This window comes from Mammaliicoccus sp. D-M19 (assembly GCF_022386695.1).
Taxonomy (GTDB): Bacteria; Bacillota; Bacilli; order Staphylococcales; family Staphylococcaceae; genus Mammaliicoccus; species Mammaliicoccus sciuri.
Genome location: NZ_JAJNHW010000001.1, coordinates 403,700 through 865,072 on the forward strand (window position 1 = coordinate 403,700; position 461,373 = coordinate 865,072).

The window sequence follows — 461,373 nt, forward strand, 5'->3', positions numbered from 1 at the left end:
AATTTGGTTACGGTAAAGATGTGATGAATTTTATTAATCAAAAAGCTAGTGAAGATGGATATAAAGGTACAGTACTTAATGGACAATCACACGCTAAAGGTTTCTATGAAAAATTAGGTTACAAAACTGAAGGTGAAGAATTCTTAGAAGAAATGATTCCTCACTATTTTATGAAATTAACTTTTTAGATAAATTATTAATATCTCAAATATTAAAGTTACATTACATTTCTTAAAAAGTTCATCTTTTAATATTAAAAAGCCTTATACTGATTATAAATAAATACCTATACAAAAGGAGATTGTTTATGGATAAAAAATTCTATTACAAAACACCCGCACTTGTAGCAATGACTTTAGCAGGTACTACGCTTGTATCACATCAAGTAAATGCAGAAGAACAAACCACAAACAAAGAAAATAAAAACATCATTGAACAACATGATAATGCTAGTCAGATTCAAGATGAACAAAAAGAATTAAAAAGCCAATCTTTAAACGTTTCAGGTACTAAAGAATATAAAGATCCATCTATAATTGATGAGCCTAACCAAAAAGTAGAAAATACAACTAATGAATCAGTACAGCCTACTTCTAATGAAGTAGAACAAGACACAGATGTAACTTCTACTGATGATAACTCTGAAGTTACGAACAACGACGAGGTTTCTGAAGATACTACTCAACCTACTTCTAACGAAGAAGACCAAAACACAGATGTAGCTTCTACTGATGATAATTCTGAAGTTACGAATAACAACGAAGTTTCTGAAGATACTACTCAACCTACTTCTAAAGAAGAAAACCAAAACTCTGATGTAGCTTCTACTGATGATAATTCTGAAGTTACGAATAACAACGAAGTTTCTGAAGATACTACTCAACCTACTTCTAAAGAAGAAAATCAAAACTCTGATGTAGCTTCTACTGAAGATAACTCTGAAGTTACGAATAACAACGAGGTTTCTGAAGATACTGCTCAACCTACTTCTAAAGAAGAAAACCAAAACTCTGATGTAGCTTCTACTGAAGATAACTCTGAAGTTACGAATAACGACGAAGTTTCTGAAGATACTACTCAACCTACTTCTAAAGAAGAAAACCAAAACTCTGATGTAGCTTCTACTGAAGATAACTCTGAAGTTACGAATAACAACGAGGTTTCTGAAGATACTGCTCAATCTACTTCTAACGAAGAAGATCAAAAAACTGAAGTAGCTTCTTCTGAAGATAATACGGAAGTTAATAACAACCAAGAAGTTTCTGAAGATACTACTCAATCTACTTCTAATGAAGTAGATCAAGATACTGATGTAACTACTACAGAAGACAATACTGAAGAAATAAACAATGAACAGGTTTCTGATGACTTAGCTCAGCCTACTTCTACTAATGATGCTCAAGATACTGAAGCGGCTAATAGTACGCAAAATGCCAAAGTTCAATTAGAAACTGCTAGTGTTCAACCACAAGTTAGCACTTTTGCATTTAGATCTGTAAGTAGTGCGCCTGTTGTTAAAAAAGCTGTCGCTACTACATCTAGTTCTTATAGTCCTACAGTAAGTTCGTCAATAAATAATCAAATTAGAAATAATAATTATGCAGTTCCGACATATGTTGAAGATTTTTCAAGTCATATTCCAAAAATTCCATATCGTAATGGTGTTGGTAAACCTGAAGGTATTATTGCACATGAAACTGCAAATCCTAATTCAACAATTCAAGGCGAAATTGCATATATGAAAAACAACTATGAAAGTGCATTTGTACATGCCTTTGTAGATGATAATAATATTATTGAAGTTGCGCCAACTGATTACTTAGCTTGGGGTGCTGGTGGCGTCGCAAATGAACGATTCATACATATAGAATTAGTTCGTGTTTATGGCGGAGATCGTTTTGCTCGCTCTATTAACAATTATGCAGATTATATCGCAACTAATTTATCATATTACGGCTTACCATTTGATAGTGCTGAAAATGATGGTACTGGTACTTTATGGTCTCATGATGCTGTTTCAAGATATTTAGGTGGTACGGATCATAGTGACCCATATGGTTGGTTTGCTGAAAATAATTATACTTTTAATGAACTTATAGATTTAGTGCGAGAGAAATATTTATACAAAACAGGTAGTGTAACTCAACCCACTACACCTGTAGTTTCTAAGCCTAAGCCTAAGCCGACTACACCTGTAGTCTCTAAACCTAAACCGTCTACACCTGTAGTCTCTAAACCTAAACCGTCTACACCTGTAGTCTCTAAACCTAAACCGTCTACACCTGTAGTCTCTAAACCTAAACCGACTGCACCAGTAGTTTCTAAACCTAAACCGTCTACACCTGTTGTGTCTAAGCCTAAACCTACTACGCCTGTAGCGAGTCCTGCAAAAACAGTAGTTGTTAACTATAAAGGTAAAGTTAATACAAACGCATCAGGTGTTTATAGTTCAGTTTATGATACTAAAACTAAATCAGCTGCTAACAAAGTTGGTAAAACATTTAATATTGGTAAACAATCTAACTATAACAACCAAGTATATTATTTATTACAAGATAATAACGGCACTCCTTTAGGTTGGGTGAAATCTAGTGACATTCAACTGCAAAACAATACTAAAGTAACGCCGAAACCTGCTGCTTCTAACACAGCGAAACCTAAAGCAACTCCGAAACCTGTTGCTTCTAACACAGCGAAACCTAAAGCAACTCCGAAACCTGTTGCTTCTAACACAACAAAAACAAATGCAGTTGCTAAAACGGTTCGTGTTAACTATTTAGGTAAAGTTAATAAAAATATCTCTGGTGTATATACTTCTGTATATGACCAAAAAACTGTACCTGCAATCAACAAAGCAGGAAAAACATTCAAGATTGGTAAACAATCTACTTATAATAATCAAACATATTATCTACTTCAAGATAATAATGCCATTCCATTAGGATGGGTGAATGCTAAAGACATTCAATTACAAAAAGTAACAACACAACCAAAAGTTGTTAATAAAGCAACTGTCGCTCAACCTAAAAAGACAAATGCTATAAAATCAAGTGCTGTTAACAATCAGCCTATTGCTTTAAAAGAAAACTATCAAAACTACTTAATTTTTGATAACAGTGGATATTTCTATAGTGAACCTTCAGTATCTAAAAAAACATTACTAGGTTCATTACAAAACTACCAATATTCATACTTTAAAGTTATTTCATCTCAAAAAGTTGGTAATGAATTATGGTATAAAGGTTTATTAAATGGTAAAACTGTATGGATTAATGCTAAGTATTTACAACTCGCTACAGAATCAACAAATGTTTCAACTAGCCCATATACGTTAGATCAAGCTGTCGATATTCAAATGGCATTAAGAAATGGTTCTGAACCTAAAAAAGTATTAGCAAGTGGTATTAGAAATGCTACGAGAGCTGAAGTTAAAGATGCTATGGATACAAGTAAATATGTAAATGACCCAGTTCAAAAATATCAATTTTTAGACCTAAACAAGTCTCAAAATATTTCAGCAACTAAATTAAATGAATTGTTACGTGGTAAAGGGATTCTTGAAAATCAAGGTAATGCCTTTAGCCAAGCAGCAAAAGCAGTAGGCATTAATGAAATATATTTAATTTCACATGCGTTATTAGAAACTGGTAATGGTACAAGTGATTTAGCTAATGGCGGATCAATCGACCAAAATGGTAATGTTGATTTAAATGCTCAAACAAAATATTATAATATGTTTGGGGTTGGCGCTATTGATAAAAATGCATTATATGGTGGTATTAAATATGCACAACAAGCAGGATGGAACACACCTGAAAAAGCAATCTTAGGTGGTGCTCAATTTATAGCTAATAATTACATTAAATCTGGACAAAACACACTCTATAAAATGAGATTTAATCCGCAAAATCCTGGCGTTCATCAATATGCTACAGGCATAGACTTTGCTAAGTCTAATGCAAAACGAATTAGCGACTTCTATCAACAGATTCAAACAGATGGCCAATATTACGATGTTGATCAATATAAAGCATAATACTAAAGTTAAAACGAATGCCTTTCATAAGGCATTCGTTTGATTTTATAGTATTAACGAAATAAAATTATTTGTACTTTTGAAAAATTTAATTTATAATCTACATTTCAAGCAAATTGTAGATTATCGTTTTAGGGGAGCACTTTTCATGGCAAACGAAAAAGAAAGAGACCATTATTTTGATAACGCGCGATTTTTCTTAATTGTGTTAGTTGTATTCGGTCATTTAACAAGATCTTATGTTAATGAAAGTCATATTTTCAAAGCACTATATATGTTTATTTACAGTTTCCATATGCCAGCATTTGTACTGATATCAGGATTCTTTGCTAAAGGTGTAGGAAAACCAGGTTACATAAAAAAAATTACAATCAAACTCTTATTACCTTATTTAATATTCCAATTATTTTATGGTTTATATTACTACTATATTGATAGAGATGATACATTAAATATTAGTCCCTTCGATCCACAATGGGCAATGTGGTTCTTAGTAAGTTTATTTTCATGGCATATTATTTTGCATTTTGTGAGAAACTTCAATCCATATATCACATTCACAGTAGCAATATTATTAGGTTTAGTTGTCGGTTATTTTGACTTTATTAATGCAAAACTTAGTCTATCAAGAACATTTGTATTCTTCCCAATTTTCTTATTAGGCTATTACATTAATAAAGAACAGTCATTTATTTTAAGAAATAAAAAACATATGTGGTTATCTTCCATTAGTTTAATCGTTATCTTTATCGCTTATTTACTAACTGACTATAACTTTGAATGGTTATTTGGTAGCAAACCATATTCAGCACTTGAAGGCGATGTAGATGTTTATAGTGCATTTAAAAGATTATTCATATATGTTGTCATTTTCGTTTCAACATTTAGTTTCTTAAATTTAATACCAGAGCGTAAGTTACCATTAACTTATATTGGCTCTCGAACAATGTTTATTTATTTACTACATGGTCTTTTCGTAGGTCTATTTCGTTCAAAAGAATGGGATCAAATGTTATTAGACCAACCCTATGTTTGGATTGCTATTATTCTTATAACAATTGCTATTGTGTACTTCTTTAGTAGCGACATTGTAAGACATTATGCAAATCCTGTTGTTAACATTAAAAAGCCACCAAAAAAGAAAAAATAAGCATTTAAAAGCCAATCCTTTGAGTACTTAACTTAAGGATTGGCTTTTTTTGTTTATCTAATTAATGTTTCATACGATATCGTACCTATAAATTTATCTTCACTATTTAATAAATATGCTGGTATTTGTACATGTTTATGTGTAATAGGTGCTAGCTTATGATTATTATTATAAAGATTTTCTAATACTTCATAACTCGCGCTTAATAAATATGTTAAATAATCTACCCACTCTTGCGTATAAGGTGTATCTGACTGAATAAATAATATTGGATTTTCTTTTTTAGATGTTGGTTGCATAAAGTCTGAAACAAATTTTCTTTCGTCTAATGATAGTTCTTCTTTCATTTTAAATTTGATATGAAATTGCGCATTCTTAATAAGTCGATTATCTTGCCCGAAATAATATCGATGAAAATGTGGTAATTGAGCTTCTGCTCTACAAATATGTATTGAATCTTCTTCAAATGAAACCATCCACTGTTCGTCATTATTTTGTATTAATACAAACGTTGGATGTGGTAACCAATCAAAAATATTTAAAGATAGTAGTAACTTTAATCGTTGATTCATATTAGCTAAATTCACCATATAAACATCCCCTATTATTGTAATGTTTCCCTTATTGTAATACGTTTTCTAAATTTTTGCTATATTCATTTATTTGTATGCTTTTTAAAGTTATAATTAAACTATCGTTTTGAAGAGGTGAAAAAAATGCAATTACCATTAAATAAATTTGCATCTCAACTTCAAGTGTCTGGAATTAGAGCGATATCTAACCGTATACCTGAAATTGATGATGTGATTAACTTAACAGTTGGTCAACCCGATTTTCCTGTACCAACAAGCGTTAAAGATGCAATGAAACAAGCAATTGATCATAACTTTACATCTTATTCTCATAATGCTGGGTTACCAGAATTGAGAAAAATCGTTGCACAATATTATAAAAATCGCTTTAATGCTTCATTTGAAACAGATGAAATCCTTATCACAAATGGTGCAAGCGAAGCGTTAGACACAACATTAAGAGGTATTCTTGAACATGGCGATGAAGTATTAATTCCTTCACCAGTATATGCTGGGTATGTCCCACTTATTGAATTGTTAGGTGCTAAACCTATATACATAGATACTACCCAAACTGGCCTCAAAATAACGCCTGAATTAGTTAAATCTCATATAACTGATAAAACAAAAGCTATCTTGCTGAATTATCCTAATAACCCTACTGGAATTACGTTGAATCAACATGAAGTAGAAGCACTTGTTGATGCATTTAAAGACTACCCTATTTATGTTGTCAGCGATGAGATATATGCAGAGAATACATTTAATCAGACTCATACATCTTTCGCTTCGTATGACGCAATCAAAGATCAATGTATTTTACTAGGTGGTTTGAGTAAATCACATTCAATGACTGGTCTAAGAATCGGATTCTTATTAGGACCACAATATGTTATGAAACAATTAACCTTTGTACATGCTTATAATTGTATTTGTGCGAATGTGCCGAGCCAATACGCTGCAATTGAAGCACTAACAAGTGCAATTGATTCGCCTAAGGAAATGAATAAAGCATATATAGAACGTAGAGATTATGTATACAAGCGATTGATTGACATAGGCTTTAAATTAAATGAAAAACCTCAAGGTGCATTTTACATCTTTCCACAAATTTCACATTTCGGAATGGATGATTATGAATTCTGTATGAAAGCACTTGAAGATTACCATGTCGCGATTGTACCAGGTTCAGCTTTCACCCATATTGGTAAGGGCTATATTAGAATTTCATATGCTTATAATTTAGAAGCACTCGAAGAAGGACTGAATAGATTAGAAAGAATGATTCAAGAACTATTTTAAAGGGGCTGGAACACAATGGATTTATTATGGCAAACGTTTGAAGATAGAAGTCATTTACTTAAAAGTTTAGTCAGACATCAATCTATAACACATTCAGAAGGAGAAAAGACTTTTCCTTACTTTTTAAGAGATCAATACTTAAAGTTAGATTATTTTAAGCGTAATGCTCATCAAGTTATGCTGCAACCGACCGGGGATGGTCGTCATGCAGTTCTTGCATATTACAAAGCACCACAATCTAAAAAAACGCTCGTTTGTATAAGTCATTTTGATACTGTTGGTATCGATGATTATAGCGAATATAAAGATGATGCTTTCGATATGGATAAAATCACAGAAATATTTAGACAAGATATGAAATACTTAACGCCTGATGCTAAAAAAGATATCCAAACGCACAATTATTTATTTGGACGTGGTTCAATGGATATGAAACCAGGTCTTATGATACATATGTCTATGATAGAAAAAGCAATCCAAGAATCATGGGATATTAACATAATCGTTGTTTCAGTACCTGATGAAGAAGTTGAGTCTAAAGGTATGCATGTAGCCGTTCAAAAGCTCAATCAAATTCGTAAGGAAGATCATTTAGATATAGCTTTACATTTAAACAGTGAACCTACTTTTTCACAAGCAGAAAATGACCCAAATCATTATGTATATTCAGGGACAATAGGCAAAATTATGCCTTCAGTATTATGCTATGGTAAAGAAACACATGTTGGACAACCATTGAATGGTATTAGTTCGAATTTCATACAAAGTTTTATTAATAGCAAAATGGAATACTGTACTTTGTTTAAGGAAACATACAAAGATGAAACGACGCCGCTTCCAGTTTCTCTCATGAGTAGAGATATTAAAGATCATTATGACGTTCAAACACCATTTAGAACTGTTTCATTATATAATGTATTTTTATTTAACAGAAATGCAGAACAAGCTTTTAAAATTTTTAACGATGTAGTTAAAGATGCCATTCACAATTGTGAAAAAGCATATCAAGAAACATTAAAATCCGAGGGTTTTCATAAAACATTATCAATTAACCTCTTAACCTTCAAAGAATTAAAAGCACGCGCAATAGAAGAATATGGTAAAAGTAAAATCAATCAAATTATTGAACAAACGGTTCATGAAATTCATGATGAAAGAGCACAATCTATAGAAATTACAGATCGTTTTATGCATATGTTGAAAGGTTTAGGACCAAGTGTCGTAACATTTTTTGCGCCACCTTATTATCCAGCTGCGCACTCTTCTGAAGATGCATTTATTGATGCAATTGTTCAAACTGTTAGTGATACATCTTTAAGTCAGTTTGATAGAGTTTCAAAAAGACAATATTTCTTTAATGGCATTAGTGATCTGAGTTACGCAAAATATAGACAAGACGATTTAGGATTTGAAAGTTATATTGAACAAACACCTGTGTTTAATCAATCATACTTTATACCATTTAAAGATATACAAGAAATAAATGCACCAGTTATTAATATTGGACCTATCGGTAAAGATGCTCATCAAGTAACAGAACGCATCAATATGAAAAGTGCGTTTGAAGAAATACCTGCAATTATTGAGCAAGTCATAAGAAAGCATTTATTATAACAAAAAAAAGAGAGGTTGAGACATTATGAAATGTCTCAACCTCTTGTTTTTATTTGTATCAATATTAAGGAAACTTAGGAAATTGATCGAAGTCTGGTTGACGTTTTTCTTTGAAAGCGTCTCTTCCTTCTTTTGCTTCGTCTGAAGTGTAATATAATAATGTTGCATCACCAGCGAATTGTTGTAAACCAGCTAATCCATCAGTGTCAGCGTTCATAGCAGCTTTTAAGAAACGTAATGCAGTTGGTGAATGTTGCATCATTTCTTTACACCATTGAACAGTTTCATCTTCTATTTTATCTAATGGTACAACTGTATTTACAAGACCCATATCAATAGCTTCTTTTGCATCGTATTGGCGACATAAGAACCAAATTTCACGTGCTTTTTTATGTCCAACAATTCTTGCTAAATATCCTGAACCATAACCAGCATCGAATGAACCTACTTTAGGTCCAGTTTGACCGAATCTTGCATTTTCAGCGGCAATTGTTAAGTCACATACGATATGTAGTACGTGTCCACCACCAATAGCATATCCTCTAACCATAGCTACTACGGGTTTAGGAATAACACGGATAAGACGTTGTAAATCTAGTACATTTAATCTTGGAATTTGGTCATCGCCAACGTAACCACCATGTCCACGAACAGATTGGTCTCCACCTGAACAGAATGCTAAGTCGCCTTCACCAGTTAAGATGATAGAACCTACTCTCTCATCATCTCTAGCTCTAGAGAAAGCATCGATCATTTCTTGAACTGTTAAAGGTGTGAATGCATTACGTACTTCTGGACGGTTGATTGTAATTTTAGCAATACCTTCGAAAAATTCATATTTAATTTCTTTATATTCTTTTATAGTTTCCCATTGTCTTGACATAATTTGCCTCCTAAAATAAATTCTATTATTATTGTATCAAATTTTGAGGGTTGTTCCACATGAATTGTGTGCCCAGCATCATTAACAATATAAAATTTACTATTTTTTATACTTTCGTTCATTTGTTTACCTATTTGAATAAACTTTTCATCTTTTTGACCGACGATAATACAAGTTGGTACATTCATTGTATTCAAATGATGCCAATTGGATGGTTGTGAACCTGTACCATAATCTTTAAGTGCTTTACTTAACCCATTAGGATTTTGAGAAAGTCTCATCTGTTTAATACGTTCTCTTTCTCCAGTAGAAAGTATAGACTGACTATTAAATAATGGTAGTTTTGACCATTCCTCGACAAACTGTTGTAATCCAATTTCTTGAATGCGCGTTGCTCTGTTATAATCGACTTCAATTCTATTCTGTTTATCTGATGAATCTTTAAGTCCAGGACTAGCACTTTCTAAGATCAAGCCGCTTAATAACTCTGGGTATTGCACTGCAAAGCTTAACGCAACACGTCCACCCATAGAATATCCATGCAAATAAATCTTATCAAGTTCTAAATAATCAATGACTTCTTTAATCTTTGAGACAATAAAATCCATTGACCATATTTCATCATAACTTGATTCATCATGTCCATGTCCAGGTAAATCAATGGTTATTACATTTAAGCCTTTGTTTCTCAAGGTACTCTCAACTATATGAAATGATGTATGATCACTGATGAAGCCATGTAACAAAATAATAGACGGTTTATGTTCATCATATGACTTAACGTGGTGATTTAACATATTGAATACCTTTCATTTGTTCAAAGAGTTGTCTATGTGTTGCGGTATTTTCTTCTCTATTCGTTAGAATTTCGTATAAATAAGAACCGAATTGCGGTAATGTTTGTTTTTTATAATCAGAAACACTTTCGAATTTTTCGTAACCTAACTCATATAGATGCGCAACATGTTGAAAATCTAAATCAAGTGGTGTACCGAATAATTTCTCAAAATGTTCAGGTGCTTCTTCTTTAGGTGCTAAGTAATTGAAGATGCCACCACCATTATTGTTTAAGCATACAATTGTAATATCTAAATCATGAAGTTTACTCATAATCAAGCCATTCATATCATGAAAGAATGAAACATCACCTATGATAAGTGTAACTTTTTTATATACAGACATGCCAAGTGCAGTCGACACGACACCATCAATACCATTCGCACCTCTATTAGCTGCTATTTCAGCTTTTGAGTTTAAATTAAATGTATCGACATCTCTTATCGGCATACTATTACCAACAAATACAGTATCTTTAGAAGTCATTTTTTTCAATAAACTACCTACTGCAGCACCTTCATCTGTTTCTTCATCGATATATTTTTCAATCAATGCACTCGCTTCTTTATCCATTGTTATCCATTTTTCTAACCAATTCTTGTTTTGAGTGGGTGTTACATCTTGAGCTTGTCTGAAGAAATCATTTGGACTTAGTTCCACTGAAATCGTTGGTACTTTAGGATAGGCATCAGGTGTATCATTATTTTGCACAAGAATTTGTGGACATTTAATTTCTTTTAACCAATTGTTTAAATGTTTAGAAACGACTGGTTGCCCCACTCTGATGATAAATTGCGGTTCTATACTTAATCCGCCTTTGAAAAGTGCATCATAAGTAGAAATCACATTTGGATGATTTAATTTTCTCAAATTACTTAATGGATCAGCTAATATAGGAATATTATGAATAGCTGAATAAGTTAATATTTGAGATAAATCCTGACCTTGTGTATCTCCTACAATAACGACACCTCTTGGTTTTTCGATATATGTTTGAATACTCGTAAAATCAATCGATTTTTGATATTTTGTTTCTAATTTTCTTTTAGAGGACAAATATCTTCTTAATTTCACATTAGGGATTAATGGTTCTCTAAATGGAAAATTAAAATGTACAGGTCCTCTTTGTGGACCAACAAAATGTTTCTCAGCTTTAATCATATTCATATTAATTGCATTTAATGTACCTTCTGAGTCATCAGCTATAGGCATATCAAATTGAAACTTCGTGAAGTTTTGGAACATATTCACTTGATTGATTGCTTGAGGTGCACCAACATTACGTAATTCATGTGGTCTATCACTTGTAACAACGACAAGTGGTAATCGACTAATAAATGCTTCAGATACAGCTGGCATATAATTAGATGCTGCTGTTCCTGAAGTACAGATAATTGCGACAGGCTTTTGACTTGCTTTGATTATGCCAAGTGCAAAAAATGCTGCGCTTCTTTCATCTGGATGAACCCATGTTTTTAAATGTGGATGTCGTTCACAAGCTATCGCTAATGGTGTAGATCTTGATCCAGGACTAATAACAACATCATCGACACCATATTCATATAATTTAGAAACAAATGTAAATACTTGTTTAGTGAGACTTTCAATATGTGTACTCAATTCTACATCACTCCTAGTGCTTTCAACATTGGTTTAAATTTTAAGTCTGTTTCTTCAAACTCAGATATTGCTTCAGAATCTTTTACAATACCACAACCTGAATATAATGTTGCAGTATGATTATTCACTAACATAGAACGAATAGATACAACAAATTCACCATTATTTTCTAAATCTATATAACCTAATGGTGCACCGTAAAACCCTCTTGTTCCGAACTCTTCATGTTCTATAAATTTTATAGCTTCAACTTTAGGAAATCCTCCTAATGCTGGCGTCGGATGCAATTGATTAACAATTTCTAATACATTTTCAGATAGTAAATCTGCTTGTATTTTCGTATATAAATGATATAAATGTTTGTTTGTGAGTATGGTTGGCTTTTTATCGTATTCAATGTGTTTCGTAAATGATTGAATGTCATGAATGATACTATCCACTACATAACGATGTTCAAATTGATTTTTAGAATCATTTAGAAGTTCATTTTTTAATTCATCATTCTTTGATTCATCTTCTGTTCTTAAAATCGTACCAGCAATTGCATTTGTATATAGTTTACCATCTTCTATTTGGCAAAGTTGTTCAGGTGTTTGTGAAATAAATTGGGAATTACCTGATTCAAATAGCAATAAATAGCTTGATTCATTAGAATCTAATGATCTTTGTAATGCATCTTCAACATTAACATGATTTTCAAATTCGATTTGTCTTCTTCTAGATAGTACGACTTTTTGTAGGGCTACAGATTCATTCATTTGTGAAACAACTTTAGTAACTAATGCTTTCCATTCTTCACTTTGAATATCTTTATTATCCACTACTACAGGTTCACTCGATTCGATTTTTTCATTTTCTGTTTCTAAAATACTTATAACTTCGTGAATATTATCGATATCGAATTTGTTACCATGATCCGTATAAGTAAGATAACAATGACCATTTTCTTTTGTCACCAAATATTTAGGCAATACAAAATGACTCATCCCGTAATCTTTCCATTCATTCGTTAATGAATGCTCTGAAAATTGAAAGCCACCAAAGAACTTTAGATGGTGCTTTTCTTCATGTAACTTAATTGTATTTAATTGTTCTTTAATATTTTGCCAGTATTCATATATATCATCATGTTCTAAATGTGAATACCTAGCTTCTAATAAATATCCAATTCCACACATTTCTAATTTAGAATCCTTAGATTTGTAATAAAAATGTTGTCCTGTATAATTGATTTCTTCCCTTAATAAATGGATTAAATCTGGTTGATATTGAAGCTCAATTTCAACTGAAATATAATTTTTATTTCCATCGATTTCAGAAATTATCTGTTGCTTCAAATCCGTCCTCAAGGCCATTTCACTTCCACTTCTTTCCGAAAAATATCTATCTACTCATTTTATCATTTTTTAAGTCAACATGCGTTAATATTGTACTTTAAATACAGAATATAAATTAAAATTTTACACAATTACAGTGATTGACCAATTGATAGCGAAAGCATATACTAATACTGTCAAAAATATAAATTTAAGAGGTAAATACATGTCACAAAATTTATCACAGCATTCAGGCTTGAAAAAATATTATCATTTGATGAGACCACATACACTTACAGCATCATTTGTTCCTGTCCTATTGGGTACCGCTTCATCAAAGATTTTTTTAACAGGCGCTGAAGCATCCATTAAAATTTCAGTCGTATTAGCAATGTTACTCGCTAGTATTTTAATACAAGCAGCAACTAATATGTTTAATGAATACTTTGATTATAAGCGAGGATTAGATGACCATACTTCTGTCGGTATCGGAGGCGCAATTGTAAGAAATGGTATGTCTCCTAAATCCGTTTATAATTTAGCAATAGCATTCTATGTTATAGCTGTCATATTAGGTATTTACATATGCATACAAAGTACATGGCTATTAATACCAATAGGATTAGTTTGTATGGCAATCGGTTATTTTTATACAGGTGGACCAATCCCTATTTCATGGACGCCATTCGGTGAAATATTCGCTGGATTCTTCATGGGATTTGTAATTGTCATGATTTCATTCTATATACAAACAGGTACTTTAAGTTTTTATCCAGCATTATTAAGTATCCCTGTTTCTATTACAATCGGACTTATCAACTTGGCAAATAACATTAGAGACCGCGAAAAAGACAAACAAAGTGGTAGAAAGACTTACGCGATTTTAGTCGGTAAAAGACTATCTATCATGACTATGGCAATTCTTTATATTTTCGCATATGTCTTTGTTATTTATTTAGCATTATTTAAACCATACGGCTCTCTATTATGGTTGCTTGTCTTAATATCTGCACCATTCCCAATCAAAGCCGTACGTCGATTCAATAAAAATGACACACCACAAACTATGATGCCAGCAATGGCAGCTACAGGTAAAGCGAACACGATCTTCGGATTGTTATTAGCACTTGGTGTATATATTAGTGGTTTATTAGGTGGATTATAAAACACCATCAAAAAAGAGGTTTGGACAATGTCCAGCCTCTTTTTTGATTTATATAAGTTGGTTTAAATATTCAAAAGCTGTAATACCATATATTTTCTTGAAATTTTTATTTAAATGCGATAAATCTACAAATCCACAATTTGTTACAGCAGCATAAATATCTTTAGTTATTTCTAAATTTAATTTAGCTTGCTCTACCTTTCTATTCAAATAATATTGATAAGGTGTAAAACCAGTATACTTTTTGAAATAGCGAATAAATTGATATTGAGTCATATTTAATTCTAGACTGATCATTTCTACATTTAATGTATCAAACAAGTGGCTCTCTATAATATTCTTCGCCATGTTTATGAGCCTGTTATCTTTAGGCGCTACATTTATATCATTATTCAACAAAGCATCATTAACTTGCAGCAATTGTTCTAATACATAAGCATCTTCTTGATTCGTTAAAATGGCATTAGAGAGATGGATAATTTTGTTTTTTAAATTTTGATCATTTGATATAGGTTTATTGAAAATTACATTTTGCGGTATGTTATCATTTCCAAGAATATGTTCTCTCTCTAAATAAATCATTGTGTATTTAAGGTCTTTCTTGTCAAAAGAACTACCATCATGAATTTGTTCTGGATTAAAGAACATAACATTATTAGGATATGATAAATATTGGTCACCATCTAAAGTATAGTGTTGTATACCATCTAACGTAACACCAAGTGCATATTCTTTATGCGCATGTTTTTTATATTTAAACTCGCTCATTTGAGCTAATAATGCTGTAACACCTATACGCTTTTTATACAAAAAATTATCCATATAACCCCTCCTTATCTATAACCAAATTAATAATGTCGCCATAACAAGTGCCAATGACATAATGACATTAAAAACTTTCAAATGTTGATCTATAAATTTTTTCAGAACTGTGCCGAATAAAAGCCAAGACGCAAATGCTAAAAACCCAATAATCGTTATTATAGTTACATTAAGAAACACATCGTTAAAAGTAGAGTCTGCTTTTAAAACAAAGCTTGGTAAGACCGTTAAACAGAATAAGACAACTTTAGGATTTAGAAATTGCATGACAAACCCAGAAGTAAAGTTACCGTAATTTGTATCATTATGTGATTTATAAGCATTTAAAATCTGATATGCCAAATATAACATATAAATCGTTCCAATTATTTTCATCGTAAATATAATATTCGGCATTATGTTTACGAGTACTGTATTAAATATTGCAGATAACAACAAAATTAAAAAGAATGCTACCGTTGAACCGTACGTATACTGCAAAGCTTTTTTAGTACCGTAATTTTGAGTTGTTGTTAATATTACGATATTTGTAGGTCCAGGTGTGAAAGTAATTATAAAACAGTAAAATAAAAATGATAATGTACTCATCGAATCCCTCCAGTATCTTTGTATTCTCTCAATAATGTCAAAATTGATATAGTACAAAATTGCATTCACATAAAAATAAGACCACGCCAACATTTTGTTGGCATGATCTTATTTTTTTAAGAACTCAAGTATATCTTTTTCAATTTGTTCTTTATCTTCACTTCTTGTCATTAAATGTGTTGCATTTTTATAAGCTGTTAATTCTTTATGTTCTGATGCTATATCATGATATATTCTCTCCGCACTATCTTGATAAAATGTTTGATCTAATTCTCCATACTTTATAGAGATAGGTATTTTTACTGCGTCTAAATGATTCATAATATCCTCTATAAATGATGTAAATATATGTGCACCTTCATCATAATCATCAATGAGTGCAAGTTGGCGTTTGCTTTCTTCTTTATCTAAACCTTGGATCTGATTAATTCTTTCTCCATAATGATAGAGTCTTCTTTTAATATCTTTATTTGTTCTATTATGAGGTGTAGACATTGCTATACATTTCTTCACATCAAATGTTTCGACAAGTTTTAAAGACATAAGAGCACCTAATGAAACACCGAGCACATGAATGCTTTCATATCCACTATCCTTTAAATAGTGATAACTCTCTTGTACTTGCTTCCACCAATCATTTGTTGTATAGGCTAATAAACCTTCTAAACTTAATCCATGCCCTTTATAAGCTGGAATATAGCAAGTGTATCCCGCTTCGTTTAGAAACTCTGCTAAAGCTTTTACATCTCTTACTGTACCTGTAAATGAATGCAATAATATAACCGCTTCATCTCCACCTTTTAAAAATACATTTTGAGATTCTTTCAATTTCAACAATCAAATCACTCCGATTTCAATTTCGATATCACTATTATAACGCTTTTTCCATATAATAGTTTGTCGTTTCAAATCCCATTTTTTTATATAACTCATATGCAATTTGATTATGACCGAAAACATGGAGTCGAATACTTTTAATGTCATGTTCCTTGCAATACTCATCTAAAGCTTGCATCGTCATTTTACCTAAACCTTTACCTCTATCAAATTCGTTAATTTTAATATCATAAATAAAACATTTTAATACATGATCTTTCTCGAACACATGTAGCCATAAAATACCAACCTTATCCCCTTCATTAAAGATATTAAAAATTTTATGACCTTCCGTATGTAAACCATCAGGTAGAAGTTTCTTAAAATATGCTCTACTTCTCTCATCCGCTTCTTCAACAGACCAAGAACCACTTTTCACTTGTTCATCAGCAAATTCTTTCAAAGAAACCTCATAAAAATCATTAAAGTCCTGCATTTCTATTAATTTTAATTCAACAGTCATATAATCCCCACCAATCTCTATATTTAGGTTCATTATACACTTCTAAAAATTAGAAACAAAAATACAATTATTTGTTTAACCACTTAATAAACGTAATCCCCAAAATTAAAATACTCACAGCAACAAGTGATTCAATCTTCTCCTTCTTCGTAGTCTTACGAATACTTATACTTGCTTTCATATCAAACACCCCCCTTAATCATTAATTTTTCACAATAGACAAATATTGACAAATTGTGTTATAACTTCTTTGAAAAAGGACAACGTGTTGCTGCACGTTGCGCGATGAGCCCGTTTTAAAGACGGTGACCGTATTTAAATATGATAAAATAAATCATCTCTATTCAGTCAAAAGTTGTAAGAGATGGTTTATTTTTTTTGGTTCATTTTTACAATTGCGATTACTAAACCATTTAGGCTAATGATAAAAGTATTTCATACTATATATCCTTTTGATATAATAATCTTAATTTTCAAAAAGAAAGGATGTATAAGATGAATGATCATATCATAATCATTGGAGGCGGAATAGCTGGAATAAGATTAGCATCCCTTCTACAAAAAGAGAATATTCCTTATAAAATTTTAGAAGCAAGGGAATACTTAGGTGGTAGAGTTTTGACACAAATTGAAGATGAAAAAAATTACTTCGATTTAGGACCTACGTGGTATTGGCCAGAAAAAGAACCTACGATTACACAATTAATTAAAGATTTAAATATCCCTACTATGGAGCAGTTTAATAACGGGAAAAGTTTATTACAACTAAGTAATGACGGCAATATCAAATTGTTTGATTCTGAGGCTGTAAATAGTAAAAGTTATCGTATTATTGGTGGTGTCAAAAAACTAATTGATGTTATAAAAAAAGTTATTCCAAATGAATCGATACATACTCATACAATAGTTAAAAAAGTCATTAAAAATAATAACAATTATACGATTGATGCTTTTAATAATGAAACTAAGGAATCCATTTCATATACAGCAAGCAAAGTTGTACTATGTTTACCCCCTCGTTTATTGCTAGAAAACATAACATTCTTGCCCAAATTCAATCAAGAAACCTATTTAGATTTATTAAATAAACCAACATGGATGGGTGCTCAATCTAAAATAGTATTAACATATAAATCGCCATTTTGGAGAGAGCAGAACTTATCCGGTAATGTCATTAGTTGGGTAGGACCTTTAAGAGAAGTTTACGATGCAACAACAGATGATGGTAAAGCTGCACTATTTGGATTCTTTAGTCTTTCACCAGAAAATAGAAGTAAACTTACAGAACAAGAAATTAAATCTAAAGTTGTAAATCAATTAATGACACTATTCGGGAATGAAATACAAAATTATCAATCCATTTATTATAAAGATTGGTCACAAGATAATTATATGACCACCTCAGGAGATAAATTAAATATAGAAAGCTTTCCAACCTATGGACCTCCCATTAATCCGCCAGAAAGAATGTACTTCGCTGGTACAGAATACGATCAAAAAAATGGCGGTCATTTAGAAGGTGCATTAAATTCTGCTCATTCGACCTTCAAACAAATTGCAAGTGAACATAACACAGATTAATCTAAAAATAAACCTTCTCAAACTAATCGATAGTCGTAAGAGGAGGTTTTTATTTTACTATTGTTCTTTATCAAAAATATCTTTCTTAATGATATATTCAAAAATAATTTTTATTATTACTAGACCTATTGGTAATAATACATAGTATGTATTATTGACATGGTTGCTAACGTGCTGATCATACATACTTAATATAAAATACATAACAAAACAGTAAATAAGACATACTAAAATCCCCGTTTTATTTATTTTTCTTTTCAACTTTTCTTCTCCTTTCTATAAAACGAAAATTAGCTCTTTTTATTTATTATAATTTTTGGTTGTAATTTGTAAATACATTTTACATAAATTAGATATAATAAGGTATATGGATAAGATTAAATAGATAGTGTAATATTATCTTACTGGAGGGGGTTATGATGACGAATACAATAGACGAAGTTATCGAATTAAGATCAAAGAAAGAATATATAAAAGCAAAAGAAAAAATGGAAAATATATTAAGTAAAGATCCTAAAAATGCATATTACAACTATCAAATGGCATGGTGTCTTGATAATTTAGGATTAGAACACGAGGCTATTCATTATTATCATAAAGCTATTAATAACAATTTAGACCTAATATACCTAAAAGATGCTTATATAGGTTTGGGAAGTACTTATAGAAGTATTGGCAAATACAAAGAAGCTGAGAAGATTTTAAATGAAGGATTAACAAAATTTGATGACAGCCCTGTATTAAAAATATTCCTTGCTATTACACATTATAATATGAATAATAATCAGAAGTCTGTTTCTCTATTAATTGATACATTGCTAACAAATGTTGAAAATACTGAGATTCACGAATATAAAAATGCTTTGAAATTTTACAATGAAAATCTAGATAAAATATTCAACTGAAATAGAGAAAGTCACCCGTAATAATCCGACTACAAAATAGACAAATTCTACCAAATTATGTTATAATCCAATTGAATAAAGGACAACGTGCTGTAACATGTTGTCCTATGAGCCCGTTTTAAAGACGGTGACTAATTTAATGCAAATAAACCTTCTCAAACTAGTCTAAAGTTGTAAGAGATGGTTTATTTTTTTTGGCTTAATTTAACCATTGCGATTACTAAACCTAATAATAGTACAATAAAACTACCGAAACTAAACATTAAGTTTAGCGCTTCGCTAATCGGGACCACTACGGCCAACTCCTTTCTAAAGATTTTGTTGATACTTTCATAAGCATCACCTCACTTTATACTAAGATTGGCCACCATCTATCCAACTTGCTCTGTTATATTATACCAAATCCCCAGTATTTGTTATATACATTATTATTCATTATAGACAATATATGCCAATTCATACTATTATATATACATACAATTAAATATTGCTCTATCACATTCTTTAAAAATTTTCTCTAAAGAAGATTACTTAAATCATTAGTTTTTATTTATCTTTATTTAATTCTAACGCCTATGAAAACTACATCTAAAGATTGGAGATATGTAATTTGAAAAACACTTTAAATAATCTTAATAACAATGGTACTTGGTATGAACGAAGTTGGTTTATAGTATTAACATTAATTATAATTAATCCGTTGGGATTAGCTTTAATGTGGGGATTAAAAAAATGGAAGTTTTGGGTAAGAGTCGTTATTACTTCACTCTGTTTGATTTTCTTTTTTACTCACTTAATATCAGATAATGAAACTAAAACAGTTTATAAAACTAATCCTGTGGATAAAGAATTAAAAGAGCAACTTAAAGATGTTAAATCAGAAAATAAAAAACTAAAGAAGAAAATCGATGAGCTAAATGAAAAAATTGCTAAAGACAAAAAAGAAACTAAAACTAATAAAAATGATGAAAAATCTCAAGAAATAGATTCATCAAAAATTTCAAACAAAAATGAACAAAATAAAGATAATATTGTAGCAGGAGCATCTACTGAAGAAAATAAAGATAGTACAAATGAAAAGGAAAAAAATGTCTCTAGTGAGCAATCTAATACTATTGAAGCACCTCAACAAACAGAATCACAGCCAGAAGTTCAAAGTAATAATACAGCTCCACAAACACAGCATTTCGGAAATTGTAGCAGCCTAAGACAAGTATATCCAAATGGTGTACCTGCCGGTCATCCAGCATATAATGGTAATTTAGATAGAGATCATGATGGATTCGCATGCGAAAGAGATTAACTTATTGACGTATTAATTTAAAATGCTAAATACAGGGAGGTATAAGAATGAAATTTGGTGTTCGAAAACCAAGTGTTAAAAAAGTTTTTAAATCAAAAACTACTGGATCAGTTAAAAGAAAAGTCAAAAGTTCTATTAATCCCACATATGGAACTAAGGGTTCTGAATATGTTAAGTCTCCTAAGAAAGCTATAAATAATAAAATATATAAAAAATCTACTAAGAGTTTTTGGAGTTTCTTTAAATAGAATATCAATAATGCTCTCCACTTAAATTTCATCGAATACTTGATAAAACTATTATTAAAATTTAATCATTATTTAGCCCCACGCATGTGGGGTTATATTTTATCCATTTTGTTAACTTTTGAACATTACAAAGATTAAATAAACATACTTATATACATAAAGCTCAATTAGAATGAATGAAAAATACCTTTAAAAATTATGAAAATGAATTTAAAAAATTGAACAAGCAATTAAAAAAAACAAAAAGAAAGAAAGTAGAATACGTGACCAATTAATCTGAGCGGAGATGGAGTCCTTTAATATACTTTCAGATAATAACATAATAAACTGGATTAATTTGACACGCGTTTGATACTTATAAATGCTGAATGATGATCGTAAAACAAAAAAGACCCACCAATTAAGGTGGTCATATTTATTTATGAAATATAAACTCACATTTACTTCTTATATTTTAGGTAATCTTCTATATTTTTTAATCTTTGATATATTTTTTCTTCATAATTATTTTTATTATTTTCCACTCTCTTTGCTTTTTTAATGTCAAAAGTTTGCCAAAGTATTATGAAAATCAAGATTCTCACAAAAGAAACAAATAATAAAATGAACAAATAAATATTTATTAAAAAACAACTATATAAAATACCTTCGAGTAAAAAATTAATTATATAAAAAGATGCCCATAATAAGCCATATAAAATATATTTATATGATTGGTATGTCAACACTAAACTGGACAATTTTTATGTGGTACTTAAATTTTTATTTTACTAGAGTAAATGTGAATTTATATTTAATATATTAGAAGTGTTACTTCGCATTACTTTTATTATAAATAGACTTCACAAATTCCTCTTTGAAATCAGTATAATCTTTGATGCCTGAAGAAGTATCTTTTAACTAAGATGTTTTTATATCCAAGTATTCTTTTCTCGCTTCTTCATTCGAATTCAAATAGTCTCTAAAAAAGATAAGGTTATTCCATATCTCTTGTTGATACTCAACTAAATGAATGAAGTGTGTCTTTACTTGATATGTTTCATCTGTAAACTTCGCAAGTACGATCTCATTTGGCTTTTCGACTCTTAGTTTTAAAAAATCAGCCTTTCTAAAGCTATTAAATAGTTCTTCATCTACTGTCTTAAGATTATCAACTCCTACGACAATATCTATTATTGGTTTAGCCGACATCCCCTGTATTGATGTAGTTCCGATATGTTCAATACGATATTCCCCAAGCTGTGTATATTTTAATAGTTCATTTTTTAAATTAGTAAATTCATCATGCCATTTATCTGTATATTTTTCTAATCTAATTTCGTTATTCTTTAATCCTAAATGCATAGTCATTCTCCTCACCATCATATAAAAATATTCAAATCTATTTCCTATCACTTTAATATATGTAAGTGCTCATAATTTTTCGAATGTATTAGCTATGAATATGTATCTAGTCAAAATTTAATTCTTCTTTCTCTACATATTGGTATTGTCAACAGTATCACTACCTCTAATAAATTGTTAATTTATTATAAATATATCTCTCATCATTTTAATACAAAATCACATAAAACAACATTTTACTTTTGAGTAAATATTCAAGTTATGAAACTGCTGAAAATCGGGAAATAGTTGATAAATATAGCCTGTATATTTTATGTATAATCAAAAATCCAATAAAAAACGCTAAAGCCTGATTTAAAGGCGTTTGGCGTTTTATTTTAACATCTACTTTTGATTTTAAGGCTTTTATTTCATCTTTTATTTGTTCCTTTGTGTAGCCTAGTTCAAGTAAAGAAGCGTTGATATCATCTATTAAATCTAATCGTTCTTTTTTATAAACTTCACGCATTGATAAGAAAAGACCAATAACAGTTAATATCATACCGATAGCAAGAATAATACTAGGGTCATTTTTTATATTTAGAATCGTGAGTGATAGACCAACTACCATTAATACCATACTTAATAACAGTTTTTTAGACCGTCTATTTCTCATATAAATTACTCCTTTTTTCCGTAAAAGGAATCGCCTACTTTCTTAATTTAAGACTAACCTTCCTTATAAAAGTTGTCTAGTTAAGTGTAGCCGATCCAGTTTTTATTCTTAGCTTACGGCATGCGTTTTATTTTTTTAAGCTGTATATCATATAAAGCTATTTTATAATTGATTTTTTCTAAATGTTCGATAGTTTTGTTGATTGATTTTTTTACCTTTTTCTGATGTTCTATCATCATATCTTTCCTTTCTTTTAATGTTTGGAATCCTAAATCGTACAATGATGTGTATGTTTTTATTTGTTTTAGCGTCATTCCCGTTTCTTTCAAAGCTACAACAAAATCTACCCATTCAAGAATTTCTTCAGTATAGTATCTGTGGCCATTTTTATTTCTTGGTACTTTTGGTATTATATTTTCTTTTTCATAATACCTTAATGTAGATTCATTTAAATTTTTCATTTTAGCAACTTCTTCAATATACATTTTCACACCTCTTCTTGTTTAAAGTAACTTTAACATAAAATATACTATTTTTTAATTTTAAACTAGCATAAAACTCTCTATTATAACGTTTAACTTAACGCTTGCATTAAACATAACTTTAACTGGTATATTTATATTACATTAATAAAGGAGGAAATAACAATGAATAATGTTCAAAATAAAACAGTTATTATTACCGGTGCCTCAAGTGGTATGGGTAAAGCCACAGCAATAAAATTAGCAAATAGTGGCGCAAATGTTGTTTTAGCAGCACGTAGGGAAGACCTTTTGAAAAAAATAGTTAGTGAAATTAATAGCGCTGGTGGAACAGCTATTTATCAGGTAACTGATGTAACAAACGCTGACCATATGGAATATTTGGCAAAATTGACTTACGAAAAATTTGGTAAAATCGATGTTCTTATTAATAATGCAGGAATTATGCCTTTATCAGAATTAAAAATGAGAAAAATTCACGAATGGGAAGCAATGGTAGATGTTAACATTAAAGGAGTTCTTTACGGCATATATGCTGTACTACCATATATGCGAGAACAACATGAAGGCCATATTATAAATGTATCGAGTATAGCTGGACATGTGGTATTTCCAGGTAGTGCGGTTTATTGTGGTACAAAAGCAGCTGTAAGGTCTATTAGTGAAGGATTACGTATGGAAGAAGCTACAAGTAGTAATATTAGATCAACTATAATATCACCAGGATCTATTCTAACTGAATTGTCTACACATATTACAGATTTAGAACAAAAAGAAGCTATTAAACAAATTGAAGATTCTGTAGGTATTGAGCCAGAAAATATTGCTGAATCTATTTATTTTGCCATTACACAGCCAGAAGAAGTAGGTATAAACGAAATAATTGTAAGACCAACCAAACAACAACTTTAAAGATTTATTATATAAATAAACCTATTAGTCGACTCTGTGTACTAGATTTTCATAGTATAATAAAACAAAATACAAATTGTATCACCTAAGGTCTTAACTAGACAGTTTAAATAATTAGATCTAGATGACCTTATCAGTCGAAAGAGTTATAAAACGCTCCCTCCTAAAGTAGAATATAGTTTAACTAAAATAGGCTATTCTATTATTTCAATTTTATCCGACCTTTTTCTATGGGTCGGATAAAATTAATTTTTAATATGTTTACAAACATATATATTAAATAGAACAATAGATATAAACACGTCTATAACCATAACACCTTGATATCGTTGGTGTCTTTCATTAATGCATTATTTTCAATATATCATTAATTTTTCCCACTAAAAAATAAACTTCCTGTCCTTTTTCTGTTAATTGATATAACACCTTTTTGGGACGATGATTTATTTCACTTCTACTTACTATCCCATAGTTCTCTAAATCAAACAATTGTTCAGTAAGTACTTTACGACTAATACCTTCTATATCACGATGTAATTGATTATAATAGCTAGGGGAATATTGTAAAGCATCTATTATTATACCTTTCCATATACCTCCGAGTACTCTTAAAACTAATTCTATTGGACAACCATTTTTAATTGTGTCATTACATTTCCCATAATTTAAATTTATTTTACTCACAACTGTTTATCTCCTTTATAGTTACAATTTTGTGCCTTCTTGTCATGTATAGTTACTTCTTTTAAGATTATTAAATAATATAATATTTTAGACAGGAGAGAAACAAAAATGAATTTCACTAATATTTCTAGACATATCTATAAATTATCAATAACAACTAATGTTGGAATTCCTGTATTAATAAATACTTGGTTCATACTTAAAGATTCGGATGTCTATATTATTGATACAGGAATGGATAATTATTCAGGTTTACAAATTAATATTGCAAAACAACTTGGTAATCCAAAAGCTATTATACTTACACACGGACACCTTGACCATATTAATGGTGCTCGTTCTTTAAAAGATAATTTAAATATCCCAATTTATGCACATGCTAATGAAATACCATTTATAAATGGTGAATTGCCTTATCCACATAAAGATAAAAAAGAGGATACAGGTGTTTCATACCAAGTTAAAGCATTACAAGAATTTAATTATACTTTACAAATTGATTTCTATTTAACTCCTGGACATTCTCCGGGTCATATTGTTATTCACCATAAAGAAGATGATGTCTTAATATGCGGAGATTTATTTATCTCTCAAAAAAACACTCTACATCCACCAATTAAAAAATTTACTTATAATACAAATGAGAATATTCAGAGTGGTAGTATCATTGATAAATTACAGCCAAAGTTGATTACTACATCACATGGACAAGATATAAATTATAACAAAGATATATATCCTATCTATAAGTTCTCTTATGAAGAAATATAATCTAAAGTTGTACTATTTGTTCAATAACTATATCTCATTTAAAAACAAACTATTGTTTTTCTATTTATATTAATTTTAGTGTATACGAATTTCTTTTTAAATTCTTGAATGGGGTTTTTACACCTACTATTAAGTACATCAAAAGGCTGATTCACTATATTGTATTCTATAATACAATATAGTGTAACTTTTATTAAAGGAGAAAAACATCATGAAACATTATAAAAAAACAAAAATATTTGTTTCTATCATTACTTTAGGAATTGTAGCTTATTTAGTTTGCTCAATTACATTTTTGGATGATAAAGAAACATATTACGGAGTAGTAAAAGGAAATAAATATACACTTGATGAAATAATTAATGAAAACGGTCATACAATTGAGTCATTTAAATTAGATAATTCATTAAGTAAAGGTTTGAATAATGGCGATACTGTTAAAATAACTATTACTGATAACAAAGGGGCTGTTTTAAATCAAGAGAAATGTGAGCTAAGCCAAATACCTTCTTCTATTAAAAGTAAATTGTAATTCGCACTATAACTATTGCATTAAAACGAAAAGTATGTTATAAAATAATTGAAAGTTATCAAATGATAATTTTTAGTAACTGGAGGTAGATATTATGTTAAAAGATAAACCAAAAACTTCTTATTACATTAACTATTCACCTCGAATTACTGAGTTAAAAAGCATTGATTTATTGTCTAAAGAATTCAATAATAATAAATTTATTGAATTTTCTTCGCCACTTACGTGGGATTCATACAAAAAAGCTATAGATATATCAAAAAATATTGAGAAAAAATAATTCAAATAATTATCATTTGATAACTCAAACAACTTTAGGAGGTGGTGTGAAAATTAATGACACTAATTTTTCTAAACATATTCCGTGGTTGTTCGATATTATAAATAAAGAAGTGAAATAGTATATGACTAGAAGCGATCAAAAAGCAATTACATTTAAAATAACAACTAAGGAATATGAAAAAATCAAGCAAATAGCTAAGTCTTGTCATATGTCTCCAACGGAGTTTTCAAGACACCAAGCTCTAGGTAATCAAATAACACCAACAGTATTGGAAGTTACAGATTCAGAAAATTATGTTTCATCTCACCAATTTAATTTATTAGAAAAAGCATATGTAAAACAAAAAGCTAAAAACCTTAAAATCACTAAGGATTATCAAAAGGCTATAGAGAATCTTCATAAAGATTATGAAAAAGTAGCTATAGTAAACCAACTGATACCATATATACAAATAGATGGAACAATTGATAATGAGGCATTAAACAATGATAAAGATTTGTTAACTGCGTTAAGTCAATTATATTACTGATAATAAGTGGTGATTGACCTTGTTTTTAAAAGATATTGTTGAAACTATAAATCAATATAAAGATGGTAAAATTAAAACTAATGATATATTTAAAAACGTCGAAAATGACAAACTACCTTTTTTAGATTTTTCTAAAGTTTATCAAAATGATAAAACTAATTTAAATAAGGAGTGAAGTTATATGTCAAACTTAACACCATTTAATAAAAACATTTTTGACTTTTCACCATCAAGAATATTTGATGATCATTTTAATTCGCTATTTAAATATTTTAATACAGCTATTCCAAAAACTGATTTAAGGGAAACAAATAGCGAGTATATTGTTGATATTGATCTACCTGGTATCAATAAAGAAAATATTAATTTAACTTATGAAGACAATACACTGTACTTAAGTGCTATACAAAGTAATGAAAATGAACAAAAATATAATAATGGGAACACTGTGTTTACAGAAAGATCAAAATCTCAAATAAGTAGGTATTATCATTTACCAAATGGAGATGAGGACAATATTAAAGCAGATTTTGAGAATGGTGTACTACATGTATCAGTTCCCAAACTAAATTCTATTAACAAAACATCTAAAATAATTGATATACAATAAAAATTAGTAATACTCTTTGCCTAAAGTGCTAACTACAAATTGAGGGAGAAATTCATATAATTGAATTTCTCCCTCTTTTAGTGGAAACTATATGTTGTATTATCTAACCTAGGCACAATCAAACTGTAAAAAATCTAGAGTAGATTTTTCGATAGAACTAGAAACATTCATACAAAACTTCTATACGAAGATGTTGCGACTATATAACCACCCAAATTATTGGGTGATCTTTTTTATTATTGCTTTTCTATTTTAAGATTTTTTAGGTCACCAAACCATGGTTCCCACAAGTCTACTGAATATTCATCTACAAGTCCTTCTTTCCAAAATGGATCTCTTTCTAATAATTCAATTAAAGAATCTTTGTCTTGAATATTAAATATGAGAAATGCTTCATTTTGATTTGACAAATCATTTTCAATGGGTCCAGATGCAATTATACGCCCGTCCTCTACTTGTCTATTTAAATAATCTATGTGTTCTTCAAGAAAGTTTTTCCAACCTATTAAATCTTTATGAACATATTTGACTATATAGTATTTCATTTCTATCACTCCTTTAATATAAAAATATTATATCTATTAAGAACTTAAGTCGACAAAACATTTGCCTAATAAATTAAGCGCTCTTTTTGGTATATCAACAGTAAACTGGACAATTTTTATGTGGTACTTAATTTATAATTAACCGGTGTTTGATAGTTCAGTGAACCATGGATTCTATGATGGTTAAACCAATTAATATAATCAGATATCTGTATGAAACATAGATACGTTATGTAAGTCGCCTTTAATACTTGATAATGCCCTTAGTACAAGGTCTGCACTTTTATGTCTACCAGTACTCACTCCAATAATCTCTCGATTAAACAGATAAACAAATAAGCATATATAATGCCATTTATTCGCTACTTTTACATAAGTTAAATCACTTACAATGACTTCCATCGCATGTTTTCTGTTGAATTTTCGGTTAAGCCTATTATCTATCAATTGTTCATTGTAATTTTGCTTTTTATGTTTATATCGCGCTTTGTTATATAATGAAATGAGCCCATTGGACTTCATAATCTTAATGATTTTTCTTCTTGAAACAACTAAACCCTTGGTTTTTAACACTTCTCTAACCTTCCTAGACCCATAACATTTTCTACTTTTATTAAATATACTGATAATGTTTTCTGTCAGTAGATATTCTTCTGCTTCTTTCTCTGCTCTTTTCACGACATTTACTTCATAGTAATAAGAGCTACGACATATTTTTAGGATTTTACACATGGCTGATACCGAATATTGATAGCTATTTTGCCTAATAATTTTTATTTTCGTCCCATGATCAGCGCTACTTGCTTTAAAATATCTGTTTCCATCCTTAACTGCTTATTTTCTTTACGTAACCTTTTTAATTCATTTTCATCTTCACTGAGGTTATCTTGATGCTTAAATGAGCCAGTTTTATCATAGTCTTTAATCCATTTGTCTAGTGCTGATGGTGTTAAATTATACTCATGAATAATATCTTTACGGGATTTTCCATTTTTGAACAATTGAACCATTTGAAGTTTGAATTCAGGACTGAAAGTCCTTCTCTTTTTTTCCATAAAAAGAATCGCCTACTTTCTTAATTTAAGACTAACCTTCCTTATAAAAGTTGTCTAGTTAAGTGTAGCCGATCCAGATATATAATAACTTCTAATAGATAAAACATCTAATCCACCACCTTTAATATAGGTAGGGTACATTAAAGCTAAAGTGATATATATACCAATAAAAATATATGCTATATTTACTATTATATCATTTTTATTTATTATTACTTGATTTAAAGTCTCTACTATCCAATTTTCATTTCCAAAAATAAAAATAGAAAACAAAAATATGCATGTAGTAATACTTACTACTAATACTAGATACTATCTAATGATATGAAAAATATTCCTACCTAGTAAAAATACTAGATAGGATTTTATAATGTACGTTGGTTTGGTAACCAAGTTATAGTTAAAGTATTTATATTACTTTTAGTTTAACTTAATAACCTATTTACTTCTTTCTTAACGGCACTAGGATTGTAACTAGTCTTTTTAAGTTTATCAATACGTGTTTGACCATTTCCCCACTTACCTACGATTACTTCTCTAGCAATCGTACCAACAGATTTTGACCTACTGAACTTCCGCTAATGATTTACATACAACAATGCAGAAAAATATCAAATATTAGGTTAAACTTTACGATGAACATCAATCACGATCACAAACTAAAAAAGCCCACCTATTTCATTTAGGTGAGCTTTTGGATATTCATATATAGTCACATTGTGACCAAAATAAAAAATCTGCCTAAATAAAAAAAGAAAAAACCTTGAGTTATCAAGGTTTTTTCTTTTCACTATACGTGACTAATTAATCTGAGCGGAGATGGAGGGATTCGAACCCTCGCGCCGCAGAACGACCTACACCCTTAGCAGGGGCGCCTCTTCAGCCAACTTGAGTACATCTCCATGGCTCCACAGGTAGGACTCGAACCTACGACCGATCGGTTAACAGCCGATAGCTCTACCACTGAGCTACTGTGGAATAATTAAATTTTTATCAAGCACAAATACTATTATATCAAGCATCTTAATATTTTCAAGAGAAAACCTAAAAAAATTAACGGAACATTTACACTTTAGTTGCACTTGTTCCGTTAATATTTATTTTAGTATGCTAATATTGATTTTTCAAATACATCTTAATAACATCAAGTACACTATATCCATCTTGAGTTAAATCTATATTTGGTGTATTTAGTTGCTTAATAAAGATATTATTACGGTGATTTCTATAGTACAAACATAAACAATTTAAGTATTGGTGATTAATTACGTGGTATGAGATTGGAAAAACGAGGATTTGATCTTGTTCTAAAAATATCTTGGTCTTATTGCCATTATATTCTTTAAAATCTTTAACGTAGAGTATATTTATCCAAGTATTGTCTATTGACCTTTCGGAACCTGTGCAGAAAAAATAAGTAGAAGTTACTGCGGATACTAAAATCGGGGGTTTGCTCGTGATTCTGGTTAGCCTTTTTGTAAAAAGCTTTCTTTCATTGAAGTGTTCGCCATAAAAGCGACATGACTGATTCATAATTTCTTGAGGTTTCTGTTTAACGATGAACGGTTCTTTACCCGCTTCAGACACCTCAGTATGAATAGTGTGATCATCTACTTTGACTCCTCTAATATACATAGTGTTTTGTTTAATAACATACTTACTCATAGCATGCTCCTTTCAAATTTTTATGTAATTACAACGAATATATTTACATTTATTGTAATTACATAAAATATAATACCTATTTAAATATAAGTCAATACTTTTCAAAATAAATTCTATTGTTTTTCTATAAATTCCAATCGATTTCCAAAAGGATCTAATAAATGGATTCTATTTGCGCCAGGAAAACGTTTATCTGCTTTGTACTCTATTTTTTCATTCGTTAAATGTTCTTTTAAATCTTCTAGATTTTCAACATTAATAGCAGGATGTGCTTTTTTTAATGGTTCGAACTCTTCTTCAATACCAATGTGTAAATCAATTTGATTAACATTAAACCAAATGCCTCCGTTACCTCTCAGTGATTCAGGCTTTTCTACTTCATTGAATCCCAATTTATTACAGTAAAAATATCGTGCTTTATCTTCTGACCCTTTAGGTGCTGATAATTGTACATGGTCCCACATTTTTAATTGATACATTATGATTCTCCTTTAGTATTTTTATTAAATATGATTCGATTACTCAAATCTTTCACAACCGTATTCTGAATTGTGAGCAAAATAATTTGAAATTAGATTATAGTAACATATAATGAATTTATAGAGTAAGTTTATCACTGATTTCGAATTATAAATTTACTTTTTAAAATTTCTGAATATTCATTGCATTTAGAAAATAAATACGCTATAATTTTAACAAATAAAGTCAAGGGGTTGTTTAAAATGAAACAATATTCTCAAGTTAAGCACCAGAGTTTAGAAACTTTTGTTAATAACTTAAATGATTTATCAGTTGAGCTTGTGATTGACTCTGCTTTACGTGAAAATCGTAAAAGAGAATTAATGGTTTTAATTGATGAAGCACTTGCGAATCGTAATAATACTTTATTTGAACAATACAGTGAAGAATTAATTCAGTTGGAGGATTTGCAATCGTGAGTTGTCATTTAAAATTTAACACATAATAAGAGACTACTTTTGAAAACATTCAAAAATAGTCTCTTTTATTTGTTTATAGCATTAAATTAATAATTTCTTCTTTAGCAATATCTCCAAAATAGTGATAAAAATCAATATCTTTTAATGCTTCTTGAATTGATGATTTTTGATGTTGAACACCTATTAATGCTTCTTCAATATCTTTTACGTCTCCGACACCAAAGAAATCACCGAATATTGCTGCGTGTTCTATTTTACCTTTTTTAACATCTAATTTAATTTGGACAAGTCCTCTATCAAATTTATGACTTCTTTCAAAATTGTATTTAGGATTCTTACCATAATTCCATTCCCATTTTTGGTATTTATTTTTACTTAGTTCATTTATGTTATCCCAATCTTCATCAGTTAAGTGATATTCTTCAACATCTTCACTACCCTGTTGTTTAAAGATAGATGTAAGTATACGTTGTTTAAATGTTTCAATATCCATTGGCTCTTCTAAAAACTCTTGTATGTTTGCGACACGTGATCTTATAGATTTGATACCTTTAGATTTTATTTTCGCTTCGCTAACGCGAAGTGCATTTACAACCTCTTCGATTTCACTATTTAACATCAATGTTCCATGTGAGAACATACGATCTTTTTGTTTAACCATTGCATTACCTGATATTTTTCTTTCCCCGACTTGTATATCATTTCTACCAGATAATTCTGCTTTAACACCCATTTCATTTAAAGCATCAACAATTGGTTGCGTAAATTTTGCAAAGTTATGGAAACTGTCTTCATCATCTTTTGTAACAAAGCTAAAGTTTAAATTACCTAAATCATGATATACAGCTCCACCACCAGAAATTCTTCTTACAACTTTGATATTATTTTTCTCAACATACTCTTGGTTAACTTCTTCGATTGTATTTTGATTTTTTCCTACAATAATGGATGGTTGATTAATATAGAATAGGAAATAACTATCATCTTTAGGAAGAGAAGTTAAGACATATTCCTCCATAGCTAAATTAATCATAGGATCATTAATACCATTATTACTTACAAATTTCATTATATTTCCTCCTTCTTTTCTCCCCAAATAGCCTCAAGTATATAGTACCATATGTTTGATTAATCATATGTATGATATGTTTATGTTAAAATAAAGTATATTTGTTAATACTTTATAAACTGAGCATTATTTAGTATAATGTTTCATAGTATTATTTAGGAGGAATAAGATGACAATCGCAGAAGTTGGAAATATCATAGAGTTTCAAGATGGATTAAGAGGTAGAGTTGAAAAAATTAATGAAAACTCAGTTATCGTAGATATCACAATTATGGATAACTTTGAAAGTTTAGAGTTACCTGAAAAAACTGTAGTGAATCATAAGCGTTATACAATAATTTCTGAAGAGGGATAATAGTGAAGAGACAAATTAATCCTCAATTAATATGGTTCATATCTAGTTTCATTATTTTTCACATTATTTTATTCATTATGCAAGGTGAAAAAGAAGTATTCTGGTACTTATATACTGGTATTATGCTGATTGCGGGCATTAGCTATGTCTTTTATCAACGTGACATCAAATCTAAACGATTACTTCAATCAATTGGATATGGTCTCATTGGTGCCATTATATTAGTTCTACTTCAGCTATTATTATCACAAATTTATAATGGCTTGTCATATGCATCCTTATTAAAAGAATTAATGCATGCTGGCGTATTTTATAAGTGGCAAATGCTAGTAACAATTGCAATTGCAATACCTTGTCATGAGTTATATATTAGAACAATATTACAAAATCAGTTGCAACTGAAATTCTCACAACCTATTATTGCAATCGTTGTGAGTGCCCTTGCATCTAGTTCACTATTTTTGTATTTAGATAATTTAGCTATATTTATGTTTATATTTTTAGCACAACTCATATTATCTACACTGTATTTCTATACGAAAAGAATCGTAACATCTTATGTTGCTCAAATTGCAGCAATCATCATACTCGTTATAATTTTTAGTTAATACATTTACTAAAAAATAACCCCAAAAAAGTTTAGCAATTATGCTAAATTTTTTGGGGTTATTTTTTACTAGATAACTTTAAAATGATGTTCTAAATCATATTTACCCTTTGATTCTGTTAGTTCTTCAATCATATATTCAATGACTGTCTTCTTCGCTCTCTCATACGTGGATTCAGAAATAATTTTATTTACGTGTCTAAATAAATAATCTGTCATAATAACTGAATATGAATCTTCTAAATCAATATTATCTATGTTAACTCTACTGCCTACAGGTTTACTCAAATCAATCGTATATTCAAAGCCTTTCCATACAGTCATAAGTGTCGGTTCTAAAATATGGTCATTATATTTAACCGTGTCCCCTTCTTTATACAGTGCTGTAGCTGTTCTTTCTATAATGCGCTTTATTTCAGCACCAGATAAATTAATTTTGACCGGTTTATCAGTATGTACATATGATTGATAGACATCTTTAACTTGTAGCTCGCCACGTAAACCATTACCTGTCGGATTCCCAATTTGCGCACAAACAAAATCAGATTCTTTAAATGCTCTCGTCATACTCTGTTGAATACATTCTATAAACTTATGCGGTTTAATAAATAAGTCCGTTAAATGTTTATAATCTAGCACAACAGGTACGTCAACGACGCTTTGTTCAGACCAATGTTGGACAGCTTTTTGGTCGAAATACGTTAACTCTAATAAATCTCTATCTTCAGGATAACTTGAGATTTCTACGTGCTTAATAGACGTATCGATAATTTCTACTGAATTAGCTCTTTTCTTGAATTGAATTGACATGTCTACAATATTTGTAGCATCTTTACCTGGTTGTATAAACTGTGTTTCTTCAACTTTTAGATCAACAATATGTTCTTGATGTCCAGTAATAATAACATTTACACCTTCCGTACTTTTCGTCATACTTTCTGCATTATTACTATAATATGATCTATAATTATTTTTATCTGTATAAGTGTGCAAACCACCATGGTATAACATAATTAAGAAGTCAGGGCTTTCTTTTTCATGTAAATATCTCACCCATTTTTTAGCTGTCGTCATGGACTCACCAACAAGCACTTCGTCTTCAAACTCAACATTTTTGTTTTCCATAAGGCCACTAGATGTAAATCCTATGATACCTATTTTTATACCCTCTACATATTTAATCGTATAAGGTGTTGTAAAATATGGTTCACGTGTTTTACTATGTTCAATATTTGCTGCTAACCAAGGAAATCTACTTAATGCAATAGATTTATTTAAGAAGTCTAACCCAAAGTTGAATTCGTCAGGGCTAACACCACTTGCATCAAATTGCATTTCATTCATCACTTTAATCATTGGATTTCTCTTATATGGGGCAATTTGAGCATAATAAAAAGCAAACATTGAACCTGATAACATGCCACCATTATCTAACAATAAGACATGGTGATTTGTTTTGCGTTTATGTTTAACGTAAGTGGCCATCTTTAGAATGTTACCACTAATACCACTTTTTCCTATTTGTCCATGTAAGTCAGAAGTAGCTAATAAATCAATTGTTATGGTTTCATTCATATTCAATGCTATCCCCACCTTTTTTATTTATTTTACCATTTTTAAATACTGTTAGGGCAGTATATGAACATTTGGATGGAAAATTTATTTAATATGTATTGGCAATAATTGTTAATCATAATATACTCTATTAGTAATCAATAAACTTGGAGGCAATAATGAAATCATTTAATAAATTAATTATCATTAATTTTGCTATCGCTTTAGTCATTTCATTAATGATTGGTATTATTATAAGTAAAAATTATACAAATAGAGTTAATCAAAGATTAGAAACGACAAAAGAAATTGTAAACTTAAAAATTAATACCTTTATAAATGAATCAAATAGCATTTCTGAATCTTTAACAACCATTTTATCTAACAGCCGAAACGAAAAATTTATTAATCAGTTTTTAGAGGATAATCACGCAAGGTATACTTGGATTGACCATATTTATATTTTGAATGATCAAAAACAAATCGTTTATGATTCTAAAGGAACTGATTATACCTCTCTTAAAGATTTTAACAAATATAAATTTCATTTTCCTTTTACAGCTAATTCAAGTTTAAGTAGTGAAAAAGTTTCATTAAAAAATGCCAATACATTATTATTAACCAATCATTTAAAAGTACAAAACAAAGACTACACTGTTGCTTCAGAAATAAATATGTCATCATTTAAAAATGAAATTAATTTAATCTCTAAAAGATATCATATTCAAGTCAATGGTATCGATGGTACTGAAATTTATCAAGTTGGAAAAAAATATAAGCATTCTAAATCCATAAATTATTTATATGATCAATTACCTATCTCATTAACAATTAGCGGACAATATAACTTTATGACGCGCATTATTTTACCGAGTATTTTTATATTTTTAGTTGTATTTTTATTATTATCTATTGTTACACTTATATTTAAAAATAGATCCGAACGATTAGAACATGAAAAAGTAATTGAACAAGCAAATAGTGAAAAGCTTAGACTAATTGGTACACTCGCTGCTAATACAGCACATGAAATTAAAAATCCACTTACTAGCATTAATGGATTTATTGAACTAACTAGAATGAAATATGATAGAGATAAACAAGACTATCATTTTAATATTATTTCAGAAGAACTAGATAGAATTAATAATATCGTTACACAATTTTTATTTTTAGGAAAGCCAACCAACCTTACCTATTCAAATGTAGACATTAATCAATCTATCAAAGAAGTTTCACAATTTTTGAAGTATGAGCTTGAACAACATAACATTAATATTACTTTAACATTACCAGGTTCTCCTATTGTTGCATTTATTTCAGAAGATCAATTAAAACAAATTCTCATCAATCTTATTCAAAATGCTAAAGATGCCTTATTAGATATAAAACAACCAGAAATTGAAATTCAATTACAACGTACACATGCAAACCAAGCTACTATTATATTTAAAGATAACGGTGCCGGTATGTCTAAAGAAACACAACAAAAGATATTTGATCCTTTCTTTACAACGAAAGAATCTGGTAGTGGCCTCGGTTTATACTTAAGTAAGAAACTCATTGAAGATTGGGAAGGCGAAATTAGCGTATTTACGAATATGACTAAAGGTACTACGTTTATAATCACCATACCTACTATTAATCCATAATAAAAAGCAAGCGGCATAGTCGCTTGCTTTTTATATTTAACCTATTTGTATACGTTCTTTAGGATAATGGAATTTATCAGGTGTTGATTTTCCACCTAACATGACGACGAAACATAATAGTCCTACCCGACCTATAAACATCAACATCATGATAACGATTTTAGATCCTAATTGTAAGCCATCTGTAATGCCCATTGATAAACCACATGTCCCAAATGCTGACATCGTTTCAAAGAATATAGATAACAAATCATGTTTACCATTTTCAAACCGAACGACAGATAGTACACCAACAAACGTTATCGCTAATGCAAGTGAAATAACTGCAAATGATCTTTGGATATCAATTGGATGTATTTCTCTATTGAAAGCTTTTATCGTTGTTCGACCATTACTAAAGTTCACTAAATATAATATCAGTATCGTAAATGTTGTCGTTCTTATACCGCCACCTACTGAACTTGGTGAAGACCCTATAAACATTAGCCCGCCTAAAAAGAAGTTTGTTGCTTCAGTAAAATGACTTAAATCTATAGTTGAAAGTCCAGCACTTCTTGTAGATGAAGATTGGAACATTGCATAGAATAAAGCTTTATGCCACGACACATCTTTAAATGCATTTGAAAACTCAAATAAATAAATCACGATTGTGCCTAGTAAAAATAAAAACAAATAAGTGGCACTCGCTATTTTTGTGAAAAGCGAGAACCTAAAGTTTGGAATTGTATTTTTCATGTATGTTTTGACTTCAATCAACACAGGGAACCCTATTGCACCTAACATAATAAGTAACATAATGATTGTTTGAACGAAATAATCATTAGCATAAGGTGCTAATGATTCGCCCGTAATATCAAGACCACCATTTGTAGTTGCAGAAACAGATGCAAAGATACCGTGATGTATCGCTTCTTTCACCGATCCAATATCTTTATAGAAATAAAATGATAACAATATCGCACCAATGACTTCAATCATTAAAATTGTTCTCACAATATCTAATATTAACTTAACAACACCATTCATAGCATTTGAATTGCTATCTAACATAATTAATTGGCGTTCACGTAAGCCGATATGTTTACCTAAAATGACCCAAAGTAATGTACCAATTGCCATTACACCTATGCCACCGATATTAAGAATAATAAGGATGATAGCTTGTCCAAATGTGGTAAATGTATCTTCAATTGTAACAGGCGTTAACCCCGTTACACTGACACCAGATACAGCAACAAATAATGTATCAACTGGTGCGATTTTAACACCAGGTTTAACAACATAAGGTAAATTTAATAATAAAAAGGCGACAATAATTGCGCCCAAATAATATAATACAATACCCTGCTGTGGAGTCATTTTTTGAAAAAAGTATTTTATAATGGACACAAATTGTCACCTCTTATTATTTCAATGTTAATTTTTTCGTTATTTCTTTTCCATCTCGGATAAGCTTCAAGTTAACACTGTCGCCTTTTTTATGATTATTATATAATTCTTTTCTAAATTCAAGATTATTTTCAATTTTTGTATCGTTAATACCAACGATTACATCATTAAATTTAACGCCAGCTTTGTCCGCATTACCGTCTTTTGTAACACCAGTAATGGTCATTCCTGATTTATATTTATCGGGTAAAGATATTTGTGACTTTTCACTATCACTCATTTTAGAATAGTTTTGAGCCATGATACCTAATTCTGGACGTTCAATTTTACCGTTTTTCTCTAATTTATTAATGTAGTCAGTAGTGTCATTAGAAGGAATTGCAAAAGCCATACCTTCTACATTAGGCATATCGATTTTCAACGATACGATACCTATTAAATTACCTTGTGAGTCTAATATAGGTCCACCTGAGTTACCAGGATTGACTGCAGCATCTGTTTGGATAGCTTTAATTTCCCAATCATACTCGTCATCACCATTAAAATCAACAGGAACTTTTCTGTCTAGACCTGAAACAACGCCTGTAGAAATACTATTTTGGAATTCAGAACCTAACGGACTACCTATTACAATAGCTGTTTCACCTAAAATCAAATTGTCTGAGTCCTCAAATTTAATTGGTTTAAAATCTTCAGTTTTTTCGATTGGAATCGTTAAGACTGCAATATCAGACCATTGATCTGAACCTAATACTTTACCGTCATACTTTTTACCATTTGCTGTTGTAATAATTGGTTTCTTATCAGTTGATACAACATGTGCGTTTGTTACTATGTATGCTTTTTTATTTTCAACTTTATAAACGACGCCTGAACCGACGCCGCTATTTTCTTCTTTTTCCTTAGCTGAAGATTCTTTCTTACTAGATACATCTGAATCTTCATGAGATACACCCACGACTGAGTTTTTAGATTTCTCTACAGCTTCCATAACATTCGTAATAGGTTTTTGGAATCCTTTTTGAGATTGCTTTTCTTCAATTGTTTTTCTACTTTCGTTAGGAGGATTTACATTTTGGAATATACTCCACACTAAAATAAATATTAATATGATTGCTAAAATGATTGCAATGATTGGCCAATGTTTTTCTATTTTAGTTAAAAATGTATTGAGAAAACTATTTTTATTTTGAGATTTTTGTTCTACTTTTTCATCATGTTTAGCACCGAGCTGTTTATTTATTTCAAAGTCATTATCGTTAGAAAAAGTTTTACCCGTCTCTGCCTGTTTTTGTTCACTTACTTTTTCATATCTAATCACTTCAGGTTCTTCTTCAGAGTCTATTCCGTGGTGTTCATCATCTGTTTGAACTTCATCTTTATGTAATACTTCATCTTGTTCACTATATTCTTGATGTGATTCAGCAAGTCGGTCATCATCTAAATCAATTGTTGGATGCAATTTAGATTCTTCTTCTTGTTTTTTGATTTCTTCTTTTGTTAATTTTTCAATACGTGCTTTTTGCATATTTTCCTTAACACGTAATTCATTTTTCTTTTGAAGTTCTCGTTCATTCGCTTTTTTTATTTCATTTTCTTTTTTCTCTTGTTCGATTCTTTTTTCACGTTCTTCATTATGAAAAAATTCACGTCGCTGTCTCTTATATTCATTTCTAGGAATGACATGCTTTTTTCGTGACATTTATTGCCCTCCTCAATCTAAACACTTAATGTATCTATTATGCCATATAATACTAAATTTATTAACATAAAACCATTGTAATTCTCAATATTATACACCTATTTTTACATATATTTGCAAATTCATTCAATATGAATTATTCATTTTAAAAAAACATAAAAAACACCAACAAAGTCAACTATAAACTTTGTTGGTGTTTTGTCTAATAAATATTAATTTGTTGTCTTTTTATTATTACGTACTGAAGTGATCCAGCCAATAATAACGAGTAATAATAATACTGACCAGAATATTGATTGCCATAATATGCCATGTGGGAAATCATGAGGTAATACACCAATTTCATCATGTGCCAATACAATCACAAACAGTTTAATACCTACCCAACCTACAATAGCAAATGCTGCCGCTTCTAAATTTGGATATTTGTTTAATAATTCAACAAAGTATGTTGCTGCAAATCTCATAATAACAACACCAATAATACCACCAACAAACATAACACCAAACTGACCAGCATCCATACCACCAAAGTGTATACCTAGTGCTGGTAGTGTCACCGCGATAGCGAAAGCTGCTAACATTGAGTCAATTGCAAATGCTATATCCGCAAATTCTACTTTTAATACCGTCATCCAGAAGTTCTTTTTCAATTTATGATGACCGTGTCCATCTGAAGGAAATTCTGATTCAGAGAAATCATCTTTAGCTTCTACGTCGTCTGGCGTCTTGAGCTCTTCACCTTTATGCTTTCTAAAGTCTATCAAATTCTTAATAGACATATAAATTAAATATAATGCCCCTGCCGCTTGAATTGGCCAGAAGTTAGCTAAGAAACTAATTAAGAATAATGATAAAAATCTAAACACAAACGCTCCTAATAAGCCATAGAACAATGCTTTTTTCCTTAAATCTTCTGGTAAATGTTTGACCATTACGGCCATAACAACAGCATTATCTGCAGCTAATAATCCTTCCAGAAATATTAATACAACTAATACCCAACCGTAACTAATTAACAAACTCGGATCCATCTATTCACACTCCATTCTTTTTTTTGTAAAAAACAAAAGAGACCATGCCTAATAAAAGGCAAAGGTCTCACTTAACATTTATATGATGTCCATATTACCGGAAACTTACGTTTCGTAATGACGATAATATGCTAGAATTTTTAAGTTCTAAAGTTACTCCCCTTCGACAAAGTCGTAGGTCTATTTAGTTTTACTTAATTATTATACAATGTTTTGTTCATTATAACAAACTAAATAATTTAATTTCTGGGAATTTATCTTCAAACCATCTAGTTGCAAATTCATTTTCAAACAAGAATACATATTGATCATATCGGTCTTTAACTAATATAGATCGACTTGAATTCATATTGTCCGTAATATCTTTTTCATTTTTAATCCATCTTGCTATTTTCTTACCAACTTGTTCCATAACAACATCAACATTATATTCATTTTTCATACGATGCTCGAACACTTCAAATTGTAATTGTCCAACTGCACCCAATATGATTTGATTCGTGTGCAAAGTTTTATAAAGTTGAATCGCTCCTTCTTGAACTAATTGTTCAATCCCTTTATGGAAATGCTTTTGTTTCATGACATTTTTAGCGCTAACTTTCATAAATATTTCAGGGGTAAATTGAGGTAAGGATTCAAAATGGAATTTTTGATTTCCGCCTACAAGCGTGTCACCAATTTGATAATTTCCAGTGTCATATAACCCTATAATATCACCACTAACAGCATGGTTTACAGTTTGTGTATCATCTGCCATAAATGAAGTTGAACGTGTGATTTTTTGTTTTTTCTTATTACGTTGAAGTGTAACATCCATGCCTCTTTCGAATGCACCACTCACGACTCTCATAAATGCGATTCTATCTCTATGTCTTGGATCCATGTTAGCTTGTATCTTAAAGATAAATCCTGAGAAGTCTGGATCGAACGGATCAACAACATCTCCTTCTTCAGTCTTGCGGCCACTTGGCATTGGCGCATAATCAACATACGCATTAAGGAAATTTTGAACACCGAAATTCGCTAATGCTGAGCCGAAAAATACCGGTGTTAACTCTCCAGCTAACAATAATTCTTCATCAAATTGTTCACCGACTTCATCTACAAGCATTAACTCATCGATTGCCTGTGCAAATTGTGAATCATTTTTGATTGGATGATCTTCTTCTAATTCATAGTCGTCATTTAAATGTAAGATATTCTCTTCATCTCTGAATGGCTCAATTGTCTTATCGGATCTATCGATAATTCCAAAGAAATTCTGTCCCATTCCAATTGGCCAATTCATAGGATAAGTTTCAATTTCTAATGTTTTCTCAATTTCTTCTAAAAGTTCAAAAGGCTCTTTACCCATTCTGTCTAATTTGTTAATAAATGTAAAAATAGGAATACCTCTCATTTTACATACTTTAAACAATTTCAACGTTTGCGGTTCGATACCTTTCGCACAGTCAATAACCATTACAGCACTATCTACAGCCATTAATGTTCTATACGTATCTTCAGAAAAGTCTTCATGTCCTGGTGTATCTAATATATTTATGTTGTAATGATCATAATCAAATTGCATAACTGAACTTGTAACAGAAATACCACGTTCTTGTTCTACTTTCATCCAGTCACTTGTCGCAAACTTCCCTGTCTTTTTACCTTTAACGGTACCTGCTTGTCTAATCGCACCACCAAAAAGTAATAATTTTTCAGTCAATGTTGTTTTACCAGCATCTGGGTGGGATATTATCGCAAATGTCTTTCTACTTTCTACTTCTTGTTTAATCGTCACAATTCATTTCTCCTTATAATTCGGATGTCCATTGGCTAATTCTATTTGCTAATTCATTTGCTTCATCTTCATCAAGTACATTAAACAAATGCAAGTACAAATGCTCAATTAAAGATTCTCCGTATAAATCGTAATCTACTTCAATAGACCAAAATAAATCCGGAATCGAAATCACAAAATATTCTTCTTTTTTATTTTCATATATATAAACTTTACAATTTAAGTTTTGCGAATGACTTTCTCTAATCTTCACTTGGCTTTCCTCCATATTTTTCATATGCTGCCTCTAAACCGATTAAATCATCTCTATGAGGCACTTTAATATGTCCAGGCATGATTTGATATGGTTCTCTCCCTTTAGATGCGAGAACAACTGTATCACCTGGCTCAGAAATTTCTATTGCATGTTTAATGCCTTCTGCTCTATCTTCAAATTCTACATAATTATTATGTGTCGCTCCTTTAGCTAATTCTGCTGTTAACATTTTAGGATCATCATTTGCAGGATTATCTGGCGTAAATATCACATAATCTGCTCGACAACTTATTTTACCCATTTCTGGTGTTTTTGTTAAGTCTCTTTCTCCTGCCATGCCAACTAAGAATATTAATTTTTGTTTTACAAATGGTTTCACTGCATCTATTAATTTATCCATTCCATCTGGTGTATGTGCATAATCAATAATTAAATCTATTGGTAAGTTTCTATCTAATACTTCTAAACGCCCTTCAACTGCAGGCATATTTCCAACTGCTTTAGTAATATCGTTTAATTCATAACCTTGTGCCCACAAACCTATAATGCTCGCTAATAAATTAAGGACATTAAATTTACCTAAATAAGGTGACTGTACCTTGTAAGAACCAAATGGTGTTACAAGTGTAAAGCGCACACCCCTTATAGATTCTTCTATATCTTTAGCCATAAAATCCGCTTCGTTATCAATGCCATATGTAAATATTTCGTACGGTGATACAGGTATTAATTCTTTTATAAATGGATCATCTGCATTCAATATGACATATTTGTCTTTTCTGTAGTCTTGACCTAATTGGCTAAATAATAATGATTTAGCATGTCCGTAAGCTTCCATCGTACCATGAAAATCTAAATGATCTTGTGTTAAATTTGAAAAAATAGCGATATCAAATTCTAACCCTCGAAGTCTACCGATAACTAACCCGTGACTTGAGACTTCAAATGTCATACTCTCACATTCTTTATCAACCGCTTCAACGATATGTTTCGTTAAAGTAACGGTTTCTGGAGTTGTATTGACACCTTTTGTAACTGTTTCATTAATTTGAAAACCGTTTGTTCCTAAATATGCACTATTTTTACCTAAACCTCTCGTTAAATGATGAATCATTGTCGCAATTGTCGTCTTACCATTTGTACCAGTTACGCCAATTGTCGTTAATTTTTGACTAGGAAAATCAAATAATACATGACTAAAGATACTTGCCACTTTCAATGTATCCTTAACCACAATTAATAATACCTCATCATTTAATTCTACATAACGATCACTCACAATGACACTACATCCTTGCTCAACCACATTCGGTATAAATTTATGACTATCTACCGTATATCCTTTTGATGCCACAAATATAGAGCTTTCTTGAGCATTTCTTGAATCTGTCGTAATATCATGAACTTCTTGGTCAATTTGACCGTAAGTTTGTTTAATTTTTATTTTATTTAATAACGTTTTAACATTCATCGTTATTGCTCCTTTATTTTCAATAGGTTTATTATACACTTTCTTATGTTGATTTTATAGCTTAGACTATAACTATAAACAATTATAAAATAAGTGAGCGTTTACTTTTAAATAAAGGGGTGCTTTTATGATTAATATTCAATCCATATCCAAATCTTATGGAAAAGCAGTTATTTTAAAAGATGTAACAACTCAATTTGAACCTGGTTTAATAACAGGTTTAATTGGCCCATCAGGTGCAGGCAAGACGACTTTAATCAAATGTATTTTAGGCATGACAACTATGGATTCTGGTACAATTACGATCAATGGCAATCGTATTCCTAACAGAGAAATTTTAAGGTCTATTGGTTACATGTCTCAAAGTGATGCTTTATTTGATGATTTAACAGCTGTTGAAAATTTGAAATTCTTTGCGAAATTATATATTCATAAAGCACTTAAATTAGATATCAACGAACAAATCGAACGCACGCTGGAAATTGTCAACTTAACACACGAAAAACATAAAAAAGTTAAAGCATTTTCTGGAGGTATGAAACGCAGATTATCTCTTGCAATTAGTATGATTCAAAATCCAGACATATTGATTTTAGATGAGCCAACAGTTGGCATCGACCCTAGATTAAGAAAATCAATATGGAATGATTTGTTTCAATTTAGAGATGAAGGCAAGACAATTCTTATTACAACACATGTATTAGATGAGGCTGATAAATGTGATCGTTTATTACTAATGAGAGAAGGCCAAATTATTTCTTATGGTACGCCAAATGAAATTAAATCAACATATAACGTAAATACGATTGAAGATGTCTTCCTAGCGTTAGGAGATGGTGCACATGATTAATATTGCCACGCGAATTTTCAAACAAGTCATAAGAGATAAACGTACCCTTATGCTCTTACTCGTTGCACCGTTATTAATAATGACGTTGATTTATTTTTTATTTAACTATTCAGATGAGTCAACTGATCTAAAAGTGGGTACATATCAAGTAAACGCTCAAATCATTTCAACCCTCAAAAACCAAGATATTAGCATTCAGACTTATTCAAATCAACTAGATTTAAAACATAAATTTAAAGCTGATCATTTAGACGGTTTTCTATCATTAGACGATAACAAACTAAATATTACTTACGAAAATACTGATCCAAGCAAAACGAGTCAATTTAAGTTAACCATCAATAAATTGATCATCATGCAAAGCACAAAACAATTGTCATCTGTCGTTAATCAACAAGGGAAAATCTTTCAGTCTATAACTCAACAACTACCAAAAGCCGAAAAGTCTCAAGTTTCGGCTAAATACCCAAATCATATAACAAAGTTAGATGCCAAAGAGTATTATTTACATGGTGATAAAGATACAAATTATTTTGATACTATAAGTCCTATTTTAATCGCATTTTTCGTATTCTTCTTTACATTCTTAATTTCAGGTATTTCATTACTCAAAGAAAGAACATCTGGAACTTTAGAAAGAACATTATCATCACCTATTAAAAAACATGAAATTATTTTAGGTTATATAATAGGTTATGGTACATTTGCCATCATACAAACAACTTTGATTGTTTTATATGCTATTTATGTATTACAAATGGTTACTGAAGGCAACATATTATTAGTATTTATTACGAATGTACTCGTGTCATTTATAGCACTTACACTTGGTTTATTGTTATCGACATTCGCATCATCAGAATTTCAAATGATTCAATTTATTCCTTTAGTTGTGATTCCTCAAGTCTTTTTTGCAGGAATCATACCAGTGGAAAGCATGCATAAAGTACTCGTATATATCGCACATATCATGCCGTTATATTATGCAGGTGATACCATTCAAAATGTTATGTTAAGAGGCTATCACTTATCAGATATTTATATGAATTGGATAATACTATTAGGTATATTCTTCTTACTGTTAGTATTAAATATGATTGGTATGAATCGATACAGAAAAGTTTAACCAAATCACATGCATAATCACGTATAATTTGTTAAATATCTCCAACTAAAACATTGATATAGTATAAAGTTTTTATATTAATTTTGTAATTATATGCAATATCTTTTCACAAAATAGCTAAAATGCGTTAAACTATCATAGAAATTAAATACAAATACGGAGTGTGGCTAATGGTTTCTCAAAACAAAAAATTATTGATTATTACAGGTTCTTTCGGTAATGGTCATCTACAAGTTACGAATAGTATTGTGAAACAATTTGGTGAAATGAATTTAAATCATTTAACTGTTATTGAGCATGATTTATTTTTGGAAGCACACCCTATTATGACTTCAATTGCGAAACAATGGTATATAAACAGCTTTAAGTATTTCAGAAATATGTATAAGTTCTTCTACTATAGTAGACCTGAACAAATTGATAAATGTTTCTACAAATACTATGGATTAAATAAATTATTGAATTTACTTATAAAAGAAAAGCCTGATTTGATTTTGTTAACTTTTCCGACACCAGTTGTATCAGTTTTAACGGAACAATTCAATTTAAATATACCTATTGCTACAGTTATGACAGACTATCGTTTACACAAGAACTGGGTAACACCACACTCAAATAGATACTATGTAGCAACGAAAGATTTGAAAAATGAAATTGAATCTATCGGTGTAGAAAGCGATGCAATCAAAGTAACAGGCATACCTATTTCTAAACAATTTGAGCAACCAATCGATCGATATCACTGGTTAACGAAACACAAACTAGATCCAGACAAGAAAGTAATTTTAATGTCTGCTGGTGCTTTCGGTGTATCAACAGGTTTCTCAACTATGATTAGTAAAATAGATATGTATGCTAAAGACACTCAAGTTGTCATGATATGTGGTAATAGTAAAAGCTTGAAAAATGAACTTAGACATCATTTTAAAGATAATGATAATGTGCTGATACTCGGCTATACGAAACATATGAATGAATGGATGGCATCTAGCCAACTTATGATTACTAAACCAGGTGGTATCACTATTTCAGAGGCGTTCTCTAGACATTTACCACTTATATTCTTAAATCCAGCACCTGGACAAGAGTTAGAAAATGCTGAGTATTTTAGTCAAAAAGGATACGGTAAAATAGCACACACGCCAGAAGAAGCGACTAAACTCGTTATTTCACTCATGAATCAACCATCTAGACTTAAAGAAATGACACAACTACTAGAAGAAAATTATATTGAAAAATCAACAGAAAATATTTGCAAAGACTTACTTTCATTATTAAGTGATTCACTTTCTTATAATGAAGTTTATGGAAAGGTTCCTATGTATGCCAAATACTTCATCAGATAAAACATTTCACAAAAAAGATTTTCGGTTAATGCTCATCATATTATTTATGATGGAATTTGCGAGAGGAATGTACATTTTAAGTTATTTACCAATTCTACCAACAACCACTGCTAAAGTGACTGTTGGTATTACTTCTTTAGCTATTTCTTTACACTTTATTAGTGATGCATTAACGAATTTCGTAATAGGTTTTCTTCTAAAACGATTTGGTCCAACAGTTATATTAACGTGTGGATTTATATTAGCATTTACGAGTTTAGCACTCATTATTTTCATACCATCACCTATCGTATTTATTTTAAGTGCCATATTATTAGGTATCGCAGTTAGTCCAATTTGGGTCATTATGTTATCCAGTGTTGACGAAGTATCTAGAGGTAAACAAATGGGATATGTTTATTTCAGTTGGTTAGTTGGATTATTATCAGGTATGATTTTCATGAATTTACTATTTAAACTACATCCTACGAGATTTACATTTATGATGGCTTTATGTGTACTTGTTGCATGGATATTATTCTATTTTGTTAAAGTACAGCTCACAAATTACGAAAGTAAATCTGTTAAAAAACAACTACGTGAAATCGTACAAGTAACAAGAAGACATTTATTGCTATTTCCAGGTATCTTTTTACAAGGATCTGCAATCGGCATGCTTGTCCCTATATTGCCAACATACGCAACAAAACATATGGGTGTTACGACACTAGAATATACACTTTTACTCATTGTTGGCGGTATTGGATGTACCATTTCGATGTTATTCTTTTCTAAATTGATGGACAAACATTCTAAAGCATTTACACACCTTGTGATTTTTATAGGATTTTTAGCATATAGCTCATTTATATTTGGATTAACCGTATTAACACAATTATTTATCGTTCTATTGATTGCTTTACTCATTGGTACGATTTATGGGCTACTCTTACCAGCATGGAACACATTTATGGCTGGTCAAATTCATAATAAAGTGCAAGAAGAAACATGGGGTGTCTTCAATAGTGTTCAAGGATTTGGAACAATGATTGGCCCCGTATTAGGTGGGTTAATATCTGAAGTATTTAGAGATGTATATTATACAATTTATGCTTCAAGTATTATGTTCTTATTCTTAGCATTATTCTACGGCACATTCTTTATTATAAATTATAGAAAAAGAAAATCAGCATAAAATAAAAGGAAGCAGAAGGGATTAAATTAATACCTTCTGCTTCCTTTTTTATATAAGATAAATTGAAATTTATCCTAAAGTATATGAAGCTTCTTCAGACCAAGTTTCGTCTTCATTTTGCTTCATAAGTTTAATTGTATCAATTGTTTCTGAATGATCTATACCAGCCATTCTTACTTGACCATAAATATCTTCAAATTCTTGGCTTGAAAGCCCTTGTGCAATTGTAAAGTGTGGTACGAATGGATGTGTACTCTCACCATAGAATGCTTCATTATTAAATTTACTAAATAAAGATTCTAATTCATCCGTTTTAGTCACTTTAAAATAAATAACGTTTTTAGTAGGTGCAAAGCTAGATGCCTTAGACACTTGAATATTTAATGGTTCAAATTCCTTAGCTGTTGTTTCTAATTGTGATTTCACTTCATTTAATTTACTATCTTCAATTTCAAATTTCTCTTTAATTGTAATATGCGGTGCAATTAACGCATAGTGTTTGTCATATCTCTTACGATATGCATTCACTTTTTCTTGGAATGGTTTAGACGGAATAAGTACGATGCCTAATTTCATAATGATACTTCCTCCTTTGTTTTTCTACATTATTATTATATCAAATTTTTTTGATTTTGATGACTTAAAAAGTAACTTAACATATTTGGTAATTCAGGCTTCCATGTTTTCCATGTATGTCCACCATCTAATTCAGTGTATTCATATGTTAAATCTTCCTGTTTAACTCGTTCACTGAATGATCGATTCGGTGTTAAAAAGTCTGCCATATCTCCACTAATAAGTTTGAAAGAATCTTCTTCTTTACCTATATAATGTTTGATTGTTAATAGATGTTTAGATGAGCAATTATTAAATGCTTCTATTACTGTATCGTTGATTAGTGGACTGAACAGTCCTGCTTGACTAAAATGATGCGGGTATTCTAAACATGTCATTAAAGCGATACTTGCTGCTAGACTATCGCCTAGTAACATTCTTGCATTACCTACTTTCAAAGTTGAGAATGTTTTATCAATATAAGGACATAGCTCTTTCACCACAAATTGTGACGTTTCTTTTCGATATTCTCCATCGGGATGAAATTCTGTTCTTCTCTTATCTACATCTTCATAGTGAACACCGACAATAATTGCCCTTTCTATCTCATCATTTGTTCTTAATTTCTCGTATGCCCGATGAATTTGACCAAATTGGAAAAAGTCCCTACCGTCAAATGTAATAATCACATGATGTTTATATAGATCTGTATAGTCTTTAGGTAAGTAAATTGAGATTGTCACTTCCCTTTTCAAAAATTTACTTTCAAGTTTTATTTGGTCAACAAGACCTATTTTTTTATCCATAAAGAACGCTCCCAACTGTACATATAATTTTATTGTACAGTAGAGAGCGTATATTTGAAAGCGTTTGATATTGTTTAATTATTTATCATCCAAGTTATATTCTTTTAAACGTTTAGGATAATCTTCATGCCAGAATTTTGCTGTTGGCACTTCATCTGGTTCTGGTCTATATATCGCATAATAACCTGACCCTTTTTGTTTTTTCTGAATTTCAAAGTCACGTAATGCTCTTAAGGCTGGTTTATGGAGTATCCAAATTGCAATGATATTTAACCATGCCATCATACCTACACCTAAGTCACCCATTGCCCACGCTACATCAGCTGTTTTAACACATCCGTATATTGTAGCACCTATGAGAACTAACCGTACTAATATAATCCATATCTTCTGTTTATCGGACGGTATGATATAACTTACGTTAGTCTCTGCGATATAGTAATATGCCAGTATCGTTGTAAATGCGAAGAAGAACAATGCTAACGCAATAAAGTAAGAACCGAAACCTGAGTATGCTGGATCAAACGTGTAGTTGTCTCCAGAGAATGCTTTATCAATCCCTGCTTGAGCATACATCGCTGTACCTGATACGTCCTTACTACCATCTGGACCTTGAACATAAATACCATTGTCTTGAATTAAATGTGGCGAACCATCTTTATTTGTTCCACCGTCTGTCGTATTAAATGTACCTGACATTAAAATCATTAATGCTGTTGCTGTACATACTAATAAAGTATCTACATAAACTGAGAATGCTTGTACAAGTCCTTGTTTAGCTGGATGTGATACTTCTGCAGCTGCAGCAGCATGTGGTCCAGTACCTTGACCTGCTTCGTTTGAATAAAGTCCTCGTTTAACACCAATTTCAATCATCGCACCGAAAATCCCACCAAAAGCAGCTTCTACACCAAATGCAGATTTGAAAATTAATGCGATTAAACCTGGAACTGCTTCAATATTTAATATAATAATAACAACTGCTAAACCTATGTAAACAATAGCCATAAAAGGTACAACGGCTGTCGCAACATTTGCAATTGCTTTGATACCACCGAAAATGATAAGTGCTAATAATACAGCTAATACTATAGCAATAACCCAAGGATTTAATCCAAATGCATTTTTCATTGAAGAGGCAATGGCATTTGATTGAACACCCGGAAGCAATAGACCTACAGATAGTACTGTAACAAGTGCAAATATAATTGCATATATTTTACCAGCTTTACCTTTTATACCTGATTCTATGTAGTATGCTGGTCCACCACGATATTGACCATTTATTTCTCTTTTATAAATTTGACCAAGTGTTGATTCGATAAATGCCGAACTCGCACCTAGAAATGCTGTAGCCCACATCCAGAATACTGCACCAGGACCACCGATAAAGATTGCTGTTGAAACACCAACAATATTACCTGTACCAACACGACCTGCTAATGATACTGCAATTGCTTGGAAAGAAGAAATACCAGTTGGTGACTTTTCCCCTTGAAACATTAAACGAATCATTTCTTTAAAGTGCCTGACTTGGAAGAACCTCATCATAAATGAAAATAAAACACCAGTCAGTAAAAGACCATACACTAACGCTTTACTCCATACAATCTCATTCGCAAAGCTAACAATAGATTCCATAATTAATCTCCCCTTTGTTGTAAGCCTTAAGATAACTTCATGTTCAGAAAATTTTGAAATTACCTTGTTATGATTATACCATGTATAAATACACAATCAATATTTTTTTGAAATGCTCTTAACACAAATTGTAAGCGCTTACTATATTGTTAAAAAAGCTTTTTAGAAATAGTAAGTATAAATGCACACAAATTCATATATTCACAAATACGTTATAATTATTCTAATCCGTACAACTTAAAATAATATATAAAAATATAAACTTTTAAACATTACACGAATTCTAGAAACTATTTTATTTATCATTGTTAATTCTGTAATTTCGCTTATAATATAAAAGTATGAGAAAGTTTGATAAGGAGGACTTCTATTGTTAAATAAAGCATGGTTTCGTACAGGAATAGCTATTCTCCTTACGTTTCTAATTATAAAAATCTTTATGGAAATAAATGAAATATTTTATCCAATCATCATTATCGTAAAATCCATATTACTACCATTATTATTAGGTGGATTCTTATTCTATATTTGTTTACCTTTTCAAAAAATGTTAGAGAAAAGAAAAGTACCCAGATGGGGAAGTATTTCGATCATCATCGTTGCATTAATACTGATTGTTGTATTATTTATCTCAATCATTGCACCAGTTCTAACAAATCAAATTAATAATTTAATCAAGAATATTCCCTATATACAACGTGAAATTCAGCATGTTGTAGATTATGCTTTACAACAAAGAGATCGATTACCAGAAAATATATCACAAAAAATTAATGATTCAATCGAAAGTATAAGCGGTATCGTAACAGATATGTTAACAAACCTATTTAGTTATATATCATCATTTGTTTCAACAATGTTCTTATTAATCTTAGTGCCTTTCTTCTTAATATATATGTTAAAAGATCACGAAAGATTTATTCCATTTATAGCTAGACCTTTCAAAGGTCGTACAAAATGGTTTGTCGTTAATTTAAGTAAAGACATTAATCAAACATTGCAATCATATATACAAGGTCAAGTTACAGTTAGTGTTATATTAGGTGTACTATTGTACTTAGGTTATACATTTGTAGGTTTGGATTATGCATTACTTTTAGCTTTATTGGCACTCATCACAAACATGATTCCATTCCTAGGACCATGGTTAGCATTTATACCAGCAGCAACAATCGCACTCATACAAGATCCTATGATGCTCGTTTGGGTAAGTATTATCACATTAATTTGTCAGCAACTTGAAGGGAACGTGATTACACCAAACATTATGGGTAAATCATTAAACATTCACCCACTTACAATCATTACTGTTATATTAGCTGCAGGTAATTTAGGCGGTTTCGTAGCTATCTTAATAGCCGTACCAACATACGCAGTACTTAAGACAATCGTTCGAAATGTATACACACATAGACAATCTATTAGTTCAAGTGCGAACCGTACAGTTGAAGACGATCCAATACATGATAACAACTTAAAATAAACAAAAAACTGAAACCAATGCGGTTTCAGTTTTTTGTTTGGTGTGGAAGATATGTAGTGTATGTAATTATGGCCGCTCTAAGTTACAATTCCGCCAAGTTTTGTTAATATAGACGTCCTTAGTTAAAATTCCCCACCTTTTTGTCACTACATATACAAAAAACCAACAAAATCATAGATTTTGTTGGTTCTCTAAATTATCTTACAACATGGTAACCTGAGTCTACATGAATATTCTCACCTGTTACACCGCTTGAGTAGTCACTTAATAGATAAGCTGCTGTTTTACCTACTTCTATAATATCTACATTACGTTTTAATGGTGAACGTTCTTCAATTTCTTTAAGGATCGCATTGAATCCACCTACACCTTTTGCACTTAATGTACGGATTGGACCTGCAGAGATAGCATTTACTCGAATGTTATCTTCTCCTAAGTCACGTGCTAAATATTTAACGTTTGCTTCTAAACTTGCTTTAGCTACACCCATTACATTGTAGTTAGGTACTGCATATTCTCCGCCTAAATAAGTTGTTGCAACGATGCTGCCACCTTCTGGCATTAATTTTTTAGCTTCTCTTGCAACGATTGTTAATGAATAAGAACTAATATCTTGTGCTAATAAGAAACCTTCACGAGATGTATCAGTAAATCTTCCTCTTAAGTCTTCCATATTAGCAAAAGCGATTGAATGGTAAACACCATCTATATAACCAAATTTTTCTCCAATTTGTTCAAAAGCATTTACAACGTGATCGTCTTTTTGAACATCACATTCAAAAATATGTTGTCCTTTTTGATTTTTTAATTCTTCAAATAATTTAACAAGTTGATCTTTACTACGTTCTTTTCTGTATGTGAATACTAAGTTAGCACCTAGTTCGTCTAACACTTTAGCTACACCAAAGCCAATACTTCTTTTGTTCGCAATACCCATGATTACATATGTTTTACCTTCTAAATTAAACATTCACTATACTCCTTTAATATGTATATTATACTAAACATTCACTCGTTATAATAACACTGGTCAGACCACCTGACAAGCATTATACTTTTATTTTATATTGAATAAAAAGTAAAAATGAGGTCTATACTACAACCTCATTTTTACAAAGTTTATTAAATAAATTCCATATCTTGTTTTAATTGTGAAACATATTCTTTTGATCCTGTCACAATTAACTTATCTCCATATTGTAATTCAGTATCACCATGAGGTACGATTGAATCTTTGCCTCTAATAATACGTACAAAGATTACGTCCCCAGCAAATGGGAATGATCTTAACAATACATTATGATAACTATGGTTCTTCATCTCTATCTCATATAGAGAAGTTTCCACGTTACTTAATAAGTTCAGCATATTTGGAGATTCAATTAATCCTTTAAGTAAGATTTTATTACTTAAGAAACTACTAAAGAATTCAATATTTTTACCTTCAAATGCTTCATCTTCACTACCATTTTCTTGTTTACAAATAATTCTTTTAACGCCATGATTATGCGCCATTAAAGCAACTTGTTTGTTGATTTGATCATCATTTGCTGAACATACAATGATATCTGAATCAAATAAGCCTAATTCTAATAGTTCCTCTTCAATATAATCATCTAACTCAAATGTTTTAATACTTTCATCTAGCTTTCTATTATCTGAAAGATCTTTTCTAAAGAACATTGAAGTTTGATAAATGTGAGAATGTATACTTTGAGCAACTGGGATCGATAATTGGTTTTTACCAATAAAGCTCACTTTAACAATTTTCTTAGTTTCTTCAGGCATTGGGAACATCTTCTTAAATACAATCGGTACAAAGACACATGTGATAACCGCACTTAGAATAAGTATGCCAGATATTTCTGAACTGATTGTTCCAAGTTGTTCAGCGATTTTTGCTGCTGCGATTACAAGTGACAATGTTGAAGTTAATAGGAATGCCGAAGAAATTGTTGTTTTACGGTCATACCATTTACCTATAAATGCTACTGGAATCAGCTTAGAAATTAAAAAGGCAATAAACAGTAAAGGTATGATAATTAATAAACCTGGCTCTTGCACAAGTGACGGAATGTTTAAATTCACACCTACCATAATGAAGAATATTGGAATAAAGAAACCATATCCAAATGAGTCTAATTTCTCTACCATATCTTGGTCAGGCCCTAATAACGATACGATAACTCCTGCTAGGAAGGCACCTAATATATTTTCAGCGCCTACTCCTTCAGCTAAACCAACGAGTAGAATAATGAGTGCAAACACTGCACGAATACCTATTTGAGTTGTACCTGAAGTTAATTTTTTTAAGAATGGTGATTTTTTAAATAAACCACCCATAATATAAAAGATAAAACTAAAGACGATTAGAATACCTATAAGCCATAACGGTGAGTCACCTTTAGCATTTATTGTACCGTAAACTGTTAATAGTAACATTGTTGCTAAATCTGCTACAACTGCAACTAACAAGATAAACTGTCCGATGCTTGTATGCATAATATTCATTTCTTTTATTGTTGGTACAACTACGCCCAAACTAATTGTCGAGATGATGATAACCATCAATAATACGTCGTCTATTAAACCAGTCCATTTGAATATAAAGGCTAATAAAATAGATAAAACCATAATTAAAGAAAATACGACGCCCGTTAAATATAAATTACTTGGAATATTATTTCCTTCTTGTTCATCAGAAGTTTGTTTCGTCTTAAACGCGTTAAAATCAATTTCTAAACCACTTAAGAACATTAAAAATATAAAACCTAACGTCGATAAGATAGATAACCATGCATCTTCTTTTACTAATCCAAATAAAGAGTCACCTATGATTATCCCCATTATGATTTCAGCAACGACAACAGGTAAGAAAGAAATTTTCAACCTATTTACAAGTATAGGTGTTAAAAATGCAGCAATAACAACAATAACTAGAGATGTAAAACTAGAATGCTCCATATTATTCTCCTTATATTAGATAAGACATAAATGCTGTTGCTAAACCAAAGTAGATTAACATACTGACAATGTCGTTTATTGTCGTAATGAATGGTCCACTTGCAACTGCAGGGTCAATATTCATTTTATTCATAAACATCGGTATAATTGCACCCATTAAAGTACCTACAGTCATCGCTATTGTTAAACTAACTGAAACGATAAGCGCCAATACAGGTTCACGATATAATAAGACAATTATAATGAATAAACTTATTGCACAGAAGAAACCAGTCAGTAGTCCTGAACCAGATTCACGAAGTGCGAGCTTAAATTTGCTTTGTTCATTTATTTCACCTGTTGATATATTACGTACAGATACGGCAAGAGATTGTGTACCTGAGTTACCACTCATACCACTAATGATAGGTATAAATGCTGCAAGAAGTGCAACTTGTGAAAGTGTATCTTCAAATTGTCCTAGTATGGATGCTGTGATCATGCCTAAAACCGTTAATATTAATAACCAAGGTAAACGTTTCATAGCTGTTTGGAAGACTGAATCATTTGTAGAGTCGATGTCAGATACACCCGCTAATTTAGAGTAGTCTTCACTTGCTTCTTCATCCATAACGTCCAAGATATCATCAATTGTAATGATACCTAATAAATGATCTTGATAGTCGATTACAGGTAACGCAATCAAGTCATAATCTCGCATTGTTTGTGCGACGTCTTCTTGGTCATCAGCTACATTAGAACTGATAACACGTTCACTCATAATTTCTTCAATATATGCATCATTTTCAGCGACAATTAAGTCTCTTAATGAGATAACGCCTGCTAATTTTTTATTTTCGTCTACAACGAAAATAACATATATTGTTTCCGCTTCAGGTGCTTGTTCTTTAACATAGAACATCGCTTCTTTAACAGACATTGTTGAATATACTGAAATAAACTCAGTGGTCATAATACCACCGGCAGTATCTTCTTCATAATGAAGTAATGCTTTAATTTCTCTAGCATCTTCACGATTCATGAGTGTGAGTAAAGTGGCTATTTTACTTTTAGATAATACATTCAAAATATCAACTGCGTTATCGTATGACATGTCACTTAACATTTGACTTGCATAATTAGCATTCATATTTTGAAAAATTTCTTCGTATTCTTCATCATCTAACTCAGTCGTTTCAAAGAAGTCAGCTACTTCTAACGGTGAAAGGAATTGATATATTTTTTGTTTGAGCTCATTATCACATATTTCAAAGTATTCACCTTGGTCATATGTATGCATATTTAAAAATTCTTCTCTAAATTGGTCTATTTCATCATTTGCTAATAGTTCGTCTAACTTTTCTTTATCAAAAGCTTCGTCTTCGATGTAATTTTCATTATTTTCATTAACCAACTTTGCCACCTCCTCATAAAAATACAATTTATTATATCATACCTACACTGCTTAGGTTATAATGTATTTCATCAACAATATGCAATTGTTTCAAAGTGATTGGATGTATAAATTCTATATGATTGCACTGCAGTAATTGATGATCATATTGACCATCTTCATATCCATATAAACTATCTCCTATAATTGGATAACCAATATGTGCAAGATGTACTCTTATTTGATGTGTTCTACCTGTAAAAAGTTGTAATTTAAGCATGCTATTTTCAGAATCACCATCTAAATATTCATATTCTGTATGTGCAAACTTACCTTCTTCAGAAACTTCTCTTTCTATAATAGAATGTTTAGCACGTGCAATTGGTGCTTTAATAACACCTTTCTTCGGTGCAACAACACCATGTACAAGTGCAACATAGTATTTACTTATTGTCGTATTTGAAACCATGTGATGTAATAATTGATGCTTCGCAAATATAACTATACCACTTGTACCGCGATCTAAACGTGTCACTATATGTGGAATTGTTCGTTCACCATTCATTAGCATATAGCTTAACACCGCTTCAACTAAACTATTATGAGGATGTTCTCTAGAAGGCGCTGTATTCATCATGGCAGGTTTAGAAACGATGATAAACCATTCATCTTCAAACAAAATATTTAAATCAAACGTAAATGGTTCTAAATTATGACTAGGAGATTCATTTGGTAAGTGAATCTCAATTTCGTCACCTTCATGAATTTCTTTTCTAACGGTAGCGTGTTCTTTATTCACTAATAAAGCGCCATTCTGCTTAATGGCGCTTAAACTCTTTTTAGAAATGCCTTTATCATATAAGAATGTCTTCAAAATCATTGAAGAAGCTGATCGATATTGTAATACTTTCATGTTTAATCCTCATTTGAAATAAATGAATCATGTACTCTTTTCCAGAAAGGAAATGGTCTAAATCTCGCAAAGCGGACTTTTTCATTTGCTACTCTATATTGAATAGATTCAATATTTTTATGTTTAACATTTACATGATCAATCGTAACTTGTAATGTATCGTGATTTACTGGATGTATATGACAAACGTGATGTTTAGGTAATACAAGCGGAGAACCAACCGTTCTAAAGACACGGTTATTAATAGAAGCTATTTCAGCTATTTGCATAGCTTCTAGTGATGGATGTATAAGTGCCCCACCTAAAGCTTTATTATAAGCCGTTGAACCAGATGGTGTTGAAACACATAAACCATCACCTCTAAATCTTTCAAACTGCTCGCCTCTTAATACTAAATCTACAACTAGTGTTGCGCCATTATCAGTTTTAATAGTTGCTTCATTTAAAGCTAAATATCTCGTTTCATATCCGCCTTTTTTGTAGCGAATTATAACTTCTAATAATGGATATTCTATAACTTGATAAGTTGAATTGTTAATTTCAATAATGAGTTTTTCAACTTCATGAGGCAACCAATCAGCATAGAAACCTAAATGTCCAGTATGTACACCTACGAAACTGACATCTCCTAGCATATGACTATATTGGTGAAATGCTTGTAATAAAGTACCATCTCCACCAACAGAAATTACGATATCGGGTGATTCTTTGTCTTCAACCATATTAAAGTCATTCATATGATTTTTCATTTTATACATTAAAGCATTCGATTTTGAATCACCTTTTGATAATATATTATATTTCAAAGCATTCACCCCTAATCGTGTTTGTGTTTATTACTTTTCTGTCTGGAATAATATTTCTGTGCTTCTTGAATTTCTTCACGTATTTCAGACATTTCTTCATCTAATAAAAATGCTGCCTCAGCTGCTCTCTCAAGTCTATTTCTTATTTCAGGAGGATAATCACCATCATACTTATATCTTAAGGTATGTTCAATCGTCGCCCAGAAATTCATCGCTAATGTTCTAATTTGAATTTCTGCCAAAATATTCGTTTGACCATGTAACGTTTCAATTGGATAACTGATAATTACATGATACGAACGATATCCACTTTCTTTTGTATATTCGATATAATTTCGTTCTTCTACAACTTCAAAATCTTGTCGTTGTCTTAATAGTTCTACAACGATATCTATATCATCAACAAACTGACACATCATTCTTAAACCCGCAATATCATACATTTCCTCTCTTAATCGATCAAAAGGAATATCACGTTGATTTGCTTTATCTATAATACTTGAGATGGGTTTAACACGACCTGTAACAAACTCAATTGGCGAAGGTTTATCTGAAGATTCATATTGTTTACGTAACCCCTTCAATTTAATCTTTAATTCGTCAATTGCTTGTTTATATGGTGCCAAAAATTCTTCCCATTGATTCATAACCATCACTCCGCTTTGTTTAATTCAAATGCTTCCTCTACCGAAGCTACAAACGCTTTACCATAGTTGTGATTATCTGCGATGTTATCTAATAAAAATTCCATTTCTTCTTTAAATGAAGTTAATACTAAATGATCGTTGACGATGACCTCTTTGTCGAAGTGTTCATGAATCATTGACCATGTTTCCTCTACAAATAATAAATAATGGTATTGTTCACCGCTATCAAGCATATATACAAATGCATGATTATCGCTATCTACAATCATATGCTCTGCTGGTTCTAATCCCTCAGTTGGTTGGTCTGTATAACATTTGATTTGATTGTCATTTATTTTAATTTCATTTACATAAATACGCATTGTTGTTCCTCCTTATTCCAATCTATTTTAACACATTTTAATTTAAACATTCATATCATCAAGTCAATTTTGTATAATTACTTGTTTATCCGTAAATCTTCTATAATAATAGTGTAAAAGGAAGTGTATATCAAAATGGGACAAGAACTCGAAATTGAATTCAAGAATATGCTCACGCTTGAAGATTATGAATTAATCAAACAATATTATTTTAAACAAAGTGAGCCTTTTAAACAAACAAATTACTATATAGATACAAATAATCATGATATTATGTCACAAAAAATGGCACTACGAATACGTGAAAAGAATCATAATTATGAAATGACTTTAAAAGTCCCACAAGAAGTTGGTCTTCTAGAATATAACGAAATACTTGAGGATATTCCTAAACAAGGTGAACGTTTAAACAAACAATATCTTCCAGAAAACATTACTGAAATATTAAATAAGTTTAATATTCCACTAAATGACCTGAGACAACTTGGTGATTTAACGACTTATAGGTTAGAAAAAGATATTGGCACAGGACTTTTAGTATTGGATCATAGTATTTATTTAGGTATTGAAGATTATGAATTAGAATTCGAAGTTAAGGACTATGATAAAGGCAAAATAGCTTTTAATAAAATTTTGAATGACTTGAATATAGAAAGAAATATTCCAAATAATAAAGTGGTACGCTTTTTCAATGCAGATCGCAAAAGAACATGAATTTACTTTCGTTACAAGTCGAAATACTTTTAAAAATTTAAGAACATGTTATATTAATATTATCGATAATGAAATAAGCAAGAAAAGGTGAAATTATGACCCCATATGAAGTAATCGACCCCCAAGATTTGTACGACATGATTGATCACTTTTATTATCTCGTAGAACGCGATAATCGTATTAATCATCTTTTCCCTGGTGACTTTGCAGAAACGAGTCGTAAACAGAAACAGTTTTTAACGCAGTTTTTGGGTGGTCCAGCATTATATACAGAAGAACACGGTCATCCGATGTTACGACAACGTCATTTACCTTTCAGAATTACGAATAAAGAAAGAGATGCCTGGCTAGAGAATATGCTTGAAGCCCTTACCCAATCTCGATTAAATAAAGATATACAAGAATATTTATATGAAAGACTCAAGCTAACTGCAAACCACATGGTTAACGCTTAATATAGTTGAAGGTGGATAATATGGCCGAAGAATTAAGACTAATCCATGCTAATGAACAAAATAATATAGATTTAACACCTGTAAGCAAAATCGAAATTTATTCATTTTTTGATCCATTTTGCGAAGATTGTTTTAATCTATCAGCTACATTAGCAAAGTTAAAAATTGAATATCAAAAATATGTTAAAATTCGTCAGATTTTGAATCCCTCTCTAAAAGTTTTGACTAAATGTCAGGCTCAAAGCACATGTGAATTTGATAATGTAGCTTTAGCATTTAAAGCAGCAGAATTACAAGGACATAATAGAGCGAGCAGATTTCTAAACTTAATTCAGAATGAAATTATACCTCATGAAAAAATCATTACAACTGAGCTGATTAGAAAGTGTGCGTACAAATCTGGAATTGATTTATCTGTATTTATTAAAGACTTGAAAGAGCAATCATTGACTGATAGTTTACAAACAGATTTGCATATTTCGCGTGAGATGGATATCAATATGACACCATCACTTGTGTTCTTTAATGAAGATGTACATTCTGAAGGACTTAAAGTAGAAGGTTTATACCCATATCATATTTATACGTATATCATTCAAGAACTTATTGGAACAGAAGTTGAGAAGCAACTTCCTCCAAAATTACTCGACTATATACAATCGCAATCAATTATTTCTGAACAAGAAATTGCGACAATATATGAATGGCCAGAGAAAATTGTCAAACGCGAATTAAAAAAATTACAACTCCAAAATTATATAGAACAACAAGATTCTGTACACGGAGATTTTTGGAAATTTAAGAAAAGTAAATAATGATAAGTATTAGGATCTGTATCCTTACTTAAATTAATTAGCATCTCATTTCACTGGTTCATCCAGTTAAAAATGAGATGTTATTTTTATGTTTTAGAATAAAGTCGTAAAATAAAAAAAACAGCAGTCATCCATCATTAAAGATGAATAACTGCTGTTTTTTTGGACTTTTATGCCCTACTCAATTTTTAGCATGAAAATTAAGATTCATACTTTATGGTTAAATATACGTCCTTATAACTTATACTCACCACTTAATAGATAACTTTTGGGATGTTAACTATGAATGAACAAATAAATAAAAAACACCGTGTCTGATTACACGGTGCTTAAACAAAGGGGATGGGAGAAATTTTTCACTTCAAACAAAGGGGTATGTTTGTTATGTGATTAATTTCATGTATGTAATATAACATGCTCTGTACACTAAATTCAACAAAAAACATCGGTTTTTTTAATTTGTCACACAGTTGTCATATTGGAAACGTCTACATACATTTATTTCTCTTTTACAAGCTTTTCAAAGGCATTTAGTTTCTGTTCAAAGACTTCCATTGCCTCTTCTATTGGTTGTTTAGATGTCATATCGACACCAGCTTTTTTCAATACTTCTATCGGATAATCTGAGCTACCTGCTTTTAAGAATTCATTAATATATCTCTCAACTGCTGGTTCGCCTTCTTCTAATATTTGTTTACTTAATGCTTGTGCTGCACTATAACCTGTAGCATATTGATAAACATAGAAATTATAATAGAAATGAGGAATACGTGACCATTCTTTGGCAATATTCTCATCTGTCACAACAGCATCGCCGAAATATTTTTTATTAAGTTCTGCATACTCAGAGTTTAAACGATCTGCAGTTAATGGTTCACCATCTTCTACAATTTTATGAATAAGATATTCAAACTCAGCGAACATTGTTTGTCTAAATAATGTTGCTCTAAATCTTTCTAACTCTTGGTTTAGTATATATTTACGCTTTTCAGGATCTTCTAAGTTCTTATCCATATATTCACTTAACAACGCTTCGTTAGTTGTTGAAGCAACTTCTGCCACAAAGATTGAATAATCACTTTCATTTGATTGTTGATGTTTTCTACTGAAATAACTGTGTGCAGAATGTCCAAATTCATGAATTAACGTAAATAAATCAGAAATAGAATCTGTCCAGTTAAGTAAAATAAATGGATTTGTTAAGTGAGCGCCTGAAGAATAGCCACCAGAGCGTTTACCTTTATTCTCATAAACATCTACCCATCTATTATTTAAACCTTCTTCAACTACATCTATGTACGTTTGACCCATAGGTTGTAACGCTTTAACCATCCAGTCTTTAGCTTCTTCATATGGCATCTCAAATGAAGAGTTTTTAACTAGTGGTGTATACATATCATACATATGCATTTCATCTAAACCAAGTAACTCTTTTCTTAAAGCAGTATAACGATGTAACAATGGTAAATGCTTATGTACAGTCGCAATTAAGTTATCGTATACTTCTTCTGGAATAAAGTTATTTGATAGCGCTTGTTCACGAGCTGAGTTATACTTGCGAACTTTTGAACTAAATATAGCAGTCTTAACTTTCCCACTTAACGTTGCAGTTAATGTATTGTTATGACTTCCATATGCTTCATAAACATTATCATAAGCAGATTTTCTTAAAACGCGATCTTCAGATTCTAACAATTTAGTATATGTGCCTTGTGTCAGTTCATGTTCATTACCATCTTTATCGACAGCTGGTTTAAATGTTAAGTCAGCATTATTAAACATACCAAATACATTACTAGGTGTTTGTAATGCTTCCCCTGCTTCAGCTAGAATCTTTTCTTCTTTATCGCTTAAAATGTGAGGTCTTTTCTTATTAAGTTTCTCAATATCAAATTGATATCTTTTTAAATCATCGTTTGATTCAACAAATTCATTTAATGTTGCTTCATCAATAGACATTAATTCAGGCAAAATGAAGCTCCATGCACTCGCAAATTTATTAGCAAGTGTTGCTGCCTTCGCTTCATATCCAGCGTATTTATCATTTGCTGTGTCTTGATCATGTTTCAAATGAGCATAAACATAAACCTTACCTAGTTTCTCATCTATTTCACTATCAAGCAATAACGCTTTATACAATGTTTCTGCACTATCTTTCAAGTGACCTTTGAATTGTTCTTCTTTACCTAAATAGCCTTCTAACTCTTTAAAAGCTTCTTCATATGCTTCGTCAGAAGAAAAGATAGTTGTTAAGTCCCATGTATATTGTTCTTGTTGTTCTTCCCTTGTAATTAACTTCGCCATCTTAATAGCCTCCTTAATATTTCATATTTATAATTTTCTCATTAATTAGTCCATTTTGCACGTGAAATAGCCTTTCGTTTTATAATTGAAATATATGAGTAAAAGGCGCTCAATAGGATTTCTTTCTTAGAATAATGACAATCATAAAATGATCTAAATTCTATGAACTGATAAAATTTTTCAAAAGTAAATGTCTTATTTTTCATTTCTAAAAATAAGTATGATTGCCATGTAATACAATGTGTTAAAAAATATATTTGTTCAGGTACAATAATGCCAATAATCGGGCGTCTCTTCTTATGTATTAAGCGAGCATTATATAATAACGATAGCGTCGGTTCTAATACATTCTTCTGTTTCCTACATTTAGTTAAATATTCTTGGTAAGCCATATCCGTTAATGCTAAATTTGGTATTTTCTTTAACGGATAATCTTCTAATAAATGGTCCCATTGAATTTCCCGTCTATAACCGATAAATCTATGTTTATCAATTGATTGTAAACATTCATATCTTATTAATAAACGCTCTTCAGGATTATAAGTTATAAGTGTTCTTTCTTTATGATTAATGAGTGCTGCTTCAAAATAACTGAGGGTTAATATACCATTCAGATATTTAATATTTTTACCAATCCAAATCACTTTTATATTCATTAATCGAAATCCTTCACTCCTATCCATTAATAAATCAAAGCTAATAGGTGAATATTGAAATTCGACAACAATATTTTTATTAATCATAATGTCGGGAATTTGTTCAATTTCAGATATATAATATTCCATATCTATGTTAACTTTCCCATTTAAGCATGCATAAATATGATGTTTAGATGATATGTGATCAAGAGATTCTTTCTTATAACTATTTCTTAAACAATAACTATCTACTTTATGAGCAAAGTGCGCTACAGTATGTTTTCCTTTCTTGATAACGAGTTCAGATAAACAATCCGGGCACCTATAAATTTCATTGGTCTTAGCGTGTTGTGCATATATTAACTGATTATGTTGATTAAGTCCCATTAACATAAAAAACACCTCTTTACTATATAAAACGTAAAGAGGTACTAAAATTACTTATTTAATTTTTAGGTTCAAAATATCTTCTCACTTGACCCGTAACATTATAACTCATGACAACTTTCGCATAATCATCTAGATATAATTTAGACACTTGAGTTGGATTTGCATATTCAAGTAATTGTCCGTAGAAGTCATTAATAATGTCTTCACTATCTATTTGATCAAATTGTACATAATAATAATATTTGTTATCTAACATGTATAATAAGTCTGTAAATACAATATCTTTATGTTCATTATAATGTGCATATTCAATAATATCTTCTAACTCTTCGAATCTTACAAGTAAGCCTATGTCTTTAGGGACAAATTGTTTTTCAGCTTCTTTCTCATCATTCAAGAGATCTCCAATATTCTGATCAGAATCGAGTGCTTGAGATAAGAAATCATTGACTTGATACTCTAATTGATCATTAGATTCCTCGTCAGTCATATTTAACAGTTCGTCACCTTTAGATTTAGAAACTGTTACTTCAACACCCTTTTCAAATGCATGCACTTGGATCCACAAAGGTCCTTCAACGACAAATTCTTCCTCATCATTGATTTCATCCATCATAGACCAGAAAAATTCTTCGCCACGTTTACGATTTGTCCATAAATCTTCACGTTTGAAACCTCTTGCTTCGATATCTTGATAAGTTATAAATAATTTTACCGTTGTTTCATCAATTCGTTCTATTCTCATAATGTCACACTCCCTTACTCTAGGAATAGTACATTCATTGTATTATAAACAAGTACATTTTAACAGTAATTTGTTCGAACTATTCACAATTAATTTATTGTACAAAAATAGCCCCTGTAAACAGGAGCTATAATGTTAATATTAGACTAAATTAGTCAACCATACGTTGTGCTTCCATTAATTGGAATGTACGCACTTTTCTTGGTAAGAAACGACGAATTTCATCTTCGTTATAACCAACTTGTAAACGTTTATCATCTAAAATAATAGGTCGACGTAATAAACCTGGGTTGTCTTGTATAATTGTATATAATTCTTGTAGAGGTAATGCATCGATATCTACATTTAATTTTTGATATGTTTTAGAACGAGTTGAAATAATTTCGTCTGTTCCATCTTCTGTCATCTTTAAGATTGATTTAATTTCATCTAATGTTAAGTGTTCTGAAAAAATATTACGCTCCGTATACGGAATGTCATGTTCTTGTAACCATGCTTTCGCTTTACGGCAAGATGTGCAACTTGGTGAAGTAAATAATGTTACCATACATCTCACTCTCCTAATTGAATATTATTTATGTTAAACGTCAGTGAACTTATAAGATAAAATACACTTAATTATATATACCCTATATATTACTAGGTTAAACATATATTGCTCACTTGGTTTAATCTTTATCTAATTGCTATAAATATATTATATAACTCAAAGATTAAAATTAAATGAGAAACTGCTAATAATTCATTAAAAAGCACATAAATTATAGATGAATATGTTTATGACGACATATTTATCTAATTACTAGAATAACACAACTTACAAATGAATAAAATACTGTTATAATGATATAAAGAAATTTTGTAGAAAAGAGGCAATTTTAATGGAAACTTTATTTTCAGGTATCCAACCAAGTGGTATCCCTACTTTAGGCAACTACATTGGCGCATTAAAACAATTTAATGAGATTCAACACGACTATGACTGCTTTTTTTGCATCGTAGATCAGCATGCAATTACAGTACCTCAAGATAGACTTAAATTAAGAGAAAACACTCGTAAATTAGCTGCGATTTACTTAGCATCTGGACTAGACCCAGAAAAAGTAACGCTATTCATCCAATCAGAAGTACCAGCACACATTCAAGCAGGTTGGATTTTAACAACAATCAGTTCAATTGGTGAACTTGAAAGAATGACGCAATATAAAGATAAAGCACAAAAACAATCTCAAGGTATTCCAGCAGGTCTATTAACTTATCCACCATTAATGGCAGCAGATATTGTACTATATAATACGAATATCGTACCTGTCGGTGATGACCAAAAACAACATATTGAATTAACACGTAATGTTGTTGATCGCTTTAATACGAAATATAATGATGTTTTAATTAAGCCAGAAATTCACATGCCTAAGTTTGGTGCTAGAATTATGAGCTTACAGGACCCAACTAAGAAAATGAGTAAAAGTGATGACAATCAAAAAAACTTCATCTCATTATTAGATGAGCCAAACGTTGCAGCTAAGAAAATTAAAAGTGCTGTTACAGATTCTGATGGCATCGTTAAATATGATAAAGAAAACAAACCAGGTATCAGTAATTTACTCGTGATATACTCTAGCCTATCAGGTCAATCAATTGAAGAATTAGAAGCACAATATGCTGATAAAGGATATGGCGATTTCAAAGGAGACTTAGCTGAAGAAGTTAAGAAATTCCTTGTAGAATTCCAAGAAAAATTCAATTATTATTATGAAAACAAAGAAGTATTAGATGAAATACTTGATAAAGGAAGAGATAAAGCAAGTTTCGTAGCCAATAAAACATTGAAAAAGATGGAAAACGCTATAGGATTAGGTAGAAAAAGAAAATAATTATAAAAAGAGATGGTCGTGACCATCTCTTTTTTTATGCTAGATTATATTTGATTATTATAACGCACGATATCTCTCAGTCTTCGTGCGTTACACCCTGATTTTGTACCCTAGCGCACGATATCTCCTAGTCTTCGTGCGTTACACCCTGATTTTGTACCCTAGCGCACGATATTTCTCAGTCTTCGTGCGTGCCAAACTACCAGATTCATCTCCAATATAAAAAGCAGTAGAAACTCACATTTAAGTGAATTTCTACTGCTTTTTTAATGTCCTATTTTTCAATATAAGCTTCTTTTAATGTAGAAACGCCTCCGAATTGGTGGTTCACTACGTTTTTAACGTTAGGTTTTTGAAGTTGTGCTACACCGACTTGATAAAGTGGTACAATACCCGCTTCATTTAATAACATACCTTCAGCTCTTTGTAATTCTGAAAGTCGTTTGTCAGGATTGCTTGCTAATGATGAGTCTGCTGCTTTAATAATACTATCATATTCCTTATTAGACCAGCCAGTATTATTATGAGAACCGTCTGTAACATATAGTTCTAAGAATGTCATTGGATCTGGATAATCTGGAATCCAGTTTTCTAGTGACATTTCATATTCACCTTTTGATACGAGATCAAGTTTTTGTTTAAATGGTTGTTGTTTAATTTTAATCGTAACACCATCTAAATTCTTCTCTAATTGTTCTTTAAAGTATTCAGCATCTCGTTTAGCTGTATCTTTATCATAAGTCATAAGCTCAATTGTAAATTTATCTTTACCTAATGCTTTTTTAGCTTTTTCATAATGTTCTTTTGCTTCTTTAACATTATATTGGTTCGTATTTTTCACGCCATCTTGATATTCCTTACCTTTACTATCTTTAACAAAATCTTTTGGTACAAAGTTATCTGTTGGAATAGAACCGTTGTTCAAGTTATTTTTTACGTATGCTTCTTTATCAATTGCTTTAGCAAATGCTAGTCTAAAGTCTTCATTCTTGAATTCAGGTACTGTATCTTCATTTAATTTGAAGTAATACGTTACGGTATCTAATTCTGTATTAAATGCTTTGTCATCTTTATATTTCTTAACTTGCTCTGCTGGTAAATCTACAATATCCAATTTATTAGTTTCATATAAATTTACAGCTGTTGAAGCTTCTTTAACGACTTTGTAGTTAACTTTATTTAATTTAACTTTATCTTTATCCCAGTAATCATCATTTTTTTCTAACGTAACTTTATCATCTGTTTTCCAGTCAGTCATTTTGAATGGTCCATTATATAATGTTGTTTTGACTGTTGTACCATACTTGTCACCTTGTTTTTTAACGAATTTTTCATTTTGTGGCATAAATGTACCGAATGACAATAATTCTTTATAGTATGGTAATGATTTCGTTAGTTCAAATTCTAATGTATGATCATCTACTGCTTTAACACCAAGTTCTTCAGGCTTTTTATCTCCTGAATTAATTTCTTCTGCATTTTTAATATCGTATAAGATATATGCATATTCAGATGCAGTATCTGGATCTACAACTTTTCTCCAAGCAAAGACAAAATCATGTGCCGTTACTGGATCGCCATTTGACCATTTTGCATCATCTCTTAATTTAATCGTCCACTTCTTACCATCGTTCGTAATTTTCGGGTCACCTTTTGCTACTGCTGGTATTGCTTTATCATCTTTATCTAATGTGTAGAGGCCTTCCATTGTTTGGAAGAACATATCAAATGATAAACCATCTGTTGCCATAGCTGAATCCATCGTGGGTACATCACCATTAATTTGTAAGTCTAGCGTTTCATCACTCTTACCCTTACTACCGCCACCCGACGAACATGCACTCAATATGAGTACCGCTACTAACATCATTGTTAAAACTTTTAATATTTTAGACATGTAACTCATCCCCTTAGTTTATATTTAGTTAAACTACTGATTTGTTACTTTTGAACATAGGCATGTTTTAAATCTGTATCTCCACCAAACTTATGTCTTTCAATATCTTTCACATAACTTTGCGTTAATCTTGCATTCCCTTGTTGATAAATAGGTACAATAACCGCTTCATCTAACAATAATGATTCAGCATCTTGCATAGCTTCAACACGTTCTTGTTCTTTATCTAACAATTTATCTCCCGCATCGTTAATTTTGCTATCATATTCTTTATTCTTCCAACCAGTTTCATTCATCACATTATCACTTGTAAATAATTCTAAGAACGTCATAGCATCTGGGTAATCTGGCCCCCATCTACCGAATGAAATTTGATAATCCATGTTTGCTTCTAATTTTAATTTTTGCTTATAAGGCTGTTGTTTAACTTTGATTGTTACACCTGGTAAGTTTTGCTCAATTTGCTCTTTAAAGTATTCAGCATCTTTTTTAGCGTTATCTTGGTCATATGTTAATAATTCAAAAGTAAATTCATCTTTACCAAGTTCTTTCTTAGCAGCTTCTAAATGTTTCTTAGCTTCTGCTTTATTGAATTTATTATCTGTTTTAACACCTTTTGTATAGTCTTCTCCTTTAGTATCCTTTACAAATTCTGTAGGTACTAATGAGTTTGCTGCTTTAGAACCATTGTTTAAATTACTCTTAACATATTGTTCTCTATCAATTGATTGCGCGATTGCCATTCTTAAATCTTGATTTTTGAATTCAGGTACATCTTTTTGATTCATTCTCATAAAGTAAACTCTTGATTCAAGTTCTGTATTATAAGCTTTATCGTTTTTATATTTCTTAACATTTTCTGCTGGGATAAGTGCTTCATCTACATCCCCTGCGTTATACATATTTAGAGCTGTTTGAGGCTCTTTAACAACTTTAAAATTCACACTATCTAATTTCACATTACCTTTATCCCAATATTCTTTGTTCTTAGTTAAAGTATAATTATCTTCTGTCTTCCAGTCAGATAACGTAAACGGTCCATTGTATAGAGTATCTTCAGCAGTTGTACCGTATTTATCGCCTTTTTCTTTTACGAATTTTTCATTTTGCGGTAAAAATGAACCGAATGACAATAATTCTTGGTAATAAGGTAATTCACGATTAAGTTTAATTTCTAATGTTTTGTCATCAATCGCTTTAACACCTAATTCTTCAGGCTTCTTATCACCTTTGTTAATATCTTCGGCATTTTCAATATCAAACATAATAAATGCATACTCAGAAGCAGTCTTTGGATCAACTAATTTACGCCAAGCATATACGAAATCATCTGCAGTAACTTTATCGCCATTCGACCACTTTGCATCTCTTAATTCAATCGTCCATGTCAAACCGTCTTTAGATTTTTTAGGATCACCCTTTGCAATACCCGGAATCGCTTTGTCATTTTTGTCTAACTTATACAACCCTTCCATCGTATTATTTAATGCATCAAAAGACACTGCATCAGTTGCTAAAGATGAATCCATTGATGGAATATCCGAAATAGAAATTAATCGTAACTTTTTGCCATCCCCTGCAGAACTGTCACTTTTATCCTTTCCGTTTCCACCACTACATGCCGATAAAAGTAAAATTATCGACAGAAATACTAAAAAGCTCCACCTTGCATGTTTGTTTTTCATAAACATTTCCCCTTATTCAATTTTTGAAAATTCAGTCATTTCTGAACTTTCTTCAATTATAATGTTAATTTGTTTGTGTCGCAACATAAGTTATCAAGAAATACAATTTTTAGGATTTAATAAAGATTTCATAAGAATAATTATCCAATATCAAAAAATAAACCCTACAAATATTGAATTTGTAAGGTTTATTCCTAGGATTTATTTAGAACTATAGTATTTTCAAAAGCCTCGTCTGGATTTTGAGTATGATTTAATTCTAACCACTTATCATAGTTACCTTCATATACGATTTCTCCATGATCTATAAATATGATATGTGGATTTAAATGTGCTAAATCTTGTAATTGGTGAGTGGCTAATAGACAAATTTTACCTTTATGTATTAATGACTGTAATTTTTCCATTATCATTTTCCTAGATACTGGATCAACACCACTCGTCGGTTCATCAAATAAAAACAGCTTTCTATCCAAGTTTGAAAAAACCACCGTTAACAGCCATTTAGTTTCTCCAAATGACATCTTCCCAATTTTCATTTTTAATAAATGGTCATATTTCTCTTTTTCAATATTTGATAGGCTTTTATAAAAATGATCTTTGAACTTCTTTTTTTCATCCTTAGGAATAATGCCTAAAAATAATTTTATAAGGTCTTCTCCAGTATTATTTGGTGCATAATAATTATATTGTGTTAGAAATGAAATATCATTCAATTTCGGCATATTGATTTTATCGTATTCTGCTTTTAAATGATTCGTTATACAATCGAATAAAGTTGTTTTTCCAGCTCCATTCATACCTATTAATACATTTAATCTGTCAGTTTTTAGGTTAAATGATATATTTGAAAGTACAGATTTATCTCTATTTTTGTATGTATATTTTAAATTTTTCACATAGTACATGTAACCCATCCTTATCTAATAATTTTAGAATTAATATCTAATTTTATAAGTGCATATAAACCAATCACGATGTATAGAACATATATTATAGGAATCATCATGCTAAAATGATTAAAATCATGAATAATCAATTCTCCTAATTTATAAAGGAAATGTAACGGATTAACCCATTCCAAACCAAAGAGATGCATATTAACAATGTAAAATAATGCAAGTGAAAGTATCGTTGAAATAGTTGCAATAGAACTTGCTTTATAGGGCAAAGACGTTACTACTAAGAATATAAATGATATAGGTATGACTAAAAGGATATAAATAAAGGCATATAATAAAATTTTAAAACTAAAGAGTTTAAATAAAATCATAAATAGAATGGTTATAACGCTTATGCTTATAGATAGAATTAAGATTTGAGATACTAATATTGCCAATATAAATGGATACTTTGAGCCGGCCAACATTACATAACTTTTCAATGCGCCAACTTCTCTAATATTTGCAATTTCAACTGCAATGCCATTAAGTAATATCATAATTGTCATAAATGACCAAAATTGGACTAATAATATTTCCTTATCTTCAATAGTCGTAACGCTATTTTGATAAATTGAATAATTAATGATAATCATTAGTATAGGAAAAATGAGCGTCCAAACTAAAGTAATCCTATCTTTCAATGTGGACTTTAAATTAAATATAAGAAACGAATTAAGTTGATTCATAGTTCACTCCAATCAGCTTTTAAAAGCGTGAATTTTCTGACTTTATTTAGTTTAATTATATATAAACTCTATTTCAGTATCAATAAAGTGTTGAAAAATTACTAAATAAATAGGGATATAAAAATCATAAATAACTGATTTTTAATATCCCTAACAATTTGTGCTCAATTATTTTGCACCTTCTATTTCAACGCCTTTTAATGTGTAATCTCCACCATATTTATGATTTTGCCAATTTTTAATATATGGCTGTCTTAATCTTGCAGAACCTGTTTGGAATAATGGAGATATAGATGCTGAATCTAAAAATTCTGATTCTGCATCTTGTAATGCTTTAATACGTTTATCGCTATTTTCTGGTTTCAACATTTCATCTGAATTGGCTTCTTCTAACGCTTTATCATATGCTTTGTTAGCATACCCTGTTTGGTTATGCGGTGAATCTGATGTAAATAAATCTAAGAATGTTGTTGGATCTGGATAATCTGGGAACCAACCTGCAAATGAAATATCAAAGTCTTTTTTAGACTCAAGTGCGAGTTTTTGTTTAAATGGTTGTTGTTTAATTTTTAACGTTACACCAGGTAAATTTTTCTCAACTTGTTCTTTTACAAATTCTCCTGCTTTTTTAGATTCGTCTTCATCATACGTTAGCAATTCAATTGTAAATTTATCTTTACCTAAGTCTTTTTTCGCTTTTTCAAGATGTTCTTTTGCATCTTTTTTGTTATAGCTTAGAGACGACTTCACACCTTCTGTATAATCTTTATCGTCGCTATCTTTCACGAAGTCTTTAATCATTAATGTATCTAACGGTTTAGAACCATTATTCAACAACGAATTCACATAAGATTTCTTATCTATTGATTTCGCGATTGCTTTTCTTAAATCTTCATTTTTTAAGTTCTCATTTTTCTCTTTATTAATTCTGAAGAAGTAACTACCTGATGTTGCTTCAGTAGAAAAATCTTCTCTGTCTTTATATTTTTTAATGTTTTGTGCATCTAACCCAACCATGTCTAACTTACCTGTTTGATACATATTAATGGCCGTTTGCGTATTTTTAACAACTTTAACGTTCACGTCTTTAACTTTTACTTTATCTTTATCCCAATATTCGTCATTCTTTTCAAGCTTCCATTTATCTTCTGGTTTCCACTCTGTTAATTTATATGGTCCATTAGATAATGTCGTCTTAGCTGTTGTTCCAAATTTGTCACCTTGCTTTTCAACAAATTTTTCATTTTGAGGCATATATGAACCGAATGCTAATAAACTTTCCATCCAAGGCACATCTTTAATGAGTTTAATTTGAAGTGTGTGATCATCAATCGCTTTAACACCTAATTCTTCAGGCTTTTTATCACCTTGTGTAATCTCTTTTGCATTCTCTATATTTTCAAACATATATGCAAATTCTGCAGCTGTATCTGGGTCCACTGACCTTTGCCATGCATATACAAAATCATGTGCAGTTACTGGATCTCCGTTAGACCATTTAGCATTATCTCTTAATTGAATCGTCCATGTTTTCCCATCGCTAGACTTTTTAGGTTTATCTTTTGCAACACCTGGTATAGGTTTATCATTTTTATCTAATACGTATAAGCCTTCTAATGTTTGAGCAAAAGTTGTAAATGATACTTGGTCAGCCGCTAATGATGGATCCATAGTTGGTATATCATCACCTGATGATAAATTCAGCTCATTTTTAGATTTGGATTGTTTAATATTGCTACCTTTTTCATCTTTATCATTACTACACGCTGACAAAATAAGCATTAATGAGACAACTATCATAAATATGACTTTATACTTTTTCATTTTTAATGCGCCTCCTCATTATTGTGTCAAACATCGTGAAAATATAAAGAAAAGCAACCAATGTTTCCATTGATTGCTTTCATTCACTTTTATTTAGCTCCAGCGATTTCTACTTCTTTAAGTGAGTAGTCTCCACCGAATTTATGTGGTTGCCAGTTTTTAACGTAAGGTTGACGTAAACGTGCGACACCTTGTTGGTAAAGTGGTCCAATTGAAGCTGAGTCTAAGAATTTAGTTTCTGCATCTTGTAATAATTTAGTACGTTTTTCACTATTTTCATCTTTTAACATTTCATCAGAATTAGCTTCTTCTAATGCTTTATCGTACTCAGCATTTGCATATCCTGTTTGGTTATGTGGACTATTTTTCTTAAATAAATCTAAGAACGTAGTTGAGTCTGGATAGTCAGGACCCCAACCAGCGAATGAAATGTCATAATCGCCTTTAGATTCTAATGCTAATTTTTGTTTGAACGGTTGTTGTTTAATTTTTAATGTTACACCTGGTAAGTTTTTCTCAACTTGCTCTTTAACGAATTCAGCTGCTTTTTTAGATTCATCAGCATCATAAGTTAATAATTCGATGTTGAATTTATCTTTACCAGTTGCTTTTTTAGCTTTTTCTAATAATTTCTTAGCTTCTTCTTTGTCGTAACCTAACGGAGATTTAACGCCATCGATGTAGTCTTTACCATCTTCATCTTTAACGAAATCTTTAACCATTAATTTATCTGAAGGAACAGAACCATTGTTTAATAATGATTTAACATATTGTTCCTTATCAATAGATTTTGCGAATGCTTTTCTTAAATCTTGATTTTCTAAATCTTTGTTTTTAGTTTTGTTAATTCTAAAGAAGAAATTAGATGAGTTTAATTGAGTAGAGAAGTCTTCTCTATCTTTATATTTGTTTACATTAGATGAATCTAATGACACAGTATCTAATTTACCAGTTTGGTACATATTAACTGCTGTTTGTACTTCTTTTACAACTTTATAGTTAACTTCTTTAAGTTTAACTTTGTCTTTATCCCAATATTCTTTGTTTGGTACAAGCTTCCAGTTATCTTCAGTTTTCCATTCTTTCATAATGAATGGACCGTTTGATAATGTAGCATCAGCTGTAGTCCCGAATTTCTTACCTTGCTTCTCAACGAATTTTTCATTTTGAGGCATGAATGAACCGAAAGCAAATAGACTTTGCATCCAAGGAACGTCTTTAATTAATTTAATTTCTAAAGTTTTATCATCAATTGCTTTAACACCTAATTCTTCAGGTTTTTTCTTACCTGCAGTGATGTCTTTAGCATTCTCGATATTTTCAAACATATATGCATATTCAGCTGCTGTGTCTGGATCTACAGTTCTTTGCCAAGCATAAACGAAGTCATGCGCTGTTACTGGATCACCATTTGACCATTTTGCATTGTCTCTTAATTTAATCGTCCAAGTTTTGCCGTCTGCAGATTTTTCTGGATCTGCTTCTGCTACACCTGGTGCAGGATTATCATCTTTATCTAATACATATAATCCTTCTAAAGTTTGGTTAAATGTAAAGAATGATACTTGGTCTGTAGCTAAAGATGAATCCATAGTTGGAATATCTGATGTTGAAGCTAAGTTTAAGACGTTTTCAGACTTTTCGCTCTTAACGCCGCCTTTACCACCTTCGTCACTTTTAGAACCGCCACCACTACATGCTGCTAACGTTAAAACAGCTGCAACGAGTATTGACAATAAAACCGAAATCTTTTTCCTCATATAGCTTTTCCCCCTTGTTTTCTTTCTCCTGAATTATTCAGAAGATTTGTAATTTTATTATATTTTAAAAATGTATGAAAAACAATAGTAATCCATACAATTTTCAAACAATTGAAATAATGCAAAATAAAACCTTCAAAAACCTTATAAATCTAAAAAATGAATATAATATTATTTTTAATATAAAGTTATGCTTCTGTTAAATCGAAGTCTTTATTATAGTTGGCTTTCTTCTCAGCAAATTCTTTTTCAGAACAATATACAAAGTGATCCGGACCTACTTCTCTTAATTCTAGTTTGTCGTCGTCTTCATATTTATGTATATCTGGATTATACGAAGATCTTGTTCTTGTTCGTTCCGAATCAGGGTCTGGTAACGGAATCGCTGATAATAATGATTTTGTATATTCATGTTGAGGATGCTTATAAATTTGGTCAGATGGTCCAAGTTCAACCAATTTACCAAAGTACATCACACCAATTCTATCTGAAATATATTTAACCATTGATAAATCATGGGCGATGAATAAGAACGTAATGCCTTTTTCATCTTGTAGCTTTTGCATTAAGTTAACAACTTGTGCTTGAATCGAAACATCAAGTGCAGAGATTGGTTCATCTGCTATAATGAATTCTGGTTCAACAGCTAATGCACGCGCAATTCCTAACCTTTGTCTTTGTCCACCAGAGAACTCATGTGGATATCTATTAGCATGCTCTTTATTTAAACCAACTGTTTCAAGCAACTCGTAAACACGTTTTTTTCTTTCTTCTTTACTTGAAACTAGTTTGTGAACATCTAATCCTTCAGCAATAATATCCATAACTTTAAGACGTGGATTTAATGATGCATATGGATCTTGAAAAATCATTTGCATACGACGATTAAATCGTAATAAGTCTTTACGCTTTTTGATATTTTGTATATCAACGTTATCAAAGATGACTTTCCCGTCAGTTGCATCATATAGTTTAATAAGTGTGCGCCCCGTTGTAGATTTACCACAACCAGACTCGCCAACTAAACCTAATGTTTCACCTTTAAATATTTGAAATGATATATCATCTACTGCTTTTACCTCATTTTTCTTCCCTACGTTGAAATATTGCTTTAAATTTTGAACATCAATGAGTACTTCTTTTTTATCAGCCATTAGAACGTCACCCTTTCTACACGTTTTGGCTTGTCAAATTGATCTGGTGTTGCTTTTTGTTTTAATTTAACAGCTTCTGGTAATTCTACTTTAGGTGCTCTTTCATCTAACAACCATGACTTCACAAAGTGTGTAGGTGAAATTTGGAACCAAGGTGGCTCTTCCTTAAAGTCAATATCTAAGGCATATTCACTACGTCTAGCAAATGCATCTCCAACAGGTGGCTTGATTAAATCTGGTGGTGTTCCAGGAATAGCCAAAAGTTCTGTATCATGAGATGTTTCTAAACTTGGCATTGATGATAGTAAACCCCATGTGTATGGATGTTTAGGATTATAGAAAATTTCATCAACTGAACCTGTTTCTACAATTTGTCCACCATACATAACTGCTACTCTATCTGCCACGTTTGCTACTACACCTAAGTCATGTGTAATAAAGATAATAGAAGTATCTATTTTATGTTGTAATTCTTTCATCAATTCTAAAATTTGTGCTTGAATGGTTACGTCTAATGCTGTTGTAGGTTCATCTGCAATTAAGATTTTAGGGTCACAAGCTAATGCTGTTGCAATAACAATCCTTTGTCTTTGACCACCTGAAAATTGGTGAGGATAGTTATTAAATCTTTCTTTTGCTTTCGGTAAACCTACTAAATTTAAAATATCTAATGCACGTTTTTTCGCATCTTGTTTAGATAATTTTTGATGCTTAATAAGTGGTTCCATGACTTGCTTACCAATTTTCATTGTTGGGTTGAGTGAAGTCATAGGATCTTGGAATATCATACCAATCTCTTTACCACGAATCTTCTGCATTTCTTTTTCGCTTAATTTTGCAATATCTTTCCCGTCAAACAAAATGGAACCGTCTTTAATTCTACCTACTTTTTTCGGCAATAAACGTGTTAATGCTTTAGTCGTAACAGATTTACCAGAACCTGATTCTCCAACTATTGCTAGTGTTTCCCCTTTATCTAAATAAAAGTCTACACCTCTTACTGCTTGTACTTCCCCCGCGTCAATGTCGAAGGAAACATGTAAGTTATTTACTTCTAATATTCTCTTAGCCATAATTAATTTCCTCCTTATTTACGCATTTTAGGGTCAAACGCATCTCTTAAACCATCACTGAATAAGTAGAAGAATAAGATTAATAAACTTAATACTGTTGCTGGTACGAATAATTCATGTGGGTAAATCAGCAACATTTTTCTACCTGTATCAACTAATGAACCTAGTGATGCTTGTGGTGCAGGAATACCTAATCCAATGAAGCTTAAGAATGCTTCGAAGAAAATTGCACTTGGAACAGTAAACATAGATGTTACAATAATTGGGCCAAGTGTATTCGGTAAAATATGTTTAAAGATTAATTTAAAGTTAGAAACCCCTAATGTTCTAGATGCCATTACGAATTCTTGTTCTTTAATTTTCAAGAATTGTCCACGTACAATACGACTCATGCCGAGCCAACCTGTTACAGACATGGCTAAAATAATTGTCCAAATAGATGGATCAAATAGTAATACGAATAAAATTACGACAATTAAGTTTGGAATAGAAGAAAGTATTTCTACAATACGTTGTAAAATATCATCTATTCTTCCCCCGAAGTAACCTGATACAGCACCATAAATAACACCGATAAAGATATCTAAAGCTGCTGCAACAACACCTATGAATAAGGATACTTGTGTACCTCTCCAAGTACGTGTCCATAAGTCACGTCCAAGTTCATCCGTACCGAACCAGTAATTTTCTTGAACGTTTTGACTTTCATATAAGTCAAAGCCATCTCTATCTGTCCCATCAAATGGTAAAAACGGTACTTTATCTAATACTGGTATTTTCGGTGGTAAGTTCGCATGTGAAACGTTTTGATCACTAAACTTATGATCATTCATTAAAGGACCTACTAAAGAAATAACTGTCAGTAAGACAAGGAATATTAAACCAATAATCGCTAGTCTGTTCCCTACAAGTTGTTTCCAAGCATCTTGCCAAAATGTACGACTTTTTCTTTCAAATTTCTCTTCTACTACTTTATCTCTTCCATGTAATACGAAGCTTTCTGCTGGCATACCTTGTGTTGAGTGTGTGACAGAGGCGTTATCATAACCGCTATTATTTAACTTGTTATCATCATTATTAGCCATTATTTTTTACCTCCTTCAACACGGATTCTTGGATCTACTAATCCGTAAAGTACATCAACTAAAAAGATTGAAATAATAAATAAGAAACTGAATAGTAGCGTTAAAGCCATAATGACTGGATAGTCATTTGTTTGTATTGATCGAACGAATTGGTCACCTAGACCAGGAACGCCGAATATATTTTCAATTGTCAAAGTACCTGTTAAGATACCGGCTAGCATTGGCACGATAATTGTAATAATAGGAATTAATCCATTACGTACTGCATGTCCAAAGATAACACGTGCACTTGACATCCCCTTAGCTCTTGCTAATTCTATGTAATCAGAACTTAGGACCTCAATCATTTCAGAACGAATATAACGTGCAATTGTTGCTGTTACACCTGCTGCTAATGCAATTGATGGTAATACAGCAGTCATAAAACCACTCCAACCTGCTACAGGGAATATTTGCCATTCAACAGCAAATACATATTGTAGTAATACAGCTAGAACGAATGATGGAACTGAAATAAATATTACCGATAGGAAGGTGGCCCCATAGTCTACTATTGTATTTTGCCTGATTGCAGCAACTATACCTAATAATAAACCAGTAATAGTTCCTAAAATCATCGCATATGTACCCATTTCTACAGATGGTCCAAGTCTAGGTTTAATTAAACTCCAAACCTCTCTGTTATCGTATTGGAATGAAATACCAAAATCACCTTTCGCGACATTTTTTAAATAGTTCGCGTATTGTACTGGTACAGGATCATTCAAACCATACTTTTCATTTATAATAACCTTCTGCTCTTCTGATAATTTCTCATCGTTGTACGGTGAACCCGGTAACAATTTCATTAAGAAAAATGTTATCGTCATAATTAAAAACAATGATATGAACATATAAATAATACGTTTCAAAGTATACCTAACCATTGTTTTGCCTCCAATCCCCTTATCGAATTCATATTTCTTTTAATATTCAGAAATATTTATATACATTATACAGAATTTATACAATGTAAATCAACACGAATATTCAGAATTTTGAATATGAAAGTGTTCAAATTAATAGATTATTTTATTACGATAAAGCGACAACGCGACAGTAATATTCACTTATAAGGAATAAATATACAGTATATTATTACTTATTACCTATTTTTTCTAATTTTCAGTCATTTACTATGTAGTAGCATACAATAAATATACATAAGTAAAATTACACTTATTTTTTTATTAAGTTCCACAAAACATAAATATTTTTTTCTAATCTGTTATAATACACTTAAATCTAATAATAAGAGGTAGGTAATAATGAAATTTTGGGGTATTTTTACTATAGGTTATATTGGCCTATTCGCTGTCCTTTGTCTTATCTTTTTAAAAGACCTAGATCAAGCAGCTAATATATACTTTTACATCATGACATTTGCTTTTGCGGCAAGTTGGCTTGTTGCGATGAAACAAGATGGCGTTGGAGAAGTTTCTAGACAAGCAGTTCGGAAGTTTAATTTTCATATGAAATCTAAAGCGTCACAAGATTATTTGAAAGACGATGAAATCATGAATCCAAATATGAAAGAACTACATTTAAAAGAAAGAAAAATACATAACTGGGTATTACCTTTTGTCGTATTAAGTACATTATTTTTTATTATCTCAATCTTTCTAGGGTTTATCGTTTAATAATTTTCATAAATAAAAAGCAGAAACACCAACTTTTATTGGTATTTCTGCTTTTTTTATAGTCTATTTTTGATATTTCTTGAATACTAATACTGCATTATGTCCACCAAAGCCTAGACTGTTACTCATAGCGTACTCAATATCTAACTTAGCCGCTTCATTAGGCGTATAGTCTAAATCGATTTCTGGATCTGGTGTATTTGCATTAATTGTCGGAGCAACAATACTATTTTCAATTGATAAAGCCGTTAAGATTGATTCAACTGCACCAGTTGCACCAAGTAAATGACCCATCATTGATTTAGTTGAACTTACTTTTAAGTTCTTAGCTGCATCACCGAAAGTTGATTTAATAGCTAATACTTCATATAAATCACCAATTGGCGTACTTGTTCCGTGTGCATTTAAATATTGGATATCTTCTGGTTTAATACCAGCATCTTTAATGGCTTCTTGCATTGCACGAGCACCGCCTTCTCCATTTGGAGATGGTGCTGTTATATGGAATGCATCCCCAGTTGATCCATAACCTACAACCTCAGCATAAATATGTGCACCACGTGCTTCAGCTGATTCTAATGATTCTAATACGACTACACCAGCACCTTCACCCATGATGAAGCCATCTCTTCCTTCTTGGAAAGGACGACACGCTGTATGTTTATCAGGATTTGTAGATAATGCTTTATTCGCACTGAAACCTGCCATAGCCATTTCTGTTATAGGTGCCTCTGTTCCACCAGCTAACATAACATCAGCATCACCACGTTGGATGATTTTGAATGCATCACCAATAGAGTTTGTACCTGTTGCACAAGCTGTAACTGTACAACCGTTTGGTCCTTTAGCACCTAAATCTATAGATACTTGACCAGTTGCCATATCTGGAATCATCATTGGTACGAAGAAAGGACTTACACGTTTTGGACCACGTTTTAAAAGCATATTGTGTGAGTATTCGAATGTTTCCATACCACCAATACCTGAACCAATCCAAACACCTACACGGTGACTATTTTCATCTGTAATTTCATATTTAGAATCTTTTAGCGCTTCACGAGCGGCCACAATTGCATATTGCGTAAATCTATCCATTTTACGAGCATCTTTTTTCGGAATATGATCATCAATATTGAAATCTTTCAATTCACCCGCTAATTTAGCTGGAAATTCAGAAACATCAATCCTTGTTACTTCGTCTATGCCGTTTTTACCGTTAATTGCATTTTCCCAAGTAGTAGGCACGTCATTTCCTAAAGGATTTAATGTACCTAAACCAGTCATTACAACACGTTTTTTCTCTGTCATTATTCAATTTCCTCCTATTTACCCCAGCGTAACGTTATGGCACCCCAAGTCAGGCCGCCACCAAATCCAACTAGGACTATTGTATCGTTATCTTTTATTTTACCTTGTTCTAATTCATATGCAATACTTAAGGGTATTGAAGCTGCAGATGTATTCCCGTATCTATCTACAGTTACACTCATCTTCTCTTTAGCAATACCTAATCTTTCACGAGCAGATTCCATAATTCTAATATTAGCTTGATGTGGCACAAACATATCGATGTCATCTGATTGTAGACCTGCTTTTTCTACTGCTTTAGTTGAAGCTTCACCCATAATTCTAACTGCAAACTTAAAGACTTCTCGTCCATTCATTTGGATTGTATTAGCATCCATATCTTGATATAGGTATGGTCCACCATTACCATCTGAACCAAGCTCGACACTTAGTATACCTTTACCTTCTGATACTTCGCCAATGATTGCTGCGCCAGCACCATCACCAAATAATATCGCTGTACTTCTGTCATTCATATCTGTAATTTTCGTTAGTTTATCAGCACCAACTACTAATACATTTTTATAAAGACCAGATTGTACAAATTGTTGTGCAGTTACTATACCATAAATAAAACCAGTACATGCAGCAAGTTGATCCATAGAAGGTACTTTATTTAAACCTAATCTCTTCTGTAACGTTGTTGCTACAGTTGGAAATGGTTTATCCCCTGTTGAAGTTGCTACGATGATCATTTCGATTTCTTCTTTATCTATACCTGAATCTTCAATCGCTCTAACCGCAGCTTCATATGCCAAATCACTAGTATCTTCAGTATCATCAGCAAAACGTCTTTCTTTTATTCCTGTCATTTTTGTAATCCATTCATCTGAAGTATCTAAATAACTTTCAAAATGTTCATTTTTTACCACTCGTTTAGGCGCATATGCACCAAAACCTTTTATACCAATATCCATTATATTGACACCTTCTTATAATCTGTTGTTATTATCAGGTACTAATTTAACATACTTGTACCATTTTACACAAGCACAGACTCACTTTTAAAAATATTTAAATCGTTTTCATCATATAAGGTATACAATTTATAAAAAGTTAATTATAATAAATGATATGACATTAACAGTTACGGAGGATAAAAAATGCAATACATCTTAACTTTTATATGGGCATTCTTATTATCACAAATGATAAACTTTGTTTTACATAGTTTAGGTGGTTCAGATGAAGCGCTAAATTTTGTTAGTCCAACTATTTATGCAATCATTTTTACAGTTGTTATTATTCTTTTAGATGCTTTAGTTGGTAAATCTACTTCGGATAAACAAAGTACACAACATTCATAAAAAATCCCGTCAATTATATGACGGGATTTTTTGTTTGTCATCAACTATATAATTTTTAGCTGATATTCAACGTGTGAACGTGGGCGTTGTGAACACTTCTTACCAAACTTGTTCATAACTGAGGCGTTGTGAACACTTCTTACCAAACTTGTTCATAACGAGGGCGTTATTTACAAAACTTGGCTGAACTGTTACTAAGGGCGGCTATAATTACAAAACTCGGTCGAAGTGTTACTAAGGATACCCATAGTTACAAAACTCGGTCGAAGTGTTACTATGGACCGCTATATTTACAAAACTCGGTCGAAGTGTTACTAAGACACTCGTTATTTGCACTTCTCACCAAACTTGCTAATTACTTCTTAACTATCTTATACACATCACCAAAAAATCCCGCCAATTACATGACGGGATTCTTTATTATGCATTTACTTCAAATTTAACTTCACCATCTACTAAGTGTACGTTTACTATTGTACCTTCTTTTAATTCTTGACCGATCATTAATCTTGCTAAAGGAGTTTCAATTTGTCGTTGTACAAATCGTTTCAATGGTCTTGCACCAAATTGTGGTTCATATGCTTCTTCAGCTATCCACTCTTTCACATCTTGATCTACACTCACTTTGATGTGTTGGTCTACTAATCGAATGTTTAAGTTTGTAATAATATGATCTACGATATGACTCATATCTTTAATAGAAAGTGGTTTGAATAATACAATATCGTCCATTCTGTTTAATATTTCTGGTTTAAAGTAAGCATGTAAGCTGTCGTTCACTTGTTTTTTAGCTGATTCTTCAATTTCACCATTTTCAGTAACGCCATCTAATAAATATTGTGATCCAATGTTACTTGTCATAATGATAATTGTATTTTTAAAATCAACACTGCGACCTTTTGCATCTGTCAATCTGCCTTCATCTAATAATTGAAGTAGTACATTAAACACATCATTGTGTGCTTTTTCAATTTCATCTAATAAAATAACTGAATATGGTTGTCTTCTAACCGCTTCTGTTAATTGGCCACCTTCTTCATAACCTACATAACCTGGAGGAGCACCAATCAAACGTGCTACAGAGTGTTTTTCCATATATTCACTCATATCTATTCTGATCATATGTTTTTCAGAATCGAATAATGTTGCTGCTAATGTCTTAGCTAATTCAGTTTTACCGACACCAGTAGGACCTAAGAATAAGAAACTACCAATTGGTCTATTCGGATCTTTAATACCTGCTCTTGCTCTTACAACAGCATCTGACACTAAATCTACTGCTTCATCTTGACCGACAACTCTTTCATGTAGAATATCTGAAAGTTTAAGTAATTTTTCTCTTTCAGTTTCAACAAGTCTTGATACTGGAATACCTGTCCATTGACTGACGATATAACCAATTTCTTCATCTGTTACAACTTCTCTAATAAGTCGGTCATGATCTGAACCTGTTTCTTCAGCAAATGCTTCTTCTAATTCTTTTAATTCTGCTTCTATTTGTGGAATCTTGCCGTGTTTAAGTTCTGCTGCTTTAGCTAAATCATATTGATTTTCTGCATTTTCGAGCGCTTGTTTACTTTCATCTAATTCTGCTCTTTTATCTTGTAATGATTTGATTTGTTCTTTCTCTTGTTCAACTTTACTTTGTAATTGTTGTTGTTTTTCTTTTTCATCGGCTAATTCTTTTTGTAATTCTTCTAGACGAATTTGACTGCTTTGATCAGATTCTGATTTAAGTGCATTTTCTTCAATTTCTAACTGCATCACACGTCTATTTACAGCATCTAATTCAGTTGGATTAGAACCCATTTCTGTACGTATTGTTGCACAAGCTTGGTCTACTAAATCTATCGCTTTGTCTGGTAAGAATCTATCTGTAATATATCTATCTGATAATTCCGTTGCTGCCACTAATGCTCTATCTTGAATACGAACACCATGGTGTACTTCATATCTTTCTTTCAAACCTCTTAAAATTGATATAGTATCTTCTAAGTCAGGTTCTTTAACGTTTACTTTTTGGAAACGTCTTTCTAATGCTGAGTCTTTTTCAATGTATTGACGATATTCATTTAAAGTTGTTGCACCGATACAGTGTAACTCACCTCTTGCTAACATTGGTTTAAGCATGTTACCTGCATCCATTGCACCATCTGTTTTACCTGCGCCAACTAACATGTGAATTTCATCAATGAATAATAAAATTCTTCCTTCAGATTCTTTAACTTCTTTTAAGACTGCTTTTAATCTTTCTTCAAATTCACCACGGAATTTGGCACCAGCTACTAGTGCTGATAAATCTAATTCAAAAATTGTTTTATCTAATAGTGATTCAGGAACATCTCTTTTAACAATTCGTTGAGCAAGTCCTTCTACAATGGCTGTTTTACCAACACCAGGCTCGCCTATTAATACTGGGTTATTTTTAGTTTTTCTACTTAATATACGAATCGTATTACGAATTTCCTCATCTCTACCGATTACAGGATCCATTTTCCCTTTTCGAACTTCTTCGACTAAATCTCTACCATATTTAGATAGTGCTTCATATTGTACTTCAGGATTTTGTGAAGTCACACGATTCCCTCCTCTTATTTTATTAATAATTTCATTAACGACTTCTTTTTTATTGCCTACAATATCGATTGTTGTTTGGTCAACTTCGATGGCTGCTTTTAAAATATGCTCCATAGACATATAGTCGTCTTGCATTTCTTCTTTAATTTTATCTGCTTTAATAAATAATTCATTAAGCTTTGGCGAAATATATTGTCCATATTGGACGTTATCACCTTTAACTACAGAATATTGTTTTAGCTTTTGTTCATATTTATCTTTTAAAATTTCTGTATCAATATTTGCTCTTTCAAGCGTTCTTTTATAAATACTTTCATCTTCATTTAATGCTGCTAGTAATACAGCTTCTATTTCAATATTTTGTAGTTGATATGATTGTGATAATTGTTGTGCTTGTTCAATTGCACTTTGTACGGAATATGTCATCTGATTAATATCCAAATGTATCACCTCTTTAAATTTTCAACGGCCGATAGTTTGACTATCTTTGACCTTAATTTGATTATATACCTTTTGACCTTCTTTGACAAATATAAAGCACCAAAATTACAAACCTTTTTTATGACATTTTATGGTAAACTATAAGTGAAATCATAAGGGGAAGTGATCTTTTGCAAACTACATATATAGAGGCAACTTCAATTATTGAGTATATTATTCAACATGGTCAACGACACCATTTTAATGCCCAACATTATATATACCATACTGGAGACTTATGTAATCATATTTATGTAATTATAGAGGGAAAAGTCATTACACATCGCGTAATGGAAGACGGGAAAGAATTTAATACTAAACTATTAGGCAGGCATAGTATTTTCGGGTCGACAACATTATTTTGTGGAAGAAAGACACATAGCCTTTCAGCAAGAGTAAAAGAAGCAGCTGTCGTATTTAGTATTCCTAAAGTACAATTTGAAGAAGCCATTTTAAACGATGAAGTGCTTAAATATGAATGGTTACTATGGGTACAGAATGAAAACGAAAAAAATGAATATCAAATTAGAGATGTATATACACTTGGGAAAACGGGTGCGTTCTATTCGATATTGATTAAATTAGCTAATACCTATGGCATACAAGATGGTAATAGCATTTTGATCAATGTAGATTTAACAAATCATGAATTAGCCAATTTTTGTAATGTAACAAGAGAAAGTGTTAACCGTATGTTGAGTAATTTAAAGAAAGAGAAAATCGTCTCCATCAATCATAAAAAAATCACGATACACGACTTAGATTATTTAAAGAGAGCCATCAATTGCGAAAATTGTCCTTTATCTATATGTAGGATAGAATAAGTATTAAGATTTTAAAACCTTTATTCAATAAGGAGGATATCAATGAAAAACTTAATCTGGATTATTCTAGGTTTATGTTGTTTAGCCTATTCTATAGATTTATTTTATAATGCCATTTTTAATAACAAGCCTTTGAATCCTGTTACTACTATCATATTGATATTCGTTATATTTTATATCATTTATGCTTTGATTTCAGATAAGTATAAGAAAACAAAGTCTACTAATAATTAATTTCATTCAAGTAACTATAAACAACAAAAGCAGTAGAGATGCATGTTCTAAACATGATGCTCTACTGCTTTTTGATTACTTTTAGCTTACACCTAATGCAATTTTAGCGTAACGTGACATTTTGTCTTTGCCCCATGGTGGATTCCAGACAATGTTAACTTCTGTTTCTTTAATTTCAGGTAATTCTGCTAATGCAGTTTTAACCTGATCTATAATTTGTGGCCCCATTGGACAACCCATAGAAGTTAACGTCATTTCTACTGTGCATAATCCTTCGTCGTCTAAGTCAACGTTATATACAAGACCTAAGTTAACTATGTCAATTCCTAGTTCAGGGTCAATTACATTTTCAAGTGCACCGATAATACTATCTTTCATTGCTTCTTCCATATTTTCACCTCATTCTAAAAGTTACTATATATAATATATCAAATTTAAAGCATGGGTTAAAGAAAATGATATGATATTATTGTATGTATCATAAAGAAAAAATGGTAAGGAGTTATCGATATGGAAAAACATTTAATTTGTTTAGATTTAGATGGCACATTGTTAAACGATGAAAAGCGCATCTCACCTTTTACTAAAAGAGTATTACAGTATTTAAAAAAATCCGGTCATGAAATTATGATTTCAACTGGTAGACCATATCGAGCAAGTGTGGATTATTACAACGCAATGAATATGAATACCCCTATCATTAATTTTAATGGTGCTTATATTCATCATCCAACAGATAATAGGTTCCCAACGAAACATGAGCAATTTGATACTCGTATCGCATACAAAATTTATAAAGATATTAGTCAACTTGATATTAAAAATATTATTGCTGAAGTTAAAGACCAAGTGTATATCAACAACTATGATCAATCACTATTTGAAGGATTCAGCATGGGGAATCCTGAAATAAAATATGGAGAACTTGATCAATTACTTCCTGAATCTCCTACGAGTCTATTAATTCAAGCAGAAGAAAGTGAGATTCCACGTATTAAAAGACATTTAAATAAGCACTATGCTGAATTTATAGAACATCGTCGTTGGGGCGCTCCATTTCCTGTTATTGAAATTGTTAAAAAGGGTATTAACAAAGGTAAAGCGGTAAAATATGTCGCTGAATATTTAGATATAGATTTTGATAATATTATTGCTTTTGGTGATGAAGATAATGATTTTGAAATGATTCAATTTGCCAATTATGGTATCGCAATGGGAAATGCTATTCCAGAACTTAAAGAAATTGCAACAGAAGTTACAGACACTAATAATAATGATGGTATCGGAAAATACTTAAACAAACATTTTGACTTAAATATGTAAGGGGGTTTTTACATGAAAATGATCGTAGATAGTGGTTCAGATATAACGTTATCTCAAATTGAAGAAAAAGGATTTTACTTCTTACCTTTCGGAATTGTCATTGATGATCAAAATAAAGTTGATCAATATGAAATCTCAAACGAAGAAGTATTAGCAGCAATCAAAAACAATAAACATCCAAAGACGAATCAAGCTACTATGGAACAAATGACAAAAGTATTTACTGAAGTTGCTGAAAAGAAAGAAAAAGCCATTTACTTAGCTTTTAGTAGTGCTTTAAGCGGGACATATCAAACGGCTTGTTTAGTTAAAGAACAAGTGAAAGAAACATACCCAGACCTTGATTTAACAATATACGACACATTAAGTGCATCAATGGGATGTGGTAAATTAATTCTCGATGTACAAGATAAAATTGAACAGTCATATACTTTTGAAGAGCTTGATGCTTATATTAAAGAACGCATTGATAAAATTAGACACCTATTTACAGTTAAAGATTTAAACTATTTAGCAAGTGGTGGCAGACTTTCTAAAGGACAAGCATTTTTAGGTAACTTATTAAATATCAAGCCACTTCTTCATGTTGAAGAAGGCAAACTTGTTCCGATTGAGAAATTTCGTGGTTCTAAAAAATTATGGCATGCCATTATAGATAAAATGCAAAACGAAAATAGTGATTACTCTGATGATATTATTTATATGACACATGCTGATGATATTGAAGAAGCTGAAAAAATTAAAACACTGATACAATCATCACTTTCACCTCAAGATGTTGTCATTTCAAATATTGGCCCAGTTATATGTTCACATACTGGTAGTGGCACAGTCGCTATATTCTATTATAAGGAGTGATGTTAAGTGGCTAAAATTATCGTAATCGGTGCAGTTGCTGGAGGCGCAACAGTTGCATCGCAAATTCGACGACTTGACCCGGATAGTGACATAACAGTTTATGAAAAAGATAGAGATATGAGTTTTGCAAACTGTGGCCTTCCCTATTATTTAGGAGAAGTTGTAGAAGATAGAAATATGATGTTATCAGCAACACCTGAACAATTTAAAGACAAAAAACATATTACAGTCAAAACGTATCACGAAGCCATTGAATTAAATGATACTAAAAAAACAATCACGATTAAAAATCATGAAACTGGTGAAATTTTTGAAGATTCATATGACAAACTTATTTTAAGTCCGGGTTGTCGTGCAAGACATTTAGGTTTTCAATCTGACCGTGTATTTACATTAAGAAACTTAGTAGATACTGACAAAATAGAAGACTTTATTCAAAAAGAAAATGTCCAATCAGCATTAATTGTCGGTGCTGGTTATGTGAGTCTAGAAATTTTGGAGAATTTATATAATAGAAATATCCAGACAACTTTGATTCATCGTAGCGACCACATTAATAAGAGTATGGATAAAGATTTAAATAAAGTCATATTTGATGAGTTAGAAAAAAGACATATTCCATATAGATTAAATGAAGAAATTGCAGATATTTCAGGACGAGAAGTAACTTTTAAATCAGGGAAAACAGAATCATATGATTTAGTCATAACTGGAGTCGGAATTGAACCGAATAGTGATTGGTTAAAATCATCTTCACTTAAATTAAATGAAAAAGGCTATATCCCAGTAAATGAATATTTCGAAACGAATTTAGAAGATGTATATGCATTAGGTGATGTAATCGAAACATTCTATAGACATACAAAGAAACCAACTAGTGTTACTTTAGCTTGGGGTGCCCATAGAGCAGCAGCATTAATCGCCGAAAACATTACATCAAAATCATCAAGTTCTAAAGCCACTTTCAAAGGTTTACTTGGTACAAATATTGTAAAAATGTTTGATTATGCATTAGGCAGTGTTGGCGTTTCAGAAAGTGAACTCTCAAATTATGATTATGAAGTAGTTGAACAAACTCAAAAACAACATGCTGGCTATTATCCAAGTGCCGAACCACTTACATTACGTGTTTATTTTGATAAAGCAACACGCAAAATATTACGTGCATGTGCAGTCGGTAAAGATGGTGCTGACAAACGAATCGATATCATATCTACAGCAATAATAGGAGACCTAACTGTAGACGAACTACGTGATATCGAGATCGCTTATGCACCACCATTCTCTAGTCCAAAAGATATTGTTAATATGATTGGTTATAAAGCACAATCAAAATAAAAGCATGTGAATATTAGTAGAGCGACCTGAAAATGATGTTTTCAGGTCGCTAATTTATTTTATCGGCCTGATAATCCCGTTTTCGGGTCGATAATTTATTTTATCGGCCTGGTAATCCTGTTTTCGGGTCGCTAATTTATTTTATCGGCCTGTAAATCTCGTTTTCGGGTCGCTAATTATTTTTATCGGCCTGCAAATCCCGTTTTCGGGTCGCTAATTTTATTTATCGGTCCATATTTCTGATTTCTAGACCGGTAAATTTTTTTATCGGTCCATATTTTCCGTTTCTGGACCGGTAAATTTTTTTATCGGTCCATATTTCTGATTTCTGGACCGGTAATTTATTTTATCGGTCCAGAAACACACCCCCTACTACCTCTAACAATGAAAAAAGCTGGGACACGGATGTCCCAGCTTTACAAATTATTGATTATTCTTTTGTCGTTTACTTCTTCTTGATACTAAGAAGATAAATAATCCAAATAATAGGATTACAAGTACTGCTGCTACTAAATAACTATTATTCAGTCCTCTTTCATTAATTATTGCATATAGTTCACTTTCTTCTCTATCCGTAATTAAGTTATATCGATTATCTTTACCTTTAATATTATCTCCTAATATAAGACCCGATAACATTTTATTTTTTTCAATAAGCTTATCATCTAATGTAACTTTTTTAGACTTACTGCTATCGTTAATATTCAAGATATAATCAATTGTATTTGTGTCATAATAAAACAAGTTTGTGCCTTTGTCATGCGGCAATACTTTCACTTTACCTTCATACAATTCTTGATATTGTTTAAAGGTATCAGCAATTTTTTCTAAATATTTGATAACTTCTTTATCCGTTCTAAAGTTCTGTAGCTGATTGATTGTTTCGATTTTCGAACCGTTTACAGCTATTTCTGTACCATAGTTCATTATAACTGGACCTTTATATCCCCACATATATGTCATTAATTGTTTAATACGTGTTCCAGGGAATTTGTTCTCATCTGCAGCATGTTTTGTGAAACGTTCTGTAAACCAAGTATCTGCAATGAGTACTTCACCTTTCTGATTATAAGTAGGAATTTCCGTATTTTCAGTTTTAAATGCATTTTGAATAGCGGTACGAGTTGCATTTGTCGATAAATGTTTAAAGTTCTTTGCGTTTATACCGTCTTTATTTATGATGCCGTATGTATCCAATCCTTTTGGTAGGAAAGCTTCAGCATCTATACCATCTTGAACGATATTCATCGAAACACCATCGATATGATATTTATCAACAAAATTTTTAACTTTCGCTTTGTAAATACTTTGATTCTCACTATTCTTTAAATCTATGAACTGATCATTCTTGAAATATGATTTTTGAATTTGATTTAAATCACCATCTGTAGATAGCTTAAAATCATCTGTATATGTAACGGGCATATCAACGATGATTTTCATATCTTTATGATGTACTTTATCAACTAATGATTTAAATGCTTTTTCTCCACCTAGAACTTTGTCGATATCATCATAGTTTTTTACTTTATATCCTAAAAAATCTTTCTGATCATGTGAAAAGACTGGTGAAATATGTATCGTATTAAATCCCATATCATGAATATAGTCTAGCTTTGATTCAATCCCTTGGAAATCCCCTCCAAGTGGTAAATCATTCGATTGATTATTATTTTTAATCATCTTATTGTTGTCGTTATTTCCATTCATAAAACGATCAACCACTAAACTATAAATTCTAGGGTATTTAACATCCTCGTATTCTTTATCTTTCGCAAAAACATAGCTACTAAAAAGTGGTGCGATTAATATAATCGATATGATTATCTTTGTCCATTTATTCATTTATACAACCCTCTTTATTACCCAATTAATTCTATTATACTAAAACGTTTACTTAACTGATAGAACTACATGAAATTGTCATAAATAAATTCAATAAAAAAATCCAGTCATGTCTTGTAATTACAAAATCATGAATGGATTGTAAAGTGGCTATTAACCAAAGTGTAATACGCCCATTGGTAAATAACTACCTAATAAAATCGTTAATACCATTACAACAATTGTTGCAATGAATAATCCTTGGCTGTTTTTATTCTTTTTCTTCTTAGCAATTGTCACTTCAATTAAACCAAGAACTGCAAGTCCAAGAATAAATTTAATACCATAAAGCATACCGTTAATTCCCATAGCTTGCATGAAAATAACAAAACCAGAAATTAAAGTAAATACCATGAATAATCTTAAGACCATATGCACTGGTTTATTTGTAACTTTCATGTATACAACGAAGAATAAGATAATCGTAACTAACCAGCTAAAAATATGGAAATGTATCATATTTAGTTCCCCCCAAATATTCATATTTCTTTTCCAATAGCATTATAACATAGGAACAATTAGAATAAGCTCATTTTTTAAAAAGCAAATATTAAAGTTAGCCCATAATTCACAATTTATTCAAATGTTCGTCCTACTAAAAAGAATACCCCCTATTCCAAGTTTCTAACACTTGGTTTAGAAGGTACTCTTATATATTACTTTAATTATTTTTCACTAATGAATGTTGTTAATGTTCCGATACCATCAATTGTAACTTTAATTTCATCACCAGGTTGTAAAAATTGTGGTGGGTTCATACCAGCACCAACTCCAGCTGGTGTACCAGTAGCAATGATATCCCCTGGATGCAATGCTACATATTTAGAAATTTCAGCAATTAATTCGTCGATTTTTAAGATCATTTCATTTGTATTACCATCTTGACGAATTTCATTGTTCACTTTAGTAACAATGTTAACATCTTCAGGTAATGGTAACTCATCTTTAGTTACGATATATGGACCCATTGGACATCCACCTGTTAATGATTTAGAAAGGAATGCTTGATCATGTTCCTTTTGAGCATTTCTATCTGTAATGTCATTGATGATTGTATAACCATATACATAATCTAAAGCTAATCCACGTGGGATTTTTTCTCCATGTTTACCGATTACAACGCCTAATTCACCTTCATAATCTAACTTGTCTGTTACATCTTTATGATTCGGAATTTCTGCGTTATCACCAGTTAAAGATGATGCTGCTTTAGTGAATACATATAATCTATTAACTTTATTATTTAATTCTTCAGCGTGTTTTTTGTAATTACGTCCAAAAGCAATTACATTATTTGTAGGTGTTACAGGTGGTAAAAACTCGATATCCTCAAAGCTATATTTATAATCGTCTTTCTCAGCAGATTCTTCTACTTTAACGACTGCTTTACGAACTGCTTCTTGGAAATCAACATTTATATTTAATTGTAAACCTTCTAATAATGTCTTAGGATTAAAACCTTCTTCTCCAAAGTCTGCAAATACTTTGCGTAGATCCCAAACCGCTTCTTCGCGTTTTACTTTCACACCGTATGAAGTGATATCTTTATGTTTAAAAGTTAAAAATTTCATTCACTCTGTCAACTCCTTCTTATTCTTAATTTCGATTATACCGAATTTTTAGATAAATCGCATGCTTTTCAATCGATTATTTTAAATATGTTACTTTTCTCCATAATTTTTCCAATGGTCCTTGTTTAAATTTTAATAAATACAGATAGCTTAAGATAAGTTGCACGCAATAAATAACAATACCTATGATATAAATGGTTAAGACAGGTAACTTACCGTAGTAATTTAAACCAACACCATAGAATATTAAAATACATATTATGCTTTGTGAAATATAAGTCGTTAAGCTTAGTTTTCCGATAGATTGTAATGGCGTTAAAATTTTTCTAACTGTTTGATCTTCACATAAGATGACAAAGAACATAATATAGCTCAATGCAACAATTGGACCACCAATCATCTGACTCATTAATTGTGATGTTACAGAACCTTCTAACACGATTTGAATCATTTTAATTGCTAAACCTAAAATTAATACAACAACCCCTATCACCATATATAGATTTTTATGTTGTTTAATTTTGTTAAACCAATTAATTTGATGTGCATAAATGCCGAATAGCATAATCGGTAAAATAGAAAATGGTCCTACTAGAATGGCGTTCGCAATATTCATACCAAAATATTTCAAATTAAAGCCAATAATCGATACATAATCAGCACTTGATAATATATTATTAACTCTTTCTAATTCTTGTAATCCTACAAAGCTTTCTATTTGCGTGACATCTTTTAATAAAATCATTGGCAGTAAATATAACAGTACAAATATGCCGATTCCTATTGATAGTGCAACTAATGTATATTGTGGTTTTAAGCGCACAAATATGATTGCTATTAAACCTAACAATGCATATGTTGATAATATATCACCATAAAAAATGAATACGCCATGAATGATACCTAGCAGTAATAAAAATAATAATCTTCTTGTAATCATTGGATAGTAGTTTAATCCCTTATCCAAACTATTTTGATACATGATGGATAAACCGTAACCAAATAGAAATGCAAATATTGGATAAAATGAAGCGATTATAAATAATGAACTGATTTTAAACCATGCACCATCTTGATGTTGAAAAAATTCGAACGGATTGATGATTTGATATGGATATGCAAAGGTTAAAATATTCATAAGTAATATACCTAGTAAACTAAACCCTCTTAATGCATCAATACTAAATATTCTTTGTTTTGCCATTAATGATTCTCCTTGATGTGTTTCGTTCCATATTGAAAGAAGTATAAATAACCTTCAACTGGTTTCTTCAATATTGTTTCTAAAGTATTTTGATAATAACGCATTTGAACGTCATATTTTTGTTTCATCGTTTCTGCTACTTCTTCTTTTGTTTTACCTCTACGAACGATAAATGCATCTGTTTTATAATCTATAAATGATACTTTATCTCCTTCAATAAAAATACAATCTATCATCCCTTGGATAATCGGTTTATTATCTTTTTCAGAAACATCGAAAGATAAACCTTGATCGATATCATCTTGACCAACTACAAAAGGTACCTCTCTCATAACTTTATCCGCATTGACTAACCTTTTGTATAAATCAGACTTTGTAAACACTTCTATTAATGATAAATCTAAATCTTGCATAGCGTCATCAGGTAGTATTTCTTTATCCATCAACTCGTGTACAAGATTTTGTAAATCTTCTACAGTTAAACCTTCTTGTTTTAAAGGAAGATGTTGCATAACTGCATGCATCAAAGTACCAATTTCGGCACTTTGTCTTTTTTGTTTAGTCATAAACTTAGGTCTGTCATATGATTTAGTACCAAGCTGATATTGTCTTACAATTTGATAATCCGTTCCTGCTTCTTCAGTTTCGCGTTGACGTTTAATTTCAGAAACAGATTGTTTTGCTGCAATATTTAACAATTGTTCATCAGGATATTTGTACACCATCTGATTATAAATTTCATCCTTTTTCTCAGAAGGTATATAATTCATGAGTGTATCTAGAGTTGGCTTTTCGTATGAGATATCTTGTTCTTCATCTTGTTCTTCGTCACGTATGATATTGATATTAAAAGATTCACTTCGTTCAGATTTAAATGGCATTGAGTGTGATAGACCATTATCTTTCGATTTAGCAAGAACTGAGGAGATAAGATCAAATGGTGATTTCGCCTTCACTCTATATTCAGATTCAATCATTTCATCTTGATCTGCACTCACAAGCCCTATTTTTTCAAGTGCTTTATCACTTTTAACACGACCAATAAGATATAATCCCTCTTTGGCTCTTGTTAATGCGACATAAATCAATCTCATTTCTTCAGAAATCATTTCTGTTTCATTTATATTTTTAAATATAATAGATGCTAATGTTGGGAATGAGACTTCTTTTTCAATATTGAAATATGATAAAGCTAATCCATATCGATTATTTAAGATAACATGCTCTCTTAACTCAGTACGGTTAAATTCACGTGTAATACCTGAATAAATAACAAATGGAAATTCTAGCCCTTTACTACTATGAATCGTCATCATACGTACAACATCATCATTAGGACCTATCACACTTTCTTGTCCGAAATCTTGGCCACGTTCGATTAATTCATCAATAAATCTAATAAATTGGAAGATACCTCTTAAACTAGATGCTTCAAATTGTATTGCTTTATTTAATAAACCATATAAATTCTGTCTTCTTTGAACACCACCAGTAAGGCCACTAAAGTAAGAAATTAAATAATAGTCATTATATAATTTATCCAACAGTTGCCATACCGGAACAGATTTACTATATGCTTGATAGTTTTTCAATTGCGTTAAAAATTGATTAAGCTTTTCTACTAGTGCTGCATCCGCTTCTGCATTTGAAATATATTTATAAATAGAATCAATATAGTAAATTTCTTGTGGCGCTTTATTTCTAATTTCAGCAAGCTCATCTTCTTTAAACTGAAAAGCGATTGACCGCATAACACCGACTAAATATTTATCTTGCAATGGGTTATCTATCACACGTAAAAATGAAAGCATCAATCTAATTTCATTTTGTTCGAAGTAGCCTTTTTTCGATTCTACATAGAACGGAATATTCACTTCTTTAAATTGTTGTTGCAAGTGCATCGCATTACTATAACTTCTCTCAAGAATTACAATATCTTTGAATGTTGCTAGTCGATAACTTTGCGTTTTTCGATCATATACGCGTTTGTTATCTAATATATATTGCACTTTATCTACAATAGCCTTTGCTTCAATCAGATTATTATCTTCTACTTTAAAAGAATCTTGGACGATAATATCCATTTCTAGTGGCGTATGTTGTGAATCATAATCTGCACCGTAATACAATTTAGCTTCATCGTTATATTCAATTTCACCTACAACTTCATCCATCATATGAGAAAAAATATAATTCGTATTATCGAGCACTTCTTTTCTAGATCTAAAGTTCTTAGATAAATCGATCACTTCACCTGATGCTATTTCCTGATTATTAAATCGTTTATATTTTTCTATAAATAATTCTGGCTCAGCTTGCCTAAATTTATAAATGGATTGCTTCACATCACCAACCATAAATAAGTTACCATTATGCTCTTCTCCGCGTTTAATACAACTGATAATAGCCTCTTGTACTCTATTGGTATCTTGATATTCATCTACTAAAATTTCATCAAAGTAATCTCGATATTGCAAAGCAATTTCTGAAGGGTTGCCATCATCATCTGTCAAAATATCTAAAGCTAAATGTTCATAATCAGAGAAATCAATAATCCTTTTTTGTTGTTTAAGTGATTGGAAATATTTAATGACATCTTTAGTGATATCCGCAATCACTTTCACTCTTGGTCCCATATCTTTCATATCTTGAATTAAATCTTCTCTACTTCTGCTGAGATAACCTTCAGTCAGTTCTTTTAAGTGGTCAAGATAGGCTTTATGATAGTCTTTACCTAGTTCCAGTAATTGCTCTGATCCTTCATTTTCAGACTTAATCTTCGCACTATTTGTCGGTAATTTCTTTGCTGCCATATCTAAATGTATTTGATCAAGTAGCTTACTACCTTCAAATACGCGCTCTAACCAAATGCGTTCACCTTCAAGATACGTCACATGTTTATCGACTTCATTCAAGTGTTGATAGCAATCTATTGACTGATACAAAGCATTTTTAGCACTATTTAATTTACGATAAATAAGTTGGTCAAACATTTTAAAATAAGCGTGATTTTCATCAATTTGATCATATGGTTGAGCCAATTCATTTAACCACGCGAAAGGATCTGCATGTGCAATACTAAATCGATATAGACGGTTCAATAATGCTCTTAAAGGCTCGTCAGAACGGTCATTTGATAGATGCTCAACGATTGCTAAAAATGTCTGTTCATTCTTTTCATAATAGCTTTCTAACACATCATCTATTGCCTGTTCTAATAAAACAATACTCTCAACTTCATTTGCAGTTCTAAAGTTTGGGTCAATATCAATCGTGTCATAATGTGATTTAATTAATGTTAAACAAAAGCTATGAAGTGTAGAAATTTGAGCTTGATGAATTTTAATTCTTTGTGACTTCAAATGTTCATCTTCAGGATATTTAATACTTTCTTTTTGAATCGCAGCATTGACTCTTGCTTTCATTTCTCTCGCACTTGCGTTAGTGAAGGTTACAACAAGCAGCCTATTAACGTCTTGTTTGTTACGCATAATTTTTTGAATTATACGTTCAACAAGCACAGCTGTCTTACCGCTTCCCGCTGCTGCTGCAACAAGGATATCTTTCCCTTCGCTATATATCGCTTTCCATTGATCATCCGTCCACTGTACATCTATCGGTTTTTCTGGCAATGTCATTCTTCCGCCTCCTCTCTCAACATTTCGATAATTTCATCTTTCGTTAATGAATGTTCGATTTCTCTATATTGCTCTGTATCAGTTATAGGATCGATGTGACAAACTGATTTAAATTCACAAAATTGGCATGGTAACCTCTTTTGATATCGCATAGGCGAAACTTCTGTATGCCCATCCATAATTTGTGTAGCTGTTTCAACAAAGTTTTCTCTATTTTTATTCATTAATTTGAAAAATAGTTCTTCATCTAAAGCTTTACTATAACTATTTAATTCACCATTTTTCTTTTTCGTAACAGGGATCATGTCAGATTTTAATTGGTCTATCAATTTATCATCAAGCGCATCGACTACTTCAGGATTTCTATTCACATATCCATCCATTTTGAATTTTTCAATAGTTTGTTGATAAATATCATCTACTTCTGGAATTTCTCCCCAACTTGTTGCTTTAATTTCAGGTTCATGCACATGGAAATACAATAATGCACCAGGTGATACGTTATCTTGTAGATTTAACAAAGTTTTATTTTGGAGTACGACATCTAAATACGTAAACATTTGCATTTGCATACCATACATTACTTTAGTTAAATCTAAACTTGTCTCCGATGACTTATAGTCAATAATGGACACATAATCTTTATCTTTACCTTTATATACATCCAATCTATCAATTTGACCTCTAATATTAATTGGAATTTTTCGTTTCGTTGATAAAGGCGTCGTTTTTAATTGATGTTTAGATGTTGCACCAAAGTTTAATTCAAATTGATAGGCTTTGAATTTTGAATGACTTGTTTGATACTTCATTGCTTCTAATGTAGATTTCAAAATATTTTGGATGCGTAATTTTAAATATCTATAATGAGCAGTACGATGTAGTACATCAAATTGAATTTTAGGCAAGCTTTCATCGATAGCTTCGTTTATTAATTTGGCCATGGATTGTGTTGATAACTTACTAAAGTCACCATTTACTTCATCTGAAATATATTTCAATGTTTGATGGAATATATTACCGATATCAACACTTTGAATTTGATATTTCGTACGTTCGTTTAATTTTAAACCATGTGAAACATAATGTTTAAACGGACATTGATTATACGTTTCAAACCTTGATACACTGGCATTTATTTTCTGACCGTAAAGCGATTCTGATACATCTGTATTTAATTGGACTGTATCATTTTTATACGTTAAAGCTGATGTTAAAAATTGAACAGTATGGTCTAAATGATGAATATCTAATAAAGCATGATACGCATCTAGCCATATATCATTAACAATCTCATCATTCATCCAATCATTTAAATGTTCAAATATATGCATTTGACTTTGATGTTCATGTTCTAATAATTGAATAGGATTATTCTCTATATTTGATTTTAGAGATTGAACTTCAAGATTTGTAAATAATGATTGAATCGTATTGATAAATGGACTCTTTTCTCTAATTTCTCCACCATCGGACATTAAACTATATGTGAATACAACTTCTTTCTTAGCTCGTGTCATCGCAATATAACATACAAACGCTTCATCCATCTGTAAAATATCACTCGTCGGGCTTAATTCTAAACCGCTTGAAGTTGCTAATTCTTTTTTCTCATCGTCTGTTAATAACAACATTTGATTAGATACTTTCGGTAAGACACCGTCATTCATACCAAGCAAGAATACAATTTCTTTATTATCCACTTTGGCTAAATCCATATTACCGACTGTTACTTCATCTAATGTTTGCGGAATCATTGAGAATTCTAATTCATCTAGTCCTCTATCCAATATTTCAATGTATTCATTTAAAGAAAGTGTTACATCACCTAACACTTCTACGATGTCATCAAATATGCGTATTGTACCTTCCCATACTTGGTCAATTTCCTCTGCTTCTTCAAACTGATGCTTTATTTCTAATTCGTCGCGCATCGTCATTAAGTGCGTAGGTAAATCAAACTGTTCGATAACGCCATATAATCGATTCGTAAAGTCTTCCACTGTTTGACTATCAGCTAAAGCTTCGTTCAACTTTTCAATTCGATTCACAACATAATCTTTTAAGTCGATAACACTCTGAATTGTTTTTCTATCTTCTTCTATAAATGTATCTTCTTCTTTTCTTAATGATTTTTTGCCGAGTTTTTCAAAAGATTCAACTGTGAAAAATTCTGGATTCGTCCATCTCTTACCAGATATCCCTCTTTCAAATGCATAGTTTTCTAATATATCAATTAAGTATGACGCATTTGGGATATGGCTTGTTAAGATACCTGTCTTCAACATGCGCATGACAGGTTCAAATCTCCATCCAGTTTGAATAACTTCTAACATTGATCTTAAACATTCAATGAACGGATGATATGCCATTTTCTTTTTCGCGTCATGATTATAAGCAATATTAAAATGCGGTAATACCGTTTCAATCAGCTGCTCATAACCTGGATCACGATAAAGTATCGCTATGTCTTTGTAAGATAAATGTTCTTCTCTCGAACGTCTTAATATCTCTCTCGCAACGTATTGCACTTCGTCTCTCATATTGGATGTTTCAATAATTTTCAAACCTTCACTATCAATAGTATTCGGTAGCAATGCATCAAATTGACTTTCCAAATGCTTTAATACTTTTTGATTATTGAATCGTTCCGTTGTCTTAAAGTGCGTATAATTAATCTTAATTTGTAATGCATCCGCAATGTCTTCAACGTGATTGAGAGATTCCGATGTTTTTCTAAATAAGCTAAATGGATCTTTGTCTCCATCTGTCGTTAAACCGATTGTAACCGACTTACTATATTTAACTAAGGCTTCAATAACGCGATATTCGAGTGTTGAAAAGTTATGAAAACCATCTATATAAATATCTGCTTGTTTGATGTAGTCTGAATTTGGTATTTTCTCAATTAATTTATACAAGACATCTTCTGCTTGTACATAGCGGCCGTTTAATTGATCCTCTAACGCTTTATATATTGTTTCGATATCACTAAGTTTATCTTTCATTCTTTTAGGAATCGTTTCGTTGTATTCAATATAATGTGATAAATCATCAGGACTTACATTATATTTTTTAAAGTCTTTAATCTCATTCATCATTTTATGACTAAATCCATAATGTTGAATAGTAGACTGATATAAATTTAACTGTTTTTTATGTGTATGTAATAAGTGATATGTCAGCATTTCTAATGCTTCATCTGAAATTTGTTGTTCAACAAGACCACCTTCATCACTTAAAACTCTCCAACTTAATCTTTCAAATCCGAATACTGAAGTACGTATACTTCCTTTTAAATTAGGATTTTTAACAAATGCTTGTTCATATTGGAAGGTATTTTGAGTTGGTGTCAAAAATATAATTGGGTCTCCTAATGGATTTTCAATCATAGCTTTAGTCATTTGATTAAGCATTTGATTCGTTTTCCCGGTCCCACTTCGTCCAATCCATACATTTAATTGCATTTATTTCTACCTCCCTTACGTTCTCTTATTCATTTATTTTAACATAAAAAGAACACCTCACTTAATTTCAAAGCAAGGTGTTTAAGATCTTTTATATTAGTTTGTAGATGGATCAAAATTATAATGGAATTGGTTAATTGGCCAGAATCTTAATGCAACTTCACCAACAATGACATCTTTATCAATCAAACCAAATGAACGACCATCTTTACTTACTTCACGATTATCTCCTAAGACTAAATATTCATCTTTAGGAATTTTATTGGCACCATTTGAATTCACTAAATCTTTCACTTCAAAATTCTCTGTCAATAAATCACGTGACTTATTCGCTTTGTTTGCTTTTAAGTATTCTTCAGGTACTTTTTTATCATTTACATATAATTGATCATTTTCATATTTCACTGTATCACCAGGTTTACCGATAACACGTTTCACATAATCATCATTCTTGTTTGCGTGGAATACAATAACATCTCCGTTATCAATATCTCCCACTTTATATCCAATTTTGTTAACAATTACTTTTTCACTATTTTTTAAAGTTGGGTACATAGAATCTCCAGAAACTGTATATGTTACAAATAAGAATTTCTGTATCAGTAATACACATACAACTGCTACTGCAATCGCCACAACCCATTCAAATATTTCTTTTTTCAAAAATGCCACCTCATTATTATTATTTATCAAAATTCACATCTATTTGATTAAATGGATAATATCTTAAATTCACAGTACCAACGATATCATCTTCATGTACAAAACCAATTTCTCTTGAGTCTCTGCTATTGCTACGATTGTCACCTAATACTAGATATTCACCATTAGGAATAACATCACTTTTAGAGCCTTGAATGGTTCTTGTACTAAAATCATCAGTCTTTATATTATCATTTAAATAACGCTCATTTACATGAGTACCATTAATATACAGTTTGTTGTTTTTCATTTCAACTGTGTCGCCTGGCAACCCGATAACTCTTTTAATATAATCAGCATTTTTATTCGCATGAAAAACGATAACATCACCGTTATTAATTTGTCCAAAATTCTTAACAAGCTTATTAACGATTACTCTATCATTATCATGAAAAGTTGGTTTCATTGAGTCTCCGTCTACAACATAACCGATGAATAAAAATGTTCTTACAATAAATAATAATACTAACGCAATTATAATTGCAATTATCCATTCGAATATTTTTTTCATTTTTGACTCCTATTTTTTAAGCGTTTGTCAAAATATTTTTCTAAGCCTTTTCCAACTAGCCAGAGCACAAATATAATCACGACTACTATTATACTCTTTTTAGGACTTGCAAAAAAGGAATTTATATCGGCACCAATGAAACTTAATGTAAATATCATAATGGCTTTTGATAAAATTAACGCGATTAAATAGACTTGTTTACTAATGTTTGAAAAGGCACTAACCATATTAACTAAAGCACCTGGCGTAAATGGAAAGCACAACAAAATAAACAGTGGTCCGAATCCATGTTCATCAATCCACTGAATAAATCTTACAACTCTAGGCTGTTCAATAACCCTTTTCATAAAAGGCTTTTTAGAAATTACTCTAAAGATTATAAAGACTATATAACTTCCCGAAACAGTACCAGCCCATGTAATGATAAAACCTAACAATAATCCATAAGCATTTACATTAGCAATTACAAATAGAATGATTGGCAAAAACGGTAAGAATGCCTCAATAAATGGTAATAAAAATGCTATGAATATCCCGAACGATCTAAACGTTTCAATTAATTCAGTAATGTTCTCTTCACTGAACCAATTCATTAAATCTTGTATTAACATGTAACGCAACTTCCTTCTTAAATTTAGATTAATTATACCGATAAATGTGTAAATAGAAAAGTAAATTGACATCATACAAAAGTCGTATCTTTAGGAATGAGAAGGAATTCATTGGTTGGTAGGGGGTAATGATTGCTCAGTAGGAGGAATTTAGTTTATGGAGATAATGCTCCTGTTTTCGGGTCGCTATTTTTATTTATCGGCCTGAAATTCCTGTTTTCGGGTCGCTATTTTTATTTATCGGCCTGAAATTCTCGTTTTCGGGTCGATATTTATTCATAAGACATATATTTCGTTGATTTTGCTTTACCAACTCTTTTGAAATTTTTATATAGTATTCTTTTAATCGCGCTATTTGAGACCCCTGTCCACATTTCTGCTTCTTTTACTGAAAATGGTGCGCCTTTTAATAAATATAATTCTTCTAATGATTGAATAATAATATTCGTTCTATTCAATGCTCTCTTACAATGATGACATTTCAAATATTTTCGCTTATTAAATAATTCATCTACTCGAATCAACTTTCGACAGTTTGTACATCGAACGCCTCTTTTTAAATCTTTATATTCTATATTAAAATTTGGTATTTGATTTGTATTTAAAAATGGTTCGTGTAGGCTTTTTAGTTTACAGTATATCCATTTATTCTCTTCATATTTAAAGTTTTGTGATACCATATCTTTTATTTTATGTACCTCACTTTTTAAAATAATATTCATTCGTGATCGTAAATCACCATGTAACGTGAAAGTTGGATGTATAAAAACAACATAGCTTTCTACTTTGCGTTTTAATTTATATTTCTCAACGATTCTTTTTAAGCCTTCTTGAGCGACTTCATATTGATTAATAAGATCTTTAGATACAAAACCTGTACTTCTATATAGTTTGTGATTTTCAAAATAATAGTCACCTGTATAATTTTTAATTTCAAATTGGATGATGGCATCGTCTGTTATGACTACAAAATCAAATTGAATGTGATTATAATTTTTAATCTGTAAATCATACAGCCACCATTCTGCCCCATAGCTTTCAAGTATTTGAGCGAATGCTTTTTCGCCTTCGTACCCTTGCTTTGTGACTTGGTATTGTTCATCTATATTTTCAGGTAACTCATCCACCCTATTTTGCAATGCATCAATATAAGTTAAAAATAAATTTTTACGTATTTTCATAAAATATCACTCATTTCTTCAAAAAATTCAAATTCAAAATAAAAAAAGTCCTCCAAATTAAATTTGGGGACTTTTTTCTAAAATACGTTTCATATTATAGTCTATCTTCTAATTCTTTTTTCAAGTCTTCGAATCCTGGTTTACCAAGTAATGCGAACATATTTTGTTTGTATGCTTCAACACCTGGTTGGTTAAATGGATTCACGCCTAACATATAACCACTCATAGCACATGCTAATTCGAAGAAGTATACAACATAACCGAATGTATATGCATCTAATTGAGGAACTTTAACAACTAAGTTTGGTACGCCACCATCTGTATGTGCTAATAATGTTCCTTGGAATGCTTTCGTATTAACGAAGTCAACTGTTTCACCTGCTAAGAAGTTTAAACCGTCTAAATCGTCTTTATCTTCTTCAATTGTAATATCATGTTTAGGACTTTCAACTTTTACAACTGTTTCAAATAAGAAACGACGGCCTTCTTGTACATATTGACCAAGTGAATGTAAGTCAGAAGTGAAATTAGCACTTGATGGATAAATACCTTTGAAGTCTTTACCTTCAGATTCACCGAATAATTGTTTCCACCATTCACTGAAGTATTGTAAAGCTGGTTCGTAGTTGATTAACATTTCTGTTGAATATCCTTTTGCATATAAGATATTACGAATTGCTGCATATTGATATGCAATATTGTCATCAAGTTCTGAAGATGATAAATCTTCACGCGCAGCTGCAGCACCTTTCATCATATCTTGTATATCAATACCACTTGCTGCGATTGGTAATAAACCAACTGCTGTTAATACTGAATATCTACCACCAACATCATCTGGTACGACAAATGTTTCATAACCTTCACCAGTAGCTAAATCTTTTAAAGCACCTTTTTCTTTATCAGTTGTAGCAAAGATACGGTTTTTAGCTTCTTCTTTACCATATTTTTCTTCTAAAATTTTCTTAAAGATTCTAAATGCTACTGCAGGTTCAGTCGTTGTACCTGATTTAGAAATAACGTTAATAGAGAAATCTTTACCATCTATATACTCAATTAAATCATGTACATAAGATGAAGATAAATGATGCCCTACAAATATAATTTGAGGATTCTCACCTTTTTCATAATTAGCAAATGTAGAATTTAACATTTCAACTGCTGCACGAGCACCTAAATATGAACCACCAATACCAATTACAAGTAATACTTCAGATTGTTCTTTGATACGTTTAGAAGCAGCTAGAATTCTATCGAACTCTTCTTTGTCATAATCTACAGGAAGGTCAACCCATCCTAAAAAGTCGCTACCTGCTCCAGTCTTTTCATGTATAACATGATGTATATTTTTTACTAGATCACGTGATTGTTCTAACTCATGTTCACCAAAAAATGTTAAAGCTTTTTTATAATCAAATTGAATATGTGACATAATATCCTCCTATGTAATCTATATTTAATTTCAACAACGTCTTTATTTTACTCTAGTTTTCATAGGCTTTCAATTGAAATGCAACGATATACTTTTACATGCATAAATATTTAAAATAACTATTGAACATTCATTCCTAATATGATATTGTATGTTTATCGATTAAATATACAAAATATTAAATATTAATACAAAAGCGAGGTTTTTTTAATGACTAACAAAGTTGTATTGGCATACTCAGGCGGGTTGGATACGAGTGTTGCAGTAAAATGGCTAATTGAAAAAGGATATACAGTAATTGCATGTTGTTTAGATGTTGGTGAAGGTAAAGATTTAGAACTAGTTAAACAAAAAGCATATGATATGGGTGCAGAAAAATCATATGTAATAGACGCAACAAAAGAATTCAGTGAAGATTTTGTTGGTTATGCAATTAAAGGTAATACAATGTATGAAGGTAGTTATCCACTTGTTTCTGCATTGAGTAGACCACTTATATCTAAGAAATTAGTTGAAATCGCTCAAGAAGAAGATGCGATTGCAATAGCACACGGATGTACTGGTAAGGGGAATGACCAAGTACGTTTTGAAGTAGCTATTAAAGCATTAGCGCCTCATATTAAAGTATTAGCGCCAGTACGTGAATGGTCTTGGAGTCGTGAGGAAGAAATTGATTATGCTAAAAAACATAACATTCCAATTCCTATCAATTTAGATTCTCCATATTCAATTGACCAAAATTTATGGGGTCGTAGTAATGAGTGTGGTATTCTTGAAGATCCATTTGCGACACCACCAGAAGATGCTTATGATTTAACGAAACCAATTGAAGAAACACCTGATACATCAGAAGAACTTGAAATTGTATTTGAAAAAGGTTTACCTATTTCAATCAATAATAAATCATATCCGTTAGATGAATTAATCTTACAACTTAATGAAATTGCTGGTTTACATGGTATCGGCAGAATCGATCACGTAGAAAACCGTTTAGTTGGTATTAAATCACGTGAAGTCTATGAAACACCAGGTGCAAAGGTTATAATGGAAGCACATAAAGCATTAGAAACGATTACTTTAACTAAAGACGTTGCACACTTTAAACCTGTAATCGAAAAACAATTAGCTGAACAAATCTATAATGGATTATGGTTCTCTCCATTAACAGATAGCTTAAAACAATTTATCGATTCTACACAAACTCAAGTAACAGGTACAGTACGTGTTAAACTATTTAAAGGAAATGTAATCGTTAATGGACGTAAATCTCCATTTAGTTTATACAATGAAGCACTTGCAACGTACACTAAAGAAGACGCATTTAACCAAGAAGCAGCTGTAGGATTCATTGAAATCTTCGGTTTACCTACTAAGGTTAAAGCATTATTAGAAACAGAGGGTGTTTTAAAATGACAAAAAAAGCATGGGGTGGAAGATTCGAGTCTAACCCTGAATCATGGGTAGATGCATTTAATGCATCTATCCATTTTGATAAAAATTTAATTGATCAAGATATTCAAGGTAGTATTGCACATGCAACAATGTTAGCAGAGCAAAATATTATCAAAACTGAAGAATCAAATCAAATTATTCAAGGTCTAAAAGATATCCAAGCCGACTATTATAACGGTAATCTTGAGCTGTCTGAATCACTTGAAGATATTCATTTAAATATTGAACATGCTTTAATTCAGAAAATTGGTCAAGTAGGCGGTAAATTGCATACTGGTAGAAGTAGAAATGATCAAGTTGCAACGGATATGCACCTTTATACGAAACAACATGTTCAAGAGATTCTTACACTTATAGAATCTCTTCAAAAATCAATTCTTCATATTGCTGATGAACATGTGCATACCATCATGCCCGGTTACACGCACTTACAAAGAGCGCAACCTATATCTTTCGCGCATCATATCATGACTTATTTCTGGATGTTAGAGCGTGATAAATCGAGATTTAATGATAGTTTAAAAAGAATCGACATCAGTCCACTAGGTGCTGCAGCTTTAAGTGGTACAACGCACCCTATTGATAGACATCGTACACAAGAACTTTTAAACTTTAGCAGTTTATATGAAAATAGTCTTGATGCAGTTAGTGACCGTGATTATATCGTTGAAACTTTGCATAATATTTCATTAACGATGGTTCACCTATCAAGATTTGCTGAAGAAATTATTTTCTGGTCTACTGACGAAGCTAAATTCATTACACTATCAGATAGTTTTTCTACTGGATCATCGATTATGCCGCAGAAGAAAAACCCTGATATGGCAGAATTGATTAGAGGAAAAGTTGGCAGAACAACGGGTCATTTAATGAGTATGCTCGTTACTTTAAAAGGCTTACCATTAGCATATAATAAAGATATGCAAGAAGATAAAGAAGGACTGTTTGATGCCATTCATACGATTAAAGGCTCATTGCGTATTTTTGAAGGTATGATATCTACTATGCAAGTGAATAAAGAGCGTTTAAATGAAACAGTGCATAAAGATTTTTCTAATGCTACTGAGCTAGCTGATTATTTAGTAGAACAAAATATACCTTTTAGAGAAGCACATGAGATTGTAGGTAAAATTGTATTATGGTGCATTCAAAATGGAAAATATTTATTAGATGTACCATTAGAACAATATCAATCTTACAACGAACGTATACAAGAAAATGTATTTGATTACTTAAAACCTGAAAACTGTTTAAACCGTAGAAAAAGTTATGGTTCAACAGGTCAAGAGTCCGTCCAACATCAAATTAATGTCGCTAAAAAACTCATATAATCAAAAAACACACCATGCAAAATGGTGTGTTTTTATTGGTTAAGGCTTATGCCCAACCTCTATATCTAGCCGCTTCAGCTGTACGTTTAATACCTACAATATAAGCTGCTAATCTCATATCTATTTTTCTATTTTCTGCTAAGTTATAAATTGTATCAAAAGCTTTAACTAATTTTTCACGTAGTTTTTCGTTAACTTCTTCTTCAGTCCAGTAATAACCTTGGTTATTTTGTACCCACTCGAAGTATGAAACTGTTACACCACCAGCACTTGCTAATACGTCTGGCACAAGAAGAACGCCACGCTCACTTAATATTTTAGTTGCTGCCATTGTAGTTGGACCATTAGCTGCTTCTACTACAATTTCAGCTTTAATATCATTAGCATTATCTTCTGTAATTTGATTTGAAATCGCTGCTGGAACAAGGATATCACAATCAATTTCAAATAATTCTTTATTAGAAATTGTATCATCAAATAAATTTGTAACTGTTCCGAAGCTATCACGACGATCTAATAAATAATCGATATCTAAACCTTCAGGATCATGAAGTGCACCATAAGCATCTGAAATACCTACTATTTTAGCGCCTTGATCATATAAGAATTTCGCTAAAAAGCTTCCTGCGTTACCAAATCCTTGAATAACGACTCTTGAACCTTCGATTGTTTTTCCACGTCTCTTAGCTGCTTCTTCAATTGCAATAACAACACCTAATGCAGTAGAACGATCTCTACCTTGAGAACCACCTAAAACAATAGGTTTACCAGTAATAAATCCTGGAGAATTAAATTCATCCATTTGACTATATTCATCCATCATCCAAGCCATAATTTGTGAGTTTGTAAATACGTCTGGTGCTGGAATATCTTTTGTAGGACCTACTATTTGAGAAATAGCACGAACATATCCACGAGATAATCTTTCTACTTCATGAATACTCATTTGTCTTGGGTCACAGACAATACCACCTTTACCACCACCATATGGTAAATCTACAATTCCACATTTTAACGTCATCCACATAGATAATGCTGTTACTTCTTCAACATCAACATCTGGGTGGAAACGAACCCCACCTTTAGTTGGTCCAACTGCATCATTATGTTGTGCTCGATAACCAGTAAATGTCTTAACAGAACCGTCATCCATTCTAACAGGTATACGCACTGTTAATAATCTCATTGGTTCCTTAATTAAATCGTACATTCCCTCGTCAAAACCTAATTTATTAAGGGCTTCACCAATAATTTCTTGTGTCGATGAAACTAAATTTAAATTTTCGCTCATGATCCTCTTCGCCTCTTTTTTAAATACTTTTAATCTCTAAATAATTGTAACATAATTGATTATTTTTAAAAGGTCTTAAACGTTTTTTTGTAAACGTTATCAGGTTTTTTATTTAAAAACAGACTTAACTTGATCAAGTGCCCAATCTAAATCTTCTTTTTCGATAATAAGTGGTGGTGCAAAACGAATAACTGTATCATGAGTTTCTTTACATAACAGACCTAATTCTTTTAATTTTTCACAATATGGTCTTGCATCTTCAGTTAATTCGATACCAATGAATAAACCTTTACCTCTTACTTCTTTAATTGATGGATGATCAATTTTTTGTAATTCTTCTTTGAAATAAGTTCCTAATTCTAAAGAACGCTCAGATAATTTTTCATCAATTAGTACGTCTAATGCTGCAACAGATACCGCACATGCTAGAGGGTTACCACCAAAAGTAGAACCATGTGAACCTGGGTTAAATACTTCTAGAATTTCTTTATTACCAACAATACATGAAATTGGGAATACGCCTCCACCTAACGCTTTACCTAAGATATACATATCTGGTTGTACATTATCCCAATCTGTTGCGAATAATTTACCTGTTCTACCAAGACCAGCTTGAATTTCATCTGCAATGAATAATACATTGTTTTCATCACAAATTTCTCTAATTTGTTTTAAATAGCCGTCTTCAGGTACATTAATACCCGCTTCACCTTGAATAGGTTCAATTAATACGGCTGCTGTATTTGGTGTAATAGCAGATTTAATTTGTTCAATATCACCGAAATCAACAAGTTTGAATCCACCTAATAATGGACCATAACCTCTTTGGTATTCTTTTTCTGAAGAAAGTGAAACTGCAGCCATTGTACGACCATGGAAGTTACCATTCATCGCAATGATTTCTGCTTTGTTATCTTCTACACCTTTCACATCATAAGCCCAACGTCTTGCAGCTTTAATCGCTGTTTCAACAGCTTCTGCACCTGTGTTCATTGGTAATACCATTTCTTTGTTTGCTAGTTTACAAATTTTTTCATACCAAGGACCTAATTGATCACTATGGAATGCGCGTGAAGTAAGTGTTACACGATCTGCTTGATCTTTTAATGCTTGGATAATTTTCGGATGACGATGACCTTGGTTAACTGCAGAATAAGCAGATAACATATCTAAATAGCGATTGCCCTCTGGATCTTTAACCCAAATACCTTCCGCTTCTGAAATTACAATTGGTAATGGCAAATAGTTCGGCGCACCAAATGTATTTGTTTGTTCAATGATTTCTTGTGACTTTGTCATATTAAATCTCCTCCCATTAAAACAGTAGAGCATGTAAACGCCCTACTGTATTTTTATTATTTCAACAATATTATAACATTTCTGATGTCGTACGTCCTTGTAAGTGCAGTACTAAGTAGTCTGGTCCACCTGCTTTAGAATCTGTGCCTGACATTTTAAAGCCACCAAATGGTTGGTAACCTACAATAGCACCTGTACATCCTCTATTGAAGTATAAGTTACCTACCATAAAGTCTCTACGTGCTTGTTCTAATTTAGAGCGGTTATTTGTAATAACGCCACCTGTTAAACCGTATTCTGTATCATTCGCAAATTCAATTGCTTGATCAAAATCTTTTGCTTTGCTGAAACCAACAACTGGTCCGAAGATTTCTTCTTGCATGACTCTGTCGTCATGTTTTAAATCAGCAATGACAGTTGGGTTAACGAAATGTCCTTTTTCTTCGTCAGTTGTACCACCTGCTACTATACGGCCTTCTTTTTTACCGATTTCGATATATTTTTTAATTTTGTTTAATGAGTTTTCGTCAATTACTGGACCCATATAATTAGCTTGATCAGTTGAATCACCGACAGTTAATTTTTCTGTACGTTCAACTACTTTATCTAATAATTCATCATAAATATCTTCAACTGCAATGACACGTGAACATGCTGAACATTTTTGACCTGAGAATCCAAATGCTGATTGTACAATTGAATCAGCTGCTAAATCTAAGTCACCTTCTGAATCAACAATAATTGTATCTTTACCACCCATTTCTGCAATAACGCGTTTAAGGTGTGTTTGGCCTTTTTGAACTTTTGCAGCTCTTTCATAAATAGAAACACCTACATCACGAGAACCAGTGAATGAAATAAGACTTGTATCTTTATGATCAATTAAATAATCACCGATTTCACTTGATGAACCTGGAATGTAGTTTACCACCCCTTTTGGTAAACCTGCTTCTTCTAAAACTTCCATAAATTTATAAGCGATAACTGGCGTTTTAGATGATGGTTTTAATAACACAGTGTTTCCTGTTACGACTGGTGCTACAGTTGTACCAGCCATGATTGCAAATGCGAAGTTCCATGGTGAAATAACAACACTTACACCAACTGGTAAATAATTATATTTATTATATTCTCCTGGACGACTTTCTACTTTTTTACCGTCTTTTAATTCAAGCATTTGACGCGCATAGTATTCCATAAAGTCGATTGCTTCAGCAGTATCTGCATCTGCTTCTTTCCATGGTTTACCACCTTCTTTAGAAAGTAAAGCTGAGAATTCGTGTTTACGACGTCTCGTAATTGCTGCTGCTCTGAATAAAACGTCAGCACGGACACTTGGATCAGTATCTCTCCATGTTTTAAAGGCTTCTTTAGCAGCTTCCATTGCCTTTTCAGCATGTTCTTTGCTTGCTTTAGAAACTAATCCTACTGTTTCTTCAATATTTGATGGATTATATGAACGTGTTTTATCTTCTGTAAATATACGTTCTCCTCCAACAATAATTGGATACTCTTTTCCTAAATATCCTTCAACTGTTTTAAGACCTTCTAAATAAGCAGCCTTATTCTCCTCTTTCGTAAAATCAGTAAATGGTTCGTGTTTGTATGGAATCATTAAAGTAAACCTCCCTATGTTTATACGGGGTATTAAGAAACCCCTTACATTCCTATAATGACACACTTTTATAGATTACTTCAAGCTATTTTTTTCTGAATTTTTACAATAAAAATAAGTTGTAAATTTACTTCAAATAATTATTCAAAAAGCCGTTTAAATGTTCATTCAATGAAGTGATTTTTCGTATAAAAAAAGCCGGATTATCATGTAAGATATCCAGCTTATAAAGACGATAGATCATTTATTCGTCTTCAAAATGTTTATTTGATTGTTTAATCCACTTAGGCAACCTTTCTTCTAAAGGTTGAAACCCGTATTTTTCTGTCTCTCTAATTTCATCTAGAACTGAGCGCTTTTCTTTCTTACGTTCTTGTCTTTTGAAATATTCATTATCTTTAAGTGATAAATTCAACTTGCCATCCGCTTCAACTTTAATTATTTTAGCTTTTACTATCTGGCCAACACTAACAAATTGATTAAGGTTGTGCACGTAATCATTCATCACTTCAGAAATATGAATGAGACCTTCCACATGATCAGGGGTTTCAACAAAGGCGCCATATGGCTGAATGCCAGTCACTTTTACCTTTACAAACTGACCAACTTTATATTGTTTTCTCACTTTTAGAAAACCCCTTGTACTTGAAGTTATTAACTATTTCATCATAGCATAGTTATTTTTATTAAACCATTAATTTGATATATAATTCTGAAAATATTATGCATAAATATAAATCATCTATAAATTCATGAATTTATTATTAGATTAAGAAATAAGTATTCTATGGCGAAAATAGATTAAAGATTCTTTATTTGTTGTAGGATTTGTATGGGGATTTTGTGAGATATGTTGGGCGCTAACGATCTTGTTTTGATTTCTTGAACGTTAGAATTTCTAACGATCTTGTTTTTGAGTCTTGATCGTTAGCGCCCACCCCTCAACTCAACATTACATATAAAAAAGAGACTTCGACATACATATGCCTCAGTCTCTTCCTATATATAGTATTCGTTTGGAATGCTTTATTTACTTCTTATTGTTCTTTTTCTCCTCTTGCTCTAAATGATCCATTACTTGTTTTTCAAATGATTTCATTTTTTCTTCGTCTTTTTTAGATTTTTTACGGAACATCATAAATACGATATACGCCAAAATCATAAATAATATCAACGTAGCAACAGCAGGAATATATTCTAATTTATTATCTGGAAAATAAAGAAATTCCATCATAAGCCGACCACTCCCTTAGCAACTAAATTATACCAAAGATTGAGTCGAATGCATTGATTTTTTTATGACAATTGAATGTCGATTTATTTTATAATTTCAATTGTTTCAATTACTACGTCTTCAACTGGTTTATCGTTAGCGCCAACTTTAACGTTTGCGATTTCTTCAAGAACTGATTCACCTTCAACAATTTGACCAAATACAGAGTGTTTTTGGTCTAACCAAGGTGTACCGCCTTTTTCTGCATAACGATCAACGATTTCTTCAGGCCAACCACCATCTTTAAGTTGAGATAACATATTTGCTGGTACTTCTTTCATTTGTACAATGAAAAATTGTGAACCGTTTGTGTTTGGTCCAGCATTAGCCATAGATAACGCACCGTATAAGTTAAATGCTTGTAATGAGAATTCATCTTCAAAAGCACTTCCATAAATACTTTCGCCACCCATACCTGTACCAGTTGGGTCTCCACCTTGTACCATGAAGTCATTGATAACTCTATGGAAAATGATGCCATCATAATATTTTTTCTCAGCTAAACCGATGAAGTTTTCAACAGTTTTAGGTGCTAATTCAGGAAATAACTTGAATGTCATGTTTCCTTTAGTTGTTTTAATTTCTACAACTCTTTCACCTTCTAATATTTCATTTGTTAATTGAGGATAGTTTGTCATTTAATATTCTCCATTCATGTTAAAATAATTACAATAGTGATATCATAACATAATTTTTTAGAAAGGGGATATCAACATGTATTATCAATTTCCACACAAAACAGGTCAATATGTCGTAGAAATAGTTGAAGAAAAAGGAGACCAGTTTCTTGTTAAAGTATTAGCTGTTCTCAAACATCCTCGACAAGGAGATTTACATAGTCCAAATGAAGTTGAAAATGTTTTTTTCCATGAAAGAAAAGCTTTAAGCCAATTCGAAAAAAGATATACAACTGCACAGTTTTTAAAAGAGTATCCACATGATGTTCCAAATTACATTGATTCATTAAAATCATCATTAGCCGAACTTGAAGAAAAAATGATTAAAAGAAATAATGCATATAGTGAACAAGCTTTGAAGTGTATTGAACAATTAAAAATAGATTATTCACGTCAATACAAGGCAAATTTTTAGCAAACTTAAAAAAATTATAAAAATTTATAACGTGTTTCTTCATATTTAAAAATAGCCTAAAAATTCTGAAAGATTGACTTGATAGTATTTTCAAGCAATAACTTTATTGTGTATAATAATATTTATAAGATTTTTGGAAGGAGGTTATTAAATGAGTTTGATACATATTATGATTTTGTTACCTTTAATCTTTGCAATCATAATACCAATTTTATACAGATTTTATAAAGGTATACATCTAGGATGGTTTGTACTACCTATTCCGATTATTATATTTAGTTATTTTATGTCATACATAAATGTTCCAGATTCGGAAAAACCATTCATTGTAATATGGGATTTCATGCCTAGATTAGGTATGAACTTCTCCGTTCATTTAGACGGACTAAGTTTATTATTCGCATCATTAATTACAGGGATTGGTGCGCTCGTTGTATTATATTCCATTACATATTTAAGTAAAAATGAATCACTCGGTAATTTTTATTGTTATTTACTTATGTTTATGGGAGCTATGTTAGGTGTTGTATTATCAGATAATCTATTAATGCTTTACCTATTCTGGGAATTAACATCTATTTCAAGTTTCTTACTTATCGCTTATTGGCGCCATAAACAATCGTCAATATATGGTGCGCAAAAGTCATTATTAATTACAGTGTTTGGTGGCTTAATGTTACTAGGTGGATTTATTTGTATCGCAATTGCAGGTAATTCTTGGAGTATTACCTCTTTAGTACAAAATGCCGCTGAAATTCAAAGTTCACCTTACTTTATTTTTGCAATGATTTTAATTTTAATTGGTGCTATGACTAAATCTGCACAATTTCCATTTCATATTTGGTTACCAGATGCAATGGAAGCACCTACACCAGTCAGTGCCTATTTGCACTCAGCAACAATGGTTAAAGCAGGTATATATTTAGTTGCTCGTACAACACCAATTTTTGCAGCAAGTGCTGGATTTGTTTGGGCGGTAACTGCTATCGGATTAATCACATTGTTCTGGGCATCATTTAACGCTGTAAAACAACAAGATTTAAAAGGTATTTTAGCATTCTCAACAGTTTCACAGCTCGGTATGATTATGTCCATGCTTGGAATCGGTGCTGTCAGTTATCATTATTCTGGTGAAGAAAGTCAATTATTCTTAGCTAGTATTATCGCTGCAGTATTCCATTTAATTAACCACGCAACATTTAAAGGTGCATTATTCATGATTACGGGAACAATCGATCATGAAGTTGGTACAAGAGACATTAAAAAATTAGGCGGTTTAATGACCATCATGCCAATTTCTTGTACGTTCACAATTATTACTGCTTTAAGCATGGCGGGTGTTCCACCATTTAATGGTTTCTTATCTAAGGAAATGTTCTTAACAGCAATGTTTGATAGTCATCAAGCTGATATATTTGGTTTATCAACACTTGGGTACTTATTACCGATAGTTGCGATTGTTGGTAGTATCTTTACGTTTGTATATTCATTTAAATATGTACATGAAATATTCTTTGGAGACTATAAACCTGAAGCTTTACCTAAGAAACCACACGAAGCACCGTTACTTATGTTATTGCCGACAGGTATTTTGACATTCTTAGTTGTGTTATTTGGTTTATTCCCAAATATATTAAGCAACAGTATTATTGCACCAGCAGTAAGAGCAATTGCACCATTCGCTGATGCGCCTGATGTTCATATATCTCATTGGCACGGTATAACACCTGCTTTAATAGGTACGTTAATCGTATTTATTATAGGTTTTATATTATTTAAATCAGTAGAAAAATGGTTCAATATTTATAGCATTCAACCTGAATACTTAACGTTTAATTATTATTACGACAGAGGTATTCAATTAAGTTCTTATATTTCAAACAAAATAACGCAAAGCTATATGACTGGATTTATCAGATCATATTTAATGTATATTTTCGCATTCTTTATCATTATGACTGCACTCACGTTATTTACACATCCTGTAAGTGTTGCATTCGATAATATAAGCGAAATTAGACCATATGAAGTCATTTTAATGGGTTTAATTTTAGTAAGTACATTCTGTATCGTATTAGCTAAGTCAAGACTATTTAGCATCATTATGTTAGCTGCAGTTGGTTATTCAGTTGCTTTATTCTTTGTATTCTTTGGTGCGCCAGACTTAGCACTGACACAATTATCAATTGAAACAATTTCAACTGCCCTATTCTTACTATGTTTCTATCATTTACCTAAAATGAGTAGACATGATGAAAATAGAAACTTTAAAATCGGTAACTTTATCATTGCGATTTGTGTTGGAATTGGAGTTATTACAATCGGATTAATTTCATATGGAAATAGACATTTTGATTCTATTTCTCAATATTATATAGATAATGTATACGATCTAGCCGCTGGGAAAAACATGGTAAACGTTATTCTTGTTGACTTCCGTGGATTCGATACATTATTCGAGTCAGCTGTTTTAGGTATTGCAGGATTAGGTATTTACACATTAGTTAAATTAAGAGACAAGGATAAAGATGGAGGTGAAGAACATGAAGAAACAATCAAATGATGTATTCTTTCAGTTTAATGCCATTATCATTTTCCTAATTATTATGATGTATGCTGTTTCTATCTTCTTTGGTGGACACTATACACCAGGCGGCGGTTTTGTAGGTGGATTATTACTTTCATCTGCAGTCATTATTATCGGTATAGCCTTTGATACTAAAACTTTAAAGAAAATGTTCCCATTTGACTTTAAATTAGTAACAGCAACTGGTTTGTTCTTCTGTGTTCTAACACCAATCTTAAGTTGGACATATAACAAAACATTTTTCACACATAAATTTGGAGAATTTCATCTTCCTATCTTTGGTGAAGTTCATTGGCATACAGCAATGCTATTTGATTTAGGTGTATTACTAGCTGTTGTGGGTACTGCCATTACTATCATATTAGCGATTGGAGAGAATGAATAATGGAAATATTAATGATTTTCGTTGCAGGTATTATTATATCCGTATCAGTGTACCTTGTTCTCTCTAAAAGTTTAATTAGGATTATTATTGGTACTACATTACTATCCCATGGCGTACATTTAATGTTACTGACAATGGGCGGATTGAAAAAAGGTGCCTTACCTATTGAAGAAGAAGGTATTAAGAACTATGTTGACCCATTACCACAAGCATTGATCTTAACTGCCATCGTAATAGCTTTCGCTGTTACAGCATTCTTCTTAGTATTAGCTTTTAGAAGTTATAAGGAATTGGGAACTGATAATTTAGAAGAGATGAAGGAGGTACCGAAAGATGAGTAATTTGATTATTGTACCTCTTGTCATTACATTTTTAACTGCCGTTACGTTAATTTTTGTCGGTCACAGACCTTATGTTAAACGTAAAGTGGTATTAACAGGGTTCTCGTTAGCATTATTAGTGAGTTTATACAACCTCTACCACATATATATGAATGGAACACAAACTTTAAACTTAGGTAGCTGGCCCGTTCCATACAGCATTGTTATATATGTGGATATGTTAAGTGCACTACTCGTAACTGTGAGTTTACTGATTACGCTTATCGTACTCATATACTCTCACCAATCAATTGGTCTCCATCGTGAAAGATATTTTTATTACTTTGGTGTTTCAATGATGGTTACAGGTGTTAACGGCGCATTTATGACTGGTGACTTATTTAACTTATTCGTATTTTTCGAAGTATTTTTAATGTCATCATATTTATTACTTGTTATTGGTGGTACTAAAATCCAACTACAAGAAAGTATTAAATATATACTCGTTAATGTATTAACATCTGCATTCTTTGTATTAGGTGTCGGTATGCTTTACTCAATTACTGGCACATTAAATATGGGAGATCTACATGTTAAATTCGCAGAACTTTCAGGAACAAATTTAAATATCGTTGTTATTACATTTATCATGTTTCTATTCGTATTTGCGACTAAAGCAGGTATGTTCCCACTGTATTTCTGGTTACCTGGAGCATATTATGCACCACCAATTCCGATTATCGCACTATTTGGTGCTTTATTAACTAAAGTTGGTGTATATGCAATTATGCGTACGTTTAGCTTATTCTATTCAACGAATAGTGAATTTATTACGCAAACGTTAATTGTTCTGTCAATCCTAACAATCATCATGGGTTGTATTGGTGCTATTGCCTATTACGATGTTAAAAAGATTATCATTTATAATATTATGATCGCGATTGGTGTTATCCTAATTGGCGCTGCAATGATGGATAAAAACGGCATGATGGGAAGTATCTATTACTTGCTACATGACATGATTATCAAAGCTGCTTTATTCTTATTAATTGGGGTCATTATTAAAATAACTGGTACGCCTGATTTAAGAAAGTTCAGTGGATTAATCAATCACTATCCAGTTCTTGGTTGGATTTATTTTATAGCTGCCCTGTCGTTAGCTGGTATACCACCATTAAGTGGATTCTATGGTAAATATATCATCGTAATGTCTACATTTGAAAATGGTTATTACATAAGTGGTATTATCGTTCTTTTATCAAGTTTATGTGTACTCTATTCTGTAATGCGCATTTTCTTAATGGCATTTTGGGGTGAAGAAAAAGGTTATATTTATAACCCTAAACTACCAATCAATAAATTAATGATTGCATCAGTAGCCATTACAATAGTAGCCATTCTATTTGGACTTGGAGCAGACTACTTATATCCATTAGTGGAAAAAGCTGCATTACCATTCTATAACCCAGAAACTTATGTTAATGCGTTAGGAGGCGATTATTAATGGCGATACAAGTACTCATAAATGTTCTTTTAGCTGCATTATGGATGATGCTTTCAGATACTTATACATTTGGTGCATTTGTATTTGGTTATCTATTTGGTATATTGTTCGTCTTAGTAGCCTTACCGCTTCTTCCAGGCAAACATTTATACTTACGTCCTGTTTGGAAATCACTTATTTTAGCAGTTATATTTATGAAAGAATTAATTTTAGCGAATATAGATGTTATTCGAATAGTTATACAAAAAGAAATCCATAATAAGCCGGCATTTTTCGCTTATCCTACAGATTTAGATAAGGATTGGGAAATTAGTTTATTATCACAATTAATCACTTTAACACCAGGAACAATCGTCGTAGCAATTTCAGATGACAAAAAAACACTTTATATTCATTCAATTGATTTTTCAGATATTGATTCTGAAGTTAGTGCGATTAAAGATTCATTTGAAAAAGCTATCAAGGAGGTGAGCATACGATGACAAATATATTCGTTATTATTGCGATTATCATCGTTGCACTCTCTATGATTGGTATGCTGATTCGTGTCATTATTGGTCCTACTCTAGCTGATAGAGTCATTGCGCTCGACGCATTAGGTATTACATTAATGGCCATAATAGCTTTATTCTCAGTATTAACTCATACTAGATATTTATTCGTTATACTTTTATTAATAGGTATATTAGCATTCTTAGGTACTGCAGCATTTGCGAAATTTATGGATAAAGGAGAGATCATTGAAAATGATAGAAACGATTCTTATTAGTATCTCAATTTTTATGATGGTCATAGGTGCTTGCTTTAGCTTTTTCGCAGCGTTAGGTATTCTAAGATTACCAGATGTCTTTTCTCGTGCACACGCCTCTGGAAAAGCTTCTACATTAGGCGTTATGCTTATCTTGTTAGGTGTATTGATATACTTTATCGCTAAAGAAGGACATTTCAATGTTCAACTACTACTAGGTATTATCTTTATATTCATAACAGGTCCGTTAGCAGGTCACTTAGTTTCAAGAAGTGCTTACTATATGGGCGTTAGACCTAGTGAAAGAACAATTCGCGATGATTTAAAAGATGCAAAATAAAAAAGTTGTTGCAGTGATTATTTCACTAGCAACAACTTTTTATTTATATTAATTTATTGGTGCGCCACCAGTTACACCATATACTTGTCCTGTGATATAACTTGCACTATCTGATGCAAGTAAAACATACACTTCTGCTAATTCGACTGGTTGACCTGCTCTTTGTAAAGGCTGATTTTTTCCAAAGTCTGGTATGTTATCCTGTGGTTGACCACCTGATATTTGTAATGGTGTCCATATTGGTCCAGGTGCAACACTATTCACACGAATGCCTTTTTCTCCAAGTTGAGCAGCTAAACTTTTCGTTAATGATATATTGCAACTTTTTGTCATCGCATAATCTACCAAATGGGCACTTGGTTTAAACCCTTGTATAGATGATGTAATAATAATACTACTACCTTCTTTTAAATATTGAAGCGATTCTTGTATTGTAGCTATACCAGAAAAAACATTCACTTCGAATGTATCTCTAAGATTATCTTCTGATAAATTTTGAATGTCATATTCATATTGTTGTATACCTGCGTTCAGTACAACTATGTCCAAGCCACCTAATTTATTTTGCGCTTCTTGGACGAGTTGCTTAGGGAAGTTTCGATTTCTTAAATCTCCAGGAATTAGTACACATTTTTGACCAGCTTTTTCTATAATACTTTTTACTTCTTCAGCATCTTCTTTTTCATCTTGAATATAATTAATCGCGACATCTGCACCTTCTTTACCATAAGCGATTGCAGCAGCACGACCTATTCCAGAATCTCCTCCAGTTACAAGTGCTTTCTTACCTTTCAATTTCTCTGAACCTAAATAGGACTCTTCACCACAATCTGGAACAGGATTCATATTTTTCTGAATACCTGGATAATTTTGTGGTTGTTTATCATATTGGTCATAATAGTAAGCTGTTAAAGGATTGTGCTTAGTCATAATATATCCTCCTTAAATTATATATACTATATGTATACCCTTTATTGAGATATTTAAAAATATATATACCAATAAGAATAAAAAGCGATCAATACAAATATATGATTGTTCGCTTTTTATATGATTAAATTATCTTTTTTGTTTAATTGCTATTGTTGCTCTTACTATGGAAATAAGTTGTTCTTTTTCGTCAATAACTTTAACATCCCATACTTGTGTTGTTCTTCCAATATGAAGTGCTTGACCTATTGCTCGAACTGTACCTGATCGAGTTGACTTTATATGATTTGCGTTGATTTCTAATCCTAACGGAATTTCGTCTTCACTTGAAGCGTAATGAGCACCCATTGATGCTGCTGTTTCTGCTAATGCTATTGTTGCACCGCCATGTAGGAATCCGAATGGTTGTTTAACTTTATCCGTTACTGGCATCGTCATTTCGATATAGCCATGTCTTGATTCGATTGTTTCTATTCCAAAGTTCTCTATTAAATCCATATGATTAATCCCCCTTAATCATACTATAATACCATTGCAGCAATAAATCCAAAAATAATTAACGGGATATTATATATTAAGAAGTTCGGTATACATGTATCTCTAATATGATCGTGTTCACCGTCAACATTTAAACCAGCTGTTGGTCCTAAAGTTGAATCACTTGCAGGACTACCTGAATCACCTAACGCGCCTGCTGTTCCGATAACTGCGATTAATGCCATAGTGCTAAGTCCAATTTCTTGTCCAAATGGAATAAATAAACTAGCAATAATTGGAATTGTCGCAAATGATGATCCTATGCCTAGTGTTACAACAAGACCAATAACGTACATCATTATAATACTGAATGCTTTATTATCTCCTGTAATTGATGCTAGACTTTCAACTAGTGAACCTACTTCATTTGTAGCGCTCATCACACCTGCAAATCCGTTTGCAGTTAAAATCACAACACCAATGTATGCCATGATTTGAATACCTTCAACTAATTTAGCATCTAATTCTCTCCAGTTATATAATCCTGAGAAGAAGAATATTAAGATCCCTGCTAATGCACCAAAAATCATAGATTCCGTTAATGTTTGAACAACGAATGTTCCTAAAATTGCTAAGCCCGTCACAATTAATGGATATGGCTTTAATGTCTTCGTTTCTTCGTCTTCTTCTACTTTAATTGTTTTATATGTTCTAGGTTTCCAGTACATAATAATCGCAACAATTAATCCAAATACATAGCCCATTGAAGGAATTAACATCGCTTTCCAAATACTATTGAATTCTATATCTACATTTGCTTTTCCAAATGCATCAAAGATAATAGATTGGAATATATGACCATAACCATAAGGGAATAAAATATAAGGGAAACATAGTCCGAAACCAATAACTGTAGCAATTAATCTTCTATCCATTTGTAGTTCATTAAATAAGCTTAGTAATGGTGGTATAAGAATAGGTATAAATGCGATATGGACAGGTATGATATTTTGACTGAGTACTGAAATTACAAGTAATACAGCTACTAATAATATTTTTATTTTTAATCTACTTTTCTGTGAATTTTCTTTTTTCATTGATGTAATGATTTTTCCTACGATGTAGTCAGTTATACCACTATAAGAAATCAGTGCTGCAAATCCACCTAATAATGCATAAGACAATGCAACTTCTGAACCATCAACGATTGTTTTACCAAATGTGGAAATGACTTTATCAACAGACATTCCACTTAATAAACCACCTGTTAATGCACCTATGAATATACTTAGTACAACATTTAAACGCATTAAACAAAGTATAATCATCACAATAACAGCTACTAATACTGCATTTATTTCCAAAAAGACCCTCTCCATTCTTTAGTTCTCTACCACGATAAAGTGAAATAATGAATTTATCATATCAGTTGAGAAATAGCATGTCAACATCTCAATAATTAGTCCGAATATTCAGAATCAGATTTAGTCATAATTAAAGCGGGATCCAAACCTATCATAGTCCATAGATTTTTTATCCCGCTTTATATATGATTGACTGATTTTATTTATTTTTTAAGAAATGAAGTACTGTTGGTATCATAGCACCAGTCGCACCCTTTGGACCTTTGAATGAATCAGTCTCTGTTTCCCCTGAACCGGCAATATCAAAGTGTAAGTGTGGTATTTCATCACTAAAATGTGTTACAAATGCTGCTGCAAATAAAGCTTTACCGTTTTTATTTAAAATACAGTTAGTTAAATCTGCAACTTCTGAAGATTTAATATCTTGTTTCTCTTCATCTGTTATTGGTAATTCAAAACTTACTTCATTTGAATATTTTGCAGCTTGTTTCACATCATCAATGTATTGATCAGCATCGCTTGAGAATATCCCCGTTTTCCCTAAACCTAATGCTGCAACGACAGCTCCTGTTAATGTCGCAAAGTTCATAATAAGTTCTGGCTTATATTGTTTAACGAATGAAACAGCATCACCTAATACTAATCTTCCTTCAGCATCCGTATTTGTTATTTCAACTGTTTCTCCACTTAATGCAGTATATACATCATCTGGTTTCATTGCATTGCTTGAAATCATATTTTCAGCTAATGGTAATACTGCTACTACATGAATTGGTAATTGTAATTTGTTGATAGCATGCATCATACCTACTACGTTACTTGCACCACTCATGTCATATTTCATCGTTGGCATACCTGTTTTAGATTTAATTTGGTAACCACCTGAATCGTATGTTACACCTTTACCTACAAGCGCAATTGGATCTTGTGTTGAACCTTTATATTCAAGCACGACTAAACGAGGTGGATTTATAGATCCTTTACCAACTGCATCTAATAAACCAATACCTTCTTCTCTAATTTCATCTTCATTTTTAATCGTGACATTTACTTCTGAATCTTTAAAGTGTTGTTCAATTTCGTTTGCGAAATAATCTGGTGTTAAAATATTCGGTGGTGTTTGTGAATATGTTCTCGCTAAATTAACACTCTCTCCTAAAATTTCACCTTGATTAATAAATGTCGTGACATCTTCAGTTGTCGTTGTAACATAGTTAATAACTGTGTTAACATTTGCTGATTTGTTTGATTTATACGTATCAAATACAAATGTAGCTTGTGTGAATAACCAACCAAAACGATAAGCACGTTCTTGATTAGATACATTTTGTGATACAAACGTATCATCTAATAGATGTACTTCTTCAATTCTATTACTTTGTAAATATCTGCTTAAATTTCCGTACACAATTTGATAGTCATTTTCTTTAATTTCTTTTAAGTTACTTAACCCTACTGCAATTAATTTAACGACTTGTCCATTTATGATAATCGCTGTACTTGTGATTTTACCAAGCTCACTACTAATAATTTGTTGTTTTTTTAAATTTTCAAGTTGTCCGTCTAAAATTTGATTAATTTCATCAAAATTGTGCATTTGATTTAAGTGACTTGGACAACCGATTACAATCGGAAGTTCATTATAAGAATATGTTTCTTTAATTTTTATATTCATCATTATTATCCCCTTTGTTAAAACATTGAATAACCGCTTCTTCGTAAATTCCTTATAACAAATCCTGCGACAATAGCGCCAATCCATCCTGAACCAAGCATTAATATATCCGCAGTATGTATATGTGTTAAACCTGTAATAAGTTTTGAAAATGCAGTTGCTGGATCTGTAAAGTACATAGCAGTGGAAATTTTATCTACAATTGCAAAAATAACAAATGGATAAAGTACGACCATTAACCAAGTACCTTTTAATAGCATATTTAATATAAAAGCGATTCCAAAAAACAGAACAAAAAATAATGCCATAGATATAATAACTTGCGGTAAAGATATCATAGCTAACCTCCTTTAAAAAAAGAGACCCGCCTAATAGCAGGTCTCTACACTTAATAATGAATCAATTAGAATTTACCTTTTTTATAGGCTAATCCGATACCACCAATTTTGAAAATTGCACGAGTATCGATAACTTTTTTCATGAATGCTGCTTTTTTACCAGTAATTTCACGACCCATAACAACACCAACACCATCATGGCTACCTAATGAACATACAGTACCTTTGTCATCGTATGCGAATGGCTCTGTTTTCTCACCATTGAAGATGTTTTTAATGTTTTTAGCAAGGTGTTCACCTTGTTGCATAGCGATTTGTGCTGTTGTTGGAAGTGGACGCTTGTTGTCTCCTTCACCAGCCATAACAGCTGAACAGTCACCAATTACGAAGATATCATCATAGTTGTCGATTGATAAATCATCTTTAACTACGATACGACCACGTTTAACGCCGTCAAATGATTCTTCCATCAATTTACTACCTCTAACACCTGCAGCCCAAATAGCTGTGTTAGCTTCTAAAGTTTGTTCTTCGTCATTAACTTTAACTACGAAACCTTTTTCATTACAAGCAACGATTGGAGTAGAAATTTTGAATTCAACGCCACGTTCTTCTAAATATTTAACAACGTAGTTCACTAAGTTTTCAGAGAACATAGGTAACATTTTTGGAGCAGCTTCAACACAAGTGATTTTAACTTTAGATTGATCTACACCGTATTTTTTACATAATTCAGGAATACGTTCTGTTAATTCACCTAATAATTCAACACCAGTGAATCCAGCGCCACCTACTAAGATTGCTAAATCATTTTCATCTTTTTCTTTAGATGCAGCATAATTAGCAAATTTATCTTCGATATGTTTAGCAATACGACGAGAAGTGTTAATGTTTTCGATTTGTAAAGCATGTTCTTTCATACCTTCAATACCGAATGTTTCACTTTCAAATCCTAATGCAACAACAAGAATATCATATTCGAATACACCGTTAGATGTTTCAACTGTTTTAGCATCTTTGTTGATTTTTGTTACTTCTGCTTTAACGAAGTTTACTTTATTTCTGTCGATTACATTTGTAATTGGGTATAAAGCATCCTCATAGTTTAAAGTACCTGCAGAAGCTTCGTGTAACCATGTAGCTTCGTAGTGATAATCGTTTTTGTTGATTAATGTAACATCAACGTCTTGGTTTGAAACTAATTTTTGCAATTTAGTTACTGTTTGTAAGCCAGCGTATCCTGCCCCTAATACTAGAACTTTTTTACGTTCAAATCCCATTATTTTCACCTATACTTTCTAAATTTTGTTTGACACTTATAGGAAAGTTGTGTCACTTTGTGTTTTTCCTCACAAATAAAGATAATACTATTTACATACAAGTTTTATTGTATATTTTTATAAAGATAAATTCAAGTGTGACATATCAATTCCTTAGCATTGTTCTGGCGTACCTGAAACGTCTCTTGTCTTAAATGAACTTCCGCAACCACAAGCTGCAATAGCATTAGGGTTTTCAATCGCAAATCCGCCACCCATTAAAGATGTCTTAAAGTCAATTGTTGTACCATTTAAAATTGGTGCATCGTTTTTATCTACTAACACTTTCACACCATAAAACTCTAGAACTTCATCATTCTCAGCCGGTTCTTCTTCTGCTGACATTCCGTAAGAAAGTCCTGTACAACCGCCACCTTTAACAGATACTTTCAAATAACCATTTGGCATATCGTTATTTTTCATCATATCTTTAACTTCATAAGCTGCTGCTTCAGTTAATATAACAGTTGACATATTTATTCCTCCTAAAAAATCCAATTTTCTTCTATATGACTATATATATTTTCAAGTAATTCTTCTGGTGTTTCTCCCTTGACCATATCTCCATTGACTAATGCATATAACCCTCTAGCACATGGTCCACAATTTTGTAGACAACCGTATTCCAATACATCTACTTCTGGATCATTGTCGAGCTTGTTAAACACTACATCAGCACCTTTGGCCAAGTTTGAAATACAAAATTCGACAATTGGGTTCAATGTGTTCACCTACTCACTTTTTATTCATTAAACTATTTTAACATTCATTGTAGTTTATGCCAAAAACGATTATACTAAAAGTATACTTATATATTATAAAATATATACATACAAATTTGTAGAAATTTGATTTATGGACAAAGGAGAATAACGATGAAAAGCTTAGTATTATTAGGGGGCGGATACGGTAATATGCGCTTAATGAAAGAAATACTTCCTAGCACATTACCTTCCGATTATTCAATTACGCTGATTGATCGTATGCCATTTCACGGTTTAAAAACAGAGTTCTACGCATTAGCAGCAGGCACAAAACCAGATAAAGATATTCGTGTTCAATTTCCAAAAGATAAAAAAATTAATACAGTATACGGGGAAATTACTGATATTGATTTAGACAATCAAATTGTTTCAGTTGGAGATACACGAGTTGATTATGATGAACTTGTAATAGGTCTAGGTTGTGAAGACAAATATCACAACGTACCTGGCGCAAAAGAATATACCTATAGTATTCAAACTGTACAAAACGCACGCAAAACATACCAAGCAATATGTGACTTACCAAGTGATGCAACTGTAGGTATCGTCGGTGCAGGATTAAGTGGTATAGAACTTGCAAGTGAATTACGTGAAAGTAGACAAGATATTAAAATTAAACTTTTTGATAGAGGTTCACGAATTTTACCTGCATTCCCAGAGAAATTAAGTAAATACGTAAAAAAATGGTTTGATAAACATAATGTAGAAGTTGTACCAAATTCAAATATCACTAAAGTTGAACCCGGACAACTTTATAACAATGAAGATATTCATAACGTTGATTTAGTTGTATGGACTGCCGGTATACAACCAGTTGAAATCGTTAGAAATCTTCCAGTTGATACAAACGACGGTAGAAGGGTTATCGTAAATCAATATCATCAAATTCCAACATATCCAAATGTATATATTGTAGGCGATTGTGCAGCATTACCTCATGCACCAAGCGCATATTTAGCAGAAATACAAGCTGATCAAATCGCTGAAGTCATGAAATTACAATGGGCAAACAAACCATTACCTGAAAAGATGCCAGATTTGAAACCACAAGGATTTGTAGGTTCACTTGGTGAAAAACAAGGCTTCGCTTATTTAATGGAACAAACCGTAACAGGTCGTTTAGCAAGAGTCATTAAATCAGGTGTTCTATGGTTATATAAATATCATAACGGATAAGAAAAAAGTAGCAGATTACTCTGCTACTTTTTTTCTATTGTATGTGGGGGGGTGGTTGGAAGTGAAGATGTGAGTTAACTGCCTCTTTATCTCACATCTTTGGCGAGCTCTTGGCTTTATTCAGGAGTTAAGCCATGACTTGACTTTTCTCACATCTATACTCTACCCAACTCACCTGTCCCCAATTAACTCCCTAAATTATTCATTTTTATTGTTCTACTGCTACGTGTTCATCTATAAATTTTGTTACTGGCTTTAATTGAACATAACCATCTGCTACGTATTCATCATTGATTGTTACAAGTGGATAGAAAAGTTCGTCTTCGTTTATTCTTTCGATAAATTGTTGGTCGTGATCTGTTAAATTTTCTGTTTGTTTCATAATATCAATATATGTGTATTCAAGGTTTAACTCTGGATATTTTCTTCCTAAAATTGCTTGTAACCATTCAAATGTGTCTTTAGATGATGGTGCATTTACACAACTTGCACATACAACATCAGCTCCATAAATTACTATACTTGCCTTGGACATTTTAGCATCCCCCTAGTTTCATGAATAGATTTTTTACCTTATTTCTATTATAATAGATAAATAAGATTAATGTATCTAATAACACTTGATGAGAGGAGTATTAATATATATGGCTACCGAACAACAAACAATGTTTGATCAAGTTAGTGATGTACTCGAAAAGTTAAGACCATTCTTATTACGTGATGGTGGCGACTGTGAATTAGTAGATGTTGATGACGGGATTGTTAAATTACGTCTACTTGGTGCTTGTGGTACTTGCCCAAGTTCTACTATTACGCTAAAAGCTGGCATAGAACGTGCTTTATTAGAAGAAGTACCTGGCGTAGTGGAAGTAGAACAAGTATTCTAACTTCATAATTAATAAAAAACAGGACATCGTTTATAAACGATGTCCTGTTTTTTATTTCCTAGGTAATATTAATGATACTGTCTACTCACTTTTCCATCATATGTTCCATTGATATGTTGTATCATTTGTTCATTAATATATACCCAGCCTTTCCATCCTATATGAACGGCGTCTGTTATTACATACGGTTCATATTCTTTATCGGTTAAATCGTATACTTTCATATCATTCTTTTGAATCATGTGATTGATTTTCTCATATACCGCTTCACGTTTTTCTTTATCCACATGAATATGATCATACCATTTTCCATTTGCTGGAATCACAATAAACAATGGGTCTGCTTTAGCTTCTTTTAAAGTATCGATTAATAATTGTAAATCATCAAATTCTTTCGAATGCATATTAAACTCGTAATTACGATTATATCTTTTACGTTGCTGTTTTAATAAATGCCAATATTTATCATTCATACCAAATTTGTTTGTTCTTGAATGTTGTGCGCCATATTCTGATGCGTATAACTTCAAGTCATTCCAATTCATATGATTAAAATGATGGTGTTCTTTTCTATGTAACTTTGCTTTTTCTTGTCCAAAAATTGATTTCAAAGCGTCGTGTTTTTCATAGATATTTTTTTCAAAATCATTCATAAATGTACCTTCATCATAATGATGATTTTCTTTTCCTATGACTGATTTCAAGTATGGGTCTGATTTTAATTGTTTAAATTGCGCTAATCTTTTAGCAAAACGATCTTTAATTTCTGGACTTAACACTTTATTTTTAAATAAGTGATTAGCTTGTAATGGTGAAAAGCGAGCACTAAAGTTATCATTTGTCAGTCCATGATCTGTAAACCATTGTGGCGAAATAATAATCGCTATTTTTTTACCTTTTAGATTATGTGCTTGGCTTCCCATATTAATTGCATGAATTAAATCAGTTGATCCACCCGTACCTATTAGATATGGTTGCAATTTCGCTTTTTTGTCATTCAAGATATACGCTGGATGGAAGATGTCTTGTTTTTCCAATTCACTTGACCCAAAGATTGGATAGAAATTTTTACTTAATAACATTTCTTCTTGTGAGTGCACACCTTTTAGTACTGTATCATCTAAAGATATCGCTTCGTTATTAATACTGTCATACTTTGAAAATGATTTAATCCATTCTACTGGTACGAGTAAAAATAAACCGAATAATAAACCACTTATTAATAATGGTAACAATAACTTTAATTTCATTGTAATTCCTTAAGTACTGCTATAATTTTATTTGGTGTTGCCCACTCATCTCTATCAAAATCAGTAATTGTTACATCAATGCCTAAATTATTTTGAATTTCTAATAATAACCCTACTGTCGCAAATGAATCGATAATGCCTTCTTCAAATATTTCAATATCAGGATTTTCTTTAACGATATCATTTTCTGCAACTTCTGCTAAAATATTTAAAACACTCTCTTCAAAATTCATAATATAACTCCCTTATTTAATGTATTAACTTGCCTGAGAAAAGTAAAAATCCAAATGCTATACAATGGAATGTAATTAAAATTGCTACTATGTTCATAATGCTTGGATTCATCTTTATAGGATGTTTTTTACGCCATTGTTCGTAATAGCCATACCCAATAAATAGCAATGCATGATATAAACCATACAAAATATAATGCCATTCAATACCATGCCAAATACCCATAATAAAGAAATTCAAGAAAAATCCTAAATTAGATATTAATAATTTATCTTTTAATAATTTTTCTTTAGATACCCAAAATACAAATCGCATATATACGCAATCTCTAAACCAAAATGATAAACTCATATGCCATCTATTCCAGAAATCTTTAATATTTTTAGCTTTAAATGGTTGGTTAAAGTTAACAGGTGTTTGCACACCAAATAAATAACTAAATGCAATTGCAAATAAACTGTATCCTGCAAAATCAAAGAATAAATAGAAACTATAACCATACATATAATATAAGTAATTTAAAAATGTTGGATCCGTGTCTATTGGTACAACTTTTATTACATACTCATTTATGTAATAAGCAATGATATATTTATACAAGAATCCCATAAACACCATATGTATGGCTTTGATAAGCATGTCATAGTACTTTTCAGGTTCTATTGTCTTCTCTTCATCTTTAATAAAGCGTTTATATCGATCTATTGGACCAGATGAGATTGTTGGAAAGAATGTAATAAAATCGATTAATTTCATCGTATCAATAGACTTAATTCGACTATCACGAATTTCCATAATGAGTTGAATGCTCTTAAATGCAATATAAGAAATTCCTAAAAATCCAATAAATTCAATGACTCTATTACCATGTATTGTAAGTTGATGTGTTCCAAGCCAACTACTTTGTAATACTTTGACAATAATTAACGGTAATATAGATAAAAATATTGCACTCACATATAACTTAAAGTTGTTTGTTTTCTTTACGAGCGTGTTATAAGTTCTAATCAAAACAACTTGATAACATACATACAGTGCAAAGAAAATGAGTTGATAACTTAAATATTGATTATCGAATAAATTTTTACTGTCATCCGAAAATATTAAAACAAGCATAATTAAGGTTATTACTCTATTGTATATAAGACTTTTCTTACCGATTAATCCTAAAATAATAACGGGTAACATTAAGATTAAACAGATGTAGAAATAAGTAAAATCTCCATATGGTGTCATGAATTTAACCTCTCTAATACTTTGTTGCGATCTAATTTACCGTTAGACGTTAAAGGTAGCTGTTTAGCATAGCTAAATTTTCTAGGAATCATGTATTCAGGTAAATGTAATTTCAATTCATGTTTCAAATGCATTGTCATATCATTTTCACTTTCTAACTCATCAGCTATCGGCACAATTGTTGCATGTAAATATTGGATTTTCTCACCCTGTTTGATTGGTGAAATGACAGCTTGTTTAACATCTGGTAAGTGTTCAAGTACGCTTTCAATTTCTTCAAGTTCCATACGATAACCATTGATCTTAATTTGAAAATCAATTCTTCCGTTAATGAACCAATAACCATCTCGATAAGTTGCTTTGTCACCTGTATGATAATTTAATTGGCCATCAATGTTTTTAAACACTTTATTATGTTTTTCTTCATCTTTTAAGTAACCTTGGCTCACACTTTTGCCTATAATAATTAATTCACCTTCATCTGTTAACTTCAATTCACTATTTGGGCGTACTTTGCCTATTGGTAAAGGTTTAAATTGATCCAGTATTTCTTGCGTGATTTGTATACTCGTTACAGCAACTGTAGCTTCAGTTGGTCCATATGTATTATAAATAGTTGATGTCGTAAACAAATCATGTAATTTCTGTGCTGTTTTATGACTTAATATCTCTCCACAGAAGAAGAACTGCTTTAATTTCGGATGTTGTGTTTCATTAAAATTAGGCAATAACAGACACATTTCTAAAAATGAAGGTGTAGATACCCAGCTTTCTATTGCTTTATGTTCGAGTAATTCATATAATTGTTTAGGCTTTTCAATCATCTTCTTATCGACAAGTTGAAGTGTACCGCCAGTCATTAAACACGGATAAATGGCCATAACAGACAAGTCAAAAGAAAACGGCGCTTGATTTAACCACATTCTATGCTCGCCTATTTGATTTAATTCCAGCATCCATTCTGTAAAATCAACAAGACTTTCATATCTTATTTGTACACCTTTTGGTAATCCTGTAGATCCAGATGTAAATATTGTATAAACAATGTCTTTATCAATTATTCTCTTGAAGTCTTGATCCACTGATTCAACAGCAAGTATTTCTTCTATCGTTATTTGCTTTACATGTAAATTATTCAATAAATTTCCAGTTGTGTTCAAAATAAAAACAGGCTCAACCTTCTCAATGATATGCTCTATTCTTTCTAATGGAATAGAAGTATCAATTGGAACGTAACCAATGCCTGCTTTCATACTCGCGATCATTCCCACAATCATATAAGGTGACATATGACCATAAAGTACTATAGGCTTTTCAGAACTTTTAATTAAAGTAGCTAATTTATTAGAATAAAGATCTAATTCACCATAAGTCATTACTTCATCTCTATAGTTTATCGCAACCTTATCAGCATGCCACTTATTCATAAATGTTACTTTTTCTAAGATGTCCCTCATAAACTTTCTCCTTCATCAAAATTCATTATATATAAAATCATTACTTGCACTTCCACCAGCATAAATCCAAAATAACACAATCATGATTAGTAAATAGAAAATCGTCAAACCAATCAATTTAAAGTTTTCAGAGTTTATAATGTACCTAATTTTTTCCATTGTTAATCTCCTTGTGTTTTAATTTTGTAATTATTCTATTTCATCATTATATTCTATACGTAATCGAATATCAAGAATTATATGTAAAATTTTAGCAATATATGGCAATAAAAAATGAGTGGAACAGAAATCTACTTTGTAAAAAAGATTTCGTAGTCTAGCCACGGCAAGGATGACTAGAGACTAAAACAGACTGAGACATTATGTCCCAGCCTGTTTTTTCTTTATTAATTTCGTTTGATTATTTTAACTTAACCGGCGTTATTGGATCTTGGTTAGACATAATTTGTTTAGCATTATCCACGCATAGCTGCACCATTTTATCTCGTGTTGCAATTGAACTACTGCCGATGTGTGGCACAACGATAACTTGATCCATTTTTAAAAATGGATGATCATCTGAAATAGGCTCATTTTCAACAACGTCTAATGCTGCACCTAAAATTTCTTGTTGTTCAATTGCTTCAATTAAATCAGATTCTACGATGTGACCACCACGTCCAATATTAATTAAAATTGCTGAGTTTTTCATTTTTTTAAAAGTTTCTCGATTGAATATACCTTTTGTTTCAGGTGTTAATGGCGCCGTACAAACTACGAAATCACTTTCATTAAGCAATTCATCCATTGTACGATATTCAACATTTAATTGCTGTTCAGCTTCTTCATTTCGAGAACGATTATGATAAAGTACTTTACAATTAAAGCCTTTCAATCTTCTAGCAAAAGCTTCTCCAATTGAGCCCATTCCATAAATACCAACTGTTGAGCCGTGGACATCTTTTCCTGCTAAAAGATATGGACCCCAACTTTTCCATTCACCATTATGTACATATTGAACCGCTTCAACAATTCTTCTTGCTGCTGTTAACATTAACGTAAATCCTAATTCGGCAGTCGTTTCTGTTAAAACTTCTGGTGTATTTGTAACAACAACACCTTTTTCTTCAGCAAGTTCCACATCAATATTATCAAAGCCAACAGCTAAATTGACGACACCTTTTATGTGCGTTGCATTGTTAAAAAATGTTTCATCAATTTGCTCGCTTAATGTCGTAATGACAATTGTAGCGTCTTGAGAACGTTCTAAAAATGCTTCTCGAGGCATTGGTTCTAATTCGCTGTTCCAAACATCTACTTCTGCATATTCTTTAATCTGATTGATAAACTTTTCTGGTAATTGTCTTGCAACAAGTACTTTCTCATTCATGTTCTCAGCTCCTTATGTGAATTTACTTAATCACTTCAAATAAATTCTTAACGCTATATGTTGGTAATACTTCTTTTTTATTAATTTCTTCTAAAGAAGTTACACCAGTTTGTACATGTAATGTATCAATGCCACTATTGATTCCAGCTAAAATATCAGTGTCATATAAGTCACCAATCATGACACAATCTTCTTTAGCATGACCAATTTTTTCAATTGCTTGTTCCATAATTATTGTTTCTGGTTTACCGATGAATACTGGCGTCTGTCCAGTCGATACACTTACAACGCTTGTCAACGAACCATTTCCAGGTAAAAATCCTCTTTCATTTGGAATCGAAACATCTTTATTTGTAGATATGAATTTCGCACCATTTCTAACGGCTAAACATGCTACTGAAAGCTTTTCATAAGAAATATTCACATCTAAGCCCATTACGACATAATCAACTTGTTCATCTTCTTTCACAACTAAGCCAGCATCTTTTAAAGAAGTTTCTAATCCACTTCCGCCTACCATATATACTGATGCGCCAGGAGAAGCTTCACTTATATATCCAGCAGTTGCCATTGCAGAAGTAATCACATGTTCACTTGAAGTATGAAAACCCATATTATTTAATTTTTCTGCTACTTCAGCAGGTGTTTTTGAAGAGTTATTCGTAACGAATAAATAATCTTTATTATTTTCATTTAAATAATTTATAAATTCGATTGCACCTTCAATAACTTCCGTACCTTTATACATTGTACCGTCTATATCAATAAAATAACCTTTATAATCTTTCATTTTTATCTCCTTCACCAAAAGCTGTTACGGGAACATTTTCATTTTCTAAAAAATGTTTTGTATCTTCAATTGCTTGTTTATAAAATGGCGTCGCAATTTCAAAAGCTTTTCTTAATTGATCATGATCAATATTTTCATAATTTCTAATAAGTTCTTTTCTGTAATCAATAGATGTTCTAATCGCTTCAGCAGATGAAGGTTGGAAGACTTTTTCAAGTTCCATAATATCAATCACATCTTTATAATTACCAGGATCTCTTAAAATAAATGCATCAATAATCAAATTCCCAATATCAACTACAGATTCAATCATCATATGTGCGATTCTTTCTAAAGCATATGGAGAATTTTTCTCGGTTTCAAAATCTACCGTTAATTTTTCTAAATAATTTAGTTTTAAAGTTAAAGTTTTGCTATCTACGAAATACATGTAGAAGACCTCCTATCCATATATCATCATATCATAATTTTGAATTGTAGGGCATTGCTCTGTATACTATACAAGTAAAGAAAGATTTTTAAAAAGGAGTCGCTAAACATGATAGATATGTTCTTATATGACGAGCAAGATGAAGCGAAAATACAATTTGTAGGATTTGTCGGTGAACGCAGTCGCTATGACTTAACACTGATTTATACAGATAGACATTATGGAAAAACAATGGTACTTAATACCCAAAACAATACATTTGGTATTATCGGTAAGGATGACTTAGAAGAAGATGGCTATATAAGTCACATCCTCGGTTTAACAAAAGAAGAAGGCGAAGAAGTAACAGAATATTTACATGATGTTATAGATATATAAAATTGAATTGCGTTTGTAATTAATATAGTGTGAGCGTTATTTGCAGTTCTGGTCGAAAGTGCAAATAAGAAGTCCAGTAATTACAATTCTCAGTAGTTTTGTAAATAAGACACTTCATAGTTACACTTCGACCGATTTTTGTTACTAACGCACCTATATTATATAAACAACTTCATACAAAAATATTCACAATCTCGCTATAGCTCAATACAAAAGAGCCCGGAAAAATTCCGGGCTCTTTCGTTTATAAATAATCTTTTAAAGTATTTTTAGATGTAGGTTGTTCTTCAATTGCGTCTTCTTCTATTTCTACTGTTTCAGCTTCTTGTTGTTTGTTTTGTTGCTCTTGTTTAGTATTTTGCTGAATTGTTGGCTCTATTTTAACATCTTCTAATTTATGTTCTTCATCTATGAAAGTTGCTTCTTCTGCTGTTAATTTAGATATCTCAGATTTAGATAATCGTCTCAACACAAAATATTTACATCCAAAATTACAATACTCTAATATATAATCTTGAATAGCAGAGAATCGCTTATTTGCATCACTTTTTTTATTAGAATCATGATAAAAGCCTTTTAAACGAAGTTGCTCATAACCAAAGTCACCAACAATAAAATCATATTTATCTAGAATTTCAGAATAACGTGATGTAAATTGTTCTTCATTGAAAGATTTCTGATCATCTTTAATCACTTCAAAATAGTTATTTTCTATTTTAGTTAACATTCAATCACCTTATTAGTTATTAAGTGCTTGTTCACCTAGAATATGTTTTTGTTTAGCAGCTTCATTAACTTGTTCATCTGCGTGATAAGAACTACGTACCATTGGACCAGCTTGGCAATGTTTAAAGCCTTTTTCCATAGCTACTTTTCTTAATTTACCAAATTCTAAAGGTGTGTAGTATTTTTGCACATTTAAATGTTTACGTGATGGTTGTAAATATTGACCGATTGTCATAATATCTACGTCGTTTGCACGTAAATCATCCATTGTTTCATAAATTTCTTCAACTGTTTCACCAAGTCCAACCATTAAGCTAGATTTTGTAGGAATATCTGGGTACATTTCTTTAGATCTTCTTAAGAATTCTAATGTACGATCATATTTTGCACGTGCTCTAACTCTTGGTGTTAAGCGTCTAACTGTTTCGATATTGTGGTTTAAAATATCTGGTTTAGAAGCCATTAATGTTTCTAATGCTTCATAACTACCACCCATATCTGATGGTAAAATTTCAATCGTTGTATATGGATTTAACTCTCTTACTTTACGTACTGTTTCTGCATAAACGTTAGAACCAGCATCTTTCAAGTCATCTCTTGCTACTGCTGTAATAACAACGTGTTTTAAGTTCATAAGTTGAACTGATTCTGCTACACGTTGTGGTTCATCTAGATCTAACTCATTTGGAAGACCTGTTTTAACTGCACAGAAACGACATGCTCTCGTACAAACTGCACCTAAAATCATAAATGTAGCTGTACGTCTTTCTCCCCAACATTCGTGAATATTTGGACATTTAGCTTCTTCACAAACTGTATGAAGATTCTTCTCACGCATCATTTTTTTCAAGCCTGTGTAGTTCTTATTCGTGTTTAATTTTATTTTTAACCAGTCTGGTTTACGTAATATTTCTTCATTTTTAGTAGCCATATACGTGAACACCCTTCTATTATTAATTTTCATCTTTATATATTATAACGAATATACATATAAATTTAAATGCTCATTACACTTTCTTTTTATGTTGTAATAACTTTTGTTCAAAAATATTTCTTAAAAACTCTGGCATAATATAATTTACATTCATATCTTTCAATATTGGGAAGTATCTTCCGAATGTGTACATATCAATAGTACCGAGCATATATTGTTCGTGATCTTCTATTTCTTTTCCATTCACAAAACATTGACCTGTAGACTCAATATAGCCGATATTTTTAAATACATATCCTCCAAAAATATCTCCTCTAAAGCCAAATCCAAATGCTACTTCATCCATATAGGACTGTTCCATCGCTTTATATATAATTTGTTTAAGTTCCGCGCCTCTTAAATCTACTGAAACAGTGTTTATAGGATGCGGTAACATTTGATGAATATCGTATTCTGTTAACTCATTACCCGTCTTACCTTTAACGATAAGACCTGCATTAATAATTGCACAGTCTGCTCCTGTAAAATCTAATACACTTTCGCATAATAAGTCCGTTGTATAACTTGCACTGTTAAGACGACGTGGTAATGAAAAAATACCTTTAAGTATCGGTTTATTTAATAATGCCTTACCTTTTTCTTCATAATCATTTGGTACTTCTTCAATTAAGTCAGAATTAATAATTTCCGCTTCTTTATGAATAACTTTTTGATTTTCAATAACTAAATCTACTTTACCAACATAATGCCCATATTTACCAGCTGCAGCCATCAACACACCATTTTGTTCTTCACCATTTTCAAAATAATGATGTGTATGTGCGCCGAAAATAATGTCTACTTCCGGACATTCTTTGCAAATTTGCTCATCAAAGAAGATACCGACATGACTTAAAACGAGCAGTACATCATATGCTTCTTTCACTTGTTCTATTTCGTTCTTTAGTGCAAGTAATGGTGACGTCACTTTCCAATCAAGTCTTTCATAAATATGATTAAAAGGTGCTGTCAAACCAATCATACATACTTTAATACCATTAATATCTTTAACAACATGAGAAGTTATATGATTCGGTAAATTGCCATCTAAATCAAATAAATTACAACAAGTAACATCGAACTGAGCTTCATCATATAAGTGATTCAAAGCATCATGAGATATCGTCATACCTTCATTATTACCTATTGTGACAACATCTACGTGACTATCATTTAAAATATTAACATTTTCTCTACCTTGTGATGCTTCTGTTAAAGGATGAAATAAATCTATATGATCACCTATATCAATATATAGTGTATCATGCTGACATCGACTTCTTTCATCTTTAATATACTGAGATATTTTGGCATATGTATTTAAATGACTGTGTATATCATTTGTATGAAATATCGTGAGCTTCACAAATCCAACTCCTTATAAAACACTTTTTATAATCAAATATATACCTAAGATTAACATTGTAAATCTTAAAATTAAAACGACAGTGTCTGACTTCATTCTACTATTTATTCTTACACCAATTTTTGCACCAAAGTAACTTGAAATAATCAATACAATCGCATGTACCCAAAGTACATTACCTTGCACAATGTGGCTGACAGAACTTGATAAACTTGAGAAGAATATCATCATCATACTTGTACCAACAGCAACATGTGGTGGGAATCTAAATACAATAATCATTAAAGGTGTCATCAGTGCACCCCCACCGATACCGAATAAACCAGTCGTTATACCAACAATAAATGATGAAACAATAGCGACAAACGGTGGAACACCGTATTTATGATGTTCACCATATCTATCTGTAAATGATTTTAAATACTTTTCTCGTTGGAAGTACTTTATTGGTTTCACATGATTACGTATCATTAATACGATAGAAATAAAGATTAAGAAAATACCAAAGTACAAATTAAATGAATCTAAAGTAAAATACTTACTTAAATATGCACCAAGTAAAGCCCCTGGAATAATACCAATCAAGAATATTAATCCATTTTTTACATCAACTTGCTTCGTTTTCAAATAGCCTAATGTTGCTGTTAAACCCGTTGTAATTAATATAACAGATGATGTACCAATCGCTCTTTGTGGTGTCATACCAGACAATAATTGATGGTCTATACCAAAGTATACGAGTGAAGGAACAATAATAATTCCGCCACCAATTCCAACTAGCGCCCCTAATATTGCAGACGATACACCTATAATAATTAACACTAAATATGCCATACCTGTCACCTCTAAAATAATTTAAGTTGCTTAGGCGCTAAACCTTCGTATTCTATATCTAATAACTTTTGGTAAGTTTTGGCATTTTGTGCAGCATGTCCACCAGAATTATTATTAAATACTACATAAACATCTTTCGCTTTATGCTCTAAAATTTTAACTTTATCAGCTAACTCTTTAAGTTCTGCTTCATTATAATTATATAAATATCTGACATCACGCCACTCTTGATCTGTCATATCTTTCTTCGTCCATCCGTTTACATTTCTACCATGGTAACGGACGAAAGCAACATCATGCGTAATACGATTTATTAGTGGTATAGACCCTTCTCCACTCTGCGGTTCATCACAAACGCTATGAATAAATTTCATTTCGGTTAAAAATTCCAACGTATACTCTTTAACATCTTCTTTAAACCAAGTACGATTACGAAATTCGATACAAACATCAAAATCTTTTAATTGCTCACGTACATAACGTAAATAATTAATATTTTGAGGCTGTAAATCAAACCAAGGTGGAAACTGTACGAGAATCATCGCTAACTTTCCTGATGCTTTTAACGGTGCCATCGAATCTTTAAATAAATTAAACAATGTCATTTTGTCTTCAGCAAAATCAGTTATCTCAGCATGACCTGTTAACGCCTGATGAATCTTAACAACAAACTTAAAATTATTAGGCGTTTCCCGAATCCATTTTTCAATATTTCGTTGCGGTTGAATCGCATAATAAGTTGCATCTAATTCCACAATAGGAAAATGAGCAGCATATGCTTTTAACTTATCTTTTTTATTAAACAGGTCTTCATATAAAGAATCATGATCTCCCCATCCAGTTAGGCCAATTTTTATCATATCTCATCACCATACTCATCATACCACACAGAGTATTTATAGTTCAGTTTGTTTGATTAAAATTATGTAAAACTATGAATGAGCAGTAAAGAATTGTATGTCGTTCGTTACACTTCTTATGCGTTTTGTAATTATAGGCTGCCTTAGTTACACTTCGTACGATTTTTGTTACTATGGACCTCCTTAGTTACACTTCCTACGACTTTTGTTACTAAATCCACCATTCTTTTCAACTCATAAAAAATAACGGCTATGACAAATAATAATGTCCTAGCCGTTTTATATGTGTATCAACTCATTCATGTAGCAAGTTGTATATTTCTATCACAATATTTCATAACTTCCTCGTCATGCGTAACAATTAATATAGTAGATTTACCTTTAAATTCTGATAAAAGTTCAAGTATTTTATATTTATTATCATTGTCTAAAGCACCTGTTGGCTCATCTGCAAAAATTATTAGAGGTTCTTTTAATAGTAACCTAGCAATCGCGACTCTCTGTTGTTCTCCTCCACTTAATGTATAAATTTTAGTATTAAGTGGTTTATTTAATCCTACTTTTTTCATGACATCATTTTTCAATGCTTTTTTCTGTGATTTACTCAATTTTTTATAAGTTAGTACGATGTCCAAATTATGTTCAATCGTTTCATGTGTAATAAGTGCGTAGTTTTGAAACAAATAGCCTAACTTATTTCGATATAAAAGCATCTTATGTTTACGTTTCATCTTAGTTATGTCATCACCATCAATATAAATAGTACCACCATCAATTTTTTCTAAGCCACACATACAACCCAATAAAGTAGATTTTCCCGAACCACTTCTCCCAGTTATGGCGACCATTTCACCTTTGTTAATATTCAAACTCAAATCACTAAATAAATTAACACCATTAAATTGTTTTCTTAAATTATTTAAACGGATCATTGTTTAATCATCTTCTCATACTCAGATTTACTAATATATTCTATAAAATAAACCCATTTACCTTTGTGATCGATTTTGACATATTGTTCAGAAGGACTATGACCTTTAAAGTCCAATAAGTAGTTATTTTTATGACCATTTTCATCATAAGATTCAATATCTTTATAATCTTGGATATTTATAATTTCTTGCTTACTTAAATGTTCAGCATCGCTACTGTATGGAACCTTAGCATAACTCCAACCTCTTTTAACAAAGGGATTTACTACATCCAATTTTTCATCAATATTTTTCATCGTAAATAAAATTATACAAATTATCATAATGCTTGCTATTAATGTATAAATTAACTTTTTCATTATTGAGTCTCACCTCTTCTTGCATCTTTCAACAAATGATATTCATATCGATTAATAAAAATCATGACAGTAAGTAATTCGAATAGAATAATTGAAATCATTAATTTGAATGAAATTTCTACAATATCAAAAAAATTCACAATAAATAATGCTATAAAAGTAGAAACTAAACTATTTATCACAAAACTTATATGCTTTTTAAAAAAAGAATCTCCATGAATAGTTCTTACAAATATCACTTTTTTCTCTCTATCACAATAAATATTAATAATAAATAGATATACTGAAATTAATATTATGATTCCTAGTATAGAGGTAGTAACAGAAACAAATAGATTACGTTTTATTTTATTATATTCAGTCAATACACTACTATAAGCATTAGTCAAACCTTGAATTTCTGTATCAAACTTATTATGATCTAGTTTACTTTTAATTAGATCATAATCATTAAAGAGCAATAACCCTTGTGATGTAGCAGAACTATAGAAAGAAATTGGATAATAACCTTTAGGTAATATTATTATTACTGGATTATAAGATATAACCTCTTTACTATATACACCTGTACTATAGTTAAATAAATTATAATTATTTTTTATTTTATGAACTTTGATATCTAGATACCTTTGTTTATTAGGAACTTTCTCAATTTCATCATAAAATTCAATCTCTTCTTGTAAATCTTTTTTAATTTTATTTATATTCTCTTTGGAAAATCCTTTATCAGGAATTAGTGCTGTAATTTTTGAAAAATCTACTGATTCTTTGTTTTCTATACTAATTTTATTTCTATCAATAAAAGTCTTATTTACATAGATAGCATTATCTAAATCATATTTCTCCCCAGATTTTTTCCAATTATAATGTCTATGAAATGTAAGCATCCAATTCTTTTCAGGAATTTTGTTTAATAAATTTATCACTTCTTGATCTGAATATTTAAACTGTTTCTTACTTGTTTCTATTTCATTTGTTGTCAATTCAGCAATATATAAATCTTTATTCTTAAACCAATGCTTTTCACTGTTCACAATGTCAAACGCTTCTATGTAGTTATGTATTGAAATCGATATAACATTGAGTAAAGTTAAAGTTACTATTAACTTAATTATATTTGGCAAGTATTGAAACCTATTGCCGACACCTTCAAATTTTATATATTTTTGAATATTAAAAGTTTGTTTAGATACTAGCCAGTAAGACATTAGCGATACCATAATCAAAATAATATAAAAAATTACTACACAAATTAAATATGACCAAAAAATATATCTAATTTGTGCCAATTGATTATATAAATATAATCCAATAGTTACTATTAAAGTTATTATTATGAAATGTGAAACAAAGATTTTTGTAATTTTTAATAATTGTAAAGCTATAATTTTTGCCGATGTGAATCCATGTATTCGTTTAATAGACATTTCTTTCACTGAAGCAAGTTGATCATATAAAATAGCTATGAAAATTATTACTAATAAAATTATGAAAGTAGAAGGTAATTGATGGGTACTTATATATTCCAATATTATTAAATGTAATGGAAATTCATAATCTTTAGTAGTTAAACCTTTTTCTTCTAATGTTTCATAAAAATCACTCTTGGGATTCTCTTTTATAAAAAAAGTTGTTCCAACCAAATTTAATTTACCCAAAATTTTATTATCTGGTTTTATAATTTGATATTTCTTGTTACGATTAAATGCTTTTTCATTAAAATTAAGTTTCTCGTTCAAATTATATTGAGATAAATATTTAGTTTTACCATTATCATCATAATTCCCATTTACTCGAATCATCGAAATATTATGTTCAGTAGAAAGCTTAACTAATAACCTATTTATTTCTTCTTTATTATGTTTCTTGTCCCACTTTTCTATGACTAATGCCTTGTTGTATCCTGGCAATTTAATATCATCTATATAATTATAAAAATTTAAGAATATAAAAGTTATAATACAGAATATAAGAAATATAGTTATCTTTGTAATTTTCTTCATTTAATAGCCTCATTAATAAAATTCATTAATAGAAGCCGTAATATGCTTTATTTACTTTCCAAATTTGCCAACCTGGTCGTTTTTGAGCCGATACCTTAGACCATCTTCCTTTAGGTGTATAACCTGAAGTAACCCAATAACGCCCTCTTACACTCGTATAATGTGTTTTCTTTCCATGGTAATAATTAGACCATACATATTGACTTGAAACACCATAATTCCATGTACCACCATCAACATTAACTTGGTATGCTTTAACAATCCCTGCACCAGAAGCAATTATAATTGTTAATAATAATGTTATAAAAAATTTTTTCATTAATAAACACTCCCATTTTTCAAAATTCAAGACGTCTTAAGAATAATATATTTAATTCATAATATTCTGTCAATTACTTTTTATACAATTTTTTACATTTAAAACCCTCGCTATTTGTTTGTTGATAGCGAGGGTTTTGTGTTATATTTAATTTATTCGGATACCTTACATAATTTTATTTAATGATGGCCGTCATTGTATAAATTTTATGGTTAAGGTATTTTTTTCTGCTTTTTTATTCATCGTTTTGTCTCCTATTTTAACTTCAATACTTGTCCGATTTGTATGACATCTGATGTTAATCCGTTCAATTTCTTTAATGTTGCTACGGTAACGCCTGTTTTTTGACTGATACTCCATAGTGTATCTCCGGCTACGACTGTATAGGTTGTTGGATTCGTATTGATGGCTCCTCCATTGATGGCTTCTGCTAGTGATTTTGTATATGCATTTAAATTATTTTTAATGTAATTCATATCTTTTGTTGAGGTAATAAATCCTAACTCTACTAATCGATAATTGATATATTCTGCTTTAGCTACGTTGCAATGTAATAGGTCACTTCTTTCTGTAATGCCTCTAATAGTACCTACATGTTTTTTCACGGCTGCTTGTAATGCTTTATCAATACTGTCTGCTGCTAATCCACTTGGAATAATAACATGACCTCCTGTAGCTGATGCGGCTGCTGAATCTAAATGAAATTCTACTACAATTTCATAACCTTGTGATTTAACCCAGTATAATCCGTAATCTTTTTTATTTCCGACCTGATCACCGTATGCTGTATCTTGATACATATCTTGGTCTTTGCCGTATACTGCAACTTTATGGCCTGCTTGTTTTAAATAATTTGCTACTCTGTCTACGATATTCGTTCTAATAAAATCTCTTTCATTTGTTCCATTTCCTACTGCGCCTGGATCATTATACCCGTGCCCTGCTACAATCATAATTTTTCTACTCATTTTAACGGCTCCTTTATTGTTAGATTGATCTAATTTTTGATTGAGTTTGGATATGTCATAATTTTCAATTGGCATACCACTACACACTCTTGTTACTTCTTTAGAAATGTCTTCACCTTTTTGACGTAATTGGATATGCAAATGTTCACTCATCGGATTATTGTCATAATTACTATTGCCTTGTAATCCAATAATGTCACCTTGAATGACTTTATCACCTTTAGAAAATTGCAATGTATCTCTTTGCATATGCCCGTAAATCCAATCATTGCCATTATTATCTCTAATTTCAATTGTGCCTCCGAAATTACCAAATGGTTCACTTAATATAACTGTTCCACTAGTAATTGCTGGAATTTGATTCGTTTCATTACTATAGACATCAAATGCTCTATGATAACCACTACAATAGGCATCATAATTTATGCCATCTTCTGTGTAATTTCTATATCCATAGTTTTTTGGATATTGATTGTACGTTCTTGGGTCTGATGAAATTTCCCATCCTTTTTTAGTTAAATATGTTATAGCTGTTAACATTCAATCATCCTTTCTCATTTTTATTTTTTACCAGATTGTTTTAAGAACTTTTCTTGTTCACGTGATTGATTTGTAAAAATGAATGTGTTTTTCCAAATACCATAAAGCACAAATACAATAGGTATCCCTGTGTTTAATACGTTCATCCATGCATTTAACTTTTGAGGGTTCAACCATTCTACCGAAAAACCAGATGCATTCAATGCTAAATATAGTGCACCTAAGAACCCACCTATCATTGCGATAAATTGTTTAACTTTGTCTGGTTCAATTGGGATTCTGTTATCTTCTTCGGAATAATTCAAATTCACTTTATCTGTTTTGAAGTTCATTTTAACCATGTGTATCACCTCCTTGGTTACACTATAATATAACTTTCGGTTGACGTCAATAACTTTTAGTTATATTTTTCTGCAAAATTATTGATAAAATATAACTATAGGTTATAATAATAGTATCAATCATATAAGGAGCGGGAAACTTATGGTGTCTCAAAATAAACTCTCTGAACAAATAAGTTTATTAAGAACGAAAAATGGATGGACGCAACAAAAATTAGCAGATGCGTTACAAGTTTCAAAACAATCCATTTCATATTGGGAAACAGGAAGAAAAGCACCAAAGATGAAGAAAATAGAAGAAATGGCAAAGTTATTTGATGTAAGTGTCAGTTATATTTTAGACGGGGAAGCTAAACAAACTTATAACTCTACTGCAGAAACGATTGCCGCACATTTAGATGGAGAATTAACAGAAGAAGAATTGAAGAAAGTATTAGAATATGTTGATTTTCTAAAGCATCAAAACAAATGATTTATTAAACGGAAAATATGGTGGGGATAATTTGAATAGATATGAAAAAACACTTATCAATAATGAACACATCGTGATTAAAGAAACAAGTAACCTTCCGAATCAACTGAAAGGTTTATATGTAGATGGATTAATTTTATTGAAAGATGATTTATCTAACAAAGAAAAGTTAGAAGTGCTAGGAGAAGAGTTAGCCCATCATGATATATCTTATGGAGATATTCTCGATACAAGTGAATTATGGAAATGGAAATTTGAGCATAAAGCAAGAAGATTAGGATTTGAAAAAATTATACCTCTAAAAAGTATTGTGCAAGCGTACCAATCAGGCGTCCATAATAAATTTGAACTGAGTAATTATTTAGACGTATCTGAAGGCTATATAGATGAAGCTTTAGAACATTACAAACAAAAATATGGATTAAGCACATGGTATGATCATTATTTAATAAAGTTCAATCCACTTCAAGTTTATGAATATAGAGAAATCAATTAAAGGCTGAGACGTCATTGTCTCAGCCTTTAATCATGTTATGAACAAACGTTATATTTACCATTCTGCAATGCTTCCATCTTTATGTCTCCAAATTGGGTTATGCCAATCATGCCCGACTTCCGCCATTTTTCTAACATGTGCTTCATCAATTTCTACACCAAGGCCAGGCTTTTTAGGAATATCTACATATCCATCTTTAAACTCAAATACTTCTTTGTTCGTAATATAATCTAGAATATCACTGTCTTTATTATAATGAATGCCTAAGCTTTGTTCTTGTATAAAAGCATTGTGACAAGTTGCATCCACTTGTAAACATGATGCTAAAGCAATAGGTCCAAGTGGACAATGAGGTGCAGCACCTACATCATAAGCTTCTCCCATAGAAATAATTTTTTTACATTCCGTTATACCACCAGCATGTGATAAATCAGGTTGAATGATATCGACAAATCCACTTTCTAAAATAGGTTTGAAATCCCATCTAGAAAATAGCCTTTCACCAAGCGCTATTGGAATAGTTGTCGTTTGACTAATTTCTCTAACCGCTTCTATATTTTCACTTAATACAGGTTCTTCTATAAACATTGGATTGTATGGCTCTAATTCTTTAGCTAATACTTTAGCCATTGGTTTATGAACACGCCCGTGAAAATCAATTCCAATACCTAACTGATTGCCAACCGCTTCTCTAATACCAGCAACACGTTGAACAACACTTTCTATCTTGTCATAACTATCTATATACTGTAATTCTTCAGTTGCATTCATTTTGATTGCTTCAAAACCATTTTCAAAAGCTTTTTTAGCAGCGTTTGCAGTATCTTGAGGTCTATCACCACCAACCCATGAATATACTTTCATAGATTCTCTACATGCCCCACCTAATAATTCATGAACAGGCGCGTTATAATATTTACCTTTAATATCCCACAATGCTTGGTCTATACCTGAAATGGCACTCATTAAAATTGGACCACCTCTATAAAAGCTACTTCTATACATCATGTTCCAATGATCTTCAATATTTAAAGGATTTTTGCCAATCAACTGTTGCATAAATTCATCAACCGCTGCACCAACAGTCTGAGCTTTACCTTCAATTACAGGTTCGCCCCATCCGACGATACCTTCATCCGTTGTAATTTTTAGAAACAACCAACGCGGTGGTACTTGAAACAACTCATAGTCTACAATCTTCATGTTAGCACTCCTCTTTAATGTACTTTGTTATAAAATGCTTGTGCTTTTTGTTCTAGTTCCTCAAAATACGCTTTATTCGTTTCTACTTTCGTATTTACTAAAGCACTTCCTAAACCGACGCCAACAGCTCCCGCTTCAATAAAGTCTGTAACATTGTCTATACTTACACCACCTGTTGGTAAAAGTGGGATATGCGGTAGTGGACCTTGTAAATCTTTAATATATTCAGGACCTAAACTTGTTGTTGGAAAGACTTTAATAATATCTCCACCGTATTCATAAGCTTCTAGAATTTCTGTTGGTGTCATAGCACCTGGTATACTTACGGTACCATATTTTTTACTCATGCGAATCGTATCTTTATCTACCGTTGGCGACAGTATAAACGTTGCACCACTTAAAATAGCTAACCTTGCCGATTCCGCATCTAAGACTGTACCTGCTCCGACTACAACTTTTCCCTTCATTTCATTAGAGATCAGTTCAATAGATTCTAACGCTTTAGGTGAATTCATCGTAACCTCTATCGCACGAATACCTGCTTTATATAATGTTTCTACGATTGGTAAAATATCATTGGGATTTGCATTTCGTAAAATTGCGATTAATTTAGTTTCTTTGATTGTTTGTAATGTATCTATTTTAGACGCCTCCTTATCTAATCACATCATCTACATGACCTGTATGTTTCATTTGTTCAATTTCTTCTTTAGTTGGTAAGCCTTCAACATCCCCTTTAACCGTTGTCACGAGTGCTCCTGCATTGCAAGCTTGTTCTGATGCTTCATGAATGGATAATCCTTCGATAATACCTGCAATTAAACCTGCCGCAAAGCCATCTCCAGCACCAACAGGATCAACGACTTCTATTTCTTTTGAAGCTTTTGCATAACCTGAAATATCTTCATGTACATAGTAAGCACCTTTACTTCCTAATTTAACAACTACTGTTGATGCACCTAAATTTATAATCTTTTGAGCGATTTCTTCTTCAGATTGTGTATTGAATAAAAATGCCCCTTCACTCGTTCCTGGCAACACAATATCACTTAAAGCGATTAATTGTTTTAATGTCTCTTTCGCTTCATCTTCAGACCATAATTTGAGTCTTAAGTTTGGATCGAAAACAATTTGTAAGCCTAATGATTTTGCTGTCGAAATGAGTTTAAATATTGTTTTTTTACAAGATGCACTTAAAGCAGGTGTAATACCTGTGACATATAAATATTTAAATTGAGCGACATAACTTTCATCTATATTTGCTTCAGACATTAGACTGGCTGCTGAACCTTTTCTATAATAATGGACGCGTGTTTGATCTTGTCGAAATTTCTCTTTAAGAAAAATGCCAGTCGGTGCTTCAGATATTAATTTTACAGAATCTACATTAATACCTTCACCACGAACAAAATTTAAAATCTTCTGCCCTAATTCATCATTACCTAATTGACTGATCCAGCCAGTTTTAACACCAAGCTTTTCTAACCCAATAAGCGTATTTGTTTCAGCCCCAGCTATATGCGTTGAAAAGTCTTGAGCATATCTCATTGGTCCTACTCCTTTAGGTGCAAACACAACCATCGTTTCTCCAATAGACAATACATCCATCTTCATGACCCTCCTTATAACTTAATAGCCGTTTGCGTTGTATAAACGTGCAGATAAACCACCATCAATGACTAAGTGTTCACCAGTCATCATTTCAGAATCATCAGATGCTAAATATTGCGCTAATTTACCAATATCTTCTGGTTCATTAATTCTTGATGTCGCGTGTAAATCTAAGACGCCTTGTCTCACTTCATCTTCGTTTTCCATTGAATCAAACCAATTTTTCAAATGTGATGTGTTCGTAAATCCAGGACATATCGCATTTACACGAATATTGTATTTACCTAAACTTAACGCCATACCTCTTGTCATCGCATTAACGCCACCTTTAGCAGCAGCATACATATCAGTATCTGGTAAAGTCGCGATTGAATGGTTTGAAGAAATATTGATAATTGAACCGCCACATTGTTTCTTCATTTCAGGGATGACATGTTTCGAACATAAGAATGTGCCTCTTAAATCAATATTGATAATAGAATCCCAATCTTCAACTGTTGCTTCTTCAATTGATTTAAACACTGTGATACCTGCATTATTAACGAGTGTGTTGATTTTTCCATAATGATTTACTGTTTCATTAACCATATTAATAATACTTTCTTCTTTAGATACATCTGTTTCAACAAAGTATGCGTCGCCACCGTTATCGATTATTTCCGCTACTGTTTCTTTACCAAACTCTGGATCGATTGTAGCAACGACAATCTTTGCTCCTTTACTGCCAAGTTGTTTTGCAATACCTTTACCGATTCCTTTTCCTGCGCCAGTTACAATAATGACTTGTTCATTTAATTCACTCATTTATAATTCCTCCTTATAATCATTTATTTGGTTTTGGTAGTGAGAATATTTCTTCTACTATTAAAGATGCTGCGCCAATCGTATATAAATCGTCCCCTAAAGCAGAAGTTACGATTGGAGTCTCTTTCGCATCTTCACCCATTACTTTTAACCGAATGATTGCTTTAATTTCTGTTAGTAAGAGATGACTAATTTTTGTTAAACTACCACCTAATACAATAAATTTTGGTCCAAATAAATTTATTAATATTGCAAAGCCTAAACCAAGGTTCCTACCAACTTCTTTAGCAATTTGGACACATAATTCATCGCCTTGATTCACTGCCTCATAAAAATCTTCAATACTTAATTCATCAATTTCAGACTGCATATTTAATAATTGACTTTTACGACCAATTTTTAATTGACGCTTAATCATTTTTAAAATTGCTGTTTCTGAAGTCAACGTTTCTAAACAGCCATAGTTACCACAAGAACATAATGGACCGTCTGGATCTATCGTGACATGTCCAATTTGACCTGTAATGTGGTGATTGCCTTTTAAAATCGATCCATTATTGATAATACTTGCACCTACACCATAGTCCACGATGACCGATATAAAGTTTGTTTCTTCTTTACCTTGGCCAAACCACATTTCCGCAAGTGCTGCACTATTACAATCATTATCAATTACGACCATCAAGTCTGTTTGAGATTCTAATATCGATTTAATTTCGATATTTCTCCATCCTAAGTTTGGCGCAAAGATATTTGTACCATTTTGAGTATCGACCAACCCGTGCATACCTACTCCAATACCAAGTACTTCAATTTGTTGTGCTGAATATTCTTCTGCAATTAAACGAATTTCTTGTCCTAAATAAACAATCATGTCATTCGGACCTCTTCGTAAATCCATTTCTATTTGTTTCTCAAATAAGATTTCTGCTCTCAAATTACTGACAATTATACTCGTTCTATATGCACCAATTTCTAAACCAATCATCACTTTTTTCTCTTTATTAATATCAAGTGGTATAGGTTGTCTGCCTCTAACTTTTCTTTCCATTGCCTTCTCTTCTATCCATTGTTCATCAATTAATATTGAAACAATTTCTGAAACTGAAGGTCTTGATAAATCAATTCTATTCGCAATTTCTACTCTAGAGATTGGTCCATACTTTTGAATCGTCCTTAAAACAAGTTGCTTATTATAATCTTTCATTAAATTAATATTGATCCGAGATGATTGCTTCACGACAACCCTCCTTAACTTTAAGTAATTTATAATAACTAAAATAAATATTTTTATTCGTATTTTACTTGATTTTCTATTTGAAAAGGCTTACATTAATAATTAAATCAGATTCAAAGAGTAATTACAACTTTTTTAGTTATCTTAAATAATTAAATATCATCAACGAACCTCAAAATTTTATTTTAACTAAAGTTTCTGATGGCGTTATTAAAATTACATGGGGGTAATAAAATGGAAGCAAGCAATTATAGAACGAAGTTAATTTTCTTCCTAGGTGCTCTAGGAGGATTGCTTTACGGGTATGACACGGGTGTTATATCTGGCGCGTTGCTTTTTATAAAAAATGATATACCACTCACAAGTTTCACTGAAGGTTTAGTCGTGAGTTCAATGTTAGTCGGTGCAATATTTGGTTCAGGATTCAGTGGACCACTATCGGATAAACTTGGACGAAGAAAGCTCGTATTTGTTATTGCGATTGTCTTTATCGTGGGCGCATTAATTCTATCATTAGCACAATCAATGGTTATCCTAGTCATAGGTAGATTTATAATCGGATTAGCAGTCGGAGGCTCTACTGCAATCGTGCCTGTCTATTTATCAGAAATGGCACCTACTGACACAAGAGGTTCTTTAAGTTCATTAAACCAACTGATGATTACTATCGGGATTCTCGCTTCATATTTAGTTAACTATGCTTTCGCAGATATGGAGGCTTGGAGATGGATGGTTGGATTAGCAGTTGTCCCTTCTGTCATCTTAATGATCGGTGTTTACTTTATGCCAGAGAGCCCTAGATGGTTACTTGAACATAAAAGTGAAAAAGCCGCTAGAAAAGTTATGGCAATTACAAGAAAACAATCAGAAATTGATAAAGAAATTGACGAAATGAAAGAAATCATTCATATATCAGAAAGTACATGGACAGTCTTAAAATCTGTTTGGCTAAGACCCGTACTTGTTATAGGCTGTATATTTGCACTACTCCAACAAATCATCGGTATTAATGCCATCATTTACTATGCACCAACAATCTTTAGTAAAGCAGGTTTAGGAGATGCAACAGCTATTCTTGGAACAGTCGGCATCGGATCAGTCAATGTAATTGTAACGATATTTGCAATATATATAATGGATAAAATTGACCGTAAAAAACTACTTATTACAGGTAATATCGGCATGGTTTGCTCATTACTTATTATGGCAACACTCGTATGGACAATCGGATTACACTCAACAGTCGGTGCATGGATTATTGTCGCATGTTTAACATTATTCATTGTCTTCTTCGCATTCACTTGGGGACCAATCTTATGGATCATGTTACCAGAACTATTCCCAATGAGAGCAAGAGGCGCAGCAACAGGTATCGCGACATTATCCTTATCAATAGGCAGTTTATTAGTTGCACAATTCTTCCCACTACTCACATCAGTGATGGGAATCGAACAAGTATTTCTAATCTTTGCAGTCATCGGTATACTCGCAATGATATTTGTCATCAAATACTTACCAGAAACAAGAGGTAGAAGCCTTGAAGAAATCGAAGTAGACTTAAGAAATAGAACATCATCCGTTACATTATCTAAAATTGATTAAGGAATAGGAAAACCCCGTAGAAATTCTACGGGGCTTTCTTTATCTGGTAGTATTATAAATCCAAAATTCACTTCTTTTCTATTATCATAAATAAGACATAAAACAATAAGAGAACTGAAAAACCTAATATAATAAAAAAGATTGATAATATAAAATTAAAATCATAAACTAAATCTCCAGCAACAATCAATACTGTTCCCAAAAATAAACAAGTAGAAAATATGTATGAGATTTTAGCTATATTTTCTGGATTTACTTTATCATATTCTATAGAAGCAATAATATTTATATTTTTAGATATTGCAACGTATATAGAAATGGTTAAAGAAACTACTAATATACATATATCTAGTACAATATTAAACACTGTCTACCTCCAAGCATTAATTATTATTGATTACTTTTTGAAATAAAGACACCTTATTATATGATAAATTAAATTTCATCATTATCAATATCCAATATTAAATGACTATACTTCTTAGAATATAGTAGATAATCTTCACTTTTATAAAAAGCTACCCAAAGACCTCTATCATCATATAAATGATATATTAAGTTTTTAGTATTATTGATTATATATATTTCTGAATAATTATAGTCCTGATTAATATTTGGAACTAATCCTTTAAAATCTTGATTGGAAATAGCCTTTAATAGCTTTTTATATTTTATATCTTTCCTTGAACAATTATATGAAAACTCTTCACACATAATATTATCATCATTCGTTTTTATGTATTCTTTATAATATTCGTTTTTTTGTAAGGCTTATTATAAACATATACAACATGAACTAAATTTATAGAATCTGAAGGTGAAAATAATTCTTCAAAAATGTTTATTGCATTTTTATATACAGTTAAAAAATAATCATTGTTAATAGTGACGCCATCTTCTAAAAGTTGATACTTATCATCACTTAAATTTAAATGAATAGCCTTTTGTAAATCTCTAAAATTCAATAATTTAATGTCCACGCTATCTGCATCAAAATACATAATATTCAGCACCTAATTTCCTATAACTTTTTAAATAAATATCCAATTATTAAGGAATTACTACTCAATAAACAAATATAAATACCTTTAATAATCGAATATTACTAATTCATATCATTCATTAAATTACAAATAATGTCAATATTCGCTTTGCATTTTTTAATATGAACAAATAGGCTATGATATAATAATAAATTATAAAACGAATATAGAATTTCTGTTTGGGTGTGAGATCATATGAAGAAAGTTGTTATACTTGGTTCAAGTGGTTCAGGAAAATCATATCTATCTAAAAAACTATCTAGAGAATTAAGTATCGAAGTGTATCATTTAGATAATTTAATGAGAAAATCAGACTGGAAACCTGTTAGTTATAAACAAAAGTGTGATATACAAAAGAAAATACTTAGTAATGACACTTGGATCATAGAAGGTAATTACACTAACATTCTAGATGAAAGATTATTAGAAGCTGATACTATCATCTTTTTAAATATTAATAAGTATAAATGTATTTTTAATGTAATTAAAAGAACATTTATCTATAGAAATAAAGATAGACCAGATAAGCCATACAATGCAATTGATAAATTAAACTTACATCTATTGATATGGACGTGGAATTTTGATAAAAATGAAAAACCTGTAATTATAAAAAAAGTAAATAAGTTTAGTAAAACAAAACGCATAATCATATTAAATACTATTAAAAACATTAATAATTACTTTAATAATGTTACAAAATAGATAAACAGCTATAAGATTTGATTTAATAATAATTTCAAAAAACTCTCATTCAAATGAGAGTTTTTTTAATTTCTTTCTTTTACTGATATTAGAGTTACTCCAATAATAGTTATAATACCGCCAATTATAGCTAATTGTGATGGTATCTCTTGTAGTATCAAATAAGATAATATTAATGAAATAACTGGTGTTAAATAAAGAGACATTGTGGCTTCAGATGTACCAATTTTCTGTATTGTATAAGCTAAAGCAATATATGGAATCACACTAGGAAATATACCTAGATATATGACAGCTAAAACAGAAATATTACTTGCTGATTGTAATTCATTAATTGCATCAGGTAAAAATATAATTGTAAATATCGTACCAGAGATAATCGTATAAATTGTAAAAGGAATAAAACCATATTTATTCAAAAACTTATTTTGAAAAACGAAGTAAATGCTCTCACCTAACGAGGCAATCAAAACTAAAATAACCCCAAACCCCATTACTTTATTATTGCCACTACTTAAGCTTAATAATCCAACTCCCAAAAAAGCAATACATGAACCATACCATGATTTTTTTGTAAATCTTTCTTTTAAAAAATACTTTGCAAGTATAGCTGAGAAAATTGGAGTAGTTGAAACCAATAAACTTGCTACGCCAGCACTAATATAATATTCACCAAAACTTAATGCCACATGATAGATAGTAAATCCACTAAATCCAAGCAACATTATTAATGGGATATCATTTTTTTCAGGAAGTGGGTATTTTTTTATAACTGCCAGCACTATTAACACTATTGAGGCAATAAATAATCTTATCGCAGATAAATTCTCAGCTTTAAAATCTGCTAGAGCAATTCTAATCATTGGAAATGCAGATGCCCATAAAATAATGGTTAATGAAAAAGCGAATAATATGTATGGATCATATCTTGCATAACTATTCTTTTTAATTAAACTCATTTTATCCACTCTTTTCTTCATAAGATATTCTTATATTAAGGAAAATAATGTAAAATAAGTACAACCAATTATATTTATAATCATACAACCAATTTTTGAGAGGTGATTTATCATTAAATATAAAGAAATAGCTTCATATATACGGGATAAAATAATGCGTGGTGAATGGTTTTATGGAATGCGTATTCCTTCCCAAAGAGTTTTAGCAAAACAATTTAAGGTGAATAGAGTAACTGTTATCAAAAGTATAGAGTTATTAGAAGCAGAAGGCTTTGTTTATACTATGATTGGAAGTGGTACTTACGTAAATAACTATTTTGATGAAGGTTACATTTCAACTAAATGGACAGAAATGATGAAGTGGTCTTATAGTAGTAGGAGTGATTATACAGTACAATTAATTAATAAATTTGAAACTGATTTAAATTACATTCATATTAGTAAAGGTGAGCTATCTGAAGATCTACTACCTCATTTATATTTAAAAAATGCTTTAAAAGAAGTTTCAAAATATATAGGTAATTTATCTTTTGGCTACAATAATGGATTTGGATATAATAAATTACGTAAATTAATAGCAAATAGATTAAAACATGAAGGTATAAATGTTACCCAAAATAATATCCTTGTAACTTCAGGGGCACTTCATGCAATTCATCTATTAACAACTGGTTTTTTAAGTCAAAACGCATTAGTATTTTCGTTTACTCCTTCATACATTGATTCAACTCATATCTTTAACACGTCTAATTTAAAACAAATAAAGATTCCATATAGCAATAATCAACAATTTAATAAGACAATTCAAAAATATCATCACTATAAAGACAAAGTAATATACGTAGAATCTACATTTAACAATCCTACTGGTCAGTCTTTATCATCTCATAGTAAAGAAAGCATCATTAAGTTAAGTTGTCGGCACAATATACCTGTAATTGAGGATGATATCTATAGAGATTTATGGTTTGAAGAAAAGCCCTCTCCTCCATTAAAATCATTTGATAATATTGGTAAGGTTTTTTATATAAGTAGTTTTTCAAAAACTCTTGCACCTGCATTAAGAATTGGTTGGATCGCCGCTTCAGAAAAAGTTATAGAACAATTAGCCGATATCAGAATGCAAAGTGATTATGGTTCTAGTATATTATCACAAGCAGTTGTATATGAAATGCTTAAAAGCGGTGACTATGATATTCATTTAACAAGACTAAGAAAAATTTTAAAAGATAAACAAAACTTTATGCTAACAATATTAGATAAACTATTCTCTACAATAGCTACATGGCATATACCATTAGGAGGATTTTTTATATGGATAAAGTTTAAAGATGGTGTAAATACGAAGAAATTATTTTTAGACTTACTTCATAAAGAAAAAATTTTGTTGAACCCAGGATTTATCTATGGTGGCGAAGAAAATACTATTCGATTATCTTATTCATATGAAACTACAGATAATATAGAGTTCGCACTTCATAAAATTCATGAGTACGTAAAACATTGCATAGATAATTAACCAAATAAAAAAGCACGATAGATTACACAAATTTGACAACATTTAAAAAGTAAATGGTATCAAAATGGTATCAATCGTGCTTTTTGCTAAATAAGAATCGCATAACGGCAGGCTTTAAGCCTATCCAATTGAACCTTCCATTTCGAATTTGATTAGACGGTTCATTTCTACTGCGTATTCCATTGGTAATTCTTTTGTAAATGGTTCGATGAAGCCCATTACGATCATTTCAGTTGCTTCTTCTTCTGAAATACCACGGCTCATTAGGTAGAATAATTGTTCTTCAGATACTTTAGAAACTTTCGCTTCGTGTTCTAATGAAATGTTATCGTTCATGATTTCATTGTAAGGAATTGTATCTGATGTAGATTCGTTATCCATAATTAATGTGTCACATTCAATGTTTGAACGTGCGCCAGTTGCTTTACGTCCGAAGTGTACTTGACCACGGTAAACAACTTTACCGCCATTTTTAGAAATTGATTTAGAAACAATTGTTGATGACGTATTTGGTGCTTTATGAATCATTTTTGCACCAGCGTCTTGAACTTGTCCTTTACCTGCAAGTGCGATAGATAAAGTCATACCTCTAGCGCCTTCTTCAAGTAAGAAACAAGATGGGTATTTCATTGTTAATTTAGATCCTAAGTTACCATCAATCCATTCCATCGTACCATTCTCATATACGAAAGTACGTTTTGTAACTAAGTTATAAACATTGTTAGCCCAGTTTTGGATTGTTGTATAACGGCAGTATGCATCTTTCTTAACGATAATTTCAACTACAGCTGAGTGTAATGAATTAGTCGTATAAACAGGTGCTGTACAACCTTCTACATAGTGTACTGAAGAACCTTCATCAGCAATAATTAATGTTCTTTCAAATTGACCCATGTTTTCAGAGTTAATTCTGAAGTAAGCTTGAAGTGGTGTTTCTAATTTTACGCCTTTTGGTACGTAAATGAATGATCCACCAGACCAAACTGCTGAGTTTAATGCTGAGAATTTATTATCTGCAGCTGGAATAACACTTGCGAAATATTCTTTGAATAATTCTTCATTTTCACGTAATGCTGAATCAGTATCTTTGAAGATAATACCTTGTTCTTCTAAGTCTTGTTCCATGTTATGGTAAACAACTTCTGATTCATATTGCGCAGATACACCTGCAAGATATTTTTGCTCTGCTTCAGGAATACCTAATTTATCGAAAGTATTTTTGATTTCTTCTGGTACTTCATCCCATGAACGCTCTGAACGTTCTGATGGTTTAACGTAGTATGTGATTTCATCAAAGTTTAACTCTGTTAAATCGCCACCCCACATTGGCATTGGCATTTTGTAAAATTGTTTTAATGATTTCAAACGAAAATCAAGCATCCATTGTGGTTCGTCTTTCATTTCAGATATTTTTTTAACGATTTCTTCTGTTAAACCTCTACCTGAACGGAAAATAGAAACGTCTTCATCATGGAAGCCATATTTATAATCTCCAACTTCTGGTGATTTTTTAGCCATTTTCTTCACTCCTCTTTTATAATAGCGTTCGCCCATTTTTCAAAAGTTACGCGTTATTTTGCTCTTTTGTTCCTTTTTCAAATGCTTTCCATGCTAAAGTAGCGCATTTGATTCTTGCTGGGAATTTAGATACACCTGATAGTGCTTCTATATCTCCCATTTCTTCTGTAATTTCGTAGGATTCACCAAGCATCATGTTTGAGAATTCTTGACTCATTTCTAATGCTTCTTCAATTGTATGACCTTTAACCGCTTCAGTCATCATAGATGCGCTAGACATTGAAATAGAGCAACCTTCACCTTCAAACTTAGCATCTTTAATAACATTATCTTCTACATCTAATGTTAAGCGGATGCGATCTCCACATGTCGGATTGTTCATATCTATTGTTAGAGAGCCATCTTCAAGAACGCCTTTATTACGAGGATTCTTATAGTGGTCCATAATGACAGAACGGTATAGTTGATCTAAATTGTTAAAATTCATAAGAGAAAAACTCCTTCGCGCCATTTAGTGCCTGAATGAGTTGGTCAACATCTTCAGTAGTATTATAAATATAGAAACTTGCTCTTGCTGTTGAAGATTGGTTTAACCATTTCATTAATGGTTGTGCACAGTGGTGACCTGCTCTTACAGCTACGCCTTCAGAATCTAATGCTGTTGCTAAATCATGTGGGTGAACACCTTCTACATTAAATGTAATTAATCCAGCTCTTTTTTCAGGTGTAGGTCCATATATTTCAAGTCCATCAATTTTAGACATTTCATTGTAAGCATAATTCACAAGATCATACTCATGTTGATGAATGTTATCTAAACCGATAGCATCAATATATTTAATCGCTTCAGCTAAAGCAATTGCTTCTGCAATAAGCGGTGTACCAGCTTCGAATTTCGTTGGTAAGTCTGTCCATGTTGCATCTTCTAATCCAACAAAATCAATCATATCTCCACCAAATTCGATTGGTTCCATCTTATCTAATAAATCACGTTTACCATATAAGACACCTATACCAGTAGGGCCTAACATTTTATGACCACTAAAGCTAAAGAAGTCTACATCTAAATCTTGAACATCCACTTTCATATGTGGTGCTGACTGCGCACCATCTACTGCAATAACAGCATTATGACGATGTGCGACTTCTGCAATATATTTAACATCATTGATTGTACCTAATACGTTAGACACATGAGCGACTGCGACAATTTTAGTTCGATCATTTATCGTACTTTCGATTGCGTCTCTTTCAAGTTCGCCACTTTCTGACATTGGAATAAATTTAAGTTTAGCACCTGTTCTTTTAGCAAGTTGTTGCCATGGCACGATATTCGCATGATGTTCCATTTGTGTGACGACAATTTCATCATCTTCAGAAATATTTGCATCACCGTAACTATGCGCCACTAAGTTGATTGCAGTTGTAGTTCCTCTTGTGAACACAACTTCTTCAAAATATTGTGCATTTATAAATCTTCTAACAGTTTCTCGTGCTTTTTCATAAGCATCCGTAGCAAGTGTACCAAGTGTATGCACACCTCGGTGAACATTAGAATTATAACGGTTGTAGTAATCTACAATGCTATCAGTGACTTGAGTAGGTGTTTGACTTGTGGCTGATGAATCTAAATACACGAGTCTACTACCGTTAACTTGTTGTTCTAATATCGGAAAATCTTTTATAATTTTTTCTACATTAAATGTTGATTCGGCCACATTATCAGACCTTTCTGTGCCTTTTTTATATTTGTGTTGTTACTTTTAATTCAATAACTTCACGTAATTGACGTTTAACGTCTTCGATTGGCAATGCAGATACAACTGGATCAAGGAAACCGTGAATAACTAAACGTTCTGCTTCTTCACGAGAAATACCTCTACTCATTAAGTAATAAAGTTGAGTTGGATCTACTCTACCTACTGAAGCTGCGTGTCCTGCTGTTACATCATCTTCATCAATTAATAAGATTGGGTTTGCATCTCCACGTGCTTTTTCAGATAACATAAGAACACGAGATTCTTGTTGAGCATCTGCTTTCGTACCACCGTGTTTGATATAACCAATACCATTAAAGATTGAAGAAGAACTATCTTTCATAACACCATGTTTCAATATATGGCCATTAGATTCTTTACCATATTGAATAATTTGTGTTGTAAAGTTTTGTTTTTGTTCTCCACGACCAACTACGACTGTTTTTAAGTTACAGTTTGAACGATCACCCATTAAATAAGTCGTGTTGTCGTTAATTGTACTACCATCATTCATTAAACCTAAAGCCCAATCAATTGTAGCATCAGCTGCTGCTGTACCACGACGGATAATGTGACCAGTAAAGCCTTTATCCATGAAATCAACTGTACCATAAGTAATGTTTGAGTTTGCACCAGCAATTACTTCAGAAACGATGTTTAATTGACCTTCGTTTGAAGATACTGTAGATAAATAGTTTTCAACGTATGTTAATTCTGCACTTTCTTCAGTTACGATAATCGCATGGTTGAAGAAACTTGCATCACTATCATCATGTAATACAACGTATTGAACAGGATCTTCTACAACAACATTTTTAGGTACATATACAAATACACCACCGTTAACTAATGCTGCGTGTAAAGCTGTTAATCTATGTTCATCAACTTTAACTGCGTCAGTCATGAAGTATTTTTGTACTAATTCACTATTTTCAATTAAAGCTGTTTTTAAATCTTTAATAACAACGCCTTGTTCGACTAATTTTTCATCTACTTTAGTAAAAGCAGGTGTATTATTATGTTGAACAATTAAGTTTGTAGCATTTTCAGTATCGATAATTTTACGAACTGATTCTGGTAAATTGTCGATAGTATCAAATGTTTCACTTGTAACAGCATGTGTTTTGAATGAATCAAAATCCCATCTGTCAATTTTTGTTTTGTCTGGTTTAGGCATTTCTAATGTATCTAATTTTTGAAAACTTTCTTTTCTTAAATCAGTCATCCATTGTGGTTCATTTTGAGATGCTGAATAATTAACTAAGTCTTCAACGTTAATATTTAACTTTGTTTCAGTTGCCATTTATACTCCTCCTACTTGACTATCATGATCATATATTATTCAGCGTTAATTGTTTCGTCTTCAATATTAAGTTCTTCTTTAATCCACTCGTAACCTTCTTCTTCAAGACGTTTTGCTAATTCTTCGCCACCTGATTTAACAACTCTACCTTGCATCATAACGTGTACAAAGTCAGGCGTAATATAGTTTAATAATCTTTGATAGTGAGTAATAATTAAACAACCAAAGTCTTCTCCACGCATTTTGTTAATACCTTTTGATACAACTTTTAATGCGTCAATATCTAAACCTGAGTCAATTTCATCTAAAATTGCAAATTTAGGTTCTAACATCATTAATTGAAGAATTTCGTTACGTTTCTTCTCACCGCCAGAGAAACCTTCATTTAGGTATCTTTGAGCCATATCTTGGTCCATTTCTAATAGATCCATTTGTTTATCTAATTGCTTAATGAATTGCATTAAGTTAATTTCGTCGCCTTCTTCACGTTTAGCGTTAATTGCAGAACGTAAGAAATCAGCATTTGTTACACCAGAAATTTCTGATGGGTATTGCATAGCTAGGAATAAACCAGCTTGTGCACGCTCGTCAACTTCCATTTCTAATACATTTTCACCATCAAGAAGAACTTCACCTTGTGTTACTTCATAACTAGGATGGCCCATGATTGCTGATGATAAAGTTGATTTACCAGTACCGTTAGGTCCCATGATTGCGTGGATTTCACCTTGTTTGATAGTTAAATCTACACCTTTAAGAATTTTCTTACCTTCGATTTCTACGTGTAAATCTTTGATTTCTAATATTGATGCCATATTATTTTTCCCTCCAGAGAATTTATTCACATTTAAAAAAGATAACCCTACATTATCTTTTCTAGTTTATAATAATTTTAATGTAACGTCAAAGTTTGCTGTGAATCTTTACCCTTAATATTATAACGTAGTTACACGGGCAAATAAACATTTTCGCTTTATTTATATAGAAGAAACTGTTCATATAAAGTATTTTTCTGAAATGTTTTTCAAATGATAATCATTTCAATTAATTCTCAATTTATAAATATTCTATTTCAACGTCTTCCGAATGCCTTTCTATCCAATATATACTATAATGATGATAAATAAATATGCAGTTTATGAAAGGAAAATTACATGAAACGCTATGAACAATTTGCATTCGTTATAAGTGCAATATGCGCATTTATACTTTTATTAAATTTAGTCAATGTTATTAATTTGAGTAGTCTCTTAAACACATTATTAACTGCTGCTACTATTATTACAATCGCTACATTCAACGTTAGGAATTACAGATTTGTCGGTATCATATTATATGCCATTGCGGTATTTATGCTGATTATTTATTTCTTTAACGGATATATTTAAGTTTTGATTATCTCACGATATTTACCAGTCTTCGTGCAGTTCGGCTTTATTTTTACCCCTTTCGCACGATATCTCTCAGTCTTCGTGCGTTTTGCCCTATTTTCGTACCCTTGCGCACGATATCTACTAGTCTTCGTGCAGTTGGTCCTAATTTTATACCCTTGCGCACGATATCTACCAATCTTCGTGCAGTTGGTCCTAATTTTATACCCTTGCGCACGATATCTACCAATCTTCGTGCAGCTTCCCCCATATTTTCATCCTTATCAAAACAAAAAGCAATCGACTCTCCATTTACCAAGGGAGAACGACTGCTTTTTATAAAATATTATTCATAAATTCGGTATGTTTGTCCGGAATGAATACCTTCTACACTTTTCAAGTATGCTTTAGCGGCTTTTTTAGCTGGGACTGCTTGATAACCTTTAAAGAAATCACCATAATCTTCGAGTGCTTCTTCAATTACATTTGGACTTACATTATTAATTCTTAAATCACGTTTTAATTCATATGCAGCTGATTTCACAAATGCTTGAATACCACCACCAGCCATTGCCGATGAAACGCCACCTTTGATTGGTTCGTCCATAATAACACCAGTTGTTAATGTGAAACTTCCACCATCATTAATATAATGTTGTCCGATCAGTACTAAGTTGATTTGTCCAAGTAATTTACTTGTAACTGCAACTTCATTTGATTCAGGTGTTAAGTCAGATAAATCATCAAAATTCGCTGCACCTGCAGTAGAAACAACTGCATCTACATTTTGAATTTGTTCAAACATTAACTTAATATCTTCTACATTCGACATATCCATTTGATAGTCACCTGAATTACGTCCAACTTTCACAACTTCATGTCCATTTGACGCAAGCTCTTCTGCCACTGCTGAACCAATAGTACCATTAGCACCAACTAATATAATCTTCATAATTTACCACCTTTTCATTTAATTAAATAAATTTTATCTATAAATGAAAGCATACACAAACATAATGTTCAAAGATGAGTAATTATACAAAAAACATCTAACCTTATGGCTAGATGTTTTTTCAAACTTATTACTTAGCTGCGATTACAGCTCCGTCGTATTTCTTGTTGATGAAGTCTTTAATTTCTTTAGATTGTAAGACTTTCATTAAAGCTTTAATTTGTTTGTCGTCTTTATGACCTTTTTGAACTGCAATTAAGTTTGCATATGGTGAATCTTTTCCTTCTACTGCAATTGAATCTTTAAGTGGATTTAATCCTTGTTCGATTGCAAAGTTAGAGTTGATGATTGTAGCGTCACCTTCGTCTGCTTGATAAGATTTAGGTAAAAATTCTGCTGATTGTTTATTGTTGAATTTAATATTTTTCTTGTTTTCTACAATATCATCAAATGTTGCGTCAACTGGTTTAACGCCATCTTTAATTTTGATTAGTCCTTCTTTAACGAAGAATGATAAGAATCTACCTTCTTCAGCTGGATTGTTTGAAACATAAACTGTTGCATTTTTTGGTAAGTCAGATAATTTTTTATATTTCTTAGAGTAAACTGCCATTGGCTCTAAATGTACGTTACCTGCTGATTCAATTTTATATCCTTTTTCTTTTGATTCAGTTTTTAAGTATGGTGTATGTTGGAAGAAGTTAGCATCAAGTTCACCTTTATCTAATAATTTGTTAGGTGTTGTGTAATCATTGATTGTCTTGATTTCTAAGTCATAACCTTCTTTTTTAAGAAGTGGTTTAGCTTCTTCTAAAATTTCAGCATGAGGTGCTGGTGATGCACCAATTTTAATTGTTTCGTTCTTTTCTTTCTTGTCGCCACTACCGCCACCACATGCTACTAGTACGACTGTTAAAATTGAAATAAATAATAACCCAAATACTTTTTTCATAAAAAACACTCCTTAACGTTTATCAATTCTTTTTACAATTAAATCTCCAATAAATTGGATGACAAAAACAATAATTAAAATAAAGATTGTTGAAATTAAAATGACGTCATTTTGATTTCGTGTAAATCCAGTTAGGTAAGCTAAGTTACCTAACCCCCCTGCACCAATTACACCGGCTATAGCAGTTGATCCAACTAAAGCAATAGCTGTAACTGTGATTCCCGATACTAAAGCAGGTAATGATTCTTTTATTAATACTTTTCGAACGACTGTCCAAGTAGTAGCACCCATTGAAACTGCCGCTTCAATAACACCTTTATCAATTTCTTTCATGCCGATTTCAACAAGTCGCGCATAAAATGGTGATGCACCAATAATCAATGCTGGTAAAGCGCCTTTAGGTCCACTAATTGTACCTAGTAAGATGTCCGTAAAAGGTAGTAATAATAATATTAAAATGATAAATGGAATAGCTCTAAATAGGTTCACAACAAATGAAACGATTGAATAGAATACACGTGAACTTTTAGATGTTCCTCTTGATGTTAAAAATAGTAAAGTTCCTAAGATTAATCCAAATACTAAAGTAAATACTGTAGAAATAATCGTCATATATAACGTTTCATACAATGCTTCCCATACAGCATCCCATCGTACGTTAGGCATCGTGACCATTTCTGTTATGATATCTCCAAATGATTTATTCACCTACGTTCACCTCTACTTTCACGCCTAGATTATTCAATTCTTGCTTAATTGCTTCTTTAGAATAATCTCCTTGAGGTAAATGAACGATCATATGTCCAAATGTACCATTTTGAGTTAATTTAACGTCACCTTCGATAACGTTAATATCGATATTATAAGTTTTTATAATTTTCGCTAACACTGGATCAGAACTTGTTCCACCAACGAAGTTTAATTTCCAAATTTCACCATTTGATTGTTCTTTCTTAAAGTCATGTAAAGTTCTTTGTAAATCATCTGCTTTAAGATCATCTTTAACGAATCGTTGTGTAACATAAGTTTGAGGGTTATTAAATACGTTAATAACTTCTCCCTCTTCAACAAACTTACCGTTCTCCATGACTGCTACGTGGTCACAAATTTTTCTAATGACATGCATTTCATGTGTGATTAATATGATAGTTAAATCCAGTTCTTTATTAATATCTACTAATAAATCTAATATTTCATCAGTAGTTTGCGGATCGAGTGCACTTGTTGCTTCGTCACATAATAAGACATGTGGATCATTAGCTAGTGCACGGGCAATACCAACTCTTTGTTTTTGCCCTCCTGATAATTGTGAAGGATATGCATTCTCGCGTCCTTCTAATCCAACTCTTTTAATGAGTGCCTTTGTTCTCTCATTAATTTCACTTTTAGATACACCAGCGATTTCTAATGGAAATGCGATGTTATCTTTAACTGTTCTAGACCAAAGTAAGTTGAAATGTTGGAAAATCATGCTTACTTTTTGTCTTTTTAATCTGAGGTCTTGCTTTGATAATTGACCGATATTCGCACCGTCTACAATTACTTCTCCCTCAGTTGGTGTTTCTAGGCCATTAAACATACGTATAAGCGTACTTTTACCTGCACCAGAAAAACCAATTACACCATATATACTTCCTTTATCTATGTTTAAGTCAACATGGTCAACAGCTGTTATGTTACCTTTTTTTGTTTTGAAAGTTTTAACAACTTTATTTAATTCGATCAAATCTGCTGCCTCCTAATCTCTAAATTAAAAACGCCTCACTCTTTAAAATAAGAGAAAGGCGTCAAAAATTGTCTTTCTCTCATCTCCAAAAGTTAACACTTTTTGTGAATTGGCACCATTTCATATTTATATGACGGTTGCCGGGCTTCAAAGGGCACATCCCTCCACCACTCTTGATAAGAGTTATTACGTATTTAATTAAATTCATACTATCATGATAAGTTTTTATCGTCAATAACTTTTTGAATATTCTCTACAATATACGGAACAGACTGAAAGGCATAAATGCGACGGATAACTTGATCTTTATGCATGATAAAAAGTACGGGTACTGACATGATTTCAAATTCTTTACAGAATTCTGGGTAAAAATTCAAGTCACACTTATTAATAGGTAATTGTGTCACTTGGTTTGCAATATCTAACATGCGTTCTGATATTTTGCACGTTCCACATGTTGGCGTATATCCAAATAATAAATGGATATCTTTATCAAAATGCTTGTATATATCGTTCAATATTTCTGTGTGTTTCATGGTAACGATACTTCCCTTTCAATACAAAATCATTCTTAACAATAAATCCATGATAGTTTAACACATTCGCTAAATATTGTCTTGGACAGCGCGCTACTTCAGAAAATGTAGAATCTATATAAATATGCTGACTTTCACTTGCATATTTCTTAAACCATTTTCTAATTTTCTTACCTTCTTTATCTTGATCTACTAAGACATATACTTGAGAACCATATATCTCTTCAAGTAGCTCATCCATTTTTTCGACACCCATCGTTCCATGGGTACAAATGATATGAACATGATCATTTAATACTTCTTCCACTCGTTTTTTATCAGAAATACCTTCTACGATTATAATCTTTTTAATCATCGCCATGAATATCACCTTCTACAAATGAGATAGTATTGCTGTTCAGTTTCATAATAAATATTTCAAAAAAACTCCATGACACATCAGTATCGTGGAGTTTAATGTTATGTTATTCACCTATCATTTCACTATAAGCGTCTGCATCTAATAATTCATCTAATTGAGCTTTATCAGATAGTTCAACTTTGACCATCCAAGCTTTATCATATGATGATTCATTAACAAACTCAGGGCTGTCTTCTAGTTCTTCGTTTACTTCAACGACTTTACCAGATAATGGTGCATATAGTTCAGAAACTGTTTTAACAGATTCTACACTACCGAATGAATCTCCACTAGTTAATTCGTCACCTTCTTCTGGCAACTCAACAAACACAATGTCCCCTAATTCTGATTGAGCAAAATCAGTAATACCGATAGTTACGATATCTCCATCTACTTTTACCCATTCATGTTCTTTTGAATATTTTAACTCACTAGGCACTGTCAAAGTAATCCCCTCCTATATGTAATTCAATTATAATCATGACATAAAGCCATTATTCAAGCAACTATTTTTATAACCAAGTTTGACGATATTCGTCTTCATTAAAACCAAGTGTCACTTTATTTCCTAAAACGGCTAAAGGTCTTTTAATTAACATGCCATCAGATGCTAATAAATCAAACTTTTCGTTGTCTGATAAATCATCCATTTTATCTTTTAATCCCAATTCGCGATATTTAGCGCCTCGAGTATTAAATAATTGATTTACATTGATGTCTGTACCATCAATGATATCTTTTAATTCTTTAGCTGTTGGTGTTAATTGAGTAATATCAATCGGTTCAAAACTGGCACCGTTCATTTCTAAGAACTTTGCTGCTTTTTTACAAGTTGTACAATTAGGATATTGATAAAATTTTATCATGTCTTTACCTCCATATGTCTATTTAATTTCATTATAACAATATTAGTACAGAACATGTAGTAATGAGTTAAATATTTTTTTAAATATTAGAAATAAGATATACTTACCTTATAATCATTATTTCTAAGGAGCAGAATAAATATGAGAACAATAAGTCAATATGCTGAATTTGAAGAGATTACACAAAGTGATGAACCAGTTGTCGTTAAATTCTTCGCAGATTGGTGCCCAGATTGCACTAGAATGAATCAATGGATCGATCCAATTATTGATGAATACAATCAATACAATTGGTATCAAATTAATCGTGACCAAGTTCCTGAAGCAGCAACTGAAAATGATGTAATGGGTATTCCAAGTTTATTAGTATTTAAAAACAACGAAAAACTTGCACACTTACATTCAGCAAATGCAAAAACACCAGAAGATGTTAAAGCATTCTTAGCTGAGAACTTAAAATAATCATATTAAAACCCACAATTGCGCTCACGAACTCATTTGTGGGTTTTCTTTTTACCATTCAGTAATTAATGATTTATTTTTTCTTTCCATCACTTTAACACTTGAATCTTTTTCAGTTAAATATAAAAATCCACATACATCTTCATCATCATGAGCGCCGACTGTTTTTCTAAATGATGGATTAAAGATAAATGCAGGTGTTTTCCAACATGAGCCCATTTCCTCATCATGCATTAATAACATTAAGTTTTGTACAAATGCGCCGATTGCCATTTGATTTTCAAGGTTTTCTTTTTGTCTTGAGTCTCGTTTTGACAATATGACAAACATGCCACCAACTTTAGTAACTTTATTAATATATTTTTCTTGTTTAGCTGGATCATTAACAAATGCCGATTCAGCAACTTCTTCAGCAAATTCAGGAATTTGTTTTTTATGAATATACACAAGTCTCCAAGGTTCTCTCATACCATGGTTCGGCGCGTATGTTGCTAAATCAACTAAAGAAAATACTTTTTCTTCGTCTATATACATTTCATAATCATAATTTTTGACGCTTCTTCTTTCTTTAATCGCTTTCTTTAATTCCATTATTTACACTCCTAATTCATTGATAATTATTATCAATTGTATCATAAAATAAAGAAGCGAGATAGAAATCTAAAATTGTCTCAAAAGATTTCTACACTCGCTTCATAATTATTATGCATAATGCAGTGATTAATTTTGATATAAAGCTAACTGCTCTTTAATATCTTTAACATGAATTTGACCTGGTGCTGCTTCTTTACCAACAAAACCGTAAGTAAATTTAGATCCAAACATACCACCAGTAATTCTTGTCATCTTACCTAATTCACCCATCGAGATACCGATTACATCAATATCCAACTTATGATAAGCTCTATTCATAGCATTTAACATCGATAATAAATGACGTTCATTTTGTGGCATCACGGCTAACTTGCCAATATTCGCACCTAACTCTGCCATTTTCTCATATGTGACAAACATTTCTTCAACATCTGGCGTCGACTTAAAGTCATGATGTGAAATAATAATTTTAACATCATGATGCTGAGCTTTTGTAATACAATTCATAAGATTATCTTCATACGTATCGAGTTGAATATCGACGTATTCAGCTTTTTTGTTACATATAATATCTTGCATAATCTTGTAATATGTTTCATGATCAAAGTCACCATGACCGCCTTGTCCTACTGAACGATAAGTGAACAAAATTGGCGCATCATGATATGCACTTTTAAATTGCTCTAATGTTTCGTTAATGTTTTCAATTGAAGTATTTTTTAAAGTGTCTGCTCTAAATTCAACAATATCTATTGAATCTTTGTGAGCATTGAGTTCTTGCACTGTTTTTTCAATATCATCTTGAGTTTCTAATGAAATCGTTGCAACGATATACGGAAACGCTTTCTTTTGTCCATCAGTCATAGTCATTCCTCCAATATGCTTCTATTTTCATTTTACATGAGTCGAGGACTTTTTTCTATGAAACGATGCATGATGATTCAAGAAATCTATTACTTAAATCAATATACTCTTACTATTTAACAATTAATACAGGAATTTTAGCTCTTTTAGCTACTTTATGGCTGACACTACCTAATACCATTTTATCTGTGTCTTCTGCTTTTCTATTACTTAACACAATAATATCAAAATCACCACTATTTGCTCTATGCACTAATTCTGTTTTAGGATTTCCTTTCGCAAATTCAATTTTATATTGAATGTTGTGTTCATGAAAATAGTCTAAGATATGCTTCATCGATTCTTGACGTTTTTCTTGTATTTCATCTAAATGAACACCCATTCTAACTGAAGCTTGTAGGTCTTTATCAGCGACCACATTAAGTAATGTAACTTCAGAACCTTCTCCGACAAGGTGATTAATTTGTTCTAAAACCTTTTGATTTTTCATTTCTGTATCAATGCCAAACAAAATATTTTTATACATATTTATCACTCCTTTATAACTATATTACCCCTTTTTGCATAAAATTTACAAATATTCATATTCTACAAAATCATTAAATATTAAAGTACTATTAAATTTTTATAAATTTAATAATAAGTCTAGATTTATTTCCCAGTTTACTATAAACTAAAAACAATTAATAATTAACACAATTGTTTATCAATAGTTGAAAACTTTCGCACAAGAATTTCGATTATATGAAAACAATAATTTTTTATTAAAATAAAGTAATGAATAAGGGGGAAATATTATGGCTAATTCTAATCAATCAGATCAGAATCCTTTTAATCAAAACACCTCAGAACAACAAAATAATCCATTTAACGAAACAAATGGTAATAATCAGCAACAACAATCGGGAGACGGTAATGGCTCTAGTATGAAACCTTGGTTATTCGGCTGTGGTGGATGTTTAGTTATATTCATTATTTTAGCTGTTATTTTAGGCGCATGTGCTGCTGGTCCAATCAAAGACCAAATCGATGAGTTTACGAACAAAACAGAAGAAAAATCAACTGAAGAGAACTCAACAGAAGAAGAAACAACTGAGGAGTCTACTGAGGAAGAAACGACTGAAGAGTCTACTACTGAAGAATCTACAACAGAAGAAAATACAGATGAAGATGATAACGATTCATCTATCGTCGATAGACAAACATCAGTTGGTAACGGGATTAGTGCAATCGGTACTAAGATTACAGTTGAAAGAGCCGAATATGTTAACCCACCATCTGATGGTACTAAACCATTAAAAGATAAAATATTAAAAGTTAACTACAAACTTGAAAACATTAATAACTCTAGCTTAATCGTTGGAGATGCTAACTTCGGTGTTACAGCTGATGGAAGCAGAGTTTCAAAATACTATGGTATGAATGACAAAAATGACGGATTCTCATTCAGTCTTAAACCTGGAGAATCTGACACTGGGTATGTATACTACGATGTTCCTGAAGCGGATCAATATGACGTACAATTACAATTACGTTCATCAGATAAACGTTACAAAATGAAATGGGAAATCGATAAAGACGATGTAAAGTAACTAAAAAGCCATTAGACAGTCAACGTGTCTAATGGCTTTTCTTATGTTAAAAATGTTTTATTTCTTAAATTTATCGATAACTTCGTTTGCTTTATCTTTAACATTTTCTACTGCTTCTTTAGCTTTACCTGAAGCTTTATCTTTTTTACCTTCAGTTTCTAAGTCTTTGTTATCTGTTGCATTACCAACTGTTTCTTTAATGTTACCTTTTGCTTGTTCGAATTTGTTTTCGTCTGCCATTTTATATCACCCTTCATTAAACTTTATTGAATGATTGACCATTCATTTATGTTTTACCCTGTGAAAGGATTTTTAAACACCTCACGTCATATTTTTTTGAAAAATTTCCCAAAAGAAATATGATCGATAAAACTATATATAAACATACCTATTATAATGAGCGCTACACCTATCATACTTAAACCATTTGGTAACGGTAAGCCTAGTAGTATCATTTCACCAATAATGGCAAATACAACTTCTAATGACTGCGTTGCTTCAACTGCTGCTAATTGTTCTTGGTTATCCTTTACAATATTTGTAGCATAGAAAAATAGAATTGTTGCGATAATGCCTGAAAATAGTGCGACGATAAATGCTTGTACAACTTGACTAGAAGAAGGTAATCCTTCTTTAAGTACGCCAACAACAAATATAACAATCCAAATAGGCAATGTGACTAAAGTCATACCAAATACACGTTCAATTGTACCGAGCTCACCGTTCACAACTTGCATCATTTTTCTATTTCCCAAAGGATAACTAAATGCTGCAATTAATATCGGTAAGAAACCTAATAAAAATAAGTTCAATTTAATCTGACTTGCTTGAGGAATTTGGATAATGATAATACCGATAAACATAATGCTTGAAATCAATAATGATCGCCATGGGATTTTATGTCTAACGATTGTTTCTTTACCATTTATCACAACTGTCTCTACAAATAATGGCGCCAATATCATGCCACAAATAATTGTTATTTGCCAAGTACCTGAAATCAACCACCCCGGGCTATACTCTGCTGAAAAAGTTATAGGTACATAAAATAATACAAAACCTACTGTACTCCATATGAACCAAGCCTTTTTCTTTTGTTGAATATGCTTTAAAACAAATTTTGTTCTTCCCTTAATGAGTACAAACAAATATAAAAATGGCAGCATAAAAATAAAACGTAAAGAGGAACTAAAATACCAACTTCCGCCATCATTAGCCATCATATGATTAACGACAAATGTAACTGCAAAAAATAAAGCTGCCAAGACACCTATTAAGATTGCTTTCATGTTGTGACCTCTCTTATTTTGATATTGTATATTATTTCATATTTCCGACAATTTATATATGCTAATTTATAATTTATAGATGATTTAAAAAATAATATACGGGTAAATAGATAATATACTTTAAAGGAGGTATTTTTTTATGGCAACTCATTATGAAACAAAAGCTACAAACACAGGTGGACGTAAAGGTCATGTTTACACTGACGATAAAGCAATCGATGTAGATGTACTACCACCACAACAAGCAGATGGTAATGCCACTAATCCAGAACAACTTTTCGCAGCAGGCTACGCTTCATGCTTCAACGGTGCTTTTGATTTAATTTTAAAACAAAACAAAGTTCGTGATGCTGAACCAGAAGTTACGTTAACAGTTCGTTTAGTAGATGACGAAAATGCTGAAAGTCCTAAATTAGAAGTAGATATTGCCGCAAAAGTAAAAAACGTATCTCAAGAAGACGCAGAAAAATATTTAAAAGCAGCGCACGATTTCTGCCCATACTCTAAAGCAACACGTGGAAATATTGACGTGAATTTAGAAGTAGAAGCTGTTTAATTGAATATAAGTCACATAAATAAAGACTGAGACAAATTTTGTCTCAGCCTTTATTTTTTTATGATTTATTTGTTTCTTCGTGATTCCACCAAAGTGCATCTTTCGGATTTTCATATACTTCTTGTAAGTCTTCTTTATTATCAACATTTGGATAAGATCCTCTTAATGACTTATTAGACGTTGTCTTAAACATAAATAAGAAGATGACAAGTCCAACGACATTAATCAATGTTAAATAATAAGATGGTGCAATTTTTTGACCAGTTGTTTCGACTAATGTTGTTAAAATAAATGGTGTTAAACCACCAAATATCGCTGCACCAATATTGTAAACAAGTGATAATGTTCTTAGTCTCACTTTTGTATAGAAAATACTTGGTAATACAGATGGCATAACACCTTCAAATGTAGACATAAACAGTGCAATGATAAATAGTCCTAAAATAACAACTGGTATTGAAGGAATACTCATTAACCAGAAGGCTAGTACTGAGAATAAACTAAATCCTATTAATCCAAATAAAATGGTGTTTTTATTCCCAACTTTATCACTGTACCAACCAAAGAAGAATACTGCTGGGATCATTGCTGCCATCGTTAACGTACTTAATAAACTACTCATCGTACCACCTAAATCTAAAGTGCCATTTAAGAATGACGGCATATATGATAATACCATGTAATTAGCAACGTTTAAAAAAGCTACACCAGCGAAACATACTATGATATCTCTCCAATATTTTCTGAAGATATCTTTATAAGAGTATTCAAGCTCTTCTTGTTCTTCAAGTGTTGTTTCATAAGCTGGACTTTCATCTAAATTATTTCTTAAATACACACCTATAATACCAAGTGGTGCAGCTATAATGAATGGGATTCTCCAACCCCAAGCTGCCATTTGATCATCACTTAATAGTGCATACATAATCCCTACTAAAGCAGCGGCTAAAATACTACCGGATAAAGTACCAATTTCAAGTCCACTACCGAGTCTACCTCTCGTCTTATCAGGTGATATTTCTGCAATATATGTCATCGCACCGGCATACTCACCACCAGTAGAGAACGATTGAATCATTCTAATAATTAATAATAAAATTGGTGCCCAAATACCAATTTGGTGTTGTGTCGGTAATAATCCTAGAGCAAGTGTAGATAAAGCCATCATAATTATTGTAGTTGAAAGGACGACTTTACGACCATGTTTATCTCCTAAATGACTAAAGAATATACCACCAATCGGTCTTACTATAAATGCAAAAGCAAATACCGCAAATGTTGATGCAAGTTGAATTTCTTTCGGCATATTACCAAAGAAATTCATACTGATAATGACGGCTAGCTGAGCGTATAGACCGAAGTCAAACCACTCTATCGCATTACCAATACCTGTTGCAACGACCGTTTTTTTCGTTTTACTGGCGTCGACAACATTAACGTTCTTTCTTTTAAACTTCATAATTATAAACACTCCCCATTTTGTCTATATAATCATATAACCTAATAAAATGGTTTTAATCAGAAAATTCAATATTTTATTAGTTGAACAGTGTTGAGTCCTATCATTATGCAATTTAAAATTTTAATTTTTCATAAAAAAACTTCATTCAGCTCGTTATTTAAACATAACGACACCGAATGAAGTGCTTATTGTGTTATATTTTTTTAGCTAATTCTGTCATGTAATCAAAGAATCCATCTCTATCAACATCATTAATGATATTAATCATTCTACCTTCATCACTTTTGAATGTTCTACCTTGACTAGGGCCATCTGTAATGACGGATACTTTTTGCGAATCTTTTTTAACGAGTTCAGGTTTCCCTACATAAGCCGTTGTTAATACATCCCATAAGAAATAAGTTGAATTTGTTACAAAATGCGTTAATGGTGGCACAAGCGCATAACATATACCTAAGAAATCAACACCTTCATATTGTCTTTCATTCGCCCATCGTTTACGTACATCTGGTGTTAAAGGTACTTTATTCGTACTTTCTAATGCTACAATATCAATCGGTAATGACGTATCAAAAACAGTCTTCACTGCTTCTGGATCCCAAAAAGCATTCCATTCAGCTGTACCATCATGTTCAGGTTCTTCAACATTACCTTTATTCAGCAATGTGCCACCCATCCATACAACTCTTTCAATACGACTTTCAATTCTTGGTTCAACTTTCAAACTTTTTGCTAAATCTGTTAACGGTCCCGTAAACAGCATCGTTACCTTTTCAGAACTATTCGTTACTTTTTCAATGATATCTTCATATGCTTCTTTTTCAGAAATTGTAGAATTTACTTCAACATCTTCATTTAATATTGGCATCGCATCTACAAAGAATGCATGCATTCTCCAATCTTTAGGAAATGGATTTTTCCCTCTTTCTTTCGAAGCTGCAATATTTAGTTTTTGTGATGAAAATCGGTTGATAATCTTACAAGAAGCATTTGTTGCAGGTTCTACATAGCTATCTGCGCCAATTGCACTTACACCAATTAAATTAACGTCTTCCATCTGTAATAATAAAAATAATGAAATTAAATCATCTACGCCACCATCATGGTTGAAATATACTGTCGTCATTTAGTTACCTCTTTCTTATGTTACGCATAAATTGTTCATTTATTTAACTAGCGTTCTTTTTGTTCATTTGAATTATTTTGAGATTGTCTTTGCTCTGTTGATCTTTCTTTTGCTTTTTGTGCTGCATCTTGAGCTGCACGATCTTTCTCTCTTTGGGCCTCTTGATCTCTTTGTTGTTGCTGTTGTTGTTTTTCACGTTCAGCTGCTGCTTGTTCATCACGTTTTTTCTGTTCAGCTGCTTGTTGAGCTTTTTCTTTTTCAGCTTCTTGTTGTTTCTGTTCAGCTTCTTCGGCTTTTTTATTCGCTTCTTCTTGACGTTTTTCTTCTTCCTCTTTAGCTGCCTTTTCTTCTTCCGCTTTCTTATCTGCTGCTTCTTTATCTGCTTTTTCTTTTGCAGCTTTATCCGCTTCTTCTTGTTTACGTTTTTTCTCATCTTCTGTAGCTTTCTTCTCTTCATCAGCGTTATTATTTGGTTGTTGAATTGTTCTTTGTTCATAAGTTGGCGCTTCTTGTGTCGAATTGATTTCTTCAGTTGGATTTTCTTCAGGTGTATTATCTTTAATGTCTTTATCATTAATGCGCCAATTAGCATTATACGTTTTCTTAGAAGTTTCATAATTCATTTTGACTTCATATTTATCAGATTCCGCTACATCATAGTATAAATAACTTGTTTTACTTTCACCTTTATCAAGTTGATGTTGAAATCCACCTTTATTGTCTTTCATACCATTAAATTGAGGTTGTACCTCATCATCAATCGTAAGTTGAAAATTAGAATTATCGATTAATTTTTTACCTTTTTCTAAATTTTTGAACTTATAATTGATTTTAAGAATTTTGCCATTTTGCGAATAAGAATAACCGTCATCTGGTTGAACAACTTCAGCTTTCGTAACAGTCACTTCTAAACCATCAACTATAATTTTCTCACCGAGTTTAATATTTTTCAAATCTTTCTTAGGTGTATCTGAAAAATGTTTAACTGCTTTAGGCTTATCCTCTTTAAATAATTGTTGATATGAATATTCTTTATCAAATGAAAGACTTACAAATATACATACAAAACTAATCACACCTATTACAAATAGTAAAATTGTGCTCACTAAATAGCTACTATACTGCTTTTCTTTAGCATATTTAACGACTGTAATAATCAAAGTCGTTATAAAGGCAATCGAAATAACAACCCATAATAACGCGAAAAGTAGACTACTCATTTTTTCTCTCCTCTACAAATGATTAATAATTTCATCATAGCATGAATTAATCAAAATAATAGTACAAAATCAAATAATTATTAACTATAACTGACCTATCTAAATATGATTTCACTTAAAAAATACAGGTTAAAAAATAATTTTAAAACCTGTTTATGTCATACCTTTATTCTTCTAATTTTTCAAATGTTATTTCATATAAGTCTTTTTCATCCATATTTACAAAATCATCAATCGAAATTCTATACTCATTAGAAGATCGCTTTTTAGAAACCTGACCATCATACTTTAACTCAATCGTCATATTCGTTTCAAAATAACGATTTTCTATTGTATTTTTAAATTCATTAAAGACTTTTTGGTTAATTGGAATTAAATAAAATTGATTATTAGGTAAAATATTTATACGTTTACGTTGCAATACTTCGTCTCCATTTAACTTTAACACGACCTCAATATTTTTAGCAGAACCCCCGCCTAAATTTAACAGCTTAAAAGCCGTATTTAAATATTCATGATCAGATGAAGTTAAATTCATCACTTTAATACCACTTTGTTTCTTCTCCAGGATAATCTGATCAAAAGATAAATAAGGAATAAATGATATTTTAATTTGGCGAATTTGAATCATGACGGATATAAAATATAGAATCGCCATAATAAATGTACCTATAGAACCAATCGCTTGAATAATATTAATCATACGCTCACCTCACAATATAACCTTGTCCTAAATTATACCCATTTGTATAGGTGTAAATCATAGATTTATTATCTTCAAGATTTCTCTAACAATCCTCCGTGGAAACAATAATATTTATCAGCATTTAAATCTTTAATTTTCTTTAGAGAGTTTTTCGCGTCTTCAATACTCATACTATATTCAGGATTTGCAACGTTTAAGCTTTCGCCTTCTTTCACAGCAGCATCTCCTGTAATAACGCTATTGACTGATTGTATGTATAATGAAATATGCCCTGACGTATGTCCTGGTGTCGCAATAACTTCCACTTCATTATTTAATATTAGTGCCCCATTTGTGACTTCTACATCAACATCGACATGTTCTAATTCTTGTAGCATATTAACAAATTCTTCGCCATATGGTTTTTCATCATCTGACATTTTATTTAATAAATCTTCAGCTTGAATCAACCTTTCTGATTTAGAATGACCACCTATATATTTACCTTCTACAAAGCTACTTATAATTTGTGTATTAGGATATTTATCTTTAAAAGCTTTTAACGCACCAATGTGGTCATCATCATAATGTGTGATAATAATATTTTTTAAATTTTCTATATTGTAATTTAATCGTTTAATTTCTAGTTCAATCTTTTCCATGAAACCTGGATAACCCGTATCAACAAGTATCAATTCTTCGTCCTGGATGATAAGTGTAGGATGTATTTCATAGTTTTCTCCTTCATAATCAAAATTTATATTTAGCTGTTCTACTTTAATAGTCATAAAAATCTCTCCTTTATAAAATGACGTATATTTATATACATTTAAAGTAATTATATGACATTTTAGTCATTTAATCATAAAATAATATTTGTATAACTTTTGATTATATAGAATCTAATTTTTATAGGAGGATACTTATGGTTCCAAAACATATTGTTTCTGCAGCTTGTATTGTATTAAATGACGAAGATAAAATATTGCTCATTAAAGGTCCTAAACGTGGCTGGGAAATGCCTGGTGGTCAAGTTGAATTGGACGAGCCTTTATATGATGCTGCAATTCGCGAAGTTAAAGAAGAATCTGGTGCTGATATCGAAATTACAAGATTTTGTGGTATCTTTCAAAATACGAAAAGTTCTATCTTCAATACTTTATTTTTAGCGCGTTATACAGGTGGCACACTTCAAACAAGTGATGAAAGTTTAGAGGTAGGCTTTTTTACTTATGATGAGGTTATGAATATGGTTACTTGGAAAAACTTTAAAGAAAGGTTCGAGTACTGTTTAAATCGTACTGAACCTTTTGTTGTTTCATTTTAATATTCTTCTTTTAAAATGCTATAAATCAATGAATCTCTGTAGCCATCTTTAAGCTTTGTATCTTGTCTTAAGATGGCTTCATGTTTCATACCTAACTTTTGTAGAACAATTTCAGATGCTGTATTACGAATATCTGTTGATGCCCAAATTCTATTAAGTTTCAATACTTTAAAACCATACTTAATAATCGTTCTACCAATATCAGTTGCAATACCGTTACCCCAATAATCAGGATGTATGATATAGCCAAGTTCTCCACTATTATTTTTCGTATCACATACTAATTGCACTGCGCCAATGACTTTATCATAGTCTGCATCTACTATGACATTGTACATCCAATTTTCATCTCGATTTAATAACATCTCAACAAATGCTTCTGTTTCTTCATATGTTTGTGGATCCCATGCTTGATACTTACTCACTTCAGGTAAAGCATTATATGCATGAATATCTTCTATATCTGATTGTTTCAAATCTCTAGTATAGTAATCCATTTAAAATCCTCCAATGATGATATGTAATTTAATGATTGGGAATATCTTATCATAATTTCCAATCCATACAAAACTATTCTTATAATATTACTCAACTTTATGAAAAATAAAGTGCTAGGACATTAAATCATGCCCTAGCAATAAATAAATTATCTATCTAATTTTACATGTTTGTACTCTTTCGTACCTACGTAATGAATGATACGTCCGTGAACTTCTTTTTTCGTTAATCGCGCTTTACCTTTTTGATAAAGTGGGATAACCATACCATCATTCAATAACATTTCTTCACCTCTTGCGAGTTCTTGCCATCTCTTGTCTGGGTCTTGAAGTAACGAAGATTTACCTTCGTTGATAATTTTGTCGTATTCAGGATTATCATATCCCGTTTCACCTTTAGTCGTTTCACTATGGAATAAATCTAAAAATGTCATTGGATCTGGATAATCTGGTCCCCAACCAGTAATTGCTACATCATAATCACCCTTTTTAGTCAGTGCTATTTTCTGTTTGTTCGGTTGTTGTTTAATCGACATTGTTACACCAGGTAAATGTTTTTCAACTTGTTCTTTAAAATACTCTGCATCTTTCTTAGCATTATCTTGATCAAATGTTAAAAATTCTATATCAATTTTATCTTTGCCTAATGCTTTTTTAGCTTTTTTCAATGAAGCTTGTGCCTTTTTAACATCATACGTATAAGGTGCATTTACTAACTTGTTATAATCTTCTTTTTTCTCATTAGTAAACACTTTTTCAGGCGTAAATGTATCTATCGGTTTAGAACCATCATTTAAATTATGTTCTACGTAAGATTTTTTATCGATTGCTTGAGCAAGTGCAGCTCGTAAATCTTTATTTTGTAAGTCTTTATTCGTTTGCGTATTAATTTGAATATAATAAGTAGCAGATTCTAAATTCGTATTGAAACCTTCTTTATCTTTGTTAGATTCGACATTTTGCGAACTCAATTCTGTTGTATCCACTTTATCATTATTATATAAATTGAGTGCCGTTTGTTCGTCTTTAATGACTCTATAATTAATACCTTTAAGCAATACATGATCTTTATCCCAATAATGTTTGTTTTTCTTAAGCGAGTAATTATCTTCAACTTTCCAACTCTTCATTACAAATGGTCCACTATATAAAGTCTTATCAACAGTCGTCCCATACTTACTGCCTTGCTTTTTAACAAACTTCTCATTCAACGGCATGAATGTTCCAAACGTTAACAGTTCTTTATAATAAGGTAACTCTTGATTGAGCGTTAACTGTAAAGTATGATCATCAATTGCTTTTACACCCAATTCTTCAGGTTTTTTCTCACTTTTGTTAATCGCTTCAGCATTTTTAATATCATACATAATGTATGCATATTCTGATGCAGTCTTTGGATCTACAACTCTTCTCCATGAATAAACAAAATCATGTGCAGTAATAGGATCTCCATTAGACCATTTCGCATCTTCTCGTAATTTAAATGTCCAAGTCTTCCCATCATTTGATTTTTTAGGATCACCAGTTGCAATCGCTGGTTCTGCTTTATCATCTTTGTCTAAACGATATAATCCCTCTTGTGTCGCATTCATCACTTCAAAAGCACCAGCTTCAACAGCCAAACTAGAATCTAATGTCGTTAAATCAGATGGTGCAATTAAACGTAGCGTATCCTTTGAATCACCACTTGCACCATCACTATCCCCGCCACTACTACAACCAGCTAAAAATAACGCTAACACTAATACATAAATCCCCACTTTGTAAATATTTTTCATCAAATCAATCCCCTTTGTTTGTTTGATAATGTTTAATTGTGTTTATTTTAACATAATATTTTGAATATTCAATTGATTATGTTCGATTAATTTAATATAGCAACAATAACGAACTGTTATGTAGTTTGTAGAAGCGGATAAGATGAAAATAAGCTGAATCGTCTTATAGACAATTCAGCTTATTACATTTTTCGGGTCGATATTTATTTTTATCGGCCTGCAAATTCCGTTTTCGGGTCGATATTTGTTTTTATCGGCCTGCAAATCTCATTTTCGGGTCGCTATTTATTTTTATCGGTCCATATTTCTCATTTCTGGACCTTTAATTTATTTTATCGGTCCATATTTCTCGATCCATTCTCTTCACTCTATTTCATATCTCATCATGTCTTCATCATAATAATCTTTTCCATCAAATATTGCATTTGGTTCAGTAGCATATTTGTCAAAGCCGACTTTATTATAAAATTCTACTGCGCGTTGATTATTAGAAAGGACACTTAAATCAATATACTTTAAACCTGTTAACTTGGATGCTTCAATAATCAATTTATCGACTACTTTTTCAGCAATACCTGTACCTCGATAATCAGGATGACAATACATTGCCACTAAATTTCCTTTATGATGCATCTTCTTAACCGCTTCTCTATAAAAAGTAGCTACACAAACCAAGTTTTCATCTTCAAAACCACCCATAGTAAATTTTGTATCACTACATTCTAATCGCTGTTCAAATTTACTAACCGGATAATTTATTTCTATATCATATAAAGACGCAAACGCAGATGGATCTGTCTGCAAACTTAGTAATCTAAGACTTCTAAATGCATTTACATCATTTTTATTTAGTAACCTTACTTCCATCCCACCACTCCTTATTCACTAAAGTAATACACGTTGCCTTCTCCGTCGTAATTATCTAGTTCTGGATTATGTTTGAATCCTAGTTTTTCTGCTGTTTTTATTGAAGGTATATTTTCTTTTTTAGTTAATGCTACAATTTTATATTGGTTATTTGTTAGTTCTTTGACGTACTCGATTATTTTTCTACTTGCTTCTGATACGAGTCCTTGTTGTGTTTCTGCAGCTTCTATTCGATAGTAAATATTCAAATATGTTTGTCCTAATATTTCTTTATACTGCAACCCACATACACCAAATGGGAGATAGTGGTCTTTCTTAATCAAGACGTAATATCCAAATCCATGGTCTTCATAATGCTTAATCCATTGATCTAATGTTTCTCTAAATGCTTGTATTGTTGTTGCTGGACCTGCTGGGTTGTATTTTTGATTTGCTGGATCATGATGGACTTCAAATAATTTTTCAAGATATGTATATGCTGGGGGTACGAGCTTGATTCGTTCCGTTTCTAATATCATTGTAATGACTCCTTTTTAGTTACAATTTAGTTATTTAATATCATAACATTAAGCATCTCATATTGGGAGGTCATAGAAATTTTTATGCATACAAAAAAGCATGAGCAGTTACTTATGCTCATGCTTTTAACTTATACTTTTGCTAGTTGCCATTGATAAGTTTCGTTTAGCTTTGTCCAATCTGTGTCGATTTCTTCTGAATTCAATAAGCATTGATCTAATGCTTTTGTAATTTCTTCTTTATTTAAGTCACTTCCGATAATCACAAATTGTGTTTCTCTGTCACCATATTCTGGATCCCAATTTTCTTTAACTTCTGGTCTAGATCTGAGTATTTCTTGTTTCTCTTCTTCTTTCATCGCATCAACCCAAAATGTAATTGGGTGAATATTTACAAAAGATCCTGCCTGAGAAAATAGACATGCTACGTGATTATATTGAGCTAACCAAACGATACCTTTAGCTCTTATAATATTTGTTGGCATATTTTCCATCCATTGATTAAATCTTTCTGCATGAAATGGCAGTCTTCTCTTGTAGACAAATGATGATATACCATATTCTTCAGTTTCTGGTGTATGATTAGTATGGCCACCTTCTGTTAATTCTTTAATCCATCCAGCTGATTGACTTGCATCTTCAAAATTAAATAAACCTGTATTGAGCACTTCTTGAAGCGGTACATCTGCAAAACTTGTTCTGATAAATTTCGCTTTAGGCTGTAACTTTTTCAAAACGATTTCCAATTGCTTTAAATCCTTTTCTTCTACTAAATCAGCTTTATTTAAGATAAGTACATCACAAAATTCAATTTGGTCAATCAACAAGTCTGAAATAGAACGTTCATCTTCTTCACTTATACCTTGATCTCTATCTTTCAATAAATCTTCAGAATACATATCATGAACAAATCTATGTGCATCTACAACTGTAACCATTGTATCTAAACGACATATACTTGTTAAATCAATACCTAATTCATCATCTATATATGAGAAAGTTTGGGCAACAGGTACCGGCTCTGAAATACCAGTTGATTCTATTACGATTTGATCGACATCTCCTCGTTTAGCTATCTTTTCGACTTCTATTAATAAGTCTTCTCTTAAAGTACAGCAAATACAGCCATTCGATAACTCTACTAATTTTTCGTCAGTTCGTGAAATACCTCCGCCTTGAATGACTAAATCTTTATCTATATTAATTTCACTCATATCATTTACAATGACTGCAATTTTTAATCCTTCTCTATTTTTCAAAATATTATTGAGCAGCGTTGTCTTTCCAGCTCCTAAATAACCACTCAATACTGTAACTGGTATTTTATTCAACACATTTCCCCTACCTTCTATCTATTTATCCCATATAAGCATAAAATCTTACCAACTCGATTTTTTCAATCCAGGTATTTGACCTTTATGTGCGTATTCTCTTAAAGCGATTCTAGACATACCAAATTTTCTATATACACCTCTTGGTCTGCCAGTCACTTGGCATCTACGTGTAATACGTGTAGGAGAAGCGTCTCTAGGTAGTTTTTTCAAACCTTCATAATCTTTATTAGCCTTTAATTCTTCACGTTTTTCACGGTATTTTTCAACCATTTGAATTCTTTTTTGCTCTTTTGCAATTTTTGACTTCTTCGCCATTTTATATACTCCTTTTACTATTAAAATTTTTGAAATAAATCATTAGATATAAAGAGTGAGACGGTAAATGATGTCTCACTCTTTCGAAATCGTATATTAAGTAAGTAAAGTAGCCATCTCATTTCCGGAGGTAAATCGTAATGACTACGCTTTAACTATAATACATGATTTTTTATTTGGCAAGAGCAAATTTTTATTTTTCATTTAGAATTGATAATTAGAATTTAAAAAACAGAGTCTAAGACAACGTAATATGTCCTAGACTCTGCTTATCTCTATTCAACTTTCCATACATTAAATCCATGTAATTGGCTGTTTGCATCATATTTCAAATCTTCTTTACCATAAAAAGTATAGCTTTTGCCTTCTTCAAGTTTTTTATGATCATAATCTATAATATAATATGACACTTTATCGTCCCCACTACCTTTTGTAACTTCGACGATTTTATCACCTGCTTCACTATGGCTAATTTTATCAACCTTAGCATTTGTGATTTTTAACAATTCGTTATGGCTGTATGTTTCATTATTATACTTGTCATAATTAATCTCTTTAGAATGGTTCATTTTTTTCTGAACATATTCATTCGCTTGTGCTTCTGCTACGTGGTCATCGAACTTAATTTTTGAATGATTATCTTGGACAGGTTCAGTTGAAACAATTCCAACAGCACAACCTAAAGTTAAAAAGAATAATATAATGGTACTTAGCAACGGAATCCTGAACCTAGTATCTCTAATCGCTTTAACAACCGTCGTGCCTAACATCACAATAAAAGCTATTAATACTACAACTCCAATAACGCTAAATATAAAACTTTCCATTTTCATTACTCCCTTGATTTATTCACTATCATATTTGTACATATTAGAACATCTCAGCTAATATTTCATCTATTTTGTTTCAGTTTTCGAAATAAATCAATATTATGCTAAAGTATGAAAGCGTTAAGCCAGTTGCTATATAAAAGATAGGCAAATATTAAATTTTTTTATTGAAAAGTTGCTGTTATTCTTTAAAATTAATATCTTCCAACACTTTTTCCACCATATCGTTTAAACTTATATGTTCTTTTATTATTTTTTCATTTTCTAAACCTAAGTAATCATGAGCAACAAACCAGTTACTCATTTCTTCCTTACCAAATTCAGCATTTTTCTTATTCTTATGTCTTCTTAACGTTTCTTCAAAAGAGATATCATAGTAATACGTAAACACATTTTTCTTGCCTGCAAAATGTTTTCTCAGCATATCTCCATACCTATGCTCTTTAAGGATGCCCTCAATAATCATATAATCACAATTTTCCAATCCATATCTGATTAAATAATCGATAAGTTCCACTGTCTTATTATCAGGTTTATCATATAACATTTCTCTTCTAATCGTATCTTGAGAAATTAACAAAGTTTGAAATCCTATTCTGTTTTGTAATTCTTTTGCTAAAGATGACTTCCCACTTCCTGAATTCCCTCTAATTATAATAACTTTTGTCATTTTCCATCGCTTCTTCTTGTAATTTATTAGTATGATTGGTCTCTTGCTACAATTGATTGATATTAAATTCAGATTTTAGAATACCCATATGAATATCGTTATAGTATTCACCTTTTATAAATGCACTATCACGTTCTTCTCCCTCAATTATAAATCCTACTTTTTCATATGCCTTAATTGCACGAGCATTATATTTCAATACTCTTAAGTAAATTTTATGTAATTTCAAATATTCAAACCCATAATTTACTACAGCTGCTGAAACTTTAGTTCCAATTCCCATAGACCAATATTCTGGATTAAATATCCCTATTGCAAATTTTGCTTTGTTATTAATATCATCAATAACTAATCTAACTTGCCCTATAAATTTATCTTGGCATACAATTGCCCATTCGTAGGGTTCACTCTGAATTTCTTTAATTAATAAAGCTGCTTTTTCCTTTGATTTTGAAGTTCTATAATCCATTGTTAATCCATACATCATTAATAGTTCTTTATTAAAAGGAACTGAAAGATAATCATCTATATCTTTTGTTTCTGCATTTCTTAATATTACATCTTGATTTATATATATTTTATCCATATAATACTCCCTTATTTCCTAAATAGGTATTCACTTAATTTTTGTTTTTTTCCTTCTTTATTCCATTGTTGATATTGTTTGATCATCTTATGAATGTTGCCTTCATAGTAGTTTTCAACTAAATCAACTATTGCTAAAAAGCTTTTCCAGTAATGAAACATGACATATGCATTATCATTACTTTTATAAATTTCATTTGTGAATGATTCTAAATTATTTTCATCATATTTTGATTTGTAGTAATTAAATAATTCTGTTTCATACTGTATAATTTCTTTAAATTCTTTGTCATTATATAAATAATACCTTGGTAAGAAAGTAACCAATCCTTCTTCAAACCATAAGTCATCTGATGATATATCAAGATCATCAAATTCTGTTAAAAAGAAGTCACAATGGTGCGTAATTTCATGACCTAATATGCACAATATTTCTTTTTCTAAATAGTTATTTAATATTTTTTGAGTCTTTTCAGACATGTCACTTTTGATTTGACCATTTAAAAAGGTCTTCCAGCTTTCTTTTTCAATATTCATAAATATACCTTTTTCATTTGTAAACGCTGGTACATTCTTCTTAAATACATGCGTCATTACATAATCACTTGTCCATATGACGTGTTCTGGCATGTCATTTAATTCGTAATTTTTTTTCAGAATATCAATATAATTTTCAATTTTATCTATAAAATATTTTGCTGTTTTTTGAGTTTCTTCAATATCATTTAGTTCATCCATCATAAAAATAGATTTCATGTGTTTATCCCCTTACAAATATCAATAAATATAGTATTAGTATTCATATTATAACAATATTCATCATCTTTTTATTCAATTGAATTAATTTCTACTTCATACTATGATTTATATTAAGTGGTTTACAGGAGGTTATGATGTCTTACTTGAAATCTTTTTTAGAGGATAAACAAATTTATATATATCTTTTATTTATTATGATGGGCGTGAGTTTCGGTCTATTGTTTGACCGTGCTAGCCTTATTTTTGAACCTTTTATTTCTATTTTAATTGCAATTCTATTGTTTAGTATGTTTGCTCAAATTCCTTTTTTATCTTTACGTCAAAAGGCATTAAATTTTAAATTTCTTGTGGCACTTATTATTTCTAATTTTATTTTTATTCCTATTCTTGTTTTTCTAATTGTCACAGCCTTTCATATTACATCTACACCGCTTCTAATCGGAATTTACTTAGTATTACTGACACCTTGTATTGATTATGTGATTGTTTTTACGAAGTTAGGTCATGGAAATGAAAGCTTTATGTTGATTGCTACACCTATTTTATTTATTTTACAAATCATCTTATTACCGATATATTTTGTAATATTTTTAAACCAAGATTTCTCGGAATACATTGACTTTATACCTTTTATAAAGACTTTTGTATATCTTATTCTGGTACCTTTAATCATAGCTATTTTTATGCAAGTTTTAAGTAAAAAGTCCGCTACTATGTCGAACATTTTATCTTTATCAGAATGGTTGCCTGTTCCTTTTATGGGACTCGTATTAATGACGGTTATAGGCTCTCAAATTTCAAAAATCTTTAATGATTTACACGTCGTATGGATAGTTGTTCCTGTTTACATTTGTTTTATGATTATTGCGCCTTTTATTGGTTATCTTTCTGGTAAAATCTTTGCTTTACCTTCAGACTTAAAACGCACGATTGCTTTTAGTTCTAGCACAAGAAACGCATTAGTTGTCTTGCCATTAGCTTTATCTCTACCAGACAAATGGTCAACAATTGTAACAACTGTTATCATCACACAAACACTTGTCGAGCTTATTGGCGAACTATTCTATATTAAATTGATACCTAAATTTAAATAGAAAAACACCTCTAAAGTTACAGTAACGCTTGCACTTTAGAGGTGTTTTTAATTATTTCAGTTTCAATACTTGTCCTACACTTATATCATTTGAACTTAAATTATTTAATGATTTAAGTTTAGCTACACTTACGCCGCTTCTTTGAGATATATTATACAACGTATCTCCAGAAACAACAGTATGTGTATCGCCTGTAATAGTATCACTTGTTTCATTTAAATCATTATAATGTTTTTGAACGAGACTATAAAATTGATTCATATCGTAGCCCCACTGACTAAAGTAATTGATTGGATCTGTATGATCTGTTCCGCCATAATATTGACTAATGGCATTGTGACTAATAACTGTACCTGTTCCCTCATTATTATCGGCTAATGATGGTTTCAGTCCATTTTGGTGTAACATTTTCGCAGTTAAATATGCTTGATTATTGACCGATTTCGCAAACTGGTCAAATGTACTTGATTGAGCCAATTCTATTTGATAGAAATATGGATTGGCTTTTGCGCCTGCACCCCAAGCTAAATAATCACTAGATGCTGTTTGAACAATTTTACTACTACTTGCATAAGCATGAACAAACGCGCTTTCATAATTGTTATACATGTAATTGATTTCTTCATCTATTGTGCTATCAGGATTAGCTGTTTCATGTATAATCACACCGATAAACTTATCTGATTTATAATCATACTTCGGCAAGCTATCCATTCTAGAATCTTGTGTGATTGTAGACGGCTTAATATTATTTTTAGCAATATAATTATTAACATTTTGATAAGCTTCATTTATATGTTGATTTGATTCTATTTCTGTAGAATTTTCTTCTGCATCTTTATTATGTAATTTGAGATCTTCATCCGTCAGCAAGCCTGTTAATTCTTTAGGGTTCATCTTTTGTGCTTGTTCAAAACTAATCGATTTGCTTGTGTTCTCTGTTTGTTCACTTTGATGTTCTTCTGCATTTACATATCCAACAGATTGAGAAAATAATACACTTGTCGTCAAAATTATTGCTGTTCCAAACTTGTAATTCATTATAATCCCCCTTATATTTTATTTTTATATTGTATTACAAACTATAATTAATTAATATACCTGAAGAATATTTCGTTATATTAAATATTTATTACAAATTAAAAAAGAACGAGATAAATTGATTATCTCGTTCTCATTTATTCTATAGCGTTTAGAGCTTTCTTTGGTATTTCACTTTTATCAACTTCTTCAAATGATTCCACATGTGTCCCTTTATGCTTAATTTTTAAATAGTGATTTGTTTTAAGTTCATCTGATGATATAAATTCCACTTTTGTACGTTTGCCATCTTTATCTACAATATCTTGCTTATATCTTCTAATATTATGTTCTTCAACAGCATCAGGTAGCTTTGTCTTTACATAAGCGTATTTCTCTTTCATAAATGGATTTAATTGATCTGATACACCTTTAATTTCACTTGAGCCAGATGTACTAAATATAACGATTAATAAACAACAACATAAAATAACAAATATAACTAGAAAAACAATACCTTTTAATAAACCTTTCAATGTTATCTCTCCTTTCAAGTAAAATGATAGCATCATATCACTTGAAATAGTCCTAACATTGTTGTCACAACAGGTTTCTAAGCTTACAATTTTGTAAGATTAAGTCTCTCTTATTAAAACACACCTAATATATTTCCAATTAACCCTGCTAGTGTTATTAATACACCTACACCCGATAGAACAGATGTAATAACCGCTTTTCTATTTTTCTTATTGGTTTCATTAATACTTCTTTCAAGGTTGTTCATTGAAATTGTTATTTTGTCTTGAATGATATTTGGCAAATGATCAATCTTATTGTTCAAAGTATCGAAGCGTTCATCAACACGCTTTTCATATTGTTCAAATTCATTTCTCGTAATATATTCTGACATAATGATCACCTCTCTTTTTATATTTTATAATTTATAAATATAATTGTCAAAAACTGTATTTTAAAATTATGCGATGGAAAGTAACCATTTTTTATTAGATTATATTGCTTGGCTACATATTCTTAATAATTCATATAGCTTATTTTCAAAACATAAACTTCAAAGAAATATATTTTTTCCAATTTGCATGATAAAATTATTTTAATTATTTTATACAGAACAGAGGGATAACATGGATGAGAATCGTAAATTATATATTAGACCTATTAAATTAGAAGATTTAAAGAGTATATGGCAGATGGCTTTTAAGTACTCAAATCCTGAATGGAAGTTATGGGATGCGCCTTATTTTCCTCATCATGCTATGTCGTATGATGATTTTTTGCTCCAAAAGGATGATTGGATCAATGTTCCGAATAGATGGGCTGTAATTTACAACGACAAAATTATTGGTACAGTCTCATATTATTGGGAACATGAACCTTCTAAGTGGCTAGAGATGGGTATTTCAATCTATCAATCTGGTAATTGGGGTAAAGGCATTGGCACAAATGTCATGCGTATGTGGATTGATCATTTATTCAATACTTTAGATATTGTTCGCGTCGGTTATACGACTTGGTCAGGGAACAAAGGCATGATTAAAATTGGAGAACGTCTTGGTATGACTATGGAAGCTAGAATTAGAAAAGTAAGATATTATAACGGGACTTATTACGACTCTATTAGAATGGGTCTTTTACGTGAAGAATGGCAAGATTTAAAGTCTTAATCTAGTACATAACAATCATAAAATGATAACATATTGTGCTTTTATACAAGTTTATACTTTACAAAACAGAACATATGTTCGTATAATGAAAGTACAATATGACTAGGGTGATTTTTATGTATGACTACAGTTATTGTCTAAATCGGGATATTTTATGTGTGGATTTAAAGAGTTTCTTTGCGTCTGTCTCATGTATTGAGAAAGGTTTGAACCCGTTAACGACTAAGCTTGCTGTTGTGGCTGATACGAAGCGTAAAGGTTCTGTTGTCCTGGCAGCTACACCACCTTTAAAAGCAATTGGCATTAAAACAGGTTCTCGTTTATTTGAAATACCTCAACGTAAAGATATCTATGTTATTAATCCATCTATGAAGAACTATATACAATTATCAACACAAATTAGCAAAATTGCTTTGGATTATGTTGCACCTGAAGATTTTCATCAATATAGTATTGATGAATTCTTTATGGATGTATCAGAGTCTTATCATTTATTTGCACATTCTCCCTTTTCATTAGCGATGCAACTTCAAGAGCGTATATTTAATTATACTCAAATTCGTAGCACGATTGGTATTGGCTCTAATTTATTACTTGCTAAGCTTTCAATGGATATTGATGCTAAGCATACAAGTCTTGGGATATCAGAATGGCGCTATGAAGATGTGCCGTCTAAAGTTTGGGCCATTCAACCTTTACGAGACATGTGGGGAATCAATCGACGTACAGAAGCTAAGCTTAATAAGAAAGGTATATTTACGATTGGACACTTAGCTAACTATCCTGTGGAATATTTGAAGCGGGACTTTGGCGTTATTGGCGTTGACCTTCATTTGCATGCTAATGGTATTGATGAAAGTGTCATTAGAAATCCTCATCGTATATATGATAAATCTTTAGGTAAGTCCCAAATACTTATGCGTGATTACAGTGTGAATGAACTTAAGACCGTATTAAATGAACAAGTAGATGAAGTTTACTTTCGTTCTAGAAAACTCAATTTATACCCTACACGTATTAGCGTGAGTGTCGGTTATGCAGACGTTGGAGGTGTGCGGAAACAATTTACAAACAAAACGGGATTTATGAATACTTATGTTATCACACAATTATTATGGGATTATTTATCTCAATGGTTAGAACCGGACAGACTTTATAGAACAATGGCTATATCATTTGGTAAATTTATTCCGAACCAAATTAAGCAATTATCTTTATTCGATGATCCGTATCAAATTAAGACAGAGACTCTCGAAAATCATTTAGATTTTATACGTATGAAATATGGTAAGGATGTTGTTATGCGCGGTTCAAGCCTATTAAATAGTGGAACATTATTAGAAAGAAAAGGTTTAATTGCAGGTCATAAAGCTTAATATTTATGGAGTGTATTGTAATGAAAGAACTTAATATAAACTGGGAAGCAGATTTTATTGAATACCAAACTTTATTATATAGTGGAGTCCATCCAGAATGGTTCTATGCTTGTATTAGAAATGATGTATTAGTACCAGCATATACAGGACAAGGCAAACAATATTTTTGGACTAAAGATATCCTCCAAGCTCATAAAATAATACCAATATTTTAAAAAAACAACTATTTACTACAATTATTGTTTAATTTTACCAAATATTTTCTTTATAAGTGTTTAACGTATCTTCACTTTGGATATATATAAAGAAGTGTAAAAATAGGAGGTAATAATATATGGGCTTTATATTAATGTTAATCGTCGGCGGTTTAATCGGCTGGCTAGCAGGAGTTATTTTAGGTAAAGATATTCCAGGCGGTATTATTGGTAACATTATCGCAGGTATTATCGGTTCAGCAATTGGTGGTAAATTATTAGGAGATATGGGACCAGTAATAGGTGGAATTGCAATTATTCCAGCATTAATCGGTTCAATCATCTTAATCTTGATACTTTCATTCATTTTAAAAGCAATTAAAAAATAGAAAGTACAATAAATATAAAGAAGTATATCACTTAATTGATTTCGTGATATACTTCTTTTTTTAATACATATATATCTAACAAATAGAAGCACCACACAAATTTGTGCGGTGCTTATGTCATATACGAATAAATATTTTCAAAACCACTCTAGGTAAATAGCTTTGTAATAATAAAATACCCGATGTATATAAACTCTAAACATTATTTTAATAATAATCTAAAGAAATTCATGAATTTTTAACGTTTATTAGAACCTTTACTAAAAAGATTTCTTATAAGTCTCATGATTAGAACTGTACCAACATATCTTAAAATACGTTTTACTACGTTTCCCATCCTTATCAGCTCCTCTTACTCTATATCATTTACTATTACTTCTTCACTACTTTACCCAATTAAGTCTTTCATTACACATATAATAAAAAGATTTCGTAGTCCCGCCCCGGCAAGGATGACTAGAGTTAAAAAAGCTTGGTACAAGCGTATTTCAATTCAGTCATCTACTGATAAGATACTACAAGAGACTGAGACATTACATTATGTCCCAGTCTTTTTTATATGGAAAAATCAATATAAACGTGAGGTTCTATGTTGCTTGTTTGATGTGTCTTGCAACATACAGAGGCGCCTATTTATCTTGTTTCACATGTCTTGATAAATACGAAGCGTTTATTTATCTTGTTTCGCATGTCTTGATAAATACGAAGCGCCTATTTATCTTGTTTCGCATGTCTTGATAAATACAGGGTCCTCAACATTGCTTGTCACACCTCACTTGCAATATTCAGACCTCCAACATTGCTTGTCACCCTTCACTTGCAATATTTAGCCCTTATTTCTAAAATATGAAAAAGAGTCTAGAACATTTCTGTCCCAGACTCTTTAATATAAATTATGATTTTGTACTTTCGTTATGCCACCATAATGAATCTTTCGGATTTTCTACAGCATGAACAAATTCTTTTTTCGATGCTACAGTTGGATAAGATCCTTTTAATGATTTTTTAGAAGTATCTTCAAATAATGTTAAGACAACGATAAGGCCAATGACACTCACACCTAGTAAGTAGAATGCAGGTGCTAAATTATTACCTGTCACGTGTACTAACCATGAAGCTACTAATGGTGTTGTACCACCAAATAACGAAACTGAAATATTAAATGTCCATGATAATGTTCTATAACGAATATCTGTATGGAACAATGTTGGTAATGAACCTGGCATTGTACCTTCGTAGACTGACAATACGATACCTAACAATAGTAATCCAAGGAATAAGAAACCAAGTCCACCAATATTTAAGAATTGGAATGAAACGACAGATACTAATATACCTAAGATTAAACCGAAAGATATCACTTTCTTATTACCTATTTTATCACCAAGTCTACCAAATGTAAGCGCGAATGGTACCATAATCAGTAATACAACCGCTGTTATCGGCGTACTAATACGATCACTAATACCAACCGTTTCATCTAGGTATGAAGGCATGTAACCTAATAATACATAGTTTGTAATGTTGAAGAAGGCTACAAACACAATACATAATAAGATATCTTTTTTATATTGTTTTATAATTTCAATAACGCTTAGTTGATCTTTTTGATCAGCGATATCATTTTCAAAAATTGGTGTTTCTTCTAAATGTGTTCTCAAGTAAAGACCAATCAATCCAATTGGTGCACTTAAGAAGAATGGAATTCTCCAACCCCAAGAATTCATTTGAGCGTCCGATAGTGTCCAGAATAATACTGTAACAAGGATAGATGCCACAATATAACCAGATAAAGTACCGATTTCTAAACCACTACCTAATCTAATTCTTTTATTATCCGGTGAAGACTCTGCGATATAAACCATCGCACCAGCATATTCCCCACCTACTGAGAAACCTTGTAAAATACGAGCTAGCAATAATAAAATTGGTGCCCAAATTCCGATTTGATCATATGTAGGTAATAGTCCAATAATCAAAGTAGAAATTGCCATCATAATAATTGTAAATGTTAAGACAACTTTTCTACCTAGCTTGTCACCTATTTTACCAAAGACAATGCCGCCCACTGGTCTAAGTAAGAATGCTATCGCAAATGTTGCAAAAGTGAAAATTAATTTTAATTCATCATTTTGAACTGGACTGAAGAAATTCTTACTAATGATAACTGCAAGGTAAGAATATAGAGCAAAGTCAAACCATTCCATTGCATTACCAATACCAGTAGCAAACACACTTTTCTTTGCCATACCGATATCTACGACGTTGATTTTCTTTTTATTAAACTTCAAACGTATACAGCTCCTTTTCATGTTTAAAGAGTATACGCTCACTTTTTTATAGTGTCAACTTAATATTTAAATATAATAATATACACTTTTCATCTAATGGTATACAAATAAAATAATGTCCGCGCTTAAATCATAGTAAGCATGGACATTATAAATTTAAACGATTTTTACTTAAGTAAATAGTATATATGACAAATAAATAACAATTGAAACTGTGACTGAGCTCAATAATGTAGAGAATAATACAATTTGAGCATGTAGTTCTGGCTCCACATCATATTCAAAAGCAATCGTTGATGTATTTCTTGAAGTTGGAAAGGCACTAGCTATAAATAAAGATTGTGCAATAACGCCATCAATATGGAATAAATAAATTAAACTAAGTGCAATAAGCGGTCCAATTATCAACCTACCAATCAACGATCCCATAATTGCTCTATGCAATAATTTCAATTTAATATGCGCTAATTGAGCACCTAATAAAATTAAAGCGATTGGCGCAAAACTATCTGAAATTTGGTGGATAGGAATTAGAAACACTTGAGATAATTTAATATGCCCTACTTGAAATATAATACCTAAAATCAGTGCATGAAAAACAGGTAGCTTCAAAAAAGAAATGACTATATCTTTTAAACTTTTAGTAGTGGAAAGTAAATTATACATACCATAAGAATACGTAAGTAGATTTTGAAAAATAAGCACGAAGATTTGTACCGCAACACCAATAGGATTTTGACTAAAAATTAATTGACTGACCGGCAAACCATAGTTACCAGAATTCATCAAAGAGATACTATTCTTTAAAGCAGCACTCTCACCTTTTTGAAGGTTCAATACTTTAGCAAATAAATTACCAATTAAGATCATAACTAAACTATAAGCTACAATATAGTAAAGAACCTTTAACAGCAAATCCATCTGAATCGTAATATCATAAATATTCGCAAAAACCGCAACAGGCATTAAACAATAAGTAATCAGTGTAGAAAAATGTTTTAAATTAAATGCAAACTTTCTCTGTAGTAAAAAACCAACAAAAATTAAAATAAGAAGCGGCAATAACACTTCCGTTAAAATGAAAACAAACATAATATCCTCTTTCTTTCTATATTTCCTTTATATTCAAACTATCACAAATGAATCATAATAAATATGACAAATTTAGTATTTTGAATGATAAGTTTAAGTTATGAATATAGAAATATAGATAACTAAAGCTTAGGTAGTTTTATTAAATTTTTCCATTCTATAAATACCTTCATCATCTTGAAATTTGATACCATTCTTGAAATCATAACCATACTTTCTATAGAATTCTACTGCTGTAACAGATGCTGGAACCTCTATACGTTGTGCACGTTTATAATAATAGTCATTTTCAAGGGTTTCTATTATAAGCTTACCTATACCTCTTCCTTGATGATCTGGTGATACAAAAATGGTAAACAAGCTACTTTCAGTTTGGCTATCCCAATACGGTCCTATTGCACCTGTTGCTATTATTTGATTATTTTCTTCAAATATATAAAAATTTGTAAAACTTGCTCTTTCAATTATTGCTTCAGGTGTCATGCTACTCACAACTTTTTCAATTTCATCAACAGGTTCGTCTTTTACATTAGTTGTTCTCAATGTGTGAATAATCATTTCACTAACTGCTTTAGCATCTTTTAAATCGAACATTCTAATTTTCATACAATCATCCTTTATATCTCACCAATTTTCTTATATTGAGACAAGTGGTTCACTTGATTACATTCTAATATTTCTACTTTATCGTCTGATATTTTTAATGATGTAATACCACCGTTTGCAAGTTTAATTTTTCCTGTCCCTGTTTCTCCATTTGAATAATGATATAATATGGCATTAATAAAGGCACCATGTGATACGACTACTACATTTTGATTATGATATTTATCATGTATTTCAGCTAATCCTGTTAAAAATCTACGCTCGATGCTAGCCCCATCTTCACTATTAGGATATATTCGATCTGGGAAGCGTTCGAGTTTTTCAGCAAGCGTCATACCTTCAGCGTCACCAAATGATAATTCAATAAACGCTTCTCTTTCAATCAAATCTACATTCAATTGTTCTTGCACAATTTCAGCAGTTTTTTTAGCTCTTTTTAAAGGACTCGTAATAATCAAATCAATTTTTTTATCTTTTAAAGCAGCACCGCTTTCCTTTGCTTGTAATTCACCATTACGATTCAAAGGAATATCTGTTCTACCTTGAGTTCTACCTTCCAAATTCCAATCCGTTTCACCATGTCTTAAAAAATATACATTTGTCATCATTCAAACCTCACATTAAATAATTTAAAATCTATTGTATCACTTATAACGGTACATAACACGCTAAATTTCAGTATATATACATTTATAATTGAAAAGAAAGCTTTCGAATTGGACTTAACATTATTGTATAATATTTCCATATATTACAAACATGATAGCTTCCATCATGGTCAACACCAAACCCCCTTATTCCGTGAAAATAAGGGGGTTTTTTAGTGTGGTTAATTATCTATTATTTCTAATTCTAATGGATACCGTTTCAACAACAATACTAATTAAAGTCATTACGATTAATAGTACAACTAAACTCCAAACATATCCTAATTCCAAATAATTAGTTAAAGTGGTACATCCCCAAATAGCTAAGAAATAGATTAATAACCTTAAGATAAAAAATATAATGTTATTATACATAATGATCTACTTTAACTAAGATACATAAAAATAAATTTAATTTACTTCACATGCAAAGTTATCTTTATCTCTATCTAGTTTAGCATTGTATGCTGGATGTGTGCTTGGTACGCCATTTGGATATACTTTTCTAAGTGCCGTACAGTTTGGATAATATTCTGACCCTGCATTTTGAGAAGTATTATTTGGTGTTTGTGTTGTAGCACTTCCTGCTCCATTTGAACTTTGCGTATTACTTGATGCTGGTTGCTCAGTTGTATGTTGTTGTGTACTTGCTTGATTATCTTCAAATGCACTTCCTAAACTCCAAATACCTAATTTTTCTTCTTTTGCTTTTTCTTGTGCACTTTCTAATTGATCTAAGTATCTTGTATTAGGTGGATATACATATGCTACTTTAGCTAATCCTTCTCTGACCAATATTTCATTAAGCATTTTACCATCTACATATATGTATGCTAAATAACGTTGATATTTATCTGTTTGTCCACCTACATCAAACTCTACTTCAATTTTATTTGCATTAGTTAACAATTCTTTCGTTCTATCTGATGCTTCTTGACCAAATGGCTGTTTACCTAATCTTGGGTGTTTCGTTTCAGGTGTATCAATCAGTAAAAATCTAAATGATTTTTGACTGCCATTATAAATAAATTTCGCAGTATCTCCATCAACTGTACCCGCTAAATCAACTGGAATTCTGTCTGTCGTACCAGGTTTGTATGATTTTTCTTGAGTACTATTTTGACTAGATTTCTCATTATTATTTGAATGTTTCTCGGAATTCTCTACTTTTTCCTTCAGCTTTTTATTTGTCTCTTCTAATTCTTTTTGTTTACTTTTTAATGCTGTATTCTCTTGTTTTACTTTTTCTTTTTCACTATTATCAGTACTTCCATTACTACAACCACTTGCAATGGTTGCTAAGAATAAAATACTTACACATAACAATATAATCTTTTTCATAACACTTACTCCTACTTAAATATTCATTTTACTTATTATACCAAATTTTGAATATTTTATAATTATATTTTGAAATTTCGCTCAATTTAATTAATTTACCTTAAAATATCAAGGTTATTATATGTATTAACAAGGAATATCCAATGGCTATAATCTCAAAAAAATAAAAAACACCTTTACGATGTTTTTAGTCAAATAACCGAAATATGATTCTAAATATCCAGCCTATAGCTCTTGGAATTGTCACGAATATTGCTCTGATAATATCTCCTATATAAAAGAAGCCTTCTAAAAAATCTCCAAAAGATAATTTATCAGCTTTATGTTTTTTATTTTCTTTACCCATATGACGCCTCCTATCTTAATTTATAAATGTACTAAAACAAATTCAACTAGATAATTGATACCTTTTATAAATATATAAAATGCATAAGCCATAGTGCCTAAAATAAATAAAGCAGACATTATTTTAATTTTTTCTCCCTTTTCTCTATAAACAATATGGACAATAATAAACATTGTCATTAAAGAAAGATAAGCAAAAGCCACTGCTGTTAACGTACCTAACGCATTCCTTTTAGTAGGAAAGTGACTCGTAATCCATGTATCATAAAATGCATCTCTAATACCGATATGTTCAGTATAAAGATCAAAGCCTATTCCTAGTAATATCAGTAAACCTTCAAAAATAAATGCCATCAACAAAATGAATGCTTTCATTTAATCACCTTTAGTATTTTAATTAATTCTACAATTAATAAATAACATTAGTTATGGAATAATAGTAATATACTTATGAAATAAGGGCAACATGTCGAAACACATTGCCCTTTGAATATTTTTATTAATTTTTAGATAAGAATGGATATGTAAAATAAAGTAAGGATTTCACATTAATATCTTAACAGTTTATGATAAAATAATGATATTCAAAAAACATTCATTCTGACCAGACTGAGGCACTATGTACTTAATATGTGGCATTACGCTAATACTTATAAGCATTATCATATTTATCTGGGAAGGCAAAAGTTTCTTCAATATATTTATATTTGCTTTAGGAATTTTATTAACTTTAGGTTCTTTGTTAAACCTCCTTTTAAATTTAATATAAAAAACTAGTCATATGATCATAACAAGTTTTACGTACAAATATAAATCTTCTTCAATAGCACCGCTTCTATATCCACCAATATTCATATAACTACTCTCCTAAGATATCCTTTAAATTCAGCGAAAAATACCACTTAATCATAAAATAGTATAGTTATTTTAATATTTCTTTGTTATATTATTTAAAATAAAACATAACTAAGTGGTGTTGCATATATGGATAATTGGTTAAGTTTCGTAGTTATTGCTTTAATGATTATTATTATTCCAGGACCAGATTTCTTCATTGTATTAAATAATACTTTAAAAGGAAATGCTAAAAATGGCATTATGGCAGGTTTAGGTATATCAAGTGCACATGTTTTTTATTCAGCTTTAGCAGCATTTGGATTAATTTTCATATTAACTACATCATATTATGTATTTAGTGCTATCAAAATATTAGGTTCTGTTTATATTGCCTATTTAGGTGTAAAGACCATTTTAAATGCTAAAAAGACTTTTAACATTACAACTGAACCAACAATTCAGTCTAATATTAGTCTGACATCATCATATAAACAAGGGTTTTTAAGTACAATTTTTAATCCGAAAGCAATACTATTTTATGTGAGTATATTACCTCAATTTATTACAAAACAAGACGGATCAATGACAATAATCATTCTATCCACTTTATTTATCATTACAGTATTTGTGTGGTTCTTTATCTGTAGCTTCCTATTTAACTACATAAGACAATTATTTAATAACCATAAATTTAAATCCATCCTCGACTATGCAATAGGCACCGTCTTAATCGGCTTAGCCATCAGCATATTTAGATTGGAAAAATAATTAAAGTCCTGGCTAATAAAATAGCTAGGACTTTTGTTAAATATAAACATTCATTTTATTCTTCAATTACTCTAGTATCTATAGTTAGGAAGATACTTATAATAATATATTATTTTCCTTTTCATAATCTTCAATTTTCTGGCGACTCTCCTCTTCTTTATCTAAAGTAATATGTAATTCAAATGTTTTATTCGTATATTCATCTATGGAAAGATAAGTCTTTACATCGACCCCTGCAAAAACTTTTCTAAACGCATCAATAATCTCCTGATCTGCATCTGTTACAGGTACATTCAGTATCTCAGAATAAGGGTAATAAGGTTCGCTATTGAAATAATCATTTACTAAATCATGTAATACTCTATTACAATAGCTTGGTTGGTTACTTTGGAATTCAATAAAATGTTCTTTTGGGTCAAATAATAAATCATATATTTTTTTGCCTTTTAACATGTGATACAACTCATATAAACAATGATTAGTATTGTTTTTTATTTTCTTTACCCGTTCTTCAGACTTCTCTTTATTAACTCCAAAAAAACTAGTATGCTCTCCATCATTTCGAATCATATGAAAATATGGCTGAAATTCTTTTCTAAAATCTCCATATAAGCCAGATCCAAAGTTCACTTCATATTCATATATATCATAAAACATACAATACCAATCTATATAAAATTCAACATAAGCTTTATTTGTCAAAAGTAGCACCCCCAATAGGTTATCTCATTAAGAGCTATTAATTTATTTCAAACTCGGTCAAAATTAGTAATGATTATTTTTTATGTTTTTTACGAAATCCTGTTATTCATTATCAGCTGAATCATATTCATATCCATATTTTTCAGCATTTCGTTTTCTAATGTCTTCTTTTTCAGCTTCCGTTGCATTATTCCATTCGTCCTGTCCATTAACCCATTCTTCATGTGCAGCTTGTTCTTCAGGAGTTCTGTATACACCATTATTCTCATAATCGTAAGTTTCTTCTTCATCTTCATTAGCTTGTTCATCATAAATAGATTTTTCTTGTCCACTTTCAACTCTTAACGAACTTTCATATGCAGCTTGTGCTGGCCCTTCGAGTACATTGCCTTGAGGGATAACACCATTTGAAACTGCACTATTGTAAGCAATAATTTTCTGCTCTTCAGTATAATTACCATTCAAAATTTGAACTAATGAATTTCTATCAGTTATATTGTTGTAATCAATTGAGCTAGTTAACTCTTGTTCGTTTGAAGATTCTTGTTCATTAGTCATATTTTCCTCAGTAGACTCTTCTTCTGTTTTAGGTTCTGATTCCTTAGTTGTTTCTTTATCTTTCGAATCGTTCTTTTCTTTATCTTCTTTTTTAGTTTCTTTCTTTTCTTTTTTATCTTCTTTTGGTGCAGGATCTAATATTGATTCTTCTTTTTTCTCTCCACATGCGCCTAATACTAGTAATGATGATAATAATAAAACAATTAGCTTTTTCATATTTCTCCCCCTAATATAAGTATATTCTTATTAACTTGATTATAATCTAATTACACTTGATTAGTATATACTTTTTATATTTAATTTTGAGCGTAAATATTTTATTTATTCTTCTACACCTTCCACCTGTCATTTGAAATAGACAACATAAATGAAATATGTTAATTTATATATAGAAAAAGGGCGACACACATATTGTGTATCACCCAAGTGAGCCCGTTAAAAAGACGGTGACTTTGTAAAAATGCTTAAATAACCATCAAACTCGATCAAAGTTAGTGATGGTTATTTTTTTTGGTTTTCTTTAATCATGACTAAAGCAATGACAGTAAAGACTATCATTAAAATCTCATAGTCCGACATGTTATTCCTTTCTATGAGTAACAACTATAACCATAAGCTTCTACTATTGTTCAATATCAGAAGATTCTACAGTATATTTATTAGATGTGTTATTCACCGTAGAAATACTCGAACTATTTATTTCCCATTTTGCTTGAGTCGGCTCAATGTTTGGCATAAAGTTCATTTCCAAAGTATATTTATCATTATCAGGTACATCATATACGATATATCCAGAACCTGTATTGTCTTTATTTAGTTGATGTGAGAAACCAACTGCCCTATCACTATTACCAAACCATTCTTGATAGTTTTCTCCATTAACTTTCATGCTAAAACCATCATTTTGAATTAGTACTTGTGCATCATTATTATTCTTAAATTTGAAATAAACTTTCAAAGCTTTACCATTATTCGGTGGAAAATTTAGATCATCAGTAGGCTTTACAATTTCAGCTTTAACCAATGTTATTTCTACTCCATCATTCTTAACCGTATCAACTAATTCATAAATCTTGTTCGAAATTTCTTTACGAGCTATATGCACTTCCTCTTTTTCATTAATCTCTTCATCTATAGCAAAGAAAAAAAGAATTAAAATCACACCAACAATTGTAATTACAATCATAATTCCACCTAAACAACCTAAAAGTGCGTAAAGCCAACCATTTCCACTTTCAATTCTTTGATTTCACTTATCCATTCCACATTGCTCCTTTACCCTATATACAATCTACAATACCTATTTTTTACAATTTTAATAGCGCTAAATTGTATTTTCAACATTTACTATTCATTATTATTAAAAACATTAAAATTCATTTATAGTCAGTGAATCCCTATTATTTTTCATAAAAAACAACCAATATCACACGATGATATTAGTTGTTTCGTTTCAAACTATTTATTTACATTTTTGAAGGTTTTTAACCTGTCTTAATATATCATTTTCCATTCTCAGTTGTTTGAGTTCTTGTTCCATTTCATTTATTCTCTTTTGTTCTTTAGTTAGATTACATTTAAATAAAGAGAATCCACAAAAATTAATTTCCCTATATATTTGCTAATGATTATAATCATTCGTTAAACTAGAAATAGAAAAATATAGGAGTGTTAATATGAAACTTAGAGCACTAGAAGTTAGTGATTTACCATTTGTCCATAAATTGAATAATGAATATTCAATCATGTCTTATTGGTTTGAAGAGCCTTATGAATCTTTAACGGAACTTCAATATTTATTTGATAAGCATTTATTAGACGAATCCGAAAGACGTTTTATTGTAGAAGATGAAAATCAAGTTGTGGGAATAGTAGAATTAGTCGAAATTAATTATATTCATCGTAATTGTGAAATTCAAATAATTATCAAACCAGAATTTAATGGTAAAGGATATGCTAAATTTGCTTTTGAAAAAGCAACAAGCTATGCATTTGATATATTAAACATGCATAAGATCTATTTATATGTTGATACAGATAATGAAAAAGCAATTCATATATACGAATCTCAAGGTTTCAATATAGAAGGATTACTTAAAGAACAATTTTATACAAAAGGTAAATACAAAGATGCATATATCATGGCATTGTTAAAACATGAATATATTTCGTAGCAACATATGTTTCGTTATAGATAATCATAATGAACAATATGTATAGTAGAAAATTAAAATTTATAATTCTTTTTATCGAAATATTTGTGTTAAATATAATTGTTTCGCCAGACCCCTCTCAACCATTGCGGTTGAGAGGGGTTTTACTATAGTAAATTTAACTGTAAATACATCATACTGTAAATACATCATACTTTAAATAGTTTATAAATATCTACATCTAACATATCTATATTTATTATTGACATAAATATAAATAAAAGATACTATTTATACTAATCCTTAGTAAACAGATAGGATTAATATAATTAATGATTAAATGGAGGCTATTACATGAATAAAATTATTATATTTGCTTTAGCTGGATTTTTAGCAGAATTAGTAGATGGTTCCCTTGGAATGGGATATGGCGCTTCATCTGCATCAGTGTTACTTACATTTGGAGTTGCCCCTGCTATAGCATCAGCAACAGTCCATTTTGCCGAAATTCTTACGACTGCCGCAGCTGGAACATCACATTTAAAGTTTAAAAATGTCCACAAGCCATCAGTCTTGAAACTTGCTATCCCTGGTTCAATTGCTGCATTTATAGGTGCATTCTTTTTAAGTAATATTAATGGTGCTTTCATCAAACCATTTATCTCAATTTTCTTATTATCTTTAGGTATTTATATCATTTACCAATTTCTATTTAAAAATAAACCAGATGAACCAAAAATTACTGGTGTAAAAAAGATATCTAATTTTGTTTTAGTACCACAAGCTGCAGTAGCTGGATTACTTGATTCAATTGGAGGTGGTGGCTGGGGACCCGTAAACACACCTATGTTATTATCAAGTAAAAAAATAGAACCAAGGTACGTTGTTGGTACAGTTTCAGCAAGTGAATTTTTTGTTACCGTAGCCTCTTCGATAGGATTTTTAATATTTTTAGATTGGTCATCAATCAATTGGATTTTAGTATTATCCTTAAGCTTAGGTGGCGTAGTAGCTGCTCCTATATCTGCTTGGTTAGTAAAATCACTTCCAGTTAGTGTCCTTGCAATAGGTGTTGGAGGTCTTATAATATTTACAAATGTAAGTTCATTGGCAAGCTTATATATTAATAATGCACATATTATTTGGTCTATTAAAATAGTGATTATTCTATCTTGGTTATCATTAGTATTGGTAACATTTTATAAAAGTAAATTTAAAAAATTAAACACAAGTACATAAAAATAAGACAAAAACCCCTCTCAACCATTGCGGTTGAGAGGGGTTTTCTGAGGCATAAAGGGTTATAGGCTATATATTGGAGACGGCGTCCTTTTATAGAATATGTAAATGGTAGTAAAACGTTGTAAGTACAACGTTTATAAGAGTTTAACTTTGTAAAGAATATCACTAATCATAACTCAATTGACACTTGAGCGAATAAATTTACTTCAAAAAGCAGAATATTTGTTCGTATAATAAAATTACTAAAAACTATAATTTATATTCTGATCCATTCTTTTTCATAAAAAAATATAATACTTATTATGGTCTGAAAACTACATTTCTAGCGCCCATTTTCTTCTTATGAGCCTTATCTTTATAAAAAATATATTGAGTCATAACAGTTAGTCTATATTTATAACTATTTGCATCTTTTTAAAGAACAGCTTTATAATAAACGGTTCTCGCTGTACTTTGATAAAAGAAATTCGCGATATTAATTACCCATGTATAAGTTCTAGGTACTTTTGTAATTGCTGCTATGGTAATGGCTAATGCACCGATAGTAAGTTTTTTAGCTTTATTACTACCACTCCATGCTTTTCCTGATTGTACCATTTTGCTTTCTTTTTAGCCATCATTACAATATCTTTTTGAGAATTAGTTGTCGAGGTATTTTTTGTATTTATTTCTGGAAAAAACTATCAACTTTTTCTGAATAAATAATTTTACCGTCTTCATTTTTTTGAACTAATGTATCATTTTCAACTGAGTTATAAATTTTTTCAGTTAGATTCTTACTAGAAATATTATTTTTATATATTTTTGTCTCAACGAAGTAATCTCCAGTAAAATCTCTTCACAATATGTTGTTCCATCATCAACATATTGTGAAGAGATTTTATTACCTTGGATATAAGTTTTTTCTTCTATAGGTGTTACCTGAGCTTCTGCACTATGAAATCGCATACTTAAGGTATTTAACAAACCAGAAGTTGCTACGATACTTAGACATAACTTTTTCATTACTATCTTTTCCTTTGTCTAAATTTATCAATATAAATTTGAATAAAAATAAAAACAAAGTAAAGTATCCAGAAAATTACTGTATTTATATTACCTTGAACATAAGAAACTAAAACTAATATCATTAAAATAAGAATTATAATTTTAATAACATTTTTTATTAAAGTACTCATCTTAAAACACCTCCTGAAGCCCTTCTATATTAATCATACATTTTATGTTAATTTCTAAAAATACATAAAAAAAGCCCACCAATTATGGTGGGCTAATCTTTCTAACTTACTCAAATTCCAATGGATCAGGAATATTTATTTCAACTTTTTTATTCGCTGTATCAATAATGATCTCAGTATCATAATTTGTACTAGTAATTGAAATACTATCACCAATTACTTTAAACGATATAGATATTTCACCATCTTGATTAAGAATAAGTGCTTTATTATCACTAGTAAAAAAATCATAATTTCCTTTATAGTTTACTTGAATTTCAAAACCTTTAAAATTCATATGTATTCTCCTTTAAAATTTTATCACATCAACTTTTTACATTATATACCAATTATGCATAAAATGTATATAGCTACAATGAATATTTTAAAATTATAAATAGTTTGTATTATTGAGATATTTTAAAAACCATATTAATCTAATTGATATAGTGTATAATTAACTAACACACTAAGGAGAATATAATATGAAAATTAGTAAGCCACTTAAAGAAACTGGTTGGTCTGAAGATGAGATTAGCAAAAGATTAGATTCGATTATTGAAGAAGAGATAGTAGATGTAAGAGAAATTGAAGATATAGATGAGATATTAGAAGATTAAAAAAGAGGATGCTGCCTGTAGCAGTCTGCCTCTTATATATTTAAACCTCTTCCACCTAATTAAATATATCATAAAACCCCATCACATAAAGTGAAAGGGCAAGTATTGGAAGTTGTATTAAGAAATACTAGCACTAAAAAGTGCTTATATATAGTAATACTACGCTTTTATAAAATAAGCAAATATAATCCTATTCATTAAATTTTAATTCTCTATTCTAATTTTTCCATCAATTACGATTTTTGAAATTCCACCAAGTTTCAATCCATCTTCTTGCCTAATATAAACTCTGCCATTTCGGTTTATACATTCTCCTTGTGAATTGGAGTACTCTTTATTTACTATCAAACCATATAGTTCATTCACTGCTGCAACACACCCATTACCACTTCCACATACAGGATCTTCATTTACGCCTTCGTTAGGTGCAAATGATCGAACTTCAAAAGTTGTATCTTTATCATCTTCGTTTTCACCAAAAATCGTTACACCAGTCGTTCCTTCGTATATGTAATTTTTCATTTGCTCAAAATTAGGTTCAATTCTTTTAACAATACTAGAATTTTTTATATGTAAAGTTAGCCATTCAGCTCCAATGTTAACTTTTTTTGAGTGAATTACATCTTCACCATTTATACCTAAGCTTTCAATTATTCCCTCTAATTGCTTTAGTTCTATATCACTAATTTTTGGTTCAGGTAAGCTAAAATAAGTTTTATCTTCCGTGTAATCTATCTTTACTAAACCAACTCCACATTCTTGTACAAGATAACCTTTGTTTTTAGGTATTAAACCATTTTGTAATGCTGCATAAGAAGACCCAATGGTTGGATGACCGGCAAAAGGCAATTCATTGTTAGGAGTAAAAATCCTTAATTTATAATCTGCATTTTCATCATCAGGCGTACAAACAAAAGTAGTTTCAGATAAATTAGTCCAACTAGCTATATCTTTCATTTGTTCAACCGTTAAGTCATCAGCATCAAAAATCACCGCAACTGGATTTCCCTTAAATGGTTCATTCGGGAATACATCAACTTGCTTAAAACTTAATTGTTTCATATACAACCCTCCAAAATTATTTTAAAGTTAACATAACACAATTTTTATATCACGGTATACTATTGAGACACATATAAAAACAATCCTACCTAGTTTTTTCGCTAGATAGGATTTAAAGTTCTATATAAATGTTAAGTAGAGCTAATTTACCATATACAAATTTACATCGCAAAATTTTGTATTATTTCTTTAATTTATCCATGCCTTTGTCTATATACTTCGAATAGTCTTTTCCACTTTTCTTTTTATACATATCGTTTGCTTTGTGTAATCCTTTTTCAAGTTGACCGTTTTTAACTAATTTATCGAATGTGTTTTTAATTTTATTTTTCACTGTTATCTCCTCATGTTTTCTATAAAATTATATTAGTTTAAAATATACCCCATTATACATAAGAATAAACAATTGTGATTAGTATCACAAATCATTATATATATCACTCAAAATTCTAACATTTATAGAAATTTTTCCTTGCTATCATTATTCCTCCTTATAAGAAAACCTCACGTAGTGGGAGGTTGGTTGGTTAATTCACTAATTCTTCTTAAGTCATTAAACCAATATTAACCCATGATTGATACCTTTCTGCTAGTTGGTCTTTGTCTGCTTCTCCATTTTGAACTCCTTTAGAACTTTCATATGAAGCTTGAGCTGAACCTTCTATTCTTCACTAAAATTTCCATTGTACCCTAGTACACGAAAAGAAATAGTAAAATATTTATAATTGTTACACTCTAAAATCTAATGTGATCTTGGGTGTATTTTTATATGTTGGGGCGTAACTAGGAAGTGAAAAATAAAAAGCCCATAACCACAAGGGTTATAGGCTATATAATGCAGACGGCATCCTTTTTTAGTGTATGTAAATGGTAGTAAAATGTTGTAAGTTTAACGTTTATAAGAATTTAACTTTGTATAGAAATATCACTAATCATAACTAAATTAATATGCGTTTGACACTTGAGCGAATAAATCAACTTTACAAAAAAAGTATCTTTGTTCGAATAATAAAATTACTAATTATACGTAAGATGTTTAAATTGAAAATCATTACTCATAGTATGCCAGAGCCTTATAAGTATGAAACGGATTATCGTAAGATACCTAAAAAGTATTTGAATAGTAATATCCCAGGATGACTTAAGATGATTAAGTGGGTGTCATTCGCGACGATGTCACAACAATATAAAACGATTAACGGTTTTATCGAAGACCAAAACAAAGTAGATAAGCCTGTGTTCGATAAATTAGCTTTACGTGATTTGAACGATGTGTTCGCACAAAAATTATTTTATGATGCACTAGCTACAATTAAGTATTGTGAAGATGGGTATTATAAAACGATTGAATGTGAGATTAATAAGTTAGAGGTGTCAGAGAATGGTAAGAAAGTGTTATTGAGTACAGATATATCACAAGGTGTTACAAAGGGTAATTTCGCTTGCAACTTGAATTTCAAATATAATATAAGTTTAATGATAAATTAATCATTCATTATCTTTCTTAATCGCAAAAACAAGTAAAACTAAAATAGAAACCCACATAAATGGAAAGAATACTGATACAACAAAAAATCCACCTATAATACTTGACCAAACAGAATCAATTTTATATTTACCTAATTTCATAAGCACACCAACCTTGCATTTTTTAAAATAACACCCCACTTATTTGTGAGGTGCAAAGGATTTTTAAATATGAGTTTAAATCTAAAACGGAGATAATAGATTCAAACTATAATTATTGTATCATTAAAATTATTTATTGAAATTAAAAACCTACTTATTTATATAAGCAGGCTCGCAATCATATGTGTTTAATATGTCTAAAGTTAGTTTAACATACTCAATCACACTTTTCTTTTAAAATCAGGACTTTGTATAATAGTGCTTTTTAATTTAGTAATGCAATCTTCTAATATCGCTATTTCTACATCATTATTGAAGTCTCCATTTAATTTTTGATTTAATAATGTAGAAACATACAATAAATCATCACTTAAATCTTGATAGTTAATTTCTTTCATAAAATTGGTCCCTTCAACTATACTTGTATATATTATAGATACAAGTTATAAATACCCACTTCTTCATCTAATAAACAAAAATAATTAGTTAATTTCAGAATGATTCATAATTTAATAACAGAATGACTTATATTAATCTAAAGTTCTCCATCCTATTATTTTATCCACCATCAGAAGTGCTGTTGTATGACTACCATTATCATAATTTTGTTCATCACTGTTTACAAATCTCCCAAATACTAATACAGCTTTCTCCTTAGAATTTTTTATGTTTTTTACTTTATCATATAATTCAGTTAAGTCCTCATTAGCTAAAAAATAATTATTTCCCTTTAAAGCAATCAAAATTTGGCTCATAACACCACTCCCAATTAAAAGATATAATAAGTAGATACCCTATTAACTTTTTTTATAACTTTAATTTCGGAAAATTTCTTTTATGAAATAATTTATTACTTTCATATAGATAACCCTAGCTAGTTTACGACCAGATAGGGTTTTATACTATTTCATTTGTAACCAAAAGGTTGCTATGAATACTATAACAAAAAATAACCCCACTCTGCGTAAAAGAAGTGGAGTTTGTGTGTATGAACTACCTAGTGGTTAAACTAAATAGAGTAAATCTATAATACTACTTTTTACTTGTAGTCTTCAAGTTAAACCATAATAAATTATTTTATTGTACCCCATAACGAACCAACTCCGTGATTTGGTGGATTTACTCCATTCCATGTACGTATTGGGATATAAGTACGTTTGCCTTTACTATCTGTATAACCTACCCAAACATGTCCATCTTGTAAACATACTTCATCATATTTTACAGATTGACCTGAAGTAATACTTCCAGCCTGTGGCATACTTCTAAAAGGACCATCATACCTCTTAATAATTAAAGTGTTAGATGTAAATGTTGCTGACTCTGATTTAAACCAAGTACCATATTGGTTTTGTTGCCAACCACTTGTCGAATTATTATTAAACGTCGGTCTTATAAACCACATTTCTGTATCATAGTTATGATTGACTCTTTGGGCTACTTCGGTTTTGTTTAATCCTCCACCATACCAATTTTGATCTAAGCTTTGGAACTTCAACAAATTACCATCAATATTACCATTCGTCACAATTGAAGTATGACCTGCTCCTTGACCATAATTACTATTAAAAACTGCTAAGTCACCTGGCTGTGCAATAAAACTTGGTGTATTTTTATATACAGTTGCCTCACCATTAAAATTATTTTCAAATGGTATGTCCTTTGCATAAGCGCCTTTTAAACCATGACCATATAAATAGTTCCAATAATAGTTTACTAAATCAAAACATTGCCATCCATAGTATCCATCAAAATCCCAACCTTTACCCTCTAAAGAATTTATGTAACCTATAGCTTGGTTTTTAGTTTTTGATGTTCCACTCGCATATGTATCTACATAAAATCTAGTACTTAAATTACTATTATCATTATTTTGCACAGGAATTTCTGCTGCATTTACTTCAAATAACGTTGAAGACGATAATAAAATAACAAATATAAAACTGAATATTTTAGTTTTCACTTAATTTTGCTCCTTTAAATAAAATTAAGAGAAGCAAAAAATGCTTCTCTTATAAAATTATATCACACCTATTTCTGGCTTGTAGTCTTCAAGTTAAACCATAATTTTGTTTCTTTTTCTAACCTCTCATCTTTGTGTGTAATAGATCCTAATGTACAATAAAGAAAACCAGCCTTAGTATTGGTTGGGTATTCAAACTCTGCCCACCAGTAGCCATCTTTTTTAGTTACTGAGAAGAAGTTGATATATTGACCTGCTAATATATTATTTGATGATGGTAATGCTGTTGCGTTTAAACCTGGTTTCTTTTTAGCTGCGGCCTGTTGAATATATTAGTAAGGGATTGGGACATGAAACAATTTCACAAATACTTGATACTTTCTCACATTTACTTGATGAATATAAAAAAACAGGGTCAAAAAGTAAGAGAATTATTCTCTTGACACCTTTTTTGACACCTGTTAGGTCAAACCCCGTCATATATGGGGTGAAATATGGAGACGGCGGGAGTTGAACCCGCGTCCAGAGATCCTGATACAAATGTTTCTACGTGTGTAGTCTAGTCGTTAAGGTTTCGCGTTGTCTCAGGGGACTGACACCCGAAGACAATGCTAGCTTGATTAATCTCTTCTCGTCAGACTTCAAACGGCAGTGACGAGCGTATCCTACTTAAGTTGAATCACGTTAACGGCACATAGGCGATGCGGTTAGGTGATGCAGAGTGCTATTACGCAGCTACTGCTAAATTATCTTGTTTGCCAGTTATTATAACTGTTGTGTTGATGACGAAGACAACCCTCCGACACGCTTCATAAGCTCGGGGACCCCTGTCGAATCCGTAACGTCCCCTCAATAAGAAATATACTCCTTTTAACAGAAGTATATTTAATCTTAACAATTTTTGATTGATTTTTCAATACAAATTGCTTAATATCGTTGTTTCATTGCTCTTTCAACGTCACGTTTTGCTTCTTTTGCTTTTAATGCATGTCGCTTATCATAGTCACGTTTACCTTTAGCTACTCCTAAAAGAACTTTGCAGTAACCGTTTTTAATGTAGAGTTTAAGTGGGATTAATGCATACCCTTTTTCTCTTGTAATACCAAAGAGTTTATCGATTTCTTTTCTTTTTAAAAGTAATTTACGGTTTCTCAATGGATCATGATTAAATCGGTTACCTTCTTCATATGGCGCGATATGCATGTTATATACATACATTTCTCCATTAAATACACGCGCATATGAATCTTTTAAGTTTGCACTGCCTCGGCGAATGGATTTGATTTCAGTACCTTGAAGTACAATACCCGCTTCAACCGTATCTTCTATTGTGTAATCATGGCTTGCTTTACGATTTTGTGCTAATGGTTTACTTTGAACTTTTGGCACATCCATCACCTACTTTCTATTTTTTCTTTCGTCTTGCTTTGTTTTTCACAGCTTTTGCTTTGTAATAAGGCTTTTTATCTTTCTTACCTTGTTTACCTTGATTGCCGCCTTGTTTACCTTTAGCTCTACCTTTTTTATGCTTATTAGGTTTATCTTGTTCTTTAGCTGTACCACGTTTTTTAGCTTTGATTGTTTTTTCTCTTGCTAAACGTTCTCTATTCTTTTCAGCTATTGGCATACCAACAATTTGAAAATCAATCATACGCTCATCAACGTTAACATTAATTACTTTAACTTCGACTTTGTCACCAATTCTAAATACTTTAGCTTGGCGCTCACCTATAATTGCCATATTACGCTCATCAAAGTTGTAGTAGTCATCTGTTAAGTTAGAGATATGAACCATACCTTCAATTGTGTTCTCTAGCTCTACAAACATACCAAAGTTCGCTACTGAACTGATAATACCTGTAAACACTTCTCCAACGTGTTGAATCATATACTCTGACTTCTTCAAGTCATCTGTATCTCGTTCAGCGTCAATTGCTCTACGCTCACGTTTAGAAGTATGGTCAGCGATATCTGGCAACATTTCTTCCCAATGTCTAATTTGTTTACTGTTCATAGATTTTTCAATTAAATATTTACGAATTAATCTATGCACGATCAAGTCAGGATATCTTCTAATTGGCGATGTGAAATGTGTATAGTAATCTGCTGACAAACCAAAGTGACCTAAATTATCTTCGCTATATCTAGCTTGTTGCATACTTCTTAACATTAAAGTAGAAATAACCATTTCTTCTTTCTGTCCAGCAACTTCTTCTACAATTTTCTGTAATGTTGCAGGGTGTATGTCTTCACTTGAACCTTTAACAGCAAGTCCAAAGTTTGAAATAAATTCAAAGAATTGGTTTAATCTTTCTGCTTTTGGATTCTCATGGACACGATAGATAAATGGCACTTCGAGTTTACTAAAGTGTTCAGCAATTGTTTCGTTAGCAGATAACATAAAGCTTTCGATTAATCGCTCTGCATCATTTCTTTCTCTCACTTTAATGTCTGTAGGTATACCATCTTCATCTACCAATACTTGTGCTTCTTTAATATCAAAATCAATTTCCCCACGTCTTTTACGTTTAGCGATTAATTGTTTTGATAGTTGTTGTGCTAAATCAAGCATTGGTGTAATTTCTGAATACTTTTCACGAATTTCTTGATCGTCATTTTCAATAATGGCATTTACATCTGAATATGTCATTCTATAATCTGAGTGAATAACACTTTCAAAGATATCATGTCTGATGACTTCACCTTGTTGGTCTATTTCCATTCTACAACTCAATGTTAATCTATCTTCATGAGGGTTTAATGAACAAATACCATTACTTAATCTATGCGGAATCATAGGGATTACTCTATCGACAAGATATACACTTGTTGCTCTGTCATATGCTTCTTTGTCTAACTCACTATTTTCTGTTACATAGTAGCTGACATCAGCAATGCTAACTGTAAGTTCTGTTAAACCATTGTCTAAAGCTTTTACAGAGACAGCATCATCTAAATCTTTCGCATCTGCACCATCTATCGTGATTGTAAGTTCGTCTCTTAAATCTCTTCTACCTTTAATTTCGTCTGGACTAATTTGATCTGGTACATTTTCAGCTTCTTGAATAACATTATCAGGAAATTCAATATTAATACCATGTTGATATATGATAGATAAAATATCGACACCTGGATCATTCTTATGACCTAGAATCGCTTTAACATGACCTTCTGGATTATGCGTACCATCAGCATATTCTGTAATTTCTACTAATACTTTGTGACCTTCAATTGCACCAAGATTTTTACCTTTAGGAATAAAGATATCTTGTGTAATACGTTTGTCATCTGGTAATACGAAACCGAAATGTTTCGCTTCTGTATAAGTACCAACGACTTGCGTAATATTACGTGTCGTAATTGCTTTAACTCTACCTTCAATCTTACCTTTATGATCTCCACGAGATGGCACAACTTCTACTAATACTTCATCGCCATCCATCGCTTTATTAATCTGATTAGGTGGGATAAAGATGTCTTCTATTGTGTCATCTTCAGGTCTTAAAAAGGCAAATCCTTTTTTATGCTGACTCAAAGTACCTTTTACAAGGTCTGATTTGTTACTTTTCTTCTTATATCTATCCGTTTTTGTTCTTTCTAGTTGACCCGTCTGTTCTAAATCAACTAGAACTTTAATTAATTCTTTAAATGAATCAGCATTACTAAGTCCCATTACATCTTGAAATTCACTTACTGTCATAGGACTGTATTCTTTATCATTGATGATTTCTTCAACTTCTTCTCTTAGATTCATAGTGGGCCTCCTTTCTCGTTTATATTATGTGTGTTACTCGGACCAATCTAATGATTCTAAGAATTGATATACGTCTTCAAATACTTGTTCTTTTTCTTGTCCGATTGTTATAACATGACCAGATTCTTCATACCATTTAATATTTTTGTCATCAGAAGATGATTCATTATAAATAATATTAGCTGAATCAGGGTTAATCATTTCATCTAGTTTACCTTGTACAACAAACAATGGATCAAATACTTCGTCTACTTGATTTCTCACACCTTGAATTGTTTCTTGTAAATCTTTCAAAGTATTCGTAGGATGAAAATGTTTCATTTCTTCTTCAATTTGTTCAGGTGTTTTGCCTTCATACTTTTTAAATTCTCTAGCATAATCTAATACACCTTCAAACATCGTGCCTTCAGTTTTTATATACATAGGTGAGCACATAGTTACAATACCTTTTACATCTCTGTTTAAACTTAATTTTAAACTAAAGACGCCACCTAATGATAATCCAGCTACTGCTATTTCAGTATATCCTTTTTCTTCTAAAAAATCATATGCATCTAAACAGTCTTTAAACCATACATATGGACTTGATTCCAATATCTCTTCTGGTGGTCTACCATGACCTTCATAATGCGGAGCATATGATGTATACCCTTTTTTCTGTAAGTAACGTCCTAATTGTCTAACATCTGATGAATTACCTGTAAATCCATGTAAAAGTAATACTGCTCTTTTTCCTTCTTCAAAAAAGAAAGGTTTAGGTAATTGAATTCTCATGAATGACCATCCTTTAACATAATCTAGTTCTATTGTATCGTTTTTTTACTTGTATATAAATAAAAAAGTCCGACAATACAGTCGGACCACTACATTTTGAAGTAAGTAATTGCTAACATTAATAAGAAAAATAAAATTGCTAAAATAATTGTAACTCTGTGTAAAATTAAATCTATTCCACGTTGTTTTTGTTTTCCAAATAATTGTTCTGCTCCGCCACTAATTGCACCAGATAAACCAGTACTCTTACCTTCTTGAAGTAATACGACGGTAATCAATGCAATACAAACGATGATTAATAAGACGATTAAAAATGTATGCATGGACTCGGTCCTCCTGTCTATTATAACAGTAGCATTATAGCATATTTACAATATGCACTCAAGTTTTCGTTAATGATACTCAACCGATATACCTAACGATGCTAACATTTCAAAATATGTTGGGCAAGTCTTTGATACACATGAAGGATCTAATAATTTAATCCCATCAACTTTAGTACCCATTAGACTTAATGACATTGCAACACGGTGATCATCATAAGTATCTAATGTTGCTGCCTTTACATCACCCGGTGTGATAGTCCAACCATCTTGATGTTCAGTAACTTCAATACCTAATTTTGTTAAACTTTCTGTTAATGCAGTTACACGATTACATTCATGATGACGTATATGTTCTACACCTGTAATTGTAATTGGACCATCAGCAAATACAGCTAAACTACCAATTGTTAAAGCTTGGTCTGAGCAAGCATTCATATCAATTGTTAAGTTCCCTTTTAATTGTTCAGGACCAGAAATCACAACATAATCAGTACCTTTTTCAACACTTGCACCCATTTTTTCAAGAATATCGACAACTTCTAAATCAGGTTGATGACTTTCCATATTTAAATGATTAATTTTAATCGTAGACTTATTAAGTGCTGCTAATGCCATGAAATAGCATGCTGTTGATAAGTCAGCTTCTAATGGTAGAGTAGCCGCTTCATACTCACCTTGTTCTACTTTCATATGTGTATAATCATCTGATACATCTACATGTATGCCAAATTGTTTCATCATTTCAATTGTAATATCCACATAGGCGCTTTGAACAATCTTAGTCGTAAGTTCAATTTCAGTTGGTTTGTTAAATAAAGGTGCCGCCATTAATAAACCACTTATAAATTGACTTGATTGATTACCAGCAATTGAAACTTTTCCGCCCGTTTCTGGTGCACCTTTGATTGTCACAGGTAACTGACCTTCCTTTTCAAGATACGTTAGTTTAACACCTAATTGTTTTAACGCATCGTGTAAAGTCTTATGAGGTCTACCAGCAAGTTGTTCAGTTGAAGTAATTGTGATTTCACTTTTCTCTTGAGTACCTAAAATACCTGGTAAGAATCGTGCCGTTGTACCAGCAGAACCAATAAATACTTGTTGTTTCTCAGGTAACTCTGAACGATTAATACCCGTAATATGAAGTTCATCACCTACAGCTTCAACAGTGGCACCTAGTTTTTTAATTGTTTCTATACACCAGTATGTGTCATCACTTTTTAAGTATCCAGATAATTTAGAAGTACCCTTACTAAAACCAGCCAAAATAAAAGCACGATTCGTCACACTCTTACTACCTGGAATCATGACTTCTTTATTGAATGCTTTTTTAATAGGATGAAGAGTTAATTGATCCACACCATCTAAACTAGACCAAGGTGATTTTGCACTTTTTAAATTAATCGTCATTATGATCCTCCTATAAAATTCATTGCCTCTATTATAGAACATTTTCAAATAGAATGAAATGATAAAATATTATTGGTTTAAAGCGTTAAAGAATTTATTTGGTTATGTGGGAGATGGGAGGTATATAGTATGTGGATTAAATTGTGTAGAGTAGGATCTATTGCTTTATTCAGACGTTAAGCTACGATTTGAGACATCTCTTGGCTTTATTCGATAGTTAAGCTACGATTTGGATGATTTTTAAGTAATCAAAAGTGCTCATTCCTATATAATCATTTTAAATTTTGAAATGATGTGTGTTTACTACTTCTTTAACTCATATCTTAACCAATCTTGTGGGTTTACTCCATTTTTAACTCACATCTCCCGATACTCTGATACTCCCCCAACTGCTCCGACCGCTCCAACCTTCCTCTATCCATTTTCTCTATCAAACTCTAACCTGCCTTACCTACCAAAATTTCTATTACAACTATAAAAAGCCCAAAAGATGTGACGACATCTTTTGGGCTTTATGTGAACCATTTTATTTATATGCTCAATTATTTTGATAAGTTATAGAAAGCTTTGATTCCTTCGAATTTACCTGTTTCGAATAATTCGTCTTCGATACGTAATAATTGGTTGTATTTAGCAATACGGTCAGTTCTTGATAATGAACCTGTTTTGATTTGGCCAGCATTAGTTGCAACTGCGATATCAGAGATTGTAGTATCTTCTGTTTCACCTGAACGGTGTGATACAACTGCAGTGTAACCAGCTTTTTGAGCCATTTCGATTGCTTCGAATGTTTCTGTTAAAGTACCAATTTGGTTAACTTTAATTAAGATTGAGTTACCGATACCTTTTTCGATACCTTCAGATAATTTTTCAGTGTTTGTTACGAATAAATCATCTCCTACTAATTGTACGCGGTCGCCGATACGGTCAGTAAGAAGTTTCCAGCCGTCCCAGTCATTTTCATCCATACCATCTTCGATAGTGATGATTGGGTATTTGTTTACTAATTCTTCAAGGAAGTCTACTTGTTCTTCAGAAGAACGTTTAGCACCATTTTCACCTTCGAATTTAGCATAGTCGTATACACCATTTTCGTAGAATTCTGATGCTGCACAGTCGAATCCTAAGAATACATCTTTACCTGGTTCTAAACCAACTGCTTTGATTGCTTCTAAAATTGTTTCAACACCGTCTTCAGTACCTTCAAATTTAGGAGCGAAACCACCTTCGTCACCTACTGCAGTTACTAAACCACGAGATTTTAAGATTTTAGCTAAGTTATGGAAGATTTCTGCTCCCCAACGTAAAGCTTCTTTGAATGATTCAGCACCTACTGGTAAAATCATGAACTCTTGGAATGCGATTGGTGCATCTGAGTGAGAACCACCGTTAACAATGTTCATCATTGGTACTGGTAATTGAACACCGTTGAATCCACCAAGATATTTGTATAATGGTTGACCTAAGAAGTCAGCTGCAGCACGAGCTACTGCGATAGAAACACCTAAGATAGCATTAGCACCTAATTTAGCTTTGTTTGGTGTACCGTCTAAAGCGATCATTAATTTGTCGATAGAAACTTGTTCTAATACTGAAAATTCACCTTCAATGATTTCAGGTGCAATGATTTCGTTAACGTTTTCTACAGCTTTAAGAACACCTTTACCTAAGTAACGATCTTTGTCTCCGTCACGTAATTCTACTGCTTCATATTCACCTGTTGAAGCACCTGATGGTACTAAAGCTCTACCAAAAGCACCGCTTTCAGTTAATACTTCTACTTCTACTGTTGGATTACCACGAGAGTCTAATACTTCGCGTGCATAAATATCTGTAATAATTGGCATAATTAAAACTCCTTTATAAATTTATAATTTATTATTTAATTAATGATTCACCAGTCATATCTTCTGGTTTTTCTACTCCAAGTAAATCTATAAGTGTTGGTGCTAAGTCTGCTAAGCGACCTCCACTTCTTACTTCTACCCCTTCTTTTGTCACAATAACAGGAACTGGGTTTGTTGTATGAGTTGTCATAGGTGATTCGTTATCTGTTAATACTTCATCAGAGTTACCATGGTCTGCTGTAATGATAGCTGTACCATTCATTGATAAAATTTTATCAACAACTTCACCTAAACATTCATCAACTGCTTCAATTGCTTTAATTGTTGGTTCAAGCATACCACTATGACCAACCATATCAGGGTTCGCAAAGTTTAAGATAATTAAATCTAAATCACCTTTATCTAACTCACTGATTAAAGCATCTTTTACTTCATATGCACTCATTTCAGGTTTCAAGTCGTATGTTGCGACTTTTGGTGAATCGATTAATACTCTTCTTTCACCTTTAAACTCTGCATGATTACCACCACTCATGAAATAAGTAACATGAGGGAATTTTTCTGTTTCAGCAATTCTTAATTGATTTAAATTATTTTTCTCAGCTACTTCACCGATTGTATTTTTAATATCAACTGGTTTAAAAGCAACTTCGGCAATAACATCATCACTATAGTTTGTAAAAGTAACAAAGAATAAATCATCAAGTTTACGTTTAATTTCAAAACCTTCGAATTTTTCATTTGTATATACTTGGCTAAGTTGTGCTGCTCTATCTGGACGGAAGTTAAAGAATATCATAGCGTCATGGTTATTTACACCAGTGTTTTCCACACCTTTTTCTTCGTCTTTAACGATAAATGGAACAACAAATTCATCTGTTAGACCTTCTTGATAATTAGCTTCTACACCTTCAACTGCAGTTGCATATACAGGTCCAACGCCATTAGACATTGCATCATAAGCTTTCTCTTCACGATCCCAACGTTTATCTCTATCCATAGCGTAATAACGACCAGAAATAGAAGCGAATTGACCAATACCTAGCTCTTTAAATTTATTTTCAGTTTCTTCAATATATTTAAGTGCTGATTTTTGATCAACGTCACGTCCGTCTAAGAATCCGTGAACATAAACTTTTTTAACACCTTGTTTTTTGGCTAATTCTAATAATGCAAATAGATGTTTGTAGTGACTGTGAACACCACCATCTGATAGAAGTCCCATTAAATGTAGCGTTGAATCATTTTTTACAACGTGATCCATTGCTTGTTTAAGTGCGTCAATTTCAAAGAAATCGCCATCTTCAATTGATTTATTGATTCTAGTTAAACTTTGATAAACAATTCTTCCTGCACCAATGTTTAAGTGACCTACTTCAGAGTTACCCATTTGACCTTCTGGTAGACCTACATCTAAACCACATGCTGATAATTCGTTATGTGGATATTTGTTGTAATATCTATCAAAATTTGGTTTGTTGGCTTGTTTTACCGCATTACCATGCTCTTCTTCACGATTAGCAAAACCATCAAGAATGATAAGTGCTGTTGGTTGTTTAGCCATTATTTAGCACCTTCTAATAATGCTACGAATGAATCAACTTTTAATGAAGCGCCGCCAACTAATGCGCCATCGATATCTGATTGAGCCATATATTCTTTAATATTTTCTGGTTTAACACTACCACCGTATTGTACACGTAAAGCATCAGCAGCTTCTTGAGAGAAAGCACCTGCAACAACGTTACGTACGTGTGCACACATTTGGTTAGCATCTTCAGAAGTAGAAGATTTACCAGTACCAATTGCCCAGATAGGTTCATAAGCGATTACTGTCGCTCTAACTTGATCTTCTGTGAAGCCTTTAAGTGCTGCTTCAACTTGACCACCTACTACTGATTCAGCTTTACCTGCTTCTCTTTCTTCTAATGTTTCACCAACACAAATAATTGGTGTCATATTATGAGAAAATACAGCTAATGCTTTTTTATTAACATCTTCGTCAGTTTCGTGGAAGTATTCACGACGTTCAGAATGTCCTAAAACGACATACTTAACACCTAAATCTTCAAGTGCTGCTGGAGATGTTTCACCAGTGAAAGCACCATTATCTTCAAAGTATGCATTTTGCGCACCAATTTGTAAGCCTTGTGCTACGCCTTCTTTAGTTAAGTTAACAAGTGCATCTAATTGTAAAGTTGGTGCACAAATTACTGAATCTACCTCATTAGTATCTGGTAATGCTGGAAGTTCATTAACAAAGTCTTTTGCTTCTTGAACTGTTTTATTCATTTTCCAGTTACCTGCGATAATTGGTTTTCTCATGATATATAAACTCCTTTTATGATTATTTTTCAGAAATTGCTTCGATACCTGGTAATGCTTTACCTTCTAGATATTCTAGAGAAGCTCCGCCACCTGTAGAAATGTGTGTAAAATCATCAGCAAATCCTAAGTCCATCGCTGCTGCAGCTGAATCTCCACCACCGATAATTGTTGTAGCATCTTTTAAGTTAGCGATTGCTTTACATACGCCAATTGTACCTTGTGCAAAGTTACTAAATTCGAATACGCCCATTGGACCATTCCAAACAACTGTATTTGAACCTTGTAGAGCTTCACTAAATACTTCAACTGATTTAGGACCGATATCCATTGCTTCTTGATCAGTAGGAATTTCATCTGCAGAAACAACTGTAATTTCAGCATCATTTGAAAATTCTTTAGCTACTTTACAATCAACCGGCAAAATAATTTTATCGCCAGCACGTTCAAGTAAATCTTTAGCAAAATCTACTTTGTCTTCTTCAAGAAGTGATAAGCCGATTTCTTTACCTTGTGCTTTGAAGAATGTATATGCCATTCCTCCACCGATGATAACTTTATCAGCAATTGTTAATAAGTTTTCGATAACACCAATTTTATCAGACACTTTCGCGCCACCTAAAATTGCTACTAACGGACGTTCAGGTTCACTTACAACGCCGCCGATAAATTTGATTTCTTTATCCATTAAGAAACCTGATGCTGTTTCAATATTAGATGCAATACCTACGTTAGACGCATGTTCACGGTGAGCTGTACCGAATGCATCATTGATAAATACATCACCTAATGAAGCCCAGTATTTACCTAATTCAGGATCATTTTTAGATTCTTTCTTACCATCAATATCTTCAAAACGAGTATTTTCAAATACTAATACATCGCCTTCAGATAATCCGTCGATTGCGCTTTCTAACGCTTCACCACGAGTTTCTGGTACAAATGTTACTTCTTTATTTAATAATTCACTTAAGCGTTCTGCTACTGGTTTAAGTGACAATCCTTGTTTATCTTCTTCAGTTTTCACTTTACCTAAATGTGAGAATAAAATAACTTTACCGCCTTGCTCGATAATGTATTTTATTGTAGGAAGCGCTTGAACGATTCTGTTATCGTTTGTAATTGCACCATCTTTCATTGGTACATTAAAATCTGCTCTTACAAGTACTTTTTTACCTTTTAATTCTACGTCTTTAACATTCTTCTTTGCCATGACTTGTCTTCCTCCTCTAGATAATAGAAAATACTTTACGATTAAAAATAAGCGGAGAAGCGTTGTGCTCCCCGCTTACTCATAAGCATAACCTATTTAGTTCAATTATTTAAATTATTTGTTAGCTTGAGCTGCTAAATATTCTAAAGTACGAACTAATTGTGAAGTGTAAGACATTTCATTGTCATACCAAGATACAGTTTTAACTAATTGGCGATCTCCAACTGTCATAACACGAGTTTGAGTTGCATCAAATAATGAACCGTAAGTGATACCAATGATATCAGAAGATACGATTTCGTCTTCAGTGTAACCGAATGAATCATTTGTAGCATTTTTCATTGCTGCATTGATTTCTTCAACTGAAACTTCTTTGTCCAATACAGCTGTTAATTCTGTTACTGAACCAGTTGCTACTGGAACACGTTGAGCTGATCCATCTAATTTACCTTTTAATTCTGGAATTACTAAACCGATTGCTTTAGCAGCACCAGTTGAGTTAGGCACGATGTTTTGAGCAGCTGCACGAGCACGACGGAAGTCACCTTTAGCATGTGGAGCATCTAAAGTATTTTGGTCACCAGTGTAAGCGTGAATTGTCATCATTAAACCTTCAACGATACCGAATTCATCATTTAATACTTTAGCCATTGGAGCTAAACAGTTAGTTGTACAAGATGCACCTGAAACGATTTCTTCAGATCCGTCTAATTCGTCATGGTTAACGTTATAAACGATAGTTTTTAAGTCACCTGATGCTGGAGCTGAAATTAATACTTTTTTAGCACCTGCTTCGATGTGAGCTGAAGCTTTGTCTTTGTCAGCGAAGAAACCAGTACATTCTAATACTACATCGATATCTAAATCGCCCCATGGTAATTCTTTAGGATTAGGATTTTCGAAAGTTTTGATTTCTCTACCGTTTACGCGGAATCCGCCTTCGATAACTTCTACTTCGTCTTTGAAACGACCTTGTGTTGAATCATATTTTAATAAATGAGCTAACATTGCGTCATCTGTTAAATCGTTGATTGCTACTACTTCGATATTTTCAACTTCTTGTAATCTTCTAAATGCTAAACGACCTATTCTACCAAAACCATTAATTGCTACTTTAGTTGCCATTATGATGGCCTCCTTTTAATTTTTTATTTCAAAAAGGTTAAATAACCTTTTATTCCAAATTGATTATTGCTTTTGCAGCACCTTCGTCGGTAATAAGAATTGTATTCTTAGGCGCAATCTCAAGATAAGCTTTTATCGCTTCTGCTTTAGATGTCCCACCTGCTACTGCAAAAATGTTTGTCTTTGTTGTTAAGTCTTCTAGTTGCAAACCGATTGTCTTAACACGATGTACGACCTCACCTTTGTCATTAAAATAATAACCAAAAGCTTCACCGACAGCATGATGATGTTTCAATTGACTTAATACTGCTTCAGAAGTCTTCCTTCTTTCCGCCATCTTCAGCGCATCACCAATACCGTGAATAATAAAATCTGAACGACGTATTGCATCTAGCACCTCAATTACTGCAGGTTCTTTCAGCAAAGTTTCGTATGAACTTTCACTCACTTGGTCTGGAACATACAAGACTTTATATGACCCACCTGTACGATTTGCCATACTTGCACAAATTGTATTTGCTTGAAACACAACGTTTTCACCCAAACCACCACGCGCTGGCGTGAACAAAATGTCTTTATCTAATGGATGTAATGACTCACTTACTCTTGCCATTGTTGAACCACCAGTTACTGATACAGAAGCATGATCGTATAATGACTGTTCTAGTAATTCAGCTGTAACATTACCCATTTCTGCTTTAACCATCTCATCTAAATCCGAATTACCTCTCACTATATGAGCTTTGACACCATATCGATTGAAAATTTCTTCTTCGATATGATTAAAACTAGAATAAAGTGTTAAATAATGTGATAAAGAATCAAGCGTTTGCTCGCCTGTTTCAGTCAATTTCATACCAGTTGACCGAACGCTGATTAAATCTTGTTGTTTTAAAATTTCTATTTCAGTTCTCAATACCCGTTCAGTGACATTCATAACATCACTCAACGTTCTTCGACCTATAGGCTGCTTCTTCTCGATTGTCGATAAAATATTAAAGCGTCGATACATCTTGTCAATCAAATCAGGAACTAGTCTATGTTGTACTTTTAGTAAATCTTCCATAAACAAGTCGCCTCCTCAAAGATTAACAGATGGGCAATTTCTAACCTGGGTTAGACGTTTTTTGTCCCATGCGGGTCAAAAAAATAATATCTGTTTACAGTTTTATAATACACCCCTTATATATAGAATGCAAGTTAAAAGCGTTTCCTATTATTTCATTTGATTATATGCCTCTGTCAATGTGATGAAATCGATATTCCCTTCTTGTAAAACTTGCCCATCGTATTCAACAACAGGTATCCTTAACATATATTTTTCAAGTAATGTATCATCTTCTTCAATATTAATAGTATCTATTTTTATTTCATAATCGTACGATTCTTTAAAAAATTCAATTTGAATCTTAGCATCTTCACATAAACCACAATTTGTCCCAACATAAAATTTAATTGCCATCCAAATCACCCTTTACATAATAAAGCCTCCCCGAGACGAATCGAACGCCCATTTCAAGAACCGGAATCTTGCGTGTTATCCGTTACACTACGGAGAGATAAGTCTTAATAAATACTTTATATCTACTTAATATATTGTCGATATAATAGAATTATCAACCATTAAGGAGTGAAGCAATATGAATACAACTCAAAGGGAGTATTTCATCAGAAAAAGATGTGACTATTTTAATATAGAAGTCACACAAATTCACTGCACACAGCTCGTTGATTACGGAAACTATTATATCATTTATGCTAACATTGACAACTCATATCACAAATTCCCAGTGTATAAATCAGCTATTTAAGTTATAATATTCATCAGTAGGTCATATTTTTTGACCATGTTTGACTTTGTAGTGTATGATATGGTCATTAAGATATTCAAAGGAGGATTAACTGATGAATTTAATACCAACAGTTATTGAAACAACAAATCGCGGAGAACGCGCTTATGATATTTATTCACGTTTATTGAAAGACCGCATTATTATGTTAGGGTCAGCTATCGATGACAATGTAGCAAACTCAATCGTTTCACAATTACTATTCTTACAAGCTCAAGATTCTGAGAAAGATATTTACTTATATATCAACTCTCCAGGTGGTAGTGTAACAGCAGGATTTGCTATTTACGATACAATTCAACACATCAAACCTGATGTTCAAACTATTTGTATCGGTATGGCAGCATCTATGGGTTCATTCTTACTAGCAGCTGGTGCTAAAGGTAAACGTTATGCATTACCAAATAGTGAAGTTATGATTCACCAACCACTTGGCGGTGCACAAGGACAAGCTACTGAAATTGAAATTGCAGCTCGTCATATTTTACGTACACGTGAGAAATTAAATAAAATATTATCTGAAAGAACTGGACAACCAATTGAAAAAATTGAAAAAGACACAGATCGTGATAACTTCTTAACAGCTGAAGAAGCTAAAGAATACGGTTTAATCGATGATGTTATGCATCCAGAAGATATTAAATAATTCATAAAAATAGAAGCACCTGAGACAGGAATTGTCCCAGGTGCTTCTTTTATTGTTGAATTGTCTCGCCGTTTCTAATTTTATCAGCCATTTCATTTAATTTACGTAATCTATGATTAATACCTGATTTAGAAATTTTACCTGTGCTTACCATTTCACCTAATTCTTTAATTGAAACATCTTGATTATCTATTCTAAGTCTTGCAACTTCTCTTAAGCGATCTGGCAAGTTATCAATACCAATTTCTTTATCGATGAGCTGAATGCTCTCAACTTGTTTCATGGCGGCGCTCACTGTTTTGTTCAAGTTAGCCGTCTCACAATTGACTAATCGATTTACTGAATTTCTCATATCTCGAATAATTCTCACATCTTCAAACTTCAATAACGCTTGATAGCCACCAATCAAACTTAAGAAATCGGAAATTTTTTCAGCTTCTTTCAAATAACTGATAAAACCTTTTTTGCGCTCTAATAATTTAGCATTTAATTCATATTGATTCATGAGTGCGGTTAAATCTGCTGAATGTTCTTCATATAATGAAAAGACTTCAAGATGATATGAAGAAGTTTCTGGGTTATTAACAGAACCTCCTGCTAGAAATGCACCTCTTAAATAACTTCTTTTACAACAATCTTTTTGTAAAATATCTTTATCTATTTCATGTTTAAACATGCCATCTTGTAAAATACCAAGTTCATCTAATATTTCTTTAGCTTTTACTTTTATTCGACTAATATATATATTATTTTTCTTAAGTTTCATTTTCTTTCTCACTAATAATTCAACTTCAACACCGAAGCATTTTTTTATTAATGAAAATATTCGACGTGCTATCGCTGCATTTTCAGTTTGTACATTTATAACAAATTGCTGATTAGATATGCTTAAATTACCATTCATTCTAATCAAAGCTGAAAGTTCTGCCTTGGCGCAACAATCATCTACTTCAATTCTTGTTAATTCATTTTTCATTTCTGAAGCAAAGCTCACAGCAGATCATCCTTTCTTAGTTTATAAGCACATAAAAATAATGATATGCCAAAAGACATATCATACGTTTTGTATCTATTTCATATTACATGGAATAGCCGGGCGTATCAAGTTTTTAAACTTGAACTTTTTATGTTTTACTTGAAGGCTCTTTAATAACGCCAAATAATACCATCGCTAAACCAATGATTAAAAAAGTAATACCTATCTGCTGATTTGCGATTAAACCTACGAGTAAAAATATACAGCCAATAATCACCATTAATATCTGAACTCTTTTCATGACCCATCACCCCAAATTGAAAACCCTTACATTTATATTACTTGATTTCCATAAAAAAATGAAGCAAATTGACAATCATTCATGCCACATTTGCTTCATGTAATATCATTTTTTAAGTTTGACTGTTTTCTCTAGACGAAATGATTATTTATCTTTCTTGTATTGGATTGTACTGATTTCTCTTAAGGCAATTTCGTAAATGAGTTGTGCCAACACTTTATTGTTATGTCTAATGTATTGATGAGGTGTGATACTCACTAATTCATTATCATGAATACACTGTACACCCATGTCTTTCAACTTCTCACCATCAAATTCAACTTGTTTAGCTTCTTCCTGTTCATATCTTAATAGGATATCTTTATTGAAACGCTCATTTTGACATATAACAAAGTCAATGAATGATGCACCTACATGGTCATGAATCGCTTTAACATGATCACTAACTGAATAACCCGTTGTCTCACCTTTTTGAGTCATAAGGTTACATACATATAGTCTTTCTGCTTCAGTATTAACAATGGCATCTTTAACTTTATTCAAAATTAAATTAGGCATAATACTTGTATATAAAGAACCTGGTCCCATAACGATTAAATCTGCTTCTTCAATCGCATCTATTGCTTCTTTCATCGGTTCAATATCTTGAGGTGTCAAAAATACTTTTTCAATTTTCTTTTCAGTCTTAGGAATATTAGATTCCCCAACAATGATTTCACCATCTGACATAACTGCATTTAACACGACACTTCTCGTTGTGGATGGAATGACTTGCCCTTTAATATTCAATAACTTACTCAATTCTTTTACAGCATGTCCAAAATCATCCGTAATATTTGTCATAGCTGCTAACAATAAATTTCCGATTGAATGACTACCAAGTTCTTCTTCTTCAAAACGATATTGGAATAACTTTTCAAGCATTGGTTCTGTGTCACTAAGTGCTGCTAATACATTTCTGATATCGCCAGGAGCAGGTATATCCATCACATCACGAATTTTACCAGTACTACCGCCATCATCTGCTACAGTTACGATGGCTGTAATATCTATTGGATAATCCTTTAACCCTCTTGCTAATACAGAAAGGCCGGTTCCTCCGCCAATTAAGACGACTTTTAATCTTTTCATGTTCTTGGCTTACTTTCAATATGTGCATCGCGATGTGATGTATACACAACATAGTCAAAGTTCTCTTTAATATCTTCCCCTAAACGTTTTGCAAGTGCTACAGATCTATGTTGACCACCTGTACAACCAATTGCAATCGTCAATTGAGATTTCCCTTCTTTCTTATAACCAGGCAACATAAACATTAACAGATCACTAAACTTTTTATAAAATGTATTCGTCTCTTTCCATTTCATAACATATTGATAAACTTCATCGTCGAGACCTGTCATAGGTCTTAATTCTTCAACATAATATGGATTTGGCAAAAATCGTACATCAAAGACTATATCTGCATCAATAGGCATACCATGTTTGAAACCAAAGCTCATCACTCTTACTTGAAATGTTGTAGAAGGATCTTCTTCAAATGTTTCTACAAGTTCTTGTTTCAATTCTTTAGGCTTCATTTCAGTCGTATCAATCACAAAGTTACTGATACCTTTAATATCACTTAGTAATGCTCTTTCTCTTTCAATTGCAGATAATAAACTACCTTCCTCACTTAAAGGATGTGTTCTTCTCGTTTCTTTATATCTAGAAATTAATTTTTTATCACTTGCTTCTAAAAAGATAATGTCTACTAAGACTCTTTTCTCACTTTGTATATAATCTAATTCATCTCTTAAATCTCCAAAGAAATCCTTACCTCTTAAATCGATACCAATTGCAACTTTTGATAAAGAAGGATTACCCTGGTCCATTAAATCAACAAATTTTTGCAATAATATAGGCGGTAAATTATCAACACAAAAATATCCTAAATCTTCTAAAGCTTGTAGTGCGACTGATTTACCCGCACCGGACATTCCTGTAACTACAAGAAGTTCATTTTTTACATTAGTTTTGTCGATAGGTTGCATAACAGTTCTCCTTTAACGATCATATATACCTTTATCTTACATGATTACACCATAAAAAACATTAAATAAATGGCCAATACAAGTGTATCTTTCCCGTTATATAAAGGTAGTAATCACTTATGAAATAGAGTTGATTATATTGATGTTACGTTTTCGGGTCGGTAATTTTATTTATCGGCCTGAAAATCCTGTTTTCGGGTCTATAATTATTTTTATCGGCCTGAAAATCCTGTTTTCGGGTCTATAATTATTTTTATCGGCCTGAAAATCTCATTTCTGGACCGATAATTTTCCGTATCGGTCCATATTTTCCGTTTCTGGACCGATAATCACAATCCGCACCTTTTACCATCCACATAAAAAAAGAGGCGGGACATGTGTCCTCGCCTCTTCACTACTCAAATTATATTAATTGTTCTTCGTCTTCTAATGATTCGATATATGCTTGTGCATTTTGTGCTGCGATACTTCCGTCACCTGTTGCTGTAACGATTTGACGTAAAGTTTTTTCACGAACATCGCCTGCTGCATATACACCTGGCACTTTAGTTTCCATTTCATCATTTGTTTCGATATAGCCATTTTCATTTAAAATACCTAATGATTCAAATGGTTTAGTTAATGGTTTCATACCGATATAGATGAATACACCGTCAGCTTGGTGTTCTAACTCTGATCCGTCTTCAGTTGAAACTAATGTTACTGATCCAACTTTACCATCTTTTTCATTAATTGTTTTTAATGTAGTGTTCCAAATGAAATCAATTTTATCATTTTTAAATGCACGGTCTTGAATGATTTTTTGAGCTCTTAATTCGTCTCTTCTGTGAACAATTGTAACTTTGTCTGCAAATTTAGTTAAGAAAATACCTTCTTCGACAGCTGAATCTCCGCCACCGATTACGTATAAGTTTTTCCCTTTAAAGAATGCACCGTCACATACTGCACAGTAACTTACACCGCGTCCACCTAATTCTTGTTCACCTGGTACACCTATTTTTTTGTATTCTGCACCAGTTGCAATGATAATTGCACGAGCTGTTAATGTTTTGTCACCCATATTTACAACTTTATAAGAACCTTTATCTTCTATTTCTTTAATGTCACCATATTCATATTTAGCACCAAATTTTTGTGCATGTGTAAACATTTTAGTTGATAAGTCTGGACCTGTTATTAAATCAAAGCCAGGGAAGTTCTCTACATCTTCAGTGTTTGCCATTTGTCCACCTGGCATACCTCGTTCTATCATTACAGTTGATAAATTTGCTCTTGAAGCATACACTGCAGCAGTCATTCCTGCTGGTCCTGCCCCAACTATAATTACATCATAATCTACTTGTGTAGTCATTTATAAACTGCCTCCTCTTATTAATTCAGTAGAATTGTACATCATAATCATTACTATTCATAACTATATGCTCAAAATAGCATTGATCGCTTTATTCAAACGATACGTAGTAATATGAAATGTATCTTTAATCTCTTTTTTAGTTATTTTTTTATTTAGCATCTTTAAATAAATATAAATGGATGCTGCAACATAATGTTCAACTTGTTCAATCGGTTCATTATCTGCAATGAGCATTTCTGCATGTTCAATCCATGATACAAAAATCTCTTTTCCATATTTCTGATATATGGATTGTTCGATAAGCTTCATACCTTTATCAATAAAGCCTAACTTATTTAAGTGTAAATCTTGAAAAGTATACGTTATATATAACCTTTCATAGTCTGGTAAACTTTCTAGAACTTCCCATATTTCATGAGACATAACGAGTTCTCTATGTTTCATATGCCCTAATAAAAATATGCCATATAATCTATATCGATAGTCTTCGTCTTTTAATAAAGGTAATACATGACGATCTAACATATCTTTTAGTTCGTCAATTTTCCAAGGTGGCAATTGACTATGATATTGTACACTATCTTCAAATCTTTGCCAATGTCTTTTCGCTTCATCTAAATAACCTAAATGATAGAAGTTGTAACTTAAGGCGTGGTGTAGTTGTGGCGTAGCAGCTTGTGCTTTTTTTAGAAGAGGCACTAATAATTGATTAGAAGGTTTATGCTTTCCTAAATAGCTTAAAACAACACCCAATTTAAAAGATTCTTCATCGTTAATAGGATGTAATTTACTTAATTGATTCAGATATTGCTCATAACGTTCTATCTGTTGCGTGTTATAAAGCAATAATGTCATATGACATAAAGCGTAAATATCAGAAGGATTATCTTCCAATATCGTTTGTAATAATATCTCCGCTTCGTCATATTGACTATTGTATAACATAGACATCGCTTTTAAATTCATAATATGCTTATCTTCTTGTATTTTAGCACGTTGTCTATCAATATATTCATTCGCTTCTTGTAACCTACCATGTGAAAATAAGTATTGAAAAATATGTTGAATAACAAATCTTTCCGCTTCTTCTTCCACAATTGTTTGATCATCATACTTTACTTCAAACATTTGAATCATTTCTTCAAAATAATCTTGGTCGTCCTCTTCTGTTACATACCTTAAACCAAATAAAAATGCTTTATTAGGTTCATTCGTCTTTATATACATTTGACTTAAATAAAAATAATAATCCGTTACAAAATTTTCTTTCACAATTTGATTGAACATCATTTCTTCTGCTTCGGTATTTTTATTCAGCTCTACAAGACATTCAGCATAAGGCGGTATAATAACAAAATCATTAGGTGATAGTTCAAGCGCTTTTTTAAATAAAGACTCGGCATATCCGAAATCTTGTTCTCTCATTTTTTCCATTGCTTTATGATAATAGAAGTCTTTATCAAACTTTACGTGTATGACATTTGAATTTTCTCCCAACGACTGACTCACCGCCTTTTTTTAAGTTCCATAGGATTGCCATATGCCATCATATCATCAGGTACATCTTTCGTCACGATTGTACCACTTGCTATAACAGCATTATCACCTATACTCACGCCTGCAAGTATAGTGGCATTTGCACCAACTAATACATTATCTCCAATGTTTACACGGCCAATTCTATATTCTTCGACTAAATATTCATGACATAGAATGGTTGCATTATATCCTATTACACAGTTTTTACCGATAGTTATAAGTTCAGGATACATAATATCAGGCGTTGCTTTAAATGCAAAAGCTGTCTTTTGTCCAATTTTCATCTTAAGCCCTTTTCTGTATAGAAAATGTTTCCATTTAACACTCGGTAAATATCTACTAATTTCAATGATAATAACATTTTTAAATACTTTTATAAAACGTACTGTTTCATACATTTTCCATAATGGATTCTCACCATCTACTTTTTTAGTCTTTAATGCTCTCACGTAAACACTTCTTTCACATTAGTTATGATAATAACCTTTAACATCTCTGAATTTTTTCGGATTATAACGTACTCTTCTATATATAATACAAGCAATAGAAACAACAATAATTACAATAGAGATAACTTGAGCAATTCTTAAATGTTCAGTAAGCATCAAGCTATCCGTTCTTAAACCTTCTATATAGAATCTACCAATTGAATAATAAATTAAATAAGCAAAGAATGTCTCCCCAATTTTCAATTGAGGTCTAATGAGTAATAAAATGACAAAGCCGATTATATTCCAAATAGATTCATATAAGAATGTTGGTTGGTAATAAATACCATCTATTTGCATATGGCTAATGATAAATTCAGGTATATGTAAATTTTCAAGGAAACTACGTGAAACAGGTCCACCGTGAGCTTCTTGATTCATAAAGTTACCCCATCTACCAATCGCTTGTGCTAAAATAATACTTGGCGCAACAATATCAACCATTTGGAAGAATGATAAATTCTTTTTACGACATATGATGAAACCTGTTAAAAAGGCACCAATCAATCCACCATGAATAGCTATACCACCATTCATAATAAGTGGTATCTCTGCTAAATGTTGACTGTAATAATCCCATTCAAACGCTACGTAATAAATACGTGCACAGATAATTGCCATTACGACACACCATATAATTAAATCTATAAGTGATTCTTCTTTTATTCCAACTTTTTTAGCAGTTCTTTGTGCGATAAGATATCCAATTAATATACCTGAAGCTATGATAATACCATACCATCTTATTGCTAGCGGCCCTAATTGTATGGCTACGGGATCAATGCCTAACACTTCCATTATTCATTCTCCTTACGTGCATTTTTCAAAATTTCTGCATTAAGACGATTATTAAACTCTTCAGCAGTATTAATACCCATATTATTTAAACGGTAGTTCATTGCAGCAACTTCAATGATGACTGCTAAGTTTCTACCAGGTCTAACAGGAATTGTCTTTTTAGTTATTTTTGAATCTAATATTTTTAAAGTTTCTTCATTCAATCCAACTCTGTCATATATTTTTTCTTTGTTCCATGTTTCTAAATTGATGTTTAACTTGATTCTTTTCTCCATCAAGATAGATCCCGCACCAAATAAAGTCATAACATTAATAATACCAAGACCTCGTATTTCAAGTAAATGTTCGATGATCTTAGGTGCTTTACCAATTAATTCATTTTTATTGATTTCTTTAATTTCAACATTATCATCAGCAACAAGTCTGTGACCTCGTTTAACAAGTTCTAATGCAGTTTCACTTTTACCGACACCACTATCACCAGTAATTAATACACCTACACCGTAAACATCTACGAGTACGCCATGTAATGATGTTTCAGGTGCTAGTTCACGTTCTAAATATCCGGTTACTTGCCCCATCAATTTAGTCGTTGAAGACTCACTTTTTAAAAGTGGTGTGTTGTTTTCATTACAACTTTGAATGAGTTCTTCTGGTGCATCTAGGCCTCGTGTGATAATGATAGCTGGTGTTTCGGGTCTACACAATTTAGCCATTCTACCTTTTTTCTCTTCATCAGGCAACAAATTATAAAATGACAACTCAGTTGTGCCTAATACTTGAATTCTATCTGATGAATAATGTGAAAAATACCCAGCCATTTCTAGACCAGGACGTGATATATCTGTTTCTGTTACTTTACGATGTAAGCCATTTTTCCCGGCAATAACTTCCAAATTAAATTGCTCTATTAATTTACTACTTGATATCATAGGGTTCACCTCTAGGTTAATATATGTTAATTCTAATGAACTTTAACCTTAACTGCAATCATTATCAATATTACAACAGTTTCAGCAAATATAAAAACCCTAGAAACTTTTTATCGTTTCTAGGGTTAAAAATTAAATATCTTTGTTTTGGTCGTTATTTTTGTTGAAATTTCTAATGATATTTCTTAATGATTCATCTAATTGTTGAATAGGATCTTGACCTGATCCTTCATTATCCTTAAACTGCTTTTCAAATTCAGTTTTACCTGATTTGGCAGTTGTCTTAAATTTATCTAATAAGTCTTCAAATAAATTTTCTACATTTTCTTTAGATTTCTTATCAAAAGGTGATGATGATTTTTGATTATTCGATGTTGCATCAAGTAACTTCACCGCTTCATCAACAGTAATTTTCCCACCTTCAATAAGGTCTAAAATTTTTAATTGTACTTCGTTCATAAATAACCCCTCCTGGTTTATGATCGATCTCGTTCTAAAATTGGTTTTAAATATTTACCAGTATAAGATGCTTCTACTTCAACAATGTCTTCTGGTGTTCCAGTAGCAATTATTTCACCGCCACCATCTCCACCTTCTGGACCTAAATCTATAATATAGTCTGCTGTTTTAATGACATCTAAATTATGTTCAATAATGATAACAGAGTCGCCATTTTCAACGAGTCTATTTAACACACTTAATAAACGTTTAATATCATCTACATGTAAACCTGTTGTTGGTTCATCAAGTATATATAAAGACTTACCATTAGATCGTCTATGAAGTTCTGAAGCAAGTTTCACACGTTGTGCTTCACCGCCTGATAAAGTTGTTGCAGGCTGACCTAGTTTAACATATCCTAAACCAACATCTACTATTGTTTTTAATTTTCTATTTATCTTAGGTAAACTTTCGAAAAAGTGATAAGCATCTTCTACTGTCATTTCTAATACATCAGAAATACTTTTTCCTTTATAAGTTACTTCTAATGTTTCTCTATTATAACGTTTTCCATCACAAACTTCACATGGTACGTATACATCTGGTAAGAAATGCATTTCAATTTTAATGATTCCGTCACCTTTACAAGCTTCACAACGGCCACCTTTAACATTAAAACTGAATCTTCCTTTTTGATAGCCTCTCACTTTTGCCTCATTCGTTTGGCTAAATACATCTCTAATATCATCAAATACGCCTGTATAAGTTGCGGGGTTTGAACGTGGCGTTCTACCAATTGGTGATTGGTCAATATCTATAATTTTTTCAATTTCATTTACACCTTTTATAGATTTATGTTCACCTGGTTTTGTTTTCGTGTTATACAATTGTTTTTGCAAACCTTTGTACAATACTTCATTTACTAATGAACTTTTACCAGAACCTGAAACACCTGTTACACATGTCATAACTGATAATGGGAAGTCTACATCGACATTTTTCAAGTTATTACTTGTCGCACCTTTAACAGATATTTTACGTTTCGTGATTTTTCTTCGTTTAGACGGTACAAAGACTTTCTCTTTACCGCTTAAGTATTTACCTGTTAAAGATTGTTCATTTGCCATAACTTCTTCAGGTGTACCACTCGCAACTACTTCACCACCATGTACACCTGCTTTTGGACCTATATCAATTAAATAATCCGCCGCTTTCATCGTGTCTTCATCATGTTCAACGACAATTAATGTATTACCCATATCTCTCATAGATTTCAATGTATCAATTAATCGATCATTGTCTCTTTGATGTAAACCGATAGAAGGCTCATCTAGCACATATAACACACCTGATAACCTAGAACCAATTTGAGTTGCCAGTCTGATACGTTGTGCTTCCCCACCAGATAATGTACCTGATGCTCGATTGAGTGTTAAATATTCTAAACCTACATTATTTAAGAAAGATAATCTTTCATGTATTTCTTTTAAGATGAGCTTCGCAATTTTACGTTCTGTTTCATCTAAATCTAGATTATCAAAATGTTTGATTGCATTATAAATTGAATACCTGACTACTTCACCGATATGTTGGCCATCTACTTTGACAGAAAGTACTTTTTCATTTAAACGATAACCATCACATGTTTCACAAGTTTTTTCTACCATGTATTTTTGCATCACTTCTCTAACGTATTCAGATGGTGAATCATGGTAACGACGTTCAATATTATTCAGTACACCTTCAAAAGCCATCGTTCTCTTTCTTTCTGTTTTAACGCCATAATCTTGATTGAATTTAAATTCTATTTCATCATCATGACCTCTTAAGACGATGTTCTTTTCTTTTTTCGTTAATTTATTAAATGGTTTATCCATGTGAATATTAAAATGTTCACAAGCTTGTTTTAATAAAGTTGGATAATAATTAGAACTGATTGGCTGCCATGGTAAAATTGCACCTTCATTTAAACTTAAAGTCTTATCTGGCACAACCAAATCAATATCTACAGTTAGTTTACTTCCTAATCCATCACAAGATGGACAAGCACCAAATGGATTGTTAAATGAGAACATTCTAGGTTCTAATTGATCTACTGAGAAACCACAAATAGGACAAGCATGGTGTTCAGAAAATTTAATTTCATCACCATCAATAATATCAGCAACTGCATTACCATCAGCTAATTCTAGCGCTGTTTGTAATGAATCAGCTAACCTCGCTTCAATACCTGGTTTAATGACAAGTCTATCAATCACGACATCAATAGAATGATTTTGATTTTTGTTTAAATCTGGAACATCATCTACATCTAAAATATCGCCATCTACTTTTAACCTTGCATAGCCTTTTTTAGCAATGTCTTCGATTAATTTCTTATGTGTACCTTTACGTCCTGAAACGATTGGTGAAAGAATTTGTATTTTTGTTCTTTCTTCTAACTCCATGACTTGATCGACCATTTGTTGAACCGTTTGTGATTTAATTTCAATACCATGGTTTGGACATATTGGTCTTCCAACTCTCGCATATAATAATCTTAAATAATCATATATTTCAGTTACGGTAGCAACAGTTGATCTTGGGTTTTTACTTGTTGTCTTTTGATCGATTGATATAGCTGGAGAAAGACCATCAATTAAATCTACATCTGGTTTGTCCATCTGTCCTAAAAATTGTCTCGCATATGCACTTAATGACTCTACATATCTTCTTTGACCTTCTGCATATATCGTATCAAATGCTAAAGACGACTTTCCTGAACCAGATAATCCAGTCATAACAACAAGTTGATCTTTAGGTATTTCTATATCTATATCTTTTAAATTATGTGCTCTTGCACCTTTTACGATGATGGATTTGTTTTTCATCTCAGTCACCTTTCTGCTTTTAGTTCAAATAATATATCTCTTAGTTCAGATGCACGCTCGAAATCTAAATCTTTCGCAGCATCTTTCATTTCTTTTTCTATGCGCTCAATTGTCTTTTCTCTTTCTTTTTTCGTAAGTTTCTTAGGCGCTTTTTTAGTATCTTTTTCGGTTACTTCATCCGTTTCTACTGTTGCTGATATGACATCACGTATTTTCTTATTAATTGTTTGTGGTGTTATATTGTGTTCTTCATTGTACGCTTCTTGAGTAGCACGCCTTCTACTTGTTTCATCTAATGCTGTTCTCATAGAATCTGTAATTTTATCAGCATACATAATAACTTTACCTTTATCATTACGTGCAGCTCGACCAATCGTTTGAATCAACGAACGCTCTGATCTCAAGAAACCTTCTTTATCTGCATCTAAAATCGTCACAAGCGAAACTTCTGGGATATCTAAACCTTCTCTTAGTAAGTTAATCCCAACTAATACATCATAAACACCCATTCTTAAGTCTCTAATGATTTCTATTCTTTCTAATGTTTTTATTTCTGAGTGTAAATAATTCACTTTAATGCCGGCTTCTTTTAAATAAGTCGTTAAATCTTCACTCATTTTTTTAGTTAATGTTGTAATTAATACACGTTCATTTCTTTCTATTCTTTCATTAATTTCAGCCATTAAATCATCTATTTGATTTTCACTTGGTCTGACTTCAACAATCGGATCTAACAAACCAGTTGGACGAATAATTTGTTCGACCATTTCATCAGTATGTTCAATTTCATATGGTCCTGGTGTTGCTGAAACATAAACCAACTGTTTCGTTTTTTCTTCAAATTCTTCAAATTTAAGCGGTCTATTATCTAAAGCACTTGGTAGTCTAAAGCCATGTTCTACTAAAACATTTTTTCTCGCTTGGTCACCATTATACATGCCTCTAATTTGAGGAAGTGTTACATGAGATTCATCAATCATCACTAACCAATCATCACCAAAGTAATCTAATAAAGTATATGGTGTAGAACCTTTTGGTCGTAACGTTAAATGTACAGAATAGTTCTCAATGCCTGAACAAAAACCCATTTCTCTCATCATTTCTAAATCATAATTCGTTCTTTGTTCAAGTCGTTGAGCTTCTAAAAGTTTATTTTCTTTTCGAAGTTCTGCCAATCGTTCTTCAAGTTCTTTCTCAATACGCTCAATCGCAACTTTCATTTTTTCTTCACGTGTTACGAAGTGAGATGCGGGATAAAATAGAAAATGTTCTCTTTCAGCAATAACTTCACCTGTTAAGTAATTCACTTCTCGAATTCTATCGATTTCATCTCCAAAGAACTCCACTCTGACACATAGTTCATCACGTGATGCTGGAAATATTTCTACAACATCTCCTCTAACTCTAAATGTCCCACGTCTAAAATCTATATCATTACGTGAATATTGGTTATCAACAAGCTTTCTTAACAGTTCATTACGTTCCATTTCCATACCAACACGTGTACTTACAACTAAGTCTTTATATTCTTCTGGATTACCTAAACCATAAATACAGCTGACACTCGCAATAACGATAACATCATCTCGTTCAAACAATGCACTAGTAGCTGAATGTCGAAGTTTATCAATTTCATCATTTATAGAGGCATCCTTTTCAATAAAAGTATCCGTTTGAGGTACATATGCTTCAGGTTGATAATAATCATAATAACTTACGAAATATTCTACTCTATTCTCAGGAAAGAATTCTTTAAACTCACTATATAGCTGTCCAGCCAACGTTTTATTATGTGCAATGATCAATGTTGGTTTACCGACTTCTTTAATGACATTACTCATCGTAAACGTTTTACCTGTACCTGTCGCACCTAGTAAAGTTTGATGTCTCTTGCCATCATTAATGCCTTTTACAAGAGATTTAATCGCTTCTGGCTGATCACCTTGCGGAGAGTAGTCAGAATGTATTTTAAAAGGAAAATGTTGCATAGGAACCTCCTCATTTTCTGTAATATATATATTTATTTTATCAAAAATTTGTAAAAATGACCAAACATTTGTTCGTTAATTTTAAAATTACATACAAATAAGAGGAAAAATCTAAATGATTATTCCTCTTATCTATCTTGATTCAATTTTATCTATTTTAAGTGTATCTACTATATAAAAGCCAGCTACTAAACTCAATACATCTAACAACATAATGAGCTCATTATTAAAAAAGCCTTTATAAACCGAAACACCAATTATAATACTGGATACAAGTAAACCAATCCATTTATTTTGAGCAATTTGCGTGAAAATAATAACCATTAAACAAGGAAGAAACAAAGCTAGAATCGGCCAAATCATTCAATTCACTAACTCCTTTTTGTTTCACGTTTCTCAAGTATCGTCATTGTTATCTCTCTTAACTCTGAACGTGGTATAAATTTTTCTTGTAACATATCAGGTATAATATGTTGAATAAAATCTTGTACAGATGCTAAATGATCAAATTGCATGATGGTTTCCAATGAACTTTCATAAATTTCGAAGAATAAAGGTTCTGGATTTCTCTTCTGAATTTCACCAAAAGATTCATACAATAAATCAATTTTATCAGCAACACTTAATATTTGCCCTTCTATACTATCATCTTTACCCTCTTGTAGTCTATGTCTATATATATCTTGATATTGCTCAGGAAATTCTTCTGTTATAAATTTATCGATCATCTCTTCTTCAACTTGAGAGAATAATTTTTTAATTTCATAAGACGCATATTTTACAGGTGTCTTAATGTCACCTGTAAATATTTCAGGATAATCATGGTTCAAAGCTTTTTCATAAACAAGTTTCCAGTCTATTTCTTGACCATTTTGTTCTTCTACTGTTGCTAAATATTGCGCTATTTTCGTTACTTTAAAGGAATGAGCTGCAACATTATGGTCTTGATATTTAAATTTACCTGGACATCTTACTAATTTCTCTAAATCAGACAAACTTTTAAAATATTGATGTACCCCCATTAAATTTCCTCCTTAACTTGTGTAACTAAGTTGTTTAGTGTCTTTTCAGATAATTCACCTAAATACACTTTTTTGATTTCGCCATTTTTATCTACAAATAAAGTTGTAGGTATATTATACGATTTGAACTTTTCAAGAAAATCATCTTGCGCAACGTAAACATCATAATTCACATTTACATCGTCCATTAATTGTTTAGCTGGTTTTCGTTTATCTTTAACATTTAAACCAACTAATTCGACACCTTTATCTTCATGTTTTGCATATTTTACAAGTTCAGGCATTTCTCGTTTACAAGGGTCACACCAAGAGGCAAATAAATTAATAACTGTAATATCATTTTTAGATGTTACCTCTTTTAATTGTTTTGATTTTTCAGTTGAAAAAACATTTACAGTTTCATTATTTACATTCATGCCTGTAGCTGGATGACTATTTTGAAACGATTGCTTCCCTTGTTGCTCTTTAAACTGTTCGTCCGTTTGAAACTTATTGATATCTAATACTTTATAAACACTGACACTAATAATCAATAACAAAAGTATAACTAATATGATTTTTAACCTTTTTTTCATGTTTTCAAACCTCTACACTAACATTTACGTTTATTATATCAACTATAATGATAAAAAAAAGCAAATAGTTAAAATTCTTAAATGGAATTAACTACTTGCTTATTTATTAAATTTCTATAAAAACTAATGAATATAATTATATGAACCAGCTGCTGATGCTGAAATTGTACGTGAAGATACAACGCCTACACCTTGGTAGTTCATTTCAGAAACTTGAATTGAACCATCTGAATTCACTTTATCTACATAAGCTACATGTCCATATCCACCAGCAGTTGATTGTAAAATTGAACCAGCTGATGGGCTGTTGTTTACTGTGTAACCAGCTTGAGCTGCTGCATTAGCCCAGTTGTTAGCATTACCCCAAGTATTACCTAAATCTGGACGTTTACTAAATGCATAGTACGTACATTGCCCAGAAGTGTATAAATTACTTCCGCCACCAGAATTTGGTCGGCTGTATGAAACAGGTTCTGTATATTGTGTTGATTGACTGTGATTAAATGTCGGTGCAACATAAGCAACTGAGTCTTCACTATTGTAAACATTACCATATGATGTTTGTTCAAATACGTATCTTAATAATGAATCTTCTTGAGCAGGAGATTCAGGTGCACTAACTGTCAAACTAGTAGGTTCAGCAGTTGGTTCTGAAGTTTCTGCTGCAACTTTTAATTCATCACCTACTAAAATTAGATCTGAAGATAAATTGTTCCATTCTTTTAAGTCTGATACATTAACATCAAATTTTTCAGCTATTTTGTTAAGTGTATCACCATCTTGAATTGTATAGATGTTATCTTCTAATACCTTTAATGTTTGTCCAACCTTAACATTTACGTCGATGTTATTTAAAGATTTAATTTCAGATACTGATGTTCCATATTCTTCTGCAATATTCTCTAATGATTGTCCTTCTTTTACTTTAATATCAGCTGCATAGGCAGATGAATTTGCTAAAGTTGTTAAAGCAGTTACAGATGCTAATGTAATGAAAGTCTTCTTCATGATGAAATATCCTCCCGAAGTGTATGTATTTACGTTTATATTTTTAATTTATATGATGTTCCTCAATTAATACTGGAAATAATATAGCACAATATCTTTCTCAATATTGTATTGTTACAAATCTGTAATATAAACGTTAACATTCTATAATTTTATAGATAAAAATGTTACTAAAGACTGTCATGTAGACATTTAAAAAGACAATGTTAATTATTTATACACAATTAACATCGTCTTTTTGATTTATCAATATTCAATTAAAATACTTATGTTTTAACAAAGTGAAATTTCCAATTTGTATGCAAAATGAATATAAATGATTATTTTTGTTTAGCTAACCATTTAGCAACTTCTTTTGCATCTTTTTCATCTACAACTTTGCTTGGCATATTGCCTTTACCTTCGTTGATAATTTTTTCAATATCAGACTCAGACATTTTGGCACCGACTTTTTTAAGTGATGGTCCAGATGCACCATCTAAATCTTTACCATGACATCCTACGCAAGAATTGTTTTTAAAGATTTTTTCCCCTTGTGAACTGTATTCTTCTTTGCTGCTATCATCGCTTGATTGTCCACATCCTACAAATACTAACGATGATAATGCTATTACAGAAATCATGCCCATTTTGATTTTCATGTATAACACTCCATTCATTTTATTATCAACTATATTTTACCATGTAAACCATCCTCTGACATCATTTTGTTCAATAATTCACAATTTAAATTATCATAAAAGAAACTAGGATATTAAAAATCATCCTAGCCTCTTACTTTAAATTATTTTTCGTTAATTTGACTTCTTAAATATGCATCGATAAATGGATCTAAGTCACCATCCATAACTGCATTCGTATTACCTGTTTCTTCATTAGTTCTATGATCTTTAACCATAGCATATGGATGAAATACGTATGAACGTATTTGACTACCCCATCCAATTTCTTTTTGTTCGCCTCTAATTTCATCTAAAGCTGCTGCTTGTTCTTCAAGTTCTTTTTGGTAGAGTTTAGCTTTTAACATTTTCATAGCTTGTTCTCTATTTTTAATTTGTGATCTTTCGTTTTGACATGTTACGACGATACCAGTTGGTTGGTGTGTAATTCGAACAGCTGAATCAGTCGTGTTGACGTGCTGTCCACCTGCACCAGATGCTCTATAAGTATCGACTGTAATGTCTTCAGAATTAACTTCTATTTCTATTTTTTCATTATTAAATTCAGGTGTTACATCACAAGATACAAATGATGTATGACGTCTTCCTGATGAATCGAATGGCGAAATACGCACTAATCTATGGACACCTTTTTCAGCTTTTAAATATCCATATGCATTATGACCTTTGATAAGAATTGTGACACTTTTAATGCCCGCTTCATCTCCAGCTTGATAATCTAACGTTTCTACTTTGAAGCCTTTTTGTTCTGCGAAACGTTGATACATTCTAAGTAGCATTGAACCCCAATCTTGAGATTCTGTACCACCTGCACCTGGATGCAATTCTAATATAGCGTTGTTTTCATCATGTTCACCATTAAGTAGCAGTTTCAATTCAAATTGATCGATGTCTGTTTGTAACGCTTTTAAATCCTGCTCAAGCATTTCGTGCATATCTTCATCATATTCTTCTTGTAACAATTCAACAGTTGTAAGCAAATCTTCAATCTGTTGATCTAAAGTATGAAAATCACCGACTACAGACTTTAATGCATTGTTTTTGTTAATGATGTCTTGTGCTTTATTTTGATCGTCCCAGAATGACGGATCAACCATCATTTCTTCGTATTCTTGAATGTTCGTCTCTTTATTTTCTAAGTCAAAGAGACCCCCTGATATTCATTAATTTTTCATTATTTTTATTTAATGTTTGTCTAATTTCCGTTAATTCCATAAAATTACTCCTTTATGCTTGACCATGACAGTTTTTATATTTCTTACCACTACCACATGGACATGGATCATTTCGGCCAACTTGTTCATCTTTTACGATTGGTTTTGGTTTAACTTTTTCTTTACCATCATTTGCACTCACATGTTTAGCTTCACCTATTTCAACTTGTTCACGTTCAACTTGTTCGCCACGATCAATTGTTGATTTAAGAATGTATTTACTTACTTCATCTTCTATTTCATTCAACATTGTTTCAAATAAATCCAAACCTTCATTTTGGTACTCTCTAAGTGGATTGATTTGACCATAAGATCTTAAGTGGATACCTGTACGTAATTGATCCATTGTATCAATGTGATCAGTCCATTTACGGTCTATTGTTCTTAACACAATCATACGTTCAAATTCAGACATTTGATCACCAAAGTCTTCTTGTTGAGCATTGTATTGTGTTTTAATTTTTTCTAATACAATTTCTACGATATCTTCATAATCTCTACCACGAATATCATCAACTTTAATTGCACCTTGTGGTAAATATGAATCTTCAATATATTGAACAAGCGCTTCAAAATCAATTTCTTCTTCATTTGTTGCGAAGTGATAGTTCACGCCACGCTCTAATGATGATTTAATCATGTCTTTAACAATGTCTTGTACATCATCTTTTTCGATAATATCATTACGTTCACCGTAAATGATTTCACGTTGTTTTCTAAGTACATCATCGTATTCTAATAAACGTTTACGTGCATCGAAGTTATTACCTTCAACACGTTTTTGAGCAGATTCTACTGCTCTAGAAACCATTTTAGATTCAATTGGTGTATCATCATTCATACCTAATTTACCCATTAAAGATTGCATACGTTCTGATCCGAAACGAACCATCAACTCATCTTGTAATGATAAGTAGAATCTACTTCGACCAACGTCACCTTGACGACCTGAACGTCCTCTTAATTGGTCATCGATACGTCTTGATTCGTGACGTTCTGTACCAATAACAGCTAAACCACCAAGTTCAACAACGCCTTCACCAAGCTTGATATCCGTACCACGACCGGCCATGTTTGTTGCAATGGTTACTGCACCTTTTTGACCTGCATTTAAAATAATTTCTGCTTCACGTTCGTGGTTTTTCGCATTCAATACGTTATGTCTAACGCCTTTTTTCTTTAATAGTTGTGAAATATATTCACTTGTTTCAACGGCAACTGTACCTAATAATACTGGTTGACCTTTCTTGTAGAGCTCGATTACATCTTTAACAACTGCATCAAACTTACCTTTTTGAGATGCAAAAATTAAGTCCGCTTCATCTTTACGTTGTATCGGTCTATTTGTTGGAATTTGCGTAACAGTCATATTGTAAATATTTCTGAACTCTTCTTCTTCCGTCTTAGCCGTACCAGTCATACCTGATAATTTGTTATACATTCTAAAGAAGTTTTGGAACGTAATAGATGCCATTGTTTTAGATTCATTTTGAATCTCGAGTCCTTCTTTTGCTTCAATTGCTTGATGCAAGCCGTCAGAGAATCTTCTACCTGGCATTGTACGACCTGTAAATTGGTCGACAATCATAATTTCTCCATCTTCAACAACGTAATCTTTATCTTTAAACATTGTTCTATTTGCTTTTAATGCAATATTAATATGATGCATTAAGTTAACATGTTTCACGTCAAACAGGTTATCAATTTTGAACATACGTTCAGCTTTATCAATACCTTGTTCTGTTAAAGTGATGGCTTTAGTTTTTTCATCATAACTAAAGTCATCTTCACCTTTAAGCATTTTTACAAATACGTTGGCTTGTGTATATAAAGTAGTCGATTTTTCTGCTTCACCAGAAATGATAAGTGGTGTTCTCGCTTCGTCAATTAAAATTGAGTCAACCTCATCAATGATGGCAAAATTAAGAGGTCTCATAACACGGTCTTTTTTATACGTAACCATGTTGTCTCTTAAATAATCAAATCCAAGTTCATTGTTTGTACTATACGTGATGTCCGCTGCATATGCTTCACGTTTTTGATCCGTATCCATTGAATTCAAATTAAGTCCAACTGATAAACCTAAGAAATTATATAATTGCGCCATTTCTTCACTTTGTGAACTTGATAGATATTCATTGACTGTAACAACATGAACTCCTCTACCTGTTAACGCATTTAAATAAACTGGCATTGTTGCTGTTAATGTTTTACCTTCACCAGTTTTCATTTCTGAAATATCACCACGATGAATGGCAATACCACCCATTATTTGTACTTTAAATGGTGTCATATTAAATACCCTAGTAGATGCTTCTCTTACGATTGCATATGCTTCAGGTAAAATTTTGTCTAAATATTTTTCTTGCTTTTTATAATCTTCTATTTCTGACAATTCTTTTTTGAATTGTTCTGTTTTCTCTCTTAATTGATCATCTGTTAATTTAGCAATTTCATCTTCTAAATTGATGACTTGGTCTGCTAATTTTCCGAGTGATTTAACAACTCGTTTGTTACCATCAGCTATTTTTGATAAAAAACCCATTTTGTTCTCTCCTTCAACTAGAAAACTAGTAATCTTACAACAATATATCATAACACGTTTATATCTCTTTTTACACTATTTAAGATTACCACCTCTGTACATGAAAAGCTATCAATAGCCAAAGAAACTGGTGCAGAAATTCTGCACCAGTTCGTGTGAATGATTTTTATTGTATTGAAGTTTCAATTAATCCATATTTACCATCTTTACGTTTATAAACGATGCTTGTTTCATCTGTTTCTGCATCAGTAAAGATGTAAAAATCATGTCCTAGTAAGTTCATTTGTAATACTGCTTCTTCAGAATCCATTGGTTTCAATGCAAATTGCTTAGAACGAATGATTTCAATTTCATTATCGCTATCATTCTCTTCAACTTCTTCAGGAGCAGCTGAATCTGCACTTACTGCAAAGACATCTTTATCTCGCCCTTTATCGCGATACTTTCTATTAACCTTAGTTTTGTACTTACGTACTTGTCTTTCGAGTTTGTTAGTTATTAAGTCGATTCCAGCATATAAATCTTCATGTCTTTCTTCAGCTCTCAAAGTAACATCTTTCAACGGAATAGTTACTTCAATTTTACTTCTAGAATCCTGATAAGTTTTGATTTTAACGTGGGCTATCGCCTCTGGGACATTAGTAAAATATCTTTCTAGTTTACTTACTTTGTCCTCAATATAATTTCTTATCGGATCAGTCACTGTGATGTTTTCCCCATGAATTTCAAATCTGATCATAAAACACCGACTCCTTTAACGCTCAATTTCTCTTGTGTTTCTTCCTACTTATATTTTATCATTATTTACCGCTCTTGCAAATGTTAAGGCATCTATTTTTCTGATTTTTCTAATAAATAAAAGTTCCGCTAATCGATGCATTGTTAACCCTGTTGTATAAATATCATCTACGAGTAATATTCTCTTATTTTCAAAGTCTATATCTTTATTTATTTTAAATGGATTATGCTGAGATGACCTTTCAATTTTAGTTAATTCAGATTGCTTTTTCCTTTCTTCAGTTTCAAAAACTTGTATATATTTAATTTTATGATTATCCAACACTGTTGTTACATGATCAAATGTACGCTGCTCTAACTTATTAGGATGAATGGGTGCCGGAATAACGTAATCATATCGCTTAAATAATTTAAGTGGTAATTGAAATACTTGATTGAGCGCAACATCTCCATTTAACTTATATTGTTGTATAAGCACTTTGACAAGACCATCATAGTCATAAAGCGTATAAAGTTGATTAATCAATGGATACTTATTCGAAAGCCACTGGCAATCTAAACAAGCATCCTCTTCTTCAGACATTATTTTTAAGCATTTTTTGCATCGTCTTGTTTGATGATTAAATGTTAATTGATTTGCACATTGCTCACATATTATAGATTGCTTTGAAAATAGATTTAACAAATCGATTACTTCATTTATATTATTTTGACAAATTAAACATTTATTCAAATTAACCATCCTTTCTCGCGTGCTAAATCATTCATTTCTATAATTTCACGTTTCGCTTGTATCATATTTCGTGTGATACCTTCGTGATAACACAATACCTTGCCAGTCGGACAAGATAATTTTCGACCAACACGTCCTGCAATTTGAATGATGGCACTACTTGTAAACTTCTCTGTATGCACGATGACGACATCTAATTTTTCTAACGTAACGCCTCTTTCTAATATTGTCGTCGTAAACATAATGTCTATTTCATCATTTCTTAAACGCGTCACCTTTTCATGCCTCATCACATCATGACTAGATACATATTCAATTTTTGAAAAGTAACATTGAAACACTTTAAATATTTGTTCCATATAATGAATATTATGAAAGAAGACAAATGTTTTTCTATTTTGTTCTATTTGGGATTTAAGAAACGTAAGTAACTTCTGATTGAGTTTATTTTCTTTAATGATATTAAATTGAAATTCTGGAACTGGTAATGGGTGTTTATGATATCTTGCGGGGAGTTTGATAATCTGATTATGATTAAATTTAGAAAGGAGTTGCTTGTTAGGCGTCGCTGTTAAATAAATATGACTAGATTGCACTGAAGAAGCTTTTCGAATGGTATGCATCAGTTGATTATCCATTTCTAACGGAAATGCATCTACTTCATCAACAATGACCACATTAAAATGTCCATCATAGCGCATAAGTTGATGAACTGTCGATACGACAAATGAACTATTAAACTGCGCGAACTGACCTTCATACATTAAATCAATTTGCTCCTCTTTAAATGCGTTTATCAGTCTTAAGTTAACTTCTTTCACGACATCTACTCTTGGTGAAACAACTGCAACATTCATACCCGATTTTCGAGCTTTTGATATACCTTCAAATATCATTTCTGTCTTCCCTGCTCCTGTCACAGCATGGAGTAATAAATGTTCTTGCTTTAAAATAGCGTCTTTAATTTTAGAGGATGCAAGTTGTTGCTGTTCACTCAATTCAAAATCCAACTGATAATGACATTCTGATGCTTCATGCAAGCTCTCAATGAAATAAATGTCTTTACAACTTTGAACTTTACCAAGTGCAATACAATATCTACAATAGGTTGTTTCTTGCTCGCAATGGTGGCAAAAATACTGATAAAACAATGATTGATCTTTGTTACCACACTGATTACAAATATATTTACCTTGAATAAAAGACACGCCAGGTTTACTGTCTTTAACTTTTTCAGTCGTTACTTCATTTAAATCTCGGCATATTCGTCCGTATAATTTCATTCTAACCTCCATAAAAAAAGCACAAAAAGCCGAAGCTTTTTGTGCTGTAGTTATATTATATACTTAAATCTAATTCGGTCGTTGTGAATCCTAAACCTAATGAACCTTCTCCTAAATGCGTTCCGATTACTGGTCCAAAATAACTCATAATAATTTGTGCATCAGGGAATTGTTCTTCAACTTGCGCTTTCCAGGAAAGTGCAGTTTCTTTATCGTTTCCTTCAATAATAACAATAGATAAGTTTTTAGAACCTTCAACTTCTTGAGCTAATTGTTCTTCAATACGTTTCATTGCTCTTTTCTTTGTTCTCACTTTATCGTAAGGGACAATTTTCGTATCAACGAAGTGTAGTAATGGTTTCACTTGTAACATCGTGCCGACTAATGCTTGTGCACTATTTAAGCGACCGCCTTTTTTCAAGTTATTTAAATCATCTACTATAAAATATGCATTTGTATTTTGTTTCATATTCTCTAATTGTTCTAGAATGTTATCAATAACTGTCATACCTTGTTCAATAAGTTGAGCTGCTTTTAAAGCATAGAAACCTTGTACTGAACAAGAGATTTCAGAATCAAATGCATGAACGTTTATACCTTCTACCATATCGTTTAACGTCACAGCTGTTTGATATGTACCACTTATACCACTTGATAAGTGAACTGCAATCACATCTGTATATCCTTCGTCTTTCAAACTCTCAAGTAATTCTACATATTGACCCATAGCTGGTTGAGATGTCGTCGGTAATTGTTTTTCATTTCTCATTCTTTTATAGAAATCTTCTGTACTTATCTCTGACAATTCTTTATAAACTTCATCATCAAATATAACATTTAAGGCAATCGTTCTAATGTTATATTTATCTATATATGCTTGATCTAAATATGCTGTTGAATCTGTTATAACAGCAATCTTCATAAAGTTATCCTCCTTGATTCTCTTCCATACTCATCATATCTAATTCTTGGTTATTTGAAAAGAAGTTTATGAACTAAATTGCTGCCTGTGCCATTTTAGAAAATTTATATGTGCCGTCCTTTTTAACAAGCGTCACAACTTCGTTAAAAGTCTTTTTCTCATCTTTACTGCCATTCTTAGGGTGAGCTGTCGTTTCTACATTATAGAATACAACAACTTGATCTTTTTTCTGTTCTAAAAACTTAATATTGGATATTTTTTTATCGAATTTATAACTTTTAAGTGTATCTTTTAACACTTTTTCTTCTTCTTTAACGTCTAGTTGTTTTGAATCTGTGTCGATTGTTTTAATGTAAGCTTCTACATCACCATCATTTAAAGACTTTCTATTTTTTTCAATAGCTTCTTTGACTGCTTTTTCAGTATCTTTATTTACTTGAATCGTATCTTTTGGATTTCCTTTTTCATCTAATAGTACACCTTGACTATCATCCACTTTGTCCGTCGTTTGCTTTTCTTCTTTTGATCCACAAGCAGCTAACACGATAGACAACACTAAGCACAACATCAATAATTTATTCTTCAATTCATACAATCCTTTCCCGACTAATTTCAATAGTATATAATAATCGTAACAGATTACGATGTAAAGGGAGAAGTATTAACATGGCAGAAGGACTAATTACAATCAAATCACCACATGAAACTGAAATTGTCATTAATAAATCGAGATTTATCGCGAGCATTCATCCTGCAGAAACTGAAGAAGAAGCGAAAGCATTCATACAACAAAAGAAAAAAGAACATCATGATGCAACACATAATTGCTCTAGCTATGTTATCGGTCCTACAATGCTTATCCAAAAAGCAAATGATGATGGTGAACCATCAGGAACAGCAGGCGTGCCTATGTTAGAAGTATTAAAAAAACAACAACTCCATAATGTTGTTGTTGTCGTTACAAGATACTTTGGTGGTATTAAATTAGGTGCAGGTGGATTAATACGCGCATACGGAAGTGCAGTCAGCCAAGTTATTAAAGAAGTAGGCAGAATTGTTTTATTAGACGCAATACCATTCGAAGTAACATTAGACTATGATCAAACAGGACGCTTCGAGCACGAATTACAACAAACTGATTATCAACTTGTAGATACTGCTTATACAGACAAAGTTACCTACACCATACATGTGATAGCCTCAGAAGAAGAACCATTTATTGATTTCCTAAACGAAGTCAACCAAGGTAAGTACGAATTAAACAGACAAGATATAATCGCACTACCATTTCCATATAATAAAGAAGAAGAACGCTAATCGACATTAGCGTTCTTTTTTATACTTTGTTCTTGTTAATAAATTTAATATTGGTCTGTAATTTGCATTCACGAGTCCTGTAAATTCTACGATTAATTCTATTGTTATTAATATCATAATAAACATCATTAATACGCCGTATGGTGGTGATAAATAAAGGATGACACTTGATATGCTGAATAATATAGCAATCATATATATTAATATAACAGTTTGCCTATGTGTATAACCTAAATCTAATAATCTATGGTGTAAATGCGATTTATCTGCTTGAACGATAGATTGACGATTATGTAGTCTACGTATTACTGCGAACAACATATCGATAAATGGTACTGCAAGTATAACCATTGGGAAGAATAGCGATATTAACGTAATGTTCTTAAAGCCTAATAGCGATAACACACCGATAATATAACCTAATAGTAATGCCCCACTGTCACCTAAGAATATTTTAGCAGGATGTGAGTTAAATACTAAGAAACCTAATAATGATCCTATTAACACACTACAAATCATCATGATAAAGATATTCTGCTGTAATATTGCGATAAATCCTATTGTTACTAAAGCGATACATGATATGCCTGAAGCTAATCCATCTAAACCATCTATTAAGTTGATTGCATTCATTACTGCAACAACCCAGAAGATTGTCATTGGAATACTAAAGATTCCAAACTCTATTACAACACCAAATGGTAATGTAATAAAATCTAATGTGACGTGGTTAAAAACGACGATTAAAGATACAGCAATTTGACCTGCTAATTTAACAAGTGGTTTCATATCATATAAATCATCCACTAAACCTATAATATAGATGACAATCGCACCTAGTATAATAGGAATTGTTTCATGTTCTACTGGTTTTCCCCACCATAAACCGATGAGAAAAGATATTAAAATGACTGAGCCACCTAATACTGATACGGGTTTAGTATGAACTTTTCTAACGTTTGGCATATCAACTGCACCAATTTTAATAGAAAGAACGATAACTAAAGGTGTTAGTATTAAACTTACAATCATGGTTAGTAATATTAGTTGTAAAGTAAACATTGAGTCACCTTCATTTTGTAATTGCACCGAATTTGATTAAAACATTACTTCTAGAATATCAAAATTTCATTCTACATGCTATAAAAACAATAGTATACCACATTTTTGAAATCAAAGATTTTTGTGTTTAAACTAGCTTTATAAGCAAACATGTGAAAAAAGAAACTTTTTTAACAAAATAACCTGTTATACCGTGACAAAAGCAATCTAATAGATTACAATATCATATGGCTTACTAAATGAAGGATGGTGTTAAATTAAATGATTCAAGCAATTATATTCAATATATCTGTAACTATTGCAGCATTTTATCTATACCATCGAATACAATATAGCGAAACGAGAACTGTGACTTTTTCACAAAATTATATCACCATCTTAATGACAGGTGTTTCAATATTATTAATATCTAATCCTATACAGTATCATGACTATGCATTCTCTTTAAGTTTTATACCTATTCTCTTCTTAGGAAGATTTACTAATTTATTTTATTCTGTTTTAAGTGCCGTAGTTATTGTACTATTTGACATTTTTGTAATGGGTACACCATTTTTAGATGATATCCATTTACTGATTATTGCAATTGTTGTTGGGATGATAGGTCCTTTTCTTAAACAAAGTGATTTCGTGAGTATTCAATTATTGTATTTAATCAGCATTATGATTATTGCGATAACGCTTATCTTTTTAAATCCTGATTCATGGCTCAACGAATGGTTGTTTCTTGTGCCAGTTTCCTTTATCCTAAGTATTATTAGTGCAAGTGTTTATAGAGACATTTGGATCTTGAAAAATTTAATTTCAAGATATGAAAATGAAGAATCCGTTGATTACTTAACAGGTTTAGGAAATGTTAAAGAATTCGATCGTTATTTAAATAAGACGACTGAACAAATAACTGAACAAGACCAATCTATGGCATTATTATTGATTGATATTGATGGATTTAAAGACGTGAACGATGCGTATTCTCATAAGGCTGGAGACGCGGTCTTAAAACAAATGTCGCAATTGTTAATCAACTATTTACCTAAAGATGTTAAAGCTTTTCGTAACGGCGGAGAAGAATTTTCTATTATTCTTGTTGGTGAAACATTAGATAGTGCTATTAAATTAGCTGAAAGTATTAGAGATAGCGTTCAACAATCTACTTTCCATTTACCTAACAAAGAAACAATTAAGCTATCTGTTTCAATTGGTGTAGGCTATTTAAGTGAACAAGATAACAAATCTAAACGCCGCGTATTTAAAGATGCGGATGATATGTTACATGAAGCCAAATTACAAGGTCAAAACAAAGTAATGTTCAATCCAATTATTAAGTTATAAACTGAACATAGAATTGCCTCTAGCAATTCTATGTTTTTTGTTGAATCGTTTTTAATTTGATTATTTACATAAAATTCAATACGAAACTGGAGGTTACTATGGAAGAGATACAAGACTTCACGATTATAGATGAAAATAAAATCATTGATGTTGTCATGACTGCCGGTCGCATACTTTTAGAAAGTGGCGCTGAAACATATCGAGTTGAAGATACAATGGCAAGAATCGCTACAAGTTATGGCTTAGAAAATACACATAGCTTTGTAACATCTACTGCGATTATATTCTCGCTTAATGACAGAACAAATACACGTCTGATTAGAATAGATGAACGTACAACAGATTTAGAGAAGATTTCTTTAACGAATCAAATATCACGTAAGATAGCTAACAATGAACTAACGATAGATGAAGCTAAATCAGAGCTGATCCATTTACATCATGCTTCATTACAATTTCCATTTTGGTTAAAAGTATTAGCTGCAGCGATAGCATCAGCCTGTTTTTTACCTATGTTTGGTGGTAAGCAAGCTGAAGTCATCCCTTCATTCATTGCGGGTGGTGTAGGATATTTAACGATGTCCCTTGTCCATAACACGATTAGAATTAAATTCTTCACAGAGTTTATAAGTTCATTAATTATTGCTACAATCGCAACGATTAGTGTGAATTTCTTTATAGGCGTTAATTTAAGCTTAATTACAATCGCTTCTGTTATGCCACTTGTACCAGGTGTCTTGATTACAAATGCAATCAGAGACTTAATGGCAGGACAGTTGCTTGCAGGTATATCTAAAGGTGTAGAAGCGGCACTTACGGCATTTGCTATTGGTGCTGGTGTTGCTATCGTATTATTACTTAGTTAAGGAGGTGCTTTAAATGTTAGATTATATATATCAAATTTTGTTAAGTTTTACCGCAACGTTGTTTTTCTCTGTCATTTTTAATGCACCTAAGAGACTATTAATAGCATGTGGTATTGTTGGTGCGATGGGCTGGATGATTTATACCATTTCGTTAGACTTTGGCATCGATAAAGTACAAGCATCATTCTATGGTAGCTTTGCCTTAGCGTTAATGAGTCATATTATGAGTCGCTATTACAAACGTCCAATGATTATCTTTATAGTTGCCGGTATTATCCCTCTCGTTCCTGGAGGCTTAGCATATGATGCAACTAAAAACTTAGTTATCAACAATTATGATGTTGCAATTAATACAACACTACAAGCGACACTCATTTCTGGTGCAATCGCGTTTGGTATTTTATGTTCTGAAATCATTTTCCAAATCTATGTCAGAACAAAGCATTCTTTTGCTTCTAAGAAACAAAAAAGCGTATAATAAATAACGTAAATAGATGTAAAGGGAGCGAGCAATTTGAAACAACGTCTAATTGATCGATTAACAAGATATGTAAAAGTAGATACACAAGCTGATGCAGCAAGTGAAAGTACACCATCTACTGAAAAGCAATGGGATTTAATCCATATGCTTGAAGAAGAAATTAAAGCATTAAATCTTGAAGTTGACGTAGACGATAAAGGGTATTTAATGGCCACTTTACCGTCAAATACAGATAAGGATGTACCTACTATAGGGTTATTGGCACATATTGATACGTCTCCAGATTACCATGCATCAAATGTTAATCCTGTTATTGTAGAACAATATAACGGAGAAAATATTACATTAGGTAATACAGACAAAGTATTAAGCACGAAGACTTTCCCACAACTTGAAAAAGTAATTGGTCATACATTAATGACAACAGACGGTACAACTTTACTAGGTGCTGATGATAAAGCCGGTGTCGTTGAGATTATGGAAGCGATTATTTACTTATTAGAACATCCTGAAATTAAACACGGCAAGATTAGATTCAGCTTTACACCAGATGAAGAAATTGGTAGAGGACCACATCATTTCGATGTTGAACGATTTAACGCTGATTTTGCTTATACTTTAGATGGTAGCTTAGAAGGCGAATTACAATACGAAAGCTTTAATGCCGCTTCTGCAGTCGTTGAAGTTAACGGCGTAAACGTACATCCAGGTTCAGCGAAGGATGTAATGGTTAATGCTAATACTTTAGCAATGGCATTTAATGATCAATTGCCTAGTGATGAAGTACCTGAACATACTGAAGGTTATGAGGGCTTCTATCATTTATCTGACATGACAGGTACTGTTGAGAAAGCAACGCTACAATATATTATTCGTGATCATGATAAAGCACAGTTCGAACGTAGAAAAAATCATTTATTAGATATCGCAAAAGTATTAAATCATAAATATGATCAAGAACTGATAACTGTAACAATCAAAGATCAGTATTACAATATGGGTGAAAAAATCAAGCCACAACCTGAACTTGTGAACATACCTGAAAAAGTTATTGAATCATTAGGTATGACACCTATTATTGAACCTATTAGAGGTGGTACAGACGGTTCACAACTCTCATTCATGGGATTACCAACACCTAATTTATTTACAGGTGGCGCAAACTTCCACGGACCGTATGAGTATGCTTCCATAGATGTTATGGAAAAAGCTGTACATACGATAGTAGGTATCGTATCAGAATTTGAACAACAGTCTTAAAACAACATATAAGAGCCTGAGACAAATACAGTGTCTCAGGCTCTTATTTTTATATATTAGCTTTTAATAATCTTAGCGATTGTGTTGTTAAATGTCTTAAAGCTATACCTAATTCTAAATCACTCATTAAATATTGATCTTTATTAAATACTTTATACATAGCTGTTACATCTTGTTCCAAGTATTGATCAAACTTTTCATCTGTTGCGCATATCGCAATATTGACTTTTTGATATTTGTTACAAAGTTCAGCAATTCTTACAGACGTCGTCTCTAGCAATTGTTGATTAGGTTTCAAACCTTCACCGAATACGATTAAGTCAGCTTGTTCAATCAACTTATCTAAATAAGTAAGCTCATTTACAACATCTCCACCTGTAACAAGTTGTGCGTCCCATAGACAATTAAACAAGGCAGCTAAGCCACTTCCTGAGCCACCACGTTCTTCTTTACCTAATAAGATTCTATGTTGGCTCTTAAATAGTTCACTAATATACCATAAAGCATTATCAATTGATACAGCATCTTCAATAGCAATTTGATTGATTGCTTGCTCTTTCATGATACGACTATTCTTACCATAATACTTCGATTCAAAGTCTGTTATCACTTTGATATTTTTATCTTTTAACCTTTTATCTAAATCATATAAATCAATTGTTCTTATATATTTAATCTGTTTTGCACCTTGGCTAACATCTATAAAACTACCTTCAGCATCAAAGAATTTAGCACCTAATGCTTGTAACATACCAAGTCCACCATCGTAACTTGCGACATCACCGACTGAAATTAATATCTCATTACTGTCTTCATTCAGCGCTTCTAAAATCACTTCTCCTAGTCCAAATGAAGACGTTTCAAGTGGTTTAATAATATCCTCACTTGAAGTTAAAACATTACCCGCTTCAATGACAATGATATCTTTCTCTGTTACAACATATGAAGACGACTTTGGTCTCATATATGCGTCATGATGATCCACTGAATATTTAGTGCCAGATTGCCATAATAATACTGAATCTATAACTTCCCTTTGACCATTAAATAATGGGACTTGTACTATGTCTGCTTCATTAAATTGAGACTTTATTGCTTCTTCGACAAATCGATTTGCATGATAACTAGATAAAATACTATCAAACTCATCCATCGCAACTAATACTCTCATAATTTTCACCTCATGCTTTTTATCTTAATTCATTATACTGTTTTTTACTTCAATTAACAAAAAAACAAACAGTCCAATCAGACTGTTTGCATATGTTTCACTTACTCTTCTGCTTTCGATAAACTTGCGACTGTGATATTTTCATGATCTGCATCCCATTCAGCATTACCATTAACAAAGTAAAATGCTTGTGGTGATTCATGTTTGATTCCAGTTTTATCGGCTATATAATCAGACAATTCTCTTTCTTCTTGAACAATTAAGTAATAACCATCCATATCTCTTTCATATAAGAATTTGTTAAATTGATCATATGCACTTGCTGAAATAGGACAAGTACTGCTATGTTTCATAACAAATACGTTTGGATTATCATTGAGTACTTTTTCAAATTGATCGATGGAAGTTAATTTCACGACCATTTTAATTCACCTCTATCATAATTTAACCAATACAATTGAACACTATATCATTTATCCATTTATATGGCAAATTCTATTTTTAATAATTATCTTTATTATCTTTACCCGCAATCTATAATATTAACCACAAGACAATTTTGGTATACTTGTTAATATATATTAAGGAGGTGCTAAATTTGTCCAAAAATACTTCACCCGTACTTATTAAAAGATGGGGTATGATTGATACGATCAATGCATGTTTACTTATTATTTCTGTCTTATTTTTATTTGATTTTAAAAACCAACCTGCATTATCGTATATTCTTGTAATAGCATTTTCTATATGGTTTATTTCACTTATAGGTAAAAATATATATTTATCAAAGCGCAACAAAGACAACCCTAAAGATACAATTGATAAGCAATAAAATAAAACACACCGATTACATAAAACAATGTATTTGGTGTGTTTTACTTATCTAATCTATCTATCGCTTTGTTGTACTTTTCATCTTTACCTAAGTAACTAAATTGAGAAATTACGCCATTTTGTACTTGGACTTTTTGAAGTTTATCTTCTATAAGAATACCTTTTTTACGTTCTTTATAGTAATTAATTAAAGTATAATACACTTCTATTTGAGCTTGTCTCATCTGATTAACACGTTTTGATGAAATATTCGTTTGATTCAGTGATTTAATATTTTTAGAAAATAATGGGATAATATCTTTCTCAATATAGTCCGCTCTATCTTGCACGTTTTGAGTATCATTTAAATATTTAGCTTTCGTACTTAATTCTTCACTATTCTTATCAATAACAGAAACAAGCGCATCATAATCTTCTTTATCATCAGGATTATTTTTAGCTAATTTAGCATTTTTCTCTGCATCAGATTTGTTCTGTTCAAATACATCTGTATAGTCTAATATTTTCTCATTAGATTGGATGGATTGTTTAAATAATGAAATGTACTCATTTAATTCTTCTAATGTTTTTTCTTTCTTTTCTATATTACTCATGTAAATATCATGAGCATCTTGAACCTCATTTGTGCTTACATTTATATTATGAGCTTGCTTACTAAGATCTTTAACTTCAGGTATAATTTGCTTTTCGATTTTATCTTGAAGTTCATTCAATTCTTTACGTTTTTCAACCGTTACTTCAGTACCAATAAGTTGATCTAACTGATTTAATCTTAATTTATCTATATCTTTAAGAATTGAATTCTCTTTTTTATAAATAGGTTTCATTTCCCTTTTATACTTTTGAAGATCTGAATGTAATTCGTTACCACAAGCTGCAATAATTAAAACAAGAACAAATATCATTAAATAAAATAATTTAATTTTCATCATTGCACCCCTGTTTCACTTGTATTATACATAATTTCATGGATAATGAAAATGTTATATAGTATATTCATGCATGGATTTTAGAAAGGAGCTATTATGCTTAAACTTCCACAACCCTTTATTCAATTACAATCATCAGATGATTTTAAACTAAATTTTGAAAGTATTCAACAATTATTAATACATTTGCTTGATACGCCAGTGATAGATGTATTCCATATCGGTGGTACGAAACAAACACAATATGTTACAGAACCTATCGTAGATGTACTTGTTACGGTAAAATCACTTCACGATGTTACAAGCCTCGATGAAAAAAGACTCAATTATCATCGCATATATCGATTACATAATGGTTACAATAAAAAAGTCATGATGGCTCAATTCCAAGACATGATAAGCTTAAAGCAAATAGCACGTTTACATATTGTTGAACAAAACAATCAAATGTTATATGATTATTTAACTGTAGAGTCACTTTTAACAAATGATACAGATGTCATACAAACATTTGAATCCTTTAAGAAAGCTACTTTACTTGAAGCAAATAGTATAAAAGATTACGAAGCTCAAAAACAAAAATGGTTTCAACAACTTGTTCAAAAACATAAAAAATAACCCATTCGCTTAAGATGATAAATCTTGATATAATAATGTGAGAGCATAATACAGAAAGGACGTCGTGCGTTGGAGAATCATACAATTTTGGAGGAGCTTTCTAACTTTCTCCCAAAATCCCTTATAAAAGTAAATGAGCCACTTAAAAAATACACTTTCACAAAAACTGGTGGCAATGCAGATTTCTACTTATCACCTACTTCATATACAGAAGTACAAAAGATAATAGAATTTGCTTATAACAATCAAATTCCACTTACATTTTTGGGGAATGGTTCTAATATTATCATCCGTGATGGTGGTATAAGAGGAATTGTTATAAGCTTATTACAATTCAATCAAATAACGGTGAAAAATCAATCCATTACATGTGGAAGCGGTGCAGCAATTATTGATGTTTCAAGACGTGCTAGAGATCACCATTTAACTGGTTTAGAATTTGCCTGTGGTATACCTGGATCTGTCGGTGGCGCAGTATATATGAACGCTGGTGCATATGGCGGTGAAGTCAAAGATTGTATCGACCATATTAAAGCAGTAGATGATACTGGTCAGTTACATATCATTAAAGGTGAAGACTTAGAATTGGACTATCGTACAAGTATAGTTCAACGTAAACACCTAGTCGTACTAGAAGCAACTTTTAAATTACAAGATGGAGATATTACATCTATTCAAGCAACAATGGATGATCTTACACAACGTCGTGAAGATAAACAACCTTTAGAATACCCTTCATGCGGAAGCGTGTTCCAAAGACCACCAAATCACTTCGCAGGTAAACTTATTCAAGACGCTGAATTACAAGGGCATAGAATAGGTGGTGTAGAAGTTTCTACTAAACATGCTGGATTTATCGTTAATGTTGATAACGGAACAGCTACAGACTATGAGAACATCATTAAACACGTTCAAAAAGTCGTTAAAGAGAAATTTGATGTGGAACTCAAAAGAGAAGTTAGAATCATTGGAGAACCTTTAGAATAAGAGAAAAAGCATGGGACACCACGTCCCATGCTTTTCTTAAGTTGAAGAAGTTTTAGACTTTTGTGGTATTTTTTGCGCATGCTTTCCGCAGGCATGTTCTCAGCCTGTAGTCTTCGAATCATGCTGTTCCCGCAGGAGTCAGCGCTAAAAAATACTTCTATATTTCTATTTAAGTTAAAATCTTAGTAACGCTTCTCCCACAAAGTGTTACTAACAGCATCCTTATTTACACTTCTCCCACAAAGTGTTACTAACAGCATCCTTATTTACACTTCTCCCACAAAGTGTTACTAACAGTACCCTTATTTACACTTCTCCCACAAAGTGTTACTAACAGCGTCCTTATTTACACTTTAATAGCGAAAAAAGCATGGGACACCACGTCCCATGCTTTTCTTATGTTATTATTCTAAACCTTTAATAACTTCGTCTACTTGTTTTTCAGTTGTTCTTACGCCACCTGAAGCTAAGTACCATAATTGTGCATCTACATTAACAACTTTGTCGTTCTTAACTGCATCTACATCTTTAATTACGTCATTTGATAATGCTTTCTTAGCAGTTGATTTACCACCGATTGCTTGACCTCTGTCCATAGCATAGATGATTCCAGGGTTTTTCTCAGTGATATATTCATAACTTACTGGTTGTCCGTGACCGCTTGCTTTAATATCTTTATCTACTGGTGTAACACCTAATACATCAAAGATTAAGCTACCAAATCTAGCACCTGGACCGTATGTAGATAATTCACCTTCGTTAACTAATAAGTACATTGCTTTGTCGTCTGATTTTTTAGCTTTATCTTTAGCAGATTTCACTTTTTTATCTAAATCAGCATTTAATTCTTTTGCTTTGCTTTCTTTGTCGAAGATTTTACCTAAGTTAGTTGTGTTTTCTTCTACTGATTCTAAGTAATTGTTATCATCTGCACCAACATATAAACGTGCTGCATCTGGTGCTGCTTTTTTCAATTCATCTTGTACTTCAGTTCCAGCTGTACGACCAGAGAATAAGATTAAGTCTGGTTGAACTTCTGCTACTTTATCATAGTTTACTTCTTTAACTGAACCAGTGTTTACAATGTCGTCGCCTTTAAATGCATCTAAGAATTTTGGTAATGATGCGCCACCTTCACCTTTTGGTACACCTTTAACTGCATCTTTAGCACCTAAAGCTTCAATTGTATCTAAAGCACCGTAGTCTAATACAACAACTTTTTTAGGGTTAACAGGTACTTTAACTTTATCTTCTACAGTTTTTGAATCACTGCCATCTTTCTTTTCACCACGAATTTGATATTTCGATTGGATTTCTACTGTTTTAGACTCACTCTTAGTATCACCTTTTGATGATTTTTCTTTACTACTTGAATTACTTCCACATGCTACAAGTACAACTGATAAAACTGCAATTAAAATAAAACTGAAAACTTTTTTCATTATCGATGTCTCTCCTTCAAATATTATGATAAATTATGCGTCCAAAACCCTATTGCCCAACAAACTACAAACATCACTCCTTTCAATGTGATATCAATTTTGCTATATAGCTAATGTTTTAATTTCTTCTTCTTCGATGTATTCATCATCAAAATAGACACAAATACGTTGACCATTAATTTCTTGAATTTTAATTTCTAAGTCATAAATGTCACGTAATACCTCCTCACAAATAACATCGTTTTTAATACCGGCGATTTCAACTTTACCTTCTTTGATCGCGATAATTCTATCTGAATAGCATGAAGCAAAATTAATATCATGTATAACGATTACGATTGTCTTGTTCATTTCTTTCACAAGTCTTCTTAAGATTTTCATAATCTGTACAGAATGTTTCATATCTAGATTGTTCAATGGTTCATCTAATAGAATGTATTCTGTATCTTGAGCTATCGTCATCGCTATATAAGCTCTTTGTCTTTGACCACCTGATAGCTCACTTAAATATTTATCTTGAATTTCAGTGAGTCCTAAATAATCTAGCGCTTTATCAATCATATCTTGATCTTCTTTTTTTAATTTACCTTTTGAATATGGAAATCTTCCGAAACTCACGAGTTGTCTTACTGAAATTTTAAGTTCTGTATGATTAGTTTGTTTTAAAATTGCTAGTTTCTTAGCAAGTTCATTGCTTTTCATTGAAGCGATATCTTGATCGTCTATCGTGATTTTACCGTTATCTTTATCAATTAAGCGGCTGACCATCGCTAATACCGTACTTTTACCTGCCCCGTTTGGACCAATGAATGATGTGATTTTCCCTTTTTCAATTTCTATATCTACTTCATCAACAACTTTATGATGATGATAAGCTTTTGTTAATCCTTCGACTTTAATCATGCTACATTACGCTCCTTTAAAATTAAGAATATAAAGTAAATGCCACCTATAAAGTTAATCATGATGCTAATTTCTGTATTACCTTCAAACAAGTGCTCCACGACCCATTGACCTAAAAATAAGCTGATCCAACTGATGAGTATTGAAGCCGGTAATATGTATTTATGTTCGAATTCTTTGATGAATTCATGTGCTAAATTCACGACAAGTAGACCTAAAAATGTAATGGGTCCAACGAGTGCTGTTGAAATTGTGACAAGTAGTGCAACCATAACCATTAACCATCTCGTCACATTTGTATAATTAACACCAAGGTTAATAGCTTGGTCTCTTCCTAAAGACAATACATCTAAGTAGTTCTTTATCTTAAAAGCAATGAATATCATAATTAATAAAACAATGCCTGATATTGTAAGTAAACCTTCATTTATTGCACCAAAGCTTGCGAACATTGCACTTTGTATAGATAAGAATTCTTCAGGATCTATCATCATTTCAATAAAACTAGATAAACTTGAGAAGAATGTTCCAAAAACAATGCCTAGTAATAATATGAAGAAGACATTTTGATCTTTAGACCTAAACAATATTTGGAATAAGAATAAACTAAATAGAATCATACCAACCAATGTAATCAAAAAGTTAAGATGATTATTGAGTACGACAGTCGATGTTGAACCAAATAAAAATATTAAAGACGTTTTAATAAACATATAGACTGCATCTAAACCAATGATGGATGGTGTTAAAATTCTATTATTCGTGATTGTTTGGAAAATAACTGTTGAAACTGCAATACTGCCACCTACTAATAGCATTGCAATAACTTTTCTAACACGTCCGGTTAATTGATACGCCAATATATTAGGATTAATGTTATAAAGTAAATAAAGTGCTGCAATTAATAGCGTTAACACAGATAAAAGGATTAATTTATGTATAGGGGTTAATTTATTGAGCATTTCTTGAACGTCCTTTCATCAGCAATACTATAAATATGAAACTACCAATCACACCAATTGTTAAACCAATTGTAATTTCATAAGGGAATATAATTAATCGACCTATTACATCACAAATCATGACAAACAATGCACCAAATACAGCTGTATGTGGCAATGCATTTTTTAAATGATCTCCTCTGAATATTGAAACTAAGTTAGGAATAATTAAACCTAAGAATGGCATCATACCAACTGTTACAACAACAAGTGCCGTAATGATTGAGGCAATGATCAGTCCGATATTGACGACTTTTTGATAATTAAGTCCTAAATTCACACTAAAATCTTTACCCATACCAGCAATCGTAAATTGATTCGCAAATATAAATGCTAAAATCAATAACGGAATACTAATATAAAGAATTTCATATCTACCGCTTGTAATAATTGAGAAATTACCTTGCATAAAATTACCAATACTTTGTACAGCATTTGTACGTAATGCAACAAAAGAAGAAAAACTTGACACTATGTTTCCGAGCATAATACCAACTAATGGTATGAAAATAACATCTTTAAATTGAATTCTACGGAGAATTTGCATGAATAGCATTGTTCCAAATAAACTTAATAATGTAGCAAATAATAATTTAAGTAGTATGTTGGCTTCTGGAAAAGCGATAAGAGAAATTAATATACCTAATCTGGCCCAATCCATTGTCCCTGCAGTTGTTGGAGAAACGAATTTATTTCTTGTAAGCTGTTGCATAATCAGTCCACAAATAGCTAACGAGCTACCTGAGATAATAATACTGACTGTTCTCGGAATTCTACTTGATACTAAAATGTTCTTCTGTTCGTCTGTTAAATTTAATATATGTAATGGTTTTACTTCTGAAACACCTATAAATATAGAGAAGAACGTTGCAATTACTAATAAAATAATCAAAACATCTAAACGCATTAAAAACTTTCCCATTTCACACCCTACTTCTTTTTAGTTGATAACGATTATCATTATCTCTATTGTAATGAAGAGTATGGGGAAATGCAATGCCATTTAAAAAAAAGAGTGATGGAATTAAATTCCACCACTCTTTTATAATTATTTTATATTAATATCTTTATTTGGCATTGTATGTTGATCTCTAGCAGTAACGTGACTTGTTATATTATATTGACCCGCATCTTTAAATTTATATTTTAAAGTATATACCCCATCTTTGTTTTCTTTAACTTTTTTCATTTCTGAAGATTTTTTGTCCCCATCTTTAACGATTTCAAACATCACCTCATCTGCATCTTTCACTTTTTCATCACCAAGTGTCACTTTTGCAGAAAGTTCTACTTCTTCACCTCTTTTAGCTTCTTTAGGTACATCTAAAGCCACTTCTAAAGCTTGAGGTTTATCAGAAGACTTATGCTCTGAATGTTGATGCTCATCCTCTTTCTTGTCATTTCCACATGCAGCTAGAACAGAAATAACTAATACTGTTAATACCCCTAGTAATATTCTTTTCATGAATATAACCTACCTTTCAATATATTAACTTCATTATAAACAATAAATATCACATAAATTACCATAAATATTGAAAAATATGTTAACTTTTTAATTACACAATAAAAAGAGCCTAGAACAAAATGTATGTCCTAGACTCTTTTAATATTTTACTTTTCATCAAAGATGAAGTCTTCATCTTTAAGTGCTTCTACATTTAATGCTAGTACATAACCGTCACCTTTAACACTGAAGAAGTCATGGTTTTTAGTACTTGTATTTAATGCATTTTCAATGATAGGGTTGAACGCTTTTTCTTCATAATATGGTTCAAATCCTAAATTAGCTAATGCTTTATTTGCATTATATGTTACGTAGTTCATAACATCATTTGTTAATCCTATTTCATCATATAATGTTTTTGTATATTCGTATTCATTTTTGTATAGTAAATCAAGCATACGATACATTTCTCTATCCGCTTTAATTTGTTCATCTTGTGATAATTCATTTTTTAAACTTTGTGCATCTAGTCCTGTAAACACACCATGGATAGATTCATCTAGTAAAATTTTACGGATGATTTCTCCTGAAGTTGTCATACGGCCTTGTCCAGCTAAATATAATGGATAGTAGAAACCAGAGTAGAATAAGAATGTTTCTAAGAACACACTTGATACTCTTGCCATGTATTGATCATAAATGGAAGCTTCTTTACCCCATAATTTATGATAATTACCTACAATCATTTCTGATTTATATTTCAAGTGTGGTTCTTCAACAACCCACTTATCTAATAATTCATTTGTTTCACTAGATGGTAATAGTGTCGTGAATATATGTGAATAACTTTTCGCATGTATTTGTTCCATCATACCCATAAATGAATACACTGCTTTTTTACGTAAGTCTTTCGTATGCATCATGATTAAAGGCATGCCATCATCAGCTTGATGTGTATCTAATCCAGTAAGACCAGCTAACGCCTTTTTAAAAGCATTTCTTTCAGGTTCTGTTAATGTTTCCCAACTTGCTATATCTTTAGATACTTTAAATTCTGACTCAACCCACATTTGCGAGATGTTTTGACGCCAAAACATATTCGTCATATCTTCTTGTGTATTCCAGTTTACTGCCTTCATGTTAGATCTCCTATCTTAATTAATTTGATTAAATTGCGCAACTTGTACATTCTTCAACGCTTAATAATTTATTTCGTGTATAGTAAAGTGATTTTAAGCCTTTATGGTGAGCATATACGTATAATCTTGAAAGTTCACGTGTTGAAATCTCTGAATTTACATATAAAATTGTAGAAATACCTTGGTCCACATGCTCTTGAATCGTTGCAATTAAATCAATTAATTTCATTTGATCTGTATTAAATGCTGATTTGTAATACCACATTGTTTCAGGTGATAAGAATGGCATTGGGTAAAATGTTTCTGCATTACCATATGTTCTTCTTTCAATTTGATCGACAATAGGCATAACAGAACTTGTAGCATTTTGTACATATGAAATACTTTGAGTTGGTGCAATAGCAAGCCTATATGCATGGTATAAACCATTTTCTTTAACAGCTTCTGCTAATGCTTTCCAATCTTCAGCAGTTGGAATATCGAAACCTTCAAATAATGCTGCAACATTATCATATTCAGGTTTAATATCTTGTTGTATATATTTTTCAAAGTATTTACCTGAAGCGTAATCAGATTTGTCGAAATCTACATATGTTTCGTGTCTTTCTTTCGCAATTTCCATTGAACGTTCAATAGAATAGTAATTCATCATCATAAAGAAGACATTTGCGAAGTCTTTAGCTTGCTCTGATTCATAACCTATTTTATTTTTAGCTAAGAAACCATGTAAGTTCATAACACCTAAACCTACAGAATGTAATTCATTATTTGCTTTTCTTACACCTGGTGCATTTTTAATGTCTGTATCATCAGATACAACTGTTAAAGCATCCATACCAATATGTACAGAATCACGGAATTTCTTAGATTCCATCACGTTTACAATATTTAATGAACCTAAGTTACAAGAAATATCACGTTTGATTTCATCTTCAGTTCCATAATCGTTAATAATTGACGTTTCTTGTAATTGGAATATTTCTGTACATAAGTTACTCATTTTAATTTGTCCGATATTAGAGTTAGGATGTACTTTATTCGCATTATCTTTAAACATCAAATAAGGATAACCTGATTGCAATTGCGTTTGAGCAATTGTATTTAACATATCACGTGCATCTTTAGCTTTTTTAATGATATTAGGATTTGCTACAAGTTCGTCATAATATTCATCAAGATTAATATCATCAAGCGTCACACCATATTCGCGTTCAACAGTATGTGGAGCGAACATATAGAAATCTTTACCTTCTTTAGCTAAATCAAAGAATTTAGATGGCACGATTAAACCAGTAGAAATAGTAGATAATCTAATATCTTCATCTGCGTTCACTTTTTTAGTATCTAAAAATTCTAATACATCATAATGGAAGATGTTTAAGTATACTGCACCGGCACCTGGTCTTTGACCAAGTTGATCAGCATAACTAAAGCCACCTTCAAGTGATTTAGCAACTGGTAATACCCCCTTAGCGACACCTTTAATGCCTTTAATAGCTTCACCACGTGCACGCAATTTAGATAAGTTGATTGCGACACCGCCACCGATTTTACTCAATTGTTTAGCTGTTGAATCTATAAAGTTAATTGAATTTAAGCTATCATCAACTTCTAATAGGAAACAACTTACTAACTCACCACGTCTAGCTCTACCAGCATTTAAGAATGTTGGTGTTGCAGGTTGGATACGTTGTTCAATCATACCTGCAACAAATTGTTTAGCTTGTTCTACATTACCTTTAGCTAAATATAGAGAAACAATAATAACGTGTTCTTTATATGTTTCAAGGTATTCTGATTTATCATTAGTCTTCAAAGCATAATCTTTGAAGAACTTACTAGCTGACATGTAACTTGCAAATTGAAAAGGAATTGAATCTGCAAACTGGTTAATCTCTTTTAATGATGACTCACTGTATTCTTTAAATAAGTCATAATAAAAGTCTTGTTCAACTAAAAAGTGTAAACGTTCAATAGGATCATTGAATTGAATTGTTTTTTCTGCAATTTCTTCTAAGTATACTTCTAATGCTTCTTGATCTTTTTCAATATCGAAAAAGCCGTCTTCTCTTCTCTTTGTTACCTTATTGTTTAATTCAATATGATTTTTCTTTTGTTTGTTTATCATTTTCATAGAGATTAACCACCTTTTCTTTAAATTCATCTGCTATTGCTTGGTTACCGTGTAACTCAAATTTCATCAATAAAGGGACATGATATTGATTCGCGATTTCTTCACTAGCTTTCGCGAAATTCTGTCCCCAATTTCTATTTCCACTACCTGCTACTGCTTTAAGATTATGATGATTCACTTTCAAAAAATCTTGTACAGTATCAGGTACTTGGCCAAATCCAATTGTACCTGTAACCATTATAAATGGTTCATTTATTTCATTTGTCTTGTTTGCCTCAGTGAGAGCCATTGTGTCAGACAATCCTGCTCTCTGTATGAACCGTCGTACATTACCAGTTAAAGAGTAATAAATTATCTTCATAAACTTTCACCTACCACATGTAAATGCCTATGCAACTGTATAAATGAAATAAAAAATACAAAAAAATGAACACTTTATTCATTTTTATTTCAAATGCACAAAACACAAGATATAGTGTTACGTTTTATAAGCACATACTATATTATGTGATTCATTATAACACTTTAAATGATTCATAACACTTATAATACCTTATTATTTTTAAAAAAATAGGGTTGACTTTCTCCCTATTTCGACTAAGCGTTGCTATATCAACATTTGAAAATTACTTTCATAAAAATTTTTTTGTTAAAAACAATCACTGAATAAGTCATATACTTTTTAAAGTGAATTATGATAATATATGTTCATTGATAAAAAATAGAAGGTGTTTACATGAATTCCACAGTAAAAGGAATAATTGCAATACTCATTTCTTCGATTGGTTTTAGTTTAATGGCAGTATTCTTCAGATTATCTGGTGACTTACCAGTTTTCCAAAAATCACTTTTTAGAAATCTCATCGCGATGATTGTACCTATTTACTTTGTCATGAAGTATAGAGCACCATTTTTCGGTAAATTAGAAAATCAACCGTTACTCATTTTACGCTCTACACTTGGACTTATTGGTGTATTACTCAATATTTATGCGATTGATCACATGGTATTAAGTGATGCGGATATGTTAATGAAATTAAACCCATTCTGGACTATACTACTTTGTGCGTTATTTTTAAATGAAAAAGCACGCAAATATCAAGTAATTGCAATGGTTGTAGCGATTCTTGGTGCATTGTTTATCATTAAGCCAACATTTGATTCAGATATGATGCCAGCAGTTATTGGTTTATTATCTGGAATTTTTGCTGCAGGTGCTTATACTGCACTACGACCTTTAGGACAACGTGAAAAATCATATACAACAGTATTTTACTTTTCATTCTTTTCTACGGTTGCATTAATACCGTTTGTCATATTTACATATGAACCAATGACACTTTCACAAGTAATCATATTATTATTATCAGGTGTCTTTGCAACAGTTGGTCAATTTGGTATTACAATTGCATATAGTTTCGCAGCAGCAAAAGATATTTCAATATTTGTATATGCATCTGTAATATTCAGTGCAATACTCGGTTTCATCTTATTTAAAGAAGTACCAGATTTACTCAGTTATCTAGGATACATTATTATATTCTTAGCAGGCTATTATATGTTCAAGAAAGCCCAAAGAAACCCAAAACCTAAGGAAGCAATTAATAAAGGAGAATCATAATGTCAGAGGGAAGAAACAAAGACGATTTAAAAGATATTACGTTATTAGGGAATCAAAATAATCAATATTATGATCAATACAAACCAGAAGTATTAGAAGTGTTCGACAATAAACATCAAGGTAGAGATTATTTTGTTAAATTCAATTGTCCAGAATTCACTTCATTATGTCCTATTACTGGACAACCTGATTTTGCGACAATTTATATTTCTTATATTCCAAACGTCAAAATGGTAGAATCTAAATCATTAAAATTATACTTATTCAGTTTTAGAAACCATGGTGATTTTCACGAAGATTGTATGAATGTTATCATGAATGATTTAATAGAATTAATGGACCCCCATTATATAGAAGTTTTAGGTAAATTCACACCACGTGGCGGCATTTCTATAGATCCTTATACAAACTACGGAAGACCAGATTCTAAATACGAAAAAATGGCAGAGTATCGTATGATGAACCACGATTTATACCCTGAAAATATAGACAACAGATAAGCATATAATATATAGCCGAGTCTTATTCAACATGACTCGGCTATTAATATACATAAATTTCACATTTCAAAACATATTACTCACCAAAAAAGAAAACGCTTACAAATTTAAAAATTTGTTCACATTTATCTTAAGCCTTGCCACTATTGACGCTAGTATTTTTAATAGTCATTATTGTATGAATATTGTTAATCTTTAACTTGTGTTTATTTTGTGAAAGCATTACAATTTAACATGTGCTAATTTTAAGTACATCTAAAAATGAATACAGTTTATTATGAGGGGAAGTAAAAAATGGGTAACAAACATTATACTAAAGAGGAAATTATCCAAAGTACGCCACGTACAGGTTTCTTTGGTCATCCTAAAGGCTTGGCTACACTATTCCTTACCGAATTCTGGGAAAGATTTAGTTATTATGGAATGAAGGCTATTCTTGCCTACTACATTTACTATTCAGTAGCAAAAGGCGGCTTTGGTATTGATCAAGGTTTAGCACTACAAATCGTCTCAATCTACGGTGCACTTGTTTATATGAGTGGTGTTATCGGTGGATGGATTGCTGATAGAATTACTGGTACACGCCATGCATTATTCTACGGTGGAATACTCATCATGATTGGTCATATCTTATTATCATTACCAAATAATTTTACTTTGCTATTAATCGCGCTATTGTTCTTAATTATTGGTACAGGATTATTGAAACCAAACATTTCTTCTACAGTAGGTTTATTATATGAAAAGAATGACCCAAGAATGGATTCAGCATTTACTATTTTCTATATGTCAATCAACTTAGGTGCTTTAATTTCACCATTATTAATCGGTTGGTTACAAGTAAACGTAGGCTTCCATGCTGGTTTTGCAGTAGCAGCAGTTGGAATGTTCATCGGTTTAATCATTTATTTCATAACAAACAAGAAATATTTAGGTTTAGCGGGTGTTGAAGTACCTGATCCATTATCATCTTCTGAAAAGAAAAAAATGGTCAAAATTGTTGGTATCACTGTCGTAATTATCGCAATCGTTTGTTTCATCCTTAGTCTATTCGGTCAATTAACATTGCCTAATTTCGCAAACTTTATTTCAGTACTTGGTGTTGTTCTACCAATTTACTATTTCGTGAAAATTTCATTAAGTAAAAAGACTGAAGATTATGAACGTACACGTGTATATGCATATATACCATTATTCATTGCAGCAGTAGCATTCTGGATGATTCAAGAGCAAGGTTCTACAGTATTAGCACAATTCGCAGATACTAAGACACAATTAAGCATGGCTAAATTAACAGGTGGCGCAATTGATTTTAATATACCAGCAGCATGGTTCCAATCACTTAACCCATTCTTCATTATTATTTTAGCGCCATTGTTCTCAGTATTATGGGTTAAATTAGGTAAATTCAACCCACCTACTGTTTATAAATTTGCTATAGGTGTATTCTTAGCAGGACTTTCATATATTATTATGGTCGTTCCGTTATCAGACACATCAACTTTAATTAACCCAGTTTGGTTATTCGCAAGTTTCTTATTAGTAACACTTGGTGAACTTTGTATATCACCAATCGCATTATCAACAACAACTAAATTAGCACCAAAAGCATTTACAGCTCAAATGATGAGTGTTTGGTTCTTATCAAATGCTATGGCTCAAGGTTTGAATGCTCAAATGGTAAAAATTTATACAAGTATTAGTTCAAATGATTATTTCTTATACTCAGGTATATTCGCAATCATCATTTCAATCATCTTACTTGTAGCAAGTCCAAAAATTAAAACATTAATGGCCGGCGTAAAATAAGATCTAGCCATTTAACAGGTAAGGGCAACAAGTTGCCCTTACCTTTTTTAGTATCAGGAAAGTTCTGATTGCTGGGAGTTAGCATACTGTAACTTCCATTATTTCGAATTCTGGTAATTAGAATCCGCTAACTTCCATTATTTCGAATTCTGGTAATTAGAATGTGCTCAATAAGAGATATTTCTCGGAATTATGTCCCTAACTGCACCTCTTACGGACATTTCTCGGAATTATGTCCCTAACAGCACCTCTTACGGACATTTCTCGGAATTCTGTCCCTAACTGCACCTCTTACGGACATTTCTCGGAATTCTGTCCCTAACAATACCTCTTACGGACTTTTCTCAGAATTATGTCCCTAACAATACCTCTTACGGACTTTTCTCAGAATTATGTCCCTAACTGCACCTCTTACGGACATTTCTCGGAATTCTGTCCCTAATACCAACATCAAGAGCCCTGCTTCACTCTTATCACACAACAATACGAGTTATACAATTAACTAATATGTGTAAAAATACTTTTTAATGATATATTAATTATTTTAGAATATTCACAATATTAGAACTTATTAAAATTTTATTGAATTTACTAACATATAGGGTTAAAATGTTCTTTAAACTTACCTGACAATCGGGGGAAGTTTAGAAAGGAAGCGATTTTTTATGGGCAAAATGACGCGAGAGGAAATGGTTGAAACTGTCCCTCAACATGGATTTTTTGGACATCCTCGCGGCCTAGGTATATTGTTCTTTGTAGAATTCTGGGAACGTTTTAGTTATTATGGGATGCGTGCAATTTTACTGTATTATTTATACTTTACTGTCAGCCAAGGCGGACTAGGTTTAGATAAAATTACAGCTCAACAAATTATGGCCATGTATGGTTCATTAATATTTATGACAGGTATATTAGGTGGTTGGGTAGCTGATAGATTACTTGGCTCTCGTAGATCATTAATGTACGGTGCAGTACTTATTATGCTAGGTCATTTAGTGTTATCTTTACCGTTTGGTTTAGGTGCATTTCTTATTTCTATGATATTAATCATTGTAGGTTCGGGACTTATGAAACCTAACATTTCAAATGTTGTAGGTGGTTTATATCATAAGAATGATAATAGATTAGATGCAGGTTTTGTTATCTTTTATATGTCAGTTAATATGGGTGCTTTATTATCACCACTTATTATCGACAAAGTACGTGTAAGCGTTGGTTTCCACCAAGGATTCTCAATCGCAGCTTTCGGTATGCTTTTAGCTTTAGTAGCATACATTCTATTCCAAAAAAGAAGTCTTGGGGAAGTTGAAAATTATCCTTCTAACCCACTCAATCATAAAGAAAAAGTTAAATACGCTAAAATGTTTACATATAGTGCAATAGGTATTGTTATTCTTTTAGCTATTTTATATTTAACAGGTTATCTTACATTTAATTCAATCAGTTTAATCGTTTTAATTATCGGTATCGTTATACCATTTGTATACTGGACAATTATGTATAGAAGCCCTGATATAGATCAAACAGAAAAATCAAGATTACTTGCGTATGTACCATTGTTCTTAGCTTCTGTTTTATTCTGGAGTATTCAAGAACAAGGATCAAACGTACTTGGTGTATTCGCGCAAGAACATACACAATTAGATTTAAATGCATATGGTATTAATTTCGTGATACCAGCAGGTTGGTTCCAATCCATTAACCCAATCTTCATTGTTCTATTTGCACCAGTTATTTCATTCTTGTGGCAAAAATTAGGTAAATACAATCCTTCTACACCACTTAAATTTGTAATTGGCTTAGCATTCGCTGGTATTTCATTTATTGCTATGATGATTGCAATGATGATGCAACAAGCTGAACTGATGAATCCAATTTGGTTAGTATTAAGCTTCTTCCTATGTGTTATTGGGGAATTATGTTTATCACCTACTGGATCAAGTGTTTCCGTTAAACTTGCACCAAAAGCCTTTTCAGCACAAATGCTTAGTCTTTGGTTCTTAACGAATGCAACAGCACAAGGTATTAACGGACAATTAGTTAAACTGATCGAGCCGTTAGGACAACAGAACTACTTTGGCTTAATCGGCGCAATCGCAATTGTCGTTTCACTTATTGTATTATCAATGACGCCAAAAATTAAAAAACTTATGCAAGGCATACATTAAAGTAAAAGACATCAGCTTCCCAAGCTGATGTCTTTTACTTTATTTATATGATTCTGATAAAGATTCTTGTTGTTTATTATATTCCCCGTTTTCACCAAAGAAATATGCTTCTACTTCTTTCCAGTTTTGAACTTTTGGCCATTTATCAATATCAATATTATGATCTGCTGCATACATAATAGAATGATTATTGAAGCTTTCTAGTTGTTTAGGATTATCATCAATTAAATAATCTGTATTGACGATACCTTTATCTCCACAAAATACAAAGTGTTGAGGGTCTAAGAATGGCATATGTTCTCTTAGCCAAGCGTATTTATCAGCAAATGATGTTGGTACGTCCATTGCTGCTGTAACAATATATACGTCATAGTATTCATTTAACTTCTGTACAACTTCCACAGCGTCTGGAAATACTTCTAAGTCTCTAAAAAATCCATCTTCTCTTAAAATACTTGTCAAAATACCTTGATGTTCAGGCATCATATTACGGATTTTAGTACCTTTAAGTTCTTCCATAGTAACATTAGAAGAAGTTTCTTCATTGTAACGTCTTAAAAGTTTTTTTATTGTGTCAGCTAGCACTTCATCCATATCGATACCAATTGTTTGCTTCGTCATTATACCTTCTCCTTTATATATCAATGTCTACTAGTATACCAAAGAACGCAATGCCTTTCCTTTATTACGAACTGTGTGTTTTAAAGAATTCTTCTAATACTTGTAACATCTTATCGTTATGTTCACTAAAGCCCATCGTAATACGTATACCATTTGGGAATGGTCTTGTGATAAAGCCTTCTTTTATTAAATAATCATATAATACTTGAGGTTCGTCTGTATTAACGTATATAAAGTTCGTTTGGCTATCGTAAATATGTTCTTTAAAAGGTGCATTTAAGAATTGCTCAATTTCATGACGATTCTTTGTTGTAATGTCTTTTAAGTATGCTTGATCTTTAATCGCGGCATCTGCTGCAACAGCTGAAAGTGATGTTACATTGAATGGTAATCTGACAATATCTAATTGGTCTAATAATGATTCATTAGCGATTGCATAACCAATACGTTGTGCTGCTAATCCATATGCTTTAGAAAGTGTACGTAAGACAACGACTTGATTATATTTTGAAAGCAATTCTAAGCTATTTGGCATGTCTTCAGCAACAGCAAATTCTATATATGCTTCATCTATTAAAACGATAATATCATCTGGTACTTTTTGAATAAATGCTTCTATTGCATCATGAGGCAAATATGTGCCTGTTGGGTTATTCGGATTACAAATCCAAATCAGTTTCGTTTTATCTGTAATTTGTTCATACATTGCATCTAAATCAAAATATCCATCTTTAATTGGTGTTGTTTTAACTTGAGCACTTTCAATAATGGCATGATGTCTATACTGTCCAAATGTCATGTCACTCGTTAAAATTTCATCATCTTTTTCAAGAACTGCTCTTGAAATAATCATAATCACTTCATCTAAACCTGAACCAAAGAATATTTGTTCTTTTTTCACATTGAGAAATGTACTTAATGTTTCTTTCACTTCAAATTGTTTCACTTCTGGATAGTAGAATAATTTATCTAAATTAGCTTTGATTGCTTCTTTAACATTTGGTGAAGGACCATATAAATTCTCATTTGAAGCAAGTTTGACCATGTCTCCATCTATGCCGTATTTTTCTTTTAATTGTCTCGGAGATAACCCCGGTTGGTATGCTTGTAATTCACTTAATTGTTGCTTCATTTTTAGACCTCCAAGTTGAATTATAAAAACGGTAAACCGAAATTTACCGTTTGTTAATTTATTAGTATTATAGACCTAATCATTTTCATAAATCAATGGTATTTAATCGATCAAGTCATTCTTCTGTAAATATTCTTTCGCGACTTGATAAGCATCTTCATCCTTGATTGTCACTCTATAATTCATTTCTTGCATTTCTTCATCAGATATTTTGCCTTTTAGTTTATTCATAGCTTTCACTACATCTGGATGCTCTTTAATTGTTTCTTTTTTCATAAGTGGTGCACCTTGGTATGGTGGGAATAATTTTTTGTCATCTTCCAATACAACCATGCCATATTCTTTAAGCTCAGCATCTGTTGAATATGCATCGATTAAATCAATATCATTACTTTCAAGTGCTTGATATCTTAATTTAGGTTCCATAGTTTTAACATCTTTAAAGTTTAAATCATATTTCTTTTGAATACCTTTGTAACCATCTTCACGGTCATTAAACTCTAAAGTGAAACCAGGTCGAATTTCATCTTCTACCTTACTTAAATCTGAAATAGTTTTAATATTATGTTTTTCAGCATATTCTTTTTTAACTGCTAAAGCATACGTATTATTATATTTCATCGGTTCAAGCAATTGCATATCAAATTTTTTATCAAGACTATTATTAGCTTGATTATATACTTCTTGTTCTGTTGTTGATTTCGGTGTTTCTTTCGTTAACTCACCTAGAACTGTACCTGTGAATTCTAAATATCCATCTATTTCGTCAGACTTTAATGCATTAAATAGGAAAGATGTCTTACCCATACCTGCTTTAACTTCTACAGTGTTGTCAGTTTCTTCTTCAATTAAAATCTTATACATATTTGTGATAACTTCTGGTTCAGATCCTAATTTACCTGCTAATGTGATTTTATCACCTTTTTGAGCAAATAAAGGTATCGTTACAGATAATAAGAATATGACTAATATTGTTCCAAGAATAATTAAAGACTTCTTGTATGAAATTCTTTCTAAAATTCTTAAAAATACATCAAAGAAAATTGCTAAAATAGCTGCAGGAATTGCCCCAAGTAATATAAGAGATGAATTATTTCTATCAATACCTAATAATATTAAATCCCCTAGACCACCAGCACCTATTAAAGCTGCTAATGTTGCTGTACCAATGATTAATACCATTGCTGTTCGAATACCAGCCATCATAACTGGCATTGCAAGTGGTAACTCAACTTTAGACAATCTTCTACCAGTCTTCATACCTATACCACGTGCCGCTTCAATCAATGAAGGATCTACTTCTTTAATACCAGTATATGTATTCCTTAATATTGGTAATAACGCGTATATAACAAGTGCAATAATTGCCGGTATTCGCCCTATACCAAATAGCGGAATCATTAAACCTAGTAAAGCAAGAGATGGTATTGTTTGTAATACAGCTGCGATGTTAATAATAACTTCGGCTAACTTTTTAGTCTTTGTCAGTAATATACCTAACGGAACTGCGATTACGACTGCAATTAAAAGTGCAATAAATGACAATTGAATATGTTCAATTAACGTTTCTAAAAGTTGCCCTTTACGGCTTGAAAGTGTTTCGATTAAGGCATTCATGAAGAAACACCTCTATTCTTTTCAGCTAAATAACTAAACACGTATTGTCTTGTCACAATATGGCTAGGTGATGCATTTTCTGAATCCATCACAATCGCTTCGTGTTCTGCTAATAATCCATATATGTCGTCAATCGTTTGTTCTGGTGAAACTTTAGGATATTGATCAATAGAATGCGTATTTACTTCTGAAATTGGTTGCGCAATATCTCCTAACTTCACTTGCTTTAATACATGCGCATCCACATTACCAATAAATGATTTTACGAAATCATTCTTAGGGCGATGAATAAAGTCTTCTGTCGTTCCAATTTGTTCCACATGTCCTTGATTCAATAAACAAATACGGTCTCCCATTTTCATTGCTTCTTCAATATCATGTGTTACAAAGACGATTGTTTTTTTAATTTGTGATTGAAGTTCGAGTAAATCATCTTGTAAATTCTTCCTGCTAATTGGATCTAGTGCACTAAATGGTTCATCCATTAAGACAACTGGCGGATCGGAAGCTAGTGCACGAATAACGCCAATACGTTGTTGTTGTCCTCCAGATAACTCACTTGGATACCTATCTCGATATGTTTCAGGATCTAAACCGACCATAGTTAGCAATTCATCTACTCTATTCGCAATATCTTTCTTTTTCCACTTCTTCATCTCTGGTACTTGTGCGATATTTTCTTTAATCGTCATATGCGGAAAAAGTGCTATTTGTTGGAGAACATACCCAATGTCCCATCGCATTTCCGCAACATCATATTCACTTATTGGTTTATCGTTAAAATATATAAATCCTTCTGATAAAGGTATTAACCTGTTGATCATTTTAAGTGTTGTAGTCTTTCCACACCCAGAAGGTCCTATAAGTACAAAAAATTCACCTTCATTAATATTAAAACTTACATTATCTACTGCTTTCTTATCCCCGTATATCTTTGAAACAGCTTCAAACTTAATCATTAATAGACACCACATTCCTCTTTTTTATCAATGCTAGAATTTCCTTTATATTATTTACCCTAATTCCACAATAAAATGCCTATTCTTTCTTAAATGGGTTGTTTATAATTTTTAATGGTTTCAATAAATATCGGACAATAGTGTTTCAATTTATAACTTCCAATACCGTCGATTAAAATCATTTCTTTTTTAGATTCAGGTAATCGTTTAGCAAATTGCTCTAAAATTTGGTCAGAGAATATAGAAAGCGGTGAAACTTCTAATTCTTTACTTAAATCTTTTCTAACTTCTATTAATCGATTAAACAATGATCTATCAACATCTGTAATCGTTTGAATATCAACGATTTCTTTCGGTTTAGATTTAAATGGTGTTGTCATAATTTCAACTTTTCCACGCAATACATCCATCGCTTCTTGATCAACACTTAATATTTCTTTATGTTCATTTAAATAGCCTTTATAACGTAATTCATCAAGCAAATGATGACATTCATTCGTCGTATAGTCTTTTAAAATACCATAAGTACTGAGTTCATCATATCCTAAAGACGTTATTTGAGGTGTTTGTTCTCCTCTTAATACTTGTATTATCATATTACGTTTTTCTTTTTGTTTTAATCTCGCGATACAACTTAATATTTTTTGTGCTTCAGTTGTCATGTTATATGATTTTTCTGATTGTAAACAACTAGAACATCTGCCACACTCTTCTAATTTTTCATCAGGATTAAAGTAATGAATCATCATCGCTTCTAAGCATTTAGTCGTCTTCGTATATTGAATCATTTGTCGAAGCTTTTCGCCTTGCTTTTCTTTGTATTCATCATCTGCAGAACTTGAAGAAATGAAGAATTTTTGAAGGTCTATATCACGGTCTGAGAATAATAAGATACATTCACTGTCTAACTGATCACGACCAGCTCGACCAGCCTCTTGATAATATGATTCGATATCTTGAGGCATATTATAATGAATCACGTATCTAACATTTGATTTATCGATTCCCATACCAAAAGCATTTGTTGCAATTGCTAATTTGATATCATCTTCAATAAATTTACGTTGTGCACGTTCTCGTTCATCTTTTGGTAGCCCTGCATGATACATCACATTTTTAATCTCTAAATCATCAAATGTTTCACTTAATTGTTCAACTTGTTTTCGAGTAGAACAATAAATAATACCTGATTGATTAATATTTTTCTTCACATAATCTTTAACAAAATTAAGTCTCTGATATGTATTGTTCACTTTAAAAGTTAAGTTCTCACGTTTAATAGACGTTTCAACAATATCACTTTCAGCAATTCCTAATTTTTGAGAGATATCTTCTTGTACTTCTTTAGTGGCTGTTGCTGTTAATGCCACCAATCTAAAATGATGAGGCAAGCTCATAACATGTGTAATCACTTCTTGATAACTTGGTCTAAAATCATGTCCCCACTTCGAAATACAATGTGCTTCATCAAATGCGATGAGCTGTACATTACATTTATTCAACATTTGTATAAATTTTGGTTGATTAAATCTTTCAGGTGCAATATATAGAAATTTCAACTGTCCTGAGACAAGTTCATTCTCTACTCTTTTTTTCTCTTTAGCTGTTAAAGTACTGTTTAAAAATTCAGCTTTGATTCCCATCGATCTCAAGCTATCAACTTGGTCTTTCATTAATGAAATCAATGGACTAATCACAATCGTTAATCCATCTAAATATAGACCCGGCACTTGATAACAAATCGATTTACCGCCACCTGTTGGCATAACACCTAAAGTGGGACGATGATCAATAACTTTATCAATAATTTCTTTCTGTCCATCTCTAAATTGTTGATATCCGAAATACTCTTTTAAAATATTTTGCATCTATATATACACCTCTATACGCTTATAATCTGTCTGATAAGGATGACCAACGCATATAATCTTCTTCATATTGCGTTTCAATTGATGTCTTTTCATTTGTGAGTTCATTTAATTTTTCATAATTTGTAGCATGTTCAACCATTTCTTGGTCGATTTCTTCTAATCTTGTTTCTATATATTCAATATTTTTCTCAAGTTGTTCTAGTTCACGCTTTTCTTTAAACGATAATCTTACAGAAGTCTTAGGTTTCGTTTCTGTTTTTTGAACTTCTTTATGTTGTTGTGTTGCTTTTTTCTCAATCTCTCTTTTATATTCTAAATAATCTTCAAATGTACCTAACATAGGTTCGATTTGCTTATCATGGATATACCAATATTTATTTGCCACTTTATTTAAGAAATATCTATCGTGACTTACCGTTATAACCGTTCCACCGAACTCATTAATATAAGCTTCTAATATTGTTAAAGTTTCAGTATCTAAATCGTTTGTTGGCTCATCAAGAATTAATACATTTGGTTCGTGAACTAATAGTTTTAGTAAATATAAACGTTTTTGTTCTCCACCTGATAATTTATTAATTTGAGTGCCATGCATCTGACTTGGGAATAGAAATCTTTCTAACAACTGCGTTACAGATACAACTGTGCCATCTTTTTCTTTAGCAACTTCACTTTCTTCTCTTAAATAATCAATCATTCTCTTATCTGAAGTTAAACTTTCGTCTTGCTGTTTAAAATAAGCAATTTTCACAGTTTGACCTGTAATAAGATTACCTTCAAATGTTTGATCTAAGCCACTAATAATATTGAGTAATGTCGTTTTACCTGCGCCGTTTTCTCCAACAATACCAATTCTATCGCCTTTTTGAATAATCGTTGTAAAGTGTTCAAATAATTTTCTATCTCCAACAGATTTAGAAATATCGTCTAACTCAAATACTTGTTTACCGAGACGAGCATGCGCTAAATTCAAACTTGCTTCACCTTGTGTTTTTCTATTTGATAAATCTTCTTCTAACGTATTAAATCGTTGTATTCTTGCTTGTTGTTTCGTTGATCTAGCTTTAGCACCTTGTCTCATCCAATGCAATTCTTGTTTATACAGCGCTTTCTTTTTAACATGTTGTTGTGCTTCAATCTCTTCTTTTTCAGCTCTTGCTTCAATATACGCTTCATAATTACCTGGATAACTTGTAAGTTTACCATTTGAAAGTTCAACAATTCTTGTAGAAACTTGATTTAAGAAATGACGATCATGTGTAACAAACATGATTGTGTGGGGATATTGTTTAATATAGTTAACGAGCCATTCAATTCCTTCAATGTCTAAATGGTTTGTCGGTTCATCTAATAATAATAAATCTGGTTTACGTATTAATTCTTTTGCTAGTGCAACTCTTTTTTTCTGACCACCACTTAATGTAGCTATTTTTTTAAGATAGTCATTTATACCTAGTTTTGATAGAATAGTTTTAACGTCTGCACTGTAATCCCATGCATTTAATCGATCCATATCAGTTTGATATTTCATCATAAAATCTAAATCTTTAGATTCACCCGTCTGTTGATATTGATTTAAAGCATTTTCGTATTTAGAAATCACTTTCGTCAATTCAGTTTCGTTATTTAATACTTCATCGATTACAGTTAAAGATTCATCAAGTTTAGGCTTTTGGCTTGCATATGCAATTTGATATTGGTTAGGGTAAGATGTCTTCGCATCATAATCATCATCAATATTTGCAATAACTTTAAGCAAAGTACTTTTCCCTGTTCCATTGATTCCAACTAAACCAATGCGTTCTTTGTAAGAAATGGATAAATCTAAATCATCAAAAATAATTTTGTCACCATATTGCTTATTAAGTTTTTCAATTTTATATGCTTCCATGAATTAACATCCTTTAGTATTCTCAGTTTTCAATTAATATATTATACACTTTTTTTCACACAAAAGATATGAAGGAGCAAAAACTATGCAACAGATTTTTACAGAACTACCACCATACTTGCAAGCATTATTCGCAGGTATCATCACATGGCTGTTAACAGCATTCGGTGCATCGTTCGTTTACTTGTTCAAAAATATAGACACAAAGGTTATCAATACAATGCAAGGTTTCGCTGCAGGTGTCATGATTGCAGCTAGTTTTTGGTCTTTATTACAACCTTCTATAGAACAAAGTTCACATTCAGCAATGCCTTGGCTTCCAGCCGCAATCGGCTTTCTTTTAGGCGGATTGTTTATTAGACTACTAGACTTTGTCATACCCCATGCACACCAAAATGCAGTTGATAAAAGTCAGCGAGTAGAAGGACCTGACACTAAATTAGGCAAAAACACTTTGCTATTTTTAGCCATCACATTGCATAACATTCCAGAAGGTATGGCCATCGGTGTTGCTTTCGGTGGTGTTGCAACTGGAAACGAAGGTGCAACATTATTAGGCGCACTCGGATTAGCAATCGGTATCGGTATACAAAACATTCCAGAAGGCGCAGCACTATCTATGCCAATCCGTGCTTCAGGTTTATCAAGATGGAAGTCATTTAACTACGGTCAAGCATCAGCATTAGTTGAACCCGTATTCGCAATGCTAGGCGCATTACTAGTTGTCATTGCTACACCAGTATTACCATATGCATTAGCATTCGCAGCCGGCGCAATGATATTTGTTGTTGTAGAAGAACTCATCCCCGAATCACAGTCAGGTAATAACACTGACTTAGCTACATTAGGATTAATGGGTGGATTCACAATAATGATGATATTAGATGTCGCTTTAGGATAGATATTATAGAAATCCCAATCGTGAGGACGATTGGGATTTTTTCATTGATTAATGTGTTGAGGGTTGGGGGTATGGGGGTATGGGCGTTGTGTAGATTGGGTGAATTAGAGATGTCGATGATTTTGGGAATGTCTTGGCTTTAGTTGGAGTTAAGCTAAGAGTTAGGTGATCTCTTGGCTTTATTCAGGCGTTAAGCCATGACTTGGATGATCTCTTGGCTTTATTCAGGCGTTAAGCCATGACTTAGTCTATCTCTTGGCTTTATTAGGAAGTTAAGCCATGACTTGGATGTTTTTTAAATAATCAAAAGTGTTCATTTCTATATAATCATTTTATATTTTTGAAAAAGATGTGAGTTTACTCCTATTTTAACTCACGTCTTTACCAATCTTGTGAGTTTACTACAACTTTAACCCATATTCCTCACTAAAAAGTATATTTTCAGACTCTCACATCTCCTAAATCATGCTTCTCCACCCTACATCACCCACATCACCTTCTATCTCATACATCCCCAGTCACCAACTCACATCTCCCATTTCCAACATAAAAAAGTACCACAAAATCTCATGATTTTGTGGTACTTATCTACTCATAATTATTTTTCTTGATAACCGTTACCGGATTTGTATTCATAGTTTGATGGCTTAACTTTCTTGAAGTCAGGGTTATCATAGAACCTGAATAAGTCTCCGTGTAATAACTGGTCTGATAATTCGAGTTCTTTTTCGACGTTATTTTTATTTTCTTCTAAATCTTTAGGTTTCGTCTTCATAGGTTTATTAGTCTTATTGTCGTACACAGTGCTACCGATTGATTTATATTCTGGCGTTATAAAGTCACCATTTCTAAATGCAACTGTTTGATCGTGTCCTTTAGCTAATAAGTCTGTACCAAACATAATGTAGTTGTTTGACTTAATACCTAATACGTCTAATAGTGTAGGCATTACATCTGTTTGGCCACCGTATGTTTCATCGACGCCACCTTTAAGACCTGGTACTTTCATAAAGAATGGCGTTCTGTTTAAGTCCATGAATTTAGCTGGAGTGATTTCATCTTCACCAAGTAAATTAGCCATTGCTTTATTATGGTTCTCAGAAATACCATAGTGGTCTCCGTATATGATGATTACTGAATCATCATATAAACCTTCTTTTTTAAGTTCTGTCATGAATTTTTCTAATGATTCATCTAAATAACGAGCTGTTTGAATATAACCATCTAATGTTGCACTTCCTGTGTCTGGTTTCTCGATCGTTGCATCTTCTTTACTCAATGTGAATGGGTAATGGTTAGTCAACGTAATTAAATGAGAATAGAATGGTTGTTTTTGTTCTTTTAGATGTGCAATAGATTCATCAAAGAATACTTCATCTTTTAAGCCTAAGTTTTCAAGGTTTTTTTGTTGCATGTCATAATAAGTTGCATCATAGAACTTATCTACACCAAAATGCTTGTACACTTGATCTCTGTTCCAGAATGTTTTGTAATCACCATGCATGACTGATGTTTCATAGCCACCTTGTTGATTTAAAATTGCTGGTAGTGATTGATAAGTGTTGTCACCTTTTAATGAGAATGCTGAACCTTGTGGTAAACCGAAAATACTATTATCCATCGTTAACTCTGAATCGGCTGTTTTACCTTGTCCCGTTTGATGGAAGAAGTTTGGATAGTATTTGTAACCTTTATCACCTTTAGCTAAAGAGTTTAAATAAGGTGTTACTTCTTCACCATTAACTTTGAAGTTAATTAAGAATGATTGGAAACTTTCTAAGTGAATTTTAATAACGTTCTTGTCTTTAGCGATACCAAACGTTTCTTTGTTAGGTTCTTGATATTTCTGCTTTGTATAATTTTTAACTTGCGTTAAATCATCTTCACTTGCCAATGCTTTTTGCGAATTATTTTGAATCGTTTTAACCCCATCATAAACCGTAAAGTTATAAGGTCCTAAATATTTAACTAAATATTTATGGTCAAATGTACGTGTTAATAATTCTGGTCTATCTGATTCAGCAAATGCTAAGTTTAGGAAAAATAGTGCTACTGCTACACCCATAACAACTGGGACAAATTTCTTTGGAAATGCTTTTACTGATAAATTATTTCTCTTAAAGATCAACACAAATAAGAATATGATCGTATCTGTGAAATATATAAAATCGTACCAAGAGAATGAACTATATACCGCACCAGACATTGATTCTACGTTGCTTACTTGATTCAAAGTACTAAATGTTAAGAAATCTGAAAAGAATCTAAAGTACACGACGTTCGCATATAGTAAGAACGATAGTACAAATCCAGCGATAAAAATAAACCAGAACGACTTTCTTCCTTTAAAGAATAAGAATACGCTCAATATTAGCGCAATCAAGCTGTATGGGTTCATTAATAAAATTAAATTCTGTACGAGTCCCTTTACCCCGAGTGACAAATCTACATAATAGGCAAAATAAGTCTTTAACGCTATTGCTAAAATCGTTAGCAAGAAGAATGTAAAGACGCCTATCTTCCTATTTTTAGTTTTCATACCGTTCCTCCGTATCTCAACTCATATCAATTTTCATTATTATTTCATTACATATTATTGAAGGTTGTAATATTCTTGTAATATTTAATGTACAGTATTATAATTTATACTATTTTACAATAAATTTCAACTAAAAACCTAAAATACAAATAAGAAATGTGTAAAAAGTGCACACAATAGACACAATTCACACATGGAAATTACTTGTTTAATTCTTCATTTAATTTATATCTGATGCCGGTTTTAATTTGCTTAACGAATTGAGCATGTTTTCTCATATTGCGTTCCGCTTCTTGTATTGTTATTTTCTTAAAGATGAGTTTTGAACCTTGCTTTTTTTGTGCTAATTTATCGATATGATAAGAAGCAATTGTTCCAATTTGAGGATAACTGGATAATGATTGATGATCATTCAACATCACGACCGGTTGATTCCCTTCATTTAATAGAACAGTACCTTTTTTAACACTTAAAAATGACTGATCGACGATTCTACGATTAATAACGGAGTTTCCTTCTAATGTTAATCCTGTTCGATTAAAGCGATTAGATACTTTATAAACTTGGCTCTCAAGATGCTTAATCTCTGCTTCATTAAAGTGTGTCATACCTTCTCCCGATATAACATGGAATATATCTGTTAAATAATTTAAGGCTAACGTATATTGGTCTACGCCCCATGAAGCTGTTTTGCATTCTTCTAGATTTTCAAATAGCTTTTTTTGTAAAGGGGTGTAGTTACGACACATTTCGATTTCGTCGCCTGCTTGTAAAGTACGACCGTGGTAGCCACCCATTTCTAAGCGGATACTCGTAGATTTTGAACCTAACCATTCTTCAGCAACAATACCACCTGCAATTGCTAAATAACCTCTCGTACCTTTTGAAGCTTCGCCAAATTTTAATACTTCACCTTTGTCCATCAAATGAATTTTATATGGTGCTATTTTCTTACCATCTACAAATGCTGGGAAGTTAGCCCCTGTAAATGCGATTAAAGTTGGTTCTGTAAATTGAATAGATGGCAACTTAATCGTCATTTCGATTATAGCTTCGCCTTCTTCATTACCTACAAGCATATTAGCGAGTCTATGGTTTAATTGATCGATTGAGCCATTTTTAACAATACCAATATGTTGCTGTTTTTGCCTTCCTAAATCTTGAATCGAAGAGTATAATCCAGCTTCTCGAATAATTAATGACATGGCTTATACCCTCCATCCTTGCTTTGTAATTGATCTACAATATTTAAGATGACATCATCACCAAAATTAAGCTTACAAACATTATTTTGTCTATCGTATATTTCAATATTCGTCCAACCAATGACTGGCCATTCACCACTTGTATCAGTTGTCGTAATAAATAATTTATCTCTTTCAATACACAATGATCCTTTAGGGATAAATTGTTTGAACTGTGCATTACCTGAATGCAATCGATGACTTAATCCTGATAAATAAGGACATCCTGGTGTATGACCTATCATTGAAACAAAATAAGTTCTAGATTCCAGCACTTGACTTTGTTCTTCTTCTGACAAGTCAGTTAAAGTATCGAAATCTGGACCATATTCGCCACCCACAATAACATCTATCATAATCGATTCCTTTGTAACTTCTCTATCATTAATGTCTTGTTTTTTCTGATAAATAATACGTTCTACAAATTCAGTCATATATTTAAATGGCTCATTAATATTGTGATTCATCATCATGCTATATGGATGATACACAACCATCAAACTATTTTCGCTTGGTATAACCTCATCTATAAAAGGCATATCTTGATTTAATATTTCTAATCTAAATTCATTAATTTCATGCGTTAGCTGTCTCGAAGGTTCACGATCGCTCATTACAGTTAATGCAGAATCGCCCTTAGGATATATGCGCATTTAAGACACCTCATTCTATTCTGCTATATATAAAGCATCATTATTTACGATAAAATACATCTGTTAAATCAATAAATACATGTGTTAATTGATTTACAAATAAGCCTACAAAAACAATTGTAACGGCAAATCCAATATATAAATACGCAAAACTTTGCTTATTTTTCTCTTTTCTCAATTCACCTAAAACGATGCGCTTTAAGTAAAATGCAATAACAATCACTATTACTAAATATAATAATGTTAAGAACATCTTTATTCACCCGTCCTTATATGATGTTTACTATTTTACTATTTGTATCTTTATATTACCATCATAATTTCAAATCTATTTTAGTCCATTCTCGCAAACTGTTAATCATGAAGATTTCACAATTTGAACTTTCGATATCATTGATTAATTTTTCCACAGTAATATTTTTTTCTTCAATGAGCTTATCCTTTAATAATGCTTGCCTCATACAACCGTTTAAAAATTGTCCATGATATGGAGGTGTGACATATGCATCACCTTTTTTAATAACAACATTACCAATATCAAATTCTGTTAATTCATTCTCTTCATTATAATACAATATGACATCTGTATCATGATTATGTTGAAAATGCTGACGTTCAGTTGTTTTGTGTATGGTATAAATAGAAGAAACTGGTGTACTTGGTAACAACTGAGCTGTTAAAGATTGAGATGAGTCAACTATTGGTGATGTTTCAGCATCAAATGTACCATCCGAATTTAATTCTACTCTTAATTTATATGTGCCATCTACATAATGATTAACCATGTCATTAAGCATAATATCCCACTTATCTTTATTGAATTGAATATTTAAAGCTTCAGCACTTGTAGAAATTCTGTGCGTATGTTCGTGACGTCTTTGGACTATTCCATTTTCTAATCTCATCGTTTCAATAAGATTTACATGTCTGCTTTCTAATATTTTAGATTTCATTTTGAATTCCTCAATTTCAGCTTCAGCATTTGAATCTATTGTGATACCAGCTCCAACACCATAAACTGCTCTTTCTGAATTTGAATGTATCGTTCTGATTGGAACATTAAAAATCATTCTGTTATCAGGTAACAACAAACCTATCGCTCCACAATATATACCTCTTGGTCTATTCTCTAATCGTTTGATAATGGCCATCGTTGATTCTTTTGGTGCACCCGTTATCGAGCCACATGGGAACAGCGCTTGAATTAGATTAAATAATGAATGCTGTGCTTTCAATTGACTTCGAATCGTGCTGGTCATTTGATATACCGTTTGATAAGGTTCGATTTTAAATAAATCAATGGCATTAACCGTACCAACTTCAGAAATTTTACTTAAATCATTTCTAAGTAAATCTACAATCATGACATTTTCTGCTCTATCTTTTTTAGAATGCTTAAGTTGTTCATAATTTGTTTGATCTTCTGCTTTATGATTTCCTCTTGAAATTGTACCTTTCATTGGTTTCGTTAATATTGTGTTTGGCCTTTGTTGATAAGGACCATATTGAAAGAAAAGTTCTGGTGAAATCGACATAATAGTTTCATCCTCAAGTTCAATATATGCTTGATAATCTCCATTAGCATCCTCTGTGAGTGATTGGTAATATGCATATCCATGACGAATCGGTTCTGATTCAAGTTGTGTCGTATAATTAACTTGATACGTATTTCCTAGTCTAATTTCATCTTGAATAGCATGTATATTGTTTGCTAAACGTTCATCTGAATCTGTTCTTCGCCATTCAATATGTTCATTTATATATGTATGATACGTTTTATTATTAAAGTGTGAGACGGGTTGTTCGAATACTTGAATACTCCCATAATGATGAGACGCTTTATAAACATTTAACGCTGAATCAAAAGCAGCTGCGCTTTCATATGGTAAAGTCATAACAACATAGTACCCTTCCTTTTGATAGCGCTCTGCTTCATGCACAAGGTCTGATACTTCTTCAATCGTTCTTGCATATTTAATAACAACGGGATTCTCAAATTTATAATCTAATTTCTCTTCTATTTGACTGTCTGTAATATACTTAAATTGTATATGTGTCTTCAATCTCTACACCTGCCTTTACTAAGAAATTCGCAATTTGTTCTAATCCATATTCACTTAATATAGCTTCCGGATGGTACTGTACCGCTTCAATTGGCAAATGTTGATGTCGTATAGCCATCGGGATACCTTCTTCTAACCATGCCGAAACCTTAAACCCTTCAGGTATATGGTGCTTATCTGCTATTAAAGAATGATATCTTGCCACTTCAAATGATTCAGGCAATCCTTCAAAAATACCTTTCCCATCATGTTTAATCGTAGCTGTATGGCCATGTACCGGACGCGGGCCTTTTACGACTTTGCCACCAAAAGCAGATATCAATAATTGAAAACCAAGACATACACCTAAGATGGGGACATCTGTATAAATAGATTGAAGAAATGTCTTTAACTGTACATAATCATCTGGATGACTAGGGCCAGGTGAAATGATCATAGCGTCTGGATTAATTGCACGTACAACATCACAAGTTGCCTCTTCAGATTTCAATATTTTTATTTGTTCATTTTTTGTCAGTATATTAATATACTCGATAATGTTATATGTAAATGAATCATGGTTATCTATCATTATAATCATATGTTTATTCGCACTTCTTTCGTTAATTTCATGTCAATCATACCATATACTAAACTTGCTTTTACAATTTGATTATATTATCATTTGTATATTCAATAAACTAAGAGGTTACTAGCTTACACCCTCTATAAAAAACTAGACACCTACGTCTACCTTTTTATAGAAGGCAGGCTTTTTTTATGCCTTTATAAAGGAGAAACACTATGTCAGAAACATTTAAAAATGAAAAAGCAGTTGTTGTGTTCAGTGGCGGACAAGATAGTACAACATGCTTATTCTATGCGAAAAAACATTTTAAAGAAGTAGAATTAGTTACCTTTCAATATGGCCAACGCCATGATTTAGAAATTAAAGTTGCTGAAGACATTGCGAAAGAACAAGGATTAAAGCATCATATTCTAGATATGTCACTACTTTCACAACTATCTCCTAACGCACTAACAGACCATTCAATGCAAATTGAAAATGACGAAAATGGTATACCTAATACATTTGTGCCAGCACGTAATTTGCTATTCTTATCATTTGCCGGTGCATTAGCATATCAAATTGGTGCTAAACATATTATTACAGGTGTTTGCGAAACAGACTTTAGTGGGTATCCAGATTGTAGAGATAGCTTTATTAAATCTATGAACTTGTCACTTAACTTATCAATGGATAAAGATTTCGTCATTCATACACCGCTTATGTGGTTGAATAAAAAAGAAACTTGGGCACTAAGTGATCAATTAGGTGCATTAGACTATGTTAGAGAAAAAACATTAACGTGTTATAACGGTTTAATGAGTGATGGTTGCGGTGAATGTCCTGCTTGTAAATTAAGAAAACAAGGATTAGACCAATACCTAGAAACGAAAGGAAGTTTATAATGTTACAACAAATCTATCCGAGCGTTCAACACCCTTATGCTTTCGAACTGAATAAAGACTTTAATTTTTCAAGTGCACATTATATTCCACACGAAGAAGCCGGTAAATGTATGAATGTACATGGACACACATATTTTGTTAATTTAACAATTGCTGGCGATGAATTAGATAAGATGGGATTTTTAGTGAACTTTAGCGAATTAAAATCATTAATTCATAAACGTTATGATCATCAACTTTTAAATGACTTTGAAGAGTTTAAAGATCATAGTCCTTCAACTGAACAAGTTGCTCAAACAATTTATAATATCGTTCAAGCATCTCTAGATAAGCGCGATAATCAACCTAAATGTGTCCAAGTATTTGTGAGAGAAACACCTACAAGTTATGTCGTTTACCGTCCAACTAAGAAAGGTGACAACAATGCCTAAAATACCAGTGTTAGAAATCTTCGGTCCAACGATTCAAGGTGAAGGTGCAGTCATTGGTCAAAAAACGATGTTTGTTAGAACAAGTGGTTGTGATTATAGATGTAGTTGGTGCGATTCAAGTTTCACATGGGATGGCTCTGCTAAAGATGATATTCGATTACTTGAACCAGAAGATATTATTTCTGAATTAGATCAACTCGCTCCAAATAAATATCAACACGTTACGATATCAGGTGGTAACCCTGCTCTGATTAAAAATATAGGCCCGTTCGTAGAAGCTCTTAAAGCACGCAATATAAAGACCGCACTTGAAACTCAAGGGTCTAAATTCCAAGAATGGATGACGCTAATCGATGACTTAACGATTAGTCCTAAGCCACCAAGTTCTGGTATGAAACCTAATTTAACAATTCTAGATGAAGTTATCGCACAATGTGTAGAAGAAAGTCTTTCACTTAAAGTTGTGATTTTCGACGAAGATGACTATCAATTTGCTAAAGATATACACAAACGATATCCTTCTATCCCGTTCTATTTACAAGTAGGTAATCCGTATCTAGACGATAGCGTTTCAAACCATACTGAGAAATTACTCGAAAAATATGAACAACTGATTGATAAAGTAATGAATGATACTTTAAATGATATTTTTGTTCTACCACAGCTACATACGCTGTTATGGAGTAATAAAAAAGGTGTTTAATATTTCCTAGGAAATATTAAACACAGTATAAAATAAGCACATCACTAACTTGAAAATGCTCGTTAAGTGATGTGCTTATTTATTTTGGTTTATTATTCTTATTTATACAGCTTTTGGCTGTCTTTTCATGACTTTATATATAGCATAAATTGCTATACCTAATATTAGAAAGATCCACCAAGGAATATAAACTTTCATCATATCTTTAAATACAAGGTTAGGTACTAATATTAGAATTGCTGGTATAACACCAACTAATAGTCCAGCATATGCTGATTCTTTTATCTTCTTATATTTAGATTTATCAAAGATATATCTTTGGATAATATTGAATAATGCTTTAACAATAAAGAATCCACCTATTGGTACGATAAGTAAAAGGAAAAGTGTAGATATAAGTGGTGTCCTATAATCAACAAATATACCTACTATACCTGTAATAACAAAATATACACTATAGAAGTAAGCTACACCCATTCCTACCATTTTTAAAATTGCTTTATTAGATTCATTCGGTAGTTCATTTAATATATCATCAGCATGACCTTTAACATCATGACCGAAAAATTCAATTGCAGTTGTGCCATTTGAAACAGCTTCTAATAAATGATCAAGGACATCCATTAATATGACTTCTGATTCATGTTCATTTACTCTTAAATCCGTTCTAACATATAATAAGAAATCTTCATAAACTTCTAAATCCACTTCATTTAACTGCTTTCTCTTCTCGTTGTTTTCTTTGACCAGTTGTTTAGTTGTTCTTGACATCTTCATTGCTCCCTTTTAACAATTTTGTAATAGGATCTTTAATTTCAAGCCATTCTTTTCGTACGATTTCTAATTCTTCGCGACCTTTATCTGTAATATAATAATATTTTCTTTTAGGTCCTTGTTCACTATGCTTAAACTCACTATAAATAAAATCCTTCTTTAATAATCTAAGTAAAATAGGATATATCGTTCCTTCACTTACATCGGTAAATTGATGTTCATTTAATTTGCGAGATAATTCATAACCGTATACTGGTTGAGATTGTATTATAGATAAAATACAAGCATCTAATAACCCTTTTCTCATCTGTGTCTTAATTGTCGACATCTTAATAACCTCTTCCAATTTTTACAGCTATTTTGTATTACAATATAGCTTACTTTTATACTATTAGAGTTTAATTCATTTGTCAAAGCGTCTTTAAATTTTTTTACAAAACATATATTTAGTGATTATATGTTTAGAAATTGTTATAATTCTTAGATGAGACTATTTTAAGGCAGGAGACAGATATGGCATTCCTCGTTTCAATTAATATCATTCTGTGTATCGTCTTGATGTCATATAACTTTGTAGTAATGAATAAGAAATCGCGTATCAATCATTACGCAATTTCAATCACAATTGCTTTGAATGGTTTAATATCCTTTATAATCATCAAAGAAATCAACTTCATCACGATTGCAGTAACGACTATGTTACTTATATGGGCATTTTTACATACATGGATTCAAATTAAATACGTTCCAAACTACATTGAAAATCAATATTTCGTACTTTATATCATTACAATTGTATTTAGTATGTCTTTAAACATTGTTTACTTAGATAGTACACTTTCAATTTATCAATCAGTACCTTATTTAGGTGTCAGTTTATTTATATTTGGACAAATCATTGCTTATTTATCGTTATTCACAGAACCTATTGAATCAGACGGTAAAAGGCTCGCAAAAATCTACCAAAATGGTATATATCGATACTTTATTCACCCACGTTTAGTTGGTGAGATATTATCGATTGTAGCGTTAATATGTATGATTGTCCTTACGCCTCATTGGTTTCTATTAATACCAGTGTTCCTTTTTTATATTATGTTTATTTTATGGCAAAAGTTATTCAAAACTTCTTATTATGTTTCACATAGTGAATAACAGGGTACTTAAATATAGAAATAAGAAATATAATTAAGGAGGTACACTCAAATGGGCTTTATATTAATGTTAATCGTAGGTGGACTAATAGGTTGGCTAGCAGGTGTTATATTAGGTAAAGATATACCTGGCGGCATAGTAGGTAATATTATTGCCGGTTTAATTGGTTCAGCGATTGGTGGTTCTTTACTTGGAGATTTAGGTCCAGTATGGGGTGGCGTCGCAATCATACCAGCACTAATCGGTTCAATTATTTTAATTCTTGTATTATCATTTATTTTGAAATTGATCAAAAAATAATCAATCTTCAATTAATAGATAAAGTTAAAGCAACCATTTGCGGATGGTTGCTTTTATTTAATGTAGAAATATAGATCCTACTACTAATACAAATACTGAATTAGCTATTTCAATTAAGCCTACATGCATAATTTTTATTTTCTTACCATATAGAACGATTGATCGTATTAAACTCGGTATATACATCAACATAACTAGTGGATGTATAAAGAACCCTACAACAACTATACATAAGTGATAAATCCAAGATGACCATTTATATTTTACGGATTTTTTCTCTCTAATCATCGTCTTAACGTATAAAATTGTACCGAAGAAATATAAGAAACTTAATATAAAGACTCGTAACCAAGATTGTACATCTGTTATAGATACATTTAATAACGCACTGATCACACCAAATAAACAAAATATCAAAACAGCTATTAAATCATTAGTAAATGCTCTTTCATTTTTCTTTTTAGCAAAATAGGCATTAAATAATGATAAAGGTACCATCAGTAGAAAAATCCATATCGTAACAGGTTTATGTAATACGATTGGTATAAAAGATATGACGACAATCAAAGCAAATATGCCTGCCGTATAAATATAACCTATTATTTTCTTCCTTTTCTTTAAGTAGAAGAAGATTTGATCACTCATGAAATAAGATGCCAGTATACCTAAATACAATAATAAATGAAAGTATGTAAAACCAGTTGCTGCAATTCCGAATGCGATTGGTAGTACAATCATTGACCATACACCATGTTGATTTGGTTTTTTAAATTTAAACAAATAAAACACCTCCACAGTTTCATTTTACTAAAAGATGCATATGAAATACATCTTAATTCAAACAAATCTGTGAAGGTTCTATATTTTACTTCATATCTCCAATTTTAACTTCATCTGGATCTCTAAATTGTCGTTCATCTGTATTTAATTGGTCGATTTTGTCTAAATCTTCATCACTCAATTCAAAATCAAATACATCAAAATTCTCTCTGATTCTATTATCGTTTTGAGATTTTGGAATAACGAGTCTACCTTGTTGTAGATGCCATTTAATAATAACTTGTGCAACAGTCTTATTATACTGATCTGCTATACTTTGTAAATCTGCGTTTTTTAACCATTCGCCACCTCTCATTAGAGGACTCCATGCCATTAATTTAATACCTTTACTTTCACAATATGCTTGTAATACTTTTTGATTAAATAATGGATGAAATTCAACTTGGTTAACTGCAGGTACAATTTCAGTTTCAGCTAATAATTTATCTAAATGATGTTCTTTAAAATTACATACACCAATCGCTTTAATTTTACCTTCTTTATATAACGTTTCTAATGCTTTATACGTCTCAATAAACAATCCGTCTTCAGGACATGGCCAATGAATTAAATACATATCGATATACGTAAGTTGCAATGATTCTAATGAGTCATTAAACGCTTTAATAGTCGAATCATAACCTTGGAAGTCATTCCATAATTTAGTTGTAATAAATAAATCTTCTCGATTGATATTTAATGTTTTTAAAGCTGCGCCTAATGCTTTTTCATTTTTATAAAACCAAGCTGTGTCTATCGCTCGATATCCTGCATCCATTGCTGTATGGACAACTCTTTCAACATCTGCATCTTCAATTTTGTATACGCCTAAACCTAATTCTGGTATCTCTACATTATTATTTAATTTAACCATTTTATTATCCCCTTTATTTAGATGTCATACGGTCTCTTTTAGGTGTATAAGCGAGCGAACGTGTTAGTTCTTCAAATTCTTCTTTCGTTAAATCACGCCATTCACCATATTTAATACCATCTAGCTTAATGTTCATGATACGAATTCTTTTTAATTTTTTAACATTATATCCTAACGTTTCACACATACGTCTAATTTGACGATTCAAACCTTGTGTTAAAACAATCTTAAATGTTCTATCATTAATTTGTGATACTTTCGCTGGGAGCGTCTTTTGATTTAAAATTTCAACACCTTCAGACATTTGCTTTAAGAAGTCTTTCGTTAATGGCTTATCTACTGAAACGACATATTCTTTTTCATGATGATTTTCAGCACGTAATATTTCATTCACTATATCACCATCACTTGTCAGGAGTAATAATCCTTCTGAATCTTTATCTAATCTACCAATATGAAAAATTCTTTCATGATGATCAACGTAGTCTACAACGTTACCTTTAACATGTCTTTCAGTAGTAGATGTGATACCACGTGGTTTATTAAGTGCTATATATACATAACCTTTATCAATTGTAATAACTTCACCATCAACCTTCACAACATCCGTACTTTCAACTTGAGACCCTAGTGTCGCATATTCGTCATTAATTTGAACGCGATTAGCACTTATCCATTTATCAGCACCTCTCCTCGAACATACACCAGCTTCACTTAGAAATTTATTTATTCTCATAAAAATGGTTCCTCTCTCAATCTATCTACTATATTCCCTATTTTACATGATGATCTTCATTAAAACAAAACAGTATGCGTCTATTTTGGACTTCTGACGACATTTGTATAGGCTGCCTTAGTTACACTTCAGCCTACTTTTGTTACTATGGGCTGCCTTAGTTACACTTCAGCCTACTTTTGTTACTATGGGCTGCCTTAGTTACACTTCCACCGACTTTTGTTACTATGGGCCGCCTTAGTTACACTTCGCCTGACTTTTGTAATTCATGCAATAAAAAAAGAGCACAGGAATTAAATATCTGTCCCATGCTCTTAATATCAATTTATTATTGCGTTATCTTTTCATAAGATTTGCCATTTACAAAGAAATGATCAAATATAAATGTTCCAAAAGGAATAAATGCTACTATAAAAGCAATGACTGGCCACTTTATATGAATTCTAACAATAAGTGCCATTACCAATATCATGATGACATACATTGAAAATAATCCGCCATGTATCATGCCTAATACTGAAACTACATTTGGATTACTCAACATATACTTGATAGGCATTGCTATAAATACTAATAACAGTAATGATCCACCTTCTAAATATCCTGTAAACCTAAATAATGATGTTAATGTAGTTTTGCTCACTTTTTAATCCTCGTCTTCTTCGTCTTCGTCAAATATACTTTTTCTTTCTTTTATAAAATCTTTGTGTAAAGCAACTGTCTTAATTTGATGATTTTCAACATCAATGACAACCCATTTATCAAATTCTGTATCGACATAGTCGTCTTTTTCAATTTCTGGGTTATGCGCTTGTAACCAACCACCGATTGTATCAATATCGTCTGAATCTACGAAATCAATTCCGAATTTTTCTTCTAGTTCTGATAAAGTTACACGTCCATTAATTTGGTAAGTATCTTCACCAGTTTGAATGATATCATTTACTTCATCATCATCAAATTCATCACGAATTTCACCAACGATTTCTTCTAATATATCTTCCATCGTGATGACACCAGCTGTACCACCATATTCATCAATAACTAACGCCATATGCACATGATCTTTCTGCATTTTTACTAATGCATCACTAATTCTTGTAACTTCGTGAATAAGCGGCAAGTCATGTACGTAGTTATTAATTTTAATTTGTTCACCTGAAGCATATTCTGTTAAAAATTCTTTAACATTTATAAATCCTTTAATATGGTCTTTATCACCATCTTCAGTAATTGGGTAACGTGTATAATGATGCTCATTTATAATTTCTAATAATTCTTCAATATTAAATGGTTCTGTTAATGTAACCATTTGTGTTCTAGGTACCATGATATCTTTTGCTAATCTTTCATCGAATGAGAAAATATTTTGCATATAAGCTAATTCAGTGTGATTGATTTCACCACTTTGATAGCTTTGAGTCATGATAAGCTTTAATTCTTCTTCTGACATTGCTTGTTCTTCGTTAGTAGGTTGAATACCTATTGTTCTAACTAGAATACGTGCTGCACCATTCATTGACCAAATTAACGGTTTCATAACAATACCGAAATAATATAATGGTCGGCCGAAGACAAGTGTAAGTCTTTCTGCCTGTTGAATTGCTACCGTTTTTGGTGCTAATTCACCAACTACTACATGGATAAACGTTACAATTAAGAAACTGATCGCTATGGAGAAAGTTGTTGTTAATGCGTCTGGTAAGTTAAAGAAGTCTAATACAGGATGTATTAATACTTCAAATGTTGGTTCACCAATCCAACCTAATCCAAGTGATGTTACAGTAATACCAAGCTGACATGCAGATAAATAATAATCTAGTTCTTTGATCATTTTATGTACAATTTTAGCTGATTTACTTCCTTCAGAAATTAATTGTTCAATTCTAGTTATACGCACCTTTACAAGTGCGAATTCAGATCCTACAAATACCATTGTAAATGCAATTAATATAAAGAATACAATAAAGTTTATTATGGTCGAAATTTCCAATTAGTTCCCTATTTCTAGGGATTCACCTCCAAATATTTTGCGGTGACGCTATGGCCACCTTTGTATGATTTTTTTCAATAAGTTTATTTACGGTATACGTTTTCAAAACTAAATCCTTCCCATTTAGCGTCACCTCCCCCGATATTAGCATATTATTTTTAGTGTAGCATATTTTTATCACAATTTAAATGATATAAGAAAGAATGTAAATGTAGAAGTCTACACATACATTCTTTATATAGCCGTCGTTCCAACATGTTGCATGATAAATTTAGAACTAATTTTATTAAAAGCATCAGGTTGATCAATATTACATACATGACCAGCTTGCTCTATTATTTCTATTGAAAAATTTTCATTTTCTTTAACGAGTCTTTCAACTGGAGGCATAAACAAATAATCTTCTTCCCCCATGATAAAGAGTGTCGGAATATCTCTTGTTGCAACTTGTAAATGTGCTAAATAAGGATTTACAAGCTTCGTTAATTTAACCCATTTGATAAATTGTTTTTGAGACACTTTTTTAGCTTCATTCACAAATCTTAAGCGAGATTCTTCATGAGCTTTCCTAGGCATAATAATGTAAGCAAATAATTTATAAAGCAGCATATACGGCACAAAATTCATAATCGTACGGCCGATAGCTAACAAGAATTTAGTCCTTAAATTCACATTAATAATGGCGCCACCTAACACCAATGTCGTAATTCTCTCTGGATATGATTGCGCCATTGTTTGGCCAACTATTGTGCCAAGGCTCATGCCAATAATATGAGTCTTATCTATTTTCAAATGGTCCAATACATCTACAACTTCTTTTGCTAAATGTTCAAACGAATCATTTTTCTTCCATTCTTTATTCGCAGATTTCCCGTGCCCCCTCAAATCTACGAGTAATATATTAAAATGTTTCCTATAATATCTCATTTGTTTAAACCAAATCGAAGAACTACCACCAGCTCCGTGTATCAACGTAACCCATTCTGCGTCATTTGATTTGATAATTGTCTTGTAATATAACATTGTTCACATCTTTCCCTATGTTTACCATTTTCTACATATTATAATAATTTAATTTAATCATATAAAAATTTCCCCAACTTTTCAATTTTAAACATGTTAAATCAGCATCATACTTTTGGCCGAGGATTTAAAGCACTGACTAAAAAAGCTGTCTACAAAATCACAACTCTGTAGACAGCTTTTAATTTAACACGATATATTGATTATTCTACTTCTTCTGCGATTTCAAGTTGCTCTTTCGTTAATTTAGGTTTAATAACACCATAAATAATTGCTGCAACTAATGCACCGACAACTACTGCTAGTAATGTTTGTAATACATGACCGAAGTCAGTTGCAAATATAACAAAGATACCGCCATGTGGTGCTTGAATTCTTGAACCTAATCCTAAAGCTAACGCTCCACCAATACCTGAACCAACCATCATTGATGGAATGACACGTAATGGATCTGCTGCTGCAAATGGAATAGCACCTTCTGTAATGAATGATAACCCCATCACATAGTTTGGAATAATAGAACCTTTTTGTGCTTTAGTAAATTTCTTTCTAAATATTAACATCGCTGTTGCTATTGCTATTGGCGGAATCATACCACCGACCATAGCAGCAGTAATTGCTGCTGCGTTTCCTTCAGTTAACGCTGCTGTCGCAAATACATATGCCGCTTTATTAAATGGACCGCCCATATCAATTGCCATCATTGCACCAAGTACTAAACCTAATAACATAATATTAGAACCAGATAAGTTATTTAATCCGTCTAATAATAAATTGTTTAACCATGCTGTTGGTGGATTTACCACATACACCATAAGTAATCCAGTAAGTGATACTGATAAAATTGGATAAATTAATGTAGGTTTTAAACCTTCAAACATTTGAGGTAAGTTCTTAAATACATATTTGATACCTTCTGTTAAGTAACCTGCAAGGAAACCAGCGATAATACCACCTAAGAACCCTGAACCACCTGCTACTGCTAGCATACCACCGACTAAACCAGATGCGAAACCAGGTTTATCTGCAATACTTCTAGCGATGAAACCTGCTAAAATAGGCACGATTAATTTAAATGCACTTTCACTACCAATCGACCATAAATTAGCTGCAAATTCGTTATATTGTCCACTCTTTGGATCGAATGAGTTTTCACCAAATAAGAATACGATTGCCATCAAGATACCACCAGATATAACAAGTGGTAACATATTAGAAACACCATTCATTAAGTGTTTATATATCGTCTTAGACACACTTTGTTTTTCATTGCTAGAAGCACTACTTTGTTTCGCACCTTTAGCTACGAATGGTTTGCGTGATGTGTCTTGTGCCATATTGATTAATTCTTCCGGGCGTTTAATACCATCAGCAACCGGAACTTGAATCACATTCTTACCATCGAAACGATCTGTTTCAACATGTACATCTGCAGCTACAATGATACCTGATGCTTTTTCAATTTCTTCATCAGTTAAGTGATTTTTAATACCACCTGAACCATTTGTTTCAACTTTAATAGGTACACCCATTTTTTTAGCTTGATTTTTCAATGCATCTGCAGCCATATAAGTATGTGCAATACCTGTAGGACATGCTGTTACAGCTAATACAAGTCCTTTTTCTGATTCCGCTTCTGCATTCGTTACAGCTGCTTCTTCTGAAGATTCATCTGAAGCTTCATCATCATGCTTATTAATGATATTTAACACTTCTTCTTTACTTTTTGCTTGTAATAACTCTGCTCTTACATCTTCATCCATCAAAATGCCTGAAAGTTTAGCAAGGGCATCTAAATGTGTTTGTGCACCACCAGCTGGCGCTGCAATCATAAAGAATAAATGAGCTGGTTGCATGTCTAATGATTGATAATCTACACCTTCAACAGATTTACCAAAAGCAATCGCAGCGGATTGTACAGCATCTGTTTTAGCATGAGGAATCGCAATACCTTCACCAATTCCTGTTGTACTTTGTGACTCTCTTGCATGAATCGCCTGTTTAAAAGTTGCTTCATCGCTTAATTTCCCAGCGCTGTTTAATTGCGCAACTAACTCATCAATGACTTGATCTTTACTTGTTGCAGAAAGATCCATTGCAATAGTTTCCTTCGTTAATAGTTCTGTAATTCTCATTTTAATAACCTCCCTATTTTAAACATGTTTAATGATTACTTTAGAAATTATTTTTTCTATATCTTCTATATTAGCTAAGTCCGCATTAAATGCTGTTGCTGTACCACAGCTTACCGCTAATTTAAATGCTGATTCTATGTCTTTGTCTGCTTCTAATCCTGCTACCATACCAGCAACAGTACTGTCACCTGAACCAACTGTATTCACAACTTGACCACTTGGTACGATAGCTTTTAATCGTGTTTGTTGATCCACATAAATAGCACCTTCTCCACCGAGTGAAACGATGACTGCTTGAGCACCTTCATTTAATAATTGCTCAGCACATTCAATGACTTCTTGATCCGTTTCAATTTGTTTATCAAATATTTCTTCTAATTCATGTTTATTTGGTTTAACAAATTTCGGATTATATGCTAGTACTGATTTCATCAAATCTTTCTCAGCATCCACGATTAAATTCGCACCAGTCTGTTTAAGTATTTCTGCTACTTCTTGATATACTGGATTTTGTAGTGAACTTGGCACACTGCCCGCAATTATAACCGTATCTTCTGATTGCGTATTTTTCATTTTCGTTAAAAATTCTTCGTAGTCATGAGGTTCAATATTTGGCCCCGGTCCATTGATTTCAGTTTCTAAACCAGATTTCAATTTCACATTTATTCTTGTATCATCTTTAACTTCTACAAAGTCAGTTAAGATGTTTGCTTGATTAAGTGCATCTTTAATAAAATCTCCAGGAAATCCACCTATAAAACCTGTCGCTGTGCTTTTGATATCTAATGTTTGAAGTACTCGAGAAACATTAATACCTTTTCCACCAGCAAACTTGTTTGTTTCATGTGCTCTGTTTAATTCACCTACTTCAAATTGATTTGTAAACATTACATAATCAATTGATGGATTAAACGTAACTGTATATATCATTTTAGTCCTCCGTTAATTTTATATTTTTCTTTAAATTGATTTAAATTAGTTAATGTTTGAATCGCTTTGTGAGAAGTTAATATTTCTATTGATTTCTTATATGTCACTTCCGCAAACGATACTTCATTAAATTTAGAATGATCTAACAAGACATATACTTGAGATGCTAAATGAATAGCCTTTTCTTTCATTTCAGATTCGTACGGGTCTGGTGTCGTTAACCCATAGTTCAAATCAATGCCATTCATACCAATAAAAGCTTTGTCAAAACGATATCTTTCAAGGGATTTAACTGCATTGACGCCTATATTCGCAAATGTCGTTGCTTTTACTTCTCCACCTGTCATATAAACCGAAATGCCTTTTTCTAATAACGGTCTTACATGTGTTAAACCATTTGTTACAACGATAATATCTTGTTGTGTAATAAATGGAATCATTTCTAAAGTAGTTGTCCCAGCATCTAAATATATCGTATCTCCGTCTGAAATTTGACTGACAGCTAATCGTGCAATCTCTTGTTTTTCATCTTGATGTCGCGATTCTTTATCTGTCATATTACGCTCTTCATGGCGCTTTGCAATTTGAGTTGCACCACCATGAACTCTTTTGAGCAAACCTCTTTCTTCAAGTTGAGATAAATCTCTCCTAATTGTTGATGTACTTGAATTCGTCAAATTAATAAGTTCTTGTAGAGATACTGTTTCCCGTAAATTAATCTCTTCTAATATTAATTGGTGTCTTTCAGTCGTTAACATACAATCTCCCCTATTCCTCTACATAATAAAACGTTTTCATTTCAATGTCAATCACTTTCGTTCACTTTCAACCAAAATCAACCAAAAATTTTTAGTTGTTTTATAAGTGCAATCATTTTATACAGTAAAAGATTACTGTTATACTTTTCTAGTATAATTTTAGGAGGTAAATCATGAATAATTTAAAAGAAAAGCTTTTTAACCTAATTGAAAAGAAAGAAAGTGACATGATTGATATTAGAAGGCATTTGCACCAACACCCAGAACTCTCATTTGAAGAAGCGCAAACTGCTGAATATATTAAATCATTTTACGAAGGCAAAGATGTTAAAGTAACACAACCTTTAGAAAAAGAACATGCTATTATTGTAGAAATTAAAGGTGGTCAAGAAGGTAGAACGATTGGTTTAAGAGCTGACTTTGATGCTTTACCTATAACTGAAGAAACAGATGTTCCTTTCAAATCACAAAATGAAGGTGTTATGCATGCTTGTGGCCATGATGCTCACACTGCTTATTTAATGGGACTTGCAGATGCACTTATTGAAATTAAAGAAGAATTACCTGGCACAGTTAAAATCATTCATCAGCATGCTGAGGAGAAACCTCCTGGTGGTGCTAAAGCACTTGTAGAATCTGGTGCACTTGATGATTTAGATGAAGTTTATGGTATCCATATCGTTCCAGTAGCTGGACCTGAATTTATTGGTTACAATAAAGGACCATCATTCTCAGGAAGTTCAACATTCAAATTGACGATTAATGGTTTAGGCGGACATGCAGCAAGTCCACACAAAACACATGATGCATTAGTTGCTGGGACAAACTTTGTAAATGCTATTCAAACGATTGTATCAAGACGTATCGATCCATTAGATATGGGTGTCGTTACGATTGGCGCATTCGAAGCACCAGGTGGATACAATGTTATTCAAGATAGCGTTACAATCAAAGGTACTGCTAGATATTTAAACCCTGAATTAGAAGAAACAATGTATCAAGAAATCAAAAAAATTGCAGATAGTGTTGCAGTTGGATTCGATATTGAATATGACTTAGATTATCAATTTGGTTATCCTGTACTTTACAACCATCCAGAACAAACTGATAAAGTAGCAGAAATATTATCAAATAGTAAAGGCGACTATTTCCAACAGTTAGTTGAAATACCTCAAGTTACAGGATCAGAAGACTTCGCCTACTATCTACAAAAAATTCCTGGTTCATTCTACATTGTAGGCAGTAAACCAGAAGGCGTAACAGAACCATATATGAATCACCACCCTAAATTTGATGTGAATGAAGATTGCTTACAAGTAGCAGCAAAATCTTTAGCAGAAATTACATTAAATAGATTAGAAAAATAAATATTAATATAAAAGATGAGGCTGGAACCTGTATATAGGTTCCAGCCTCATCTTTATATCATTATCATACTATAATATATCTTCACCACGTGATGCGACATAAATATCGAACCACTCTTGATCTGTTAATTGTAATTTCGTAGCATTTACAGCTTCGTCGACTCTTTCTATCTTACTTGAGCCTACAATTGGCATCACTTTTGAAGGTAATCTGAGTAACCAACTGTAAATGACCATGCTTACTGATACGTTATATTTTTCTGCTAATGGTTGTATAACTGCCATAATGCGTCTTGCTTTTTCATCAGTTTGATCAAATAATTTACCGCCAGCTAATGGACTCCATGCCATTACTTTAACATCATGTTGCAACATTCTATTTAATGTACAATCTTCAATATTTTCAAGTTGATATGGTGATACTTCAACTTGATTGACTGAGATATGCGACATTTCTTTCTTCAAACTTTCATTTAATAATTCATATTGATTGCATTTAAAGTTTGAAACACCGAACGCTTTTATTTTTCCTTGTTCAACTAAATGCATCACTGCACGCGTCATTTCATCTGGATCCATTAATGGAGATGGACGATGAATCAGTAGTGTATCGATGTAATCTGTCTTAAGATTTAAAAGCGATTTATCAACTGATTCAATAATATGATCATAACTTTGATCATATCGATGACCAGTATTTTTAGCGATTTGATCATTCGGTAAAATAATACCGCATTTTGTGACGATTTCAATTTTCTCTCTTAAATTAGGTGTTAATGCTAATGCATCACCAAATAATGATTCACATGTATAATTACCATATATATCAGCATGATCCATTGTTGTAATGCCTCTATCAACAATTTCATGTATAAAATCATTTAATTGTTGATTGTTATAACCCCATTCATTCAATCTCCAAAAACCATGTACAATTCTAGAATAACTAACATGTTTATTTATACGAATTCTTTCCATCCCATCATCTCCTAAGAAAAATTCAACATATCTAACTTGTTGCGAATACTTGCTTTATCTATAGATTCACCTATTATGACAATTGTTAATGGCATATTCATTATTTCTGGTTCATATTGAGGTACCCCAAATGCATATTGAAATAAATAAGTTTGCTCTGGTTCTTCCCTAAACTTCAGAAATCCTTTAATTCTAAGAATCGAATCAGGTAATTGTCTTAAGAAATTCATTAATAGTTCCATTTCTATCGGACCACTAAATGTATAATTTATGGATTGAATACCGTGATGATGACTATGTTTAGCTTGAAGTGACAAAACTTCATTTACAGGTATTTCAACACCATCAATATTTGAAAACTGCGTAAAGTGTAGCACTGGTTGATGTTTGATTGTTTGTAATGACGTTTCTAATGATGCTTTTTCTTCAGCAGATAATTCATCAGACTTATTAATAATAATCAAATGAGAATATAACATTTGTTCTTCCATTAATTGTTTCGTCTGAACGGTATATCTCGATCTTTCTAAATATCTTTTGCCGTCCATAACACCAATGATTGTTGGCATTTCAACTTTATCTACTAATGTAGGGTTTTGACATGCATCCACTACTTCTACAGGATGCGCAATACCAGTAGCTTCAATTAATACAAGATCAGGCTGGTCTTTATGATATAAATTATGTAATACAACTTCAATATCATCTTTCAATGAGCAACATATACAACCATTTAATAAACTTTGAGTAGAGACATCATCACCTAACAAATTACTATCAACATCAAAAGAACCAAATTCATTCATAATGATTGCGACCTTTTGGCCAGAGTTTTTTGCTTTCATGATGAGTCTTTGAAGTAATGTTGTTTTACCACTTCCTAAAAAACCTGTCAAAATTGTTACTGCCATTTTATTTTTATTCTTCATACTTTGACTCATATTCAAACCACCTTTCTGTAATTATATGATATAAGTTCAGAAACTACAAAGACTTAAAGTTCATCCTATAACTTATACTTTAAATATTCATAAATTACACATCACTAAAATATTTACAAAATAAAAATATTCATTATATAATGAATTAGGAGATTTCAAAAAAAAATAATGAACCATTGCATTTGTAGTTTGGGGGAAAGATTATGCCGGATAAATTAGATATCCAAAACCAATTGTGTTTTAATTTGTATAATGCGCAACGACAAGTTAACCGCTATTATTCAAACAAAATTTTCAAGACGTACAATATTACATATCCACAATATTTAGTATTAACGATTTTATGGGAAACCGCACCGGTCAATGTCAAAAAGCTTGTAACAGACTTAGCCCTAGATACAGGTACTGTATCCCCTTTATTAAAAAGAATGGAAAATTTAGATTTAATTAAACGTGTACGTTCTGAATTAGATCAAAGAGAAGTGTTTGTTCATCTAACTGAAAAAAGTGAACAAATGAAACCACATTTACACCAAGCTTCACATTTAATTCAAGATGTATCAGAGTTAAATGATGAAGAAACCAATCAATTAAACAACTTATTACAAAAATTGATCAATAATGTAGATAAAATCAATCAAGAAAAATAATACAGCAAGCCTCTATCATCTTGCTCAAAATAAATAAGCATATCACGCAACTGAATTCTCAGTTTAAAGTGATATGCTTATTTTTAATCTAATTGGTCATTATATTGAATGACTTTATATAAATAACCTTGTTCTTTAATGAGTTGTGTATAACTACCTTGCTCTATGATATGTCCTTCATTCATAACGATTATATGATCGAAGTATTGTAAATATTTCAAGTTGTGCGTCACAATTACAATCGTATCGTCTTTATTTAATAAGAGATTCATAACATTTTCTTCATTTTCTTCATCTAATGAAGCTGTTGGTTCATCAAGTAACCATATTTGTGCTTTTCTTAACAACAATCTTGCTAAAGATAAACGTTGGCGTTCCCCACCTGAAATATTCTCAGCATTTTTAGTTAGCTGCTGATCTAAGTTTAAATGCTTTAAATTCACAGCAGCAAGAACGTTAGTCATAAGTTCATCTTCCACATCAATTAATAAATTCTCTCTTACTGTGCCTTCGAAATAATGATTATGTTGCAACATTGTATTGATTTCATTCACATAATCTTCTTGAATCATATGAGACAACTGTTCACTTTTATAGGATAAACTGCCATCATTCACACTATATAATCCCATTAATATATTGAGCATCGTTGTCTTACCTGAACCTGAAGGACCTATAATAGCTACATGATCCCCTTTATTTATTTCAAAGTTAATTTGAGATAACGTTTCTCTTTCTTGGAAGTCATATTTAAACATTACATTCTCTGCTTTATACAATGCATGATTTTGAACTGAACGTTCTTGAGGCACCTCAAATGATTGATTGATGACTTCTTCAATATTTTTAAGACTTCGCTCTGTATCCGCTTTGTAAAATGCAACATTAGTCATTGGGATAGCTTGTTCAAATAACGTAATTGTAATCATTAATATACTCGCAAAGAATACAGCGTTTAATACACCGTCTTGTATTTGCCAAATACATAAAATGGTCATACACCAAATACTCACCATAGATGATAAATTCAGCATAAAGTCATAAGAACTTAAAAATTTCTGTTCTTTATATTTTCTATCTTCATATTGGTATTGTTTATTTAAAACTTTCTCTTTAAATGCACGATATTGTTGGAATCTTTTTAATTCTGAACGTCCTTTTTCAAAATCAAAGTATTCAGCCACATATGCTTCTTCACTTTGTTGAACAGCTTCAGATAAGCTTTCAGCTCTTTTAGCTGATAAATAAGGGATGACAATGACTGACATCAACATTGAAAGTCCTATAATCACACCGGCATATATATTGAAATTAATCATCACGAGTATTGTTATAAATGTCGTAATGATAATAACAATTGGTGGATAATATACTCTTAGTAAAATATTTTGTAATCGTTCAACATGGTTTACCATTTGCATTAATAAATCACTCGAACGGTATCTTCTAAATACGTTTGGAACAATTGGGATGAGTTGATTAAATAAGTTAACACGTATATCCCTCAACATTGTAAATGTAGAACGATGCGAATATAATCTTTCGAAATATCTAGTAATTGCACGAACAAAACCAAATAACTTAATAGATACAATTAAAATCATTAATGTATATAAAGGTGTTCCAAGTGCACTTTTAGATATCATATATCCACTTAATGCAAACATTCCAAGTGCAGTTAGCATGCCAAAGACGCCTATTACAATAGAAAGATAGAAGTCTTTATCAAATTTAATTTTTATTTTTTTCATGACATACCACCACCTTTTTGAGATGCGTCATATGATTGAACTGTTCCATTATGAATTTCTATAAAATCAGTGGCATATCTCAACACTTCTTTTCGATGCGCGATTGTGAGAATAGTCTTTTGATGCGCAAATTGGTTAACAGTTTGCACGATAAGTTGTTCGGTTTCAATATCTAATCCAGTTGTTGGTTCATCAAAAATAACCACATCTGGATCAAGTAATAGTAATCTGGCTAGTTCTATTCTTCTCATTTCTCCACCAGACAACATTTCATAACCATCACCAATCATAGTATGCATACCTTTAGATAATTGTTTTACTTTTTCAAGTAAGCCCACTTCAGTTAACACTTCATTAACACGTTTTTCATCATAATTTTGGAACATCGTGACATTTTCATACAAAGTTGCGCTGAAAATATAAGGTCTTTGAGATAAATAACCCATTTTTAGTGGTTTTTTATAAATAATCTTACCTTCATTGGGATTTAATTCATTTAACATAAGTTTGATTAATGTCGATTTACCAGCACCACTGGGTCCAATAATTGCTGTATGATGATTTTCTTTTATACTTAAATTGATTTGATCAAATGAAAAATCTTTACGCTCTGGGTAAGTGAATGATACATGATCAAATTGAATGAGATCTTCATCATTAATATTTGAGTCAATATGAATGTTTGAAGCTTGTATAGATTCTTCATTACTCATTTCTTCAATCAATTCAATATAACCTTCACTTTGTTTACCCGTATGGAAAGCTTGTCCTAGGTCTTTAATCGCATTATAAAATTCTGGTGCTAATAATAAAGTAATGATGGCAACTATAAAAGATACATCGTGAAATACGATTAATCTTAGGCCAACTTCAAGTGCCACAATACCTATTCCAAGCATTGAGATAAATTCCAACATTAAGCCTGATAAGAAGGCACTTTTCAAAATTTCCATTGTTAAATCTCTAAATGACGTACTTGATTTATAGATTTTTTCAGTCGTTTGATGTGTTCGATTGAATAGTTTTAACGATACGAGACCTTTTGTTAAATCTATAAATTCTGCTGCAAATTGATCTAAAGATTGCATTTGGTCTTTCGCTTTATCACGAGTTCTTAGTCCAAAGACAATATAGAACAGTGGAATAAATGGCGCTGTAATCATCATAATTAAAGCAGCTGGCCAATGAATAAAGAGTAATGTAATGATAATCGTTACTGGGATAATGGTTGATTTGAAGACTTGAGGCAAATAAGATTCATAAAAAGGATGTATACCCTCAACCACTTCAGTAATCATTGTTATTTTAGTTCTATCTGTTTCATTATTTATCAATTGATGTCTAACATCTCTTTTAACTTTATAAGAAAGTTTTTGTCCTGATAATTGATTAAGGTAGTTAAAGCATGCTCTTAAAAGCAATACAATGAGCAAGATTGCTAGCCATAAATAAAGTTGTTGACCATTTGATTTTACGACGAGCATTTGGTTAATAATTTTCCCTAAATATATATTTTGAAATACGACTGTTAAACTTAATAAAAACGAAGCGAGAAACATAAATATTTGCAACGTTTTATAATGCATACTATACTTTGTTAAATCTTTCACAATCTCACCACCTTGTTCCATTATAACGCCTTTATGAAAAAAATAAACTAAAATGTATTATTAAATATTAGCATATTACATTGTAATATTTGGTACAATGATGATACGGTGATTGTCTCTAGATAACCACAGACTTTCATAAAAATAGAGGAGCAAAGCTATGTTTATATTAGAATTAATAAAAGCCATTATATTAGGTATTGTTGAAGGTTTAACAGAATTCGCACCTGTTTCATCTACAGGACATCAAATTTTAGTAGATGATATGTGGTTAAAGTCTAAAGCCTTTCTTGGAAGCGAATCAGCATTCACATTTAAAGTTGTGATCCAATTAGGTTCGATCCTTGCAGCAGCATGGATATTTAGAAATCGATATTTTGAAATGTTACATATTAAACAAAACGAACAGAAAAAAAGAACATTAAAATTGTCACATATTATTGTCGGGCTTGTACCAGCTGGTATTCTTGGACTATTATTTGATGACTTTATTGAAGAACATTTATTTAGTGTTCCAACTGTATTAATCGGTTTATTACTTGGGGCTATATATATGATTGGTGCGGATATGTATTCTAAACGCGTCACAAATCCACACAAAGTAGATGATATGAACTATCCAAAAGCATTTGTAATTGGTCTATCTCAAGCAATTGCATTATGGCCAGGATTTAGTCGTTCAGGTTCAACCATTTCGACAGGTGTCTTCTTAAAGTTAGATCATAAAGCTGCTTCTGACTTTACGTTCATAATGGCAGTACCCATTATGTTTGCAGCGAGTGCAAAAGCATTACTTGGAAATCTACAATTTATAACGTTGGATCAAATACCTTTCTATATTGTAGGGTTTATCGCATCATTTATATTTGGACTTATTTCTATTAAATTATTCTTAAAACTGATTAATAGAGTGAAATTAATACCTTTTGCGATTTATCGTATTATTTTAGTTATTATTATTGCCATTGCATATTTCGGTTTTGGAATTGGTCAGAATATCGGCTAACGTATCGTACCAATCGTTTGAAGATTATGATATAGGGTATTGGAATAAGATATATTATAAGAAATGACTACGGAGGAATGACTCATGAATGATAAAGTTAAATTAATTGTTAACACATTACCACTTGTATTAGTTCCATTAATTAGAGAACGCAAAAAAATAAAAGAACATCCAGATGTTAAACATGTAACTGAAACGACTGTTGATTTTTCACATAAAGTAAAAGATAAAACAATCGAAACGAAAGATAAAGTTGCAGAAAAAACACAACCTGTAAAATCATATGTTGTTCAAAAGAAACGTTTATATGAATATAACAAACAAATGAAACAACCTTTTAAAGAAGAACAAAAAGAAGCAAAACAACAACAAAAAGAAATTGATCATTTAGATAAAAAACTTCAAAAAAATATCGATGCTCGTAATAAAGAAGAAGAAAAAGCACAAAAAGAAAATAAAAAAGCGCGTATTAAAGAATTGACTCATTACCAAAAAGTTGAAGAACAACAAGCTAAAAAAGGTGAAAAACTTCAAAAAGAAAACGAAAAAGATGTGACGAAGTTAGATAAAAAGTTACAAAGTAATATCGAAGCGCGTGAACAAGAAGAACAAAAATTAGAGCAACAAAACAAAGAAGAACGTATTAAAGAAATAAAGAAATATGAGGGACATCAAATGAACACAGCAACTACACAAAGCAGTAATGCAAAATCAATCAACGACGTAAGCTCTAAACAAGCAAAACCAAACATTCAAGAATTAGTCAATGAAAGAGTTAGAAATGAGAAAGAAGAAAAATCTAGTCATCTTCTATTTAATCAACATAAATCGTCAATGTCTCAACATATCAGCCAATTTCCATATGATGAACATACGACTGAACACCAAAAATCTAAGAAAAGATTTCGTCGCAATAAATGATTAACAGAATTATTATAGATGGAGATGCTTGTCCAGTTACGGATGATATCATTCGCTTAACTCAACATACAAGCATCTCTGTTCTTATTATTAGAAGTGTTAACCATTTCTCACTAAGGGAATATCCCGATTATGTTTCAACAATATATGTTGATCATGGTGCAGATAGTGCAGACTTTAGAATTGTCAAATTGACGCAACCAGATGATATAGTTGTGACGCAAGATTATGGACTAGCGAGTCTTTTATTAAATAAAGCCCTTCACGTTATCCATCATAAAGGTTACGAGTATACGCCTCAAAATATTGAACAACTGTTAACGCAAAGACATATTTCTGCTCAAGTACGTCAACAAGGTGGTAGAACGAAAGGACCTAAAAAACTCACACAAGAAGACCATAAAGTTTTTTCAGAATTTCTATCAAAATTAATAAAAAAACATTCTGGACAATGATAATCGTCCAGAATGTTATTATTCTATCATTTGTTTTTTAGCTTTTTCTAAATTAACTTTATCTATTTCTTTCATTTGTTCTAATTCTAAACGCATCTTATCCGTCTCTAATAGATAGTTCTCATGCTTTAATTTTTCAAGCTCTAATTCATCTTTAACACGTTGGGATTTAATTTTTTCTATTCTAACCGTTTTACTTTGGTGGTTTTTTATAAGACCTGCTACTGATGAAATAAGCACAATAAGCACGACCATTAAAAATATATTCATAGTTATACCCCCTTCTTAAATAAATAGAAGTATCTTTTAAGTTATTATACTACATATGCGAGAGGAGTAATATATATGAAGAAAATTGCTGTTTTCTGTGGTGCAAGTAAGGGAAATGACCCAATTTATACAGAACAAGCTTATGCGTTAGGTAAATATTTAGCCGAAAATAAATATGAATTAGTATATGGTGCCGGATCAACTGGCATGATGGGAGCAGTAGCCAATGGTGTCATTGACCATGATGGTATTGCTATTGGCGTAATGCCAAGATTTTTAGGAGAACGTGAAATCGCTCATGAGAATTTAACAGAATATCATGTTGTCGAAACAATGCATGAAAGAAAACAAATGATGTCTGATATGGCTGATGCATTCATTATGTTACCTGGTGGTGCTGGTTCTTTAGAGGAATTCTTTGAAATTTATACATGGTCTCAAATAGGACTACATCATAAACCAATTGGTGCATTAAATACTAAACAATTTTTCAATCCATTAAGTTTAATGATTGATCATTTAATATCAACTGAATTTATCAGTTCAGATTATAAAAGTTTAGCGATTATTAAAGAAAATATCGATGATTTATTTAGTGCTATGAAAATGGCACAACCCGTTAAACTTCGTGATTATCAAAAATAGTTAAAAATGTTTTTTCATCATAGACGTTAATACCATTTAATGTAAAGAGGGCTGTCGTAACACCGACACCTTCTTTTTTATTTCCCGTAAATGTACCGTCGTATATAACAGTACTACCACATGAAGGACTGTCACTTTTCAGAATAACTGTATCGGCATTTAAATCTTTAATAATAGAGAGTGCACGTTTAGCGCCTTCTTTAAATTGTATTGTGACATCACGACCTGCAACAGTCATGACCTTTGCTTGATCATTCCACACATCACAACCATCTCCTCCGATGATTTCTGCTGGTTCTCTAGGAACTTGTAAGCCACCTAATATTTCAGGACAAATACTAATTGCTTTCTTCTCATCTATTAGATTCTTATAGAACAAATCTAACTTATGGTTGCCATCATACCTTACTTTTTCTCCAACTAAACATGCACTAATAACGATCATATCATCTACTCCTTACAATACTTTATGATATAAAACATGTGCTGCTAAATCATCATCATGTATGACTTTTGGATGTAAGAAATTCCTAATATGGTTCATTTCTAATTTTTCCATGACTCTTCTGGAAGGTTTATTAATTTCCGACGTAAAACTATACACTTCATCGATACCTTTTGATTTAGCATATGTTAATACTGCTTCCGCCGCTTCTGTTGCTAACCCATTACCCCATACATCCTTATCCATGCGCCAACCTATTTCATAAAAAGGTAATTCTGGGAAACTTAATTCGCTACCTTCTGGGATATAATTCAAACCTACCATACCGATAAAGCTTTTAGTTTCTTTTAATTCCACAGCAAATAAACCAATTTCATGTTGATCGATGACCGATTTCATTTGGTCAATCATATTTTCAGTCGCACGATAGCTCAATATATCTGGAAAGTACCTTCTCACTTCAGGACTTGCATTCATACTTTGAAATAATGCAACATCCTCATCTTTCCAATTTCTAAGTATTAAACGTTTTGTTTCAATGTAATGTTTCATTTCATTCACCCAACCTTTATCATATTCAAAAAAGGATGTACTAATATTTTAGCACATCCTTCAAAAAATTATGATCTTACTGAACTCCTAATGTGAAATCTCTTCCCAGTTGGGCCTTCTATACTAAACATACCGCCTCTTCCATCAACAACATCGACTTCTAAATTCGTATGTTTCCAATATTCATATTGCTTATTATTCATATAGAATGGGACACCTTCAATTTCACCTAATTTCACGTCTACATCTCCAATAATTAATGTTCCTTCAACAAATAACATTGGAGAGCTACCATCACAACATCCACCTGATTGATGAAATATAAGGTTTTCACCATGTGTTTTCTTTAATTCTCTAATGAGTGATTTGGCTTTTTCAGTAGCAGTGACTTGTTCAGTCATTTAGAACAGTCCTGCAGGCTTCTCGTCATAACTCACGAGTAAGTTTTTAGTTTGTTGATAATGTTCTAACATCATCTTATGGTTCTCACGGCCAATACCACTCATTTTGTAACCACCGAAAGCAGCGTGAGCTGGATAAGTATGGTAGTTATTCACCCATACACGACCTGCTTGGATTCCTCTACCAAAGCGATAAGCTTTATTTTGGTTTCTAGTCCAAATACCTGCACCTAAACCATATAAAGTATCATTCGCCATTTCTAAAGCTTCTTCATCGTCTTTAAATGTTGCTAATGATAATACTGGTCCAAAGATTTCTTCTTGGAATATTCTCATATTTTGTGTGCCTTTAAATATTGTTGGTTCAATATAGAAACCATTTTCTAATTCTCCAGCTTCTTCTCTTACATTACCACCAACTAATACTTCTGCACCTTCTTGTTTACCAATATCTAAATAGCTCTTAATTTTTTCAGCTTGTTCTTGTGACGTTTGTGCACCCAGCATTGTTTCTGGATCTAGAGGATTACCTGTCTTAATTTGTTTTACACGCTCGATACATTTTTCGATAAATTTATCATAAATATCTTCATGTACCAATGCTCTTGATGGACATGTACATACTTCACCTTGGTTAAGTGCGAACATCACTAATCCTTCAACAGCTTTATCTAAGAAGTCATCATCTTCATCCATAATATCTTTGAAGAAGATATTTGGTGATTTACCACCTAATTCAAGTGTTACTGGAATTAAGTTTTGACTCGCATTTTGCATGATGATACGACCAGTAGTTGTTTCACCCGTAAATGCAACTTTATTAATATTTTCATGTGTCGCTAAAGCTTGTCCTGCTTCCGCACCAAAACCATTTACAACATTAATCAATCCTTCTGGTAATAAGTCTTGAATCAGTTCAATAAAATGTAAAATAGAAACAGGTGTTTGTTCTGCTGGTTTAAGTACAACAGCATTACCTGTTACGATTGCCGGCGCTAACTTCCAAGTAGCCATTAATAACGGGAAGTTCCATGGAATAATTTGACCAACTACTCCAATAGGTTCCTTAAAGTGATACGCTACTGTATTGTCGTCAATTTGAGAGATTGCCCCTTCTTCTGCTCTGACAACTCCAGCAAAGTATCTAAAATGATCTACAACTAATGGTAAATCAGCTGCTAGACATTCTCTAATAGGTTTACCATTATCAAATGTTTCAATAACTGCTAATTCTTCTAAATTTTCTTCAATACGATCTGCTATATCTAAGAGTAATTGCGAATGTTCAGCTGGCGACTTTTTCGCCCACTCAACTTGTGCTTTATGTGCTGCTTTAACTGCTTCATCTATATCTTCTTTTGTAGAACGAGGAATTTTTGCATATACTTCACCAGTTACTGGCGATCCATTATCAAAGAATTCACCATTTTTAGGATCCACCCATTTACCACCGATAAAGTTCTGGTACTTGTCTTTAACTTTGTATTTTGCATTTGCTGCAGTTGGATATTCAAAAGCCATATTAAAACGCCTCCCTTAAATTGATTACAGTTTAATTTTAATCTACGGAAGCGCTTACATCAACTAAAATGCATTTTATATTATTAATAAAAATTTAAATAAAAAGTTACAAATAACTATATAAAATTTATTGAGATACTGCTAACTGTCAGAATTTCGAATTGTGGTAATTAGAATGCGCTAACTTCCATTATTCTGAATTGTGGTAATTAGAATGTACTCACCTAGGGACATTTCTCCAAATTCTGTCCCTAACGACACCCGTTATTGTACATTTAATGTGGTTTTAGCTATCACGTTGCCGCCTGATAAGACTTCAACTTCTACTTCGTTGTCTGCTTCGTTTGCTATTTTGGATTTAAAATACCAATCAGTTACTCCGTTTTTAATTTTTGGTGATACTGAACTTGAAACTCCTGGTGCTTGTCCGTCAAACATACCTACTTCTCGTCCGTCTTTGTTTTTGATAGACAACTGAAATTTATTATTTACTAATTTCGATTCATCGACATGGACTGTTATTTCAAATTTCTCTTGTTTTTGAACGGATGATGGCATTTCAAATGTACCTTGTTCGCTATTGGATGTTTGATTATTATTTTGTTGCTTAGAACTAGACGTCGTTGATTGATCAGCTTTATTTTTTTTACTTTCTGAGTTTGCACCATAACTTCCAGATGCATAAGTTGAGGAATCATACCATTTATAGCCTTGTTTAGGTGTTCCCCAAGGTTCTTTTTCATTTTCTCTACTATTCTCAGGTTGTTCAAAATTCAATAAATTAGTCTTATCATCAAGTTGAACATTCATGGTTGATAAATCTTGGTCATCATCTTTTTTATTTAACCAATCTACAATTTGCATAATCATTTTTTGGTTATCTTCTTCTTTAAATCCATCATAAGTCTTTTTAGTTTCTCCGTTGTCTTCACGTTTATACTTTGGTGACTTGTCTTCTACCATTGAAGAATCGCCTATAAATGCGCCTTTACCTTTAGAAACTTTACTCACAGCAATATATGGACCTTCATTGCGGCCACCACCATTGTATATGCCTTGGTCTACAGCATGATTCCATGCATCATCTTTTGATAATTTAGGAACAAAAGCGACACCTTTTGCTTTATCAGGATCTGTAATGGCGATTGTTGAACCGGCATGCATCGATACTGCTTTAACACCTTTAGTAATTCCGAAGCTATCTTTTTCATCTGCTAAATCATCTACTTTAATGTTACCTAATGCATTGTATCTAAATCTCAAGCCAAACACTTCGTTTAAGAAATCTCTACTTTGAATATCTTTCATCTTATCTGAGGAGCTTTCTTCAGCGTTCATACCTTTTGTAGGATTATCAAAAGCACCTCTTCTATAACCATTCATCACTTCTGAAGAATCATATCGATTAAAGTTTCTATCGGCATTATAATGATCACTAATCATTAATATACTTCCACCAGACTTCACATATTGCTCTATAGCATCTTGTTCACTCGCTTTAAGTGGATTATTAGCCTCTGGAATAACAACGACTTCATAATCTTTCATCTTGTCATAATTTAATAATTGGTTATATCCTAAATCTGTTACTTCATAGTTTTCTTTCGTTAATGCATCAGCAAAATCAGAAAAACCACCATTAATGACCCAATCTGCACTGCCTGCTGTTTGACCATGTGCACTATCAAACAAGACTTTCCCTTTAATGTCATCACTTTTAGGTGATAATACAATTTTTCCATCTTTGCCTTCTTTCTCAGTTACGTCATTTGAACAACCCGCAATAACAAAGACAATCAATGTTATTAAACTAAATATCGAAAGTTTAGACCTCATTATATTCTCCTTATGTATAAAATATGGAGCGAGTGAGAAATCTTTTATACTTAAAAGATTTCATCATCCCGCTCCGTTATGTGTACTATGCTTTTCTAATATATGTTAGCAGTTTAATTGTTACAGGATCAGTATCATAATTTTTAAAGCCTCTAGGAACTTCAATCGTTGCATCAATCAAATCATTAACTTCGTTAAAACGATATGTGACTTGATTAATATTAGATTTGCGATTAAAAATTACTGCTTCTGATGGCCAACTTCTAACCTCACCTGTTGTTGATTGTAATGTTCGACCTGTGATTGTTTCGATTTCATGACCTAATTCTAATAATGTCATTTTTCCGCCTTCAATCAGAACAAATTCTTTTTCGTGCACGATGACATCCCTCTTTTCAAATAATCCTTTGTTGTTTATTCCCTAATACAATTCAATCTAAACGCGACCTATAAATCTAATTTAAATGATTTTACTTTATCAGTTGCATCATCAAATGTAGCAGTTTTACTTACGCCACCGTGTATATTGAAAGTAGCACGGTTATTTTTAAGCGCTTCATAGGCTTTTTGAGAAATTGGAATAGATTTTAAACTTTTTGTCTTTTCTCCTGGCTGATATTCATCTGTATTTTCTTTAGACTTTTTCATGTACTTTTCATTGTGAGAGTCTGGTATAAATGATGCATAATCAGATCGTTGTTTATGACTGCCATCTTGAATAGACGCCGTATTATCATAGTATAACTTATGATTAGATGTATTTTCAGTTAATACTTCATACATCACGACATAACCATTTTTCGCACCATTAAAAAGTAAGACCTGTCCTTCAGGCATGTTATGCACTTGGAAAATTTGCAAATGGTCAATATTGACTTTCATGCCACTGTCTTCAAATTGAAAATGTTTATCTCTAAGATCATGAATGAGTTCAACATCTCCATTTGTTGATGTTCGAATTGTATTAGGAAATGGCTTTTTTGCTGAGTCCTCTTTACTTTCAGTACTTGAAGTTTCTTTTTTATCTTTAGAATCATCTTTGCTTCTTTTAGATTCTTCTGTATCTGTTTGGTTGCTTTTCACTTCATCTTCAAGCTTTTTTAATTGTTCTTCTTTATCTTTAATACTTTCTTTTAACTTTTCATTTTCTTTTTCTAAAGACTTTTTATCTTTTTGATAATCTTTAGTCGATTTCTCTAAAGATTTAATTTCTTGTTCTAGATTTTTCTGTTCATCATCATTACCACACGCTGCTAGAATAATTGATGAGCTCACCATAAGTAAAAGTGCCTTCTTCATAGGTGTCGCCTCCTATATATAGTCTTAAACATTTTACCACACAACATGTAAGCTATCTATTGAAAACAAACTATATGCTGTTACCGAGAACAATCATTTCATCATAATTAACAGATTCTCTTAGTTTGATTGCCATTGAACGACTGACTTTACCTTCTTCTGTTAACTGATTAATCATTTCTCTTTGAATTCTTAATGCGTAAATTTCCATTTCTGTATATACAGCAGTGTGATTGCCTTTGAAGTAATCAGGCGTTAATCTTTCAACTTTGTTCAAGTAAGAATCACATACGATGCTAATTTCAAATTCGTTATTGTCATTCATTTCTTCAGTTAATCTTTTAACAACATTGAAATGCACTTCTTTACTTATAAATCTCATCTCTTTAATGTTACTTTCAATTGAAAGTGAACTTGTAGCACTGATGAATGTTTTAATTTTTCTACGTCTAATAAACAATTTCAACATTAATTTCGCTTTTGTATATAAAGAAGCATTTTTAAATGTAGATGAACGTTCTGTAATTTGTCTGTAGTTATCAAATGTACTTTGAGATATTTTATTTTCTTTAATGAGTTTATCCAACGTATTGAATTCTGTATCAATCGCAATGCGTTGCATACGTTCTAACTCTTTAATATCTTCATCTTTTTCTTCATTTTCTCTTAAGAATGATAATTGCATATGATAACTGCGTGTGATTTTACCGTAAATATAGCTTGTTTCTTTACTGTAAAATTCTTGTAGATTCTCTAATGCACTTTCAATTAATAAAATTTTCGCTTCGTTAAATGTTAGTAAACTTTGATCTTTCGGTTTAGCTTTTGGTGTAACGAGCGGTAATATTAATTGTGCGAGTACAAGACTGATTAAAATAACACCTGTTGCGATAAACAATAGATGATCACGATAAATAAAATCAGTGTGTTCTGACAATTTAAATGGCAACATCAATGCAATTGCTAATGAAATGGTACCGTGAACACCACAAACCGTCATAATAAACGCATATTTAAAGCGATTTGGTTTATCTACTTGAGATTCTGGGGCAATATCTTTACCCGTATTTAACATTTTAGAAAATCGACTTTCTGGTAAATAGAAATATGGATATGAAATAAGCACCCAAATATATCTAAATAGATACACTAATGCAGCTACAAATAATGTAATACCTATCACATGCATAATTTCATGTTGTGGTTCTTCTAATATATTAATCATGACTTCAGGTATTAAGAAACCTAATAAAATAAATACAAAACCGTTTAATAAATAACTCAGTAAATCCCAAGTATGATTATATGTTACTTGCTCTTTCGTTGTTGCTTGAGCAATTCTATCTTTTTCGACACCGTGAATTAAACCTGCAATAACTGCAGCAATAATACCTGATGAATGGAATGTTTCAGCAATAATATAAACTAAAAATGGTGTAATAACCTGGATGAACGTAAGCATATTGCCGTTATTAATACCATTTCGTGTTAAATAAACACGTAACTGTACAACACCATAACCAATGATTAGCCCAACAATTGCGCCACCGATTGCAGTTATAAAGAACTGTCCAACTGCACCGGTTAAGGAGAATGAACCACCTACTAATGCGGCTAATGCAATCTTAAATGATAAGATACCTGCAGCATCATTTAGTAAAGATTCACCTTCTAATATGGTCATAGATCCTTTAGGCAATAATTTACCTTTCGCAATAGCTTGAACTGCTACCGCATCTGTAGGTGAAACAATAGCACCAATCGCGAAACATGCAGCTAATGGTAATTCTGGCCAGATAATATGTAATAAGAAGCCAAGACCAATAACTGTTGAGAATACAAGCACTAATGCCATTGACATAACGGGTTTCAAATACCTCGCTAAATGAACACGCGATACCGAAATACCTTCTAAAAATAGCAACGGTGCAATAATACCTACCATAAATACTTCTGACTCAAAATTTAATTCAACTGGAATTGGAGATAAGAATATAACAAAACCAATTATAATTTGAACAAAACTTAAAGGTATTTTAGAAATATAATGATGTATGATTGAACTTAGAATAATACCCATGATGAACCATAAAAAACCTTCAAATATGGCCATAAAATTCCTCTCTTCTGTTTAAAATAGCTTTTTACGCATAATAACTTTTTCAACTTCGTAGTCCATTGATTCATTTAAATGAATCATTGTTTTATTGTGAGCATGGACTGTTGAAACGATGGTATACGCACCCATATCTTTTGCCCACTTTTCTATTTCTCGTTTCAAAGCGGTTGCTATACCGTTATTTCTTTGACTTTTATCTACGAGAAGGTTGTATATCTTAACCTCTCGATCATGAACATTATATTTCGCCCATATAAAACCGATACATTCATCTTGAATTAAAGCACCTTTCAAAACACTCTTCTCATATTCAAGAGACCGCTTTATCGCCTCATATTCCAATGATGTAGCAAGTTTCAAACTTTGATTTTCCTCTTTAAATGATGAAGCAGCCATTTCACTAATGTTATAAATCATTGCGTCATCTTCTATATTTTTTATGACAACCATTTTTAACCTACCTAATTATTCTCGATTAGTAACTTAATTGCTAAAATAAATATGATAATAAACATCACAATTTTCAGTTTCTTTTCAGGTAAAGAAACCGTTAAACGACCACCAATAAAGCCACCTAGACCTGAACCAAGTGCTAAGCTTATGGCAAATGGCCAATTAACATAACCTTGAAAAATAAAAACAAAAGTAGATAATGATAAGTAAATCGTTATAACTAACGTCTTCATACATTGAACTTCTGCATAAGTCAGTCTTGGCATAATTAAATTTAAAGCGATAATAAATAAAAATCCTACAGCAGCTTGAACAATGCCACCATAAATACCAAGTGCTAGAAAAACAATAATAAGAAGGAAAATTCTAAAGGCAGATAATTTTTCAGATTGTTTTTGTGTATCTTTCCATCTGGTAGGAATAATCATAACGATTAAAACGAGAAGCATAATAATACCTAACATGCGGTTAAAGACAGCATCCGGGAGATTTATAGCGTAATGAACGCCGATAAAAGAGCCAATTAAAGCAGGCACACTTAACATCAAACTCAACTTAACATTTTTCATACCTTTTATGTAAAACACATATAAGCCTAATAAATTTTGAACTAAAATCGCAACCCTGTTCGATGCATTCGCAACAGTAGTTGGTAATCCAAAAAATATAAGTAACGGCAAGACAATTAACGAGCCACCAGCCGATACAATATTAATCGTTCCTGCAAAAATCCCTACTAAAAAGATAATAAATAATGTCATAATCTCCAAGACTACACCACCTGTTACATTTAATAATATCGAAAAATTAATCATCTGTAAAAAGTATAAACCTCAAATTTGTAATGTTTTATTAGAAAATACTTGTTAGAATAAAATTATTGATAACAGAAAGGAAAACGCTGATGAAAAAATCAACACGCGACCTTATAATAGAAAACAACGTAAAACGATTAAGACTCAATAGTCACGATAGAGAAGTTTACGAAAATTATATAACATATGTACGCGCAAATTTGAGCATCAATGAATATGACTCAGAGAAAATGTTGCTCAATATACTTAATCATTTATTAAGTGCCGAAAAAGATGGCATGCATGCCATGGAATTTTTTGAACATGATCCAAAAAAACATGCCGACACGATGATTAGAAATATGCCTAATAGAACATTCCAGAATATATTTAAATTCATCGGATTACACATCCTTATATTGTTAGGTGTCTTCTCATTCATAAGAGGATTCACAGGATTCTTCACACAAGTTGAATTCACTTACCTCTATACTTTCCTCATCACCTTTGTAACAGGATTTACGATGATTTTTATATTTATATGGATGATATTTAAAGTCGTTCAAATACGAATATATAGCGAATCCAATTGGACAACCATGATTACTAATATATTGATATTCGGGACATTAGTTGTGACGATACTAGCCTTTTATTTACCAGGCGTCTATTTACAATTAGGACCTAAAATATATACATCGAATTGGGCATATATCATACTTTCGTTCATACTAACACCACTAGGATTATATATAGATCACCACAGAAAAATAGACCAGCCTGATTCAAGGTAAATAGGACAAGCGAAGCAGGACAATAGAGCAGAACAAGCGGAACCATCATTGATTATGGTTCCGCTTGTTTCATTTAATGTGGTATTAGGAAATTACCAGGCCGATAATTTATTTTATCAGCCTGGTAATCTCATTTTCGGGTCGATAATTTATTTTATCGGCCTGCAAATCTCGTTTTCGGGTCGATATTTATTTTTATCGGCCTGCAAATCTCGTTTTCGGGTCGATATTTATTTTTATCGGCCTGCAAATCTCGTTTCTGGACCGGTAATTTTATTTATCGGTCCACATTTCTTATTTCTGGACCGTAAATTTTTTTATCGGTCCAGAAAGTCACTTCATATAATAAAAGTACTTATATATAGAATTAAAAATATCAATAGTGTTTCAATATTTATAAAAAACACATTTGGACTAATACCTTTTTTGTATCTTGTTACATAATATATAAGTATGCCAATATAATAGACAATCAATAATCCCCATATTAGAAATAATAAGCCTATCCCATATTCATTATTTTGAATTAAATGTATACCAAATAGTAATAGCCAAACTGATTTCAGTATATTACCTACTACTTCTAATGGATCAGACACTATTTTGAACATTTTATCTATTGTTTCTGCTCTAAACAAATTCGTATAAGATATTAAATCACAAATCACTTGAAGAAACATGGATACACTCATCAGTATTGTAAACATCAAACCAAATACCAATACATTGGCATTTAAGTCCCCATCAAGTTTTGCATAATAAATTAAAGGAATTTGGCTAAAACAGATAAAGATTATTGTAAACATCGTATGAATAATATAGAATTTTTCATTTTTAATTAAGTAATTAGCCAATAATAACAAACATATATAAACGCCCAACCCTACTACCATCATACTACTCACCTATCTTTAATAGTTTTCATTTACGATGGCATATAGGTAATGGTCTTTCCATTCGCCATTTATTCTTACGTTAGATCTGTTTAGTCCTTCGCGTATCATGCCTGCTTTTTCTAATACTCTAACTGAACCGATATTTGTTGGTTGTACGCCTGCTTCAACTCTATGAAATCCTAACTCATTAAATGCGATACGAATGACTTCTTTTGCTGCCAATGTTGTAATACCTTTTCCGTTGTATGCAGCGTCTAATGCATATCCCATCATACAGCTTTGAATATTGTGTCTGACGATTGCAAATAAATCTATCGTTCCGATTACTTTATTATCTTCTTTATGTACAATGACATAGTGATAGCCTTTATCTTCTGTCATATCTTGTAAATGTTTGTCTATAATTTTTCTATAATTATAGAGTTGATAGTCTGAATCTTTGCGATCTGCTGCTGAATATGATTCAAATAATGCTCTATTACGTACATCTATATCTAACAATTCACTTGCGTCTGTCATTTCAACTGGTCGGATTTCAATCATGATGCACCCCCGATATTTATTTATCTATTAGTATACACTTATACGATGTAAAGTTATAAAAAATAAGGTCATAGATTAAATTTCCTAGGAAATGATAATCTATGACCTTGCGCTTTATGTTTGATATAAATATTTTCCAACTCTGTTTTCCATCTTGTCAAAAATCCATTCGAAAATGATAGCCATGATCCAATATATTGCACTTGCTATAATATATACTTCAACAAAACGATAACCATCGTTAGCAATAATTTGGCTGATTGCGAGTATTTCTGTTACTTGCACGACAAACGCGATTGCTGTCCCTTTAATTAAAGCAATAAATTGATTACATAAGTTTGGAATTGCATAACCTAAAGCTTGAGGTATCACAATTCTCATGAGTATATGTCGCTTTCTAAGTCCAACTGTTAGTGCCGCTTCTATTTGTTTATCATCAACACTTCGTAAACCGCCACGCATCACTTCTGTCAAATACGCAGCTGAATGTAATGTAAATACAAATAATACGATTGCTAAAGGATTGATACCATCAGGATCAATGTTCCAGTGCCACATTTTGTTTAACCACTCTATTACTACAGGTGTTCCATAATAAAAAGCAAACAACTGAACGATGAGTGGTGTTGATCTGAAGAATGAAACAAATATGACAATGAGTTGATTAATAACTGAATACTTAGCTTGTCTTATTAATGCAAAAGCAGTACCAATCACTAATCCAAATACCATACTGACAACTGCTATTAATAACGTTGTCGGCACACCTTTTAAAATATCTCCAACATGTTCATACATAAAAGGAAAATCTATCGTCAAATTGCTCACCTCATTTGTTCAGTTTGATATGGAATATTGTATTTCTTTTCTAAAAGCATCACGATAAACTCGACTATGATACAGATGACCCAGTAAATGATACAAATCGCGACATATACGGGAAACATACCTAGTCCGTAGTTATTACCGATAATTAAATTCACTTGTCCCATCATATCGATTAAACCGATTGTAAATGCTAATGATGTGTCTTTAATCAGTTCTATAACTTGATTACCGATGTTTGGTAAACTATTTCTAAATCCTTGTGGAATAATAATTCTTAATAAAATTGTACGATCATTAAGACCGACTGTTTTCCCTGCTTCAATTTGTCCTTTATCAACAGAGTTGTATCCAGCTCTCATCACTTCTGATAAATATGAACCAGTATGTAGCGTGAATGTCAAAATAACAAAGAAAAGTCTACTAAAATGATTAATATCAATGTAAACCCACTGCAATATGATCGGTAACGCAAAATATACTAAAAATAGTTGTAATATAAGTGGCGTACTTCTGACAAAGGATACATATAATTTTACGATTTGGGATAGTGCAGGTACTTTTTTGATTCTAATAACTGCTAATACTAGCCCCAATATCATCGCAAATAAAAGAGAAAGAACAGTAATAAACAATGTAATTGGTAGTTTATCCAGTATTTGCGCAAACAAATCTGGCCAAGTGGTAGTTCCCATATGTCTCCTCCTTATAAGCGGTCTTTAATATCATTTAATGACTCTTTATCATCAAATATATTAAATCCAAACCATTTTTTAGATAAGTTCTCTAGCGTACCATCTTCTTTTAATTCTTTAGTTGCTTTGTCTATATCTTTTTGTAATTGCGTATTTTTCTTGTTATATAAAATATGAACAGATTCTTTTGAAACAACGCCACCAACTTTCACGTCAGCATTGAGTTCTTTTTGAATTGCTTGGTAAGTTGTTAAGTTTAAGAACATGGCATCTCTTCTTTTAGATTCAATCATTTTGAAATTTTCACCATTTGAAACTTTATGGATTTCATCAATGTCGATTTGATTTTTATGAGTCTTGTTGTAACCTGTTAAGATTGAATATAAGCCGCCACTCGGTGACATAGGCGTTAGTCTTTTATGTTGTAAATCATCTAAAGTTTCAATATCATTTGTATCATTATGTACAATAAGTGTTGTTAAAGAATAAACATAAGGCTCCTTCTGATACAAGAATTTCTGTTCTCGCTCAGGGGTTTTGAAGAACCAATTAATGCCCATATCAAATTTACCAACACCAATACCAACAACGTTAGATTCTTCTTCTCCAAATTCATATTGGAAATCATATTGTGGTAATTTCTTTTCAAGTTCTTTCATATAATCCATATCGTATCCGACTGGTTTATTATCACTATCTGTATATAAATAAGGCGGATTGACTTCTGCAGATAAAGCCACTTTGACAACTTTTTTGCCGTTATTTTCTTTCGTGATTGTGCCGCAACCAGATAAAGAAATGATGAGCATCATCAAAATCAATAATTTAATATATTTCATTCTTTACCTCCTACAATCCGACTGGTGTTAAACGACTTAAGAATCTTCTCGTACGTTCAGATGCTGGATTATCAATAACGGCTTCCGGTGTCCCACTTTCAATAATTTCACCTTTATCCATAAACACAACTTGATCAGATACTTCTTTCGCAAATTGGATTTCATGCGTTACGATAACCATCGTTCTACCTTCGCTTGCAATTTCTTGAATGATATTTAACACACCTTGTACAGATTCAGGATCAAGTGCTGAAGTTGGTTCATCTAATAACAACACTTCAGGCTCTATACAGAGCGCTCTCACAATACCAACTCGTTGCTGTTGTCCACCTGACAGTTGAACAGGATAAACATCCGCTTTATCATCTAAAGATACTTTTTTAAGATATTTCATAGCTTTTTCTTTAGCTGCTTTCTTCTTCATTCCTTGTCCGTATATCAAACCTTCTGTAATATTTTCTAAAATTGTACGGTTTTTAAACAAATTGTAGTGTTGAAAAACCATTGCGGATTGACTTCTTAAGCGTGTAACATCCTGCTTTTGATAATTTTCTACATTGAACTTACAATTCCCGAGTTCGATTAATCCTTTATATGGTGTTTCAAGCATATTTAAACTTCTTAGTAGTGTCGTCTTCCCCGATCCACTTGGTCCAATAATTGTTGTGACGGTACCTTTTTCTTGTTCAAAATTTATATTCTTCAAAATTTCTTGTGTACCAAATTTATGATACAATCCTTCAACTTTAAGCAAGTCATCCACTCCCGAACGTAATAATATGTTGAATTTATCACAACTATTCTTATAAGTAAAGTCGGTTTTAATTCAAATACGCATTTTAACAGCCTTAATGAATTTTTCTTATCTTTTAACTCGGATTTAATTGAATTTTTTAAATTGTCTGACTATAATGGCATATATAACTTAAGGAGGTAATTATGAATGACACAAGAAAATTGGAATAAAGAGACATTAGCAATTCATGGTGGTCAAGTACCCGATCCTGTAACAGGTTCTACAGCTGTACCTATTCATCAAACAACTTCATATACGTTTAAATCTACTGAACATGCGAAGAACTTATTCGCTTTAGCTGAAGAAGGAAACATATATTCTCGAATTATGAACCCAACAAATGATGTATTCGAGAAACGTATCGCTTTATTAGAAGGCGGACTAGCAGCATTAAGTGTTGGTAGCGGTCAAGCAGCCATTACTTTGAGTATATTAAATATTGCAGAAAGTGGCTCTGAAGTAGTCGCATCTACTAACCTATATGGTGGTACATATAATTTATTTGCTGTAACTTTAAAGAAATTCGGCATTAAAGTACACTTTGTAGATCCAGATGACCCAGCAAATTTTGAAGCAGCAATCAATGAAAACACGAAACTTATTTTCGCTGAAACAATTGGTAACCCACGTATAGATGTATTAGATATTGAAGCTGTTGCTAAAGTTGCTCACGATAATGGTATTCCATTAATCGTTGATAATACATTTGCTACGCCTCACCTACTACAACCAATTAAATTTGGCGCTGACATCGTTGTTCATTCTGCGACTAAATTTATTGGTGGGCATGGTACATCAATTGGTGGTGTGATTATTGATAGTGGTCAATTCAACTGGGATAATGGCAAATTCCCTGGATTAGTTGAACCTGATCCAAGTTATCATGGTGTATCTTATGTCAATGACGTTGGTGCAGCTGCATACATTACGAAAGCACGTGTACAATTGCTGCGTGACATTGGACCAGCACTATCACCATTTAATGCACAACAATTCCTAATCGGACTTGAAACTTTACATTTAAGAACAGAACGTCATTCTGAAAATGCTCAAAAAGTTGCAGAGTTTCTAGAAAATCACGAAAAAGTAAGCTGGGTTAATTATCCTGGACTTAAATCTAATCAATATCACGAACTCGCAACTAAATACTTACCTAATGGCCAAGGTGCTATCTTAACATTTGGTGTTAAAGGTGATTCAGAATCTATTCCCGAATTTGTTGAAGCACTGAACTTATTCTCTTTATTAGCAAACGTTGGTGATTCTAAATCACTTATCATACACCCAGCAAGTACGACACACCAACAATTAACAGACGAAGAACAACTTGCATCAGGTGTTACGAAAGACTTAGTACGCTTATCAGTTGGTACAGAATCTAGTGAAGACATTATTAAAGATTTAGAACAAGCGTTAAATAAAATTAAATAAGCTTCACTTAATAAGCGTTTGGGATGTCATATGATATCCTAAACGCTTATTTTTCTACTCTTTAAAGCACCTTATATGAATATTTTTAATATTTTTGATAACATTTATATATCATAAGTATTATAAAGGAGCACTGAACACAATGAATCAAAGCGTATTTGACTTAACTCAACAGCATCGATCTGTTAGACAGTTTAAAGATGAACCTCTTTCTAAAGAGACTGTAGAAAAATTAGTAAAAGCAGGACAAATGGCTTCAACTTCAAGTTACGTTCAAGCTTATTCTATTATTGGTATTACAGACCCAGAAATTAAACAAGCATTAAAAGAAGTATCAGGGCAACAACATGTTGTCGATAACGGTTATTTATTTGTGTATGTGATAGATTATTACCGTCATAGTTTAATTAACCAAGAAACACAAGGCAATATGCAACCTAGTTTTGAGTCAGCTGAGGGCTTGCTCGTTGGTACGATAGATGTTGCACTTGCTGCACAGAATGTTGCTTTAACTGCTGAAGATATGGGACTAGGTATTGTTTATTTAGGGTCATTACGTAACGATGTTGGTCGAGTGAGTGAGATATTAAACTTACCTGAGCATGTCTTCCCACTATTTGGTATGGCTGTCGGTGTACCGAGTGATGACGATCAAGGTTCACCTAAGCAACGTTTACCATTTGAACATGTCTTCCACGAAAATCAATATAATGCCGACAAAGAGCAACAACTTACTCAAATTAAACAATATGACAAAGATATCCAAGAATATTATGAAAAGCGCACACAAGGTAAACGCTCAGAATCTTGGTCAGAACAAATTAAGAATATGATGAGCAAAAAAACAAGACCAGATATTCTAGAAAAATTAAATCTCAAAGGTTTTATTAAAAAATAAGCACACTAAAAGCGGCTGTGAGATGATTAACATTCTCCAGCCGCTTTTCCTAATTATGATACTTGTTCCTCAATTCTTCCGTCACTTAATTTAATCACTTTATCTGCAAATTCAAATATTCTTTCATCATGTGTAATCATAATACCAATCGAATTATTTTCTTTCACACTATTTTTAATCATTTTTGCTACTTCTATTGCACGTTTTGAATCTAAACTTGCAGTAGGTTCATCTGCCAAAATCATTTTTGGATGATTCATCCAAGCTCTCATAATTGCAACACGTTGTTTTTCCCCGCCTGACAATTCATTTGGATATGATTTGAGTCTATGAGATAAACCAATTTGTTTTAATAATTTTTCAGCTCTTTCTTTAGCATCTTTCTTACGCATGCCAGCCATTTCTCCAACATAAACAAGTTGATCTGTAACATTTAAATATGGTATTAAGTGTGATGATTGAAAGATAAACCCTATTTGATTCAATCTCATATCTGTTAATTTTTTATCTGATAAGTCTACATAATCTAAATCGTCTAATGTTATTTCTCCTGAGCTTTTGCCAAGTAATCCACCAATAATAGAAAGTAATGTAGATTTCCCTGAACCAGAAGCGCCATTCAAAATAACAAGCTGTCCTTTTTCTGCTGTAAACGTAATATCGTTTAATACTTGTGTTTTTGCTTCTTTTTCTCCGAATGATTTTGTAACATGTTCAACAACTAATCCCATTATTATTCTCCTCCTATAGCTTCAAGTGGTTCGATTTTTGTCACTTTAATCAGTGATAGTACGGCGCCGATTAATGAAACAACGATGAATACGGCTACCATTAACATCATTAAGTTTGCGTCAATATAGAATGGCATTGAAACTGGCATCACACTGTTGATGATGAATATAACGGCAATGGATAAGACCACGCCCACTAATGTGATCATCAGAATTTGCAACATTAATGATGCGATAAGTGATTTGTTTTTTGTACCGATTGCTTTTAAAATACCAAATTGGCTTGTTTTTTGAATTGTCATAACATAGAAGAATGCCGTGATAACAATAGCTGAAATAACGAATAAGAATACAATCATCAAGTTCAATGGTTGTTGTTCAGCATTATAACTTGGAATGGCATTTAACATGTCATCTTGTGAAATGACTTTAACATTGTCTACATCGTTGATTTCATTTTTTTGATGATCATTCAAGTTGTCATATGCAATGACTGAAATATGATGACCTTTCAATGTATCCATGCCATTTTTATTTACATAAGCCATAGATGTATGTGAGAACATGATATTATCAGCAAATCCTGAGATTTCAAATGATTGATCGCCTTCTGATAATTTAATTTCGTCCCCTACTTTAAAGCCTTCTGATTTTAATTTCTCATTCAATAACACTTCGTTTTTATTTTGAGGTAAATGTCCTTCTGTTGGTTTCGGTTTAATGTTATTTGTCATTTGTGTAAACATTAAATCCGTTTTTCCACTTTTAGTATCAATTTTTTGCATTGCTGTTTTGACTGTGTCGCCTTTAGCTATTGTATTAACAGCTTCATCAGTTTTCGTCGTAATATTAGACTGACTTAAGTTATTGTCAGCATCACTGGCTATTACGTACGTACTTTTATTCCATTGTTCAATTCCCGATACATTCTCTTTAGCCAATCCTTGTGCTAACGCTGATATAAATAACACTAAAAATGCTAATAAGAATAACATTAATGTTACGAGTAAATATTTAAATTTGTAATAAGTAAGTTCTTTAAGTGCTAGTTTCATGTTTATCCGTTCCTCTCTCTTTAATGTATATATATATCATAACGAGGCAATATGAACTGAATATGAACAAAAAGACATAAAAACAAATTTTTTTATTTTAATGAATAATTATGGGAAAGACGATTTACTAGTCTATATTATTTGAAGTTGATACAATTTAAAAAAAGAGGAGGAGAGCTTAATGATTAAGTCTACTTGGCAAGGTAAGAAAACTTTTAAAGCACAATCCAAATTTGGCCACGACATCATTTCTGATGCACCAACAGAATCAGGTGGAGATGACAATGGACCATCTCCTGTTGAACTTATGTTAAGTGGTTTAGCTGGGTGTACTGGAATTGATGTTACCAATTTAATGAAAGAACGTTTAGCTCAAGTTACGAAATTGGAAATCACTGTAGATGATGAAAGAGAAGATACAACATCTCGATCAGTGAAACATGTCACATTAACATTCGATGTTGAAGGTGAAGTGGATTTAAAAAAATTAAAGCGTTCCATAAAACTGAGTGTCGATAAATATTGTACGGTTGCACATTCTTTAAAAGCAACAATTGAACCAAAACTTATCTTTAATGGTGAAGAACAAACTTTAGACTAAAAAATAAGAGTTGGATGAAATACCCTATTTATCGTAGAGATTTCAATCCAACTCTTTAATTTTGAATATATGGTGCTCGCCATATATAAAATGTTGCATAAGAACTCCACTCATGCCAACCTTCATTTAAACTTAACATTTGTTCTTTAGATGGTTTCTTATCTAAATTCAAGATGTCTTTCAATGCGTTTTGTAAACCAACATCTCCGATTGGAAAAGCATCCTGAACACCTAATGCACGCATCATAACATAATGTGCAGTCCATGGACCAATCCCTCTAATTTTAATCAGTGAACGCTCAATTTCATTCGTATCCTTAATATCCATCAACATGTCTTTAGATAACATTTGAGAATGCATTCTTTTGGCAATATCTATTAAATATTCTGCTTTTCTTCTTGAGAATTTCAAATCCATCAACTCTTGTACTGAAACATTCGCAATCACTTCAACTGTAGGATGGATATAATACGCTTTATGATTATACGTGATTTTCTCGCCATAAGTTTGAACAAGTCTCTTTTTAAGTTGGTATGCAAATGTTAAATTAATTTGTTGACCAATTATGCCCCAGGAAATAGCTTCAAATAAATTTGGAAGTCTAATCAATCTTAAACCATATAATTTACGGATTAATGGCTTTAATATTTCATTTTTCCTACCATATTGGTAAAACGATGATAAATCTGCTGAGAAATCGAACCATTCTTCTATATATGCAATTATTTTTTCGGTAAGTGCTGGATTTACAGAAACATCATTTAAAACCTCAACAATTAAGTAATGACTATGATAATAAATACATATCAACAGTCTCTCGCCATCTAAATTAATTGCACGATAAATTTTATGATCTTCAACTTCAAATAACACTTCATTCTCATCTCTTTTTAAATAATCTAAGCATTTTTCATAGTCGAATATTTTGGGACATTCTATTCTAATTTCATGCATGATACATCACCTCCATCGTTAAAGATATTATGCGTTATTTACAATTAATACACAAATTTAAAATATAAAAATTGATACTATTTAAAGAAATAACATGTTATAATTGAAAGTAATTATCAATTAGGAGAGAGAAAAATGACCAAAAAATTACTTGTATTCCTCGCTACATTGTTACTTGTATTAGCAGCATGTGGCAACAAAGATGATGACTCATCTAAAAGTAAAACTCACAAATATAAAACAGATGAAGGTAAAACAGTTGAAATTCCTAACAATCCAAAACGTGTAGTCGTATTAACAACTAACCAAGGTAACTTCCAAAAACTTGGTGTTGATCCAGTCGGAACAGATGCTGATTTCCCTAAATCAAAATATGTTGACGATAAAGACGGGAAACGTGTTGGTTCTGAAGATGTTGAAGCTGTTACAAAGCTTAAACCTGATTTAATCATTACTTATAATGCTAACCCACAAATAAAAAAATATGAAAAAATAGCACCTACTGTACCATTCGACCACAGTAAACGAACTTTTAAAGAAGTACACATCGAAATCGGGAAATTATTAGGTAAAGAAGATAAAGCTAAAGAACAAATTAAAGAAATAGAAGATATCATGGCTAAAGATGGGAAAGAAGTCAAAGATAAAATCGGCAAAGACAGCACAGTTTCTATAATGGAAGTTGGACCTAAAGAACTTACATTAATCGGTAAGAACTTTGGTAGAGGTTCTGAAGTTATTTATCAAGGATTTGGATTTAAACATCCAGAAGCAGCACAAAAAGACATTCCTAAAGAAGGTTGGTTATCAACTTCATTCGAGAACTTTAATAAATACACTGGTGATTATTTATTAATCCCAACTGAAAATGGAAAAGCACCAAACTCTTCATTAACTAAAGGTAGCATTTGGAAAAATACACCGGCAGTTAAAGACGATCACGTATACTACTATCCAAGAAATGAATTTATGTATTCAGATCCAATTTCAATCGAAAAACAATCTAAATACTTTAAAGATATGTTAACGAAATAATAAAGCAGAGACTAGGTCATAACGACCTAGTCTCTTTTATTATATAAGTATAAGTTATAGAAACTGTTGTGAACACTTCTGGCCAAACCTGTTTGTAACGGAGTTGTTAGTTACAAAACTACTGAGAATTGTTACTATAGACCTCCATAATTACAAAACTCGGACGAATTATTACTATGGACGGCCTTAATTACAAAACTCAGCTGAAATGTTACTATGGACCTCCTTTATTACAAAACTTCGCTGAAATGTTACTATGGACGGCCTTAATTACAAAACTCAGCTGAAATGTTACTATGGACCGCCTTAGTTACAAAACTCAGCTGAATTGTTACTATGGACGGCCTTAATTACAAAACTCAGCTGAAATGTTACTATAGACCTCCTTTATTACAAAACTCTGCTGAAATGTTAATATGGACGGCCTTAATTACAAAACTCAGCTGAAGTGTTACTATGGACCGTCTTAGTTACAAAACTACTGAGAATTGTAATTACTGGTCTCCTTATTTGCACTTCTAGCCAAAACTGCTAATAACGCACTCAGTATTTGCATTTCTCACCAAACTTGCTAATAACAGCACGCTCAATTACAAAACTCGTAACAACTATTCCTCACGACCTCCCTATTTGCATTTCATGAATTTTATGCATACACTGTATATTAAAGGAGTGGAATTTATTTTGACTAAACAAACGGATTTACGTGTGATTAAAACTAAAAAAGCTCTCACAGAAACATTAGTCTCAATACTTAAAGAGAAGAATTTCTCAGATATTACTGTAAATGAAATTTGTCATGCATCTCTTATACATAGAACAACATTTTACAAGCATTTTATGGATAAGTTTGATCTTTTACAATATGCATTAAGCGAATATACGAAAGATTTCTTTGAATTAGATTTATACGATCGTCTGCACCATCCTTTTCAATCGATGGAGAAGGCATTTATCAGTGAGCTAAGTGACGTATTTGAAAAGCAAAAAGATAATAGTGATACTGCATTTATGGATGAACTTATTAAACACTTCATTGAAGTATTTAGTGAAGATTTCAAAAATAATATTGATAAAGTTACGACTCCTACCCACCTACCTCAATCTTTACTTCCGTTTATTTATGGATCTAATTTAGCGGCAATTATACATTGGTCTGAATTAGCAGATGGTGATATAGACTTTGAAAAGCTAGATAAAATATTTAACGAAATCAATATAATTAGCATGAATAACGGTTAATCAATTTCATCATTTGTATATAAAAAACCTTTCAATTTAGACCTGTTATGGTCTTCATTGAAAGGTTTTTAACGATGTTATTTATTGTTGAACGAGATTGTTAACGTAATCTTTGAATGCTTCTTTGTCGCCTTCTTCAATATCAATCATTGCAACTTTTCCTTGTGGGAATTCAATAAATAATACACCTTTATCTTCTATTGTAACGGCTTTGATGTCTTGATAACTAAATACTCTTTTATAAGGTTCACCGTTCATATCAACGCTCATAATGACACGTTCGTTTGTTGTAATATATGCCCCTTTAAATTGGCTTTGTTCGCCTACTTTATAAATGATTGTTCCTAATACACTTGGACCAACTTTTTCTGTAGGATATAATTCATTTTCATCAATTTCATTTAATTTCATGTTCAATACCTCCATTTAATAACTACTTCTATTGTACGAAATAATGAGAGGTCATAACAAATATTATGATTGCACATCTCTATATACTTTTCTTCTAGATAATAAAATTGTGACAACAAATGCGACAACAATTGCGATTGCCATACCGATAATATAGTTAAACCAACTACCTGGAGCTATAGAGATAAATCCTGGTAATCCTGCTGTACCGAGTGCAATGGCTTTTACTTTTGTTGCAGCTACATAACAAGAACCGGCACCTGATCCTATTATTGCACCGATAAATGGATAACGTAATTTTAAGTTTATACCAAACATAGCTGGCTCTGTAATACCTAATAATGCAGAAATACCTGCTGCTGAAGCTGTACCCTTCATTTTAAGATTCTTCACAATAAAGAATGCTGCAAGTGTTGCTCCACCTTGTGCAACGTTAGACATTGCTGCAATTGGGAATATAAATGATCCGCCTGTATTTGCTTTATCTGCAATCAATGTTGTTTCTATAGCGATAAAGCTATGATGCATACCAGTAATAACAATCGGTGCATATAGTAATCCAAATAATAATCCACCGATTGCGCCACCCGTTTCATATAACCAAGTTAAACCGTCAGATAAGAATGTCCCTGCAGTTCGTGTAACTGGTCCAACTACTAAAAATGTAACAAATGCTGTAAAGAATAATGACAGTAATGGTGTTAATAAATTATCTAAAGTAGAAGGAATGACTTTTCTAAATCCAATTTCTAACTTAGCAAGTATGTAAGATGCGACTAATATTGGTAACACTTGTCCTTGATAACCAACCATTTTGATAGAAAGTCCAAATATTTCCCAGGTTGGGATTTCGTCGCCTTTTACTAAAGCTTTAGGATAATCATAACCATTCATTAAACTAGGGTGTACAAGTATCATACCAAGTGCTGCACCGAGAAATGCGTTTCCTCCAAACCGCTTCGCTGCACTAAACCCTATTAGAACTGGTAGAAACACAAATGGTGCATTCGCGAAAACATTAATCATATTGGCTAAACTTGCAAACTGATCATGAACATCAATAAATGACGCTTTATCATAAAATAAATCTTTAGCAGTTAAAATATTGTTAAGCCCCATTAATAAACCACCTGCTACAATTGCAGGAATAATCGGAACAAATATATCTGATAACATTTTTACAAATTGCTGAATCGGATTTAATTTCTTAGTCGACTTTTCTTTTACTTCTGATGTCGTAGATGCCTCTAATCCAGTTAAAGATTCCATTTCCGCAAAGACTTTATTAACCGTTCCAGAACCTATAATAATTTGATATTGCCCACCCGTTGAAAAAGTCCCCTTAACAATATCCATATCATTTAATTGGTCTTCATTTACTTGAGACTCGTCTTTTAATACAAGTCTTAATCGTGTGGCACAATGCGCAATAGCTTCAATATTACCTTTACCACCTATTGCTTCAGTAATATTCTGAGCTTCCTTTTTATAATTCATTGATTTCACTCCTTATTTATCCCATTCTTTTTGGTACCGGTACCAAAAAGGGTCAAAAAAATATATTAACCTGATACGATTGTAATCGGTTCCATTAAAATTGTCAACGCTACAAAATTAATCATACTAATTTTAATTAATATGTTCATTTTATAAAATTAATATTCAGAAAAATTTGAAAACAAATGATTACTTTTATATAATGTGAATAAATAATTGAAAGGAGAACTTTTACAATGACAGAACGAATTTATGGCAATACACCTTGCTTTTTAGGTGGTAAAAACTTAACAAAAGAAAAAGATTATTCCACAGACGTTCTCGTATATGGCGTCCCTTTCGAAGGACCTTGCACTTGGGGAGATTATACAGGGTGTGAATTAGGACCGAAACAAATTAGATTATCTTCTGCTAGATATAGCGGATATTTACCTGAATTAGATCACATAGATGTACATAAGCATTTATCCATCGGGGATGTAGGCGATGTTTCAACCGTACCACATGATGTTGATCAAACGGTTCAGAACATCGAAGTATTTGCTGAAGATTTATGGAAATCCAATAAATTTTTAGTCGGTTTAGGAGGCGATCACGGTATCACATATCCGATTTTAAAAGGATTAACGAACACCGGGAAAAAAGTAGGCATTATTCATTTAGATGCGCACTATGATAATATGCCTCACTATGAAAATGAACAATTTGCGCGTAATACACCATTCATGAGGTTATATGAAACAGAAGGCATTCGAAACGAAAGCTTAATTCATACTGGTATTCATGGACCTCGTAACCAGCCTGAAACGGGACAATTCGCCAAAGAAAATGGTGCGGTTACCATCACGATTAATGAAATTAAAGAAACAACTGATTTACGTCAGTTTGCGCGTGATATTTATGCACAGGCAAGTAAAGATGTTGATGTTGTTTACTTAACGATCTGTAGTGATGTACTCGATTTTGCTTTTAATCCAGGCGGACCTGTTGATGGTAATGGTTTAACAAGTTATGAACTTTTAACAATGATTTACGAATTTGGAAAGTTAGGTCTTATTGGTATGGACTTTGTTGAAGTTTATCCAATGCAAGATGCGAACCAAAACTCTGCTCACTTTGTATCAACTGCTGTACTTTACGTATTAGCCGGCCATATTAAGTTTTTAAACAAAGTTTAATGCCTTACAAACGAAGGGATGACAAGATATGACTGAAAAGAGAGAAAGAAGTAAGTTTAGTATTTTTGGTCCTGGAATGATTATTACTGCATCATTTGTTGGTCCTGGTACCGTTACAACCACGACTCAAGGTGGTGCTGGATTTGGATACAGCTTACTCTGGGCAGTAGTCTTCTCAATTATCGCAACGATAGCGCTTCAAGAAATGGTTGCTCGATTGGCTCTTGTTACAAATGAAGGTTTAGGAGAAGCTATACGGGATATTTTTAATCACCAATTACTTAAACTCATCACAGTTTGGTTCAGTATGATTGCTGTAGCAGTTGGTTGTGCAGCATACATATCTGGGGATTTATTAGGGACGTCGTTAGGTGCTTCCTATTTACTTGGCATTCCAGAAAATTATATTGCACCTGTCATTGGTATCGTTATTTTGTTAATTGGGTTAAGCGGTAGCTATGATTTAATAGAAAAAGTTATGACTGTACTCGTGCTCATTATGGGTGTCATCTTTATTACAACAGTTATTGTCATTCAACCAGATTTCGGCGCAGTATTAAAAGGTGCATTTATACCGAGTATACCTAACGGATCATTATTAACAATCATCGCACTTATTGGTACAACAGTTGTACCTTATAATTTCTTCATACATGCTAGCTCCATTCACGAACGATTTAATGGCATTAAAGACTTAAGAATTGTAAGAATTGATACAATTGTTGCGATAGGATTAGGAGGACTTATATCTGCTGCCATACTGATTACAGCAGGAACACTCATCCATGGTAAAGAAGTCACAAGCTTAGTAGAATTATCCGAACCACTTAAACCGGTATTGGGAGACTTTGCACCTATATTCATGAGTGTCGGATTATTTTCAGCAGGTCTATCTTCAGCAATTGCTTCTCCAATGGGTGCTGCAGCAACAATCAGTAGTTGTCTCCGTTGGGAAGGTGGCGTAAAAAGTAAAAAGTATAGACTCGTGTTCGCAATCGTCATTTTCATTGGTATCATTACCTCTTCACTCGGGTTCGAACCATTAGAAGTCTTACTAATCGCACAAGCATTAAATGGCATCATTTTACCACTCATCGCAATATTAATCTTTGTAATCTTAAATAAGAAGAATATGATGGGTAAATTTGCAAACGGCATCGTCCTGAACATCATCGGAATATTCGTCGTACTCGTCGTATCATTTTTAGGCGTCTACAGTTTAATAGATGCTATTCAAAGCTTTATTAGATAAATCAAAAAACCCTTCACTATCACATTAGTGAAGGGTTTTCGTCTTAAAATATAACATTTAATCATCTAATATGCTTAAATGTCGTTAAAATTCTATCGAGTTTTCTCTTTATCCAATTTCTATTTTTTAATAGCTTTAATTGACTCTTTTGAGCGACTTCATTAACAACTTGGTCAACATTTAATTGATCTGTATATATTTTATATTCTGTAACAATATTATCAAAAAACTCAATACAGTCGTCCATTTGAACACGAGCAAACGTTTCTCCCAATTCCAATCTTTTATTTAAACGTCTATTTAAAGTTTTCTTATTTGCATACAGTATATAATGATCTAACCGAATCCCATCTTTTTTTAAGCGTTCAATAATTTCTTGGTAGTACTCAATATTAATGATTGTCATAGGTACAATGATTATACCGTCATATGATTCCGCTACATACTTTAATAAATCATAGTTAAAGTATCTCCATTGATCATGGTCTTGAAAATTATCTTTATGTAAATTCTCAGGTATATTATGACGTATAAAAAAACCTAAATTTTCAGGATCATAAACAAAAGATTTAGATAATCTCTTATTCAATTCAAAAGCCACAGTCGTTTTTCCAGAACCAAATGCCCCATTTAACCAGATAATCATAAGTTCACCCTTTTCTATTGTTAGAAACATTATATCCTTAACTACAAATAATGAAAATCGGTATTGTCAAAAGTGGTATTTAAGTAAAAATTCAAAAACAAAATGCAGTTTACAAAAAATTAGGTACAAATATTAAATTAAACACAATTTTATAATAAAGTTTTTAATTGTCCAAAATAATGATATAATTATATCGTCGCCTAGCTCTATGGCGTAATTCTACATAGAGAGGAGGTGTTGTGCATGACAATTGCTTTTATCAATATCATTGTACCCATTATATGTGGATGTGCAATAGCTTACTTTTCTCATTGGTTAGAGAATCGTAAGAAAAAATAAAAGGCGACATTTAGCCGACACCACTAATAAAACCCCCTCACTACTGCCATAGTGAGGGGGTTTGGTGTTGAGTCACAACAATTGCTTTTGTTAGTAAGATTATACCACCTATTGCATTTCATGTCATCTGTAACATTGTCATTAATGTTCAAAAAATTTATTTACTTTTAGCAATAGACTTTCCCATTTCATTCTTTATGTGACTTGCTACAGTCTGTAATTCAGGAAAATAATTATTAGCAAAACCTATAATAATTTTATTCTTCACAAATTCATTTAATTGTCTATCCTCTGGAATAGTCTGATCTATCAATTCCAAAAGTTCTCTATGATTTATATCATCTAAACTTACATTACCCAAATACTTCATAATAGCTAGCATAAGTTTATCAAATACCTCATGTTCAAAATCAAAATCCAATAATAATAAACTTACAGAGTTTGTCTCTAATTGATTATCACCAATTCTAACTGATAGTTCGCTTATAGCTTGATAAAGTAATCTAAAACTCTCTTTATTCTCAAGCATATTCAAACACCCCTTGATTTTAAAATAATTACTATGTGTATTACCACAATCATCTTCTAAATTAATGATAACCAAAACTCTAAATCAAGTCCAAACTAACAGTAAATGAAACATTGCATTAAAAACTCCCTCACTACGGCAATAGTGAGGGGGTTAATACAGTTATTACTTTTGTGCACATCGTTGCACCCATCATATATGAATGTGCAATAGCTTACTTTTCTCATTGGCAAGAGAATTATAAAAAATAATAGGCGACTTTTAGCCAACACCATTAATAAGTTCAAGCACTACTTCATATAAAGATGAGATAAAATGTTAAATTATAACAATTCTTTCTATTTATTACATAATACCATCTATTACATATCATGTCATGTGTAAAATATACATTAATCACCTTATTTTTATATCTTTCAGAACTCTTTGATACACTTATATCTAATAATTCCTGGATATTTCTCTCCTAAAGAAATAATTTTAAAACCTAGTTTAGTATAAAAACCTACTGCGTCATTATCCGTTTCAGCTACTAACTTCCGTTTAGGGAATAATTGATGAATTTCATTTATAATCTCAGTTCCTAGCCCTTTATTCTGTATGTGATTCTGAATGGCAATATGTTTAATCACAACTTCTTGTTCAGTACTGATTAACCCCACTATTCCTACTATACATTCATTATTACTAACAGAATACAGTTCATTTTCAATTATACTGTAATACTTTTCAACATCTTTTATATTTTCTATGTTCAATATATTTTGAAATAAATCCCTAATAATTGAGTTACTTTCGATACTGGTTATTTTGTTGAATTTTATCAATATCTGCACCTTCTATAGAATTATATTTAACTCTAATATCACACTTTTGATTATTGTTTATTCATCATCAAATATAGCATTAGTATCTTAAAATGGTCTATCTACAACTAAAGTAAGTTAACAATAATACGACTATTAAATCTACGTGACTAAGTCTTTCCCCAGATGCAAGTAATATATGTTTTACTATATAATTATTCTTTGTTCTTCTTTGTTGTTTCAAAAACTTTGCGCAGATAATGTATAATTTCCAAAATAAATAATAAATCACAAAATCAATTGAAAATATAAAGAGTATTTTTATCATAAATACCTCTCCTAACATTAATCACTTCTTTCATTTCAATATAAGTAAATAATGAAGATAAAATATTCTACTTGATTTCAAATATCTTCGATTAAAACTCTCTTTATTAATAAGCGTAACCAAAGATAATAATAAATAATATAGACATTACTATATTTGTTACTAATATCGTTCTAAATAGCTTTTTGGAAACTTTTCTATTATACCTCTTTAATCCATATACCTGTACCCACGTGTTAAATGCAGTATATCCTATGATAAATAAAAAGATGATTAAAAATTGCAATGCAATCACTCCCAAATACACCTATTCTACCTATGACTCACTACGTTTAAATTAATTTTACATCAAACAGCACCTACTTCAAAACAATATTTACAAATAAATGGAATTATAGTTAAATTATGTAAAAATAATAAATATTAAATAAAGTAGGCGCACGTGTATGTCATCTTTTGTATTCATTTTAAAAGAACAGGTTAAAAATATTTATTTAATTAAAAGGTTAGCTAATTTTGAAATTAGAATTGCAAATACGAATAACTATTTAGGTACGGCATGGGAGTTAATAAACCCTATGATCCAAATTGCAATATACTGGTTCATTTTTGGGCTAGGATTTAGAAGTAATCAGCAAATAGAAGGTATTCCCTTTATTTATTGGTTAATAGTTGGAATAAGTATGTGGTTTTTTATTAATCAGGGGATCCTAGATGGAACTAGGTCTATTAGTATGAAATATTATCAAGTAGCAAAAATGAACTTTCCAATTTCAATATTACCTAGTTATATCGTAGTGAGTAAATTTTATAGTCATTTAGTGCTATTGGGTATTATAACTTTAATATGCTTTATTGCTGGATTTACACCATCTATATATTTAATACAATTATTAATATTTATTCCATATGCACTTTTACTTTCGATATCTATAGCTATATTTACTTCGACTTTAAACGTCATAATAAGAGACACTCAAATGATTATACAAGCTTTAATGAGAATGCTATTTTTTGTATCGTCTATTCTTTATCTACCAGATAATAAAATTGTCATAAATATCATCAAATATAACCCTATTTATTTTCTTGCTGAAGGATACCGTTCAGCGATTCTATATAAAGAATGGTTCTTTATTAATAATTGGGATTTAGTGATATATAACTTTGTTTTTCTGATAATAACGTTTGTAATTGGTGCATATGTTAACTTTAAATATAGAGATTACTTTTCAGATTTTATGTAGAATTTATTATCTCTATTGCGATTTTCATAATAAAAAGAGACCTGAAATTAGGTCTCTTTTTTATATATCATCTTCTATTTTTTTCTTTTACGGTTAACCAAATAATAACCATAAAGTCCGCAAGCTAAAATAAATAAAAATATAAGCATATTCTACCCCCCTATATTATATTTATCTCTATATTTCTGTCTCAACGATATAGTCGGTTGATATGTCATTACCGGCTACGAATTGATGAGATCCTACTATTTTATAGCCATGCTTAGTATAGAATTTGAGTGCTTGGTGATTATGTTCCCATACGCCTAGCCACAGTTTTGATTTTTGTTGTTCTTTAGCAATTTCAAAGGCTTTTTTCATGAGTTCACTGCCGATTCCTTTTGACTGAAATTGTTTATACATGTATAAACGTTGTACTTCTAGATAGTCATCTCCCATTGGTTCTGTTTGTGCTGATCCAATGTTGAGTTTCATGTATCCTGCGATTTCTTGATTGATTTTGGCAAAGAAGTACCATGATTCTTTATTTTGCAATTCACTTAAAAGTGTTTCATGATTGTATGCTTCTTCAAAATATTGATTCATATCTTCTTGTGGCATGTCGTCTACAAATGTATCTTTAAAAGTCGTTCTACATATTGTTGATAAAGCTTCTATTTCATTTTCTTGAATAGCTGTTATTTCGATTGTATGCATATTGAGAGCCTTCTTCCATACTATTTTATTAATATTTTTCTAATCATATCAAAGAAAACGATTGTTTTAAATATGTTAAACTAATAAAAAAGGAGTGAATATTCGTATGACAAATTTAACGATTTATTTAGCAGGACAAATTCATGATAATTGGAGAGAAGAAATCACTCAGAAAGCTGAACAACATAATTTACCACTAACGTTTGTTGGTCCACAAACCAACCATGATCGTTCTGATAATATTGGCGAATCTATTTTAGGTGAACAACCTAATAATTATTATAAAGATAATGCCGCTTCTGATATTAATAATTTTCGTACGCAAGTATTAATGAATAAAGCTGATGTTGTCATTGCTTTATTTGGTGAAAAATATAAACAATGGAATACAGCAATGGATGCTTCAACGGCGATTGCTTTAAACAAGCCGTTAATACTTATACGACCAACTGACTTAATTCACCCGCTTAAAGAGTTATCTAACAAAGCTAATGTAACTGTTGAGACAGTGGATCAAGCATTAGAAGTACTTAAATATATTTACGAATAAAAATAAAAGGTTATGACGCTTATTATTTACAAATACATGCGTGATAACCTTTTTATTTAACTTTATTTAATTGTCGATGTTTCTTATATTTATAGTAAACTTTCGATAATAAATCTGCTATGAGTAACCCAAGTGCTATTGAACTTGAGATAAGTGCAACTTTTATCATCGTAATTAATGCTTCATGATAATCATTTAATACTAAATTTTTAATCGCTTCATAGGCTGTGCCACCTGGTACAAGTGGTATGATACCAGGAATAATAAAGAGAATAACTGGCGAGAAGAATTTTCTACTCATCATATGCCCTGCCACACCTATAAACAAACCGCCTATAAATGAAGATTGTACGTCAGAACCATTAACCATCATACCCGTTTGAAAAGCAACCCACCCGATGGCACCAACTATACCAGCAGGGGTTAATAAATATTTAGGTGAATTAAATAATAAAGCAAATAAGAAAGCCGTACCAAAACTAAATACAATGTTTAATATTATCGTTATAATCATAATTCACCTCTTATGAGAATATTAACAACACGATACCTACACCGACACCAATGGCAATAGAAGTAAAGGTTGCTTCTAATCCTTTAGATATACCCACTAATAATTGACCTAAAAATAAATCTTGAATCGCATTTGTTATGAGCACACCTGGAACGATCGGCATAACTGCAGATATAATCGCAATATTTAACGCATCTCCTCCAAATAACATTTGATTATAAATGGCGATTAATGCGATGACACTCGCGGCAATAATTTCTGCTATAAATTTAACACGTGTCCATGAATGTAGAATTTCTACTATAGAATAACCTATTGCACCTCCAATAAATGTGGCGATGATATCTTCTTTATGTCCACTAAATAAATATAGGAAGAAAATTGAAATAAAACCTGCAGCAATCATTTTAAACGGTAACGAGTATGGTAATGGGGATTTATGTATAGTACGAATACGCTTCAATGCCTCTTCAGCTGATATTTGCCCTTTATCTAACATTCTAGAAATATTATTCACGCGATGAATATTACCTAAATTCGTATCTCTTTTACTGACTCTATATACTCTAATATTGTCGTCTATATCTAAAGCGAAATTTATAATTGTTGAACTGACATAACATTGATTATTCGGATATCCTAATCGTTTAGCCATTCTATACATTGTATCTTCAACTCGAAAAGCCTCCGAACCCGCTTCTAACAATACTAAACCAGCATTCATCACAATTTCTTGAACTATAGATTTAGGATAGCGTTGTTGATTCATATACTACACACCTCACTTTATCTTTATATATATAATAGAGTATCAAAAATAACATTACAATCGGACTTTTATTTCTATAAAATTCAATTTTATATAAATGCGAAAACTGAGATTTTATAAAACTGTATTGAGTGCGATAATTTTTTCTATTTTATGAACATTTCGTAAATAACTTGACTTTGTTTTCATTTCATAATAGGCTTAATTTTGACGTAAGGAGGATAATAAAATGGATATACCACCAATCAACAAACAACTTGGATTCATGTTATATGTTGCGTCAAAAGAGCTTATAAAAAAATATACACCAATATTGAAGAAATATAATCTAACTTATACAGGTTATATCGTTCTTGTAGCTATAGATAAAAACGAAGTAATCAATATTAAAACTTTAGGCGACAGACTATACTTAGATTCTGGGACTTTAACACCACTTTTAAAGAAACTTGAAGAAAAAGGGTTCGTTAATCGCGAAAGAGCGATTAATGATGAGAGAAATTTACGTGTTTCTTTAACTAAATTGGGTATCAAAACGCAAGGCCAAATCTTAGAAGATATCTATCAAACATTCCAAGATTTAAACATGGATATTGATCATTTTAACGAATTACGTGATTCAGTTGAAACATTTATTCAAACAAATCTTAATAATGACAAAGATGCATAATTTTGAAATAACATAAAGAGGCTGGGACAAGGTTTAAACATTGTCTCAGCCCTTTTTATTTCTATTATAACTATGATATGGACAAGTGATGAGATGGTCATCTATTATACCGATACTTTGTAAGAAAGAATACATGATTTTAGGACCAACAAATTTAAAACCTAATTTCTTTAAGTCTTTGCTTAATTTAATAGAAAGATCTGTTTCTGCCGGCACTTCTGACATGTCATGCCATTCATTTATAATTGGCTCGCCATCTACATATGACCAAAGAAAATCTGCAAAACTGCCATATGTTTGTTGTATTTCTTGAACTAATAATGCATTACTTTTTACGGACTTTATCTTACCTATATGTTTAATAACATTATATTCAATTTTAATGTGTTCTAATGCTTCATCTGTTAACACTGCACATTGATCAATTTTAAATTGTTTAAAAGCTACTTGATATGCTTCTCGCTTTTGAATGACCGTTTCCCAAGAAAGACCAGCTTGTGCACCTTCTAATGATAGCATCTCAAAGATGTAATCATCATTTTTATTAATTCTACACCATTCATTTTCGTGATATTTTTTCATTAAATCACTATTTGGCCAAGTACATTCTGACATATATTTTCACTCATTTCGTATTTTCATTTTTATCTAACATATAATTTCGAGCCATAAATATGATAATCGTCACGCCTATCACACTTAATATAATGATCGTTTCCCATACACCCAACTTAAAAGGCATACCAAGCGCTGTATATAAGTCTTTAATGACGAGAAATGTAAATAATGCCATCATTTCGAATTTGATAAAGTAAATTAATAATTTAGCATTTTCTATTTGGGCTTTATTTGGTTGATCATAAAGTGATGGAACATGTATGTATTTATCTATCTTTGGATTACTGACTAAATAATGAAGTATAAGCCATATCAATAATCCTAATACAGGCATAAAGAATATAAAAGTCTTAGTCGACCATGCATCTGCATTTCCTGCAAAATTATAATGACTCGGTATTTTGTCAGGTAAATCGGCAAAGTTAATCATAATTAATATAATAGAAATTAACCACAAAACAATACTCGATATATCTAATACTTTTTTGAGCATGATATATCCCCCTTTATAAAAAAAGCAACAAGTACATTAAATGTGCTTGTTGCTTTTAAGTTTAAACTTTAAAAGTGTTTATTGAACTTACCAAGCAAATAATCCAACGAATGCTGCTGTTAACAGCGATACTAAAATACCTGATAACAACATCATTGGTACGTATTTAGATACGAAATTAGATACATCTTCTTTAACGATACCTTTCAAAGTACCTATTATCATACCAATAGTAGAGAAATTAGCAAATGATACTAAGAATGTACTAATTACTGCTGCTCTATGTGTTGAATATTCACTTATTTCTTTACTAATCGTGCTCATAACAACAAACTCATTTGTTACTATCTTAAGTGCCATTTGTTGAGCAACTACCCATGCTTCCCCAACTGGCATACCAAGTAAAATTGCGAATGGGAACATAAAGATTCCGAGGATATACTCTAATCTTATGTTTGGTAAATATGGAATTGGATCCATAATACCTAGTAATTTATTAATCAAGTCCGCAATCGCAACAAATGCGATAACAAATGCGATAATGATTAATACAAGTTTACCTGCATTGATGACTGAATCACCTAAAAATGAGAAGAATGGCTGTTTTTCCCCTTCGTCTATCTCAGCCACAACATCATCTTCTGGGTCTAAATCAAACGGATTTAAAATTGTTGTTACAATAATCGCGTTAATGATGTTTAATGGTATTGCCGTTAATACATATTCTCCTGGTATCATCGTGACATACGCACCAACAATTGCCCCTGATACAGAACTCATAGACATCATTGCAAGCGTAAGTACTCTGACTTTATTCATAGATGTTAATTGTTTAGATGAAACTGCTAAAGCTTCCGTATTTCCTAAGAACATCATTTCAATTGAGAAGAATGACTCAAATTTAGGTTGTCTTGTTATTTTTGAAATAACCCAACCTAACATTGAAATAAATTTTGGTAAAATACCTAAATACATTAAAATATCGAATACTGGTACAACTAGTAAAATTGGTAGTAACGCTGAAACTGCCATATCCATTTTCCCTGGCCCTGGTGCTGTAAAGCTACCAAATGCAAATCCAATTCCCGAAAAAGCAGATTCTAAAAGCCATGATACGCCATCAGCCGCACCTTTAACGAATCTCGCTCCGAAAGAAAATTGTGTGAAGAACCATGCTAATACTAAGTTAATGACAATTAGTATTAAGACTGATTTCCAATCAACATTCTTTTTGTCTCTAGAAAAAAGAAAAGCGACACCAATGAATACCAACAAACCAATTATGTTGATGATTAAAAACATTGTTTATTGTCCACCCTTTTCGTTTAATTAAAAGCATCATTATTATAACATGCAACTTAAAAGTATGTTACTACATTTTTACATACTATTTACGATTTTTATATAAATAAAAAAACGAATAAACCATCAAGGCTTATTCGTTGAAGTTTCAATCATATACATTTTTACTCGTTAAATTTAATTATTTAGAATATTGATCAAATTGATTAATAGATTGATCGCATTTCATACTGATAGCTAAATATACGATATAACCAGAAACCAGTACCATGATTAAAGCATAAACTGTTAATACATAAATATTAGAAATAATTGCCGTATTAAACAGTACCAACATGAGTATCATGATTGCATCTATAATGCTTAATGATATGACACATACACGCTCCATTTTAACCCTTCTTTTCTCAATAATTTGACTCTAGCTATTAGCTACTTATCTTGCGCAATGAGATACATCTTACTACATTCACTATATGAATTCAATACGTTTTCCAAAATATTTATAAGCTGATTATTCCTATCAACAAAAATAGTTATGATATAGTTTACAAGTGTACAGTCATTATATTTATTTAGGAGGCATTTTATCATGGAAAATTATCATTTAAATGATGGACAAGTGTTACCGCAAGTAGGATTTGGTACGTATAAATTGAACGGATCATCTGGTGTGCATGCAATCGTAAACGCATTAAACAATGGATATCGCATATTAGATACTGCATATAACTACGAAAATGAAGGTACTGTCGGAAAAGCGATACAAGAAAGCCATGTTAGTCGCGATCAAATTATCGTAACATCAAAGCTACCTGGTCGTTATCATAGTTATGATCAAGCCATTACTGCTATACAAGAATCGATTTATCGATTAGGTGTAGAATATATTGACTTATATTTAATTCACTGGCCAAACCCTAAACAAGGCAAATATGTAGAAGCTTGGAAAGCACTCATAGACGCACAGAAACTTGGCCTTATTAAATCTATAGGTGTATGTAATTTCTTAGAAGAACATATTGATACATTAGAAAAAGAAACTGGTGTACTACCTGCAGTTAACCAAATAGAATTACATCCTTATTTCAACCAAAAAGATGTACTCGAATATCATCAAGAAAAAGGTATTATAATAGAAGCTTGGAGTCCTCTAGGTCGCGCTTCAGAAGTTATAAACGATAAAGAAATTGGTAAAATCGCTGAAAAATATAATAAAACAATTCCACAAATCATTTTAAAATGGCACATTCAAAATGGTATTGTCCCAATTCCAAAATCAACATCTAACGAAAGACAACTACAAAATTTAGATGTGTTTGATTTCTATTTAGAATCAGAAGATTTACACGCAATCGATGCATTAACTAAAGCTGATGGACGACTTAAAGATCAAGATCCAGCAACTTATGAAGAATTTTAATTCAAACTTATTCAAATTTAAAACAAACAATGAGAAAAGGATGATTGAAATGGCAAAACGCGTAAAATTAGGTAAATCAAATATTGAAGTTAACCCAATTGGTTTAGGAACTAATGCTGTTGGCGGTCATAATTTATATCCAAACCTAGATGAAGAACAAGGTAAAAATGTTGTAAGAGCTGCCCTAGACAATGGCGTTAATTTATTAGATACTGCTTTCATCTATGGTCCTGGAAGATCAGAAGAACTTGTCGGAGAAGTCGTTAAAGAATACAATCGCGAAGATGTCGTTATCGCTACTAAAGGCGCTCACTACTTTGACGGTGATGATACGAAATTATCTAACGACCCTGAATTTTTAAAAGAACAAGTTGAAAACAGCCTTAAAAGATTACAAACTGACTATATAGATTTATACTATATTCACTTCCCAGATGATGAAACACCTAAAGACGAAGCAGTTGCAGCTTTACAAGAATTAAAAGATGCTGGAAAAATTAAAGCAATCGGTGTTTCTAACTTCACTTTAGAACAACTTAAAGAAGCCAATAAAAATGGTAATGTAGATGTTATTCAACATGAATATAATTTATTAAATCGTGAGAATGAACACATCTTAGAATATACCGCAGAACATGATATTACATTTATTCCATATTTCCCATTAGCTGCAGGATTATTAGCTGGTAAATATGATGAGAATACAACATTCGATGATTTAAGAGCAGAAAAACCAGAATTCCAAGGTGAAGCTTTTAAAGAAAATCTAAAAAAAGTAGACAAACTTAGAGAAATCGCTCAAGAGCATGGCGTAGACGTAGCGCATATTGTGTTAGCATATTATTTAACAAAACCATCATTAGATGTGATCATACCAGGCGCTAAACGAGGCGAACAAGTTATCGACAACTTAAAAACATTAGAAGTGAACTTAACAGAAGAGAACATTCAACTCATAGAATCACTCTTCCCAATCGCATAAGTTTGATAAGAAGGCTGAGACAGGAAAAATTGTCTCAGCCTTTCATTATGTGACAGTGTGTTAACTTTCATTTTTTATGAATTCTGGTAATTAGAGGGCGGTCACTAAGGGACATTTCTCAGAATTCTGTCTCTAACACCTACTCATTTTTCGACCATACAGTCATCTATCTATCAATCCCGCCCATACAAGTATTCCCACCTAATTTTTATTCATCTAAAAAAATTCACATATATATTTAATTAAAAAATTATGACAATTCCTTCATTGATATTGATTATCATTTGCAAATATAGGATAATAACCGTAAGTTGAAATAATTAGGAGGAATCATGACTGATGAATATTACAGACGTTACGATTATCGGTGGGGGGCCAGCGGGATTATTTGCGAGTTTTTATTCCGGGTTGAGAGGAATGAGCGTAAGAATAATAGATTTCCAAAATAAATTAGGCGGTAAAATGCATGTCTACCCTGAAAAAGTCATTTGGGATATAGGGGCACTTGCGCCAAAACCTTGTTATGAAGTTATTCAAGATTTAGTGCAACAAGGCTTACATTTCGGTCCAGAAGTGTGCTTAGAAGAAAAAGTTATTGATATTAAAAAAGTTGAAGAACAACATTTTATTATATATACAGAAAAAGGTCATGAGTATCATTCAAAATCTGTCATTATTGCTGTTGGTGGTGGCATAATTAAGCCTTTAACTTTAGATATTGAAGGTGCTGAGCGTTTTGAATTGTCCAATTTAAATTATGTTGTGCAGTCTATCCAGAAATTTAAAGACAAGCACATATTAATTTCGGGGGCAGGTAACTCTGCATTAGATTGGGCTTGTGATTTATCAGAATATGCGAAAAGTGTTACGCTTTGCTACAGAAAAGAGGAAATTTCTGGGCATGAACATATGAAACAATTATTAGATAAACTTGATATCTCTAAAAAACCAAGTATGGTTATTAAACAACTTAACAGTGATCCTAATAAACCAGTTATCACAGAGGTTGTTTTAGAACATGTTGATACAAATGAACAAGAAATCGTACCTGTTGATGAAGTCATCATTAGTCATGGTTTTGATCGTGAATCAGAGTTACTTCATAATGCACAAACAAAAGTCAATTTAGTTAATGATTTCTTTATTGAAGGTTTAGGAAACAGTCAAACTTCAGTACCTGGTATATTCGGTGCTGGGGATATCATTAAACATGATGCGAAAGTTCATTTGATTGCTTCTTGTTTCAATGATGCCGCAAATGCTGCAAACTTAGCTAAAAGCTATATCGATCCTGAAGCACAAGCAGGCGGTCGCGTATCGAGCCACAATGATATCTTCAAAGAAAAAAACAAAGAAGTTATCAAAAAATATATTGCACAATCTTAATACGAACTATTTACCTTCCAATCTGTTTAACCTTAAAATAGATTGGGAGGTTTTATTTTGTTAAAAATACTAAATTTTTATATACATATCATACTTGAATAATCCTCTTGAAACTTTTTAAATAATATTTAACTTCCTCATCTGATAAATCTCGCTCATGATCTACTTCATTAAAAAAGCTTTGTCGTTCAATTTGTGCGTGTTTACGTTGTATCATATCACGATACTTTTTTGGCGTAACACCATAATACAATTTAAAAGAATAAATATAAGACGATACATTATAAAATCCATGTTTTTCAGATATGTCGATTATTTTTTCTTGTGTATGAATTAAATCATACGTGCTATTTAACAATCTGATGTCCGTTAAATAATCTTTAAAGTTCACACCCATTTGTTCTTTAAATAATTTCGAAAAATACGATTCAGAAATATGATATTTATCGGTAAATGTATTGATGGTTATACGTTCATTATAATGATCATATATATAATCTTTAATTTCATCAATTATCGGGTTGATATGTCGGTTAACAATTGGACATTCTTTTGAATAAACCGTTAAACGGTCTCTATAAAATTCTAATATCGTAATAAGTTGCTTCATTATTTTTAAATTGCGGTTGTTTTCTTGTATTAAATATAAATCACACAAGCATATTAAATGGTCTCTTAAAGTGACTAATTCTGTTTGGTTTTGTATATACTGATGATATGAAAGTAACTCCGGTATCATCGTTGATATTAATGACTCATACAAATGAATTTGTACAACAATATTCCCTTCTAGCACATCGAGTTTATACCACTCATTATGTTTAACAACAAACGTTTCCCCTTCTTTATATTGGTTACTATTCTCTTTGATCGTAACCATAACATGCCCCTTTAATACTACAAAAAATGAAATACCTATATGATTGCGATATTTAGTAGCAGAATATTTTAGGTATTTGATTTCATATATATTTCTCACAACAAATCTCCTAATTCTTTGATATCTTAATAAATTTAATCCAAATCCCATAAGTAAACATCGAATTACTTATGTAAAAATATAGAATTATAATGACGTTATTATAATTCTAAAACTTTAATCAGTAAATATATAAATTGAAGAAAATCAGATTAAGGTAAATGTTTTAATATTTTGAAAGAATCATACAATTTATTAAGTGAGAATATATTGAATCGTATCATCGAATTTCGCGAACGTTTACCATTCGATATTTCGACTTAATACAACTTCATTAAATACAAAAAGAGACTAAGGTACAACTACCCCAGTCTCAGTTCATATAATATTATGATTTTACAACTTCTTGTCCACGTTTGTTCCAAGTTAAGATGAAACTTAGCATTGCAAGGACACTAATGATTGTCAATAATAAAAATCCTGAATCCCATCCGAACTTATCAACTGTTAGTCCCATAATGATATTAGCCATTACAGCACCACCTAAATAACCAAACAATCCAGTTAATCCCGCAGCAGTACCTGCTGCTTTTTTAGGTACATAATCCAATGCTTGTAAGCCAATCAACATAACTGGTCCGTATATTAGGAAGCCTATCGCGACTAATGCAATATTGTCTACTAATGGGTTTCCTGCTGGATTTAACCAATATACAATGACAGCGATTGTCACACCTAACATGAATATAAATCCTGCTGGTCCCCTTCTACCTTTGAACACTTTATCTGAAATATAACCACATAATAATGTTCCTGGGATACCTGCCCATTCATATAAGAAGTATGCCCAACCTGATGCATTTAAATCGAAACCTTTTTCTTCACTTAAATACGTAGGTGCCCAGTCTAGCACACCGTAACGAACAAAATAAACAAAGATATTTGCAATAGCAATCATCCAAACCCATTTGTTATTCAATACATATTTAAAGAGAATATCTTTTGTTGATAGCTCTACTTCTAAAGATTTCTGTTCTTTATTCGGATAATCATTTCGATATTCTTCAATTGGTGGTAATCCCATTGATTGAGGTGTGTCCCTAACTAGAATATACGAAACAAGTGCAATAATTAATGCAATAATAGCTGGATAAATAAAAGCACCTTCAAAGCCTTTTAAGTAACCAAAGGATAATGTGCCTGTAATCGAAATACCTAATAAAGCTATTGGTGCCATCAATCCACCACCAACATTATGAGCGACATTCCAAATTGCTGTCTTACCACCACGTTCACTAACACTGTACCAATGTACAAGTACTCTACCAGATGGCGGCCACCCCATACCTTGGAACCAACCATTTAAGAAAAGCATAATAAACATGATAAATACACTAGATGTTAAGACAGGTATAAAACCCATCAATAAATTAACGATTGCCGTTAATACTAAACCTAATGTTAAAAATATTCTTGCGTTACTCCGGTCACTTACTGTACCCATAATAAATTTACTAAAACCGTAAGCAATTGAAATAGCTGATAAAGCAAACCCTAATTCCGTCTTACTAAAGCCTTCATCAATTAATGCTGGCATCGCAAGTGAAAAGTTTTTCCTTAATAAATAGTAACCAGCATAACCAAGAAATATACCTATAAAGACTTGAAGTCTCAATTTCTTATATGTATCATCTACCTGTTCACTTGGCAGAGGATCTATATGTTTAGCCGGTTTCAAGAAATTCGCCATACTCATACCTCCTAATATTAATTATTTGTAAAGAATGTAAAGATTTTGTAAATTTCAATTTATAATTTCATCATATGTATTGCAAACGTTAAAGTCAATGCATTTTTATATTTTTATTAATTAATTTAATTTATTTTTTAAACTTTTATTTAACACAGGTGTATTAAAATATGTTAGACTTCTACTATGCCAAAAATTATTAATCATAAAGAAAAAAAAGAACAAATTATTCAATATGCTTTTCAGTCAATTGTTGAAAATGGTGCAAAGGGATCTACGGTTAGACAAATTGCTAAACTCGCACAAATGACACCTGGACAAATTAGATACTATTTTCCAAGTCATTCAGAATTACTCAGTGCAGTTATGTCTGAAGTAGAACTAAAAGTAAGAAGGAGAATCGAAGCAATACTCACGTCTGATAACCAAGACACAATTGATAAAGTAAAAGCATGTTTACTCACCGTTTTACCGTTAGATGAAGAGAGATTAGCTGATATGGAAGTATGGATGGCCTTTCGATATGACAGCCATGAATACGGACAAAGTACTTTAGATGATGGATTAGACGAACTATGTACAACGGTATTAACGATTTTAGAACGCGACAACTTATTAAAAAACAACAGCAATATACATCTTAATTCAAAGAGACTTCACGCATTAATTGATGGATTAGCACTTCATAAATTGTTAAATCCAAAACAGACCTCAAATGAAGATATTGAAGCAATTGTATTCGAAGAAATTTCAAAGCTTACGAAATAAAGGAGGATAAGCCATGAATTTTATTGTATGGCTCATTATTTTTTGTGAAGTTGCATTCTGGGTCGTTATACTACTCGGACTCGTCACAAGATATGTATTCAGACAGAAAAAGCTTGGGCTCATTTTTCTAGCACTAACACCCGTTATTGATTTGATTCTATTAATCACAACAGCTGTTGATTTAATGAATGGCGCAACTGCCGAAACACCTCACGCGATTGCTGCTGTTTATATATCCGTTTCAATTGTCTTTGGTAAAAGTATGATTCAATGGGCTGATGACCGCTTCAGATATTATGTCATGAAAGAAGGTAGCAAACCTGAGAAGCCTAGTGGGTTCGCGTATGCGAAACTGTATGCGAAAAGTTGGTTCAAACATTTACTCTCTTACATTATAGGGACAGGTATTCTACATTTAATCATTTACTTAATTCATGACAAAAGTAGGACTGAAGCTATGGATGGTGTCATCCACATTTGGTCAATAGTGCTCATTATTGATTTAGCCATCACCATCTCGTATTTCATATGGCCACCAAAAAAGAAACAGTCAGAATAAAAGAACCTGAGCCATTTTTTGGCTCAGGTTCTTTTTACGTCTATTTATCGTGTTCATCTTCAATGTTACCGACAATATTTTCAAGTATGTCTTCCATCGTGATCATACCTGCTAATTTACCTTGTTCATTATGAACGATTGCGATATGTGCACGTTGTTTTTTCATTTTATCTAATACGTTTTGAATGGCGTCTGTCTCTTTGACATATATGATTTCGTGAATTAATTCAGTTATATCTTGTATGTTGTCTTTCAATAAATCTTTCGCATGTATATATCCAATAACATTCGTTTTATCATCTTGATACACTGGATATCTTGTATAATAACCATTTTTCACAAATTGAATGGCTTCTTGTTGACTAGATTTACTATTGATCATTGTCATATTGTCTCTAGAAATCATACAATCTTTGACAACAAGTTCATCATAAATAAATACTTTATTAATATGTTCTAATTCTGTTGATGAAATTTCTCCGCCTTGGTGACTTTCTTTAATCAACATCTTCAATTCTTCTTCAGAGTGATATAATTCAGATTCTTTCGCAGGTTTCATACCAAATAAGCTCAATATCATTCTTGCTGACCCATTTAAAATAAAGATAAAAGGATATAATAATTTGTAAAACAGTATAATCGGTCTTGCAAAGAACAATGTAACTTGTTCAGCTTTTTGAATTGCGATAGTCTTTGGCGCCATTTCTCCTACTACAACGTGTAAATATGTTGCAATAATAAATGCGCTTGCTAAAGTTAAGATATGAATAACCGATTCTGATAATCCAAAGCTACTATAAAGTGGATGCAAAATAAACTCAAATGTTGATTCTCCAACCATACCAATTCCGAGTGCTGTAATGGTTATACCTAACTGACATGCCGCTAAATACTCATCAAGATGTTCAACTACCTTTTTAGCTGGTTGAGCGTTCTTATAATTCTGTTCTGCTAAATAGTTAATTCTAGATGACCTGACCTTTACAATCGCAAACTCCGTCGCAACAAAGAATCCGGTTAAAGCGAGTAATACAATAAACGTGATTAAACTAATTGTGGTCCCCAATTATTAATTAATTCCTCCATATAATAAAAAATTCCAACCATATTTGGTTGTCTTTTAATTTTACACTATTTCGAATAATTTTTATAATAATATACATTTGAAATTACATTACTAAAGGGATATACTAGTGTCTGATAAGGAGGGATCTTAAGATGCTACTAAATGTGTCATGTTCTCTACAATTATTCATACCCAACGATCAAATGAAATAATTTAAAAGAAGGGATTTAATATGAATAATTACATTAAACCATATCAATTCGTTAGTATTAAAGAAAAATCAGAACAGTTATTTAACGTTTATAAATCTGTAAATGATATAAAAACAATCGATACGTTTCAAGCTATAACATACGACCATATTTCTCAGCTTTTTGAGGAAAAGTATTCAGAAATAGAAGATTTCACAAAAATCATTATGAATAAAAAGATTTCTCGATCACAAATTGAGAAATTATTATTTGGGCTTAAAAGCTACGTCGTCCCATTTGAACAGCCTTCAAGTAAGCAACTTGAAAAGATCTTTAAAAAGACTAAAAAGTTAAAACAACCAGAATGGGATAACATAGACTTAAAAGAGTCTTCATATATAGGTTGGAATGATTCTGGTAAACAAAAGAAATTTATCGTGCTCTATGAAGACGATAAATTGATAGGCGTATCAGGCGATTTATCACCAACCATTAAGCCTGGAATCTGTAGTATATGTAAGAAGGAATCCAATGTTTCCATGTTTCTATCTACGACGAAATCTAAAGGTGATGGAACATATACTAAAAATGGTAATTACATTTGCCATGATAGTGAACATTGTAATCAACAGCTCGATCAACTAAACGGATTATATGAGTTTATACACACCGTAAAAACAAAATAATCAATAAGGAAGCTGAGCACATCATCAAATGATGGCTCAGCTTTTCATTTATCGGACTGGTAATCCCGTTTTCAGGTCGATAAATTTTTTTATCGGACTGAAAATTCCGTTTTCGGGTCGGTAAATTTTTTTATCGGTCTGAAAATCCCGTTTTCGGGTGGGTAATTATTTTTATCGGTCCGTATTTCTCATTTCTGGACCGGTAATTTTATTTATCAGTCCAGAAATTCCCTAATAACCTTTACTCCCCTTGCACCTCACTATATCCATCCTTTTTCTATTGCTTTCTGCCATGCATCAAACCGGTTATCTGCTTCTAATTTATCTATAATAATCGATGTATAATTTCTGATTGTGCCGTCTGATAAATATAATTCTTTTGATATTTCTTTACTGGATAAGCCTTTGCCTATTTCTTTCAATACGAGTTGTTCTTTCGGACTTAATGGGTTTCTATCTTTAAACATTGATGTCATTAAAGATTCACTATATTCTTTATTACCGTCCATCACATTTTTAATTGTTTCTACAAGTTCATCTATTGATCGTTCTTTCAATACATATGCATCAACATCATTTGCTACCGCACTTTCAAAGTATCCTGGTCTTTTAAAAGTTGTAACGATGATGACTTTCGTATTTAAATTTGAATCTTTTACTTTTTTCAATACTTCTAATCCTGTCATTTTAGGCATTTCGACATCTAGTATCGCGACATCTGGCTCGTGACTTTGAATTCCTTCCAACGCATCTTCCCCGTTTGAAAAGTCTCCTAAAATATTTAATTCATCATTCAGCTCCATCAATTGAACCATGGCTTTACGTAACATTTCTTGGTCTTCTGCTATAACAATTGATATCATAATGTGTCATCCCCTCTAGGCAATGTTATCGTCATTTTTAATCCTTTATTTAAATTACTTACTTTTAATTGACCTTTTAATGCATGAACACGATATTTGATACTCTTAAAATCATCTTCATCAATGTGTTTCATACCTATGCCGTCATCTATGATTACCAATGTTAAATGTTCATTTTCTTCAACGATTTCACCTGTTACTTTAGTAGCCTGTGCATGCTTAATGACATTGTTAACCGCTTCTCTCAAAATCATTGACAGTGCTGACTGCCGAGTTGGACTGAGTGACTGAGCTCGATCAGCATTTTTAAATTCAAATGATAAGTTCGCATTTTCTAACAATGTCTCCATCGTCTTCACTTCTTCTTCAAAAGACTGCAACTTCAAATCATCTACAATTGCTCTTACTTTAACAAGGGCTTCTTTAGATAATCCATTCACAGATGCCATTTCATCTTTTGCTTTATTAATATCTTTATCCACTAACTTCATTGCAAGTTCAGATTTAATACTTAAACTCGCAAACACATGACCTAACGTATCATGTAAATCTTGTCCGATTCTATTTCGCTCTTGTTCAGCAATTAACGTATTGATATGTTCATTTTTACTTCTAATTTCTTCCTTTAATTGTTCAGATTCTAACGCTTTAAAATTTCCAAACATAATAAATATAATGACAATACTCATAGGTATCATAATAATTAAATAGTCTCTATGATCAACTGCAATAATATAAATCGCAATCATAAACGACACAATATACATCAATACTTCGATAGATTTCATTTTAGTTTGAAAGACATATGGAATAATATAAGCTGCATAGAAAAAGAATAATAAATGAGAAGCATTAAAATAATCTACAAAATAAAATATACCTAAAAAATGAACCGTTAAAAGTATTCTTCTAAGCATGCTCCTTTTAGATAAATCTACATAAATCATCATTAAATAACTTATCGTAAATAGAGTGGTAACCAATATACCGCTCCATAAAGCTCCTCTATGACCAAGCACTGTTAAACTCAATATCGGAAAGATGAGATAAATTAAGTTTGATGAACCTATAGGATTCTCTTTAATTCTTTCTATTAATGTCATTAAACCACTTCCGTCTTTTTACGTATAATCAACGCAATACTTATAAACAGTATACAATAAATTGCCAATATAAGAAGTGAAACAAAGTGTATACCACCTTGAGTTGTCACAGATAAAGAAAGTTCTCTTAAATTATAAGTTGGTGTTGCATAAGATACGTGCTTTAACCAATCTGGAAACTGATCTGTTGGGAACCAAAGTCCCCCCAATACAGCAAGTCCTAAATATATGATATTCGCGATAGCACTGGCTTTTTGGATATCTTTTATTTGAGATATGAGAACGCCCATTGATAAAAACATGCTAGATCCTACCCATAACATCAATCCTGAGCCAATCCACTCGCCTGCTGACATTTCAACACCTTTATAAAAAGCACCTGTTAAAAATAATGCGATAATGGCTAGACAAAACATGCACATTAATTTCATTACTTTCCCTGCATAGTAATAACTCGGTGATAAAGGCGTTTTGAATAAATTCTTTGACCATCCTATTTTCTTATCTTCTATCATCTCTAATGGAAACGTCATAATACAGAAACTACTTAAACTGAACGTCGCCATACTAAACATATATTCTTTGTAAAATTTAGTTTCGTATTCTTTAGGTAAATCCAATAACGCTGTGAATATTAAATAAAATACTAACGGTAACATAATCGAAAGTATTAAATATGATTTTTTTCTCGTTAACAATAACAATTCAGATTTAAAATACGCCCATAACATATCTCATCAAGCCCTTTCTTCATTTTTTGAAAATATCGTATCCATTAATGACTCTTTAATAATTTCTACCTCATTAAAATCAATGCCATAGTCTATAAAAGCTTTAATAACAGGATTTACATCTTCAGTGGTAATGATGAGCATATCTTTAGATGCTTCAACCGAAACATTTTTAAGAATATTCACTACTTCTTTTTTCGATAAAGGAATTTGAATCATCGTTTTGTTTTCACTATGACGTATCGCTCTAGGCGTACTATCCATAACAAGCTCACCTTTATTGAGTACAACAACACGGTCAGCCATTCTTTCAACTTCTTCAATATAATGAGAAGTATAAAATATCGTTTTACCTTCTTGCTTCATTTCCTCAATCACTTTCCAAAAATGCTTTCTCATCTCAGTATCCATCGCACTTGTCGGCTCATCCAAAATGACAAAGTCCGGTTTTCCAATAATAGATAATGTAAAATCCAATATTCTACGTTCGCCACCAGATAGTTTAGCAGCAAATTGTTCAAGTTTATCATTATCAAATCGTGTAATTTCTTTAAAAGTTTCTATCGAAATCGTATCTTTATAAAAAGACTTAAAAAGATAAAACAACTCCTTAACTTTCATCACATCCGGAAAAGCCGTCGTTTGAAACAAAATACCCATCCGCTTCTTATCTAATTGTTGATCATCACTAATAATTTGCCCGTCATTAGGATGTCTGTCACCAATAATCATATCAATCAAAGTAGACTTACCAGCACCATTTGGACCAATTAAAGCCGTACACTCACCCTCATTAATTTGAAAAGAAACATCACTCACAACTTTTTTCTGATTATAGATTTTCGTTATATTTTGAACATCAATCACAATCATCACCGTCCTTTATAAGTTACCTATATTATAAAAAATCACACCAACCGTTATAAGTACAAACTGTCACGAATATCATATGACAAATGTCATGAAAGGCATGTAGAATGCAATTGACAATATTTGTAATATATAGATAATTTATTGTAAGAAGTATTTGAGGATGATGAAGATGAATAAAATAACAGTAATAAATAAAAGTAATCACACAAGTGTAGTTCAAAGCATCAGAAATTATATTAAATGGATTAATAGAAATAACATATTAAATCAAAGCATTAAAATTATTATCCATGATGCTCCAATCAGTTCTTATGGTTATCTTTCAGACTGCCAAGTAGACTTTGATAATCGTCATATATATTATTCTTTATATAATATTGAAGAATATCTTGTTGCTAAGAAGAGCTATAACATTGTTGTAAACAGATTGGAATGTGCACTTTCTGAAATTTTATATGATTTAAATTATCATATCGCACAATTCTATACTTTAGAGTACGAAAAAGTTACACATAAAGAACTCGAAGATTCTTATGGTTACTTCCAATATCCCAAATCTTTATTTAAGTATCCGAGAATAGTCGTTTCCACAAATAGCTATGAACAATTAAAAAAAGAAATGTCACTTTTCGATAGTGATTTAAATATTTTAAGAACTTTAGCGCATGAAATTGGACATTATCAAGATTATATAAGTGACAATATAATTTTAGATGAAAAGATGAGTGAGAAGATAGCATATAAATATGAAGATGAACTCATACAAGAATTTATTGATCAAGTTTATTATGTCAATTACCACGAAAACTAAATTGATTTTTAAGTACTAAATCTGAAACAGAAATCATTTCAAAGGGTATTTTTTAGCGCTGACTCCTGCGGGAACAGTATGATTCGAAGACTACAGGCTGAGAACATGCCCGCGGAAAGCATGCGCATAAAAAATACCACCAAAGTCTAAGACTTTGGCGACACACTAAAAACGCTAAGACAATTCTTTTTGTCTTAGCGTTTTAAATTACTCTATTTTTTCTTACTCATTGTATAATAAATCACAACTAAAATGACTAATGCTAATTGTGGTATCAATGTTTCGTATGTTGGATAAAATCCTATTAAGTCTATGAATGGTAAGTGATTAATTGTGTGTTGAGGTACTATATTTAATATTTGTAATGTATGAATACTTACGCCTAATATTTTAAATGCCAATATAAATATGAATAATGACATGATAAAGAATAAGCGATGTATTGGTATCCATTTTGTAATTTGGTTAAAGAAGATTGCGATTAACGCCAGTATGACGGATGCGACGATAATTCCTAATATTAATGACCATGTTGAGATTTTCCCAACAATACCTAAATAGAAGATAATCGTCTCAGCCCCTTCTCTAAACACAGATAGGAAAGCGACTAACCCGAAAGTAACGATACTTCCAGTAGACATGGCTTTATCCATATTTTTATTGATGAAGTTCTGCCACGAATCTAAACTTGATTTAGAGTGCAACCAGATACCTACGATGATCATTAATATCACAGATCCTATACCTACTAAACCTTCTGTTAACTCTCTTGTTGAACCTAAGTTTTCAAATATTGCTTTAAATATGAAGGCTAAGGCAATACTTAATACAATACCGATAACACTACCTGTAACAATCCATTTTGATGCTTTTGTTTGTTCAGATTTACGTGTTACAGTAAGCAATGCCATTATAATAAGCAATGCTTCTACACCTTCACGTAATAAGATTAAAGCTGCATCCCAAAATGTATAGCTCGTCTTAGAAATGGTTGATTTAATTTCTTGATTGAGTGTTTCTAACTGGCTACCAATGTCATCTTTATTATCTTCATCAAGTTGACCTGCATATTGAGGAATTTTTTGTTCTATTTTAGTATACAACGCACCATTTCTCGTGCTAATTTCACTCTCAACATTTGGCCATGCAATAATAAATTGTTGTAACGCTTGCTTTGATTTAGCTAAATCATCATTTTTTATATTTTTAATAGCAGTATCTAAATGTTCATTTAAAATATTAACATCTTGATCACTTGTTTTAGCATCTGATTTTTTCCCTACATGATAATCATCAAGTTCTTTTTTCAATTGATCGACTTGCATTTGTGCACTACTAGCGTCTACTATATCTTTCGTTAATTCAATTCTTGTAAACATTAATGCGGTTTCAACTTGACCATATCTGCCAATATCTTCTTCTCGAACAATTTTTTCATTCTTTGTCCAAGTCGCATTTAATTGATTGTTGATCGTTTTTGCTTTTTCAAAATCTTTATCTGAAATCGCCTTTGTTATATTTTTAATCAATGGCTGCATTTCATTTTGTAACTGATCTCGTTTCTTCTGTTTATCAACAGGATTTAATACTTTTTCATAATCAATTAAATCAGAAGTCAGTGTATTTAGCGCACTTTCTCTATCTTTTTGAGACGTTGTTTTTTCAACTTTTTCAATATCTTGATCTATTTTTTTCACAAGTTTATGGTCTTTTTTATTCGTACTTTGCCAATTATCTTTAATCTCTTTGAAATGCTTGTCGAATGCTTTTTCGTCTTTATCTTGTATAGCCGATTTGGCATCTGTCACACTGATATAAATATCGCTTAAACTCGTTTCTGCTTTAGCGGTCAAAGATAACAGCATAAATAGTATTGCGACTAAACTAAATACGATTGAATAACGTTTCACCTAAATATCCTCCTTCTTGGACACCTGGTAAACATAGAAAAATACCTGAACCTCGATGTGTAATATATTCATTTAATTTATCAATGGCACCCATTTTACTTTGGATTTTAATAAATTGTTCAGGTGATTTTTGAAATGCTAGGAAGAGTAATCCTGCATCAAAAGCGCCTGTGTTTGCGTTTATACCATCTGAATATGAAAAAGATCTTCTTAATAAATTTGTTTTAGATGCTTTTGCTAAACTGACATGTGACTCTTTTTCTATCAAGTTCTCGCCATTTTTATCTTTAATATCAGGGTCAAATGTATCAAATTCTTTTTCTTTACCAATTGGTGAACCAGAATGACGGTATCTACCAAATGTAGCTTCTTGTTCACCTAAAGCCGTTCTATCCCATGTTTCTAACAACATTTGAATTCTTCTTGCGACTAAATATGAACCATTTTCAGCCCAACCATCTTGTATAAAGACATACTCATTTAAATCATTTTTATTTTGGACATCAGGATTACCTGTTCCATCTTTAAAAGAGAATAAATTTCTTGGCGTTTCTTTTTTACCATCTTTCTCTTCAAATGAGGTAAATCCTGCTTGGCTCCACTTCATTGAAACTTCACCTTTAGCCACTCTAATTAAGTTTCTGATAGCATGAAAATTAACTTGCGGATCATCTGAACATGCTTGTATACAAATGTCTCCACCTGAATAGTTGTCATCAATTTGGTCTTTAGGAAAATGTGGTAAATCTTTTAATAAATCTGGTTTATGCTTTTTCAATCCAACTTTCTCAAAGAATGAAGGACTTATACCAAAAGTAAGAGACAGACGACTGGCATCTAAGCCAATCGCCTCCCCTGTATCTGGACTTGGTAACATTTTGTTTTTACCAAGCTCTTTTACATATTCACCATTCATTAAATGGACACTATAATTTGTCCATACTTTAAACATTTCTTTAACATCTGAAACTGACATTTTGTTAATGCTCAGAACGACAAAGTAAATATGTTTTTGTTGTTCTGTCGTGATGCCAGACTGGTATTTACCATAAAAATTGATTTTATTTTTTACGCCTTTTTTATCTTTAGCAAAGTATTGAGATGCAAGAAAAGTACCACCTACACCAGTAGAACCTATCAGTAAACCTGCACCTCCAACACCAGCAAGCTTTAGAAAATCCCTTCTAGCTATATGATTTTCATTATTAGACATCAATCATCACTCCGTAATAACAGCCATTTGACTTAAAGATTCCCCTAATTTATCAACAGCTTCAGAAAGTTTTTTCGTTTCATCTTTAGATAGTTTCGTATAATCTTCATATCCACCATCTTTAGTCTTATACTGATCTAATAATTTATTAACATTATCAAATCTTTCTTGTGTTGTGTCAGCAAGCTTTTTATCTTTATCTGCTACTTTATCTTTAAATATTTCAAAGATTTTTTCTGCCCCTTCAATGTTTGCTTTAAAGTCATATAAATCTGTGTGTGAATAAATTTCTTCTTCACCTGTAATTTTAGAGCTAGATACTTCATTTAATAAGTCGATTGAACCTTGTAACATTAATTTAGGTGTCACATCTACTGTATCTACTTTTGCACGTAATTCTTTCGTATCTTTTAATAATTGATCAGCAACTGGTGCCATATCTTTAGTAGTATTATCTTCCCATAGTGCTTTTTCAATTTTGTGATAACCTGACCATTCGTCTTCTTTATTTTCTTCTTTCATATCTGCTAAACGTGCATCAATTTTCGGATCTAAATCACCGAAACTTTCAGCAACTGGCTCAGATCTTTCATAGTACATACGAGCTGTAGGATAAATTTCTTTCGCTTTTTCGATATCGTCTGCTTTAACCGCTTCAACGAATTTTTCAGTATCCGCTAAGAATTTATCCAATTGTTCAGTTGTAAAATCTTTATAAGCTTTTGTTTCTTTTGAGAAATCCGCTTTTTCAGACTTTTTCGTTTCCTTTGTTTCTTTTTTATCTTCATTTTCTTTCTTATCAGCGCTATTCCCACACGCTGTTAAAATTAAAGTACTTGCTAATAAAGTTGTTGCTAACTTTTTCATCATAACACTCCCCATCTAATTGATTATCATTATCATCTTTAATTTATGCCTATAATGTGTAATAGTCAATAAAAATTTTATAGAATTCATGAAAAATACAAATATAAGTCTGTACTTATAGTATTTAGAAACCTTAATTTTTTTAGGATTTCTTTGAAATCATTAATTGAGAATGATAATCATTAAGAGAGCACAAAAAAACATAGGATAAAATGAATTATCCTATGCCTATTAATATATTAATCTGTTTCTTGTTCGAGAATTTCTTTAGATTTAGCATCAATTGTAAATTCTGTTGATTCTTTATTACCTTCTTTTAATTCAATAGAATAAACAAGTTTTCCGTTATCTTCACTTAGTGACCATTCTTTTATATCACCTTTAGCTTTGTCTTGTGCTACTTTGAGTGCATCTTCAAATTTAGCGACATCTGATAATTTGAATGTTTGGTCATTATCATCACTATCTTCTTGTTCTTTTTCAACATTCGTAACAGATTTATCATCTGCATTTATCAGTACTTTATTTTCATTTGTTCCATCAACTAATTCAACTTTATAACTCCAATCACCTGTTTCTTTTTCAAACGATAAATCTTTAAGTTCACCTTTTGATTCTTTTTGTGCAGCTTTTACAGCATCTTCTGGAGAGACTTTAACGTCTTCCCATTTAACTGTATTTTCAGTTGCTTTGTCAGAACTTTGATCATCATCTGTGTTTTGATCGTCGTTACTATTTTCTTTAGTTGTTTGTTCAGTTTTTTCATCATTTTGATTATCTTTTTTATCATTGTTATCATCGTCACTATTACCACATGCTGCTAACACGATACCTGCTGACAATAATAAAGAAAGCATTTTATACTTCATATTCTATTCCTCCTATGCTTCATATTCATTTAATATATAGACCATCTCAAACTTTTTAAACATTTAACTTTTTAAAATTAGACAAAATACAATTAATTCGTTATGATTAAGAAACAATAAAATAGCTCGTAGTCTTATTAAGAGTAGGCGGAGGGAATTGGCCCGATGAAACCTCAGCAACAGGCGTATGTACTGTGCTAAATCCAACAAGTTTAACTTGAAAGATAAGAAGATTCTCTAAACAGCTCTTCTTAATCTTAAGATGAGCTGTTTTATTGTAACTATTAAATTAGGAGGCAATAAGTATGAGAACAAGAGACGATATTTTATCAGAACTATTAGAATTAAAGGCAAATCCACCAAAAAGCTTTTCAGGCTCAATAGCTAAGACCCAGAAGAAGAACTCATTAATCCAAGAGTTATGCAGAGTTGAGAACACAATACTTCAACCAACTTCAGATTCTGAACATCAAAATGTTCAATTCGGTGACTTTGAAATTAATATTAAAATAACTAAAAAATAAGCAAAAAAGGAGTAGGACTATATTTTTCGTCCTACTCCTTTTTTATGATTCCATAATGATTTGCATTGCTACAAATTTTGCGACTTGATTACCATTTGCTGCTGCGTCTATAAGTTGAGATGCCATGAAATCTTTACTCTCTCCTGCTACAAACAATCCTGGTACAGATGATTCACCTAACTCGTTTATTTTTATTTTTCCGTTGTCTTCTCTTTCAATATTGAGCCCTTTTAAAAATTCAAAATCAGTATCCCACTTTACACCAATGATTGCACCGCTTCTATTGATTCGTTCACCATTTTTAAAGATAACTTCATTAATTTGTCCTTTATGATGTTTAAATTCAGCTACTTCGCTTTCTACTAATGTGATATGTTTACTTTCAATAAACGCTTTATCTTCTTCAGTTAATAATGAAAAATCACGACTACTTATAACGATATCGTCTGTCCAATTGTTAATAAGCATCGCCATATGTTTCACATGTTCAGGTTGAACAGCTACAAGTAATGGTTTATGTCTCAATTCATATCCATCACACCATGGACAATAAAAGACAGATTTGCCATAACTTTCTTTTAAACCTTCAATTTCTGGTAATGTTTCTCGCAATCCTGTACATACCATAATTTTTTTAGCTTTATATTGTTGATTGGCTGTTTCAACAATAAAATAATGCTCTTCTTTCAATATGTTTAACACCGTGTCATTGATACGTGTTACATCATCATATTGATCAACATCATGTTCTCCTTTAGCTCTCAATTCTTCTGGTCTTACACCGTCTTGTGTTAAAAATGCATGTGAATGCTGTGTCACTTTATTTCTCGCATTATTATTGTCTATCATTAATGTCTTCTTTAAAGCTCTTCCTAACGTGAGTGCACTCGCTAATCCTGCTGGCCCTCCACCTATTACGATACAATCAAACATGGTATTTCCACCTTTCATAACTATTATAGAGTCGTAATATCTATAATTTATAGATAAAAAAAAGATTTAACTTACATTAAATCTTTTAAAGTTTTATTTTTCAAAGCTTGCGTCATTTCATCTTCAGCTGAAGTTAATATCGCTTGTATTTTACATTCAGGACCGTGATCAAAACTATCTTCAAGCGTACTTTGATGACCATCAATTGCTGTAATAATATCATAGACAGTTATGTCTTCCCAATTATTAACTAAGTAATAACCACCTTTTGCACCAGATGCAGATTTAATAACACCTGCTTTTACTAATTGCGTTAATATTTTAGATAAATATGTTACAGATACATTTAACGTTTCAGATAAACTTTTAACATTGATGGGTTGTTGATCTCTTTTAGCAATTAAATATGCCAATGCATGTAACCCATAATCTGATCCTTTAGAAATCTTCATGTTACACCTCTTAATCATAGATATTACCACTCTATAATAACAGCTTTGAAATGAAAGTCTATTATTTAGCTCAAAATATAAAAATGCAGAGACCTTTTTCTTCAAAAAGATCTCTGGCAAAATGTTAAAATTCATCAATTTGTTCAAACTGTGACATGTATAAATCTTTGTATTTACCACCTTTATCCATGAGTTCATCATGACTGCCCATTTCTTGAATTTGACCTTGTTCGATATATACAATTCTATCGACATGTCTAATTGTACTCAGTCTATGTGCAATAATCAGTGAAGTTCGACCACGTGATAAATTCTTAAATGCTGATTGTATTTTATTTTCTGTTTCAACATCTAAAGCACTTGTTGCTTCATCAAGAATAATAATTGGCGGATTCTTCAAGAACATCCTCGCAATTGAAATACGTTGCTTTTGTCCACCAGATAATTTTGTACCGCGTTCCCCAACTACAGTATCTAAACCTTCTGGCAATTCATCTACAAACGTTCTTAATTGTGCTTGGTCAACTGCGTAATTAATTTCTTCTTCTGTCGCATTTAAATTACCATAAATAATATTATCTCTTAATGTTCCACCGAAAAGAAATACATCTTGCTGTACAACACCAATTTGTTTTCTTAATGATTCCAACTTATAAGATTTAATATCTCGATTATTGATTTTAATCTTACCTTGTAACGGGTCGTAGAACCTTGGTAATAACGAACAAATTGTCGTTTTACCTCCCCCACTCGGTCCTACAAGTGCTACTTTTTCACCTTGTTCAATTTTGATAGAAAGCTGATTTAAGATTAATTTCTCTGAATATTTGAATGATACATCTTCATATTCAATTGTATCTGGTTCATCTATAAATTCGATAGCATCGTCATTATCTTTAATTTCTGGATCCATATTGACAATCTCTTTAAAATTTTTGAATCCTGCAATACCTTTAGGAAATAGTTCAATAACCATATTAATAGACTCTAACGGTTTAAATAACAGATTTGTAATCATAATAAATGCTACAAATCCACCATATGACAACGACCCATTTAATACAAAATAACTTCCTAAAATCAGCACAAAGATTAACGTTAATTTTTGAGCAATATGACTAATTGACAAGTTCCAAGACATATATGAATATGCTTTTAATTTTGTCGCTCTAAAATTATCATTGACCTTTTTAAATCTTGTTAATTCGTGACCCTCATTTGTAAATGCTTGTACAAGACGCATACCACCAACATTATCAGCAATAAGCTCATTAAATCTTGAAACATTGCTAAATAAGTTCTTAAAAGCACCTGACATCTTTTGATTAAAGTAAATCGTTAATACAAAAATAATCGGTACAACACAGAACGTAATAAGCGCAAGTTTCACATCGATCGTCAACATAATGACAAATGAACCCACAAGCGTCATCACAGCTACAAACACATCTTCAGGTCCATGGTGAGCAACTTCTCCAATATCCATTAAATCGTTCGTTAATCGTCCAATGATTTTACCTGATTTTTGGTTATCAAAGAATCCAAAATTCATTTTTTGAATATGCTCATAAAGCTCATTACGAATATCTCTTTCAATATTAGTCCCCAGTTTATGCCCCCAATACGTCACGATGAATTTTAATACAGATTCAACAACGTATATGAATAATAAAAGAAAAACAAAAATCACAATCCAACTCCAATTCTTAGTTGGCAATAGCTGGTCAATAAATATACTCGTTATAAGTGGAAACACCAATTCAAGAATACCTACGAAAACAGCCGAACCAAAATCTAAGAAAAACAATCCTTTATAGGGTTTATAATATTGGAAGAATTCTTTCATAATGGACCTCCTAAATAAATTTCGACCAAATTTAATTATACTATAGAATTATATTTTTTCTGCACTTTTTAAGAATTTATTTGAAATTGTTTTTGCAACCGAAATAAAATGGAGGATGAGGTGATGCGGAGTGGATTTTCGGGTCGATAATTTATTTTATCGGACTGTAAATCTCGTTTGCGGGTCGATATTTTATTTTATCGGTCCGTATTTCTCATTTCTGGACCGGTAATTCCATTTATCGGTCCGTATTTCTCATTTCTGAACCGGTAATTCCATTTATCGGTCCAGAAATCACACAACACAAAAAGGAAGGGAGCGGGACAGAAATCTAATTTATATAAAAAGATTTCGTAGTCCCGCCCCGGCAAGGATGACTAGAGTTGGAAAAAGCTTTATAAAAGCGCATTTTCAATTCAGTCATCTACTGCCAAGATACTAAAAAAGACTGAGGCATTCCGTTATGTCCCAGTCTCTTCATCTGAAACTTCTATATTAATGCGTCATTTCCTTTTTCTTGTTCTACTAATTTTTTATCATATATCTTAATAAATGGGAACCAGATTAAGAATGCTACAAATCCACAAATTAATGAAACAAGTACTGCCATTAAACTTCCTGCTGTTCCAATAAATGCCCCAAATCCAATCGGTGATGGCCATGGTACTTGTGCAATAATTGGTTTCACAAGTTCTAATTTAATTGTCCAATACCCTATTGAAGCTGATACCATTGGTGCTAGGAAAAATGGAATGGCTAAGAATGGGTTATAAACAATTGGTAATCCAAATACAAGTGGTTCATTAATGTTAAATAATCCTGGTGCTAATGATGCTTTTCCTAATACACGTAGTTGCTCTGATTTAGCTAAAAATGCGATAAACACACATAGTCCTAATGTCGCACCTGATCCACCCATAACAACGAATGAGTTCTGGAATTCTCCTGCAAATGGAATATTCGCCCCTTCAATATTTAATTGCATGTTTGATAAAACAATTGGTGTAATAAAAGCACTGATAATATTTGCGCCGTGAATACCTACAATCCAAAGTGCATGAATTAAGAAGTAAATCACGAGTATACCAATCCAACTACTTGTTAAGTTAACAACAAATCCAAATGGTACAGCAATAATTTTGAAAATATCCGTATCAAAAGCTACTAATATTCCCGTAAACGCCAGTATAACGAAAGCAACTAAGAATGCTGGAATTAATGCTGTAAATGATCTTGAAACCCCTTCTGGTACCGCTTCTGGCATTTTAATAATCCATTGACGTTTCACACATAGTCTATATAATTGAACGGCTATAATAGACATGATAATTGCTGTGAATATCCCGGTCGTACCTAGCCTACTGACACCATCACCAGACATTTCCCAACCATTAAAGATATTGACATCTTTTTTCATAATATTAACTAAGACCATTTTACCGTCATCCATTACTAACTGTGGAATGGCCATAAAATAAGCAAACATAGACAATAATGCACCGTTAAGTGGATTAACATCTAAATCTTCTTCATCTGCGTAAATTTTAGTATATTCATAACCAATAACTAAACAGAAATACAAGGCTAGTATCCCCATCGTTGCTTTATTGGCTAACATGTACAAATCACCAATTTTTAAAAATGTGCTATTCCAAAATCCTTCTAAAAACGTAAAAGTCTGTGGAATAACGTTTAACACTAAAAACATTGACCCTACAATTGTAAAAGGTATACATGCCATACCAGCTGCCATAATCGCTCTTACAATTCTAAATGAAGCAATTTTCCCCATTGGACCCATTAAATACTTCTCTAAAAAAGCAAAAACTTTATTTTCTGATCCCATATCAAGACCCCTTTTCTTTGATTAGTTCAGTGCATTTTCAAATTTTTGTAGTCGTTTATAATGCCAGTCTTTATTGTGTCGAATATTGTGTAATCTAAATAAGATGAATCCACTGATACATAAACCACATACCAATATGCCAACTACGAAAAGTCGAGATGCTGATTGATCCACAATAAATGGATATAAATATTGGAATAATGGTGTGAATAATATAATTGGTATAAGCAATAGATTGACTGCGCTTATACTTAAAAAGCAATAATAAGTATATTTCGCTTGATTTGTATGATTACCATACATTCTGACTTGTTCTGCAACGCTGATCAAAATCACAATCATCAACACAAGTGGCAGTATCAATGCTAAAGAGCGACTCATCACAAGTGTAAAAAACCAATATAAATTAGAAAAGAAGAACAAAGCAGACATATATCTCACTAATAAAAATCGATTGAAGTACATAGCTTTGAGACTTGTTTCTCTTCTATTTTTTTCAATTTTATTTTTTGTTTCTTGATCCATTTTTCATCCCTCGTTTATACTGCATCATTTACTTTTTGATACAAATACAACATCTCAATTGCGACTTCTTTTAACGTCATTGTTGTCATGAGATGATCTTGTGCATGAACCATAATAATTTCCATATTAATAGACTCACCTGATGCATATTTTTGTAGTAAATCCGTTTGAGATTGATGCGCTAACGTAATCTCTTGGTTTGCTTCATCTAATAGTTGTTCCGCTTCTTCATAGTTGTTTTCACGCATATTTTTAAAAGCATCATGTATATTTGTACGCGCAGTCCCACTATGTAAAATAATTTCAAAAGCAACAACTTGAATTTCTTCTTGTTCCATAGACTAACTCCCTTTACTTGTGATATTGACCAATCATATAGTTTTTAAAGCTGTTATAATCCTTACAATTCATAAGTTCAGAAATTTTGTCATCTGAATCTATGAGGTTCACGATAATATCGATGATCGTTTTGAGCTCATTGTCGTTATATTTTGAAGGTGATAACATAATGATTAGCTTAATATTTGGAAACTGTTCATTCCAATACACCCCGCCAGGTACAAGTGCTACGGCTATACTTGAATAATCTCCGACTGGCTGTGCTGTATGTGGAACAGCTACTTCATCACTGAATACAACTGTACTCAACTCTTCTCTATACCGAAGTTGTCGTTTCAACTTCTCTTCAAAACAAGGCTCTTCTTTAATACTTAATTGCTTGATCAAAAGCTGATATAGCTGATGTTTAGTGATTGGTTCTTCGATATAATTAAACGCATGTTCACTACAATATTGACTAAAGAAAGAACTATATTGTTCAAGTGCCATATTCTCTTCTAACACATGATTATATGAGAATTTTGAATCATGATGATGAACAAATGTATTAATTTTCTTAATATCTTGATCATTGAGTAATACATTCACTTGTATGACAGGTACTTTAAATACGATGGTTGATAAATCAATAGATGAAATAATTAAATCAATATTTTCTAATTTTTCGTCTGTTATTTCATAGTAACTAATCACATCAACGATATTCATCTGCAAACTAAATTCTCTTTCTACTCGAACCTTTAACATCTGTGCACTACCATAACCAGTTGCACAAATAACGAGGACATTTAACTTTTCTCTTTGGTAATATTTTTCAATAGCTGCAAGTAAATGTAATGTTAAATACGCCCATTCTCCTTCACTGACATCTTGGTCTTTTAACTCTTCTAATTCACCAAAATATTTTTTTGTCATCGTAAGTGACGCTTCATTTTGTGATTTAATGTCATTCAAAATCGGATTTTCCAAGTGGATATTATTGCGAATCCGTTTAATCAACGGTTGTAAATGGGTAACAAGCCCATACAATAATTGACTGTCTGACGACATTGGAAATCCAAAATCCGCTTCTATTTTTCCTAATATTTGAGACACACGATGAGATAAATCACTCTCTTCATCGCTTTCTTGTTGTTTTGAACCTTTGCTCATAATATGCAAACTGATATACTTCGCTTCTTCTTCTGGAAACGATATTTGATAAATACGTTCAACACGATTTAAAATTTTTCTCGCGACTGACAATTCATTTTCTGTTAATACCTCTTCATTAGAAGCAATTGTTTTTAAACAATGCCCATCTAACAGTCTTCTAATCATCAGTCCTAAATGTAGTACAAGATTTTGGAGTATATAATCTGATAAATATACTTTAGATTCTCTCGTTTCATCTACAACAATGATTGCCAACTCTTCCATATTAATTTGCTGCAAAAGTGGCGTATCTTGAAAATATTTATTAATAGAATGAAAAAAACTATTTCCTAAGAAATAATCCATTATAAAATGTCGTTTATCTCGTTCATCTCCAGCAATTACAATTCCATGTTGCTGTTTACTCACGAGTTCTAAGTTATATTGTCCAATAACCTTTTTTATATTTGCGATATCGTGAGATATTGTGGATCTCGAGATAAATAATTGTTCGCTTAATTGCTCAATCGTAATAGCTGTCTTATTAAAAAGTAATAAATTCAAAATATAATATTGTCTATCTTTTGAATCATTGATACTTTCTTGATTCACAGATTTAGTGCTCAAATATCTTTTTAAAAAGTTTTCAAATTCAATCATTAAATTGATTTTGAGTTGATAACCATACCCTTGTTTAGCAATCAAAGTTGCACCATTTTTTTCAATTTCAGGTTTAAGGGTTTTGATATATTTTCGAATCGTTCTATCTGAGAGTTGCAAGATAGTTGCAATTTCTGAGCTTTTGACAAATTCATTACGTCGCTGTGATAAATAACTGAGTATATCTATTTCTCTTTGACTAAGCATAAGCTTCCCTCATTTCATAGAGAATATTATACTGATTATTCTATGTCTTGCAAAATTACACTTGCCAATTTTTCAATGCCCATTGGAATCGGAACATACGCTTGTGGCGGGATATTTACTACTGGTTTATTAACTCTATCTCCAGCTTCTTTTAACTTTTTAAAATACATTTTAGTTTGTGGACTCACTAAATATAAATCGAACGATTGTTTTTCAATCATTTTCCCGCCTTCATTTGCTGAAACGGCATCGACTTCAATGTCATGTCCTTTTTCTTGTAAGTAACTCGTTGTTTTTTTAGCCATAAGTGATGATGACATACCTGCTGCACATATAATTAACGCTTTTTTCATAATAAAAACCTCCAAATGTTATAATTGTTCACCGTTACTTGCAATAACTTCTTTGTACCAATAGAATGAATCTTTTTTAGAACGGTCTAACGTGCCGTGACCTTCATTATCTTTATCTACGTAAATAAAGCCGTATCTCTTTTTCATCTCACCAGTTCCTGCAGATACTAAATCTATACAACCCCATGGTGTATATCCCATTAAATCGACACCATCTTCATCGACAGCTTTGATAAATTGTTCGATGTGTGATTTTAAATATTCAATTCTATAATCATCATGAACAATACCGTCTTCGCTAAGTTGATCAATTGCACCGAAGCCATTTTCAACAATAAACAATGGTAAATGATACATATCTGTAAACCAGTTCATCGCATATCTTAAGCCTTCTGGATCAATTTGCCATCCCCAATCTGAAGCTTGTACATAGTCATTTTTTACTAAATCACGTGTTTCAACATAATCATATTTATCGTTAGATTTCTCATGTGAAATTGCGAATGACATGTAATAACTAAAGCCAATGTAGTCAACTGTGCCTTGTTTCAAATCTTCAATATCTTGATTTGTAATATCTAAATTGAAAGATTTATCTTTGAAATACTGTGTCATATAACCTGGATATGCACCATGAACATGGACATCCGTAAAGTAATATCTCTTTTGCATCGCTTTTTGAGCCATTAAGATATCTTTCGGATTAGAAGTTGCTGGATATATTGGACACATTGCTATCATGCACCCTATTTCAAAGTCTGGATTAATGTCATGACCAATTTTTGTTGCTTGAGCGCTCGCAACCAATTCATAATGTGCTGCTTGATACATAATTTGTTCACGATTTTCACCTGGTTGATATTTCACGCCTGAGTTCGTAAATGGCGCAAAATCTTCATCAAAGTTAGCTTGGTTATTAATCTCATTGAAAGTCATCCAATATTTAACTTTGTCTTTATATCTTTCAAAACAAACTGTTGCAAAGCGAACGAAGAAATCAATCACTTTCCTATTACGAAAGCCACCATATTCAGTTACAAGATGATAAGGTAATTCAAAGTGAGACAATGTTACGACAGGTTTAATCCCATGCTTCAAACACTCATCAAATAAATCATCATAGAATGCTAAACCTTGTTCATTAGGTTCTTGGTCATCGCCATTCGGAAAAATTCTTGACCATGCAATCGAAGTTCTGAAACATTTAAAGCCCATTTCACTAAATAATTGAATGTCCTCTTTATATCGATGATAAAAATCAATTGCTTCATGGTTTGGATAATATTTACCTTCAATAACGCCGTCTGTAATTTCTCGATGTTTCCCGTGAGAAGCTGCAGTCATAACATCTGCAACACTGATTCCTTTACCATCTTCTTGCCAAGCACCTTCAAGTTGATGCGCCGCTACAGCACCTCCCCATAAAAAATCCTCTGGTAGTTTTGACATTGAAACCTTCCTCCTTTAATCAAACATTTCTTAATACAATTTTATTGTAAACGTTTTCATAAATGAGTAGCATATCGAAAAGTTCCGTAGTATTACGGAAGTCTTTTATAATAGGTAGATTTTATGCAGATTTGGATGTTTTATTGTGGTGATTGGATAGCAGATTATAGTTACATGAAGTTTTCGGGTCGATAAAATTTTTTATCGGGCTGTAAATCTCGTTTTCGGGTCGATATTTTTATTTATCGGCCTGCAAATCCTGTTTTCGGGTCGATATTTATTTTTATCGGCCTGCAAATCTTGTTTCTGGACCGGTAAATTTTTTTATCGGTCCATATTTCCTATTTCTGGACCGGTAAATTTTTTTATCGGTCCATATTTCCTATTTCTGGACCGATACTACCTTTCCAAACAAATATGAAAAGGATGAGACAGCCCACACTGTCTCATCCTCTCTTCATTCTTATTTATCTATTGATTGATCTTGCTATTCTAGATACTGTATGACGTTGCCCTCTTATGGCTTTACTTAATGCATATATGTTCTCGACTGGTGCTAATCCACCATATCCTGCATCTCCTATATGTTGAATATCAACGCCTAATGTTTTATTTTTAATAGCCATTTCTCTAATCGTCGCCTCATCCGAACCTTCTTGAGATGTACCGATTGCACTCATCACTAGTGCCCCATGATTATGTGCAACTTGAACAGCTTCTCTCACCTCTTCTTCACTGACACCCCATACTGTTCCAACTGCAGGCACTAATATAATATCTGCCCCAGCTTCTACAAAATTCGTTATAGCTTCTAAATTAACTACCGGCTCATCTACACCTGATCCGTGCATTTTACCCGCAATAATAAGTCCATTAAAATGAGACTTTCCTACTTTAATCGCTTCTAAAATATGATTGTTTGTAACGCCTGTTGCTGGATTCCCAGTTAAACATACAAAATCAAAACCTAATTTTTCAGCTCGTATAAAAGTTTCTTTAGTCGCTTTTCTACCCGCAGAAATATCCAGTTTAACTTCTGCCATATTCGCTTTATCATCAACTGGTTCTAAATTTACCCCAATAGGTCTACCGATAAGTTTCTTTAAATCTTGAACAGAATTGCCAGTACCTTTATAAGCTTCATGGTAAAGACCTTTAATCACTGGTTCATTGACATCTAAAGCATTCAGTAAAATCATATCTGCTCCAAAAGCAGTTGCCATTTCCGCATTTGTAATATCTTGAACTAGAGCAGGCGTATGTACGACAACATTCTCGCTAAGTACCGTTCTACCTTCACTCGCCTTAATACTTTGCTTCAATTCCTCTGATGAAAAGTTCAAAATATCAGACGTATTTGCACTAATTAATCGTTTAACCAAAATATTCACCCCTTCTTTTACTAACACAAACCAAAGATATAGTTAAAAAATGACAAAGTCAAATAAATTTAAAAATAAAGTATTGAATAATTAACTTTAATTGCTATAATTTAAATGATACTGATTATCATTATCAAAAAATGGGAGGTTTTTTTATGAAAAAATTATTTATATTTAGTTTATGTTTATTATTTTTCTTGGCAGCTTGTAGTAATAATTCAGATACTAAAGAAAAGTCGTCAGAAACAAAATCAGATTCTTCATCTGATACTAAAGTATTTAAACAAGATGATGGTGAAAAAATTAAAATACCTAAAGATCCGAAAAGAATTGTCGTATTACACCCTACATACATAGGTGCATTAGTTGAATTTGGCCATAAACCAATTGGCGTCATTGATTTTGTAAAGCAAAATAAAACTTTATCTGATGCAACTAAAGGTGCAAAAATGTTAGGTCAAAATAATGTTGAAGATATTGCTAAAACAAAGCCAGATTTAATCATCACTACTAAAGAAGATAAAAACATTAATAAACTCAAAAAAATTGCACCAACTGTCCAAATGGATGCTATGAAATCAGATTACAAAGCTGCTACTAAAGAACTCGGGGAAATTGTAAATGAACAAGACAAAGCAGAAAAATGGATAAAAGAGTGGGAAGAAAAACTCAAAAAAGATAAAAAAACGTTAGGCGATAAAGTAGACGGTAAAACTATTACTGTCCTTCAATCAACTCCAAAAGGTCTAACAGCTTTCGGTAAAAACTATGGACGTGGTACAGAGATTGTTTACGGTGGTTACGGAATGGCACAACCTGAAAAATTAGAAAAAGAAACAAAGAATGCTTATATGGCAACTCCATCTGAAGAAGAACTTTCTGATTATACAGGTGATTATATTATCCTAGCAACAATGGGAGAAACACCACAATTCACTCAAACAACTAATTGGAAAAACCTTGATGCAGTTAAAAATAACCATGTTATCGAATTAGATTTACAACAAACGCAATATAATGATCCAATTTCTCTAGAAAAACAAAGAGAAATCATCTTAAAACAACTGAAATCAATGAAATAAAATATTAGTTATCATCATTTTAAGCACACATATAAAGTTAAAAAACATCTAACTTTATATGTGTGCTTTTTTATAAATATTAACTGGTCCTATTCTACTTTTTCTTTGCTTTTACTAATAGAAATGGTGGAAATTGTTTCAACTTATTGATACGAGCTTGATCATACATTTTAAATACTTCCTCAGACTGCCCGAGGTCTTTTACACATTGGATTTCAAAGTCATTTTCTATTAAATTATTGAAGATTGTTTCAATCGTATGATGATATTTATAAACATCAGCACCTAACCAATTTGCTGAGCGAGTAGACTCATCAAAATAATGTTCCATTCGTAAAAACATCCCTTTGTCATCTTCTTGTACGACTTCCGGATCTTTAGTAGCTGTTTGTATGGGATGTTCCATTGTAAATAGTAACGTGCCACCACTATTTAATAGCTGATTCAACTTCTCGGCACATCGTTTAAAATCTTCAATATAATGAAATACAAGAGAAGATACGATTACATCATACCTTTCATTCGTCTGAAACGCCATAAATGATTCATGATATAACGAGACATTGTTAGAATTGAATTTTTCGCGACTTGCGCTAATCATATTAAGTGACTCATCAATTCCTGTAATATGTTTAGGATTTAACTTCAACATATGCGCAATCAAATGCCCCATACCACAGCCAATATCAAGTACTGTTTTGCCTTCTAAATCTGGCATTAACCGCTTTATTTCAGGCATTTCAACAACTTCGTTATAACTTAATGCATGATTTCTCTTTTGTTTATAACCTTCAAAGAAATCATCTTGATCATAAATATTTGTCATTTTAACATCCCCCTTTTATTAAATTTAGTATAGCAATCATTTATATAAAAAGTAGACTTATATTTAAGTATTCGATATGATGTAGGTATAGTAGTGCCAAAAATAATTACATTATATATAAAAGAACCTGAGACCACCGTGGTCTCAGGTTCTTTGCTTTAATGTGCTAACATTTCTTCTTTTACTTCGTCTTTAGATAATTTAGCTGGATAATATGTTGGCCAGTTATCTAATTCTTTTAAGACTTTAACTTTATCATTGCCAGTGAATATATGGAAATGTGCAGCTTTTTTAGGATAAATATTGTGATCGCTAAACTGTACATATTTCGGTAAATTATCGTTTGATTCACCTTTTAGTTTAAATGTGTATCTTACGCCTCTATTACCTTTTTCATATTTCAAGATATCATAGCCATCGTACTCATATTCTCCAGTTGTTGTTTTACCTTCTTTAGTGAAACTGATTTTATTGCCTTCAATTTTGATGTTCTCAACATCTGTTTTATAGCCTTTATCATAATAAGCTTTATATTCTTTTTCAGACATCTTACCATCTTCTTCAGCTTTATGTTCGAAGACTTCATCAAGTGTGCCGTCTTTTAAATATGGATATACTGACTGCCAGTCACCTTCATAATCTGATAGTTTACGGTCTTTTACTTGTGAATCTTTGAAATACCCTTTTTCAATTGCTTTATCATGAGATTCAGCTTTCTTGTCATCTTTTGTTGTAATCTTGTCATTTAATGATTTTTCGATATTTTTAATATTTTCCTTCATTAATGATTGATATGAAAGGTCTTTTTCTTTTAATTGTTCTTTCGTTAAAGATTCCATATTATTAAATGTTAATGGTTTAGCATCTGTTTCTTTACGAATTGTGTCTGTAATTTTTGATGAGATATTGCTTTCATATAAGATATATTTCGCATCTGTATCTTTAATTTCTTTAACAATTTCAGTTAATTCTTTTTGTGATGGATCTTCAGCATTCATACTTTGAACACCTTTTTGTACAAATCCATAACGATTAGCTAAGTAACCTAAAGATTCATGTGATATAAATACTGTATGGCCTTCATGACCTTTAGTAGCATCTTTTAATGATTGATCGATATCCGATAAATCATTATTTAATTTTTTATAATTTTTCTCATAATCTGCTTTATGGTCTGGATCTTTCTTGATTAATTCATCTTTAATTCCTTTAATCATTTCTTGGTCAATTTTAGGATCTAACCATACGTGAGGATCAAATCCACCGTGGTGATGATGTTCATGTTCGTGCTCGTGTTCTTCATGCTCTTCTCCATGTTCATGATGTTCATCTTCATCGTGACCTTCCCCATGCTCATGACCATGTTCATGTTGATCTGTTAAAAGTTCAGATTGATCCATACTATTTTGAAGTGATAATTTTTTATCATCCTTTTTAATAGTTGAGGCAATTTTCTTTGCTACTGGATCTAAATCGTCTCCTGTATAAACAAATAAATCCGCTTTACTCGCGTTTAAAATATCTTTTTGCGTTGGTTCATAACTATGTAAATCTGTTCCTGCAGGATAAATAGATTCTACTTCTACATGCTTACCGCCAATTTGTTCTATAAAAGATTTCAATGGGTAAACCGTCGTCTTAACCTTTAATTTATCAGAATCATTATTTTTGCTATCTGTTTGATTACAGCCTGCTAATACCATACAAATTGCAAAAACAACTGTTAATACCCCAATCCATTTTTTCATTTCGTACACTCCTTTTACAAATAGTAACGTTTACGATTTAAAATTATATACGTATATCTATTAAAATACAAGACCTTATTTAGAATAATTTTTATAGTCGGTTTATTTTGTTTAGTTGAAAACGCTTTAGTATAATGGAATTAAGGCATAAATTAAATTAGAGGACGTGTTTAAATGTTACAAAATAGAAAAATCATCATGGATTGTGATCCTGGGCATGACGATGCTATCGCATTAATATTGGCTGGTGCTCAATCTAGCCCATTAAATATCTTAGCAGTGACAACTGTTGCGGGAAATCAATCAGTAGATAAGAATACAACAAACGCTTTAAACGTATTAGATATTATGAATAGAGGCGACATTCCTGTTTCAGTCGGTGCGGACAGACCTTTAATCAAGAAAGCTGCATTTGCTGAAAGTATTCATGGTGAAAGTGGCTTAGATGGTCCTGAATTACCGAAAGTTCCAAACTTAAAGCCTACAAATCAGCATGGTGTAAATGTCATAATTGAAGAAGTATTAAACAGTAACGATCCTATAACACTCGTAGCAACAGGACCTTTAACAAATGTTGCGATGGCACTTATTCAAGAACCTAAGATTGCCCATAATATAGAAAAAATCGTCATTATGGGAGGTGGAACGTTTGGGAACTGGACACCTACAGCGGAGTTTAATATTTGGGTTGATGCAGAAGCAGCTAAAAAAGTATTTGAAAGTGGTATCCCAGTTGTAGTATTCGGATTAGATGTAACACATCAATTATTAGCAGACGATGCTGTTATTGAAAGATTTCATCAAATCGATAATCCAATATCACATTTCGTAGTTGAACTCTTAAAGTTCTTTAAATCTACATATAAATCGCAATTCGATATGGACGGAGGTCCTATCCATGATGCTTGTACAATTTTATATTTACTGCATCCTGAAATATTCACATTACAAAAAACATTTATTCAAATCGAACATCAAAGTGAACTCACATATGGCACAATGTCTGTTGATTTGCATAATACTTATAAACAAGAACCTAATGCCTATTTCGCTACAGAAGTGAACGTAGACTTAGCTTGGGACATCATGGAAAAAGCATTAAAAAGTTATGAATAAAAAGTAAGAGGCTAGGATATCATCAATATCCTAGCCTCTTACTTTTTATTCTATTAAATCAACCTCGTTATTCTTCTTTCAACTCACCATCTACCATTTTAAATACTTTATCACAATATGATGTCAGTCTTTGATCGTGCGTTACGATAATACATAATTTATTTAATTCTTTTGTTTCTCTTCTCAATATTTCCATTACTTCTATTGCATTTTCTGTATCTAATGATGCAGTAGGTTCGTCTGCTAGTATAATGGATGGATTTGTATAAAGTGCTTTAGCGATAGCGACTCTTTGTTTTTGACCGCCTGATATTTCACTTGGTAATTGGGATAAAATTTTATCCAAACCGAGTTGTTTCAATAGCCTAGTATGTTCATCTTCATTCATAACGTCTTTTTTCACTTTTTTAAGTAATTCAAATTGTTGTTGAACGGTTAAAAACGGTATTAAATTACTTGTTTGAAGTATAAATCCGATTTCTTTTAATCGAAGTTTAGATAATTGTTTTTCATTATAATGATTAATATTTTGACCATTTAAAGATACTGTACCTTCTGATGGTAACTGTAGTGCACCCGCCATTGTTAACAGTGTACTTTTCCCTGACCCGGATGGTCCAATAATGGCAACTAGTTCGCCTTTTTCTAGTTTAAAGTTAGTTGATTTCACTGCTTCTATCGTTCTATTACCGTCTTTAAATGACTTTGTTACATTCTCAAATGCTAACATGATTCCGCCTCCTAACTAATGACTTTCAATGGTTCTACTTTTCGAATGCTTAATACTGAGAATAAACTACCTAAAATTGCGACGATAATAAGCACGATGCCGTATAACAACATTGTTAAATAATCAAATTTGATAGGTACTGCCTCTGGTAAGAACGATCCTGTTAACATCGTTAATCCAAAGCCAATCAATGTACCGATTAAAGCAATAATAATAGTTTGACTCATGACTGAACGCGCTAAAAAGCCATTCGTTAATCCTTGCGCTTTTAAGACACCAAATAAATTTCTCTTTTGTAACGTAATAATGTATAAGAATATACCTATAACCATTGCTGAAATCGCAAATAAGAACACAATCATAAAGTTTAATGTTAAATTTTGCGCTTGATAGCCTGGTAGTTTCGTAATAAATGATTCAATGTCATCTACTTCTAAATCTTTGTTCAATTCAACATCTTTCCAATTTTTATCTTTAACGACTAGCGCATTGATCTTATCGCCTTTTAACATCGGATTTAATTTCCCAATCGTTTCATTATTTGTAAATAAGACAGGTGATGCATTAAATTTAGAACTTACTGAGAAACCGACAATTTTTAATTCTTCATCACTATTTGAAAGTGTTAATGTATCCCCGATTTTGAATCCTTTTGTTTTTAAAGTATGATCTGCAACGACTTCATTATCTTTCTCAAACAGTTTGCCGTCTTCTATTTTAGGCATTAGGAAGCCTTTTCCATCGATACCAAAGACTGTGGCATTCTCTTTGTTTTTACCGTCTGAAGCAATAACAGCCGTTTGCTTTAAGCCTTCACTTTTATCAAATTTGCCTTTTACATCATCTGTATTAATAGATGATTGTGCAACTGTTTGATTGGCATCTTTATTCAAAACAATTGCATCTGCTTTCCATAAATCTACTGCTTCTCTATTCATATTCATCAAACCGTTTGCTAACCCCGATAATAAGAATAAAAGATAGCTAATCATAATTAATACGCCAATGATTAGACCAAACTTCGTCTTATTTCGTCTCATTTCATTCCAAGCTAAAAACATTCTGCCAACCCTTTCCTGAATCTAAATTTTCTATTATTTAATTATAACATTATTATTTAATTATCTTAAAATAATAGCAACATTGTATTTATAAAAGTGTTACTGTATAATTGATAACGATTATCAATTAAGGAGGTGTCAAATTGGCACAAAGAGAAATTTGCATTATTGGTACACCACATATTCGGTTAGACCAAAGCAATCAATATTTTTTAGAATCCTATCAACGTTACATAGAAGATGCTAACGTCATTTTGAATAAATTACAGCAATACAATCCAGATTTAATCGCTATTGAATGGGATATTAAAAATAAAGGACAATTGCTTAAAGACTTTAATCTACTATCTCGTAAACAATTGCCGCTTCAACTAAACGAACATCATTTTTTAGCGATACCACTCGCATTGAAATTAAAATTACCAACTGTTATACCAATCGACAACAATCAAATGCAAACACGTAAAATTCGTGCAGCCTTTGCAGATGAATACCTTGAAAATGATAACCCTATAATATACCAACTTTTAAACGAGGCAAAACAAAGTCATCAAAATAAAAAGGCACAAGATTTATCATTATATGAACAATTAACTGAATATCATGATACAGTCATTCCTTTAGAACAAGTTTTTGCCATTCGTTCACTTGCAGATAGTCCTGGTATAGCCTTTTCCCTCGAATGGTCAGAACGTAATCAATTTATGGCAAATCACATTATGAAAAATGCGCTCAACCATGATAAAACGGTTGTCTTTACAGGAATGAGTCATGTCAGAATTTTAAAATTCATGATAGAATCAACAGGTTTATTTAAAGTCGTTCCATCAATAAATATATTAAAATAAAGGAGCATACATAATGAAGAAGTTACTTTTACTAATGGTCATCACACTTTTATTAGCAGCATGTGGTCAAACAAAAGGAACAAGTGATTCAAACAGTAAGAAAGAAACGGTCACAGTTACTCAAAAATATGAATTACGTGGTAAATACAAAGACGGAAGAGATGCAGAACAAAAAGAGGAAAAAGTCAAAGTCACAAAAGATCCTAAAAAAGTCGTCACATTTGATTACGGTGCAACAGATATCATAAAAGCACTCGGTAAAGAAAATAATGTAGCCGGTATTTCAATAGGTTCAAGTGACTCAATGTTGCCTAAAGAATTAAAATCATTTACGAAAGATAAATATACAAATGTAGGTGAATTAGGAAAACCGAATTTTGAAAAAATAGCTGAAATCGACCCAGATTTAATTATCTTTTCAAATCGTACAGCAAGTAGCGAAACATTAAAAGAATTTAAGAAAGCTGCCCCTAACGCATCATTACTTTATATAGGGTCAGATGATAATGCTGTCATAAAATCAGTATCAGATAATACGACGAAACTCGGCAAAATTTTTGGAGAAGAAAAGAAAGCTAAAGAACTTACAGATCAACTAAAAAACGAAGAACAAAAAGCGAAGAAATCAGTTAAAAATATAGATAACAGTGTCATGCTACTGCTTACAAGTCAAGGTGAATTATCTACTTACGGACCAGGTGGAAGATTCGGTGGTCTACTCTACGATCAACTTGGATTTAAACCAGCAGATAAGAAAGTCAAACCAAATCCACACGGCCAACCCGTCAGCTTTGAATATGTCGCTTCAAAAAATCCAGAAGTCATATTCTCAATGGATAGAGACAAAGCAACAGACGGAAAAGGAACAAGTAAGAAAGTACTAGGAAACGACGTACTTAAAGACGTAGATGCCGTAAAAAATAATCAAATCATAAACTTAGACGCAAAATCATGGTACTTCTCATCAGGTGGTATTAAATCCACTACGAAACAAATACAAGAAATACAACAAATCGCGAAAAAATTACAAGAGCAGAAATAATAAGTATGGATGGTGGTGTTCAGGTTGTGGCTAACTATCATTATTCTGAATTCTGGTAATTAGATGGTTGCTCTCTTACGGACATTTCTCAGAATTCTGTCCCTAACAACATTCAAACATCATCATCTTATACGACAAAAAACGCCACTAGCTCCTGCCAGTGGCGTTTTCCTTTATCTATTCTGTTTCACTTTCATAACATATCCGAACAATCCGATTCCCCACAATAAAAATAATGGATCCCACACGAATGCTTGTCCAAAGGTTGTAAAATAGTTATGGTTCTCGATTATTTCACACATCTTTAATATGCCAATAATCATGTTTAATCCGCCATATATCATGAGAAAAATACTTCCAATTAAAGATATGATATATATTTTCTTATCAAAATGATTTGTTAATGTTAATGGCACGATGGTCGCTAAAAATTTAAATACCCCTATTATCAACAGCGCGATGTTAATCCATATGCCAAACTGTGCACTTAATGTAAAGACCCATGATCCAACTGTTATGAGACCCGCTTCTCCACCAAGTCCCCAATACAATGAAAATAGCGCATGCACACTACCTGCTATGATAAATAATGATATATACTTTTTCATTTAATCACCTATTATAATCATAAATTTTCTTCGATATATGTTTTTATATTTCGATAACTTGTATTGTATTTTTAATTTCAGTTGCTAAATCAGTCGTTCGCCACTCTCTTTGATATCCGAGACATGGACATATATATTGAATACCACTTTCTTCTATTATATTACGGAAATGCACATGACCCATAATGCTGTATTTGATCGGATAAACTTCATAAAATTTATCAAAGTCTGATGTACCTATAAATGCATTAAAATAATCAAAAATTCTATGTGGCATTGGGACTGCAAATTTTCGATTGGTCACAATATGCGTCATTAATATAATATTTTTATCTTTTACCTGTTCTAAATCATTTTTTACGGATTCTGCAGCTAATCGAGACATTTCTAAGTCTGATTTTCCCCAATCGATATGTTCTTTATCTAACCATGTAGAGCCGTAATATTTTCTCCGTTCTAGCCTTTCCATACTAAATTTATTTTGATCTGCAAAGCTATAATCATACCAACCACTATGTCCGACAATCGCCCAATCTTCATTCACAATGTATGGACTTGCTATGATACTTTCAGGTTGTGCTTTATAATATTCAAAAATTTCATATGAACTTTTTTCTTCTTGATCTTTTTTCCAATAATCATGATTGCCAGGTATAAACAGCACTTCAACTTTAGAATGACGCTTAACATTTTGAACAAACTGCATCGTCTGTAAATAATGATTTGAAACATCACCCGCTATTAATAAAAGGTCTAAATTCAAATGTGTAATTTCATGAGCTAAAATACACTCAAAATCTTGAGGATAATAATCTTTACTTCTATCTATATGCAAATCTGAAATGGTACCAATTCTCATATGCATGACCTAGCTTTCTTTAAAATAACGTTGTATATCAATTTTATATTAACATATTCTATCCATGTATCCTTTATAATAGAATTATGTTTTAAATAGGAGGTTATTAGTTGAATATTTTACAATTTGAAGACTACTTAAAAATAGACACGGAATTTTTTAATCAAGCTGATTTACGCACTTTGAACCACTATATCGAAAGATTTATGTACACTGTACCTTTTGAAAATATTAGCGTTCAAAATAAAGAACCGATATCAGTAAATGTTGATGATTTATTTAACAAAATTGTTCATCGCCACCGTGGTGGATTTTGTTATGAATTAAATACGATTTTTCAATATTATTTAAAAGAAAAAGGATTTAAGGTTGATCGTGTATCAGGAACAATTCATACACCAGATGACAATTGGAGTAGAGACGGTTCACATATGTCGACAATCGTACATTTAGATCAACCTTATATTGCAGACGTAGGATTTGGTGATTTACCAACAAAAGCTATTCCAATCTCTGATCCAGATAATATTCAAGTCATTGATGATGTTAATGGTCATTATCGTGCTATTTTAAACGAAGATAGTGTCATTCACCTTCAAAAGCAGTTAGATGACCAATCATGGCGCACATCTTATTTAACAAATGAAATCGGTAGACCTTGGGACTTCTTTATAGAACATTTAGATTATAATGAACACAATCCTGATTCAATATTCGTTCAGAAGCTTATTATTACAATGGCCACAGAATATGGTAGAGTCAGCATGTCTTCTGATTATTTAACCATTACGTCTCAAAATCATAAACAAAAAGAAAGCTTCAAACGTGATCAATATAAAGCCATATTAAAAAAATATTTCGGAATAGTTGAGTCAATTCATACGTTGGAAAGTTGAGGTTTTAAGTGTGATATCAAATAGTGAATTACAAGAACTAGATTTATTTGATTTAATGAGTGAACGTCACGGACTTGTACGTTCAAAAATAGAAAATATGTGGAACGAAACACATGACATGCATATTTCCGGATCTGAATGGTACATTATGGCTAAAATTTATAAACATAAAAGAACGATGGCATATATTAACAAACATGTTAATATCTCTAGACAAGCTGTTCATAAATTTGTAAAACAATTAAACGACAAAGGCCTTGTCGATATACATGATGTTGAAGGCAACAAGAAAGAAAAGTCCATACAATTAACCGCTCTTGGAGAATCTTGTTATCTTGAAAGTAAACAACATAAAGCGTTGTTAGAACAGCAAATTTTAGAAACAATTGGTGAAGATAACGTTCATAAATTAATAGAAATTATGAAAATGGATTGGAAAATAGAATAACTTTTTGTAAACCTAGTTGACAATATAACAAAATTTCTGCTAAAGTAAATGAGTTATTATTTTAATAATAATACTATTAATTCAAACTATGCTTTTGCTAGTTGCATACGCTCTCAGCAAAATATTAATACACATTAATCGTGTATTCACTAGTAGAAGGAGATTAAATAATTTATGATCAAAGCAGAAGTAGAAGTTAAAAGTCCAAAAGCAATGGCCTTAATATTAATGTTAGGTGCATTTATAGGCTTATTTGGAGAAACAGCATTAAACATGGGTTTAACAAATGTTATGGAAGATTATCATATAAGTGCACCATTAGCTCAATGGTTAACAACTGGTTATCTATTAGTCCTTGCTATACTAGTACCAATTTCCGCCTATTTAACACGTTGGTTTACAACACGTCAGCTTGTTTTAGGTGGATTTATTATTTCATTGATTGGTACTTTGTTTGCAGCCTATTCACCTATCTTTGCCATATTGATGATTGGGCGACTCATTCAAGCTATTGGAACAGGTATTATCCTTCCTGTTATGATGACCGTTATGCTCACAATATTCCCAATCAATAAACGTGGTATCGTAATGGGTATAATGGGGTTAGTTATTACGCTAGCACCAGCTATCGGACCAACGCTTTCTGGGATTATTATTTCAACATTAAGTTGGCATTTTATTTTTTGGTTTAGCGCATTATTTTATATCATTTTATCCATTTTCGCATACACTAAAATTAATAATGTCTCAGAAATTACGAAACCAAAAATCGACTTTATCTCTATCATTTTATCTACCTTTGGATTTGCAGGATTAATTTACGCATTAAGTACGATGGCAGAAGTTTCAATCAGTTCTCCTGTCATATGGTTACCACTTATCGTTGCGATAATAGCGTTAATACTTTTCTGTATGAGACAATTAAATATGAAAGAACCTATGTTAAATCTATCGGTCTTTAAACATCCAATGTTTACGTTAGGTGTCATAATGATTTTCTTATTAATGTTGGTTATATTATCAACAGCTATTTTATTACCTATTTATTTAAAAGGCAGCCTACTTTTATCAGCTGCACTTGCTGGTTTAGTTCTATTACCAGGAAATGCAACAAACTTTGTATTATCTCCAATTATCGGAACAATGTTTGATAAATACGGCGCAAGATATTTTGGTATATCTGGATTTTTATTAATATTAATTTCGAGTATTGGATTTACAATCGTACTCTCATCATCAACACCTGTCTGGGTAATCATTTGCTTATTCATCGTCCTATTTCTAGGTGTAACGATGGTTATGATGCCCGCTCAAACGAATGGTCTTAACCAACTACCGCCAAACTTGTACGCAGATGGTTCAGCCGCTATGAATACATTAATGCAAGTTGCAGGTTCTGCTGGTACCGCACTAGCTATAACACTGTATACTATCGGACAACAACAAGTAACAGGTAGCTCAAGTGATTTAAATGGAAGAGAAATAATCGCACATGCTGTACAATTTGTATTTTATTTTATAAGTACAGTTGCAGCATTAGGACTCATCACATCATTATTTGTTAAAAGCAAACATTAAAAAAAGCCGCAGACGTCATAAACGTCTTCGGCTTTCTTAATATCTATCTTAATCTGCTTTTACTTTACCTTTTTGTAATTCTTGTTCTGTCCACCATAATGCATCTTCAGGATTTTTAACGACATGTTCGTAATCTTTTTTAGAAGATACTGTTGGATATGATCCTTTTAATGCTTTGCCTGATGTTGTTTCAAACAGGAATAGTATCGTTACAAATCCTATAACACTTACAGCTGTTAAATAATAAGCTGGTGCTAATGGATTTTGTGTGACATGCACTAACCATGTTGAAACTAATGGTGTTGTACCACCAAATATTGAAACAGATACATTAAATGTAACGGCTAATGTACGGTAACGAACATCTGTATAGAAAATACTTGGTAATAAACTTGGCATTGCACCTTCATATGTTGATAAGAAGAAGCCAAGAATAAAGATACCTAATGAAATAAACATTAATTGGTTAAGTCCTATGAAATAGAACCCTAGCATTGAAAATGCTGTTAAACCAAATGTACCGAATAACACAACTTTTTTGTTACCGATTTTGTCACTTAAACGACCAAATATAAATGCTAATGGCACCATAATAACCATAACACTTGTAATAAGGATGGTACTAACTGTTGTTGAAATACCAATTACTTCGTCCAAGTATGACGGCATATATGAAAGTAACATGTAGTTTGTAATATTAAAGAACGCAACTGCTATAAAGCAAACGATAATATCTTTTTTGTGATTTTGAATAATTGAAATGAATGGTTCTGGTTTTTCATCATTATCAGAAATATCATTTTCAAAAATTGGTGTTTCATCTAAATGTCTTCTTAAATAAAGTCCAACTAAACCAAGTGGTGCACCTAGAATGAATGGAATTCTCCAACCCCATGCTTGCATTTGTGCATCTGATAAACCAATAAATAATCCACTTGCTAATAACGAAGCTAAAATATAGCCACCTAAAGTACCAATTTCTAATCCACTACCTAAAGCACTTCTTCTATTGTCTGGAGAAGATTCTGCAATATATACCATTGCACCCGCATATTCCCCACCAGTTGAGAACCCTTGAATAATTCTCGCTATTAGTAATAAGACTGGTGCCCAAATACCTATTTGATCATAAGTAGGCAATAATCCAATTAATAACGTTGAAGCTGCCATCAATACGATAGTAGTTGTAAGAACAGTTTTTCGGCCAAGTTTATCTCCGATTCTACCAAATATAATACCACCAAGAGGTCTCATTAAGAACGCAATCGCAAATGTAGCGAAAGTAAAGACTAATTTCAGTTCATCATTTTCAACTGATGTAAAGAAATTCTTACTAATGATAATTGCTAAATAAGAATAAAGACCAAAGTCAAACCATTCCATAGCATTACCAATACCTGTAGCATAAACACTTTTTTTAGTTTGTTTCATATCTACAACATTTATTTTATTCTTGTTGAATTTCATGTTTTTATAAACACCCTTTCAATATAGTTATGTATACTACCATATTGAAAAATAAGCACAACTGTAATTTTACACTTTGTAGAGCGTTCACTTTTGTGAAAACCACCACAAACACATAAGTTTAGTAGCCTTATAAGTGGTCGACCAATTTTGTAATATTACTCATATTTCTTGGATGATTTTATAAAAAAACAGAAAAAAACTTATTTCAAAGCTTTTTTCTGTTCAAGTTATTTTACATGATTTCAATCTTTGAACCGACTTGAAGTGAAACAAGTGGTTTGTCTTCTAAATATAATGATCCAGATTGTTCTGCATTTGTACTTCCATCAAATTTTAAAGTAATATGCCCTAAATCATTTAAATTTTTATTTACTGCAGAACCGACTTTTGTAATTCCATATTCTGTTCCATCAATAACTAATTTGTTTGATTCAGTAATCTCATTTTCAACTCGATTAATATCAATAATGTAACAAAAATCTACTAATTCATCTGGTGCGTTATCACCGAATAATATAATCATCTTTTCTGCTTCAAATGCATTAGCATCTTTTCCTATTTTTTTAATCTCTGTTTGATACATATCATTTACTCTCCTTAATTATTTATATAAACCGAAGCTTGCTAACCAGGCGACGAACACCCTAGGTACACCGTTTAAGAACCTTGAATATAGAACAGATGGCACACCAACTTCAATCGTTTTAGTTTCTGCTTCTGCTAAACCTAAACCAACCGGAATAAAGTCTGCAGCATTTTGTGTATTTATTGCAAATAATGCTGGTAATGCTAAATGAGGAGGAATGTTACCTTTACCAATTTCAACACCAATAAGTGTTCCTAATACTTGGCCGATAACGCCACCAGGTCCTAATAATGGACTTAAGAATGGCAATGAACATATAAGCCCAATAGCTAATAATCCCCAAATATTACCTGCTAATGGTGACATAAATTTAGCAAATAAATCACCAATTCCTGATCCTTGAATAATACCAATTAGCAATGCAACAAATCCCATAAATGGAATGATTGTATGCAACATCGTTTCTACTGCATCACGAGCAGCTTGGTAGAAAGTATTGATTACTTTACCTGCACCTAAACCTATTTTAGTTAAAAGTGATTTATTCTCTTGCTCTGCTCTTGTTTCCATAATTTTTTTATTCTTAGAATAAGTCGATTTTTCTTCTGAAGTATCTGCAGAATTGTTAGAGTCAGTATCATTACCAGTAGAATTATTTTCTCCAGCTACTGTCACTTGATCAACATCGACATTAGAAACATAAATTTCTTCAGTAATATATTGTCTTAATGGACCACTTTTACCAGTTGCCATTATATTTATTGTAGGGATACCTTTTTGAGGATATATACCACATCTCAAAGTTCCACCACAATCAATAACAGCAACCATGATTTCATCTTCAGGTACTGATGTTTCAAAACCATTAACTGGTGTTCCTCCAGTTATTTCACAAATTTTATCAACGATATCTGGTTTATGACCGCCAGTAACATACATAACTTTATCTTTTTTACCTTCAATACCTATTTCTAATGGTCCACCAAATCCACCTGAACCTTTTACAACTTTAGCTTTTTGACTCATTTTATGTCACCTCACCCTTCAAGTTTAACTTCAGTACTTAATTTAACTTTTTGTTGTTTCTCAACATAACTTGTTGTAAAGTCCGTTACCCATCCACCAATAAAGTTCATAACAAGACCAACTAGTAAATATCTAACTGCTAAATCTGTCATTGGTAATCCCAATTGTTGAATACCATTTGCAATCCCCATAAAAATAAATAACTCTGCTGGGTTTATATGTGGGAAAATACCATTACTTGTATGTGCAAATTGTGCAGCTGAAGCAAAATAACTTGGTTTATATTTTTCAGGCATAAATCTACCGAGCGAATGTACCATTGGATTTGCTAACATAAACGATCCTAGGAATGGTAATACCAAATATCTTAATAATGGGTTTTTAGATGATTTTTGAGCAATAATATTAATGCGGTGCTCCCCGATTAATTGAATTAAAGTATTCATTGCAATTAATAACATCAGAACGAGTGGTACAATTGTTGTCATCCAGTCTATAAATGTATCTGCACCTGTTTGAAATAACTTAATAAATCCTTCAGCTAACTTAACTATGAAGTCCATGTTGATTTACTCCCTTCTTTTTTAAACATTCCATTTATTTTTTTAACTGCCTTTATTATTGGAGATGGAATCTTCTCAATTTCTCCTCCTGATTGAATGACGTTAAATGTATGTTGTGCGTCCAATATTGCTTTAATTAACAACTTGTTATATTTTTTCAAGTCTGAATCTCTTAATTTATTGATTTTATAACCATCTAAACCTTTTAATTTTTTAAATTTAGAAAATACGGTTACCCCTTGCATATATCTCGCTTCTTCTATTTCATTTCGATTATTTATTTGTAGTAAAACGAGTGTCCCAGCTTTTAAAATTGCTGGTCTTCTACCTATTGCTACACGCCCTTTTTCACGCATATTTGTATAATGCTTTGTAAAATTTTTAATTTGAAGTAGTCCTAATAAATACTGAATTACAAATCCAACAGCTAACATGATAATCAATATAATAAAAAACATAACTAACCTCCGATTTCTTTATTTAGTATATGTGCAAGCGATATATAATCCGTATCACGATTGATTTTTTCAATGATATAACTGTTAGCTGTAATTGCTAATATTTCTTCATATAACCGAATTAGTACCGCTTCATTACCTTCATTTTCTGGTGTTGCTACCATTACAATAATTTTTACATTTTCATAATCTAATAGAGGTTCATCTAATATACAAAACTTCACCCATATATCATTTAGACTGTGGCTAGTATGAGGGAAGCCTAATAAACCAGTAATGGTAGATTTATTATCTTCTCTTTCTAGGATTCTATTCGAAAAGCTAGAATCTACTTTCTCTTCATCAATCATTTCAAGTGATAAATAGCGAATGACATCTTTGTAGTTCATTCTTTTACTAATATGATAAACATCAGACTCGTTTATAAAATCAACTAAAATACTATTATTAAATAATTGGCGATTATTAACATCTTTATATATTAGAAACTGCTCTATCTTAAGTTTCAAAGCTTGCTCATCTAAAATATTATCTACATAAATAATTTTATTGAATAATCTATTACTTTTTATTGTTGAAACTACTAAATCAAATTGATCTATATCATTCAATTGAATTTGATTTTCATTTATTACTTTCACTTGAATATCTTTACCAAAGATTCTTTCTAATTGCACTGTGACCAATTTTCCACTACTTAATCCCTGGTCTGTTATAAACGCAATCGTCTTTATTTCTTTTAACTTTTGTTCTAATTGCTGCAAGTAAACACTAAAATAAATTGATAAAAATCCAAGTTCATTTAAAGGAACTTCTATATCTAATTCTTTTTCAATATTTTCTGCAAGTACCTTTGATAATTCATAAGCAAATGGATATCTCTTTTTAACCTCATCTATTAAATCATTATGAATATTAATTTCGAATATGAGTCTATTAATAAGATATTTGATATGGAGTTTTATATCATTACTGAACAGTTGCTCATCTATTTTTATAGTGTAGTAAAAGTTAATGTCTTTAATAGTATTTTCAATAATACTATTAAGTATTGTCTGATCTTGTTCATTTATCATTTCATCAATAATTGAAGCTCTCCTACCTATAATTTGAAAAACGATTAGTAAAATTTCTAAATTTGGAAATACAACTTCATAATGCTTCTCAATATAATCCTTTATATCACTAACAACTTTGAAGTCTTCCGAATCATAAACTCTCTCGTCTATTTGAACATTTTGTTGAATATTAAATCCTTCGTCTAACCTAGTTAATATGACCTGTGTAGAAAGTCTTAATCTTCTATAACTAGTAGCGTCTAAGTTAAACTTCTCTTGAATATTTTTTAATATTTCATTTATACGTTCTGGTAAAATAGTACTTTTGTATTGATTTGGAAAACATTCAATCAATACTTTCCTTATTTCAATTTCAGTACCTTCGATTCTGAGTCCTACATTTTGAGTACCTTTAATTTCAACTTTGTAATTTTTTAATATATTTTTTATTTCTATCAAAGTATTATTAACGATACTTTTACTCAAATATAGCTCTTCAGCAATATCATCGATTGTGCAAATACCATTATTCAATAAATAATTAAAAACACTTTCCTCTCTAGCTTCTACTTCATGAATGCTTTTATTTATATTATTTTTTAGTTTTTGTAAAATATTAAAGAATACTGATTCATCTAATACTATCATCGATATTTCATGGTGATCTTTAATAATACTAATTGAGCCACCAAAATGTGTAAGTAATTGATTAATATAGTTAGATAAGGTTCTTTGAGATATAGAAAGTTGGTGGGCAAGTTTATCAGTTGATATATGTTCTTTCTGCAATACTTCTATTACTAATAAATGTTTTTTATTCAATAACATAACTTCCCCACCTTTCTATCTCTTAATTTAACCTCTTGATTTACCACCAGAAATGTTAATTGTTGTTCCCGTAATATAGCTCGATTTATCTGAGCTTAAATAACAAACTAAATCAGCTACTTCTTTTAATTCTCCAACTCTTCTTAATGGTATAGATTTTGAATAATCACCATTAAGCTTATCGACAGTTGTATTTCTACTATAAGCTAATGCTTCCTCATATTGTTTAGTTCGTAATCCAGTTTCTTCTAATATTCCTGGAGCAATTGCTACAACTTTAATATTATATTTACCTAATTCTTTAGCCCAACTTCTTGTAAATCCGATTAATGCGGCTTTTGTAGCAGAATATATACTTTGACCTTCTGAGCCTTCTTGACCAGCTTCACTCGCAATATTAACAATAATACCTTTATTATTTTTGACGAATTGTCTACCTACCTCTTGGCTAAATAATATGGGTCCTTTTAAATTCACACCAAACATTAAATCTAAATCTTTCATATTTATTTCGTATTCTGGTTTTTCACCTTTAACATCCACTAATAATCTAGGTAAGTTTATGCCTGCATTATTAACGAGTACATCAATTTGAGATTGCTCTTCTAAAATTTGACTAACTGTACTTTGAACCGCTTCTTCATCTGTAACATCCGTTTGAATAAAATAATAATGTTCATTATCAATTGGATTATCTTTTAAATCTACATTATATACAATTGCACCATTTTCTAATAGAGAATTCACAATCTGTCTACCGATTCCAGATGTTCCACCTGTAACAATTATGACTTTACGTTCTATCTCTAACCAATTATTAGACATATCTTTTGCCTCCTATGTAATTTGTAAATTCATTATAGTATCAAACGCTTTCATAATTAATTTGGATTTTTATGCATAAATTTGAAAACGTTAAAATAATAGAAGTTTTGTTATCTCATATTGAAGCATCTTACACAGATTTACATTCCTAAAAGCGTTATACTAAATATAAATCATCACAAATGGAGGTTTTGTAAATGAAACGATTTGATATGTTGATTATTGGTTTTGGTAAGGCTGGTAAGACGCTTGCTAAAGATTTTGCAGGGCAAGGTCAGAAGGTCGCGGTTATTGAGCAGGATTCAAATATGTATGGTGGTACGTGTATCAATGTTGGTTGTATTCCTAGTAAGACATTACTCCACGAGAGCCTGGAACATCATTCGTTTTCTGAAGCGATGAATCGTAAGAAAGATGTCGTTGCTGCTTTAAATAAGAAGAATTTCAACAATCTTAATTCTGATGACAATATCGAAGTGTACACTTATAAAGCACATTTTAAAGATAACCATACGGTATTACTTTTAAATGAATCTAATGAAACAGTTGAAACGATTCAAACGGATAAGATTATCATTAATACGGGTACGCGTTCAAATATTCCAGAAATAGAAGGTATTGAGACTACTGAAAATATTTATGATTCTAAAGGCATAATGTCATTAGATCACTTACCTGAAACACTTGTCATTATTGGTGCTGGTTATATTGCATTAGAATTTGCGACAATCTTTTCAAAATTGGGCAGTAAAATTAAAATCGTCCATCCTCGTAAGCATGTATTAGTAACTGAAGATAAAGATATTGCTTCTCTTATTTATGACGAAATCGTCCGTCAAGATATTGAATTTATTGATGAAGCTGAAGTAACAGCCTTCTCTACTGAAAAAAATCGTCCTGTTGTGCATACTTCTCAAGGCGATATAACTGGGGATGCGGTATTACTTGCGACTGGTCGTGTGCCTAATACTGATTTAGCTTTAGAAAATACAGATATCGAACTTGGAGATAAAGGTGAAATTAAAGTTAATGAGTATCTACAAACTTCTGTAGACCATATTTATGCTGTCGGAGATGTTAAAGGCGGTCCTCAATTTACTTATATTTCATTAGACGATTACCGTATTGTTAAAGACCATTTAGTTGGCAAACAGCACCGCACAACTGAAAATAGAGGATATGTGCCTTACACAGTATTTTTAGATCCTCCACTTTCAAGAATTGGCTATACTGCAAGTAAAGCTAAGAAAAATGGGCACAATATTTTAGAAGGTCAAATTGAAGTGAAGAATATCCCTCGCCATAAAATTAATCATGATGACAGAGGTTTATTTAAAGTTGTTGTAGATGCTGATAGTAAACTCATTTTAGGTGCAAGTCTTTATGGTAAAGAATCTGAAGAATTGATTAACATTCTGAAACTTGCAATGGATCAACAAATTCCATATACCGTTTTAAGAGATAACATATATACGCACCCTACAATGGCTGAATCATTTAACGATTTACTTAATATTTAAATTTAGTCAAAATAGGTCAAATTATTTGAAATCAAAATCTTACTCGTTCACAATAGTAGTATCAATCATTATAGGAGTGATTTCATGTCTGAAGAAAAACATAACGAAAAAGATATACTTACTGAAAAATTATTAGAAACACGTACAGTTATTATTACCGGGGAAATCAATGATAAAGTGGCAAAAGAAGTCGGTAATCAACTATTACTATTAGAAGCAATGAGTGATGAACCTATCAATCTATTTATTTCAAGCCAAGGTGGTCATGTAGATTCAGGTTATTACATTCATGATATGATTAATTTCGTTAAACCAGAAGTTAATATTATTGGTTCTGGTTGGGTAGTAAGTGCAGGTGTTATTATTTATTTAGCTGGCAAAAAAGAAAACCGCTACAGTCTACCTAATACAAGATTCATGATTCATCAGCCTTCTGGCGGTGTACAAGGTCAATCTGTTGAAATGGAAATCACAGCTAAAGAAATTATTCGTACAAGACATAAAATTAATGAACTAATCGCAAGAGAAACTGGCCAAGATATTGAAAAAGTAGAAAAAGACACTGGCCGTGACTACTGGTTAAGCACACAAGAAGCAAAAGACTATGGGTTTATCAATAAAATCATTAAATCTCGCGATGAAATAAAATAAAGTAATATGAAAGGCAGGGGCTGCGTTAGTTGCCCCTGCCTTTTCTATATTTATATAATGTGAATGGATTGTATTAAGTGGATGACTGTGCGATATGTCTCTATTTTATAGCTTAGCGCACGATATCTCTTAGTCTTCGTGCGTTATGTCTCTATTTTATAGCTTAGCGCACGATATCTCTCAGTCTTCGTGCGTTATGCCCATATTTTGTACCCTTGCGCACGATATCTTACAGTCTTCGTGCGTTATGCCCATATTTTGTACCCTTGCGCACGATATCTCTCAGTCTTCGTGCGTTACACACTGATTTTGTACCCTTGCGCACGATATCTCTCAGTCTTCGTGCCCACAATCCAGTAGATTCTCTACCATCTCCCGATTATATTCATCTCATGATTATTTTCTTCTATATTACTTAATATTCTCATCTATCATACGTTTCATAATAGACAATGGTCCTGTTGATGCGATTGTTGAGACATAATTTACGAGTTCTTCTACGGATACGCGATTTTCATCTGATACCCAATATTTGATCATCGACATCATTGAACCTACTACATAACTTAAGTAATAATTTTCTGGAATGCCAAATACATCATCTTTATCACCTATTAAATGCTTAATATTACTTCTCACAATTTCTGCTAATTGTTCTTCGATTTGACTTTTACGTTCTAAGTTGAGAATCACTTGATAAAATTCTATATTATGCTCAATATGTGTAATGACTTTTTTAATGATTATATTCGCAAAGTCATGAATAAAACGGTCACTCGTCTTAGTAGATAAATCCATCTTTCTAATATCTACAAATCCTTTAATTTCCTCTATTTGTTCATTTTCCATTTCATCTAACAATGCATATTTATCTTCATAATTTAAATAAAAAGTTCCTCTATTAACATCTGCTAAATCTGAAATTTGTTGTATCGTAATACGATCAAGGTTATTTTCTTTTAATAACTGGATAAATGCTTTTTTAATTGCTCTTTTACTTTTTCTTACGCGTCGATCTTCTGCCATTTTTAACCATTCTCCTTATTTTAATGAACAATTTACATGTATTTGTTGATTAATAAACGTATCGTAAGCAATTGACGATTGTAAATATCTTAAATTCTATTATAATAAACAACGTTATTAATAATCAACACAATGTTCATTAATCAAGGAGGAAAAAATATGAATATTTTCAAAAAGAAACTTTTTTGGATGACACCTATTTTAGTAATCGTCATACTATTATTATTAGCGATCGCTTTTATTCCAGCATATAATCCAGAACCTAAATCAGTACCAATTGCAATTGTGAATCAAGATAAGGGTACAACAATGCAAGACAAAGATGTCAATATCGGGAAAACTTTTGCAGATAAAATTAAAGACAATAAAGATTTATCAGACAAAGTTGAATGGGTAGATGTAGATAGTAAGAAAGATTTAAAACAAGGCTTCAAAGACAACAAATATTATGGGGCATTAATTTTAGATGAAAATCTTTCAAAAGATTCTATGAGTAAAGTTCAAAAGACTGTTCAAGACGCAAAAATTAAAGAAATGCAGTCACAAATGAAAGAAAAAATTGAAAGTGGACAAATTCCACCTGAACAAGCTAAAAAAATGCAAGAACAAAACAAAGTTGAACCTGTTAAAGTTAAACAAGGGCAAGTTGAGATTATCGTTAACGAAGGTGCAAGCATGCAAGGTGCACAACTCGCGAATACAATGTTAACGACTATCGGCGATCAACTAAATACACAAATTTCTAAACAAGGTATCCAAACTTTAGATAAAATGGATGTCGACGTTTCAGCTTCAGATATTCAAGGTATCACAAATCCAATTAAAGTGGATAAAACAAACATGAACGCTGTTAAATCACATCAAGCTAACGGAAACTTACCACTCTTAATGTTCACACCAGTATGGTTAGCATCATTAGTTGGCTCAGTTGTTCTATTCTTCTCATTCAGAACAAGTAATAATATCACAATTAAAGACCGAATTATCGCTTCACTTGGCCAATTAGGCGGCGCTATTGTTACAGCATTAATCGGTGGATTTGGATATATTTACTTTATGACGCACGTATTAGATGTAACAATTCATGAACCAACTAAAATCGGTTTATATATTTCAATCGCGATCCTTGCTTTCATCAGTCTAATCTTAGGATTTATGACATGGTTGGGTGTCAAAGCTATTCCATTATTTATGGTATTGTTATTCTTTAGTATGCAACTCATTATGTTACCAACACAAATGTTGCCACAATTTTATCAAGACTATATGATTGGATGGAATCCATTTAGACATTATGCAGAAACATTAAGAGGACTATTGTATTTACACCACGATATCGAACTTAATAGTACAATGTGGATGTTTATAGGCTTTATCATCTTCGGTGGTGTATCAGCTATATCAGCAGCTATTATTAGAAAACATAGCGAAAAAAGAACAGAAGTACCATCATAAAAAAAAATCTCATGTGACTGAATCATTCAGTGCCACATGAGATTTTTTTTATGTTATTTTTTCTCTTTGAATCCTTGCGATTTTGCGTGCTAACGATCTTGTTTTCTACTCTTGATCGTTAGCCACTCCCTACTACTACTCCCCCTCACACAAGAAAAGACCAGCTCGGTTGAGCTGGTCTTCTTTTTATAATATTTCTTTAGCTTTAAGTACCGCTTCTTGCGTAATTTCATGACTGTTAACCCATGCTTCTGTCACTGTTGCGTTGCGTTCTTTAAATATTTCTATCACGCGCTCGCTTTGTGCGTTTGTAACGATTGGATCTCTTGCCCCCATTGATAAAAAGACATTAAAATGAGATAAATCTTTATGATTATTTTCTAAATCTAATGGATAAAGTGGTGCAAAGAGTAATGCTTTTTGAAATGGTGTTTGTTCTCTTAATATGAGATTAATCGCCATATTAGAACCATTAGAGAATCCAACTGGAATAACATCTTCTAAGTTAAAGCCATATTCTTTAGATGATGCTTCTATAAATTGATACAGTTCTTGTCCTCTATATTCTAAATCTTCTAAGTCATATTGCCCTTCTCCGAGTCTTTTGAAATATCTAGCCATACCATTTTCAGATACTTCACCTTTAACACTCAAAATACTATAAGTCGGGTCAAGCATTTCTGCTAATGGTAATAAATCTCTTTCATCTCCACCTGTTCCGTGAAGTAATAGAAATACTGGTGTACCTTGTGCACCTTGTTTAAATATATGTTTCATATTTACTATCTCCCATCATATTATGGTCTTTCGATTGTGAATGTGTGTCCAATTTCTGCATAATTATTCCCTGCAAGTCTGCTTACCGCATTGAGCTCTTCTTTATTAATATAGCCATCATTATAAATACGCTCATCAAAATGATAATACTTCACCTCTAGCAGTAATAAATCTGAAATAGGTTGTCCATCTTTTTCGATCACAATATCATCATATAGAACCGCTTCAAATCGAACTTTACTTTGCTTTAAGCCTTTCACAGAAACTTCAACTGAATCTACTGTTTCAAAATTCGTACGTTCGAGTTCACTCTCTTCATGACTGAGTAGAGCTGCAGTTTGATTGGCATCACGCACATTATCTGTATCTACAATATGCACGACCGCTTCTTTATTCTGAACGATATTTCGTGCAGTATCTTTCATTTCACCATTCACTCTTTGTACTGCAACGGAAAGAATCGGTGGGTCTGAAGATACAACATTGAAAAAGCTAAACGGCGCTATATTCAATACGTTATCATCTGATTCTGTCGTTACTAATGCAATTGGTCTAGGAATAATAGATCCTATTAACAATTTATAGTTTTCTTTTTGCGATAAGACTTCTGGTCGTATCTCCTTCATCTTAGCCACACCTTTTCTTATTAATGTTTTCTACTAGTATCAAAAGCTTTAATTTCAGATTCAATGTAGTCACGTTTTGCTTCTAAGAATGGTGGTAATGCAAGACTTTCACCTAATGTTTCATAAGGTTCATCTCCCATAAATCCTGGTCCATCAGTTGATACTTCAATAAGAATATGACCGATTCTTGCGTATAGCGCTTCAAAATAATATCTATCGACATTACCTGAGTTACCAATACGAAGTTCGTTATATTTTTCTTCCCATGCTTTAATCGCTTCATGGTCTTTCAATCTGAATGATACATGATGTACTTCACCATAACCTTGTCTTGCTTCAGGACCTTGGTCGTCTTTTCTCAAAATAACTTGACCACCGTTACCGCCTTCACCAACTTCTAACAATGTTACGTTATCTTCTTCAATAATTGGTTTCATACCGTAAACTTGTTTCAGTACAGATTTGAAATCTTCATAATAGCTCACTGTAATTTCAATTGGTCCTAAACCATAAATCGCTTTATCTTCAGGTACTGGACCATTTTTCCAAGGAATACCTGGTTTAACACCTTCATTTAATTCATCTGAAATTAATTGATATCTTTGGCCATCTTCTTCTTCAAAAGGTAATACCTTTTTACCGAATAGATCTTGGATACCATCATGTTTAACGCCAAATTCTTCAAAGCGATTTAAATAATATTCAAGCGCTGCATCGTTTGGCACTCTGAATGCTGCACGGCTAATTGAATTTGTACCACGACTACCTTTCGGGTTATTTGGAAAATCAAAGAATGTCATGTCTGTACCTGGAGACCCTTGATCATCTGCGAAAAATGTATGGTAAGTATATATATCATCTTGGTTTACTGTTTTCTTAACTAAACGCATACCTAGTACTTGTGTGAAAAATTCATAGTTTCTTACTGCATCATTTGTCATTGCAGTTACGTGATGGATACCGATAAGTTCTGGTTTACTCATTATAGTTTCCTTCTTTCTTTATTTTTATTTCGAATTCGAAATAATAAGTTGTAAAAAAATTTGCGCTATCCACTACTCAGTAGAATTTGCGCTTATTTTTTTAAGTGCTCTACGAAAAATCGCAAGCTCTTCGTCATCTAATATCGAAAATGCTTTTTCAATTGTTTCGGCATGTTGTGGAAAAATACGTTCCATCAATTCATGGCCACTTTCAGTCAGAACAGCATACATAATACGTTTATCTTGCTCATCTTGTCGACGTGTTACATATCCTTTCTTAACAAGTTGATCGATGACGTAAGTTGTACTGCTGCTTGCGATTAAAATGCGTTGTTTTACTTTTTGAATAGGCTGATCACCTTTATGATACAAAAGTTCCATTACAGCAAATTCAGTAATATTTAAACCGTAGTTTTTCATATCTTGTTTAACAATACGATCTAACGTATCATTTGTACGTTTTATACCTACTAGCGCTTTTAATGATTCTTTCGTTCTATCCATGTTCATCACCTATTCAAATATTATTTCGATTTCGAGATAACTATAACGCCCTTACTAATAAATGTCAATAGTTTTGAGTATAAAAAATATACTAACTTTGTTTTTATTATATTTTCAATATTCTAACAAATTTAATTTAGTTGATTTTTAATAATGTTTAACCTATAATTCTTATTGAAAAACTAAGGTATTTATTAATTTATATTGGGGTAATGGGATGAAAGCATTCGATTTAATCGGGAATACACCACTTGTCTTATTGGAACATTACAGTACAGACAACGTGAAAATATTTGCGAAATTAGAAAGTTATAACTTAGGTGGCAGCATTAAAGATCGACTAGGCAAGCACTTGATAGAACATGCACTAGCTGAAGGTAATATTCATTCTGGAGATACGATAGTTGAAGCCACTGCCGGTAACACAGGTATAGGACTTGCTATCGTAGCGAACCGTTACAATATTAACTGCGTTATCTTTGCACCTGAAGGCTTTTCTGAAGAAAAAATGAATATCATGAAAGCTTTAGGGGCAGAAGTAAGAAGAACACCACGTTCTGAAGGTATGTTAGGTGCCCGTCAACAAGCACAGTCCTACGCTGAACAATACGGCGCTTATTATATCAATCAATTTGAAAATGAAGAGAATCCACAAGCATATATTCATACTTTAGCGACAGAAATTCTTGAACAATGTCCAGACATCACACATTTGATTGCTGGCGCTGGTTCTGGCGGAACTTTTACAGGAATGGCTTCAGTCATGAAAGAACATCAAGTACGTAATATCATTGTAGAACCTGAAGGAAGCATTCTTGCTGGTGGCGAAGCGCATGCTCACGATACTGAAGGTATTGGCGTTGAAAAGTGGCCACCATTTCTAAAGAGAGATTTAATCGATGATATTAAAGTCATTTCAGATCAAGATGCATTTACAAATGTATCAGGTCTTGCACTAAATGAGGGTATTCTTGCTGGTAGTTCATCAGGCGCAGCATTACAGGCAGCAATAGACGTTTCAAAACAAATTGAACAAGGACATATCGTCGTCATTTTTCCTGATGGCAGTGATAGATATATGTCTAAAAATATATTTAATTATGGAGGAAAAGATTATGAATAAAAAAACATTACTCATCCATGGTGGTAAAACAACAGATGCATATACAGGTGCGGTAACAACACCAATTTATCAAACAAGTACTTATGAACAAGACGGAATCGGAAATTTAAGACAAGGTTATGAATATTCTAGAACAGCTAACCCTACTCGTACGGCATTAGAAACATTAATTGCGGATTTAGAACACGGTACAAATGGTTATGCTTTCGGTTCTGGTATGGCAGCAATCTCAGCAGTCATCATGTTATTAGACAAAGGTGACCATATTTTAATTAATTCAGATGTATACGGTGGTACTTACCGTGCATTAACAAAAGTATTCTCTCGCTTCGGTATTAATTTTGATTTTATCAATACAACTGATGTAAGCAATATCGAATCTTCTATTAAAGACACAACTAAAATGTTATTTATCGAAACACCATCAAATCCGTTACTTCAAGTAACAGATATTAAAGCAGCAAGTGACATCGCTAAAAAACATGACATGTTAACTGTTGTAGATAATACATTTATGACACCTTATTACCAAAATCCATTAGACCTAGGTGCTGATATTGTTCTTCACTCAGCTACTAAATACTTAGGTGGACATAGTGATGTTGTTTCAGGATTAGTCGTAACAGCTAACGAAAGCCTTGGAGAAAGAATTGGTTTCATCCAAAATTCAACTGGTGGTATTTTAGGACCTCAAGATAGTTATTTATTAACACGTGGTATCAAAACATTAGGTTTAAGAGTAGAACAAATTAATAGAAACGTTAAAGAAATCGTAGCATTATTAAACAAACATGAAAATGTTGTTAAAACAATTCATCCATTAAACGAAGACCATGTGAACCGTGACATTCACTTCGAACAAGCTTCAGGATACCCAGGTATCATTTCATTTGAAGTCGCTGATGTTGAAAAAGCAAAAGAAGTGATTAAACATACAAAATTATTCACATTAGCAGAAAGCTTAGGCGCAGTAGAAAGTTTAATTTCTGTACCAAGTCTTATGACACATGCATCAATACCGGCAGAAATTCGTCATAAAGAAGGTATCGCAGACGGCATGATCCGTTTATCTATCGGTATAGAAGATACAGAAGACTTAGTAGAAGACTTAAACCAAGCATTAAATCAAATATAATAAAAAGAAAGGCTGAGACAGCGGAAATTGACCGCTATCTCAGCCTTTTTTCATATTTGAGATGTGGTGGAAGCATGTATTTGGTGAGTGATGGAGGTATTTGAGGAAGCGTATGTTGCTTGTTTGGGCTGTCTTGCAACATACGGGCGAGCTATGTTGCTTGTTTGGGTAGTCTTGCAATATTCACGGCTCCAACATTGCTAGTCACCCTCCACTTGCAATATTCGAGGTTCCTATTTATCTTGTTTGGTCAGTCTTGATAAATACAGCACTTCTATTTATCTTGTTTGATCAGTCTTGATAAATACAGCACTTCTATTTATCTTGTTTGGTCAATCTTGATAAATACAGCACTTCTATTTATCTTGTTTAGTCAGTCTTGATAAATACAATGCTTCTATTTATCTTGTTTAGTCAGTCTTTATAAATACAGCACTCCTATTTATCTTGTTTGGTCAGTCTTGATAAATACAGACCTCCTATTTATCTTGTCGACCCCATTTCTATAATTACAAACCTCTCTATCCATCACACCATCCCCAATACACTCCTCACCCCATTTACTTCTCCCAAAAAGAAAGTCAGGGACATCACGCGAGATGTCCCTGACTTTTTATTAGAATTTTAATTTATCTGGTCTATAGAATGCGATGATAATTGAAGCGATGATAAAGAATGCCATGGCAATAAATAACGGGAAGTCGATTTTAATATCGAATGCTGCTCCGGCTACTAATGGTCCTATCAAGTTACCAACACTTGTGGCTGCTGAGTTCAAGCCACCTGCTGTTCCTTGGTTATTACCTGCTAATTTAGAGAAATAGTTCGTCATAGATGGTCTGATCAAATCAAATCCTATAAATATTACGAAACTGACTAACATCACAGTAATATAGTGAGAAGCATATACAAAAGCTCCTAGAATTAACACTGAGTAGATTAATGAGAATAGCGTTAATTTAATTTCACCGATCTTACCGACAAGTTTCTCGAATAAGAATAATTGGAATATAACCCCTACTATTGCTCCGCCTGTAATCGCGATAGAAATATCTTTCGGTTCAAAGCCTACTTTCTCTGCTGTATATAATGAGAACATTGTTTCGGTAGATGCTAAACCGTAAGACAATATCAACATAATGATGACCGGTACGACAAACAATTTATATGGAAATGGCTCTTTGACTTTAGGACGTGCTGTTTCATTTGAATCATCGTCACTTGCTTCTTTTAAAAGGAATACTGAGAATAACAAAGCGATGATTCCAAGTGCACCAGCAAAATAAAAAGGCATTCTATGCGAAATTTCTGCTAAGAATCCTCCTACACCTGGTCCAACTATGAACCCTGTATTAATAACGGCTGACATATAACTAAAGTTCTTTGCTCTATTTTCTGAAGTTGATAAATCACCAATCATACCATTTACACCAGGCATGACAAACGCTGCACTAATGCCACCTAATACTCTTGAAACTAAAAGTATTGAAAATGTATTACCCATTGCGAAAATAAATTCTGAAATGGAGAATAACAGCAGGCCGATAATGATAATAATTTTTTTGCCAAACTTATCTGCAAATCGTCCTCCAAACGGCGAAGCGATCATTTGGAACATTGCAAATACTGCGACCAGCATGCCTAAATCACTTCCATTTAAATCTAAATCATGCAAAATTGTAGGTAATACTGGTATGACAATACTAATACCTAAAAACATTAAAAATATATTAAAATATAAAACGTTTAACTTATTATTCATTTTAGACCTCCTTCTTCATTACTTTTATAAATATTAAGTGATTTTCACTATATTCTAATCTATTTATTTTGATTTGCATAACATAATGCAATCTTTAATATATACAATTTATAGTGTATAGTAACTATACAGTCAATAGGAGGAACTTAATTTATGCAAAAAATTAATCAAATACCTATAAGTGAGTTTGCAAGCTTAACAAATGTTAGCCGTCAGACACTCATATACTATGATAAAATCAATCTTTTTAAACCAGATTATAAAAATGAAATTGGGTACCGATATTACTCCATTAAACAAATTGAACTTATAAGTGTGATTACTTTATTGAAAGAACTCGGCATGCCATTAAAAGAAATTAAAGAATACACACAAAATAAATCACCTGAGCACTTTTTAAATTTGATGACACAACAGAAGAAAACGATCCAAGAGCAGAAGAAACATTTAGAATACAATGAAATGATCATTGATAGTAAGATTCAACTCATCAGAGACGCAATGGAAACATCCTTTGATCAAATTGAAATTGAAGAATATGATGAAATGACTTTCTATATCAGTGACAACATCGCGAATGCTTCAGAACTCGATTTCTTAATTTCGATTAACCAGTTTATTGATGAGCTGAAATCACACGAAATTTTTTCTAGTCAGCCAATTGGTGTCGTAACGCATAAAAATGATATTTTAAGTGGTAATTATTATCATTATAGTTACCTTTACGTGAATATCCCAAATTCTAAAAAGCACTACAAAAATACCGTTACGTTAAAAGGTAAATATTTAGTCGGTTATTATATAGGCATTGATGAACATGTTGAAGAAGCGTACAACAAAATGTTAAATAAAATCGGTAAATTGAATTTAACAATGGGTGAATATGTATATGAAGAATATGTATTTGATTCAGTTATTAAAAATAATGAGAATGAATATATCACTAAAATTATGATTGAAATCATATAAAAAAGGGAGCGGGACAGAAATCTAATTTATAAAAAAAGATTTCGTAGTCCCGCCCCGGCAAGGATGACTAGAGTTGAAAAAGCTTGGTACAAGCGCATTTCAATTCAGTCATCTACTGCCAAGATACTACAAGAGACTGAGACATTACATTATGTCCCAGTCTCTATTATTTTATCGGAAACATCTTGAAATAAGTACCGATTTTCCACAAGTATTCTAACGGACCATATTTAAAGTAACTTAGCCATAAACTTGAGAATATTAACTGTATCACAAGAATGATTAAACAAAGATTCGCCGTATGGATTAAACGACAATTTGATAATCCTAATCCATAGCTAAATAATAATATCAATAACGTCTGCCCGATATAATTCGTAAGTGCCATTTGCCCATACGTTCTTAACGGTTTCAATAATTGTTGCACGACTTTATATTGTAACAACGTGACGAGTACACTAAAGTAACATATCGTCATAATTGGACTCAAAATTAAAATCAATTGATTCGTTAAAGCATATTGTTTCAAATATTGTGCTTCAGTAATACCTGTATATTTAATCGCTTGGTAAGAAGCGCCAACGTAGATTTGATTTAAGTAATAGATGCCGATTACCGAAATGATCATCGTCAATAGCGCAATAATGGCATAATACTGTCTATGTTGGTACATTTTTTGATGTAGACCAAATTGGGCAAATGTTAAACCTAAAGTGAACAGTGGAAGCGGCATTAATATTTTACCGCCCAATCCAATCGCTACAGATAAGAGTATCATACCGATTGCGAAATTCACCCATTTATTCACTTTAAACAGTGGTAGCAATACTAAACCAAATATAGCGTAAACAAGCAATACCTCTCCCGGTTGGAGTTGCATATGTCCTAAACCTAACAGTGCCAATATTACAATTCTTCTCAAATAAATTACATATGGTTGCTCACTTTTTTCTTTCGCACGATTGATAAAAATATAAAAACCAACACCAAACAAAAATGAAAAAATCGACATAAACTTTGATTCAATAAATATATCTAAAAACTTCTGATAACGAACTTCTAATAATGAAAAATCAAATGGTACTTGTATAATGCTCGAAACATTAAGAAAAATAATACCTAATAAAGCAAATCCTCTAATATAATCTAATTCATAAATACGATGATTCGATGCAGTTGGATTCATAACAAATGCCTCCCTTAATTCCTTGTTATAATTTATCATTTATACAAAGAAATACAACGAACAATATTGTCACATGCCCTGTCACATCGCATTATAAAAGGCTAGGACAATTCAAGTTGTCCTAGCCTTTTACTCCTATGCCTTCAATCTTGCTTGAATCATAATTGGATATATACATAATGCTGATATGATTCCAATTGCGCCTAATATATGAAACATTTCATAAATATGTTGATATACCCATTTGAAGAATGGCGTGAAATCACCGAGTACAAACCAGATAAATACGATGACACCTAGAAATAGTACACCGATCATTGTTGGGATAACACCTATGCGATAAATAATCGCACCGAGTAAGAAACAAATTCCTGCGATAAACAATATAGCTAAGAAATCCACCCACATACTATCCAATCCACTAGCGTTAGGCAGTATATCCGATATTCTCATAAGTGTTACGTCGCTATTTGTCACACTTGCTACACGTTCTAATATAAAGCTAATCACTTCTTGAATGATAAGCATCATAACTATAAATATAATGTAACTTAGCCATAAACTTACGATATACTGTCTTCTTGTCGCACCAAGTTCAATTGATGATTTAAGTGGATCACCAAACATGAATAATGGTAAGAAACCTAATATACCGTATACCGGTCCAGATAATAAAGGATTAAATGAATCTGATGGTTCAATATAAAATCCAATTACAAAGTATATCGCGGCTAAAACGACAAGTACGATACTAAACGTATATAATTGTACTTTTAGTTCTTTAAAGATAATCGAGAAAGACCCTTTTAAATCACCCATGATTAGCCTCCTTTGTCATTGTCATATTTACTAAATAATCTTGAATACTTGCTTTATCAACTTTCACATTCAACGCTCTACACTGTTCTTGTAATGCTGCATCATAAGGGATATCCGCCATCACTTTATGCTGACTCATAATCGTTGATTGCTCGATAATAGCATCCTTAGAAGTAATTTGATGGATATCCTCTAATTTACCAACTAATATCGCACCTCTAGATTGAAAGTATTCAATCGGTTCATGTAACTTCACACGATGATCAGATATAACAATGAGCTTTTCACATATCTTCTCAATTTCTTTAATATGATGAGAAGCTATCATAATATATCTCGGATCCGCTTCGAACGATTCTCTCAACGCTTGTGTAAACAACTTTCTCATATAAGCATCTAATCCGTTTGTCGGTTCATCTAACATTGTCACAGGTGCATGACTTGCAAGCCCAATTACACTTTGAACCATTGACTTCATACCTTTAGAAAAGTTTCGAATCTTCTTCTTTCGTGGTAGTTCAAATAAATCTATTAAATAATCCGCTTCTTCTTGATCCCAATTGTCATTGAACATCGCTGCAAATTTCATCGCGTCATTTACATTCCATGACTTTCCAAAGAAGTGATTCTCTCTTAAATACGTAATTTGCTTTGAAGCTTCTGCATTGTTATAAGGTTTATAGTTTAATATCGCTATGTCACCTGAATTTTGTTTTTCTTGACCTGACATGAGTTTCATTAACGTCGTCTTACCAGAACCATTTCGTCCCCATAAACCAATAATCATTGGTTCATCATCTTGAAGTGTTAAATCTTGAAGTACATATTCATCTTTATACTTAAACGACATGTTCTGAATATCAATGATTGTCATAGTCTTGTTCCACCCTTCTTATGAGTTCTTCCTTACTTATATTAAGTCTCTTAGCTTCTTTAACCATGTTTTGGATATAAGAGTTTGAGAAGTCTTGCATTCTTGTATTTACGAGCTTGTCGCGCGCATCTTCAGCTATAAATACACCAATCCCTCTCTTCTTAGCTACAATGCCTTCATCCATCAACAGTGCAATACCTTTTTGAGCCGTCGCTCTATTAATATTGTAAAAGTTTGAAAGTTCCGTTGTGGAAGGTATTTGTTCGCCTTCTGACAAAAGTCCTTCAACTAAATCATCTTTAATCATATCTGCAATTTGCAAAAATATAGGTGTATCTTCATTTAAAGTAGGTTTCATTTTTATTCTCCTTATCCTATAACATGATTTGTTGATTAGTTGTGTAATCAACTATAATATCATTCACGTTATTTGTCAAACATTCTTCATTTATTTCATTCGTCCTAAACGATGTTAACCCCTATTATATCAGCAATTCACGTACGTTAAATTTAATTATTTAAACAACAAAAAAGACTTAGACACCCCATCATGTCTAAGTCCCATATAGTTATATACATCTAAAACAACGTATAAATCGCTTTGTCGAAATATTTTTCAAAGTATTCATGTCTATGGATGCCTTCTTTATCTGTTATAAACGTTAAAGTTGACGCATCATTAACCAGCTTCTCTTTCACCAACTCAACCGCTTCATACGTATTCGGTACCATCCATTTTAAAATATTAGGATATTCTACCCCTTCTTGCTCACCTACATACCAATAAATATGACGTGGATACTCTATTGATTTACTATTTTTAATGAAATCTAAAAAGTTCGGATACCACATAGAAGCAGACATTAAGATATAGCTACCAAATAAGTGTGGACGTGTTAATAAAGCATATAATGACACTAACGCGCCGAATGATCCACCACCGATTGCTAAATATTCCGCTTCATCAAAGATATGATAATGTTCTTTAAGAAATGGTATTAATTCAAATTCCAACATATCTAAATATTGATTAGCATTTCCCGCATAATGTGCTTGATCAACTTTCTCTTCCCATGGTGTATACTCCCTATTTCTATCAACCGGTTCAATACCAACATACATAATATTTCTTGGCTTGTCTTCAATCAGTTTATTAAATATATAATCCCCATCTTGAACGATTACTGTCTTAAATGGTTTAGGATTTTCTTCATCATAACCAACTGGCATTGCCACCGTTACGAATCGATCATTCCATAAAAATTTTTGTACAACTTGCATAACTTTTCACTCCCGTTATATTCCCTTTTACAATTGAGAAACGTTATCATTTATTACATCATACCATAAATACCGTTAGTTATCATTTGCATATAAGATGTCTTTGTATCATGATAAAAATAATCTATAAATAAATTTAACAAGGGGTGTTATTTTTATGAAAAAAGCGCTAATCGTTCTTACAGAAGCATATGCAGATTGGGAAGTCAGTTACGTTGCTGCAGAACTCGCTATGTCGCACGGATTTGAAATCGATACAGTATCATTAGGTGAATCAACTGTGACATCTATCGGCCAATTGAAGACAATTGTTGACTATACAATAGATGACATTAAAGAGCCTTACGATGCTTTAATTATCATTGGCGGTAACAATTGGTCACAAATTGAAAATGAACAACTCGTACAACTCATTAAGACGTCATTAGGCAACAATATTGTTGTAGGCGCAATATGTGCGGCCGTTGACTTTTTTGCACGAAATAGTTTACTTACGGGATATAAACATACAGGAAATGATTTAAACCAATGGACGACAGAAGAGAACTACAAAGCCTATACAAACGCATTAGACTTTATGAATGAAGATAGTGTTATTGATAAGAACCTCGTCACAGCAAACGGATCCAGTGCAGTAGACTTTGCTTTTAATGTGATTCTTGCATTAGGACTTGTGGATTACAAAGAAGCTGAAAAACAAAAATACTTTTATAAATCAGGTTATGTATCTTATAAGATGAAATACGGAGAAATCGGATAAGAAACGAAGAAATATAAAAATAACCTTTAAGGAGCGCTCAATATGACACAACATGAAAACATTGTCACGATTGCCGCAGAATGTGGTTTAGATATTCAACCTGAATCCATTACAATAAACGAATCAGGACTTGATTTTCAAGTAGCATTTGCTGAAGATAGACATGGTGTTGAATGGGTATTACGTATACCTAGAAGACCAGAAGTGTATGAGCGAACAGATTCAGAAAAAGAAACCGTAGACTTCATACAACAACATGTATCATTTGAAGTACCTAATTGGCAAATTCATAAAGAAACTTTAATTGCGTATCCTAAACTAACAGGCGTACCTGCAGCTACAATTAATCCTGAATTACAACAATACGTATGGGAAATAGAACATAAACCCGTGCCTCAGAACTTTATTGATACACTGGCAGAAGTACTTGTTGATTTGCATCGAATAACAGACGAAGAACTCGTTTCAAGTGAAATTAAGACGACAACGATTCAACAAATTAAACAAGATTATCAAGAGCGTATGCATAAAGTGAAAGAAACGTTCGGAGTCTCCCCTGATTTATGGAATAGATGGCAAAAATGGTTAGATAGAGATGAGCTCTGGCCGAATCATGTCACGATGATACACGGAGACTTGCACCCAGGACATATTATGGTGGATAAAGAAGCAAATGTGACAGGTCTTATAGATTGGACAGAAGCCAGTCACGCAGACCCCTCCAATGATTTCATGGGACATCACCGTGTATTTGGCGATGAAGGACTAGATGATCTAATAGAAGCTTATGATAAAGCAGGCGGTAAGACATGGCCACATATGAAAGAACATATTATTGAATTAAATGCAGTATTCCCAATGTTTATCGCTGAATTTGCAATTGTCTCAAGAGAAGCGGCATATGAGAAAATGGCAAAGAAAGAATTAGGCGTTGAGGAATGAGATAACATCAAAAAAAGGTTAGCTCGTGTGAGCTAACCTTTAAATATGTGTTGCAAAGAAATTATTTAAGATGGTTAATTGTTCCGGCACGCTATTTCTTGAAACTTCAGGATGTGACATAATATGCTTATCTGCTAAGTTGATTTTGTAAATCTTATATGCATCAATACGATCTGTCTGTTTATAATACAATTCGACATTCTCACTACATATCACGTATTTCGTATATTCATTACCGTCATATAAATGCTGATTAATTGGAGGCACTAAATCATCATTTCTCAAATCCTTTAAAAACCTTCTATCTTTCTGCTCTAACGCACCACCAATATTAACAATTGGATCTACTGCTAAAGTATTCATATCCAGCGCCATACCATGATAAATCGCACCCGTACCGCCTTTAGAACCACCGTAAAGTACAACATGCTCTTTATCAATATTAAGTTCATCCATCACCTTTAAAATTGTACTCTGAATTTCCTCCTCATATTCAGGATAATTCATCGTACTAATATAATGCGAACGATGTGATACATTTAAATCCATTATTCTTAAAGTATAAACATTCTTAACAAGACTTCTTTCAATCCCATCAAAGAACTTAGGAAACATCCTGTTTGGAATCAACGAACTATCATATCGCTTAGCATCTGGCATACAAGTAAAAATAACAAGCAATTTCTTAGGTACCTCATCATTTAACTTCTTATTAGCAGGCTCATCTAGCGTATAGAATATATCCTTATGTCTGATTAAATCTTTTCTCTGGAACAATTCTTGAACATAAGAACGCTTATAGAACTTAGAAATCGTATTTTGATGAAAATATAAAATATAATCATTAGCCAAAATTTCTTTATACTTTTCATGAAGCTTACGATCCTGTCTAGCTAACTGAATAAAATTCGAATCACTACCCGTATCAATTTGAATACGCTTTTGATTCATAAAATCAATAGACTCACGAAGCGCATAGATTTCTTTAGGTTTATCACGAGCCTTCGTAACAAACCTTCCCTTATCAAACAAATAAGCCATAAATATCCCAACCCTCTATTTAGTATTATGTATTATATCTCTAACGACGTACCAAAAAAGAAATGTTTATTATAGCTTAACATAATGGGGAGGAAGATGAAGCAAGATACAAAAAACAAAGCCCATCAAATTAAAGATGGGCTTTGGAAGGAATATAGCTGCAACATTTTTATTTAATTTGAGTATTATTATTGAGTTCTTTATTAATTAACTCACCAATATACTTTGATGATTCCCCTTGTTCTAAGCTACAGAACCTTTCATAAAATTCATCTATTTTATCTTGATAAGATTCTTTAATTAAATCTATATCTTTCAAACTATCAGCTAAATCAAACGGATCTTCAATAATCGGTCCTGGTAAATCATTAACATAATCTAAATAAAATCCTCTTAAATTTTTATCATATTTTTCAATGTCATATGCAAAGAAGAATTGTGGTCTTTTCAAAATACCATAATCAAACATTACTGAAGAATAATCTGTAATTAAAGCATCAGTAATAAGATACAACTCTGAAATATCATCATAATCAGAAACATCAATTGCAAAGTTTTCATATCCAGATAAATCTATAGCATTCGATATTAAATAATGCATTCTTAGCAAGATAACATATTCTTCGCCAATACTTTCATAAAGATTTTCTAAGTTAATTTTCAACTCAAATAAGTACTGACCTTTCTTAATAAATTCATCATCTCTCCAAGTTGGTGCATACATTAAGACTTTTTTACCTTCTGGTATATTCACATTTTCTCTTATTTTAGAAATAAATTCTTCATCATTTGCATGTGTAACAAGTAAATCATTTCTTGGATATCCTATTTCTAAAACTCTTTCTTCATCCATCCAAAAGGCAGATTCAAATATTTCAGTAGAATAATGGTTAGGTGAAACTAAATAATCCCATCTCGAAGTTTCCATATGAAAATTTCTTTTATATTGTGGTGTCGTTGTATTTGGCATTCTTACAACTTTCATATCATTTGCTAATTTTTTCAATGGTGTTCCGTGCCAAGTTTGAATATATTTTTGATTGTCTTTCTTATTTAAAGCTAATGGCAGTCTTGCATTATTAACCCAAACTCTAGCTTTAGAATAAGCTTTATAGTACTCCAAAGATCCTTTTTTTATCTTCAAAGGATCACCTGGTATTACTGATTTACTAGGATTTTTAAGTATCCACACATACTGATTCTCAGGATAATTTTCAAGCATATATTCATAGATATATTTAGGGCTATCACTATAGTTTTTACCACCAAAGGCTTCAAAGATAACTACATTATTGTCAACATTTGATTCATTATCAAACAATGAATAGATAGCTTTGTTTTTATTTTTTGTTTTAAGAATGATACTTTTAAAATGTCTAGCATATTTTCTGAATTTATTAATTTTCAAAGCAAGTTCTGGCTTTTTCATTCGTAATAAGAACATTTCTGTTTGGAATAAATACTTACCTTCATTTAAACTAGGTGCTTTCAATTCTTTTGCTATTCTACTTAAAAGTTTTCCATGCTTTTGATATCGATATTGAACATCTCTATGCATAGGACTAAACTCTTTCATAATATATGTTTTCATTTGATCTATTAAAAATGTTCTATGGACTTTATTTTTATTTCTCTTCAATGAATCAAAGAAACTTTTTGCATAATCCACAAATAAAATATCAAACTCTTGTTCAGTTAATACTTTTCCTTTAAATGGATCATAAACTTCACCACGATAATAAAATGGGAAATTAAATATTCTAATAAATTCATCTACATGTGATGCATAATCAATAATAAATGAATTATCAGTATAAATTTCTAACTCTTCATTAAATTTGACATTATATTTTTTTGCGATACTTGTTTTAAAAATAATGTTGCAGGCTGAGTTCTTTCTCAAGAATGAATTAGCATTTGTTTCATATTCATATCTTTTTACTTTTACTACATTTTGGTTAATATATTGTGGTTTTCGTAATGTAAATTTATGAATAGGTGCAATTAATGCATCAAGTCCACCAATATTCTTTAAGTAATACCCAATTGCATAAGAAGCAAGTTGATCATCAGCATCTAAAAACATAAAGTAATCAGTATTTACATTCTCAATAGCTTTATTTCTTGCTTTTGCATGACCTTGATTCTTATCAAAATTAATAATTCGAACATCTTTATCATAAGTTTCTAATTCTTTTAATAATATTTCAGTAGTATTATCTTCTGAGCCATCATTAACAATAATCACATCAAAATCTTGATTTCTTTGATTTTTAAGACTTCTTATACAATCCTGAATATATTCTTCTTTATTGTAATATGTGATAATGACTGTTAATTCATTCATTCTATATCTCCTTATCTACTCTAACTAGTTATAAATTGGATTTACATTTAAAACTAAACATTTTAATTCAAGGAACCACTATCCTCAGAATAATTTTGAACTATTCTTCTTTATGTTTAATTTTTACAATTTTAAAATTTCTAATAACCTAAGAATGCAACCTTTCAATAAAGGTTGCTTATTGTCTATATTTTAATAGTTCTACATAAGTATCAGATTATTTAATACATTCATTTGATAATGAGTTACTATTTATAGCTATTTTAACTAATTACTTTCTATTCTAATTCTGCTTCTTTTAATTCTCCATCTCTAATTTCTATGTAATCTTGCATTATATTTTGAATATAAATCAAAATTGATATTGATACTAATGACATACTCATAACTTTTATAAATTTACTCATTATTAACCATCTTCCCTCAATATTTATATATCTAAAATCTTCTTTTATTTACCTCTATTTGTGAAAGTTATCGATATTTCTATGTAACCCCATACAAATTTAACACAATTTTTAAATGATTTAATTACATATTTCGATTATACCATGCATTTATTAAATACATATATATAATTTTAATTCAGCAATTCTTTTTCAAGATTAAATATTATTATAAAACTTACAAATTGCACTAGTTTTTCTTTAGTAATATTAAATGATTAATAGTTATCTTCTCCATTATATCTTTGTGCTTAATTATGTTACAAAAATTATAGTAATTTGTAGTATAGAATTATTTTATGTTTTATACTTATAAGGCTGAATCTAAAAAAGAGATCAAGCAACACAAAGTTGCTTAATCTCTTAAATTCTATTCAACAGTCCAATTTAGTGGCGAGCCATTTTTATTGAAGTTTTTAAATTGACATAAAGAATGTATTCGAATAACATAAACTTCTTTTTATTTATGTTTTAAAAATATGTTTTACAATGCGTTCGCTTGATTTACCATCTAGATAGTTAAAACTTTTTTTCAAAAACCTAGTTAATTTTTCTTGTTCAAAATCATTTCTATATAATGAGTCTATTAACTCTTCAAACGTATTAACAACTTTACCTGGTACAAATTCATTATATGGCTCATAAAAACCCCTATTTAATGAATATTCTTCTAAGTCAAATGCGTAGAATAACATTGGCTTTTTTAAAATCGCAAATTCATATATTAGTGAAGAATAGTCGCTAATTAAGATATCTGCTACTAATAGGAAATCGTTAATCTCTCTATACTTTGAAATATCTATAAAATACTCCTTATAAATTTCAGGTATAACAATTCCTTTTCTTACAAATGGATGCATTTTAATTAATATAATAGAATTTGTTTCAGAACAATATTTCGCCAATTTTTCAAAGTCAAGCATCTCATAAGGATAATAGGCTGTATAATGACCGCTTCCACGAAACGTAGGTGCATATAAAATAATGTTTTTATTTTTTAATACAGGATAACTTTTTTGTACTTTTTGAATAGCTATTTTCTTATAATGATCATCAAAAAACATGTCCGTTCTTGGTATCCCTAAAGGATATATTTTCGATTCTAAAATACCAAATGCTTCAGCATAATTAGGCACATCTTTCTCCGAACAAACATATACTTTGGTGTAATTCCTATGATTAACTGAATTAAAAAACGGACCATCTTGCATACCTGTTCTACTATAACCAACTGTTTTAAATGAACCTACTGCATGCCAAAGTTGTATTATTTCTTGATTTTTTCTAAAATTCAAATGATATAAAAGCGGGTGATAATCATCTAAAAATATATAATCAGCTTTTCCTAATAGATATGGAAATAAAAATTTATCTATCTTGCTTCTTCTAAGTGACACATTAGACTTATACATTTCATGTAAATTATATTTTTTGTCAAGTCCTTGTTTCATCATTTCCTCATAAATATATTTGATATTTCCAGTTCTATTTCCTCTTGAATCAGAAGTAAATAATACTGTATCACTATTTTTTTTATTTATAGTTTTGGACATAATAAATATACTATTAAAAATAACTCTTCTCATTTCATAAGAAATGTTTTTATATGGGTTTTTTAAAGATTTAATTTTTTCATTGATCATTTTTAATATTTTGTTGGGATTCGAAAATTCAACTTTCAAAATTAATTTATTTGATCTACCGGAAATTATTGGAACTACTCTATATACTATTTCTTTTGTCTGATTTATTTTAGTGAATACATGAGTAAAATTGTTTAACAAAAAATTAATTTTATCATTCTCATTTATTATTAATTCATATTTTCCTCTGCTCTCATCATTCATATCATAGGATACGGGATCTAATAATTTTTCAGATAAATTAGCAGTATATTCAATATCATTTTTAAAAATTATGTTAAAATGACCACTTGGTAAATAACTTCCATCATCACTAATCGCTATATTGAATCTTAATCTAAAAACCCCTTTTTCTAAAAATTTAAATTCATTAGGTTTAAAAATTTTATTAGTATAAACATCCTTTAAAAAAAACTCTCCATCATCAATATCTAAACCAAGAGTATGTCCTTCAATATAGAGTTGAATGCGTTCCCAATATATGTTATCTATTTTTATATTATGTTTGTTCAATTTATTCAACTCCAACAAGTTCCTTTAGTTAATATTAATTTATAAGTCCCATTTAATTATAGTCTTACCCCAGGATTTTGATAAGTCATATTCAAATGCATCAATTGCATCATTGATATTTTTAACTTCAAATTCTTTACTTTTAAGTAGTGCTAATTTCTCTATAACATCTGGATTTTGATCGTAAAATAACGCTACTTCTTGGAAATCTTTAGCACTACTTCTACTACTTCCTATCATTGTTATACCTTTTTCAAGTACTAATCTAGTATTAACTTCTATAGGATATTCACTAACTCCAAGTAATGAGATACTACCTTCCGGAGAAATTAAATCTATTATTTGATTTATTGCTGACTGGCTTCCCTTTCCTCCCACACATTCAAAAGCATGATCAATTTTAAGATCTTTTGGTAAATGATTAATATAAAATATATCATCTACAAATGAAAAATGGCTTAATTTAAAATCAGTTTTCCCAAATACATAGATCAGTGCATTAGGATATAACTTACGTAACAAAATTGCCGTAATATAACCTAGATTGCCGTCTCCCCATATGCCAAAACTACTTCTACTTGAAATAGATTTTTTTTCAAATCTTTGTATTGCATGCCAACTAACTGTCACTAATTCAGAATAAGATATAATACTCAAGTCTATTTCTTCAGGAATTTCAACTATTCTATCATACTCCATAAATACATAATCTTGCATAAAACCATCATATCCACTAGATCTAAATTTACTACTAGCTAAGTAGTTTTCACCAACTATCTCATCTTTCTCCACTGGTGAGTTTGGTACTAAAATAACCTTAGTCCCTTTTTTATATCTGCCTTTAAAATCATATACAACCTCTCCTACAGCTTCATGAATTAAGGACATAGGTAGTTTTTTTTCTAAAACATCCTCATTTCTATTCCCAGTATAATATCTCTGGTCTGCTGCACATATAGATAAATAAAGTGGTCTAACTACCACTTTATTATCTGTTATGGATTCATTATTATAAGTAATCTCAAATTGGCGAGGTGCGACAAGTTGATATACTTGATTAATCATTTATGATTCCACCTTTAATGATTGAATTTGCAACTTTCAAGTCATAAGGAGTAGTAATTTTAATATTATACAGTTCACCTGAAACTAACTTAACATTTTGATTAGAAACTATTAAAATTTTACAGGCATCAGTAAGTATTCCTTTTTCTTGATTTGTAAGTTTATTATAATTTTCAAGTAATAAGTTTATATTGAAAGATTGCGGAGTTTGTCCTTGATACATAATATCTCTAACTGGTATATCATTTATATATTTTCCATCTTCAGAACTTATGATTGTATCTGTAGCAGGAATTACTGTATCGACAGCGCCATATTCTAATACACAGTCAATATTTTCTTTAATTATTCTTCTAGTAAGAAATGGACGAACTGCATCATGAGTAATAATTACGTCTTCATCTTTTAATGTCTTATAGTCGTTAATCGAGCTTATGATATTCATAATTGTTTCATTTCGATCTTTCCCGCCAGCTATTATCTCTATTCTGTCTTCTAAAAGATTATACTTGCTTAGAGTATCTTTAGTATGAGTTACCCACTCTTGTGGAGTAGCTATATATATCTTGTCAAATTCTTTTGTTAGTATAAATTTTTCAAGTGTATGGACAATAATTGGTTTTCCATCCAGTTCTAAAAATTGCTTTGGAAGTGGAACATTTCCCATTCTAGAACCAATTCCTCCAGCCAATATACCAGCATATATCATATTAATATCTCCTATCCCGAATTTATTTCTTTTTCTTAATTATTTTTTAAATCTGTGTCTTAATTTTATTAAGCTTTTATATACTAATTCATTTCTTTTTATAGTATTTTTAATCGGCTCTAAATTACTTTTTGGAATAACATACTTAAGGTTTGCTGATATATATCCTTTGCTAATCTTTAACCTTGGTACACCGTTTTCTAACCATTCTATTCCTTCAATTTTATACTGTGAATATCGAGATAACTTATTTAATAATTTTGTTTTCTCATTAAAATGTATTGAGTTAAATACCGCCGTATCGTCTTTTAATTCAACATAAGGATATTTCATATTATAAATATAATTTTTATAATTGTTATTAACATCTATAATTTCGTTAACATCAACCGGTACATATCTGTTATTAATTCTCAAATATAAAATTTCGTCATCTCCTGTCAGAGTTTCATCAACGAAGTACAATTGCGATATATCATTCTCGATATGTTTAATTGAAGTTAGTGATGGCTGTTCATACCAACTAAAAGGCTTTTTAAAAATAACGTTTTTACTATTAAATGCTTCATGTTTGATATTTGATTTTGTATTGGTATTGTCGATACTTATCGAAATACTTTTATTAGATAATAATATATATCCCTTATTAGTTAGTAAAACATGATAATTATTAGAGTTTATTGCATAGTCTAAAACATCTAGTTTCTCATTTTCACTAGTTACATATATTTCATCTTTTAAATCTGATAATCTATATAAAGTTTGTATTCCTCTTGAATATACGTAATTAATATCACTTATAACACCAACAAATTCTGTACTTGCAGTTATAAAACCATCTTCTATTCTAATTCTTGGCACACCCGAATGTGTCCATTCATAGCCAATCGCTTTAATAATTTCACTTTTTTTGATTCTCCTAGCAGACTTAGAATTCACAGTCCAATTAACATTCTCAAAAACAGGTTGCTCTTTCTTATTAATTATATATTTAGGAAATTCATCAATTTGTATATATCTATTTAAATCATTAATAATAAAATGCTTATTTAAACCTTTAAAATCACTTCTATAGTGTGCATTGATTCTCTTTCTTATACTTTCGCTTGATCTTGCAACCGACATTTCAAGATTTCTAGTAAGTAATCTAATATTAGCAATACCTACTGTTTTAAGATCATATTCAGTAATTTGTGGTGCGAACTCTCTTGTTTCACCATACATACCAATATTATCTTTAAACTTAGAAAATACAGTTGCAATATAATAATCCGTTGGATTTGCAAACTGATATGAATATGATAAATCAGCTAGATTTCTTTCATAGTCTTCTGTAAACTCAGGAACTAATTCCGCATACATTTTCGCAAATCTTTTAATTCCTTCACTAATGCTTTCATGAAATTCATTTTCTTGTGGAATAATCAATGGTTTTACAGTACCATTGTCATCATTTTCATAACCTGGAATACTTAAATAAGGTGTTTGAGCAAATATCGGTTCAAAATAACTATAATTAGAAGGTTTTACAGTAAATCGATGTCGTATCGAATTATCAAAATTAGGTGTAAAGTTTCTTATATAATAAAACGGATTTAGTATTTTTCTACCCGCAGCATTGTCTAAAAGTCTAGTTAAAGTGTCTTGAGTATAACCTCTCCCCCAAAACTCAACAAATGCAAACTTTTGAGAAAAATCAATATTCTCTTTCAAATATTTTGTTACTAATTTTCGTTTTTCTGTTGCTAATTTTAGAACCTCATTATGATAGTCATGTGATTCACTTAATATTCTTCTAATTTCTATTAAATCAGTTTCCCCAATTGTTTTATATTGATATTTATTAAGGTTAGGCACTAAATCTAATAATTTTTCTTTAGAAATTTGGCTACTTGAAACTAAATCATCAAAATTTGTTATATTTGAAAACATTCCAAAAGGTGTAAATGATTCATCATCAATTTTATTTATAAATGAAGCCACTCTCCATGCCTTTCTTGATCCATAAATGTACTTAGTTTTTATCGGGAGATTTAATTCTTTTATAAGTACATCGGCAATTTCCTTCAAGAAATGACCATCTCTTGAAATAAAGTACAATATTTCATACCCTTGCTCTATTGCATGTTTTATTGCCCAATGTACATAAGGAACAAATGCAGAACCAATGTATGCAAAACTATAAAACAACTTATCATCAAACGTCATACTTTTAGCATTTAAGCATTCCCATCTAAACCTTTGGATTTTAGTAGCTATTTTATAACTATCCCATTTATATTCGTGAGTAGATTCATTTATCAAATATCTTTCGAACGGAATATAAGTATCCATATCATGAACAATCGTTTTTATGCCATATCTCCTAGGTACGTTACCATCTGCATGATTATTATCACCATGGTGTATCCACTTCGTGAAGTTATATGAATCTACATTAAAGAATAGATACTCGTATAATTTACCTGTTGATTTTTGATAGCCTATTTCACTAGAAACATAAAGTTTTATATTATTAAACCTTTCATCAACTTTCATGAGCATTTCTTTAATTATATTTTCAGGCAAATACATATCACTTAATAATACTATTTCATGTCCATTAGCTTTTAATGAAAATAATTCTTCAATTTTATCATGTAATGGTTCTACATTTTTAATTTCTTCTTCTATTTCTCTTTTAAATAGGAAATCAAGTTGTTCATTTGATAATTCGAAATTTTCTTGTAATCTTTTTAAAAGTTCATACAGTGATATTTCTAACTTATTAGTCTCTCTTTCAAATACAGTTTTTCTAAATACATCTCTTAAATCCATTTCAACTTGATGCCGTATTTTAGGATATTCTTCTACAAAAAACTTTGGAAATGAGATTTCACTTCTCCTTAAATTCTGCTGTACTTTATAAAATATACTTCTAGGCTCGAGAGTTTTTCTTCTAAACAAAGTATCAAATATATCAAAAGTATGTAACTCAGGGAGCTTTCCTTTTTTGGGAGTAAACGAATCAGCTTCATTAATTATGTTATCAATACTGAAATTTTTGCCGTGCTCAAAAAATTTGTTTAATAAATTTTCAATGTTATTAACTGGCTTGACGTCACCTTCAATTACAGTTAAAAGGTCATTATATGAGTTTACAATTTCACCATCTGTATTTTCAAAATAATCAGCAATTAATTCTGAATCATTAATATACTCATCATAATCCGGTATATAACGGATGTACTTGTCAACACCAGCTTCCAATAAATCGTAAAAAATAGATGAATAGTCAACTATACCTATATCAATTTTGTTGAATATTTCATATATATCGAATTCATCATTCCATAAAATTATATTTGAATATTCTTGTTGGTTTGTTATTACGTATTGGTACTCAAGATCTTTTGTCATAAATGGATGCACTTTAATAATCATGCACGAATTTGTATTAGCTAAACTTCTATTAAGTTTTGCTAAATCTGGGATTAATGAGCTAAACACTCCATTTATCTGTCTATATCTATAAGTTGGTGCAAATAAGTAAACTTTATTATAATCATCTAATTTAGAAAGTTGAGTATAGTTATCAATTTGAGTTAAGTCAGAATCCTTATAAACTATATTCCTAGGATATGGACCTTTAATAAAATGCTGACTGTCAATTAAAGTATCTTTTTTAAAATGCTGATCCATAAATGGGGATGTAGATAAAAATAACGTGTTCTTTTTATACAAATCAGTATTCTTTATATATTTTTTTACAATATCTTGACTAAGTGCTGATTCCATCCCCAAGCCAAGCTCAATATGTTTAATACCTACACCATGCCACATATTTAAAATTGTAATATTATCATTCATACTACTTGGATATGTTTGTCTAAAATTTTCATTAACATAAACATCAGCATTCTTGAATAAGTAATTTGAAATATTAGAATTCAAATATGTTGAATTGAATCCTAATGATTTTACTTTTTGAGCATCTTCTTTGTTATCTGCTATCCACCATAGTTCATGGGTTTTTTTATAATGTTTGTTCATATACATAAACAAGGCTTTTGGATTACCTTGCCATTTATACGTACCAAATAACCATAATTTCATTAACTACCTCAACCTTTTATTTTTTTATTTTTCTATATACTTTTTTAATTACTTTATTTTTCTTTATAAATTTATTGTAAATATTATATGCTGCTTGAACACCTTTTGGAGATCGCTTAATAGACATAATCTTATTTTTTGTTTTTAACGGTACCTTTTTTCCAATTAGTTTTTTGGAGGCCATTTTATAAGTTATTGGGGGTGCATATTCTACTTCTGGTTCAAATAGAATTACAGAGTCTTTAAGGGGAGCAAAATATTTAATAATAAGTTCATCATCTGGTTTATTTCTAAAATAATCTACTCCAAAATCATAAAAGTTTCTCTCAATTTCATCTTGGTCAATAAACTTTAAATTATAAAATTTATCTATGAATTTTGGTAACAAGTTTTCCATAGACTCATATAAATTTCTATCATTTGGTTTATATTCGATATTAGGAATTATTGTTTCACCCTTATATTTATAATTACTAACAGATTTATATGGGATATTAGCAAATATAGATTCTATGAAAATCAAAGAAGTCATTTTGGAAGTATAATTATATCTTATTACGTTACCAGTAGATTGATATATACTTCTGGCATAAAAGAAAATTGTACTAACACTATCTTTAGTAATATTAGATAACAGTCGATGTAAACAGTCTTGCGTATAACCTCTACCCCAGTATTCTACAAATGCAAATTTTTCATTAAAATCAATTTCTTGACTCAAATATTTATTAACTATTTTTCTATCATTCTCAGCTTTTGATAATAAATATTCGTTATATTTTTGATTTCTTTTTGCAGTTAATCTAATAAGTTCTTTTGTTTTGTAATCAAATTTTCCATCATGTTTTAAAAACAACAGATCTGGAAAAATATCAGCAAACTCATTCTCTGTAAGATACAACGCATCTAACATACTTTTGTAATTTGTTAAACCTGCAAAATTTCCAAAAGGTGAATAAAATTCTTCATCTACTTTATTAATAAATGACGGTATTCTCCATGCCTTCCTAGAACCGTATATATATTTAGTTTTAATATCATAATTTTGATGACTAATTATTTCATCTGCTACTTTTTTAAGTAAATCTCCGTCTCGAGATATAAAATATAAAGTTTCTATTTTTTCGTTTATAGCTTTTTTTATACACCAATGAACATAAGGCACAAAATAACTACTTATATAACTAAAAACATAATAATCTCGGTCAGATGAAACTTCATTTCTAAATCTTGCAAGTAATGTAGCAAGTAAATAAGTATCATAATTTTTATTACGATTTATAAGTTGATTTTCATATTTATTAAAAGACAACAATTTTTGTTCATTTGTTCTTATATTTAATTTTTGAGGTACATTTACATCTGCATGTTTATTATCACCATAGTGTACCCAACCTTTGTAATCATATTCCAGGTCTTCAAAAATATCTAAGTATAGCAAGCTAGTAGACTTTTGGTTGCCAATTTCACTAGATAAATAAAGCGATAAATTTTCAAGGATGGGACTAACTCTAGTTAACATTTTCTTAATAATATGCTTTGGTAGGTACATGTCACTTATTAAAATGACTTTTTCACCGCTATTAACTAGTTTAATTAATTCATCTAATCCTTCTTTTCTCGCCTCAACATTTGACAGTTCTGCTTGAATCTCTAATTCCATTAATAAATCAGTATCTTTATTACTCAAACTATATATATCTTGTATTCTCTTAAAAATGTCTTCAAAATATATTTCTAATCTATTATCTTCCCTTATAAACTGAGATTTTTTATAATAATCTCTAACATACTTCTCAGCTTGTATACGAATTCTTGGATAGTTTTGAATGACATAGAAGGGTACTTGAGTATCTTCTCTTAATAATTTATCTTTGACATAGTAAAAAATACCTTCTGGCTTTAATGTTTTTCTTTGAAGAATTGTGTCAAAAACATCAAAACTATATAAAGTATTTAAGCCTTTATCTTTTATTTTGAAATCCAGAGTCTTACTTATAATTTCTTCAAAACTACCTTTGTCATAACTCCAGAACTTTTCTTTTAGATGTTTTAAATTATCATCATCTTCTTCATAACACCTTATATTATCCAAAGCATCTAGTAATTCATTGAAATCATTTGATATAATACCTGATGTGTTTTCATCGTAATTTTCAATAAGATTACGATTGGAAATATATTTTTCATAGTCATAAATATATCTAATGAATTTTGTAACACCCGAAGCTAATAAATCGTAATAAATTGAAGAATAATCAACTATACCAATGTCAATATCTTCAAATAATTCATATATATCTTTTTCTTCATCCCAAAAAATAATATTTGGATTGTTCTTATATTTATTTTTAATATTTAAATACTGTACGTCCTCTTTAACTAAATAATGCATTTTAATTATCAAGAGTATATTATTTTTTTGTAACTTTTCCAATAATAATGAAAAATCAGGAATTGCCTCTCCAAAAAAACCTTCCATAGAATAGTCACGGAAAGTTGGAGCATATAATGCAATTTTAGTATCCTCGTTTTTTCTTTTTTCGATAAGAATACTTCTATTATCACTATTAAACCTTTTTTTATCATACATTACTGATGGATAACCACTTTTAATTACTTGATCACTATCTAATTTAATCATCTTTGAAAAATGATTTTCCATAAATTCAGAAGTTACTAAAAACAATTGATTATTACGATATACATTATTGTATTTTATATATTTTTTATAAGTTCTATATTTTATACCTGGTGATTCAACAAATCGCTCAATAGGTTTTAATCCTACTCCATGCCATAAATTTAACATAATCACTTCATCTTTGAATTTATTAGGAATATGCTCTTTAACTTGATGTACAACAAAAACACCAGCTATCTTTTTAATTTTTTCTGCTTTTTTTGAAGAATATAATTCTGCCTCATATCCTAACTCTTTAATATTGTTAACAACCTTCTCATCGTCACACATCCAATAAGCTTTTATATCTTTTCTATATTTATTAATATATATAAATAGCCATTTGGGGTTTCCGATAAATTCATTTGTTGCATTAAAAATCCAAACCTTGTTATCTCTCATATATTCGTTCTCCACACTTTAAAAGTATATTATTCAATCATTTTAATATTATTACCAATCGTACTATTTACTTCTACTAAAATTTTTTAATTGTTTTTTAACCAAACTGATTCTTCATATGCATATACAGATTCTTGATAGTTATTACTCCTTGGTAATATGCCTTTTTTAATTGCTTCATTATAAGCATTCATTTTTGTTTGTTCGTCTTCTTCACTATAAATAATCTTAGCTAAATCTTTCTCTGTTTTTATGTTCAAATCTTTTTCTGGTTTATTTTGAGTTTTACTTTTTTTCTTAGTTGCTTGGTCAGTTTTTTCTTGTTTTGTATCTTTACTATCCGTTGAATTATTATCATTTTTAATCATATAAATTGCAGACAATACGGTTAGACAAAAAATAGCAGCTACAAAAATTATATTTTTCAATATTTTACCTTCTTCCCTATGTAAATATCATCATTATTATTAAACTACAAATTATTACATTTGTAAATTTGATTTTAACAATTTTAATTTTAATTTCCTATTTCACCATTATTAAATCTTTTGTATAATCCATTTAAAAAAGCATTATTAGTATATTTATTAACAATTTACTTTTATTAAATTTAATGACACAAAAAGATCCCCTTCATAAATGATTGCTTTTCTAAATACATTATAATTAAAATTTATTGATCACATAATTCGTATTCTTATAAACAACTTTTTGTTCTTAAAAATATTTCTCATTTTATTTTTCACAATTAAACTGTTTTTTTATAATAAATTGTAATAAAATTAAGTATATTACTTAGTGAAAGGAAGATAAAATGATTAATACACATACTGCTCAATGGATGTTAGAACTAGAATTAGCTTGGCGTGGAGGATCAAGAGGAACCTCTTCAGGAGTGAATGATCACATAAGAAATGGATTAAATGATGAGTATTTAAATAAAATAGATATTTCTGATCTACTAAGAATTCACCATAACTCTGCATTTATAAAATATAATACTCTTGTATTTTTAAGTGATAATTTGCGCTACTTAAAAGAGACAGTTAAAGACAAACCAGAAGACATAAAAGATAACAATGTTTTTTTATATTGGAATACTGGATGGGATAGCTCACCTATTATGATACAATCAGTAAAAAAACAAGTAGAAAAAATTTTTTCTAATTTTAATATTATTTTTCTTGATGATCAAAACTATTTAAATTATTTAGATGAAGAGATCACTATATTCCCTAAAAATATTAATAAATTAAAAGAAAATTCAATTGCTCATTGGAGTGATTGGTTACGTTTAAATATTTTAAAACAACATGGTGGTTTATGGGTAGATGCTACAGCATTTCCCACAGAAAAAATCTTAGAAACTATCCAAGATATAAATGAATCAAGCGCACAGGTTTGGGCACAAAGATCAGTTGGGTTTAATCAAATATCCAATTGGTTAATATATACAAAAGAGAAAAATAATTATCCAATTTCTATTATGCTATCAGCTATAAATTTATGGTTAGAGAATCATGAATCCTTCATTGAATATTTTCAGTTCCACACATATTGGTATTTCTTAAGCCAAATAGATAATGAATTTAAGCGACAATGGGAAAATTCTCCAAAAATAAATTCAGCTCCTACTTTTGAACTTTGGAAAAAATCCAGAGAGGTCATTAACATTGATGAATTTAATTCATTATTTAATAGTACTTATATTCATAAATTATCATATAGTTACAATGATATTAAACCTGATACCGTTGCAGATCGTTTGGTAAGAGTGAGTAACGAGTAATTTTTTGAAATTAATCTCTTAAAATTCGTTAATTCTTAACCTATAAAAATCAACTTAATTAGTATTTAAATCACATAGAAGTCAAGGTTAAATTACCAATAAACTTTAACCAAATATAATCCCACACAAAAAAGTAACCTTTCTTTTTCATGAAAGGTTGCTTTTTGCTTTACATCTTATTTTAAATTAAATTTTCTTTCAAATTCCTCAATCACATCATCGAATTTCTCTATATTCAATGAGAAATACAGTTTCATTTTAGGTTCTGTTCCTGATGGTCTAACCGCTATAAATCCTTCTTGAAATATAAACTTAATGAGATCTGTTTTTGGTAAGTGAATGGTTTGGGTCTTACCGTTTTTAACATTAAGTGATTCTTTCGTAATATAATTTTCTATAAACAGTGGTTTTAAATTCTCTATATCTATTGTTTCTAACTGTTTAAAGTCATTCATAATTTGTTTGATTTTCTCTCGTCCTTCTACACCTTCAAATGTTGGTGAGAGGGTCTTATCTTTATAATGACCGAGTTCTTGATAAATATTATTTAATACGTCTTTGAATGTCTTGTTTTCTTGTGCCAGTTGTTCTTTATATTTAATCAATAATGCTGCTGTTTGTATCGCATCTTTATCTCTTGAGAAGTCTTTTACTAAATAACCATGGCTTTCTTCGAAAGCTAAAACTAGTTGTGATTGATTATCTTCTAATTGCTTTAATTGTTCTGAAATGTATTTGAAACCTGTTAATACATTGATAACTTCAATATTTAATGATTGTGCTAATTTTTCACTTAAAGCACCAGTTACGACAGATTTAATCATGTATTTATGTGCATCGCTTGCTAATTGTGCATATCTCAGTTTAATAAGTAATAGTCCAATCTCATTACCATTGAAATATCTTGTTGTCCCATCTTCATAACGTTCAACAATACCGATTCTGTCGGCATCTGGATCGGTTGCGATAATGAGATGAGCCTGTTCTTTCTCAGCTAATTGCTTACTTAATTCAAACGTATCTGCTTCTTCCGGATTAGCTATACGCACTGTTGGAAAATCACCGTTAGGTGTAGATTGTGCTTCTTCAATAACATAGTTTGTATATGACAAATCTTCAAGCACATCTGACAATAAAGGCAGACTTGTTCCATGTAAACTTGTTAAAATCGCTTTTGTTTCAGCTGATTCAAATGAACCAACAAGATTTTTAACCGCTGCTTTATAAGCTTTAGTTGTTTCTTCTTTAAATGGTAAAATCAGTTCACGTTCTTGTAATGCTTCAAGGTTGTCTGTTTGTATATTTAATGGGTCTTCTACTGTATCAATATAACGGCTTAATTCTAATGAAGGCTCGGTTAATAACTGTCCACCATCTGAACCATATACTTTGATTCCGTTATAATTCTTAGGGTTATGACTTGCAGTTATCATAATACCCGCTGTTGTTTTCAAGTGTCGTACTGCGAATGATAGTTCTGGTGTTGATTTGTAGGTTTCTGGCAAGATAACTTCAATACCATTTGTACCCAATACTTTCGCGATTTCTAACGCAAATTCTTTAGATAAATGACGTGTATCAAAATGAATAACGATTTTAGGAGTATTTGTAATATGAGTTAAATATTTAGCTAAACCTAGCGCAAACTTTTGAATCGTGAATTTATTTAATCGACCTGGGCCGATTCCGAACGTACTTCTTATACCTGCTGTTCCAAATGATAATACATCGGTAAATCCCGCTTCAATCTCTTCTTCTGTTTGAACATTATGAAACTGTTCAACTAAGCTTTCAGATAATCTTTGTTCCCATTGTGCTCTCAAAGTTCTAGCTCCTTTACTTAAATTTCTAATGTTTGAATATATCGTTTAATTTCATCACGCATTTCTTCATCTTTTAATGCGTATTCTATTGTTGTCTTCACAAATCCAATTTTCTCTCCGACATCATAGCGTTGTCCTTCAAAATCATACGCGTAAACTTTATCATCTTTATTTAAACGTTCTATCGCATCTGTTAATTGAATTTCTCCGCCACTACCTTCAGTTTGATTCTCAAGATAGTCAAAGATTTGAGGAGATAAAACGTATCTACCCATAATCGCTAAATTTGATGGTGCAGTCCCTTGTTCAGGTTTTTCCACAAAACGACTTACCTCATATAAACGGTCATCTTGTGAATTCGGGTCAATGATACCATAACGATGTGTTTCTGATTCAGGCACCGTTTGTACACCAATAACTGATTTACCTGTCGCTTCATATTGTTCCATTAACTGTTTAATAGCTGGATTGTCAGATTCAACAATGTCATCACCTAGCAGTACTGCGAAAGGTTCGTTTCCAATAAATTGCTTCGCTGTATGGATCGCATGTCCTAATCCTTTTTGTTCTTTCTGTCTTACATAGAAGATATTCGCTAATTCTGTTGAATATTGAACTTTATCAAGTAATTCAATTTTACCTTTCTCATATAAAGTTGTTTCAAGTTCTTTTTGAATATCGAAATGATCTTCAATCGCGCGTTTATGTTTACCAGTTACAATGATAATATCTTCAATTCCAGCACGTGACGCTTCTTCTACGATGTATTGAATTGTTGGTTTATCTAATATTGGTAACATTTCTTTAGGCATTGCTTTTGTAGCAGGTAAAAATCTTGTTCCTAAGCCAGCGGCAGGGATAATTGCTTTTTTTATTTTAGTCATAATAATCTCCTTTACTTAAATACATTTATAAATTCTTGTTTAGATTTTTCTTTATAATAATTGAAATCAAATTCTTCAAACGATTTATTTCCTTCTAGATGTATCATAAGTCCATCTACAAGACCTTCCACACTGTTTTCTGTAATTATCGCTTGATTTTCATTTAAATATTCAGTTGTTTCTTTTAAATTCACTGTTATTACATCAGTATTTAAAGCTAAAGCTTCATATACTACTAACCCTAAACCTTCATAATTTGAAGATAGAATGAAAGCATCCACATGATCTAATAAAGGATATGGGTTGTTTATGCCACCTAGAATTACAATATTTTCCTTTGCAACTGAATCTCGAACCCATTGAATTGTTTGAGATTTTAAAGGTCCATGTGGACATACCATAATTAAAAATACATTTGGATTTTCAATATAGACCTTTTCAAATGCAGCTATTAACTTATCGTGGCCTTTTTGATAATCATATCTTCCAATATTCATGTATACTTTAATTTCTGGATTATACAAGGCATCGAGCATTCTACATTTTGAAACCCTCATCTGATTATATAATTCCACAGAATTAACAATAGGATCCTTCTCATTTAAATTAAAGTATTCATCGATTACATCTTGGTTATTCACAAATAAATGTTTGAACGTTTCTGTTAACTCTCTATCTTTTAAGAAATCTTCATAAAGTCCAGTAATAGAGTTTACAATACTTTTTTCTATTTTATCTTTTTGAGTTACTAATGTTGATTTTGAATGTTCTTCTTTAGTTTCCAATTGCTTTATAGACTCAGTTATATTTTCCGTCAATACTGTTTGTTCTGGATAATCCTGCATTATTTTATCATCTAGCTGTTCTTGATCTAAATTTGCAAAATCCAAATACATATTTTCATTATAAGCATAATCAACATGAACATTATCAATCGATTCTAATAAATTTTCTTTTGCTAGTTTTCTTGTTCTTTGTTCTCCTAGGAAATTATTTACAGTGACTATTTTATTAGAAACTTGTGGTAAATGATTGATAAGATTTGCTTTTAAATTTCTATGAACAAGTACGATTTTATTGGCTTTTTCATATGCACCATAGATAATTTTTTTACTAAAATTCTTTTTAGCTTCGTACTCAGCAAACATATCAGTATGCACCCAGATAGCAGTATTTGTATCAATATGTCGCATCATTTCAGCACTTTTTCTTTCAAAGCCAGTATAATGAATAAACCAATCTATTTTTAAATCACCAAATAGTCTACTAAATTCTTCTTTGAAAATTCTGCTTAAATCTTTTTCCATACCTTTAATTTTGAATTTTTCGTTCCATAAATATCTTTTCATCAGCAATCTATCTTTAATACTACCGTTTATTTCTCCAACTATTGGATAAAAATGAACGTTTTCAGGTAAATCTAACAAGCGATAATAATGTTCTTTTTTTACCTTATCTTTTTCAAAGAAACAAATATAATTTTTTTCTGTAGTATCAATATTTTCTAATGTGTTGATTAAAGCAGTCGTAATACCATTACTCCAAAATCCTCCACTAACAATTACTACTGTTTCTTTACCATTATGAAGATTATGTTCTTCAATCGTTAAATCATCTTTATCTAAAAACATATGATTAATAATGATTTTAGGCGCATCTATCTTGTCATACTTATTATATTCATTTTTAAATTCTTGATAATCGATTTGTTGCGGAATTTGTTCAACTTGCTTTAACAATCCTTCTAAGCTGTTTGATTGTATAAATGGGTATAATGATAAATCGTCATATAAACCTCTATTTTCTTTATAATCTTTATAATCATAAGTATAAAGTATAACTGGTTTACCTAAATTCACGTAATCGTACATTACTGATGAATAGTCTGTGATAAGACAATCAGTGACAGCTAGAAATTCATATGTCTCAATGTTAGACGGGAATGGTTTAACTTTCTCGTATGAATCTGGAATAATAGTTTTTTCAAATGGATGAAGTTTTACGTATAGCACTGTATTTTCATCTAAATTTTCTTCAAAATATGTAATTAACTTTGTAACATGTTGAGAATTCTGTACACTACCAATATTCCCTCTCCATGTAGGCATATATGCTAGCATTTTTTTATTATTTAAATTGAAATCATTTCTATTCTGATTTCTTTTCTCTTCATCAAAAAAGACACTATTTCTTGGAGAAGGACCAACTATAAATTTACCGTTATAGACATTGTTTAAATGATGTGTCCTTGCCAATATTTCCATTGTTTTTTGATTATTAACATATATTCTATCAGCCATATAGAAATTTCTCTGCACATTAGCAATATCTACTACTTTAGGAATATCTTTCCCCATATGTTTTAAAGGCGTTCCATGCCAAATGATATAATACTTCTGTCCTTCTCTCTTATTAAAGAACGGATAAAATGTCGTATCATTTATTAAATATTCACAAGTAGCCATTAATTCGTAGTATTGATTGGACATATGTTTTACAAAATTAATTCTCTTTAATTCTGACTTATCAAATAATAACTCAATATCTTCAGTATCTTTTAAGGAAACATAAATTTTAAAATTAAGTTTACTATTATTTAACAACTCTTTTATCATGTAATAAATATGCCCACTATATGTATCTCCATGCACCGCTTCAAAAAGAATATTTCCTTTTTTAATTTTTTTATTACGTCTTGCATTTACATATATTAACTTACCTTTATTTTTTTTATAATTATTATACTTCTTTAAAACTCTTTTTTTCATTTTTTCCTCTTCTTTCTAATAAATTGTTATCTATTATAATTTTAGGAAATTCAGTCAAACAAGATCAACATAGTCAATCGTCTGTCGCTTATTCTATTCCTCTTTATACTCACCATTTTTAATTTCTAAATAATCTTGAACTATATTTTGTATTTTAATTAATATGTATATTAAAACCGTTGCAATACTCATAAATTTGAAAAATAACTTCATATTCCAGTCCCCTTATCCAATATTTCTTTATTTATAATTTTGTAAAATATCAAGTGAATATTATGAAATATTCACTACTATTTCTATTTATAAAACAACATAATACTAAAAGTGTTTTCAGAAATAGGGAAAATAATACATTTTACACACTTTAATTATATCATTAAAATTCAAAAGAAAAAGATAATTATTTAAGATTGCAAAATTAAAAATCGCTCTACTCAATCAATTAATAATATACATTTGTTTATTTGTATTTATTGAATATTATAATTAAATAAATATAAAACACCTTTAAAATAATATGAAATTAACTAAATTAACTGGTCATAAATGAATGATGTGTTACATGTTTTAAAATTATTATAAAATTTTCCCATCCATCACTTCTCCTGTATCATCTTATTATGCGTCACGCGGTTATCGAAATTTTTAGCGATATTGATTTTAAAATTAGTATGTTTGTCATAATCGGTTCCATACACGCAAGCATACAAGATATCCATTAAGAAACTGATGGAATCTCGTGTTGTGAAGTTACTGATTTTGGAATACAACTTTTCTCTTGTTGAAATGCGCAATATACTGTCTGCGTATTTGGTTACTGTATTTTCACCAATACTTGTGAGTCCGATAATTGGAATATGCTTTTTCTTTAACATCGGTAATAATTTCAAGATGCTTTGATTTTCACCACTATATGAAATGAAGATGGCACATGTATGTTTCGACGACTTTTCTATTTCAAAATGGGGTTCGAGTGCGCAGAGCTTAACGGTCTTGCCAATTTGATTCATTCTCATTTCAAAGTCTTCGCATATCATTAAATTATGATACAGTCCAAAGATTTTGATGGTTTCCGCTTCGTTTAAATACGCGACTGCTTTATCCAATTCTTGATGATCTATTAAATGCACGGTGTCGTCTATCGTTGTTTGATTGAGTCGTGCTAATTTATGGCTAATGGACATGTTATTATCTGATGCATCAAATGGGAAGTTTGCGTCTATTGATTCATAATGTCGGTTTAAGTATTCTACTTCTTCTAAATAATGATCCTTTAACTCTAACCAACCGTCATATCCTAACTTTTTAGCTATGCGAATACCAGTAGAAGGATGTGTATATGTTTCTTTAGAAATTTGATTTAACGTCTTGGACTTAATCTTCTCTCTTTCTTCAAACAAATATTGAATGATACTTTGTTCTGCTTGTGAAAATATATCTTCTTTCATTCTTTCTGTTAAAAGCATATAAATATCTCCTTTTGTAAAAAGTCATTACAAATATCCGGTTTATTTTTAAGAAATTTGTAAATGTCATTTGATAATGCCCGATTTGCCTTTTTAATGATTACTTCTATTTTATACTTAACGTGCATAAGAAAGAAAATATTAGGAGGTCATTATAATGGAAAAAGGGATAAAAATTGTAACTATCGGTGGCGGCAGCAGTTATACGCCTGAATTGATGGAAGGTTTTATTAAACGTTATGAATCTTTACCTTTAAGTGAAATTTGGTTGGTAGACATTCCTGAAGGTAAAGAGAAATTAGAAACTGTCGGCAAAATGGCGCAAAGAATGTGGGATGCTTCTCCATATGATGTCACAGTACATTTATCATTAGATAGACGTGAAGCTTTAAAAGATGCTGATTTCGTTACGACTCAATTTAGAGTGGGTTTATTAGATGCTAGAATTAAAGATGAACGCATTCCTTTATCGCATGGCTTCTTAGGTCAAGAAACGAATGGTCCAGGTGGTATTTTCAAAGCGTTAAGAACAATTCCTATCTTATTAGATATTGTCGAAGATATGAAAGAACTTTGTCCAAATGCATGGTTAATTAATTTTACAAACCCAAGTGGTATGGTTACAGATGCTATCGTACGATACGGCAAATGGGAAAAAGTACTTGGTCTATGTAATGTACCTGTGAATAGTTTAATTAATGAGCCGGAAATGCTGAATGTTGGTGATGGAGAACTTACGCATCACTTTGCAGGGTTAAACCATTTTCACTGGCATCGAGTTAAAGACGCAAACGGTCATGACGTGACTGATCAATTAAATAAACAATTATTTGAAGATGCATCATCGTTACCTTCTAATATCTTTGATGTACCATTTTTCGAAGAACAATTACAACAAATGCAGCTCATTCCATGTGGTTACCATAGATATTACTACCGTGCAGAAGAAATGCTTGAACATGCACTTAAAGAATACAATGATCCAGAAATCGGTACGCGTGCTGAACAAGTTAGACAAACTGAAAAAGAATTATTTGAACTTTATAAAGATGAACATCTCGATCATAAACCAGAACAATTAAGCGAGCGTGGCGGCACACATTATTCAGATGCCGCATGTGAGACAATTGCATCTATCGCTTCAAATAAAAATACACATGTAGTTGTATCTACTGTTAATAAAGGGGCAGTACCAGATTTAGCACCTGATGATGTTGTAGAAGTGTCAGCATATATCAACTCGACAGGTGCTCAACCAATCGCATTCGGTTCCCTACATCCAGCAGAACGCGGATGGTTACAAGTGATGAAGAATATGGAATTATGTGTAGAAGAAGCAGCCGTTACAGGAGATTACGGATTACTATTACAAGCATTTATTATCAATCCATTAATTCAAAGTGGAGAATCTGCGAAACAAGTGATGAATGAATTACTCATTGCTCATAAAGCATACTTACCACAATTTGCAGCAACAATCGCTCAATTAGAAGCACAAGGTGTCACAATTAAAGATGACAAAGCAAGAGCATTGAGTACAGAAGCATCATTGAAAGAAGTTTAAGTATGAAGATAGGAGTCGTGGATGAAGCGTGAGGCAGAATGATGTCTCACGTTTTTTGTGTATGAGTGTGAGTGTGAATGTCGTGCGCTAACGATCTTGTTTATGTTTCTTGGACGTTAGAATTTCTAATGATCTTGTTTTTCACTCTTGATCGTTAGCGACCACCCTCTATATACAAAAAAGCCGATTGTGCTCGTGCACAATCGGTTTCATTATTTTCTTATATTATAATATTATCTATTAATCTTGCTTGGCTAAATTTAACGGCTAGTGAGATAAAGATTTGTCCTTCTATTGTATGTTGTTCTTCTAATTCTGGATAACTATAAATTGCGACTTCTACGATATCTCCGCTCACGTTACTTTCTAAATATTGCGTGATGGTTTGTATTAAGACATCACTATTTCTTTCGCCTTCGTCATATTTCTTCTTAGCTAATGCTAAACTTTTAGATAAATGTACGGCTTCTTTTCTTTCTTCTTCTGTTAAATAGATATTTCTTGAACTTTTTGCTAATCCGTCTGCTTCTCGCACGATATCTATTGGTACAATTTGAATTGAGTGGTTAAAGTCTTCTACCATTTTTTCTATTATAGCGAGTTGTTGTGCGTCTTTTTTACCAAAGTACGCGTGTGTTGGTTGAATAATATTAAACAGCTTGTTAACGACTGTTACAACGCCATCAAAGTGACCTGGTCTCTTCTTACCTTCAAGCACTTGTGCTAAACGACCTACTGTAATCGTCATCTCTAGTTCTCCTGGATACATTTCTTCAACTGTTGGATGAAATACATAATCTACGCCAATTTGTTTAAGCTTCTCTAAATCAGATTCAAATGGTCTTGGGTAATCATCAAAGTCTTCATTAGGTCCAAATTGTAATGGATTTACAAAAATACTCACTGCAGTTACATCATTTTCTTCTATTGATTGTTTCATCATTTTTAAATGGCCATCATGCAATGCACCCATGGTTGGTACGAGTCCTATTGTTTTACCTTGAGATTTAAATTGAGATACGATTGAATTCATATCTTTAATTCGTTCTACTACTTGCGTCACTACTCTGTCTCCCCCATCACTTTCTTCTTATATGTGTGTGCTTCTGAAGGGAATGCACCACTTTTAACTTCTTCATGATATGCTTTTAGTGAGTCTATACCATTTGAAAAATCACCGTATTGTTTCACAAATTTAGCAATATGTTCTGAACCGTAATTTAATAAATCATGATATACGAGTACTTGACCATCTGTACCTTTTCCTGCGCCTATACCGATAACTGGAATTGTCAGTTGTTCTGTAATCACTTCTGCTAAATCACTTGGAATCGCTTCTAATACGAGCATCACTGCACCTGCTTGTTCAACTGCTTTCGCATCTTCTATGAGTTGTTCAGCTTCTCTTTTTGAACTTGCTTGTAATTTATAACCTGTAATGCCGACGCTTTGAGGTGTTAAGCCTAAATGAGATACGACTGGTACACCAATTTGAGTACAACCTTGAATCAATGTCGTATGCACACCTTCGATTTTTACAGCGTTTGCTTTAGTATCTTTATATAATTGAATCGCGTTTTTCATATCGGTTGTATGGTCGATACCGACTGCTCCAAAAGGTACATCAACGATTACGTAACTATCTGGTGCACCTCTTCTAACAGCTTTCGCATGATGTGTCATATCTTCCATAGTCACTTCGACTGTACTATCGTAGCCCAACACAACCATTCCTAAAGAATCGCCTACTAAAATAGTGTCTATACCTGCTGCTTCTGCTTGTTTAGCACTTGGATAATCGTATGCTGTAATCATGGATATTTTTTCTTTTTGTTCTTTCATGGTCAACAATTGTTTAATGGTTTTCATCCCGTACCACCCTCTTATATTTGTTATTATGTATATATTAACATTGAAAGGAAAATAATAAATGAAAAAGTTTGGAATAATCGGTCCTGGTGCTGTGGGTACAGCCATTACATTTGCTTTAACACAATCAAACCTTGATGTTACGCTGTTTGGAAGATCAAACGCTACAGTCTATTTCCAAGAATACAATCAAGATGTGCAACATTCATTTCCCGTTCACTCTTTAGAAGATGCACATGAAAAAGTAGATATTTTATTTATCGCTGTTAAAGCAACGCAACTCGACGTAATCATCCCATATCTTCATCATATCCTCCATGCTAATAGCGTTATTATTTTAACTCAAAATGGCTATGGACAGTTAGAAAAAATTGATCACCCGCACAAATTTCACGCTGTCGTATATATAAGCGGACAAAAAGAAGGCAACGTCGTAACGCATTTTAGAGATTGGACTTTAAGATTACCTATTCATGCGTACACATTAGACATTAAAAATTTAACTAAAGATAGTTTACTCAATATTGAATGCCTCCAAGATTACGATCAACACGTTTGGTATAAATTAATCGTCAATTTAGGTATTAATACGGTAACTGCACTAACGAGACAACCTGCTCGTGTACTTAAGCATGATCAAATACATGCACTTTGTTACAACTTATTAGTTGAAGGTAATCGTGTTGCTAAAGCTGAAGGTATTTATTTTGATGATGATTTTGAAAAAAGCATTATGAAAATTTATGAAGGATATCCAGATGATATGGGTACAAGTATGTATTACGACATAATAAGTGAAAAACCTTTAGAAACGACGTTTATACAAGGTTATATCTACAAAATTAGCCAAAAACATCATTTAGCAACACCTTATATAGATAGTACTTATGCAATTTTAAGTACATTTTAATGCATAAATTTGCAATCCCATTCGTTTCATTTTACTTTTTTAGGGTAAAGTATATTATCATTTTAACAAGAGGTGATTAACTTTATGAAAGATAAATTCGAACAAAAGCACGAAGAAATAGAAGGATACACTCAAGACGTACAACCTGGTATAGAGCACGAGATGGAACCAAAGCCTATTATTGAAGATGAAGATTATAAAGCTGGTGGTAAATTGAAAGGAAAAGTTGCACTGATTACTGGTGGTGATTCTGGTATAGGTGAAGCAACTGCCATCTTATTTGCTAAAGAAGGTGCAAATGTAGCTATCGCTTATTATGATGAAGACAAAGATGCTAAATATGCATTAACAAGACTTGAAGAACTAGGTATCAAAGCAAAGGCATATAAACACGACTTAAAAATAGAAAATCACGCCAAAGAACTTGTAAACAAAGTCATTGAAGACTTTGGGCAAATCAATATATTAGTTAATAATGGTGGTATCCAACATCCACAAGATAATTTCGAAGATATTACTAAGGAACAATTACAAGAAACTTTTGAAACCAATTTCTTTGGAATGTTTTACTTATGCCAAGCTGTATTACCTCACTTAAGTAAAGAAGACACAATTATTAATACGACTAGTGTAACGGCTTATCGTGGTTCAGCCCATTTAATTGATTATTCATCTACTAAAGGCGCCATTGTATCATTCACGCGTTCTCTTGCGGCTTCGTTAGCTAGTAAAGGGATTCGTGTTAATGCAGTTGCACCAGGACCGATATATACACCATTAATCCCCGCAACTTTCGATAAAGACAAAGTAGAAAATGCTGGATCAGATACACCACTAGGTAGACGAGGGCAACCAAGTGAAAATGCACCTGCTTTTGTTTATTTAGCTTCCCAAGATTCTACTTATGTTACCGGACAAGTCATTCACATCAATGGAGGAGACTTTATGACAACTTAATATGATATTAAAAAAGATTTAAAAAATTTTTTTCTGTAATTCTAGAAATTTTAAAGCGCTAATTTAAATATGAAGATTCTCGATATTTTATATTTAAGTAAGCGCTTACTTTGTATTCATTATAGGAACAATTGTTACTATTTATTTTTTAAAATTAAATGCAAAACTGTAAAATTTAATCATAAGAATTATACCCTTAATGTTAAAATATTGTGCGATATCAATTTGACTATTAAAATTTCGTATGATAGCGTTATAGAAGTCAATAAATCGATAAGGACTGGTTATTTTGAGTAATATACAAATCAAAGACGTTACTAAAGTATTCGGCAATTACAATGACCAGGTTAAGTCACTTTTACAGGATGATAAAACGAAAGAAGAAATCCTTAAGGAAACTGGTTCGACAGTAGCTGTCAAAAATGCAAATTTCACAATTGAAGATGGAGAGATATTTGTTGTAATGGGTCTTTCCGGGAGCGGTAAATCAACACTGATTCGTTTGATTAATCGTTTAATTGATCCAACTGATGGAGATATCTTAATTAACGATAAGAACATTTCTTCGTTAAATAAAGAAGACTTACGTAACTTTAGACGTGAGAATTTAAGTATGGTATTCCAAAGTTTCGCATTATTTCCCTTCAAAACAGTTGTTGAGAATGTCGCATTTGGCTTAGAAATTAAAAACGTTTCAAAAAAAGAGCGTTTAAAAAAAGCAGAAGATGCTTTAAATTTAGTTGGTCTAGCGGGATATAAAGATCAATTACCAAAACAATTATCTGGTGGTATGCAGCAACGTGTAGGTTTAGCAAGAGCACTTGCTAATGACACAGATATTTTATTAATGGATGAAGCCTTCTCAGCATTAGATCCACTGATTCGTAAAGAAATGCAGAATGAGCTTTTACAACTACAACAAGACATGCAAAAAACAATCATATTTATTACACATGATTTAGATGAAGCCCTTCATATTGGTGATAGAATTGCTTTAATGAAAGATGGCGAAATCGCTCAAGTTGGTACACCGGAAGAGATTGTTATTAATCCTGGTGACGACTACGTTAAAGACTTTGTTAAAGATATTGATCGTTCTAAAGTATTAAAAGTTAAACATATTATGGAGAAAGTTGAGAATGTTGAATTAGTAGATGGCATGTCATTTATAGATGCCGAGTCGCTACTTTATCAAACATTCCCTCACTTCAAATCTGGCACACACGAACTTTGGATTAAGAAAGACAATAAAATTGTCGGGAAACTTAATTTCCAAGATGTATTCGATGTATTAGCACAGGGAAATGAGGTGATGAATCATGCTTAATATGTTGCCTATTTTACCTGTTTCAGATTGGGCTAACGCATTTGTAGAATGGTTAACAGAAACTTTTAGTTTTATTTTTGAACCGATTAAGACGTATCTTGGTGACTTTATGCAACTTATCATTTCATTACTAGAGTTGTTACATCCGTTTGTCTTTATCATTATCATCATGGTTCTTGCTTACTTTGTTATGAATAAGAAAATTGTTGCCCCTATTTTAGTAGGTATTGGTTTATTCTTCATTTATAACCAAGATTTATGGGATCAATTACTGAACACGATGACACTTGTTATTATCAGTAGTTTGCTATCTGTTATTATCGGTGTTCCGCTCGGTATTTTAATGTCTAGAAGCGATCGTTTCCAAGCAGTTATGAAACCTATTTTAGACTTTATGCAAACAATGCCAGCATTCGTATATTTAATTCCAGCAGTCGCATTCTTCGGAATTGGTATGGTTCCAGGTGTATTCGCATCTATTATATTTGCAACTCCACCAACAATACGTTTAACAAACTTAGGTATTAGACAAATATCTGCTGAATTAATAGAAGCAAGTGATTCATTTGGTACAACATCCATGCAAAAATTAATTAAAGTACAACTCCCTCTTGCTAAAGCATCTATCATGGCAGGTGTAAACCAAACTGTAATGTTAGCTTTATCAATGGTTGTAATAGCATCAATGATTGGTGCACCGGGATTAGGTAGAGATGTGTTAAGTTCTCTACAACGTGCAGAAGTCGGTTCAGGTTTCGTAGCAGGTTTAAGTATCGTTATCCTTGCTATTATCATCGACCGCTTTACACAATCATCTAAAAACAAATAATCTAGGAGGAATTACTTATGAAGAACAAATGGCGTGTACTCGTACTTATGCTTTCTTTAGCACTAGTGTTAGCAGCATGTGGCAATGGTGGCTCAAGTGAAGATGGAGACTTAGGTAAAAAAGATATTAACTTATCTTACGTTGAATGGGATTCAGAAATTGCTTCAACACATGTTATGCAAAAAGTTTTAGAAGATGAAGGTTACAATGTTGAAATCACACCTTTAGATAATGCCGTAATGTGGGAATCTGTTGCTTCTGGTGAAACAGATGCAATGGTTAGTGCTTGGTTACCAGGTACACACGGGGATTTATACAAAAAACATAAGAAAAATCTTGATGACTTAGGTCCAAACCTTAAAGGGGCTAAAATCGGACTTGTTGTAAATAAAGATTTCGATGGCGATTCAATTTCTGACTTGAAAGACCAAGCTGGTAAGAAAATCGTTGGTATCGAACCAGGTGCTGGTGTTGTAAAAGCATCTGAAAAAGCAGTTAAAGATTATAACTTAGATGGATGGAAAGTTGAAACTTCTTCATCAGGTGCAATGGCTACAACATTAGGTCAAGCTATGAAAAAAGGTGACGACATCGTTGTAACTGGTTGGTCACCACACTGGAAATTCCAAAAATATGACTTGAAATACTTGAAAGACCCTAAAGGCTCATTTGGTAAAGCTGAGCACATTAATACAATGGCTCGTAAAGACTTGAAAAAAGACAGCCCTAAAGCATATGAAACTTTAGATAACTTCAATTGGACTACTAAAGACATGGAATCTGTTATGTTAGATATCCAAGAAGGTACATCTCCTAAGAAAGCTGCAGAAAAATGGGTAGATGATAACCAAGATAAAGTAAAAGAATGGACGAAAGATTCTAAGAAAGATAAATAATCCATCTTTTATAAAATGCCCCTATACCACGGGAATAATGGTATAGGGGCATTTTTTATACGTTTAACTTCCTATTTAATATATCTTCCATCATCAACCAACCTTTTTGATCCGAGTTGTCTGGGTCATATGGTTCGAAACCATAATTTAAATACATATTAATGGCTGGATAACTGGTTGTTTGTGTCGTTAAATACACTTCTTTATGACCAAGCTCAATTATTTTGTTAAGTGCTACGCTTAATAATGGCTTTGATAATTTCTTACCTTGATATTCCGGTTTAATGGCTACGAAATGCATTCTACCTATATGTGAGTCTGTTAAAGGTAATTGACCGAACCATGCTGTTGTCGTCCCTATTACGTCACCTGAATTATTCTCAATAAATAAACATCTATATTTCATTTCTTCTATATGAGAGCCAAATTCTTTATGAAACCTTTGCAATGCTTCATCTATATTTGAAAATTCCCCTGCAGCAGTTTCAACTTCTGCCCAAAGACGTTCGTCCCCTTCTTCAAACATTCTAATTGAGTAGCCTTCTGGTAATTCATATTCAGGTATGTTATCTAAATGATTTCTAATCATCTTAAGCTTAATTCTTTCCATAATAATACACCTCTATTTCTACAAAGTTACTGTAAACGTTTCAAATTACAACTTGTCATATACCTATTATCTTTTTAATCTGACTGTCATAAAAGAAATTTTATTTTTATTCTCCTGTAACCTATGATATCAAAAATGATGTTAGAGTGTATGAAGTAATAAAGATACAAAATATATAAACGCTTTATATAGCTCATGGAGGAAATTTATTTATGAAGAAATTATTATTTGCAACAACAGCTGCAGCAGGGATTATTGCTTCAGGATTTGGCGCTCAAGCAGATGCAAGTGAATATACAAACTACTCTAATCAAAATACAAACTATAACTATACAACTACACAAGTCGCTCAACCGACTCAAGCAACTCAAACTACAGAATCAACTGATTCATCTAATACAAGTGAAGTATATAAAGAGTTTATCGCTGC

General features: G+C 31.6%; 466 protein-coding genes, 2 tRNA genes, 1 other RNA gene, 7 pseudogenes and 2 riboswitches (2 of these 478 only partly in view). Of the genes and pseudogenes, 139 read left to right on the forward strand and 337 right to left on the reverse strand.

The features are described from left to right. The 3 genes from LQ675_RS02065 to LQ675_RS02075 form a co-directional block, all read left to right on the forward strand. Positions 1-188, forward strand: partial view of a GNAT family N-acetyltransferase gene (locus LQ675_RS02065; protein ID WP_239372151.1) — the 3' end only. 235 nt of this gene lie to the left of the window's left edge; only the last 188 of its 423 coding nucleotides appear in the window; the start codon falls outside the window, past its left edge; the stop codon is at positions 186-188. Positions 189-307: 119 nt separating this feature from the next. Next, the gene (locus LQ675_RS02070) at positions 308-4,036 is read left to right on the forward strand and encodes a glucosaminidase domain-containing protein (protein ID WP_239726685.1); all 3,729 of its coding nucleotides are present in this window, start codon (positions 308-310) and stop codon (positions 4,034-4,036) included. A 148-nt stretch (positions 4,037-4,184) separates the two neighbouring features. Beyond that, complete coding sequence (locus LQ675_RS02075; RefSeq protein ID WP_048542100.1) at positions 4,185-5,186, forward strand: acyltransferase family protein; 1,002 nt, start codon at positions 4,185-4,187, stop codon at positions 5,184-5,186. Positions 5,187-5,239: 53 nt separating this feature from the next. Here the strand turns inward: LQ675_RS02075 and LQ675_RS02080 are convergent, their stop codons facing one another. Beyond that, positions 5,240-5,776 carry a hypothetical protein gene (locus tag LQ675_RS02080; protein ID WP_048542098.1) on the reverse strand — a complete coding sequence of 179 codons (537 nt, stop codon included), beginning with the start codon at positions 5,774-5,776 and terminating at the stop codon, positions 5,240-5,242. Between the two features lie 126 nt (positions 5,777-5,902). On the opposite strand from LQ675_RS02080, the gene LQ675_RS02085 reads away from it, so the two are divergent. Continuing rightward, positions 5,903-7,060 (forward strand): aminotransferase class I/II-fold pyridoxal phosphate-dependent enzyme, encoded by a 1,158-nt coding sequence (locus tag LQ675_RS02085; RefSeq protein WP_107602269.1) that lies wholly within the window; start codon positions 5,903-5,905, stop codon positions 7,058-7,060. 15 nt (positions 7,061-7,075) lie between these two features. Further along, the gene (locus LQ675_RS02090; protein WP_239726683.1) at positions 7,076-8,674 is read left to right on the forward strand and encodes a M20/M25/M40 family metallo-hydrolase; all 1,599 of its coding nucleotides are present in this window, start codon (positions 7,076-7,078) and stop codon (positions 8,672-8,674) included. 64 nt (positions 8,675-8,738) lie between these two features. On the opposite strand, the gene menB is transcribed toward LQ675_RS02090, so the two are convergent. From menB to LQ675_RS02110, 4 genes are read right to left on the reverse strand one after another with little or no spacing between them, the layout of a single operon-like run. Continuing rightward, on the reverse strand, positions 8,739-9,560 hold the full coding sequence (menB, locus tag LQ675_RS02095; protein WP_171992079.1) for a 1,4-dihydroxy-2-naphthoyl-CoA synthase: 822 nt from the start codon (positions 9,558-9,560) through the stop codon (positions 8,739-8,741). Then, positions 9,533-10,354 carry a 2-succinyl-6-hydroxy-2,4-cyclohexadiene-1-carboxylate synthase gene (menH, locus tag LQ675_RS02100; RefSeq protein ID WP_084754894.1) on the reverse strand — a complete coding sequence of 274 codons (822 nt, stop codon included), beginning with the start codon at positions 10,352-10,354 and terminating at the stop codon, positions 9,533-9,535. Before menH ends, menB begins: the two co-directional genes overlap by 28 nt. Next, a complete protein-coding gene (gene menD / locus LQ675_RS02105) occupies positions 10,335-12,014 on the reverse strand; it encodes a 2-succinyl-5-enolpyruvyl-6-hydroxy-3-cyclohexene-1-carboxylic-acid synthase (protein WP_107609138.1) in 1,680 nt (559 codons plus the stop codon). The genes menH and menD overlap by 20 nt, the downstream gene beginning before the upstream one ends. Positions 12,015-12,016: 2 nt before the next feature. Beyond that, entirely contained in the window at positions 12,017-13,351 is a 1,335-nt protein-coding gene (locus LQ675_RS02110; protein WP_239726680.1) for an isochorismate synthase, read from the reverse strand. A 205-nt stretch (positions 13,352-13,556) separates the two neighbouring features. On the opposite strand from LQ675_RS02110, the gene LQ675_RS02115 reads away from it, so the two are divergent. After that, entirely contained in the window at positions 13,557-14,495 is a 939-nt protein-coding gene (locus LQ675_RS02115) for a 1,4-dihydroxy-2-naphthoate polyprenyltransferase (protein WP_048542084.1), read from the forward strand. Positions 14,496-14,543: 48 nt separating this feature from the next. Here the strand turns inward: LQ675_RS02115 and LQ675_RS02120 are convergent, their stop codons facing one another. The 4 genes from LQ675_RS02120 to LQ675_RS02135 all read right to left on the reverse strand — a co-directional run bounded on the left by LQ675_RS02120 (position 14,544) and on the right by LQ675_RS02135 (position 17,244). Beyond that, positions 14,544-15,317, reverse strand: coding sequence for an AraC family transcriptional regulator (locus tag LQ675_RS02120; protein WP_048542081.1), 774 nt, complete (start codon positions 15,315-15,317; stop codon positions 14,544-14,546). Between the two features lie 15 nt (positions 15,318-15,332). After that, entirely contained in the window at positions 15,333-15,905 is a 573-nt protein-coding gene (locus LQ675_RS02125; RefSeq protein WP_107603339.1) for a LysE family translocator, read from the reverse strand. Between the two features lie 108 nt (positions 15,906-16,013). Continuing rightward, positions 16,014-16,742, reverse strand: a complete 729-nt coding sequence (locus tag LQ675_RS02130) for an alpha/beta hydrolase (protein ID WP_078355615.1) — start codon at positions 16,740-16,742, stop codon at positions 16,014-16,016. A 34-nt stretch (positions 16,743-16,776) separates the two neighbouring features. Then, the gene (locus LQ675_RS02135; protein ID WP_158259712.1) at positions 16,777-17,244 is read right to left on the reverse strand and encodes a GNAT family N-acetyltransferase; all 468 of its coding nucleotides are present in this window, start codon (positions 17,242-17,244) and stop codon (positions 16,777-16,779) included. A 495-nt stretch (positions 17,245-17,739) separates the two neighbouring features. Here LQ675_RS02135 and LQ675_RS02140 point away from each other — a divergent pair, with 495 nt between their 5' ends. Together LQ675_RS02140 and LQ675_RS02145 are read left to right on the forward strand one after the other, a co-directional pair. Next, positions 17,740-18,825, forward strand: a complete 1,086-nt coding sequence (locus LQ675_RS02140; RefSeq protein ID WP_158262761.1) for a flavin monoamine oxidase family protein — start codon at positions 17,740-17,742, stop codon at positions 18,823-18,825. A gap of 419 nt (positions 18,826-19,244) precedes the next feature. Further along, complete coding sequence (locus LQ675_RS02145) at positions 19,245-19,730, forward strand: tetratricopeptide repeat protein (RefSeq protein WP_158262760.1); 486 nt, start codon at positions 19,245-19,247, stop codon at positions 19,728-19,730. 185 nt (positions 19,731-19,915) lie between these two features. On the opposite strand, the gene LQ675_RS02150 is transcribed toward LQ675_RS02145, so the two are convergent. After that, complete coding sequence (locus LQ675_RS02150) at positions 19,916-20,023, reverse strand: putative holin-like toxin (RefSeq protein WP_075577811.1); 108 nt, start codon at positions 20,021-20,023, stop codon at positions 19,916-19,918. 317 nt (positions 20,024-20,340) lie between these two features. Between LQ675_RS02150 and LQ675_RS14955 the strand changes: the two genes are divergently transcribed. Together LQ675_RS14955 and LQ675_RS02160 are read left to right on the forward strand one after the other, a co-directional pair. Continuing rightward, a complete protein-coding gene (locus tag LQ675_RS14955; RefSeq protein ID WP_275590024.1) occupies positions 20,341-21,033 on the forward strand; it encodes an excalibur calcium-binding domain-containing protein in 693 nt (230 codons plus the stop codon). A gap of 47 nt (positions 21,034-21,080) precedes the next feature. After that, positions 21,081-21,281, forward strand: a complete 201-nt coding sequence (locus LQ675_RS02160; protein WP_107603566.1) for a hypothetical protein — start codon at positions 21,081-21,083, stop codon at positions 21,279-21,281. Positions 21,282-22,181: 900 nt separating this feature from the next. Here the strand turns inward: LQ675_RS02160 and LQ675_RS02165 are convergent. The 3 genes from LQ675_RS02165 to LQ675_RS02175 all read right to left on the reverse strand — a co-directional run bounded on the left by LQ675_RS02165 (position 22,182) and on the right by LQ675_RS02175 (position 23,765). Next, the gene (locus tag LQ675_RS02165; RefSeq protein ID WP_345772959.1) at positions 22,182-22,625 is read right to left on the reverse strand and encodes a GrpB family protein; all 444 of its coding nucleotides are present in this window, start codon (positions 22,623-22,625) and stop codon (positions 22,182-22,184) included. A gap of 259 nt (positions 22,626-22,884) precedes the next feature. Further along, positions 22,885-23,280 (reverse strand): hypothetical protein, encoded by a 396-nt coding sequence (locus LQ675_RS02170; RefSeq protein ID WP_107603545.1) that lies wholly within the window; start codon positions 23,278-23,280, stop codon positions 22,885-22,887. A gap of 113 nt (positions 23,281-23,393) precedes the next feature. Continuing rightward, on the reverse strand, positions 23,394-23,765 hold the full coding sequence (locus LQ675_RS02175; RefSeq protein WP_107603546.1) for a MerR family transcriptional regulator: 372 nt from the start codon (positions 23,763-23,765) through the stop codon (positions 23,394-23,396). A gap of 162 nt (positions 23,766-23,927) precedes the next feature. Here LQ675_RS02175 and LQ675_RS02180 point away from each other — a divergent pair, with 162 nt between their 5' ends. Further along, positions 23,928-24,674, forward strand: coding sequence for an SDR family oxidoreductase (locus LQ675_RS02180; RefSeq protein ID WP_107603547.1), 747 nt, complete (start codon positions 23,928-23,930; stop codon positions 24,672-24,674). A 126-nt stretch (positions 24,675-24,800) separates the two neighbouring features. Next, a pseudogene (locus LQ675_RS15065) lies at positions 24,801-24,917 on the forward strand (winged helix-turn-helix transcriptional regulator); the annotation flags it as partial. A gap of 99 nt (positions 24,918-25,016) precedes the next feature. Here LQ675_RS15065 and LQ675_RS02185 read toward each other — a convergent pair. Then, positions 25,017-25,358, reverse strand: a complete 342-nt coding sequence (locus LQ675_RS02185; protein WP_239726669.1) for a winged helix-turn-helix transcriptional regulator — start codon at positions 25,356-25,358, stop codon at positions 25,017-25,019. 108 nt (positions 25,359-25,466) lie between these two features. Here LQ675_RS02185 and LQ675_RS02190 point away from each other — a divergent pair, with 108 nt between their 5' ends. The 5 genes from LQ675_RS02190 (at position 25,467) to LQ675_RS02210 (ending at position 28,083) form a co-directional block, all read left to right on the forward strand. Then, positions 25,467-26,129 (forward strand): MBL fold metallo-hydrolase, encoded by a 663-nt coding sequence (locus LQ675_RS02190; protein WP_107603570.1) that lies wholly within the window; start codon positions 25,467-25,469, stop codon positions 26,127-26,129. A gap of 211 nt (positions 26,130-26,340) precedes the next feature. Beyond that, the gene (locus LQ675_RS02195; protein WP_239726667.1) at positions 26,341-26,661 is read left to right on the forward strand and encodes a hypothetical protein; all 321 of its coding nucleotides are present in this window, start codon (positions 26,341-26,343) and stop codon (positions 26,659-26,661) included. Positions 26,662-26,755: 94 nt separating this feature from the next. Next, positions 26,756-26,941, forward strand: coding sequence for a hypothetical protein (locus LQ675_RS02200; RefSeq protein ID WP_107602518.1), 186 nt, complete (start codon positions 26,756-26,758; stop codon positions 26,939-26,941). A 124-nt stretch (positions 26,942-27,065) separates the two neighbouring features. Continuing rightward, complete coding sequence (locus LQ675_RS02205) at positions 27,066-27,473, forward strand: plasmid mobilization protein (RefSeq protein WP_106418018.1); 408 nt, start codon at positions 27,066-27,068, stop codon at positions 27,471-27,473. Positions 27,474-27,654: 181 nt separating this feature from the next. Further along, positions 27,655-28,083 (forward strand): Hsp20/alpha crystallin family protein, encoded by a 429-nt coding sequence (locus LQ675_RS02210; protein ID WP_239726665.1) that lies wholly within the window; start codon positions 27,655-27,657, stop codon positions 28,081-28,083. Between the two features lie 236 nt (positions 28,084-28,319). Here LQ675_RS02210 and LQ675_RS02215 read toward each other — a convergent pair whose 3' ends face one another. The 7 genes and pseudogenes from LQ675_RS02215 to LQ675_RS02240 all read right to left on the reverse strand — a co-directional run bounded on the left by LQ675_RS02215 (position 28,320) and on the right by LQ675_RS02240 (position 31,827). Beyond that, positions 28,320-28,628 (reverse strand): YciI family protein, encoded by a 309-nt coding sequence (locus tag LQ675_RS02215; RefSeq protein WP_107603559.1) that lies wholly within the window; start codon positions 28,626-28,628, stop codon positions 28,320-28,322. Positions 28,629-28,744: 116 nt separating this feature from the next. After that, a pseudogene (locus LQ675_RS02220) lies at positions 28,745-29,683 on the reverse strand (IS3 family transposase). Positions 29,684-30,108: 425 nt separating this feature from the next. Next, complete coding sequence (locus tag LQ675_RS15070; RefSeq protein ID WP_081359351.1) at positions 30,109-30,228, reverse strand: hypothetical protein; 120 nt, start codon at positions 30,226-30,228, stop codon at positions 30,109-30,111. A gap of 269 nt (positions 30,229-30,497) precedes the next feature. Next, positions 30,498-30,585 (reverse strand) — tRNA-Ser (locus LQ675_RS02225). A 1-nt stretch (position 30,586) separates the two neighbouring features. Then, positions 30,587-30,661 (reverse strand) — tRNA-Asn (locus LQ675_RS02230). Positions 30,662-30,793: 132 nt separating this feature from the next. Continuing rightward, positions 30,794-31,348, reverse strand: a complete 555-nt coding sequence (locus tag LQ675_RS02235) for a competence protein ComK (protein ID WP_058592492.1) — start codon at positions 31,346-31,348, stop codon at positions 30,794-30,796. 113 nt (positions 31,349-31,461) lie between these two features. Continuing rightward, a complete protein-coding gene (locus tag LQ675_RS02240; protein ID WP_239726663.1) occupies positions 31,462-31,827 on the reverse strand; it encodes a VOC family protein in 366 nt (121 codons plus the stop codon). Positions 31,828-32,070: 243 nt separating this feature from the next. Between LQ675_RS02240 and LQ675_RS02245 the strand changes: the two genes are divergently transcribed. Further along, positions 32,071-32,286: an IDEAL domain-containing protein gene (locus tag LQ675_RS02245; protein ID WP_016911637.1), complete on the forward strand. Its 216-nt coding sequence runs from the start codon at positions 32,071-32,073 to the stop codon at positions 32,284-32,286. Between the two features lie 73 nt (positions 32,287-32,359). Here the strand turns inward: LQ675_RS02245 and lplA are convergent, their stop codons facing one another. Beyond that, positions 32,360-33,355: a lipoate--protein ligase gene (lplA, locus tag LQ675_RS02250; RefSeq protein ID WP_048542047.1), complete on the reverse strand. Its 996-nt coding sequence runs from the start codon at positions 33,353-33,355 to the stop codon at positions 32,360-32,362. Positions 33,356-33,524: 169 nt separating this feature from the next. On the opposite strand from lplA, the gene LQ675_RS02255 reads away from it, so the two are divergent. Continuing rightward, positions 33,525-33,710, forward strand: a complete 186-nt coding sequence (locus tag LQ675_RS02255; protein ID WP_025905642.1) for a YkvS family protein — start codon at positions 33,525-33,527, stop codon at positions 33,708-33,710. A 2-nt stretch (positions 33,711-33,712) separates the two neighbouring features. Then, positions 33,713-34,318, forward strand: a complete 606-nt coding sequence (locus LQ675_RS02260; protein WP_239726660.1) for a CPBP family glutamic-type intramembrane protease — start codon at positions 33,713-33,715, stop codon at positions 34,316-34,318. Between the two features lie 68 nt (positions 34,319-34,386). Here LQ675_RS02260 and LQ675_RS02265 read toward each other — a convergent pair whose 3' ends face one another. Further along, entirely contained in the window at positions 34,387-35,892 is a 1,506-nt protein-coding gene (locus LQ675_RS02265) for a bifunctional metallophosphatase/5'-nucleotidase (RefSeq protein WP_232156532.1), read from the reverse strand. A gap of 158 nt (positions 35,893-36,050) precedes the next feature. On the opposite strand from LQ675_RS02265, the gene LQ675_RS02270 reads away from it, so the two are divergent. Further along, positions 36,051-37,523: an ATP-binding protein gene (locus LQ675_RS02270; protein WP_058592496.1), complete on the forward strand. Its 1,473-nt coding sequence runs from the start codon at positions 36,051-36,053 to the stop codon at positions 37,521-37,523. A 36-nt stretch (positions 37,524-37,559) separates the two neighbouring features. Here the strand turns inward: LQ675_RS02270 and LQ675_RS02275 are convergent, their stop codons facing one another. From LQ675_RS02275 to LQ675_RS02300, 6 genes are all read right to left on the reverse strand, one after another. Continuing rightward, entirely contained in the window at positions 37,560-38,912 is a 1,353-nt protein-coding gene (locus tag LQ675_RS02275; RefSeq protein WP_088592442.1) for a TrkH family potassium uptake protein, read from the reverse strand. A gap of 16 nt (positions 38,913-38,928) precedes the next feature. After that, on the reverse strand, positions 38,929-40,614 hold the full coding sequence (locus LQ675_RS02280; RefSeq protein WP_232156534.1) for a S1C family serine protease: 1,686 nt from the start codon (positions 40,612-40,614) through the stop codon (positions 38,929-38,931). Between the two features lie 212 nt (positions 40,615-40,826). Continuing rightward, the gene (locus tag LQ675_RS02285; protein WP_058592499.1) at positions 40,827-41,648 is read right to left on the reverse strand and encodes a TerC family protein; all 822 of its coding nucleotides are present in this window, start codon (positions 41,646-41,648) and stop codon (positions 40,827-40,829) included. Between the two features lie 220 nt (positions 41,649-41,868). Further along, entirely contained in the window at positions 41,869-43,431 is a 1,563-nt protein-coding gene (locus LQ675_RS02290; protein ID WP_239726648.1) for a peptide chain release factor 3, read from the reverse strand. Between the two features lie 13 nt (positions 43,432-43,444). Beyond that, positions 43,445-43,684: a YueH family protein gene (locus tag LQ675_RS02295; protein WP_025905650.1), complete on the reverse strand. Its 240-nt coding sequence runs from the start codon at positions 43,682-43,684 to the stop codon at positions 43,445-43,447. Continuing rightward, a complete protein-coding gene (locus LQ675_RS02300) occupies positions 43,674-45,158 on the reverse strand; it encodes a UDP-N-acetylmuramoyl-L-alanyl-D-glutamate--L-lysine ligase (RefSeq protein WP_078355611.1) in 1,485 nt (494 codons plus the stop codon). Before LQ675_RS02300 ends, LQ675_RS02295 begins: the two co-directional genes overlap by 11 nt. A gap of 127 nt (positions 45,159-45,285) precedes the next feature. Between LQ675_RS02300 and LQ675_RS02305 the strand changes: the two genes are divergently transcribed. The 4 genes from LQ675_RS02305 (at position 45,286) to ltaA (ending at position 49,654) form a co-directional block, all read left to right on the forward strand. Then, positions 45,286-46,008, forward strand: a complete 723-nt coding sequence (locus tag LQ675_RS02305) for an ABC transporter ATP-binding protein (RefSeq protein ID WP_058592502.1) — start codon at positions 45,286-45,288, stop codon at positions 46,006-46,008. Beyond that, positions 46,001-47,134 carry an ABC transporter permease gene (locus tag LQ675_RS02310; RefSeq protein ID WP_119469765.1) on the forward strand — a complete coding sequence of 378 codons (1,134 nt, stop codon included), beginning with the start codon at positions 46,001-46,003 and terminating at the stop codon, positions 47,132-47,134. Before LQ675_RS02305 ends, LQ675_RS02310 begins: the two co-directional genes overlap by 8 nt. Before the next feature lie 170 nt (positions 47,135-47,304). Beyond that, a complete protein-coding gene (locus tag LQ675_RS02315; protein ID WP_239726646.1) occupies positions 47,305-48,480 on the forward strand; it encodes a diglucosyl diacylglycerol synthase in 1,176 nt (391 codons plus the stop codon). Beyond that, complete coding sequence (ltaA, locus tag LQ675_RS02320; protein ID WP_119469820.1) at positions 48,458-49,654, forward strand: lipoteichoic acid biosynthesis MFS flippase LtaA; 1,197 nt, start codon at positions 48,458-48,460, stop codon at positions 49,652-49,654. Before LQ675_RS02315 ends, ltaA begins: the two co-directional genes overlap by 23 nt. A gap of 69 nt (positions 49,655-49,723) precedes the next feature. Here ltaA and LQ675_RS02325 read toward each other — a convergent pair whose 3' ends face one another. From LQ675_RS02325 to LQ675_RS02335, 3 genes are all read right to left on the reverse strand, one after another. Beyond that, positions 49,724-50,230, reverse strand: coding sequence for a YjcG family protein (locus LQ675_RS02325; protein WP_048542024.1), 507 nt, complete (start codon positions 50,228-50,230; stop codon positions 49,724-49,726). 35 nt (positions 50,231-50,265) lie between these two features. Continuing rightward, the gene (locus LQ675_RS02330) at positions 50,266-51,015 is read right to left on the reverse strand and encodes an esterase family protein (RefSeq protein WP_078355608.1); all 750 of its coding nucleotides are present in this window, start codon (positions 51,013-51,015) and stop codon (positions 50,266-50,268) included. A 78-nt stretch (positions 51,016-51,093) separates the two neighbouring features. Continuing rightward, complete coding sequence (locus LQ675_RS02335) at positions 51,094-52,659, reverse strand: alanine/glycine:cation symporter family protein (RefSeq protein WP_078355969.1); 1,566 nt, start codon at positions 52,657-52,659, stop codon at positions 51,094-51,096. A 367-nt stretch (positions 52,660-53,026) separates the two neighbouring features. Between LQ675_RS02335 and LQ675_RS02340 the strand changes: the two genes are divergently transcribed. Beyond that, a complete protein-coding gene (locus LQ675_RS02340; RefSeq protein WP_048542020.1) occupies positions 53,027-54,139 on the forward strand; it encodes an AI-2E family transporter in 1,113 nt (370 codons plus the stop codon). 196 nt (positions 54,140-54,335) lie between these two features. Here the strand turns inward: LQ675_RS02340 and fabI are convergent, their stop codons facing one another. The 7 genes from fabI to LQ675_RS02375 form a co-directional block, all read right to left on the reverse strand. Next, positions 54,336-55,109 (reverse strand): enoyl-ACP reductase FabI, encoded by a 774-nt coding sequence (fabI, locus tag LQ675_RS02345; RefSeq protein WP_106417841.1) that lies wholly within the window; start codon positions 55,107-55,109, stop codon positions 54,336-54,338. A 152-nt stretch (positions 55,110-55,261) separates the two neighbouring features. After that, positions 55,262-57,103 (reverse strand): cation:proton antiporter family protein, encoded by a 1,842-nt coding sequence (locus tag LQ675_RS02350; protein ID WP_058592506.1) that lies wholly within the window; start codon positions 57,101-57,103, stop codon positions 55,262-55,264. Between the two features lie 10 nt (positions 57,104-57,113). Then, a complete protein-coding gene (gene mgtE / locus LQ675_RS02355; protein ID WP_025905662.1) occupies positions 57,114-58,496 on the reverse strand; it encodes a magnesium transporter in 1,383 nt (460 codons plus the stop codon). 31 nt (positions 58,497-58,527) lie between these two features. After that, a complete protein-coding gene (locus tag LQ675_RS02360) occupies positions 58,528-59,388 on the reverse strand; it encodes an RluA family pseudouridine synthase (RefSeq protein WP_208182895.1) in 861 nt (286 codons plus the stop codon). Between the two features lie 2 nt (positions 59,389-59,390). Next, positions 59,391-60,194: an NAD kinase gene (locus tag LQ675_RS02365; protein WP_048542013.1), complete on the reverse strand. Its 804-nt coding sequence runs from the start codon at positions 60,192-60,194 to the stop codon at positions 59,391-59,393. 11 nt (positions 60,195-60,205) lie between these two features. Next, the gene (gene yjbM, locus LQ675_RS02370; protein ID WP_048542741.1) at positions 60,206-60,841 is read right to left on the reverse strand and encodes a GTP diphosphokinase; all 636 of its coding nucleotides are present in this window, start codon (positions 60,839-60,841) and stop codon (positions 60,206-60,208) included. A gap of 5 nt (positions 60,842-60,846) precedes the next feature. Continuing rightward, on the reverse strand, positions 60,847-61,203 hold the full coding sequence (locus tag LQ675_RS02375; protein ID WP_025905666.1) for a UPF0738 family protein: 357 nt from the start codon (positions 61,201-61,203) through the stop codon (positions 60,847-60,849). A gap of 135 nt (positions 61,204-61,338) precedes the next feature. On the opposite strand from LQ675_RS02375, the gene LQ675_RS02380 reads away from it, so the two are divergent. The 3 genes from LQ675_RS02380 to LQ675_RS02390 all read left to right on the forward strand — a co-directional run bounded on the left by LQ675_RS02380 (position 61,339) and on the right by LQ675_RS02390 (position 63,187). Beyond that, positions 61,339-61,917 (forward strand): CYTH domain-containing protein, encoded by a 579-nt coding sequence (locus LQ675_RS02380; RefSeq protein ID WP_239726645.1) that lies wholly within the window; start codon positions 61,339-61,341, stop codon positions 61,915-61,917. 95 nt (positions 61,918-62,012) lie between these two features. Then, entirely contained in the window at positions 62,013-62,372 is a 360-nt protein-coding gene (locus LQ675_RS02385; RefSeq protein WP_049319860.1) for a globin domain-containing protein, read from the forward strand. A 20-nt stretch (positions 62,373-62,392) separates the two neighbouring features. Then, complete coding sequence (locus LQ675_RS02390; RefSeq protein WP_058592510.1) at positions 62,393-63,187, forward strand: DsbA family protein; 795 nt, start codon at positions 62,393-62,395, stop codon at positions 63,185-63,187. A 498-nt stretch (positions 63,188-63,685) separates the two neighbouring features. On the opposite strand, the gene pepF is transcribed toward LQ675_RS02390, so the two are convergent. The 4 genes from pepF to spxA form a co-directional block, all read right to left on the reverse strand. Then, positions 63,686-65,491, reverse strand: coding sequence for an oligoendopeptidase F (pepF, locus tag LQ675_RS02395; RefSeq protein ID WP_239726644.1), 1,806 nt, complete (start codon positions 65,489-65,491; stop codon positions 63,686-63,688). Positions 65,492-65,532: 41 nt separating this feature from the next. After that, positions 65,533-66,522 (reverse strand): competence protein CoiA, encoded by a 990-nt coding sequence (locus tag LQ675_RS02400; protein WP_058592512.1) that lies wholly within the window; start codon positions 66,520-66,522, stop codon positions 65,533-65,535. Between the two features lie 52 nt (positions 66,523-66,574). Further along, complete coding sequence (mecA, locus tag LQ675_RS02405) at positions 66,575-67,264, reverse strand: adaptor protein MecA (RefSeq protein ID WP_048542004.1); 690 nt, start codon at positions 67,262-67,264, stop codon at positions 66,575-66,577. Between the two features lie 151 nt (positions 67,265-67,415). Continuing rightward, positions 67,416-67,811 (reverse strand): transcriptional regulator SpxA, encoded by a 396-nt coding sequence (spxA, locus tag LQ675_RS02410; protein WP_025905673.1) that lies wholly within the window; start codon positions 67,809-67,811, stop codon positions 67,416-67,418. 334 nt (positions 67,812-68,145) lie between these two features. Here spxA and trpS point away from each other — a divergent pair, with 334 nt between their 5' ends. After that, positions 68,146-69,141, forward strand: coding sequence for a tryptophan--tRNA ligase (gene trpS, locus LQ675_RS02415; RefSeq protein ID WP_048542003.1), 996 nt, complete (start codon positions 68,146-68,148; stop codon positions 69,139-69,141). 274 nt (positions 69,142-69,415) lie between these two features. Here trpS and LQ675_RS02420 read toward each other — a convergent pair whose 3' ends face one another. From LQ675_RS02420 to opp3b, 10 genes are all read right to left on the reverse strand, one after another. Continuing rightward, on the reverse strand, positions 69,416-71,038 hold the full coding sequence (locus tag LQ675_RS02420) for a peptide ABC transporter substrate-binding protein (RefSeq protein WP_058592513.1): 1,623 nt from the start codon (positions 71,036-71,038) through the stop codon (positions 69,416-69,418). Positions 71,039-71,082: 44 nt separating this feature from the next. Beyond that, positions 71,083-72,723 carry a peptide ABC transporter substrate-binding protein gene (locus LQ675_RS02425; protein WP_058592514.1) on the reverse strand — a complete coding sequence of 547 codons (1,641 nt, stop codon included), beginning with the start codon at positions 72,721-72,723 and terminating at the stop codon, positions 71,083-71,085. A 194-nt stretch (positions 72,724-72,917) separates the two neighbouring features. After that, positions 72,918-73,631 carry an ATP-binding cassette domain-containing protein gene (locus LQ675_RS02430; RefSeq protein ID WP_239726641.1) on the reverse strand — a complete coding sequence of 238 codons (714 nt, stop codon included), beginning with the start codon at positions 73,629-73,631 and terminating at the stop codon, positions 72,918-72,920. An 11-nt stretch (positions 73,632-73,642) separates the two neighbouring features. Continuing rightward, positions 73,643-74,260, reverse strand: a complete 618-nt coding sequence (locus tag LQ675_RS02435; protein ID WP_239753233.1) for a hypothetical protein — start codon at positions 74,258-74,260, stop codon at positions 73,643-73,645. Between the two features lie 261 nt (positions 74,261-74,521). Then, a complete protein-coding gene (locus LQ675_RS02440; RefSeq protein WP_058592517.1) occupies positions 74,522-76,177 on the reverse strand; it encodes a peptide ABC transporter substrate-binding protein in 1,656 nt (551 codons plus the stop codon). 89 nt (positions 76,178-76,266) lie between these two features. After that, positions 76,267-77,937, reverse strand: coding sequence for a peptide ABC transporter substrate-binding protein (locus LQ675_RS02445; protein ID WP_107603510.1), 1,671 nt, complete (start codon positions 77,935-77,937; stop codon positions 76,267-76,269). A 188-nt stretch (positions 77,938-78,125) separates the two neighbouring features. Further along, positions 78,126-79,091 carry an ABC transporter ATP-binding protein gene (locus tag LQ675_RS02450; protein WP_048541993.1) on the reverse strand — a complete coding sequence of 322 codons (966 nt, stop codon included), beginning with the start codon at positions 79,089-79,091 and terminating at the stop codon, positions 78,126-78,128. Beyond that, entirely contained in the window at positions 79,091-80,164 is a 1,074-nt protein-coding gene (locus tag LQ675_RS02455; RefSeq protein ID WP_049319851.1) for an ABC transporter ATP-binding protein, read from the reverse strand. Before LQ675_RS02455 ends, LQ675_RS02450 begins: the two co-directional genes overlap by 1 nt. A gap of 14 nt (positions 80,165-80,178) precedes the next feature. Then, a complete protein-coding gene (opp3C, locus tag LQ675_RS02460) occupies positions 80,179-81,249 on the reverse strand; it encodes an oligopeptide ABC transporter permease (protein WP_058592519.1) in 1,071 nt (356 codons plus the stop codon). Further along, on the reverse strand, positions 81,249-82,175 hold the full coding sequence (gene opp3b, locus LQ675_RS02465) for an oligopeptide ABC transporter permease (RefSeq protein ID WP_025905684.1): 927 nt from the start codon (positions 82,173-82,175) through the stop codon (positions 81,249-81,251). The genes opp3C and opp3b overlap by 1 nt, the downstream gene beginning before the upstream one ends. Before the next feature lie 381 nt (positions 82,176-82,556). Here opp3b and LQ675_RS02470 point away from each other — a divergent pair, with 381 nt between their 5' ends. Next, a complete protein-coding gene (locus LQ675_RS02470; protein WP_058592520.1) occupies positions 82,557-82,928 on the forward strand; it encodes a DUF3899 domain-containing protein in 372 nt (123 codons plus the stop codon). Between the two features lie 63 nt (positions 82,929-82,991). On the opposite strand, the gene fabF is transcribed toward LQ675_RS02470, so the two are convergent. Both fabF and LQ675_RS02480 read right to left on the reverse strand, forming a co-directional pair. Next, positions 82,992-84,236, reverse strand: coding sequence for a beta-ketoacyl-ACP synthase II (fabF, locus tag LQ675_RS02475; protein ID WP_078355601.1), 1,245 nt, complete (start codon positions 84,234-84,236; stop codon positions 82,992-82,994). Positions 84,237-84,250: 14 nt separating this feature from the next. Then, positions 84,251-85,192 (reverse strand): beta-ketoacyl-ACP synthase III, encoded by a 942-nt coding sequence (locus LQ675_RS02480; RefSeq protein ID WP_058592522.1) that lies wholly within the window; start codon positions 85,190-85,192, stop codon positions 84,251-84,253. Positions 85,193-85,378: 186 nt separating this feature from the next. On the opposite strand from LQ675_RS02480, the gene LQ675_RS02485 reads away from it, so the two are divergent. Beyond that, positions 85,379-85,582, forward strand: a complete 204-nt coding sequence (locus tag LQ675_RS02485) for a YjzD family protein (protein ID WP_048541988.1) — start codon at positions 85,379-85,381, stop codon at positions 85,580-85,582. A gap of 420 nt (positions 85,583-86,002) precedes the next feature. On the opposite strand, the gene clpB is transcribed toward LQ675_RS02485, so the two are convergent. Beyond that, on the reverse strand, positions 86,003-88,600 hold the full coding sequence (clpB, locus tag LQ675_RS02490; protein WP_058591466.1) for an ATP-dependent chaperone ClpB: 2,598 nt from the start codon (positions 88,598-88,600) through the stop codon (positions 86,003-86,005). Between the two features lie 170 nt (positions 88,601-88,770). On the opposite strand from clpB, the gene LQ675_RS02495 reads away from it, so the two are divergent. Further along, positions 88,771-89,463: a Crp/Fnr family transcriptional regulator gene (locus LQ675_RS02495; RefSeq protein WP_232182493.1), complete on the forward strand. Its 693-nt coding sequence runs from the start codon at positions 88,771-88,773 to the stop codon at positions 89,461-89,463. A 315-nt stretch (positions 89,464-89,778) separates the two neighbouring features. On the opposite strand, the gene LQ675_RS02500 is transcribed toward LQ675_RS02495, so the two are convergent. Further along, positions 89,779-90,087 (reverse strand): metal-sulfur cluster assembly factor, encoded by a 309-nt coding sequence (locus tag LQ675_RS02500; protein WP_037588867.1) that lies wholly within the window; start codon positions 90,085-90,087, stop codon positions 89,779-89,781. A gap of 120 nt (positions 90,088-90,207) precedes the next feature. Here LQ675_RS02500 and LQ675_RS02505 point away from each other — a divergent pair, with 120 nt between their 5' ends. The 3 genes from LQ675_RS02505 to LQ675_RS02515 are packed head-to-tail and all read left to right on the forward strand — an operon-like array spanning position 90,208 to position 93,216. Then, positions 90,208-91,020, forward strand: coding sequence for a Cof-type HAD-IIB family hydrolase (locus tag LQ675_RS02505; RefSeq protein WP_078355600.1), 813 nt, complete (start codon positions 90,208-90,210; stop codon positions 91,018-91,020). 12 nt (positions 91,021-91,032) lie between these two features. Then, positions 91,033-91,878, forward strand: a complete 846-nt coding sequence (locus LQ675_RS02510) for a DegV family protein (protein ID WP_239726640.1) — start codon at positions 91,033-91,035, stop codon at positions 91,876-91,878. Positions 91,879-91,884: 6 nt separating this feature from the next. Beyond that, complete coding sequence (locus LQ675_RS02515) at positions 91,885-93,216, forward strand: CoA-disulfide reductase (protein WP_058591470.1); 1,332 nt, start codon at positions 91,885-91,887, stop codon at positions 93,214-93,216. Between the two features lie 423 nt (positions 93,217-93,639). On the opposite strand, the gene LQ675_RS02520 is transcribed toward LQ675_RS02515, so the two are convergent. From LQ675_RS02520 to LQ675_RS02570, 11 genes are all read right to left on the reverse strand, one after another. Next, positions 93,640-95,061 (reverse strand): alpha-amylase family glycosyl hydrolase, encoded by a 1,422-nt coding sequence (locus LQ675_RS02520; RefSeq protein WP_239726638.1) that lies wholly within the window; start codon positions 95,059-95,061, stop codon positions 93,640-93,642. A 153-nt stretch (positions 95,062-95,214) separates the two neighbouring features. Further along, positions 95,215-95,559, reverse strand: a complete 345-nt coding sequence (locus tag LQ675_RS02525; protein WP_037588863.1) for a YisL family protein — start codon at positions 95,557-95,559, stop codon at positions 95,215-95,217. A gap of 206 nt (positions 95,560-95,765) precedes the next feature. After that, complete coding sequence (locus tag LQ675_RS02530; RefSeq protein WP_037588862.1) at positions 95,766-96,671, reverse strand: fumarylacetoacetate hydrolase family protein; 906 nt, start codon at positions 96,669-96,671, stop codon at positions 95,766-95,768. Positions 96,672-96,747: 76 nt separating this feature from the next. Beyond that, a complete protein-coding gene (locus LQ675_RS02535; RefSeq protein ID WP_078355596.1) occupies positions 96,748-97,875 on the reverse strand; it encodes a DUF418 domain-containing protein in 1,128 nt (375 codons plus the stop codon). Further along, positions 97,875-101,513, reverse strand: coding sequence for a helicase-exonuclease AddAB subunit AddA (gene addA, locus LQ675_RS02540; protein WP_232202020.1), 3,639 nt, complete (start codon positions 101,511-101,513; stop codon positions 97,875-97,877). The genes LQ675_RS02535 and addA overlap by 1 nt, the downstream gene beginning before the upstream one ends. Further along, on the reverse strand, positions 101,510-104,980 hold the full coding sequence (addB, locus tag LQ675_RS02545) for a helicase-exonuclease AddAB subunit AddB (RefSeq protein ID WP_232202019.1): 3,471 nt from the start codon (positions 104,978-104,980) through the stop codon (positions 101,510-101,512). The genes addA and addB overlap by 4 nt, the downstream gene beginning before the upstream one ends. A 96-nt stretch (positions 104,981-105,076) precedes the next feature. Beyond that, on the reverse strand, positions 105,077-105,643 hold the full coding sequence (lepB, locus tag LQ675_RS02550; RefSeq protein ID WP_048540120.1) for a signal peptidase I: 567 nt from the start codon (positions 105,641-105,643) through the stop codon (positions 105,077-105,079). Between the two features lie 19 nt (positions 105,644-105,662). Then, positions 105,663-106,193 carry a signal peptidase I gene (gene lepB / locus LQ675_RS02555; protein WP_048540121.1) on the reverse strand — a complete coding sequence of 177 codons (531 nt, stop codon included), beginning with the start codon at positions 106,191-106,193 and terminating at the stop codon, positions 105,663-105,665. Then, positions 106,190-106,804, reverse strand: a complete 615-nt coding sequence (locus LQ675_RS02560) for a TVP38/TMEM64 family protein (protein ID WP_048540123.1) — start codon at positions 106,802-106,804, stop codon at positions 106,190-106,192. The genes lepB (LQ675_RS02555) and LQ675_RS02560 overlap by 4 nt, the downstream gene beginning before the upstream one ends. A gap of 272 nt (positions 106,805-107,076) precedes the next feature. Next, complete coding sequence (locus tag LQ675_RS02565; protein ID WP_239726636.1) at positions 107,077-107,985, reverse strand: nuclease-related domain-containing protein; 909 nt, start codon at positions 107,983-107,985, stop codon at positions 107,077-107,079. A gap of 94 nt (positions 107,986-108,079) precedes the next feature. Further along, the gene (locus tag LQ675_RS02570) at positions 108,080-109,417 is read right to left on the reverse strand and encodes a glucose-6-phosphate isomerase (RefSeq protein ID WP_058591476.1); all 1,338 of its coding nucleotides are present in this window, start codon (positions 109,415-109,417) and stop codon (positions 108,080-108,082) included. Positions 109,418-109,627: 210 nt separating this feature from the next. Here LQ675_RS02570 and LQ675_RS02575 point away from each other — a divergent pair, with 210 nt between their 5' ends. Both LQ675_RS02575 and argH read left to right on the forward strand, forming a co-directional pair. Continuing rightward, positions 109,628-110,830: an argininosuccinate synthase gene (locus LQ675_RS02575; RefSeq protein ID WP_058591477.1), complete on the forward strand. Its 1,203-nt coding sequence runs from the start codon at positions 109,628-109,630 to the stop codon at positions 110,828-110,830. Next, positions 110,827-112,200, forward strand: coding sequence for an argininosuccinate lyase (gene argH / locus LQ675_RS02580; protein ID WP_058591478.1), 1,374 nt, complete (start codon positions 110,827-110,829; stop codon positions 112,198-112,200). The genes LQ675_RS02575 and argH overlap by 4 nt, the downstream gene beginning before the upstream one ends. A 46-nt stretch (positions 112,201-112,246) precedes the next feature. Here the strand turns inward: argH and LQ675_RS02585 are convergent, their stop codons facing one another. The 6 genes from LQ675_RS02585 to LQ675_RS02610 form a co-directional block, all read right to left on the reverse strand. Continuing rightward, positions 112,247-113,491, reverse strand: coding sequence for a Glu/Leu/Phe/Val family dehydrogenase (locus LQ675_RS02585; RefSeq protein ID WP_048540128.1), 1,245 nt, complete (start codon positions 113,489-113,491; stop codon positions 112,247-112,249). Between the two features lie 108 nt (positions 113,492-113,599). Further along, positions 113,600-114,790, reverse strand: coding sequence for an ornithine--oxo-acid transaminase (locus tag LQ675_RS02590; protein ID WP_049319830.1), 1,191 nt, complete (start codon positions 114,788-114,790; stop codon positions 113,600-113,602). Between the two features lie 70 nt (positions 114,791-114,860). Beyond that, positions 114,861-116,405 (reverse strand): L-glutamate gamma-semialdehyde dehydrogenase, encoded by a 1,545-nt coding sequence (gene pruA, locus LQ675_RS02595; RefSeq protein WP_058591479.1) that lies wholly within the window; start codon positions 116,403-116,405, stop codon positions 114,861-114,863. 244 nt (positions 116,406-116,649) lie between these two features. Beyond that, entirely contained in the window at positions 116,650-117,030 is a 381-nt protein-coding gene (gene ygs / locus LQ675_RS02600; protein WP_048540132.1) for a S1 domain-containing post-transcriptional regulator Ygs, read from the reverse strand. Between the two features lie 405 nt (positions 117,031-117,435). Further along, positions 117,436-117,639 carry a hypothetical protein gene (locus tag LQ675_RS02605; RefSeq protein WP_025904699.1) on the reverse strand — a complete coding sequence of 68 codons (204 nt, stop codon included), beginning with the start codon at positions 117,637-117,639 and terminating at the stop codon, positions 117,436-117,438. A gap of 83 nt (positions 117,640-117,722) precedes the next feature. After that, the gene (locus LQ675_RS02610) at positions 117,723-118,316 is read right to left on the reverse strand and encodes a peptidylprolyl isomerase (protein WP_048540134.1); all 594 of its coding nucleotides are present in this window, start codon (positions 118,314-118,316) and stop codon (positions 117,723-117,725) included. A gap of 76 nt (positions 118,317-118,392) precedes the next feature. Between LQ675_RS02610 and kapB the strand changes: the two genes are divergently transcribed. The 8 genes from kapB (at position 118,393) to mnhG (ending at position 124,654) form a co-directional block, all read left to right on the forward strand. Beyond that, positions 118,393-118,770: a sporulation phosphorelay system protein KapB gene (gene kapB, locus LQ675_RS02615; RefSeq protein ID WP_058591480.1), complete on the forward strand. Its 378-nt coding sequence runs from the start codon at positions 118,393-118,395 to the stop codon at positions 118,768-118,770. Positions 118,771-118,921: 151 nt separating this feature from the next. After that, the gene (locus tag LQ675_RS02620; protein ID WP_058591481.1) at positions 118,922-121,333 is read left to right on the forward strand and encodes a Na+/H+ antiporter subunit A; all 2,412 of its coding nucleotides are present in this window, start codon (positions 118,922-118,924) and stop codon (positions 121,331-121,333) included. Further along, entirely contained in the window at positions 121,314-121,742 is a 429-nt protein-coding gene (locus LQ675_RS02625; protein WP_025904695.1) for a Na(+)/H(+) antiporter subunit B, read from the forward strand. The genes LQ675_RS02620 and LQ675_RS02625 overlap by 20 nt, the downstream gene beginning before the upstream one ends. After that, complete coding sequence (locus LQ675_RS02630) at positions 121,742-122,083, forward strand: Na(+)/H(+) antiporter subunit C (RefSeq protein ID WP_025904694.1); 342 nt, start codon at positions 121,742-121,744, stop codon at positions 122,081-122,083. Before LQ675_RS02625 ends, LQ675_RS02630 begins: the two co-directional genes overlap by 1 nt. Then, a complete protein-coding gene (locus tag LQ675_RS02635) occupies positions 122,076-123,566 on the forward strand; it encodes a Na+/H+ antiporter subunit D (protein ID WP_048540137.1) in 1,491 nt (496 codons plus the stop codon). The genes LQ675_RS02630 and LQ675_RS02635 overlap by 8 nt, the downstream gene beginning before the upstream one ends. Next, on the forward strand, positions 123,566-124,048 hold the full coding sequence (locus LQ675_RS02640) for a Na+/H+ antiporter subunit E (protein ID WP_025904692.1): 483 nt from the start codon (positions 123,566-123,568) through the stop codon (positions 124,046-124,048). The genes LQ675_RS02635 and LQ675_RS02640 overlap by 1 nt, the downstream gene beginning before the upstream one ends. Further along, on the forward strand, positions 124,045-124,335 hold the full coding sequence (locus LQ675_RS02645) for a Na(+)/H(+) antiporter subunit F1 (protein ID WP_048540139.1): 291 nt from the start codon (positions 124,045-124,047) through the stop codon (positions 124,333-124,335). Before LQ675_RS02640 ends, LQ675_RS02645 begins: the two co-directional genes overlap by 4 nt. Beyond that, positions 124,313-124,654, forward strand: coding sequence for a monovalent cation/H(+) antiporter subunit G (gene mnhG / locus LQ675_RS02650; protein ID WP_025904690.1), 342 nt, complete (start codon positions 124,313-124,315; stop codon positions 124,652-124,654). Before LQ675_RS02645 ends, mnhG begins: the two co-directional genes overlap by 23 nt. 48 nt (positions 124,655-124,702) lie before the next feature. Here the strand turns inward: mnhG and LQ675_RS02655 are convergent, their stop codons facing one another. From LQ675_RS02655 to LQ675_RS02690, 8 genes are all read right to left on the reverse strand, one after another. Continuing rightward, the gene (locus tag LQ675_RS02655) at positions 124,703-125,584 is read right to left on the reverse strand and encodes an SDR family oxidoreductase (protein WP_058591483.1); all 882 of its coding nucleotides are present in this window, start codon (positions 125,582-125,584) and stop codon (positions 124,703-124,705) included. Between the two features lie 129 nt (positions 125,585-125,713). Beyond that, positions 125,714-126,082: a PaaI family thioesterase gene (locus LQ675_RS02660; RefSeq protein ID WP_058591484.1), complete on the reverse strand. Its 369-nt coding sequence runs from the start codon at positions 126,080-126,082 to the stop codon at positions 125,714-125,716. A 23-nt stretch (positions 126,083-126,105) separates the two neighbouring features. After that, positions 126,106-127,419 carry a Na+/H+ antiporter family protein gene (locus LQ675_RS02665; protein ID WP_256891563.1) on the reverse strand — a complete coding sequence of 438 codons (1,314 nt, stop codon included), beginning with the start codon at positions 127,417-127,419 and terminating at the stop codon, positions 126,106-126,108. Between the two features lie 205 nt (positions 127,420-127,624). Continuing rightward, positions 127,625-129,100: a M17 family metallopeptidase gene (locus tag LQ675_RS02670; RefSeq protein WP_208182991.1), complete on the reverse strand. Its 1,476-nt coding sequence runs from the start codon at positions 129,098-129,100 to the stop codon at positions 127,625-127,627. A gap of 17 nt (positions 129,101-129,117) precedes the next feature. After that, on the reverse strand, positions 129,118-129,438 hold the full coding sequence (locus LQ675_RS02675) for a YuiB family protein (protein ID WP_025904686.1): 321 nt from the start codon (positions 129,436-129,438) through the stop codon (positions 129,118-129,120). Positions 129,439-129,503: 65 nt separating this feature from the next. Continuing rightward, the gene (locus LQ675_RS02680) at positions 129,504-130,718 is read right to left on the reverse strand and encodes an NAD(P)/FAD-dependent oxidoreductase (protein ID WP_048540146.1); all 1,215 of its coding nucleotides are present in this window, start codon (positions 130,716-130,718) and stop codon (positions 129,504-129,506) included. A gap of 153 nt (positions 130,719-130,871) precedes the next feature. Next, complete coding sequence (locus LQ675_RS02685; RefSeq protein WP_048540148.1) at positions 130,872-131,231, reverse strand: HesB/IscA family protein; 360 nt, start codon at positions 131,229-131,231, stop codon at positions 130,872-130,874. An 11-nt stretch (positions 131,232-131,242) separates the two neighbouring features. Further along, positions 131,243-131,479, reverse strand: coding sequence for a YuzB family protein (locus tag LQ675_RS02690; RefSeq protein WP_025904683.1), 237 nt, complete (start codon positions 131,477-131,479; stop codon positions 131,243-131,245). 153 nt (positions 131,480-131,632) lie between these two features. Here LQ675_RS02690 and LQ675_RS02695 point away from each other — a divergent pair, with 153 nt between their 5' ends. Then, the gene (locus LQ675_RS02695; RefSeq protein ID WP_239726634.1) at positions 131,633-132,697 is read left to right on the forward strand and encodes an NAD(P)/FAD-dependent oxidoreductase; all 1,065 of its coding nucleotides are present in this window, start codon (positions 131,633-131,635) and stop codon (positions 132,695-132,697) included. 208 nt (positions 132,698-132,905) lie between these two features. Here the strand turns inward: LQ675_RS02695 and LQ675_RS02700 are convergent, their stop codons facing one another. Next, positions 132,906-133,232, reverse strand: a complete 327-nt coding sequence (locus tag LQ675_RS02700; protein ID WP_048540152.1) for a YuzD family protein — start codon at positions 133,230-133,232, stop codon at positions 132,906-132,908. 109 nt (positions 133,233-133,341) lie between these two features. Between LQ675_RS02700 and LQ675_RS02705 the strand changes: the two genes are divergently transcribed. Next, positions 133,342-133,584, forward strand: a complete 243-nt coding sequence (locus LQ675_RS02705) for a NifU family protein (protein ID WP_025904405.1) — start codon at positions 133,342-133,344, stop codon at positions 133,582-133,584. Between the two features lie 68 nt (positions 133,585-133,652). On the opposite strand, the gene dltD is transcribed toward LQ675_RS02705, so the two are convergent. The 8 genes from dltD to LQ675_RS02745 all read right to left on the reverse strand — a co-directional run bounded on the left by dltD (position 133,653) and on the right by LQ675_RS02745 (position 140,350). Then, positions 133,653-134,834, reverse strand: coding sequence for a D-alanyl-lipoteichoic acid biosynthesis protein DltD (dltD, locus tag LQ675_RS02710; RefSeq protein ID WP_106417856.1), 1,182 nt, complete (start codon positions 134,832-134,834; stop codon positions 133,653-133,655). Further along, on the reverse strand, positions 134,831-135,067 hold the full coding sequence (gene dltC / locus LQ675_RS02715; protein ID WP_048540156.1) for a D-alanine--poly(phosphoribitol) ligase subunit 2: 237 nt from the start codon (positions 135,065-135,067) through the stop codon (positions 134,831-134,833). Before dltC ends, dltD begins: the two co-directional genes overlap by 4 nt. A 16-nt stretch (positions 135,068-135,083) precedes the next feature. Then, complete coding sequence (gene dltB / locus LQ675_RS02720; RefSeq protein WP_058591489.1) at positions 135,084-136,304, reverse strand: D-alanyl-lipoteichoic acid biosynthesis protein DltB; 1,221 nt, start codon at positions 136,302-136,304, stop codon at positions 135,084-135,086. Next, positions 136,301-137,761: a D-alanine--poly(phosphoribitol) ligase subunit DltA gene (dltA, locus tag LQ675_RS02725; protein ID WP_239726633.1), complete on the reverse strand. Its 1,461-nt coding sequence runs from the start codon at positions 137,759-137,761 to the stop codon at positions 136,301-136,303. The genes dltB and dltA overlap by 4 nt, the downstream gene beginning before the upstream one ends. 15 nt (positions 137,762-137,776) lie before the next feature. Further along, positions 137,777-137,920: a teichoic acid D-Ala incorporation-associated protein DltX gene (locus tag LQ675_RS02730; protein ID WP_119494714.1), complete on the reverse strand. Its 144-nt coding sequence runs from the start codon at positions 137,918-137,920 to the stop codon at positions 137,777-137,779. A gap of 241 nt (positions 137,921-138,161) precedes the next feature. Then, positions 138,162-139,130: a 2-hydroxyacid dehydrogenase gene (locus tag LQ675_RS02735; protein ID WP_239726632.1), complete on the reverse strand. Its 969-nt coding sequence runs from the start codon at positions 139,128-139,130 to the stop codon at positions 138,162-138,164. 22 nt (positions 139,131-139,152) lie between these two features. After that, on the reverse strand, positions 139,153-139,920 hold the full coding sequence (locus LQ675_RS02740) for a TIGR01457 family HAD-type hydrolase (protein ID WP_239726631.1): 768 nt from the start codon (positions 139,918-139,920) through the stop codon (positions 139,153-139,155). After that, the gene (locus LQ675_RS02745; RefSeq protein WP_078355585.1) at positions 139,907-140,350 is read right to left on the reverse strand and encodes a DUF86 domain-containing protein; all 444 of its coding nucleotides are present in this window, start codon (positions 140,348-140,350) and stop codon (positions 139,907-139,909) included. Before LQ675_RS02745 ends, LQ675_RS02740 begins: the two co-directional genes overlap by 14 nt. 108 nt (positions 140,351-140,458) lie before the next feature. On the opposite strand from LQ675_RS02745, the gene LQ675_RS02750 reads away from it, so the two are divergent. Further along, positions 140,459-140,728, forward strand: coding sequence for a DUF3055 domain-containing protein (locus tag LQ675_RS02750; RefSeq protein WP_078355584.1), 270 nt, complete (start codon positions 140,459-140,461; stop codon positions 140,726-140,728). A 349-nt stretch (positions 140,729-141,077) separates the two neighbouring features. Here the strand turns inward: LQ675_RS02750 and LQ675_RS02755 are convergent. The 11 genes and pseudogenes from LQ675_RS02755 to LQ675_RS02805 all read right to left on the reverse strand — a co-directional run. Continuing rightward, positions 141,078-141,455 (reverse strand): annotated as a pseudogene (locus tag LQ675_RS02755) (YutD family protein); the annotation flags it as partial. Positions 141,456-141,467: 12 nt separating this feature from the next. Further along, the gene (lipA, locus tag LQ675_RS02760) at positions 141,468-142,385 is read right to left on the reverse strand and encodes a lipoyl synthase (protein WP_048540168.1); all 918 of its coding nucleotides are present in this window, start codon (positions 142,383-142,385) and stop codon (positions 141,468-141,470) included. Between the two features lie 76 nt (positions 142,386-142,461). Then, a complete protein-coding gene (locus LQ675_RS02765; protein WP_239726630.1) occupies positions 142,462-143,793 on the reverse strand; it encodes a bifunctional metallophosphatase/5'-nucleotidase in 1,332 nt (443 codons plus the stop codon). A gap of 12 nt (positions 143,794-143,805) precedes the next feature. Then, positions 143,806-144,627: a sulfite exporter TauE/SafE family protein gene (locus LQ675_RS02770; protein WP_058591495.1), complete on the reverse strand. Its 822-nt coding sequence runs from the start codon at positions 144,625-144,627 to the stop codon at positions 143,806-143,808. A gap of 11 nt (positions 144,628-144,638) precedes the next feature. After that, positions 144,639-145,487, reverse strand: coding sequence for a DUF72 domain-containing protein (locus LQ675_RS02775; protein WP_239726629.1), 849 nt, complete (start codon positions 145,485-145,487; stop codon positions 144,639-144,641). 299 nt (positions 145,488-145,786) lie between these two features. After that, the gene (locus tag LQ675_RS02780) at positions 145,787-146,419 is read right to left on the reverse strand and encodes an ATP-binding cassette domain-containing protein (protein ID WP_078355581.1); all 633 of its coding nucleotides are present in this window, start codon (positions 146,417-146,419) and stop codon (positions 145,787-145,789) included. Beyond that, positions 146,416-146,778 carry a YxeA family protein gene (locus LQ675_RS02785; RefSeq protein ID WP_058591498.1) on the reverse strand — a complete coding sequence of 121 codons (363 nt, stop codon included), beginning with the start codon at positions 146,776-146,778 and terminating at the stop codon, positions 146,416-146,418. Before LQ675_RS02785 ends, LQ675_RS02780 begins: the two co-directional genes overlap by 4 nt. Next, positions 146,778-148,781, reverse strand: a complete 2,004-nt coding sequence (locus tag LQ675_RS02790; RefSeq protein ID WP_058591499.1) for a hypothetical protein — start codon at positions 148,779-148,781, stop codon at positions 146,778-146,780. Before LQ675_RS02790 ends, LQ675_RS02785 begins: the two co-directional genes overlap by 1 nt. Before the next feature lie 25 nt (positions 148,782-148,806). Then, the gene (locus LQ675_RS02795; RefSeq protein WP_239726628.1) at positions 148,807-149,100 is read right to left on the reverse strand and encodes a lactococcin 972 family bacteriocin; all 294 of its coding nucleotides are present in this window, start codon (positions 149,098-149,100) and stop codon (positions 148,807-148,809) included. Between the two features lie 254 nt (positions 149,101-149,354). Then, on the reverse strand, positions 149,355-150,608 hold the full coding sequence (locus LQ675_RS02800) for an N-acetylmuramoyl-L-alanine amidase (protein ID WP_239726627.1): 1,254 nt from the start codon (positions 150,606-150,608) through the stop codon (positions 149,355-149,357). Positions 150,609-150,628: 20 nt separating this feature from the next. Continuing rightward, complete coding sequence (locus LQ675_RS02805; RefSeq protein WP_078355576.1) at positions 150,629-150,949, reverse strand: phage holin; 321 nt, start codon at positions 150,947-150,949, stop codon at positions 150,629-150,631. A 142-nt stretch (positions 150,950-151,091) separates the two neighbouring features. Between LQ675_RS02805 and LQ675_RS02810 the strand changes: the two genes are divergently transcribed. Both LQ675_RS02810 and LQ675_RS02815 read left to right on the forward strand, forming a co-directional pair. Next, positions 151,092-151,421 carry a helix-turn-helix transcriptional regulator gene (locus LQ675_RS02810; RefSeq protein WP_025904388.1) on the forward strand — a complete coding sequence of 110 codons (330 nt, stop codon included), beginning with the start codon at positions 151,092-151,094 and terminating at the stop codon, positions 151,419-151,421. Positions 151,422-151,452: 31 nt separating this feature from the next. Next, the gene (locus tag LQ675_RS02815; protein ID WP_025904387.1) at positions 151,453-151,917 is read left to right on the forward strand and encodes an ImmA/IrrE family metallo-endopeptidase; all 465 of its coding nucleotides are present in this window, start codon (positions 151,453-151,455) and stop codon (positions 151,915-151,917) included. Between the two features lie 54 nt (positions 151,918-151,971). Here LQ675_RS02815 and dgoD read toward each other — a convergent pair whose 3' ends face one another. Genes dgoD through LQ675_RS02840 form a run of 5 tightly spaced genes read right to left on the reverse strand, consistent with a single transcriptional unit; the run spans position 151,972 to position 156,775 of the window. Beyond that, positions 151,972-153,120, reverse strand: coding sequence for a galactonate dehydratase (gene dgoD / locus LQ675_RS02820; RefSeq protein WP_058591502.1), 1,149 nt, complete (start codon positions 153,118-153,120; stop codon positions 151,972-151,974). 14 nt (positions 153,121-153,134) lie between these two features. After that, positions 153,135-153,761, reverse strand: a complete 627-nt coding sequence (locus tag LQ675_RS02825; RefSeq protein WP_078355574.1) for a bifunctional 4-hydroxy-2-oxoglutarate aldolase/2-dehydro-3-deoxy-phosphogluconate aldolase — start codon at positions 153,759-153,761, stop codon at positions 153,135-153,137. A 13-nt stretch (positions 153,762-153,774) separates the two neighbouring features. After that, complete coding sequence (locus LQ675_RS02830; protein WP_078355573.1) at positions 153,775-154,728, reverse strand: sugar kinase; 954 nt, start codon at positions 154,726-154,728, stop codon at positions 153,775-153,777. 21 nt (positions 154,729-154,749) lie between these two features. Then, positions 154,750-155,535: an SDR family NAD(P)-dependent oxidoreductase gene (locus LQ675_RS02835; RefSeq protein WP_153653794.1), complete on the reverse strand. Its 786-nt coding sequence runs from the start codon at positions 155,533-155,535 to the stop codon at positions 154,750-154,752. Positions 155,536-155,554: 19 nt separating this feature from the next. Next, positions 155,555-156,775: an ROK family transcriptional regulator gene (locus LQ675_RS02840; RefSeq protein ID WP_239726625.1), complete on the reverse strand. Its 1,221-nt coding sequence runs from the start codon at positions 156,773-156,775 to the stop codon at positions 155,555-155,557. Between the two features lie 231 nt (positions 156,776-157,006). Here LQ675_RS02840 and glcP point away from each other — a divergent pair, with 231 nt between their 5' ends. Further along, entirely contained in the window at positions 157,007-158,374 is a 1,368-nt protein-coding gene (glcP, locus tag LQ675_RS02845; RefSeq protein ID WP_048540197.1) for a glucose transporter GlcP, read from the forward strand. A gap of 67 nt (positions 158,375-158,441) precedes the next feature. Here glcP and LQ675_RS02850 read toward each other — a convergent pair whose 3' ends face one another. Then, on the reverse strand, positions 158,442-158,741 hold the full coding sequence (locus LQ675_RS02850; RefSeq protein ID WP_119469722.1) for a hypothetical protein: 300 nt from the start codon (positions 158,739-158,741) through the stop codon (positions 158,442-158,444). Between the two features lie 68 nt (positions 158,742-158,809). After that, a pseudogene (locus LQ675_RS02855) lies at positions 158,810-159,375 on the reverse strand (DUF3885 domain-containing protein). A 237-nt stretch (positions 159,376-159,612) separates the two neighbouring features. Between LQ675_RS02855 and LQ675_RS02860 the strand changes: the two are divergent. Further along, positions 159,613-160,122, forward strand: a complete 510-nt coding sequence (locus LQ675_RS02860) for a P-loop NTPase family protein (protein ID WP_103361032.1) — start codon at positions 159,613-159,615, stop codon at positions 160,120-160,122. A 65-nt stretch (positions 160,123-160,187) separates the two neighbouring features. Here the strand turns inward: LQ675_RS02860 and LQ675_RS02865 are convergent, their stop codons facing one another. Further along, complete coding sequence (locus LQ675_RS02865; protein ID WP_239726624.1) at positions 160,188-161,081, reverse strand: DMT family transporter; 894 nt, start codon at positions 161,079-161,081, stop codon at positions 160,188-160,190. A 109-nt stretch (positions 161,082-161,190) separates the two neighbouring features. Here LQ675_RS02865 and LQ675_RS02870 point away from each other — a divergent pair, with 109 nt between their 5' ends. Then, on the forward strand, positions 161,191-162,600 hold the full coding sequence (locus LQ675_RS02870) for an aminotransferase-like domain-containing protein (protein ID WP_325867907.1): 1,410 nt from the start codon (positions 161,191-161,193) through the stop codon (positions 162,598-162,600). A 120-nt stretch (positions 162,601-162,720) separates the two neighbouring features. Here LQ675_RS02870 and sufB read toward each other — a convergent pair whose 3' ends face one another. The 5 genes from sufB to sufC are packed head-to-tail and all read right to left on the reverse strand — an operon-like array spanning position 162,721 to position 167,993. Next, on the reverse strand, positions 162,721-164,118 hold the full coding sequence (sufB, locus tag LQ675_RS02875) for a Fe-S cluster assembly protein SufB (RefSeq protein WP_025904379.1): 1,398 nt from the start codon (positions 164,116-164,118) through the stop codon (positions 162,721-162,723). A 46-nt stretch (positions 164,119-164,164) separates the two neighbouring features. Further along, positions 164,165-164,605 carry a Fe-S cluster assembly sulfur transfer protein SufU gene (gene sufU, locus LQ675_RS02880; protein WP_048540200.1) on the reverse strand — a complete coding sequence of 147 codons (441 nt, stop codon included), beginning with the start codon at positions 164,603-164,605 and terminating at the stop codon, positions 164,165-164,167. Then, on the reverse strand, positions 164,595-165,836 hold the full coding sequence (locus LQ675_RS02885) for a cysteine desulfurase (protein ID WP_078355570.1): 1,242 nt from the start codon (positions 165,834-165,836) through the stop codon (positions 164,595-164,597). Before LQ675_RS02885 ends, sufU begins: the two co-directional genes overlap by 11 nt. A 25-nt stretch (positions 165,837-165,861) precedes the next feature. Continuing rightward, positions 165,862-167,178 (reverse strand): Fe-S cluster assembly protein SufD, encoded by a 1,317-nt coding sequence (gene sufD / locus LQ675_RS02890; protein ID WP_058591560.1) that lies wholly within the window; start codon positions 167,176-167,178, stop codon positions 165,862-165,864. A gap of 35 nt (positions 167,179-167,213) precedes the next feature. Next, positions 167,214-167,993 (reverse strand): Fe-S cluster assembly ATPase SufC, encoded by a 780-nt coding sequence (gene sufC / locus LQ675_RS02895; protein WP_048540204.1) that lies wholly within the window; start codon positions 167,991-167,993, stop codon positions 167,214-167,216. Positions 167,994-168,332: 339 nt separating this feature from the next. Between sufC and LQ675_RS02900 the strand changes: the two genes are divergently transcribed. Beyond that, the gene (locus tag LQ675_RS02900) at positions 168,333-168,566 is read left to right on the forward strand and encodes a hypothetical protein (protein ID WP_048540205.1); all 234 of its coding nucleotides are present in this window, start codon (positions 168,333-168,335) and stop codon (positions 168,564-168,566) included. Between the two features lie 52 nt (positions 168,567-168,618). Here LQ675_RS02900 and LQ675_RS02905 read toward each other — a convergent pair whose 3' ends face one another. The 9 genes from LQ675_RS02905 to LQ675_RS02945 all read right to left on the reverse strand — a co-directional run bounded on the left by LQ675_RS02905 (position 168,619) and on the right by LQ675_RS02945 (position 173,980). Then, positions 168,619-168,819: a hypothetical protein gene (locus tag LQ675_RS02905; RefSeq protein WP_232182482.1), complete on the reverse strand. Its 201-nt coding sequence runs from the start codon at positions 168,817-168,819 to the stop codon at positions 168,619-168,621. Positions 168,820-168,894: 75 nt separating this feature from the next. Beyond that, positions 168,895-169,500 (reverse strand): short chain dehydrogenase, encoded by a 606-nt coding sequence (locus tag LQ675_RS02910; protein WP_058591561.1) that lies wholly within the window; start codon positions 169,498-169,500, stop codon positions 168,895-168,897. A 130-nt stretch (positions 169,501-169,630) separates the two neighbouring features. Continuing rightward, a complete protein-coding gene (locus LQ675_RS02915; RefSeq protein ID WP_048540210.1) occupies positions 169,631-170,452 on the reverse strand; it encodes a MetQ/NlpA family ABC transporter substrate-binding protein in 822 nt (273 codons plus the stop codon). 12 nt (positions 170,453-170,464) lie between these two features. Further along, positions 170,465-171,160 carry a methionine ABC transporter permease gene (locus tag LQ675_RS02920; protein ID WP_025904371.1) on the reverse strand — a complete coding sequence of 232 codons (696 nt, stop codon included), beginning with the start codon at positions 171,158-171,160 and terminating at the stop codon, positions 170,465-170,467. Then, a complete protein-coding gene (locus LQ675_RS02925) occupies positions 171,153-172,178 on the reverse strand; it encodes a methionine ABC transporter ATP-binding protein (RefSeq protein ID WP_058591562.1) in 1,026 nt (341 codons plus the stop codon). Before LQ675_RS02925 ends, LQ675_RS02920 begins: the two co-directional genes overlap by 8 nt. 76 nt (positions 172,179-172,254) lie before the next feature. Then, positions 172,255-172,361, reverse strand: a riboswitch (SAM riboswitch). A 29-nt stretch (positions 172,362-172,390) separates the two neighbouring features. Next, positions 172,391-172,714: a thioredoxin family protein gene (locus tag LQ675_RS02930; protein WP_048540213.1), complete on the reverse strand. Its 324-nt coding sequence runs from the start codon at positions 172,712-172,714 to the stop codon at positions 172,391-172,393. Further along, complete coding sequence (locus LQ675_RS02935; protein WP_025904368.1) at positions 172,671-173,075, reverse strand: toprim domain-containing protein; 405 nt, start codon at positions 173,073-173,075, stop codon at positions 172,671-172,673. Before LQ675_RS02935 ends, LQ675_RS02930 begins: the two co-directional genes overlap by 44 nt. Positions 173,076-173,178: 103 nt before the next feature. Continuing rightward, positions 173,179-173,559 carry a glycine cleavage system protein GcvH gene (gene gcvH, locus LQ675_RS02940; RefSeq protein WP_025904367.1) on the reverse strand — a complete coding sequence of 127 codons (381 nt, stop codon included), beginning with the start codon at positions 173,557-173,559 and terminating at the stop codon, positions 173,179-173,181. A 67-nt stretch (positions 173,560-173,626) separates the two neighbouring features. After that, positions 173,627-173,980, reverse strand: coding sequence for an arsenate reductase family protein (locus LQ675_RS02945; RefSeq protein WP_048540217.1), 354 nt, complete (start codon positions 173,978-173,980; stop codon positions 173,627-173,629). Positions 173,981-174,121: 141 nt separating this feature from the next. Here LQ675_RS02945 and LQ675_RS02950 point away from each other — a divergent pair, with 141 nt between their 5' ends. Beyond that, positions 174,122-174,442 (forward strand): thioredoxin family protein, encoded by a 321-nt coding sequence (locus LQ675_RS02950; protein WP_037588811.1) that lies wholly within the window; start codon positions 174,122-174,124, stop codon positions 174,440-174,442. Between the two features lie 51 nt (positions 174,443-174,493). Here LQ675_RS02950 and LQ675_RS02955 read toward each other — a convergent pair whose 3' ends face one another. The 3 genes from LQ675_RS02955 to LQ675_RS02965 all read right to left on the reverse strand — a co-directional run bounded on the left by LQ675_RS02955 (position 174,494) and on the right by LQ675_RS02965 (position 176,426). Beyond that, complete coding sequence (locus LQ675_RS02955; protein WP_239726621.1) at positions 174,494-175,033, reverse strand: nitroreductase family protein; 540 nt, start codon at positions 175,031-175,033, stop codon at positions 174,494-174,496. Positions 175,034-175,162: 129 nt separating this feature from the next. Next, a complete protein-coding gene (gene aroD, locus LQ675_RS02960) occupies positions 175,163-175,900 on the reverse strand; it encodes a type I 3-dehydroquinate dehydratase (protein WP_058591564.1) in 738 nt (245 codons plus the stop codon). 112 nt (positions 175,901-176,012) lie between these two features. After that, positions 176,013-176,426 carry a universal stress protein gene (locus LQ675_RS02965; RefSeq protein ID WP_048540223.1) on the reverse strand — a complete coding sequence of 138 codons (414 nt, stop codon included), beginning with the start codon at positions 176,424-176,426 and terminating at the stop codon, positions 176,013-176,015. Positions 176,427-176,697: 271 nt separating this feature from the next. On the opposite strand from LQ675_RS02965, the gene LQ675_RS02970 reads away from it, so the two are divergent. Continuing rightward, on the forward strand, positions 176,698-177,492 hold the full coding sequence (locus tag LQ675_RS02970) for a DUF4352 domain-containing protein (protein ID WP_048540225.1): 795 nt from the start codon (positions 176,698-176,700) through the stop codon (positions 177,490-177,492). A 57-nt stretch (positions 177,493-177,549) separates the two neighbouring features. On the opposite strand, the gene LQ675_RS02975 is transcribed toward LQ675_RS02970, so the two are convergent. Together LQ675_RS02975 and LQ675_RS02980 are read right to left on the reverse strand one after the other, a co-directional pair. Further along, positions 177,550-177,732, reverse strand: coding sequence for a CsbD family protein (locus LQ675_RS02975; protein WP_048540227.1), 183 nt, complete (start codon positions 177,730-177,732; stop codon positions 177,550-177,552). A gap of 86 nt (positions 177,733-177,818) precedes the next feature. Next, entirely contained in the window at positions 177,819-178,781 is a 963-nt protein-coding gene (locus tag LQ675_RS02980) for a DMT family transporter (RefSeq protein WP_208182794.1), read from the reverse strand. Between the two features lie 139 nt (positions 178,782-178,920). Here LQ675_RS02980 and LQ675_RS02985 point away from each other — a divergent pair, with 139 nt between their 5' ends. Then, a complete protein-coding gene (locus LQ675_RS02985; RefSeq protein ID WP_025904358.1) occupies positions 178,921-179,337 on the forward strand; it encodes an organic hydroperoxide resistance protein in 417 nt (138 codons plus the stop codon). A 58-nt stretch (positions 179,338-179,395) separates the two neighbouring features. Here LQ675_RS02985 and LQ675_RS02990 read toward each other — a convergent pair whose 3' ends face one another. From LQ675_RS02990 to LQ675_RS03010, 5 genes are all read right to left on the reverse strand, one after another. After that, positions 179,396-180,796, reverse strand: a complete 1,401-nt coding sequence (locus tag LQ675_RS02990; protein WP_058591567.1) for an MFS transporter — start codon at positions 180,794-180,796, stop codon at positions 179,396-179,398. A gap of 196 nt (positions 180,797-180,992) precedes the next feature. Then, complete coding sequence (locus tag LQ675_RS02995; RefSeq protein WP_084755072.1) at positions 180,993-181,925, reverse strand: nucleoside hydrolase; 933 nt, start codon at positions 181,923-181,925, stop codon at positions 180,993-180,995. Between the two features lie 47 nt (positions 181,926-181,972). Then, positions 181,973-183,145, reverse strand: a complete 1,173-nt coding sequence (locus LQ675_RS03000; protein ID WP_119469587.1) for a hypothetical protein — start codon at positions 183,143-183,145, stop codon at positions 181,973-181,975. Between the two features lie 166 nt (positions 183,146-183,311). Next, positions 183,312-183,848 (reverse strand): hypothetical protein, encoded by a 537-nt coding sequence (locus tag LQ675_RS03005; RefSeq protein ID WP_048539861.1) that lies wholly within the window; start codon positions 183,846-183,848, stop codon positions 183,312-183,314. A 74-nt stretch (positions 183,849-183,922) separates the two neighbouring features. Next, entirely contained in the window at positions 183,923-184,612 is a 690-nt protein-coding gene (locus tag LQ675_RS03010; protein WP_058591763.1) for an MBL fold metallo-hydrolase, read from the reverse strand. 143 nt (positions 184,613-184,755) lie between these two features. Between LQ675_RS03010 and LQ675_RS03015 the strand changes: the two genes are divergently transcribed. Beyond that, on the forward strand, positions 184,756-185,157 hold the full coding sequence (locus tag LQ675_RS03015) for an NUDIX hydrolase (protein WP_078355564.1): 402 nt from the start codon (positions 184,756-184,758) through the stop codon (positions 185,155-185,157). Here the strand turns inward: LQ675_RS03015 and LQ675_RS03020 are convergent. The 10 genes from LQ675_RS03020 to LQ675_RS03065 form a co-directional block, all read right to left on the reverse strand. Beyond that, entirely contained in the window at positions 185,154-185,654 is a 501-nt protein-coding gene (locus tag LQ675_RS03020; RefSeq protein WP_058591571.1) for a GNAT family N-acetyltransferase, read from the reverse strand. The two genes, LQ675_RS03015 and LQ675_RS03020, sit on opposite strands and share 4 nt — an antisense overlap. A 149-nt stretch (positions 185,655-185,803) precedes the next feature. Beyond that, positions 185,804-187,432 (reverse strand): peptide ABC transporter substrate-binding protein, encoded by a 1,629-nt coding sequence (locus LQ675_RS03025; RefSeq protein ID WP_239726620.1) that lies wholly within the window; start codon positions 187,430-187,432, stop codon positions 185,804-185,806. A gap of 363 nt (positions 187,433-187,795) precedes the next feature. Next, the gene (locus LQ675_RS03030) at positions 187,796-188,299 is read right to left on the reverse strand and encodes a GNAT family N-acetyltransferase (RefSeq protein WP_107602436.1); all 504 of its coding nucleotides are present in this window, start codon (positions 188,297-188,299) and stop codon (positions 187,796-187,798) included. Between the two features lie 11 nt (positions 188,300-188,310). Next, positions 188,311-188,817 carry a GNAT family N-acetyltransferase gene (locus LQ675_RS03035; RefSeq protein ID WP_048539868.1) on the reverse strand — a complete coding sequence of 169 codons (507 nt, stop codon included), beginning with the start codon at positions 188,815-188,817 and terminating at the stop codon, positions 188,311-188,313. Positions 188,818-188,948: 131 nt separating this feature from the next. After that, positions 188,949-190,148, reverse strand: a complete 1,200-nt coding sequence (locus LQ675_RS03040) for a GTP-binding protein (protein WP_239726619.1) — start codon at positions 190,146-190,148, stop codon at positions 188,949-188,951. 48 nt (positions 190,149-190,196) lie between these two features. Beyond that, positions 190,197-190,466, reverse strand: coding sequence for a 30S ribosomal protein S14 (gene rpsN / locus LQ675_RS03045; RefSeq protein ID WP_025904347.1), 270 nt, complete (start codon positions 190,464-190,466; stop codon positions 190,197-190,199). A gap of 275 nt (positions 190,467-190,741) precedes the next feature. Further along, on the reverse strand, positions 190,742-191,293 hold the full coding sequence (locus tag LQ675_RS03050) for a hypothetical protein (protein WP_048539870.1): 552 nt from the start codon (positions 191,291-191,293) through the stop codon (positions 190,742-190,744). Between the two features lie 184 nt (positions 191,294-191,477). Continuing rightward, complete coding sequence (locus LQ675_RS03055; protein WP_070373002.1) at positions 191,478-191,966, reverse strand: AAA family ATPase; 489 nt, start codon at positions 191,964-191,966, stop codon at positions 191,478-191,480. Positions 191,967-192,012: 46 nt separating this feature from the next. Then, on the reverse strand, positions 192,013-192,552 hold the full coding sequence (locus LQ675_RS03060; protein WP_107602435.1) for a GNAT family N-acetyltransferase: 540 nt from the start codon (positions 192,550-192,552) through the stop codon (positions 192,013-192,015). Positions 192,553-192,563: 11 nt separating this feature from the next. Further along, on the reverse strand, positions 192,564-193,307 hold the full coding sequence (locus LQ675_RS03065) for a hypothetical protein (RefSeq protein ID WP_107602434.1): 744 nt from the start codon (positions 193,305-193,307) through the stop codon (positions 192,564-192,566). 137 nt (positions 193,308-193,444) lie between these two features. Between LQ675_RS03065 and LQ675_RS03070 the strand changes: the two genes are divergently transcribed. Beyond that, positions 193,445-194,404: an arsenic resistance protein gene (locus LQ675_RS03070; RefSeq protein ID WP_107610391.1), complete on the forward strand. Its 960-nt coding sequence runs from the start codon at positions 193,445-193,447 to the stop codon at positions 194,402-194,404. Positions 194,405-194,455: 51 nt separating this feature from the next. Here LQ675_RS03070 and LQ675_RS03075 read toward each other — a convergent pair whose 3' ends face one another. The 3 genes from LQ675_RS03075 to LQ675_RS03085 form a co-directional block, all read right to left on the reverse strand. Further along, on the reverse strand, positions 194,456-195,445 hold the full coding sequence (locus tag LQ675_RS03075; protein WP_107602412.1) for a LysM peptidoglycan-binding domain-containing protein: 990 nt from the start codon (positions 195,443-195,445) through the stop codon (positions 194,456-194,458). 137 nt (positions 195,446-195,582) lie between these two features. Further along, positions 195,583-195,960 (reverse strand): YxeA family protein, encoded by a 378-nt coding sequence (locus tag LQ675_RS03080; protein WP_158258866.1) that lies wholly within the window; start codon positions 195,958-195,960, stop codon positions 195,583-195,585. A gap of 113 nt (positions 195,961-196,073) precedes the next feature. After that, on the reverse strand, positions 196,074-196,334 hold the full coding sequence (locus LQ675_RS03085; RefSeq protein ID WP_048539876.1) for a hypothetical protein: 261 nt from the start codon (positions 196,332-196,334) through the stop codon (positions 196,074-196,076). 232 nt (positions 196,335-196,566) lie between these two features. Between LQ675_RS03085 and LQ675_RS03090 the strand changes: the two genes are divergently transcribed. The 4 genes from LQ675_RS03090 (at position 196,567) to LQ675_RS03105 (ending at position 199,065) form a co-directional block, all read left to right on the forward strand. Beyond that, on the forward strand, positions 196,567-197,106 hold the full coding sequence (locus LQ675_RS03090; protein WP_107602410.1) for a GNAT family N-acetyltransferase: 540 nt from the start codon (positions 196,567-196,569) through the stop codon (positions 197,104-197,106). 116 nt (positions 197,107-197,222) lie between these two features. After that, entirely contained in the window at positions 197,223-198,482 is a 1,260-nt protein-coding gene (locus tag LQ675_RS03095) for a Y-family DNA polymerase (RefSeq protein ID WP_075577756.1), read from the forward strand. A gap of 20 nt (positions 198,483-198,502) precedes the next feature. Beyond that, on the forward strand, positions 198,503-198,697 hold the full coding sequence (locus LQ675_RS03100) for a hypothetical protein (protein WP_048539879.1): 195 nt from the start codon (positions 198,503-198,505) through the stop codon (positions 198,695-198,697). Between the two features lie 119 nt (positions 198,698-198,816). Continuing rightward, the gene (locus tag LQ675_RS03105; protein ID WP_048539880.1) at positions 198,817-199,065 is read left to right on the forward strand and encodes a GlsB/YeaQ/YmgE family stress response membrane protein; all 249 of its coding nucleotides are present in this window, start codon (positions 198,817-198,819) and stop codon (positions 199,063-199,065) included. Positions 199,066-199,958: 893 nt separating this feature from the next. On the opposite strand, the gene LQ675_RS03110 is transcribed toward LQ675_RS03105, so the two are convergent. The 7 genes from LQ675_RS03110 to LQ675_RS03140 all read right to left on the reverse strand — a co-directional run bounded on the left by LQ675_RS03110 (position 199,959) and on the right by LQ675_RS03140 (position 205,762). Continuing rightward, positions 199,959-201,356 carry an MFS transporter gene (locus LQ675_RS03110; RefSeq protein WP_058591585.1) on the reverse strand — a complete coding sequence of 466 codons (1,398 nt, stop codon included), beginning with the start codon at positions 201,354-201,356 and terminating at the stop codon, positions 199,959-199,961. Between the two features lie 171 nt (positions 201,357-201,527). Beyond that, on the reverse strand, positions 201,528-202,448 hold the full coding sequence (locus LQ675_RS03115; protein WP_048539882.1) for an AEC family transporter: 921 nt from the start codon (positions 202,446-202,448) through the stop codon (positions 201,528-201,530). Positions 202,449-202,577: 129 nt separating this feature from the next. Next, the gene (locus LQ675_RS03120) at positions 202,578-203,054 is read right to left on the reverse strand and encodes a GNAT family N-acetyltransferase (RefSeq protein ID WP_058591587.1); all 477 of its coding nucleotides are present in this window, start codon (positions 203,052-203,054) and stop codon (positions 202,578-202,580) included. 11 nt (positions 203,055-203,065) lie between these two features. Next, complete coding sequence (locus tag LQ675_RS03125; RefSeq protein ID WP_075577754.1) at positions 203,066-203,659, reverse strand: histidine phosphatase family protein; 594 nt, start codon at positions 203,657-203,659, stop codon at positions 203,066-203,068. Between the two features lie 453 nt (positions 203,660-204,112). Next, a complete protein-coding gene (locus LQ675_RS03130) occupies positions 204,113-205,042 on the reverse strand; it encodes a thermonuclease family protein (protein ID WP_048539885.1) in 930 nt (309 codons plus the stop codon). A gap of 187 nt (positions 205,043-205,229) precedes the next feature. Then, positions 205,230-205,388 (reverse strand): hypothetical protein, encoded by a 159-nt coding sequence (locus tag LQ675_RS03135; RefSeq protein WP_153653764.1) that lies wholly within the window; start codon positions 205,386-205,388, stop codon positions 205,230-205,232. Positions 205,389-205,408: 20 nt separating this feature from the next. Beyond that, entirely contained in the window at positions 205,409-205,762 is a 354-nt protein-coding gene (locus LQ675_RS03140; RefSeq protein ID WP_048539886.1) for a hypothetical protein, read from the reverse strand. Between the two features lie 609 nt (positions 205,763-206,371). Between LQ675_RS03140 and LQ675_RS03145 the strand changes: the two genes are divergently transcribed. Continuing rightward, positions 206,372-206,992 (forward strand): LysE family translocator, encoded by a 621-nt coding sequence (locus tag LQ675_RS03145; protein ID WP_048539887.1) that lies wholly within the window; start codon positions 206,372-206,374, stop codon positions 206,990-206,992. A 96-nt stretch (positions 206,993-207,088) separates the two neighbouring features. Here LQ675_RS03145 and LQ675_RS03150 read toward each other — a convergent pair whose 3' ends face one another. The 3 genes from LQ675_RS03150 to LQ675_RS03160 all read right to left on the reverse strand — a co-directional run bounded on the left by LQ675_RS03150 (position 207,089) and on the right by LQ675_RS03160 (position 209,438). Next, positions 207,089-207,694 carry a hypothetical protein gene (locus LQ675_RS03150; RefSeq protein ID WP_048539888.1) on the reverse strand — a complete coding sequence of 202 codons (606 nt, stop codon included), beginning with the start codon at positions 207,692-207,694 and terminating at the stop codon, positions 207,089-207,091. Positions 207,695-207,796: 102 nt separating this feature from the next. Then, the gene (locus LQ675_RS03155; RefSeq protein ID WP_048539889.1) at positions 207,797-208,468 is read right to left on the reverse strand and encodes a hypothetical protein; all 672 of its coding nucleotides are present in this window, start codon (positions 208,466-208,468) and stop codon (positions 207,797-207,799) included. Between the two features lie 406 nt (positions 208,469-208,874). Beyond that, positions 208,875-209,438, reverse strand: coding sequence for a DUF4352 domain-containing protein (locus LQ675_RS03160; RefSeq protein ID WP_239726618.1), 564 nt, complete (start codon positions 209,436-209,438; stop codon positions 208,875-208,877). 490 nt (positions 209,439-209,928) lie between these two features. Here LQ675_RS03160 and LQ675_RS03165 point away from each other — a divergent pair, with 490 nt between their 5' ends. Together LQ675_RS03165 and LQ675_RS03170 are read left to right on the forward strand one after the other, a co-directional pair. Continuing rightward, the gene (locus tag LQ675_RS03165; protein ID WP_239726617.1) at positions 209,929-210,426 is read left to right on the forward strand and encodes a GNAT family N-acetyltransferase; all 498 of its coding nucleotides are present in this window, start codon (positions 209,929-209,931) and stop codon (positions 210,424-210,426) included. Positions 210,427-210,759: 333 nt separating this feature from the next. After that, on the forward strand, positions 210,760-211,644 hold the full coding sequence (locus LQ675_RS03170; RefSeq protein ID WP_048539891.1) for a sulfite exporter TauE/SafE family protein: 885 nt from the start codon (positions 210,760-210,762) through the stop codon (positions 211,642-211,644). Positions 211,645-212,061: 417 nt separating this feature from the next. Here LQ675_RS03170 and LQ675_RS03175 read toward each other — a convergent pair whose 3' ends face one another. The 3 genes from LQ675_RS03175 to LQ675_RS03185 all read right to left on the reverse strand — a co-directional run bounded on the left by LQ675_RS03175 (position 212,062) and on the right by LQ675_RS03185 (position 213,162). Beyond that, complete coding sequence (locus tag LQ675_RS03175) at positions 212,062-212,244, reverse strand: hypothetical protein (protein ID WP_048539892.1); 183 nt, start codon at positions 212,242-212,244, stop codon at positions 212,062-212,064. A 171-nt stretch (positions 212,245-212,415) separates the two neighbouring features. Then, on the reverse strand, positions 212,416-212,652 hold the full coding sequence (locus LQ675_RS03180) for a hypothetical protein (RefSeq protein ID WP_048539893.1): 237 nt from the start codon (positions 212,650-212,652) through the stop codon (positions 212,416-212,418). Positions 212,653-212,931: 279 nt separating this feature from the next. Then, positions 212,932-213,162 (reverse strand): hypothetical protein, encoded by a 231-nt coding sequence (locus LQ675_RS03185; RefSeq protein ID WP_048539894.1) that lies wholly within the window; start codon positions 213,160-213,162, stop codon positions 212,932-212,934. A 187-nt stretch (positions 213,163-213,349) separates the two neighbouring features. On the opposite strand from LQ675_RS03185, the gene LQ675_RS14965 reads away from it, so the two are divergent. Then, positions 213,350-213,484 (forward strand): hypothetical protein, encoded by a 135-nt coding sequence (locus tag LQ675_RS14965; RefSeq protein ID WP_255209530.1) that lies wholly within the window; start codon positions 213,350-213,352, stop codon positions 213,482-213,484. Positions 213,485-213,688: 204 nt separating this feature from the next. On the opposite strand, the gene LQ675_RS03190 is transcribed toward LQ675_RS14965, so the two are convergent. Beyond that, positions 213,689-214,546, reverse strand: coding sequence for a PhzF family phenazine biosynthesis protein (locus LQ675_RS03190; RefSeq protein WP_239726616.1), 858 nt, complete (start codon positions 214,544-214,546; stop codon positions 213,689-213,691). A 181-nt stretch (positions 214,547-214,727) separates the two neighbouring features. Further along, positions 214,728-214,880 carry an Rv0909 family putative TA system antitoxin gene (locus tag LQ675_RS03195; protein WP_075577747.1) on the reverse strand — a complete coding sequence of 51 codons (153 nt, stop codon included), beginning with the start codon at positions 214,878-214,880 and terminating at the stop codon, positions 214,728-214,730. Positions 214,881-215,692: 812 nt separating this feature from the next. Here LQ675_RS03195 and LQ675_RS03200 point away from each other — a divergent pair. After that, positions 215,693-216,034 carry a YolD-like family protein gene (locus LQ675_RS03200; RefSeq protein ID WP_075577746.1) on the forward strand — a complete coding sequence of 114 codons (342 nt, stop codon included), beginning with the start codon at positions 215,693-215,695 and terminating at the stop codon, positions 216,032-216,034. Here LQ675_RS03200 and LQ675_RS03205 read toward each other — a convergent pair whose 3' ends face one another. From LQ675_RS03205 to LQ675_RS15075, 6 genes and pseudogenes are all read right to left on the reverse strand, one after another. Beyond that, positions 216,035-216,175, reverse strand: a complete 141-nt coding sequence (locus tag LQ675_RS03205; protein ID WP_167401695.1) for a hypothetical protein — start codon at positions 216,173-216,175, stop codon at positions 216,035-216,037. Positions 216,176-216,396: 221 nt separating this feature from the next. Further along, entirely contained in the window at positions 216,397-216,573 is a 177-nt protein-coding gene (locus LQ675_RS03210) for a hypothetical protein (RefSeq protein WP_153653758.1), read from the reverse strand. 132 nt (positions 216,574-216,705) lie between these two features. Next, positions 216,706-216,930, reverse strand: coding sequence for a hypothetical protein (locus tag LQ675_RS03215; protein ID WP_048539896.1), 225 nt, complete (start codon positions 216,928-216,930; stop codon positions 216,706-216,708). A gap of 317 nt (positions 216,931-217,247) precedes the next feature. Beyond that, positions 217,248-217,580, reverse strand: a complete 333-nt coding sequence (locus tag LQ675_RS03220) for an SH3 domain-containing protein (protein ID WP_269668962.1) — start codon at positions 217,578-217,580, stop codon at positions 217,248-217,250. Beyond that, positions 217,563-217,949 (reverse strand): annotated as a pseudogene (locus tag LQ675_RS03225) (CHAP domain-containing protein); the annotation flags it as partial. The gene LQ675_RS03220 and the pseudogene LQ675_RS03225, both read right to left, overlap by 18 nt. Positions 217,950-218,206: 257 nt before the next feature. Then, positions 218,207-218,467 carry a hypothetical protein gene (locus tag LQ675_RS15075; protein WP_443874743.1) on the reverse strand — a complete coding sequence of 87 codons (261 nt, stop codon included), beginning with the start codon at positions 218,465-218,467 and terminating at the stop codon, positions 218,207-218,209. Here LQ675_RS15075 and LQ675_RS03230 point away from each other — a divergent pair. Then, positions 218,458-218,581, forward strand: a pseudogene (locus LQ675_RS03230) (site-specific integrase); the annotation flags it as partial. The gene LQ675_RS15075 and the pseudogene LQ675_RS03230 sit on opposite strands and share 10 nt — an antisense overlap. Positions 218,582-218,630: 49 nt before the next feature. Here LQ675_RS03230 and ssrA read toward each other — a convergent pair. The 13 genes from ssrA to LQ675_RS03295 form a co-directional block, all read right to left on the reverse strand. Next, positions 218,631-218,987, reverse strand: a transfer-messenger RNA (tmRNA) gene (gene ssrA / locus LQ675_RS03235). Between the two features lie 78 nt (positions 218,988-219,065). Continuing rightward, positions 219,066-219,527, reverse strand: coding sequence for an SsrA-binding protein SmpB (gene smpB / locus LQ675_RS03240; RefSeq protein ID WP_025906370.1), 462 nt, complete (start codon positions 219,525-219,527; stop codon positions 219,066-219,068). 16 nt (positions 219,528-219,543) lie between these two features. Next, positions 219,544-221,892 (reverse strand): ribonuclease R, encoded by a 2,349-nt coding sequence (gene rnr, locus LQ675_RS03245; protein ID WP_048539898.1) that lies wholly within the window; start codon positions 221,890-221,892, stop codon positions 219,544-219,546. 33 nt (positions 221,893-221,925) lie between these two features. After that, entirely contained in the window at positions 221,926-222,666 is a 741-nt protein-coding gene (locus LQ675_RS03250; RefSeq protein ID WP_058591602.1) for an alpha/beta hydrolase, read from the reverse strand. Between the two features lie 89 nt (positions 222,667-222,755). After that, positions 222,756-222,989: a preprotein translocase subunit SecG gene (gene secG / locus LQ675_RS03255; RefSeq protein WP_025906376.1), complete on the reverse strand. Its 234-nt coding sequence runs from the start codon at positions 222,987-222,989 to the stop codon at positions 222,756-222,758. A 69-nt stretch (positions 222,990-223,058) separates the two neighbouring features. Beyond that, entirely contained in the window at positions 223,059-224,402 is a 1,344-nt protein-coding gene (gene aroA / locus LQ675_RS03260; RefSeq protein ID WP_239726615.1) for a 3-phosphoshikimate 1-carboxyvinyltransferase, read from the reverse strand. 542 nt (positions 224,403-224,944) lie between these two features. Further along, the gene (gene eno / locus LQ675_RS03265) at positions 224,945-226,249 is read right to left on the reverse strand and encodes a surface-displayed alpha-enolase (protein WP_025904549.1); all 1,305 of its coding nucleotides are present in this window, start codon (positions 226,247-226,249) and stop codon (positions 224,945-224,947) included. Between the two features lie 31 nt (positions 226,250-226,280). Beyond that, positions 226,281-227,813, reverse strand: coding sequence for a 2,3-bisphosphoglycerate-independent phosphoglycerate mutase (gene gpmI, locus LQ675_RS03270; RefSeq protein ID WP_239726614.1), 1,533 nt, complete (start codon positions 227,811-227,813; stop codon positions 226,281-226,283). Further along, positions 227,813-228,574 carry a triose-phosphate isomerase gene (gene tpiA / locus LQ675_RS03275; RefSeq protein ID WP_119648969.1) on the reverse strand — a complete coding sequence of 254 codons (762 nt, stop codon included), beginning with the start codon at positions 228,572-228,574 and terminating at the stop codon, positions 227,813-227,815. Before tpiA ends, gpmI begins: the two co-directional genes overlap by 1 nt. Before the next feature lie 22 nt (positions 228,575-228,596). After that, positions 228,597-229,787, reverse strand: a complete 1,191-nt coding sequence (locus LQ675_RS03280; protein ID WP_048539902.1) for a phosphoglycerate kinase — start codon at positions 229,785-229,787, stop codon at positions 228,597-228,599. A gap of 114 nt (positions 229,788-229,901) precedes the next feature. Next, complete coding sequence (gene gap, locus LQ675_RS03285; RefSeq protein WP_025904545.1) at positions 229,902-230,912, reverse strand: type I glyceraldehyde-3-phosphate dehydrogenase; 1,011 nt, start codon at positions 230,910-230,912, stop codon at positions 229,902-229,904. 49 nt (positions 230,913-230,961) lie between these two features. Next, complete coding sequence (locus LQ675_RS03290; RefSeq protein ID WP_048539903.1) at positions 230,962-231,978, reverse strand: sugar-binding transcriptional regulator; 1,017 nt, start codon at positions 231,976-231,978, stop codon at positions 230,962-230,964. Positions 231,979-232,128: 150 nt separating this feature from the next. Beyond that, positions 232,129-232,374: a glutaredoxin family protein gene (locus tag LQ675_RS03295; protein ID WP_048539904.1), complete on the reverse strand. Its 246-nt coding sequence runs from the start codon at positions 232,372-232,374 to the stop codon at positions 232,129-232,131. A 443-nt stretch (positions 232,375-232,817) separates the two neighbouring features. Between LQ675_RS03295 and clpP the strand changes: the two genes are divergently transcribed. Continuing rightward, positions 232,818-233,408 carry an ATP-dependent Clp endopeptidase proteolytic subunit ClpP gene (gene clpP / locus LQ675_RS03300; RefSeq protein WP_025904542.1) on the forward strand — a complete coding sequence of 197 codons (591 nt, stop codon included), beginning with the start codon at positions 232,818-232,820 and terminating at the stop codon, positions 233,406-233,408. 49 nt (positions 233,409-233,457) lie between these two features. Here clpP and whiA read toward each other — a convergent pair whose 3' ends face one another. The 24 genes from whiA to LQ675_RS03420 form a co-directional block, all read right to left on the reverse strand. Then, entirely contained in the window at positions 233,458-234,402 is a 945-nt protein-coding gene (whiA, locus tag LQ675_RS03305) for a DNA-binding protein WhiA (protein ID WP_048539905.1), read from the reverse strand. A gap of 130 nt (positions 234,403-234,532) precedes the next feature. Beyond that, positions 234,533-234,685: a hypothetical protein gene (locus LQ675_RS03310; RefSeq protein WP_172965074.1), complete on the reverse strand. Its 153-nt coding sequence runs from the start codon at positions 234,683-234,685 to the stop codon at positions 234,533-234,535. 144 nt (positions 234,686-234,829) lie between these two features. Beyond that, positions 234,830-235,816 carry a gluconeogenesis factor YvcK family protein gene (locus LQ675_RS03315; RefSeq protein WP_048539906.1) on the reverse strand — a complete coding sequence of 329 codons (987 nt, stop codon included), beginning with the start codon at positions 235,814-235,816 and terminating at the stop codon, positions 234,830-234,832. Continuing rightward, positions 235,813-236,718, reverse strand: a complete 906-nt coding sequence (gene rapZ / locus LQ675_RS03320; RefSeq protein ID WP_048539907.1) for an RNase adapter RapZ — start codon at positions 236,716-236,718, stop codon at positions 235,813-235,815. The genes LQ675_RS03315 and rapZ overlap by 4 nt, the downstream gene beginning before the upstream one ends. Positions 236,719-237,121: 403 nt before the next feature. Next, positions 237,122-238,069, reverse strand: a complete 948-nt coding sequence (trxB, locus tag LQ675_RS03325; RefSeq protein WP_075577744.1) for a thioredoxin-disulfide reductase — start codon at positions 238,067-238,069, stop codon at positions 237,122-237,124. A 63-nt stretch (positions 238,070-238,132) separates the two neighbouring features. Beyond that, a complete protein-coding gene (locus tag LQ675_RS03330; RefSeq protein ID WP_107602193.1) occupies positions 238,133-239,569 on the reverse strand; it encodes a tetratricopeptide repeat protein in 1,437 nt (478 codons plus the stop codon). Positions 239,570-239,577: 8 nt separating this feature from the next. Then, complete coding sequence (locus LQ675_RS03335; protein WP_048539910.1) at positions 239,578-240,060, reverse strand: acyltransferase; 483 nt, start codon at positions 240,058-240,060, stop codon at positions 239,578-239,580. Between the two features lie 18 nt (positions 240,061-240,078). Further along, the gene (lgt, locus tag LQ675_RS03340; RefSeq protein ID WP_048539911.1) at positions 240,079-240,897 is read right to left on the reverse strand and encodes a prolipoprotein diacylglyceryl transferase; all 819 of its coding nucleotides are present in this window, start codon (positions 240,895-240,897) and stop codon (positions 240,079-240,081) included. After that, a complete protein-coding gene (gene hprK / locus LQ675_RS03345) occupies positions 240,897-241,829 on the reverse strand; it encodes an HPr(Ser) kinase/phosphatase (protein WP_048539912.1) in 933 nt (310 codons plus the stop codon). The genes lgt and hprK overlap by 1 nt, the downstream gene beginning before the upstream one ends. 132 nt (positions 241,830-241,961) lie before the next feature. Further along, the gene (locus LQ675_RS03350; RefSeq protein WP_048539913.1) at positions 241,962-242,288 is read right to left on the reverse strand and encodes an SHOCT-like domain-containing protein; all 327 of its coding nucleotides are present in this window, start codon (positions 242,286-242,288) and stop codon (positions 241,962-241,964) included. A 17-nt stretch (positions 242,289-242,305) separates the two neighbouring features. Then, on the reverse strand, positions 242,306-245,140 hold the full coding sequence (gene uvrA, locus LQ675_RS03355; RefSeq protein ID WP_075577742.1) for an excinuclease ABC subunit UvrA: 2,835 nt from the start codon (positions 245,138-245,140) through the stop codon (positions 242,306-242,308). Between the two features lie 5 nt (positions 245,141-245,145). Beyond that, positions 245,146-247,128 carry an excinuclease ABC subunit UvrB gene (gene uvrB, locus LQ675_RS03360; RefSeq protein WP_048539915.1) on the reverse strand — a complete coding sequence of 661 codons (1,983 nt, stop codon included), beginning with the start codon at positions 247,126-247,128 and terminating at the stop codon, positions 245,146-245,148. Between the two features lie 132 nt (positions 247,129-247,260). Further along, positions 247,261-247,491 (reverse strand): DUF2198 family protein, encoded by a 231-nt coding sequence (locus tag LQ675_RS03365; RefSeq protein ID WP_025904530.1) that lies wholly within the window; start codon positions 247,489-247,491, stop codon positions 247,261-247,263. An 8-nt stretch (positions 247,492-247,499) separates the two neighbouring features. After that, complete coding sequence (locus tag LQ675_RS03370; protein ID WP_025904529.1) at positions 247,500-248,150, reverse strand: HD domain-containing protein; 651 nt, start codon at positions 248,148-248,150, stop codon at positions 247,500-247,502. Continuing rightward, on the reverse strand, positions 248,150-248,725 hold the full coding sequence (locus LQ675_RS03375) for a TlpA family protein disulfide reductase (RefSeq protein ID WP_048539916.1): 576 nt from the start codon (positions 248,723-248,725) through the stop codon (positions 248,150-248,152). Before LQ675_RS03375 ends, LQ675_RS03370 begins: the two co-directional genes overlap by 1 nt. A 123-nt stretch (positions 248,726-248,848) precedes the next feature. Next, positions 248,849-249,733 carry a LysM peptidoglycan-binding domain-containing protein gene (locus LQ675_RS03380; protein WP_048539917.1) on the reverse strand — a complete coding sequence of 295 codons (885 nt, stop codon included), beginning with the start codon at positions 249,731-249,733 and terminating at the stop codon, positions 248,849-248,851. Positions 249,734-250,053: 320 nt separating this feature from the next. Next, entirely contained in the window at positions 250,054-250,374 is a 321-nt protein-coding gene (locus LQ675_RS03385) for a c-type cytochrome (RefSeq protein ID WP_048539918.1), read from the reverse strand. A gap of 143 nt (positions 250,375-250,517) precedes the next feature. Next, positions 250,518-251,628, reverse strand: a protein-coding gene (gene prfB / locus LQ675_RS03390) for a peptide chain release factor 2 (protein ID WP_103354192.1) whose coding sequence is annotated in 2 segments (ribosomal slippage) — positions 250,518-251,555 and positions 251,557-251,628 — 1,110 coding nt in all. Because the reading frame shifts where the segments join, the coding sequence is not laid out codon by codon here. Between the two features lie 12 nt (positions 251,629-251,640). Next, entirely contained in the window at positions 251,641-254,172 is a 2,532-nt protein-coding gene (gene secA, locus LQ675_RS03395; RefSeq protein ID WP_048539920.1) for a preprotein translocase subunit SecA, read from the reverse strand. A gap of 166 nt (positions 254,173-254,338) precedes the next feature. Then, a complete protein-coding gene (hpf, locus tag LQ675_RS03400; RefSeq protein ID WP_025904523.1) occupies positions 254,339-254,911 on the reverse strand; it encodes a ribosome hibernation-promoting factor, HPF/YfiA family in 573 nt (190 codons plus the stop codon). Between the two features lie 48 nt (positions 254,912-254,959). Beyond that, entirely contained in the window at positions 254,960-255,493 is a 534-nt protein-coding gene (locus tag LQ675_RS03405) for a ComF family protein (RefSeq protein WP_172965075.1), read from the reverse strand. Between the two features lie 146 nt (positions 255,494-255,639). Further along, positions 255,640-256,926, reverse strand: a complete 1,287-nt coding sequence (locus tag LQ675_RS03410) for a DEAD/DEAH box helicase family protein (RefSeq protein ID WP_075577740.1) — start codon at positions 256,924-256,926, stop codon at positions 255,640-255,642. Positions 256,927-256,981: 55 nt separating this feature from the next. Next, positions 256,982-257,848, reverse strand: coding sequence for a fatty acid kinase binding subunit FakB1 (fakB1, locus tag LQ675_RS03415; RefSeq protein WP_048539922.1), 867 nt, complete (start codon positions 257,846-257,848; stop codon positions 256,982-256,984). Positions 257,849-257,921: 73 nt separating this feature from the next. Next, the gene (locus LQ675_RS03420; protein WP_048539923.1) at positions 257,922-258,434 is read right to left on the reverse strand and encodes a hypothetical protein; all 513 of its coding nucleotides are present in this window, start codon (positions 258,432-258,434) and stop codon (positions 257,922-257,924) included. Between the two features lie 80 nt (positions 258,435-258,514). On the opposite strand from LQ675_RS03420, the gene LQ675_RS03425 reads away from it, so the two are divergent. Beyond that, positions 258,515-259,165 (forward strand): YigZ family protein, encoded by a 651-nt coding sequence (locus LQ675_RS03425; protein WP_048539924.1) that lies wholly within the window; start codon positions 258,515-258,517, stop codon positions 259,163-259,165. A 6-nt stretch (positions 259,166-259,171) separates the two neighbouring features. Here the strand turns inward: LQ675_RS03425 and LQ675_RS03430 are convergent, their stop codons facing one another. Continuing rightward, positions 259,172-260,227 (reverse strand): glycosyltransferase family 4 protein, encoded by a 1,056-nt coding sequence (locus tag LQ675_RS03430; protein WP_025905431.1) that lies wholly within the window; start codon positions 260,225-260,227, stop codon positions 259,172-259,174. Positions 260,228-260,488: 261 nt separating this feature from the next. Between LQ675_RS03430 and gdpS the strand changes: the two genes are divergently transcribed. From gdpS to pepT, 4 genes are all read left to right on the forward strand, one after another. Beyond that, entirely contained in the window at positions 260,489-261,559 is a 1,071-nt protein-coding gene (gene gdpS, locus LQ675_RS03435; protein ID WP_048539925.1) for a GGDEF domain-containing protein GdpS, read from the forward strand. 98 nt (positions 261,560-261,657) lie between these two features. Then, complete coding sequence (locus LQ675_RS03440; protein ID WP_037588735.1) at positions 261,658-262,425, forward strand: threonine/serine exporter family protein; 768 nt, start codon at positions 261,658-261,660, stop codon at positions 262,423-262,425. Positions 262,426-262,438: 13 nt separating this feature from the next. Next, positions 262,439-262,903, forward strand: coding sequence for a threonine/serine exporter family protein (locus LQ675_RS03445; RefSeq protein ID WP_048539926.1), 465 nt, complete (start codon positions 262,439-262,441; stop codon positions 262,901-262,903). A gap of 36 nt (positions 262,904-262,939) precedes the next feature. After that, positions 262,940-264,166 carry a peptidase T gene (gene pepT / locus LQ675_RS03450; RefSeq protein ID WP_075577739.1) on the forward strand — a complete coding sequence of 409 codons (1,227 nt, stop codon included), beginning with the start codon at positions 262,940-262,942 and terminating at the stop codon, positions 264,164-264,166. 49 nt (positions 264,167-264,215) lie between these two features. Here the strand turns inward: pepT and LQ675_RS03455 are convergent, their stop codons facing one another. Together LQ675_RS03455 and ytxJ are read right to left on the reverse strand one after the other, a co-directional pair. After that, positions 264,216-265,337 carry a glycerate kinase gene (locus LQ675_RS03455; protein ID WP_075577738.1) on the reverse strand — a complete coding sequence of 374 codons (1,122 nt, stop codon included), beginning with the start codon at positions 265,335-265,337 and terminating at the stop codon, positions 264,216-264,218. Positions 265,338-265,438: 101 nt separating this feature from the next. Continuing rightward, the gene (ytxJ, locus tag LQ675_RS03460; protein ID WP_025905425.1) at positions 265,439-265,759 is read right to left on the reverse strand and encodes a bacillithiol system redox-active protein YtxJ; all 321 of its coding nucleotides are present in this window, start codon (positions 265,757-265,759) and stop codon (positions 265,439-265,441) included. A gap of 167 nt (positions 265,760-265,926) precedes the next feature. On the opposite strand from ytxJ, the gene LQ675_RS03465 reads away from it, so the two are divergent. After that, the gene (locus LQ675_RS03465; RefSeq protein ID WP_239732933.1) at positions 265,927-266,169 is read left to right on the forward strand and encodes a hypothetical protein; all 243 of its coding nucleotides are present in this window, start codon (positions 265,927-265,929) and stop codon (positions 266,167-266,169) included. A 43-nt stretch (positions 266,170-266,212) separates the two neighbouring features. Here the strand turns inward: LQ675_RS03465 and LQ675_RS03470 are convergent, their stop codons facing one another. Further along, positions 266,213-267,100, reverse strand: a complete 888-nt coding sequence (locus LQ675_RS03470; protein WP_075577737.1) for an EMYY motif lipoprotein — start codon at positions 267,098-267,100, stop codon at positions 266,213-266,215. A gap of 96 nt (positions 267,101-267,196) precedes the next feature. Between LQ675_RS03470 and LQ675_RS03475 the strand changes: the two genes are divergently transcribed. Further along, on the forward strand, positions 267,197-267,718 hold the full coding sequence (locus LQ675_RS03475) for a GrpB family protein (RefSeq protein ID WP_048539931.1): 522 nt from the start codon (positions 267,197-267,199) through the stop codon (positions 267,716-267,718). Between the two features lie 69 nt (positions 267,719-267,787). Continuing rightward, complete coding sequence (murB, locus tag LQ675_RS03480) at positions 267,788-268,705, forward strand: UDP-N-acetylmuramate dehydrogenase (protein ID WP_048539932.1); 918 nt, start codon at positions 267,788-267,790, stop codon at positions 268,703-268,705. A gap of 404 nt (positions 268,706-269,109) precedes the next feature. Here murB and LQ675_RS03485 read toward each other — a convergent pair whose 3' ends face one another. The 8 genes from LQ675_RS03485 to nrdI all read right to left on the reverse strand — a co-directional run bounded on the left by LQ675_RS03485 (position 269,110) and on the right by nrdI (position 277,132). Then, positions 269,110-270,147, reverse strand: a complete 1,038-nt coding sequence (locus LQ675_RS03485; protein WP_048539933.1) for a ferrated catecholamine ABC transporter substrate-binding lipoprotein SstD — start codon at positions 270,145-270,147, stop codon at positions 269,110-269,112. 102 nt (positions 270,148-270,249) lie between these two features. After that, positions 270,250-271,050, reverse strand: coding sequence for an iron ABC transporter ATP-binding protein (locus LQ675_RS03490; protein ID WP_048539934.1), 801 nt, complete (start codon positions 271,048-271,050; stop codon positions 270,250-270,252). Continuing rightward, on the reverse strand, positions 271,047-272,012 hold the full coding sequence (locus LQ675_RS03495; protein WP_048539935.1) for an iron chelate uptake ABC transporter family permease subunit: 966 nt from the start codon (positions 272,010-272,012) through the stop codon (positions 271,047-271,049). Before LQ675_RS03495 ends, LQ675_RS03490 begins: the two co-directional genes overlap by 4 nt. Beyond that, complete coding sequence (locus LQ675_RS03500) at positions 272,002-272,973, reverse strand: ABC transporter permease (RefSeq protein WP_025905417.1); 972 nt, start codon at positions 272,971-272,973, stop codon at positions 272,002-272,004. Before LQ675_RS03500 ends, LQ675_RS03495 begins: the two co-directional genes overlap by 11 nt. Positions 272,974-273,099: 126 nt before the next feature. Further along, positions 273,100-273,516: a FixH family protein gene (locus LQ675_RS03505; RefSeq protein ID WP_048539936.1), complete on the reverse strand. Its 417-nt coding sequence runs from the start codon at positions 273,514-273,516 to the stop codon at positions 273,100-273,102. A gap of 149 nt (positions 273,517-273,665) precedes the next feature. Continuing rightward, the gene (nrdF, locus tag LQ675_RS03510) at positions 273,666-274,637 is read right to left on the reverse strand and encodes a class 1b ribonucleoside-diphosphate reductase subunit beta (RefSeq protein WP_048539937.1); all 972 of its coding nucleotides are present in this window, start codon (positions 274,635-274,637) and stop codon (positions 273,666-273,668) included. Positions 274,638-274,665: 28 nt separating this feature from the next. Then, positions 274,666-276,771 carry a class 1b ribonucleoside-diphosphate reductase subunit alpha gene (gene nrdE / locus LQ675_RS03515; RefSeq protein ID WP_048539938.1) on the reverse strand — a complete coding sequence of 702 codons (2,106 nt, stop codon included), beginning with the start codon at positions 276,769-276,771 and terminating at the stop codon, positions 274,666-274,668. Continuing rightward, positions 276,734-277,132 carry a class Ib ribonucleoside-diphosphate reductase assembly flavoprotein NrdI gene (nrdI, locus tag LQ675_RS03520; RefSeq protein ID WP_025905413.1) on the reverse strand — a complete coding sequence of 133 codons (399 nt, stop codon included), beginning with the start codon at positions 277,130-277,132 and terminating at the stop codon, positions 276,734-276,736. The genes nrdE and nrdI overlap by 38 nt, the downstream gene beginning before the upstream one ends. A gap of 375 nt (positions 277,133-277,507) precedes the next feature. On the opposite strand from nrdI, the gene LQ675_RS03525 reads away from it, so the two are divergent. The 4 genes from LQ675_RS03525 (at position 277,508) to LQ675_RS03540 (ending at position 282,869) form a co-directional block, all read left to right on the forward strand. Next, positions 277,508-278,392, forward strand: a complete 885-nt coding sequence (locus tag LQ675_RS03525; RefSeq protein ID WP_048539939.1) for a DMT family transporter — start codon at positions 277,508-277,510, stop codon at positions 278,390-278,392. Continuing rightward, on the forward strand, positions 278,392-278,892 hold the full coding sequence (queF, locus tag LQ675_RS03530) for a preQ(1) synthase (RefSeq protein ID WP_048539940.1): 501 nt from the start codon (positions 278,392-278,394) through the stop codon (positions 278,890-278,892). Before LQ675_RS03525 ends, queF begins: the two co-directional genes overlap by 1 nt. A gap of 294 nt (positions 278,893-279,186) precedes the next feature. Further along, entirely contained in the window at positions 279,187-280,701 is a 1,515-nt protein-coding gene (locus LQ675_RS03535; protein WP_048539941.1) for a peptide MFS transporter, read from the forward strand. Positions 280,702-281,366: 665 nt separating this feature from the next. Beyond that, entirely contained in the window at positions 281,367-282,869 is a 1,503-nt protein-coding gene (locus tag LQ675_RS03540; RefSeq protein ID WP_048539942.1) for a peptide MFS transporter, read from the forward strand. A 39-nt stretch (positions 282,870-282,908) separates the two neighbouring features. On the opposite strand, the gene LQ675_RS03545 is transcribed toward LQ675_RS03540, so the two are convergent. From LQ675_RS03545 to LQ675_RS03570, 6 genes are all read right to left on the reverse strand, one after another. Further along, positions 282,909-283,490, reverse strand: a complete 582-nt coding sequence (locus LQ675_RS03545) for a 5' nucleotidase, NT5C type (protein WP_048539943.1) — start codon at positions 283,488-283,490, stop codon at positions 282,909-282,911. A gap of 64 nt (positions 283,491-283,554) precedes the next feature. Then, positions 283,555-284,622 (reverse strand): histidinol-phosphate transaminase, encoded by a 1,068-nt coding sequence (gene hisC, locus LQ675_RS03550; RefSeq protein ID WP_239726612.1) that lies wholly within the window; start codon positions 284,620-284,622, stop codon positions 283,555-283,557. Between the two features lie 102 nt (positions 284,623-284,724). Beyond that, positions 284,725-286,239 (reverse strand): ABC transporter permease/substrate-binding protein, encoded by a 1,515-nt coding sequence (locus tag LQ675_RS03555; protein WP_048539945.1) that lies wholly within the window; start codon positions 286,237-286,239, stop codon positions 284,725-284,727. After that, positions 286,236-287,198 carry an ABC transporter ATP-binding protein gene (locus tag LQ675_RS03560; protein WP_048539946.1) on the reverse strand — a complete coding sequence of 321 codons (963 nt, stop codon included), beginning with the start codon at positions 287,196-287,198 and terminating at the stop codon, positions 286,236-286,238. The genes LQ675_RS03555 and LQ675_RS03560 overlap by 4 nt, the downstream gene beginning before the upstream one ends. An 89-nt stretch (positions 287,199-287,287) precedes the next feature. Further along, positions 287,288-289,066 (reverse strand): DNA helicase RecQ, encoded by a 1,779-nt coding sequence (gene recQ, locus LQ675_RS03565; protein WP_107601988.1) that lies wholly within the window; start codon positions 289,064-289,066, stop codon positions 287,288-287,290. Positions 289,067-289,088: 22 nt separating this feature from the next. Further along, on the reverse strand, positions 289,089-290,960 hold the full coding sequence (locus LQ675_RS03570) for an ABC-F family ATP-binding cassette domain-containing protein (protein ID WP_239726611.1): 1,872 nt from the start codon (positions 290,958-290,960) through the stop codon (positions 289,089-289,091). A gap of 85 nt (positions 290,961-291,045) precedes the next feature. Here LQ675_RS03570 and LQ675_RS03575 point away from each other — a divergent pair, with 85 nt between their 5' ends. Beyond that, the gene (locus tag LQ675_RS03575; protein ID WP_037588700.1) at positions 291,046-291,861 is read left to right on the forward strand and encodes a ZIP family metal transporter; all 816 of its coding nucleotides are present in this window, start codon (positions 291,046-291,048) and stop codon (positions 291,859-291,861) included. 598 nt (positions 291,862-292,459) lie between these two features. Here the strand turns inward: LQ675_RS03575 and ltaS are convergent. The 6 genes from ltaS to LQ675_RS03605 all read right to left on the reverse strand — a co-directional run bounded on the left by ltaS (position 292,460) and on the right by LQ675_RS03605 (position 298,940). Beyond that, positions 292,460-294,400, reverse strand: coding sequence for a polyglycerol-phosphate lipoteichoic acid synthase LtaS (gene ltaS, locus LQ675_RS03580; protein ID WP_048539950.1), 1,941 nt, complete (start codon positions 294,398-294,400; stop codon positions 292,460-292,462). 200 nt (positions 294,401-294,600) lie between these two features. Next, the gene (locus LQ675_RS03585) at positions 294,601-295,605 is read right to left on the reverse strand and encodes a 5-oxoprolinase subunit C family protein (RefSeq protein WP_048539951.1); all 1,005 of its coding nucleotides are present in this window, start codon (positions 295,603-295,605) and stop codon (positions 294,601-294,603) included. Next, positions 295,596-296,297, reverse strand: a complete 702-nt coding sequence (locus tag LQ675_RS03590; RefSeq protein ID WP_152291775.1) for a carboxyltransferase domain-containing protein — start codon at positions 296,295-296,297, stop codon at positions 295,596-295,598. Before LQ675_RS03590 ends, LQ675_RS03585 begins: the two co-directional genes overlap by 10 nt. A gap of 40 nt (positions 296,298-296,337) precedes the next feature. Then, the gene (locus LQ675_RS03595; protein ID WP_048539953.1) at positions 296,338-296,550 is read right to left on the reverse strand and encodes a hypothetical protein; all 213 of its coding nucleotides are present in this window, start codon (positions 296,548-296,550) and stop codon (positions 296,338-296,340) included. Between the two features lie 61 nt (positions 296,551-296,611). Continuing rightward, complete coding sequence (locus LQ675_RS03600; RefSeq protein ID WP_048539954.1) at positions 296,612-298,360, reverse strand: chorismate-binding protein; 1,749 nt, start codon at positions 298,358-298,360, stop codon at positions 296,612-296,614. Next, positions 298,338-298,940 carry an anthranilate synthase component II gene (locus LQ675_RS03605; protein WP_239726610.1) on the reverse strand — a complete coding sequence of 201 codons (603 nt, stop codon included), beginning with the start codon at positions 298,938-298,940 and terminating at the stop codon, positions 298,338-298,340. Before LQ675_RS03605 ends, LQ675_RS03600 begins: the two co-directional genes overlap by 23 nt. 203 nt (positions 298,941-299,143) lie before the next feature. Here LQ675_RS03605 and queC point away from each other — a divergent pair, with 203 nt between their 5' ends. The 3 genes from queC to queE are packed head-to-tail and all read left to right on the forward strand — an operon-like array spanning position 299,144 to position 300,946. Continuing rightward, positions 299,144-299,812, forward strand: a complete 669-nt coding sequence (gene queC / locus LQ675_RS03610) for a 7-cyano-7-deazaguanine synthase QueC (RefSeq protein ID WP_075577732.1) — start codon at positions 299,144-299,146, stop codon at positions 299,810-299,812. After that, a complete protein-coding gene (gene queD / locus LQ675_RS03615; protein ID WP_048539957.1) occupies positions 299,812-300,243 on the forward strand; it encodes a 6-carboxytetrahydropterin synthase QueD in 432 nt (143 codons plus the stop codon). The genes queC and queD overlap by 1 nt, the downstream gene beginning before the upstream one ends. Beyond that, positions 300,236-300,946, forward strand: coding sequence for a 7-carboxy-7-deazaguanine synthase QueE (gene queE, locus LQ675_RS03620; protein ID WP_048539958.1), 711 nt, complete (start codon positions 300,236-300,238; stop codon positions 300,944-300,946). The genes queD and queE overlap by 8 nt, the downstream gene beginning before the upstream one ends. Positions 300,947-301,048: 102 nt before the next feature. On the opposite strand, the gene LQ675_RS03625 is transcribed toward queE, so the two are convergent. After that, positions 301,049-301,717, reverse strand: a complete 669-nt coding sequence (locus LQ675_RS03625; RefSeq protein ID WP_158259167.1) for a DUF1129 family protein — start codon at positions 301,715-301,717, stop codon at positions 301,049-301,051. Further along, positions 301,701-302,048 (reverse strand): PadR family transcriptional regulator, encoded by a 348-nt coding sequence (locus tag LQ675_RS03630; protein ID WP_239726609.1) that lies wholly within the window; start codon positions 302,046-302,048, stop codon positions 301,701-301,703. The genes LQ675_RS03625 and LQ675_RS03630 overlap by 17 nt, the downstream gene beginning before the upstream one ends. A gap of 251 nt (positions 302,049-302,299) precedes the next feature. On the opposite strand from LQ675_RS03630, the gene LQ675_RS03635 reads away from it, so the two are divergent. Both LQ675_RS03635 and LQ675_RS03640 read left to right on the forward strand, forming a co-directional pair. After that, positions 302,300-302,875, forward strand: coding sequence for a hypothetical protein (locus LQ675_RS03635; protein ID WP_224658808.1), 576 nt, complete (start codon positions 302,300-302,302; stop codon positions 302,873-302,875). 51 nt (positions 302,876-302,926) lie between these two features. Next, the gene (locus LQ675_RS03640) at positions 302,927-303,175 is read left to right on the forward strand and encodes a GlsB/YeaQ/YmgE family stress response membrane protein (protein WP_025904751.1); all 249 of its coding nucleotides are present in this window, start codon (positions 302,927-302,929) and stop codon (positions 303,173-303,175) included. 57 nt (positions 303,176-303,232) lie between these two features. On the opposite strand, the gene LQ675_RS03645 is transcribed toward LQ675_RS03640, so the two are convergent. The 9 genes from LQ675_RS03645 to LQ675_RS03685 all read right to left on the reverse strand — a co-directional run bounded on the left by LQ675_RS03645 (position 303,233) and on the right by LQ675_RS03685 (position 312,443). Further along, positions 303,233-303,955: a YwiC-like family protein gene (locus LQ675_RS03645; RefSeq protein ID WP_107610127.1), complete on the reverse strand. Its 723-nt coding sequence runs from the start codon at positions 303,953-303,955 to the stop codon at positions 303,233-303,235. A gap of 85 nt (positions 303,956-304,040) precedes the next feature. Beyond that, a complete protein-coding gene (locus LQ675_RS03650; RefSeq protein WP_107610128.1) occupies positions 304,041-304,868 on the reverse strand; it encodes an aldo/keto reductase in 828 nt (275 codons plus the stop codon). Positions 304,869-304,881: 13 nt separating this feature from the next. Then, entirely contained in the window at positions 304,882-305,604 is a 723-nt protein-coding gene (locus LQ675_RS03655; protein WP_058591642.1) for a pseudouridine synthase, read from the reverse strand. Between the two features lie 328 nt (positions 305,605-305,932). Then, positions 305,933-306,247 carry a DUF3817 domain-containing protein gene (locus LQ675_RS03660; RefSeq protein ID WP_048539963.1) on the reverse strand — a complete coding sequence of 105 codons (315 nt, stop codon included), beginning with the start codon at positions 306,245-306,247 and terminating at the stop codon, positions 305,933-305,935. A 3-nt stretch (positions 306,248-306,250) separates the two neighbouring features. Further along, on the reverse strand, positions 306,251-307,597 hold the full coding sequence (locus LQ675_RS03665; RefSeq protein ID WP_048539964.1) for a hemolysin family protein: 1,347 nt from the start codon (positions 307,595-307,597) through the stop codon (positions 306,251-306,253). Between the two features lie 234 nt (positions 307,598-307,831). After that, the gene (locus LQ675_RS03670) at positions 307,832-308,620 is read right to left on the reverse strand and encodes an alpha/beta fold hydrolase (protein ID WP_048539965.1); all 789 of its coding nucleotides are present in this window, start codon (positions 308,618-308,620) and stop codon (positions 307,832-307,834) included. Positions 308,621-308,823: 203 nt separating this feature from the next. Beyond that, on the reverse strand, positions 308,824-310,755 hold the full coding sequence (locus LQ675_RS03675) for a PTS fructose transporter subunit IIABC (RefSeq protein WP_107610129.1): 1,932 nt from the start codon (positions 310,753-310,755) through the stop codon (positions 308,824-308,826). 18 nt (positions 310,756-310,773) lie between these two features. Continuing rightward, positions 310,774-311,685, reverse strand: a complete 912-nt coding sequence (pfkB, locus tag LQ675_RS03680) for a 1-phosphofructokinase (RefSeq protein ID WP_048539967.1) — start codon at positions 311,683-311,685, stop codon at positions 310,774-310,776. Next, positions 311,682-312,443 (reverse strand): DeoR/GlpR family DNA-binding transcription regulator, encoded by a 762-nt coding sequence (locus tag LQ675_RS03685; RefSeq protein WP_048539968.1) that lies wholly within the window; start codon positions 312,441-312,443, stop codon positions 311,682-311,684. The genes pfkB and LQ675_RS03685 overlap by 4 nt, the downstream gene beginning before the upstream one ends. Before the next feature lie 173 nt (positions 312,444-312,616). Between LQ675_RS03685 and LQ675_RS03690 the strand changes: the two genes are divergently transcribed. After that, positions 312,617-313,810, forward strand: coding sequence for a M20 metallopeptidase family protein (locus tag LQ675_RS03690; protein WP_048539969.1), 1,194 nt, complete (start codon positions 312,617-312,619; stop codon positions 313,808-313,810). A 69-nt stretch (positions 313,811-313,879) separates the two neighbouring features. Here LQ675_RS03690 and LQ675_RS03695 read toward each other — a convergent pair whose 3' ends face one another. Both LQ675_RS03695 and LQ675_RS03700 read right to left on the reverse strand, forming a co-directional pair. After that, the gene (locus LQ675_RS03695) at positions 313,880-314,788 is read right to left on the reverse strand and encodes an aldo/keto reductase (protein ID WP_107610131.1); all 909 of its coding nucleotides are present in this window, start codon (positions 314,786-314,788) and stop codon (positions 313,880-313,882) included. A gap of 11 nt (positions 314,789-314,799) precedes the next feature. Next, a complete protein-coding gene (locus LQ675_RS03700; protein ID WP_048541886.1) occupies positions 314,800-315,729 on the reverse strand; it encodes a CobW family GTP-binding protein in 930 nt (309 codons plus the stop codon). Positions 315,730-315,932: 203 nt separating this feature from the next. Between LQ675_RS03700 and LQ675_RS03705 the strand changes: the two genes are divergently transcribed. Then, positions 315,933-316,379, forward strand: a complete 447-nt coding sequence (locus LQ675_RS03705) for a MarR family winged helix-turn-helix transcriptional regulator (protein WP_025904738.1) — start codon at positions 315,933-315,935, stop codon at positions 316,377-316,379. 83 nt (positions 316,380-316,462) lie between these two features. Here the strand turns inward: LQ675_RS03705 and cydC are convergent, their stop codons facing one another. Together cydC and LQ675_RS03715 are read right to left on the reverse strand one after the other, a co-directional pair. Further along, positions 316,463-318,130 carry a thiol reductant ABC exporter subunit CydC gene (gene cydC, locus LQ675_RS03710; RefSeq protein ID WP_107610133.1) on the reverse strand — a complete coding sequence of 556 codons (1,668 nt, stop codon included), beginning with the start codon at positions 318,128-318,130 and terminating at the stop codon, positions 316,463-316,465. Further along, the gene (locus tag LQ675_RS03715) at positions 318,127-319,761 is read right to left on the reverse strand and encodes an ABC transporter ATP-binding protein/permease (protein WP_107610134.1); all 1,635 of its coding nucleotides are present in this window, start codon (positions 319,759-319,761) and stop codon (positions 318,127-318,129) included. Before LQ675_RS03715 ends, cydC begins: the two co-directional genes overlap by 4 nt. Positions 319,762-319,900: 139 nt before the next feature. On the opposite strand from LQ675_RS03715, the gene LQ675_RS03720 reads away from it, so the two are divergent. From LQ675_RS03720 to LQ675_RS03730, 3 genes and pseudogenes are all read left to right on the forward strand, one after another. Further along, complete coding sequence (locus tag LQ675_RS03720) at positions 319,901-320,746, forward strand: undecaprenyl-diphosphate phosphatase (protein WP_107610135.1); 846 nt, start codon at positions 319,901-319,903, stop codon at positions 320,744-320,746. 84 nt (positions 320,747-320,830) lie between these two features. Continuing rightward, a pseudogene (locus LQ675_RS03725) lies at positions 320,831-321,418 on the forward strand (hypothetical protein); the annotation flags it as partial. Positions 321,419-321,666: 248 nt separating this feature from the next. Continuing rightward, complete coding sequence (locus tag LQ675_RS03730; protein ID WP_239727048.1) at positions 321,667-322,122, forward strand: YaiI/YqxD family protein; 456 nt, start codon at positions 321,667-321,669, stop codon at positions 322,120-322,122. An 18-nt stretch (positions 322,123-322,140) separates the two neighbouring features. Here LQ675_RS03730 and LQ675_RS03735 read toward each other — a convergent pair whose 3' ends face one another. Beyond that, positions 322,141-322,392, reverse strand: coding sequence for a hypothetical protein (locus LQ675_RS03735; RefSeq protein WP_078355492.1), 252 nt, complete (start codon positions 322,390-322,392; stop codon positions 322,141-322,143). A gap of 75 nt (positions 322,393-322,467) precedes the next feature. Here LQ675_RS03735 and LQ675_RS03740 point away from each other — a divergent pair, with 75 nt between their 5' ends. Beyond that, positions 322,468-323,037: an LOG family protein gene (locus tag LQ675_RS03740; RefSeq protein ID WP_239726608.1), complete on the forward strand. Its 570-nt coding sequence runs from the start codon at positions 322,468-322,470 to the stop codon at positions 323,035-323,037. Here the strand turns inward: LQ675_RS03740 and LQ675_RS03745 are convergent. From LQ675_RS03745 to LQ675_RS03790, 10 genes are all read right to left on the reverse strand, one after another. Continuing rightward, positions 323,012-323,482, reverse strand: a complete 471-nt coding sequence (locus tag LQ675_RS03745) for a 2-thiouracil desulfurase family protein (protein ID WP_152291779.1) — start codon at positions 323,480-323,482, stop codon at positions 323,012-323,014. The genes LQ675_RS03740 and LQ675_RS03745 overlap by 26 nt on opposite strands. 12 nt (positions 323,483-323,494) lie before the next feature. After that, positions 323,495-324,034 carry a GNAT family N-acetyltransferase gene (locus tag LQ675_RS03750; protein ID WP_048541878.1) on the reverse strand — a complete coding sequence of 180 codons (540 nt, stop codon included), beginning with the start codon at positions 324,032-324,034 and terminating at the stop codon, positions 323,495-323,497. Positions 324,035-324,102: 68 nt separating this feature from the next. Then, on the reverse strand, positions 324,103-324,435 hold the full coding sequence (locus LQ675_RS03755) for a DUF779 domain-containing protein (RefSeq protein WP_025904728.1): 333 nt from the start codon (positions 324,433-324,435) through the stop codon (positions 324,103-324,105). Beyond that, entirely contained in the window at positions 324,436-325,956 is a 1,521-nt protein-coding gene (gene exaC, locus LQ675_RS03760) for an acetaldehyde dehydrogenase ExaC (RefSeq protein ID WP_048541876.1), read from the reverse strand. A 264-nt stretch (positions 325,957-326,220) separates the two neighbouring features. Beyond that, the gene (locus tag LQ675_RS03765) at positions 326,221-327,792 is read right to left on the reverse strand and encodes a Gldg family protein (protein WP_075577728.1); all 1,572 of its coding nucleotides are present in this window, start codon (positions 327,790-327,792) and stop codon (positions 326,221-326,223) included. Between the two features lie 85 nt (positions 327,793-327,877). Then, on the reverse strand, positions 327,878-328,171 hold the full coding sequence (locus LQ675_RS03770) for a hypothetical protein (protein WP_049319685.1): 294 nt from the start codon (positions 328,169-328,171) through the stop codon (positions 327,878-327,880). A 68-nt stretch (positions 328,172-328,239) separates the two neighbouring features. Beyond that, positions 328,240-329,091, reverse strand: coding sequence for an SA0632 family lipoprotein (locus LQ675_RS03775; RefSeq protein ID WP_048541870.1), 852 nt, complete (start codon positions 329,089-329,091; stop codon positions 328,240-328,242). Between the two features lie 70 nt (positions 329,092-329,161). Continuing rightward, entirely contained in the window at positions 329,162-331,204 is a 2,043-nt protein-coding gene (locus LQ675_RS03780) for a cation:proton antiporter (RefSeq protein WP_048541868.1), read from the reverse strand. An 18-nt stretch (positions 331,205-331,222) separates the two neighbouring features. After that, positions 331,223-331,660 carry a GNAT family N-acetyltransferase gene (locus LQ675_RS03785; protein ID WP_048541866.1) on the reverse strand — a complete coding sequence of 146 codons (438 nt, stop codon included), beginning with the start codon at positions 331,658-331,660 and terminating at the stop codon, positions 331,223-331,225. 11 nt (positions 331,661-331,671) lie between these two features. Then, positions 331,672-332,424 (reverse strand): sulfite exporter TauE/SafE family protein, encoded by a 753-nt coding sequence (locus LQ675_RS03790; protein ID WP_075578075.1) that lies wholly within the window; start codon positions 332,422-332,424, stop codon positions 331,672-331,674. Positions 332,425-332,567: 143 nt separating this feature from the next. Between LQ675_RS03790 and LQ675_RS03795 the strand changes: the two genes are divergently transcribed. Next, positions 332,568-333,251, forward strand: coding sequence for a DUF1129 family protein (locus tag LQ675_RS03795; RefSeq protein WP_025904720.1), 684 nt, complete (start codon positions 332,568-332,570; stop codon positions 333,249-333,251). Between the two features lie 338 nt (positions 333,252-333,589). Here the strand turns inward: LQ675_RS03795 and LQ675_RS03800 are convergent, their stop codons facing one another. From LQ675_RS03800 to LQ675_RS03825, 6 genes are all read right to left on the reverse strand, one after another. Further along, the gene (locus LQ675_RS03800; protein ID WP_239726607.1) at positions 333,590-334,144 is read right to left on the reverse strand and encodes a hypothetical protein; all 555 of its coding nucleotides are present in this window, start codon (positions 334,142-334,144) and stop codon (positions 333,590-333,592) included. Between the two features lie 18 nt (positions 334,145-334,162). Then, positions 334,163-334,690: a GNAT family N-acetyltransferase gene (locus LQ675_RS03805; RefSeq protein ID WP_048541861.1), complete on the reverse strand. Its 528-nt coding sequence runs from the start codon at positions 334,688-334,690 to the stop codon at positions 334,163-334,165. Between the two features lie 114 nt (positions 334,691-334,804). Next, the gene (locus LQ675_RS03810; RefSeq protein ID WP_239726606.1) at positions 334,805-335,509 is read right to left on the reverse strand and encodes an amino acid ABC transporter permease; all 705 of its coding nucleotides are present in this window, start codon (positions 335,507-335,509) and stop codon (positions 334,805-334,807) included. Between the two features lie 5 nt (positions 335,510-335,514). Continuing rightward, positions 335,515-336,210, reverse strand: coding sequence for an amino acid ABC transporter permease (locus LQ675_RS03815; RefSeq protein WP_058591661.1), 696 nt, complete (start codon positions 336,208-336,210; stop codon positions 335,515-335,517). A gap of 11 nt (positions 336,211-336,221) precedes the next feature. After that, a complete protein-coding gene (locus LQ675_RS03820; RefSeq protein ID WP_075577726.1) occupies positions 336,222-337,049 on the reverse strand; it encodes a transporter substrate-binding domain-containing protein in 828 nt (275 codons plus the stop codon). Between the two features lie 10 nt (positions 337,050-337,059). After that, positions 337,060-337,803, reverse strand: a complete 744-nt coding sequence (locus LQ675_RS03825; protein WP_239726605.1) for an amino acid ABC transporter ATP-binding protein — start codon at positions 337,801-337,803, stop codon at positions 337,060-337,062. A 189-nt stretch (positions 337,804-337,992) separates the two neighbouring features. Between LQ675_RS03825 and LQ675_RS03830 the strand changes: the two genes are divergently transcribed. Together LQ675_RS03830 and nfsA are read left to right on the forward strand one after the other, a co-directional pair. Beyond that, positions 337,993-339,276, forward strand: coding sequence for a homocysteine synthase (locus LQ675_RS03830; RefSeq protein ID WP_048541852.1), 1,284 nt, complete (start codon positions 337,993-337,995; stop codon positions 339,274-339,276). A 142-nt stretch (positions 339,277-339,418) separates the two neighbouring features. Beyond that, on the forward strand, positions 339,419-340,174 hold the full coding sequence (nfsA, locus tag LQ675_RS03835) for an oxygen-insensitive NADPH nitroreductase (RefSeq protein ID WP_048541850.1): 756 nt from the start codon (positions 339,419-339,421) through the stop codon (positions 340,172-340,174). Between the two features lie 53 nt (positions 340,175-340,227). On the opposite strand, the gene LQ675_RS03840 is transcribed toward nfsA, so the two are convergent. Together LQ675_RS03840 and LQ675_RS03845 are read right to left on the reverse strand one after the other, a co-directional pair. After that, positions 340,228-340,905 carry an ABC transporter ATP-binding protein gene (locus LQ675_RS03840; protein ID WP_048541848.1) on the reverse strand — a complete coding sequence of 226 codons (678 nt, stop codon included), beginning with the start codon at positions 340,903-340,905 and terminating at the stop codon, positions 340,228-340,230. 2 nt (positions 340,906-340,907) lie between these two features. Next, positions 340,908-341,960, reverse strand: coding sequence for an ABC transporter permease (locus LQ675_RS03845; protein ID WP_239726604.1), 1,053 nt, complete (start codon positions 341,958-341,960; stop codon positions 340,908-340,910). A 181-nt stretch (positions 341,961-342,141) separates the two neighbouring features. On the opposite strand from LQ675_RS03845, the gene LQ675_RS03850 reads away from it, so the two are divergent. Then, entirely contained in the window at positions 342,142-342,561 is a 420-nt protein-coding gene (locus LQ675_RS03850; RefSeq protein WP_048541845.1) for an OsmC family protein, read from the forward strand. A gap of 55 nt (positions 342,562-342,616) precedes the next feature. On the opposite strand, the gene LQ675_RS03855 is transcribed toward LQ675_RS03850, so the two are convergent. Next, positions 342,617-343,516 carry a DNA-3-methyladenine glycosylase family protein gene (locus tag LQ675_RS03855; protein ID WP_058591665.1) on the reverse strand — a complete coding sequence of 300 codons (900 nt, stop codon included), beginning with the start codon at positions 343,514-343,516 and terminating at the stop codon, positions 342,617-342,619. 135 nt (positions 343,517-343,651) lie between these two features. Between LQ675_RS03855 and LQ675_RS03860 the strand changes: the two genes are divergently transcribed. Next, positions 343,652-344,551, forward strand: a complete 900-nt coding sequence (locus LQ675_RS03860; protein WP_048541841.1) for an ABC transporter substrate-binding protein — start codon at positions 343,652-343,654, stop codon at positions 344,549-344,551. A gap of 684 nt (positions 344,552-345,235) precedes the next feature. Next, positions 345,236-345,793, forward strand: coding sequence for a TetR/AcrR family transcriptional regulator (locus LQ675_RS03865; protein WP_048541839.1), 558 nt, complete (start codon positions 345,236-345,238; stop codon positions 345,791-345,793). A gap of 81 nt (positions 345,794-345,874) precedes the next feature. On the opposite strand, the gene LQ675_RS03870 is transcribed toward LQ675_RS03865, so the two are convergent. Both LQ675_RS03870 and LQ675_RS03875 read right to left on the reverse strand, forming a co-directional pair. After that, positions 345,875-346,204: a hypothetical protein gene (locus tag LQ675_RS03870; protein ID WP_048541837.1), complete on the reverse strand. Its 330-nt coding sequence runs from the start codon at positions 346,202-346,204 to the stop codon at positions 345,875-345,877. A gap of 63 nt (positions 346,205-346,267) precedes the next feature. Then, the gene (locus LQ675_RS03875; RefSeq protein ID WP_075577723.1) at positions 346,268-347,701 is read right to left on the reverse strand and encodes a sucrose-specific PTS transporter subunit IIBC; all 1,434 of its coding nucleotides are present in this window, start codon (positions 347,699-347,701) and stop codon (positions 346,268-346,270) included. A 236-nt stretch (positions 347,702-347,937) separates the two neighbouring features. Between LQ675_RS03875 and LQ675_RS03880 the strand changes: the two genes are divergently transcribed. Next, positions 347,938-348,879 (forward strand): agmatinase family protein, encoded by a 942-nt coding sequence (locus LQ675_RS03880; protein ID WP_048541833.1) that lies wholly within the window; start codon positions 347,938-347,940, stop codon positions 348,877-348,879. Positions 348,880-348,907: 28 nt separating this feature from the next. After that, positions 348,908-350,131 carry an Nramp family divalent metal transporter gene (locus LQ675_RS03885; protein WP_239726603.1) on the forward strand — a complete coding sequence of 408 codons (1,224 nt, stop codon included), beginning with the start codon at positions 348,908-348,910 and terminating at the stop codon, positions 350,129-350,131. A 61-nt stretch (positions 350,132-350,192) separates the two neighbouring features. On the opposite strand, the gene LQ675_RS03890 is transcribed toward LQ675_RS03885, so the two are convergent. Then, positions 350,193-350,807, reverse strand: a complete 615-nt coding sequence (locus tag LQ675_RS03890) for an AAA family ATPase (RefSeq protein ID WP_239753235.1) — start codon at positions 350,805-350,807, stop codon at positions 350,193-350,195. Between the two features lie 213 nt (positions 350,808-351,020). On the opposite strand from LQ675_RS03890, the gene LQ675_RS03895 reads away from it, so the two are divergent. Next, complete coding sequence (locus tag LQ675_RS03895; RefSeq protein ID WP_107610148.1) at positions 351,021-351,116, forward strand: type I toxin-antitoxin system Fst family toxin; 96 nt, start codon at positions 351,021-351,023, stop codon at positions 351,114-351,116. 157 nt (positions 351,117-351,273) lie between these two features. Here LQ675_RS03895 and LQ675_RS03900 read toward each other — a convergent pair whose 3' ends face one another. Beyond that, on the reverse strand, positions 351,274-351,645 hold the full coding sequence (locus LQ675_RS03900) for a hypothetical protein (RefSeq protein WP_075577721.1): 372 nt from the start codon (positions 351,643-351,645) through the stop codon (positions 351,274-351,276). 164 nt (positions 351,646-351,809) lie between these two features. Here LQ675_RS03900 and LQ675_RS03905 point away from each other — a divergent pair, with 164 nt between their 5' ends. Next, positions 351,810-351,896: a type I toxin-antitoxin system Fst family toxin gene (locus tag LQ675_RS03905; protein WP_107611038.1), complete on the forward strand. Its 87-nt coding sequence runs from the start codon at positions 351,810-351,812 to the stop codon at positions 351,894-351,896. A 165-nt stretch (positions 351,897-352,061) separates the two neighbouring features. Here LQ675_RS03905 and LQ675_RS03910 read toward each other — a convergent pair whose 3' ends face one another. Continuing rightward, positions 352,062-352,481 carry a GNAT family N-acetyltransferase gene (locus LQ675_RS03910; RefSeq protein WP_081359308.1) on the reverse strand — a complete coding sequence of 140 codons (420 nt, stop codon included), beginning with the start codon at positions 352,479-352,481 and terminating at the stop codon, positions 352,062-352,064. Positions 352,482-353,225: 744 nt separating this feature from the next. Here LQ675_RS03910 and LQ675_RS03915 point away from each other — a divergent pair. Next, complete coding sequence (locus LQ675_RS03915; protein ID WP_048541824.1) at positions 353,226-354,026, forward strand: ABC transporter permease; 801 nt, start codon at positions 353,226-353,228, stop codon at positions 354,024-354,026. Positions 354,027-354,203: 177 nt separating this feature from the next. Here the strand turns inward: LQ675_RS03915 and LQ675_RS03920 are convergent, their stop codons facing one another. Further along, positions 354,204-354,722: a GNAT family N-acetyltransferase gene (locus LQ675_RS03920; protein WP_048541823.1), complete on the reverse strand. Its 519-nt coding sequence runs from the start codon at positions 354,720-354,722 to the stop codon at positions 354,204-354,206. Positions 354,723-354,828: 106 nt separating this feature from the next. Here LQ675_RS03920 and LQ675_RS03925 point away from each other — a divergent pair, with 106 nt between their 5' ends. Further along, the gene (locus tag LQ675_RS03925; protein ID WP_025905009.1) at positions 354,829-355,272 is read left to right on the forward strand and encodes a YtoQ family protein; all 444 of its coding nucleotides are present in this window, start codon (positions 354,829-354,831) and stop codon (positions 355,270-355,272) included. A gap of 52 nt (positions 355,273-355,324) precedes the next feature. Here LQ675_RS03925 and LQ675_RS03930 read toward each other — a convergent pair whose 3' ends face one another. Continuing rightward, complete coding sequence (locus LQ675_RS03930) at positions 355,325-355,786, reverse strand: threonine/serine exporter family protein (protein WP_078355474.1); 462 nt, start codon at positions 355,784-355,786, stop codon at positions 355,325-355,327. Between the two features lie 10 nt (positions 355,787-355,796). Continuing rightward, positions 355,797-356,555, reverse strand: a complete 759-nt coding sequence (locus LQ675_RS03935; RefSeq protein ID WP_048541818.1) for a threonine/serine exporter family protein — start codon at positions 356,553-356,555, stop codon at positions 355,797-355,799. A 229-nt stretch (positions 356,556-356,784) separates the two neighbouring features. Here LQ675_RS03935 and LQ675_RS03940 point away from each other — a divergent pair, with 229 nt between their 5' ends. Beyond that, entirely contained in the window at positions 356,785-357,225 is a 441-nt protein-coding gene (locus LQ675_RS03940; protein WP_239726602.1) for a MarR family winged helix-turn-helix transcriptional regulator, read from the forward strand. 45 nt (positions 357,226-357,270) lie between these two features. Here the strand turns inward: LQ675_RS03940 and LQ675_RS03945 are convergent, their stop codons facing one another. The 4 genes from LQ675_RS03945 to LQ675_RS03960 form a co-directional block, all read right to left on the reverse strand. After that, positions 357,271-357,840: a DNA-3-methyladenine glycosylase I gene (locus LQ675_RS03945; RefSeq protein ID WP_049319661.1), complete on the reverse strand. Its 570-nt coding sequence runs from the start codon at positions 357,838-357,840 to the stop codon at positions 357,271-357,273. 10 nt (positions 357,841-357,850) lie between these two features. Further along, positions 357,851-358,336, reverse strand: a complete 486-nt coding sequence (locus tag LQ675_RS03950) for a DUF1648 domain-containing protein (protein WP_075577718.1) — start codon at positions 358,334-358,336, stop codon at positions 357,851-357,853. Between the two features lie 87 nt (positions 358,337-358,423). Further along, positions 358,424-359,638 carry a NupC/NupG family nucleoside CNT transporter gene (locus LQ675_RS03955; protein WP_048541811.1) on the reverse strand — a complete coding sequence of 405 codons (1,215 nt, stop codon included), beginning with the start codon at positions 359,636-359,638 and terminating at the stop codon, positions 358,424-358,426. 181 nt (positions 359,639-359,819) lie between these two features. After that, the gene (locus LQ675_RS03960; RefSeq protein WP_048541810.1) at positions 359,820-360,029 is read right to left on the reverse strand and encodes a hypothetical protein; all 210 of its coding nucleotides are present in this window, start codon (positions 360,027-360,029) and stop codon (positions 359,820-359,822) included. 201 nt (positions 360,030-360,230) lie between these two features. Between LQ675_RS03960 and LQ675_RS03965 the strand changes: the two genes are divergently transcribed. The 3 genes from LQ675_RS03965 to LQ675_RS03975 all read left to right on the forward strand — a co-directional run bounded on the left by LQ675_RS03965 (position 360,231) and on the right by LQ675_RS03975 (position 363,429). Then, positions 360,231-361,061: an aldo/keto reductase gene (locus LQ675_RS03965; RefSeq protein ID WP_239726601.1), complete on the forward strand. Its 831-nt coding sequence runs from the start codon at positions 360,231-360,233 to the stop codon at positions 361,059-361,061. 49 nt (positions 361,062-361,110) lie between these two features. Next, positions 361,111-362,043, forward strand: a complete 933-nt coding sequence (locus LQ675_RS03970) for an aldo/keto reductase (RefSeq protein ID WP_048541910.1) — start codon at positions 361,111-361,113, stop codon at positions 362,041-362,043. A gap of 345 nt (positions 362,044-362,388) precedes the next feature. Further along, complete coding sequence (locus LQ675_RS03975) at positions 362,389-363,429, forward strand: NAD(P)/FAD-dependent oxidoreductase (protein WP_048541908.1); 1,041 nt, start codon at positions 362,389-362,391, stop codon at positions 363,427-363,429. Positions 363,430-363,517: 88 nt separating this feature from the next. On the opposite strand, the gene LQ675_RS15035 is transcribed toward LQ675_RS03975, so the two are convergent. Both LQ675_RS15035 and glpT read right to left on the reverse strand, forming a co-directional pair. Then, positions 363,518-364,408: a helix-turn-helix transcriptional regulator gene (locus LQ675_RS15035; protein ID WP_239726600.1), complete on the reverse strand. Its 891-nt coding sequence runs from the start codon at positions 364,406-364,408 to the stop codon at positions 363,518-363,520. Between the two features lie 328 nt (positions 364,409-364,736). Then, positions 364,737-366,098 (reverse strand): glycerol-3-phosphate transporter, encoded by a 1,362-nt coding sequence (glpT, locus tag LQ675_RS03985; protein ID WP_048541804.1) that lies wholly within the window; start codon positions 366,096-366,098, stop codon positions 364,737-364,739. Between the two features lie 186 nt (positions 366,099-366,284). On the opposite strand from glpT, the gene LQ675_RS03990 reads away from it, so the two are divergent. Together LQ675_RS03990 and LQ675_RS03995 are read left to right on the forward strand one after the other, a co-directional pair. Continuing rightward, entirely contained in the window at positions 366,285-366,866 is a 582-nt protein-coding gene (locus LQ675_RS03990; protein WP_239372208.1) for a TetR/AcrR family transcriptional regulator, read from the forward strand. A 13-nt stretch (positions 366,867-366,879) separates the two neighbouring features. Next, on the forward strand, positions 366,880-367,425 hold the full coding sequence (locus tag LQ675_RS03995; RefSeq protein ID WP_048541801.1) for a hypothetical protein: 546 nt from the start codon (positions 366,880-366,882) through the stop codon (positions 367,423-367,425). 40 nt (positions 367,426-367,465) lie between these two features. Here the strand turns inward: LQ675_RS03995 and LQ675_RS04000 are convergent, their stop codons facing one another. Then, positions 367,466-368,491: a hemolysin family protein gene (locus LQ675_RS04000; protein WP_048541799.1), complete on the reverse strand. Its 1,026-nt coding sequence runs from the start codon at positions 368,489-368,491 to the stop codon at positions 367,466-367,468. Positions 368,492-368,723: 232 nt separating this feature from the next. Here LQ675_RS04000 and LQ675_RS04005 point away from each other — a divergent pair, with 232 nt between their 5' ends. Continuing rightward, positions 368,724-369,368 (forward strand): FusB/FusC family EF-G-binding protein, encoded by a 645-nt coding sequence (locus LQ675_RS04005; RefSeq protein WP_058591683.1) that lies wholly within the window; start codon positions 368,724-368,726, stop codon positions 369,366-369,368. A gap of 260 nt (positions 369,369-369,628) precedes the next feature. Here the strand turns inward: LQ675_RS04005 and LQ675_RS04010 are convergent, their stop codons facing one another. The 4 genes from LQ675_RS04010 to LQ675_RS04025 are packed head-to-tail and all read right to left on the reverse strand — an operon-like array spanning position 369,629 to position 372,932. Continuing rightward, the gene (locus LQ675_RS04010; protein WP_207593216.1) at positions 369,629-370,231 is read right to left on the reverse strand and encodes a response regulator transcription factor; all 603 of its coding nucleotides are present in this window, start codon (positions 370,229-370,231) and stop codon (positions 369,629-369,631) included. Further along, positions 370,228-371,334: a sensor histidine kinase gene (locus LQ675_RS04015; protein ID WP_239726599.1), complete on the reverse strand. Its 1,107-nt coding sequence runs from the start codon at positions 371,332-371,334 to the stop codon at positions 370,228-370,230. The genes LQ675_RS04010 and LQ675_RS04015 overlap by 4 nt, the downstream gene beginning before the upstream one ends. Then, the gene (locus LQ675_RS04020; RefSeq protein WP_048541792.1) at positions 371,334-372,065 is read right to left on the reverse strand and encodes an ABC transporter permease; all 732 of its coding nucleotides are present in this window, start codon (positions 372,063-372,065) and stop codon (positions 371,334-371,336) included. The genes LQ675_RS04015 and LQ675_RS04020 overlap by 1 nt, the downstream gene beginning before the upstream one ends. Before the next feature lie 6 nt (positions 372,066-372,071). After that, positions 372,072-372,932 (reverse strand): ABC transporter ATP-binding protein, encoded by an 861-nt coding sequence (locus tag LQ675_RS04025; RefSeq protein WP_239726598.1) that lies wholly within the window; start codon positions 372,930-372,932, stop codon positions 372,072-372,074. Positions 372,933-373,107: 175 nt separating this feature from the next. On the opposite strand from LQ675_RS04025, the gene LQ675_RS04030 reads away from it, so the two are divergent. Next, complete coding sequence (locus LQ675_RS04030) at positions 373,108-373,749, forward strand: hypothetical protein (protein ID WP_075577712.1); 642 nt, start codon at positions 373,108-373,110, stop codon at positions 373,747-373,749. Positions 373,750-373,961: 212 nt separating this feature from the next. Here the strand turns inward: LQ675_RS04030 and LQ675_RS04035 are convergent, their stop codons facing one another. The 4 genes from LQ675_RS04035 to LQ675_RS04050 form a co-directional block, all read right to left on the reverse strand. Next, a complete protein-coding gene (locus LQ675_RS04035) occupies positions 373,962-375,659 on the reverse strand; it encodes an FTR1 family iron permease (protein ID WP_239726597.1) in 1,698 nt (565 codons plus the stop codon). Next, positions 375,634-376,872 (reverse strand): iron uptake transporter deferrochelatase/peroxidase subunit, encoded by a 1,239-nt coding sequence (gene efeB, locus LQ675_RS04040; RefSeq protein WP_239726596.1) that lies wholly within the window; start codon positions 376,870-376,872, stop codon positions 375,634-375,636. The genes LQ675_RS04035 and efeB overlap by 26 nt, the downstream gene beginning before the upstream one ends. A gap of 6 nt (positions 376,873-376,878) precedes the next feature. Further along, the gene (efeO, locus tag LQ675_RS04045; protein ID WP_037589373.1) at positions 376,879-377,739 is read right to left on the reverse strand and encodes an iron uptake system protein EfeO; all 861 of its coding nucleotides are present in this window, start codon (positions 377,737-377,739) and stop codon (positions 376,879-376,881) included. 239 nt (positions 377,740-377,978) lie between these two features. Next, positions 377,979-378,608: a PepSY domain-containing protein gene (locus LQ675_RS04050; protein WP_058591692.1), complete on the reverse strand. Its 630-nt coding sequence runs from the start codon at positions 378,606-378,608 to the stop codon at positions 377,979-377,981. A 131-nt stretch (positions 378,609-378,739) separates the two neighbouring features. Continuing rightward, a riboswitch (SAM riboswitch) is annotated at positions 378,740-378,839 on the forward strand. Between the two features lie 74 nt (positions 378,840-378,913). Here LQ675_RS04050 and LQ675_RS04055 point away from each other — a divergent pair. Then, entirely contained in the window at positions 378,914-379,132 is a 219-nt protein-coding gene (locus tag LQ675_RS04055) for a hypothetical protein (RefSeq protein ID WP_048541782.1), read from the forward strand. 42 nt (positions 379,133-379,174) lie between these two features. Here the strand turns inward: LQ675_RS04055 and LQ675_RS04060 are convergent, their stop codons facing one another. The 10 genes from LQ675_RS04060 to LQ675_RS04105 all read right to left on the reverse strand — a co-directional run bounded on the left by LQ675_RS04060 (position 379,175) and on the right by LQ675_RS04105 (position 390,258). Continuing rightward, entirely contained in the window at positions 379,175-380,065 is an 891-nt protein-coding gene (locus LQ675_RS04060) for an NAD(P)/FAD-dependent oxidoreductase (RefSeq protein ID WP_106417326.1), read from the reverse strand. A gap of 71 nt (positions 380,066-380,136) precedes the next feature. Next, the gene (locus tag LQ675_RS04065) at positions 380,137-380,517 is read right to left on the reverse strand and encodes an RrF2 family transcriptional regulator (RefSeq protein WP_025904984.1); all 381 of its coding nucleotides are present in this window, start codon (positions 380,515-380,517) and stop codon (positions 380,137-380,139) included. Between the two features lie 124 nt (positions 380,518-380,641). Then, positions 380,642-382,366, reverse strand: a complete 1,725-nt coding sequence (locus LQ675_RS04070) for an ABC transporter ATP-binding protein (RefSeq protein WP_171992078.1) — start codon at positions 382,364-382,366, stop codon at positions 380,642-380,644. A gap of 487 nt (positions 382,367-382,853) precedes the next feature. Then, complete coding sequence (gene celB / locus LQ675_RS04075; RefSeq protein WP_049319640.1) at positions 382,854-384,209, reverse strand: PTS cellobiose transporter subunit IIC; 1,356 nt, start codon at positions 384,207-384,209, stop codon at positions 382,854-382,856. Positions 384,210-384,230: 21 nt separating this feature from the next. Next, positions 384,231-384,734, reverse strand: coding sequence for a hypothetical protein (locus LQ675_RS04080; RefSeq protein WP_107602284.1), 504 nt, complete (start codon positions 384,732-384,734; stop codon positions 384,231-384,233). Between the two features lie 14 nt (positions 384,735-384,748). Further along, positions 384,749-385,072 (reverse strand): PTS cellobiose transporter subunit IIA, encoded by a 324-nt coding sequence (locus LQ675_RS04085; protein ID WP_107602283.1) that lies wholly within the window; start codon positions 385,070-385,072, stop codon positions 384,749-384,751. Between the two features lie 13 nt (positions 385,073-385,085). After that, a complete protein-coding gene (locus LQ675_RS04090; protein WP_107602282.1) occupies positions 385,086-387,074 on the reverse strand; it encodes a BglG family transcription antiterminator in 1,989 nt (662 codons plus the stop codon). Between the two features lie 35 nt (positions 387,075-387,109). Next, positions 387,110-387,427, reverse strand: coding sequence for a PTS cellobiose transporter subunit IIB (locus LQ675_RS04095; RefSeq protein WP_037589330.1), 318 nt, complete (start codon positions 387,425-387,427; stop codon positions 387,110-387,112). A gap of 18 nt (positions 387,428-387,445) precedes the next feature. Further along, on the reverse strand, positions 387,446-388,876 hold the full coding sequence (locus tag LQ675_RS04100) for a 6-phospho-beta-glucosidase (RefSeq protein WP_239726595.1): 1,431 nt from the start codon (positions 388,874-388,876) through the stop codon (positions 387,446-387,448). Positions 388,877-389,343: 467 nt separating this feature from the next. After that, on the reverse strand, positions 389,344-390,258 hold the full coding sequence (locus LQ675_RS04105) for a DUF7916 family protein (RefSeq protein WP_048541764.1): 915 nt from the start codon (positions 390,256-390,258) through the stop codon (positions 389,344-389,346). A 155-nt stretch (positions 390,259-390,413) separates the two neighbouring features. Between LQ675_RS04105 and LQ675_RS04110 the strand changes: the two genes are divergently transcribed. Then, positions 390,414-391,340 carry an ABC transporter substrate-binding protein gene (locus LQ675_RS04110; RefSeq protein ID WP_058591699.1) on the forward strand — a complete coding sequence of 309 codons (927 nt, stop codon included), beginning with the start codon at positions 390,414-390,416 and terminating at the stop codon, positions 391,338-391,340. A gap of 94 nt (positions 391,341-391,434) precedes the next feature. Here LQ675_RS04110 and LQ675_RS04115 read toward each other — a convergent pair whose 3' ends face one another. Beyond that, positions 391,435-392,166 (reverse strand): class I SAM-dependent methyltransferase, encoded by a 732-nt coding sequence (locus LQ675_RS04115; RefSeq protein WP_048541761.1) that lies wholly within the window; start codon positions 392,164-392,166, stop codon positions 391,435-391,437. Between the two features lie 158 nt (positions 392,167-392,324). Next, a complete protein-coding gene (gene adcA, locus LQ675_RS04120) occupies positions 392,325-393,914 on the reverse strand; it encodes a zinc ABC transporter substrate-binding lipoprotein AdcA (RefSeq protein WP_107610154.1) in 1,590 nt (529 codons plus the stop codon). 174 nt (positions 393,915-394,088) lie between these two features. Between adcA and LQ675_RS04125 the strand changes: the two genes are divergently transcribed. Continuing rightward, positions 394,089-395,030 carry a nucleoside hydrolase gene (locus LQ675_RS04125; protein ID WP_107610155.1) on the forward strand — a complete coding sequence of 314 codons (942 nt, stop codon included), beginning with the start codon at positions 394,089-394,091 and terminating at the stop codon, positions 395,028-395,030. A 67-nt stretch (positions 395,031-395,097) separates the two neighbouring features. Here LQ675_RS04125 and LQ675_RS04130 read toward each other — a convergent pair whose 3' ends face one another. Beyond that, positions 395,098-395,760 (reverse strand): ABC transporter ATP-binding protein, encoded by a 663-nt coding sequence (locus tag LQ675_RS04130; protein WP_048541755.1) that lies wholly within the window; start codon positions 395,758-395,760, stop codon positions 395,098-395,100. An 11-nt stretch (positions 395,761-395,771) separates the two neighbouring features. Continuing rightward, a complete protein-coding gene (locus tag LQ675_RS04135; RefSeq protein WP_048541754.1) occupies positions 395,772-396,821 on the reverse strand; it encodes an ABC transporter permease in 1,050 nt (349 codons plus the stop codon). A 143-nt stretch (positions 396,822-396,964) separates the two neighbouring features. Here LQ675_RS04135 and LQ675_RS04140 point away from each other — a divergent pair, with 143 nt between their 5' ends. Continuing rightward, positions 396,965-397,669 (forward strand): DUF5694 domain-containing protein, encoded by a 705-nt coding sequence (locus tag LQ675_RS04140; RefSeq protein ID WP_048541752.1) that lies wholly within the window; start codon positions 396,965-396,967, stop codon positions 397,667-397,669. A 13-nt stretch (positions 397,670-397,682) separates the two neighbouring features. Then, the gene (locus LQ675_RS04145) at positions 397,683-398,711 is read left to right on the forward strand and encodes a siderophore ABC transporter substrate-binding protein (RefSeq protein ID WP_048541750.1); all 1,029 of its coding nucleotides are present in this window, start codon (positions 397,683-397,685) and stop codon (positions 398,709-398,711) included. 173 nt (positions 398,712-398,884) lie between these two features. On the opposite strand, the gene LQ675_RS04150 is transcribed toward LQ675_RS04145, so the two are convergent. Both LQ675_RS04150 and LQ675_RS04155 read right to left on the reverse strand, forming a co-directional pair. After that, positions 398,885-399,319, reverse strand: a complete 435-nt coding sequence (locus LQ675_RS04150) for a DUF3995 domain-containing protein (protein ID WP_048541748.1) — start codon at positions 399,317-399,319, stop codon at positions 398,885-398,887. Positions 399,320-399,362: 43 nt separating this feature from the next. After that, on the reverse strand, positions 399,363-400,178 hold the full coding sequence (locus LQ675_RS04155) for a metallophosphoesterase (RefSeq protein ID WP_107610157.1): 816 nt from the start codon (positions 400,176-400,178) through the stop codon (positions 399,363-399,365). Between the two features lie 110 nt (positions 400,179-400,288). On the opposite strand from LQ675_RS04155, the gene LQ675_RS04160 reads away from it, so the two are divergent. From LQ675_RS04160 to LQ675_RS04170, 3 genes are all read left to right on the forward strand, one after another. After that, entirely contained in the window at positions 400,289-401,074 is a 786-nt protein-coding gene (locus LQ675_RS04160; RefSeq protein WP_239726594.1) for an arylamine N-acetyltransferase family protein, read from the forward strand. 10 nt (positions 401,075-401,084) lie between these two features. Beyond that, entirely contained in the window at positions 401,085-401,522 is a 438-nt protein-coding gene (locus tag LQ675_RS04165; protein ID WP_239726593.1) for a MarR family winged helix-turn-helix transcriptional regulator, read from the forward strand. A 177-nt stretch (positions 401,523-401,699) separates the two neighbouring features. Then, positions 401,700-403,100 carry a DHA2 family efflux MFS transporter permease subunit gene (locus LQ675_RS04170; RefSeq protein ID WP_103354207.1) on the forward strand — a complete coding sequence of 467 codons (1,401 nt, stop codon included), beginning with the start codon at positions 401,700-401,702 and terminating at the stop codon, positions 403,098-403,100. Between the two features lie 48 nt (positions 403,101-403,148). On the opposite strand, the gene LQ675_RS04175 is transcribed toward LQ675_RS04170, so the two are convergent. The 7 genes from LQ675_RS04175 to LQ675_RS04205 form a co-directional block, all read right to left on the reverse strand. Then, positions 403,149-404,567 (reverse strand): MFS transporter, encoded by a 1,419-nt coding sequence (locus LQ675_RS04175; RefSeq protein ID WP_048541739.1) that lies wholly within the window; start codon positions 404,565-404,567, stop codon positions 403,149-403,151. A 235-nt stretch (positions 404,568-404,802) separates the two neighbouring features. After that, positions 404,803-405,153 (reverse strand): PTS glucitol/sorbitol transporter subunit IIA, encoded by a 351-nt coding sequence (locus tag LQ675_RS04180; RefSeq protein ID WP_078355120.1) that lies wholly within the window; start codon positions 405,151-405,153, stop codon positions 404,803-404,805. Positions 405,154-405,171: 18 nt separating this feature from the next. After that, the gene (srlE, locus tag LQ675_RS04185) at positions 405,172-406,182 is read right to left on the reverse strand and encodes a PTS glucitol/sorbitol transporter subunit IIB (RefSeq protein ID WP_048541735.1); all 1,011 of its coding nucleotides are present in this window, start codon (positions 406,180-406,182) and stop codon (positions 405,172-405,174) included. A gap of 11 nt (positions 406,183-406,193) precedes the next feature. Continuing rightward, positions 406,194-406,745, reverse strand: coding sequence for a PTS glucitol/sorbitol transporter subunit IIC (gene srlA / locus LQ675_RS04190; RefSeq protein ID WP_025905738.1), 552 nt, complete (start codon positions 406,743-406,745; stop codon positions 406,194-406,196). Next, positions 406,733-407,203, reverse strand: a complete 471-nt coding sequence (locus tag LQ675_RS04195; protein ID WP_048541733.1) for a transcriptional regulator GutM — start codon at positions 407,201-407,203, stop codon at positions 406,733-406,735. The genes srlA and LQ675_RS04195 overlap by 13 nt, the downstream gene beginning before the upstream one ends. 2 nt (positions 407,204-407,205) lie before the next feature. Further along, complete coding sequence (locus tag LQ675_RS04200) at positions 407,206-409,089, reverse strand: BglG family transcription antiterminator (RefSeq protein ID WP_084755225.1); 1,884 nt, start codon at positions 409,087-409,089, stop codon at positions 407,206-407,208. A 27-nt stretch (positions 409,090-409,116) separates the two neighbouring features. Beyond that, positions 409,117-409,914: an SDR family oxidoreductase gene (locus tag LQ675_RS04205; protein ID WP_048541729.1), complete on the reverse strand. Its 798-nt coding sequence runs from the start codon at positions 409,912-409,914 to the stop codon at positions 409,117-409,119. A 197-nt stretch (positions 409,915-410,111) separates the two neighbouring features. Here LQ675_RS04205 and merA point away from each other — a divergent pair, with 197 nt between their 5' ends. Both merA and LQ675_RS04215 read left to right on the forward strand, forming a co-directional pair. Further along, positions 410,112-411,434 carry a hypothiocyanous acid reductase MerA gene (merA, locus tag LQ675_RS04210; protein WP_107610434.1) on the forward strand — a complete coding sequence of 441 codons (1,323 nt, stop codon included), beginning with the start codon at positions 410,112-410,114 and terminating at the stop codon, positions 411,432-411,434. Positions 411,435-411,518: 84 nt separating this feature from the next. Then, positions 411,519-412,085, forward strand: a complete 567-nt coding sequence (locus tag LQ675_RS04215) for an ATP-dependent Clp protease proteolytic subunit (protein WP_048541725.1) — start codon at positions 411,519-411,521, stop codon at positions 412,083-412,085. 411 nt (positions 412,086-412,496) lie between these two features. Here LQ675_RS04215 and LQ675_RS04220 read toward each other — a convergent pair whose 3' ends face one another. After that, the gene (locus LQ675_RS04220; protein WP_048541723.1) at positions 412,497-413,111 is read right to left on the reverse strand and encodes a TetR/AcrR family transcriptional regulator; all 615 of its coding nucleotides are present in this window, start codon (positions 413,109-413,111) and stop codon (positions 412,497-412,499) included. Positions 413,112-413,270: 159 nt separating this feature from the next. On the opposite strand from LQ675_RS04220, the gene LQ675_RS04225 reads away from it, so the two are divergent. After that, complete coding sequence (locus LQ675_RS04225) at positions 413,271-414,566, forward strand: YhgE/Pip domain-containing protein (RefSeq protein WP_048541721.1); 1,296 nt, start codon at positions 413,271-413,273, stop codon at positions 414,564-414,566. 186 nt (positions 414,567-414,752) lie between these two features. Here the strand turns inward: LQ675_RS04225 and mhqD are convergent, their stop codons facing one another. The 4 genes from mhqD to LQ675_RS04245 form a co-directional block, all read right to left on the reverse strand. Continuing rightward, positions 414,753-415,343, reverse strand: a complete 591-nt coding sequence (mhqD, locus tag LQ675_RS04230; protein ID WP_048541719.1) for a methylhydroquinone degradation carboxylesterase MhqD — start codon at positions 415,341-415,343, stop codon at positions 414,753-414,755. A gap of 20 nt (positions 415,344-415,363) precedes the next feature. Beyond that, complete coding sequence (locus LQ675_RS04235) at positions 415,364-415,969, reverse strand: flavin reductase family protein (protein WP_107602331.1); 606 nt, start codon at positions 415,967-415,969, stop codon at positions 415,364-415,366. A 20-nt stretch (positions 415,970-415,989) separates the two neighbouring features. Continuing rightward, positions 415,990-416,952, reverse strand: a complete 963-nt coding sequence (gene mhqE, locus LQ675_RS04240) for a ring-cleaving dioxygenase MhqE (RefSeq protein WP_107602332.1) — start codon at positions 416,950-416,952, stop codon at positions 415,990-415,992. A 72-nt stretch (positions 416,953-417,024) separates the two neighbouring features. Next, the gene (locus LQ675_RS04245; RefSeq protein ID WP_048541713.1) at positions 417,025-417,456 is read right to left on the reverse strand and encodes a MarR family winged helix-turn-helix transcriptional regulator; all 432 of its coding nucleotides are present in this window, start codon (positions 417,454-417,456) and stop codon (positions 417,025-417,027) included. Positions 417,457-417,673: 217 nt separating this feature from the next. Between LQ675_RS04245 and LQ675_RS04250 the strand changes: the two genes are divergently transcribed. Both LQ675_RS04250 and LQ675_RS04255 read left to right on the forward strand, forming a co-directional pair. Continuing rightward, positions 417,674-418,579: a PLP-dependent cysteine synthase family protein gene (locus LQ675_RS04250; RefSeq protein ID WP_239726592.1), complete on the forward strand. Its 906-nt coding sequence runs from the start codon at positions 417,674-417,676 to the stop codon at positions 418,577-418,579. After that, the gene (locus tag LQ675_RS04255) at positions 418,572-419,714 is read left to right on the forward strand and encodes an aminotransferase class I/II-fold pyridoxal phosphate-dependent enzyme (protein WP_107602333.1); all 1,143 of its coding nucleotides are present in this window, start codon (positions 418,572-418,574) and stop codon (positions 419,712-419,714) included. The genes LQ675_RS04250 and LQ675_RS04255 overlap by 8 nt, the downstream gene beginning before the upstream one ends. A gap of 616 nt (positions 419,715-420,330) precedes the next feature. On the opposite strand, the gene norA is transcribed toward LQ675_RS04255, so the two are convergent. Next, positions 420,331-421,476 (reverse strand): multidrug efflux MFS transporter NorA, encoded by a 1,146-nt coding sequence (gene norA / locus LQ675_RS04260; RefSeq protein ID WP_048541708.1) that lies wholly within the window; start codon positions 421,474-421,476, stop codon positions 420,331-420,333. 153 nt (positions 421,477-421,629) lie between these two features. On the opposite strand from norA, the gene LQ675_RS04265 reads away from it, so the two are divergent. Further along, entirely contained in the window at positions 421,630-422,445 is an 816-nt protein-coding gene (locus LQ675_RS04265; RefSeq protein WP_107602334.1) for a MerR family transcriptional regulator, read from the forward strand. A gap of 166 nt (positions 422,446-422,611) precedes the next feature. Here LQ675_RS04265 and LQ675_RS04270 read toward each other — a convergent pair whose 3' ends face one another. The 5 genes from LQ675_RS04270 to LQ675_RS04290 all read right to left on the reverse strand — a co-directional run bounded on the left by LQ675_RS04270 (position 422,612) and on the right by LQ675_RS04290 (position 426,605). Next, complete coding sequence (locus tag LQ675_RS04270; RefSeq protein WP_048541705.1) at positions 422,612-423,631, reverse strand: DUF418 domain-containing protein; 1,020 nt, start codon at positions 423,629-423,631, stop codon at positions 422,612-422,614. A 135-nt stretch (positions 423,632-423,766) separates the two neighbouring features. Then, positions 423,767-424,450, reverse strand: a complete 684-nt coding sequence (locus tag LQ675_RS04275; RefSeq protein ID WP_048541704.1) for a hypothetical protein — start codon at positions 424,448-424,450, stop codon at positions 423,767-423,769. After that, positions 424,443-425,324: an ATP-binding cassette domain-containing protein gene (locus LQ675_RS04280; protein WP_048541702.1), complete on the reverse strand. Its 882-nt coding sequence runs from the start codon at positions 425,322-425,324 to the stop codon at positions 424,443-424,445. Before LQ675_RS04280 ends, LQ675_RS04275 begins: the two co-directional genes overlap by 8 nt. Next, positions 425,311-425,682 (reverse strand): GntR family transcriptional regulator, encoded by a 372-nt coding sequence (locus LQ675_RS04285; RefSeq protein ID WP_025905784.1) that lies wholly within the window; start codon positions 425,680-425,682, stop codon positions 425,311-425,313. Before LQ675_RS04285 ends, LQ675_RS04280 begins: the two co-directional genes overlap by 14 nt. A 221-nt stretch (positions 425,683-425,903) precedes the next feature. Next, on the reverse strand, positions 425,904-426,605 hold the full coding sequence (locus LQ675_RS04290; protein ID WP_239726591.1) for an alpha/beta hydrolase: 702 nt from the start codon (positions 426,603-426,605) through the stop codon (positions 425,904-425,906). 157 nt (positions 426,606-426,762) lie between these two features. On the opposite strand from LQ675_RS04290, the gene LQ675_RS04295 reads away from it, so the two are divergent. Together LQ675_RS04295 and LQ675_RS04300 are read left to right on the forward strand one after the other, a co-directional pair. Continuing rightward, positions 426,763-427,365: a DJ-1/PfpI family protein gene (locus LQ675_RS04295; RefSeq protein ID WP_239726590.1), complete on the forward strand. Its 603-nt coding sequence runs from the start codon at positions 426,763-426,765 to the stop codon at positions 427,363-427,365. Between the two features lie 42 nt (positions 427,366-427,407). Continuing rightward, on the forward strand, positions 427,408-428,307 hold the full coding sequence (locus tag LQ675_RS04300; protein WP_239726589.1) for a macrolide 2'-phosphotransferase: 900 nt from the start codon (positions 427,408-427,410) through the stop codon (positions 428,305-428,307). A gap of 39 nt (positions 428,308-428,346) precedes the next feature. Here LQ675_RS04300 and LQ675_RS04305 read toward each other — a convergent pair whose 3' ends face one another. From LQ675_RS04305 to LQ675_RS04340, 9 genes are all read right to left on the reverse strand, one after another. Further along, positions 428,347-429,348, reverse strand: a complete 1,002-nt coding sequence (locus LQ675_RS04305) for an XcbB/CpsF family capsular polysaccharide biosynthesis protein (RefSeq protein ID WP_239726588.1) — start codon at positions 429,346-429,348, stop codon at positions 428,347-428,349. Between the two features lie 169 nt (positions 429,349-429,517). Next, positions 429,518-431,695, reverse strand: a complete 2,178-nt coding sequence (locus tag LQ675_RS04310) for a bifunctional glycosyltransferase/CDP-glycerol:glycerophosphate glycerophosphotransferase (RefSeq protein ID WP_239726587.1) — start codon at positions 431,693-431,695, stop codon at positions 429,518-429,520. Between the two features lie 278 nt (positions 431,696-431,973). Then, positions 431,974-432,102, reverse strand: a complete 129-nt coding sequence (locus tag LQ675_RS14975; RefSeq protein WP_275590018.1) for a hypothetical protein — start codon at positions 432,100-432,102, stop codon at positions 431,974-431,976. Between the two features lie 503 nt (positions 432,103-432,605). Continuing rightward, positions 432,606-434,297, reverse strand: coding sequence for a CDP-glycerol glycerophosphotransferase family protein (locus LQ675_RS04315; protein WP_239726586.1), 1,692 nt, complete (start codon positions 434,295-434,297; stop codon positions 432,606-432,608). A gap of 39 nt (positions 434,298-434,336) precedes the next feature. Next, positions 434,337-435,362, reverse strand: coding sequence for an alcohol dehydrogenase catalytic domain-containing protein (locus LQ675_RS04320; RefSeq protein WP_239726585.1), 1,026 nt, complete (start codon positions 435,360-435,362; stop codon positions 434,337-434,339). After that, entirely contained in the window at positions 435,355-436,071 is a 717-nt protein-coding gene (locus LQ675_RS04325; protein WP_159314794.1) for a D-ribitol-5-phosphate cytidylyltransferase, read from the reverse strand. Before LQ675_RS04325 ends, LQ675_RS04320 begins: the two co-directional genes overlap by 8 nt. Positions 436,072-436,110: 39 nt before the next feature. Continuing rightward, on the reverse strand, positions 436,111-440,166 hold the full coding sequence (locus LQ675_RS04330) for a CDP-glycerol glycerophosphotransferase family protein (RefSeq protein WP_239726584.1): 4,056 nt from the start codon (positions 440,164-440,166) through the stop codon (positions 436,111-436,113). 16 nt (positions 440,167-440,182) lie between these two features. Further along, a complete protein-coding gene (locus tag LQ675_RS04335) occupies positions 440,183-443,251 on the reverse strand; it encodes a CDP-glycerol glycerophosphotransferase family protein (protein ID WP_239726583.1) in 3,069 nt (1,022 codons plus the stop codon). Between the two features lie 86 nt (positions 443,252-443,337). Next, positions 443,338-443,679: a hypothetical protein gene (locus LQ675_RS04340; RefSeq protein WP_159314791.1), complete on the reverse strand. Its 342-nt coding sequence runs from the start codon at positions 443,677-443,679 to the stop codon at positions 443,338-443,340. Between the two features lie 386 nt (positions 443,680-444,065). Between LQ675_RS04340 and LQ675_RS04345 the strand changes: the two genes are divergently transcribed. Beyond that, a complete protein-coding gene (locus LQ675_RS04345) occupies positions 444,066-445,040 on the forward strand; it encodes a capsular polysaccharide synthesis protein (RefSeq protein ID WP_159314790.1) in 975 nt (324 codons plus the stop codon). Positions 445,041-445,216: 176 nt separating this feature from the next. On the opposite strand, the gene LQ675_RS04350 is transcribed toward LQ675_RS04345, so the two are convergent. The 4 genes from LQ675_RS04350 to LQ675_RS04365 all read right to left on the reverse strand — a co-directional run bounded on the left by LQ675_RS04350 (position 445,217) and on the right by LQ675_RS04365 (position 451,981). Then, a complete protein-coding gene (locus tag LQ675_RS04350) occupies positions 445,217-446,863 on the reverse strand; it encodes a phospho-sugar mutase (RefSeq protein WP_159314789.1) in 1,647 nt (548 codons plus the stop codon). Positions 446,864-446,880: 17 nt separating this feature from the next. Continuing rightward, entirely contained in the window at positions 446,881-447,747 is an 867-nt protein-coding gene (galU, locus tag LQ675_RS04355; protein WP_159314788.1) for a UTP--glucose-1-phosphate uridylyltransferase GalU, read from the reverse strand. Between the two features lie 11 nt (positions 447,748-447,758). Continuing rightward, entirely contained in the window at positions 447,759-450,515 is a 2,757-nt protein-coding gene (locus tag LQ675_RS04360; RefSeq protein ID WP_239726582.1) for a CDP-glycerol glycerophosphotransferase family protein, read from the reverse strand. Positions 450,516-451,111: 596 nt separating this feature from the next. Beyond that, positions 451,112-451,981, reverse strand: a complete 870-nt coding sequence (locus LQ675_RS04365; protein WP_239726581.1) for a MurR/RpiR family transcriptional regulator — start codon at positions 451,979-451,981, stop codon at positions 451,112-451,114. 157 nt (positions 451,982-452,138) lie between these two features. On the opposite strand from LQ675_RS04365, the gene LQ675_RS04370 reads away from it, so the two are divergent. After that, the gene (locus LQ675_RS04370) at positions 452,139-453,545 is read left to right on the forward strand and encodes a 6-phospho-beta-glucosidase (protein WP_239726580.1); all 1,407 of its coding nucleotides are present in this window, start codon (positions 452,139-452,141) and stop codon (positions 453,543-453,545) included. 220 nt (positions 453,546-453,765) lie between these two features. Here the strand turns inward: LQ675_RS04370 and panC are convergent, their stop codons facing one another. Then, positions 453,766-454,608, reverse strand: a complete 843-nt coding sequence (gene panC / locus LQ675_RS04375) for a pantoate--beta-alanine ligase (RefSeq protein WP_107602235.1) — start codon at positions 454,606-454,608, stop codon at positions 453,766-453,768. Continuing rightward, the gene (gene panB, locus LQ675_RS04380) at positions 454,608-455,414 is read right to left on the reverse strand and encodes a 3-methyl-2-oxobutanoate hydroxymethyltransferase (protein WP_239726579.1); all 807 of its coding nucleotides are present in this window, start codon (positions 455,412-455,414) and stop codon (positions 454,608-454,610) included. Before panB ends, panC begins: the two co-directional genes overlap by 1 nt. A 61-nt stretch (positions 455,415-455,475) precedes the next feature. Here panB and LQ675_RS04385 point away from each other — a divergent pair, with 61 nt between their 5' ends. The 5 genes from LQ675_RS04385 (at position 455,476) to LQ675_RS04405 (ending at position 460,333) form a co-directional block, all read left to right on the forward strand. After that, positions 455,476-456,324 (forward strand): oxidoreductase, encoded by an 849-nt coding sequence (locus LQ675_RS04385; RefSeq protein WP_239726578.1) that lies wholly within the window; start codon positions 455,476-455,478, stop codon positions 456,322-456,324. 84 nt (positions 456,325-456,408) lie between these two features. Beyond that, on the forward strand, positions 456,409-457,281 hold the full coding sequence (locus LQ675_RS04390) for an SDR family oxidoreductase (RefSeq protein WP_239726577.1): 873 nt from the start codon (positions 456,409-456,411) through the stop codon (positions 457,279-457,281). Positions 457,282-457,570: 289 nt separating this feature from the next. Further along, positions 457,571-458,608, forward strand: coding sequence for a quaternary amine ABC transporter ATP-binding protein (locus LQ675_RS04395; RefSeq protein ID WP_048541678.1), 1,038 nt, complete (start codon positions 457,571-457,573; stop codon positions 458,606-458,608). Further along, positions 458,601-459,437: an ABC transporter permease gene (locus LQ675_RS04400; RefSeq protein WP_048541676.1), complete on the forward strand. Its 837-nt coding sequence runs from the start codon at positions 458,601-458,603 to the stop codon at positions 459,435-459,437. The genes LQ675_RS04395 and LQ675_RS04400 overlap by 8 nt, the downstream gene beginning before the upstream one ends. A 17-nt stretch (positions 459,438-459,454) precedes the next feature. Continuing rightward, positions 459,455-460,333, forward strand: coding sequence for a glycine betaine ABC transporter substrate-binding protein (locus LQ675_RS04405; RefSeq protein WP_048541674.1), 879 nt, complete (start codon positions 459,455-459,457; stop codon positions 460,331-460,333). Between the two features lie 55 nt (positions 460,334-460,388). On the opposite strand, the gene LQ675_RS04410 is transcribed toward LQ675_RS04405, so the two are convergent. After that, positions 460,389-460,943, reverse strand: a complete 555-nt coding sequence (locus LQ675_RS04410) for a GNAT family N-acetyltransferase (protein WP_239726576.1) — start codon at positions 460,941-460,943, stop codon at positions 460,389-460,391. A gap of 212 nt (positions 460,944-461,155) precedes the next feature. Between LQ675_RS04410 and LQ675_RS04415 the strand changes: the two genes are divergently transcribed. Beyond that, positions 461,156-461,373, forward strand: partial view of an aggregation-promoting factor C-terminal-like domain-containing protein gene (locus tag LQ675_RS04415; protein ID WP_048541671.1) — the 5' portion only. 223 nt of this gene lie beyond the right edge of the window; only the first 218 of its 441 coding nucleotides appear in the window; the start codon lies at positions 461,156-461,158; the stop codon falls past the right edge of the window.

Coding starts and splice junctions, on each gene's coding strand:
- LQ675_RS02390 (WP_058592510.1), top strand. CDS start 62,393: ATGGCCGAAGAATTAAGACTAATCCATGCTAATGAACAAAATAATATA.
- LQ675_RS02430 (WP_239726641.1), bottom strand. CDS start 73,631: ATGTACTATGTGAAAAATTTAAAATATACATACAAAAATAGAGATAAA.
- LQ675_RS02300 (WP_078355611.1), bottom strand. CDS start 45,158: ATGAATGTTAAAACGTTATTAAATAAAATAAAAATTAAACAAACTTAC.
- LQ675_RS03100 (WP_048539879.1), top strand. CDS start 198,503: ATGAAAGAACTTAATATAAACTGGGAAGCAGATTTTATTGAATACCAA.
- LQ675_RS03065 (WP_107602434.1), bottom strand. CDS start 193,307: ATGAAATCTATTTTTATGATGGATGAACTAAATGATATTGAAGAAACT.
- dltC (WP_048540156.1), bottom strand. CDS start 135,067: ATGAATTTTGAAGAGAGTGTTTTAAATATTTTAGCAGAAGTTGCAGAA.
- efeO (WP_037589373.1), bottom strand. CDS start 377,739: ATGAAAAAGTTAGCAACAACTTTATTAGCAAGTACTTTAATTTTAACA.
- secA (WP_048539920.1), bottom strand. CDS start 254,172: ATGGGTTTTTTATCAAAAATAGCTGATGGTAACAAACGAGTTGTTAAA.
- LQ675_RS02745 (WP_078355585.1), bottom strand. CDS start 140,350: ATGTATTTCGTAGATAGCAAAACTTTAACTTTAAAACTAAATTATTTA.
- LQ675_RS03745 (WP_152291779.1), bottom strand. CDS start 323,482: ATGATCGTTATTAGTGCATGTTTAGTTGGAGAAAAAGTAAGGTATGAT.
- LQ675_RS03855 (WP_058591665.1), bottom strand. CDS start 343,516: ATGCATGAAATTAGAATAGAATGTCCCAAAATATTCGACTATGAAAAA.
- LQ675_RS03120 (WP_058591587.1), bottom strand. CDS start 203,054: ATGAAAATTAGAATGTTCGATTTAAAAGATGCTAAAGCAGTTAGTGAA.
- LQ675_RS03200 (WP_075577746.1), top strand. CDS start 215,693: ATGATTAAGTGGGTGTCATTCGCGACGATGTCACAACAATATAAAACG.
- LQ675_RS03095 (WP_075577756.1), top strand. CDS start 197,223: ATGTATGACTACAGTTATTGTCTAAATCGGGATATTTTATGTGTGGAT.
- glcP (WP_048540197.1), top strand. CDS start 157,007: ATGGAAGCAAGCAATTATAGAACGAAGTTAATTTTCTTCCTAGGTGCT.
- LQ675_RS03470 (WP_075577737.1), bottom strand. CDS start 267,100: ATGAAAATTAAATTATTTTATTTAATGATATTTGTTCTTGTTTTAATT.
- LQ675_RS02315 (WP_239726646.1), top strand. CDS start 47,305: ATGGTTTCTCAAAACAAAAAATTATTGATTATTACAGGTTCTTTCGGT.
- LQ675_RS03775 (WP_048541870.1), bottom strand. CDS start 329,091: ATGAAGAAGGCACTTTTACTTATGGTGAGCTCATCAATTATTCTAGCA.
- LQ675_RS04410 (WP_239726576.1), bottom strand. CDS start 460,943: ATGGAAAGAATTAAGCTTAAGATGATTAGAAATCATTTAGATAACATA.
- LQ675_RS14965 (WP_255209530.1), top strand. CDS start 213,350: ATGAAAATTAGTAAGCCACTTAAAGAAACTGGTTGGTCTGAAGATGAG.
- norA (WP_048541708.1), bottom strand. CDS start 421,476: ATGAATAATAAGTTAAACGTTTTATATTTTAATATATTTTTAATGTTT.
- eno (WP_025904549.1), bottom strand. CDS start 226,249: ATGCCAATTATTACAGATATTTATGCACGCGAAGTATTAGACTCTCGT.
- LQ675_RS03140 (WP_048539886.1), bottom strand. CDS start 205,762: ATGAAAGCATTCATTTTGTTGATGGCATTTATTTTTGAAGGTTTACTG.
- LQ675_RS03310 (WP_172965074.1), bottom strand. CDS start 234,685: ATGAAAAGAGTTCAGATATTAATGGTGATTATTGGCTGTATATTTTTA.
- LQ675_RS03850 (WP_048541845.1), top strand. CDS start 342,142: ATGATTAAGTCTACTTGGCAAGGTAAGAAAACTTTTAAAGCACAATCC.
- LQ675_RS04095 (WP_037589330.1), bottom strand. CDS start 387,427: ATGAAAAAAGCGTTAATTATATGTGCAGCAGGTATGTCATCATCACTT.
- LQ675_RS02245 (WP_016911637.1), top strand. CDS start 32,071: ATGAAACAATATTCTCAAGTTAAGCACCAGAGTTTAGAAACTTTTGTT.
- LQ675_RS02640 (WP_025904692.1), top strand. CDS start 123,566: ATGGCGATACAAGTACTCATAAATGTTCTTTTAGCTGCATTATGGATG.
- LQ675_RS02085 (WP_107602269.1), top strand. CDS start 5,903: ATGCAATTACCATTAAATAAATTTGCATCTCAACTTCAAGTGTCTGGA.
- menH (WP_084754894.1), bottom strand. CDS start 10,354: ATGTTAAATCACCACGTTAAGTCATATGATGAACATAAACCGTCTATT.
- LQ675_RS03175 (WP_048539892.1), bottom strand. CDS start 212,244: ATGGTACAATCAGGAAAAGCATGGAGTGGTAGTAATAAAGCTAAAAAA.
- LQ675_RS03970 (WP_048541910.1), top strand. CDS start 361,111: ATGGCAAAACGCGTAAAATTAGGTAAATCAAATATTGAAGTTAACCCA.
- aroA (WP_239726615.1), bottom strand. CDS start 224,402: ATGACGATTAATTTAAAAAGTGCAAAATCACCTTGGTCTAGTTTAGAT.
- LQ675_RS03625 (WP_158259167.1), bottom strand. CDS start 301,717: ATGTCAAGAACAACTAAACAACTGGTCAAAGAAAACAACGAGAAGAGA.
- LQ675_RS02505 (WP_078355600.1), top strand. CDS start 90,208: ATGGAAAAACATTTAATTTGTTTAGATTTAGATGGCACATTGTTAAAC.
- queC (WP_075577732.1), top strand. CDS start 299,144: ATGTCAGAAACATTTAAAAATGAAAAAGCAGTTGTTGTGTTCAGTGGC.
- LQ675_RS04200 (WP_084755225.1), bottom strand. CDS start 409,089: ATGTTATTGAATAAAAAACATTTATTAGTAATAGAAGTATTGCAGAAA.
- LQ675_RS04055 (WP_048541782.1), top strand. CDS start 378,914: ATGAGAACAAGAGACGATATTTTATCAGAACTATTAGAATTAAAGGCA.
- LQ675_RS02910 (WP_058591561.1), bottom strand. CDS start 169,500: ATGAAGATTATATTAGTTGGTGCTAATGGTACTATTGGTTCAGCAGTG.
- lgt (WP_048539911.1), bottom strand. CDS start 240,897: ATGGAAGTGTTAGGCATTGATCCCGTAGCCATACAATTAGGGCCGCTA.
- LQ675_RS03650 (WP_107610128.1), bottom strand. CDS start 304,868: ATGGTTAAATTAAATAATAATGTAGAGATACCAGAATTAGGTTTAGGC.
- LQ675_RS03190 (WP_239726616.1), bottom strand. CDS start 214,546: ATGAAACAATTAAGTTTTAAGCAAGTTGATGTATTCCCGAATGAACCA.
- fabF (WP_078355601.1), bottom strand. CDS start 84,236: ATGACAGAGAAAAAACGTGTTGTAATGACTGGTTTAGGTACATTAAAT.
- LQ675_RS03735 (WP_078355492.1), bottom strand. CDS start 322,392: ATGAATATATTTTTAATGGTCGTGCTTATTGTGCTTATTTCATCAGTA.
- LQ675_RS02570 (WP_058591476.1), bottom strand. CDS start 109,417: ATGTCACATATTCAATTTGATTATAAAAAAGCTTTAACATTTTTTGGT.
- LQ675_RS04155 (WP_107610157.1), bottom strand. CDS start 400,178: ATGAGAATTGGTACCATTTCAGATTTGCATATAGATAGAAGTAAAGAT.
- LQ675_RS04365 (WP_239726581.1), bottom strand. CDS start 451,981: ATGCTTTTAACAGAAAGAATGAAAGAAGATATATTTTCACAAGCAGAA.
- LQ675_RS04390 (WP_239726577.1), top strand. CDS start 456,409: ATGAAAGATAAATTCGAACAAAAGCACGAAGAAATAGAAGGATACACT.
- LQ675_RS02575 (WP_058591477.1), top strand. CDS start 109,628: ATGACTAACAAAGTTGTATTGGCATACTCAGGCGGGTTGGATACGAGT.
- LQ675_RS02205 (WP_106418018.1), top strand. CDS start 27,066: ATGACTAGAAGCGATCAAAAAGCAATTACATTTAAAATAACAACTAAG.
- LQ675_RS03000 (WP_119469587.1), bottom strand. CDS start 183,145: ATGAGTAGTCTACTTTTCGCGTTATTATGGGTTGTTATTTCGATTGCC.
- LQ675_RS03160 (WP_239726618.1), bottom strand. CDS start 209,438: ATGATTGTAATTACAATTGTTGGTGTGATTTTAATTCTTTTTTTCTTT.
- mnhG (WP_025904690.1), top strand. CDS start 124,313: ATGATAGAAACGATTCTTATTAGTATCTCAATTTTTATGATGGTCATA.
- LQ675_RS02115 (WP_048542084.1), top strand. CDS start 13,557: ATGTCACAAAATTTATCACAGCATTCAGGCTTGAAAAAATATTATCAT.
- LQ675_RS03675 (WP_107610129.1), bottom strand. CDS start 310,755: ATGAGAATTACAGAACTATTAACGAAGGAAACTATTGCAATGGATCTT.
- LQ675_RS04265 (WP_107602334.1), top strand. CDS start 421,630: ATGCAAAAAATTAATCAAATACCTATAAGTGAGTTTGCAAGCTTAACA.
- LQ675_RS03915 (WP_048541824.1), top strand. CDS start 353,226: ATGTCATCTTTTGTATTCATTTTAAAAGAACAGGTTAAAAATATTTAT.
- LQ675_RS02660 (WP_058591484.1), bottom strand. CDS start 126,082: ATGGATTTAATAGAGAACTTTGGAATAGAAACAATCGAATCAAGACAT.
- LQ675_RS02330 (WP_078355608.1), bottom strand. CDS start 51,015: ATGGATAAAAAAATAGGTCTTGTTGACCAAATAAAACTTGAAAGTAAA.
- mecA (WP_048542004.1), bottom strand. CDS start 67,264: ATGAGAATAGAACGAATTGATGAAACAACGGTAAAATTATTTATAACT.
- trpS (WP_048542003.1), top strand. CDS start 68,146: ATGGAAACTTTATTTTCAGGTATCCAACCAAGTGGTATCCCTACTTTA.
- LQ675_RS02180 (WP_107603547.1), top strand. CDS start 23,928: ATGAATAATGTTCAAAATAAAACAGTTATTATTACCGGTGCCTCAAGT.
- LQ675_RS02945 (WP_048540217.1), bottom strand. CDS start 173,980: ATGATAAAATTTTATCAATATCCTAATTGTACAACTTGTAAAAAAGCA.
- LQ675_RS03555 (WP_048539945.1), bottom strand. CDS start 286,239: ATGAATGCCTTAATCGAAACACTTTCAAGCCGTAAAGGGCAACTTTTA.
- trxB (WP_075577744.1), bottom strand. CDS start 238,069: ATGACTACACAAGTAGATTATGATGTAATTATAGTTGGGGCAGGACCA.
- LQ675_RS04110 (WP_058591699.1), top strand. CDS start 390,414: ATGAAAAAATTATTTATATTTAGTTTATGTTTATTATTTTTCTTGGCA.
- LQ675_RS03960 (WP_048541810.1), bottom strand. CDS start 360,029: ATGGAGCGTGTATGTGTCATATCATTAAGCATTATAGATGCAATCATG.
- LQ675_RS03350 (WP_048539913.1), bottom strand. CDS start 242,288: ATGAACGAAGTACAATTAAAAATTTTAGACCTTATTGAAGGTGGGAAA.
- LQ675_RS02670 (WP_208182991.1), bottom strand. CDS start 129,100: ATGAATATAAAAATTAAAGAAACATATTCTTATAATGAACTTCCGATT.
- LQ675_RS02935 (WP_025904368.1), bottom strand. CDS start 173,075: ATGGCGATGATTAAAAAGATTATAATCGTAGAAGGTATTTCTGATAAA.
- LQ675_RS03780 (WP_048541868.1), bottom strand. CDS start 331,204: ATGGCCATATTTGAAGGTTTTTTATGGTTCATCATGGGTATTATTCTA.
- LQ675_RS04015 (WP_239726599.1), bottom strand. CDS start 371,334: ATGACATTAATAGAAAGAATTAAAGAGAATCCTATAGGTTCATCAAAC.
- sufC (WP_048540204.1), bottom strand. CDS start 167,993: ATGGCATCAATATTAGAAATCAAAGATTTACACGTAGAAATCGAAGGT.
- LQ675_RS02560 (WP_048540123.1), bottom strand. CDS start 106,804: ATGTTAATACAAGATTTAATGAATTGGTTCAGTGAAGAGAACATTACT.
- LQ675_RS03410 (WP_075577740.1), bottom strand. CDS start 256,926: ATGAAATTATACGGACGAATATGCCGAGATTTAAATGAAGTAACGACT.
- queE (WP_048539958.1), top strand. CDS start 300,236: ATGCCTAAAATACCAGTGTTAGAAATCTTCGGTCCAACGATTCAAGGT.
- LQ675_RS02810 (WP_025904388.1), top strand. CDS start 151,092: ATGGTGTCTCAAAATAAACTCTCTGAACAAATAAGTTTATTAAGAACG.
- LQ675_RS02075 (WP_048542100.1), top strand. CDS start 4,185: ATGGCAAACGAAAAAGAAAGAGACCATTATTTTGATAACGCGCGATTT.
- LQ675_RS02930 (WP_048540213.1), bottom strand. CDS start 172,714: ATGAAACACACAGAAATATTGAACGATATATACAAGCATTTTGATAAA.
- LQ675_RS03935 (WP_048541818.1), bottom strand. CDS start 356,555: ATGAATCAACAACGCTATCCTAAATCTATAGTTCAAGAAATTGTGATG.
- LQ675_RS03525 (WP_048539939.1), top strand. CDS start 277,508: ATGAATTCCACAGTAAAAGGAATAATTGCAATACTCATTTCTTCGATT.
- LQ675_RS03705 (WP_025904738.1), top strand. CDS start 315,933: ATGCCGGATAAATTAGATATCCAAAACCAATTGTGTTTTAATTTGTAT.
- LQ675_RS04205 (WP_048541729.1), bottom strand. CDS start 409,914: ATGTCTAATAATTGGTTAGAGATAGAACGTAAAGTCATAATTGTTACA.
- LQ675_RS02805 (WP_078355576.1), bottom strand. CDS start 150,949: ATGGTTAAAATGAACTTCAAAACAGATAAAGTGAATTTGAATTATTCC.
- LQ675_RS03640 (WP_025904751.1), top strand. CDS start 302,927: ATGGGCTTTATATTAATGTTAATCGTAGGTGGACTAATAGGTTGGCTA.
- LQ675_RS03155 (WP_048539889.1), bottom strand. CDS start 208,468: ATGAAAAAGCTAATTGTTTTATTATTATCATCATTACTAGTATTAGGC.
- LQ675_RS03430 (WP_025905431.1), bottom strand. CDS start 260,227: ATGTTTACTTTACAACTAATATTACTAACCATGATTGTAAGTTTAATA.
- LQ675_RS02165 (WP_345772959.1), bottom strand. CDS start 22,625: ATGCATTTAGGATTAAAGAATAACGAAATTAGATTAGAAAAATATACA.
- LQ675_RS02070 (WP_239726685.1), top strand. CDS start 308: ATGGATAAAAAATTCTATTACAAAACACCCGCACTTGTAGCAATGACT.
- LQ675_RS02645 (WP_048540139.1), top strand. CDS start 124,045: ATGACAAATATATTCGTTATTATTGCGATTATCATCGTTGCACTCTCT.
- LQ675_RS03590 (WP_152291775.1), bottom strand. CDS start 296,297: ATGCGCATATATCCTAAGGGCGATTCTGCATTAACTGTAATGAGCGAT.
- LQ675_RS03820 (WP_075577726.1), bottom strand. CDS start 337,049: ATGAAATATATTAAATTATTGATTTTGATGATGCTCATCATTTCTTTA.
- LQ675_RS03940 (WP_239726602.1), top strand. CDS start 356,785: ATGGATATACCACCAATCAACAAACAACTTGGATTCATGTTATATGTT.
- LQ675_RS02210 (WP_239726665.1), top strand. CDS start 27,655: ATGTCAAACTTAACACCATTTAATAAAAACATTTTTGACTTTTCACCA.
- LQ675_RS02770 (WP_058591495.1), bottom strand. CDS start 144,627: ATGGCATATTTAGTGTTAATTATTATAGGTGTATCGTCTGCAATATTA.
- LQ675_RS03075 (WP_107602412.1), bottom strand. CDS start 195,445: ATGAATTACAAGTTTGGAACAGCAATAATTTTGACGACAAGTGTATTA.
- LQ675_RS03540 (WP_048539942.1), top strand. CDS start 281,367: ATGGGCAAAATGACGCGAGAGGAAATGGTTGAAACTGTCCCTCAACAT.
- LQ675_RS03445 (WP_048539926.1), top strand. CDS start 262,439: ATGTTAGATTATATATATCAAATTTTGTTAAGTTTTACCGCAACGTTG.
- LQ675_RS02915 (WP_048540210.1), bottom strand. CDS start 170,452: ATGAAAAAAGTATTTGGGTTATTATTTATTTCAATTTTAACAGTCGTA.
- LQ675_RS03130 (WP_048539885.1), bottom strand. CDS start 205,042: ATGAAAAAGATTATATTGTTATGTGTAAGTATTTTATTCTTAGCAACC.
- yjbM (WP_048542741.1), bottom strand. CDS start 60,841: ATGAATCAATGGGAAGAATTTTTGGCACCATATAAACAAGCAATTGAC.
- glpT (WP_048541804.1), bottom strand. CDS start 366,098: ATGGCGAATTTCTTGAAACCGGCTAAACATATAGATCCTCTGCCAAGT.
- LQ675_RS02375 (WP_025905666.1), bottom strand. CDS start 61,203: ATGCGTATTTATGTAAATGAAATTAAAATAAATGACAATCAAATCAAA.
- fabI (WP_106417841.1), bottom strand. CDS start 55,109: ATGTTTAATTTAGAAGGTAAAACATATGTAATCATGGGTATTGCGAAC.
- LQ675_RS04100 (WP_239726595.1), bottom strand. CDS start 388,876: ATGTCAAAACTACCAGAGGATTTTTTATGGGGAGGTGCTGTAGCGGCG.
- LQ675_RS03405 (WP_172965075.1), bottom strand. CDS start 255,493: ATGTCTGAAGAAGAGGATGCTTGTTTAGATTGCCAGTGGCTTTCGAAT.
- LQ675_RS03280 (WP_048539902.1), bottom strand. CDS start 229,787: ATGGCAAAGAAGAATGTTAAAGACGTAGAATTAAAAGGTAAAAAAGTA.
- LQ675_RS04400 (WP_048541676.1), top strand. CDS start 458,601: ATGCTTAATATGTTGCCTATTTTACCTGTTTCAGATTGGGCTAACGCA.
- LQ675_RS02360 (WP_208182895.1), bottom strand. CDS start 59,388: ATGAAAGTATTACAATATCGATCAGCTTCTTCAATGATTTTGAAGACA.
- LQ675_RS04080 (WP_107602284.1), bottom strand. CDS start 384,734: ATGGATCAAGAAACAAAAAATAAAATTGAAAAAAATAGAAGAGAAACA.
- LQ675_RS03055 (WP_070373002.1), bottom strand. CDS start 191,966: ATGACAAAAGTTATTATAATTAGAGGGAATTCAGGAAGTGGGAAGTCA.
- LQ675_RS04050 (WP_058591692.1), bottom strand. CDS start 378,608: ATGAAGTATAAAATGCTTTCTTTATTATTGTCAGCAGGTATCGTGTTA.
- dltB (WP_058591489.1), bottom strand. CDS start 136,304: ATGACACCATATGGAGATTTTACTTATTTCTACATCTGTTTAATCTTA.
- LQ675_RS04010 (WP_207593216.1), bottom strand. CDS start 370,231: ATGATATCAATTGTTATAGCAGAAGACCAAGAAATGTTACGTAAAGCC.
- LQ675_RS02970 (WP_048540225.1), top strand. CDS start 176,698: ATGGCTAATTCTAATCAATCAGATCAGAATCCTTTTAATCAAAACACC.
- LQ675_RS03380 (WP_048539917.1), bottom strand. CDS start 249,733: ATGAAGAAGACTTTCATTACATTAGCATCTGTAACTGCTTTAACAACT.
- LQ675_RS03125 (WP_075577754.1), bottom strand. CDS start 203,659: ATGACAAATGTATATTTTTTAAGACATGGTGAAACGGATTGGAATTTG.
- LQ675_RS03215 (WP_048539896.1), bottom strand. CDS start 216,930: ATGAGCCAAATTTTGATTGCTTTAAAGGGAAATAATTATTTTTTAGCT.
- LQ675_RS04385 (WP_239726578.1), top strand. CDS start 455,476: ATGAAAAAGTTTGGAATAATCGGTCCTGGTGCTGTGGGTACAGCCATT.
- LQ675_RS04325 (WP_159314794.1), bottom strand. CDS start 436,071: ATGATATATGCTGGTATATTGGCTGGAGGAATTGGTTCTAGAATGGGA.
- LQ675_RS03750 (WP_048541878.1), bottom strand. CDS start 324,034: ATGAAACATTACATTGAAACAAAACGTTTAATACTTAGAAATTGGAAA.
- LQ675_RS03765 (WP_075577728.1), bottom strand. CDS start 327,792: ATGAGGTCTAAACTTTCGATATTTAGTTTAATAACATTGATTGTCTTT.
- LQ675_RS02700 (WP_048540152.1), bottom strand. CDS start 133,232: ATGTCCAAGGCAAGTATAGTAATTTATGGAGCTGATGTTGTATGTGCA.
- LQ675_RS02965 (WP_048540223.1), bottom strand. CDS start 176,426: ATGTATAAAAATATTTTGTTTGGCATTGATACAGAAATGAAAAATCAA.
- LQ675_RS02830 (WP_078355573.1), bottom strand. CDS start 154,728: ATGGATGTATTGTCTATTGGAGAAACGATGGTTGTGTTTGCACCTAAA.
- srlA (WP_025905738.1), bottom strand. CDS start 406,745: ATGGACTTCATAGTTAAGTTAGCTGAAGGATTTATTAAGTTATTTCAA.
- LQ675_RS02255 (WP_025905642.1), top strand. CDS start 33,525: ATGACAATCGCAGAAGTTGGAAATATCATAGAGTTTCAAGATGGATTA.
- LQ675_RS04310 (WP_239726587.1), bottom strand. CDS start 431,695: ATGAATGAATTAACAGTCATTATCACATATTACAATAAAGAAGAATAT.
- LQ675_RS03070 (WP_107610391.1), top strand. CDS start 193,445: ATGTCTTACTTGAAATCTTTTTTAGAGGATAAACAAATTTATATATAT.
- LQ675_RS02135 (WP_158259712.1), bottom strand. CDS start 17,244: ATGACTGTTGAATTAAAATTAATAGAAATGCAGGACTTTAATGATTTT.
- LQ675_RS04115 (WP_048541761.1), bottom strand. CDS start 392,166: ATGACAAATATTTATGATCAAGATGATTTCTTTGAAGGTTATAAACAA.
- LQ675_RS03965 (WP_239726601.1), top strand. CDS start 360,231: ATGGAAAATTATCATTTAAATGATGGACAAGTGTTACCGCAAGTAGGA.
- addB (WP_232202019.1), bottom strand. CDS start 104,980: ATGCAATTAAATGTATGGATTGGACGAAGTGGGACCGGGAAAACGAAT.
- LQ675_RS03475 (WP_048539931.1), top strand. CDS start 267,197: ATGCTTAAACTTCCACAACCCTTTATTCAATTACAATCATCAGATGAT.
- LQ675_RS03495 (WP_048539935.1), bottom strand. CDS start 272,012: ATGCTCAATAAATTAACCCCTATACATAAATTAATCCTTTTATCTGTG.
- LQ675_RS04020 (WP_048541792.1), bottom strand. CDS start 372,065: ATGTTATGGGCGTATTTTAAATCTGAATTGTTATTGTTAACGAGAAAA.
- secG (WP_025906376.1), bottom strand. CDS start 222,989: ATGCATACATTTTTAATCGTCTTATTAATCATCGTTTGTATTGCATTG.
- LQ675_RS02790 (WP_058591499.1), bottom strand. CDS start 148,781: ATGAAGAAAATTACAAAGATAACTATATTTCTTATATTCTGTATTATA.
- LQ675_RS03005 (WP_048539861.1), bottom strand. CDS start 183,848: ATGATTAATATTATTCAAGCGATTGGTTCTATAGGTACATTTATTATG.
- LQ675_RS02775 (WP_239726629.1), bottom strand. CDS start 145,487: ATGATAAAAATTGGCCTAACTGGATGGGGAGATCATGATTCTTTATAT.
- LQ675_RS03800 (WP_239726607.1), bottom strand. CDS start 334,144: ATGGTAGTAGGGTTGGGCGTTTATATATGTTTGTTATTATTGGCTAAT.
- LQ675_RS03635 (WP_224658808.1), top strand. CDS start 302,300: ATGAATAAGAAATCGCGTATCAATCATTACGCAATTTCAATCACAATT.
- cydC (WP_107610133.1), bottom strand. CDS start 318,130: ATGAAAAAAATAAAAATTAAATTTGATAAAGACTTCTATCTTTCTATT.
- LQ675_RS02350 (WP_058592506.1), bottom strand. CDS start 57,103: ATGGAGCATTCTAGTTTTACATCTCTAGTTATTGTTGTTATTGCTGCA.
- LQ675_RS04130 (WP_048541755.1), bottom strand. CDS start 395,760: ATGTTAGCATTTGAGAATGTAACAAAGTCATTTAAAGACGGTAATAGA.
- LQ675_RS03560 (WP_048539946.1), bottom strand. CDS start 287,198: ATGATTAAGTTTGAAGCTGTTTCAAAGATATACGGGGATAAGAAAGCA.
- LQ675_RS04270 (WP_048541705.1), bottom strand. CDS start 423,631: ATGAATCCAACTGCATCGAATCATCGTATTTATGAATTAGATTATATT.
- LQ675_RS03220 (WP_269668962.1), bottom strand. CDS start 217,580: ATGTGGTTTATAAGACCGACGTTTAATAATAATTCGACAAGTGGTTGG.
- LQ675_RS04345 (WP_159314790.1), top strand. CDS start 444,066: ATGATTAATACACATACTGCTCAATGGATGTTAGAACTAGAATTAGCT.
- LQ675_RS02980 (WP_208182794.1), bottom strand. CDS start 178,781: ATGAAAGCAATCTTAATAGGTGTCTTGGCAGCTTTATTTTTTGCAGTT.
- LQ675_RS02175 (WP_107603546.1), bottom strand. CDS start 23,765: ATGTATATTGAAGAAGTTGCTAAAATGAAAAATTTAAATGAATCTACA.
- LQ675_RS02285 (WP_058592499.1), bottom strand. CDS start 41,648: ATGGATCCGAGTTTGTTAATTAGTTACGGTTGGGTATTAGTTGTATTA.
- merA (WP_107610434.1), top strand. CDS start 410,112: ATGAAACGATTTGATATGTTGATTATTGGTTTTGGTAAGGCTGGTAAG.
- LQ675_RS03790 (WP_075578075.1), bottom strand. CDS start 332,424: ATGACATTATTTATTATCTTTTTAGTAGGGATTTTTGCAGGAACGATT.
- LQ675_RS02510 (WP_239726640.1), top strand. CDS start 91,033: ATGAAAATGATCGTAGATAGTGGTTCAGATATAACGTTATCTCAAATT.
- LQ675_RS04235 (WP_107602331.1), bottom strand. CDS start 415,969: ATGAAGGAGATACGACCAGAAGTCTTATCGCAAAAAGAAAACTATAAA.
- queF (WP_048539940.1), top strand. CDS start 278,392: ATGTCAGAGGGAAGAAACAAAGACGATTTAAAAGATATTACGTTATTA.
- LQ675_RS04290 (WP_239726591.1), bottom strand. CDS start 426,605: ATGCAAGTTGTACAAAAATTTTTATGGAATGATCGATTCGTAACGGTG.
- ltaA (WP_119469820.1), top strand. CDS start 48,458: ATGCCAAATACTTCATCAGATAAAACATTTCACAAAAAAGATTTTCGG.
- panB (WP_239726579.1), bottom strand. CDS start 455,414: ATGAAAACCATTAAACAATTGTTGACCATGAAAGAACAAAAAGAAAAA.
- LQ675_RS03250 (WP_058591602.1), bottom strand. CDS start 222,666: ATGAGAATTCAATTACCTAAACCTTTCTTTTTTGAAGAAGGAAAAAGA.
- nrdE (WP_048539938.1), bottom strand. CDS start 276,771: ATGAAAATGATAAACAAACAAAAGAAAAATCATATTGAATTAAACAAT.
- LQ675_RS04060 (WP_106417326.1), bottom strand. CDS start 380,065: ATGTTTGATTGTATCGTAATAGGTGGAGGGCCAGCAGGATTAGCGAGT.
- LQ675_RS02685 (WP_048540148.1), bottom strand. CDS start 131,231: ATGTCAACTGTTATATTAACTGAAGCAGCAGCTTATGAAGTTAAAGAT.
- LQ675_RS03995 (WP_048541801.1), top strand. CDS start 366,880: ATGAATTTTATTGTATGGCTCATTATTTTTTGTGAAGTTGCATTCTGG.
- LQ675_RS03425 (WP_048539924.1), top strand. CDS start 258,515: ATGGCAGAAGGACTAATTACAATCAAATCACCACATGAAACTGAAATT.
- LQ675_RS04360 (WP_239726582.1), bottom strand. CDS start 450,515: ATGAAAAAAAGAGTTTTAAAGAAGTATAATAATTATAAAAAAAATAAA.
- spxA (WP_025905673.1), bottom strand. CDS start 67,811: ATGGTAACATTATTTACTTCACCAAGTTGCACATCTTGCCGTAAAGCG.
- LQ675_RS03050 (WP_048539870.1), bottom strand. CDS start 191,293: ATGGAAAGTTTTATATTTAGCGTTATTGGAGTTGTAGTATTAATAGCT.
- LQ675_RS02270 (WP_058592496.1), top strand. CDS start 36,051: ATGAAATCATTTAATAAATTAATTATCATTAATTTTGCTATCGCTTTA.
- LQ675_RS02620 (WP_058591481.1), top strand. CDS start 118,922: ATGAGTTTGATACATATTATGATTTTGTTACCTTTAATCTTTGCAATC.
- LQ675_RS04245 (WP_048541713.1), bottom strand. CDS start 417,456: ATGGATAGAACGAAAGAATCATTAAAAGCGCTAGTAGGTATAAAACGT.
- LQ675_RS02975 (WP_048540227.1), bottom strand. CDS start 177,732: ATGGCAGACGAAAACAAATTCGAACAAGCAAAAGGTAACATTAAAGAA.
- LQ675_RS03900 (WP_075577721.1), bottom strand. CDS start 351,645: ATGCTTGAGAATAAAGAGAGTTTTAGATTACTTTATCAAGCTATAAGC.
- LQ675_RS02530 (WP_037588862.1), bottom strand. CDS start 96,671: ATGAAATTTTTAACTTTTAAACATAAAGATATCACTTCATACGGTGTG.
- recQ (WP_107601988.1), bottom strand. CDS start 289,066: ATGCAAAATATTTTAAAAGAGTATTTCGGATATCAACAATTTAGAGAT.
- LQ675_RS03210 (WP_153653758.1), bottom strand. CDS start 216,573: ATGAAAGAAATTAACTATCAAGATTTAAGTGATGATTTATTGTATGTT.
- LQ675_RS02145 (WP_158262760.1), top strand. CDS start 19,245: ATGACGAATACAATAGACGAAGTTATCGAATTAAGATCAAAGAAAGAA.
- LQ675_RS02435 (WP_239753233.1), bottom strand. CDS start 74,260: ATGATTATCATTAATTATTCAATTTATCAAAATAGCGTTACGACTATT.
- LQ675_RS02200 (WP_107602518.1), top strand. CDS start 26,756: ATGTTAAAAGATAAACCAAAAACTTCTTATTACATTAACTATTCACCT.
- LQ675_RS03185 (WP_048539894.1), bottom strand. CDS start 213,162: ATGAATTTTAAAGGTTTTGAAATTCAAGTAAACTATAAAGGAAATTAT.
- LQ675_RS02195 (WP_239726667.1), top strand. CDS start 26,341: ATGAAACATTATAAAAAAACAAAAATATTTGTTTCTATCATTACTTTA.
- LQ675_RS02800 (WP_239726627.1), bottom strand. CDS start 150,608: ATGTTAACAGCTATAACATATTTAACTAAAAAAGGATGGGAAATTTCA.
- LQ675_RS02950 (WP_037588811.1), top strand. CDS start 174,122: ATGAGAACAATAAGTCAATATGCTGAATTTGAAGAGATTACACAAAGT.
- nrdF (WP_048539937.1), bottom strand. CDS start 274,637: ATGAAGGCAGTAAACTGGAATACACAAGAAGATATGACGAATATGTTT.
- efeB (WP_239726596.1), bottom strand. CDS start 376,872: ATGTCTAATAATGAAAATCATATAGCTAGAAGGGATTTTCTAAAGCTT.
- LQ675_RS03145 (WP_048539887.1), top strand. CDS start 206,372: ATGGATAATTGGTTAAGTTTCGTAGTTATTGCTTTAATGATTATTATT.
- LQ675_RS02590 (WP_049319830.1), bottom strand. CDS start 114,790: ATGACAAAGTCACAAGAAATCATTGAACAAACAAATACATTTGGTGCG.
- LQ675_RS03655 (WP_058591642.1), bottom strand. CDS start 305,604: ATGAGAATAAATAAATTTCTAAGTGAAGCTGGTGTATGTTCGAGGAGA.
- LQ675_RS02215 (WP_107603559.1), bottom strand. CDS start 28,628: ATGAAATACTATATAGTCAAATATGTTCATAAAGATTTAATAGGTTGG.
- LQ675_RS02125 (WP_107603339.1), bottom strand. CDS start 15,905: ATGAGTACATTATCATTTTTATTTTACTGTTTTATAATTACTTTCACA.
- gap (WP_025904545.1), bottom strand. CDS start 230,912: ATGGCAACTAAAGTAGCAATTAATGGTTTTGGTAGAATAGGTCGTTTA.
- ytxJ (WP_025905425.1), bottom strand. CDS start 265,759: ATGGTCGTGAAATTAACTTCCATCGATCAATTTGAAAAAGTACTCAAT.
- srlE (WP_048541735.1), bottom strand. CDS start 406,182: ATGAGTCAAAAAGCTAAAGTTGTAAAAGGTTCAGGTGGATTTGGTGGA.
- lepB (WP_048540121.1), bottom strand. CDS start 106,193: ATGAAAAAAATATTCGAATGGATAATTGCAATTATAATTGCGTTAGTA.
- LQ675_RS02480 (WP_058592522.1), bottom strand. CDS start 85,192: ATGGATATTGGTATAAAAGGTTTTGGTGCATATGCGCCTAAACGAGTG.
- LQ675_RS04255 (WP_107602333.1), top strand. CDS start 418,572: ATGAATAAAAAAACATTACTCATCCATGGTGGTAAAACAACAGATGCA.
- LQ675_RS03805 (WP_048541861.1), bottom strand. CDS start 334,690: ATGATTGAAATCCGACCAGTTGAAATGACAGACGCAAGTGAATTGTTA.
- uvrB (WP_048539915.1), bottom strand. CDS start 247,128: ATGCAACATTTTCCTTTTAAAATACATTCTGACTACTCTCCGCAAGGT.
- LQ675_RS03575 (WP_037588700.1), top strand. CDS start 291,046: ATGCAACAGATTTTTACAGAACTACCACCATACTTGCAAGCATTATTC.
- aroD (WP_058591564.1), bottom strand. CDS start 175,900: ATGACTGATGGACAAAAGAAAGCGTTTCCGTATATCGTTGCAACGATT.
- LQ675_RS03885 (WP_239726603.1), top strand. CDS start 348,908: ATGACTGAAAAGAGAGAAAGAAGTAAGTTTAGTATTTTTGGTCCTGGA.
- tpiA (WP_119648969.1), bottom strand. CDS start 228,574: ATGAGAAAACCAATTATCGCAGGTAACTGGAAAATGAATAAAACAGTT.
- dgoD (WP_058591502.1), bottom strand. CDS start 153,120: ATGAAGATTGTAGACTATGAGTTGTTTCAAGTACCACCGCGTTGGTTG.
- LQ675_RS04225 (WP_048541721.1), top strand. CDS start 413,271: ATGAATATTTTCAAAAAGAAACTTTTTTGGATGACACCTATTTTAGTA.
- LQ675_RS02730 (WP_119494714.1), bottom strand. CDS start 137,920: ATGGAAAAAATTAGGTACATTATAAACTCTGAAAACTTTAAATTGATT.
- LQ675_RS02080 (WP_048542098.1), bottom strand. CDS start 5,776: ATGGTGAATTTAGCTAATATGAATCAACGATTAAAGTTACTACTATCT.
- LQ675_RS02735 (WP_239726632.1), bottom strand. CDS start 139,130: ATGAATGAGAAAGTACTTGTTGCAAGACAATTACCAGAAAAGTTTATC.
- LQ675_RS02605 (WP_025904699.1), bottom strand. CDS start 117,639: ATGATGGAATTTCTTTATTTTCCAGATAATAAATTAGAATATATTCCT.
- LQ675_RS03385 (WP_048539918.1), bottom strand. CDS start 250,374: ATGAAAATCAAAATGGGCATGATTTCTGTAATAGCATTATCATCGTTA.
- sufD (WP_058591560.1), bottom strand. CDS start 167,178: ATGGCAACTGAAACAAAGTTAAATATTAACGTTGAAGACTTAGTTAAT.
- LQ675_RS03925 (WP_025905009.1), top strand. CDS start 354,829: ATGACAAATTTAACGATTTATTTAGCAGGACAAATTCATGATAATTGG.
- LQ675_RS03930 (WP_078355474.1), bottom strand. CDS start 355,786: ATGATTATAACGATAATATTAAACATTGTATTTAGTTTTGGTACGGCT.
- pepF (WP_239726644.1), bottom strand. CDS start 65,491: ATGGCGAAGTTAATTACAAGGGAAGAACAACAAGAACAATATACATGG.
- LQ675_RS04305 (WP_239726588.1), bottom strand. CDS start 429,348: ATGGCTTATTTGTTTGATAAGGGAAGGTTTGTTACGAAGGCTCGTGAT.
- rapZ (WP_048539907.1), bottom strand. CDS start 236,718: ATGCAACCTATCGACAAAACTAATGTAAAAAATGAACTTCTTGTAGTT.
- LQ675_RS03205 (WP_167401695.1), bottom strand. CDS start 216,175: ATGAAATTAGGTAAATATAAAATTGATTCTGTTTGGTCAAGTATTATA.
- pfkB (WP_048539967.1), bottom strand. CDS start 311,685: ATGATATATACAGTTACGTTTAATCCATCAATTGATTATGTAATGTTT.
- LQ675_RS03290 (WP_048539903.1), bottom strand. CDS start 231,978: ATGGAAGATTTACTAAAAGTACAACATAGACTAGTTCCTGATTTGATT.
- LQ675_RS02385 (WP_049319860.1), top strand. CDS start 62,013: ATGACCCCATATGAAGTAATCGACCCCCAAGATTTGTACGACATGATT.
- LQ675_RS02305 (WP_058592502.1), top strand. CDS start 45,286: ATGATTAATATTCAATCCATATCCAAATCTTATGGAAAAGCAGTTATT.
- pruA (WP_058591479.1), bottom strand. CDS start 116,405: ATGATTCCATACAAACACGAACCATTTACTGATTTTACGAAAGAGGAG.
- sufB (WP_025904379.1), bottom strand. CDS start 164,118: ATGGCTAAAAAATCACCAGAAGTTGGAGATTATAAATATGGCTTCCAT.
- gpmI (WP_239726614.1), bottom strand. CDS start 227,813: ATGGCTAAACAACCAACAGCACTTATCATTCTTGATGGTTTTGCTAAT.
- LQ675_RS02235 (WP_058592492.1), bottom strand. CDS start 31,348: ATGAGTAAGTATGTTATTAAACAAAACACTATGTATATTAGAGGAGTC.
- LQ675_RS03755 (WP_025904728.1), bottom strand. CDS start 324,435: ATGACTGAACAAGTCACTGCTACTGAAAAAGCCAAATCACTCATTAGA.
- LQ675_RS14975 (WP_275590018.1), bottom strand. CDS start 432,102: ATGAGTAAATTTATAAAAGTTATGAGTATGTCATTAGTATCAATATCA.
- celB (WP_049319640.1), bottom strand. CDS start 384,209: ATGGGATCAGAAAATAAAGTTTTTGCTTTTTTAGAGAAGTATTTAATG.
- fakB1 (WP_048539922.1), bottom strand. CDS start 257,848: ATGAAGATTGCTGTTATAACAGATTCAACAGCATATTTAGATCAAGCA.
- LQ675_RS03115 (WP_048539882.1), bottom strand. CDS start 202,448: ATGTTTGTTTTCATTTTAACGGAAGTGTTATTGCCGCTTCTTATTTTA.
- dltD (WP_106417856.1), bottom strand. CDS start 134,834: ATGAAATTAAAGTTATTGTTACCATTATTAATAAGTGGTTTATTATTC.
- LQ675_RS04295 (WP_239726590.1), top strand. CDS start 426,763: ATGAAAAAAGCGCTAATCGTTCTTACAGAAGCATATGCAGATTGGGAA.
- LQ675_RS02310 (WP_119469765.1), top strand. CDS start 46,001: ATGATTAATATTGCCACGCGAATTTTCAAACAAGTCATAAGAGATAAA.
- LQ675_RS03950 (WP_075577718.1), bottom strand. CDS start 358,336: ATGCTCAAAAAAGTATTAGATATATCGAGTATTGTTTTGTGGTTAATT.
- LQ675_RS03700 (WP_048541886.1), bottom strand. CDS start 315,729: ATGAGTCAAAGTATGAAGAATAAAAATAAAATGGCAGTAACAATTTTG.
- LQ675_RS03895 (WP_107610148.1), top strand. CDS start 351,021: ATGACAATTGCTTTTATCAATATCATTGTACCCATTATATGTGGATGT.
- LQ675_RS02525 (WP_037588863.1), bottom strand. CDS start 95,559: ATGATACATTTCCATATTTTTAGCTGGTTAGTTACGATTATCTTATTC.
- rnr (WP_048539898.1), bottom strand. CDS start 221,892: ATGAATCTAAGAGAAGAAGTTGAAGAAATCATCAATGATAAAGAATAC.
- LQ675_RS04030 (WP_075577712.1), top strand. CDS start 373,108: ATGAATAAAATAACAGTAATAAATAAAAGTAATCACACAAGTGTAGTT.
- LQ675_RS04005 (WP_058591683.1), top strand. CDS start 368,724: ATGAATAATTACATTAAACCATATCAATTCGTTAGTATTAAAGAAAAA.
- LQ675_RS02990 (WP_058591567.1), bottom strand. CDS start 180,796: ATGAAGTTTAAAAGAAAGAACGTTAATGTTGTCGACGCCAGTAAAACG.
- LQ675_RS03030 (WP_107602436.1), bottom strand. CDS start 188,299: ATGGAAGTAAGGTTACTAAATAAAAATGATGTAAATGCATTTAGAAGT.
- LQ675_RS03840 (WP_048541848.1), bottom strand. CDS start 340,905: ATGGGATTAGTTGTTGAACATGTTACAAAATCATTCGGAGAAAAAGAA.
- LQ675_RS02450 (WP_048541993.1), bottom strand. CDS start 79,091: ATGGCTGATAAAAAAGAAGTACTCATTGATGTTCAAAATTTAAAGCAA.
- LQ675_RS02120 (WP_048542081.1), bottom strand. CDS start 15,317: ATGGATAATTTTTTGTATAAAAAGCGTATAGGTGTTACAGCATTATTA.
- LQ675_RS03720 (WP_107610135.1), top strand. CDS start 319,901: ATGTTTATATTAGAATTAATAAAAGCCATTATATTAGGTATTGTTGAA.
- LQ675_RS03870 (WP_048541837.1), bottom strand. CDS start 346,204: ATGAAATTAAATGAAATTGATGAAAATGAATTATATCCTACAGAAAAA.
- LQ675_RS02630 (WP_025904694.1), top strand. CDS start 121,742: ATGGAAATATTAATGATTTTCGTTGCAGGTATTATTATATCCGTATCA.
- mhqE (WP_107602332.1), bottom strand. CDS start 416,952: ATGAGTAAACCAGAACTTATCGGTATCCATCACGTAACTGCAATGACA.
- LQ675_RS03815 (WP_058591661.1), bottom strand. CDS start 336,210: ATGGGAACTACCACTTGGCCAGATTTGTTTGCGCAAATACTGGATAAA.
- LQ675_RS03605 (WP_239726610.1), bottom strand. CDS start 298,940: ATGATTATAATGATAGATAACCATGATTCATTTACATATAACATTATC.
- LQ675_RS03685 (WP_048539968.1), bottom strand. CDS start 312,443: ATGTTAACGACTGAAAGACACCAATTAATATTAGAAGAGATTAATTTA.
- LQ675_RS03090 (WP_107602410.1), top strand. CDS start 196,567: ATGGATGAGAATCGTAAATTATATATTAGACCTATTAAATTAGAAGAT.
- LQ675_RS02655 (WP_058591483.1), bottom strand. CDS start 125,584: ATGACTAAGCACAATCCTTTAACAGCTTACTATTATGACCAATATGAT.
- LQ675_RS02750 (WP_078355584.1), top strand. CDS start 140,459: ATGATAGATATGTTCTTATATGACGAGCAAGATGAAGCGAAAATACAA.
- LQ675_RS02780 (WP_078355581.1), bottom strand. CDS start 146,419: ATGATCCGTTTAAATAATTTAAGAAAACAATTTAATGGTGTTAATTTA.
- LQ675_RS02090 (WP_239726683.1), top strand. CDS start 7,076: ATGGATTTATTATGGCAAACGTTTGAAGATAGAAGTCATTTACTTAAA.
- uvrA (WP_075577742.1), bottom strand. CDS start 245,140: ATGAAAAACAAATCCATCATCGTAAAAGGTGCAAGAGCACATAATTTA.
- LQ675_RS04370 (WP_239726580.1), top strand. CDS start 452,139: ATGGAAAAAGGGATAAAAATTGTAACTATCGGTGGCGGCAGCAGTTAT.
- hpf (WP_025904523.1), bottom strand. CDS start 254,911: ATGATCAGATTTGAAATTCATGGGGAAAACATCACAGTGACTGATCCG.
- opp3C (WP_058592519.1), bottom strand. CDS start 81,249: ATGGCTAATAATGATGATAACAAGTTAAATAATAGCGGTTATGATAAC.
- LQ675_RS03020 (WP_058591571.1), bottom strand. CDS start 185,654: ATGGATTACTATACTAGAGATTTGAAACAATCAGATATAGAAGATATT.
- LQ675_RS02470 (WP_058592520.1), top strand. CDS start 82,557: ATGAAATTTTGGGGTATTTTTACTATAGGTTATATTGGCCTATTCGCT.
- LQ675_RS03630 (WP_239726609.1), bottom strand. CDS start 302,048: ATGTCGACAATTAAGACACAGATGAGAAAAGGGTTATTAGATGCTTGT.
- LQ675_RS03440 (WP_037588735.1), top strand. CDS start 261,658: ATGGAAGAGATACAAGACTTCACGATTATAGATGAAAATAAAATCATT.
- mhqD (WP_048541719.1), bottom strand. CDS start 415,343: ATGAAACATATATTTAAACAAGGTGCACAAGGTACACCAGTATTTCTA.
- LQ675_RS04065 (WP_025904984.1), bottom strand. CDS start 380,517: ATGAAGATTTCTAAAGGATCAGATTATGGGTTACATGCATTGGCATAT.
- LQ675_RS02170 (WP_107603545.1), bottom strand. CDS start 23,280: ATGAGAAATAGACGGTCTAAAAAACTGTTATTAAGTATGGTATTAATG.
- LQ675_RS02240 (WP_239726663.1), bottom strand. CDS start 31,827: ATGTATCAATTAAAAATGTGGGACCATGTACAATTATCAGCACCTAAA.
- LQ675_RS03535 (WP_048539941.1), top strand. CDS start 279,187: ATGGGTAACAAACATTATACTAAAGAGGAAATTATCCAAAGTACGCCA.
- LQ675_RS03485 (WP_048539933.1), bottom strand. CDS start 270,147: ATGAAAAAAGTTTTCAGTTTTATTTTAATTGCAGTTTTATCAGTTGTA.
- LQ675_RS03455 (WP_075577738.1), bottom strand. CDS start 265,337: ATGAGAGTATTAGTTGCGATGGATGAGTTTGATAGTATTTTATCTAGT.
- LQ675_RS02695 (WP_239726634.1), top strand. CDS start 131,633: ATGAAAAGCTTAGTATTATTAGGGGGCGGATACGGTAATATGCGCTTA.
- LQ675_RS02985 (WP_025904358.1), top strand. CDS start 178,921: ATGGCAACTCATTATGAAACAAAAGCTACAAACACAGGTGGACGTAAA.
- queD (WP_048539957.1), top strand. CDS start 299,812: ATGTTACAACAAATCTATCCGAGCGTTCAACACCCTTATGCTTTCGAA.
- LQ675_RS03695 (WP_107610131.1), bottom strand. CDS start 314,788: ATGGAAAGAATTCGTATAAATAAACATGTTAGTTATTCTAGAATTGTA.
- LQ675_RS02485 (WP_048541988.1), top strand. CDS start 85,379: ATGCAATACATCTTAACTTTTATATGGGCATTCTTATTATCACAAATG.
- LQ675_RS04280 (WP_048541702.1), bottom strand. CDS start 425,324: ATGACAATCATTGATATTCAGAACATGTCGTTTAAGTATAAAGATGAA.
- LQ675_RS03135 (WP_153653764.1), bottom strand. CDS start 205,388: ATGGGTAAAGAAAATAAAAAACATAAAGCTGATAAATTATCTTTTGGA.
- LQ675_RS04145 (WP_048541750.1), top strand. CDS start 397,683: ATGAAGAAGTTACTTTTACTAATGGTCATCACACTTTTATTAGCAGCA.
- kapB (WP_058591480.1), top strand. CDS start 118,393: ATGTATTATCAATTTCCACACAAAACAGGTCAATATGTCGTAGAAATA.
- LQ675_RS02535 (WP_078355596.1), bottom strand. CDS start 97,875: ATGGCAAAACAAAGAATATTTAGTATTGATGCATTAAGAGGGTTTAGT.
- LQ675_RS03595 (WP_048539953.1), bottom strand. CDS start 296,550: ATGTTCTTAACATTATTATATTTAGTAATAGTGATTGTTATTGCATTT.
- LQ675_RS04320 (WP_239726585.1), bottom strand. CDS start 435,362: ATGATTAATCAAGTATATCAACTTGTCGCACCTCGCCAATTTGAGATT.
- LQ675_RS03035 (WP_048539868.1), bottom strand. CDS start 188,817: ATGATATTAGAAACGGAACGAATCAAGCTCGTACCCCCAGCATATACA.
- LQ675_RS02795 (WP_239726628.1), bottom strand. CDS start 149,100: ATGAAAAAATTTTTTATAACATTATTATTAACAATTATAATTGCTTCT.
- LQ675_RS02610 (WP_048540134.1), bottom strand. CDS start 118,316: ATGACAAACTATCCTCAATTAACAAATGAAATATTAGAAGGTGAAAGA.
- LQ675_RS03955 (WP_048541811.1), bottom strand. CDS start 359,638: ATGTTTTTAATCATCAACATAATTGGTTTGTTGGTATTCATTGGTGTC.
- LQ675_RS03920 (WP_048541823.1), bottom strand. CDS start 354,722: ATGCATACAATCGAAATAACAGCTATTCAAGAAAATGAAATAGAAGCT.
- LQ675_RS03845 (WP_239726604.1), bottom strand. CDS start 341,960: ATGAAACTAGCACTTAAAGAACTTACTTATTACAAATTTAAATATTTA.
- LQ675_RS03785 (WP_048541866.1), bottom strand. CDS start 331,660: ATGGTTGTCATAAAAAATATAGAAGATGACGCAATGATTTATAACATT.
- lipA (WP_048540168.1), bottom strand. CDS start 142,385: ATGGCTACTAAAAATGAAGAAATATTACGTAAACCAGACTGGTTAAAA.
- LQ675_RS02625 (WP_025904695.1), top strand. CDS start 121,314: ATGAAGAAACAATCAAATGATGTATTCTTTCAGTTTAATGCCATTATC.
- LQ675_RS02635 (WP_048540137.1), top strand. CDS start 122,076: ATGAGTAATTTGATTATTGTACCTCTTGTCATTACATTTTTAACTGCC.
- LQ675_RS02680 (WP_048540146.1), bottom strand. CDS start 130,718: ATGGGATTTGAACGTAAAAAAGTTCTAGTATTAGGGGCAGGATACGCT.
- LQ675_RS04300 (WP_239726589.1), top strand. CDS start 427,408: ATGACACAACATGAAAACATTGTCACGATTGCCGCAGAATGTGGTTTA.
- LQ675_RS03015 (WP_078355564.1), top strand. CDS start 184,756: ATGGTTCCAAAACATATTGTTTCTGCAGCTTGTATTGTATTAAATGAC.
- LQ675_RS03875 (WP_075577723.1), bottom strand. CDS start 347,701: ATGAATTATAAAAAGGAAGCTCAGAATATTACTGAAGCAATAGGTGGT.
- LQ675_RS03570 (WP_239726611.1), bottom strand. CDS start 290,960: ATGGAAGCATATAAAATTGAAAAACTTAATAAGCAATATGGTGACAAA.
- LQ675_RS02740 (WP_239726631.1), bottom strand. CDS start 139,920: ATGAAAGATTATAAAGGTTATTTTATTGATATAGACGGTACAATGTAT.
- LQ675_RS02860 (WP_103361032.1), top strand. CDS start 159,613: ATGAAGAAAGTTGTTATACTTGGTTCAAGTGGTTCAGGAAAATCATAT.
- LQ675_RS02380 (WP_239726645.1), top strand. CDS start 61,339: ATGGGACAAGAACTCGAAATTGAATTCAAGAATATGCTCACGCTTGAA.
- LQ675_RS02585 (WP_048540128.1), bottom strand. CDS start 113,491: ATGAGCGAAAATTTAAATTTAGTTTCATCGACACAAGAAATTATTGGT.
- LQ675_RS02835 (WP_153653794.1), bottom strand. CDS start 155,535: ATGAGTGAATTAAATGAACAAGTCATTATTGTAACTGGCGCAGGAAAA.
- LQ675_RS04220 (WP_048541723.1), bottom strand. CDS start 413,111: ATGGCAGAAGATCGACGCGTAAGAAAAAGTAAAAGAGCAATTAAAAAA.
- LQ675_RS02565 (WP_239726636.1), bottom strand. CDS start 107,985: ATGAAAATACGTAAAAATTTATTTTTAACTTATATTGATGCATTGCAA.
- LQ675_RS04215 (WP_048541725.1), top strand. CDS start 411,519: ATGTCTGAAGAAAAACATAACGAAAAAGATATACTTACTGAAAAATTA.
- LQ675_RS02400 (WP_058592512.1), bottom strand. CDS start 66,522: ATGTTAATGGGACTTAATCAACATAATCAGTTAATATATGCACAACAC.
- LQ675_RS03365 (WP_025904530.1), bottom strand. CDS start 247,491: ATGATTTGGCCGATTCTAGCTTTGTTTCTTCCTTGTTTAATGGTTATT.
- LQ675_RS03500 (WP_025905417.1), bottom strand. CDS start 272,973: ATGGGAAAGTTTTTAATGCGTTTAGATGTTTTGATTATTTTATTAGTA.
- LQ675_RS04275 (WP_048541704.1), bottom strand. CDS start 424,450: ATGGGTGATTTAAAAGGGTCTTTCTCGATTATCTTTAAAGAACTAAAA.
- LQ675_RS03295 (WP_048539904.1), bottom strand. CDS start 232,374: ATGGCAATTAAATTTTATGTTGGGACAAATTGTGGTTTATGTGAAGAT.
- hisC (WP_239726612.1), bottom strand. CDS start 284,622: ATGAAGCAACAATTAAGTGAATTACAAGCATACCAACCGGGGTTATCT.
- LQ675_RS03370 (WP_025904529.1), bottom strand. CDS start 248,150: ATGGGGGTACATCAATATTTTAAAAGTTTGTCTGATTTAGAGAAATTA.
- argH (WP_058591478.1), top strand. CDS start 110,827: ATGACAAAAAAAGCATGGGGTGGAAGATTCGAGTCTAACCCTGAATCA.
- LQ675_RS03795 (WP_025904720.1), top strand. CDS start 332,568: ATGAAAAAATCAACACGCGACCTTATAATAGAAAACAACGTAAAACGA.
- LQ675_RS03025 (WP_239726620.1), bottom strand. CDS start 187,432: ATGAAAAATATTTACAAAGTGGGGATTTATGTATTAGTGTTAGCGTTA.
- LQ675_RS03505 (WP_048539936.1), bottom strand. CDS start 273,516: ATGAAAAGAATATTACTAGGGGTATTAACAGTATTAGTTATTTCTGTT.
- LQ675_RS03490 (WP_048539934.1), bottom strand. CDS start 271,050: ATGATTAAAGTCGAAGGATTAACAAAAGCTTATCATCATCATAAAGTT.
- LQ675_RS03085 (WP_048539876.1), bottom strand. CDS start 196,334: ATGTCAGAATATATTACGAGAAATGAATTTGAACAATATGAAAAGCGT.
- LQ675_RS02140 (WP_158262761.1), top strand. CDS start 17,740: ATGAATGATCATATCATAATCATTGGAGGCGGAATAGCTGGAATAAGA.
- LQ675_RS02675 (WP_025904686.1), bottom strand. CDS start 129,438: ATGATATCTTTACCGCAAGTTATTATATCTATGGCATTATTTTTTGTT.
- LQ675_RS04150 (WP_048541748.1), bottom strand. CDS start 399,319: ATGAAAAAGTATATATCATTATTTATCATAGCAGGTAGTGTGCATGCG.
- LQ675_RS03860 (WP_048541841.1), top strand. CDS start 343,652: ATGACCAAAAAATTACTTGTATTCCTCGCTACATTGTTACTTGTATTA.
- LQ675_RS02705 (WP_025904405.1), top strand. CDS start 133,342: ATGGCTACCGAACAACAAACAATGTTTGATCAAGTTAGTGATGTACTC.
- LQ675_RS02160 (WP_107603566.1), top strand. CDS start 21,081: ATGAAATTTGGTGTTCGAAAACCAAGTGTTAAAAAAGTTTTTAAATCA.
- LQ675_RS04090 (WP_107602282.1), bottom strand. CDS start 387,074: ATGCTTAGTCAAAGAGAAATAGATATACTCAGTTATTTATCACAGCGA.
- LQ675_RS04180 (WP_078355120.1), bottom strand. CDS start 405,153: ATGTATCAAACAGAGATTAAAAAAATAGGAAAAGATGCTAATGCATTT.
- LQ675_RS02445 (WP_107603510.1), bottom strand. CDS start 77,937: ATGAGGAAAAAGATTTCGGTTTTATTGTCAATACTCGTTGCAGCTGTT.
- LQ675_RS04405 (WP_048541674.1), top strand. CDS start 459,455: ATGAAGAACAAATGGCGTGTACTCGTACTTATGCTTTCTTTAGCACTA.
- LQ675_RS02955 (WP_239726621.1), bottom strand. CDS start 175,033: ATGGAATTAAAGAAAGCGATTAAAGAAAGAAGAAGCGTCAAAAATTAT.
- LQ675_RS03105 (WP_048539880.1), top strand. CDS start 198,817: ATGGGCTTTATATTAATGTTAATCGTCGGCGGTTTAATCGGCTGGCTA.
- LQ675_RS03890 (WP_239753235.1), bottom strand. CDS start 350,807: ATGTTTCTAACAATAGAAAAGGGTGAACTTATGATTATCTGGTTAAAT.
- adcA (WP_107610154.1), bottom strand. CDS start 393,914: ATGAAAAAATGGATTGGGGTATTAACAGTTGTTTTTGCAATTTGTATG.
- LQ675_RS04125 (WP_107610155.1), top strand. CDS start 394,089: ATGTTACAAAATAGAAAAATCATCATGGATTGTGATCCTGGGCATGAC.
- nrdI (WP_025905413.1), bottom strand. CDS start 277,132: ATGAAGATAATTTATTACTCTTTAACTGGTAATGTACGACGGTTCATA.
- dltA (WP_239726633.1), bottom strand. CDS start 137,761: ATGAGGGACATCTTAGAAAAAGTAACATTTATGAATAAGTGGCATGCT.
- LQ675_RS02190 (WP_107603570.1), top strand. CDS start 25,467: ATGAATTTCACTAATATTTCTAGACATATCTATAAATTATCAATAACA.
- LQ675_RS02420 (WP_058592513.1), bottom strand. CDS start 71,038: ATGTCTAAAATATTAAAAGTTTTAACAATGATGTTAGTAGCGGTACTC.
- exaC (WP_048541876.1), bottom strand. CDS start 325,956: ATGGCTTTTGAATATCCAACTGCAGCAAATGCAAAATACAAAGTTAAA.
- LQ675_RS02455 (WP_049319851.1), bottom strand. CDS start 80,164: ATGGCTAAGAGAATATTAGAAGTAAATAACTTACATGTTTCCTTCGAC.
- galU (WP_159314788.1), bottom strand. CDS start 447,747: ATGACTAAAATAAAAAAAGCAATTATCCCTGCCGCTGGCTTAGGAACA.
- LQ675_RS03165 (WP_239726617.1), top strand. CDS start 209,929: ATGAAACTTAGAGCACTAGAAGTTAGTGATTTACCATTTGTCCATAAA.
- LQ675_RS04175 (WP_048541739.1), bottom strand. CDS start 404,567: ATGAAATTCAACAAGAATAAAATAAATGTTGTAGATATGAAACAAACT.
- LQ675_RS03545 (WP_048539943.1), bottom strand. CDS start 283,490: ATGACGAAGCAAACAATTGGTATCGATATGGATGAAGTGCTAGCTGAC.
- LQ675_RS03315 (WP_048539906.1), bottom strand. CDS start 235,816: ATGAAAAGATTAAAAGTCGTCTTAATTGGCGGAGGAACCGGCCTTTCT.
- LQ675_RS04335 (WP_239726583.1), bottom strand. CDS start 443,251: ATGAGAGATAACAAGGTTTGGATTTTTAATGCAACAAATGAATTTATC.
- LQ675_RS03585 (WP_048539951.1), bottom strand. CDS start 295,605: ATGTCATTAATTATTCGAGAAGCTGGATTATACTCTTCGATTCAAGAT.
- addA (WP_232202020.1), bottom strand. CDS start 101,513: ATGACATTGCCAGAAAAACCGATAGATGTACAGTGGACGGATGATCAA.
- LQ675_RS04085 (WP_107602283.1), bottom strand. CDS start 385,072: ATGGAACAAGAAGAAATTCAAGTTGTTGCTTTTGAAATTATTTTACAT.
- LQ675_RS03060 (WP_107602435.1), bottom strand. CDS start 192,552: ATGGATAAAATATATATAAATCAAGATGTAATATTAAGAAATGCAGAA.
- LQ675_RS03830 (WP_048541852.1), top strand. CDS start 337,993: ATGACACAAGAAAATTGGAATAAAGAGACATTAGCAATTCATGGTGGT.
- LQ675_RS04250 (WP_239726592.1), top strand. CDS start 417,674: ATGAAAGCATTCGATTTAATCGGGAATACACCACTTGTCTTATTGGAA.
- rpsN (WP_025904347.1), bottom strand. CDS start 190,466: ATGGCGAAGAAGTCAAAAATTGCAAAAGAGCAAAAAAGAATTCAAATG.
- LQ675_RS03180 (WP_048539893.1), bottom strand. CDS start 212,652: ATGAAAAAGTTATGTCTAAGTATCGTAGCAACTTCTGGTTTGTTAAAT.
- LQ675_RS04330 (WP_239726584.1), bottom strand. CDS start 440,166: ATGAAATTATGGTTATTTGGTACGTATAAATGGCAAGGTAATCCAAAA.
- nfsA (WP_048541850.1), top strand. CDS start 339,419: ATGAATCAAAGCGTATTTGACTTAACTCAACAGCATCGATCTGTTAGA.
- LQ675_RS02865 (WP_239726624.1), bottom strand. CDS start 161,081: ATGAGTTTAATTAAAAAGAATAGTTATGCAAGATATGATCCATACATA.
- LQ675_RS03170 (WP_048539891.1), top strand. CDS start 210,760: ATGAATAAAATTATTATATTTGCTTTAGCTGGATTTTTAGCAGAATTA.
- LQ675_RS02995 (WP_084755072.1), bottom strand. CDS start 181,925: ATGACGACAGTATATTTCAACCATGATGGTGGCGTAGATGATTTAATT.
- gdpS (WP_048539925.1), top strand. CDS start 260,489: ATGATTCAAGCAATTATATTCAATATATCTGTAACTATTGCAGCATTT.
- LQ675_RS03990 (WP_239372208.1), top strand. CDS start 366,285: ATGCCAAAAATTATTAATCATAAAGAAAAAAAAGAACAAATTATTCAA.
- LQ675_RS03740 (WP_239726608.1), top strand. CDS start 322,468: ATGAAGAAAATTGCTGTTTTCTGTGGTGCAAGTAAGGGAAATGACCCA.
- LQ675_RS02265 (WP_232156532.1), bottom strand. CDS start 35,892: ATGAATGAAACCATAACAATTGATTTATTAGCTACTTCTGACTTACAT.
- LQ675_RS02905 (WP_232182482.1), bottom strand. CDS start 168,819: ATGGGGGAAGCTGCACGAAGATTGGTAGATATCGTGCGCAAGGGTATA.
- LQ675_RS02785 (WP_058591498.1), bottom strand. CDS start 146,778: ATGAAAAAGTTAATTTATACATTAATAGCAAGCATTATGATAATTTGT.
- LQ675_RS04285 (WP_025905784.1), bottom strand. CDS start 425,682: ATGAAACCTACTTTAAATGAAGATACACCTATATTTTTGCAAATTGCA.
- ltaS (WP_048539950.1), bottom strand. CDS start 294,400: ATGAAAACTAAAAATAGGAAGATAGGCGTCTTTACATTCTTCTTGCTA.
- LQ675_RS04135 (WP_048541754.1), bottom strand. CDS start 396,821: ATGTTTTTAGCTTGGAATGAAATGAGACGAAATAAGACGAAGTTTGGT.
- clpP (WP_025904542.1), top strand. CDS start 232,818: ATGAATTTAATACCAACAGTTATTGAAACAACAAATCGCGGAGAACGC.
- LQ675_RS03945 (WP_049319661.1), bottom strand. CDS start 357,840: ATGTCAGAATGTACTTGGCCAAATAGTGATTTAATGAAAAAATATCAC.
- LQ675_RS02325 (WP_048542024.1), bottom strand. CDS start 50,230: ATGAAATTAGGCATCGTACTTATTCCGTCTAAACCATTCCAAGAAAAA.
- opp3b (WP_025905684.1), bottom strand. CDS start 82,175: ATGGTTAGGTATACTTTGAAACGTATTATTTATATGTTCATATCATTG.
- LQ675_RS03715 (WP_107610134.1), bottom strand. CDS start 319,761: ATGGAACAAGGTGGTGAGATTGTGAAAGATTTAACAAAGTATAGTATG.
- LQ675_RS03375 (WP_048539916.1), bottom strand. CDS start 248,725: ATGAAAAAAAGGTTAAAAATCATATTAGTTATACTTTTGTTATTGATT.
- LQ675_RS02425 (WP_058592514.1), bottom strand. CDS start 72,723: ATGAAAAACAAACATGCAAGGTGGAGCTTTTTAGTATTTCTGTCGATA.
- sufU (WP_048540200.1), bottom strand. CDS start 164,605: ATGAATTTTAACAATTTAGATCAACTATACCGTTCTGTCATTATGGAC.
- lplA (WP_048542047.1), bottom strand. CDS start 33,355: ATGAAATTTGTAAGTAATAATGGTATTAATGATCCTATGATTAATTTA.
- LQ675_RS02520 (WP_239726638.1), bottom strand. CDS start 95,061: ATGAATAAATGGACAAAGATAATCATATCGATTATATTAATCGCACCA.
- hprK (WP_048539912.1), bottom strand. CDS start 241,829: ATGATATCAAGTAGTAAATTAATAGAGCAATTTAATTTGGAAGTTATT.
- LQ675_RS04195 (WP_048541733.1), bottom strand. CDS start 407,203: ATGTTTTTTATTATATTGATTATCATGTTAGCTGTTGGATTTGTAATT.
- LQ675_RS02500 (WP_037588867.1), bottom strand. CDS start 90,087: ATGGAAGAAGCAATGAAAGATAGTATTATCGGTGCACTTGAAAATGTA.
- LQ675_RS02440 (WP_058592517.1), bottom strand. CDS start 76,177: ATGAAAAAGTATAAAGTCATATTTATGATAGTTGTCTCATTAATGCTT.
- LQ675_RS02900 (WP_048540205.1), top strand. CDS start 168,333: ATGAAACGCTATGAACAATTTGCATTCGTTATAAGTGCAATATGCGCA.
- LQ675_RS03880 (WP_048541833.1), top strand. CDS start 347,938: ATGACAGAACGAATTTATGGCAATACACCTTGCTTTTTAGGTGGTAAA.
- LQ675_RS03690 (WP_048539969.1), top strand. CDS start 312,617: ATGAATAATTTAAAAGAAAAGCTTTTTAACCTAATTGAAAAGAAAGAA.
- LQ675_RS02280 (WP_232156534.1), bottom strand. CDS start 40,614: ATGTCACGAAAAAAGCATGTCATTCCTAGAAATGAATATAAGAGACAG.
- LQ675_RS03670 (WP_048539965.1), bottom strand. CDS start 308,620: ATGTTATATTACAAGACAATTATCAAATCAAATGACGCAGAATGGGTT.